Origin of the sequence: Spirillospora sp. CA-128828, from assembly GCF_050945415.1 — a bacterium.
In the GTDB taxonomy this organism is placed as follows: Bacteria; Actinomycetota; Actinomycetes; order Streptosporangiales; family Streptosporangiaceae; genus Spirillospora.
The window spans coordinates 4362878-4806014 of sequence record NZ_CP191986.1 but is presented as its reverse complement, the minus strand read 5'-3'; the positions used below and the strand labels follow the sequence as shown (position 1 = coordinate 4806014).

Annotated in this window: 444 protein-coding genes, 6 pseudogenes and 3 riboswitches (2 of these 453 cut by a window edge); of the genes and pseudogenes, 215 read left to right on the top strand and 235 right to left on the bottom strand. The window is 72.3% G+C overall.

The window, feature by feature from the left end:
- The 3 genes from ACQPXG_RS23615 to ACQPXG_RS23605 form a co-directional block, all read right to left on the bottom strand.
- On the bottom strand, positions 1 to 83 hold the start of the coding sequence (locus tag ACQPXG_RS23615) for an ATP-binding cassette domain-containing protein (protein WP_433461279.1). It extends 835 nt beyond the left edge of the window; 83 of the gene's 918 nt are visible here — the first part of the coding sequence; the start codon lies at positions 81 to 83; its stop codon lies beyond the left edge, outside the window.
- A 181-nt stretch (positions 84 to 264) separates the two neighbouring features.
- Positions 265 to 1041, bottom strand: a complete 777-nt coding sequence (locus ACQPXG_RS23610) for a phosphatase PAP2 family protein (protein ID WP_433461278.1) — start codon at positions 1039 to 1041, stop codon at positions 265 to 267.
- Positions 1042 to 1150: 109 nt separating this feature from the next.
- Positions 1151 to 1816, bottom strand: a complete 666-nt coding sequence (locus tag ACQPXG_RS23605; protein WP_433461277.1) for a DedA family protein — start codon at positions 1814 to 1816, stop codon at positions 1151 to 1153.
- Positions 1817 to 2030: 214 nt separating this feature from the next.
- On the opposite strand from ACQPXG_RS23605, the gene ACQPXG_RS23600 reads away from it, so the two are divergent.
- Positions 2031 to 2669 carry an HAD family hydrolase gene (locus ACQPXG_RS23600; RefSeq protein WP_433461276.1) on the top strand — a complete coding sequence of 213 codons (639 nt, stop codon included), beginning with the start codon at positions 2031 to 2033 and terminating at the stop codon, positions 2667 to 2669.
- 81 nt (positions 2670 to 2750) lie between these two features.
- Here the strand turns inward: ACQPXG_RS23600 and ACQPXG_RS23595 are convergent, their stop codons facing one another.
- The gene (locus tag ACQPXG_RS23595) at positions 2751 to 3791 is read right to left on the bottom strand and encodes a tyrosine-type recombinase/integrase (protein ID WP_433461275.1); all 1041 of its coding nucleotides are present in this window, start codon (positions 3789 to 3791) and stop codon (positions 2751 to 2753) included.
- Between the two features lie 81 nt (positions 3792 to 3872).
- Here ACQPXG_RS23595 and ACQPXG_RS23590 point away from each other — a divergent pair, with 81 nt between their 5' ends.
- Positions 3873 to 4331 (top strand): hypothetical protein, encoded by a 459-nt coding sequence (locus tag ACQPXG_RS23590; RefSeq protein ID WP_433461274.1) that lies wholly within the window; start codon positions 3873 to 3875, stop codon positions 4329 to 4331.
- Positions 4332 to 4364: 33 nt separating this feature from the next.
- The gene (locus ACQPXG_RS23585) at positions 4365 to 5093 is read left to right on the top strand and encodes a DUF72 domain-containing protein (RefSeq protein WP_433461273.1); all 729 of its coding nucleotides are present in this window, start codon (positions 4365 to 4367) and stop codon (positions 5091 to 5093) included.
- A 131-nt stretch (positions 5094 to 5224) separates the two neighbouring features.
- Here ACQPXG_RS23585 and ACQPXG_RS23580 read toward each other — a convergent pair whose 3' ends face one another.
- Positions 5225 to 5752: a hypothetical protein gene (locus ACQPXG_RS23580; protein ID WP_433461272.1), complete on the bottom strand. Its 528-nt coding sequence runs from the start codon at positions 5750 to 5752 to the stop codon at positions 5225 to 5227.
- Between the two features lie 14 nt (positions 5753 to 5766).
- Positions 5767 to 6327: a hypothetical protein gene (locus tag ACQPXG_RS23575; protein ID WP_433469878.1), complete on the bottom strand. Its 561-nt coding sequence runs from the start codon at positions 6325 to 6327 to the stop codon at positions 5767 to 5769.
- Between the two features lie 95 nt (positions 6328 to 6422).
- Between ACQPXG_RS23575 and ACQPXG_RS23570 the strand changes: the two genes are divergently transcribed.
- The 7 genes from ACQPXG_RS23570 to cydC all read left to right on the top strand — a co-directional run bounded on the left by ACQPXG_RS23570 (position 6423) and on the right by cydC (position 14394).
- A complete protein-coding gene (locus ACQPXG_RS23570) occupies positions 6423 to 6947 on the top strand; it encodes a GNAT family N-acetyltransferase (protein WP_433469877.1) in 525 nt (174 codons plus the stop codon).
- A 140-nt stretch (positions 6948 to 7087) separates the two neighbouring features.
- A complete protein-coding gene (locus tag ACQPXG_RS23565) occupies positions 7088 to 7672 on the top strand; it encodes a TIGR03086 family metal-binding protein (RefSeq protein ID WP_433469876.1) in 585 nt (194 codons plus the stop codon).
- 110 nt (positions 7673 to 7782) lie between these two features.
- Entirely contained in the window at positions 7783 to 8919 is a 1137-nt protein-coding gene (locus ACQPXG_RS23560) for an MFS transporter (RefSeq protein ID WP_433470036.1), read from the top strand.
- Between the two features lie 122 nt (positions 8920 to 9041).
- Positions 9042 to 10292, top strand: coding sequence for a cytochrome ubiquinol oxidase subunit I (locus ACQPXG_RS23555; RefSeq protein WP_433469875.1), 1251 nt, complete (start codon positions 9042 to 9044; stop codon positions 10290 to 10292).
- Positions 10293 to 10305: 13 nt separating this feature from the next.
- A complete protein-coding gene (locus tag ACQPXG_RS23550) occupies positions 10306 to 11049 on the top strand; it encodes a cytochrome d ubiquinol oxidase subunit II (RefSeq protein WP_433469874.1) in 744 nt (247 codons plus the stop codon).
- Between the two features lie 10 nt (positions 11050 to 11059).
- On the top strand, positions 11060 to 12682 hold the full coding sequence (cydD, locus tag ACQPXG_RS23545) for a thiol reductant ABC exporter subunit CydD (protein ID WP_433469873.1): 1623 nt from the start codon (positions 11060 to 11062) through the stop codon (positions 12680 to 12682).
- Positions 12679 to 14394, top strand: a complete 1716-nt coding sequence (cydC, locus tag ACQPXG_RS23540) for a thiol reductant ABC exporter subunit CydC (protein WP_433469872.1) — start codon at positions 12679 to 12681, stop codon at positions 14392 to 14394. Before cydD ends, cydC begins: the two co-directional genes overlap by 4 nt.
- Here the strand turns inward: cydC and ACQPXG_RS23535 are convergent.
- Entirely contained in the window at positions 14355 to 15965 is a 1611-nt protein-coding gene (locus ACQPXG_RS23535) for a PLP-dependent aminotransferase family protein (protein ID WP_433469871.1), read from the bottom strand. The genes cydC and ACQPXG_RS23535 overlap by 40 nt on opposite strands.
- Before the next feature lie 28 nt (positions 15966 to 15993).
- Between ACQPXG_RS23535 and ACQPXG_RS23530 the strand changes: the two genes are divergently transcribed.
- Positions 15994 to 16881, top strand: a complete 888-nt coding sequence (locus ACQPXG_RS23530) for a methyltransferase domain-containing protein (protein ID WP_433469870.1) — start codon at positions 15994 to 15996, stop codon at positions 16879 to 16881.
- Here ACQPXG_RS23530 and ACQPXG_RS23525 read toward each other — a convergent pair.
- The 9 genes from ACQPXG_RS23525 to ACQPXG_RS23485 form a co-directional block, all read right to left on the bottom strand.
- A complete protein-coding gene (locus ACQPXG_RS23525) occupies positions 16835 to 17290 on the bottom strand; it encodes a gas vesicle protein K (protein ID WP_433469869.1) in 456 nt (151 codons plus the stop codon). The genes ACQPXG_RS23530 and ACQPXG_RS23525 overlap by 47 nt on opposite strands.
- Positions 17287 to 17493 carry a gas vesicle protein gene (locus ACQPXG_RS23520; protein WP_433469868.1) on the bottom strand — a complete coding sequence of 69 codons (207 nt, stop codon included), beginning with the start codon at positions 17491 to 17493 and terminating at the stop codon, positions 17287 to 17289. The genes ACQPXG_RS23525 and ACQPXG_RS23520 overlap by 4 nt, the downstream gene beginning before the upstream one ends.
- Positions 17490 to 18419, bottom strand: coding sequence for a GvpL/GvpF family gas vesicle protein (locus tag ACQPXG_RS23515; protein WP_433469867.1), 930 nt, complete (start codon positions 18417 to 18419; stop codon positions 17490 to 17492). Before ACQPXG_RS23515 ends, ACQPXG_RS23520 begins: the two co-directional genes overlap by 4 nt.
- The gene (locus tag ACQPXG_RS23510) at positions 18416 to 18838 is read right to left on the bottom strand and encodes a gas vesicle protein (protein ID WP_433469866.1); all 423 of its coding nucleotides are present in this window, start codon (positions 18836 to 18838) and stop codon (positions 18416 to 18418) included. Before ACQPXG_RS23510 ends, ACQPXG_RS23515 begins: the two co-directional genes overlap by 4 nt.
- A 5-nt stretch (positions 18839 to 18843) precedes the next feature.
- Positions 18844 to 19104, bottom strand: coding sequence for a gas vesicle protein GvpO (gene gvpO / locus ACQPXG_RS23505; RefSeq protein WP_433469865.1), 261 nt, complete (start codon positions 19102 to 19104; stop codon positions 18844 to 18846).
- 12 nt (positions 19105 to 19116) lie between these two features.
- Positions 19117 to 19368 (bottom strand): gas vesicle protein GvpG, encoded by a 252-nt coding sequence (locus ACQPXG_RS23500; RefSeq protein ID WP_433469864.1) that lies wholly within the window; start codon positions 19366 to 19368, stop codon positions 19117 to 19119.
- Between the two features lies 1 nt (position 19369).
- Positions 19370 to 20146 (bottom strand): GvpL/GvpF family gas vesicle protein, encoded by a 777-nt coding sequence (locus tag ACQPXG_RS23495; protein ID WP_433469863.1) that lies wholly within the window; start codon positions 20144 to 20146, stop codon positions 19370 to 19372.
- Positions 20143 to 20577: a gas vesicle protein GvpJ gene (gvpJ, locus tag ACQPXG_RS23490; RefSeq protein WP_433469862.1), complete on the bottom strand. Its 435-nt coding sequence runs from the start codon at positions 20575 to 20577 to the stop codon at positions 20143 to 20145. The genes ACQPXG_RS23495 and gvpJ overlap by 4 nt, the downstream gene beginning before the upstream one ends.
- A 190-nt stretch (positions 20578 to 20767) precedes the next feature.
- Positions 20768 to 21109, bottom strand: a complete 342-nt coding sequence (locus ACQPXG_RS23485; protein WP_433469861.1) for a hypothetical protein — start codon at positions 21107 to 21109, stop codon at positions 20768 to 20770.
- A gap of 177 nt (positions 21110 to 21286) precedes the next feature.
- On the opposite strand from ACQPXG_RS23485, the gene ACQPXG_RS23480 reads away from it, so the two are divergent.
- The 8 genes from ACQPXG_RS23480 (at position 21287) to ACQPXG_RS23445 (ending at position 26461) form a co-directional block, all read left to right on the top strand.
- Complete coding sequence (locus tag ACQPXG_RS23480; protein ID WP_433469860.1) at positions 21287 to 21907, top strand: hypothetical protein; 621 nt, start codon at positions 21287 to 21289, stop codon at positions 21905 to 21907.
- Positions 21904 to 22170 carry a monovalent cation/H+ antiporter complex subunit F gene (locus tag ACQPXG_RS23475; RefSeq protein WP_433469859.1) on the top strand — a complete coding sequence of 89 codons (267 nt, stop codon included), beginning with the start codon at positions 21904 to 21906 and terminating at the stop codon, positions 22168 to 22170. Before ACQPXG_RS23480 ends, ACQPXG_RS23475 begins: the two co-directional genes overlap by 4 nt.
- A 21-nt stretch (positions 22171 to 22191) precedes the next feature.
- On the top strand, positions 22192 to 22485 hold the full coding sequence (locus tag ACQPXG_RS23470) for a monovalent cation/H(+) antiporter subunit G (protein ID WP_433469858.1): 294 nt from the start codon (positions 22192 to 22194) through the stop codon (positions 22483 to 22485).
- 7 nt (positions 22486 to 22492) lie between these two features.
- Positions 22493 to 22867 (top strand): Na(+)/H(+) antiporter subunit B, encoded by a 375-nt coding sequence (locus ACQPXG_RS23465; RefSeq protein ID WP_433469857.1) that lies wholly within the window; start codon positions 22493 to 22495, stop codon positions 22865 to 22867.
- Positions 22864 to 23616 carry an MnhB domain-containing protein gene (locus ACQPXG_RS23460; RefSeq protein ID WP_433469856.1) on the top strand — a complete coding sequence of 251 codons (753 nt, stop codon included), beginning with the start codon at positions 22864 to 22866 and terminating at the stop codon, positions 23614 to 23616. The genes ACQPXG_RS23465 and ACQPXG_RS23460 overlap by 4 nt, the downstream gene beginning before the upstream one ends.
- Complete coding sequence (locus ACQPXG_RS23455; RefSeq protein WP_433469855.1) at positions 23613 to 23966, top strand: sodium:proton antiporter; 354 nt, start codon at positions 23613 to 23615, stop codon at positions 23964 to 23966. Before ACQPXG_RS23460 ends, ACQPXG_RS23455 begins: the two co-directional genes overlap by 4 nt.
- The gene (locus ACQPXG_RS23450; protein WP_433469854.1) at positions 23963 to 25768 is read left to right on the top strand and encodes a complex I subunit 5 family protein; all 1806 of its coding nucleotides are present in this window, start codon (positions 23963 to 23965) and stop codon (positions 25766 to 25768) included. Before ACQPXG_RS23455 ends, ACQPXG_RS23450 begins: the two co-directional genes overlap by 4 nt.
- Before the next feature lie 180 nt (positions 25769 to 25948).
- Entirely contained in the window at positions 25949 to 26461 is a 513-nt protein-coding gene (locus ACQPXG_RS23445) for a hypothetical protein (RefSeq protein ID WP_433469853.1), read from the top strand.
- Positions 26462 to 26470: 9 nt separating this feature from the next.
- Here ACQPXG_RS23445 and ACQPXG_RS23440 read toward each other — a convergent pair whose 3' ends face one another.
- Together ACQPXG_RS23440 and ACQPXG_RS23435 are read right to left on the bottom strand one after the other, a co-directional pair.
- Entirely contained in the window at positions 26471 to 27100 is a 630-nt protein-coding gene (locus ACQPXG_RS23440; protein ID WP_433469852.1) for a hemerythrin domain-containing protein, read from the bottom strand.
- 61 nt (positions 27101 to 27161) lie between these two features.
- Entirely contained in the window at positions 27162 to 27962 is an 801-nt protein-coding gene (locus ACQPXG_RS23435; RefSeq protein WP_433469851.1) for a TetR/AcrR family transcriptional regulator, read from the bottom strand.
- Between the two features lie 81 nt (positions 27963 to 28043).
- Here ACQPXG_RS23435 and ACQPXG_RS23430 point away from each other — a divergent pair, with 81 nt between their 5' ends.
- Positions 28044 to 30341 carry an ATP-binding cassette domain-containing protein gene (locus ACQPXG_RS23430; protein WP_433469850.1) on the top strand — a complete coding sequence of 766 codons (2298 nt, stop codon included), beginning with the start codon at positions 28044 to 28046 and terminating at the stop codon, positions 30339 to 30341.
- A 27-nt stretch (positions 30342 to 30368) separates the two neighbouring features.
- On the opposite strand, the gene ACQPXG_RS23425 is transcribed toward ACQPXG_RS23430, so the two are convergent.
- A complete protein-coding gene (locus ACQPXG_RS23425; protein ID WP_433469849.1) occupies positions 30369 to 30794 on the bottom strand; it encodes a VOC family protein in 426 nt (141 codons plus the stop codon).
- A gap of 104 nt (positions 30795 to 30898) precedes the next feature.
- Between ACQPXG_RS23425 and ACQPXG_RS23420 the strand changes: the two genes are divergently transcribed.
- Positions 30899 to 31882 carry a helix-turn-helix transcriptional regulator gene (locus ACQPXG_RS23420; RefSeq protein ID WP_433469848.1) on the top strand — a complete coding sequence of 328 codons (984 nt, stop codon included), beginning with the start codon at positions 30899 to 30901 and terminating at the stop codon, positions 31880 to 31882.
- Here ACQPXG_RS23420 and ACQPXG_RS23415 read toward each other — a convergent pair.
- Complete coding sequence (locus ACQPXG_RS23415) at positions 31879 to 32379, bottom strand: MarR family winged helix-turn-helix transcriptional regulator (RefSeq protein WP_433469847.1); 501 nt, start codon at positions 32377 to 32379, stop codon at positions 31879 to 31881. The two genes, ACQPXG_RS23420 and ACQPXG_RS23415, sit on opposite strands and share 4 nt — an antisense overlap.
- Before the next feature lie 141 nt (positions 32380 to 32520).
- On the opposite strand from ACQPXG_RS23415, the gene ACQPXG_RS23410 reads away from it, so the two are divergent.
- From ACQPXG_RS23410 to ACQPXG_RS23400, 3 genes are all read left to right on the top strand, one after another.
- Positions 32521 to 33243: a MerR family transcriptional regulator gene (locus ACQPXG_RS23410; RefSeq protein ID WP_433469846.1), complete on the top strand. Its 723-nt coding sequence runs from the start codon at positions 32521 to 32523 to the stop codon at positions 33241 to 33243.
- Positions 33244 to 33328: 85 nt separating this feature from the next.
- Positions 33329 to 33772 (top strand): group II truncated hemoglobin, encoded by a 444-nt coding sequence (locus ACQPXG_RS23405; protein ID WP_433469845.1) that lies wholly within the window; start codon positions 33329 to 33331, stop codon positions 33770 to 33772.
- A 56-nt stretch (positions 33773 to 33828) separates the two neighbouring features.
- On the top strand, positions 33829 to 34392 hold the full coding sequence (locus tag ACQPXG_RS23400; protein ID WP_433469844.1) for a GNAT family N-acetyltransferase: 564 nt from the start codon (positions 33829 to 33831) through the stop codon (positions 34390 to 34392).
- Positions 34393 to 34493: 101 nt separating this feature from the next.
- Here the strand turns inward: ACQPXG_RS23400 and ACQPXG_RS23395 are convergent.
- The 5 genes and pseudogenes from ACQPXG_RS23395 to ACQPXG_RS23375 form a co-directional block, all read right to left on the bottom strand.
- Positions 34494 to 34709 (bottom strand): annotated as a pseudogene (locus tag ACQPXG_RS23395) (ATP-binding cassette domain-containing protein); the annotation flags it as partial.
- 177 nt (positions 34710 to 34886) lie between these two features.
- Positions 34887 to 36392: a sensor histidine kinase gene (locus tag ACQPXG_RS23390; RefSeq protein WP_433469843.1), complete on the bottom strand. Its 1506-nt coding sequence runs from the start codon at positions 36390 to 36392 to the stop codon at positions 34887 to 34889.
- Positions 36389 to 37150: a response regulator transcription factor gene (locus ACQPXG_RS23385; protein ID WP_433469842.1), complete on the bottom strand. Its 762-nt coding sequence runs from the start codon at positions 37148 to 37150 to the stop codon at positions 36389 to 36391. The genes ACQPXG_RS23390 and ACQPXG_RS23385 overlap by 4 nt, the downstream gene beginning before the upstream one ends.
- 28 nt (positions 37151 to 37178) lie before the next feature.
- Positions 37179 to 39335 (bottom strand): ArnT family glycosyltransferase, encoded by a 2157-nt coding sequence (locus ACQPXG_RS23380; protein WP_433469841.1) that lies wholly within the window; start codon positions 39333 to 39335, stop codon positions 37179 to 37181.
- Positions 39332 to 40654 (bottom strand): glycosyltransferase, encoded by a 1323-nt coding sequence (locus tag ACQPXG_RS23375; RefSeq protein ID WP_433469840.1) that lies wholly within the window; start codon positions 40652 to 40654, stop codon positions 39332 to 39334. The genes ACQPXG_RS23380 and ACQPXG_RS23375 overlap by 4 nt, the downstream gene beginning before the upstream one ends.
- A 271-nt stretch (positions 40655 to 40925) precedes the next feature.
- Here ACQPXG_RS23375 and ACQPXG_RS23370 point away from each other — a divergent pair, with 271 nt between their 5' ends.
- Positions 40926 to 41525: a TetR/AcrR family transcriptional regulator gene (locus tag ACQPXG_RS23370; protein WP_433469839.1), complete on the top strand. Its 600-nt coding sequence runs from the start codon at positions 40926 to 40928 to the stop codon at positions 41523 to 41525.
- A gap of 49 nt (positions 41526 to 41574) precedes the next feature.
- Entirely contained in the window at positions 41575 to 43083 is a 1509-nt protein-coding gene (locus ACQPXG_RS23365; RefSeq protein ID WP_433469838.1) for an MFS transporter, read from the top strand.
- Positions 43084 to 43089: 6 nt separating this feature from the next.
- Here ACQPXG_RS23365 and ACQPXG_RS23360 read toward each other — a convergent pair whose 3' ends face one another.
- Positions 43090 to 44094: an alpha/beta fold hydrolase gene (locus ACQPXG_RS23360; protein WP_433469837.1), complete on the bottom strand. Its 1005-nt coding sequence runs from the start codon at positions 44092 to 44094 to the stop codon at positions 43090 to 43092.
- A 134-nt stretch (positions 44095 to 44228) separates the two neighbouring features.
- A complete protein-coding gene (locus ACQPXG_RS23355; protein WP_433469836.1) occupies positions 44229 to 44789 on the bottom strand; it encodes a TetR/AcrR family transcriptional regulator in 561 nt (186 codons plus the stop codon).
- A gap of 91 nt (positions 44790 to 44880) precedes the next feature.
- On the opposite strand from ACQPXG_RS23355, the gene ACQPXG_RS23350 reads away from it, so the two are divergent.
- Positions 44881 to 46359 (top strand): MDR family MFS transporter, encoded by a 1479-nt coding sequence (locus tag ACQPXG_RS23350; protein ID WP_433469835.1) that lies wholly within the window; start codon positions 44881 to 44883, stop codon positions 46357 to 46359.
- Positions 46360 to 46388: 29 nt separating this feature from the next.
- Here the strand turns inward: ACQPXG_RS23350 and ACQPXG_RS23345 are convergent, their stop codons facing one another.
- On the bottom strand, positions 46389 to 46865 hold the full coding sequence (locus tag ACQPXG_RS23345) for a DUF488 family protein, N3 subclade (protein ID WP_433470035.1): 477 nt from the start codon (positions 46863 to 46865) through the stop codon (positions 46389 to 46391).
- 77 nt (positions 46866 to 46942) lie between these two features.
- A complete protein-coding gene (locus ACQPXG_RS23340; protein WP_433469834.1) occupies positions 46943 to 47338 on the bottom strand; it encodes a RidA family protein in 396 nt (131 codons plus the stop codon).
- Positions 47339 to 47461: 123 nt separating this feature from the next.
- Between ACQPXG_RS23340 and ACQPXG_RS23335 the strand changes: the two genes are divergently transcribed.
- Positions 47462 to 48427, top strand: coding sequence for a helix-turn-helix transcriptional regulator (locus ACQPXG_RS23335; RefSeq protein ID WP_433469833.1), 966 nt, complete (start codon positions 47462 to 47464; stop codon positions 48425 to 48427).
- A gap of 38 nt (positions 48428 to 48465) precedes the next feature.
- Here ACQPXG_RS23335 and ACQPXG_RS23330 read toward each other — a convergent pair whose 3' ends face one another.
- Positions 48466 to 48951: a DUF1062 domain-containing protein gene (locus tag ACQPXG_RS23330; RefSeq protein ID WP_433469832.1), complete on the bottom strand. Its 486-nt coding sequence runs from the start codon at positions 48949 to 48951 to the stop codon at positions 48466 to 48468.
- A 310-nt stretch (positions 48952 to 49261) separates the two neighbouring features.
- Here ACQPXG_RS23330 and ACQPXG_RS23325 point away from each other — a divergent pair, with 310 nt between their 5' ends.
- A complete protein-coding gene (locus ACQPXG_RS23325; protein WP_433469831.1) occupies positions 49262 to 50149 on the top strand; it encodes an IS5 family transposase in 888 nt (295 codons plus the stop codon).
- Complete coding sequence (locus tag ACQPXG_RS23320; protein WP_433469830.1) at positions 50146 to 50541, top strand: hypothetical protein; 396 nt, start codon at positions 50146 to 50148, stop codon at positions 50539 to 50541. Before ACQPXG_RS23325 ends, ACQPXG_RS23320 begins: the two co-directional genes overlap by 4 nt.
- A gap of 288 nt (positions 50542 to 50829) precedes the next feature.
- On the opposite strand, the gene ACQPXG_RS23315 is transcribed toward ACQPXG_RS23320, so the two are convergent.
- Positions 50830 to 51792: a tyrosine-type recombinase/integrase gene (locus ACQPXG_RS23315; RefSeq protein WP_433469829.1), complete on the bottom strand. Its 963-nt coding sequence runs from the start codon at positions 51790 to 51792 to the stop codon at positions 50830 to 50832.
- A gap of 593 nt (positions 51793 to 52385) precedes the next feature.
- Between ACQPXG_RS23315 and ACQPXG_RS23310 the strand changes: the two genes are divergently transcribed.
- From ACQPXG_RS23310 to ACQPXG_RS23300, 3 genes are all read left to right on the top strand, one after another.
- A complete protein-coding gene (locus tag ACQPXG_RS23310) occupies positions 52386 to 53384 on the top strand; it encodes an RNA polymerase subunit sigma-70 (RefSeq protein ID WP_433469828.1) in 999 nt (332 codons plus the stop codon).
- A gap of 4 nt (positions 53385 to 53388) precedes the next feature.
- Positions 53389 to 54120, top strand: coding sequence for a DUF6069 family protein (locus tag ACQPXG_RS23305; protein ID WP_433469827.1), 732 nt, complete (start codon positions 53389 to 53391; stop codon positions 54118 to 54120).
- Between the two features lie 688 nt (positions 54121 to 54808).
- Positions 54809 to 56131, top strand: a complete 1323-nt coding sequence (locus tag ACQPXG_RS23300) for a hypothetical protein (RefSeq protein ID WP_433469826.1) — start codon at positions 54809 to 54811, stop codon at positions 56129 to 56131.
- Between the two features lie 452 nt (positions 56132 to 56583).
- On the opposite strand, the gene ACQPXG_RS23295 is transcribed toward ACQPXG_RS23300, so the two are convergent.
- A complete protein-coding gene (locus tag ACQPXG_RS23295; RefSeq protein ID WP_433469825.1) occupies positions 56584 to 57453 on the bottom strand; it encodes a recombinase family protein in 870 nt (289 codons plus the stop codon).
- 358 nt (positions 57454 to 57811) lie between these two features.
- A complete protein-coding gene (locus ACQPXG_RS23290) occupies positions 57812 to 58507 on the bottom strand; it encodes a TetR/AcrR family transcriptional regulator (RefSeq protein ID WP_433469824.1) in 696 nt (231 codons plus the stop codon).
- A 115-nt stretch (positions 58508 to 58622) separates the two neighbouring features.
- On the opposite strand from ACQPXG_RS23290, the gene ACQPXG_RS23285 reads away from it, so the two are divergent.
- From ACQPXG_RS23285 to ACQPXG_RS23265, 5 genes are all read left to right on the top strand, one after another.
- A complete protein-coding gene (locus ACQPXG_RS23285) occupies positions 58623 to 59558 on the top strand; it encodes an NADP-dependent oxidoreductase (RefSeq protein WP_433469823.1) in 936 nt (311 codons plus the stop codon).
- 45 nt (positions 59559 to 59603) lie between these two features.
- Entirely contained in the window at positions 59604 to 60278 is a 675-nt protein-coding gene (locus ACQPXG_RS23280) for an SDR family NAD(P)-dependent oxidoreductase (protein WP_433469822.1), read from the top strand.
- Positions 60279 to 60359: 81 nt separating this feature from the next.
- On the top strand, positions 60360 to 60731 hold the full coding sequence (locus ACQPXG_RS23275) for a DoxX family protein (protein WP_433469821.1): 372 nt from the start codon (positions 60360 to 60362) through the stop codon (positions 60729 to 60731).
- 118 nt (positions 60732 to 60849) lie between these two features.
- Positions 60850 to 61596: an SDR family NAD(P)-dependent oxidoreductase gene (locus ACQPXG_RS23270; protein ID WP_433469820.1), complete on the top strand. Its 747-nt coding sequence runs from the start codon at positions 60850 to 60852 to the stop codon at positions 61594 to 61596.
- Positions 61597 to 61769: 173 nt separating this feature from the next.
- On the top strand, positions 61770 to 62714 hold the full coding sequence (locus tag ACQPXG_RS23265) for an NmrA/HSCARG family protein (RefSeq protein WP_433469819.1): 945 nt from the start codon (positions 61770 to 61772) through the stop codon (positions 62712 to 62714).
- Here ACQPXG_RS23265 and ACQPXG_RS23260 read toward each other — a convergent pair.
- The 3 genes and pseudogenes from ACQPXG_RS23260 to ACQPXG_RS23250 all read right to left on the bottom strand — a co-directional run bounded on the left by ACQPXG_RS23260 (position 62701) and on the right by ACQPXG_RS23250 (position 65781).
- A complete protein-coding gene (locus ACQPXG_RS23260) occupies positions 62701 to 63348 on the bottom strand; it encodes a Tn3 family transposase (protein WP_433469818.1) in 648 nt (215 codons plus the stop codon). The genes ACQPXG_RS23265 and ACQPXG_RS23260 overlap by 14 nt on opposite strands.
- Before the next feature lie 139 nt (positions 63349 to 63487).
- Positions 63488 to 64252: pseudogene (locus tag ACQPXG_RS23255) on the bottom strand (Tn3 family transposase); the annotation flags it as partial.
- Positions 64253 to 64641: 389 nt separating this feature from the next.
- The gene (locus ACQPXG_RS23250; RefSeq protein ID WP_433470034.1) at positions 64642 to 65781 is read right to left on the bottom strand and encodes a DUF4158 domain-containing protein; all 1140 of its coding nucleotides are present in this window, start codon (positions 65779 to 65781) and stop codon (positions 64642 to 64644) included.
- 305 nt (positions 65782 to 66086) lie between these two features.
- Here ACQPXG_RS23250 and ACQPXG_RS23245 point away from each other — a divergent pair, with 305 nt between their 5' ends.
- The 3 genes from ACQPXG_RS23245 to ACQPXG_RS23235 are packed head-to-tail and all read left to right on the top strand — an operon-like array spanning position 66087 to position 67671.
- A complete protein-coding gene (locus ACQPXG_RS23245; RefSeq protein ID WP_433469817.1) occupies positions 66087 to 66710 on the top strand; it encodes a dihydrofolate reductase family protein in 624 nt (207 codons plus the stop codon).
- A 54-nt stretch (positions 66711 to 66764) separates the two neighbouring features.
- Positions 66765 to 67088, top strand: coding sequence for a YciI family protein (locus ACQPXG_RS23240; protein ID WP_433469816.1), 324 nt, complete (start codon positions 66765 to 66767; stop codon positions 67086 to 67088).
- 49 nt (positions 67089 to 67137) lie between these two features.
- Complete coding sequence (locus tag ACQPXG_RS23235) at positions 67138 to 67671, top strand: DUF6596 domain-containing protein (protein ID WP_433469815.1); 534 nt, start codon at positions 67138 to 67140, stop codon at positions 67669 to 67671.
- Positions 67672 to 67775: 104 nt separating this feature from the next.
- Here ACQPXG_RS23235 and ACQPXG_RS23230 read toward each other — a convergent pair whose 3' ends face one another.
- Both ACQPXG_RS23230 and ACQPXG_RS23225 read right to left on the bottom strand, forming a co-directional pair.
- Positions 67776 to 68948 carry an epoxide hydrolase family protein gene (locus ACQPXG_RS23230; RefSeq protein WP_433469814.1) on the bottom strand — a complete coding sequence of 391 codons (1173 nt, stop codon included), beginning with the start codon at positions 68946 to 68948 and terminating at the stop codon, positions 67776 to 67778.
- A gap of 49 nt (positions 68949 to 68997) precedes the next feature.
- Entirely contained in the window at positions 68998 to 69354 is a 357-nt protein-coding gene (locus tag ACQPXG_RS23225) for a hypothetical protein (RefSeq protein ID WP_433469813.1), read from the bottom strand.
- 16 nt (positions 69355 to 69370) lie between these two features.
- Between ACQPXG_RS23225 and ACQPXG_RS23220 the strand changes: the two genes are divergently transcribed.
- Positions 69371 to 69958 carry a CGNR zinc finger domain-containing protein gene (locus tag ACQPXG_RS23220; protein WP_433469812.1) on the top strand — a complete coding sequence of 196 codons (588 nt, stop codon included), beginning with the start codon at positions 69371 to 69373 and terminating at the stop codon, positions 69956 to 69958.
- Between the two features lie 49 nt (positions 69959 to 70007).
- On the opposite strand, the gene ACQPXG_RS23215 is transcribed toward ACQPXG_RS23220, so the two are convergent.
- On the bottom strand, positions 70008 to 71213 hold the full coding sequence (locus ACQPXG_RS23215) for an IS110 family transposase (RefSeq protein WP_433465607.1): 1206 nt from the start codon (positions 71211 to 71213) through the stop codon (positions 70008 to 70010).
- 292 nt (positions 71214 to 71505) lie between these two features.
- On the bottom strand, positions 71506 to 72084 hold the full coding sequence (locus ACQPXG_RS23210; RefSeq protein ID WP_433469811.1) for a Tn3 family transposase: 579 nt from the start codon (positions 72082 to 72084) through the stop codon (positions 71506 to 71508).
- Positions 72085 to 72102: 18 nt separating this feature from the next.
- Between ACQPXG_RS23210 and ACQPXG_RS23205 the strand changes: the two genes are divergently transcribed.
- A complete protein-coding gene (locus ACQPXG_RS23205; RefSeq protein WP_433469810.1) occupies positions 72103 to 72555 on the top strand; it encodes a DUF6193 family natural product biosynthesis protein in 453 nt (150 codons plus the stop codon).
- Between the two features lie 316 nt (positions 72556 to 72871).
- On the top strand, positions 72872 to 74536 hold the full coding sequence (locus ACQPXG_RS23200; RefSeq protein WP_433469809.1) for a S1 RNA-binding domain-containing protein: 1665 nt from the start codon (positions 72872 to 72874) through the stop codon (positions 74534 to 74536).
- 221 nt (positions 74537 to 74757) lie between these two features.
- Here the strand turns inward: ACQPXG_RS23200 and ACQPXG_RS23195 are convergent, their stop codons facing one another.
- Entirely contained in the window at positions 74758 to 75180 is a 423-nt protein-coding gene (locus tag ACQPXG_RS23195; protein WP_433469808.1) for a M15 family metallopeptidase, read from the bottom strand.
- 320 nt (positions 75181 to 75500) lie between these two features.
- Here ACQPXG_RS23195 and ACQPXG_RS23190 point away from each other — a divergent pair, with 320 nt between their 5' ends.
- Complete coding sequence (locus ACQPXG_RS23190; protein WP_433469807.1) at positions 75501 to 76196, top strand: response regulator transcription factor; 696 nt, start codon at positions 75501 to 75503, stop codon at positions 76194 to 76196.
- Positions 76189 to 77298 carry a sensor histidine kinase gene (locus ACQPXG_RS23185; protein WP_433469806.1) on the top strand — a complete coding sequence of 370 codons (1110 nt, stop codon included), beginning with the start codon at positions 76189 to 76191 and terminating at the stop codon, positions 77296 to 77298. The genes ACQPXG_RS23190 and ACQPXG_RS23185 overlap by 8 nt, the downstream gene beginning before the upstream one ends.
- A gap of 122 nt (positions 77299 to 77420) precedes the next feature.
- On the opposite strand, the gene ACQPXG_RS23180 is transcribed toward ACQPXG_RS23185, so the two are convergent.
- Positions 77421 to 77651 carry a DUF4158 domain-containing protein gene (locus tag ACQPXG_RS23180; RefSeq protein WP_433470033.1) on the bottom strand — a complete coding sequence of 77 codons (231 nt, stop codon included), beginning with the start codon at positions 77649 to 77651 and terminating at the stop codon, positions 77421 to 77423.
- Between the two features lie 413 nt (positions 77652 to 78064).
- On the opposite strand from ACQPXG_RS23180, the gene ACQPXG_RS23175 reads away from it, so the two are divergent.
- The gene (locus tag ACQPXG_RS23175) at positions 78065 to 78796 is read left to right on the top strand and encodes a dienelactone hydrolase family protein (RefSeq protein ID WP_433469805.1); all 732 of its coding nucleotides are present in this window, start codon (positions 78065 to 78067) and stop codon (positions 78794 to 78796) included.
- A 19-nt stretch (positions 78797 to 78815) separates the two neighbouring features.
- Here the strand turns inward: ACQPXG_RS23175 and ACQPXG_RS23170 are convergent, their stop codons facing one another.
- From ACQPXG_RS23170 to ACQPXG_RS23160, 3 genes are all read right to left on the bottom strand, one after another.
- The gene (locus tag ACQPXG_RS23170; protein ID WP_433469804.1) at positions 78816 to 78941 is read right to left on the bottom strand and encodes a hypothetical protein; all 126 of its coding nucleotides are present in this window, start codon (positions 78939 to 78941) and stop codon (positions 78816 to 78818) included.
- A gap of 110 nt (positions 78942 to 79051) precedes the next feature.
- A complete protein-coding gene (locus tag ACQPXG_RS23165) occupies positions 79052 to 79654 on the bottom strand; it encodes a VanZ family protein (RefSeq protein WP_433469803.1) in 603 nt (200 codons plus the stop codon).
- Between the two features lie 301 nt (positions 79655 to 79955).
- Complete coding sequence (locus ACQPXG_RS23160) at positions 79956 to 81401, bottom strand: MFS transporter (RefSeq protein WP_433469802.1); 1446 nt, start codon at positions 81399 to 81401, stop codon at positions 79956 to 79958.
- Positions 81402 to 81508: 107 nt separating this feature from the next.
- Here ACQPXG_RS23160 and ACQPXG_RS23155 point away from each other — a divergent pair, with 107 nt between their 5' ends.
- Positions 81509 to 82003 carry a winged helix-turn-helix transcriptional regulator gene (locus tag ACQPXG_RS23155; protein ID WP_433469801.1) on the top strand — a complete coding sequence of 165 codons (495 nt, stop codon included), beginning with the start codon at positions 81509 to 81511 and terminating at the stop codon, positions 82001 to 82003.
- A gap of 17 nt (positions 82004 to 82020) precedes the next feature.
- Here the strand turns inward: ACQPXG_RS23155 and ACQPXG_RS23150 are convergent, their stop codons facing one another.
- Positions 82021 to 83292, bottom strand: a complete 1272-nt coding sequence (locus ACQPXG_RS23150; protein WP_433469800.1) for an MFS transporter — start codon at positions 83290 to 83292, stop codon at positions 82021 to 82023.
- Positions 83293 to 83426: 134 nt separating this feature from the next.
- Between ACQPXG_RS23150 and ACQPXG_RS23145 the strand changes: the two genes are divergently transcribed.
- Positions 83427 to 84362 (top strand): LysR family transcriptional regulator, encoded by a 936-nt coding sequence (locus ACQPXG_RS23145; protein WP_433469799.1) that lies wholly within the window; start codon positions 83427 to 83429, stop codon positions 84360 to 84362.
- Between the two features lie 143 nt (positions 84363 to 84505).
- Here the strand turns inward: ACQPXG_RS23145 and ACQPXG_RS23140 are convergent, their stop codons facing one another.
- Positions 84506 to 85693, bottom strand: coding sequence for an MFS transporter (locus ACQPXG_RS23140; RefSeq protein ID WP_433469798.1), 1188 nt, complete (start codon positions 85691 to 85693; stop codon positions 84506 to 84508).
- A 123-nt stretch (positions 85694 to 85816) separates the two neighbouring features.
- Between ACQPXG_RS23140 and ACQPXG_RS23135 the strand changes: the two genes are divergently transcribed.
- From ACQPXG_RS23135 to ACQPXG_RS23110, 6 genes are all read left to right on the top strand, one after another.
- Positions 85817 to 86167, top strand: a complete 351-nt coding sequence (locus ACQPXG_RS23135) for an ArsR/SmtB family transcription factor (RefSeq protein WP_433469797.1) — start codon at positions 85817 to 85819, stop codon at positions 86165 to 86167.
- Positions 86168 to 86734: 567 nt separating this feature from the next.
- A complete protein-coding gene (locus ACQPXG_RS23130; RefSeq protein WP_433470032.1) occupies positions 86735 to 87397 on the top strand; it encodes a HEAT repeat domain-containing protein in 663 nt (220 codons plus the stop codon).
- A 6-nt stretch (positions 87398 to 87403) separates the two neighbouring features.
- Positions 87404 to 88408 (top strand): HEAT repeat domain-containing protein, encoded by a 1005-nt coding sequence (locus ACQPXG_RS23125; RefSeq protein WP_433469796.1) that lies wholly within the window; start codon positions 87404 to 87406, stop codon positions 88406 to 88408.
- Between the two features lie 99 nt (positions 88409 to 88507).
- The gene (locus ACQPXG_RS23120; RefSeq protein WP_433469795.1) at positions 88508 to 88981 is read left to right on the top strand and encodes an HAD domain-containing protein; all 474 of its coding nucleotides are present in this window, start codon (positions 88508 to 88510) and stop codon (positions 88979 to 88981) included.
- Between the two features lie 229 nt (positions 88982 to 89210).
- Positions 89211 to 89582 (top strand): VOC family protein, encoded by a 372-nt coding sequence (locus tag ACQPXG_RS23115; protein ID WP_433469794.1) that lies wholly within the window; start codon positions 89211 to 89213, stop codon positions 89580 to 89582.
- A gap of 297 nt (positions 89583 to 89879) precedes the next feature.
- Positions 89880 to 90434 (top strand): DinB family protein, encoded by a 555-nt coding sequence (locus ACQPXG_RS23110; RefSeq protein ID WP_433469793.1) that lies wholly within the window; start codon positions 89880 to 89882, stop codon positions 90432 to 90434.
- A 161-nt stretch (positions 90435 to 90595) separates the two neighbouring features.
- On the opposite strand, the gene ACQPXG_RS23105 is transcribed toward ACQPXG_RS23110, so the two are convergent.
- A complete protein-coding gene (locus ACQPXG_RS23105) occupies positions 90596 to 91876 on the bottom strand; it encodes an MFS transporter (RefSeq protein WP_433469792.1) in 1281 nt (426 codons plus the stop codon).
- A gap of 99 nt (positions 91877 to 91975) precedes the next feature.
- Between ACQPXG_RS23105 and ACQPXG_RS23100 the strand changes: the two genes are divergently transcribed.
- The gene (locus ACQPXG_RS23100) at positions 91976 to 93061 is read left to right on the top strand and encodes a DUF5937 family protein (protein ID WP_433469791.1); all 1086 of its coding nucleotides are present in this window, start codon (positions 91976 to 91978) and stop codon (positions 93059 to 93061) included.
- 97 nt (positions 93062 to 93158) lie between these two features.
- Here ACQPXG_RS23100 and ACQPXG_RS23095 read toward each other — a convergent pair whose 3' ends face one another.
- The 3 genes from ACQPXG_RS23095 to ACQPXG_RS23085 all read right to left on the bottom strand — a co-directional run bounded on the left by ACQPXG_RS23095 (position 93159) and on the right by ACQPXG_RS23085 (position 95953).
- Complete coding sequence (locus ACQPXG_RS23095) at positions 93159 to 94163, bottom strand: LacI family DNA-binding transcriptional regulator (RefSeq protein WP_433469790.1); 1005 nt, start codon at positions 94161 to 94163, stop codon at positions 93159 to 93161.
- A 240-nt stretch (positions 94164 to 94403) separates the two neighbouring features.
- Positions 94404 to 95549 carry an RNA polymerase sigma factor gene (locus ACQPXG_RS23090; protein WP_433469789.1) on the bottom strand — a complete coding sequence of 382 codons (1146 nt, stop codon included), beginning with the start codon at positions 95547 to 95549 and terminating at the stop codon, positions 94404 to 94406.
- Positions 95546 to 95953 (bottom strand): YciI family protein, encoded by a 408-nt coding sequence (locus ACQPXG_RS23085; protein ID WP_433469788.1) that lies wholly within the window; start codon positions 95951 to 95953, stop codon positions 95546 to 95548. Before ACQPXG_RS23085 ends, ACQPXG_RS23090 begins: the two co-directional genes overlap by 4 nt.
- A gap of 254 nt (positions 95954 to 96207) precedes the next feature.
- Between ACQPXG_RS23085 and ACQPXG_RS23080 the strand changes: the two genes are divergently transcribed.
- Positions 96208 to 97155: a LysR family transcriptional regulator gene (locus ACQPXG_RS23080; RefSeq protein ID WP_433469787.1), complete on the top strand. Its 948-nt coding sequence runs from the start codon at positions 96208 to 96210 to the stop codon at positions 97153 to 97155.
- Here the strand turns inward: ACQPXG_RS23080 and ACQPXG_RS23075 are convergent.
- Positions 97152 to 97550, bottom strand: coding sequence for a DUF6069 family protein (locus ACQPXG_RS23075; protein ID WP_433469786.1), 399 nt, complete (start codon positions 97548 to 97550; stop codon positions 97152 to 97154). The genes ACQPXG_RS23080 and ACQPXG_RS23075 overlap by 4 nt on opposite strands.
- A gap of 158 nt (positions 97551 to 97708) precedes the next feature.
- Here ACQPXG_RS23075 and ACQPXG_RS23070 point away from each other — a divergent pair, with 158 nt between their 5' ends.
- The 4 genes from ACQPXG_RS23070 to ACQPXG_RS23055 are packed head-to-tail and all read left to right on the top strand — an operon-like array spanning position 97709 to position 100785.
- A complete protein-coding gene (locus tag ACQPXG_RS23070) occupies positions 97709 to 98872 on the top strand; it encodes a histidine kinase (protein WP_433469785.1) in 1164 nt (387 codons plus the stop codon).
- Positions 98860 to 99522: a response regulator gene (locus ACQPXG_RS23065; protein WP_433469784.1), complete on the top strand. Its 663-nt coding sequence runs from the start codon at positions 98860 to 98862 to the stop codon at positions 99520 to 99522. The genes ACQPXG_RS23070 and ACQPXG_RS23065 overlap by 13 nt, the downstream gene beginning before the upstream one ends.
- A 43-nt stretch (positions 99523 to 99565) precedes the next feature.
- Entirely contained in the window at positions 99566 to 100222 is a 657-nt protein-coding gene (locus ACQPXG_RS23060) for a TetR/AcrR family transcriptional regulator (RefSeq protein ID WP_433469783.1), read from the top strand.
- Between the two features lie 2 nt (positions 100223 to 100224).
- Positions 100225 to 100785 carry a carboxymuconolactone decarboxylase family protein gene (locus ACQPXG_RS23055; RefSeq protein WP_433469782.1) on the top strand — a complete coding sequence of 187 codons (561 nt, stop codon included), beginning with the start codon at positions 100225 to 100227 and terminating at the stop codon, positions 100783 to 100785.
- 13 nt (positions 100786 to 100798) lie between these two features.
- Here ACQPXG_RS23055 and ACQPXG_RS23050 read toward each other — a convergent pair whose 3' ends face one another.
- Both ACQPXG_RS23050 and ACQPXG_RS23045 read right to left on the bottom strand, forming a co-directional pair.
- Entirely contained in the window at positions 100799 to 102340 is a 1542-nt protein-coding gene (locus ACQPXG_RS23050) for an MFS transporter (protein WP_433470031.1), read from the bottom strand.
- Positions 102341 to 102502: 162 nt separating this feature from the next.
- Positions 102503 to 103357 (bottom strand): helix-turn-helix transcriptional regulator, encoded by an 855-nt coding sequence (locus tag ACQPXG_RS23045; protein WP_433469781.1) that lies wholly within the window; start codon positions 103355 to 103357, stop codon positions 102503 to 102505.
- Positions 103358 to 103371: 14 nt separating this feature from the next.
- Here ACQPXG_RS23045 and ACQPXG_RS23040 point away from each other — a divergent pair, with 14 nt between their 5' ends.
- Positions 103372 to 104520: an aldo/keto reductase gene (locus tag ACQPXG_RS23040; RefSeq protein ID WP_433469780.1), complete on the top strand. Its 1149-nt coding sequence runs from the start codon at positions 103372 to 103374 to the stop codon at positions 104518 to 104520.
- Between the two features lie 20 nt (positions 104521 to 104540).
- Complete coding sequence (locus tag ACQPXG_RS23035) at positions 104541 to 104834, top strand: putative quinol monooxygenase (protein ID WP_433469779.1); 294 nt, start codon at positions 104541 to 104543, stop codon at positions 104832 to 104834.
- Here the strand turns inward: ACQPXG_RS23035 and ACQPXG_RS23030 are convergent.
- Positions 104806 to 105429: a TetR/AcrR family transcriptional regulator gene (locus ACQPXG_RS23030; protein ID WP_433469778.1), complete on the bottom strand. Its 624-nt coding sequence runs from the start codon at positions 105427 to 105429 to the stop codon at positions 104806 to 104808. The two genes, ACQPXG_RS23035 and ACQPXG_RS23030, sit on opposite strands and share 29 nt — an antisense overlap.
- A 114-nt stretch (positions 105430 to 105543) precedes the next feature.
- On the opposite strand from ACQPXG_RS23030, the gene ACQPXG_RS23025 reads away from it, so the two are divergent.
- From ACQPXG_RS23025 to ACQPXG_RS22975, 11 genes are all read left to right on the top strand, one after another.
- Positions 105544 to 106434, top strand: a complete 891-nt coding sequence (locus ACQPXG_RS23025; RefSeq protein WP_433469777.1) for a Vgb family protein — start codon at positions 105544 to 105546, stop codon at positions 106432 to 106434.
- A gap of 83 nt (positions 106435 to 106517) precedes the next feature.
- Complete coding sequence (locus ACQPXG_RS23020; protein ID WP_433469776.1) at positions 106518 to 107921, top strand: MFS transporter; 1404 nt, start codon at positions 106518 to 106520, stop codon at positions 107919 to 107921.
- A 51-nt stretch (positions 107922 to 107972) separates the two neighbouring features.
- Complete coding sequence (locus ACQPXG_RS23015) at positions 107973 to 108761, top strand: RNA ligase family protein (RefSeq protein WP_433469775.1); 789 nt, start codon at positions 107973 to 107975, stop codon at positions 108759 to 108761.
- On the top strand, positions 108745 to 109869 hold the full coding sequence (locus ACQPXG_RS23010; protein ID WP_433469774.1) for an AAA family ATPase: 1125 nt from the start codon (positions 108745 to 108747) through the stop codon (positions 109867 to 109869). The genes ACQPXG_RS23015 and ACQPXG_RS23010 overlap by 17 nt, the downstream gene beginning before the upstream one ends.
- Positions 109870 to 109907: 38 nt before the next feature.
- Complete coding sequence (locus ACQPXG_RS23005; RefSeq protein WP_433469773.1) at positions 109908 to 110654, top strand: SDR family oxidoreductase; 747 nt, start codon at positions 109908 to 109910, stop codon at positions 110652 to 110654.
- A 129-nt stretch (positions 110655 to 110783) separates the two neighbouring features.
- Complete coding sequence (locus tag ACQPXG_RS23000) at positions 110784 to 111272, top strand: phage holin family protein (protein WP_433469772.1); 489 nt, start codon at positions 110784 to 110786, stop codon at positions 111270 to 111272.
- Complete coding sequence (locus tag ACQPXG_RS22995) at positions 111269 to 111709, top strand: DUF3618 domain-containing protein (RefSeq protein ID WP_433469771.1); 441 nt, start codon at positions 111269 to 111271, stop codon at positions 111707 to 111709. The genes ACQPXG_RS23000 and ACQPXG_RS22995 overlap by 4 nt, the downstream gene beginning before the upstream one ends.
- A 22-nt stretch (positions 111710 to 111731) precedes the next feature.
- Positions 111732 to 112820 (top strand): YihY/virulence factor BrkB family protein, encoded by a 1089-nt coding sequence (locus ACQPXG_RS22990; protein ID WP_433469770.1) that lies wholly within the window; start codon positions 111732 to 111734, stop codon positions 112818 to 112820.
- A 72-nt stretch (positions 112821 to 112892) separates the two neighbouring features.
- Complete coding sequence (locus tag ACQPXG_RS22985; RefSeq protein ID WP_433469769.1) at positions 112893 to 113459, top strand: GNAT family N-acetyltransferase; 567 nt, start codon at positions 112893 to 112895, stop codon at positions 113457 to 113459.
- A 97-nt stretch (positions 113460 to 113556) separates the two neighbouring features.
- Positions 113557 to 114345, top strand: a complete 789-nt coding sequence (locus tag ACQPXG_RS22980; RefSeq protein ID WP_433469768.1) for an alpha/beta fold hydrolase — start codon at positions 113557 to 113559, stop codon at positions 114343 to 114345.
- Positions 114346 to 114475: 130 nt separating this feature from the next.
- A complete protein-coding gene (locus tag ACQPXG_RS22975) occupies positions 114476 to 115510 on the top strand; it encodes an alpha/beta hydrolase (RefSeq protein WP_433469767.1) in 1035 nt (344 codons plus the stop codon).
- 115 nt (positions 115511 to 115625) lie between these two features.
- On the opposite strand, the gene ACQPXG_RS22970 is transcribed toward ACQPXG_RS22975, so the two are convergent.
- Positions 115626 to 117464: a glycoside hydrolase family 3 protein gene (locus tag ACQPXG_RS22970; RefSeq protein WP_433469766.1), complete on the bottom strand. Its 1839-nt coding sequence runs from the start codon at positions 117462 to 117464 to the stop codon at positions 115626 to 115628.
- A 209-nt stretch (positions 117465 to 117673) separates the two neighbouring features.
- On the opposite strand from ACQPXG_RS22970, the gene ACQPXG_RS22965 reads away from it, so the two are divergent.
- On the top strand, positions 117674 to 118126 hold the full coding sequence (locus ACQPXG_RS22965) for a helix-turn-helix domain-containing protein (protein ID WP_433469765.1): 453 nt from the start codon (positions 117674 to 117676) through the stop codon (positions 118124 to 118126).
- Between the two features lie 21 nt (positions 118127 to 118147).
- On the opposite strand, the gene ACQPXG_RS22960 is transcribed toward ACQPXG_RS22965, so the two are convergent.
- Positions 118148 to 119341 (bottom strand): IS110 family transposase, encoded by a 1194-nt coding sequence (locus tag ACQPXG_RS22960; protein ID WP_433469764.1) that lies wholly within the window; start codon positions 119339 to 119341, stop codon positions 118148 to 118150.
- A gap of 223 nt (positions 119342 to 119564) precedes the next feature.
- Here ACQPXG_RS22960 and ACQPXG_RS22955 point away from each other — a divergent pair, with 223 nt between their 5' ends.
- Positions 119565 to 119933, top strand: a complete 369-nt coding sequence (locus ACQPXG_RS22955; RefSeq protein WP_433469763.1) for a DUF4180 domain-containing protein — start codon at positions 119565 to 119567, stop codon at positions 119931 to 119933.
- A gap of 25 nt (positions 119934 to 119958) precedes the next feature.
- Here ACQPXG_RS22955 and ACQPXG_RS22950 read toward each other — a convergent pair whose 3' ends face one another.
- The 3 genes from ACQPXG_RS22950 to ACQPXG_RS22940 all read right to left on the bottom strand — a co-directional run bounded on the left by ACQPXG_RS22950 (position 119959) and on the right by ACQPXG_RS22940 (position 125419).
- Positions 119959 to 121176 carry an AI-2E family transporter gene (locus ACQPXG_RS22950; protein ID WP_433469762.1) on the bottom strand — a complete coding sequence of 406 codons (1218 nt, stop codon included), beginning with the start codon at positions 121174 to 121176 and terminating at the stop codon, positions 119959 to 119961.
- Between the two features lie 74 nt (positions 121177 to 121250).
- Entirely contained in the window at positions 121251 to 124451 is a 3201-nt protein-coding gene (locus ACQPXG_RS22945; protein WP_433469761.1) for a DUF4132 domain-containing protein, read from the bottom strand.
- 53 nt (positions 124452 to 124504) lie between these two features.
- Positions 124505 to 125419 (bottom strand): LysR family transcriptional regulator, encoded by a 915-nt coding sequence (locus ACQPXG_RS22940; RefSeq protein ID WP_433469760.1) that lies wholly within the window; start codon positions 125417 to 125419, stop codon positions 124505 to 124507.
- Positions 125420 to 125577: 158 nt separating this feature from the next.
- Between ACQPXG_RS22940 and ACQPXG_RS22935 the strand changes: the two genes are divergently transcribed.
- Together ACQPXG_RS22935 and ACQPXG_RS22930 are read left to right on the top strand one after the other, a co-directional pair.
- Complete coding sequence (locus ACQPXG_RS22935) at positions 125578 to 126072, top strand: hypothetical protein (RefSeq protein ID WP_433469759.1); 495 nt, start codon at positions 125578 to 125580, stop codon at positions 126070 to 126072.
- Positions 126065 to 127723: a multicopper oxidase family protein gene (locus ACQPXG_RS22930; protein WP_433469758.1), complete on the top strand. Its 1659-nt coding sequence runs from the start codon at positions 126065 to 126067 to the stop codon at positions 127721 to 127723. Before ACQPXG_RS22935 ends, ACQPXG_RS22930 begins: the two co-directional genes overlap by 8 nt.
- Positions 127724 to 127746: 23 nt before the next feature.
- Here the strand turns inward: ACQPXG_RS22930 and ACQPXG_RS22925 are convergent, their stop codons facing one another.
- Positions 127747 to 128304 (bottom strand): TetR/AcrR family transcriptional regulator, encoded by a 558-nt coding sequence (locus ACQPXG_RS22925; RefSeq protein ID WP_433469757.1) that lies wholly within the window; start codon positions 128302 to 128304, stop codon positions 127747 to 127749.
- Between the two features lie 104 nt (positions 128305 to 128408).
- On the opposite strand from ACQPXG_RS22925, the gene ACQPXG_RS22920 reads away from it, so the two are divergent.
- Positions 128409 to 128816: a nuclear transport factor 2 family protein gene (locus ACQPXG_RS22920; protein ID WP_433469756.1), complete on the top strand. Its 408-nt coding sequence runs from the start codon at positions 128409 to 128411 to the stop codon at positions 128814 to 128816.
- A 100-nt stretch (positions 128817 to 128916) separates the two neighbouring features.
- Here ACQPXG_RS22920 and ACQPXG_RS22915 read toward each other — a convergent pair whose 3' ends face one another.
- Positions 128917 to 129192 carry a helix-hairpin-helix domain-containing protein gene (locus ACQPXG_RS22915; protein ID WP_433469755.1) on the bottom strand — a complete coding sequence of 92 codons (276 nt, stop codon included), beginning with the start codon at positions 129190 to 129192 and terminating at the stop codon, positions 128917 to 128919.
- 46 nt (positions 129193 to 129238) lie between these two features.
- A complete protein-coding gene (locus ACQPXG_RS22910; RefSeq protein ID WP_433469754.1) occupies positions 129239 to 130096 on the bottom strand; it encodes a sigma-70 family RNA polymerase sigma factor in 858 nt (285 codons plus the stop codon).
- A gap of 68 nt (positions 130097 to 130164) precedes the next feature.
- Between ACQPXG_RS22910 and ACQPXG_RS22905 the strand changes: the two genes are divergently transcribed.
- Entirely contained in the window at positions 130165 to 131298 is a 1134-nt protein-coding gene (locus ACQPXG_RS22905; protein WP_433469753.1) for an alkene reductase, read from the top strand.
- Here the strand turns inward: ACQPXG_RS22905 and ACQPXG_RS22900 are convergent.
- Complete coding sequence (locus tag ACQPXG_RS22900) at positions 131274 to 131663, bottom strand: YybH family protein (protein WP_433469752.1); 390 nt, start codon at positions 131661 to 131663, stop codon at positions 131274 to 131276. The two genes, ACQPXG_RS22905 and ACQPXG_RS22900, sit on opposite strands and share 25 nt — an antisense overlap.
- Before the next feature lie 294 nt (positions 131664 to 131957).
- On the opposite strand from ACQPXG_RS22900, the gene ACQPXG_RS22895 reads away from it, so the two are divergent.
- The 3 genes from ACQPXG_RS22895 to ACQPXG_RS22885 all read left to right on the top strand — a co-directional run bounded on the left by ACQPXG_RS22895 (position 131958) and on the right by ACQPXG_RS22885 (position 134665).
- Positions 131958 to 132971 (top strand): zinc-dependent alcohol dehydrogenase, encoded by a 1014-nt coding sequence (locus tag ACQPXG_RS22895; protein WP_433469751.1) that lies wholly within the window; start codon positions 131958 to 131960, stop codon positions 132969 to 132971.
- A gap of 44 nt (positions 132972 to 133015) precedes the next feature.
- Complete coding sequence (locus ACQPXG_RS22890; protein ID WP_433469750.1) at positions 133016 to 134143, top strand: alcohol dehydrogenase catalytic domain-containing protein; 1128 nt, start codon at positions 133016 to 133018, stop codon at positions 134141 to 134143.
- A gap of 69 nt (positions 134144 to 134212) precedes the next feature.
- Positions 134213 to 134665 carry an acyl-CoA thioesterase gene (locus ACQPXG_RS22885; RefSeq protein ID WP_433469749.1) on the top strand — a complete coding sequence of 151 codons (453 nt, stop codon included), beginning with the start codon at positions 134213 to 134215 and terminating at the stop codon, positions 134663 to 134665.
- A 144-nt stretch (positions 134666 to 134809) separates the two neighbouring features.
- Here ACQPXG_RS22885 and ACQPXG_RS22880 read toward each other — a convergent pair whose 3' ends face one another.
- The 3 genes from ACQPXG_RS22880 to ACQPXG_RS22870 all read right to left on the bottom strand — a co-directional run bounded on the left by ACQPXG_RS22880 (position 134810) and on the right by ACQPXG_RS22870 (position 138072).
- A complete protein-coding gene (locus tag ACQPXG_RS22880; protein ID WP_433469748.1) occupies positions 134810 to 135781 on the bottom strand; it encodes an ARPP-1 family domain-containing protein in 972 nt (323 codons plus the stop codon).
- Positions 135782 to 135887: 106 nt separating this feature from the next.
- Positions 135888 to 137300: a hypothetical protein gene (locus tag ACQPXG_RS22875; protein WP_433469747.1), complete on the bottom strand. Its 1413-nt coding sequence runs from the start codon at positions 137298 to 137300 to the stop codon at positions 135888 to 135890.
- A 55-nt stretch (positions 137301 to 137355) separates the two neighbouring features.
- Positions 137356 to 138072, bottom strand: coding sequence for a TetR/AcrR family transcriptional regulator (locus ACQPXG_RS22870; RefSeq protein WP_433469746.1), 717 nt, complete (start codon positions 138070 to 138072; stop codon positions 137356 to 137358).
- A gap of 98 nt (positions 138073 to 138170) precedes the next feature.
- Here ACQPXG_RS22870 and ACQPXG_RS22865 point away from each other — a divergent pair, with 98 nt between their 5' ends.
- Together ACQPXG_RS22865 and ACQPXG_RS22860 are read left to right on the top strand one after the other, a co-directional pair.
- Positions 138171 to 139118 carry an ATP-binding cassette domain-containing protein gene (locus ACQPXG_RS22865; RefSeq protein ID WP_433469745.1) on the top strand — a complete coding sequence of 316 codons (948 nt, stop codon included), beginning with the start codon at positions 138171 to 138173 and terminating at the stop codon, positions 139116 to 139118.
- Between the two features lie 41 nt (positions 139119 to 139159).
- Positions 139160 to 139930, top strand: a complete 771-nt coding sequence (locus ACQPXG_RS22860; protein WP_433469744.1) for an ABC transporter permease — start codon at positions 139160 to 139162, stop codon at positions 139928 to 139930.
- Between the two features lie 20 nt (positions 139931 to 139950).
- On the opposite strand, the gene ACQPXG_RS22855 is transcribed toward ACQPXG_RS22860, so the two are convergent.
- The gene (locus tag ACQPXG_RS22855; protein WP_433469743.1) at positions 139951 to 141012 is read right to left on the bottom strand and encodes an EamA family transporter; all 1062 of its coding nucleotides are present in this window, start codon (positions 141010 to 141012) and stop codon (positions 139951 to 139953) included.
- Between the two features lie 158 nt (positions 141013 to 141170).
- Between ACQPXG_RS22855 and ACQPXG_RS22850 the strand changes: the two genes are divergently transcribed.
- The gene (locus tag ACQPXG_RS22850; RefSeq protein ID WP_433469742.1) at positions 141171 to 144062 is read left to right on the top strand and encodes a hypothetical protein; all 2892 of its coding nucleotides are present in this window, start codon (positions 141171 to 141173) and stop codon (positions 144060 to 144062) included.
- 97 nt (positions 144063 to 144159) lie between these two features.
- Positions 144160 to 145326, top strand: a complete 1167-nt coding sequence (locus tag ACQPXG_RS22845) for a helix-turn-helix transcriptional regulator (protein ID WP_433469741.1) — start codon at positions 144160 to 144162, stop codon at positions 145324 to 145326.
- Positions 145327 to 145356: 30 nt separating this feature from the next.
- On the opposite strand, the gene ACQPXG_RS22840 is transcribed toward ACQPXG_RS22845, so the two are convergent.
- The 3 genes from ACQPXG_RS22840 to ACQPXG_RS22830 form a co-directional block, all read right to left on the bottom strand.
- Entirely contained in the window at positions 145357 to 145986 is a 630-nt protein-coding gene (locus ACQPXG_RS22840) for an ATP-binding protein (RefSeq protein ID WP_433469740.1), read from the bottom strand.
- A gap of 512 nt (positions 145987 to 146498) precedes the next feature.
- Positions 146499 to 146699 carry a DUF3040 domain-containing protein gene (locus tag ACQPXG_RS22835; RefSeq protein WP_433469739.1) on the bottom strand — a complete coding sequence of 67 codons (201 nt, stop codon included), beginning with the start codon at positions 146697 to 146699 and terminating at the stop codon, positions 146499 to 146501.
- A gap of 57 nt (positions 146700 to 146756) precedes the next feature.
- Positions 146757 to 148358 (bottom strand): family 10 glycosylhydrolase, encoded by a 1602-nt coding sequence (locus ACQPXG_RS22830; protein WP_433469738.1) that lies wholly within the window; start codon positions 148356 to 148358, stop codon positions 146757 to 146759.
- Positions 148359 to 148514: 156 nt separating this feature from the next.
- On the opposite strand from ACQPXG_RS22830, the gene ACQPXG_RS22825 reads away from it, so the two are divergent.
- Complete coding sequence (locus tag ACQPXG_RS22825) at positions 148515 to 149693, top strand: LAGLIDADG family homing endonuclease (RefSeq protein ID WP_433469737.1); 1179 nt, start codon at positions 148515 to 148517, stop codon at positions 149691 to 149693.
- 49 nt (positions 149694 to 149742) lie between these two features.
- On the opposite strand, the gene ACQPXG_RS22820 is transcribed toward ACQPXG_RS22825, so the two are convergent.
- Entirely contained in the window at positions 149743 to 150534 is a 792-nt protein-coding gene (locus ACQPXG_RS22820; RefSeq protein WP_433469736.1) for an NAD(P)H-dependent oxidoreductase, read from the bottom strand.
- 161 nt (positions 150535 to 150695) lie between these two features.
- Here ACQPXG_RS22820 and ACQPXG_RS22815 point away from each other — a divergent pair, with 161 nt between their 5' ends.
- Positions 150696 to 151664, top strand: a complete 969-nt coding sequence (locus ACQPXG_RS22815) for a GlxA family transcriptional regulator (protein ID WP_433469735.1) — start codon at positions 150696 to 150698, stop codon at positions 151662 to 151664.
- A gap of 50 nt (positions 151665 to 151714) precedes the next feature.
- Here the strand turns inward: ACQPXG_RS22815 and ACQPXG_RS22810 are convergent, their stop codons facing one another.
- From ACQPXG_RS22810 to ACQPXG_RS22800, 3 genes are all read right to left on the bottom strand, one after another.
- Positions 151715 to 152716, bottom strand: coding sequence for a S1C family serine protease (locus ACQPXG_RS22810; RefSeq protein ID WP_433469734.1), 1002 nt, complete (start codon positions 152714 to 152716; stop codon positions 151715 to 151717).
- A 61-nt stretch (positions 152717 to 152777) separates the two neighbouring features.
- Complete coding sequence (locus ACQPXG_RS22805) at positions 152778 to 153296, bottom strand: GNAT family N-acetyltransferase (RefSeq protein ID WP_433469733.1); 519 nt, start codon at positions 153294 to 153296, stop codon at positions 152778 to 152780.
- Positions 153297 to 153326: 30 nt separating this feature from the next.
- A complete protein-coding gene (locus ACQPXG_RS22800) occupies positions 153327 to 154130 on the bottom strand; it encodes an SDR family NAD(P)-dependent oxidoreductase (RefSeq protein ID WP_433469732.1) in 804 nt (267 codons plus the stop codon).
- Positions 154131 to 154198: 68 nt separating this feature from the next.
- On the opposite strand from ACQPXG_RS22800, the gene ACQPXG_RS22795 reads away from it, so the two are divergent.
- From ACQPXG_RS22795 to ACQPXG_RS22785, 3 genes are all read left to right on the top strand, one after another.
- Positions 154199 to 154894 carry a spermidine synthase gene (locus tag ACQPXG_RS22795; protein ID WP_433469731.1) on the top strand — a complete coding sequence of 232 codons (696 nt, stop codon included), beginning with the start codon at positions 154199 to 154201 and terminating at the stop codon, positions 154892 to 154894.
- 154 nt (positions 154895 to 155048) lie between these two features.
- Complete coding sequence (locus ACQPXG_RS22790) at positions 155049 to 156284, top strand: isochorismate synthase (RefSeq protein WP_433469730.1); 1236 nt, start codon at positions 155049 to 155051, stop codon at positions 156282 to 156284.
- A gap of 57 nt (positions 156285 to 156341) precedes the next feature.
- Positions 156342 to 157334: a helix-turn-helix transcriptional regulator gene (locus ACQPXG_RS22785; protein WP_433469729.1), complete on the top strand. Its 993-nt coding sequence runs from the start codon at positions 156342 to 156344 to the stop codon at positions 157332 to 157334.
- 3 nt (positions 157335 to 157337) lie between these two features.
- On the opposite strand, the gene ACQPXG_RS22780 is transcribed toward ACQPXG_RS22785, so the two are convergent.
- Positions 157338 to 158153, bottom strand: coding sequence for an Fpg/Nei family DNA glycosylase (locus ACQPXG_RS22780; RefSeq protein WP_433469728.1), 816 nt, complete (start codon positions 158151 to 158153; stop codon positions 157338 to 157340).
- Positions 158154 to 158172: 19 nt separating this feature from the next.
- Positions 158173 to 159204 (bottom strand): fatty acid desaturase family protein, encoded by a 1032-nt coding sequence (locus ACQPXG_RS22775; protein WP_433469727.1) that lies wholly within the window; start codon positions 159202 to 159204, stop codon positions 158173 to 158175.
- A 201-nt stretch (positions 159205 to 159405) separates the two neighbouring features.
- Here ACQPXG_RS22775 and ACQPXG_RS22770 point away from each other — a divergent pair, with 201 nt between their 5' ends.
- Entirely contained in the window at positions 159406 to 160194 is a 789-nt protein-coding gene (locus ACQPXG_RS22770; protein ID WP_433469726.1) for a tyrosine-protein phosphatase, read from the top strand.
- Between the two features lie 78 nt (positions 160195 to 160272).
- Positions 160273 to 160539 carry a hypothetical protein gene (locus ACQPXG_RS22765; RefSeq protein ID WP_433469725.1) on the top strand — a complete coding sequence of 89 codons (267 nt, stop codon included), beginning with the start codon at positions 160273 to 160275 and terminating at the stop codon, positions 160537 to 160539.
- A gap of 215 nt (positions 160540 to 160754) precedes the next feature.
- Here ACQPXG_RS22765 and menD read toward each other — a convergent pair whose 3' ends face one another.
- The 3 genes from menD to ACQPXG_RS22750 form a co-directional block, all read right to left on the bottom strand.
- Positions 160755 to 162422 (bottom strand): 2-succinyl-5-enolpyruvyl-6-hydroxy-3-cyclohexene-1-carboxylic-acid synthase, encoded by a 1668-nt coding sequence (menD, locus tag ACQPXG_RS22760; protein ID WP_433469724.1) that lies wholly within the window; start codon positions 162420 to 162422, stop codon positions 160755 to 160757.
- The gene (locus ACQPXG_RS22755) at positions 162419 to 163348 is read right to left on the bottom strand and encodes an o-succinylbenzoate synthase (protein ID WP_433470030.1); all 930 of its coding nucleotides are present in this window, start codon (positions 163346 to 163348) and stop codon (positions 162419 to 162421) included. The genes menD and ACQPXG_RS22755 overlap by 4 nt, the downstream gene beginning before the upstream one ends.
- An 85-nt stretch (positions 163349 to 163433) precedes the next feature.
- A complete protein-coding gene (locus tag ACQPXG_RS22750) occupies positions 163434 to 164333 on the bottom strand; it encodes a 1,4-dihydroxy-2-naphthoyl-CoA synthase (protein WP_433469723.1) in 900 nt (299 codons plus the stop codon).
- A 113-nt stretch (positions 164334 to 164446) separates the two neighbouring features.
- Between ACQPXG_RS22750 and ACQPXG_RS22745 the strand changes: the two genes are divergently transcribed.
- From ACQPXG_RS22745 to ACQPXG_RS22735, 3 genes are all read left to right on the top strand, one after another.
- Complete coding sequence (locus tag ACQPXG_RS22745) at positions 164447 to 165652, top strand: AMP-binding protein (protein WP_433469722.1); 1206 nt, start codon at positions 164447 to 164449, stop codon at positions 165650 to 165652.
- Positions 165653 to 165710: 58 nt separating this feature from the next.
- The gene (locus ACQPXG_RS22740; RefSeq protein WP_433469721.1) at positions 165711 to 166736 is read left to right on the top strand and encodes a cation diffusion facilitator family transporter; all 1026 of its coding nucleotides are present in this window, start codon (positions 165711 to 165713) and stop codon (positions 166734 to 166736) included.
- 254 nt (positions 166737 to 166990) lie between these two features.
- On the top strand, positions 166991 to 168355 hold the full coding sequence (locus tag ACQPXG_RS22735; protein WP_433469720.1) for an RNA polymerase sigma factor: 1365 nt from the start codon (positions 166991 to 166993) through the stop codon (positions 168353 to 168355).
- Between the two features lie 102 nt (positions 168356 to 168457).
- On the opposite strand, the gene ACQPXG_RS22730 is transcribed toward ACQPXG_RS22735, so the two are convergent.
- On the bottom strand, positions 168458 to 169345 hold the full coding sequence (locus tag ACQPXG_RS22730) for an ABC transporter permease (protein WP_433469719.1): 888 nt from the start codon (positions 169343 to 169345) through the stop codon (positions 168458 to 168460).
- Between the two features lie 2 nt (positions 169346 to 169347).
- A complete protein-coding gene (locus tag ACQPXG_RS22725) occupies positions 169348 to 170331 on the bottom strand; it encodes an ABC transporter ATP-binding protein (protein WP_433469718.1) in 984 nt (327 codons plus the stop codon).
- Between the two features lie 119 nt (positions 170332 to 170450).
- Between ACQPXG_RS22725 and ACQPXG_RS22720 the strand changes: the two genes are divergently transcribed.
- Positions 170451 to 171014: a MarR family winged helix-turn-helix transcriptional regulator gene (locus ACQPXG_RS22720; protein ID WP_433469717.1), complete on the top strand. Its 564-nt coding sequence runs from the start codon at positions 170451 to 170453 to the stop codon at positions 171012 to 171014.
- Here the strand turns inward: ACQPXG_RS22720 and ACQPXG_RS22715 are convergent.
- From ACQPXG_RS22715 to ACQPXG_RS22700, 4 genes are all read right to left on the bottom strand, one after another.
- Positions 170966 to 171694: a sirohydrochlorin chelatase gene (locus ACQPXG_RS22715; RefSeq protein ID WP_433469716.1), complete on the bottom strand. Its 729-nt coding sequence runs from the start codon at positions 171692 to 171694 to the stop codon at positions 170966 to 170968. The genes ACQPXG_RS22720 and ACQPXG_RS22715 overlap by 49 nt on opposite strands.
- Complete coding sequence (locus ACQPXG_RS22710; protein ID WP_433469715.1) at positions 171687 to 172901, bottom strand: uroporphyrinogen-III synthase; 1215 nt, start codon at positions 172899 to 172901, stop codon at positions 171687 to 171689. Before ACQPXG_RS22710 ends, ACQPXG_RS22715 begins: the two co-directional genes overlap by 8 nt.
- Entirely contained in the window at positions 172885 to 173277 is a 393-nt protein-coding gene (gene nirD, locus ACQPXG_RS22705; RefSeq protein WP_433469714.1) for a nitrite reductase small subunit NirD, read from the bottom strand. The genes ACQPXG_RS22710 and nirD overlap by 17 nt, the downstream gene beginning before the upstream one ends.
- Positions 173278 to 173365: 88 nt before the next feature.
- The gene (locus ACQPXG_RS22700; RefSeq protein WP_433469713.1) at positions 173366 to 175504 is read right to left on the bottom strand and encodes a molybdopterin oxidoreductase family protein; all 2139 of its coding nucleotides are present in this window, start codon (positions 175502 to 175504) and stop codon (positions 173366 to 173368) included.
- Between the two features lie 311 nt (positions 175505 to 175815).
- On the opposite strand from ACQPXG_RS22700, the gene ACQPXG_RS22695 reads away from it, so the two are divergent.
- The gene (locus tag ACQPXG_RS22695) at positions 175816 to 176310 is read left to right on the top strand and encodes an NUDIX domain-containing protein (RefSeq protein WP_433469712.1); all 495 of its coding nucleotides are present in this window, start codon (positions 175816 to 175818) and stop codon (positions 176308 to 176310) included.
- 22 nt (positions 176311 to 176332) lie between these two features.
- On the opposite strand, the gene ACQPXG_RS22690 is transcribed toward ACQPXG_RS22695, so the two are convergent.
- On the bottom strand, positions 176333 to 176581 hold the full coding sequence (locus tag ACQPXG_RS22690; RefSeq protein WP_433469711.1) for a hypothetical protein: 249 nt from the start codon (positions 176579 to 176581) through the stop codon (positions 176333 to 176335).
- Positions 176582 to 176772: 191 nt separating this feature from the next.
- Here ACQPXG_RS22690 and ACQPXG_RS22685 point away from each other — a divergent pair, with 191 nt between their 5' ends.
- A complete protein-coding gene (locus tag ACQPXG_RS22685; RefSeq protein ID WP_433469710.1) occupies positions 176773 to 178146 on the top strand; it encodes a nitrate/nitrite transporter in 1374 nt (457 codons plus the stop codon).
- On the opposite strand, the gene ACQPXG_RS22680 is transcribed toward ACQPXG_RS22685, so the two are convergent.
- Together ACQPXG_RS22680 and ACQPXG_RS22675 are read right to left on the bottom strand one after the other, a co-directional pair.
- Positions 178094 to 178807: a maleylpyruvate isomerase N-terminal domain-containing protein gene (locus tag ACQPXG_RS22680; RefSeq protein ID WP_433469709.1), complete on the bottom strand. Its 714-nt coding sequence runs from the start codon at positions 178805 to 178807 to the stop codon at positions 178094 to 178096. The genes ACQPXG_RS22685 and ACQPXG_RS22680 overlap by 53 nt on opposite strands.
- Before the next feature lie 182 nt (positions 178808 to 178989).
- Positions 178990 to 179406, bottom strand: a complete 417-nt coding sequence (locus ACQPXG_RS22675; protein WP_433469708.1) for a plectin — start codon at positions 179404 to 179406, stop codon at positions 178990 to 178992.
- A gap of 130 nt (positions 179407 to 179536) precedes the next feature.
- Between ACQPXG_RS22675 and ACQPXG_RS22670 the strand changes: the two genes are divergently transcribed.
- A complete protein-coding gene (locus ACQPXG_RS22670; RefSeq protein WP_433469707.1) occupies positions 179537 to 180115 on the top strand; it encodes a TetR/AcrR family transcriptional regulator in 579 nt (192 codons plus the stop codon).
- Here ACQPXG_RS22670 and ACQPXG_RS22665 read toward each other — a convergent pair.
- The 3 genes from ACQPXG_RS22665 to ACQPXG_RS22655 all read right to left on the bottom strand — a co-directional run bounded on the left by ACQPXG_RS22665 (position 180112) and on the right by ACQPXG_RS22655 (position 182950).
- Positions 180112 to 180753, bottom strand: a complete 642-nt coding sequence (locus ACQPXG_RS22665) for a LutC/YkgG family protein (protein ID WP_433469706.1) — start codon at positions 180751 to 180753, stop codon at positions 180112 to 180114. The genes ACQPXG_RS22670 and ACQPXG_RS22665 overlap by 4 nt on opposite strands.
- The gene (locus tag ACQPXG_RS22660; protein WP_433470029.1) at positions 180750 to 182159 is read right to left on the bottom strand and encodes a lactate utilization protein B; all 1410 of its coding nucleotides are present in this window, start codon (positions 182157 to 182159) and stop codon (positions 180750 to 180752) included. Before ACQPXG_RS22660 ends, ACQPXG_RS22665 begins: the two co-directional genes overlap by 4 nt.
- Before the next feature lie 62 nt (positions 182160 to 182221).
- Entirely contained in the window at positions 182222 to 182950 is a 729-nt protein-coding gene (locus ACQPXG_RS22655) for a (Fe-S)-binding protein (protein WP_433469705.1), read from the bottom strand.
- A gap of 281 nt (positions 182951 to 183231) precedes the next feature.
- Here ACQPXG_RS22655 and ACQPXG_RS22650 point away from each other — a divergent pair, with 281 nt between their 5' ends.
- Entirely contained in the window at positions 183232 to 183435 is a 204-nt protein-coding gene (locus ACQPXG_RS22650; protein WP_433469704.1) for a DUF5999 family protein, read from the top strand.
- Between the two features lie 98 nt (positions 183436 to 183533).
- Here the strand turns inward: ACQPXG_RS22650 and ACQPXG_RS22645 are convergent, their stop codons facing one another.
- A complete protein-coding gene (locus tag ACQPXG_RS22645) occupies positions 183534 to 184151 on the bottom strand; it encodes an alpha/beta hydrolase family protein (RefSeq protein ID WP_433469703.1) in 618 nt (205 codons plus the stop codon).
- 52 nt (positions 184152 to 184203) lie between these two features.
- On the opposite strand from ACQPXG_RS22645, the gene ACQPXG_RS22640 reads away from it, so the two are divergent.
- Positions 184204 to 184629, top strand: coding sequence for a PPOX class F420-dependent oxidoreductase (locus tag ACQPXG_RS22640; RefSeq protein ID WP_433469702.1), 426 nt, complete (start codon positions 184204 to 184206; stop codon positions 184627 to 184629).
- Positions 184630 to 184644: 15 nt separating this feature from the next.
- Here ACQPXG_RS22640 and ACQPXG_RS22635 read toward each other — a convergent pair whose 3' ends face one another.
- Together ACQPXG_RS22635 and gcvP are read right to left on the bottom strand one after the other, a co-directional pair.
- On the bottom strand, positions 184645 to 185775 hold the full coding sequence (locus ACQPXG_RS22635; protein WP_433469701.1) for a tetratricopeptide repeat protein: 1131 nt from the start codon (positions 185773 to 185775) through the stop codon (positions 184645 to 184647).
- A 125-nt stretch (positions 185776 to 185900) separates the two neighbouring features.
- Positions 185901 to 188783, bottom strand: a complete 2883-nt coding sequence (gcvP, locus tag ACQPXG_RS22630) for an aminomethyl-transferring glycine dehydrogenase (RefSeq protein WP_433469700.1) — start codon at positions 188781 to 188783, stop codon at positions 185901 to 185903.
- 59 nt (positions 188784 to 188842) lie between these two features.
- Positions 188843 to 188954: riboswitch (glycine riboswitch) on the bottom strand.
- Positions 188955 to 189049, bottom strand: a riboswitch (glycine riboswitch). It lies immediately after the preceding riboswitch.
- Between the two features lie 267 nt (positions 189050 to 189316).
- Between gcvP and ACQPXG_RS22625 the strand changes: the two genes are divergently transcribed.
- Positions 189317 to 191794 carry a lysylphosphatidylglycerol synthase transmembrane domain-containing protein gene (locus ACQPXG_RS22625; protein WP_433469699.1) on the top strand — a complete coding sequence of 826 codons (2478 nt, stop codon included), beginning with the start codon at positions 189317 to 189319 and terminating at the stop codon, positions 191792 to 191794.
- Positions 191795 to 191797: 3 nt separating this feature from the next.
- On the opposite strand, the gene ACQPXG_RS22620 is transcribed toward ACQPXG_RS22625, so the two are convergent.
- The 8 genes from ACQPXG_RS22620 to ACQPXG_RS22585 all read right to left on the bottom strand — a co-directional run bounded on the left by ACQPXG_RS22620 (position 191798) and on the right by ACQPXG_RS22585 (position 197916).
- Positions 191798 to 192403, bottom strand: coding sequence for a MerR family transcriptional regulator (locus ACQPXG_RS22620; protein WP_433469698.1), 606 nt, complete (start codon positions 192401 to 192403; stop codon positions 191798 to 191800).
- Positions 192404 to 192925: 522 nt separating this feature from the next.
- Positions 192926 to 193396, bottom strand: a complete 471-nt coding sequence (locus ACQPXG_RS22615) for a bifunctional nuclease family protein (RefSeq protein ID WP_067468341.1) — start codon at positions 193394 to 193396, stop codon at positions 192926 to 192928.
- A gap of 142 nt (positions 193397 to 193538) precedes the next feature.
- Complete coding sequence (gene ftsR, locus ACQPXG_RS22610; protein ID WP_433469697.1) at positions 193539 to 194270, bottom strand: transcriptional regulator FtsR; 732 nt, start codon at positions 194268 to 194270, stop codon at positions 193539 to 193541.
- Between the two features lie 49 nt (positions 194271 to 194319).
- Positions 194320 to 194850, bottom strand: coding sequence for an FHA domain-containing protein (locus ACQPXG_RS22605; RefSeq protein ID WP_433469696.1), 531 nt, complete (start codon positions 194848 to 194850; stop codon positions 194320 to 194322).
- 309 nt (positions 194851 to 195159) lie between these two features.
- A complete protein-coding gene (locus ACQPXG_RS22600) occupies positions 195160 to 195927 on the bottom strand; it encodes a DUF881 domain-containing protein (protein WP_433469695.1) in 768 nt (255 codons plus the stop codon).
- Positions 195924 to 196256 (bottom strand): small basic family protein, encoded by a 333-nt coding sequence (locus ACQPXG_RS22595; protein WP_433469694.1) that lies wholly within the window; start codon positions 196254 to 196256, stop codon positions 195924 to 195926. The genes ACQPXG_RS22600 and ACQPXG_RS22595 overlap by 4 nt, the downstream gene beginning before the upstream one ends.
- Positions 196257 to 196287: 31 nt before the next feature.
- On the bottom strand, positions 196288 to 197223 hold the full coding sequence (locus ACQPXG_RS22590) for a DUF881 domain-containing protein (RefSeq protein ID WP_433469693.1): 936 nt from the start codon (positions 197221 to 197223) through the stop codon (positions 196288 to 196290).
- Between the two features lie 42 nt (positions 197224 to 197265).
- Positions 197266 to 197916: a LysE family translocator gene (locus ACQPXG_RS22585; protein ID WP_433469692.1), complete on the bottom strand. Its 651-nt coding sequence runs from the start codon at positions 197914 to 197916 to the stop codon at positions 197266 to 197268.
- Between the two features lie 78 nt (positions 197917 to 197994).
- Between ACQPXG_RS22585 and ACQPXG_RS22580 the strand changes: the two genes are divergently transcribed.
- The 3 genes from ACQPXG_RS22580 to ACQPXG_RS22570 all read left to right on the top strand — a co-directional run bounded on the left by ACQPXG_RS22580 (position 197995) and on the right by ACQPXG_RS22570 (position 202542).
- Complete coding sequence (locus ACQPXG_RS22580; RefSeq protein ID WP_433469691.1) at positions 197995 to 199335, top strand: PLP-dependent aminotransferase family protein; 1341 nt, start codon at positions 197995 to 197997, stop codon at positions 199333 to 199335.
- Between the two features lie 110 nt (positions 199336 to 199445).
- Positions 199446 to 201020, top strand: coding sequence for an ATP-binding cassette domain-containing protein (locus ACQPXG_RS22575; protein WP_433469690.1), 1575 nt, complete (start codon positions 199446 to 199448; stop codon positions 201018 to 201020).
- Between the two features lie 109 nt (positions 201021 to 201129).
- Entirely contained in the window at positions 201130 to 202542 is a 1413-nt protein-coding gene (locus tag ACQPXG_RS22570) for an aminotransferase class V-fold PLP-dependent enzyme (RefSeq protein WP_433469689.1), read from the top strand.
- A gap of 6 nt (positions 202543 to 202548) precedes the next feature.
- Here ACQPXG_RS22570 and ACQPXG_RS22565 read toward each other — a convergent pair whose 3' ends face one another.
- The 3 genes from ACQPXG_RS22565 to ACQPXG_RS22555 form a co-directional block, all read right to left on the bottom strand.
- A complete protein-coding gene (locus ACQPXG_RS22565; protein WP_433469688.1) occupies positions 202549 to 205047 on the bottom strand; it encodes a sugar phosphate nucleotidyltransferase in 2499 nt (832 codons plus the stop codon).
- Positions 205044 to 205742 carry a CDP-alcohol phosphatidyltransferase family protein gene (locus ACQPXG_RS22560; protein WP_433469687.1) on the bottom strand — a complete coding sequence of 233 codons (699 nt, stop codon included), beginning with the start codon at positions 205740 to 205742 and terminating at the stop codon, positions 205044 to 205046. The genes ACQPXG_RS22565 and ACQPXG_RS22560 overlap by 4 nt, the downstream gene beginning before the upstream one ends.
- 148 nt (positions 205743 to 205890) lie before the next feature.
- Complete coding sequence (locus ACQPXG_RS22555; protein ID WP_433470028.1) at positions 205891 to 207042, bottom strand: sensor histidine kinase; 1152 nt, start codon at positions 207040 to 207042, stop codon at positions 205891 to 205893.
- A 194-nt stretch (positions 207043 to 207236) separates the two neighbouring features.
- Between ACQPXG_RS22555 and ACQPXG_RS22550 the strand changes: the two genes are divergently transcribed.
- From ACQPXG_RS22550 to ACQPXG_RS22540, 3 genes are all read left to right on the top strand, one after another.
- Positions 207237 to 208325 carry a hypothetical protein gene (locus tag ACQPXG_RS22550; protein ID WP_433469686.1) on the top strand — a complete coding sequence of 363 codons (1089 nt, stop codon included), beginning with the start codon at positions 207237 to 207239 and terminating at the stop codon, positions 208323 to 208325.
- Positions 208326 to 208422: 97 nt separating this feature from the next.
- Positions 208423 to 208536: riboswitch (TPP riboswitch) on the top strand.
- The gene (gene thiC / locus ACQPXG_RS22545) at positions 208532 to 210283 is read left to right on the top strand and encodes a phosphomethylpyrimidine synthase ThiC (protein ID WP_433469685.1); all 1752 of its coding nucleotides are present in this window, start codon (positions 208532 to 208534) and stop codon (positions 210281 to 210283) included. It overlaps the preceding riboswitch by 5 nt.
- 173 nt (positions 210284 to 210456) lie before the next feature.
- Positions 210457 to 211044, top strand: coding sequence for a TetR/AcrR family transcriptional regulator (locus ACQPXG_RS22540; protein ID WP_433469684.1), 588 nt, complete (start codon positions 210457 to 210459; stop codon positions 211042 to 211044).
- A 13-nt stretch (positions 211045 to 211057) separates the two neighbouring features.
- Here the strand turns inward: ACQPXG_RS22540 and ACQPXG_RS22535 are convergent, their stop codons facing one another.
- Positions 211058 to 211894: a metallophosphoesterase family protein gene (locus ACQPXG_RS22535; RefSeq protein WP_433469683.1), complete on the bottom strand. Its 837-nt coding sequence runs from the start codon at positions 211892 to 211894 to the stop codon at positions 211058 to 211060.
- A 34-nt stretch (positions 211895 to 211928) separates the two neighbouring features.
- On the bottom strand, positions 211929 to 212492 hold the full coding sequence (locus tag ACQPXG_RS22530) for a helix-turn-helix domain-containing protein (protein ID WP_433469682.1): 564 nt from the start codon (positions 212490 to 212492) through the stop codon (positions 211929 to 211931).
- Positions 212493 to 212572: 80 nt separating this feature from the next.
- Between ACQPXG_RS22530 and ACQPXG_RS22525 the strand changes: the two genes are divergently transcribed.
- Positions 212573 to 213994 carry an alpha/beta hydrolase family protein gene (locus tag ACQPXG_RS22525; protein ID WP_433469681.1) on the top strand — a complete coding sequence of 474 codons (1422 nt, stop codon included), beginning with the start codon at positions 212573 to 212575 and terminating at the stop codon, positions 213992 to 213994.
- Positions 213995 to 214061: 67 nt separating this feature from the next.
- Here ACQPXG_RS22525 and ACQPXG_RS22520 read toward each other — a convergent pair whose 3' ends face one another.
- On the bottom strand, positions 214062 to 214565 hold the full coding sequence (locus tag ACQPXG_RS22520; protein WP_433469680.1) for a DUF1772 domain-containing protein: 504 nt from the start codon (positions 214563 to 214565) through the stop codon (positions 214062 to 214064).
- A gap of 30 nt (positions 214566 to 214595) precedes the next feature.
- Entirely contained in the window at positions 214596 to 215444 is an 849-nt protein-coding gene (locus ACQPXG_RS22515) for an NAD(P)H-binding protein (protein ID WP_433469679.1), read from the bottom strand.
- Between the two features lie 80 nt (positions 215445 to 215524).
- On the opposite strand from ACQPXG_RS22515, the gene ACQPXG_RS22510 reads away from it, so the two are divergent.
- Complete coding sequence (locus ACQPXG_RS22510; protein WP_433469678.1) at positions 215525 to 216466, top strand: cupin domain-containing protein; 942 nt, start codon at positions 215525 to 215527, stop codon at positions 216464 to 216466.
- A 4-nt stretch (positions 216467 to 216470) separates the two neighbouring features.
- Here the strand turns inward: ACQPXG_RS22510 and ACQPXG_RS22505 are convergent, their stop codons facing one another.
- The 4 genes from ACQPXG_RS22505 to ACQPXG_RS22490 form a co-directional block, all read right to left on the bottom strand.
- A complete protein-coding gene (locus ACQPXG_RS22505; protein WP_433469677.1) occupies positions 216471 to 217373 on the bottom strand; it encodes an alpha/beta hydrolase in 903 nt (300 codons plus the stop codon).
- Positions 217374 to 217414: 41 nt separating this feature from the next.
- The gene (locus ACQPXG_RS22500; protein ID WP_433469676.1) at positions 217415 to 218044 is read right to left on the bottom strand and encodes a TetR/AcrR family transcriptional regulator; all 630 of its coding nucleotides are present in this window, start codon (positions 218042 to 218044) and stop codon (positions 217415 to 217417) included.
- A gap of 47 nt (positions 218045 to 218091) precedes the next feature.
- Positions 218092 to 219222, bottom strand: a complete 1131-nt coding sequence (locus ACQPXG_RS22495; RefSeq protein WP_433469675.1) for a carbohydrate kinase family protein — start codon at positions 219220 to 219222, stop codon at positions 218092 to 218094.
- A 67-nt stretch (positions 219223 to 219289) separates the two neighbouring features.
- The gene (locus ACQPXG_RS22490) at positions 219290 to 220621 is read right to left on the bottom strand and encodes a hypothetical protein (RefSeq protein WP_433469674.1); all 1332 of its coding nucleotides are present in this window, start codon (positions 220619 to 220621) and stop codon (positions 219290 to 219292) included.
- A 184-nt stretch (positions 220622 to 220805) separates the two neighbouring features.
- Here ACQPXG_RS22490 and ACQPXG_RS22485 point away from each other — a divergent pair, with 184 nt between their 5' ends.
- The 6 genes from ACQPXG_RS22485 (at position 220806) to ACQPXG_RS22460 (ending at position 225007) form a co-directional block, all read left to right on the top strand.
- Positions 220806 to 221537, top strand: coding sequence for a GntR family transcriptional regulator (locus ACQPXG_RS22485; RefSeq protein WP_433469673.1), 732 nt, complete (start codon positions 220806 to 220808; stop codon positions 221535 to 221537).
- Between the two features lie 133 nt (positions 221538 to 221670).
- On the top strand, positions 221671 to 223104 hold the full coding sequence (locus ACQPXG_RS22480) for a PTS ascorbate transporter subunit IIC (RefSeq protein ID WP_433469672.1): 1434 nt from the start codon (positions 221671 to 221673) through the stop codon (positions 223102 to 223104).
- 27 nt (positions 223105 to 223131) lie between these two features.
- Positions 223132 to 223434 carry a PTS sugar transporter subunit IIB gene (locus tag ACQPXG_RS22475; RefSeq protein WP_433469671.1) on the top strand — a complete coding sequence of 101 codons (303 nt, stop codon included), beginning with the start codon at positions 223132 to 223134 and terminating at the stop codon, positions 223432 to 223434.
- Positions 223431 to 223913: a PTS sugar transporter subunit IIA gene (locus ACQPXG_RS22470; RefSeq protein WP_433469670.1), complete on the top strand. Its 483-nt coding sequence runs from the start codon at positions 223431 to 223433 to the stop codon at positions 223911 to 223913. The genes ACQPXG_RS22475 and ACQPXG_RS22470 overlap by 4 nt, the downstream gene beginning before the upstream one ends.
- Positions 223906 to 224649 carry a sugar isomerase domain-containing protein gene (locus tag ACQPXG_RS22465; protein ID WP_433469669.1) on the top strand — a complete coding sequence of 248 codons (744 nt, stop codon included), beginning with the start codon at positions 223906 to 223908 and terminating at the stop codon, positions 224647 to 224649. The genes ACQPXG_RS22470 and ACQPXG_RS22465 overlap by 8 nt, the downstream gene beginning before the upstream one ends.
- 100 nt (positions 224650 to 224749) lie before the next feature.
- On the top strand, positions 224750 to 225007 hold the full coding sequence (locus ACQPXG_RS22460) for an EF-hand domain-containing protein (RefSeq protein WP_433469668.1): 258 nt from the start codon (positions 224750 to 224752) through the stop codon (positions 225005 to 225007).
- 55 nt (positions 225008 to 225062) lie between these two features.
- Here ACQPXG_RS22460 and pgi read toward each other — a convergent pair whose 3' ends face one another.
- Positions 225063 to 226694 (bottom strand): glucose-6-phosphate isomerase, encoded by a 1632-nt coding sequence (pgi, locus tag ACQPXG_RS22455; protein WP_433469667.1) that lies wholly within the window; start codon positions 226692 to 226694, stop codon positions 225063 to 225065.
- A gap of 191 nt (positions 226695 to 226885) precedes the next feature.
- Here pgi and ACQPXG_RS22450 point away from each other — a divergent pair, with 191 nt between their 5' ends.
- The 4 genes from ACQPXG_RS22450 (at position 226886) to ACQPXG_RS22435 (ending at position 230842) form a co-directional block, all read left to right on the top strand.
- Positions 226886 to 227692, top strand: coding sequence for an acyl-CoA thioesterase (locus ACQPXG_RS22450; RefSeq protein ID WP_433469666.1), 807 nt, complete (start codon positions 226886 to 226888; stop codon positions 227690 to 227692).
- 70 nt (positions 227693 to 227762) lie between these two features.
- Positions 227763 to 228257 carry a hypothetical protein gene (locus ACQPXG_RS22445; protein WP_433469665.1) on the top strand — a complete coding sequence of 165 codons (495 nt, stop codon included), beginning with the start codon at positions 227763 to 227765 and terminating at the stop codon, positions 228255 to 228257.
- 102 nt (positions 228258 to 228359) lie between these two features.
- Positions 228360 to 229379 carry a lactonase family protein gene (locus ACQPXG_RS22440; protein ID WP_433469664.1) on the top strand — a complete coding sequence of 340 codons (1020 nt, stop codon included), beginning with the start codon at positions 228360 to 228362 and terminating at the stop codon, positions 229377 to 229379.
- 83 nt (positions 229380 to 229462) lie between these two features.
- On the top strand, positions 229463 to 230842 hold the full coding sequence (locus tag ACQPXG_RS22435) for an NADP-dependent succinic semialdehyde dehydrogenase (RefSeq protein ID WP_433469663.1): 1380 nt from the start codon (positions 229463 to 229465) through the stop codon (positions 230840 to 230842).
- A gap of 48 nt (positions 230843 to 230890) precedes the next feature.
- Here the strand turns inward: ACQPXG_RS22435 and ACQPXG_RS22430 are convergent, their stop codons facing one another.
- The 9 genes from ACQPXG_RS22430 to ACQPXG_RS22390 all read right to left on the bottom strand — a co-directional run bounded on the left by ACQPXG_RS22430 (position 230891) and on the right by ACQPXG_RS22390 (position 240493).
- Positions 230891 to 232291, bottom strand: a complete 1401-nt coding sequence (locus ACQPXG_RS22430; protein WP_433469662.1) for an aldehyde dehydrogenase (NADP(+)) — start codon at positions 232289 to 232291, stop codon at positions 230891 to 230893.
- On the bottom strand, positions 232288 to 233775 hold the full coding sequence (locus ACQPXG_RS22425; protein ID WP_433469661.1) for an amino acid permease: 1488 nt from the start codon (positions 233773 to 233775) through the stop codon (positions 232288 to 232290). The genes ACQPXG_RS22430 and ACQPXG_RS22425 overlap by 4 nt, the downstream gene beginning before the upstream one ends.
- A 112-nt stretch (positions 233776 to 233887) precedes the next feature.
- Entirely contained in the window at positions 233888 to 234889 is a 1002-nt protein-coding gene (locus ACQPXG_RS22420; RefSeq protein WP_433469660.1) for a proline racemase family protein, read from the bottom strand.
- Positions 234889 to 235818 (bottom strand): dihydrodipicolinate synthase family protein, encoded by a 930-nt coding sequence (locus ACQPXG_RS22415; RefSeq protein WP_433469659.1) that lies wholly within the window; start codon positions 235816 to 235818, stop codon positions 234889 to 234891. Before ACQPXG_RS22415 ends, ACQPXG_RS22420 begins: the two co-directional genes overlap by 1 nt.
- Positions 235815 to 237167 (bottom strand): NAD(P)/FAD-dependent oxidoreductase, encoded by a 1353-nt coding sequence (locus tag ACQPXG_RS22410; protein WP_433469658.1) that lies wholly within the window; start codon positions 237165 to 237167, stop codon positions 235815 to 235817. Before ACQPXG_RS22410 ends, ACQPXG_RS22415 begins: the two co-directional genes overlap by 4 nt.
- Positions 237168 to 237319: 152 nt before the next feature.
- On the bottom strand, positions 237320 to 237586 hold the full coding sequence (locus tag ACQPXG_RS22405) for a (2Fe-2S)-binding protein (protein ID WP_433469657.1): 267 nt from the start codon (positions 237584 to 237586) through the stop codon (positions 237320 to 237322).
- A complete protein-coding gene (locus ACQPXG_RS22400) occupies positions 237583 to 238740 on the bottom strand; it encodes an NAD(P)/FAD-dependent oxidoreductase (RefSeq protein WP_433469656.1) in 1158 nt (385 codons plus the stop codon). The genes ACQPXG_RS22405 and ACQPXG_RS22400 overlap by 4 nt, the downstream gene beginning before the upstream one ends.
- 90 nt (positions 238741 to 238830) lie before the next feature.
- Positions 238831 to 239421, bottom strand: coding sequence for a helix-turn-helix domain-containing protein (locus ACQPXG_RS22395; RefSeq protein ID WP_433469655.1), 591 nt, complete (start codon positions 239419 to 239421; stop codon positions 238831 to 238833).
- Between the two features lie 94 nt (positions 239422 to 239515).
- Entirely contained in the window at positions 239516 to 240493 is a 978-nt protein-coding gene (locus tag ACQPXG_RS22390) for an ornithine cyclodeaminase family protein (RefSeq protein WP_433469654.1), read from the bottom strand.
- Between the two features lie 160 nt (positions 240494 to 240653).
- On the opposite strand from ACQPXG_RS22390, the gene ACQPXG_RS22385 reads away from it, so the two are divergent.
- The 4 genes from ACQPXG_RS22385 to ACQPXG_RS22370 are packed head-to-tail and all read left to right on the top strand — an operon-like array spanning position 240654 to position 245269.
- Positions 240654 to 241859 carry a branched-chain amino acid ABC transporter substrate-binding protein gene (locus ACQPXG_RS22385; protein ID WP_433469653.1) on the top strand — a complete coding sequence of 402 codons (1206 nt, stop codon included), beginning with the start codon at positions 240654 to 240656 and terminating at the stop codon, positions 241857 to 241859.
- Between the two features lie 10 nt (positions 241860 to 241869).
- A complete protein-coding gene (locus ACQPXG_RS22380; RefSeq protein ID WP_433469652.1) occupies positions 241870 to 242769 on the top strand; it encodes a branched-chain amino acid ABC transporter permease in 900 nt (299 codons plus the stop codon).
- Entirely contained in the window at positions 242766 to 244538 is a 1773-nt protein-coding gene (locus tag ACQPXG_RS22375) for a branched-chain amino acid ABC transporter ATP-binding protein/permease (RefSeq protein ID WP_433469651.1), read from the top strand. The genes ACQPXG_RS22380 and ACQPXG_RS22375 overlap by 4 nt, the downstream gene beginning before the upstream one ends.
- Complete coding sequence (locus ACQPXG_RS22370) at positions 244535 to 245269, top strand: ABC transporter ATP-binding protein (RefSeq protein WP_433469650.1); 735 nt, start codon at positions 244535 to 244537, stop codon at positions 245267 to 245269. Before ACQPXG_RS22375 ends, ACQPXG_RS22370 begins: the two co-directional genes overlap by 4 nt.
- On the opposite strand, the gene ACQPXG_RS22365 is transcribed toward ACQPXG_RS22370, so the two are convergent.
- Positions 245253 to 247379: a thiamine pyrophosphate-dependent enzyme gene (locus tag ACQPXG_RS22365; RefSeq protein WP_433469649.1), complete on the bottom strand. Its 2127-nt coding sequence runs from the start codon at positions 247377 to 247379 to the stop codon at positions 245253 to 245255. The genes ACQPXG_RS22370 and ACQPXG_RS22365 overlap by 17 nt on opposite strands.
- Before the next feature lie 214 nt (positions 247380 to 247593).
- Between ACQPXG_RS22365 and ACQPXG_RS22360 the strand changes: the two genes are divergently transcribed.
- Genes ACQPXG_RS22360 through ACQPXG_RS22350 form a run of 3 tightly spaced genes read left to right on the top strand, consistent with a single transcriptional unit; the run spans position 247594 to position 251422 of the window.
- On the top strand, positions 247594 to 249132 hold the full coding sequence (locus tag ACQPXG_RS22360) for an aldehyde dehydrogenase family protein (RefSeq protein WP_433469648.1): 1539 nt from the start codon (positions 247594 to 247596) through the stop codon (positions 249130 to 249132).
- A 9-nt stretch (positions 249133 to 249141) separates the two neighbouring features.
- The gene (locus ACQPXG_RS22355) at positions 249142 to 250287 is read left to right on the top strand and encodes an NAD(P)/FAD-dependent oxidoreductase (RefSeq protein WP_433469647.1); all 1146 of its coding nucleotides are present in this window, start codon (positions 249142 to 249144) and stop codon (positions 250285 to 250287) included.
- The gene (locus ACQPXG_RS22350) at positions 250280 to 251422 is read left to right on the top strand and encodes a Glu/Leu/Phe/Val family dehydrogenase (protein ID WP_433469646.1); all 1143 of its coding nucleotides are present in this window, start codon (positions 250280 to 250282) and stop codon (positions 251420 to 251422) included. The genes ACQPXG_RS22355 and ACQPXG_RS22350 overlap by 8 nt, the downstream gene beginning before the upstream one ends.
- Here the strand turns inward: ACQPXG_RS22350 and ACQPXG_RS22345 are convergent.
- Together ACQPXG_RS22345 and paaZ are read right to left on the bottom strand one after the other, a co-directional pair.
- Complete coding sequence (locus ACQPXG_RS22345; protein ID WP_433469645.1) at positions 251400 to 252326, bottom strand: LysR family transcriptional regulator; 927 nt, start codon at positions 252324 to 252326, stop codon at positions 251400 to 251402. The genes ACQPXG_RS22350 and ACQPXG_RS22345 overlap by 23 nt on opposite strands.
- Before the next feature lie 150 nt (positions 252327 to 252476).
- On the bottom strand, positions 252477 to 254534 hold the full coding sequence (gene paaZ, locus ACQPXG_RS22340; protein WP_433469644.1) for a phenylacetic acid degradation bifunctional protein PaaZ: 2058 nt from the start codon (positions 254532 to 254534) through the stop codon (positions 252477 to 252479).
- 172 nt (positions 254535 to 254706) lie between these two features.
- Between paaZ and ACQPXG_RS22335 the strand changes: the two genes are divergently transcribed.
- On the top strand, positions 254707 to 255126 hold the full coding sequence (locus tag ACQPXG_RS22335) for a hypothetical protein (protein WP_433469643.1): 420 nt from the start codon (positions 254707 to 254709) through the stop codon (positions 255124 to 255126).
- Between the two features lie 6 nt (positions 255127 to 255132).
- Here the strand turns inward: ACQPXG_RS22335 and ACQPXG_RS22330 are convergent, their stop codons facing one another.
- On the bottom strand, positions 255133 to 258369 hold the full coding sequence (locus ACQPXG_RS22330; protein ID WP_433469642.1) for a hypothetical protein: 3237 nt from the start codon (positions 258367 to 258369) through the stop codon (positions 255133 to 255135).
- A 159-nt stretch (positions 258370 to 258528) separates the two neighbouring features.
- Here ACQPXG_RS22330 and mgrA point away from each other — a divergent pair, with 159 nt between their 5' ends.
- Genes mgrA through ACQPXG_RS22315 form a run of 3 tightly spaced genes read left to right on the top strand, consistent with a single transcriptional unit; the run spans position 258529 to position 260359 of the window.
- On the top strand, positions 258529 to 259554 hold the full coding sequence (gene mgrA, locus ACQPXG_RS22325; protein WP_433469641.1) for an L-glyceraldehyde 3-phosphate reductase: 1026 nt from the start codon (positions 258529 to 258531) through the stop codon (positions 259552 to 259554).
- A gap of 47 nt (positions 259555 to 259601) precedes the next feature.
- Complete coding sequence (locus tag ACQPXG_RS22320; RefSeq protein WP_433469640.1) at positions 259602 to 260054, top strand: YbhB/YbcL family Raf kinase inhibitor-like protein; 453 nt, start codon at positions 259602 to 259604, stop codon at positions 260052 to 260054.
- Positions 260051 to 260359 carry a DUF6343 family protein gene (locus tag ACQPXG_RS22315; RefSeq protein WP_433469639.1) on the top strand — a complete coding sequence of 103 codons (309 nt, stop codon included), beginning with the start codon at positions 260051 to 260053 and terminating at the stop codon, positions 260357 to 260359. Before ACQPXG_RS22320 ends, ACQPXG_RS22315 begins: the two co-directional genes overlap by 4 nt.
- 22 nt (positions 260360 to 260381) lie before the next feature.
- Here the strand turns inward: ACQPXG_RS22315 and ACQPXG_RS22310 are convergent, their stop codons facing one another.
- The gene (locus ACQPXG_RS22310) at positions 260382 to 261275 is read right to left on the bottom strand and encodes a helix-turn-helix transcriptional regulator (protein WP_433469638.1); all 894 of its coding nucleotides are present in this window, start codon (positions 261273 to 261275) and stop codon (positions 260382 to 260384) included.
- 108 nt (positions 261276 to 261383) lie between these two features.
- On the opposite strand from ACQPXG_RS22310, the gene ACQPXG_RS22305 reads away from it, so the two are divergent.
- The 4 genes from ACQPXG_RS22305 (at position 261384) to ACQPXG_RS22290 (ending at position 266178) form a co-directional block, all read left to right on the top strand.
- The gene (locus tag ACQPXG_RS22305; protein WP_433469637.1) at positions 261384 to 262823 is read left to right on the top strand and encodes an MFS transporter; all 1440 of its coding nucleotides are present in this window, start codon (positions 261384 to 261386) and stop codon (positions 262821 to 262823) included.
- 390 nt (positions 262824 to 263213) lie between these two features.
- Positions 263214 to 264236, top strand: coding sequence for a glycosyltransferase family 9 protein (locus ACQPXG_RS22300; RefSeq protein WP_433469636.1), 1023 nt, complete (start codon positions 263214 to 263216; stop codon positions 264234 to 264236).
- Entirely contained in the window at positions 264233 to 265459 is a 1227-nt protein-coding gene (locus tag ACQPXG_RS22295; protein ID WP_433469635.1) for a glycosyltransferase, read from the top strand. The genes ACQPXG_RS22300 and ACQPXG_RS22295 overlap by 4 nt, the downstream gene beginning before the upstream one ends.
- Positions 265459 to 266178 carry an SDR family oxidoreductase gene (locus tag ACQPXG_RS22290; protein WP_433469634.1) on the top strand — a complete coding sequence of 240 codons (720 nt, stop codon included), beginning with the start codon at positions 265459 to 265461 and terminating at the stop codon, positions 266176 to 266178. Before ACQPXG_RS22295 ends, ACQPXG_RS22290 begins: the two co-directional genes overlap by 1 nt.
- Positions 266179 to 266363: 185 nt before the next feature.
- Here the strand turns inward: ACQPXG_RS22290 and crcB are convergent, their stop codons facing one another.
- The 4 genes from crcB to ACQPXG_RS22270 form a co-directional block, all read right to left on the bottom strand.
- Entirely contained in the window at positions 266364 to 266726 is a 363-nt protein-coding gene (gene crcB / locus ACQPXG_RS22285) for a fluoride efflux transporter CrcB (protein ID WP_433469633.1), read from the bottom strand.
- A complete protein-coding gene (locus tag ACQPXG_RS22280; protein WP_433469632.1) occupies positions 266723 to 267073 on the bottom strand; it encodes a DUF190 domain-containing protein in 351 nt (116 codons plus the stop codon). The genes crcB and ACQPXG_RS22280 overlap by 4 nt, the downstream gene beginning before the upstream one ends.
- Positions 267070 to 267549 carry a fluoride efflux transporter FluC gene (locus ACQPXG_RS22275; protein WP_433469631.1) on the bottom strand — a complete coding sequence of 160 codons (480 nt, stop codon included), beginning with the start codon at positions 267547 to 267549 and terminating at the stop codon, positions 267070 to 267072. The genes ACQPXG_RS22280 and ACQPXG_RS22275 overlap by 4 nt, the downstream gene beginning before the upstream one ends.
- Positions 267550 to 267690: 141 nt before the next feature.
- Positions 267691 to 268146: an SRPBCC family protein gene (locus ACQPXG_RS22270; protein ID WP_433469630.1), complete on the bottom strand. Its 456-nt coding sequence runs from the start codon at positions 268144 to 268146 to the stop codon at positions 267691 to 267693.
- A gap of 182 nt (positions 268147 to 268328) precedes the next feature.
- Between ACQPXG_RS22270 and ACQPXG_RS22265 the strand changes: the two genes are divergently transcribed.
- The gene (locus ACQPXG_RS22265; RefSeq protein ID WP_433469629.1) at positions 268329 to 269114 is read left to right on the top strand and encodes a SigB/SigF/SigG family RNA polymerase sigma factor; all 786 of its coding nucleotides are present in this window, start codon (positions 268329 to 268331) and stop codon (positions 269112 to 269114) included.
- Positions 269115 to 269175: 61 nt separating this feature from the next.
- Here the strand turns inward: ACQPXG_RS22265 and ACQPXG_RS22260 are convergent, their stop codons facing one another.
- The 5 genes from ACQPXG_RS22260 to ACQPXG_RS22240 form a co-directional block, all read right to left on the bottom strand.
- The gene (locus ACQPXG_RS22260) at positions 269176 to 270036 is read right to left on the bottom strand and encodes a S1 family peptidase (RefSeq protein ID WP_433469628.1); all 861 of its coding nucleotides are present in this window, start codon (positions 270034 to 270036) and stop codon (positions 269176 to 269178) included.
- A gap of 105 nt (positions 270037 to 270141) precedes the next feature.
- The gene (gene glpK / locus ACQPXG_RS22255) at positions 270142 to 271659 is read right to left on the bottom strand and encodes a glycerol kinase GlpK (RefSeq protein WP_433469627.1); all 1518 of its coding nucleotides are present in this window, start codon (positions 271657 to 271659) and stop codon (positions 270142 to 270144) included.
- A 25-nt stretch (positions 271660 to 271684) separates the two neighbouring features.
- On the bottom strand, positions 271685 to 272530 hold the full coding sequence (locus tag ACQPXG_RS22250) for an MIP/aquaporin family protein (RefSeq protein WP_433469626.1): 846 nt from the start codon (positions 272528 to 272530) through the stop codon (positions 271685 to 271687).
- Between the two features lie 192 nt (positions 272531 to 272722).
- Positions 272723 to 274402 (bottom strand): thiamine pyrophosphate-binding protein, encoded by a 1680-nt coding sequence (locus ACQPXG_RS22245; RefSeq protein ID WP_433469625.1) that lies wholly within the window; start codon positions 274400 to 274402, stop codon positions 272723 to 272725.
- Positions 274399 to 275172 carry a cyclase family protein gene (locus ACQPXG_RS22240; protein ID WP_433469624.1) on the bottom strand — a complete coding sequence of 258 codons (774 nt, stop codon included), beginning with the start codon at positions 275170 to 275172 and terminating at the stop codon, positions 274399 to 274401. The genes ACQPXG_RS22245 and ACQPXG_RS22240 overlap by 4 nt, the downstream gene beginning before the upstream one ends.
- Before the next feature lie 212 nt (positions 275173 to 275384).
- On the opposite strand from ACQPXG_RS22240, the gene ACQPXG_RS22235 reads away from it, so the two are divergent.
- Together ACQPXG_RS22235 and ACQPXG_RS22230 are read left to right on the top strand one after the other, a co-directional pair.
- On the top strand, positions 275385 to 276524 hold the full coding sequence (locus ACQPXG_RS22235) for a serine hydrolase domain-containing protein (RefSeq protein WP_433469623.1): 1140 nt from the start codon (positions 275385 to 275387) through the stop codon (positions 276522 to 276524).
- Between the two features lie 41 nt (positions 276525 to 276565).
- Positions 276566 to 277411, top strand: a complete 846-nt coding sequence (locus ACQPXG_RS22230; RefSeq protein ID WP_433469622.1) for a siderophore-interacting protein — start codon at positions 276566 to 276568, stop codon at positions 277409 to 277411.
- 4 nt (positions 277412 to 277415) lie between these two features.
- On the opposite strand, the gene ACQPXG_RS22225 is transcribed toward ACQPXG_RS22230, so the two are convergent.
- Positions 277416 to 278774: an ABC1 kinase family protein gene (locus ACQPXG_RS22225; RefSeq protein WP_433469621.1), complete on the bottom strand. Its 1359-nt coding sequence runs from the start codon at positions 278772 to 278774 to the stop codon at positions 277416 to 277418.
- A 92-nt stretch (positions 278775 to 278866) separates the two neighbouring features.
- Complete coding sequence (locus tag ACQPXG_RS22220) at positions 278867 to 279514, bottom strand: QsdR family transcriptional regulator (protein WP_433469620.1); 648 nt, start codon at positions 279512 to 279514, stop codon at positions 278867 to 278869.
- A 92-nt stretch (positions 279515 to 279606) separates the two neighbouring features.
- On the opposite strand from ACQPXG_RS22220, the gene ACQPXG_RS22215 reads away from it, so the two are divergent.
- Both ACQPXG_RS22215 and cphA read left to right on the top strand, forming a co-directional pair.
- Entirely contained in the window at positions 279607 to 280440 is an 834-nt protein-coding gene (locus tag ACQPXG_RS22215; RefSeq protein ID WP_433469619.1) for a cyanophycinase, read from the top strand.
- A 2-nt stretch (positions 280441 to 280442) separates the two neighbouring features.
- Positions 280443 to 283082, top strand: coding sequence for a cyanophycin synthetase (gene cphA / locus ACQPXG_RS22210; RefSeq protein WP_433469618.1), 2640 nt, complete (start codon positions 280443 to 280445; stop codon positions 283080 to 283082).
- Here the strand turns inward: cphA and ACQPXG_RS22205 are convergent.
- The 13 genes from ACQPXG_RS22205 to ACQPXG_RS22145 form a co-directional block, all read right to left on the bottom strand.
- The gene (locus tag ACQPXG_RS22205) at positions 283079 to 283861 is read right to left on the bottom strand and encodes a phosphatase PAP2 family protein (protein WP_433469617.1); all 783 of its coding nucleotides are present in this window, start codon (positions 283859 to 283861) and stop codon (positions 283079 to 283081) included. The two genes, cphA and ACQPXG_RS22205, sit on opposite strands and share 4 nt — an antisense overlap.
- Before the next feature lie 34 nt (positions 283862 to 283895).
- Positions 283896 to 284060, bottom strand: a complete 165-nt coding sequence (locus ACQPXG_RS22200; RefSeq protein WP_433469616.1) for a hypothetical protein — start codon at positions 284058 to 284060, stop codon at positions 283896 to 283898.
- A 116-nt stretch (positions 284061 to 284176) separates the two neighbouring features.
- Positions 284177 to 285334: a 4-hydroxybenzoate 3-monooxygenase gene (locus ACQPXG_RS22195; RefSeq protein WP_433469615.1), complete on the bottom strand. Its 1158-nt coding sequence runs from the start codon at positions 285332 to 285334 to the stop codon at positions 284177 to 284179.
- Positions 285335 to 285388: 54 nt separating this feature from the next.
- The gene (locus tag ACQPXG_RS22190) at positions 285389 to 286201 is read right to left on the bottom strand and encodes an IclR family transcriptional regulator (protein ID WP_433469614.1); all 813 of its coding nucleotides are present in this window, start codon (positions 286199 to 286201) and stop codon (positions 285389 to 285391) included.
- Between the two features lie 27 nt (positions 286202 to 286228).
- On the bottom strand, positions 286229 to 286618 hold the full coding sequence (gene pcaC, locus ACQPXG_RS22185) for a 4-carboxymuconolactone decarboxylase (RefSeq protein ID WP_433469613.1): 390 nt from the start codon (positions 286616 to 286618) through the stop codon (positions 286229 to 286231).
- A complete protein-coding gene (gene pcaD / locus ACQPXG_RS22180; protein ID WP_433469612.1) occupies positions 286615 to 287406 on the bottom strand; it encodes a 3-oxoadipate enol-lactonase in 792 nt (263 codons plus the stop codon). The genes pcaC and pcaD overlap by 4 nt, the downstream gene beginning before the upstream one ends.
- Positions 287403 to 288590 carry a 3-carboxy-cis,cis-muconate cycloisomerase gene (gene pcaB / locus ACQPXG_RS22175; protein WP_433469611.1) on the bottom strand — a complete coding sequence of 396 codons (1188 nt, stop codon included), beginning with the start codon at positions 288588 to 288590 and terminating at the stop codon, positions 287403 to 287405. Before pcaB ends, pcaD begins: the two co-directional genes overlap by 4 nt.
- The gene (gene pcaG / locus ACQPXG_RS22170; protein WP_433469610.1) at positions 288580 to 289131 is read right to left on the bottom strand and encodes a protocatechuate 3,4-dioxygenase subunit alpha; all 552 of its coding nucleotides are present in this window, start codon (positions 289129 to 289131) and stop codon (positions 288580 to 288582) included. The genes pcaB and pcaG overlap by 11 nt, the downstream gene beginning before the upstream one ends.
- Before the next feature lie 76 nt (positions 289132 to 289207).
- Positions 289208 to 289873: a protocatechuate 3,4-dioxygenase subunit beta gene (gene pcaH, locus ACQPXG_RS22165; RefSeq protein ID WP_433469609.1), complete on the bottom strand. Its 666-nt coding sequence runs from the start codon at positions 289871 to 289873 to the stop codon at positions 289208 to 289210.
- Complete coding sequence (locus tag ACQPXG_RS22160) at positions 289870 to 290559, bottom strand: CoA transferase subunit B (RefSeq protein ID WP_433469608.1); 690 nt, start codon at positions 290557 to 290559, stop codon at positions 289870 to 289872. Before ACQPXG_RS22160 ends, pcaH begins: the two co-directional genes overlap by 4 nt.
- A complete protein-coding gene (locus tag ACQPXG_RS22155) occupies positions 290559 to 291341 on the bottom strand; it encodes a CoA transferase subunit A (protein ID WP_433469607.1) in 783 nt (260 codons plus the stop codon). The genes ACQPXG_RS22160 and ACQPXG_RS22155 overlap by 1 nt, the downstream gene beginning before the upstream one ends.
- A 120-nt stretch (positions 291342 to 291461) precedes the next feature.
- Positions 291462 to 292439, bottom strand: coding sequence for a sigma-70 family RNA polymerase sigma factor (locus ACQPXG_RS22150; protein WP_433469606.1), 978 nt, complete (start codon positions 292437 to 292439; stop codon positions 291462 to 291464).
- A 162-nt stretch (positions 292440 to 292601) separates the two neighbouring features.
- A complete protein-coding gene (locus ACQPXG_RS22145) occupies positions 292602 to 293099 on the bottom strand; it encodes an XdhC family protein (RefSeq protein WP_433469605.1) in 498 nt (165 codons plus the stop codon).
- A gap of 146 nt (positions 293100 to 293245) precedes the next feature.
- On the opposite strand from ACQPXG_RS22145, the gene ACQPXG_RS22140 reads away from it, so the two are divergent.
- The 3 genes from ACQPXG_RS22140 to ACQPXG_RS22130 are packed head-to-tail and all read left to right on the top strand — an operon-like array spanning position 293246 to position 295321.
- Positions 293246 to 293800 carry a universal stress protein gene (locus tag ACQPXG_RS22140; RefSeq protein WP_433469604.1) on the top strand — a complete coding sequence of 185 codons (555 nt, stop codon included), beginning with the start codon at positions 293246 to 293248 and terminating at the stop codon, positions 293798 to 293800.
- Positions 293801 to 293840: 40 nt separating this feature from the next.
- Positions 293841 to 294485, top strand: a complete 645-nt coding sequence (locus ACQPXG_RS22135; protein ID WP_433469603.1) for an adenylate kinase family protein — start codon at positions 293841 to 293843, stop codon at positions 294483 to 294485.
- Positions 294482 to 295321, top strand: coding sequence for a 1-aminocyclopropane-1-carboxylate deaminase/D-cysteine desulfhydrase (locus ACQPXG_RS22130; RefSeq protein ID WP_433469602.1), 840 nt, complete (start codon positions 294482 to 294484; stop codon positions 295319 to 295321). The genes ACQPXG_RS22135 and ACQPXG_RS22130 overlap by 4 nt, the downstream gene beginning before the upstream one ends.
- Before the next feature lie 42 nt (positions 295322 to 295363).
- On the opposite strand, the gene ACQPXG_RS22125 is transcribed toward ACQPXG_RS22130, so the two are convergent.
- The 4 genes from ACQPXG_RS22125 to ACQPXG_RS22110 all read right to left on the bottom strand — a co-directional run bounded on the left by ACQPXG_RS22125 (position 295364) and on the right by ACQPXG_RS22110 (position 298549).
- Complete coding sequence (locus ACQPXG_RS22125; RefSeq protein WP_433469601.1) at positions 295364 to 296437, bottom strand: acyl-CoA dehydrogenase family protein; 1074 nt, start codon at positions 296435 to 296437, stop codon at positions 295364 to 295366.
- Complete coding sequence (locus ACQPXG_RS22120; protein WP_433469600.1) at positions 296434 to 297627, bottom strand: acyl-CoA dehydrogenase family protein; 1194 nt, start codon at positions 297625 to 297627, stop codon at positions 296434 to 296436. The genes ACQPXG_RS22125 and ACQPXG_RS22120 overlap by 4 nt, the downstream gene beginning before the upstream one ends.
- Positions 297628 to 297734: 107 nt before the next feature.
- On the bottom strand, positions 297735 to 298154 hold the full coding sequence (locus ACQPXG_RS22115; protein ID WP_433469599.1) for a nuclear transport factor 2 family protein: 420 nt from the start codon (positions 298152 to 298154) through the stop codon (positions 297735 to 297737).
- Entirely contained in the window at positions 298151 to 298549 is a 399-nt protein-coding gene (locus ACQPXG_RS22110) for a nuclear transport factor 2 family protein (protein ID WP_433469598.1), read from the bottom strand. The genes ACQPXG_RS22115 and ACQPXG_RS22110 overlap by 4 nt, the downstream gene beginning before the upstream one ends.
- Before the next feature lie 80 nt (positions 298550 to 298629).
- Between ACQPXG_RS22110 and ACQPXG_RS22105 the strand changes: the two genes are divergently transcribed.
- Positions 298630 to 299223, top strand: a complete 594-nt coding sequence (locus ACQPXG_RS22105; RefSeq protein WP_433469597.1) for a TetR/AcrR family transcriptional regulator — start codon at positions 298630 to 298632, stop codon at positions 299221 to 299223.
- Here the strand turns inward: ACQPXG_RS22105 and ACQPXG_RS22100 are convergent.
- Both ACQPXG_RS22100 and ACQPXG_RS22095 read right to left on the bottom strand, forming a co-directional pair.
- A complete protein-coding gene (locus tag ACQPXG_RS22100; RefSeq protein WP_433469596.1) occupies positions 299202 to 300080 on the bottom strand; it encodes a DNA-3-methyladenine glycosylase family protein in 879 nt (292 codons plus the stop codon). The two genes, ACQPXG_RS22105 and ACQPXG_RS22100, sit on opposite strands and share 22 nt — an antisense overlap.
- Before the next feature lie 20 nt (positions 300081 to 300100).
- Positions 300101 to 302137 (bottom strand): HelD family protein, encoded by a 2037-nt coding sequence (locus ACQPXG_RS22095; RefSeq protein WP_433469595.1) that lies wholly within the window; start codon positions 302135 to 302137, stop codon positions 300101 to 300103.
- Between the two features lie 129 nt (positions 302138 to 302266).
- Between ACQPXG_RS22095 and ACQPXG_RS22090 the strand changes: the two genes are divergently transcribed.
- Positions 302267 to 303070, top strand: coding sequence for an SDR family NAD(P)-dependent oxidoreductase (locus ACQPXG_RS22090; protein ID WP_433469594.1), 804 nt, complete (start codon positions 302267 to 302269; stop codon positions 303068 to 303070).
- A gap of 83 nt (positions 303071 to 303153) precedes the next feature.
- Complete coding sequence (locus ACQPXG_RS22085) at positions 303154 to 303927, top strand: ABC transporter ATP-binding protein (protein ID WP_433469593.1); 774 nt, start codon at positions 303154 to 303156, stop codon at positions 303925 to 303927.
- A gap of 16 nt (positions 303928 to 303943) precedes the next feature.
- Here ACQPXG_RS22085 and ACQPXG_RS22080 read toward each other — a convergent pair whose 3' ends face one another.
- A complete protein-coding gene (locus ACQPXG_RS22080; RefSeq protein ID WP_433469592.1) occupies positions 303944 to 307159 on the bottom strand; it encodes a carboxyl transferase domain-containing protein in 3216 nt (1071 codons plus the stop codon).
- Between the two features lie 151 nt (positions 307160 to 307310).
- Between ACQPXG_RS22080 and ACQPXG_RS22075 the strand changes: the two genes are divergently transcribed.
- The 6 genes from ACQPXG_RS22075 (at position 307311) to ACQPXG_RS22050 (ending at position 314350) form a co-directional block, all read left to right on the top strand.
- Positions 307311 to 307919 carry a TetR family transcriptional regulator gene (locus ACQPXG_RS22075; protein ID WP_433469591.1) on the top strand — a complete coding sequence of 203 codons (609 nt, stop codon included), beginning with the start codon at positions 307311 to 307313 and terminating at the stop codon, positions 307917 to 307919.
- 137 nt (positions 307920 to 308056) lie between these two features.
- Positions 308057 to 309565 (top strand): RtcB family protein, encoded by a 1509-nt coding sequence (locus ACQPXG_RS22070; protein ID WP_433469590.1) that lies wholly within the window; start codon positions 308057 to 308059, stop codon positions 309563 to 309565.
- 89 nt (positions 309566 to 309654) lie between these two features.
- Positions 309655 to 310836 (top strand): acyl-CoA dehydrogenase family protein, encoded by a 1182-nt coding sequence (locus ACQPXG_RS22065; RefSeq protein ID WP_433469589.1) that lies wholly within the window; start codon positions 309655 to 309657, stop codon positions 310834 to 310836.
- Positions 310837 to 310987: 151 nt separating this feature from the next.
- Positions 310988 to 312322 carry an MFS transporter gene (locus ACQPXG_RS22060; RefSeq protein ID WP_433469588.1) on the top strand — a complete coding sequence of 445 codons (1335 nt, stop codon included), beginning with the start codon at positions 310988 to 310990 and terminating at the stop codon, positions 312320 to 312322.
- 10 nt (positions 312323 to 312332) lie between these two features.
- On the top strand, positions 312333 to 312998 hold the full coding sequence (locus tag ACQPXG_RS22055) for a response regulator transcription factor (RefSeq protein ID WP_433469587.1): 666 nt from the start codon (positions 312333 to 312335) through the stop codon (positions 312996 to 312998).
- On the top strand, positions 312995 to 314350 hold the full coding sequence (locus tag ACQPXG_RS22050; protein WP_433469586.1) for an ATP-binding protein: 1356 nt from the start codon (positions 312995 to 312997) through the stop codon (positions 314348 to 314350). Before ACQPXG_RS22055 ends, ACQPXG_RS22050 begins: the two co-directional genes overlap by 4 nt.
- Here ACQPXG_RS22050 and ACQPXG_RS22045 read toward each other — a convergent pair.
- The 4 genes from ACQPXG_RS22045 to ACQPXG_RS22030 form a co-directional block, all read right to left on the bottom strand.
- Positions 314341 to 315267, bottom strand: a complete 927-nt coding sequence (locus tag ACQPXG_RS22045) for a TAXI family TRAP transporter solute-binding subunit (RefSeq protein ID WP_433469585.1) — start codon at positions 315265 to 315267, stop codon at positions 314341 to 314343. The genes ACQPXG_RS22050 and ACQPXG_RS22045 overlap by 10 nt on opposite strands.
- A gap of 54 nt (positions 315268 to 315321) precedes the next feature.
- Positions 315322 to 316113, bottom strand: coding sequence for an enoyl-CoA hydratase/isomerase family protein (locus ACQPXG_RS22040; RefSeq protein ID WP_433469584.1), 792 nt, complete (start codon positions 316111 to 316113; stop codon positions 315322 to 315324).
- 13 nt (positions 316114 to 316126) lie between these two features.
- Positions 316127 to 317080 carry an alpha/beta hydrolase gene (locus tag ACQPXG_RS22035; RefSeq protein WP_433469583.1) on the bottom strand — a complete coding sequence of 318 codons (954 nt, stop codon included), beginning with the start codon at positions 317078 to 317080 and terminating at the stop codon, positions 316127 to 316129.
- A gap of 98 nt (positions 317081 to 317178) precedes the next feature.
- Positions 317179 to 317928: a gamma-glutamyl-gamma-aminobutyrate hydrolase family protein gene (locus tag ACQPXG_RS22030; protein ID WP_433469582.1), complete on the bottom strand. Its 750-nt coding sequence runs from the start codon at positions 317926 to 317928 to the stop codon at positions 317179 to 317181.
- A 540-nt stretch (positions 317929 to 318468) separates the two neighbouring features.
- On the opposite strand from ACQPXG_RS22030, the gene ACQPXG_RS22025 reads away from it, so the two are divergent.
- Complete coding sequence (locus ACQPXG_RS22025; RefSeq protein ID WP_433469581.1) at positions 318469 to 319590, top strand: globin domain-containing protein; 1122 nt, start codon at positions 318469 to 318471, stop codon at positions 319588 to 319590.
- A gap of 6 nt (positions 319591 to 319596) precedes the next feature.
- Here the strand turns inward: ACQPXG_RS22025 and ACQPXG_RS22020 are convergent, their stop codons facing one another.
- Positions 319597 to 320397, bottom strand: coding sequence for a helix-turn-helix domain-containing protein (locus tag ACQPXG_RS22020; protein ID WP_433470027.1), 801 nt, complete (start codon positions 320395 to 320397; stop codon positions 319597 to 319599).
- Positions 320398 to 320516: 119 nt separating this feature from the next.
- On the opposite strand from ACQPXG_RS22020, the gene ACQPXG_RS22015 reads away from it, so the two are divergent.
- The gene (locus ACQPXG_RS22015) at positions 320517 to 320921 is read left to right on the top strand and encodes a PaaI family thioesterase (protein WP_433469580.1); all 405 of its coding nucleotides are present in this window, start codon (positions 320517 to 320519) and stop codon (positions 320919 to 320921) included.
- Positions 320922 to 320967: 46 nt separating this feature from the next.
- Here the strand turns inward: ACQPXG_RS22015 and ACQPXG_RS22010 are convergent, their stop codons facing one another.
- A complete protein-coding gene (locus tag ACQPXG_RS22010; protein WP_433469579.1) occupies positions 320968 to 321693 on the bottom strand; it encodes a dienelactone hydrolase family protein in 726 nt (241 codons plus the stop codon).
- 93 nt (positions 321694 to 321786) lie between these two features.
- A complete protein-coding gene (gene thyX, locus ACQPXG_RS22005) occupies positions 321787 to 322584 on the bottom strand; it encodes an FAD-dependent thymidylate synthase (RefSeq protein ID WP_433469578.1) in 798 nt (265 codons plus the stop codon).
- Between the two features lie 130 nt (positions 322585 to 322714).
- Between thyX and ACQPXG_RS22000 the strand changes: the two genes are divergently transcribed.
- Entirely contained in the window at positions 322715 to 324817 is a 2103-nt protein-coding gene (locus tag ACQPXG_RS22000) for a molybdopterin-containing oxidoreductase family protein (protein ID WP_433469577.1), read from the top strand.
- On the opposite strand, the gene ACQPXG_RS21995 is transcribed toward ACQPXG_RS22000, so the two are convergent.
- Complete coding sequence (locus ACQPXG_RS21995; protein ID WP_433469576.1) at positions 324738 to 326135, bottom strand: tyrosine-type recombinase/integrase; 1398 nt, start codon at positions 326133 to 326135, stop codon at positions 324738 to 324740. The two genes, ACQPXG_RS22000 and ACQPXG_RS21995, sit on opposite strands and share 80 nt — an antisense overlap.
- A gap of 290 nt (positions 326136 to 326425) precedes the next feature.
- Here ACQPXG_RS21995 and ACQPXG_RS21990 point away from each other — a divergent pair, with 290 nt between their 5' ends.
- Together ACQPXG_RS21990 and ACQPXG_RS21985 are read left to right on the top strand one after the other, a co-directional pair.
- On the top strand, positions 326426 to 327307 hold the full coding sequence (locus tag ACQPXG_RS21990) for a helix-turn-helix domain-containing protein (RefSeq protein ID WP_433469575.1): 882 nt from the start codon (positions 326426 to 326428) through the stop codon (positions 327305 to 327307).
- Between the two features lie 12 nt (positions 327308 to 327319).
- Positions 327320 to 327517: a DUF397 domain-containing protein gene (locus ACQPXG_RS21985; RefSeq protein ID WP_433469574.1), complete on the top strand. Its 198-nt coding sequence runs from the start codon at positions 327320 to 327322 to the stop codon at positions 327515 to 327517.
- A gap of 6 nt (positions 327518 to 327523) precedes the next feature.
- Here ACQPXG_RS21985 and ACQPXG_RS21980 read toward each other — a convergent pair whose 3' ends face one another.
- The 4 genes from ACQPXG_RS21980 to ACQPXG_RS21965 form a co-directional block, all read right to left on the bottom strand.
- The gene (locus ACQPXG_RS21980) at positions 327524 to 327736 is read right to left on the bottom strand and encodes an SAM-dependent methyltransferase (RefSeq protein ID WP_433469573.1); all 213 of its coding nucleotides are present in this window, start codon (positions 327734 to 327736) and stop codon (positions 327524 to 327526) included.
- Positions 327733 to 328281, bottom strand: coding sequence for an SAM-dependent methyltransferase (locus tag ACQPXG_RS21975; protein WP_433469572.1), 549 nt, complete (start codon positions 328279 to 328281; stop codon positions 327733 to 327735). Before ACQPXG_RS21975 ends, ACQPXG_RS21980 begins: the two co-directional genes overlap by 4 nt.
- Positions 328282 to 329532, bottom strand: a complete 1251-nt coding sequence (locus tag ACQPXG_RS21970; protein WP_433469571.1) for a hypothetical protein — start codon at positions 329530 to 329532, stop codon at positions 328282 to 328284.
- Positions 329533 to 329658: 126 nt separating this feature from the next.
- Positions 329659 to 330057 carry a helix-turn-helix domain-containing protein gene (locus ACQPXG_RS21965; protein ID WP_433469570.1) on the bottom strand — a complete coding sequence of 133 codons (399 nt, stop codon included), beginning with the start codon at positions 330055 to 330057 and terminating at the stop codon, positions 329659 to 329661.
- 130 nt (positions 330058 to 330187) lie between these two features.
- On the opposite strand from ACQPXG_RS21965, the gene ACQPXG_RS21960 reads away from it, so the two are divergent.
- A complete protein-coding gene (locus ACQPXG_RS21960) occupies positions 330188 to 330787 on the top strand; it encodes a hypothetical protein (RefSeq protein ID WP_433469569.1) in 600 nt (199 codons plus the stop codon).
- Positions 330788 to 330819: 32 nt separating this feature from the next.
- On the opposite strand, the gene ACQPXG_RS21955 is transcribed toward ACQPXG_RS21960, so the two are convergent.
- From ACQPXG_RS21955 to ACQPXG_RS21925, 7 genes are all read right to left on the bottom strand, one after another.
- The gene (locus tag ACQPXG_RS21955; protein WP_433469568.1) at positions 330820 to 332364 is read right to left on the bottom strand and encodes a hypothetical protein; all 1545 of its coding nucleotides are present in this window, start codon (positions 332362 to 332364) and stop codon (positions 330820 to 330822) included.
- Positions 332361 to 332624: a hypothetical protein gene (locus ACQPXG_RS21950; RefSeq protein WP_433469567.1), complete on the bottom strand. Its 264-nt coding sequence runs from the start codon at positions 332622 to 332624 to the stop codon at positions 332361 to 332363. The genes ACQPXG_RS21955 and ACQPXG_RS21950 overlap by 4 nt, the downstream gene beginning before the upstream one ends.
- Positions 332625 to 333009: 385 nt before the next feature.
- Positions 333010 to 333465, bottom strand: coding sequence for an AAA family ATPase (locus ACQPXG_RS21945; RefSeq protein ID WP_433470026.1), 456 nt, complete (start codon positions 333463 to 333465; stop codon positions 333010 to 333012).
- A gap of 34 nt (positions 333466 to 333499) precedes the next feature.
- Complete coding sequence (locus tag ACQPXG_RS21940; RefSeq protein ID WP_433469566.1) at positions 333500 to 333793, bottom strand: hypothetical protein; 294 nt, start codon at positions 333791 to 333793, stop codon at positions 333500 to 333502.
- 46 nt (positions 333794 to 333839) lie between these two features.
- A complete protein-coding gene (locus ACQPXG_RS21935; RefSeq protein WP_433469565.1) occupies positions 333840 to 334133 on the bottom strand; it encodes an HNH endonuclease in 294 nt (97 codons plus the stop codon).
- Between the two features lie 179 nt (positions 334134 to 334312).
- Positions 334313 to 334507 carry a hypothetical protein gene (locus tag ACQPXG_RS21930; RefSeq protein ID WP_433469564.1) on the bottom strand — a complete coding sequence of 65 codons (195 nt, stop codon included), beginning with the start codon at positions 334505 to 334507 and terminating at the stop codon, positions 334313 to 334315.
- Positions 334508 to 334596: 89 nt separating this feature from the next.
- Positions 334597 to 334836 (bottom strand): helix-turn-helix domain-containing protein, encoded by a 240-nt coding sequence (locus ACQPXG_RS21925; protein ID WP_433469563.1) that lies wholly within the window; start codon positions 334834 to 334836, stop codon positions 334597 to 334599.
- Between the two features lie 325 nt (positions 334837 to 335161).
- Here ACQPXG_RS21925 and ACQPXG_RS21920 point away from each other — a divergent pair, with 325 nt between their 5' ends.
- Positions 335162 to 336403, top strand: a complete 1242-nt coding sequence (locus ACQPXG_RS21920; protein ID WP_433469562.1) for an IS256 family transposase — start codon at positions 335162 to 335164, stop codon at positions 336401 to 336403.
- Here the strand turns inward: ACQPXG_RS21920 and ACQPXG_RS21915 are convergent.
- Complete coding sequence (locus tag ACQPXG_RS21915) at positions 336400 to 336855, bottom strand: DUF3800 domain-containing protein (RefSeq protein WP_433469561.1); 456 nt, start codon at positions 336853 to 336855, stop codon at positions 336400 to 336402. The two genes, ACQPXG_RS21920 and ACQPXG_RS21915, sit on opposite strands and share 4 nt — an antisense overlap.
- Positions 336856 to 337200: 345 nt before the next feature.
- Here ACQPXG_RS21915 and ACQPXG_RS21910 point away from each other — a divergent pair, with 345 nt between their 5' ends.
- On the top strand, positions 337201 to 337509 hold the full coding sequence (locus ACQPXG_RS21910) for a winged helix-turn-helix domain-containing protein (protein WP_433470025.1): 309 nt from the start codon (positions 337201 to 337203) through the stop codon (positions 337507 to 337509).
- 71 nt (positions 337510 to 337580) lie between these two features.
- Here the strand turns inward: ACQPXG_RS21910 and ACQPXG_RS21905 are convergent, their stop codons facing one another.
- From ACQPXG_RS21905 to ACQPXG_RS21885, 5 genes are all read right to left on the bottom strand, one after another.
- On the bottom strand, positions 337581 to 338000 hold the full coding sequence (locus ACQPXG_RS21905) for a hypothetical protein (protein WP_433469560.1): 420 nt from the start codon (positions 337998 to 338000) through the stop codon (positions 337581 to 337583).
- Complete coding sequence (locus ACQPXG_RS21900) at positions 338000 to 338806, bottom strand: hypothetical protein (protein WP_433469559.1); 807 nt, start codon at positions 338804 to 338806, stop codon at positions 338000 to 338002. The genes ACQPXG_RS21905 and ACQPXG_RS21900 overlap by 1 nt, the downstream gene beginning before the upstream one ends.
- A 12-nt stretch (positions 338807 to 338818) precedes the next feature.
- Positions 338819 to 339355, bottom strand: coding sequence for a hypothetical protein (locus ACQPXG_RS21895; RefSeq protein ID WP_433469558.1), 537 nt, complete (start codon positions 339353 to 339355; stop codon positions 338819 to 338821).
- A 128-nt stretch (positions 339356 to 339483) separates the two neighbouring features.
- Entirely contained in the window at positions 339484 to 339771 is a 288-nt protein-coding gene (locus ACQPXG_RS21890; RefSeq protein ID WP_433469557.1) for a hypothetical protein, read from the bottom strand.
- Positions 339764 to 340207: a hypothetical protein gene (locus ACQPXG_RS21885; protein ID WP_433469556.1), complete on the bottom strand. Its 444-nt coding sequence runs from the start codon at positions 340205 to 340207 to the stop codon at positions 339764 to 339766. Before ACQPXG_RS21885 ends, ACQPXG_RS21890 begins: the two co-directional genes overlap by 8 nt.
- A 192-nt stretch (positions 340208 to 340399) precedes the next feature.
- Here ACQPXG_RS21885 and ACQPXG_RS21880 point away from each other — a divergent pair.
- Both ACQPXG_RS21880 and ACQPXG_RS21875 read left to right on the top strand, forming a co-directional pair.
- A pseudogene (locus tag ACQPXG_RS21880) lies at positions 340400 to 340534 on the top strand (helix-turn-helix domain-containing protein); the annotation flags it as partial.
- A gap of 304 nt (positions 340535 to 340838) precedes the next feature.
- A complete protein-coding gene (locus ACQPXG_RS21875; protein WP_433470195.1) occupies positions 340839 to 341729 on the top strand; it encodes a hypothetical protein in 891 nt (296 codons plus the stop codon).
- Here ACQPXG_RS21875 and ACQPXG_RS21870 read toward each other — a convergent pair.
- Positions 341678 to 342223: an N-acetyltransferase family protein gene (locus ACQPXG_RS21870; protein ID WP_433469555.1), complete on the bottom strand. Its 546-nt coding sequence runs from the start codon at positions 342221 to 342223 to the stop codon at positions 341678 to 341680. The genes ACQPXG_RS21875 and ACQPXG_RS21870 overlap by 52 nt on opposite strands.
- 71 nt (positions 342224 to 342294) lie before the next feature.
- On the opposite strand from ACQPXG_RS21870, the gene ACQPXG_RS21865 reads away from it, so the two are divergent.
- Positions 342295 to 342708: a molybdopterin dinucleotide binding domain-containing protein gene (locus tag ACQPXG_RS21865; protein ID WP_433469554.1), complete on the top strand. Its 414-nt coding sequence runs from the start codon at positions 342295 to 342297 to the stop codon at positions 342706 to 342708.
- Positions 342709 to 342757: 49 nt separating this feature from the next.
- Positions 342758 to 344014 carry a DUF1266 domain-containing protein gene (locus tag ACQPXG_RS21860; protein WP_433469553.1) on the top strand — a complete coding sequence of 419 codons (1257 nt, stop codon included), beginning with the start codon at positions 342758 to 342760 and terminating at the stop codon, positions 344012 to 344014.
- Between the two features lie 5 nt (positions 344015 to 344019).
- Here ACQPXG_RS21860 and add read toward each other — a convergent pair whose 3' ends face one another.
- Entirely contained in the window at positions 344020 to 345045 is a 1026-nt protein-coding gene (gene add / locus ACQPXG_RS21855; protein ID WP_433469552.1) for an adenosine deaminase, read from the bottom strand.
- Between the two features lie 99 nt (positions 345046 to 345144).
- Between add and ACQPXG_RS21850 the strand changes: the two genes are divergently transcribed.
- Positions 345145 to 346158 (top strand): helix-turn-helix transcriptional regulator, encoded by a 1014-nt coding sequence (locus ACQPXG_RS21850; protein WP_433469551.1) that lies wholly within the window; start codon positions 345145 to 345147, stop codon positions 346156 to 346158.
- Here the strand turns inward: ACQPXG_RS21850 and ACQPXG_RS21845 are convergent.
- From ACQPXG_RS21845 to ACQPXG_RS21835, 3 genes are all read right to left on the bottom strand, one after another.
- A complete protein-coding gene (locus tag ACQPXG_RS21845; protein ID WP_433469550.1) occupies positions 346142 to 347059 on the bottom strand; it encodes an SDR family oxidoreductase in 918 nt (305 codons plus the stop codon). The genes ACQPXG_RS21850 and ACQPXG_RS21845 overlap by 17 nt on opposite strands.
- Positions 347060 to 347127: 68 nt before the next feature.
- Complete coding sequence (locus tag ACQPXG_RS21840; RefSeq protein WP_433469549.1) at positions 347128 to 347274, bottom strand: GPGG-motif small membrane protein; 147 nt, start codon at positions 347272 to 347274, stop codon at positions 347128 to 347130.
- Between the two features lie 270 nt (positions 347275 to 347544).
- Positions 347545 to 349704, bottom strand: coding sequence for an anthranilate synthase component I (locus ACQPXG_RS21835; protein ID WP_433469548.1), 2160 nt, complete (start codon positions 349702 to 349704; stop codon positions 347545 to 347547).
- A 209-nt stretch (positions 349705 to 349913) separates the two neighbouring features.
- On the opposite strand from ACQPXG_RS21835, the gene ACQPXG_RS21830 reads away from it, so the two are divergent.
- The 3 genes from ACQPXG_RS21830 (at position 349914) to mctP (ending at position 352527) form a co-directional block, all read left to right on the top strand.
- Positions 349914 to 350471: a VOC family protein gene (locus tag ACQPXG_RS21830; protein ID WP_433469547.1), complete on the top strand. Its 558-nt coding sequence runs from the start codon at positions 349914 to 349916 to the stop codon at positions 350469 to 350471.
- A gap of 192 nt (positions 350472 to 350663) precedes the next feature.
- On the top strand, positions 350664 to 350912 hold the full coding sequence (locus ACQPXG_RS21825) for a DUF3311 domain-containing protein (RefSeq protein ID WP_433469546.1): 249 nt from the start codon (positions 350664 to 350666) through the stop codon (positions 350910 to 350912).
- 4 nt (positions 350913 to 350916) lie between these two features.
- Positions 350917 to 352527, top strand: a complete 1611-nt coding sequence (gene mctP / locus ACQPXG_RS21820) for a monocarboxylate uptake permease MctP (protein WP_433469545.1) — start codon at positions 350917 to 350919, stop codon at positions 352525 to 352527.
- Between the two features lie 74 nt (positions 352528 to 352601).
- Here mctP and ACQPXG_RS21815 read toward each other — a convergent pair whose 3' ends face one another.
- Positions 352602 to 353258, bottom strand: coding sequence for a TetR family transcriptional regulator (locus ACQPXG_RS21815; RefSeq protein WP_433469544.1), 657 nt, complete (start codon positions 353256 to 353258; stop codon positions 352602 to 352604).
- 65 nt (positions 353259 to 353323) lie between these two features.
- Entirely contained in the window at positions 353324 to 356218 is a 2895-nt protein-coding gene (locus tag ACQPXG_RS21810) for a M36 family metallopeptidase (protein WP_433469543.1), read from the bottom strand.
- Between the two features lie 295 nt (positions 356219 to 356513).
- Here ACQPXG_RS21810 and ACQPXG_RS21805 point away from each other — a divergent pair, with 295 nt between their 5' ends.
- Entirely contained in the window at positions 356514 to 357629 is a 1116-nt protein-coding gene (locus ACQPXG_RS21805) for a WD40/YVTN/BNR-like repeat-containing protein (RefSeq protein ID WP_433469542.1), read from the top strand.
- A gap of 8 nt (positions 357630 to 357637) precedes the next feature.
- Complete coding sequence (locus ACQPXG_RS21800; protein WP_433469541.1) at positions 357638 to 357922, top strand: MoaD/ThiS family protein; 285 nt, start codon at positions 357638 to 357640, stop codon at positions 357920 to 357922.
- Here the strand turns inward: ACQPXG_RS21800 and ACQPXG_RS21795 are convergent.
- The 6 genes from ACQPXG_RS21795 to ACQPXG_RS21770 form a co-directional block, all read right to left on the bottom strand.
- The gene (locus ACQPXG_RS21795) at positions 357919 to 361596 is read right to left on the bottom strand and encodes a glycosyl hydrolase (RefSeq protein WP_433469540.1); all 3678 of its coding nucleotides are present in this window, start codon (positions 361594 to 361596) and stop codon (positions 357919 to 357921) included. The genes ACQPXG_RS21800 and ACQPXG_RS21795 overlap by 4 nt on opposite strands.
- 49 nt (positions 361597 to 361645) lie before the next feature.
- Positions 361646 to 362473 carry a carbohydrate ABC transporter permease gene (locus ACQPXG_RS21790; RefSeq protein WP_433469539.1) on the bottom strand — a complete coding sequence of 276 codons (828 nt, stop codon included), beginning with the start codon at positions 362471 to 362473 and terminating at the stop codon, positions 361646 to 361648.
- Positions 362470 to 363444 carry a carbohydrate ABC transporter permease gene (locus tag ACQPXG_RS21785; protein ID WP_433469538.1) on the bottom strand — a complete coding sequence of 325 codons (975 nt, stop codon included), beginning with the start codon at positions 363442 to 363444 and terminating at the stop codon, positions 362470 to 362472. The genes ACQPXG_RS21790 and ACQPXG_RS21785 overlap by 4 nt, the downstream gene beginning before the upstream one ends.
- Before the next feature lie 3 nt (positions 363445 to 363447).
- Positions 363448 to 364728 (bottom strand): ABC transporter substrate-binding protein, encoded by a 1281-nt coding sequence (locus tag ACQPXG_RS21780; protein WP_433469537.1) that lies wholly within the window; start codon positions 364726 to 364728, stop codon positions 363448 to 363450.
- 79 nt (positions 364729 to 364807) lie between these two features.
- Positions 364808 to 367504, bottom strand: coding sequence for a family 78 glycoside hydrolase catalytic domain (locus tag ACQPXG_RS21775; protein ID WP_433469536.1), 2697 nt, complete (start codon positions 367502 to 367504; stop codon positions 364808 to 364810).
- A gap of 207 nt (positions 367505 to 367711) precedes the next feature.
- Complete coding sequence (locus tag ACQPXG_RS21770; protein ID WP_433469535.1) at positions 367712 to 368500, bottom strand: DeoR/GlpR family DNA-binding transcription regulator; 789 nt, start codon at positions 368498 to 368500, stop codon at positions 367712 to 367714.
- 227 nt (positions 368501 to 368727) lie between these two features.
- Between ACQPXG_RS21770 and ACQPXG_RS21765 the strand changes: the two genes are divergently transcribed.
- The 4 genes from ACQPXG_RS21765 to ACQPXG_RS21750 all read left to right on the top strand — a co-directional run bounded on the left by ACQPXG_RS21765 (position 368728) and on the right by ACQPXG_RS21750 (position 372753).
- Positions 368728 to 369705 carry a S1C family serine protease gene (locus ACQPXG_RS21765; RefSeq protein ID WP_433469534.1) on the top strand — a complete coding sequence of 326 codons (978 nt, stop codon included), beginning with the start codon at positions 368728 to 368730 and terminating at the stop codon, positions 369703 to 369705.
- Positions 369706 to 369830: 125 nt separating this feature from the next.
- On the top strand, positions 369831 to 370475 hold the full coding sequence (locus ACQPXG_RS21760; protein WP_433469533.1) for a DUF6962 family protein: 645 nt from the start codon (positions 369831 to 369833) through the stop codon (positions 370473 to 370475).
- 190 nt (positions 370476 to 370665) lie between these two features.
- A complete protein-coding gene (locus ACQPXG_RS21755) occupies positions 370666 to 371502 on the top strand; it encodes a geranyl diphosphate 2-C-methyltransferase (protein ID WP_433469532.1) in 837 nt (278 codons plus the stop codon).
- A 51-nt stretch (positions 371503 to 371553) separates the two neighbouring features.
- Positions 371554 to 372753, top strand: coding sequence for a family 2 encapsulin nanocompartment cargo protein terpene cyclase (locus ACQPXG_RS21750; protein ID WP_433469531.1), 1200 nt, complete (start codon positions 371554 to 371556; stop codon positions 372751 to 372753).
- On the opposite strand, the gene ACQPXG_RS21745 is transcribed toward ACQPXG_RS21750, so the two are convergent.
- Together ACQPXG_RS21745 and ACQPXG_RS21740 are read right to left on the bottom strand one after the other, a co-directional pair.
- Entirely contained in the window at positions 372747 to 372908 is a 162-nt protein-coding gene (locus ACQPXG_RS21745) for an MFS transporter small subunit (RefSeq protein WP_433469530.1), read from the bottom strand. The genes ACQPXG_RS21750 and ACQPXG_RS21745 overlap by 7 nt on opposite strands.
- Before the next feature lie 24 nt (positions 372909 to 372932).
- On the bottom strand, positions 372933 to 374315 hold the full coding sequence (locus tag ACQPXG_RS21740; protein WP_433469529.1) for an OFA family MFS transporter: 1383 nt from the start codon (positions 374313 to 374315) through the stop codon (positions 372933 to 372935).
- A 543-nt stretch (positions 374316 to 374858) separates the two neighbouring features.
- Between ACQPXG_RS21740 and lexA the strand changes: the two genes are divergently transcribed.
- The 7 genes from lexA (at position 374859) to ACQPXG_RS21705 (ending at position 380847) form a co-directional block, all read left to right on the top strand.
- Positions 374859 to 375521: a transcriptional repressor LexA gene (gene lexA, locus ACQPXG_RS21735; RefSeq protein ID WP_433469528.1), complete on the top strand. Its 663-nt coding sequence runs from the start codon at positions 374859 to 374861 to the stop codon at positions 375519 to 375521.
- Between the two features lie 309 nt (positions 375522 to 375830).
- Positions 375831 to 376478 carry a methyltransferase gene (locus ACQPXG_RS21730; protein WP_433469527.1) on the top strand — a complete coding sequence of 216 codons (648 nt, stop codon included), beginning with the start codon at positions 375831 to 375833 and terminating at the stop codon, positions 376476 to 376478.
- 33 nt (positions 376479 to 376511) lie between these two features.
- Positions 376512 to 377447, top strand: a complete 936-nt coding sequence (locus ACQPXG_RS21725; RefSeq protein WP_433469526.1) for an ABC transporter substrate-binding protein — start codon at positions 376512 to 376514, stop codon at positions 377445 to 377447.
- Positions 377444 to 378343: an amino acid ABC transporter permease gene (locus ACQPXG_RS21720; protein WP_433469525.1), complete on the top strand. Its 900-nt coding sequence runs from the start codon at positions 377444 to 377446 to the stop codon at positions 378341 to 378343. The genes ACQPXG_RS21725 and ACQPXG_RS21720 overlap by 4 nt, the downstream gene beginning before the upstream one ends.
- Positions 378340 to 379101, top strand: a complete 762-nt coding sequence (locus ACQPXG_RS21715; protein ID WP_433469524.1) for an amino acid ABC transporter ATP-binding protein — start codon at positions 378340 to 378342, stop codon at positions 379099 to 379101. Before ACQPXG_RS21720 ends, ACQPXG_RS21715 begins: the two co-directional genes overlap by 4 nt.
- 26 nt (positions 379102 to 379127) lie before the next feature.
- Positions 379128 to 380261, top strand: coding sequence for a pyridoxal phosphate-dependent aminotransferase (locus ACQPXG_RS21710; protein ID WP_433469523.1), 1134 nt, complete (start codon positions 379128 to 379130; stop codon positions 380259 to 380261).
- Positions 380254 to 380847 (top strand): TetR/AcrR family transcriptional regulator, encoded by a 594-nt coding sequence (locus tag ACQPXG_RS21705; protein WP_433469522.1) that lies wholly within the window; start codon positions 380254 to 380256, stop codon positions 380845 to 380847. Before ACQPXG_RS21710 ends, ACQPXG_RS21705 begins: the two co-directional genes overlap by 8 nt.
- A 19-nt stretch (positions 380848 to 380866) precedes the next feature.
- Here ACQPXG_RS21705 and ACQPXG_RS21700 read toward each other — a convergent pair whose 3' ends face one another.
- The 12 genes from ACQPXG_RS21700 to ACQPXG_RS21645 all read right to left on the bottom strand — a co-directional run bounded on the left by ACQPXG_RS21700 (position 380867) and on the right by ACQPXG_RS21645 (position 393568).
- Entirely contained in the window at positions 380867 to 381091 is a 225-nt protein-coding gene (locus tag ACQPXG_RS21700; RefSeq protein WP_433469521.1) for a hypothetical protein, read from the bottom strand.
- 129 nt (positions 381092 to 381220) lie between these two features.
- Positions 381221 to 382225: a Gfo/Idh/MocA family protein gene (locus tag ACQPXG_RS21695; RefSeq protein WP_433469520.1), complete on the bottom strand. Its 1005-nt coding sequence runs from the start codon at positions 382223 to 382225 to the stop codon at positions 381221 to 381223.
- A gap of 30 nt (positions 382226 to 382255) precedes the next feature.
- Positions 382256 to 383113 carry a sugar phosphate isomerase/epimerase family protein gene (locus ACQPXG_RS21690; protein WP_433469519.1) on the bottom strand — a complete coding sequence of 286 codons (858 nt, stop codon included), beginning with the start codon at positions 383111 to 383113 and terminating at the stop codon, positions 382256 to 382258.
- Positions 383110 to 384006 carry an ATP-binding cassette domain-containing protein gene (locus tag ACQPXG_RS21685; protein WP_433469518.1) on the bottom strand — a complete coding sequence of 299 codons (897 nt, stop codon included), beginning with the start codon at positions 384004 to 384006 and terminating at the stop codon, positions 383110 to 383112. The genes ACQPXG_RS21690 and ACQPXG_RS21685 overlap by 4 nt, the downstream gene beginning before the upstream one ends.
- Positions 384003 to 385052 (bottom strand): ABC transporter permease, encoded by a 1050-nt coding sequence (locus ACQPXG_RS21680; RefSeq protein WP_433469517.1) that lies wholly within the window; start codon positions 385050 to 385052, stop codon positions 384003 to 384005. Before ACQPXG_RS21680 ends, ACQPXG_RS21685 begins: the two co-directional genes overlap by 4 nt.
- Before the next feature lie 45 nt (positions 385053 to 385097).
- Positions 385098 to 386615, bottom strand: a complete 1518-nt coding sequence (locus ACQPXG_RS21675) for a CoA-acylating methylmalonate-semialdehyde dehydrogenase (RefSeq protein WP_433469516.1) — start codon at positions 386613 to 386615, stop codon at positions 385098 to 385100.
- 11 nt (positions 386616 to 386626) lie between these two features.
- Positions 386627 to 388507: a 3D-(3,5/4)-trihydroxycyclohexane-1,2-dione acylhydrolase (decyclizing) gene (gene iolD, locus ACQPXG_RS21670; RefSeq protein ID WP_433469515.1), complete on the bottom strand. Its 1881-nt coding sequence runs from the start codon at positions 388505 to 388507 to the stop codon at positions 386627 to 386629.
- Complete coding sequence (locus ACQPXG_RS21665; RefSeq protein WP_433469514.1) at positions 388504 to 389157, bottom strand: 5-deoxy-glucuronate isomerase; 654 nt, start codon at positions 389155 to 389157, stop codon at positions 388504 to 388506. Before ACQPXG_RS21665 ends, iolD begins: the two co-directional genes overlap by 4 nt.
- Positions 389154 to 390149: a 5-dehydro-2-deoxygluconokinase gene (gene iolC, locus ACQPXG_RS21660; protein WP_433469513.1), complete on the bottom strand. Its 996-nt coding sequence runs from the start codon at positions 390147 to 390149 to the stop codon at positions 389154 to 389156. The genes ACQPXG_RS21665 and iolC overlap by 4 nt, the downstream gene beginning before the upstream one ends.
- A gap of 60 nt (positions 390150 to 390209) precedes the next feature.
- A complete protein-coding gene (locus ACQPXG_RS21655) occupies positions 390210 to 391229 on the bottom strand; it encodes a sugar ABC transporter substrate-binding protein (RefSeq protein ID WP_433469512.1) in 1020 nt (339 codons plus the stop codon).
- A gap of 77 nt (positions 391230 to 391306) precedes the next feature.
- Positions 391307 to 392305 carry a sugar phosphate isomerase/epimerase family protein gene (locus ACQPXG_RS21650; protein WP_433469511.1) on the bottom strand — a complete coding sequence of 333 codons (999 nt, stop codon included), beginning with the start codon at positions 392303 to 392305 and terminating at the stop codon, positions 391307 to 391309.
- A gap of 99 nt (positions 392306 to 392404) precedes the next feature.
- The gene (locus tag ACQPXG_RS21645) at positions 392405 to 393568 is read right to left on the bottom strand and encodes a Gfo/Idh/MocA family protein (RefSeq protein WP_433469510.1); all 1164 of its coding nucleotides are present in this window, start codon (positions 393566 to 393568) and stop codon (positions 392405 to 392407) included.
- A 357-nt stretch (positions 393569 to 393925) separates the two neighbouring features.
- Between ACQPXG_RS21645 and ACQPXG_RS21640 the strand changes: the two genes are divergently transcribed.
- The 7 genes from ACQPXG_RS21640 (at position 393926) to ACQPXG_RS21610 (ending at position 399417) form a co-directional block, all read left to right on the top strand.
- Complete coding sequence (locus ACQPXG_RS21640) at positions 393926 to 394903, top strand: LacI family DNA-binding transcriptional regulator (protein WP_433469509.1); 978 nt, start codon at positions 393926 to 393928, stop codon at positions 394901 to 394903.
- Between the two features lie 364 nt (positions 394904 to 395267).
- The gene (locus ACQPXG_RS21635) at positions 395268 to 396224 is read left to right on the top strand and encodes an ABC transporter substrate-binding protein (RefSeq protein ID WP_433469508.1); all 957 of its coding nucleotides are present in this window, start codon (positions 395268 to 395270) and stop codon (positions 396222 to 396224) included.
- Positions 396221 to 396883: an ABC transporter permease gene (locus ACQPXG_RS21630; protein ID WP_433469507.1), complete on the top strand. Its 663-nt coding sequence runs from the start codon at positions 396221 to 396223 to the stop codon at positions 396881 to 396883. Before ACQPXG_RS21635 ends, ACQPXG_RS21630 begins: the two co-directional genes overlap by 4 nt.
- Positions 396884 to 396889: 6 nt before the next feature.
- Positions 396890 to 397039: a hypothetical protein gene (locus ACQPXG_RS21625; RefSeq protein ID WP_433469506.1), complete on the top strand. Its 150-nt coding sequence runs from the start codon at positions 396890 to 396892 to the stop codon at positions 397037 to 397039.
- Positions 397036 to 397818, top strand: a complete 783-nt coding sequence (locus tag ACQPXG_RS21620; protein ID WP_433469505.1) for an ABC transporter permease — start codon at positions 397036 to 397038, stop codon at positions 397816 to 397818. The genes ACQPXG_RS21625 and ACQPXG_RS21620 overlap by 4 nt, the downstream gene beginning before the upstream one ends.
- 1 nt (position 397819) lies before the next feature.
- The gene (locus ACQPXG_RS21615; protein ID WP_433469504.1) at positions 397820 to 398653 is read left to right on the top strand and encodes an ABC transporter ATP-binding protein; all 834 of its coding nucleotides are present in this window, start codon (positions 397820 to 397822) and stop codon (positions 398651 to 398653) included.
- Between the two features lie 113 nt (positions 398654 to 398766).
- On the top strand, positions 398767 to 399417 hold the full coding sequence (locus tag ACQPXG_RS21610; RefSeq protein ID WP_433469503.1) for a GntR family transcriptional regulator: 651 nt from the start codon (positions 398767 to 398769) through the stop codon (positions 399415 to 399417).
- Between the two features lie 16 nt (positions 399418 to 399433).
- Here ACQPXG_RS21610 and ACQPXG_RS21605 read toward each other — a convergent pair whose 3' ends face one another.
- On the bottom strand, positions 399434 to 399874 hold the full coding sequence (locus ACQPXG_RS21605; RefSeq protein ID WP_433469502.1) for a hypothetical protein: 441 nt from the start codon (positions 399872 to 399874) through the stop codon (positions 399434 to 399436).
- A 267-nt stretch (positions 399875 to 400141) separates the two neighbouring features.
- Here ACQPXG_RS21605 and ACQPXG_RS21600 point away from each other — a divergent pair, with 267 nt between their 5' ends.
- The 3 genes from ACQPXG_RS21600 (at position 400142) to ACQPXG_RS21590 (ending at position 404314) form a co-directional block, all read left to right on the top strand.
- On the top strand, positions 400142 to 401572 hold the full coding sequence (locus ACQPXG_RS21600) for a sensor histidine kinase (protein ID WP_433469501.1): 1431 nt from the start codon (positions 400142 to 400144) through the stop codon (positions 401570 to 401572).
- Complete coding sequence (locus ACQPXG_RS21595) at positions 401569 to 402243, top strand: response regulator (RefSeq protein ID WP_433469500.1); 675 nt, start codon at positions 401569 to 401571, stop codon at positions 402241 to 402243. Before ACQPXG_RS21600 ends, ACQPXG_RS21595 begins: the two co-directional genes overlap by 4 nt.
- Positions 402244 to 402343: 100 nt before the next feature.
- Complete coding sequence (locus tag ACQPXG_RS21590; RefSeq protein WP_433469499.1) at positions 402344 to 404314, top strand: APC family permease; 1971 nt, start codon at positions 402344 to 402346, stop codon at positions 404312 to 404314.
- 28 nt (positions 404315 to 404342) lie between these two features.
- On the opposite strand, the gene ACQPXG_RS21585 is transcribed toward ACQPXG_RS21590, so the two are convergent.
- A complete protein-coding gene (locus ACQPXG_RS21585) occupies positions 404343 to 404948 on the bottom strand; it encodes a helix-turn-helix domain-containing protein (RefSeq protein ID WP_433469498.1) in 606 nt (201 codons plus the stop codon).
- Between the two features lie 46 nt (positions 404949 to 404994).
- On the opposite strand from ACQPXG_RS21585, the gene ACQPXG_RS21580 reads away from it, so the two are divergent.
- The 3 genes from ACQPXG_RS21580 (at position 404995) to ACQPXG_RS21570 (ending at position 406878) form a co-directional block, all read left to right on the top strand.
- The gene (locus ACQPXG_RS21580) at positions 404995 to 405519 is read left to right on the top strand and encodes an N-acetyltransferase family protein (protein ID WP_433469497.1); all 525 of its coding nucleotides are present in this window, start codon (positions 404995 to 404997) and stop codon (positions 405517 to 405519) included.
- A gap of 85 nt (positions 405520 to 405604) precedes the next feature.
- Positions 405605 to 406333, top strand: a complete 729-nt coding sequence (locus ACQPXG_RS21575) for an MFS transporter (protein ID WP_433469496.1) — start codon at positions 405605 to 405607, stop codon at positions 406331 to 406333.
- Between the two features lie 26 nt (positions 406334 to 406359).
- On the top strand, positions 406360 to 406878 hold the full coding sequence (locus ACQPXG_RS21570; protein ID WP_433469495.1) for an MFS transporter: 519 nt from the start codon (positions 406360 to 406362) through the stop codon (positions 406876 to 406878).
- 43 nt (positions 406879 to 406921) lie between these two features.
- Here ACQPXG_RS21570 and ACQPXG_RS21565 read toward each other — a convergent pair whose 3' ends face one another.
- The 3 genes from ACQPXG_RS21565 to ACQPXG_RS21555 all read right to left on the bottom strand — a co-directional run bounded on the left by ACQPXG_RS21565 (position 406922) and on the right by ACQPXG_RS21555 (position 408946).
- A complete protein-coding gene (locus ACQPXG_RS21565) occupies positions 406922 to 407944 on the bottom strand; it encodes an MBL fold metallo-hydrolase (protein ID WP_433469494.1) in 1023 nt (340 codons plus the stop codon).
- 243 nt (positions 407945 to 408187) lie between these two features.
- Positions 408188 to 408340, bottom strand: a complete 153-nt coding sequence (locus ACQPXG_RS21560; protein ID WP_433469493.1) for a hypothetical protein — start codon at positions 408338 to 408340, stop codon at positions 408188 to 408190.
- A 153-nt stretch (positions 408341 to 408493) separates the two neighbouring features.
- Positions 408494 to 408946: an Lrp/AsnC family transcriptional regulator gene (locus tag ACQPXG_RS21555; RefSeq protein ID WP_433469492.1), complete on the bottom strand. Its 453-nt coding sequence runs from the start codon at positions 408944 to 408946 to the stop codon at positions 408494 to 408496.
- A gap of 133 nt (positions 408947 to 409079) precedes the next feature.
- Between ACQPXG_RS21555 and ACQPXG_RS21550 the strand changes: the two genes are divergently transcribed.
- The 3 genes from ACQPXG_RS21550 (at position 409080) to ACQPXG_RS21540 (ending at position 410907) form a co-directional block, all read left to right on the top strand.
- Positions 409080 to 409697, top strand: coding sequence for a LysE family translocator (locus ACQPXG_RS21550; protein ID WP_433469491.1), 618 nt, complete (start codon positions 409080 to 409082; stop codon positions 409695 to 409697).
- Between the two features lie 150 nt (positions 409698 to 409847).
- Complete coding sequence (locus ACQPXG_RS21545) at positions 409848 to 410210, top strand: TetR-like C-terminal domain-containing protein (protein ID WP_433469490.1); 363 nt, start codon at positions 409848 to 409850, stop codon at positions 410208 to 410210.
- A complete protein-coding gene (locus tag ACQPXG_RS21540; RefSeq protein ID WP_433470024.1) occupies positions 410122 to 410907 on the top strand; it encodes an MFS transporter in 786 nt (261 codons plus the stop codon). The genes ACQPXG_RS21545 and ACQPXG_RS21540 overlap by 89 nt, the downstream gene beginning before the upstream one ends.
- 87 nt (positions 410908 to 410994) lie before the next feature.
- Here ACQPXG_RS21540 and ACQPXG_RS21535 read toward each other — a convergent pair.
- Positions 410995 to 411357 (bottom strand): annotated as a pseudogene (locus ACQPXG_RS21535) (VOC family protein); the annotation flags it as partial.
- Between the two features lie 182 nt (positions 411358 to 411539).
- Between ACQPXG_RS21535 and ACQPXG_RS21530 the strand changes: the two are divergent.
- The 3 genes from ACQPXG_RS21530 to ACQPXG_RS21520 all read left to right on the top strand — a co-directional run bounded on the left by ACQPXG_RS21530 (position 411540) and on the right by ACQPXG_RS21520 (position 413472).
- Positions 411540 to 412028 carry a GNAT family N-acetyltransferase gene (locus ACQPXG_RS21530; RefSeq protein ID WP_433469489.1) on the top strand — a complete coding sequence of 163 codons (489 nt, stop codon included), beginning with the start codon at positions 411540 to 411542 and terminating at the stop codon, positions 412026 to 412028.
- 231 nt (positions 412029 to 412259) lie between these two features.
- The gene (locus ACQPXG_RS21525) at positions 412260 to 412595 is read left to right on the top strand and encodes an epoxide hydrolase N-terminal domain-containing protein (protein WP_433469488.1); all 336 of its coding nucleotides are present in this window, start codon (positions 412260 to 412262) and stop codon (positions 412593 to 412595) included.
- Positions 412552 to 413472, top strand: a complete 921-nt coding sequence (locus tag ACQPXG_RS21520) for an alpha/beta fold hydrolase (RefSeq protein WP_433469487.1) — start codon at positions 412552 to 412554, stop codon at positions 413470 to 413472. The genes ACQPXG_RS21525 and ACQPXG_RS21520 overlap by 44 nt, the downstream gene beginning before the upstream one ends.
- A gap of 351 nt (positions 413473 to 413823) precedes the next feature.
- On the opposite strand, the gene ACQPXG_RS21515 is transcribed toward ACQPXG_RS21520, so the two are convergent.
- The 7 genes and pseudogenes from ACQPXG_RS21515 to ACQPXG_RS21485 all read right to left on the bottom strand — a co-directional run bounded on the left by ACQPXG_RS21515 (position 413824) and on the right by ACQPXG_RS21485 (position 421803).
- Positions 413824 to 415329, bottom strand: coding sequence for a hypothetical protein (locus ACQPXG_RS21515; protein WP_433469486.1), 1506 nt, complete (start codon positions 415327 to 415329; stop codon positions 413824 to 413826).
- 313 nt (positions 415330 to 415642) lie between these two features.
- Positions 415643 to 416077, bottom strand: a complete 435-nt coding sequence (locus ACQPXG_RS21510) for an Ig-like domain-containing protein (RefSeq protein WP_433470023.1) — start codon at positions 416075 to 416077, stop codon at positions 415643 to 415645.
- A 103-nt stretch (positions 416078 to 416180) separates the two neighbouring features.
- Positions 416181 to 416636: pseudogene (locus tag ACQPXG_RS21505) on the bottom strand (LamG domain-containing protein); the annotation flags it as partial.
- Positions 416637 to 416938: 302 nt separating this feature from the next.
- Complete coding sequence (locus ACQPXG_RS21500) at positions 416939 to 418687, bottom strand: amylo-alpha-1,6-glucosidase (RefSeq protein ID WP_433469485.1); 1749 nt, start codon at positions 418685 to 418687, stop codon at positions 416939 to 416941.
- Positions 418688 to 418823: 136 nt separating this feature from the next.
- A complete protein-coding gene (locus ACQPXG_RS21495; protein WP_433469484.1) occupies positions 418824 to 419642 on the bottom strand; it encodes a carbohydrate ABC transporter permease in 819 nt (272 codons plus the stop codon).
- Positions 419639 to 420553 (bottom strand): carbohydrate ABC transporter permease, encoded by a 915-nt coding sequence (locus ACQPXG_RS21490; RefSeq protein ID WP_433469483.1) that lies wholly within the window; start codon positions 420551 to 420553, stop codon positions 419639 to 419641. The genes ACQPXG_RS21495 and ACQPXG_RS21490 overlap by 4 nt, the downstream gene beginning before the upstream one ends.
- Positions 420550 to 421803, bottom strand: a complete 1254-nt coding sequence (locus ACQPXG_RS21485; RefSeq protein ID WP_433469482.1) for a sugar ABC transporter substrate-binding protein — start codon at positions 421801 to 421803, stop codon at positions 420550 to 420552. The genes ACQPXG_RS21490 and ACQPXG_RS21485 overlap by 4 nt, the downstream gene beginning before the upstream one ends.
- A gap of 249 nt (positions 421804 to 422052) precedes the next feature.
- Here ACQPXG_RS21485 and ACQPXG_RS21480 point away from each other — a divergent pair, with 249 nt between their 5' ends.
- From ACQPXG_RS21480 to ACQPXG_RS21465, 4 genes are all read left to right on the top strand, one after another.
- Positions 422053 to 423066 (top strand): LacI family DNA-binding transcriptional regulator, encoded by a 1014-nt coding sequence (locus ACQPXG_RS21480; protein WP_433469481.1) that lies wholly within the window; start codon positions 422053 to 422055, stop codon positions 423064 to 423066.
- 253 nt (positions 423067 to 423319) lie between these two features.
- On the top strand, positions 423320 to 423703 hold the full coding sequence (locus ACQPXG_RS21475; RefSeq protein ID WP_433469480.1) for a VOC family protein: 384 nt from the start codon (positions 423320 to 423322) through the stop codon (positions 423701 to 423703).
- A 269-nt stretch (positions 423704 to 423972) separates the two neighbouring features.
- Positions 423973 to 425310, top strand: coding sequence for a sialidase family protein (locus tag ACQPXG_RS21470; RefSeq protein WP_433469479.1), 1338 nt, complete (start codon positions 423973 to 423975; stop codon positions 425308 to 425310).
- A gap of 407 nt (positions 425311 to 425717) precedes the next feature.
- Positions 425718 to 426638 carry an FAD:protein FMN transferase gene (locus ACQPXG_RS21465; RefSeq protein WP_433469478.1) on the top strand — a complete coding sequence of 307 codons (921 nt, stop codon included), beginning with the start codon at positions 425718 to 425720 and terminating at the stop codon, positions 426636 to 426638.
- On the opposite strand, the gene ACQPXG_RS21460 is transcribed toward ACQPXG_RS21465, so the two are convergent.
- Entirely contained in the window at positions 426628 to 428694 is a 2067-nt protein-coding gene (locus ACQPXG_RS21460) for an ATP-binding protein (protein ID WP_433469477.1), read from the bottom strand. The two genes, ACQPXG_RS21465 and ACQPXG_RS21460, sit on opposite strands and share 11 nt — an antisense overlap.
- A 9-nt stretch (positions 428695 to 428703) precedes the next feature.
- Positions 428704 to 431061 carry a LuxR C-terminal-related transcriptional regulator gene (locus tag ACQPXG_RS21455; RefSeq protein WP_433469476.1) on the bottom strand — a complete coding sequence of 786 codons (2358 nt, stop codon included), beginning with the start codon at positions 431059 to 431061 and terminating at the stop codon, positions 428704 to 428706.
- 371 nt (positions 431062 to 431432) lie between these two features.
- Between ACQPXG_RS21455 and ACQPXG_RS21450 the strand changes: the two genes are divergently transcribed.
- On the top strand, positions 431433 to 432638 hold the full coding sequence (locus ACQPXG_RS21450; RefSeq protein ID WP_433469475.1) for a glycosyltransferase: 1206 nt from the start codon (positions 431433 to 431435) through the stop codon (positions 432636 to 432638).
- Between the two features lie 91 nt (positions 432639 to 432729).
- On the opposite strand, the gene ACQPXG_RS21445 is transcribed toward ACQPXG_RS21450, so the two are convergent.
- Entirely contained in the window at positions 432730 to 433428 is a 699-nt protein-coding gene (locus ACQPXG_RS21445) for a TetR/AcrR family transcriptional regulator (protein WP_433469474.1), read from the bottom strand.
- Positions 433429 to 433598: 170 nt separating this feature from the next.
- Between ACQPXG_RS21445 and ACQPXG_RS21440 the strand changes: the two genes are divergently transcribed.
- The 4 genes from ACQPXG_RS21440 (at position 433599) to ACQPXG_RS21425 (ending at position 436276) form a co-directional block, all read left to right on the top strand.
- Positions 433599 to 434840 (top strand): oxygenase MpaB family protein, encoded by a 1242-nt coding sequence (locus tag ACQPXG_RS21440; RefSeq protein ID WP_433469473.1) that lies wholly within the window; start codon positions 433599 to 433601, stop codon positions 434838 to 434840.
- 110 nt (positions 434841 to 434950) lie between these two features.
- Positions 434951 to 435361: a ribonuclease domain-containing protein gene (locus ACQPXG_RS21435; protein ID WP_433469472.1), complete on the top strand. Its 411-nt coding sequence runs from the start codon at positions 434951 to 434953 to the stop codon at positions 435359 to 435361.
- Between the two features lie 15 nt (positions 435362 to 435376).
- A complete protein-coding gene (locus ACQPXG_RS21430; RefSeq protein WP_433469471.1) occupies positions 435377 to 435724 on the top strand; it encodes a barstar family protein in 348 nt (115 codons plus the stop codon).
- Positions 435725 to 435769: 45 nt separating this feature from the next.
- Positions 435770 to 436276 carry a hypothetical protein gene (locus tag ACQPXG_RS21425; RefSeq protein ID WP_433469470.1) on the top strand — a complete coding sequence of 169 codons (507 nt, stop codon included), beginning with the start codon at positions 435770 to 435772 and terminating at the stop codon, positions 436274 to 436276.
- A gap of 24 nt (positions 436277 to 436300) precedes the next feature.
- On the opposite strand, the gene ACQPXG_RS21420 is transcribed toward ACQPXG_RS21425, so the two are convergent.
- Both ACQPXG_RS21420 and ACQPXG_RS21415 read right to left on the bottom strand, forming a co-directional pair.
- The gene (locus tag ACQPXG_RS21420; RefSeq protein WP_433469469.1) at positions 436301 to 436594 is read right to left on the bottom strand and encodes a hypothetical protein; all 294 of its coding nucleotides are present in this window, start codon (positions 436592 to 436594) and stop codon (positions 436301 to 436303) included.
- 167 nt (positions 436595 to 436761) lie between these two features.
- Positions 436762 to 437646, bottom strand: coding sequence for an NAD(P)-dependent oxidoreductase (locus tag ACQPXG_RS21415; RefSeq protein ID WP_433469468.1), 885 nt, complete (start codon positions 437644 to 437646; stop codon positions 436762 to 436764).
- 49 nt (positions 437647 to 437695) lie between these two features.
- Here ACQPXG_RS21415 and ACQPXG_RS21410 point away from each other — a divergent pair, with 49 nt between their 5' ends.
- Complete coding sequence (locus tag ACQPXG_RS21410) at positions 437696 to 438103, top strand: MerR family transcriptional regulator (protein WP_433469467.1); 408 nt, start codon at positions 437696 to 437698, stop codon at positions 438101 to 438103.
- On the opposite strand, the gene ACQPXG_RS21405 is transcribed toward ACQPXG_RS21410, so the two are convergent.
- Entirely contained in the window at positions 438079 to 438510 is a 432-nt protein-coding gene (locus ACQPXG_RS21405; protein ID WP_433469466.1) for a hypothetical protein, read from the bottom strand. The two genes, ACQPXG_RS21410 and ACQPXG_RS21405, sit on opposite strands and share 25 nt — an antisense overlap.
- A 25-nt stretch (positions 438511 to 438535) precedes the next feature.
- Positions 438536 to 438802: pseudogene (locus ACQPXG_RS21400) on the bottom strand (hypothetical protein); the annotation flags it as partial.
- Between the two features lie 57 nt (positions 438803 to 438859).
- Between ACQPXG_RS21400 and ACQPXG_RS21395 the strand changes: the two are divergent.
- From ACQPXG_RS21395 to ACQPXG_RS21385, 3 genes are all read left to right on the top strand, one after another.
- Complete coding sequence (locus ACQPXG_RS21395) at positions 438860 to 439570, top strand: FadR/GntR family transcriptional regulator (protein ID WP_433469465.1); 711 nt, start codon at positions 438860 to 438862, stop codon at positions 439568 to 439570.
- Between the two features lie 115 nt (positions 439571 to 439685).
- A complete protein-coding gene (locus ACQPXG_RS21390; protein WP_433469464.1) occupies positions 439686 to 440705 on the top strand; it encodes a leucyl aminopeptidase in 1020 nt (339 codons plus the stop codon).
- Positions 440702 to 441439, top strand: a complete 738-nt coding sequence (locus tag ACQPXG_RS21385) for a maleate cis-trans isomerase family protein (RefSeq protein WP_433469463.1) — start codon at positions 440702 to 440704, stop codon at positions 441437 to 441439. The genes ACQPXG_RS21390 and ACQPXG_RS21385 overlap by 4 nt, the downstream gene beginning before the upstream one ends.
- A 79-nt stretch (positions 441440 to 441518) precedes the next feature.
- On the opposite strand, the gene ACQPXG_RS21380 is transcribed toward ACQPXG_RS21385, so the two are convergent.
- The 3 genes in view from ACQPXG_RS21380 to ACQPXG_RS21370 are tightly spaced (each overlapping or abutting the next) and all read right to left on the bottom strand, a layout consistent with a single transcriptional unit that may run on beyond the window.
- On the bottom strand, positions 441519 to 442346 hold the full coding sequence (locus ACQPXG_RS21380) for an alpha/beta fold hydrolase (RefSeq protein WP_433469462.1): 828 nt from the start codon (positions 442344 to 442346) through the stop codon (positions 441519 to 441521).
- The gene (locus tag ACQPXG_RS21375) at positions 442328 to 442969 is read right to left on the bottom strand and encodes an isochorismatase family protein (RefSeq protein ID WP_433469461.1); all 642 of its coding nucleotides are present in this window, start codon (positions 442967 to 442969) and stop codon (positions 442328 to 442330) included. Before ACQPXG_RS21375 ends, ACQPXG_RS21380 begins: the two co-directional genes overlap by 19 nt.
- Positions 442962 to 443137: the 3' portion of an SRPBCC family protein gene (locus ACQPXG_RS21370; protein WP_433469460.1), read on the bottom strand. It continues 508 nt past the right edge of the window; only the last 176 of its 684 coding nucleotides appear in the window; its start codon lies off the right edge, out of view — the gene reads right to left on this strand; its stop codon occupies positions 442962 to 442964. Before ACQPXG_RS21370 ends, ACQPXG_RS21375 begins: the two co-directional genes overlap by 8 nt.

Sequence of the window (443137 nt, the reverse complement as noted above, 5' to 3'; positions counted from 1 at the left end):
TTCCCCGCCGCCACCTCCAGCGACAGCCCGTCCACCGCCGTCCGGTCCCCGAACCGCTTCGTCAGACCCCGCAAACCGATCACCGAAACCTCCCGCCGAGTCCTGCCACCCGACCGAAGCTAAGCCGCGGGGGAGGACCCGCACACTGCGCGGACGCCACCACCCGCCCCCGACTTTCGGCAAGAACCCGGCACAACGGAACGGGCCGCCCCCGGCAGCGCCGAAGCACCACCCGGGACGGCCCGCACAGGCCCGCCCGTCCGGCTAGGGGAGCGGCCCCTGACGCCGCGTCACCCCGCCCATCACATCCGGCATCGTCACCGACGCCTCATCCGCCGGCACCGCGGCACCCACCATCGGCCCCGCACCGCCACGCGACCCCGCCATACCCGAAGCCGCCCCCACAGGCGCGGCCCCGAAGCCCGGACCCGCAATCGCCACCGGACGCGCCCCCAGCAGCACCGCACCGGCCCCCACGCCCCGCAACGCCTCCACCAGCGGACCCAGCGCCCGAACCAGCAGCAGCGCCACCACCGGAGCCACCACGACCCCCACCACGAACCCGGCCGCCACATCATGCGGGTAATGCACACCCACGAACACCCGCGAGAACGCCATCAGCGCCGCCAGCGGCAGCACCACCGGCGCCATCGCCCGCCACGCCACCACGATCGCCGCCGCCGACGCCGCCGCGATCGTCGCGTGATTACTCGGGAACGACCAGTCGCCCTGCGCAGGACACGCCGCGATGTGCACCGCCCCCGCCACCGCCCGGCACGGCCGCTCCTCCTGGATGTAGCTCTTGGACACCTCGCTCACCAGATACGCCGACACCACCGCGAACGGCGCCGCCAGCGCCAGCCCCATCGCCCGCGCGTCCCGGCCCCGGGCCCGCCACCAGCCCGCCACGAACAACGCGGCGAACAGCAGCAGCCCCGCATCCGTCCCGACGTCCGCCGCCGAATGCACCCACGACGGCGTGCCCTGCGCGAACTCGGTGATGTCCCGGTACAGATCGGCGCTGAAATCCGGCGCTCCCATGCTCTCCCTCACGCTCGCGGCGGCCCGTCCCGATACCTGTCAGACACCGGACGGACCGCCGAAGTTCACCGTACGGCCATCCGCACGTAAGCCTGTCACCTTCCAGGGATCACCCGCCGGACAACGGCCCGACACGCCCCACCGGCTCACGCTCCAGCACCTCACCGGCCCCCGCCGGCGCACGCCGGCGCCGCCGCGCGAAACGCACACCCTCCACCGCAGCCGTCACCGACAGCGCCAGCCCCAGACCGACCGCCACGCCCTTCAGCGGATCGTCCTCGAACGCCACCCCGCCGACATAACCCAGCAGCGCCCCGTACAGCCCCCACGACACCGCCGCCAACGCCGCGAACAGTGAGAACGACCGCAACCGGTAACCGACCGCGCCCATCGTCACCGTCACCGCGGTCCGACCGCCCGGCACATACCGCGCCACGACCAGGATCAGCCCGCCCCGCTCGGCCATCGTCCGCCGCGCCCACCCGAACGCCGCATCCCGCCGCGTCCCCGGCCGCAGCCCCCGCACCAGCCGCCCACCCGCCCGGCGGCCCACCAGATACGACACATGATCACCGGTGAACGCGCCCAGCGCCGCCAGCACCACCACCGGCACCAGCTCCGGCGTCCCCGACGCCGCGTACACCCCCGCCGTGATCACCATGCTCTCGCTCGGCACCACGGGAAAGAACCCGTCGATCGCCGCCACCGCGAACAACACCAGGTAGAACCACGGCGACGTCACCGCCGTGTCCACCGCACCCATGATCCCGTCCATGGCACACGACGCTAGGAAACGATCACCACCCGGCGGATCCCGCCAAAGACCACCGTCACCCCCGACTTTCGGCAGGGGACCACCCTCACCCCAAAGGACGACTCCGCCCCCGGCCCACGCGCCCCCAGACCCACGCACCCGCACGCCACCGACCACCCCGACCTGGAAAAACCGCTGGCATCACCCTTCGCTCATCCGCAACACTCCACACACTGTGGGATACCTGCACATCTTCGACATGGACGGCACGCTGCTGACCGGCACCACCGCCAACCTCGAAATCGCCCGCCACCTCGGCACCCTCACCGAACTCCACGACCTCGAAGCACGCTTCGCCGCCGGCACCCTCGACACCCGCGGCTTCTCCACCGAGATCCACCGGCTCTGGCGCACCCTCACCCCCGGCACCGTCGCCACCGCCTACAAGGCCGCCACCTGGCTCACCGGCATCGCCGACGTCTGCGCCGACATCCGCGCCCGCGGCGAACACTCCGCCGTCATCACCATGTCGCCCGACTTCTTCGCCCGCCACCTCCTCGACCTCGGCTTCGACGACGTCATCGCCTCACGCTTCCCCCCGATGCCCTTCACCGGCACCCTCGACCCCGCCGGCATCCTCACCCCCGCCGACAAGGTCCGCATCACCGACGACCTCCTCGCCCACCACGGACTCACCACCGCCCAATGCACCGCCTACGGCGACTCCATGTCCGACGCGCCCCTGTTCCGCCACCTGACCAACACCGTCGCCGTCAACGCCGACCACCACCTGACCGGCATCGCCGCACTCGACTACCGCGGCACCGACCTCACCGCCGCCTACACCCTCGCCCGCACCCTCCAGCCCACCTGACAGGACCGCGGGGGACAGGACCGCGGGGGACAGGGCCGCGGGGGACAGGGCCGCGGGGGACAGGACCGACGGCAGCGCCGCTCAGCCGTCCCGGCGCTCCACCGGACCCAGCAGCGGATGCACCCGCATCGCCGCCTCCAGCTCGCCCGGAAGCTCATCCCGATACCGCCCCAGCGTCGACAGATCCGCATGCCCCAGCACCCGCCGCACCGCGTCCATGTCCGTCGCCGCCGCCAGCAGATGCGTCGCCGTCGTATGCCGCAGCCCATGCGGCGTCACACTCCGCCGCCGCCCCGGCTCCACCCGCTCCAGCACCCGGTCGATCACCCCCTGCACATCACCCCGCGCCAGCCGCCGGCCCCGCCACGACAACAGCAGCGCCTTCGGCTCCCGCCCCCGATCCAGCCGGGGCCGCCCCTCCACCAGATACGCGTCCAGCACCTCCACCACCGGACGGGGGAGCGGCACGTCCCGCGTCCGCCCGCCCTTACCGAAGATCCGCCAGTACCGCGTCCCCCCGTTGACGAAGAAGTCCTCCGCGTTCGCCGCCGTCAGCTCCGACACCCGCGGACCCACCGCCGCCAGCAGCAACACGATCAGCCCGTCCCGCAACTCCGTCCGCTGATCCGGACGCCGCCCCTTCGCACCCTTCGCGGAACGCGGCGCCGCCGGCTCCTCCGCCAGATCCCGCGCCGCCCCCAGCAGCCCCTCAGCCTGCTCCACCGTCAACGCACGCCGCTCCGCCCGCAGCCCACCCCGATGCTTCGGCCGCACCGTCACCGCCTGCATCGGATTCAGCTGCACCCACCCCGCCACCACCGCATACCGGAAGAACGCCGACACCGAACGCCGGAACCGCGCCTGCGACGCCGCACTCTGCGACGGGACACCCCCCGACCCCACCACCCCCGCACGCCGCCGCTCGTCCGGCTTACGTGCGAACCTGAGCAACACCTCATCGACGTCCTCGCCGGTCAGATCGTCCAGAACCCGGTCCTCACCGGCCAGCGCCGCGAACGTCACCACGTCCCGCGCGTACACCTCCGCCGACGCCGGTGCCAGCGCACCCGTCGACGACTTCGCACGCACCATCTCCGCATAACGATCCACGCACTCGGCCACGGACAGACGCTGAACATCGGCAGGACGCACCCGCCGGACGCTACCTCCCGCCACCGACAGAACCTCCGTAAGATCGGCACAGTGACGGACCGGGAACTGTTCGACCAGGTGGGCGAGATCATCCGAGGATCGACCCCGCCGGACCTCGGGCACCCCCACGTCCAGCTGCGCCACAACGGCGTCAAAGCATGGTTCGGCGACCCCGCACCCCAGCGCGAGCACTACGAGGCCCAGATCATCCCCGCCGCCATCGCACCCGGCGCCCGCGCCCACGCCATCGAGATCGGCTTCCACGCCGAACACCGCGCCGAACCCGACAACGAAGCCGCCCTCACCCGCCTCCTGACCACCGAACCCGCCTGGCGCGCCGAACTCGGCGACGAACCCGAGACCGGCCCCTTCCTCGGCCGCGACACCTGGCGCCGCATCTCCGAGACCTGGCCCGACGCCGACCTGTCCGGCCCCGACATCCCGTTCGAGATCGGCGTCCGGCTCGTCGACTACATCCGGGCCCTCGAACCGCACCGCAGGCGGGTATGACCACGAGCACGGACCACACATGGGGGAGAGGCCGTGCTCATCGGAACATCGGGATGGCAGTACGCCGACTGGCGCGACGTCCTGTATCCGGTCGGCCTCCCGCAACGGCGCTGGCTGCGGCACTACGGCGACGTGTTCGCCACCGTGGAGAACAACAACGCCTTCTACCGCCTGCCCGCCCGCGAAACGTTCGAGCAATGGCGCGACAACACCCCGCCAGGCTTCGTCATGGCGGTCAAGGCCAGCCGCTACCTCACCCACATGAAACGCCTCAACGACCCCGCGGAACCGGTCGCGCGCCTCATGAACGCCGCAGCCGGGCTCGGCGCCAAACTCGGCCCCGTCCTGCTCCAGCTCCCGCCGACGCTGCAGGCAGCCCCGGACCGGCTCGCCGCCTGCCTTCGCCGGTTCCCCGGCGGTGTCCGCGTCGCCGTCGAACCCCGTCACCCCTCATGGTGGACGGACGAGACCCGCCGCATCCTGGAACACCATGACGCCGCCCTGTGCTGGACCGACCGCCTCGGCCGCGCCCAGACGCCGCTCTGGCGCACCACCGGCTGGCTGTACCTGCGGTTCCACGAAGGCCCCGCCGAGCCCTGGCCGGACTACGACGACGCGACCCTCCAGACCTGGGTCGACGAACTCGGCGCGGCCGACGACGCCTACGTCTACTTCAACAACGACCCGGGCGGCGCCGCCGTCCGCAACGCCATGCGCTTCGCCGCCCTCGCCGGCCGACCCGTCCCACAATCACGACACTGATCAACAGATCGGCATAAAATGCTCATACCGGACAGAAGCTGGATTCTGTCCGGTATGCGATCGGAAGGGGCCCGGACCCGCGAAGGGGAGCGGGAGGGAAAGTGCGGCCGTTCCCGGCCGCACCGACCTCGTCATTTCTTGTAGGGGACCAGCTTTTCGCGCAGCTCCCGCATGGACTCCTGCAGCATCTCCCGGAGCCGGTCACGGTCGGCGCCGTCGGCGTCGGCGTAGTCATCGATGTCGATGAGACGCTTCTTCGTCGCGGTGATCGAGTTCAGCTGGTGATCGAGCTTGATGTCGCCGAACCACGGGCTGCGCAGCATGTTCGCCATGTCGGTGCGGAACATGGCCACCAGGTCGTCGGGATCGGCGATGTGGTTCTTGACCTCGGCCACGAACGTGAGCGTCGCCTTGCTGCCGAGCACCGCCTGCTGCAGCACGCCGTCCCCGGTCTTGCGGTCCAGCACGATCGTGAAGCTGTAGAGGACCTGGTCGCCCACCGGCTTGAACCGCACGTACTGCAGATCCCCGCCGGACTTGATCCCGATGACGGGACACCCCAGGTGCGCCATCGTGAACACCATCTCGCCGATGAGGGCCTCGTCCTTGCTCTCCCGCGCCTCGGCGTTGTTCTTGAACTTGTTGATCATCGAAAGCATGGCGGTCCTCCGGGTCAGGCGGCGATGCGGCCGTGCAGGTACTTCGCGCAGGCCTGGGTGACGGCGGCGACGTGCTCCTGCAGGACGGGGTACTTCACGGTGTAGTGGTCGGCGAAGTACTGGTCCAGGTCCAGCAGCAGGGGGACCTGGACGTATACGTAGCCGCTGGCGAGGTCGGCGTCCACGGTGAACACGCCTGGCTCACCGACGTCCAGGAAACCGCTCTTCACCTCGGACTTCAGCGCCTGCCACACCGTGCGCGCGTCCTGGACGTACTCGCCGTAGGCCATCGTGACGGCCGCGTGCTGGCCGAGGGTCTTGGCCGCGGTGACGGTCCCGGCGCGATGCGTCAGCTGGAACATCAGGCGGTGCTTGCGTTCCCGGTGCTGGAAGCGCAGGTAGTGGTGGTTGCCGTCGGAGTTCAGGTCGATCAGGGCGTTGCCCTGGGCGACCGCCGCGGTGATGACGGCGCCGACGAGCAGATCGTCGATCTCGCGAGTTTGGAGCTCTTCGGAGAACCGCTGCCAGCTGCGCTTGACGAGATGGCCGAAGACCTGGTCGAGGTGCTCGCTCACGATCACCTTTCGTCGCGTGGATCAGGGGACGGGGGTCAGACTCGCGCGCCACGGGTTCGGTTTCATCGGCTCGTGCGTGCGCCACACTGGTACGCGTGCACGATCTCGTCCCGCCACCGCGCCTGGTCCCGCCGACGACGGCGGTCCGCGAGTCGTTCCTGGCCGGGGAGACGGCCGATCATCTGGCGTCCGGCGACCCGATGGACTGGCTGGACGGGGCCCACGACGACTTCGAGGCGTTCGTCGGGCGGCGCCGCGGGGTCCAGTGGCGCTGGGGCGTTCCGTGCACGACGCTCTGGTACGTCTCGGGCGAGCAGTACATCGGCACGCTCATCGTGCGGCACCGGTTGACGGCGGAACTCGCCGAGGCCGGGGGGCACGTCGGTTATCACGTCGTCCTGCCGTGGCGGCGGGGTCATGCCACCCGGATGCTCGCGGAGGGCCTGGCCGAGTGCCGCCGGCTCGGCCTGGAGCGTGTTCTGCTGACGTGCGCCGCGGACAACGAGCCGTCCCGCCGGGTGATCTTGGCCAACGGCGGTGTCCATGACGGCCGCGCCCGCGGCGAGGACCGGTTCTGGATCGACCTCGCCGCCGATGCCGCTGCGGATGCCGGCGCGTGACGCGCCGCCGCGAACGTGCCGATTCGCTCCGCTTTCAGCTGGTCTGACGGTTGGTCGATAATGAGCATTATGTTAAGTAGGCCGGATGGAGTCGCTCCGCCGGCGGTTACATTGGCGGGATCCGCGTATTCCGGTGGGTGGTGAGCGTCGTGATCCCTGAGCAGTTCGTGCGCGCGCTGGACGGTTTCGAGGCGGTGCTCGCGGCGGCGCCCGCGGACAGGTGGCTGTCGCCGTCGCCTTGCGAGGGCTGGGCGGCCATTGACGTGGCCGGGCACGTTACCGCCGGGCTGCTGGTGGTCGAGATGCGCGCCGCTGGGCGGCCGCTCCCTCAGGACGATCCGGACTGGCGCGAGGTGGCCGGCGAGGATCCGGTGGCGTCATGGCGGGAGGTGCGCACGCGCATGACGGCCGAGCTGACGCAGGAGGCGCTGGACCGGCAGGTCGAGCTGGCCCTCGGACTGAGGATCACTCTGCGTGAGTGGCTGGAGCAGTATCCGCTGGAGTTGCTCGTGCACACGTGGGATCTGGCGCAGGCCACCGGGCAGTCGGGGGTCTTGGACGCGGACCTGGTGGGTCCCGCTCTGGAGACGGCCAGGCGGATGGCGCCGCGTGGCCGTGAGGCGGGCATGGTGGGCCCAGAGGTCGCCGTCTCCGGTGACGCCGATGACCAGGCGCGACTTCTGGCCCTGTTCGGCCGCTCCCCCGCCGGCGACGCTCACGTATAGGGCCGCTCCCCTGGTTTTGCAGGTGCGAGCGGGCGGGCCGAGCCGTTACAGTGCGGCTTATGCGACGTCGACGACATTGATCTTCACCTGAGGCGGGGCTCGCGCGGAGGCTGTACGCCTACGCGTTCCTCGAGGATTTCGTTCTTCTGTACCCGGTGTACGCGCTGTTGTTCGCCGATACCGGGTTGTCGCCTGCTGCGATCTCGTCGCTGTTCGTGATCTGGTCGCTCACGTCGTTCACCCTGGAGCTGCCGTCCGGTCTGTGGGCGGACCTGTTCTCGCGCCGGCTGCTTCTGGTGGCCTCTCCCCTACTGGCCGGTGCCGGTTTCGGGTTGTGGGCGTTCTCTCCGTCGTATCCGGCGTTCGCCGCGGGTTTCGTGCTGTGGGGTGCGGGGTCGGCGCTGCGTTCGGGGACGATGCAGGCGCTGGTGTACGAGGGCTTGGAGCGTGTCGGGGCGACGGGCGCGTATGCGCGGCTGATCGGACGTTCTGAGGCCGTCTCGCTACTCGCTGTAGTTGTTGCGTCGGCGGTGGCGTCGCCGGTGCTGGCGGCCGGTGGTTACCGGGCGCTGGGTGCGGCGAGTGTGGCGGCGTGTGTGGCGTGCGCTGTTGCGGGGTGGTTTCTGCCGGAGTCCAAGGGCCCTGGCGAGGGTGAGGATGAGCCGTCGTTGAAGGCGGTGGTGCGTCAGGGGTGGGCGCAGGTTCGGCGGGAGCCGGCGGTGCGGTGGGCGCTGGTCCTGGTGATGGTGCTGGAGGGTGTGACGGCCCTGGACGAGTACGTCCCGCTGCTGGTGGAGTCCACGGGTGCGGCGGCGGCGTCGGTGCCGTTGCTGGTGATGGTGGTGACGGCCGGTGATGCGGTGGGCGGCTGGCTGGCGGGGCGGGGCGTGCGGTGGCTGGCGCCGGTGCTGGCGGTGGGTGCGGTGTGCCTGGCCGCGGGTTCGCTGAGCGGGCGGCCGGGTGGGCTGGTGCTGGTGGCGGCGGCGTTCGGGGTGTTCCGGTGGGCGATGGCGGCGGCGGACGCGCGGTTGCAGGACCGGATCGGTGACGGGGCGCGGGCGACGGTGACGTCGGTGGCGGGTTTCGGGTCGGAGACGGTGGCGGTGCTGGTGTACGCGGGGTATGCGCTGGGGTCGCGGTGGGCGGGTGCCGGGGTGCTGATGGGTGCGGCGTCGGTGCCGTACGTGGCGGTGGCTCTAGTGCTGGCGGTGTGTGCTCGTCGGGGCCGCGTACATCGGGAGATGTAGGCGGGTGGTGGGCGTTACGCGAAAGGCGCAGCGTGTTTGCACGCTCGCGCCCGATTCGCCGGTGGGGTGGGCGCCCCGAGGATCGTGGGGTCGTTGCGGATCGATTCTTGGAGCGTGTGCTGATGGGTGCGGACCCGCTGGTGCTGGCGCGGGTGCAGTTCGCGTTGACGGCCGGAACGCATTTCCTGTTCGTGGCGCTGACGCTGGGGCTGGCGACGCTGGTGGCGTTGACGCAGACGCGTGCGGTGGTGTCGGGCAGTGCGGTGCATGCGCGGATGGTGCGGTTCTGGGGGCAGTTGTATGTCATCAACTATGCGGTGGGGATCGTCACCGGGCTGGTGATGGAGTTCCAGTTCGGGTTGAACTGGTCGGGCCTTTCGCGGGTGACGGGGAACGTGTTCGGGGCGCCGCTGGCGTTGGAGACGATCGTCGCGTTCTTCGTGGAGTCGACGTTCCTGGGGTTGTGGATCTTCGGGTGGGATCGGCTGAACCGGTGGGTGCATCTGGCGCTGATCTGGGTGGTGACGCTGACGGCGTATCTGTCTGCGTATTTCGTGCTGGTGGCGAATGGGTGGCTGCAGCGTCCGGTGGGCTTCGCGATGGTGGACGGCGAGGCGCGCCTGGCCGATGTGGGGGCGTTGCTGACGAATCCGACGGCGTTGCTGGCGTTCTTCCACGTTCTTTTCGGGGGGCTGCTGACGGCAGGGTTCTTCATGGCCGGGGTGAGCGGTTTCCATCTGCTGCGGCGGACGGCGGAGGTGGAGTTCTTCCGGCGGTCGATGCGGATCGGGTTGCTGACGGTGATCGTGTCGGTGATGCCGGTGGTGGTGTTCGGCGGGATGCAGTTCCAGTACACGCAGGCGACGAAGACGGGCGGGCACGACGCGGCGGCGGTGGCGGCGGACTTCACGGCGCGGTTCGGGCCGGGTGACTACATGTCGCCGGGGCTGGCCCGGGCAGGTGAGGGACTGATGGTGTCGATGTGGCTGCTGATGATGATCGTGGCGGGGGTCGCGCTGGTGAAGTTCCCGTTCGGGCGGTGGCTGGTGCGGGGCCGGGTCTTCCATGTGCTGATGATCGCGGCGGTGCCGTTGCCGTATGTGGCGATGGTGTCGGGGTGGGTGTTCCGTGAGGTGGGGCGGCAGCCGTGGATGGTGTACGGGGTGCTGAAGACGCGGGACGCGCTGTCGCCGGGGGTCGGGTCGGGGACGATCACGGTGTCGTTCGTGGCGTTCGCGGTGCTGTTCGCGGGGTTGTTCGTGGTGAACGCGTGGCTGCTGGCGCGGTTCGCGCGGCGGGGTCCGGACGGGGCGGGGCTGGGTTCGGCTCCGCCGGTGGAGCCGGCCGCGCCGGTGATGAGCCCGACGTTCTGACAGGAGCCTGGTGATGGATTCTCTTGCGGTGGTGTTGCTGGCGGTGTTCTCCGGCGGGTATCTGGTGCTGGCCGGTGCCGATGTCGGGGTGGGGATGCTGCTGCCGTGGCTGGGGCGGGGTGAGCGGGAGCGGCGGCTGGTGATCGCGTCGTTCGCGCCGTTCTTCCTGGGCAACGAGGTGTGGCTGGTGGCTGCGGCGGGTCTGGTCGGGGGCGGGTTTCCGGGGCTGGAGCATGAGCTGCTGGAGGGGCTGTACCCGCTGGTCGTGGTGTTGCTGATCGGCTGGGTCGTGCGGGACATGGGGTTGTGGCTGCGGGGCCGGGTGGATGCGGTGGCGTGGCGTGGCGGGTGCGATGCGGCGGTCGTGGCGGGGAGCTGGGCGCTGGCGCTGGCGTGGGGGTCGGTGCTGGGGTCGGTGGTGGCCGGTGGCGGGTTGAACGCCGGGAGTGTGGTGGGGTTGCCGCTGGCGGTGCTGTTCGCGTGGCATGGTGCGGGTTTCGCGCGGTGGCGGTTGCCGGCGGGGTTGGCGGAGCGTGCGGGCCGGATTCCGTCGCGGTACGGGTTGTCGGCGCTGGTGATGGCGGGCGTGCCGGTGGTGGCCGGCTCCCAGGTGCGCTGGTCGGAGGTGGTGGCCGACGGTGCCGGGCTGACGATGACCGCGGTGGGGACGGTGGTGGTGCTGCCGCTGCTGTTGGCGTCGCAGGCTTTGGTGTGGTGGACGTTCCGGGGGCGTGTGGAGTCGCCCTCGTATCTGTAGCGGGGTCGTGGTGAAGGGTGTCGAGCGGCGTCTGCTGCGGCTTTTCCCCCGCCGGGTGACTGTGCTGCTGGGGGTGCTGGCGGCGGCGCAGGGTGTCCTGCTGGTGGTGCAGGCGGAGCTGCTGGTGCGGGCGGTGGCGGGTCTGGATGCGGGGCCGCTGCCGTGGCTCGTGGCGGCGGTGGCCGGGCGGGCGGTGCTGGCGTGGACGGTGACGCTGGTGGCGGGCCGGGCGGCGGCGCGGGTGAAGCGTGGTTTGCGTGCGGGGCTGCTGGGCGGGGCGGCGGGTGATGCGGGGGCGCGGGTGACGTTGCTGACGCGGGGCCTGGACGCGGTCGATCCGTTCTTCGCCGGGTATGTGCCGCAGCTGCTGGCGGCGTGTGCGGTGCCGGTGGTGGTGCTGGTGCGGCTGGCGGCGGCGGATTGGGCGTCGGCGCTGGTGGTGGCGGTGACGGTGCCGTTGGTGCCGGTGTTCGGTGCGCTGGTGGGGATGCGGACGGCGGCGTTGACGGGCCGGCAGTGGGGGCTGCTGCACCGGCTGGGCGGTCATTTCCGGGACGTGGTGGCGGGGCTGGGGACGTTGCGGGCGTTCGGCCGGACCGGGCATCAGTCGGTGGTGGTGCGGGAGCTGGCGGGTGAGCATCGGCGGGCGAGCGTGCGGGCGCTGCGGGTGGCGTTCCTGTCGTCGCTGGTGCTGGAGCTGGTGTGCGCGTTGTCGGTGGCGCTGGTGGCGGTGCCGGTGGGGTTGCGGCTGCTGGACGGGGACCTGGCGTTGTCGGCGGGTCTGCTGGTGCTGGTCTTGACGCCGGAGGTGTATCTGCCGTTGCGGGCGCTGGGTCAGCGGTTCCATGCGAGCGCGGAGGGTGTCGCGGCGGCGGAGGAGGCCTTCGCGGTGCTGGACGCGCCCGGTGCGGTCGGGGGCCCGGCGAAGGGTGGCTTGGAGCCTTCCGGTGGGGCGCCGGAGATCGTGCTGGAGGAGGTGACCGTCCGGTATCCGGGTGCGGCGGAGGCTGCGCTGGACAGGGTGTCGTTGCGGATCGGGCCGGGTGAGCGGGTGGCGGTGACGGGGCCGTCGGGTGCGGGCAAGTCGACGCTGCTGCTGGTGCTGGCGGGTTTGGTGGTCCCGGATTCGGGGCGGGTCCTGGTCGACGGTGTCGATCTGGCGGGGCTGGACGCGGCGGCGTGGCGGGCGCGGCTGGGGTGGGTGCCGCAGCGGCCGCACCTGTTCGCGGCGCCGGTGGCCGACAACATCCGGCTGGGAGATCCGGGCGCCGGAATGGAGCGGGTGGTGGAGGCGGCGCGGGCCGCGGGCGCGGCGGAGTTCGTCGAGGATCTTCCCGACGGGTACGCCACGGTGCTCGGTGAGGGCGGTGCGGGGTTGTCGGCGGGGCAGCGGCAGCGGCTGGCGGTCGCGCGGGCGTATCTGGCGGGCGGTCCGGTGATGCTGCTGGACGAGCCGACGGCGCGGCTGGACCTGCGCAGTGAGCGAGTGCTGGTGGAGGCGGCGGTGCGGCTGCTGGCGGGGCGGACGGCGGTGCTGGTGGCGCATCGTCCGGCGTTGCTGCGGGCGGCGGTCCGGGTGGTGCGGCTGGAGGGCGGCCGGATCGCCGAGGATATGCGGGTGGAGGCGGCGTGAGGGGCGTGTGGGGTGCGGTGCGTCCGCATGCGGTGCGGCTGGCGGGTGCGGGGCTGGCGGGGGCGGCGGCGGAGCTGTGCGGGCTGGGGCTGGTCGCGGCGGCGGCGTGGCTGATCGCGCGGGCGTCGCAGCGGCCGGAGCTGGCAGCGCTGTCGCTGGCGATCGTGGCGGTGCGGGGGTTCGCGCTGGCGAAGGGGTCGCTGCGGTATGTGGAGCGGCTGGCGGGGCATGACGCGGCGTTGCGGGCGCTGGCGGAGTTGCGGGGCCGGGTGTTCGACGCGCTGGCGGCGGCCCGTCCTGCGCCGGGGCGTCCTGGGGAGGGGCGGCGGGTGCGGGACGGTGACGCACTGACCCGGATGGTGTCGGACGTGGACGCGGTCCAGGATCTGCTGCTGCGGTGCGTGCTGCCGGCGGTGGCGTCGCTGGTGTGCGGGGCGGCGGGGGTGGCGGTGTGCGCGCTGGTGCGGGCGCCGGCGGCGATGGTGCTCGGCGCGGGCCTGCTGGTCGCGGGGGTGCTGGTGCCGATGGCGGCGGCGGTGGCCGGTGGGCGTGCGGCGGCGCGGATGGCGGCCGGGCGCGAGGCGCTGGCGGTGCGGGCGCTGGACGTGCTGGAGGGTGCGGCGGACCTGGCGGTGTTCGGTGCGTCGGGGCGGTTCGCGGCGCGTGCCGGGGAGGCGGCGGCGGATCTGGAGCGTGCGGAGCGTTCGGCGGCGCTGGTGTCGGCGCTGGTGGCGGCGGCCGGTTTCGTGGTGCAGGGCGCCACGGTCGCGGCGGTCACGTGGACGGGCCTGCGCGCGGGTGTGGACGAGGTGGGGGCGGCGGTTGTGGCGTTGACGTCGCTGGTCGCGGTGGAGTCGGTTCTTCCGTTGGCGGGCGCGGCGCAGCGTCTGCGGGAGGTGCTGCCGGCGGTGCGGCGGGTCGAGGCGGTGCTGGCCGCTCCCCCGGCGGCGTGCCCGTCGCGTCCGGTGGGGCTGCCCCGGGGGCCGCTGGAGGTGGAGCTGCTGGGGGTGCGGGTCGCCTACGGGGACGGTGTGGCCCTGGACGGGGTGGATCTGCGGGTGGAGCGGGGCCGCCGCGTCGCGGTCGTCGGGGCGAGCGGCGCGGGGAAGAGCACGTTACTGGCGGTGCTATCGGGGGACGTGGCGGCGGAGGTGGGTGCGGTGGCGCTGGGCGGTCGTCCGCTGGGCCGGTGCGCGCCGGGTGACGTGCGGGCGGCGGTGCGGGGGCTGACGCAGGACGCGCACGTGTTCGCCGGGACGGTCCGGGCGAACCTGCTGCTGGCGCGGCCGGACGCGAGCGTGGGGCAGTTGCGCGTGGCGGCGGAGCGGGCGCGGTTCGCCGAGGTGGTGGAGGCGCTGCCGGACGGGTGGGACACGGTGGTGGGCGCGGGCGGGCGGGGCTTGTCGGGCGGGCAGCGGCAGCGGCTGCTGCTGGCGCGGGCGCTGCTGGCCGACCCGCCGGTGCTGGTGCTGGACGAGCCGGCCGAGGCACTGGATCCGGTGATGGCCGACGAGCTGACCCGGGATCTGCTGGAGGCGCCGGGCGGTGGGACGCTGCTGCTGGTGACGCATCGGCTGGCGGCGCTCGCGGCGGCCGACGAGGTCGTGGTGCTGGACCGGGGGCGGGTGGTGCAGCGGGGCCGGCACGAGGACCTGCTGGCGGTGCCGGGCGCCTACCGCGATCTGCGGGACGCCGAGCTGCTGGCCGCCTGACCCGTCAGGTCGCGCAGGACGCGGCCGAGGACGGCGATTCCCTCGGTGATGGCGGACGCCGGGGCGGCCGCGTATCCGAGGACGAGGCCGGGGCGCTGGGGCCGCTGGGTGTGCCAGGACAGCGGATGCGTCTTCACCCCCTGCTCCAGCGCGGCCGCGGCCAGGTCGGCGTCCCGCAGCCCCGCGTCGTGGATGCGGGCGTGGGGTTCGTCCGGGAAGGTGACGGTGAGGTGCAGGCCGGCGGCGGCGCCGTGCACCGCCGCGCGCGGCAGGTGCGCGTCGATCGCCTCGATCATCGTGTCGCGGCGGCGCCGGTGGCGGCGCCGCAGCAGCCGCAGGTGCCGCTCCATCTCCCCCGATGCCATCAGCTCGGCGAGGACGAGCTGCGGGAGTGCCGCGTTGCCGAGGTCGGCGAAGCGTTTCTCGGCGACGACGGCGTCCAGGTGCGCGGGCGGCGGCACGATCCAGCCGATCCGCAGTGCGGGGGCCAGGAGTTTGGAGATGCTGCCGGCGTACAGGACGCGGTCGGCGAGCATGGCCCGCAGCGCCGGGACGGGTGGCCGGTCGTAGCGGTGTTCGGCGTCGTAGTCGTCCTCGATGACCAGGCCGCCCTCGGCGGCCCAGCGCATCAGGTCGCGGCGGCGGCGCCCGCCGAGGACGGCGCCGGTCGGGAACTGGTGCGCCGGGGTGAGCAGCACGGCGCGGGCGCCGCTGTCGCGGAGCCTGTCGACGCGGACGCCGTCGCGATCGACGGGGACGGGCGGGGTGTCCATCCCCCAGTGCCGCAGGTGCTGGCGGACGCCGAGGGAGCCGGGGTCCTCGACGGCGACGGCGCCGATGCCGTCGTGGGCGAGGACGCGGGCGACGAGGCCGAGGGCCTGGGCGGTGCCGGCGACGACGACGATCGCGGCGGGGTCGGCGCGGATGCCGCGGTTGCGGGCGAGCCAGGCGGCCAGGGCGGTGCGCAGCGCGGGGGCGCCGCGGGGGTCGCCGTATCCGAGACCGGCCGCGGGCAGGTCGCGCAGGACGGTGCGTTCGGCGCGCTGCCAGGCCGCGCGGGGGAACGCGGCCAGGTCGGGGGCGCCGGGCGACAGGTCGATGCGGGCGGGTGCGGTGCGCAGGACGTCGAACACGTCCGGTCCGGGCTGTGCCGGGTACGGGCCGCCGTGCGGATCGCCGGGGCCGGTGCGGTGCGCGGTGACGGGCGGGTCGGCGGGTGGTGGTTGCGGTGGGCTGGTGGTGAGCGGGCCGGTGGTGAGCGGGCCGGTGGTGAGCGGGGCGGCCAGGACGACGGTGCCGGCGCGGCCGCGTCCGGCGATGTGGCCCTCGTCGGTGAGGCGCTGGTAGGCCTCGGTGACGACGCCGCGGGAGACGCGCAGGTCGGCGGCCAGGACGCGGGTGGCGGGCAGGCGTCCGCCGACGGGCAGGCGTCCGTCGGCGATCGCGTCGCGGAGCCGTCCGGCGAGCCAGTCGGCCAGCCCACCCGGCGGCGCGTCGGCGGGGTCGAGCTGGAGGAAGTCCGAGCCCCCGGTTATGGACCGGCCAGGGTCGTCGTCATTGGACCTGTGCATCAGGCCATTGTGGGGCCACGGTGAACCCATGGAAACCACGATCACGGGCGGGCCCGGCGGGTACGTGCACGGATACTCCGGGCGTGAGGCGCGGCGCCTCGGCGACCAGGCCGACGCCCTGGCCGCGCTGCTGCACGACGGCACCGCCTACCCGGCGGGCGGCAGGGTGCTGGAGGTGGGCTGCGGTGTGGGCGCGCAGACGGTGCATCTGGTGTCGCGCTCCCCCGGCGCGGACCTGACCGCCGTGGACGTCTCCCAGGCGTCCCTCGACCAGGCCCGCGCCCGCGTCGCGGCGGCGTGCCCGGGCGCGCGCGTGCGGTGGGTGCGGGCGGACCTGCGTGACCTGCCGTTCGGCGACGATTCGTTCGATCACCTGTTCGTGTGCTTCGTCCTGGAGCATCTGCCCGACCCGGGCGCCGCGCTGGCGGGCCTGCGGCGCGTGCTGCGGCCGGGCGGGACGCTGACGGTCATCGAGGGCGACCACGGGTCGGCGTTCTTCCACCCCGACAGCGCCCACGCCCGCGCGGCCATCGCCCATCAGGTCGCGTTGCAGGCCGCGGCCGGCGGGGACGCGCTCGTCGGGCGGCGGCTGGAGCCGCTGCTCACCGCCGCGGGGTACGCGCGGGTCAGCGCCCGGCCGCGCACCGTCTACGCCGACCGGACACGTCCGGACCTGGCGCGGGCCTTCACCCTGGACACCTTCACCGCGATGATCGAGTCCGTCCGCGACGACGCCGTCGCCGCCGGGCTCGCCACGCCCGCCGACTTCGACCGAGGCATCGCCGACCTGCGGCGCACCGCCGGCGCGGACGGGACGTTCCACTACACCTTCTTCAAGGCGGACGCGGTGAACCCGCCGGGCGGGCCGGTCAGTCGCCGGGAAGGAGCGGGCCGAGGGGCCCGAGGTCGAGGTTGAGGTCGTGGTCGTCCAGCCCGAAGTGGTCCTTCAGGCGGGTCATCGCCTCGTCCAGGCGCATCAGGGCCAGCCCGAGGTCCTCGATCTGCCGGTCGGTCAGGTCGCCGCCCTCGGCGCGGCGCAGCGCCTGCCGCTCCATCAGCTGCCGGACCAGCTCGACCAGGGTCAGCACCAGCTTCACCAGGTCCCGCTCGACGGTCTCGGGGTCGGACCGCAGCCGCCGCATCGTCCGCGCCGACCGCTCCCGCAGGTCCTCCTCCCGGACGCGCGCCGCGCGGACCGGGCCGTGCGGGGACGGGCCGCCGGCGAGGATGTCGCCGGTGAACGCGTCCCCCGCTTCGGGGTCGCGCACCGACGCCTCGCCCGTCACCGGCCCGCGTCCGTCGCGGGCCTGGTCTGGTGGGGTCATGGCCGGTCCTCCTCGGGCAGCAGCTCGTCGCGGACGGTCGTGATCAGCGCCCGCAGCGACACCTGCACCAGGTCCACGTCCGCGATCGAGATGACCAGGTCGCCGGTGATGACGACGCCGCCGGCCAGCAGCCGGTCCAGCAGGTCCACCAGCGCGACCCGCTCCATCGGGGCGTCGCCGCCGTGGTCCAGGACGGCCGTCACCTCTCCCCCGCCCCGCGCCCGGGCGTGGCCGCGCCGGGACCGGCGGAGGTGTCGATGAAGGAGTACGGCGGCCACGGGCCCGTCACCTCCACCTGGAGGGCCGGGAGCCGTTCCCGCGCCGCCCGCGTCACCGCCAGGAAACCCTCCGCCTGATCGTCGTCCAGGAGGTAGGCGACGTTGAGGACCTGCATCCCGGACCGGCCGGTCAGGCGCGGGTCCTGCGGCGGGTGATGCCGGGACGCCACGGCGTGGTCGGCGAGTTCTGTGTGTACGGTGTCGGCCTGCCCGGCCACCCGGCGTTCGGCGGCGGCGCGGCGCCGGCGCTCCTGCTGGCGGCGCCGCAGGTACGCGGTGCCCACGCCGGACGGGCCCGCCGTCCGGCCCGTGGTGCCGGGAGTGGTGCCGGTGAGGGACTCGGCGCTGGGCTCGAGCCCCCCACCGGAATCCGGTACGTCCTCCCCCATGCCGCCGCCCGCGGTGCCGCCGGTGCCGCCGCGCAGCACCTCGGCGTCGGCGTAGATCTTCACGCCCCATTCCGAGCGGCCGGTGATGAGGTCGAGGACCTCGGTGAACCGCTCGCCCTGGGCCGCCAGCACCTCGGCGACCCGATCGTCGTCGCGGTAGATCGTCGCGATCCGGACGGGCGCGGTCGGCGCGGCGTGCGCGGCCCGGTCCACCACGTCGTGGTGGGCGCGGGCGGTGGCCTCCAGCCACCCCAGGTCCTCCAGGTTGGCGCGCAGCGCCGCCTCGCCGTACTCCTCCAGCCGGACCGTGCTGACCAGCGCGGTCAGCCCGGCGGCCCGCACGCCGCGCACCGGCGCGCCCGCCACCCCGGCGGTGCCGCGCAGCGCGGCCGGGTCCAGATCCTGCGCCACCCCGTACAGGTAGACGGCGGTGTCTCCGGCGACCCCGGTGTCGGTCGTCATCTGGGCTCCTTCCCCCGTGCCCCGGCCTCGGCGGTGGCGCCGGAACCGGTGGTACCCGAGCCGGTGGTGTCGCCGGATTCGAGGGCGGCGAGGCGCTCGCGCAGCCGCCGGTTCTCCTCCAGCAGCTCGCGGTCTCCGGCTCCGCCGTCCACCTCGTCGCGGCGGGCCCTGGACGACAGCGACGGATCGTGTTCCCACCAGTCGATGCCCATCTCCTTGGCCCGGTCCACCGACGCCACCAGCAGCCGCAGCTTGATCGTGAGCAGCTCGATGTCGAGCAGGTTGATCCGGACGTCCCCGACGATCACGATCCCCTTGTCGAGGATGCGTTCCAGCAGGTCCGCCAGGTTGGCCGAGGGGCGTTCCCCGGCGGCGGACCTGGCCGGTGATCGGCCGCCGGTCCAGGAGATCTCACTCACCGTTCTCAGTCCCTCTCCACTCGTCCGCGGGGATAGCGGCGGGCGCGGCGGAAGGCCACCAGCTCCCCGTCCGCGTCCACCTCGGTGTCGTAGACCGCGAGGATGTCGGCGGAGTCGGGGATGCGGTGGGTCTCCACGACCTCCACCGCGACGCGCCAGGCGTCCTCGCCGGCGCGCTCCACCCCCACCACGCTCTCGGCGCTGCGGCCGGTGAGCGCGGTGACATGCTCGACCGCCCGCTCGGCGGCCTTGGACGCGGACAGCATCGCGGCCCCCCGTCATCCGCCGGGCCGGTAGCCGCGGGCGCGGCCCTCGTTGAGCCGGTGGATCAGGTCCTCCTCGCGGGCGGCGGCCTCGTCCTCGGTGATCTCGCCGGCGGCGGCCTCGTCGGCGATCTGCTGCATCTCCGCGGCGATCCGCCCCGGGTCGTACAGCTGCGCCTCGGCCTGCTCGACCAGGACCTCCGCCAGCCACCCCACTCCCCGCACGGGCGCCAGCGGCAGCGTCACCAGGCCGGTGAACAGCCCCATCTCACGCCTCCGGGACGAAGTCGTAGGGCGGAAGCGGCCCGATCAGCCGGATCCGGATCCGGTCGCCGTGCTCCTGCCCGAGGGTGTCGACGGCCTGCTCGAACGCGGCGCGGCGGTCGGCGCGCACCAGGAACGAGGCGTCCAGGACGTCCTCCTCGCGGGCGGGGGCCTTGCGCGCGAACGCCTCCGCCCCGGGCGCGGTCCCGTCCAGCAGGACCTGCCCGTCGGCCTCCCGGAGCCGCTCCATCGCCTGCGCGATGAGCTCGCCGAGCCGGACCCGGTCGTAGTAGACCGCGTCGGCGACGTCGGCGGGCACCTCGCGCAGCCGCCGCGACAGCTCGGCGACCTCCGGCTCGGCCTCCATGATCTCCTGCAGCACCCGGTCCTGGACGTAGGTGGCCTTCAGGCGCAGCTCGACGCGGTCCTGCAGCTGGTCCAGGACCTGCCCGAAGCGTTCGGAGTTGCCGGCCAGCAGTTCCTTCTCCACCGCCGCGCGGTCCGACAGCGCCGCCCCGAACCGGAACGGCAGGACCACGGTGCCGGCGTTCACCAGCGCGTTCAGCACCCGCTGGTGCGCCACCAGGTCGTCGCGCTCGCCGAGCGCGCGGCCGGCCGGCAGGTCGCTGACGACCGCGGCGCACACGCCGCCGTCTTCGACCAGCGACACCGGCCGGTCGTCCAGGCCGCTGACATCGGGGGGCAGCGCCGCTCCCTGGCGGGTCACTCCGTACACGTACTGCGGGACCCGGTCGCCGGGCCCCTGGCCGGGGGACGTCATTCTTCCTCGTCCTCCTTCTTGCGGGACGAGCGGCGCCGCGCGGGCTGCTTGTCGTCCTCGGAATCGTCCGAGCCGCCGAAGGTCTCCTTCAGCCGCTCTCCCGCGCCCTCCAGGGCGCCGCGGGTCTTCTTCTTGGCACCCGACTCCTGCATGCCCTCCACGAACTGCGGAAGGCCCTGGGACGTGCCGTCGTGGGCGATGTCGAGCCGGTTCACCGCCTCGGCGAACCGCAGGTAGGTGTCGACGCTGGCGACCACGATCCGCACGTCCACGGTGAGGATCTCGATCCCGACCAGTGAGACCCGCGCGTACAGGTCGATGACCAGACCCTTCTCCAGGATCAGGTCGACGACGTCGGCGAGGCTGCTGCTGGATCCGCCGCGTTGGACGTAGTTGCTGCCCGAAGTCTGCTGGGCGATCGGCCCAGTCATGTCATCTCCTCATTTGGGGGTCTTGTGGCGAAATTGCACGACCCCGGGTCTACCCGTCCTGGTCTCCCTAAACGGGCCGCCCGTTTGCGGCCATCCGCAGGTAAAGCCGGTGCACGGACGGCGTGCGGGCATGCGGAAACCCCCGGAGACCGGGGGGTCCCCGGGGGCGTCCGCCGCCGATCGGGACGGGTCAGCGCCTGCGGGCCGTGATCCGCCCGACGACGACACCGGCCACGGCCGCCGCGGCGATGGGAACGGCCCGCAGGAACCGCCCGAGGGTCAGCAGCCGGGCCAGCCCGGCCGCCCGCCGGGGCAGCGCCGAGATCCGCCCGCCCGCCCGCGCGGCGCCCTTGGCGGCGCCCCGCGCGGTCGTCTGCGCGGCGTCCTTCGCTCCCGCGGCCGTGCCCTTGGCGGTGCCGCCGGCCCTTCCCGCCGCCTCGGCGACCGCATTGCCGGTCGCCTTACTCGTCCTGGTCGCGTTCTTGCTCACCGGGTCGGAGCCGTTCCCGGGGACCGAGGGGGTATCCATCATCCGTCCTTCCATCCGAAGCGGTCGCCGGCGCCGCCCTGGCCCGGCCCCCGATCGGGTCCGCCGCGCCGGCCCGTAACGCGCTCTACCCCGCCGGAAAGCCGCAAACATGCCGCCCCGCAGGGGCTCCCACGCCGCGCGGCGACGGTTGAACCCGTCCGTCCGGGTATGCCGAGGGCCATGCCACCCGACGAGCCACCCGACGAGCCGGCCCCCGCCCCGACCGGGGAGCCCGTCCGGTTGATGCGCCCCGGGCCCGCGCGGCGCGCCGCCGAGCCGCTCGCCTGGTGGGCGGCGCTGCTGGCGGTGTACCTGGCACTGGTGTCCACGATCTCCGTCACCGAGATCACCGTCGGCGCGCTGGCCGCGGCCGCAGGAGCCGCCGCCGCTGTCGCCGGGCGCCGGGCTCTGTTCACCACCGGAACCTCCCGCGACCCCGAGGGCGGGCCGGCGACCGCCGCCGGCCGCGTCAAGGCCCTGCGGCCCGTCCCGCCCGCCCGGCTCATCCCGCCGCTGGCGTGGCTGCCCGCCCAGGTCGCCGCCGACACCGCCCGCATCGCCGTGCGGGGCGCGTCCGGCGGGCACTGGACACCGCTGGCCGTCGCGCCGGGCGCCGCCAACCGCGGCACCGCGACCCTGCTGGTGTCCATCTCCCCAGGCACCTACGTCGGCGGCGTCGACCCCGAACGCGGGCTGCTGCACGTCCACCGCCTCGCGCCGCGGCCGTCGCCGTTCGAGCGGCGCCTGCGCCGCTCCGGGCTGGTCGAGGCCCCCGGCGGCGACGGCGGGGTCCCCTCATGAGGACAGACGTGCTGAACACCGCGGTGCCCGCGCTGGCCGTGATGATCGGCGGGCTGCTGCCGGCGCTGCTGGCCACGCTGCGCGGCCGCCCCGCCGGGCGGCTCGCCGGGCTGATCGTGACCGGGCCGCTGGTCACCCTCGCGCTGGTGCTGCTGGCCGCCGCCTACGGGCGGCCCGCCTACCTCGACGTCGCCCTGGTGCTGGCGCTGCTGTCGTTCGCCGGGTCCCTGGTGTTCGCCCGGTTCCTCAGCCGCACCCTGTGACCCTGGGAAAGGAGGGCGCCGATGAGCCTGGACCTGCTCGCCGACGTGCTGACCTGGGCCGGCGCCGCCGTCGCGGTCGCCGCCGGGGTGCGGCTGCCCTTCACCCGCGGCGCGGCCGCCCGGCTGCACACCGTCGCGCCCGTCACCGTCCTGGCCGCGCCGCTGCTGATCGCCGGGCTGGCTCTGCGGCCCTGGTCGTCCTGGCACGACGTCGCCAAGCTCGCCGTCATCGCCGTGCTGCTCGCCGCCACCGGCCCCGCCACCGTGGTCACCGCCGGGCAGGCCGTCCGGCGCGCCGCCGGGAGATCGGAGTGAACCCGCCGTGACCGTCTGCCTGGGCGCCGGCTCCCCCGACGCGCTGTCGGGGCCGCTCGCCGACGCACTCATCGCCGCCGCGCTCGTCCTGTCCGCGCTCATGGCCACCGCCGTCGTGCTCACCCGCGACACCGTCCGGCAGGCGATCGTGCTGTCGGGGTACGGGATGGTCCTCGGCCTGCTGTTCGTCATCCTGCAGGCCCCCGACGTCGCCATGTCCCAGATCGGCGTCGGGACCGTCCTGGTGCCGCTCATCGTCGTCCTGGCCCTGCACGCCACCCGCCGCTACCGCGACACCGGAGGCGACGGGGGGCCGTCGGGCGAACACACCTGCGGGCAGGCAGGCGAGCAGGGCGGGGACGGGCGGGAGGCGCGCCGGTGAGGTCCCCGGCCCGCACCCTGCTGTTCGCCGCCGGCGCCGCCGGGACGGGCTCGCTGTTCACCGCCGGGACGCTCGGGCTGCCCGGATTCGGCGGCGCCCTGCACCCCTACGCCGACCGCGCCGTCCACCAGGCGGTGCTTCGCGGCACTCCCAACGTCGTCTCCTCGGTGAACTTCGACCAGCGCGCGTTCGACACCGTCGGCGAGGAGCTCATCCTGCTGTCGGCCGCGGTCGCCACCGTCGCGCTGCTGCGCGTCGTGCGCCGCGAGGCCGAGGACGACGGCGCCGCCCACCGGCACGGGCCTGCCGAGGTGTCCGACGCGCTGCGCATCGTCGGATACCTGCTGCTGCCCCTCACCCTGCTCGTCGGCGTCTACATCGTCGCGCACGGGCAGCAGTCCCCCGGCGGCGGATTCCAGGGCGGCGTCGTCCTCGGCACCGCCATCCACCTGCTCTACCTCGCCGGCGACTACCCCGCCCTGCAGCGGCTGCGGCCCATCCCGGTGTTCGAGTCCGCCGAGGCGGCCGCCGCCGCCGCGTTCGTCCTGGTGGTCCTGGCCGCCGCCGGCACCGCCGCCACCGGCCGCGTCCCCGCGCTCAACGCCGCCGTCGGGACCGAGGTCGGCTGCGCCCTCGTCCTGCTGCTCGGCAAGTTCTTCGAACAGGCCCTCCTGGTCCGCGAACGCCCTGCCGGCGAACACTCGGCCGGCGAACGCCGCCGGGCCGGTGGCCCCAGGGAGCCCTCGTGAGCCTCTTCCCCTACCTGACCGCCGGCTGGATCATGATCGCCGGCGTTTACGGGATCGTCACCAGCCGCGACCTCGTGCACGCCGTGGTCTGCCTGTCGGTCACCCAGTCCGGCACCTACGTGCTGCTGCTGGCCATCGGATACCGGTCCGGCGCCACCGCCCCGGTGTTCTCCGACCGGCCCCCGCCGCCCGCCGGCGGGCCCGTCACCGACCCCGTCGTGCAGGCCATGACCCTCACCGACATCGTCGTCGGCGCCACCGTCACCGCGCTGCTGCTCGCCCTGGCCGTCCAGGTCGCCAAACGGCGCGGCACCCTGGACCCCGACGAGCTGCGCTCCCTCGAATCGTGATCCTGCAGACCACCATCGCGCTGCCCGTCCTGGCCGCCGCGCTGCTCGCCGCCACCGGGCGGTGGCTGCCGCGCCTCGCCGTCGACGTCACCGCCCTGGCCGTCGCCGCCGCCGTCACCGCGCTGACCGCCCTCACCCTCGCCCGCGCCCCCCGCCACCCGCAGGTCACCTGGCTCGGCGGCTGGGGCCCCGGCACCGGCGTCGGGATCCCGCTGGCCGCCGACCCCCTCGCCGCCGGCCTCGCCTGCGTCACCGCCGTCCTCACCCTGGCCGCGCTGGCGTTCTCCTGGCGGTACTTCACCGAGATCCAGGCGATCTTCCACGCGCTGATGCTGCTGTTCCTGGGGTCGATGTGCGCGTTCGTGTACACCGGCGACCTGTTCGACGCGTTCGTGTTCTTCGAGCTGATGAGCGTCGTCGCGTTCGCCCTCACCGGCTACCGCTCCGAGGAGCCCTCCACCGTCCACGGCGCCCTCAACTTCGGCATCGTCCAGTCCATCGGCGGCTACCTGACCCTCACCGGCATCGCGCTGGTCTACGGCCGCACCGGGCAGCTCGGGCTGGCCGCCATCGGACGCGCGCTCACCGGCACCGCCACCCATGGGCACGCCGGTGCGCTCGTCACCGCCGCGTTCGTGCTCATCTGCACCGGCTACCTGGTCAAGGCCGCCGCCGTCCCCTTCCACTTCTGGCTCGCCGACGCCCACGCAGTCGCCCCCACCCCCGTCTGCGTCCTGTTCTCCGGGATCATGGTCGAGCTCGGCGTGTACGGGGTCGCGCGGACCTACTGGGCCGTGTTCGCCGGGCTCGTCCCGCTGCGCGCCATCGCCGTCCTCGGCGCCGCCGCCGCGCTGCTCGGCGCCGTCATGTGCGTCCTGCAGCACCACATCAAACGGCTGCTGGCCTACTCCACCATCAGCCATGTCGGGCTGCTGCTGACCGGCGTGGCCGCCGGCACCCCCGGCGCGCTGTCGGGCACCGCCTACTACCTGGCCGGGCACGCCGGCGTGAAGAGCGCGCTGTTCCTGGCCGCCGGGGCGCTGCTCAACCGGCACGAGACCGTCGACGCCCGCGAGCTGCGCGGACGCGGACGCGGCATGCCCGTCACCGGCGCCACGTTCCTGATCGGCGCGCTGTGCCTGGCCGGGCTGCCGCCGTCCGGGCTGTTCGCCGGGCACTCGGTCACCGAGCACGACGTCGCCGAGCTCGGCTGGTGGTGGTACACGCCGCTGTCGGTCGCCGCGTCCGCGCTCACCGCCGGCGCCGTCCTGCGGGTCTGGCTCGTGGTGTGGCGGGGCGCCCCGGCCGACGAAGAGCCCCGGCCCGGCGGCGAGCACGAGGACCCCGAGACCCCCGGGGGCCTGCGTTCCATCCCCTGGATCATGGTCGCCCCCGGCATCGTGCTGCTGGCGGCCGGGCTGCTCGTCGGGCTGCTGCCCGGCGGTCCCGTCGCCGCCGCGGCCGAGGCGTTCGCGAGCCGCGACGACTACGCGGGGCTCGTCCTGGACGGCCACGCCGCCCACCCGCACCCGCCGCCCGCCGACCCCTGGACCGGGCCCGGGCTCGCCGGATTCGCCGTCACCGTCCTTCTCGCCGTGGCCATCGCCGCCGGCGGCGTCGACCGTCCCGCCACCGCCCGGGCCCGCGCGGCGATCCCGCCGGCCGTGCGCCGCGCGCTCGGACGCGCCGCAGGCGCCGCCTCCCGGCGCCTGCACGACCTGCACTCCGGCCACATCGGGGACTACGCCGCCTGGCTCACCGCCGGCGTCGCCCTCCTGGCCCTGCTCACCGCCCGCTTCTGACCCGCCCGTCCCGGCTCACAGGCCTCCGGACCGCCGGCGGGGAGTTGATCCCGGACGGGGTGGCGGGCCACGCTGTGGGGTCCACCCCGCCGCACTCCTGCCGGGCCTCGCCGAGGGGAGGGGCTCCGTTGACCCGCCGTCGTCCCCGCACCCGCGCGGCGCTCATCGCCGCCGCGGCCGGTGTGCTCGCCGAACCTCGGCTCCCCCGTCTTCACCGGCGGATACCTGTACCTGTTCGCGTCCGTCTGCGACACCCCCGGTCTCGGCGCCTGCGCCGCGGGACGCGTCACCCTGGCCCGCGTCCGCGCCGGCCCCGCCGCCTGGCGCGACCCGGCCGCCTACGAGTACCGGGCGCCCGCCGGATGGACCCGCGACGCCTTCCAGGCCGGCGCCGTCGTTTCCGCCGCCGCCCCCTACGCGGTCCACGTCGCCGACTACACCGCCCTCGGCAAGGGGCTCGTCATGGTCGAGCAGCGCGGCCTGGACGGCCGGTACCGCCTGTGGCGCGCCCCCGCCCCCGAAGGGCCCTGGCGCCCGGCCGGGGACGGCGCCGTCCCCTGCTCGGGCGGATCAGGACTCGACCAGTGCCGCGCCCTCATCGGCCACCCCGAACTCAGCACCCGCCGCGCGCTACTGCTGTCGTACTACGACCCGGCCGGCCACCACATCACCGCCCGCGCCGTCCCCTGGTGACCCGGCCGGTCAGATGCTCCACAGACGGCGCTTGCGGTAGCGGGGCTCCCACAGCACCCGGTTCAGCTCCCGCAGCGGCTTGGGCAGCGACGTCAGGAACCGGCTCCGCTCCACCGGAGCGATCCCGTCCACCACCCACGGGACGAACAGCGGCGTGCCCTCGTCGCAGCCGCGGCGCGCCTCGTCGGCCAGCGCCCGCCACTCCCCGGCCTCCAGCGCCGACTCCGCCAGCGGCAGCGCGCTCATCTCCTCGTGCCGCAGATGCCTCTCCAGCGCCTCCCGCAGATCCGCCACCGCGGCGGGCAGGTCGCCGCCGCCCGCCATCACCGCGTCGACCCGGGCGATCAACGGGCCGATCCGGGCGTGCTCGGCGCGCATCTCCTCCAGCACCGCCCGCTCCACCCGGCGCCCCGCCACCGCGTGCTCCACCCGCGGCCACAGCCACCGGTCCTCCAGGTCATGGTGCAGCCGGATCTGGTCCTTGAGGTTCTCCCAGCCCGCGCGCACGTGCGAGGCCCGCCCCTTGCCCGCGGCAGCGGCCGCCGCGAGCCGGTCCAGATCCCGGCGGAACGCGTCATGGGCGGCGTACAGGAGGGCGTGGCAGGTCGTGTCGCGCGGCCGGACCGCGAAGGTGTCCATACCTATATGAGGCCCCCGGCGGACCCGGATGTGACACCCCCGCACCCCCGAGAGACGCACCTCACATCGCCGCCCCGCCGCGGGCGGTGGTGACGGCGGCGTCGATGCCGTCCAGGACCAGGGCGAGACCGCCCTCGAACGCCCCGCGGGCCGCCTGCTCCAGGTACGGGACGTCCTCGGCGACGGCGGGGGCGCCCTCGGCGTCCAGCCACGCCACCAGCGGGAACCGCTCGGCGAACCCCGGCGCGAGCTCCTCCAGCGCCTCGGCGCGGCCGTGCCACCACCGCTCCTCCGACAGGCCCGTCGCCCGCACCGCCTGCCGGGACTCGGCGAGGGTCTGCGCCGCGCCGCGCACGACGCTCGACAGCGCCGACACCGCGCGGCGCACCTGCGGCGCCGCCAGCCCGGTCGCGGTCAGGACGCCCAGCAGCGCCTCCAGTACCCGGTACTCGTTCGGGCCGAGCACCGGGCGGGCCTGCGAGACCTGCAGCATCCACGGATGCCGCAGGTAGAAGTCCCAGGAGTCCTCCGCCCATCGGGTCAGCGCCGCCCGCCATCCCGCCGCGACGTCGTAGCCGTCGGGCAGCTCGGCCAGCGCCCGGTCGTACATGAGGTCGACCAGCTCGGCCTTGCCCGGGACGTAGGTGTACAGGGCCATCGCGGTGCGCCCGAGCCGCTCGCCGACCGCGCGCATCGACAGCGCCGCCATCCCGTCGGCGTCGGCGACGGCGATCGCGGTGTCGACGATCATCTGCACGCTGAGGCCCGGCCGCGGCCCCGGGCCCGTCTTGGACGGCCCCGGGGCGCGCCACAGCAGGTCCATCGAGCGGCGTGCGTCGCCCTGCCCGGCGAAGACGACCAACGTGCATCTCCTTATGCCATAAACTATTTTGGAACAGGATCTCTTTACGCCCTAAGATATCAAGCGAGTGAGGAAGCCCCCATGCCCCTCCAGCCGACGAGCCCGCCGGCCGGAGGCCGCGCCGCCGCCGCCGACGCCCACGACGTGATCGAGGTCCGCGGCGCGCGCGAGAACAACCTCGCCGACATCAGCCTGGACGTCCCCAAACGCCGCCTGACCGTGTTCACCGGGGTGTCGGGCTCGGGCAAGTCGTCCCTGGTGTTCGGCACCATCGCCGCCGAGTCGCGGCGGCTGATCAACGAGACCTACACCGCGTTCGTGCAGGGGTTCATGCCGTCGGTCGGGCGCCCGGACGTCGACGCGCTGCACAACCTCAGCGCCGCGATCGTCGTGGACCAGGAGCGCATGGGCGCCAACTCCCGCTCCACCGTCGGCACCGCCACCGACGCCCACGCCATGCTGCGGATCGTCTTCAGCCGGCTCGGCGAGCCGCACGCCGGCACCTCCTCGGCGTTCAGCTTCAACAACGCCGAGGGCATGTGCCCGCGCTGCGAGGGACTCGGCCGCGCCTCCCGGATCGACCTGGACGAACTCCTCGACCGCGACCTGTCACTGGACGAGGGCGCCATCACCGTCCCCAACTTCGGCGTCGGGTCCTGGTACTGGAAGGTCATCGCCGGCTCCGGCCTGGTCGACCCCGCCGTCAAGCTGCGCGACTACACCGAGCGGCAGTGGGACGACTTCCTGAACAAGCCCGCCACCAAGGTCAAGAGCAGCGGGATCAACACCACCTACGAGGGGCTGCTGGTCAAGGTCAAGCGGCTCTACCTGGACCGGGACACCGAGTCGCTGCAGCCCCACATCCGCGCGTTCGTCGACCGCGCGGTCACCTTCAGCGCGTGCGAGGCGTGCGGCGGCGCCCGCCTCAACCCCGCCGCGCTCGCCAGCCGGATCGGCGGGCTCAACATCGCCGACTGCGCCGCCATGCAGATCAGCGACCTCGCCGGGTTCGTCCGCGGCATCGGCGAACCGTCCGTCGCGCCGCTGCTGGCCACCCTGCAGGGCACCCTGGACTCCCTGGTGGAGATCGGCCTGGGCTACCTCAGCCTGGACCGCGAGTCCACCACCCTGTCGGGCGGCGAGGCCCAGCGCGTCAAGATGGTCCGGCACCTGGGGTCCAGCCTCACCGACGTCACCTACGTCTTCGACGAGCCCACCGCCGGGCTCCACCCGCACGACATCGCCCGCATGAACGACCTGCTGCTGCGGCTGCGCGACAAGGGCAACACCGTCCTGGTCGTCGAGCACAAGCCCGAGACCATCGCGATCGCCGACCACGTCGTCGACCTCGGCCCCGGCGCCGGCACCGGCGGCGGGCACCTGTGCTACACCGGCGACCTCGCCGGGCTCCGCGCGTCCGGCACCCTCACCGGCCGCCACCTGGACCACCGCGCCCGGCTGCGCGAGAAGGCCCGGCGGCCGTCCGGGCACCTGACGATCAAGGGCGCGGACCTGCACAACCTCAAGGACGTCGACGCCGAGATCCCCCTGTCCGTCCTCACCGTCGTCACCGGCGTCGCCGGATCCGGCAAGAGCTCCCTGATCCACGGGTCGCTGCCCGGACGCGACGGCGTCGTGGTCGTCGACCAGTCCCCCATCCGCGGCTCCCGCCGCAGCAACCCCGCCACCTACACCGGGCTGCTGGACGCGATCCGCGCCGCGTTCGCCAAGGCCAACGGCGTCAAACCGGCCCTGTTCAGCGCCAACTCCGAAGGCGCCTGCCCGGTGTGCAAGGGCCTCGGGCTGGTCTACACCGACCTGGCGATGATGGCCGGCGTCGCCTCGGTCTGCGAGCAGTGCCAGGGACGCCGCTACACCGACGAGGTCCTCACCTACACCCTGCGCGGCAAGGACATCAGCCAGGTCCTGGCCATGCACGTCGACCAGGCTCGCGAGTTCTTCACCGCCGGGCAGGCCCGCACCGTCCTGGACCGGCTCGCCGACGTCGGCCTCGGCTACCTCGGGCTCGGCCAGCCGCTCACCACCCTGTCCGGCGGGGAGCGGCAGCGGCTCAAGCTCGCCACCCGCATGGCCGAGAAGGCCGCCGTCTACATCCTGGACGAGCCCGCCACCGGCCTGCACCTCGCCGACGTCGACCGGCTCCTCGCCCTGCTCGACCGGCTCGTCGACGACGGCAACACCGTCATCGTCATCGAGCACCACCAGGCCGTCATGGCCCACGCCGACTGGATCATCGACCTCGGGCCCGGCGCCGGCGCCGACGGCGGCGAGATCGTCTTCACCGGCACCCCCGCCGACCTGGTCTCCGGCGCGGACACCCTCACCGCCCGCCACCTGCGCGACTACGTCGGCGGCTGACACGCCGGCGGGCCGGTCGGCATATGGTCAGCGCGGGGCGGCCTTGGCCAGGACGTCCAGGTAGTGCGGGTTGGACATCACACCGAGGACGTTGCCGAACGGGTCGATCACCGACGCGGTCACGAACCCCGTCCCCTCCCCGCGCTCGGTGATCTTCTCGTGCGTCCGCGCGCCCATCGACAGCAGCCGCGCCACCGCCGCCTCCAGATCGTCGACGTGCCAGTACATGACCGCGCCGCCCGGGCCCGCGGCGTGGCCGGCGGGACGGAACCGGGCGTCGATCAGCCCCAGCTCGTGCTCGTAGTCCCCGGCCCGGAACTCGTAGTAGCCGGCGCGGCCGTCCGGGCCCGCGACGCTGAAGTACGGCTGGACGCCCAGCAGCTCGGCGTACCAGTCCCTGGCCGCCTCCAGGTCGTCCGCCCAGAAGCTGATGGTGGCGAATCCCCGCAGCATGTCGTGCCTCCGATCACCGGGGCCGGAGGTTCCGGCCCCGCACCGCAGACGCTAGACCCCCAATAGGTCACCGAACGTCCTACTAGAGCGGCAGGATGGAGAACATGCGTGATCCGTCCGGACGGCTGCTCCAGCTGCTGTCCCTGCTGCAGACTCCCCGCGACTGGTCCGGCACCGAACTGGCCGGGCGCCTCGGCGTGACCGCCCGCACCATCCGCCGCGACATCGACCGGCTGCGCGACCTCGGCTACCCCGTGCACGCCACCCACGGCAACACCGGCGGCTACCGGCTCACCGCCGGCACCGCGATGCCGCCGCTGCTGCTGGACGACGACGAGGCCACCGCCATCGCGATCGGCCTGCGGACCGCCGCCGCCGGGGCCGTCACCGGCATCGAGGACGCCTCGCTGCGCGCCCTGGCCAAACTCGAGCAGGTCCTCCCCCACCGGCTGCGGCACCGCGTCGCCGCGCTCACCGAGGCCGCGGTGTCCCTCCCGCCGCAGGACGGCGCCCCGCCCGCCGCCGACCCCGCCGTCCTGGCCCTGCTCGCCTCCGCCTGCGTCACCCGCGAGACGGTCCGCTTCACCTACACCGACGCCGGCGACCGGGAGACCCGGCGGCTGGCGCAGCCGCACCGCCTGGTCACCGCGGGCCGCCGCTGGTACCTGGTCGCCCACGACGAGGACCGCGCCGGCTGGCGCACCTTCCGCGCCGACCGGATCACGGGCCCGCGGCGCACCGGGACGCGCGGACCCGAACGCGCGCTGCCCGGCGGCGCCGACGCCGCCTCCTGGGCCATGGACGCCCTCGCCGGCGGATCCGGGACGATCAAGGCGCGGCTGCTGCTGCACGTCTCCGCCGAGGACGCCGCCGAGCACGTCACCGCCTGGCAGGGCGTCCTGGAACCCCTCGACGACCGCAGCTGCCTCCTGCACACCCGATCGGACTCGATGCGCTTCCTCGCCTACCGCGTCACCCTGCTGCCCGTCGACTACACCCTGCTCGACCCGCCCGAACTCGCCGGCCACCTGGCCGCGATCGCCGGACGCGCCACCCGCGCCGTCCGCTCCTTCACCGCCCCGCCCTAACCGAGGGAGGTGTCGCCGAGGGACTCCAGCAGGGTCCGCAGCGCGGCGGCCAGCCGCTCGCGCGCCTCCGGGTCCAGCGCCGCCAGCAGCCGCTCCTCGTTGGCGGCGTGCAGCCCGACCAGCTCGTCCACGATCTCCAGCCCGCGCGGCGTCAGCCGGATCCGCACCGAACGCCGGTCGCCGGCGTCGCGGACCCGCTCGACCAGGCCCTTGGCCTCCATCCGGTCGATCCGGTTGGTGATCGCGCCCGAGGTCACCATCGCCGCCTTCAGCAGCGCCCCCGCCGTCAGCTCGTAGGGGGCGCCGTGCCGGCGCAGCGTCGCCAGGACGTCGAACTCCCAGCTCTCCAGCCCCCGCGCGGCGAAGAAGTCCCTCAGCTCCCGGCCCAGCAGGAGCTGCGCCCGCGAGATCCGCCCGACCACGCCCATCGCCGACACGTCCAGATCGGGACGCTCCCGGCCCCACTGCGCCAGGATCGCGTCCACCGCGTCCGCCATGCCGCCTCCCAAGGAAATCTCAATATTGAGATTATCAATCAAGGGAGACTCTTGCGGGGTGGACCGGCCTTCAAGTCGCCCATTGAAGTGGCGACGAACTCGCCACCCATTCGGCCGGACGGTTGCCGGTAACCTTCAAACGTGAACGAGAACGGGGAGCCGCGGTTGCGTCCGGTGGACCTGGCCCGGGCGGCCGGCATCTCGACCCAGCAGGTCCGCAACCACGAGGCCGCCGGCGTCCTGCCGCCCACCGGCCGCACCCCCTCCGGCTACCGCGTCTACACCGACCGGCACCGCCGCGCCCTGCTCACCTACCGGGCCCTCGCACGCGGCCACGGCATCGAGCTCGCGCAGCGCGTCATGCACGCCGTCCACGCCGGCGACGTCCCCGTGGCGCTCGCCCTCATCGACTCCGGGCACGCCGCCCTGCACCAGCAGCGCGTCTCCCTGCAGGCCACCAGCGACGCGCTGGAGGCGATCGTCGACCGGCAGACACCCGCCGCGCCAGTCCCACGTGAGGGACTGCGCATCGGCGAGGTCGCCGCCCGCCTCGGCGTGCGGACCTCCGCCCTGCGCGTCTGGGAGTCCGCCGGGCTCGTCCGCCCCGGACGCGAGCCGATCACCGGGTACCGCCGCTACGGGCCCGGCGACGTCCGCGACGCCCGGCTCGTCCACCTGCTGCGCCAGACCCGGCACCCGCTGCCGCAGGTCCGGGCCGTCCTGGACGAACTGCGCCGCACCGGCACCGGCGACGCCGTCCGCGCCGCGATCGCCCAGCGCCAGGCCGACCTGACCGGCCGCGCCACCGCGATGCTCGAAGGATCCGGCCGCCTGCACGACTACATCACCGACCCGGCCCCATGACCACAACCGGCACCGGGCCTCGACAGGCCGCCGGCCGCCTGCGATAAACGAACCCGACCATCGTCAAGCGGGTAATGGTGTAATCATGGAAACGCTTTTCGAGCACGCCGGCGGGCACGAGGGCCTCCGCAGGTTCATCGACCTGTTCTATTCCAGCCTCCTGGCCGACCCCCTGCTCCAGCCCCTCTTCGGCGAGGGCCGGCCGACCCACGTCGACCACCTGACCGCCTTCACCGCCGAGACCTTCGGCGGCCCCGACACCTTCACCCGCGAGATGGGCGGCTTCTCCCACCTCATCGACGTCCACCGCCACCTGAAGATCACCGAGGAGCAGCGGCTGCGGTTCGTCGAGCTGTACATGGCGGCCGCCGACGCCGCCGGGCTCCCCGCCGACGCCCCCTTCCGGCAGGCGCTGCGCGAGCACGTGGAGTTCGGCACCGAGGTCGCCATGCAGAACTCCCACGCCCGGACCGACGACGAACTGCACCCGCTGCGCGAGGTCCCCCGCTGGGACTGGCCCACCCCCTGACGCCCGGCGGCCCTGGGCATCCGGAACCCGCCCGGTTATCGTGACCGCATGCCAGGTTGACGCTAGAGACACCGTGGTTCTCCGCGCCCCGCCGCCTTCGTCCGCACCTCGATCCGGACGAAGACCAGCAGCAGGGAAGGGTCATGGAGATCAGGAGAATTCACCGCGACGAGGGCGACGCGGTCGGCCGCCTGTGGGACCGCATGTGCCGCGAGACCGAGGACGGCGGCCCGCTCACCGAACGCGGCCGCGGCGACCTGTCGCGCATGCTCGCCGTCTCGGCGTTCCACCGCGACGCGTTCTGCCTCGTCGCCGTCGACGACACCGCCGATGACACCGCCGGGGCCCGCATCGCCGGGTTCGTGAACGGCCGCACCACCGCCGAGGACGGGCTGCTGCCCTGCCTGGCGGGCGAGATCGACTCGCTGTACGTCGTCCCCGAAGAACGCGGCCGGGGCATCAGCCGGGCACTGGCCGAAGCCGCCGTCCGCCGGCTGCGCGACCACGGCGCCCACACCATCCGCTACCTGTCGTGCGCCGACGCCCACGACGACCACCGGTTCTGGCAGTCCCTGGGGTTCGAACCCGACATGATCTGCCTGTCCCTCTACCGCGACTAGGGCAAGCGAGCGGTCCCGCCCGGCCGGGCCGGGCGGGACCCGCCACCGCCGCCGGGCGCCGACCGCGTCCGAGGCCGGGCTGTAGGTGCCGGAGGCGATCCGAGCGGCGCCCGGTGCTCGGCATAGCGCCTGCCGCCGACGGTGACCGTGCCGGACGTGAGCGCGTCCAGCCCGAGGATCATCCGCATGGTCGTGGACTTGCCCGCGCCGTTCGGCCCGAGGAACCCGGTCACGATGCCCGGCCGGACCGTGAAGTCCAGCCCGTCGACGGCGGTCTTGTCCTCATAGCGCTTGATGAGGCCGCGCACGTCGATCATCTGTCTTCGCCCTTCGTCAGGTGATGGCGGAGGACCCTCCGCCTTCGCACCGATCACGCTAGGAACGGATCTGCGCGCGGAACCGGGACCGCGGGACCGTCCTGGCCGGCCCCGGTGGTACCTGGGTTCCACATCGGCTCACGCGTCCCCCGGCGACCCTCATCGCGTGGACGTGGGCTACTCCTGGCGGAGGACGAGGCGGAACGTGCAGCCGTGCCCTGGACGCGTGTCGAGTTCCAGGCGGCCGCCGTGGTAGCGCGCGATGGCGGCGGCGATGGCCAGGCCGAGGCCGCTCCCGCCGTGGTCGCGGGCCCGCGCCGGGTCGACGCGGTAGAAGCGTTCGAAGACGTGGGCGGCCTGGTCCGGGGTGAGGCCGGGCCCCTCGTCCGCCACTTCGACGACGCAGATCCGCGTGCCTTCCGCGAGGGCCGGTGAGGCGCCGACACGGCCGCTGCGGTCCATCCCCCGGCGGGCGTCGGCCCTGGCCGTGCCGACACGGACGTGGATCGGCGTCCCCGGAGGAGTGTGGGTCAGGGCGTTGGACACGAGATTCCCCACGACCTGCCGGAGCCGGTGCGGATCGCCGGTCGTCTCGGCCAGTTCCAGCTCGGCGGCGTCGCCGGTCAGTGGGCCGAGGCCGATCGAATGGCCCGGGTGGCGGACGGCGGCGGTGCTGATGGCGTCGGCGGCGGTGGAGAGCAGGTCCACCGGTTCGCTGCGGTAAGCGGGTTCCTGGTCCAGTTTGGCCAGCAGGAGCAGATCGTTGACCAGCATGCTCATGCGCTCGGCGTTCTGCATGATCAGGCGGTCCGCCTCGCGCCGGTCGGGGGAGGGCAGTTCGTGGTGCCGCAGGGAGAGTTCGGCGAAGCCCTGGATCGAGGTGAGCGGCGTGCGGAGCTCATGCCCCGCGTCGGCGACGAACCTGCGGAGCCGGGCCTCGGACGATTGGCGTTCGAGGAGCGCGCCCTGCAGGCGTTCGAGCATCGTGTTGAGCACGCCGCCCAGGCGGCCGATCTCGGTCCGCGGGTCGGTGTCGCCGAGCCGCAGGTCCAGGCTGCCGGCGCTGATGCGCTCAGCGGTGCCCTCCATGCGGGTCAGTGGCAGCAGGCCCAGCCGCACGACCAGGCGGCCGGCCGTCACCAGCCCGGCCAGCGTCACCGCGATGATGGCCGCGTCGAGCCACAGGAGCTTGGACATCGCGCCGTCGAGGGTGTCGAGCGGGAGGGCGACGACGAATGCCTGGCCGTTGGGCGCGGTGCCCCGGCGCACCCGCCAGTTGCCGTCACCCGCCACCGCGGGGAGGGTGGTCGGGCTGCCCGGCCGCAGGCGCAGCCGGCTCGCGGACTCGGGCAGGCGGGGCGGCGATTTCAGGCCGCGGCCGATGAACTGCTTCGAAAGCCGGCCTGAGGCGTCGTAGAAGTAGAGATGGAAGTCCGACGGGAGTTCGACCCCTTCCGGCGGGGGGTGGATCGGGTGACCGGGCACGCTCAGGCTCTCGTCGAGCCGCGCGGTGGACGGCGGGAAGGCGCGCAGCTGCTCGTCCAACCGGTCCATCAGCCAGGACCGCAGCACCACGAACCCGATCACCTGGGAGGTCAGCACCGCCACGGTCGCCAGCACCGTGGCGCCCAGCACGAGCCGGCGGCGCAGCGATCTCGGCCGCCCCGGAAGCAGCCGGATCACGACCCCGCCGCCTGGGCGCGCCCGCGCGGCAGCCGGAGGCAGTAGCCGACGCCGCGGACCGTGTGGATCAGGGGCGGGTCGAAACGGTCGATCTTGCGGCGCAGATACTTGACGTAGGTCTCCACGATGCGGGCGTCGCCGTCGAAGTCGTACCGCCACACGTGGTCGAGGATCTGGGCCTTGCTCAACACGCGGTGCGGGTTGGCCAGCAGGTAGGCGAGCAGGCTGAACTCGGTCGGCGAGAGCCGGATGTACTCGCCCGCGCGGTGCACCTCGTGGGCGGCCTCGTCCAGCTCCAGGTCGGCGTAGCGCAGCACCCCGTCCTTCCTCGCGCCGGTGCCGTCGCCGCCCGAGCGGGCCCGCCGGAGGATCGCCTGGACGCGCAGCAGGACCTCCTCCAGGCTGAAGGGCTTGGCGACGTAGTCGTCTCCCCCGGCGGTCAGCCCCGCGATGCGGTCGGACACCTCGCCCAGCGCCGTCAGGAACAGGATGGGGGTGCGGACACCGGCCGCCCGCAGGGCTGCCGTGACCGCCAGGCCGTCCAGGTCCGGAAGCATCACGTCCAGCAGGATGAGGTCCGGCCGGAAGCGTTCCACCCCGAGCAACGCCCCCTGGCCGGTGTCACAGCCGTCCACCTCGTAACCGGCCAGCCTGAGCGTGGACTCCAGCAGGACGCGGATGCCGGCCTCGTCGTCCACGACGAGCACCCGATCCCGGGGCTGCTCCGTGCCCTGTCCAGGAACGCCCTGCTCAACCATGCGCGATCACCGTGCGCCTTCCCTCCGCTCAACCGGCGGCACAGTCATAGAGAGTATTGGTGCCTCCGAATCCCACCGGCCCGCTCTGCCGCCGGCCGGAGGGCGCAGCGGAGACGCCATAGGCCGAAGGCGGCACCGTGCGGCAGTGCCCGGCGACCCAGGCGGTCCGCCGGGTGGCCGGATCGTCCTTGCCTGCGCCGCCGAACGCGGTCCCGATCGAGGCCATGGGAGAGCTGAGGACGAAGCGGAGCCCGCCGTTCCGTGTCCACTGCTCAAGCTGCCGCGTCGAGGGCACATCGTCGGTCGCGCTGAAACCGCCCATGCCGATGACGTGGGAGTCGCTGTTCAGGATGAATCCGGATGCCGCCATCGCGCCGCCCTCGACGGCCAGGGTGATCCGGGCCGAGCCGGAGTTCCGCCGCGCGTAGTCGAGGATCCTGCGTTGGTCGGCGGTCAGCCGGGAACCGCCCATGCCCGCCATGCCCGCCATCTGAGGTAGAGCGCCGCCACCCGAGCCGAAGATCCCCGCCGGCGAGGGCGTCTCCCCCGGCTGGGGCATGCCCTGCTCATCGCCGGCCGCCTGAGGCGGCAAGGGCATCCCACGCGGCATACCGCGTCCGCCCCCGAAGGGCATCGTCGCAGGGCCGGCGGCGGGGATGGCACCGCCCATCGGCGAGGACGCACCGCCCGGAACGATCACGGCCCACGCGCCCGGCGCCATCAGCACCGCGAGCACACCGGCTCCCAAAGCGGCCGGCAGCAGCCGCCCGGACCACCGGAAGGCGGCGCACGACAGGACGACGGCCGCCGCCCCCGCCGCGAGCACCGGCCAGACCAGCCACCCATGCCACTCCGGCGCCCGCCTGATGACGATCAGGGCCCACCCCACCGTCACGGCGATGGCCGACGCTCCCACCGGGACAGGCCAGCGAGCGCCCGCACGATGAGCCCGCCGCAGCGCGGCCACCAGCCCGCCGCACAGGGCGCCGATGGCCGGAGCGAGCTGCGTCGTGTAGTAGGGGTGGAAGATCCCTTCCTGAAGTGAGAAGACCGCCGCGCACACCAGCAGCCAGACGCTCCACAGGACCCAGCCGGTCGCCGGGAGCGTCCCCTCCGCCGGGAGGCGGTTCCGGCGGCGCAGGACCGCCCCGGCGACCGCCACCCCGATCGCCGCCGCGCACACCGGCAGCAGCCAGCTGATCTGCCCGCCGACCTGCTCCCCGAACATCCGCAGCACCCCGGCGTCCCCGCCGAACATCGCCCCGCGGCCGAGCATCCCTGTGCCGCCGGACATCCCCCCGAACGCGGGCCCGGTCCCGGGACCTTCGCCCTGTCCGAAGACGCGGCCGAGCCCGTTGTAGCCGACCAGAAGGTCCCAGGCGGAACCGTCCTCACTGCCGCCGACATACGGCCGGTCGCCCGGCCACACCGCCACCAGCGCCACCCACCACAGCGACGCCACCGCCAGGACACCGCCCGCGACCAGCATCCGCCGCACCGCGGCGCGCCAGGGGCCCGCCGCACCGACGAGCCAGGCGGCCGCGAACGCGGGCAGGACCATCCAGGCCGCCAGCATCTTGGTGACGAAGCCGCAGCCGATCAGGAACGCGGCACCGCACAGCCACCAGGTGGCGGCCCGTCCCGCGAGTTCCTGGAGAGCCCGGGTGAGCGCGTAGGCCGCGCACACCAGCAGCAGGAGCAGCGGGGTGTCGAGATTGTTGGTGCGCGTAACGGCCACGGTGATGGGCGTGAGCGTCAGGACCAGGGCGGCGATCAGACCGGCGCTCTCCCCCGCCCACCGGCGCACCGTCCGGTGGAGCATCAGGACGGCCAGGACGCCCTCGGCCACCTGCGGCAGAAGCAGTGCCCAGCCGTGCAGCCCGAACACCTTGGAGCTGATCACCTGGGGCCACAGCCCCGCGGGCGGCTTGTCCACGGTGACCACGCCCACGGGGTCGTACGACCCGAACAGGAAGTTGGTGAAGTTCTCGCCCATGGACTTCACCGCGGCCGAGTAGTAGGCGTTCCCCCAGCCCAGCGATCCGAGCGCCCAGCCGTACAAGGTGGCGGCGGCGACCAGGATCGCGGCGAGCGCGGCTGCGGGCGCCCATCCGGGCCGTCGCACGATGGCGGACGGCCGCGTCCGCGGGCGGGAAGAGGTGATGATGTCGGCAGAGTGGGTCATGAACGCGGGTCGCTCTCATCGGTGGGGGGCTGAGTGGGGGCGGACGGGGAACGTCGGCGGAACACCGCCGACCGCAGGACGATGAAACGCGCGGCGGTGACGAACACCGACGCCGCGGCCAGGACCAGGGTCTCCGCGGCGTGCGACGCGCTCGGCTCGGCGCGCTGGAACAGCAGTACCGCCGCGGACGTCACCGCGTAACCGACGGCGAACAGGGCGCCCGCGCCCAGGTGCGCGCGGCCGGCGCCGACCGTGGAGTCCCGGAACGTCAGCCGCCGGTTGGCCTCGGTGTTGAGGATCGTCAGGACGATCAGCGAGACCAGATTGGCCAGGGCCGCCGGCCACCAGGACCGCAGCAGCCAGTAGAACATCGCCTGCCCCGCCGTGGAGGCGACGCCGATCACGACGAAGCACCCCAGCTGCCATGTCAGGGCCGAGCGTCCCCGGTCGGGCGCAAGGACCGCATCGGGATGCTCGGCGGACGGCTCCGCGCGACGAGGCACCGCGACGTCGGCGGAACCGGTCGCCTTCATCCGGGCCATCCTCCATATCCCCCGCAGGTCGTCGACCGCCGTGCTGACGACCTTGACGCGGGTGTCGACGTCCTCGACCCAGTCGACCGGCACCTCGTGGATGCGCAGCCCGTTGTGCTCGGCCAGGACCAGCAGCTCGGTGTCGAAGAACCACGAGTCGTCGGCGGTGACCGCCAGCAGCGGCCGGATCACATCAGTCCGCGCAGCCTTGAACCCGCACTGCGCGTCACTGAAACGCGCGCCGAGCCCGAGACGCAGCAGCGCGTTGTAGCCGCGCGAGATCAGCTCGCGCCGTGGGCCGCGCACCGTCCGGGCCCCCGGCGCCAGCCGGCTCCCGATCGCCAGGTCCGAATGCCCGCTGGCCAGGGGCGCGATCAGCGGCAGCAAGCCGTCCAGCCCGGTCGAGAGGTCCACGTCCATGTACGCGACGACGTCCGCCTCGCTCGCCGCCCACGTGGAACGCAGGGCCAGCCCGCGGCCCTTGCGTTCCAGGCGGACCACCGCGACACCGGGCAGATCCGAGGCGAGACTGCGCGCCACCTGCAAGGTCCGGTCCGTGCTGGCGTTGTCGGCGACGGTGACGCGCCAGGAGAAGGGCATCCGTTCTCGGAGGTGGTCGTGCAGCGTGCGCAGGCAGCCCGGCAATGCCCGCTCCTCGTTGTGGACGGGGATGACGATCTCCACCGTCGCCGTTGCGGCCGGGCCCGCGGCGGAGCCGCACGCGGGCTGGAACCGGCCGGGCGCGCTCGCGGTCGCCGGGCCGATGCCACTAGGGGTCTGCGTCATTGCCTCACCAAGGAGCCGATCGAGTCTGGGAGCTTCGCGCGTGTTGACGCCACGCTGGGAGCGCGGGGGCAACGCCGTCCCGCGCAAGGACGGATCGACTGTGGCGAGCGCCCGCGAAGATCACCGGGGAGAAGACAGGGAATTGGCCGAGAGTCGTCCCGGGCGGCAGGCCTCTGGGACGGCGGCGGCTGCGCCATATAGAACGTTTGCGTTTCTCTCAAAGGCTCGGCTACCGTATAGAACGGTACGGTTTCGTTCTATAGGAGTTCCCATGGCCGATGACACGCCGGGCCGTCCGGTCCGCCGCCCGCGGATGACGGCCGAGCGAGAGATCGAACTGCTGGTGGCCGCCCTCGATGAGCTGCGCGAGGTCGGCTACGAGGCACTGACCATGGACGCGGTGGCGGCCAGGGGGCGCTGCAGCAAGGCCACGCTGTACCGGCAGTGGCAGAGCAAGCCCCAGATGATCGCCGCCGCGCTGTACGCCACCCGGCCGGTGGACGCGGGCGAGATCGATACCGGCACACTCCGCGGCGACCTGCTGGCCCTGGGCGGCGAGCTGGCCGCGCACGCGGAGAAGGACACCGCACTGTTCGCCGCGCTCGCGCACGCATCGCTCACCGACCGCGCGCTCGCCTCGGCCGTGCGCACCACGCTGCTCGAACCCGAGACCGCTCACCTGGCCACGTTCATCGAGCGCGCGATCCGGCGCGGGGAACTGGCCGCCAGCCCGGACGCGATCGCGTTCGTGCCGCACCTGGTCTTCAGCGTCCTGGTGTCACGGCCCCTGTTCGAGGACGCCTACGCCGATCCCGAATACCTGACCCGGTTCATCGACCAGGTCATCCTCCCCGTGTTGCAGCACGGCTGAGCCTTCCTTCGCACCCCTTCCGCTTTCAGCGCCCTTCCGGAGTTCCGTCATGTCCCGATCTTCCGCCGGCCCACGCGCCGGCACCGTCCCCGCATCTCCCACCCGAACCGAGCAGCCGTCCCGCCACCGCTGGTGGATCCTCGCCGTCATCGGCGTCGCCCAGCTCATGGTGGTCCTGGACGCGACCATCGTGAACATCGCCCTGCCGTCGGCCCAGCACGACCTGGGGTTCTCCAACGCCGACCGGCAATGGATCGTCACCGCCTACTCGCTGGCCTTCGGCAGCCTGCTCCTGCTCGGCGGCCGCATCGCCGACCTGTTCGGCCGCAAGATCACCTTCCTGGTCGGGCTCGTCGGCTTCGCCTCCGCCTCCGCCCTCGGCGGCGCGGCCGGCAGCTTCACCGTCCTGGTCATCGCCCGTGCCGCGCAGGGCCTGTTCGGCGCGCTGCTCGCACCCTCGGCGCTGTCCCTGCTCACCACGACGTTCACCGACGCCAGGGAACGAGCCAGGGCGTTCGGCGTCTACGGCGCCATCGCCGGCGCCGGCGGCGCCATCGGACTGCTGCTCGGCGGCGTGCTCACCGAACACCTGACCTGGCGCTGGACTCTCTACGTCAACCTCGCCTTCGCCGTCGTCGCCTTCGTCGGCGGCGCCCTGCTGCTGCGCCGCGCCGCCCGCGACAAGACCGCCACACTGGATCTTCCCGGCACCGTCCTGGTCTCCACCGGCCTGTTCGGCCTGGTCTACGGCTTCTCCAAGGCCGAGTCCCACGGCTGGGGCGCGCTGGCCACCTGGGGGTGGCTCACCGCCGGCACCGTCCTGCTCGCCGCCTTCACCTGGTGGCAGACCCGGGCCGCCCACCCGCTGCTGCCGCTGCGCGTCCTGCTGGACCGCAACCGCGGAGCGTCCTTCGTCGCCGTGCTCATCAGCGGCGCCGGCATGTTCGGGGTCTTCCTGTTCCTGACCTACTACATGCAGCAAAGCCTGGGCTACACCCCGATCAGGACCGGGCTGGCCTTCCTGCCCATGGTCGCCGGCCTGATGGTCTCCTCCACCACGGCCACCGCCGCGCTGATCCCCCGCCTGGGCCCCAAACCGGTCGTACCGCTCGGCATGGGCATCGCCGCCGCCGGCCTGGCCTGGATGACCGGCCTCGACCTCCAGAGCACCTACGCCGCGCACATCATGCCCCCGCTCGTCGTCACCGGTCTCGGCATCGGCCTGGTGCTGGCACCGGCGATGAGCCTGGCCACCTCCGGTGTGGACGCACAGGACGCCGGTGTCGCCTCCGCCGCCGTCAACACCATGCAGCAGATCGGAGGGTCGATCGGCACCGCGCTGCTCAACACCCTGGCGGCCAGCGCCGCCACCGACTACCTGGCGGGCAAGGACCCCCGGGACCCCGCCGTGATCGGCCACGCCGCGCTGCAGAGCTACTCCACCGCCTACTGGTGGTCGGCCGGCTTCTTCATCGCGGGCCTCATCATCAGCGCCGTGCTCTACCGCCGAGGCGCGATCGCGGGCGACGACGGCACACCCTCCGCCGTCCACATGTGAGCCAGGTCATCCTCCTCGCCCTCCCGGGCCGGTGATGATCGCGGCTGCGACCTGGTCCGGGTGGGAGACGAGGGACAGGTGGCGGGCGCCGGGGATGATGGTCGGGGCCGGGGCGCCGATCAGCTTGGCGGTGTCGTACGGCGATGAGCGGGAGAACACGTCGTCCTCGGCTCCGAAGACCACCTTCTTCGGCACGGCGACCCGTGTCAGGGCGGCCAGCCGGGCGGCGGGCAGCCCCACGATGCCTCGCATGCTCCACAGTGCGTGTTCGGCGCCGGCGACCTGCAACGGTCGCCGCCACCGGTCCACGCCCGCGGCGTCGAGCCGGGGGCAGGACGGACCGCACTGGGAGCCGTAGATCTTGCGGATCACCAGGTCCGAGCGGACGGCCAGCCGCAGCAGGGTCGTCCGGTACGGGTTGGGGAGCACGCGCTTCAGGGCATCGGCGCCCGCCCCGGCGCCGGTGTCCAGTGCGTCCCCGTCGAGGAACACCAGACCTGCGACGCGGCCGGGAGCCCGCAGCGTGGCAGCGGCGGCGACCGCCGCGCCCGTGGAATGTCCCACGAGCGTGACGCGGTCCAGGTGCAGGGCGTCGAGGAAGCCGAGGAGTTGCGCCGCCTCGTGCTCGGCGTCGTACGGGCCGCGCCGCTGGCTGTACCCCCAGCCGGTCACGTCGAGGGCGTACACCCGGCGATGGGCGGCGAGCAGGCCCCCGACCCGCTCCCAGGTGTCGGCCGACTCGGCGGCTCCGTGCACCAGGACGACCGGCGGCCCGCCGCCGCCCCACTGCCGGTACCGCGTGCGGATCCCGTCGGCCGACACGAACCGCAGGCCCGCGGGCTCGCCGGCGCGGCCGGCCGTCGCCGCGTTGTAGCCGAGACTGAAGAGGGTGGCCGTGACGATCAGCACCAGCACCGTCGTGAGCAGCCGCCGTGTCCATTTCCGTCGCCGGGTCGGTCTCGGACCTTCAAAGCGACGGCGCGGCCATCCCACGCCTGTTCCGCTGCTCATGCTTCCCTCCGGCGATGGTGACGTCGCACCATCCTCGGAGGCGGTGTCCGCCGCCGTCGTCGTATCACGGGAGGCTTCCCGCCTACGCCCCTCAGCGTAGGCAGAGGGACCGTTCGGGAACTTCGCTCCTGCGGTCAACGCACCAGCGGTAGGAAGACGGTGTCGACGATCTCTTGTAGGACGTGGTCGGGCACCGGGGCGAATGTCACGAGGATCTCGTGGCGCAGCAGGTCGAAGGGAAGGGACTTGATGCGATCGCTGAGGTGCTCCGGTTCGATCTCGCCGCGGGCGGCGGCGCGGTCGAAGAGCACGTCGGCGGTCGTCTCGCGTGCCGTGGCGAACAGGTCGCTCGGGCTGGTGCCGGTCTCCTGGTAATAGCCGGCCAGCTGCACGTTCATGAGGGTGATGAGCTGGACGCGGGTGGCGTTGATCTCCCGCATGAGGGTGAGGACGTCCTCGCGCAGGCTCCCGGTGTCGGGGGTGTCGATACGGGACTGCTCCAGGACGTGGGCGATGACCGCCCGGACGAGTTCGTCGCGGTCGGACCAGCGGCGGTACAGCACGGGAGGGCTGGTGCCCGCGCGCTGGACGACGGCGTCCATGGTGAACCTGGCGTAGCCGTTGGCCGTGAGCTCGTCCCAGGCCGCATCGAGGAGCGCCTTCTCCAGTGCCGCCCCGCGGCGCCGCTCGGGCATTCGCACCTCCATTGGATAGATTTGCCTATCTTATTCCAGCGCTCTACGCTGACCGCCGTAAGATAGGACTCTATATCTTAGGTGGTCGTTCGTGAGTACTCCCCGCCGGACCGGACCCCCGCCCGCGGCGGCGGACCCCGACCGGACAGACCCCGCGGTGTGGCGCATGGCGTTCACCATCATCGTGGGCGCGCTCGCCGTCGTCTTCGACACCACGATCGTCAGCGTCGCCCTCAACGACCTGGCGAAGGAACTCGGCGCCCCGCTGGCCACGATCCAATGGGTGAGCACCGGCTACCTGCTGGCGGTGTTCGTCACCATCCCGCTCGCCGGATGGGCCCAGTCGCGGCTCGGCGGCAAGCACCTGTGGATCACCTCGCTGGGCATGTTCCTGCTCGGCTCGATCCTGTGCGCGCTGGCGTGGGACACGACCAGCCTGATCGCCTTCCGCGTCGTCCAGGGCATCGGCGGCGGCATCATGATGCCGCTCATGCCCACGCTGGTCATGCAGGCCGCCAAGGGCCGCAACATCGGCAAGGTCATGGCCACCGTCACCCTGCCCACCGCGCTCGGCCCGATCCTCGGCCCGGTCCTGGGCGGCATCATCCTGAACCTGGCCGACTGGCGCTGGCTCTTCCTCGTCAACATCCCGTTCTGCGTCGTCGGCGGGTGGCTCGCCCGGCGCAACCTGCCCGACGACCGGCCCGCACCCGGCGGCCCCCGCGCCCGCCTGGACGTCATCGGCCTGCTCCTGCTCTCCCCCGGTGTCGCCGCGATCATCTACGGACTGTCCCGGGTCGAGGGCAGCGCCGGCTTCGCCGGTGCCGAGGTACTCGTCCCGCTCACCGGCGGCCTCGCCCTGGTCGGCGCCTTCACCGCCCGGGCACTGCCGCGAACCGAAGGCGTCCTGGTCAACCTGAGGCTCTTCCGCCACCGCGCGCTGGCCTCCGCCTCCGCCCTGGGCTTCCTGGCCGGCATCACCCTCTACGGGGCGATGATGCTGCTGCCGCTGTACTGGCAGCAGGTTCACGGCGAGGACGCGCTCGGCGCCGGGCTGCTGCTCATCCCGCAGGGTGTCGGCGCGTTCCTCTCGCGCACCCGGGCCGGCAGGTACACCGACCGCATCGGCCCCCGCTGGGTCGCCTTCGCCGGATTCGCCGTCGTCGCCGCGGCCACCGTCCCGTTCGCCCTTGTCACCGCCGGCACCGGCAAGGTCCTGCTCATGGCCGCCCTGCTCGTCCGCGGCATCGGCATGGGCGCCGCCATGATCTCGCTCACCAGCGCCGCCTACGTCGGGCTGGGGCACAAGGAGATCCCCGACGCCAGCATCATCACCCGCGTCGCCCAGCAGATCGGCGGGTCGGCGGGCATCGCCGTCCTCGCCGTCATCCTCCAGCACACCGCCGACGGCGCCCGTACCCCGGGCGCCCTGGCCGACGGCTTCGGTGACGCCTTCTGGTGGTCGGTGGCCTTCAGCACCGTCGCGATCCCGCTGTGCCTGCTCCTGCCCGGCCGCCCCAAGCCACCGGCCCCCGCCGGCAAAGCAGGAGCCGACGCCGCCCAGGTCTAGGTTCTGCACGCGTCTGAGGTATTGACGCGTCACAACGGGCGCAGATGCTCGATCGCGACATGGTGCCGCTCGGTCAGGCGCTGGGCGATCAACGAGCGGTGGCAGGCCTCGGGGTCGCGCTCGACGCAGAGCAGCGCCGCGGTGCCACTGCCCGGCAGCGCCGACACGATCGGCGTGAGGTCGGCGCGGTCGAGGATCTCGGAGGTGTAGCGGCGGGCGTACTCGGGGGCGAGTTCGCGGCGCGAGCGCTTGCCGACCCCTTGGCGGTCGTCCTCGGCGTATTGGAGCCGGCGTAGCTCGGTGGTCGGGGCGAGTTCACGGTGGTGCTCGTAGGCGATCCGGGCTTGGGCGAGGGCCGCCTGCAGCCGGCGTGAGTTCGCCCAGGCGTACTCGGGTCCGCGGACACCGCGGCGCTGGCGTACGTCGAGCAGCACACGAACGTCCGCGTTCCGCAGTCGTTGCAGGAAGGACTCGGCGCCGAAGCCGTAGACGCCGATCGTCACCATCCTGAGCACCGGAAATCACCCACCTACCTGCTGCTCGTGCCGCCTCCGGCTGCCCTGCCGGAGGCGGCGAGGTCGCATCACGCGACGGCGGTCCCCTCAAGCTCGACCATCAGGTCGGGGATCGCCAGCCGTGTCACCCCGAGCATGGTGGTGGACGGTGCCACCCCGGCGCCGCCCAACCGCGACGCCAGCACGCCGTAGTGCTCGAAGAGCCGGTCGACGTCGGTGGTGTAGACGTTGAGCCGGACGAGACTCGCGAGGGACATGCCGGCCCCGCCGAGCACGACCTCCAGGTTGTCGAGGCTCAGCGCCAACTGCGCCGCCATGTCACCGGCATGCCGGGGCTTGCCGTCGCCGCTCATCGCGGTCTGCCCGGAGCAGTACAGGGTCCGGGTGTGCCCGGAGACGATCTCACCCTGGTTGTAGCCCATCTCCACCGACCACGCCCACGGGTTGACCGCCGTTCGCTCCATTGCCACATCAGCTCCATTCGATTCGTCGACATCACATACGTCGACCAGCTCTTTCCGGTCGTGCTGATGAGCCTCCCAACAAATCACGACATCCTGTGTCGTGTATTTCGGTAAAGTTCTCGCATGCGCGCAGACCGGTTGGTCTCGCTGGTGCTGCTGCTGCGGCAGCACGGCCGGCTGTCCGCGGCCGCGTTGGCCAGCGAGCTGGAGGTGTCCACCCGCACCGTGCTGCGCGACATCGAGGCGCTGTCCGCGGCCGGCGTCCCGGTCTATGCCGAACGCGGCCGGAACGGCGGTTTCGCATTGCTGCCCGGTTTCCGGACCGAGCTCACCGGCCTGAACCACGACGAGGCGCTCGCCCTGCTGGTCGCCGGATCGCGGCGCGGCGCGCAGGCGTTCGGCCTCGGCTCGGCCCTAGCCTCGGCGATGCTCAAGGTGGTCGACGCGCTGCCCGAGAGCTATCGGAACACCGCGGCCGGCGCGGCCGAGCGACTGCTCATCGACCCGGAGACCGACCTCCTCTCGCGCCGGCTGGTCGATGAGGAGGTGCCCGACGCCGTGGTGGCCGAGGTTCGGCGCGCGGTGTTCGCCGGACACAGGCTGCGCATCCACTACGCGGCCGTGAACCAGACCCCGAAGTGGCGCACGGTGGACCCGATCGGCCTGGTCACCGTGCGCGACCAGGGCTACTTGCTGGCCACGAGGTCCGGCGCGGACCGCACCTACCGGCTGTCGCGGGTCCTGGCCGCCGAGGAACTCACCGAACCCGCACAGCGACCGGACCGGGTCGATCTTGACCGGGCGTGGCAGGAACGCAGCACGCGGTTCCGGACCGGCGGCGACCAGGTCACCGTGCTGGTCCGGATGGACCCGGCGCGGCGGGAGGTCCTGGTGGGCACCGCGCTGGCCGTCCTCGCCGAAGAAACCGACGCGGACGGCCGGCTGCGGCTCGAGGTGACCTTCCAAGATCCGAGACACGCCGAATGGGCGCTGTGGCAGCTCGCCACGAGCGCGGAGGCCCTGGCCCCGCAGTGGTTGCGCGCCGCCCTCCGCGACCGCGCCGCCGCGATCGCCGCCCTCTACGGGTAGCCGGGCGGGCCCGGAGGCCCGCCCGGCTACGTCCCCGGCTAGATTCCGGCCATCACGGTGAAGGCGAATCCGGCGCTCGTCGGACGGCGCAGCGGAATGTCGCACTTGACCCGGCGCAGTACCTCGTTCCTGCTGAGGCCGGTCCCGTGCGCGATGAGCCGTTCCGGGCGCACCGGTACCGGATCCTCGAAGACGACCTCCACCTCGACGGGCCACGCCTCGTCGAGCCGTGCCGACGGGGTGTCCAGCCGCCAGGCGTCCGTCCAGTCCAGGGTGAAGCGGTTGCGCCGGGCGAGCAGTGGATCCACCAGGGTGGACGCCACCAGTTCCGGATCGTTGACGCGGTAGCCGTGGAGCTCGGCCGGATCGAAGGATCTGACCGGCGCTCGCTCGTGCACGGTGAGCTTGCTCGTCCGATCGCAGGTTACGCAGCGGACCAGCAGCCACACGTCCAGCAGCTTGCCGTTGGCGTTGACGCGGAACTTGCCCTCGCCGGTGGTGGCCGACTTTGACCGGCAGTCCACGCACCGCAACGACAGCAGAGGCAGCCTGGTCCGACGAACGACCCAGGGCAGCACGGTATGAGGTTGTGAAGACATGATCTCTCAAGACCTGACACGAGGCCGATTACGCGCGACCTCAAACGCTGTATGACCGGGCGCACAAGGGCAGCCCGGCGGAACCGACGTGAGCGTCGGCTACAGGTGAGCGGAAGAAGATGTCAGGTCTTAGAGGGTTGTTTGTAATGGATTGCCCCGTTGTGGGTTGGCGGGCGGGTGAGGGCTTCGTTGCCGCCTGTTGACGCTCGGTCTTTGCCGGGTTGCCGTGGGTGGCATGGGAGTCGAGGACGAGGGAGTGCGCAAGCCGTATCGCAGTGATCTGTCCGATGAGCGGTGGGCGTTGATCGAGCCGGTCATCGCGGCGTGGAAGGCGCGGCACCCGTCGGTGTCGGGCCATCAGGGCCGGTATCCGATGCGGGAGATCATCAATGCGATCTTGTATCAAGAGCGGACGGGCTGCGGGTGGGAGTACCTGCCGCATGATCTGCCGCCCCGTTCGGCGGTGTACTACTACTTCGCCCGGTGGCGCGATGACGGGCTGACCCAGACCATCCACGATCTGCTGCGCGGCCGGGTCCGTGAGGTCGCGGGGCGGGCGGAGGACCCCTCGGCGGTGGTAATGGATTCGCAGACCGTGCACGCCGCGGCCGGGGTCCCCTCGACCACCACGGGCCTGGACGCGGGCAAGAAGAGCCGTGGCCGCAAACGCGGGATCGCCACCGACGCACTGGGCCTGCTGATCGCCGTGGTGGTGACCGCCGCCAGTGTGCACGACAACGCCATCGGGATCGAGCTGCTGGATCGGGTGGCCATCGACAACCCGGGCGTGCGCACCGCGTGGGTGGACGCGGGATTCAAGAACGCGGTCGCCGATCACGGCGCCGGGCTGGGCATCACGGTCACCACGGTGCGGCCCGAACCCGGGACCAAAGGGTTCGTGCCGGTGCCCAAGCGGTGGGTGGCCGAGCAGACCTTCGGCACGTCCATGCTGCACCGGCGGCTGGCCCGCGACTACGAGAAACTGCCTGCCAGCAGCGAGTCCCATCTGTACTGGGCGGCCACCGACCGGATGACGCGCCGGCTGACCGGCACCACCACCCACTGGCGCGACAGCCCAGCCCCGCCCGCGGTCCAGGTTCTGGCCGCCGGTGCGACCGCGTGACCGGCCGGCCGCCCCCGCCGGTCCCCGACCAGCTCTTGCGCCGCCTGGCCGACGACCGTGACGCGGCCCGCGCCCGTGTCGAGCGACTCACCACCGAGCTCGCCGACGCCCGCCAACAACTGGAACGGCTGGAGGTCACCCACCAGATGCTGCTGGAACTCGCCGGTGCCGCCGGGCCGCCGCTCCCGCCCGCCTACCGCGACATTCTCGATGTGCTGACCAGGCATCCCGACGGCCTACGCCCCAAAGACCTCGCCCTCGCCCTCGGCCAGCCCGCCACCAGCAAGAACACCGTCGAAGGCATCCGCGCCAAACTCAAACGCCTCGTCGGTCGAGACCTAGCCGAAGAACCCGAATCGGGACTCTTCACCATCAAACGAGACAACACCTAACGAACAACCCTCTTAAGAGCAGGCGGGGTCACGCGGTCTTGTCCTTTGTCCTCACTGCGATGGGCCGCAGACAAGCTACGGGAACGCGAAAGGAAGGCTCAAGCGGTTTCCGACCGAGACTTCGTCGGCGCTACCGGGACTCCTCAGTGGCGGAAGCGATGGTGTCGTCGAGGCCCGGCCGGTAGCCGTACCTGCGGCCGGCACTTCTTCAAGTCGCGGCGATCAAGTACCCGCCGTCGTATCCGGCGGTGGGCGCCATGAAGTACAGGCGTTCATGCCTCACTCGGCTCAGTCGCCGCCGCTCGGGACATTGTGCGGAATCGGTGCCGGGTGTTGCGGCACAAGGGTGACCGATGCTGCCAGTTCGTAGGCGGGTGAGCGGTCCAGAGACTCTCGCGCACGGTCGTAGCGGCGGGTGGTGCGAGGGTCGGCGTGCCCGGCGAAGTCCTGGACGACGTGCAAGGGTCTGCCGTCGGTGAGCGCGATGGTGATCGCCGAGTGGCGGAAGGAGTGCGGGGAGATCTTGAAGGCGATGCCGGCCGCATGGGAGACCCGGTTGACCAGCTTCCACGCGTACGGCTGGCCGAGGGCGCGGCCGGTGCGGGTGACGAACAGCAGCCCGTCCTCGGGATGCCCGCGCTCGGCCAGGTAGGCGTGGATCGCCGCCAGCGCCGCCGGCGGCACCACGAACCTTTTGGTGGTGCCGCCCTTGACGGTCAGGTCGATGACCTGGTGACCGCGGTCTTGGTCCAGGTCCTGGACACGCGCGGCGAGCACCGATCCGATCCGGCCCGCGGTGGCGAACATCAGCCACAGCAGCGCATGGGTACGCGCCGTCTCGTGCTGGGCCGCATGCGCCAGCAGCGCCGACATCTGCTCGCGGGACATCCCGCGTGTGGTCGAGGTGGAGGTGTCCAACCGCGGCCGCTCGGCCCCGTCGAACGGGTTGACCGCCACGCACTGCTTACGGACCAGGTAGGTGTACCACGAAGAGACCGCCGCCACCCTCCGGCCGACGGTGGCTCGCGCCAGGCCCGAGGCCTTCAGCTCGGCCATGTAAACATCCGCGGCCGTCGTCGAGGGACTGCCTGCATCCACTCCGGTCGCCAGGCACCAGGCGACCCACCAGCCGACGTCGCGGATATAGGCGGCGCGGGTGTGGTCGGACTCCCGCCGCCCCGACACCAGCCACACCGCCGTGGCCCGCGACCCGCCCTCGGGCATCCGCGCCGCATGCAGCAGACTCGCCAACTCCTGCGGCGTACGAACCGGCGGCCTACCGCGCACCGCGACGTTCTCGCGGACGGCGACCCGGGTGCAGGCCGCCGAGTCCCCGTCCGGTCCCGCTGCACCTGCCGCCCTTGGCGCGGATACCCCATGGTCCATCGTGTGGGTCACCCGCCGATTATGACCGCCGGCGCACCGAAACGGACTACGCGCGGGTCCTGCCGGTGAGCCGAGTCCTACTCAGCTGGTGCGGCTACGCAAAATAGGCGGCTGAAGATCGTTGTCTGAAAACGTTGCAGCACCTCGGCGTCACCGCGCAGGTCTCGCCGCAGACCCGGGAACCCGGAGGCCAAGCGGCCACCCCCGGTACACGACGGGGGCCTTACTCTGCGACTGAGCGGTGCCAGTGCGTCCATGCCCGGTGCGTCGGCGTGACCAGTCGACCCCGGCACGCGCCACGCGGTCGCGCACCCGCGCCCTCCTCGCCGTGCCGCACGTCGTGTCTCGCCGCCGGATCCGTCACTGGATCAGCCGTGCCGACCGGCCCTAGTGATGAGTTCTCGCGCCCGTACCCGTCACAACTATGACGGGACACGACGAGGCGGAAGGATGACGTGATGAGTGCGGACACGCGGCTGGAGGAGCTGGGCGTGGGCGGTCTGGGCGAGGTCGACGAGCCGGCGTTCACTGGGCTGGCGGAGCGGCACCGGCGGGAGCTGCACGTGCACTGCTATCGGATGCTCGGGTCGTTCGAGGACGCCGAGGACACCGTGCAGGAGACCTTCCTGCGCGCATGGCGGCGGCGGGAGACCTTCAGAGGACGGTCGACGTTCCGGGCCTGGCTGTACCGGATCGCCACCAACGCCTGCCTGGACCTGCTCGCCAAGCGCCGCCCCGAGCCCGCGACCGGCGGCGAGGTGCTTTGGCTGCAGCCCTACCCGGACCGGCTGCTCGACGAGCTGCCCGCGGGCGACACCGACGCGCCGGAGACCCTCGCCGTCGCGCGGGAGACGATCGAGCTGGCGTACCTGGTCGCAGTCCAGCACCTCGCGCCGCGCCCGCGGGCCGTGCTGATCCTGCGGGACGTGCTCGGCTGGCCGGCGAAGGACGTCGCGGAGCTCCTCGGGGACTCCGTCAACTCCGTGAACAGCGCGCTGCAGCGGGCCCGCGCCGGCATGCGGGAGCACCTGCCCGCCGAGCGGCAGGACTGGACCGGCGGCGAACAGGACGCCGGCACGCGCGAGGTGGTGCGCCGATTCACCGACGCCAGTGTGGCCACGGACATCGACGGGCTCGCCGCACTGCTGCGCGACGACGTCCGATGCTCGATGCCGCCCACGCCGGGCCTGTACGTCGGCCGCGACACCGTGGTGAACGACTGGGTCGAAGACGGCTTCGAGGGCATGAAGGGCCTGCGCGCCGTCCAAACCTCCGTGAACCGGCAGCCCGCCGTCGCCTTCTACCTCTGGCGGGAGCAGGAGGGTGGATACCTGCCGCTGACGATCGACGTCCTGCGCGTCACCGGCGGCGCGATCACCGAGATCATCACCTTCCACGACGACCAGTTCCCACGGCTCGGGCTGCCGGAGCGCCTGCCGGCGGACGGCACGGAGTAGTCCGGTGCGGACGCTCGCGCTGCGCGGTGGCGCGCGTGTCGCGGTGGTCGCGGCCGAGTGGTGCGACGCGTTCGGCGTCGTCACCCGCGGGCGGGTGCAGCTGGAGCTGCGCGACGGCGAGCCCGGGCCGGTCCTTGGACGCGACGCCGGGTTCTGGCTCCGCGGCACCGGCGTCCGCGCCCTGCGGAACCCCGGCCGTCGCACCGCGAGGGTGCGCATCATCACCCCCAAGGCCAGGACCGCCACATGCCGGTCAACACACCCCTACGCCAGTCATCGAATGATGGAGGATGACATGAACAGCACGAATGACACCGAGGTCGTCGCAGGCCCGGCATCGGACCACCGACTCCGCGGGCTCGCCGGGACCGGCTTGGTTGCCGCGCTCGCAGCGATGGCGGCCACCACCCTCGCCGCCGCGCTCGCCCAGGCCGTCGGCGTCGACTTCGAGGTCCCCGATGGCGGCGAGTCGATCCCGTTCCCCGGGTTCGCCGTGGTGACCGGCTTCTTCTCGCTCGTGGGCATCGTCATCGCCGTCGCTCTTCTTCGCTGGAGCGCCCGCCCCGCCGCGCGATTCGTGTGGACGGCAGTGTCGCTGACCGCGATCTCGTTGATCCCGCCCCTCCTCTCCGGGGCGAACACCGCCACCACCACCGCCCTCCTCGGGCTGCACCTCGTCCCTGCGACGGTGATGATCCCCACCCTGGCGCGGAGCCTCCGCACCCGAACCGATTGACGATCCCGCAACGGGACAACACGCGGCGTAGGGCGTGCGCGACCGCACTGACGTGGCCCCCGGTGCTGCCACCCTCCATTCCAGATTCCTTTCCTGGCCAATTCGAAGCTGAGCCGTGTGTGCGAAGAAGCACAGGGCACCCGGGCGCTGTCCTTGAGGTGTTCACGCTCCGGCTCACCCGCGGGGACCGGTCGACGCGCAGGGCTGGAAAGGGCTGCGCGCGTGGATCGGCCCCGCCCAATCGGGCCCAGGACTCGCGATGATCCTCAATGAGTTCCGGCAGCACCGGCGGTCCGGCCCGTCCGTGGAGTTCGAGCCCGGCACCGATCCCCATGATCTTGAGCCTTCTGGACACGGCCGCCTGGCGCGGCGACGAGCCAGGGAAGCAGCAAGAGAACTGCGGCGGTTGCAGCGCCGCCGCGGATAAGCGAGTTCACCAGCACCATCCCCGGTTCAGCCTGCGTTACCACGGCGACATCCGTCTCGCGCACCGACTCGGCGAAGACGTGTCGCCCATCCCCCACCCGGGGGCCCGTGGCCTGGCACCGTCCGCAGCTGAGCCAGCCTGAGTAGCGAGTGAATGATAAGAGTCATTCTCATGCACTGCTAACGATCTTGTTGGCTAAGTTAAGTGATACTCGAAACATGTTTCGAGTATCACTTAACGGATTCTGCTAGGGTCTCGTCCATGATCGACAGTCCGGACCCTGCTCAAGCCGATCTCTCCACCGCGTCGGAAGCCTCGCCCGGCACGCTCGTACGTCCTGGCCCGACGACCGAGGAGGGCGAGGAGGGTGCGGATACGGGGACGACTCCTGTCCCCTCCCCCGCGACGGACGCGCGCGGCGCCGTCCCGTCCGAGCCGGGCGACCCGAATGACGGCTCCGCACAGCCTGTTGCGGGCGACCCAGGAAGCGGCGAGGTGGACGACGCGGCGCCGCACGGACGCTGCCAGGTCTGCAGAGAGCCCCTGCCCGAGCCGCGGCGGCGCCGCGACGGCAAGTACAAGGGAGGCCGCCGGCGGCTGTACTGCCCACCGCCCCGGGACTGCAAGGAACGCGCCCAAGCGCAACGGGAGACCCGGCTGGCCGAAGCGATCAGCGACCCGCTCCGGCTGGTGGCCGCGGTAGCCGACGAGACGGTGCCCGCCATGGCCGACCTGCAGGCGCTCCTGCAGCAGACGATCGACGCGCTCGCCGCGATCAAGGAGGCCAGCAGCGCCGAGGTCGCCGCGGCCAAGGCCGACGCGGCAGAAGCCCGCGACCGGGCGGCAGACGCACAGCGCAGCGCCGAACAGGCCAAGGAGCGCGCCGCCCGCGCCGACACCGCCTGCCAGCAGGAACGAATAGCCCGACGTGACGCCGAGGAGGCGTCGCGACAGGCGCGGGCCGAGACCGCTCAGGTCAAGCAGCAGGCGGCCGACACCGTCGCGGCCCATCAGCAGGCGCGCACCCAGGCCGAACGTGCCGCCACGCTAGCCAAGCAGGCCGAGGAGACCGTGGCCGACCAACTCCGCGACGCCTTGTCCCGGCTGGAGGCCGAGACCTCCGCCCGCCAACAGGCACAGGAGCAGCTGGCGCAAAGCCGCGCCGATCTGGCCGTGGCGCAGACCGTGGCCCGCACTGCCGAAGAGGCGGCGCGAGCAGGCACGACCAGAGCCGACGAGGCCGACGGGCGCGCCATCGCCGCCGAGCGCGCCGCCGCCGCCGCCATCGCGCTGGCAGACAAGGCCGAGAAGACCGCCACGACGCTCCAGCAGCAGCTCGAGGACGTTCGACGCGAGGCCGAGGAAGCCCGCCTCGCCGAGCGCACGCTGACGGCCACGCTGCAGTCGGTCGAACGCGACCGCGAAGCCGCCCGCGCCGACGCCGCTCGTCAACGCGAACGCGCCACCCAAGCCGAAGTCCATGCTCGTCAAGCCGGTGAGCAACTGGCGGCCCGCGACCAGCCTCCGCCCCATGACCACATCACCCCACCCGACGCCTCTGGCGCGGCTCCACATCCCACCTGATTGGGGGGACGGCCGGAATACGACAGAAAGGGGCCGCGGGGTCGACCGATCGTTCGTGAACTGCGCGACCTTGATGACGGCGAAGACGAGTAACCGGGCCGGGCGCTGGCTGGGGTGTTGGTCAGGTGCCGGGTGGCAGTGGCCGGCCGACGGCGGGGACGCGGGCGGAGGACACCCGGTGCGCCCGCGGACGGCCAGTCCGGCGGCGTCGTCGGCCAGGGCGGCGCTCTGTTGCAGTGCGACGTGGTACAGCGTGAGCGGGGCAAAGACGCGATCGAGTGGCCTTGGCCGCGGGGGTGGATGGTCTGGTCGGTATGGCCTCGCGGCGGCTGCGCTGACGACGAGATTGGCCCTCGCGCCCGGGCCGTTCGACGCCCGCCACCACTGGTCAGGTTCTTCTTGATCGGCCCTGGAGTCCTAGCTCAGACACCAGCCGCAAACTAGCCGGATGATCACGTGCTCGCTGGCGTGGCGGCCTTTTCGTCGTGCTCCCGCAGCATCCGCATGACGGTGGCGGGCGAGGGGTGCTGGCCCCTCTTTGCGCCGGTGGTGATGACGAGGCGCTTGGCGATGTCGCGCAGGCTCATCTCCTGGTCGCGAAGGTGGAGGGCCATGGAGAGCATGTCGTCGTCGGTGACCCCGGCGCCGCCGATGGTCTTGCCGCGCTTCCGCGCGCTCTCGTGGCCTTCGAGGGTGCGGTCGCGGATGTACTCGCGCTCCATGCCAGACATGGCCGCAAGCACGGTGAACACGATGCCGGACGGGTCGTGCGAGCCCTTCAGCTCTCCGGTGAGGAACTCCAGCCCGACGTCGCTCGCCTTCAGCTTCTCGGCGAGCATGGCGAGTTCGATGCCTCGGCCGAGCCGCTTGTGCTCGTGCACGACGAGGGTGACGGCGACACCTGAGGAGCGGATCTCCCCGGCCAGCTTCACAGCGGCCTCCAGCTCGGGGCGCCGGGTGGCGCGGGTGGAGATCTTCTCCGAGAAGACCCGGTTGACCCCGGCCTCGGCGAGGGAGTCGAGTTGTGCGTCGAGGGACTGCCGGGCGGTCGAGGCTCGGGCGTAGCCGAGGCGGACGTGTCCGACCGGTTCGGCGCCGGCGCGCACGGGCCGGGGCAGTTCGGTCCATGCCGAGCCGGGCTTGCGTACGGCGGGGGTCGGCACGCTGAGGGCCTTGGTGAGTTGGGGCACGAGGCGGAAGCGGGCGGTGTGGTACTGGATGGCCACCTTGGCCTTGCCGGTGCGGCACGGGGAGCCCGCGGGGGCGGCGCAGGTGGACATCGGGCAGTCGTGCGATTCCACGCGCTTGAAGTCGTCGCTCACGACCCCGGACTGTTTCATGAGGGTGTTTCAGATGTCCAGTCGTTTGCAACGACTCATGAAACATGATCGCCGCAGGTGGACCGCCGGGCGGTCGGGTGTTTCACGAGCGACCACCTGTGAAACACGGCGGATCCGCATGGCCCACACCGGCAGCATGATGCCAAGCCGGGCTTGCAGGCCCGCGCTGGGGGCCGGGAGCGAACGACATGATTGACGAGGGCCGGGGCAGTGCCTCGCCCTGCCGGCCTTCCGCACCCTGCGCGGATTGGGCTGGCGGCAGGCAGCACACTGGCGACCGAGGCGCCGAGGGCGGCCTGGTCGACGTGCTCGCGCACATCCTGCGAGGAAGCGCGCCGGATTAGCCCTTCCTCTCCGGCTCCGGCGGGGCACAGGACGCCTGACTGGCACGGAGCATGGCCTTGTAGAGAGCTCGAGGCTCGGGTGAGTCGGGCAGCGGGCCGCGGGCGGGGGCCTGGAAGGACTGGATCATCAAGGCGACGACGCGTTTCCAGGCGTCGGGAGCGGCGTCGCCGGTGGCGTTGACGACTCCGGCGTTGGCCATGTGCACCAGCACCAGGTCCTCGGGGGTGAAGTCCTCGCGTAGGCGTCCTGCGGCCTTGGCGCGGCCGATGAGCTGCACGACGCCCTCGTAGGCCTGGTTTCGGCGCTCTTCCAGGGCCTTGGCCGTGGGAAAGGTCATGGTCAGTACATCGGCGAAGCCGTAGTCGGCGGCCTGCATTGCGCAGACGGTTTCGATGAACCCGGCGAGGCCGTGCCAGGGATCGGGGTCGTCGAGGGCGGTGCCGACGGCGTCGGCGTAGGCGTCCATGCGGTCGGCGAAGACCGCGGCGACCAGTTCCTCTTTGGTCGGGAAGCGGCGGAACATCGTGGCGATACCCACCCCCGCCTCGCGGGCCACGGAAGCCATGGAGGCGTTCAGGCCGTCTCGCCTGAATACCGTGCGCGCGGCGGCGACGATCCGCGCGCGGTTGCGCTCGGCGTCGCTGCGTAGCGGCTGGGCGGGGCCGTCGCCGGGCCGAGCGTGAAGGTTCATGAAACCAGCCTAACCGAACCGGAATACCCTATCCAGTTCCGGTGTTATCCTGGGTACAGGAACCGGATAGGCCTTTCCGTATCTAGTCGATACCTATGTCAAGGAGTAGATGATCATGCGTGCTGTGACGTTGGCGCAGGTGCCCGGCAGTCCCGAGGTGACCGAGGCGCAGGTGCCCCGCCCGGAGGCCGGTGAGGTGCTGGTGAAGGTCGCCGCGTCCTCGGTGAACGGGTTCGACCTGGGCACAGTGGCCGGATACCTGCAGGGCATGATGGAGCACCGCTTCCCGCTGATCCCCGGCAAGGACTTCGCCGGCACCGTCGAGGCAGTCGGTGAAGGCGTCGAGGGCTACGCGGTCGGCGACGCCGTATTCGGCGTGATCACCAAAGCGCACCTGGGCACCGGCTCGATGGCGCAGTACGTCGCCGTTCCCGCCGCCATCGGCATCACACACCGGCCAGCGGAGGTCTCGGTGCGTGACGCGGGCGCGCTCGGACTGGCGGGCACCGCCGCCTTCGACGGTCTCGCCCTGCTCGGCCCGCTGGAAGGCAAGACCGTGCTGATCTCTGGTGCCACCGGCGGCGTGGGCGCCATCGCCGTCCAGCTGGCCGCGGCCCGGGGCGCGCGCGTGATCGCCACGGCCAAGCCGGGTTCCGAGACGGACTTCGTCGCCGCCCTGAGCGACGGCGAGGTCACCGTCGTCGACTACACCCAGGACGTGAGCGGGCAGGTCCGCGCGGCCGCCCCCGGCGGCGTGGACGCGGTATTGCACCTCGCCGGCGACCTGGACGAACTGACCGCGCTCACCCGCGACGGCGGCGCCGTGGCTTCCGCCCTCGCCGTCCCCGAGGCCTCGGAGGACCGCAAGCTGACCACCGCCATGATCCGGTCCAACCCGACCGCCGACACCCTGTCCACCCTCGCCGGGCAGGTCGCCTCCGGCTCCCTCACGGTGTCGGTGAACGCCGAGTTCGACCTGGAGCGCGCTCCCGAGGCGTTCGCCGCGTTCGGTAGCGGCACCCTCGGCAAGATCGCGATCACCGTCGCCTGATCCGCCCCGTATCCCACCCTTTCTTTACGCAAAGGACTTCTCACCATGCCCAGCATCGCCATCATCGGAGCCGGCCCCGGAATGGGCCTCGCCATCGCCCGCACCTTCGGCTCCCAGGGCTACGACGTCGCTCTCATCGCCCGCAACCGCGCCAAGCTCGACGACCTGGTCGGCCGGCTCACCACCGAGGGCATCACCGCCGCCGCGTTCCCGGCGGACGTGCTCGACCACGACGCGCTGACCCAGGCCCTCAAGGACGCCGCCAGCCGGTTCGGCGGCATCGACGTCCTGGAGCACTCCCCCGCTCCCAGCATCGACTCCATGACCCTCACCTCCCCGTCCCAGACCAGCCCGTCCGATGTACAGGGATGGATCGACTTCCTGCTCGGCAGCGCCATCACCGCCACCCAGGCCGTCCTGCCCGCGATGCGTGAGGCCGGCGCGGGCACCCTGCTGTTCACCAACGGCGCCGGCTCGGTCGACCCCAACCCGATGCTCGGCAACGTCAACCCCGCCCAGGCGGCGCTGCGCAACTGGGCGCTCAACCTGCACAAGGAGCTGGCCGGCACCGGTATCCAGGCCGCGCACGTCGCCATCGGCGCGTGGATCGGCGCGGGCGGCCCTCCCGGAGTCCCGACCGCCGAGGCCGAGGAGATCGCCCCCCTCTACTGGGACCTGCACACCCAGCGCGATCAAGCCGAGCGCGTCTTCACCGTCTGACGCCTCCCGGCGCTCCCCATCAAATCCTGATCCGCCGCGGCGTTCCCCGCCGCGGCGCGACCGAAGAAGGTTTCCGCTCCGATGAACGTGTTCCTGTGGATCCTGCAGGGCGTCCTCGCCGCGCTGTTCGCGGCCGCCGGCGTCACCAAGGCCACCCAGCCCCGCGAAAAGCTCATATCCCAATTGCCGTGGGTCAGTGACGTCTCGACACCCGTGGTGCGTCTGATCGGCGTCGCCGAACTCGCCGGCGCCCTCGGGCTGATCCTGCCGGCTGCCTTCGACATCGCCACCGTACTCACCGCGCTGGCCGCCACCGGCCTGGCTGTGATCATGGTGCTGGCCATGGGCCTCCACGCCCGTCGCAAGGAGCCGAAAGCCATCGGGTTCAACGCGATCCTGCTCATCGTTGCCGCGGTCATCATGTGGGGCCGGTTCGGGCCCTACTCCTTCTGACCGCCGGGCCTACTCCCCTTCACAGCGACCCTCCGGGCCGCTGCGGGCCCGCCGGATCACCGCGGGATCCCAGCGAGACATCACCGAGACGCCCAAGCCAGACCAAGAAGGAAAGAGCATGCGCACCGCACTCATCACTGGATCCGGCCGACGAGAAGGGCTGGGCTTCGAGACCGCTCGGCAACTGGGCACCCAGGGAATCCACGTCATCCTGTCCGCCCGCCGGTCCGAGCAGGTGGAGCCTCTCGCCACGGAACTCGTTGACCAGGGCATCGAAGCGTCCGCCCTGAAGCTGGACCTGCTCGACCCCGCCGGCGTGGCGACGGCGGTGCAACGCGTCGAGGCGCAGTTCGGGAAGCTGGACATCCTGGTGAACAACGCCGCGATGCTGGTGGGCCCCGCGGGCGTAGCGGACAAGGACATGGACGAGCTCCTCCTTGAGTTCCAGACCAACGTGGTCGGCACGTGGAGTGTCACCCAGCAGTTCCTGCCCCTCCTCGTTGCCAGCGGCCACGGCAGGATCGTCAACGTGTCCAGCGGAGCAGGGTCGTTCTGGGATCCCGACCACGGACTGGTCAACCACCCCGGATTCGCGATGGCCCGATTCGGCGACATGCCGATCACCGCCTACGCCCTGACCAAGACGGCGCTCAACGGGCTCACGATCAAGATGGCGAAGGACCTCGAGAGCGACAACATCCTCGTGAACTCCGTCTGCCCCGGCCTCACCGCCACGCACCCCGGCACAGAAGGATTCGCCCGCCCCGTAGCCGACAGCGCCAAGGGCATCGCATGGGCGGCCACCCTGCCCGACGGCGGGCCCACCGGCCTCTTCTTCAGGGACGAAAAGCAACTGCCCTGGTGACAACCACCGGGACCGCGTACGTCCCGACCTCTCCAATCTGACGGGGCGCCGGTGGCGTCCGCGCCGCAGCCAGGACGCTCTCCGTGCGGGGATTGCCGCGACCAGCGCCCCAGCTCTCCTCATTCCTCCTATGACCAGGGCGACCTGACCACTTCACAACCCAAGGGAATTTCATGTCCGAGAACAAGATCATCGCAGTCGTCGGTGCGACGGGCGCGCAGGGCGGCAGTCTCGTCGAGGCCATCCTGGAGCATCCCGAGAGCGGCCTGACGGTCCGCGCCCTGACCCGCAACCCCGACTCGGAGAAGGCGAAGGCCCTCGCCTCGCGCGGCATCGAGGTGGTGCGCGGTGACGCGGAGGACCCGGCAAGTCTGCAGGCGGCATTCGCGGGCGCCTATGGCGCGTTCCTGGTGACCAACTTCAACGAGCACGGCGACGCCGCCCGCGAGACCGCACAGGCCAAGGCCATGGCGGACGCCGCCAAGAAGGCCGGCGTGCGGCACGTGGTCTGGTCGACCCTGGAGGACACCCGCGAAGTGATCGCCGACGACGACCCGCGCTTCGTCAAACTCGACGGCGGCCGCTACCTCCCGCACTCCGACTCCAAGGGCGAGGCCGACGGCTACTTCCGCGAGCTGGGCCTGCCCGCCACGTTCATGCGCACCAGCTTCTACTGGGAGAACCTGCTCGGCCCGATGTTCCGGCGCCGCGGTGACGACGGTGCGCTGCTGCTGACCATCGCCATGGGCGATGGCCTGCTGCCCGGCGTGTCGGTGAAGAACCTCGGCCGGTTCGCCTTCGGCATCTTCACCCACCCGGAGTTCATCGGCCGCACCGTCGGTATCGCCAACCAGCACCTCACCGGTGCGGAAATGGCGGACACCCTCACCCACGTCCTGGGCGAGGAGGTCCGCTACGAGCCGTACACGATAGACGCGCTGCGCGGCTTCGACATGCCCATGGCCGACAACTTCGCCAACATGATGCAGTACTGGCAGGCCTTCAACGCCGAGTACGTCGGCGCCCGCGACCTGGATGTGGTTCACTCCCTCAGCCCGGAGACCGAGACGTTCGAGCAGTGGGTAAGCGAGCACAAGGACCAGCTCAAGGTCCTCTGACAGGGCCGGAAGTCCTGCCTCCGGTCCCAGCGTGGGACAGCATCGAGCCCGTGCCCGCGTTCATGAACGTTCGGAAGTCATCGCTCCCGACGATCTCCGCCGTCGACCAGGTGTCCGCCGCGGTGCGGGGGCGAGGCACGGCGGCAGCCGGCCCCAGGTCGAGACGCTTGTCCATGTCGAGCCGGAACGTGCCGTACGGGTTGACGTTGGACCAGAACAGCGCGGTCAGGCCGCGCCGGTCCTCGTCGCTTAGCTTCTTCCCCCAGGCCGGTTCGGCCAGGACTTGCTGGACCAGCAGGGTATTGACGTGGACGAGCGCGGACTGGAGCAGGTGCAAGCCGAGCATCGAGGTCTCAGCATGCTCCTTGTCCGGGCCGGTCAAGGCGCCGTCCTTGCCGTAGTGCAGCACGGTGTTCGCACTGTTCCGGTTCTCCACGACCTGGAGCCCTCCGTGGATCTCCCGGCGCAGGCCAGGGCTGGCCAGGTAGTCACAGGCGAAGACCGTACGAACCGCGCGGCCGAGTTCTTCGAGGGCCTGGTAGGTGGGGTGCTTGGGGCCGCCACGAGTGAAGCGCCACAACACCTGCTCCGCCTCGGCGGTGCCGAGCCGGAGCGCGGTGGCGTACTTGACCATATGGTCGTACTGCTGCTCGATCAGTTCCCAGCGGATCGGTCGCGTCAGCGAGGCGGCCGAGCGCGGGCCAGCCGGGCGGGCTGTCGTCCGGGCGGTACAGGCGGATGCTGCCGATGTTCTTCAGCCGCGGCAGTAGACGGAAGTTGAGCAGCTCGGTGAAGGCGAAGCCGACCACGCTCGCGCCGTGGGTGTCGACGTAGTTCGACTCGATGTCGGCGTCCGTGCAGTGCCGCAGCAGGCCCTCGATCATCGCCGCGACCTCGGACGACGAACAGCTCTTGAGCTGGGAATAGATGCAGACGTTCTTCCGTTCGACGTGCCAGTAAATCATCACGCCGTTGCCGCCGTAGCGGGCGTGGTACTCGGTCATAAAGTTCGAGGACCAGGAACCGAACTTCTTCGAGTCCGACGCGCACGCGGTTCCGCGGCCCCACCAGGCGGTGTCGCGGGTGGCGAAGGTGGCGTTCACCAACCTGGTGACGGCAGCCCGGAGGTTGTCGACGGTGATGAAGTGCCGGCGCACGTGCCGCAGCGCGGCCTCGCTCTCGCCATGTTCGCCGGTCGCCACGATCGCCCGGATGCCCATGTTCGTGCCCAGCGCGAAGAGGGCCAGCAGCAGGCGGCGCTGGAGGACGTCACGCTCGATGCGCTCGTACGCGGCCACCGAGGAGAACTCCTCGGTGAAACCGGTCAGGAAGTCGGCGTTCTTCAGCACGTCCAGAAGGTCCAGGACGCCCCAGCGGCGCGCGACCTCGTCCTTGAGGGCCGCCAGGCCGGTGGGCTCGGCCAGCGGTTCCAGCTTGGGCACGGTGATCCACGCCTCGCCCTTGCGGGTGGTGACCTTCACCCCGCCCGCGCTGCCGTCCGCGAGCGCGCCGGACAGTTGGTCCAGGCCCGCGGCCATGCGCTTCTTCAGGTCCGCGATGAAAGCCCTCGGATTCAGCGGCTGCCGGATCGCGGCGTAGTGCACGGCGCGGGTCGCCTCGAAGTCGCCGGGCAGGTCCTCCTCCGGATTGCGCCAGCGCGAGGCGCCCTCGACGTAGATTTCGCGGCGCCGTACGGCGTCCCGCAGCGCGACCAGGACACACAGCTCGTACGGGATGCGCTCGACCTTGCCCTTGTCGTCGACGACCGCCTCGCGCCAGTCCTTGCGCACCACGCCGTCCATGGGTACTTCGTCGCCGGCGTTGTAGAAGCGGGTCTTGCCGTCGACGTCGGCGTACTTCTTCAGCAGCTTCATCGCGTCCATCACCGGCCGATACGCGGTGTTGTTGCACTTGAAGCCCAGGGTGTTCAGCAGCGGCGGCAGCATCTGCCGGTAGTACGAGCCGACGACCGGAGCGTGGTGCGGACCTTGGCCTTGAAGACCTTCTCGTTCGCCTTCGCCTCGGCCACCAGCTCGCGCAGCGTCCTCTCCCCGACCACCGGGAACAGCGCCCGGCGTACCACCTCGTCGGGCTTGTCGACGGCGGCCGTCGCCAGCTTGAAGAGGATGCCCTCCTTGCCGCGGACCTTCTTCAGCTCGGCGGTGAGCTGCTTCTCCACCCGCCGCTCGGCACGTGCGTTGATCTTGTGGACCAGAGCGACCAGCAGGTCGACCAGGGCATCGGTAATCTCCGCTTGCCGGGATACGCACAGCGCCGCGAGCAGAGTGATCCGTACGTCCTCCGACGTGTCACGGAAGTCCGAGGGGTACATCTTGATCGCCCGTGCCCGCCAGGCGGCCACCAGCTTCTCCGAGCAGTCCGTGAACAGCCCGTCGGGCAGCCCGAGCTTGCGCACGTCGTTGAGCTTGGTGATCTCCGTCAGCAAGGAGTCCAGGCCGACCGCGCCAGGGTCGCGCTTGAGCGCGGCCAGCAGCGCAGCACCCGCCTCGTTGTCCTCGGCCACCAGGGACAGCAACCGGGCCGTGCCCACCTCGCCGAGGCGGCCGATCGTGCGAGCACAGAACGTCTTCTCCCACTTGCCGCGCGCCGCGACGAGGACCTTCTCGACCCGGGAGCGGCCGGGCGGCTCGATCTTCCGGGCCCGGCACTCGACCAGCAGGGCCTCGCGCTGCCGGTCCTCCACCAGCTCGACCGGACAGACCTCCACAGCCAGCCACTCGGCCAGCGCTTTCTCGTCCGCGACCGTCGAGGGCCGAAAGCCCAGGGCCTCACGGATCTGCTTGCGGTGGTACTCGGCAGTCCGTCCGACCAGCATGTACTTCGCGAAGTCGGTGGCCGGGACCTTCACCAGATCGGCGACGTACTCAACCGCGGCCAGCGGGACCTCTTCCAGTGCATCGGGGAACCGGCCTTCCAGCTCGAAGAACTTCAGCAAGAGGCCGAAGCCGAGCCGGGTCGTCCCACTCTTGTTCGCCACCAAGTCCCAGTCGCCGTCTACCAGCGTCCAGTTCGCCAACAGCTCCTCTGGCGACCACTCTTGCCGCACGCCCACCCCATTGGCCTCGATCACTCGATCAGACCAACGACGACGCCCAGGACGGGGAAACGGGGATCGTCCGACTACCCGCGACCTACTTTGCGGCTGGTGTCTGAGCTAGGACTCCAGGGCCTGATCGATCTGGTTGCAGAGCTGGTCCGCTGGGCGCGTTTGAGATGGTGGATCGCTGACGACCGAGTCCCGCAAAGTTCTTCAAAGAGATCCGGGAGGCGGTGTCGGATCGCGGCGGTGGTGTTCGTAGCAGGGGTGAGGCCGCCCACAAGGGGCGGCGCCAAGGCAGAGGAACCGCGATCATGAAGCTGACGACCATGACTCAGGTCACCATCGATGGAGTGATGCAGGGCAACGGCGGCGCGTCGGACGAGGACCGCGGGAACGGATTCGAGCGCGGCGGATGGGCCCGGGGGAAGGGCGACAGCGAGACCCAGGCGTTCATCAACCAGACCTACCAGCGCGCCGACGCGTTCTTGTTCGGCCGGCGGACCTACGAGCTGTTCGCCGGCTCATGGGGGACCTTCACGGTCCAGGATGTCCCTGGCTGGGAGTCCGTCGTGGAAGCGTTGAACACACGGCCCAAGTACGTGGCGTCGACCACGCTCACCGATCCGGCGTGGTCGGACACGACCGTCCTGTCCGGAGACGTCGCGGCCGCCGTCCGGGAGTTGAAGGCCAAGTCGGAGGGTGAGCTGCAGGTCCACGGCAGTGGCATCCTGACCCGGTGGCTGCTGGAGAACGATCTGGTCGATGAGATGACTCTGATCAGCGTCCCGGTGGTCGTCGGCCAGGGCGCGCGGCTGTTCCCCGAGGCGGGCCCGGATCTTGCGCTCGACCTGGTCGAGTCGCGCGTCGACTCCAAGGGCGTGACGATCCAGGTCTACCGACCGGCCGGGCGCCCGCAGTATGCGCCAACGGCTTGAAGTCCCTGACCACGGGACCACGCTGTCCGGCCACCACAGGAGATGATCCACACGATGCAGTACCTGGTTTCCGTGATCGATGACAAGAGCAATCCCGGCAGGACGGACAGGCAGCCTGCCATCAGCGAGTTCAACGAACGACTGATCGCCGAGGGCTACTGGGTATTCGCGGGCGGACTCGCCGACACCGACGCCGCCACGGTCATCGACAACCGGGGTGAGCAGGCGGTGTTCAGCGACGGGCCCTTCGTGGAGTCGAAGGAGTACCTCGCCGGCGTCTGGGTGTGGGAGGCCCCCGATCTGGATGTGGCGCTCAAGCTCGCCGCCGAGGCGTCGAAGGCCTGCGATCGGAAGATCGAGGTGCGGCCGTTTCTGTGAACGGGGCCGAGGAAGCGGCGGCCGAGGCGTTCGCGATCGCCGTCGAGCAGTGGTCCCCCGGCGGTGTGCCCCCCATCCCGGCGCCTGGCTGACCACCACCGCCAGCCGCAAGGCCATCGACCGGCTCCGGCTGATCTTCACTTGCTGCCACCCGGCGCTGGCGATGCAGACCCGGGTGGCGCTGACCCTGCGCATGGTCGGCGGTCTGACCGTGGCCGAGATCGCCCGCGCCTTCCTTGTGGCCGAGACCGCGATGGGGCAGCGGATCACCCGCGCGAAAGGCAAGATCAAGGCGGCCCGCATCCCCTACCGGGTGCCCTCCGCCGAGGATCTCCCGGTGCGCGTCTCCGGCGTGCTCGCCGTCCTGTACCTGGTGTTCAACGAGGGCTACCTGGCCACCGGCCCCGACACCGACCCCCTACGCCCCGGCCTGACCGCCGAGGCGATCCGGCTCACCCGCCTGATCCGAGCCCTCATGCCCGACGACGGCGAGGTGACCGAGCACGCCGCCGCGCTCGCGGTGTTTCGTTGCCCGCTGGCGCCGAGGTCTCCGAGCGACGAAAGCAGGCCCCGGCGACCGTGATCCGGGTCAGCCGTGACGCGGGCGGCACCGGCCGCCTGTCCGGCTGCGGCGGCCTGGCCCCGACCTCGGCGGTGCGAACTCCGAGTCCCGGCGCCCAGCCGCGTTCACCGATTAGTGGCCAGCACTGCCGCGAGGCCTTCTTGCAGGTCCTTGACGAAGAACTCGGGAACCTCCAGCGCCGGGAAATGTCCCCCGATTTCGGGGGACCTCCATCGGACGATCTGTCGGTACCGCTCCTGCGCCCAGGGGCGCGGACACTTCTCGACGTCGCGGGGATACATAGTGAGTGCTGACGGGACGTCGACCCGGAGTTCGGGGTCCAGCGAGTTGTGGCTTTCGTAGTAAATGCGGGCCGCCGATGCGCCGGTCCGCGTCAGCCAATACAGGGTGACGTCGTCAAGAACGCGGTCTCTGGAGATCGTCTCGAATGGGCTGTCTTCGGTGTCCGTCCACTCGGCGAACTTGTCAAGGATCCAGGCAAGAAGGCCGACCGGTGAGTCGACGAGCGAGTAGCCGATGGTCTGCGGTCGGGTCGCCTGCTGCTTCGCGTATGCCCCGTGGTGGCGCCAGAAATGGCGGGTTTCCTCGGTCCACTTGCGCTCGACCGCCGTCAGCCCGTCCGTTGTCAACCCTGGCGGTCCCTCCGCGAACGTTGTGTGGATGCCGAGAACGTGCTCCGGGAACCTGCCGCCGAGAACCGTGGTGATATTACCTCCCCAGTCGCCGCCGTGGGCTGCGAACTTGTTGTAGCCGAGTCTTCCCATCAGTTCCACCCATGCGGCCGCGATCTTTTCGGTTCCCCACCCGGTGGTGGCCGGCTTGTCGCTGTAACCAAAGCCTGGTAGTGACGGGACCACGACGTGGAACGCCGGCGCGTCTGCATCTTTCGGATCTGCCAGCTCGTCTACTACATCGATGAACCGAGCAATGCTGTCTGGCCAGCCGTGGGTCAAGATCAGAGGAGTGGCATCTGCGCGCGCGGATCGGCGGTGCAGGAAATGGATTCCCAGATCATCAATGGTCGTGCGGAACTGGCCGATCCGGTTGAGTTGCTCTTCGAACGGCCGCCAGTTGTACCCGGTGCGCCAGTAGTTCACGACGTCGACGAGGTCGGCGAGAGGAACGCCCTGGTCCCATCGGCGAGGGTCGGGCGCGGCGCGATAGACCGTCTCGGCCTCCGGTAGCCGCGCCGCGGCCAATCGCGCACGCAGATCGTCGAGGTCAGCGTCAGTTGCGTGGGCTTCAAACGCCTGCACGTCGCTGGTCGGACGGGGCATGAGACCTCCTGGCCATTGCGGAACCGGCTAAGGTGGTTCTACCATGTCTTCATGCCAGCGTGCAACCAGCTGACCCCGGTCTTTCGTGAAGGTCGCTGGGGCGGGGCGTTACCCGTGACCAGGCTCTCTGCTGTCCAGGGCCAGGTTTCAGGTACGCGCATCCGTCGCCTGCGGGCGCCGAGAGTGAGCCGGATGGCACGTGCAAGAATCGGTAGCGGATGGCTTTCGGTTCGCGCACGGCCAGGACCTGCGCGTCGCCGGTCAGGGCGAGCAGTCGGGTCCAGGCGACCAGGTCGGCGGCGATCCGGCTGAGCATCAACCAAGTGGTGTTGATCGCGAACTCCCGCAACGGGAACCGGCCCAGCCCCGAGTCTTTGGCGTGCCGGATGCGGTCCTCGAAGGACAATCGCTAAGGTGGTTCCATGCGTGCTGAGTTCCCTGACTTTCGCCTCGGTAACGTGCTAGCGACCAGCTTCACGGGGACTCTGACGGAGCGTCATGGCAACGCTGTGGAGCGCATTCCCACGCCGCAGCGACTCGTCGACTGGCTGGCAGCGTACGGCCTGGCCGTGGACTCCTGCACCACCGCCCAGCTCGAACTCGCTCGGGAACTGAGGGAATCAATTCACGCCGCCGCGACAGCGACCGCAATCCAAGACGCTCTTCCTGCGTCTGCTGTCCAAATCATCAATGACCGCAGCATTCAGGGTCGCGCCGCGGCCATCCTGACGCCCGAGAGAAATCGTCAATGGCGACTTAGCTCGGATTCCTGCGTAGAAGATGCCCTCAGCGTAATTGCCGCCGACGCGATCAGCATCATCGCAGGCGAACGAGACGGAAAATTGGCCTTGTGTGCATCGCCGACCTGCCAAGCCGCGTTCTTCGACACCAGCCAAAGCCGCACCCGCAAATGGTGTGATATGAACACGTGCGGGAATCGTCAGAAGAAGGCGCGCTTCAATGCCAACCAGCGCAAGAACGGGCCTGCCGTACGGAAGGGTGTCATCTGATATGGCTTGCCCTGGAGGATAGGCCTGGGAAGGAGTCTCAATGAGGATGTCAAGCGGCTTGTGTGACGGGCGGTATGGGGGTGAACCTGCGTCCGTCACGCAGCAGGGCCCACAGGACGTCGACGCGGCGGCGGGCCAGCGCGATGACGGCCTGGGTGTGTTTGAGGCCCTGGCCTCGTTTCTTGAGGTAGAAGTCGCGGTTGGGTCCGGGGCGGGTGATGCTGGACTGGGCGGACATGTAGAACACCCGCCGCAGCCGTCGGCTGTAGCGGGTGGGCCGGTGCAGTCTGCCGGTCCGGCGGCCCGAATCACGTGGGACGGGCACGAGTCCGGCCGCCGAGGCGAGCCGTCCGGCGTCGGCGTAGGCGGCCAGATCACCGGCCGCGACGACGAACTCGGCGCCCAGGATCGGGCCGATGCCGGGCATCGACTCGATGATCTGAGCCTGCGGGTGGCCGCGGAAGGTCTCGGTGATCTGGGCGTCGAGGCGTTTGAGGCGGTCGTCCAGGGCGAGCAGCTGCGTGGCGAGGTCGGCGACGATCTGGGCCGCGACGGTCTCGCCGGGCAGGATGGTGTGCTGGGCGCTCGCGGCCGCCATCGCGGTCGCGGCCACCTGGGCGGCGCCTCGGACGCCGCGTTTGCGCAGCCATGCCTCCAGCCGGGCCGGGCCGCGGCGGCGCAGCGCGGCCGGGGTCTGGTATCCGGTCAGCAGCACCAGCGCACCCTTGTGGGCCGAGTAGTCGAACGCGCGCTCCAGGGCCGGGAACACCCCGGTCAGCACGTCCCGCAGCCGGTTGATCAGGCGGACCCGGTCGGCGACCAGGTCGGTCCGGTGCGTGGTCAAAAGCGCCAGGTCGGCGGCGAGCTGGGCGGGCACGTCGATCACGGTGAGGTCGCGGCGCAGCCGGGAGGTCTCGGCGATCACGTAGGCGTCGCGGGCGTCGGTCTTGGCCTCGCCGGTGTAGGCGCCCGACATCCGGTGCACGGTCCGGCCGGGCACGTACACCGGCTCGGCGCCGTGCGCGGCCAGCAGCGCCAGCAGCAGCGCCGAGGACGTCCCGGCGATGTCCACCGCCCACCCGACGGTCTCGGCCAGGGCGAACGCCTCACCGATCGCGTCCAGGATCGCCGACTCGTCGTTGGCGATCTTCTTCGACCACACCTGCGCGCCGGTCTCATCGACCGCTGCCGCCCAATGGTGCACCTTGCCGGCGTCCACACCGACCCACACCCGAGCCCGTTCCGGCTGTTGCACGCCCGTTCCTCACCTCGACACCGACAGCGTCCGGCCCGAGGAACACCCCGCCGTCATCTCCGTAAACAGCGACCGATCCGCACATCTCAATCAGAGGCCGGGGCGCCCCGGAAAGCCGGGCGGCCACTCCTTCCGAGCCACAACAGGCAAGAACCGATCAGCCACACCCGGCCCTCCCGGGCCGCCTCACAACTTACGGAGGACTGATGCACGAGCAGGTGTCAGTCTTGCCTGATCGTGCATCAGCCCCATGAGACCTAAAGGGCGCGGGCATTGGGCAGATGGTCAAGCGTCACGGGCTGTCAGTCACGCCGATCGCCAGGCGTGCTCCAGGGTCCAGGCGGACCTCGCCGTACGGGCGTATGTGGGTCCGGAGCAGCGAGGTTAGGCCGCGGCGGTCGGCCCGGGTGAGCCGGTCGGCCCACTCGGGTTCGGCCAGGACGTTCTGGAGCATGAAGGTGTTGACGTACACCGGGGATGCTTGCAAGATCCGCCGGCACAGCGCGCCCATCTCGACTTCCTCGCGGCGGTCGGTGGAGATCTCGCCGCCCTTGCTGTAGTAGACGACGTTGCCGGCGTTCCAGGAGTCCACCATGTTCAGGCCTTCTTCGATCTCGCGTTGCAGGTCGCGTTCGCGCAGGTAGCGGGCGACGAACGGGGTGCGCTGGGCGCGGCCGATCTCCGGCATGGCCTGGTGGGACGCGGAGCGGGTGAAGCGCGCCAGGATTGCTTCGGTGGAGGCGGACCTCGTTGATGCGCTTGATGCGGGGCAGCAGGTCGATGTTGAACAGTCTCGTGATACCGAACCCGACCTCGGACTGGCTCGGCGAACAGCGGCATCCTGATCAGCGGGGCCACGCCGGAACTGCACCAGTTACCCAAGCTCGTGGTGGGCTGGGCTGAGGGCGCCAGTCTCGACGAGATCGGCCAGGCCGCACCCCTTGATGTCCTGACCGAGCGCTTCGAGGTGCCCAACAACAACCTCTCCGACGTCATCGAGTCGGAGTGGCAATGGATGCTCAAGGAGGCCCGTAACGTCGGCTGGCCCGAGTACCAGGCGCTCATCGAGGCGGCCTACGCCGAACCGAAGCTGCGGCGGCTCTACCCCTACACCAGCCACTGCGCGCTAGGTTTCGCCGCCGCCCCAGACTTTCCCTTCGCCACACCGAGTTTCGTCTGGGTGGACTCGCCTCGTGGAGACGGTGATTACACCGTCAGGGAATGGTGGGGCGGCCCGGCCTTGGCCCAGTGCAGCACCCCCGCTCAAGCAATCGCCATCGCCGTAGACCGTATCCCGGGCCGTCTCCTGCAGTGGTCCCCCAACGTCGCTCCTGAGGGCTGAGATCGCATGGACACCCCCTGAACCGGCGCTTGTACGAATGTCACGGCAAGTCGATCGACGGCCACTGCGCGCAGGTCTTCTGAGATTCGTGCAGAGGACTTCGGAAACTGACATTGAGTTCCGGGACCGTTTCCGGGGCGGGCTTGATCATGGGAGTCTGGGCGGCATGCGTCCTTCGCGGATCTATGTCCGTGGTCTGCCCTTGCCCGTTCTCCTGATCGAGTTGATCGCCTCGGGAGGCTGGCCGGCTCAAGACGACACACGGCTGCGCGCGGTCATGCCGTGGTTCGAGGACCCAGTGGATCTCCTTGCGGACGTGCATCAGATAGGGCGTGAATCCGCGTCCCTCGACAGGATCGCCGACCATCACGCCACCGCCGAGCTCTTCCGGCAGGCCCGCGGCAGCCAGGCCACCGATCTGGTCGAGCTTCCCTGGCTCGATGCCGATCTGGCCGTGCTGATCGGGGTCAACCGCAACCCCGGGGACGACGTCGCCATCGCACTGGATTACCGGACCGGCAGCGACGAACCGAGGGTCGTCGCCAGCGACTGGTGGACCGACCCGCACCGGTGCGCCTGGCGGGTCGTCGCGCCGACGTTCTCGGCGTTCGCCGCAGCCTTGGGCCTCGCCGCGCAGCGCCGCTACCGGTACATCGGCCCGGACGAGATCCGCATGCAGATCTGGTCGGATGGGAGAGGGCAGCCGATCACCTCGTCCGGCGATCTCTCCGCGTGGCTCGCCCGGCAGGACGGCCCGGAGCGTGAGGAACCCTTCACCTTCGTCATCGACGACACCATGACGCTGCGCGTCGCCCCGCGGCGCAGCGAGCATGTCGTCTGCGCGGGCGGTGAGCCGGTGCTGAGCGCCGGCGAGATCACCTTCGCGGGGAGCGGTGAGAGCTGGCGGGTGAGCGAGATCAGTAACCAGTCGACCGGCTATTGCCCGGACTTGGACTCGTGGACCGCGGTTCAGGCGGCCCTCGGAAATGCCGGCCTCGATCACCCGGGGTCCTTCACGGTGCCGTTCGTCTTCCGGCGCTGCATGCGCTGCGGTCAGCTCAACATCGTGAAGGACGACCACTACGCCTGTGCGATGTGCGACGAGCCGCTGCCCGCCGCCTGGAACGCGGACGCGCCCGGCGGACCGCCGCCTCGATCGGGGAACGAGGTCGCCGTCGGTGACGTGGTCTCGGGGACGGTCGTGGCCGACCAGCGGCCGTACGGGCCGCGCATGCGGCTCGACGGAGACGCCTCACCAATGCCCGCGCGCATCAGGGATTTCCCGTGGGAGGGAACGCGGTCTGACGCGGTCAAAGTCGGCCGACGCGTCACGGCCGAAGTCGTCTCCGTCGACAAGGCCGCTGGGCGGGTCTGGCTGTCCCTTGCGGCGACCGAGCATCCCGAACTCTGGCGTTTCTTGAAGGGTTTGCGCACCGGCGACGTGCTCACCGGCAGGGTCGCCGACATCCAGAACTTCGGCGTGTTCATCGCTCTGGACGAAGGCCCGCCGCACCCGGTCTATCCCGGGGTCGGGTTCGTCACGATTCCCGAGCTGGCGTGGGAGCATTTCGATGAGGCGGCCGACGTCGTCCGCGTCGGTCAGCGAGTCCGCGGGGAGTTTCTCGCCTTCGACACCAGCAACGGCGAGGCCCGGCTCTCCTTGCGCTCGTTGCGTCCGGACCCGTTCCAGGTCTTCGCCGACAGCGTCGTTGAAGGGCAGCGCCTCACCGGCACCGTCACCAAGATCGTTCCTTTCGGGGTGTTCGTCGAAGTCGCCCAGGGCGTCCAGGGACTCATCCACAAGGACGAGCTCGCCGACGTCCCGGTCGATTCGCCCGAGCAGATCGCCCAGCCGGGCGACGACGTCCAGGTCACCATCATCGGCTTGGACCGCGACCAGCGCCGTCTGCACCTCTCCCGCAAACGCACAAGCCGCGATCCGAACATGGCCGAGACCGAGAGACCGGCACGAGGTGAGTGACATCCAGCCGTCGAACAGCCGGTGCCTCGACGCCCTCAACGAACCATCACCGGACCTGGGCCGTCTCTCCGGACGGCCGTGCACCATCATGGTGAGGGAGCTCTGGAGTCCTGCCCCAGACACCCACCACGGGGCAGCGAGATGATCACGTGCTCGCCCGTGGCGGCCTGCTCGTCGTGTTCGCGAAACATCCGCATGACGGGAGCTGGGCACTGCGACGGTCACTGCCGCATCCTCGGGTCCTGTGTGGGGTCGGCATACATGCGCGGGCAACCATGATCGATCGCATTGGTGCGCAGTTCGTAATGCCAGGGTTCGTTCCTGTAGATCTGGCACAGTCCGTACTCGGCACCGTGCTCGGACAGCCACGCCGTGGCATCGGACCGTCCGATGTCGATCGCGTGACCCGACACATGAGGAGACGTGTCCGCGGTGGCCACCCATCGGGCGGCTTCCTCTTCCGAGCCGTACTTCGAGACCGCCTCACGAAGAAGCCGGTTCTGGCGCTCCGGAGAACGCCAGCCGCTGTTGACGTAGAACTTGACGCCGTCGTCGGTAGCATGCGTCGCCGCTGCGCGCAGGGCCCGGAGTAGATCGGGGTCGAGGTTGGCCACGGCGGGATAGCCGTCGTCGAACACCGTCACGCCGTCGGGGACGGCGCCGCCGGCCTCGCCGAGGGCACCAGGGTGCTCACTGCGCGGAGCAATCGAGGGGGGTGGGGCTGAGGAGGGCGGTGATGACGCCGAGGAGGGTGAGGCATTCTGCGACTGGTAGACGAGCGCTGCTGCGATCGCTGCAATGACGACTATCAGGCCGGCGACAAGGATCCTGAGAATCCCGCGGGTCGTTGTTCGTGCTGATGGTGGAGTTCGAGTCATGCCGCCAGTCAAGGCAGCGTGGTGTTGCCGGCTCGTATGTGGTTTTCGATACGCCGACAATATGCACCGGCTCGTAACATCGGAGCATGCGCGTGTTGATCGCCGAGGACGAGCCCTATATGGCAGAAGCCATCCGCGATGGCCTGCGCCTAGAAGCGATCGCCGCCGACATCGCCGGTGACGGCGACACGGCTCTGGAACTGCTGAGCGTCAACGCCTACGACATCGCTGTCCTCGACCGAGACATCCCCGGACCCACCGGCGACGAGATCGCCAAAACCATCGTCGCCTCCGGCAGCGGCATGCCGATCCTCATGCTCACCGCCGCCGACCGGATCGACGACAAGGCCTCGGGTTTCGAGCTCGGCGCCGACGACTACCTCACCAAACCGTTCGAGCTCCAAGAACTCGTGCTCAGGCTCAGAGCGCTCGACCGCAGGCGCGCGCACCACAGGCCGCCGGTGCGGGAGATCGCGGGTCTACGGTTGGACCCGTTCCGCAGAGAGGTCTACCGTGACGGCCGCTTCGTCGCGCTGACCAGGAAGCAGTTCGCCGTGCTCGAAGTCCTCATCGCCGCCGAAGGCGGTGTCGTCAGCGCCGAGGAACTCCTGGAGCGCGCGTGGGACGAGAACGCCGACCCGTTCACCAACGCCGTGCGCATCACCGTCTCGGCGCTCCGCAAGCGTCTCGGCGAGCCCTGGATCATCGCCACCATGCCAGGCGTCGGCTACCGCATCGACACGCAACCCGAGGCCGGGCACGAGGGAGGAGACCGTGGATAGAGCGCCTGGGTTGAGCGTTCGCCTCAAACTCACCCTCACCTACGCGGGATTCCTCTCGCTTGCCGGCGTCCTGCTGCTCGCGGCGGTGTGGGTGTTCCTGCTGCGTTACGTCCCTGAGCGTGCGCTCATCGTCCCCGGTGACACCACCAATCATGGTGTTTTCCCCGTCCGGTCCAACCTCCTGCGCGTTTTCGGTCCGAGGGCGGCCGCAGTACTGGCGTTCCTGCTGGTGTTCGGCCTCGCGGGAGGGTGGATCCTCGCCGGCCGGATGCTAGCTCCGCTGACCCGAATCGCGGACGCCACACGCATGGCCACGAACGGATCTCTTTCCCATCGGATCCGGCTACCGGGCCGCAATGATGAGTTCCGCGAACTCGCCGACGCCTTCGACACGATGCTCGCTCGGCTCGAAGCACACGTCGCCGAACAGCGGAGATTCGCAGCCAACGCCTCTCACGAACTGCGGACCCCGCTGGCGATCTCGAAGACACTTCTCGACGTGGCGCGCACCGATCCGAACCACGACACCGGCGAAGTCATCGACCGCCTCCACGCCGTTAACACCCGGGCGATCGACCTTACCGAGGCGCTGCTCCTGCTCAGCCGCGCTGACCAGCGGTCCTTCACCCGAGAACGCGTCGACCTGTCGCTCATAGCGGAAGAAGCCACCGAAACACTCCTCCCCCTCGCCGAGAAGCGTGGCGTCATCATCAAGACCTGCGGCGACATCACCCCCACGATCGGATCGCAAGCACTCCTGCTGCAGCTGACCTTGAACCTCGTGCACAACGCGATCGTCCATAACCTGCCTGAACAGGGCGCCGTGCGGGTCAATACCAGCGTCCGCCCCAAGACGGCGGTGCTCACTGTCGAAAACACCGGCGAGAAGCTCTCCCCACAATTGGCCTCGACACTCACCGAACCCTTCCAGCGCGGTACCGAACGCATACACACCGACCACGCAGGCGTCGGCCTCGGCCTGGCAATCGTCAAAACCATCACCCACGCACACGACGGAACACTCACCCTCAACCCGCGCCCTACCGGAGGGATTTGCATCACTGTGGAACTACCTGCTATATCCCCGCACACCGAAAGGTAAGGAATCAGGGAACTGCCGCGTGGCCACTACGGCAAGCGGGCCGCGCCAACTCCGCAAGGTGTTTCTCGACCGGCATGTCCGGGGCTCGGTGCCACTGCTCCTGCACGCACACGACGTACGCGTCACGGTCGGCCCCCTGGGGCAGGCCTGGGTTGGCGCTCGGTGTACCGCATCACCATCGACGGGACCTCGACGCCGATGCGGCCAGGTGTTCGGCTACCGGCCACAGCACCCGTGAGCGGGTCCTCCAGGAACACGCCCACATACCGCACTGTGCGCATCTGGAGCGCGAACCCGACCTGATGGTGCTCAGTCCGCCGCTGCGCGATCAGGTCTCGGTCGACGTCTTCCAGGAAGACAACCGCTCCAACTCGGCTCCTCGGCGAACGTCCCGTACGCCTTTGGCCTGCTCATCTCAGAAACTCCACCGGCACGACCGGACCTCAGCCAGCCCCAGGGACTGCCCGCCGGGGTTTCGCCGAACCTCAGCGAACGAGCGGATCATGCACCACGTCACAGGCCCGAAGCACTCAACTACACGGCCTTGGCCTTTAGGCGAGGGTCTCCGTGGCATCCGGTCAAGGAGATCCCGTAAAACCCGTTGGCGGACCACGACGACCACTGCTACTTTGCCGGAGGCCGTGCCAGAGAACGAGGAGGTGGTACCCGTGAACGCAGTATCGACATGGGTGCTCCCCCCTGGGGCCACGGTCGGACGATAGGTCGTCCGGGAGCGCCGTTCAGAGCACTCCCGAAAGGCACGACCATGCAATTCACCTCCGAGCAGCGCCTTGACGACGGCGTCCTCGAACGCGAATTCACCCTCGGCGAGATCCCCGGCATCCTGTGGACGCCCACATCCGCATCCGCACCGGCGCCGCTGATCCTGATCGGCCACCCCGGCGGACTGCACAGGATGTACCCACGGCTGGCGGCCCGGGCCCGGCACTGCGCGGCGGACGGCTTCGCTGCCGCCACCATCGAGCTCCCCGGAAGCGGTGACCGGCCCCGCTCGGCCGCCGCCGAGCAGGCCCGCGCCGACCTGCGCCGGGCTCTGGAGGCCGGGGAGCCGGTTTCCGACGAGATCGTCGACCGGCTCATCCTCCCGCTGGTCGAAAAGGCGGTCCCGGAATGGCAGGCCGTCCTGGACGCCCTCCTTTCGCTGCCCGAGATCGGCGGCCCGGTCGGATACTCGGGGGGAGTGATCGCCATCGGCGTCCGGCTGGCGGTGGTCGAGCCGCGCATCTCGGCCGCCGTTCTGTTCGCCGGGAGTTTCGTGCCTCACACCATGTTCGAGGAGGCCCGGCAGGTCACCATTCCGCTGCACGTCCTGCTGCAGTGGGACGACGAAGGTAACGACCGGCAGGCGGCCCTGGACCTGTTCGACGCCTTCGGCTCCAAGGAGAAGACGCTGCACGCCAATATGGGCGGGCACACCGGCGTCCCGCAGTTCGAGGGGGTCGCCGCGGCCCGGTTCTTCACCCGGCATCTGAGCTAGCCGCCGGCCACCCCCACCGTCAGGCCGACAGCAGACGGTGGGCGGTGCCGACCAGGACGCCGCTCATCGAGGACAGGTCCCGGCCCTCCTCGATGGCGGCGCCCGCCAGATGCACAACCGCCCCGACATGGCGGGCTACGTACACGTCCGGGATTAGGAGGCCGATCCCCGAGCCCGAGAGCGGCCGTCTGCCTGTGCGCCTCGGCCGCCGGCCGGGACGCTGACCGGGGCCGGTCGAGGTCGGTCTGATGACGTTCAGGCCGTAGCGCGCCACCAGCGGCGCGATGCCAGGGCAGCCAGTCCGGCGCCGGCGGTGTTGAGCAGCACGTCGTCCACAGAAGACACCCGGTCCAGTTGCAGGACGTACTGCGCGGCCTCGACCAGGACCGAGCAGCCTGCCGCGAGCGCCAGGACTCGCGGTACCGATGCCAGTGCCGCGAAGCGCAGCGGGGCGAGAAACCCCAGCGCCGCGAACACCAGGAGGTTGCCCACGACCTGGCCCGTATCCATCGTGAGCAGGTCCCGCAGCGGTACCAGGCTCACGACGGCGCCGGCCTCGTCGCCCGGCAGCATGATCATCCAGACCCACGGCACCGTCCCGTAGACGATGCCGACCTCGGCCAGCGACATCCGCCACGCCGACGTGACGCCGGCGGCACTCCGACGGCGTGCCAGCGCCCACACCGCCAGCGCGGCAAACGGCAGTGCGGCCACCGTGACAAGTGCCACGCCGTTGAACGTGCCGACCAAGACGTACCACCCTGGCCTGCGGATCGGCATGTAGAGGATCCTCAGCACCGTGTCGACCGGGCCGAACACAGCGAGCGCCGCACCGAGGATCGCCAGACTGACGATCACGATCCTGCGTGTACGACGGGCTGGAGCTGACAATGATGCGCCGTGGTCCATGTCTGCATTGAAGCCGGAGGACGATATCGCGGGCGTATGCGTTTTTCGATGCGCCCGCGATACACGGATTCCCCGGTATCAAGGAAGCGGCGCAAGCTGGCAGTGAGACGGCGCCGCCGCTGGTGATCTCGACAGCCCGCTGCTGCAGGCGTTGGAAGACTCGTCCGTGACCAACACACTTCTCGCCGTCACGCCCGCACATCCGTTCGCAGGTTCTCGCACTGGCGAAGCCGCACCATCGGTCCTCTTCTCAGGCGGCGGTCGTGGTGGACCTGGCCTGGGTGGTCGCGTTCGGTGGCGTGTGGTCCGGTACCGAGGGCTCACGGAGGCCGAACGCGACGACGATCGCGCCGAGCGCCGCCGCCGTCACGGGGACGATCAGCGCGGTGCGCAGGGCGTCCAGGCCCGAGCCGGCGGCGACGCTGACGGCGGTGACGGCCGACAGCCCGAGCGCCGTACCGAACTGAATGGAGGTGTAGAGCAGGCCGCCCGCCAGGCCGTGCTCGTCCTCGGCGACGCCGTCGGTGGCTGCCATGGTCAGCGGCCCGTACGCCAGGGAGAAGGCCAGCCCGAGGAGGAGCAGCGCCGGAAGCATGGTGGCGTAGGTCCAGTCCATCCCGACGGGAAGGAACAGCGCGTACGCGGCCGCGGCGAGCACGATGCCGCCGAACAGCACGCGGGTGTTGCCCAAGCGGTTCACCAGGCGCGGTGTCAGGACGGGCGCGAGAACGGTGTCGATGCCGATCACCAGCATGGCCATGCCGGTCTGCATCGTGTTCCAGCCGCGCAGCTCCTGGAAGTACAGGGTTGCCAGGAACTGGAAGCCCGCGAACGCGGCCAGGAACAGGAGCGCGGCCACGTTCACGCGCACCAGCGGCGCCGTCCGCAGGATGCCCAGCCGCAGCAGCGGGGACGAAGACCGCCGCTCGACCGCGGTGAACAGCCCCAGCAGCGCCAGTCCTGCGGCGAACACGCCGGCGGTCAGACCAGGGCCGTCGCCGGCGTGCTCCAGCCGGACCACTCCGTACACCAGCAGCAGCATCGCTCCGGTTATGGTGAACGCCCCCGCCAGGTCGAAACCGCCCGAGGGGCGCTTGCCGGCCGTGTCGCGGACGAGGGCCAGGGCCGCCACCAGGATCAGCGCCGACAGGATGACCGGTGCGAAGAACACCCATCGCCAGCCGAACGAGGCGAGCGCGCCGCCCGCGACCACGCCGAGTGAGAACCCGCCCGCCGCCGTCCCCGCGTAGACCCCAAGCGCCTTGGTGCGCGCGGGCCCCTCCGGAAAGTTGGAGGTGACCAGCGCCAGCCCGGCGGGGGCCATGAAGGCGGCCGCGACACCCGTGACGAACCGGGCGACCAGCAGCGTCCAGCCCTCGGTGGCGAGTCCGCCGAGCCCGGAGAAGACCAGGAAGACCGCCAGCCACAGCAGGAACATCCGGCGGTGGCCGAGCAGGTCGGCGGCGCGTCCGCCCAGCAGCATGAACCCGCCGTAGCCCAGCACGTAGGCGCTGACGACCCCGCTGAGCATCCCGGTGGACAGGCCCAGGTCGGCGCGGATCGACGGCAGCGCCAGATTGAGCATCGCCACGTCGATACCCTCCAGGAAGATCGCGCCGCACAGCACCAGCAGGACGCCCCACGCACGCCCCGCCAGGCGGGCCGGCCCATCGGATCCATTGACGGAATCGGACATCGGTACCCGGCTTCCTCTTGTCGCGGGAACCGGTCCCGGGGTGGTTCCCCGAGTGCCTGCCGGTTCCCTCTTGTAACCGACAGCATCGTCAGGCACCATCAGTGACCATGGAAGACGGCACTTTCGAGTCCCTCGGTTACTGCGCGGATACCGGCGTCGACGACGACGTTCTCCAGTGGGACCAGCGCGCCGACTGCGAGGTGCGGCAGATCCTCGACCGCGTCGCCGACAAGTGGTCGCTCCTGGTGATCGCGCTGCTGGACAAGCGCAGCCTGCGGTTCACCGAGTTGCGCCGCGCGATCGACGGGGTCAGCCAGCGGATGCTGACCCGCACTCTGCGGCATCTGGAACGCGACGGGCTGGTGAGCCGGACGGTGCACCCGACCGTCCCGCCGCGTGTGGACTACGCGCTGACGCCGATGGGCGCGACCCTGCACAGCACCATCCGCGCCCTGGTCGTCTGGACCGAGGAACACCAGAACGCCATCGCCACGGCCCGCGCCGCCTACGACCGCCGAGCCGCCGCGGAGCAGGCGGCCGCCGAACGCGAGGCGGCCGAACGCGACGCCATCGCCCGCGCCGCCCTGCCGGCCAGGGGCTGACCGGCCCTGGTGGCTTGTCAGGCGCGGGTGGGTGCCGGATCCGGCTCGGACGAGACAGGTGCCGCCGCGCGGCGGGGAAGGAGCAGCGGGGTCGCCAGCAGGAGCACGCCGGCCAGGCCGATGGCCGTACGCAGGCCGAGCAGCCCGCCCAGCACCCCCCAGAGGGCGGTCAGGAGCGCGGTCGAGGCCTTGGTCGTCACCGCCCAGGCGGACAGCGTCCGGGTGACCCGGTCGGTCGCGGTGCGCTCCAGGCGGTAGGTGGCGGAGACGGGATTGAAGACCCCGCAGCAGAAGATGAGCCCGAGCTCGACGCCGACCACCAGCAGCAACCCTCCGGTTCCCGGCCCCAGGATGGCCAGGCCGACGGGCCAAAGGGCGCGCAGCGCCCCGGCCACGACCAGGACCTGGTGCTGCCCGAGCCGGGTAACGAGCGGTCGGGCCAGCCTCGAGCCGAGCAGCCCGCCGATCGCGGGCGCCGCGAAGGCCAGGCCGTACTGCCATGGCGTGAACCCGAGTCGGCCGAGCATCAGGACGGCCAGCAGCGGTTGGGCGGCCATCACCAGGCCGTTGAACAAGACGGTGTTGAAGAACAGCTGGCGCAGCGCCGCGTCGGCGAGGATGTACCGCCAACCGTCGAGCAGGTCCCCGGCCCGCATGCGCGCGGCCTCCCGGCGTTCGGGTCGCGCCTCGTGCTCGCCCATCGCGCGGATGCCCAGGGCCGAGAGCAGGTAGCTGACCGCGTCGGCAAGCACCGTCGCCACCGGACCGAGAAGCCCGATCGCGACGCCGCCCAACGGGGGGCCGATCACCGTGGTCGTCCAGGCCGTGGACTCGAACCGGGCGTTGGCGACGAGCAGGCCCTCGGCCGGCAGCAGTGTCTTCAGGTACGCGCCTGAGGCGGCACGGAAGGTGATGTCGGCCGCCGCGACGACGACCGAGACCAGCAGGAGCTGGAGGAAGGTGAGCACGCCGAACGCGAACGCGGTGGGGATCGTCAGCAGCGCCGCGAACCGTGCCAGGTCCATCGCGATCAGCATCGGCCGCTTGCGGCGGAACTCCACCCACGGGCCGAGCGGCACCGCCATGGCCGCGCCTACCGCCGTCCCCGCGGAGGAGAGCGCGGCGACCTCGGCCGGCCCGGCGTGCAGCACCTGGATGGCGATCAGCGGGAACGCGCCGAAGGCGAGCCATGTACCGAGCGCGCTGGTCCCGTACGCTGCCCAAAGCCACCCGAACGGCCGTCCCAGCCGATGCCCGAGCAGCTGTCCCTGCCGGTGCCCGCTCCTCATGTCCGATGCCCCTCGCCGCTTACCCGCACAACTGATCCGCGTCCGGATGCATCAAAGCGAGCGGTATTGCAGGGGGTCAAACAACCGCAAGGCCATCCACCTACAACCAAGAGTTGTGTCTATAGGGTATCGGCATGGACCTCGACATCGTCCGGACCTTCGTCGTCGCCGCCGAGGCGGGGCGATTTCAGGAGGCCGCCGCCGAGCTGGCGGTCACCCAGCAGGCCGTCTCCAAGCGCATCGCCGCGCTGGAACGCGACCTCGGCGTGCGGCTGTTCACCCGCACCCCGCGCGGTGCCGAGCTCACCATCGACGGGCAGGCGTTCCTGCCGCACGCGCGCGAGTTGCTGCGCGTCGCCGAGCGGGCGGTCGCGTCCGTGCGCACCGGCCGCCGTCCGCTGCGCGTCGACGTGATCGCCTCGCGCGGCGCGGCGACGGGCCTGATGCGCGGCTTCCACCGCGCGCACCCCGAGGTCGAGCTCGACGTGGTGATGCTGTTCGACATCGAGACGGCCGTCGGCGCCATCCGGTCCGGCGCGATCGACGCGTCCTTCCGCGCCGTCGCCGTGCCCGGCCGGCCCCTGCCCCAGGACATCGAGTCCGTCCGGGTGCTCGACGAGCCGCTCCAGCTCCTCACCGGCCCGGCCCACGCGCTGGCGAGCGCCCGGTCGGTGACCATCGCCGAGCTGGCCGGGCACCGGATCTGGATGCCCGGCATCGTCGCCGGTACGGAGTGGGCCGCCTACTACGACGACCTCGTCGCCGAGTTCGGCCTCACCATCGAGGCGACCGGCCCCAACTTCGGCTCCGACGCACTCCTCGACACCGTCGCCGACACCCCGGCCCTGGCCACGTTCATGGGCGGGCAGACCCGCCTCGTGTGGCCCGCCGACCATGGCCTGCGCCGCATGCCGGTGACCGACCCCACACCCGTCTACCCGCATTCGCTGCTCTGGCACCGCGACAACCCCCACCCAGCGCTGGCCACCCTCCGTGCCCACCTCACCGACACAGGGGTCCGCCGCGACGACGTCGGCATCTGGGCGCCGAGCTGGGTGATTCCGCGTTAGACGACCTCTGCACCGCCGTGCCCAGACGGCGAACGTCCCGTACGTCTCGGCTGCTCATCAGCTGACCCTCCACAGGCGCGGCTGGACGGTCGCCGGCATCGCCACCTCGCCCGGCGGCCCTTCTGCGGACACAAGCAGGGGCGTCACGCTTCGGCCTTCTCCGAGGTGGACGGGGTCGGCTGATGGGCCGCGGGCACACGGTGACGTGCGGTGGTCAGGTGGTAGAGCAGCGCCAGGGTCGTGACACCGGCGGCGGGCAGCCCGAGCGCGGCGGGCACGATGGCGAACCACTCTTGGGCCAGTCCGCCCAGGCCGCCGCCGAGGCCTATCCCGAGGTAGATGGCCGAGGAGTTGAGGCCGAGAAGAACCGGTGCTGCGGCCGGGCTGAGGGCGATGAGTCGGTGCTGTTGGGGCACGACGATGACGCCCAGGGCCGCACCCCAGATCGCAGCCCATGCCACGGTGGACACGAGCGTGGCGGTCGCCACCGAAGTAAGGGCAAGGGCGACGGCGGCGACGATGAGGGGACCGGTCAACACGCGCGCTGGGTCGTGCCGGTCGACCAGCCGTCCGGCGATGATGTTTCCGGTGAGGACGCCGATCCCCCAGGCCAGCAAGATGACGGTGAGCAGCGATTCGGAGCCGCCGGTCGCATCCTGTAGGGCCGGGCCGATGTAGGTGTAGAGGGTGTAGGCGCCAAGGAAGACCAGCGTGGTGACAGCCAGCAGCGCGAGGACCCGGCCCTGCTTGAGCGGGCGCAGCCGGTCGCCCAGTGAGGCGGCGGGGAGCCTCACCTTGGGCAGGCCGGCGGCGATTCCCAGGATCGCGACGAGGCCGATCCCGGCGACGGCCCAAAGGGTGATGTGCCAATCGGTGCGGCCGATCAGCGTGCCGAGCGGAAGACCCAACGCCGTCGCCAAAGTGAGACCGCCCAGCACGAAGGCCAGTGCCCTGCCTCGGCGTTCCGGGGGTGCGATGGCCCCCGCGGTGCTGGAGGCGGCGGAGTTGATCATTCCTGCCCCGGCCGCGGTGACGATGCGAGCGATCATCACGACCTGGTAGGTGGTGCCCAAGGCGGTGACGGCGTTGCCGACCACGAAGACGCTCAGCGCGATCAGCAGCGCGGTCCGCCTGTCCAGTCCACTGGTGAGCGCGCCCATGACAGGCGCCGACAGAGCCATCACCAGGGCGAACACCGTCACCAGCTGCCCGGCGGCGGGAGTGGAGACTTGCAGGTCGGTGGCGATGGCGGGGAGCAGGCCCGCGATGACGTAACCGTCGGTGCCGACGGCAAAGGTCGCCAGGGCCAGGGGAAGAAGTCGCTTCAACACCGGGTGGTGCCGCCTTTCCAGAGGAACCTCGGAAGTACCGAGCGGAACCTTAGGCAATATATGGATGCTTGTCCATATATCCATGTGTTGATAGTGTGCGGGTGCGGAACACAGGGGGCGGCGATGCGTGAGGTGTCACAGCCGGCGACCGAGGCCATCCGCCTGGTGGAGGTGCTGCGCGCTCTGGCCGATCCGGTGCGGCTGGACCTCGTCCTGCGGCTCGACCAGATGGGCGAGGACTTCTGCAACGCGATCGGCGCCGAGATCGACGTGCATCAGACGACGCTGTCGCACCACTACCGCGTGCTGCGCGAGGCCGGCGTCACGTGGACGAAAGTGCAGGGCCGGTCCCGGCTGGTCCGGCTGCGCCGAGAGGACCTCGACGCACTGTTCCCCGGCCTGCTCGACGCTGTACTGAGCGCACAGCGTCAAGCACGCGACACCGCCGCCACCGGCTCTGTCGAGGCGCCGTAGGCACCGGCTCCCCCGGCACGCGCACCGGGCGAGATGTCAGTGCCGTTACCGAACGTGTCACCAGCCGCGAACGAGAGGATGAGGCTGATCAACGGTCGCGGAGGTGGCTTCGCCGAGACGGACGTAGAAGCCAAGGGTGGCCAGGTGGACGTGGCGGGACCTGACCTGGAGTTCGGCGGTGGTGCGTCAGGCGCCCACCGGGTGTTGTAGCGCTGGATGGGTACTGCCACAGCGCCTTCTCGCGGATCAACACCTTGAGCGCGGACAGGTCCACGATCTGCACGCGGGACCGCACCCTCGTTCGGTCCGGCGGCACGGGCAGGCGTTCGATCCCCAGGATCGGGCCGGTCGGCCCTCGCGGCGCCACCAGATGAGGACGGCCTTGAACCCCAACAGGTCGCGGTTGACGGCGTCGGCGTCGACCGGGCGGGCCCCCTCGATGAAGGCCTCCGTCATGAGGCGGGAGGCTGTTCGCCGACGGCCAGACTGATCACGAGGGCGTCGCGCCGCTTGACCTTGACACAGTGACAAGGTCTTCACTGCAGCCAAGGAGGTGATCCGGTGACCATGCCGAAACAGGACGCGGATGCGGTTCGGGCCTTCCGGGGACTGGAGAACAGCAACTCGTCGGTGCGGCTGCGGGCCGCGCTGGCGGTCGGCACGACCCCCGACCCAGGGTTCATCGACAAGCTCATCGAACGGTGCGCGATCGAGCCCGAATTTCACGTGCGCGACATGCTCACGTGGGCCCTCACCCGCCACTCGGCACCAATGACGGTTCCAAAGCTCATCGATGAACTCCGCTCGGAGCGGGCGCAGGCACGAAGCCAGGCGCTGCACACACTGTCCAAGATCGGGGATCGGCGAGCGTGGCCGGCGATCACACAGGCGCTTCTGTCCGACGCCGACGATGAGGTGGCGCGGAGCGCCTGGCGGGCAGCGGTCGTGCTCGTGCCCGAAGGCGAAGAACCCGAGTTGGCCGCAGTGTTGTCGACACAGCTGGGGCGCGGCGAACGTGCGATGCAGCTGAGCCTCAGCCGGGCGCTGATCGCGCTCGGTGAGGTGATCCTGCCGATTCTGCGTGCTGCGATGACGGATCTCGACCCTCGCGTGAGCGCGCACGCGATCGCCACGGAACGGCTGTTGCGCGACCCGGATGCCGGATTCGAGTTCGCGATCGAGGAGGCGAAGCGCATCGTGGCCCTCGGCACGACCGATCAGGAAAGGTGACAGGCCGTGTTGATCGGTGAAGTGGCGCGACGGTCCGGGGTCAGCGCCCGCATGCTCAGGCATTACGATTCGCTCGGCCTGGTGCGGCCAACGGGGCGTACCGACGCCGGCTATCGGGAGTACTCCGGCGAGGACATCCGGCGGATCTTCCATATCGAGAGCCTGCGGTCATTGGGACTGTCGCTGCGTGAAGTCAGGCGCGCGCTCGATGATCTGGGCTTCAAGCCCTCGGAGCTCGTCGACGACCTCATCCGCCAGACTCGGGAACGCATCGCAGGTGAGACGGAGTTGCTCACACGTCTCCGCCGGATCGGTGCCGCGGAACCCGCCGACTGGGAGGACGTCCTCCAGATCGTTGCGCTCCTCCAGGCATTGGGGTCGGAGAGCGCTGGAAAGCGCCAGCGCGCGGCCCTGTCCTCAGTCGAAAAGGTTCGGGTGCCAGTGGAAGCACTGGTCGAGGCGGCGCTGAGCGAGACGGACCCGAACGTCGCCGGAGCCCTTCGATGGGCTCTGGCGCAATCGGGCGATGCCGGATTGGCGCCGCTGGCGGAGGGCCTCGGCTCACCGGTGGCCGAGGTGCGGAAACGTGCCGTCCAGTCCATCGCCGAGATTCCGAACGATGGGGCGACCGCATTTCTGCAGGACGCCCTTACGAGCCCCGACATCGTGGTCCGCAAGCATGCAGCCGTGGCGCTCGGGGCACGTGGAGTAGCCGACGCCGTCCCGACGCTGATCGACATGATCGTCGAGGAGACGAACGATGCCGATGCAGCCGATGCACTGAGCGCGCTGGCGGGCCATCCCGCGTTGGCGGATCAGATCGCCACCGGGCTCGTTGACCGCCTCGCACGCCGCACCATTGGATCGTCTGCACGTCAACGGCTGACACAGGCGCTCGCGGATATCCCGGGAATCACGACGTCACGTGCCCTCGCAGATCTGTCACATGACGAAGACCGAGCCGTTGCGCTCACTGCGACATACATTCTTGGGATACGCAGCGCACGATAGCGGATCGTTCAGGGGATGCTGTGTGCGTCCGCTTGCTTGGAGATCGGTGAAGTCTCCATGTTCCCCACACCCGGGCCGCCTGGCGGGAACAATCTCAGGATGACGCGGCCTCTGCTCTTCCTCGACGTCGACGGAGTCCTCAATCCCTACGGCTACAGCAGCCGCCCGACCGGCTTCACCGATCATCACCTGTTCCCAGAAGACGACGACCCCGTCTTGGTCAATGCCGAACATGGCATCTGGATCACCGAACTCACCCGCGCCTACGACGTCACATGGGCGACCAGCTGGAACGACAACGCCAACCGCCTTCTGGCCCCCTTGCTCGGCATTGCCCCGCTACCTGTCCTCACCATGCCGCCCATCCCCTTTCACCCCAGCGGCAAAGTCCCACTCGTCGCCCGGCTGGCCTGCCACCGACCCACCGCATGGATCGACGACCTCCACACCCCCCAAGCCCACACCTGGGCCGACAACCGCCCCGAACCCACCCTCCTCATCACCATCGATCCCTCAACGGGCCTCACCCGCCATTCAATCGACCAAGCTCTGGCCTGGGCCACAAACCTTTGACCACTTGACAAACCCCATGGGGCCCGACTGGACCCCTGTACCATCCGCGCGGCCCCGCCATCACTGGCTGACAAACCGGCCGCGCCCCCACCGGTGCCGCCGACCAAGGGGCCCGATCTGGACCAACGCGATCGCGTGTACCTCATGACAGCTTCGTGGAACCCGTGTCGCGGCCCTGGGCCGTCAAAGAACTGGCTGCGCGCGGTTGATGCCCCGTAGGGTGCCGATCATGGCTTGTCGCATTTCCGAACTGGTGATCGATTGCCGGGATCCACAACGGCTGGCGGAGTTCTGGTGCGAGGTGCTGGACTTCATCGTGCTCGACACCGAAGACGGCGCGGTGGAGATCGGACCACGGGAAGGGTTCGGCGGGTTGCAGCCGACTCTGGTTCTCAGCCCGACTACCGAGGCCAAGGCGGGCAAGCTGCCGCTGCACATCGACGTCAGCGCCACCGACCGCGATCAGGACGCCGAACTCGAACGCCTCCTGAAGCTCGGGGCGCGCCCGGTCGACATCGGCCAGACCGGCGAGGAGTCCTGGCACTGTCTGGCCGACCCCGAAGGCAACGAATTCTGCCTCCTGCGAGCCCGCCTGAGCTGAGCATCGGCCCAGACCGGCAAACGCCGAAACCACACCGTCAGAGCGCGCTCCACGCGGCTTCGTTGCGGACGGCGCCGACGGCCGGGCCGGTCGTCCTCCTGGGCGGTCAGCGTGTCGCCCGAACGCATCTGGTTCAAGGGCGCCTGCAGGCCGCGGCGTTCGGCGCCCTTCAACTTGCCGGGGACGCTTCTCCTCAAGCCCCTGGTGCAGATCGGATCGAACGCGTCGTGCAGGTGCGCGATCTCCTGACCCTTGGCGCTGATCCGGACGAGTCCGACCAGAGTCAGAAAGGCCGAGATGGACGACACGACGCGCCGCAGGAGAAGCGAGTTCTTCGACGCCGAGGAATCCAGCCGATTCGCCTTCCCCGCCGTCGGAGATGAGCGGACGCTGCTCGTCCATGTCCTCGCCGCGCAGCGGGCGACGCTGGAGCTGAAGTGCACGGGTCTGGACACCGAGCTGGCCCGGCGACCGGTCGAGCCGTCCACTCTGTCGCTCCTAGGCCTGGTGCGGCACCTCGCCGACGTCGAGCGCCGCTGGTTCAGGACGGTCTTGGCCGGCCAGAACGCGTCCCCCCGCTTCTCTTCCACCGAAAACCCCGACGGCGATTTCGACGGCGCCGCACCGGACCCCGAGGTCATCGTCGGCGCCTGGCGGGCTTGGCACGAGGAGGTGGCCTTCGCCGACGCCTATGTCGCCGCGGCGCCTCACCTTGACGTCGAGGGCCACGACTCCTGGCGCGGGCGGGTCTCGCTGCGCTGGGTGCTCATCCACATGATCGAGGAGTACGCCCGGCACAACGGTCACGCAGACCTGCTCCGCGAACGCATCGACGGGGCGAGGGGCATGTGAACGAGGACAGGCCGGGCGTACGCCCAAGCGGCATTGGCCGACAGAGGCCGGTGTTGCCCGGCCACGAGCTTCCGGCCCCGGTGCACGGGCGATCCCCCTGCCCACCGCACCCGACCGTGCACTCCCTCTTCGACCGCTTGGGCGGTGCTAAACATCCGCCGCTACTTCAAGCCGTCCTCCGAGGCGATTGCCGGGCTCACGAGTCTGCTCGCGCTCGGCGGGAGCGACCGCTGAGCCGTGTTCCTTGGTCCTTCTCGGTGGCGACGGCGGAGGCGGAGAGGAGCGTCGCAGCGGCGAGGCTGCCCCAGAGGGCGGCTGGGCCGTGGGAGGCGAGAGCGGTGATGACCGCCCGGGGAGACGGCGAGGCCGAAGCCTGTGGAGAGCTGGAAGCGGCCGAGGGCGCGTCCCAGGACATGGGCCGGGGCGAGTGCGGTGACGAGCGCGGTGGCGCTTCCGGCGTAGATGATCTCGCCGATGGTGCAGACCACGGACACCGCGGCGACGGCCGGGGTACCCCAGCCTTGTCCCAGTGAGGTGGCCGCGAGGAAGCCGAGGTAGGACGCGGCGAGAACCACGCCGGAGAGGGCCAGCACGGCCCGCCGGGAGAAGCGGGACATCAGGACGGTGACCGGCACCTGCAGGGTGACGACCAGCACCGTGTTGGCCACGAAGACGGCTGCCGGCCACACCGGGGATGCGTGGAACTGCGTCACCAGGACCAGAGGGATCGCGATCTCGGGGACGTTGAGGCAGAAGACGTAGACCACGTTGGCGGCAAGTAGCGCGAGCATCCGGGGTGCGGGCTCGTCGTCCCGGTCCTTCGCCGGGGCGGCCTCCGCTGGATGTGCGTGCACGTGGACCGACCACGCCAGGGCGGCTGCGGCAAGGTAGGCGAGCGCGGTGACAGCCGCCAGCGCCCGCAGTGCGGTGGTGCCGCCCGCCAGGCATACGGTGGCGAGGAGTGCTCCGACGCCCAGGGCGGCGTTGCGCAGGGCGCGGGCCCCTGCGAGGGCGGTGTCGCGTTCTCGGCCGTGGGCGACCGTGGCCACGAGCGCGGCGTGGGCGGCAGGCCATGCCTGGTTGCCGATGCCGAGGAAGAGTGCCGCCGTCGCGAAAAGCCAGACGTGCCCCGCCGGGGCCGCCAGCAGCAGCGCCACGCCCAGCACCCGCACCAGCATCGACGCCGCGACGACCGTGCTGCGTGCGCCGCGGTCCAGCCACCGGCCCACCGCGGGCATGCACACCAGACCCGCGACGATGCCGGCCGTCATGGCGGTGCCGGTGACCGGCGCGGACAGCCTCAGCACCGTCACGCCGTAGAGCAGCAGAAAGGGCCGCAGCAGGCCGGTGCCCAGCGCGTCCACGGCCAGGGCGACGGCATAGTGGGGGCCTCCGGAGGCACGGACGAAGGCACGCGGCTGGATCTTGGTGGTGGTTGCCATGGCGTCAACGGTGCGTTCGGCCGCCGGGCCGGCCGCGTCGGTTGACGAACAGCGTCAACCGACGCGGTCGTCGGCCATCCGACCAGCGAGAATGAAGGGATGACGTTGAGGATCGACATCGGCGGCCTGCCGTCCGGGCGCCTGCGGTTCGCTGCCTCCCCGCTGGCCGAGCTGACCGCGATGCTGCACGTGCTGGCCGAACCCGGGCACCACCCGCAGCTCGCCGGCTGGGCCGGGGACGTCTGGGCCGGGCTGCGGCCGGAGCTGGCCGAGCGGCTCAGGGAGGCGGAGTTCCTCTGGCGTTCCTCACGAGCCGACTTCCTGGTCCCCGCTCGTCCCCGGCCGACCCTCGCCGAGGAGTTGGACGATGTGGACCGGATCGACGATGAAACCTACGTGACCGCCGCGCTCATCACCACGTGCGGCAGCAACCGGGTCCACTTCGCCGCGCCGTCACCGCTCGCCGACGCGGCGGCGCGCGAGCGGGCCCTGGACCTCGCCCAGGCCCGCGGCGCGCTCCAAGAGGCCTTCGCGGAACGGCTGCTCGCGGACCCCGCGGCCGTGCGGGCGAGGATGCGTCACACCCTCGAACAGTGCGCCGAGGCCTTCTTCGACGCCGCCTGGACGGGCGTCGCCGTGCAAATCGCCACCGACCTGCGCCTGAAGAACGACCTGCTGAAGCGCCAGGGCATCGGGGCGGCACTCGCGTCAATCTCCAGCGCCGTCACCCTGGCGCCGGACGGCAACTGCATCATCGTGGACAAGCTGCAGGACAACGCGACCGACGCCCACGGCACCGGGGTCACCTTCCTCCCCAGCGTCTTCGGCCGCCCGCACCTGGTGGCGGTCCACGCGCCCGGGTGGCACCCGGTGGTGCAGTACCCCGTCGCCGAGCCGAGTCCATCGGAGCCGGTATCGCTGGAAACGGTCACGCTACGGCTGGAGGCACTCGCGCATCCGGTACGGCTGCGGCTGCTGCGCACCCTGGCCCGCGGCCCGCACACCACCGGTGAGCTGGCCCACGCCTGGGAACTTTCACCCCCGGAAGTTTCCCGCCACCTCGCTGTCCTGCGCCGCGCGGGCCTGCTCACGGCCCGGCGGCACGGCCGTTACGTCCGTTACACCGTCAACCTGCCCGATCTGACGGCGCTGGGGGCCGACCTGCTGGCGGCCGTACTGCGCTGAGCAGCTTCGGTCTGCGAGAACGCGGCGACGAACGGCTCACTCGGGACCGCGTTGATCAGCGGTCGTTCCGGCGCCCGCACCATGGGCCGATGCGCGGTCAGGCCGACTCGCGGACGACGAGGCGGGTGTCGCAGATGACCGGTGCGTCTGCCACGGGTATGCCGCGGATCCGGCTGAGCAGCAGCTCGGCCGACCGCCGGCCCATCGTCTCGGTGGGCTGGTGCACGGTGGTGAGCCTTGGCCGGGCACGCCGCTCCGCGCCCGCGTCCTCGAATCCGACAACCGCGATGTCGTCGGGGACGCGCCGTCCGTGCCGCTCCAGCACGCGGAGCGCGCCGAGCGCCATGTTGTCGGACGCGGCGAACACCGCGTCCAGCGACGGCTCCAGGTCCAGTAGCCGCAGCATCGCCCCGGCACCTCCGGACTCGCTGAAATCACCGTGGGCCACCAGTTCCCGGCCGCCGGACAGCGCCTCCCGATAACCGGCGAGGCGGTCGACGCCGACGGAGGTGTCCCGCGGACCCGCGATCGTGGCGATGCGGCGGCGGCCTTGTCCGATGAGGTACTCGACGGCCCGCCGGGCTCCGCCCCGGTTGTCGGCGTCCACGTAGTCCGGCCGTGCGGCACCGGAGTCGTGCGGCCGGCCTCCCAGCACGACGGGAACGCCGTAGCGCTCCAGCAGGCTGGGAAGCGGGTCCTCGCGGATCAGCGAGACCATCACCACGCCGTCCACCCGCTGCGCACGTAGAGCGTCGGCGAGGTCCGCGCGGCCGGCGGACGACTGGGTGAACGTCAGCGTCAGCGTCGTTTCGGCCGCGGTCACGGCCGAGCTGATTCCGCGCACGATGTGGCCGAAGTAGGGCTGTTCGAACGGCCGCCCCCGCTCCTCCGACATGACCAGCGCGACCGTACCGGTACGCCGGGCGGCCAGCATGCGCGCCGCGCGGTTCGGCACGTAGCCGAGTTCGTCGATCGCCTGGAGTACCGCGGCGCGAGTCTGCGCGCTCACCTTGCCGTCGCCGTTGACCACCCGGGACGCGGTGCCTCGGCTCACCTTCGCCCGTGCGGCGACCTGCTCGAGTGTGGGACGACGGTTGACCATCCCCTATGTGTACAGCGCGAGGCCACGGCGGCGCCACAGCATGCCGGCCGGTCACGGCGGCGACGGCAATGCATGGCCCGCCGTCGCCGACCCTGGGCGTGATGGCGCGGCGCTGGGCCGTTCACCGACCGGTCACTTGATCTGTTCTGCAGGCTCGATGATGATCCCCTCGGGCCCACGGACGTAGCGGAGCCGGTAGCTGTCCTCGTACCCTCTGCGGCGGGACGAGCGGCACGGTGCTCACGGACGCAGCATTTGCCGCACCCGTGCGGCCTCCCGCGTGAGGTGGTTGAGCTCCGGGATGCTGGCGGCGGCGCGGGCGGCCTCGGCGTACAGCTCGGCGGCCCGCTCAAGGTTGCCGGCGCGTTCGTGCAGGTATGCCGTCACCGCGGCGTAGCGGGGCAGGTCAGGGCTCACGTCGGCCAGCGCGGCCAGGCCGGCCTGCGGCCCGTCGGCCTCCCCGACCGCCACCGCGCGGTTGAGTCCCACCACCGGGCTGCCGGTGAGGAGCAGCAGTTCGTCGTACCACTCCACGATCTGCACCCAGTCCGTCTCGGCGGCGGTCCGGGCGTCGGCGTGCAGGGCGGCGATCGCGGCCTGTGCCTGGTATTCGCCCAGCCGGTCGCGGGCCAGCGCGGCCTGGAGGATCGCCACTCCTTCGGTGATCAGGCCGGTGTCCCAGCGCGATCGGTCCTGTTCGCCGAGCGGCACCAGGCGACCTCCCGGGCCGGTGCGGGAGGCGCGGCGCGCATGGTGCAGCAGCATGAGCGCGAGCAGCCCCGCGACCTCGGGCTCGTCGGCCAGCCGGGCGAGCTGGCGGGTGAGGCGGATCGCCTCGGCCGCAAGGTCGACGTCTCCGCCGTACCCCTCGTTGAAGACGAGGTAGAGCACGCGCAGCACCGTCCCGAGATCGCCGGGCCGGTCGAGCGGCTGCCCCGCGATCCGGCGCTTGGCCCGGCTGATCCGCTGCGCCATCGTCGCCTCGGGGACCAGGTGTGCCGCCGCGATCTGCCGCGTGGTCAGTCCACCGACCGCGCGCAGCGTCAGGGCGACGGCCGAGGCCGGCGGCAGGGTGGGGTGCGCGCACAGGAAGTAGAGCCGCAGCGTGTCGTCCGCGGCGGGCGCCGGACCGGCGGGAGCCTCGGCGTGCACGGCGAGTTCCCGCCCTCGCCGCGACGCCTCGGCGCGGGCGGCGTCGAGGAACTTGCGCCATGCGGCCGCGACGAGCCATGCCTTCGGATCGCGCGGTGGGTCGTCCGGCCAGGTGTCCAGCGCCCGGATCAGGGCTTCCTGCACGGCGTCCTCGGCCGACGCGAAGTCGGCTCCGCGCCGGACGAGGACACCGATCACCGCGGGAACGAGCTCCCGCAGCAGCGCTTCGTTCACTCGGTGACCGTGGGTGACTCGCCGTAGAACGGCCGGACCTCGAGCCATTCGTGGATCGGCTCGCCGCCGGGGCCGGGAGCGGCGGACAGCTCCCCGGCCAGCTCGACCGCACGATCCCACGAGTCCACGTCGATGATGTACCAGCCGGCGATGAGGTCCTTGGTCTCGGCGAACGGACCATCGGTCACCGGTGGGCGCCCCTCGCCGTCGTACCGTACGAACGCTCCTTCGGGCGCCAGTGCCTGGGTGTCGACGAACTCACCCGTCTCCTCCAGGCGGGCCGCGAAGTCGTTCATGAACTGCACGTGCGCGTCGACCTCCTCCGGCGTCCACTGGTCCAGCGACTTGTAGTCGACGGCGGGGGCCGGGCCGCCTCGGTAGTGCTTCAGGAGCAGATATTTCATCGTGCTTCTCCTTCGTCGTCGCGCGGCCCGTCGTGGCCGCTCCTATCCCTGGGACGGAGCGGGCGCCACATTCTCGACACTAGAGACGGGATCTCCCTGAGAACCGGTCGGCCTCCCGCCGATGAGACCCGACCGCGGTCATCTGGCGAGGTCGCTTATACTCCTGATGGTTGTCGCAGACGTACATCAGATCGAGCTTCGGCCCTTGAAATCCGACAACGGGCAGGCTTCCGGATGACAACCAGGAGTGGTGCATGGAGCTGGACCTCGGCGCCGTCCGGGCCTTCCTCGCCGTCGTCGACGCCGGGCATTTCACCGAGGCGGCCGACCGTTTGGGCGTGACTCAGCAGGCCGTGTCCAAACGGATCGCCAGGCTGGAATCCGACCTGGGCGTACCGCTGGTGCACCGCTCCCGCGCCGGTGCGAGGCCGACCGAGGACGGCGCGACCTTCCTCCCGCACGCTCGGGCACTGATCAGCCTCGCCGACCAGGCCACCGCGATGCTCCGCGCACACCGCCGCGCCCTGCGCATCGACGTGCTCGCCCGTGCCGCGGCATCGATCGCCATGGTCCGGGACTTCTACGAGGCCGGCGACGTCGACGTCGACATCGTCGTCTCCCGCGGCGCCGTCCCACGATCGACGGCGCTCACCGGCGGCTCGGTCGACGCGGCGTTCGGCCGGGCCACGGGCGTACTCCCTCCGGGGATCGAGCGCGTCCCAGCCTGCCTGGAGCCGATCCCCATCCTTGTCGGCCGCCGGCACAGGCTCGCCAGACGCTGGCGTGTGCCGATGGAGGAGCTCTCAGGCCTGACGGCCTGGATGCCGGGCAACGCCCGCGACAGCGAGTGGGAGGAGTACTACCGGCTCCTCAGCGCAGAGTTCGGCGTCCAGATCGACACGTCCGGGCCGGTCTTCGGCCATGACCACATCATGGAGAGGATCGGAGCCTCGCCGGACCTCATCACCTTCGGCAACAAGACGCAGTTTCCCGGGCACCCGGACGTCGTCCAGATCTCCGTCACCGACCCCACGCCGGTGTACCCGTGGTCCCTCATGTGGCGCGAGGCGAACCGCCACCCGTCGCTGCCGCTGCTCATCGCCCATGTGAAGGACCACTATCGTCCCTTCGACGCCCGAAGCCAGTGGCTGCCCGCCGCTGACCGGCCCCTCTTCCCGGCCGCCCCCGAGCCGGGCCCCTAGGTTCGGGCCGGCCGCGCCGATCGGGCGAGGCCGGGGATCAGGACCGCCGCGACGACCAGGTGCATTCCGGCCAGGATCGCCATGGAGGCGCCGTCGCCGGCGCTGCCGAGCGGCCCGGTCATCGACAGGACGAGGACGGCCACGGCGATGACGGTCCAGACCCGTCCCGGCCGGGCGACGGTCCGTTCCAGCAGCGCGAGCAGTCCCCAGGCGGCGAGCCCGGCGATCAGGCCGCCCGCGACGACGGCGCCCGCCCCGACCGGGCGGACCTCCCCGCCGGTCTCGGTGGAGGGGTCCAGACCGGCCACCGGGCCGGTCAGCGCCCAGAGGGCGAGGGCGGCGGCGGTCGCTCCCGCGACGGTCAGTCCACGCCGTGCGAGGTTCTCCCGGGACATGTGCCTCTCCTTTTCTTGCGGCTGTTGGCAGGAAGCGTCGCCGCCGGAGCGGGCCGGCGGCATCGGGCGCGCGGCGAGAACCGCTCCGACCGCGGAACGGGCGGGCACCGACTTTGGTCGGTGTCGCGCCGCCGGACCCCGCGGCTAATCTCGGTCCGGTGGACGAAACGACCCTTGACCAGCCCGGACCCGGCGCCCGGCGGCGCACGCCCGCCGCGGTCGGCGTCGTCACGGTCACCGCGGGCGCGCTGATCACGGCGACGGTCTGGGGCCGTTTCACCGCGGACGTGGGCGGTTTGCTGACCCTCGACATCGCGGTCGGCGTGGCGAGCCTGCTGCTGTCTCCGCTGCTGGTCTGGCGTCCGGTCGCTGTGACGCTGGCGCTCACCGTGCTGGCGGCGCTGTCACCGGCCGCGACGCCGCCGGCCACGATGGGCGCGGTTCAGGTCGCCCAGCGGCGCCCGTTCCGGCTCGCCGCGTGGGTGGGCGTGGCGGGGGTCGCGGCGCACGTCGTCCAGGGGCTGTGGCAGCCGAGCGGCGGGATCTCCTTCGGCTGGTGGCTGCTGCTGATCTCGCTCGGGTACGCCGCGCTGATCGGCTGGGGCGCGCTGGCGCGGGCGCGCCGCGACCTGCTGGAGTCGCTTCGTGAGCGCGCCCGCCGCGCGGAGGCCGAGCAGGGCCGCCGGGTCGCCGAGGCCCGCATGATGGAGCGGACCCGGATCGCCCGGGAGATGCACGACGTCCTCGCGCACCGGCTGTCGCTTCTGGCCACCTACGCGGGCGCGCTGGAGTACCGCCCGGACGCGCCGCCGGAGAAGCTGTCCCAGGCCGCCGGTGTGGTCCGCGCCGGGGTGCACCAGGCGCTGGACGAGCTGCGCGAGGTCATCCTGCTGCTGCGCACCGAGGACGCGGCCGAGGAGGACCGGCCGCAGCCCGTCCTGGACGACGTGCCCCGGCTGGTGGAGGAGTCCCGCGACGCGGGCACCCTGGTGGAACTGCGCGACGAGACGACCGGCGCGTCCTCGCTTCCGCCGTCCGCCGGGCGCACCGCGTACCGGGTCGTGCAGGAGGGGCTGACCAACGCCCGCAAGCACGCCGGGGGCCGTCCCGTCCGGGTGGTGCTCGAGGGATGGCCCGGCTCCCGCCTCGTGATCGACATCCGCAACCCGCTGCCCGAGGACGACGCGGGGCCGCTGGCGCCCGGCAGCGGGACGGGACTGGTCGGGCTGACCGAGCGGGTCCGGCTGGCCGGCGGTGTGCTCGACCACGAGGCCGCCACGGGTGAGTTCCGGCTGCGCGCCTGGCTACCATGGCCCGCGTGAACCCGCCCCTGCGCGTGCTGATCGTGGACGACGACGCGCTCGTCCGCGCCGGGCTGTCGATGATGCTGGACGGGACGGGCGGCATCTCGGTGGCCGGTGAGGCCGCCGACGGCGACGAGGTGCCCGCCGCGGCCGACGCGCACGCCCCCGACGTCGTCCTGATGGACCTGCGGATGCCCCGCGTGGACGGCATCACGGCGACCCGCAGGCTGCGGGCCCGGCCGAACCCGCCGGAGGTCATCGTGCTGACGACGTTCGACTCCGACGAGAACATCCTGCACGCGCTGCGCGCCGGCGCCAGCGGGTTCCTGCTGAAGGACACCCCGCCGGACCAGATCGTGCACGCCGTCCGGCAGGTCGCCGCCGGCGACCCGATCCTGTCGCCGCGCGTCACCCGCCGCCTCATGGACCGCGCGGCGGTGGAGGCCGGCGCGCACCAGCGGGCCCGCGCGGCCCTCGCCCGGCTCAGCCCCCGCGAGAACGAGGTCGTGCTGGCGATCGCCCGGGGACGCTCCAACGCCGACATCGCGGCGGAGCTGTTCATGAGCGTGGCCACGGTCAAGGCGCACGTCTCCAGCGTCCTGACCAAGCTCGACCTGGACAACCGCACCCAGATCGCCTTGCTGGCCCACGACGCCGGGCTCGACTGACCGTCCCGCGCCGCCGCTTCCTCTTGCGCATGTGCGTCCTCGCATGGCAATCTTGGAACAGTCGTTCCAAGTTAAGGAGGTGCGGGAGATGCCGGACGTCAAGCACTTCGATCCCGACGCCGTCCTCGACCGGGTGGTCCGGCTGTTCTGGCGGCGCGGGGCCGCCTCCACCGGGATCGCGGAGGTGGTGGCCGAGACCGGGATCAGCCGGTCCAGCCTGTACGCGACGTTCGGCGGCAAGCAGGAGCTGTACACCGCCGCGCTGCGCCGCTACGTCGATCATCACTCGCGTCCGGTGTTCGACCGGCTCGCAGCCGACGGGCGCGGCCTGCCGGGGATCGCCGCGTTCTTCGACGGGCTCGTCACCGCGCGGTGTTCCGGCGAGCACGCGCGCTGGGGCTGCATGGTGTCCAACGCGCACGCGGCTCAGGAGGCCGGCGACGCCGGCGAACGGGAAGTGCTCGACGGCCACCATGAGGCGCTGAGCGCCGCCATGCGGACCGCCCTGCAGGCGGCTCACGACCAGGGGCAACTCCGCGACGGCCTGGAGGTCGACCCCACCGCGCAGATGCTGGCGCTGCTGGCCTACGGGGTGAACCTGCGCTCCCGCGCCGGCGCCGAGCCGGGCGAGCTGTCCGCCACGGTGGACGCCGCACTCCGCTCCCTCACGTCCTCCCCCGCCAACCCCCCAAGGAGATGAGAATGGCCGAGTTCACCGTGTACGACGAGACCAACGCCCCCGAGGAGGCCCGCCCGCAACTGGAGGCGGCCAAGAAGCGGATGGGATTCGTCACCACCCTGAACGGCGTGATGGCCGAGTCGCCGGAACTGCTGGCCGGCTACAACGCCCTGTCGGAGCTGTTCGGCAGGTCGTCGCTGCCCAGGAACGCCAAGCACGTCGTGTGGATCACCGCCAGCGTGCTGAACGGCTGCGAGTACTGCGTGGCGGCGCACTCCACGCTGGCGTTGCGGTCCCGCGTCCCCGCCGAGGTCGTGGCGGCGCTGCGCGCCGGGCGTGCCCTGGACGATCCCGCGCTGGAGGCCGTCCGCCGCTTCACCGACGTCATGGTCACGCGCCGCGGCTGGGCGGGCGACGAGGAGGTCGAGGCGTTCCTGGCCGCCGGCTACACCCGTCGCCACGTCCTGGACATCGTCCTCGGGATCGGTATGAAGACCCTGTCCAACTACACCAACCACGTCGCCCACACACCCCTGGACCCTGCCTGGCAGGACCAGGAGTGGACGGCGCCCGCACCCGCCTGACGTCCGGCGGGGGTCACCCGAAGGCGTGCCGGGCTTCAGGTTCGTCGGCCGGTACCCCGGGCGACGCGCTGGCCCGGCCGGACGTCGCGACGAGCACGGCGAGCAGGGCGAAGATCGCGGTGGCGATGAGCCCGGTGACGTGCAGGCCCGTGGTGAACGCTGCATGGGCGTCGTGCAGCAGCGCGCTCGCCTGTGGGGGCGGCAGGTGGCCGCTCTCGGCGACGGCACCCGCGAGCGTGCGGGCCGCCGCCCCCGCGGCGTGGTCCATCCGGGCGTGGTAGACGGAGGCGCCGATCACGCCGATGACGGCCAGCCCCAGCGACCCGCCGAGGTAGTTGCCGGTCTCCGACATCGAGGCCGCCGATCCGGCCCGTTCGGGCGGGACGGACCCGACCACCAGGCTGGTCCCCAGCGCGAAGAGCGGGCCGGTGCCCAGCGCCAGGACGGTGATGCCCACGGCGACGGCCGGATACCCGCCGGCCAGGGCCAGCGGGAGGCAGCCCGCCGCCGACACCGCCAGCCCGGAGGCGATCGCGGTGGCCGGCCTCATCCGCCGGACGAGCACGGGCGCGATCATCGTCCCGGCCGCGACGGCGAGCCCCATCGGCGCGAACAGCACGGCCGAGGCGAGCGGCGAGTAGCCCAGCACGCTCTGCAGATACTGGGTCACCATCAGGCCCGTCCCCGCCATGGCGACGCCCGCGAAGACCAGGGCGGTCAGGACCGCGGCCAGCGGACGGCGGCGCAGCAGCCGCAGGTCGAGCAGCGGGTGGGCGAGCCTCAGCTGACGCCGCACGAAGACGCCGCCGAGCACTCCCCCGGCGAGGATCGCGACGAGCGGGGTGAGCTTGTCGTGGGCTTCGGCGACGGTGAGCTGCTTCAGCCCGTACACCATCGGCAGCACGGCGGCCAGGGAGAGGCCCACGCTGACCAGGTCGACCCGTCCCGCAGACCGGTCCCGGAACTCGGGCAGCAGAACCGGGCCGGCCGCAAGGATCAGGAGCATGACGGGCACCGCGACCAGGAACACCGACCCCCACCAGAAGCGCTGGAGCAGGACCCCGGCCAGCACGGGGCCGAACGCCCCGCCCGTGAACTGGCAGGTCGCCCAGACGGCGATGGCCTTCCCGCGGCGGCGCTCGTCGCGGAAGATGTTGGTGATCAGCGCCAGCGTCGAGGGCGTCAGGGTCGCGCCCGCCACGCCCAGCAGCGCCCGGGCGAGGATCAGCGTCCTCGGGTCGGGGGCGAAGGCGGCGACGGCCGACACGGCGGCGAACGCGGCGGCACCGGTGAGCAGGAGGCGGCGGCGGCCGATCCGGTCGCCGAGCGTGCCCATGGTGATCACGAACCCGGCGACCATGAACCCGTAGGCGTCGCTGATCCACAGCTGCTCGGCGCCGCTCGCGCCCAGGTCGGCACTGAGCCGCGGCAGCGCCAGGAACAGCGCCGTCAGGTCCATGGCTATCAGCAGCGTCGGCAACGCCAGCAAGGCCAGCGCGAGCCATTCGCGGGTCTCTGCGGACGCGCCCTCGACGTCCTGCTCCTTATACCCCATATCGGTATGCCCCATATCGGTTTCCCTCCGGTCCGCATCACGTGTCATGCGTTTGGTCGGAGCGGACGAGCGATTCTCGACATCGCCTCGCCAAGAAACCGGTGGGATGTGCGGACGCGCGTTTCCGGCGTCCGTCTCGCGAGGCGCCGGAAGGGGCGCCGGCTACGGCCGGGCGGCCGGCGCGGTCGTGGTGCAGGACGCCAGCAGACGCAGCGCCGTGTGGGACGGGGAGCCCTCTTCGACGGTGTGGGCGATCAGCGCCTGGTCGGGGTCGTCGGCCGGGCGCAGGGTCTCGAACCCCAGGTCCAGCAGGCCGACGACCGGATGCCGGTACACGTAACGGCCGTGGGTCTTGTCCTTCAGGCGGTGCTCGGCCCAGATCTCGCGGAACTCCGGGCTCGCCGCCGACAGTTCGTCCACCAGCGCCTGGGTGGACGGGTCGCCCGGGTGGCGTCCCGCGTCCAGCCGCAGGTAGGCGGCCACGTCCTCCGCTTTGCCGCGCCAGTCGGCGTAGAGGCCGCGCATGCCGTCGTCCAGGAACACCAGGCGGGCGAGGTTGCGTTCGGCGGGCGGCAGCGCACCGAAGTCGATGATCAGCGCGGCGGCCAGGTCGTTCCAGGCCAGGACGCCGGTGTTGCGCCCGACGATGTAGGCGGGGACGTCCCCGGTCGAGTCCAGTAGCCGCCGCAGGCCCGGCCGGACCAGCTGCGGCTCCTCCTCCGCCGGTCCGGTGAAGGGCCGCGCCAGCCGGTACAGGTGCTCGCGCTCCACATCGCCGAGCCGGAGCGCGCGAGCGACGGCGTCCAGGACCGCCTCGGAGAAGTGCAGGGTGCGGCCCTGCTCCAGCCGGACGTAGTGGTCCACGCTCACCCCGGCGAGCTGCGCCAGCTCCTCCCGGCGCAGGCCGGGGACTCGGCGGCGGCCGCCGTAGTCGGGCAGCCCCAGTTCCTCCGGCCGCAGCCGGGCCCGGCGGGACCGCAGGAACTCCCCCAGTTCGGCACGCCTGTCCAAAGCCATGCCCCGATTATCCCGTGTCCACGACGGCGCGGGCGCGCCAGAACCTGGTCACGCCGTGCCTAGGCACCGCCCGCAACTGGGTGGACGCGCTCCACCCGACCAGGCTCAGGGGCATGCAAACGATCAGCACACGCCCTCTGGGCGAGACGGGCATGAACATCTCCACCGTCGGGTTCGGCTCCTGGGCGGTGGCGGGCTCGGGCTGGCGGTTCGGCTGGGGCGCCACCGACGACGCCGAGTCGGTCGCCGCCATCCGGCACGCGGTCGAGTCGGGCGTCAACTGGATCGACACCGCCGCCGTGTACGGGCTGGGGCACTCCGAGGAACTGGTCGGCAAGGCCGTCGCCGGCCTGCCGGAGGCGGACCGGCCGCTGCTGTTCACCAAGGCCGGTCTGGTCTGGGACCCGGACGACCCGCAGGCCCCGCCACGCCGGATCATGAAGCCCGCCAGCGTGCGCCGCGAGGTCGAGGACTCGCTGCGGCGTCTCGGCGTCGAGCGGATCGACCTCTACCAGGTGCACTGGCCCGACACCGGCGAGTCCCTGGAGTACGCCGGCGACGGCAGCGGCGCGGTGTCGCCGAACGCGACGCCCCTGGAGGAGTACTGGCAGGTCATGGCCGACCTGAAGGCGGAAGGCAAGGTCCGCGCGATCGGGCTGTCCAACCACCCGCCCGCACTGCTGGATGCCGCGGAAAAGGTCGCGCACGTGGACGCGATCCAGCCGCCGTTCTCGGCGGTGAACCGGTCCGCCGCCGCGGAGATCGCCTGGGCCCGCGACCACGGGACCGGCGTGATCGTCTACTCGCCGCTCCAGTCCGGGCTGCTGACCGGCGCGTTCACCGCCGAGCGCGCCGCGGCGCTGCCGCCCGACGACTGGCGGGCCGCGCACACCGACTTCACGACCGGGCTGGAGGCCAACCTGCGGCTGGCCGGGGCGCTGCGGCCCGTCGCCGCACGGCACGGCGCCACGGTCGCCGAGGTGGCCATCGCCTGGGTGCTGGCCTGGCCGGGCGTCACCGGCGCGATCGTGGGCGCGCGCCGGGCCGCGCAGGTCGACGGCTGGATGGGTGCGGGCGCCGTGGAGTTGACCCCCGCCGACCTGAACGAGATCGCCGCGGCGATCACCGACTCGGGTGCGGGCACCGGCCCGGCCCGTCCGTGAAACCCGAAGGGAACACCATCATGTCGCTGACCGTCGTCGCCGAATGCCTGGCCTCGCCCGGGCAGGAGGACCGCCTGCGCACCGCCTTGGAGGCGATGATCGAGCCGTCCCTGGACGAGCCCGGCTGCCTCGCCTACCGCCCGTACGCCGACCCGAACCGTCCCTGCCGCATGGTCATCGTGGAGGAGTGGACGGACGGGGAGGCCCTCGACGAGCACTTCGCCACGCCCCATTTCCTGCACGCCGAGCAGGTGCTGGGGCGGATCCTCGCCGAGCCGATGACGATCAGGAGGCTGGTTCCGGCCGGCGGGTGAGGGCGCCGGAGCGGGCGGCGGCGCAGGCGGCCGCTGCGGCGTGGTCGGCGGCGGCCTCGTCGACCGGCTCGCCGGTGATGAACAGCCGGTAGTAGAGGGGGGCGACGGCGATGCGGACGACCTCGGCCGCGTCCGTCCCGGGCGGGACCTCGCCGCGCCGGGCCGCACGTTCGACGAGGACGGCGGCCTGCTCGTTGCGCCGGGCGAGGAAGGCGTGCAGGGCGCGGGCGGCGTCGCCGCTCTGCGCGGCCGCCAGCACGAACGCGCGGGCGACCGGGCCCTCGGCCGGGTCGGTGAAGCCGTGCAGGACGAGCCGGGCGAGGTCGCGCAGGTCGCCGGCGAGGGTGCCGGTGTCGGGGACCGGCCACGGTTCGGCGGCGGCGCGGTCGAGGGCGTCGGCGATGAGGCCGTCGGCGTTCCCCCAGCGCCGGTAGACGGTGGTCTTGTGCACCCCGGAGCGGGCCGCGACGCCCTCCACGGTGAGTCCCCGGTAGCCGTGCTCGGCCAGTTCGGCGAGCGTGGCCTCCCGGACGGCGTCGCGCACCCGCGCGGTGCGGCCGCCGGGGCGGACGGTCCCGGGCCCGGCCGCGGTCACCTGGCGGCCCGGTGTTCTCGGCAGGACGTCACGTTCCGATCGTAACGCAACACCGGTTGCGTTAACCTCGACGCTGGGAGGAAACAGCACTTGAGGGACGAGGGGGGACGATTCATGCCGCAGGGTTCTTACGCCACGATCAAGGAGTTCACGGTCTGCGACCCGGACGCGGGCCCGTACGGCATCACCGCCGGCCCGGACGGCGCGCTCTGGTGCACGCTCGTCCACGCCGGCCGGATCGCCAGGATGACACCCGGCGGGGACCTGGCCCTGCACGGGCCCGTCCCCGCCGGCCCGATGATCATCACGGCGGGCCCGGACGGCGCACTGTGGTTCACCGCGTTCCAGGACCACGCCATCGGCCGGATCACCACCGCGGGCGAGGTCACGCGGTTCGCCGCCCCCGAGGGCTGCGGCCCGTGCGGGATCGCGGCCGGACCCGACGGCGCCCTCTGGTTCACCCAGATGCACACCGGCGGCATCGGCCGGATCACCGTGGACGGGCGGCTGACCTCCCATCCGGTCCCCGGCGACGGCACCATGCCATCGATGATCACGGCCGGGCCGGACGGGGTGCTGTGGTTCACCCTCAACCAGGGCAACGCCATCGGCCGGATCGCCCCTGACGGCGACGTCACCGTCCACGCGCTGCCCACCGAGGGGTCCGCGCCGGTCGGGATCACCGCCGGGCCGGACGGCGCGCTCTGGTTCGCCGCGATCGGCACCGCGCACATCGGGCGGATCACCACCGACGGGAAGGTCACCGAGTTCCCGCTGCCCGACCGCGGCGCCCGTCCGCACGCCATCGTCACCGGCCCCGGCGGGGACCTGTGGTTCACCGAATGGGGCACCGCCCACGTCGGCCGGATCACCACCGACGGCCGCATCGACGAGCACCCGCTGCCCACGCCCGGATGTGAGCCGCACGGGATCGCGCCCGGCCCGGACGGCGCCCTGTGGGTGGCGCTGGAGACGGGCGCGATCGCCCGCGTCGCCGCCGGCTGACCCGCCGCCGACGGGGCGGGCACGAGCAGGTGGGCGCGGACGGTTCGAGCCACGCCGAAACGTCCCCGGGCCACCGTGGAGGCATGGGTTCCACGACGCAAGCCACCGACCGTCCCGGCGGCCGCGAGACGGGGCCCGTACCCCGGCGCGGCGCCATGCTCGCGATCCTGTGCGCGGGAATGTTCCTGGTGCTGCTGGACGTGACGATCGTGAACGTCGCCCTTCCCGGCATCGGCCGGGCGCTCGGCACCGGCCTGCCCGGCCTGCAGGGCGTCGTGGACGGATACGCCGTCGCGATCGCCGGGCTGCTGCTCGGCGGCGGCGCCCTCGGCGACCGGATCGGGCATCGCCGCATGACGCTGCTCGGGTTCGGCCTGTTCGGGCTCGCCTCGCTGGCCTGCGGCGCGGCGCCCGGGGCCGGGCCGCTCATCGCGGCGCGCGTCGCCCAGGGGGCGGGTGCCGCGCTGCTGCTGCCCGGCAGCCTCGCCCTCATCACCGCGTTCTACCCGGGGCGCGCCGAGCAGGCGCGGGCGCTCGGGGTGTGGGCCGGCATCTCCTCCACCGCCCTGCCTGCCGGGCCGCTGCTGGGCGGGCTGCTGGTCGACACGATCGGCTGGCGGTGGATCTTCCTGCTGAACGTCCCGATCACGGCCGCGGCGATCGCCGGCGTCCGCGCGCTCGTCCGCGAACCCGCCCCGGCGGCGGGGACCGGGCGGGACGTCCCCCTCGACCGCGCGGGGATGGTCCTGGCGCCGCTCACCCTCGGCGGCCTGGTCTGGACGGTCATCGCCGCCGGCCACGGCCACCGGGAGACGGCGGCCGTCACCGCCGCCCTCACCCTGGCCGCCGGGGTGGTGTTCGTCGCCGCCGAGCGGCGCGCGGCCGCGCCGATGTTCCCGGGCGGGCTGCTGCGGGCCCCGGCGTTCCTCGGCGCGGGCGGCATCGCGCTGGCCATGAACCTGGTCACCAACGGGGTGCTGTTCGTCGCGACGCTCCAGCTCCAGCAGGCCGGGCACCGGTCCGCGCTGGCGGCCGGGGCGATGCTGCTGCCGATGGCCGTTCCGCTGGCGCTGCTGGCCCCGGTGAGCGGCCGCCTCACCGCCCGGTGCGGGACCCGGGTACCGCTCGCCGCCGGCACCGCCGTCGCCGGGGCCGGATCCCTGTCCCTGCTCGGCGCCGCACCCGGCGGCGGCTACGGCGCGCTGCTTCCGGCGCTGCTCGGCATCGGGATCGGCGACGGCCTGATCGTCACCGCCGTGGTCGCCGCCGCGATGCGCGCCGTCCCGGCCGAGCACGCCGGCCTGGCCGGAGGCTTCAACAACACCGCCCGGCAGATCGGGACGGCGCTCGGCGTCGCGGTGTACGGGGCGGTCGCCGGGCCTGCGCTGCGGCCCGCGTTCACCTCCGGCCTGCACGTCCTCGCCTTGGTGAGCGTCGCGCTGTGGCTGGCCGCGCTCGCCCTCACCCGCGTCGTCCCGGCCCGCTGAGGGAGCGAAAACCGGTTGGCATGATCGGCGGTGTTCGTTAGAACGGTCGGCATGCTGCGCAAGTACCCCCGGACCCGGCACATCGAGGGTTCCCGGCTCCAGCCGGGCGACCACGACCTCGCCTCGGTGCCGTTCACGGCGATCGCCGGGCGGTACCTGGTGGTGGAGGAGAAACTCGACGGCGCCAACGCCGGCATCAGTTTCACCGCCGACGGCGAGCTGCGGCTGCAGAGCCGCGGCCACTACCTGACCGGCGGGCCCCGCGAACGCCAGTTCGGGCCGCTGAAGGCGTGGGCGGCCTCCGTCCAGCACGTCCTGCGCGAGCGCCTGCGGGACCGGTACGTCATGTACGGGGAGTGGATGTACGCCAAGCACACCGTCTTCTACGACGCGCTCCCCCACTACTTCTGCGAGTTCGACGTCCTGGACCAGGCCGACGGGACGTTCCTGTCCACCGAGGCGCGCCGTGAGCTGCTGGACGGCGCACCCGTGGTGTCGGTCCCCGTCCTGCATGAGGGACCGCTGCCGGACGTGCCCGCGCTGACCGCGTACGCCGGTCCGTCCACCTGCCGCACCCCGGCCTGGCGGGACGCGCTGCGCGCGGCGGCGGAGGCGGGCGGCGCCGACCCCGGCCGCGTCACCGAGGAGACCGACACCGCCGAGGAGATGGAGGGCCTCTACATCAAGGTGGAGGAGGACGGGAAGACCGTCGACCGCTACAAGTGGGTCCGGCCGAGCTTCCTGACCGCGATCCTCGACTCGGGAACCCACTGGCAGGACCGGCCGATCGTCGCCAACGGCCTCGCCGACCCGGAGGTGCTGTATGCGGGTGTTCGATGACCTGTGCCCGGCACCGCCGCACTGGACCGTCCCCTGGGAGCGGATCCGGGACGCCTTCGCCTGGGTCCGTGACATGGCCGGCGTCCCGCAGGACGCCGTCTACCACGGCGAAGGCGACGTCGAGGTCCACACGCGGATGGCCTGCGAGGCGCTGGCGGCGATGCCGCAGTGGCGGGCCCGCCCTGCGGACGAGCGGGTCCGCCTGTTCACGACCGTGCTCATGCACGACATCGCCAAGCCGCACTGCACCGCCATCGACGACGAGGGCCGCATCACCGCGCGCGGCCATTCGCGCCGCGGCGACCTGATGGTGCGCCGCATCCTGTGGGAGCTGGGCGCGCCGGTCGAGTGGCGCGAGCACGTGGCGGCGCTGATCCGCCACCACCAGGTGCCGTTCTGGGCGCTGGAACGCCCCGACCTGCAGCAGATCGCGTTCCGGGTCAGCCTGCTGGCCCGCAACGACGACCTTGTGCTGCTGGCGTCCGCCGACATCCTCGGCCGGATCTGCCCCGACACCGAGGAACTGCTCGACAACGTCGCCCTGTACGGGGAGTACTGCGCCGAGCAGGAGTGCCTGGACGGGCCGCGCGCGTTCCCGTCCGACCATGCCCGGTTCTGGTACTTCCGCAAGCCGGGCCGCGACCCCGGCTACGCCGCCTACGACGACACGCGCTGCACCGTGACCGTCCTTTCCGGCCTGCCGGGCGTCGGCAAGGACCACTGGATCGCCGCCAACCGCCCGGACGTGCCCGTCGTCAGCCTCGACCGGCTCCGCGCCGAGATGGGCGTCGACCCGGCCGGCGACCAGCGCGCCGTGGCCGCCGCCGCGTACGACCTGGCCCGCGAGCACCTGCGCGCCGGGCAGTCGTTCGTGTGGAACGCCACCAATGTGTCCCGGACGCAGCGCGACCTGTGCACCGGCCTCATCGCCGGGTACCGGGGGCGGGTCGAGGTGGTCGCGCTGGAGGCGCCGCCACGGGTGGTCCGCGACCGCAACCGGGCGCGGTCCTCGCCCGTCCCGGACGCGGTGATCGACCGGCTCGTCCGCCGCTGGGAGACGCCCGACCCGACCGAGGCGCACCGCGTCCACTGGCTCAGCACCGCCTGAGCCGATAATGGAGGCGGCTACGGAGAGGAGGCCGCCGAATGGACGGACGGGTGGCGCTGGTGACCGGCGCCGGATCGGGCATCGGCGCCGCGACCGCGGCCGCGCTCCTGGACGGCGGCTGGTGCGTGGCATTGGCCGGGCGCCGCGCGGAACGCCTGGAGGAGACGGCACGCGGCTCCGCCGGGGAGGCGCTGGTCGTGCCCGCCGACGTCACCGATCCCGGCTCGGTCGAGGACCTGTTCGGCGCCGTCCTCGACCGGTGGGGACGCCTCGACCTGCTGGTCAACAACGCCGGCGTGTTCGGCGCGCCCGCGCCCGTCGAGGAGTTCTCCCACGACGAGTGGCGCACGGTGATCGGCACCAACCTCACCGGCGCGTTCCTGTGCGCGCAGCAGGCGTTCCGGATGATGAAGGAGCAGGACCCGCAGGGCGGCCGCATCATCAACAACGGGTCGCTGTCGGCGCACACGCCGCGCCCTCGCTCGGCCGCCTACACCGCCAGCAAGCACGCCGTCACCGGGCTGACCAAGACGCTGTCGCTGGAGGGCCGCCCGTACCGGATCGCCTGCGGGCAGATCGACGTGGGCAACGCCGCCACCGAGCTGACCGGCGGGTTCGCCAGGGGCACCCTGCAGGCGGACGGGTCGCTGAAACCCGAGCCGGTGATGGACGTCCGGCACGTCGTCGACGCCGTCCTGTACATGGCGGGCCTGCCGCTGGAGGCCAACGTGCAGTTCCTGACGGTGATGGCCACCGCGATGCCCTCGTTCGTCGGCCGCGGCTGACCGGTCGCCCCGCCCGGGCCCCGCGTCCATCGATCACCGCGCGTCGGGACACGGCCACGTTTAGCCCATGAACAGAGGGAACGCCATCAACCAGGCTTCGTAACACGACGCGGAGGGGGCCTGGAGGCTATGAGCATCGTGCGGCAGCGCCACGACGGCGAGAGCCAGGCCGGGACGATGGGCGCGCACCGGCAGGAACTCGGGCACGCCGCGGAGTTCCGCGACGCGCGCCCGGAGGCGGGAACGGGCGAGCTGGTCCGGCAGGCCGCGCAGCAGGTGTCGGAGCTGATGCGCGCCGAGCTGCGGCTGGCCACGGCCGAGCTGAAGGACAAGGCCCGCCATGCCGGAACCGGGGCGGGCATGTTCGGCGGCGCCGGCCTGGTCGCCCTGTACGGGATCGGAGCCCTGCTGGCCGCCGCGATCGCCGCGATCGCGCTGGCGCTGCCCGTGTGGGCCGCCGCGCTGATCATCGGCGGGTTCCTGATGCTGGTCGCGGGGGTCCTGGCCCTGCTGGGCCGCGCGCAGACCAGGCGCGCCACCCCGCCCAAGCCCGAACGGGCGATGGACGAGGCCAAACAGGCCGTGGCGGAACTGAAGGAGAGGGCGACGCACCGATGACCACGCAGGGCAAGCACGGCGCGGCCGCCGGCACCGAGGAGTTGCGGCAGGAGGTCGACCGGGCCCGGCACGAGCTCGGCGACACGGTCGAGCAGCTGGCCGCGAAGGCCGACGTCAAGGCCATCGCCCGGGAGAAGGCGGAGTACGCGCGCGGCAGGGCCCGGGACGCCGCGGCGTCGGCCTGGCAGGCCGCCGGTTCGGAGAAGACGATGACCAGGGCGCGGCGCGGCGGGACGGTCATCGTCTCCGCGGGCGCCGTCGCCGCCGCGGCGGTGTGGATGCGCCGCACCGGCATGCCGCGGGCACTGCCCGGACGTGGCCGCACGCTGAAAGCGCGGCTCGGACGTGGCCGCAACGTGCCGGTGCGAGTGCGGTTCAGCGTCGGCCAGAAACGTGCCGTGAAGGTGCGCCGCGCGCGCCGCCGCAAGATGTTCTGAGAGGCCCGGAAAGAGACAAGTCATGCGCAGACGACCGGGATCACCCACCGATATGCCCGCGCGGTCGTGGGGAGAGGCCCTGAAGCGCACGGCCGGCCAGTTCCAGAAGGACAACCTGTCGGACTGGGCCGCCGCACTCACCTACTACTCCGTCCTGTCGATCTTCCCGGCGATCCTGGTGGTGGTGTCGCTGGTGGGGCTGTCCGGCACATCGGCCACCGACAGCTTGATCGACAACGTCGGGGACCTGGCACCGGGCGCGGTCCGCGACCTGCTGATCAGCTCGATCAGGCAGCTTCAGGGAAGCAGCGGCGGCGCGGGCGCGGTCGCCGTGCTGAGCCTGGCCGCCGCGGTGTGGTCCGCCTCGGGTTACGTGGGCGCGTTCATGCGCGCCTCCAACGCCGTCTACGACGTCCCCGAGGGCCGCCCGTTCTGGAAGACCCTGCCGATCCGCATCGGGGTCACGGTGGTGACGCTGGTGCTGCTGTCGGCCTCGGTGATCGCGGTGGTGGTGTCCGGGCCGCTGGCCCGCAAGGTCGGCGACATGCTCGGACTCGGCTCCGAGGCGGTCACCGTCTGGGGCATCGTCAAGTGGCCGGTGCTGGTGCTGGTGATCGGGCTGCTGTTCTCGCTGCTGTACTGGGCGTCCCCCAACGCCAAGCGCGGGTTCCGCTGGGTCACGCCGGGCAGCGCCCTGGCGATCGCGCTGTGGCTGGCGGCGTCCGCCCTGTTCGCGTTGTACGTGGCGAACTTCGCCTCCTACAACAAGACCTACGGCAGCCTCGCCGGGATCATCATCTTCCTGGTGTGGCTGTGGATCACGAACCTGGCGATCCTGCTCGGCGCCGAACTGGACGCCGAGGTCGAACGCGGCCGCGCGATCGAGGCCGGCCGCCCCGCCGGGGCGGAGCCGTACGTGGAGTTCCGCGACACCCGGGCGTTCGATGAGGACGAGCGCCGCGAGACGGGCGTCGAGCAGGAACGCAGACCGGACGACGCGGACCAGCACGAGGCGGATGAGCACGACGCGGACGGGCACGGCGGGAGTGCTCCGGGGCCGGAGGCCGCGCCGGGTGCGAGCCGCGGGCGTCCGGGGGCGCACCGGTCCTAGGCTGGGCGGGATGGTGCGTTTCCGGGGAATCACGGGTCGCACAACGGCAGGCACCGTGAATAGGATCATCGCATGCTCCGTCCCGCCTACCCGATCGAGACCGAGCGTCTGACCCTGCGGCCGTTCCAGGAGAGCGACCTTGAGGGGTTGTACGCCTACCAGTCCTTGCCCGAGGTCGCGCGGTTCCTGTACTGGGAACCCCGCTCCTTGGAGGAGTCGCGGACGTTCCTGAAGCAGAAGATGGGCGCGGCGACCGTGGACAAGGAAGGCGACTGGCTGGTCCTGGCCGTGCAGTGGCGCGAGACCGGCGACCTGATCGGCGAGGTCAACCTGCAGTGGCGCAGCCGCGAGCACCGGCAGGGCGAGATCGGCTACATCTTCAACCCCGCCTACCACGGCAAGGGGTTCGCCACCGAGGCGGCCGAGGTGGTGCTGCGGCTTGGCTTCGAGGGCCTGGACCTGCACCGTGTCTGCGGGCGGCTGGACGGCCGCAACGCCGCGTCCGCCCGCGTCCTGGAGCGGCTCGGCATGCGCCGTGAGGCCCACCTTGTTCAGAACGAGATCGTCAAGGGCGAGTGGAGCGACGAGGTCGTCTACGCGATGCTCCGCCACGAGTGGGACACCCGCGACGAGTCCTGACCGAAAACCCGGTGGCCGTGGCCCCGCTAACGCGGACGGGGCCTGTCCGGTATCGACCGTAGCCTGGGATCACATCCACGTAAGAGGGCGGTCGGCAGTGACATCCAAGAGAGCGACGTTCGTACTGGTCCCCGGCTACTGGCTGGGCGCATGGGCGTGGGACGAGGTGGCCGCGCGGCTGCGGGACGCGGGCCACGACGTCCACGCGGTGACGCCCGCGGGGCAGTCCGAGCGGGCGGACGAGCGGGCGGACGAGCGGGCGGACGAGGCCGAGCCTGGCGTCGAAGTCGACACCCAGGCCGCAGACCTGGTGAAGCTCATCGAGGACGGCGGTCTGGAGGAGGTCGTCCTCGTCGCGCACAGCGGCGCGAACATGGCCGCCACCGGCGCCGCCGACCGGATCCCGGAGCGGATCGCCCGCGTCGTTTACGTCGACACCGGCCCCATGCCGTCCGGCCTGGCCGCCATCGACTTCCACGACCCCGAAGCGCGCGCGGCGCTGGAGAAGTCGATCGCCGAGGAGGGCGGCGGCCGGTGGATCCCGGTGCCCCCGTTCGACCCCGGGGCCGACCCCGTCAACCTCGCGGACCTGACCGGGGAGCACCTGGCCGCCCTGCGGCGGCGCGGCACGCCCCAGCCCTCCGGGACCGCGACGCAGCCGCTCACCCGGCCCGATCCGCTGCCGGCGACGCCGCGGACGCTCGTCGCGACCACCATCCCGCTCGCCGCGGTCAGGCAGATGGGCGAGAGCGGGCACCCGATCTTCTCGATGATGACCGGGCCCGGCTGGACCTACCGGGAACTTCCGACCGGGCACTGGCCGATGCTGTCCAAGCCGCGCGAACTCGCCGCGCTCCTCGCCGGTCTCGCCACCGGCGACTCCTGAATGACTCACTTCTCCACAGCCCCACGGGCGATTCTTGTAACCCGCCCATGTAGATCATTTAGCGGGGGGCGAGGACACTCTGCGGGAGTCGCGCGGCCGCGGGGGTCGGGCCGATCCTCGAGGTGAGCACATGACACCGACCGTCCGCCCTCGATCACACCGGGTGCGGTGGCGGCGCTCGCTGGCGTCCGGCGCGGTCACCGCCGTCCTGGTCGCCGGGTTCGGCGCGGTGGCGGCCGGGCCGGCGCGGGCGCTGGCCGGGCCGGTGAAGGCGGACGACGGCGCGCGCATCACCGCGGAGCAGAAGATCGCCTCCCGCGAGGTCGACATCACGATCGCCTCGCCCGCGCTCGGCAAGTCGGTGAAGACCCGCATCCTGCTGCCGAAGAACTGGACGCGGGGCGCGACCGCGACGTGGCCGGTCCTGTACGCCTTCCACGGCGGCCAGGACAACTACACCTCATGGACCCGCAACACCGACATCGAGGCGTGGGCGGCCAAGTACAACGTCATCGTCGTCATGCCGGAGGGCGACAACGGCTCCTACACCGACTGGTACAACTACGGCAAGGGCGGGACCCCCAAGTGGGAGACCTTCCACACCGCCGAGGTGCGCCAGCTGATGGAGCGCAACTACCACGCGGGCGCGCTGCGCGCGGCGATCGGGAACTCCTCCGGCGGCGCGGGCGCGATGTCCTACGCGGCCCGGCATCCGGGGCTGTTCAAGTACGCGGCGTCGCTGAGCGGGATCCTGTCGATGCGCTCGATCGGGATCCCGGCGCTGCTGATGTTCACCAACGCCGGCAACGGCCAGGACCCGTTCGCGATCTGGGGCATCCCGTGGGCCGACGACGCCAACTGGGTGGCGCACGACCCGTACTCGCTGGCGCCGAAGCTGCGCGGCACCGGGCTGTTCTTCTCCGCCGGAACGACCGGCCGGCCGGGCCCCGGCGACCCGGACGTGGCGCCGTGGGACATCGGCCTGCTCAGCGAGATCGCGGTCGGCGCGAACAACAGGGACTTCAAGAAGCGGCTGGACGAGCTGAAGATCCCCTACACGGCGCACATCTACGGCGACGGCCGGCACAACTGGCCGGCGTGGGTGCGTGAGGCGGGCTCGCTCTGGCCGACGTTGATGAAGTCGGTCGGCGCCCGCAAGGTGTGACCTTCACGGAAGGCGTGACGCTCACGGAAGGTGGGCGCTCTTCTGGACCGGGCCCGGCCCGGTTCCGGTGCGGCTGCGGCTGCCGTCCCGGAACCGGGTCGCCGTCTTCGCGGGGTCAGTAGCCCAGGCCGTGCCCGAACGGGTAGAGGGCGGTGCCGGGCTGGTCCCGGACGGGGATGGTGACGGGCAGGCGTCCACGCGGATTCAGCTCGCCGAACAGGGTCTTCGCGGCCGACCGCAGTGCTTCGGCGGTGTAGGAGTAGGTGGCCACGTAGGTGGTCGCCTCGGGGAACCAGGCGATGTCGTAGGGGTCGCGGACGGCGATGACGACGACCGGTTTGCCGGTGGCGGCCAGCGCCTTGACGAGGTTCATCTGTCCGGGCCCGTTGTGGGTGGGCTCTTCCTTGATGTCCCAGGCGCGGTTGGTGACGGCGACGACGAGGTCCTGGTTCTTCGCGGCGGCGACGGCCTCGTCGATCTGGGCCTGGCCGGGGCTGATGCCGGTCTGCCGGATGGTGGTGGTGGCCCCGCGCCGGGCGATCTCGGTGCCGAGCGTCGCGGTGGTGGACACCCCCCAGCCGGTGACGAGGACGTTGCGTGCGCCGGCCTGCAGCGGCAGGATCCCGGCGCCGTTCTTGATCAGGGTGGTGGTGCGGTCGGCGGCGCGCTGCGCGGTGGCCAGGTGCGCGGGCGTCCCGACCACGTTGTCGATCTTCGACTCGTCGGCGTAGGGGTCGCGGAACAGGCCGCGCCTGTTCTTCAGCTCCAGGATCCGGTAGACGGACTCGTCGAGGCGCTTCTCGGTCAGGTCACCGGACTTGACGGCGCTGACGACGGCGGCGAGCTGGCGGGGGAACACGCCGTTGCCCTGGGCGTCGGCGGGCGGTTTCAGCAGGACGTCCGCGCCGGCCTTGAGGGCGAGGACGGGGATGTTCTCGTCGCCGTACTTGTCGCGGACGCCCTGCATGTCGAGCGCGTCGGTGACGACGACGCCGCGGTAGTGCAACTGGCCGCGCAGGATGCCGGTGAGGATGGGCCGCGACAGGGTGGCGGGGTCCCCGGACGGGTCCAGGGACGGCACGACGATGTGCGCGGTCATGATCGAGTCGACGCCGTGCGCGATCGCGGCGCGGAACGGCGGCAGGTCGAGCCGTTCCCATTCGGCGCGGGTGTGGTCGATGTGCGGGACGCCGGTGTGGCTGTCGGTGGTGGTGTCGCCGTGTCCCGGGAAGTGCTTGACGGTCGCGGTGACTCCCGCGGACCGGTATCCGCCGATCTGCGCGGTGACCATGTCGGAGACGAGTCCGGGGTCGGACCCGAAGGACCGGACGCCGATGACGGGGTTGGCCGGGTTGACGTTGACGTCGGCGTCGGGCGCGTAGTCCTGGTTGATCCCGATGGCGCGCAGCTCGCGGCCGGTGATGCCGGCGAGGGCGCGGGCGTCGCCGGTGCGGCGTCCGGCGGCCAGGGCCATGCTGCCGGGCGACTGCGTCGCGGGCGGCAGGACGCGGGCGACGATGCCGCCCTCCTGGTCGGTGGCGATCGTGGCGGGGATCCGCAGCGGCGTCGCCGCGGCGGCGCGCTGGATGCCGTTGGAGAACGCGGCGATCTGGTGCGGGTCGGCGACGTTGTCGCCGTAGTAGATGATCCCGCCGGGGTGGTAGCGGGCGATGACCTGCGCGGCGTTGTCGACCCCGTACAGCTTGCGGTTGGCGGCGACGGCGGCGGGGTCCGCGGTGGTCGCGCTCTTGCCGAAGATCTGCAGGACGAACAGCTGCGCGGCCTTGTCCTCCAGTGACATCGACCGAAGGATCCGCATCAGCCGGGGGTCCTTGCCGCCGTGCGGTGAGGCCTGCGCGGCGGACGCGTCCACTCCGCCCAGGCCGGTCACCGCGAGTGCTCCGGCCGTGAGGCCGGCGAGCCACCGGCGGCGGCGCGTGCGGGGACGGTACATGACGGCTCCCTCCCGCCCCCGAGGTGCCCGATGATCAAGGTTCTCCTAGGCACGTTAGACCGGGCGGGCGGCTCCGTCCACGGCAATGCTCGACGATCCGCCCTGGAACGGGGCCGGATCCGGTAAAGGGCACCGCGTTTGGGTTCCGCAATCGCAGCACTACCCTCAAACATCCCTATCACTCCCTAAGTAGGGTATTTTAGGGAGTGATGACGGAGCGAATGTATTCGGTGGAGGAGGTCGCGGACCGCCTCGGCCTGCATGTACGGACAGTGCGCGGCTACATCCGCGACGGCCGGCTCAGGGCGGTGCGGATCGGCAAGCAGTACCGGATCGCGCGCGCCGACCTGGAGGCGCTGACCGGCCGGCCGGCCTCCCCGCCGGCGGGGGCGGTGGAGGTGTCGAGCATCGTGCAGGTAGACGGCGTCGGCCGGGCCGAGGCCGACCGCCTCGGCACGCTGCTGCAGGCCGGGACCAACACCGGCGACCCCGGTCGCGCGCTGCGCCTCCAGGTCGTCCACGACGAGCAGCGGAACCGGATGAAGATCGTGATACTGGGCGGCGCGGCCGCCACCGCCGACGCCCTGCACCTGCTCGACTCGGTGATCGGTTCGGTGCTCGGCGGGGCACTCGGGCGGGAGGAGGCCGGCGATTCTCAATGACCTTTGTCAAGCGTGATCTTGCTATGCCGCCTGAACTTGAGGAGGTGTGAGTTGGTAGCTGCGTCGGTCTCGGATGAGGGCCCACAGCACGTTGACGCGGCGTCTGGCCAGGGCCAGGACGGCCTGGGTGTGACGTTTCCCCTCGGATCTCTTGCGGTCGTAGAACCGCCGGGATTCGGGGTTGTGTTGGATGCTGACCAGCGCGGATGTGTAGAACACCCGGTTGAGCGCGCGGTTGTAGCGGCGTGGCCGGTGCAGGTTGCCGCTGACGCGGCCGGAGTCGTGCGGAACCGGTGCCAGCCCGGCGTAGCCAGCCAGGTGGTCGGCGGAGGCGAACTGGTCGAGGCTGCCGCCGGTGGCCGCCAGGAACTCCGCGCCCAGCACGACGCCGATGCCGGGCATGCTCTCGATCACCTCGGTGAGTTCGTGGCGGTGAAACCGGTCCTCGATGAGCTGCTCGATGGTCTTGATCTGTTCGTTGAGGGTCATCACCCCCTCGGCGAGCTGGGCGACCAGCAGCGCGGCCATCTGCTCGCCCGGCAGGGTCGTGCTCTGGGACCGTGCCGCCTGGACCGCGGTGACGGCCAGGGCTTGGGCGCCCTTGACCTTGCGGGCCCGCAGCCATTCCTCCAGCCGAGCCGGCCCCAGACGGCGCAGGTCAGCTGGTCGCTGGTAGCCGGTCAGCAGCACCAGCGGCCCCTTGTTGGTGACGTCCAGGGTCCGTTCCAGCGCGGGGCACAGGGCCAGGAGCTGCTCGCGCAGGCGGTTGACCATGCGGGTGCGGTCGGCGACCAGGTCCCGGCGGCGGGCCACCAGCATCTGCAACTCGACGATGAGTTCTTCATCGACGCGCAACGCGGTCAGCCCGCGGCGCATGCGGGCCTGATCGGCGATGACGATGGCGTCGCGGGCATCGGTCTTGCCCGCGCCGCGGTAGCCGCCGGCGGCCCGGTTGACCATGGTGCTGGGGATGTAGAGGACCTGCTGCCGGTGCGCGACCAGCAGCGCCAGCAGCAGCGTGGCGCCGCCGGTGCAGATGTCGACCGCCCAGGTCACCTCGTCGGCCAGGTCCAGCACCTGGGCGATCAGGTTGAGCAGTTCGTCTTCACTGTTGGCGACCCGCCGCGACAGCAGCCGGTTTCCCTCGCTGTCGATCACGACGGCGTGGTGGTGGCCTTTGCCGATGTCGATCCCGGCCCATGCCTGCTGCAACATCGCCTCCCGGCGTCGTGGCCTGTGTGGTCCCGCAGACGACCTCGCCGGCTCATCCCTACGCAGCGATGTGTTCGCAATTCTCAATCAGCGGCCGAGTCGCCTCGGGGCGCCGGGCGGCCAATCAACGGAAGCCACATGCGGCAGATGCCTGAAAGCCATACCCGGCGCCCCTGGGTGCCAGAACCCTACGACCGGCCCGAACGACCCATGAAAGAAGGTAGGGATGCCTGACGTGGTCCAGGAGCGGGCCGGGGTCGCGGTGCTGATGTGCGACCCGGACGGCCCGCCGGTCGCCACCGTGGAGGACGCGCTGGACCTGATCGGCGCGGTGTTCCTCGGCGCCGAGGTGGTGGCGGTCCCGGCGGGCCGCCTCGACGAGCGTTTCTTCTCGCTCGGCACCCGCTTCGCCGGTGAGGTCATGCAGAAGTTCGTCAACTACCGGTTGCGCCTGGCGGTCGTCGGCGACATCTCATGGCACGCGGCGGCGAGCCCTGCGCTGCAGGCCCTCGTCCGCGAGTCGAACTCGGCCGGCCATGTGTGGTTCGTCCCGGATCTGGACGCGCTCGACGCCCGCCTGCGCACGGTCGCCTGAGCGCACGGTCGCCTGAGGGCCGGGCTCAGTCGCGGCGCAGCCATCGCCACCAGTGCGCGGCGGGCGCGTCCGGCTCGGTCAGGGGATGCTCCTCCACGTCGTAGCGGCGCACGTAGGCGTCGGCGAACGCCTGGAGGCTGGCGCCGAGCGGGATCGCCAGCACCACGCCGACGGGCCCGGCGACGGCGGCGCCGGCCAGGATGAGCCCGAACGCGACGGCCGGGTGCATGTCCAGGGTCTTGGCGGTGATGCGCGGCTGCAGCAGGTAGTTCTCCAGCTGCTGGTAGGCCAGGACGAACAGCAGGATCCACAGCGCCGTCGACGGTCCCTTCGTCAGCGCGATCAGCACGGGCACCGCACCGGCCAGGTAGGTGCCGACGGCGGGGATGAACTGCGACACCACTCCGACCCACAGCGCCAGCGTCGCCGCGTACGGGACGCCGAGCCCGGCCATGGCGGCGTAGTGGGCGATGCCGGAGATGAGGGCCAGCAGCCCCCGCGAGTAGATGTAGCCGCCGGTCTTGTCGACGGCGATCTCCCAGGCGCGCAGCACCTCCAGCTGCCGGCGCGGCGGCAGCAGGGAGCAGACCGTCCGGCGGAACCGGGGGCCTTCGGCGGACAGGTAGAAGGTGAACAGCAGCACGCCGAGGGCGTTGAAGATGACGCCGAACGCGGTGGTCCCGATCCCCCACACGTTCCCGGCGAGGTCGGTCAGGTGCCGGGACAGGGTGTCGGTGACGGTGGGCAGCCGCTGGAACAGGTTCCGCTGCGACAGGTGCGTCCCGAACGTCCCGTTGACCCATCCGATGAGGCGGCCGACGTAGTCGGGGAACCCGTCGATCAGGTGGGCGGCCTGGGTGGCCAGCAGCGACCCGATGCCGCCGAGGAACCCGGCGAACAGCAGCCCGACGACCACGAACATCGCCGCGGTCGCCAGGCCCCGCCGCCATCCGCGCCGGGCGAGCCAGTTGACCGCGGGTTCGATCGCGAAGGCCAGGAACAGCGAGATCAGCAGGAGCGTCAGCAGTTCCCGCAGCCGCTGCAGCAGCCACAGCACCGCCATGAACGCCAGCACGACCGCGGCGGCCAGGGCGAACGCCTTCGGCAGCCACGGCGGCATCCGCTGCCCGGCGGCGGGGCGCCCCGCAGCGGGGCCGGCAGTGGGGCCGGGGGCGTCGGGCGGGACGTCTGCGGGTGCGTAGGCGGGCGTGTCGCCGGGCGCCGGGTCTGGCGTCTGCGGCATTCCCGCACGTTAACGGCGTCTCGCCGGTCATTTCGGGTGTTCTGCCCGCGGCAGGGTGAATCTTTGCCGAGACTTCAGCCCTCCGTCGCCGCGGTGAGCTCGGCGAGCAGTTCGCTGGCGTGGATCGCGTCGAGGTCGCCGGTCACCTGGACGCCGCCGATCGTGACGACCTCGGCGGGGTCGCGGCCGCCGATCGCGACCGCGGGCTCGAAGCCGAGCTCGGCGGTGGCGCCGCCGGGCAGCCCGCGCGACATGCCGCCGACGATGCCCGCGTCGGCCGGGCTCTCGTGTCCCCAGCCGTTCTGCTCCAGGCCGAGGAGCCGTCCCAGCGGGACCTTGGCGCCGTCGAACCGGGCGAGGTGACCGGTCCGGCGTTCCTCGCCGGTGAGGGTGTGGACGGGACGGTCCAGCTGCGGGAACGGCTGGGCGATCTCGTAGTCGGCGAAGACCCGCTCCCACGCGGCGAGGTCCTCCCCGGTCAGGTCGAGGCGGTGCGCGATGCGGACCTGCGCCGTGGCGGCGAGGACGAGGGCGTCGTCGGCGGGCCCGGCGAACGTGCCGTCCTCGGCGACCCGGAACGTGGTGCCGCCGCCGGTGATCCAGACGAGGCGGCGGACGATGTGGCGCAGCAGCGGATGGGCCGCCAGCAGCCGCTCGAAGTCGGGAAGCGGCCAGCAGCGGCGTTCGACCATCGCGGTCTCCAGCCGCGGCACCTGCCCGGCGGCCACGGCGCGGACGTCCTTGCGCAGCGCCGCGAACCGCTTGTGGGCGGCGGGGGCGAGGCCGGGGTCGTCGTTGGCGCCGGGTCTGGGCAGCGTCTTGCGTGGTCTGCCGGTCTCGTCCAGCACGTACGGTTTGAGCTGCTCGTCGAAACCGACGGTGAAGCGGCGCGGCCCGTAGTCCAGGACGAGACCGCCCGCGGGGTCGAGTCCGAGGTCGGGCACGAGCCGGTCGGCGAGTTCGTCCCGCGTGAGTCCCAGCGTCCCGGCGATCTGCTCGATCTTCTCGCGGGCCTTGTCCTGGAGGGCCTTGAACCGCAGTTTCCGGGAGATGCCGTGCAGGTGCATGAGCGCGACGTCGGTGCCGATCTCGGCCAGGACGTCCAGGCCGGCGGCGGCGTTGCGGTGGCGGCTCTGCCCGGGCCATGCCCGGATCAGCGGGGTGAGGCGGCGGGCGGCCTCGTCCCCGCCGAGGAGGCCGAGCTGGGTGAGCGCCCAGCCGTCCTTGGCCGGGTGCCCGGCCGCCTCCCACCGTTCGAAGGTCGCCCACGAGAACGCGGCGAGGGACTCGCGGTCGCAGGCCTGGCGGATCCCGGCGACGTCGGGGCGGGCGCCGCCGGGCCGCTCCAGGGCGAGCGTCATCAGCAGGTTCCGTGTCGCGTCCTGCGGCAGCGCCCGTTCGCGCCCGTTCATCAGGATCTGCGGCAGCAGTGCCGGATCGGCCCAGCCGCCGGCCTTCGGCGGGCGGACCGGGACCAGGTCGAGGGGGTCGGCGGCCATCAGCTCGGTGATCGCGTCCGCGGCGGCGTCCCCGTGGACGCGGGCGGCCTCGACGACCGCCTCCCTGCCTTCGATCCCGGCGATGTGCAGCAGCGCGACCTCCGCGGCACGCCGCTTCGTCCCGGCCGGTCCGAGCGCGGCGGGGATCAGCTGCCGGGCGGCGTCGATCCGGTGCCGGGCGAGCCAGGCGTGCGCGACGGGCCGCGCCGACTTCAGCCGGAGCGCCCAGTCCGCCATGAGCGCGGCGATCCGCGGGGTCAGGAACGGCAGCAGCACGTCACCGTCGGAGGCGGGCGCGTTCGTCGCCGCTTTGATCAGGAGCGGGACGGCGTCGAGCTCGTAGCGGGCCGCCACCTCCTTCAGACCCCATCCGAGCCGGGGGGCGCCGGCCGCCCATTCGGCGAACAGGGGCCGCACCAGTGCCTCGGGGCCCTGGGTGAACAGCTCCAGCATCTCCCAGTAGGGCAGCCGGCCCGCCTTGTAGTCGAGGATCTTGCCGACCCAGCCGTCGCGTCCCGGCCGCTGTCCGGCCGGGGCCCATGCCTCGCGCTCGCCGGGCGCCCAGCGCACGGCGTCGACGTCCGGCGGTACCAGCCCGTCGATCACCGGGTGCCTGCGTTCGCGGCGTCCGCGGGCCCACGGCGGGTTCACCAGCGACGGCGGCACCTCACGGGCGTCCGCGTCCGGGACCCGCGCCGCGGCCGTCTCGCCCTCGGCGAGTTCGGGGTGGGCCACGAGGTGCTCGTCCAGCAGCTCGGCGGCGACCCTGGCGCCCTTGCCGGCCCCGGCGGCCCTGTCCCTCAGCAGCCGTGCCCCCCGCACGGGGAACCGTTTCATCGCCGCCGCCAGCGCGGGCCTGACGCGCTCCTGGCCGGCGCGGTCCGCGAGCGCCTGGAACGCCTCGTCGGTCGGCAGGATCGCCAGCGCCTCGGTGGTGTTCTTTTGGACCTTGGCGTTGTGGGCGGAGTCGTAGGCGTCGGCCAGGAGCGGCGCAAGGGCCGCCCCCACCCCGTCCACGGCGGTCGTCACCAGGTCGGCCTGGGACGCCTGCCACCCCAGGGTGCCCAGGGCGGGCAACTGCCCGGCGGACTGCACGGAGCACCACAGTATCCACGAGTACATGTAGTCCGAGGGGCCGCCGTGTTCGGCCAATGACTCATCGACCCAGTCCTGGCGGGTGGGCGCGAGGTAGGCGGTCACCAGACGCAGCAGGATGTTGTCACGGCACTCCCCCAGCCGCGCGACGGCCGCCTCGTACTCGGTGTCGTCCGCCGCGGCGAGGACGGCGCGCATCCGCCGCAGCGCGTACCGCGTCCCCCACCAGTGCCCGTACTTCGCGTGCGGGTCCCGCAGGCGGACCCACGCCTCGCTCCTGACGCCCTGCACGATCCACTGCCAGGTGGGCTCGGCCTTGCCGATGCCCCCGACCGCCGCCGCGGCGAACGCGGCGCCGCGCTCGGCGCACCAGGCGTCCACGAGCCGGCTGTGCGGGTCGTCCTGCCAGGGGTCCTTGCGGATGGCGATCTGCCCGGCGACCGCGGCACCGAGCGGATCGGCCTGCCCGCCCAGGTACCGCCGCGCCGCCGCGACGAGACCGGGGTCGCTCTGCGGGTTGGCGAGCACGCCCTCGATGTCGGCGGCCTGCTCTTCGATCTTCGCCCGGAGTTCGTCCGCCGCGCCGGGATCGAGCTTGACCGCCGTCCCGGGCGTCCCGCCTCGCCGCGGATGCACGCGCCGCCGCCACGCCGCCGGAATGACCAAGGTGTCCTCGTCCATGCCCCCGCAACGTAGACCCCTGTTCCGACAGAATCCGGCGGCGCCGAGGGATTCTAACCCGGCTCGGCCGCTCGTTCCCGGCCTCGCGGTTCGCCGCCGGTCCAGTCGAAGCCGGTGATCGTGGTGCGCATCAGGTCGGCGGCGGTCGAGAGGCGGCCGCCCGCGAGCCAGAGCAGGGTGAGCCTGCGGCGGCAGTCGGGGCTGTCGACCGCGACCCAGGCGACGGGGGCCTGGGCGGCGGCGTTCCGGGCGATGTCGGGGGTGAGGCCGATGCCGATTCCGGCGCTGATCAGCGCCTGGACGGCGCTGGGCTCGTCGCCTTCGCAGACGATCCTCGGCGTGAGGTCCCGGGCGGCGAAGAGGCGATCGAGCAGCCGGCGCTGCCAGTGCCCCTTGCGGGACGTGACGAAGGGCTGGTCGGCGAGTTCCTCGATGCGCACCGAGGCGCGGCCCGCCAGCGGGTGGTCGAGCGGGGTGGCCAGCCACACCGCCTCGTCCATCAGCTGAACCGCCTCCAGACCCTCCGGGCGGATCGGCTGGGAGGCGACGCAGAGGTCGACGTCCTGGGCGTGCAGGTGGCGGACCATCTCCTCGGCCGGCATCTGGTGGAGCTCCACCTCGATGTGGGGATGGGCCTGCTTGTAGGCGGCGAGCGGCCCGGTGAGGGTGAGGAAGGTCTCCGACGCCAGTCTCACGGTGCCGAGCCCTTCGCCGACGGCCTCGGCGACGGCCCGGCGCCCCGCCTCGAGCGCGCCGAGGGAGCGTTCGACGTAGCCGAGGAAGAGCTTCCCGGTGTCGTTGAGCCGGAGCCGGCCGGCCCGGTCGAACAGCGGTGTGCCGAGTTCGCTCTCCAGCCGGGCGATGGTGCGGCTCAGTGACGGCTGGGCGACGCGGAGCTCGTCGGCCGCGCGGCTGAGGTGCTCCAGGCGTGCCACCACGAGGAACTGCTGGAGCGTGTTCAGGTCCATGGCCCTCCGCTCGCTCGTTCGCGATCACCGATCGCGGGAACCTCGCGGTCATGACCGCGGGGACATAACGGCATAGCAATATTGATCTTAGACAGGATAACTTGCCGATCATAATGTCGTGGGGCGAACTCGAATCGACAGCAGTAGGAGGACGCCCCATGCCCACCGCAGCGGGCAAGTCCCGGGCGGCCGTGCCGGGCCGGACCGATGCCCCGCGCCGGACGAGGCCCACCGTGTGGGTACTGCGGGCCGTCGTCAGCGCGCACATGGTCGCGATCTTCGGCCAGCCGGTGTTCGCGGGCGTGTACCTGAGCGGCGACTACGACGGTCTCCGCTGGCATGAGGCCGGCGCCAACGTCGTCACCTCCATCGGCTACCTGCAGCTGATCGCGGCGATCGTGATCTGGGTGCGGCTGCGCCGGGCCTGGCCGTTCCTCGCGGCGGCGGCCGTGGTGGCGGCCGAGACCGTGCAGTACTTCGCCGGGATGGCCGGCGCACTGTGGCTGCACTTCCCGCTGGGAGTGATCACCATCGTCGCGGTCGCCGTGCTGTTCATCGACGTGTGGCGCGGGCCGCTCCGGGTGCGGCCGCGGCCCGCGCGCGAGCAGGAGCCCGTGGAGGGGCCGGAGCAGCGAGGGGACGAGGATGCGTGAGGACGGCGACGGGCCCGGCGGCGCGCGTGGAGTGGGCAGGCGTCAGGTGCTGGGCATCGGCGGGGCGTTCGGGCTGATGGCGGCCGCCGGGCTGTCGGCCTCGGCCGCGCTGGCCCGCCGCCCTCCGGTCACCGGCGCCGGGTTGCGCAGCGCGGTGCCGCTGCCGTCGGCGTTCCGGGTGCCGTTGCCGGTCCCCCGCGTGCTGGCGCCGACCGGAACCTCGGGCGGCGCCGATCGTTACGAGATCACCCAGCGGGAGGCGACGCTGGAGATCCTGCCCGGCGTCAGGACGCCGCTGTGGACGTATGAGGGCACCTTCCCGGGGCCGACGATCGAGGCGCGCCGCGGAAGGCCGATCACCGTGAGGCATCGCAACGACCTGCCCGTGCCGACCGTCGTCCACCTGCACGGCGGACGGACCCCGGCGTCCTCCGACGGGTATCCGACCGACCTCGTCCTGCCCGAGGGCTGGCCCAGCACCGCTCACGGCACCGCTCCCGGCACCGGGCACGGCGGCCATGGCGGGCACGGGCATGCGCAGGGCTCTGCGCACGGCATGAACGATCCGCGGGCGGCGCCGACCAGGCTGACGCGCGACTACACGTTCCCGATGGAGCAGCGGCCGGCGCTGCTGTGGTACCACGACCACCGCATGGACTTCACGGGTCCGGCGATCTGGCGGGGCCTGGCCGGGCTGCAGATCGTCCGCGACGACGCCGAGGACGCCCTCGGCCTGCCCGCGGGGCCGCGCGAGCTCCCCCTCATGATCGCCGACCGCGCGTTCGCCGCCGACGGGAGCCTGGCCTATCCCGCGCTCGACCCGTCCCTGCGGGAGCGTCCGGGCGTCCGCGAGCCCTATCTCGCCGGAGTGCTCGGTGACGTGATCCTGGTCAACGGCGCCCCGTGGCCGGTGCACGAGGTCGACGCCGCCCGCTACCGGCTGCGCGTGCTGAACGCCTCGAACGCCCGGCACTACGACCTCGAAGCGGTCGGCGACGACGGACGCCGGCTGGACCTCGTCCAGATCGGCGCCGACCAGGGCCTGCTCACGGCGCCGGTGACGCACCGGTCGCTGCCCGTCGCGCCGGCCGAACGCTACGACGTGATCATCGACTTCTCGGCCGTTCCGGTCGGCGGCCGCGTCCGGGTGGTCAACCGGCTGGGCTCGGGGCGCACCCGCGACGTGATGGCCTTCCGGGTCGCGCGCCGCGCCACCGACGACAGCCGCATCCCGCGCGTCCTCTCCGCCGATCTGCCGGAGTGGCGGCGGTCGGATGCCGTCAGGGTGCGCGAGTTCTCCTTCCGCGCGGGGCGGATGCGCGGCGGGCACGGGTGGCTGATCGGTGGTCTGCCGTTCGATCCCGCCCGCTCCGACGTGACCGTCCGTCTCGGCGATGTCGAGGTGTGGCGGATGGTGGCCGACGTCCACCACCCCGTCCATCTGCATCTGGCCGGGTTCCGGGTGCTGTCGCGCCGCGGCGGCCCGCCGTCGCCCCACGACGCGGGTCTCAAGGACACCATTTCACTGCGCCCGGCCGAGTCGGCGGAGATCATCACCCGTTTCGAGGGCTACCGGGGCCGCTATCTCTTCCACTGCCACAACGCCGAGCACGAGGACATGGGAATGATGGCCAACCTCGAAGTCATCTGACCGCTCTGCGGGCGTCCCGCCGGTCAGGTGAGGCCGTCGCGGACGATCGAGAGCAGGCGGCGGACCCGGGCCGGATCGGCGCCGGAGGCGGCGACCGCGTTGGCCAGCGTCAGCACCTCGGTCACGGTGACGTCCCCGCGGACGGCGCCCGCGTCCTGTGCTCGTGCCAGCAGCCGCTCCGCGGTCGAGGTCAACGCGGAATGCCAGCGCTCGAACAGCTCGGTTCGCCGATCGCCGTCGTTCTCGGTGCCGGCGAAGGCCAGCGTCCGCCTGGTCGCGACGTGGACGGCGAAGGCGTCCAGCCAGGTGAAGAACGCCTCGCCGGGCGCCGTTTCGGCCGGCAGGACGGCGCCCGGGTCGCAGAGCGCGGCGACCTCGTCGGCATAGACCGCAACGAGGAGGTCAGCCCGGGTCGGATAGTGCCGGTAGAGGGTGGCGTTGCCGACGCCCGCCCGCCGGGCGATCTCGTCCAGGGGGGCGCCGGGGCCCTGTGCGTCGAAGAGCTCCCGGGCGGCCGTGAGCAGCAGGCGGGCGTTGCGCTCGGCGTCCGCGCGGCGCGGCCGGCCGGAGGCGGCTGTCATCCCGGCTCCTGGTTGTTAAACGGGGACATCCCTGGTTAGCCTAGCGGAGGCATTAAGCGGGGAGTTCCCCGTTTAGTGCCTGGGCCGAACCCTGAGGAGGAGCGATGGCGTTCACCGCCGACGACCGCACCGAGATCACCGAGCTGATCTCCATGCACGGCCACCTGTGCGACAGCGGGGAGCTGGACCGGCTGGACGAGGTCTTCACCGCCGACGTCGTCTACGACGTGTCCGACTTCGGGCAGGAGCCTTTGCTGGGCGTCGCGGCGTGCGTCGCCGCGGGGCGTGCGCTGGGCGAGCTCAACCCGGTCGGTCATCACGTCACCAACGTCGTCCTCACCGAGGCCGCCGACGGCCGGGTGCACGCGCGCTCCAAGGGGATCGGCGTCAACGCCGACGGCACCGCCGGGAGCGTGACCTACGAGGACACCGTCATCCGCACCCCGCACGGCTGGCGGATCGGCCACCGGAAGATCCACGCACACCGCACCCCCTTGGGCGGCCGCGTGTGACAGGTCCACGCCACCCGCAAAGGGCTGCGCGGACGCCCCGACCCCGACGCCCCGGCCCCTCAGCGCCCCGCCAAAGTCCCAGGGGCTCCCGCGCTTCAGATTACGGCGCGGCGCGGGTGTCGGTGAGGAGGCGTTTGCGGTCGGAGGTGTAGTGCCACCAGGGGCGGGCGGGGCGTCCTTCGGCCTGGTCGACGGCGGACATGACGGTGTCGAGCAGGCAGGGGTCGAGGCGGTGGCCGCAGGCGGCCGACATGCGCTCGTACAGCTCGACGGGGTCGCGGCCCGGGAGCTGGGCGATGGTGGTGATGCCGATGCGTTCGAAGTAGCGGGCCACGGCCGGTCCCACGTTGGCCAGCCCGGTCAGGTCGGTACTCATGGGGCCACCGTAGGCCGGGGGCGAGGCGGGGTCTTGTCGGTATCGGTCACGGGACGGCGAGGTCGAGGGCCTTGAGGCGGGACGGGTCGGCGATCATCTCGTATTCGGTGACGCGGCCGTCGTGGACGGTGATGGCGAGGGCGAGCAGGAGGCGGCCGTGGGGGGCGACGACGGCGCCGGCCGTGCCGTTGACGAGGGCGGGTTCGGCGTACCTGGCGCGGCGGCCGAAGAGCTGCATCTCGCGGGCGACGGCGTCTGCGCCGCGCAGGACGGCGGGGCGGCCGGGGGTGAGGGCGGCGTGGTCGGCGCGGCGGAGGACGTCGGGGGCCAGGACGCCGAGGAGGGCGTTCAGGTCGCCGCTGCGGGCGGCGGCGAGGAACGCGTCGACGACGCGGCGTTGTTCGGCGAGTTCGGTGGTGGGGGCGGCGGCGCCGCGGACGCGGTGGCGGGCGCGGCTGGCGAGCTTCTTGGCGGCCGACGGGGTGCGGCCGACGATGGCGGCGATCTGGTCGAAGGGGACGGCGAACACGTCGTGCAGGACGAACGCGACGCGTTCGGCGGGGCCGAGGGTGTCCAGGACGACGAGCATGGCGCGTCCGACCGTCTCGATCAGGACGGCCTCGTGTTCGGGGTCGCCGTCGTGTGCCTGGACGGGTGAGTGCCAGCCGTAGGGTTCCTCGCGCCGGGCCGTGCGGGAGCGGAGCATGTCGAGGCAGATGCGGGCCACGACGGTGCGCAGCCACGCCTCAAGGTCGTCGATCCCGGCGGCGTCGGTGCGGGAGAGGCGCAGCCAGGCCTCCTGGACGGCGTCGTCGGTTTCGCCGGGTCTGCCGAGCATCCGGTAGGCGACCGCGCGCAGTGCGCCGCGGTGCGCCTCGAAGCGTTCGGCGAGTTCCTCGTCCATCGGTCACCTTTCCGTGCCGGGTTCCGTCTGCTTCGTGGCATCCGAGAGACGACTACGGCAGGAAGACGATGATCCGATGTGACCAGGGTAGCGAGCCGGGCGGGCAGCCGCTGCTGCGACCGGTGACGCTCGGGGACCTGCGGCTCCCCAACCGGGTGGTGATGGCGCCGTTGACGCGGGCCCGGGCGACCAATTCCGAGCTGGTGCCGACGGACCTGCACGCCGCCTACTACGGGCAGCGGGCGACGGCCGGGCTGATCGTCGCCGAGAGCGCGTGGGTGAGCGAGCGGGCGATCGGGTTCCCCGGCGTGCCCGGCATCTACAGCGAGCGGCAGGTGGCGGCGTGGCGGCGCGTCACCGACGTCGTGCACGCCCTCGGCGGGCGCGTGGTGCTGCAGTTGTGGCACACGGGCGCCGGCTCCCATCCCGATCACCTGGGCGGGGCCCGGCCCGCCGGGCCGTCGGCGGTGGATCCGGGTGAGGTGTGCTGGACGGCGGCGGGACCCCGGCCGACCGTCACGCCGAGGGAGATGACGGCCGCGGAGATCGGGCGGACGGTCGCCGACTACGGTGCGGCGTCCGAGCGGGCGCGCCGCGCCGGGTTCGACGGTGTGGAGATCGCCGCGAACGGCACGTACCTGATCGCGCAGTTCCTCAACCCGCGCCTCAACCGCCGAGCCGACGGCTACGGCACCGACCGCGGCCGCCTGCTGCTGGAGATCGTGGACGCGGTGACGGCGGCGTGGGACGGGCGCCGGGCCGGGGTGCGGCTGTCACCGTACTGGACCGTCCGCGACACCTCCGCCGCGGTGCGCGGCGAGGTCTATCCGTACACGGCCGACGAGGAGACCCTCGCCGCCTTCGACGGCCTGGTGGCCGAGCTGGACCGCCGCCCGCTCGCGTATCTGCATCTGCGGGGGCCGGTGCCGGGCGGCGTCCCGGACTTCGACGCGTTCGCCCGCTACCGCAAGCTTTTCGGCGGTGCCCTGGTCGCCAATCACGGGTTCGGCCGGGAGTCGGGGAACGCGATCGTCGAGGCGGGGGTCGCGGACGCGGTGTCGTTCGCGCGGCCGTTCGTCGCCAATCCCGATCTGGTCGCCCGGTTCGCGCTGGGCCTGGGGACGGTGCGCGGCGACCGGGGCACCCACTACCGCGGCGGGGCGCGCGGCTACGTCGACTATCCGATCTGGGCGGGGTCCTGAGCCCCGGAGGGCGGGACGAACTCGGGCTGGTCGAGGACGCGCAGCCAGCTGCCGTCGGGCTGGCGGCGGACGACCTGCGCGCGGGCGCCCGCCCCGTCCCTGGGCGGCGTGGAGGTGAGGGCGAGGTCGCCGCTGACCAGGGTCGGCAGGGGCTCCTCGGGCTCGAAGCGGGGACGGCCGGCCAGGACCTTCTCCCACAGCGCCCGGATCGCGTCGCGTCCCACGGTCTGTGATCCGGGCGGGTAGGCCATCACCGCGTCCTCCGCGTAGAGGGCGGCGACGCCGGCCGCGTCGCCGGCGTTGGAGCGTTCGACGAACAGCCGGGTGATGTCCTCGGGCCGCATGGCCTTGGCGTATTCGGTCATGGTCTCCTCCTTGTGCCGCTGACACCTCCCATCGTGGCCGCCGCCTGCCCGATAAGTCCAAGAGATGATCCTTCTCCAGTCCAGAAGCACCGGTTATACAAAGCTGGCTATGACGCTCGTTATAGCCTAGGGTTGCCGCGAAGTTATGACGGTCGTTATAACCCGTGGCCGGGGGCATCATCGAGGAGGCGCGTGTCATGCCGGAGATCCAGCTCGCCGCCGCCCGGGGCGCGCTCGCGCCCGGCGGGCACCTGAACGTGCGGTCCGAGTCCGCGGGCGGGAGGCGGCGCGGCGATGCGTGAGCTCGTCTACACCGGACGCCGCGCCGTGCGGTGGCGCGAGCGGCCCGATCCGGTGGTGGCCGGGCCGGGTGAGGCGGTGGTGGCGCCGGTGGCGGCGACGACCTGCGATGTCGACTCGATGATCCTGGCCGGGCACGGGCCGGTCGACCCGCCGTTCGCGGTGGGTCATGAGGCGGTCGCGCGGGTCGTCGACATCGGCGACGCCGTCGGGAACGTCGCGCCCGGTGATCTGGTCGTGGTGCCCTGGCACGTGTGCTGCGGCCGGTGCTGGCGGTGCCGTGCCGGGTTGACGGCGCACTGCACCGAGGTGCCGCACATGGCGATGTACGGGGCGCCGATCGGCGGGGACTGGGGCGGGTTGTTCTCCGATCTGGTGCACGTGCCGTTCGCCGAGGCGATGCTGGTGCCGCTGCCGGCGGGCCTTGACCCGGTGGCGATGGCCTCGGCGAGCGACAACTGGTCGCTGGCCTGGCGGCTGATCGCGCCGCACCTGCGGGCCCGTCCGGGCGCCCGGGTGCTGGTCGTCGCCCGCGGCAGCATCGGCCTGTACGTGTGCGACATCGCCCGCGCGCTGGGCGCCGGCGAGGTGCTCTACGTCGATCCCGACCCGGCGCACCGAGCGCGGGCCGAGGAGTACGGCGCCCGGACCGCCGAGGCGATCGAGCCGGTCGCGCACGGTTTCGAGATCGCCGTGGAGGCCACCGGCCGGGTGGACGAGCTCGCGCTGGCGCTGCGGTCGCTGGTCCCCGAGGGGATCTGCGAGAGCGCCGGGAACCATTTCCGGCCCGGTGAACTGCCGCTGCTGGAGATGTATCTGACCGGCGTGACGCTGCGCGTGGCCCGGGACAACGTCCGCGCGCACATCCCCGAGGCACTGGAGCTCGCCGCGGCGGGGAAGGTCGATCCCGGCCGGGTGGTCTCGCACGTGCTGGACTGGGAGCGGCTGCCCGAGGCGTTGCCCGAGCTGCACACCAAGCCCGTCTTCGTCCGCGACCTTCCCCGGTGAGGCCGGCGGCTGGGCGGGGAGGTGCGCGAGGGTCCGCGCGGGGGGTGGTGCGGGAGTTGCGGCTGCTGCGCGCCGGGACCCTCGCCTGGGGTGAACGCGCCGCCCCGGAGCCGGCCGATCCGGGCGATGCGATCGTGCGGCCGTTCCTGGCCGGGCGCTGCGACGGCGACACCGTGCCGGTCCACCGGCCGGTCTCGCGGATCCTGCAGGCGGGGATGACGCTGGGTCTGGTCGACCCCGTCGTGGGCCGCATCTGCGGCACGGTCCCCTTCCGCGGGCCGCTGGCGATCGGGCACGAGTGCGTCGGCCAGGTCACCGCCGTCGGCTCAGGGGTCCGCGCGGTGCGGCCCGGGCAGACGGTGGTCGTCCCGTGGGCGGTCTCGTGCGGTGCGTGCCCGCCGTGCCGCCGCGGCCTGACCTCCACGTGCGCCACGACCACGGGGTCGGGCGGCGGTGTGCTGGCGGCGTTCGGGTTCGGCGCCTCGGCCGGCGGATGGGGCGGCATGGTCACCGACCTGATCCGCGTCCCGTTCGCCGACCATCTGCTCGTGCCGGTCCCCGTCGGGGTTCCCGCCGCGCGGGTCGCGGCCGCCGGCGACAATCTCGCCGACGCCTGGCGCGCGGTCGTCCCGCCGCTGGCGGAGCGGGAGGGCGGCACGGTCCTGGTGCTGGGCGGCGGCGCCAAGAGCATCGGCCTGTACGCGGCCGGCCTGGCGGTCGCGCACGGCGCCGCGCTGGTCGACTACCTCGACGACGACCCCGGGCGGCGACGCATCGCCGAATCGTTCGGCGCGCGGGCCCGCCCCGGTGCCCGGCCCGCCGGCCGCCGCTACGACGTGGTGGTCGAGGCGACCTCCCGCGCCGCCGGGCTGCGGGCCGGGCTGCGCGCACTGGCGCCCGGGGGGATCTGCACGGCGGTGGGCTACTACCTGGCCGCCGGGACGCGGCTGCCGCTGATGCGCATGTACGCCACCGACGCGACCCTGCGCGTCGGGGTGTCGCACGCCCGCGCCACCCTGCCCGATCTGCTGGAGTTCCTGCGGCGCACCGGGTTCCCGGCCGAGAACGTCACCACGCTGACCGCCGGCTGGGACGACGCCCCGACCGCGTACGCGGCCCGCACCACCAAGCTCGTCCTGGCCCGCGACCCCCTGGCCGTCCCCGGGGTGTGACCGGGGGCACCGCGCGCGGGCGGCGGCCTGCGCGCGGGCCGGGCCGCCGGATGCGGCAGGATGCCCGGTATGGGTGAGATGTTCACGCATCGGCTGCGGGTGCGGTACAGCGAGTGCGACCAGCAGGGCGTGGTGTTCAACGGCCACTACCTGTTCTTCTACGACGTGGCGCTGACGGAGATGTGGCGGGCGCTGTTCGGTGACTGGGCCGGCATGGTGGAGCAGGGGTACGACCTGGTGGTGGCGGAGGCGCGGATCCGCTACCGGGAGGGCGCGCGGTTCGACGAGCTGCTGGAGGTGTCGATGCCGGTGGCGCACCTGGGGACGACGAGCATGGTCGTGCGGCCGGTGTTCCGGGTGGGTGGGCGGCTCATCGCCGACGGCGAGGTGCGGCACGTGTTCATCGACCCGGCGTCCAAGGCCAAGAAGGAGATGCCGCCGCAGGTCAGGTCGGGCCTGGGGCCCTACCTGGACGGGGCGGGACAGGCGGCCGGCGCCTCGTCAGGTTCATCATCGCCTTGACGACGTCTCGAGCGTCGCGCGTTTCCCGGATTTGGAATCGGGGTTCCGCCTGACGTGCCCGGCACAGTTCCCGCGTATGTGATTCAACCGACTGCCGCGCCCCCGGGGCAACCCCTTTTCCCTTTCGTGGGGCCTCCCGGGGGGTCAGCGGGCGAACAGGGACGCGTAGACGGTGCGGCCGCCGTCGGTGACGATCTGCCCGGCCAGGTGCGGGCCGGTGACGGTGGACAGCCGCAGGTCCAGGTAGCGGTCCTCCTCGGTCAGTTCGACGGGCCCGGCGGGGGCGGCGGCGAGCCATCCGCCGATCTCGGCGAGGCGGGCGGAGCGGTCGCGTTCCAGGGCGCCGCGCAGCCCCGCGAGGCCGTCCGCCTCGAAGGGCACGGGCCCGGCGGGGGCGGGTTCGGCGGCGGGTTCGGCGTGCCAGGCGGCGACGCCGTAGGCGAAGCAGACCAGCGCGGTCCACATCTCGGCGAAGTAGCCGGGGTCGGGCGCGATCTCCAGGCCGGCGAACCGGCCGGCGACGAAGAACAGCGCGCCGACCTGGCCGGGCTGCGGTTCCAGCCGGGACCGGAACTGGGTCAGCACGGGCCGCTTGCGGGACAGGATCTGCTCCAGGTGGCCGCGCCGCGGCAGGCCGTAGCGGGCGTTGAGATCGGCGATGTCGCCCCACAGCTTGCTGTAGCCGGTGACGCCGCGCAGTTCCAGCGCGCGGGCGCGCAGCTCGACGGGCAGGACGAAGAACCACTGGTCGCGTTCGGTGAGGTAGCCGCCCTGGCTCTCCTGGACGCAGCAGGCGTCGTCGAACCGCAGGGTCTGCCCGGCGGCCAGGAACGCCGACCGGCACAGGGCGTGGTTCTGGGCGCGGTCCTGGATGTAGCCGATGTGCAGCGGGACGATCGCGACGCCGGAGCCGGCGCCGTTGGTGAGCTCGACCTGCCCGTACCCGACCACTCTGGACAGCTTGAGGCCGGTGCGGGGCGCCACGAAGCCGGGGTGGGCGGGCCCGGAGATCGGCACCATGGTGAGCGCGCCGGCCTGCTGGGGGGTGCCCAGGCGGTGCCCGGCGAGGCTGAGCGGGCCGGGCAGGAGGGTGTCGAGCGCCGTCATCTCGGTCATGCGGTGCTCCCTTTCCGTTGGTGCGGGCGGGCGCGGGCGGGACGTGCCGTCCGGCGCCCGCCCGGGATGGTTCGGGCGGCGTCCTCAGGGGTTCTCTGCGGGGCTCTCAGGCGGCGAGGCGGGCGGCCAAGCCGTCGGCCTGCCGGTCCAGGACGTCCAGGCGGGCGTGCAGGGCGGCGCGCAGCCAGGGCGCGCCGGCGTCGCAGTGCCCGAACATCCACGGCAGCAGTTCGGCGAAGTCGTCCTGGTGCCAGAATCCGCGCTGCGGCAGGGACGGGGCGGGGCGCCGCAGCGTCAGGTCGTCGCTGCCGGTGAACAGGGCGTGGCAGAACACCACGGGGGTGGTGATCCCGGCGCGCGGCAGGCTCGCCACGACGCGGGCCAGGTCGCCGGGGAAGACGTTCTCGTAGCCGTCGGAGACGACGGCGACCAGGTCGGGGTCGGTGCCGAGCGCGTCCAGGACGCCGGTGGCCAGGTCGGTGGCGCCGCGCGGGGCGCGTTCGTCGCCGCCGGCCTCGATGACCTCCAGCCGGTCGCACACCTGCGACAGCACCATCCGCAGCGCGGCGGCCTGGGACAGCACGGCCCATTCGCGGTCGCCGTAGCCGCGCATGGACGCCGAGGCGTCCAGCACGAGCGCGACCGTCCCGGCGAAGCGGGGGAACGCGCCGGCGGCGGCGCCGACGTAGCGGCCGAGCGCGGCGTACAGGTCCTCGGCGGGGCCGCCCCGGTACAGGTGGACGAGGGTGGCGGCGATGTCGCCGCGGTTGGTCGCGGTGATGGTGGCGGGCCGTTCCCGGACGGTGTCGACCGGCAGCACCGGATCGTCCGGCAGCACCGGATCGTCCGGCAGCACCGGATCGTCCGGCAGCACCGGATCGTCCGGCATCCCCGCCTCCGGCGCGGTGGTGTCTCGTGCGGTGTCCGGTGCCGTGTCCGTGGTCCGGTAGAGGGCCTGGACGCGGTCGGCCGCGGCGGCGGGGTCGGTGAGGAATCGCAGGAGGCGCCGCCGCAGGTAGTCCGAGCCGGTGTCGCCTCCGTCGATGCGGCGGGCGCAGCCGCGGGCGGTGGCGGTGCCGAGGGCGTGCTCGAAGCAGTCGAGCAGGGCGGGGCGGCGCGCGGCGATGAGCGCGTCGGCGGCCGGGTGCTCCAGGACGAACCGCAGCGCGGTGCGGGTGGTGTGCTTGTGGTTGGCGCGCAGCCGCCGCAGCGCGAGCAGGACGGTGATGACGTGGGCGGGCGGCAGGCCGAGGGTCAGGACGCGGGCGACGCGGGCCTGCACGTCGCGGGCCGGTTCGTCCAGGCCGGCCTGGGAGGCGGCGAGGATCTGCAGCAGCACGCGGGCGCGCTGCCAGGGCCGCACGCCGGGTGCGAGGCCGAGCAGCGCGTAGCCCTCGGCGTCGTCGGTGTGGGCGGCGCGGTGCAGGTCCGCGTCGTCCCAGCGCAGTGTGGAGCCCCTGGGCAGGGTGAGGGCGGTGTCGTGGTTCTCGAGGTGGGCGAGGAGCGTGGGGGTGTCCATGATTGTCGGCCTCCGCAATCATGGAGTGTAGGAATGATCGGGAGGGGCCCGACACTCATTTTCCGGCGGCGCGCTCCCCGGTGTCGCTTTCCGCCGCGCCTTCGGCGGAGGGCGCGGCAGCGTATCCGCCGAGGCCGTGTTCGAGGAGGTCGAAGGCGCGGGCGGCGGCGGCGTAGACGTCGTCGCGCATCTCCTCCAGGGTCTCCCCCGCGCTCTTGCGGTCGGCGATCTGCTCGACGAGCGTGGTCTGCACGGCGAAGATCATCGCGGCGGCCGCGCGGGGGGCGATGTCGTCGGGGCCGGCGCCGGTGTCGTCGGCGAGGAGCCCGGCGAGGTGGTCCTGGGCGAGGCGGACCATCTCGCGCCCGCGGGCGGTGAGGGCGGGGCTGTTGCGGACGGTGTCGGTCCAGACCTCCGATCCCTCGTGGAAGGCGGTCTGGTAGGCGCGGGCGTCCAGTCCCTCGAAGAACCGGCGGCGGAACAGGGCGGCGGCGCTCTCGCCGGGGCGGCGGCCGCGGAAGTCGCGCGCGGCGGCTTCGATCATCTCGTCCTGCCGGTCGAAGAACAGGTCCTCCTTGGTCTTGAAGTAGTTGAAGACGGTGTTGACCGACACGTCGGCGGTGCGGGCGACGTCGGCGATGGTGACGTTGTCGAACCCGCGCGTCATGAACAGCCCGGTGGCGATGTCGGCGATGCGGCGGCGCGTCTCGCGCTTCTTGCGTTCCCGCAGTCCGAGTTCCGGCTGTGCGCCCGGGACGAGCTCTTCACCCATGCCCCGGAATATACCTTCGTTAGAGTCACTGAAAACTTGGTGTGACACCAAAATTGGGGTTACGCTAGCGGGCGTCGTCGTTCTCTGAGGAGGTCATCGTGATCAAGGCGCGCGGGCTCGCCCGCACCTTCACCGGCGGGCACGGGACGGTCGAGGCCGTCGCCGGTGTGGACCTGTCGGTCGCGGCCGGCGAGATCGTCGGGTTCCTCGGGCCGAACGGCGCCGGGAAGACCACGACGCTGCGGATGCTGACGACGCTGCTGGCGCCGACCGCCGGGACCGCGACGGTCGCGGGATGCGACCTGCGCGCCGACCCGGCCGGCGTGCGGCGCCGCATCGGCTACGTCGCGCAGGGCGGCGGCACCGACCCGTCCGTGCCGGCGGCCGAGGAACTGGACCTGCAGGCCCGCCTCTACGGCGTCACCGACCGCGGCGCGCGGATCGCCGCGCTGTGCGCCCGCCTGGACATCGACGGCCTGGGGCCGCGTCCGTCGGGGGCCCTGTCGGGCGGGCAGCGGCGCCGGCTGGACATCGCGCTCGGGCTGGTGCACCGCCCGCCGCTGCTGTTCCTGGACGAGCCGACCACCGGCCTGGACCCGCAGAGCCGCGGCAACCTGTGGGACCACATCCGCTCCATGCGCGACCGGGACGGCACGACGGTGTTCCTCACCACGCACTACCTGGACGAGGCCGACGCGCTGTGCGACCGGCTGCTGATCATCGACCGGGGGCGGATCGTGGCCGAGGGCACGCCCGCCGACCTCAGGCGCCGTGTCGCCGGCGACGTCGTCACGCTGGAGCTGGCCGACGCGTCCGGCTCCGACGGCGCCCGCAAGGCGCTGTCGGAGCATCCCGCCGTCCGCGAGGCCACCGTCACCGGCGGCACCGTCCGGCTCACCGTCGAGGACGGCGAGAAGTCGCTGATGGGCCTGATCCGGGCGCTGGACGGCGCCGGGGTGGAGCTGGCCTCGCTGAGCCTGGCCCGGCCCACCCTCGACGACGTGTTCCTCACCGTCACCGGCCGCTCCCTGCGCGACGCCGCCTGAACCCCCCGCCTGAACCCCCTGCCCTGAATAGAGGAGTTTCGATGTCCTTCGCACGGACCGTGTCCGACACGCGGCTGATCTTCCTGCGGCACATGCGGCAGACGCTGCGCAGCAAGGTCGCGGTGGTGTTCGGCGCGATGCAGCCGCTGCTGTACCTGGTGCTGTTCGGGCCGCTGCTGTCGGAGCTGGTCGACGTCCGGGGGTTCGGTGCGGGCAACGCCTGGCAGGTGTTCGTGCCCGGGGTGCTGATCCAGCTCGCGCTGTTCGGCGCCGGGTTCGTCGGGTTCGGGCTGATCGCCGACCTGCGGTCGGGGGTGGTGGAGCGGCTGCGCGTCACCCCGGTGAGCCGCACCGCGCTGCTGCTGGGGCGGGTGCTGCGCGACACCGCCGTCGTGGCGTTCCAGGGGGTGGCGCTGGTGGCGGTCGGGCTGGCGCTGGGGCTGCGGGCGCCGGCCGGGGGGATCGCCGTCGGGCTGCTGCTGGTGGTGTCGCTCGCGGTGAGCGTGGCGTCGCTGTCGTATGTGCTGGCGATGAGGACGCGCAGCGAGGACGCGTTCGCTCCGCTGCTGTCGGCGGTGACGCTGCCGCTGATGCTGCTGTCGGGGATCCTGCTGCCGATGAGCCTGGCGCCGGGCTGGCTGGACGTGGTGTCGCGGTTCACGCCGTTCCGTTACGTGGTGGACGCGGCGCGGGCGGCGTTCCTCGGCGATTTCTCGTCCGCGGCGGTCGCGGAGGGCGCGCTGGTGGCGGTGGTGCTGCTGGTGGTGTCGGTGGCGCTGGGCGTCCGCCGGTTCCGCGGCGAGAACGCCTGAGCAGGTTCGAACAGGACTGCTCAGGCCTGGTCGGCGGCCGGGGCGGCGGGGCGGTCACGACCCCGGCGCCGCCGCGGCCGCACCGGCGCGTCCCCGGCTGTGGCCCCTGCTTCGTCCTCTGTCGCGTCCGCTGAGGTGCGTCCCGCCGGCGGCGCCGAGCCCGGCCGGGTGACGGCGGCTCGCTGGGCGATGTAGGCGCCGGCCAGCACGATCGCGCCGCCGGTCATCTGGACGGGGGTGAGGCGCTCGCCGAGCGCGGCCCAGGCGATGAGGGCGGCGGCGACGGCCTCGGTGTAGCAGATGGCGCCGCCGACCTGCGCCGACAGCCGTTGCAGGCCGGCGACGCCGGTGAGGTAGGCGATGACGGTGCTGACGATCCCGATCCAGGCGACCAGGGCCCAGCCGGGCGCGGTGTGCCCGGCGACGGGGACGTGCGCGGGCAGCACGTCCCACGGCAGCGCCCACGGGGCGGCGAACACGGTGAGGACGGCGGCGGCGACGACGCTGCCGGCGGAGGTGATGACGAGGGGGTCGACCTGCCCGGTGAGGCGGTCGACGATGAGAAAGTAGGACGCCTGGCAGGCGGCGGCGCCGAGACCGGCGGCCAGCCCGACCGGGTCCAGCGACAGGCCCGACCACACCTGCACCACCAGCGCGAGGCCGGTCATGGCGATCGCGACGCCGGCGGCGGCGCTGCGGTGCACGGGGGCGCGGCGGACCAGCCGCAGCCAGCAGAGCACGATGACGGGGCCGGCGAACTCCAGCAGGATCGCCACGCCGACCGGCAGCCGGGACGCGGCCACGAAGTAGAACGCCTGGCAGCCGGCGACGCCGGCCAGCCCGTAGACGGCGACCGACCGCAGGTGGGGGCGCAGCGCGCGGGCGGCCGAGGCGCCCCGCAGCGCCAGCGCGAGCGGGGCCAGGACCGCCGCCGCCACCGCGATCCGCAGCCACACCGCCTGCAGGGGCCCGAGCCCGGCCTCGATGAGGGCCTTGCCGAACGGCCCGGACGCGCCGAAGCACACCGAGGAGAACAGCGCCAGGCCGAGGCCCCAGGCGCGGGTCCGTGCGGCGCCGTCCATCGTCCCCCCGTTCGTCGCCCCCGTTCACGTGGCGGCCCGCCGCACGGCAGGCTAATGAGCATCCTGCCATAACGGTACTTACACGTCGATGGCGGGGCTACCCGCCCGTAACTCACGCGATGCCGGACGGACCGCCCACTGGGACTACTATTCGCGTGATGAGCTGGCAGGCGGCCGGGGCGGGGCCCGGCGGAACCGGAGGCGGCCCGGGCGGCGACCTGTTCGCCTCGGTCGAGGGCAACGTGCGGGAGCTGGTGGCCTCACCGTGGTGGCAGACGGCCCAGCCCGCCGACCGCGCCGCCCAGATCGCCGCGCGGATGCTGTGGGGCGCCGGCGAATGGTGGCTCTACGGCGCGTGGGGACGCTGGTACCGGTGCGGGCTGGACGGCACCTGGCACCCCTGCCCGCCGCCCGCGCAGCCCGAGGACCGCCGCGTCGCGGTCCCCGCGCCCCAGGGCGCCGGGACCCCGCCGGTCCCGCCGCAGCTGTTCCCGACCGGCCCCGACCTCGCCGCCGGGCGGGTCGCGCCGCTGGGGTTCCTCGGGCCCGTGCCCGACACCGCCGTCGTCGCCCGCATCTCCCAGGCCCTCACCACCGCCCTCGCGGTCAACCCGCAGCAGTTCGCCCAGCGCGACCCCATGTTCCAGCCGGGCACGCCCAGCACGGTCGCCGCCGCGTGGGGCGCGCTGCTGTGGTGCGCCGGATCCCCGGTCGTGCTGACCGAGCACCCCCTGATCGAGTCGTTCATCCCGTTCCTGACGACGTCGGCCGACCAGCTGCACTGGATGATGCCGCCCGACTTCGGCACCCTGGCCGGCTACTACGTCCACCGGCTCGGCGCGGGGGACGGCGGCGGCGCCGCCCACATCGCCCGCGTCATGTACGAGGTCGCGGCCGGGCTGCAGGCCGACCCCCGGTTCCGGCCCGGCGCCGACGCCCTGGCCGCGGTCACGGCGGCGTCGCTGCGGATGGTCAACCAGGACATGGCCACCGTCCGGTACGGGCCCGACGCGATCCTGCAGGAATGGCGGCGTCGCTGCCCCGCCGAGTTCGCGACCCCGATGGTCCGCGACACCGCGCCCGGCGAGTACCTGCGCCTGGCCCTGTACGACCTGCAGGAGATCGTCGCCGGGCTGACCGGGCCGCGCCCGGCCGCCACCGGCCGTGGCCACGACGAGGTCCGCCGCGCCGGGATCGCGGTGCTGGCCGCCGACCTTCAGGCCGCGCCGGGCGCGCTCCCAGCGCTGCAGCGCTGGCTGGACACCGACAGCGCCCGGACGCTGCAGGCGGTGCTGGCCGACCCGGCCAACCCGCTGCGGTCGCTGTGGCCGCGCGACGGCCGGCTCCCCGACGCCCTGCGCAGCGACGACCCCGACGCCCTGGCGGCGCTGCTGTCCACCACCTACACCCTGGGGCTGACGTGGTGCCGGCTGGCGCAGGTACCGCCGCCGGCGACGGGGTTCGCGGTGCCGCAGGCGGTCGCGGCGGAGCTGACGTCCCCGGCGATGCACACTCCGCCGTCCACCGACGAGCTGTCGGCGTGGGACATCATCAAGGCCGCACGCGCCCACATGGCCGCCGAGCGCGCCACCTCCGGCACCGACCAGCCGGTCGCGCCGGTTCCCGAGCCGACGCAGGACGCCCCGGGCCCGCCGCCCGCGGTCGCGCCAGCCCCTCCCCCGGCCGCCCCGCCGGTGCCGCCGCCCGCCGCACCGGAACCGCCGCCGCCACCGCGGGGTGAACAGCCCCACTACGAGCAGCACCGCCACGACCAGCCCCGCTACGAGCAGGCCCACCACGAGGCCGCGCCTGCGGTGCCGCCGCCGGCCGCTCCCGCGGACCCGTTCGCCTCGGATGCGCCGCTCCCGCGGATCCCTCCGCCCCCGGCCCCGGCGCCCGCTCCCGCGCCGCCGGTCCCGGGTCCTGCGGCCGCGGAGCCGCACGCCGCGGCTCCCGCACCCGCCCCGGCACCGGAGCCGCCGGCGTGGCCGCAGCCGGGCCCCGCCCCGGTCCCGCGCCCGGCGCCCGAGCCGGTGTGGCCGTCGGATCCGCAGGAGACGCAACTGGACCCCGGGCCGGTCCGCGTCCCCCGCGGCCCCGCCCCCGATCCCGGCCCGGCGTGGCCGGGTGCGGACGCGCCGGCGGCGCCGCCCGCCCCGGCCCCGGCCCCGGCACCGCACGCCGACCTTCCGCCGCCGCCGGCGCCGGTGCCCGAGCCGCCGCCCCCGACGCCGCCCGCGCCCGTCCCCGAGCAGAGCCCGCAGGTCGCCGAGGCGTACGGGATCCGGTTCCTGTGCGGCGCCGACGACATCGAACGCGTCGTCACCGAGGTGCGGCGGCGCGGCAAGTGGGCGCGGCGGCTGCGCGGGCAGGAGGTGTCGAGCGCGTCTGCGCCGGCGCTGCTGCTGATCGGGGCGCCGTCCAGCGGGCAGCGGCGGCTGGCCCGGATGGTGGCGCGGGCGCTGGCCGAGGTGGAGGCCTCCAGCGGCGAGCTGCACGCCGTCCACGCCGAGGACCTGCGCGAGCACGGCCCCGACGGGCTGCGCGCCGCACTGGAGGAGCACGCGGGCCATGTGCTGCTGCTGGACGGCCTGGACGGGCTGATCCTGGACGAGTCGCAGGGCGCGGCGTACGCGTCCGTGCTGTACCGGACGCGGCTGGAGGGCGTGAACGACACCGCGCTGCTGGCGACGTGCGAGCCGGACCGTGTCGGGGAGCTGTCGGCGGCGTCGCCGGAGCTGGTGACGGATCTGCGTGCGGTGCGGCTGCCGGACCTGACGGTCGCCGAGGCGCGGGCCGCGCTGGTGCGGCTGCTGGCCGAGGAGCGCAGCCTGCGGCTCGGGTCGGACGCGTGGGCGGTGGTGAACCGCGAGGTGGGCGCGCTGCGCCCGCGCGGCCGGCTGACCGGGGCGCGGCTGGTGGAGGCGTACCTGGACCGGGCGGCGACCCGGCATCTGGGCAGCGCGGCGGCGACGCAGGCGATCGGCAGCGCGCTGTCGCTGACGGCGGCCGACTTCGAGGGCCTGGCGGCGGAGCTGTCGGGCCGCTGACCCCGGGCGCCCATGGGGCCCGATCTCCCTTGCCCGCAGGGGATTTGGGCCCCTGCCGGGCGGCGGAATGTCGGTGGGCGGGGTCACGATGGAGGGCGTGGATCGCGTAGACCGGCTGCTGGCGCTCGTCGCGGAACTGCGCGCGGCCTCCCCCGAGCCGCTGGACCCGGCCGTGCACGCGGCGCGGCTGGGCGTCAGCGAGCGGACCGTCCGCCGCGACCTGGACCTGCTGGCGCACGGCGGGCTGCCGGTGCGGGCGGACAAGGGCCGCGGGTACGTCCTGCCGGAGCCGCCGGAGCCCGAGCCGCTGAGCGAGGCGGGGTCGCTGATGGGCCCGGTGCACGACACCCTCGCCGAGGCGGTCCGCACCCGCCGGGTCGTCCGGCTCGCCTACACCGACCAGGCGGGGGCCCGCAGCTTCCGTGACGTGGAGGCGCACGGCCTGCTCGTCGCGCCCTACGGGGAGTACCTGGTGGGATGGTGCCGGATGCGGGACGGTCCGCGGATGTTCCGGCTGGACCGGATCGGCGCGGCGTTCCTTTCGGGGCGGGGCGCGGAGGTCCGGGATCTGGACGAGCTGCTGGCGGCGCTGCGGGTGCCGATGCCGCGTCCCCCGGCCGAGCCGGGGCCGCGCGGCCCGGCGGGCGCGGCGCGGGCCCGGGCGTGGACGCTGGACCGGCTGGAGTTCGTGCGGTCCCGGCTGCGCGACGCGGCCGCGGAGGTCCGCACCCCGGGCCCGCGCGGCGCCGGTACCGGCGGTAGCGGTGGCGGTGCGGGGGGTGGTGCGGGGGCTGCGGCGCTGCGGGGGGTGCTGGGGCATCTGGCGGAGTGGACGCGGTGGCAGGCGGCGGCGATCCGGTCGGCGGCGACCGGTGAGGAGCCGGTTCTGGCGGGGCGGCCGCCGCCTTTCCCGCCGGATTTCGGGCGGGAGATGCCCTTCGACGCGCGGGAGCGGATGATCCAGGACGCGATGGCGCTGCGGTCGCTGGGCGATCTCGCGCGTGATCTGCAGGAGGTGCTGGAGGCGGTGGGCCATTGGGCGGCCGACTGCGACGACGCGTTGTGGGAGGCGGAGCTGCCCGACCCGCGCCCTTACGGCCCGCCGGGCCCGCCGCGTCCGCTGGCGGACCTGCTGGCGGGGTGGCGCGGCCCCCTCGCGCACATCGAGTGGCATCTGGACCGTCTCTCCGACGAGCCGCCGCTGCCGCCTTCGGGTGACGACGAGGAGGTCTGGATCGTGGACCGCTGCCCGCTGCAGGCCTGACCCGGCCGGTTCTCAGAACGACACGGCCTCTCAGGACCACACGGCGCCGTTCCCGCCGGGGACGGCGGCCGGGGGGCTGAGGCTGCGGGTGAACCAGACGGTCTTGCCGGAGGGTGCGGGGCGGGCGCCGAACTCGGTGGCGAGGGCGGCGACGAGGAGCAGCCCGCGGCCGGCCTCGGACCAGTCCAGGACGGGGGGCGGCCCGGCGGGGACGCCGGGTGCGGCGGCGGCGCCGTCGCCGACCTCGCCGGTGAGCCGCGCACGCCTCCCGTCCCCGGTCTCGGCCCTGTCTCCGAGGGAGCCACCGGGACGGCACTGCGGGCCGGAGGCCGGGCCGCGGTCCAGGCGCAGGGTGAGGTGGACGGGTCCGGTGCCGTGCACGACGGCGTTGGTGATGAGTTCGTCCACGATGAGGACGATGTCGTCGACGTCCGCGGTGTCGGTGACGTGCCATCTCCGCAGTGTCCGGGTGGTGAGCGCGCGGGCGCGGGACGCGGCCCGGGGATCGGCGTCGAGTTCCCATGCCGCCGCAGCGGCGGCGCCCGCGGCGCTGCCGCCTCCTGTTCCAGCTCCGCCCGGTGCGGCGTCCGTGACCCCGTCCGGGCCGCTGTCCGTTCTTCCGTCTGCGGGTCTTGTGGTCCCGGTCCCCGTGGTGTGCACTTCGCCGTCTCCTCACCCTCTGGCGGTGTTCCGCGGGTCGGCGGCCTGGTGATGTGCCGCGTTCCCCCGTCGCGGTCGGTGTGCGGGGGTGCCGTGGGCTTGTGGCCGTGGCGGCGGTCCCCGTGCCGGCGGCCGGTGTTCGGCATTCCCCGCATTCGACTCATATTCAGTGACGCGTCGCCCGGCGGGGTGGTGCACGGGCGTAGGGCAACCCTCACTTCGGGGTGAGGTGAACGCCACATGCGGGGTGGCGGTGGAGGAGGCACCCGCGGGGAGCCGTTACAGTGGACGGGTCGGTGTGGCATGTGTCCCCCGGGCTCTAATTGACGCCTTCGGGGAATACCGCCGGTCCCATGCGGTCCGGGCTGGAGCTTCGTTGTGCCTTTCGCCGTGAGGCGACCACCACACCGACTTGAACGCCGAGGCCCCGGCGAGTTCGTCTCGCCGGGGTCTCGGCGTTCGCGTGTCCGGGGTCGTCCCGGCGGGTGGCGGGTGTGTGCGGGGGGCGGGTGTCAGAGCGCGGCGGCCGCGATGCCGGCGCCGATCGCGGCGAGGACGACGAGGACGGCGGCCGCTGCGAGCGCGATGGTGCGGGCGCGGCGGCCGCGTGGGGTGCCGAGCCGTGCGAGGCGGTGCGCCAGCCGCGGGTCGTCCTCGCTCAGGCGGACCTCGATCTGCGTGAGGATCCGCTGCTCCTCCATCGACAGCGCCATGCTTCATACCTCCGGGGGGTGGTCAGGTGTCTGGTTCCTCCCCACGGATCATGATCATTATCCCTCGGGTGCGGTGACCGTTGCGCCGCGTGCGGGCCGGCTCTCGTGGTGGAGCCGGTCGAGGGCGGTGATGTAGTAGGTGTAGGCGTGGCCGGGTTTCGCGGCGGGGTCGACGATGCCGCCGCCGCGGACGTCGCCGATGAGGCGGGCGGGGTCGGCGGGGGCGCAGCCGGGGTGCTCGCCGTCCACGCGGTAGACGCCGTAGGAGGTGGCGCCCTGGGACGGCCGCCAGGTGACCTTGACGCCCTTCACGCCTTTGACGCCCTTGCCGCCGGCGGCGTCGGCGGTGGCGGGGGTCGCGGTGGTGTCCTGGACGGGCGGGGGCGCCTTGCCGCCGCGGCGGGCCACGACGGGCTGGATCGCGGGGCGGGCGTAGTGGTCCTTGCGGATGCGGGAGGCGAATCCGCGGCGGTCGGAGGCGATGTCGGAGGCGCTGAAGAACACGTCACCGCGGATCTGGGGGTATCTGGCGTTCAGGGTGAGGTGGCGGGACAGTTCGGCGGGTTTCTTCCAGGTGGGGTCCTCGCCGACGCGGTAGCCGGCCTGCCCGATGGTCAGCTGGACGCCGGTGCCCTTGACCTGGCCGGCCCACCAGGAGGCGAGCTCGGCGTAGTCGGCGCGGGGGTCGCCGATCGGCCAGTACAGCTGGGGGGTGACGTAGTCGAGCCACCCTTTCTTGATCCAGGTGCGGGTATCGGCGTAGATGTCGTCGTAGCTCTGCAGGGCGCTGGTGCGGGACCCGGCGGGGTCGCTGCTCTTGTTGCGCCACACGCCGAACGGGCTGATGCCGAACTGCACCCATGGTTTGGCGGTGTGGATCCTGCCCGACAGGGACTGGACGAGGGTGTCGACGTTCTTGCGGCGCCAGTCGGCCTTCTTCATGCCCTTGCCGTAGGTCTTGAAGGTGGCGCCGTCGGGGAAGTCGCCGTCCTCGGGGTAGGGGTAGAAGTAGTCGTCGAAGTGGACGGCGTCGATGTCGTACTTGGTGACGACGTCCATGACGGCCTTGGTGGCCAGGTCCCGGACCTGCGGCAGGCCCGGGTCGTACCACAGTCCCTTGCCGTACTTGCGGACCCAGTCGGGGTGTTGCCGGGCGGGGCTCTTGGCCGGCAGTTTCTTCACGTCGTCCTGGCGGGAGACGCGGTAGGGGTTGAACCAGGCGTGGAATTCCAGGTTGCGGGCGTGGGCCTCCTTCAGCATGAACGCCAGGACGTCGTAGCCGGGGTCCTTGCCCTGGGTGCCGGTGATCCACTGCGACCACGGCTCGTACGGCGAGTCGTAGAAGGCGTCGGAGTTCGGGCGGATCTGCACGAACACCGCGTTCATGTTCATCGCCTTGGCGGTGTCGAGCAGCCTGGTGTAGGCCTTCTTCTGCTTGTCGGCCGCGGCCTTGGGGAAGTCGGTGTTGCCGACGGTGGCGATCCACATGCCGCGCAGCTGCCGCGCCTTGGAGTCGCCGGGCTCGGCGATCTTCGGGCATTCGGCCTTGGCGCCGGGCGGGACGGGCCCGCCGTCCTCGCGTCCGCCGGTGCCGAGGTCGGGGATGCCGCAGGCGGCGAGGGCGCCCGCCGCCGCTCCCGCCGTCAACGCCACTGCCACTGCCCGGGTCCTGGATCGCCATGCCATAGCGGCCCATTGTTACGCACGCGCCGCGATGCCACGTACGAAACACCCGCGCCCGTGTGATCCCACCCCGTCCCGATTTGCCCGATCCCTCCCTTGCGATCTTCGAACACGCGTTCCATACTCTGCGTGATGATGCGAATCGCCAACGTGTTCGAAGGGGGCGCTGTGCGCTGGGATCTTTCACCGGCTGAAGCGGGACCGGTCACCCTGCCGCCGAGAAACGCCGGACTGGGCGGCGACACACCGGTCCTCATGGCGGACGGCCGGACGAAGCCCCTGGGCTCGTTACGGTTTGGGGACCGTGTCCACGGGTCGCGGGTGGCCGGCCGCTACCGCCGATATCTGATCACGGAGGTGGTCGAACACCGGCGGGTCGTCGGCCTCGCCGTCGTGGTGGGCCTCGAGGACGGCACCCGGCTCACGGCCGGTGCCGACCAGCGCCTGCTCACCGAGCGCGGCTGGAAGCATGCCACCGGGACCGAGCAGGGGTCGCGGAGACGGCCCCACCTCACCGGCAACAATAGCTTGATGGGAATGGGAGGATTTGCCGCCCCTCCTGCGCGTGACGCCGAGTACCGCACAGGATATCTGTGCGGAATGATCCGGGGTGATGGGCAGTTGGGTCATTATTCGCATGGGGCTCCGGACCGGCCCAATGCCGTCGTCCACCGTTTTCGTCTTGCACTGGCTGATTTCGAGGCACTGGAGAGAAGCCGCCGCTACCTCTCCGGCTTCGGTGTCCCAACCCGGGAATTCGTGTTCTGCAAGGCCACAGGCACCCGCAGAGAGATGAGGGGCATCCGCGCTCAGAGCGCGGCGGCGGTCGCGGCGATCGAGGATGTCATACGGTGGCCGGGGCCCACGCCGTCCGACGAATGGCAGAAGGGTTTCCTGGCCGGGGTCTTCGACGCCGAGGGGTCATGCAGCCGAGGAATTCTGCGGATCACCAACTCGGACCGGCGGATGCTGGACATGATCACTCAATGCCTGCTTCACTTCGGCTTCGGCTTCGTGGAGGAAGAGCCGCGAACTCCCGCCAATGTTCCGGTCGTCTCGATTCGACTCAAAGGCGGCCTGCCAGAGCGGACTCGGCTCTTCCACATCATCAGCCCCGCGATCACCCGTAAGACGTCGATCGATGGGGTCGCTTTGAAGACCGATGCGCCGCTCGGGGTCACGTCCATCACCGAACTCGGCACGAGGATCCCTCTGTACACGGTCGTCACCACCTCAGGGGACGTCGTCGCCGACGGCGTCATCTCCGCTGCCGGACCGGCGGATCGCGCGGCCGGGCCCGCGGGCAGGTGATCTGCAGCGCGTTACCCGTTCCGATGAGGCGGACGGTGGTCGGCTGTGCTCAGGCGGCGCCGGCCGCCGGGTGGGCGGGGTGGCGGTGGATGTGGAGGCCGGTGTGGCCGGGGGCCAGGTGGGGGCGCAGGACCAGGTCGTCGTCGTAGTCGCCGCCGAGTTCGGCGCGGTAGGGGATGGGGGCGGCGGTGGGCAGGGTGTGCAGGCGGGCGTCGAGGGCGGCGGCGGCCGCGGCGTGGTCGGCCTCGGTCGCGCGGTCGGCGCCGGTGACGACCAGGGGCGGCAGGACGTCCATGCCGGTGTAGAACAGGGTGCCGTGCAGGAGGGGGAACAGGACGTCCTCGGATGCACCGTGGACGCCGCGGGGGCCGAGGCCGGTGGGGCGCGCGCCGGCGGTGGTGACGACCAGGGCGCGGCGGCCGGCCAGGCCTCCGTCGCCGTAGCGCAGGGTGCGGCCGCGCTCGTCGGTGACGCCGAACGCGAAGCCCTGGACGAAGACGCGGTCGAACCAGCCCTTCAGGATGGCGGGCATCCCGTACCACCACAGCGGGAACTGCACGATCAGCGCGTCCGCCCAGGTGACCTTGTCCTGTTCGGCGCGGATGTCGGGGGCCAGCGTTCCGGCGGCGTGGGCGCGCTGCGATTCGGCGCCGACGATGAGGCGGGCCGAGGGGTCGTGGCCGAAGTCGGCGGGGCCGACGACGGGGTTCCAGCCCATCGCGTACAGGTCGGAGTGGCGGACGTGGTGGCCGTCGCGGCGCAGGGTGGCGGCGCCGTGGTCGCGGAGGGCGCCGTTGAGGGAGCGGCCGTCGGGGTGGGCGAAGAGCCACAGGACGTTCACGGGCTTCTCCTTGTCGATGTCGTCGATGTCGTCGGTGTCGTCGGTGTCGTCGGTGTCGTCGGTGTCGGTGTCGGTGTCGTCGGGTCCGTGGTCTTCGATGCTGCCTGGGCGGGCGGGCGGCGGGCAGTGGCCGGTGGGCCAAGATGTGCAAGGATCGGGCCATGAGCGCGGCCGGGGTGCATCGGGTGGCGGTGGTGGTGCGCGAGGGTGTGCTGCCGATGGAGCTCGGGATCGTCCATCAGCTGTTCGGGCAGGCCCGGGGACCGGACGGGGCGCCGCTGTACGAGGTGGTGTCGTGCGCGGTCGAGCCGGGGGCCGTACGGGCGGACGCCGATTTCGCGGTGGCGGTCGGGCACGGGCTGGAGGCGCTGGAGAGTGCGGGCACGGTGATCGTCCCGGCGTCGCATCTGCTGGACGAGGAGCGCCCCGGGGACGGGCCGGTGCCCGCGGCACTGGCCGCGGCGCACCGGCGGGGCGCGCGGGTCGCGTCGGTGTGCACGGGCGCGTTCGTGCTGGCGGCGGCGGGACTGCTGGAGGGGCGGCGGGCGACGACGCACTGGCTGTCGTGCGGCCGGTTCGCGGCGATGTTCCCCGGCGTGGAGGTGGACGCCGCCGTGCTGTTCGTCGACGCGGGGGACGTGCTGACCTCGGCCGGGGAGGCCGCGGGCATCGACCTGTGCCTGCACATGATCCGCCGCGATCACGGCGCCGCGGTCGCGGGGGACCTGGCGCGCCGCACGGTGGTGCCGCCGCACCGCGAGGGCGGGCAGGCCCAGTTCATCGCGCTGCCGGTGCCGGGGCCGCGGGACACCTCGACCGGGGCGGCGCGGGCGTGGGCGCTGGAGCGGCTGGACCGGCCGGTGACGCTGGCGGGGATGGCGGCGCGGGCGTCGATGAGCGTGCGGACGTTCACCCGCCGGTTCCGGCAGGAGACCGGCGTGTCCCCGCAGGTGTGGCTGACGGTGCAGCGGGTGGAGCGGGCGCGGCGGCTGCTGGAGGAGACCGACCTGCCGGTGGACCGGGTGGCCGAGCGGGCGGGGTTCGGGACGGCGGCGTCGCTGCGGCAGCATCTGCACACCGCGGTCGGGGTGTCGCCGTCGGCCTACCGCGCCACGTTCCGCGGCCCGTGAACGCCCGGCAGGCGAAAGTCAGGCAGGGCCAGGCAGGTGCCGGACGGGGGTCAGGCGTGTTCGGCGTCGAGCTCGACGGGTTCGGCGATGACGTCGACCATGGCGCCGTTGCGCAGCACCGTGATGGGCAGAGGCCGCCCGATGGCCTCGGCGAACATGAGCCGCTGCAGGGACTGGGCCTCGGAGACCGGTGCGCCCCCGGCGGTCAGGACCAGGTCGCCGCGGCGCAGCCCTGCCCGGTCGGCGGGGCTGCCCGGCACCACCTCGGCGACGCGCAGCGCGTCCCGCTGACCGGTGCGTTCACGCAGCGCGGCGGGCACCGGGACGGGCGCGGCGGCCAGGCCGAGGAACGCGCGGCGGACCCGGCCGTCGCGGATCAGCGCGGCGATGATACGGCGCGTGGTGGCGTTGATGGGGACGGCCAGGCCGAGCCCGATCCCGGCGACCGCGGTGTTGACGCCGACGACGCGGCCGTGGGCGTCGGCGAGCGCGCCGCCGGAGTTGCCGGGGTTGAGGGCGGCGTCGGTCTGGATGACGTCCTCGATGACGCGGACGGCGGTGCCGGTGCGCGTCGGCTGCGAGGTGGGCAGCGACCGGCCGAGCGCCGACACGACCCCCGCGGTGACGGACCCGGCGAGGCCGAGCGGGTTGCCGACGGCGACGACGAGCTGCCCGACGACCAGGGCGTCGCTGTCGCCGAGGGTGACCGGGTCGGGGACGGGCCCGTCGGCGCGGACGACGGCCAGGTCCGACAGCGGGTCGGTGCCGGTCACGGTGAACGCGCCGGTGGAGCCGTCGGCGAACGCCGCCTGCCCGCCGGCCGCGGACCCGACGACATGGGCGTTGGTGAGCAGGAACCCGTCGCCGGTGAACGCGACGGCCGACCCCGTGCCCTCGCCGCGGCGGTGCCGGACGCGCAGCGCCGCCACGCGCGGGGTCAGCTCGCGGGCGACGGCGGACACGACGCGGGAGTAGGCGTCCAGCGGCGGCCCGCCCTCACCGTCCTGGTCACCGGGGTCGTGTTCACGGGGATCGCTGTCGTGGGGGATCATCGCACCTCCCAGATGATTACATCGTTACACGGCAACGCCGGGAGGTGAAGAGGTGTTCCCGCTACGGCAGCACCTCGGTGCGCAGGATGCTGTACAGCACCTCGTCGCGGTAGCGGCCGTCGCGGAAGCTGTAACCGCGCATGACGCCCTCACGGGTGAACCCGGCCTTCTCCAGGGCACGCTGCTCGGCGATGTTGTCCACCTCGGTCTCGGCCTGCACACGGTGGGCCAGGGTGTGCGCGAACAGGTACTCGGCCAAAAGCCGCTGCGCGCGGCTGCCCGCGCCGCGCCCGCGCGCCTCGGGCAGCAGCGAGATGCCGACGCTCCAGCACCACGCCCGCACCGTGGTGGGGACACGGTGGTAGGACACGATGCCGAGGAAGCGGCCGCCGCCGGCGACGGCCAGGTTCCCCAGATCCTCGCCCAGCATCCGGTTCTCCTCCCACCGCCGCCGGTAGCGGCGCGGGTCGTGCCACCCCTCCCACAGGAACGGCCCGCACAACTCAGGATCGCTGCGCAGCCGCTCCACCGCGGCAAGGTCCTCCTCGGCGACCGGCCGCAACTCCACCTCGTCGTCCATCGCAGGCCCCCTGTTCAGCTCTGAGCGGTTTCAGCGCAGTGTGGACAGGCCGCCGTCCACATGGACGACCTGCCCGGTGACATAGGACGCACGGTCCGACAGCAGGAACACCGCGACGTCGGCGACCTCCCACGCCGTCCCCTGCCGGTGCATCGGGATCAGACGCGCCACCTGGTCGCGGGAACCGTCGCCGCCGGCCGACGCGGCCCGCCCCATCACGGTGTCGATCAGGCCGGGCGCCACCACGTTCGCGCGGACGCCACGCGACGCGCCCTCGGCCGCGATGTGCCGCACCAGCCCCGTCAGCCCCGCCTTCGACGCGTCATAGGACGGCGACCGCGACCCCGGCTTCGTCCCCGCCAGCGACCCGATGAACACCATCGCGCCGCCGGCGTCCAGCGCCGGCATCGCGGCCTTGCCGACCAGGAACGGCGCCCGCAGGTTCACCTGCAGCACACGGTCCCAGTCGGCCAGCGCCGTGCCCGCCAGCCCGTACCCGATCCCGATCCCGGCGTTGAACACCACCCCGTCCAGCCCGCCGAGCCCCTCGGCGGCCTGCATCACGACCCGGTCGCACGACGCCGGATCGGTCACGTCGGCGACGACCACGCACGCCCGCCCGCCCTCCGCGGCGATCATCGCGGCGGTCTCCCCCGCCGCGTGCTCGTCCACGTCCCCGCACGCCACCACCGCGCCCTCCCGCGCGGCGGTGACCGCGATGGCGCGGCCGTTGCCGACCGGCGCGGCGGGATCGTCGCTCGGCCGCGTCCCCGCGCCGACGACCAGGATCCGGCGCCCCGCCAGCAGCCCGCCGGAAGGATGAGTCTCGGGCATGATCGGCACCGTAGCCGACGCCGCCCTCCCCCGCCCAGCCCCCGCCGGCCCCGGCTAGGGTTCTGGGCATGGGACACGCGACCGGGACGGCCGGGGAACCGGTGGTCATCGAACGCGCCGCCGGCACCGGCGGCGAACTGGTGCTGCGCCGCGACGGCGCCCACTACGAGATCATCAGCAACGGCGTGTTCCTGATGGACACCCGCAACGGCGAGTCCGAGCGGCTGCTGGTCCGCGCCGCCATCGACGAACTCGGCGCGCTCGACGAACCGGCGCGGCTGCTCATCGGCGGTCTCGGCGTCGGATTCTCCCTCGCCGAGGCGCTGACCGTCCCCGGCGTCGCCCACGTCACCGTCGTCGAACGCGAACCCGCCGTCATCACCTGGCACGCCACCGCGCTGAGGCCCTGGTCCCGCGGCGCGCTGGACGACCCCCGCGTCACCGTCGAGACCGCCGACCTCCTCGACGTCCTCGCCTCACCCGCCACCGGCCCGTTCGACGCGCTGTGCCTGGACATCGACAACGGCCCCGACTGGACCGTCACCCCCGGCAACGCCCGCCTCTACGCCCCCACCGGCCTGGACGCCCTCACCGCGCTGCTCACCCCCCGCGGCGTCCTCGCGGTGTGGAGCGCGAACGCCGCACCCGCGTTCGAGGCACTCCTGCGCGACCGGTTCACCCACGTGCAGGCCCGCCCCGTGCCCGTGCCGCGCGGCGAACCCGACATCGTCTACCTCGCCCGCGGCCCGCACCCCACCGGCTGACCGCCCCGCCCCCGACGCCCCCGCGCATAGGCGCCGGACCGGCGGGCATGAGCCCGGGGCGAGCCCCGGCCCCCGCCCCATGTGGCGCACACCTCACAACCCACCGCCACCCCGCCCGTTTGAACAGGTTCAAATCTGTCGTACAGTGGCTCACGTGAAGCTCGCCGTGACAGCACCGGACCGACTCACCGTCCGCACCGTCCCGGTCCCCGACCCGGGCGACCTCATCGCGCGGCTTCCGCACCCCTCCGCGCTCGCCTGGATCCGCCACGGCGACGGCATCGTCGGCTGGGGCGAAGCCGCCCGCCTCACCCTCCCCGGCGGCGACGACCGCTTCGGCGCCGCCGCCCGCATGCTCACCGACCTGTTCGGCGCCGCCGCCGTCGACGACCCCGTCGGCGTCCCCGGCTCCGGACCCGTCGCCTTCGGCACCTTCGGCTTCGACCCCAAATCCCCCGACTCCACCCTCATCGTCCCCCGCCGCATCCTCGGCCGCCGCGACGGACACGCCTGGCTCACCACCATCGGCGACGACACCGATCCCCTCACCCTCGCCAACCCGCCCCAACCCCCCACCGGCCTGCACTGGAGCGACGGCGCCCTCCCCGAACACGCCTGGAAGCACGCCGTCGCCACCGCCGTCGACCGCATCCGCCACCGCTCCCTCGGCAAGGTCGTCCTCGCCCGCGACCTCACCGTCCGCGCCGACGCCCCCATCGACGCCCGCGTCCTGCTCAGCCGCCTCGCCGCACGCTTCCCCGGCTGCTACACCTTCTCCTGCGCCGGCATGGTCGGCGCCACCCCCGAACTCCTCATCCGCCGCACCGGCGGCGACATCGAATCCCTCGTCCTCGCCGGCACCACCGCCCGCGGCCACACCCCCGCCGACGACCAGGCCCGCGCCGCCCGCCTCCTCGCCTCCGCCAAAGACCGCGAGGAACACCGCTACGCCGCCGAAATGGTCCGCGACGCCCTCACCCCCCTCTGCGCACACCTCACCATCCCCGCCCAACCCGAACTCCTCACACTCCCCAACGTCCTCCACCTCGCCTCCCCCCTCCGCGGACGCCTCGCCGCCGACCGCTCCGTCCTCGACGTCGTCGCCGCCCTCCACCCCACCCCCGCCGTCTGCGGAACCCCCACCGACACCGCCATGGACCTCATCCGCGAACTCGAAGGCATGGACCGCGGCCGCTACGCCGGACCCGTCGGCTGGGTCGACGCCCGCGGCGACGGCGAATGGGGCATCGCCCTGCGCTGCGCCGAGATCGACGGCACCCGCGCCCGCCTCTTCGCCGGCTGCGGCATCGTCGCCGACTCCGACCCCGCCGCCGAGCTCGCCGAAGCCCGCACCAAATTCCGCCCCATGCAGTACGCCCTCCACGGCTGACCCAGGCCACCACCACCCCGGCCACCACCACCCGGCCGCACCCGGCACACTGGGACGATGCGCGCGACCCGGCTCCTGTCACTGCTACTCCTGCTGCAGACCAGAGAACGGATGACCGCCCGCGAACTCGCCACCGAACTCGACGTCTCCATACGCACCGTCTACCGTGACGTCGAATCCCTCAGCGCCGCCGGCGTCCCCGTCTACGCCGACCGCGGCCCCGACGGCGGCTACCGCCTCCTCAACGGATACCGCACCAGGCTCACCGGCCTCACCGCCGCCGAAGCCGAATCCCTCACCCTCTCCGCCCTCCCCGGCCCCGCCTCCCAGCTCGGACTCGGCGACGCCCTCGCCGCCGAACTCAAACTCATGGCCGCCCTCCCACCCGACCTGCGCTCACGCGCCACCCGCATCCGCGAACGCTTCCACCTCGACGCCCCCGGCTGGTTCCGCTCCCCCGACCAAGTCCCCCACCTGCACACCATCGCCGACGCCGTCTGGAACCAGCACCCCATCGACGTCCTCTACCGGCGCTGGCAACGCCCCCAGCAGGTCACCCGCACCCTCGACCCCCTCGGCGTCGTCCTCAAGGCCGGCACCTGGTACCTCATCGCCCACCCCACCGGCCACGACACCCCGCAGCCACCCCGCACCTACCGCATCTCACGCGTCCTCAGCCTCACCGTCCGGCCCGGCCACTTCGACCGCCCCGAAGGATTCGACCTCGCCACCTACTGGGCCGCCTACGCCGAACGATTCGAAGCCGACTCCTACCGCGAACACGCCACCGTCAGACTCTCACCCGACGGCCTCACCCGCTCCCAGATCCTCCTCCCACCCGTCATGGCCCGCGCCGCCCTCGAAGGCGCCACCACACCTGGCCCCGACGGATGGACCCACCACACCCTCCCCATCGAATCCGTCCGCCACGCCCACGTCGAATTCCTCAAACTCGGCGCCGACGTCGAAGTCCTCGGCCCACCCGAACTCCGCGACATGATCGCCGCCACCGCCCGCGCCCTCGCCGACCGCTACACCCCCACCCGCTGACCCCTACACCGCCGGCGGCTGGCACCCCGGACACCAGAACAGATTCCGCCCCGCCAACTCCGCCACCGCCACCACCGACCCGCACACCAGACACGGCTGCCCCGCACGCCGGTACACGTACACCTCACCACCGTGACCGTCCACCCGCGGCGCCCGCCCCATCGCCTCCGGCATGTGCTCCGCCCGCACGGTGTCGATCCGCCCGGCACGCACACCGTCCCCCATCAGCAGCACCAGATCGCCCCAGACCGCCGCCCACTGCCCCGCCGACAGCCGCCGCCCCGGCAACCGCGGATCGATCCCCTGCCGGAACAGCACCTCCGCCCGGTAGATGTTCCCCGGCCCCGCCACCACCGACTGATCCATCAACAGCACCGCCACCGGAACCCGCGACCGGCTGATCCGCCGCCACGCCACCCCCGGATCCGCGTCACCCCGCAGCGGATCCGGCCCCAGCCGATCACGCAGCAGCTTCACATCACCCGGCTCCAGCAGCTCACACGCATTGGGACCACGCAGATCCGCGTAATGCCCGCCACCCTCCAGCCGCAGCCGCACCTGCCCCACCGGAACCGGCGCCGGCGCCGCCCCGAACACGTACTTGCCGTAAATCCCCAGATGCACATGCAACGTCCGGTCGTCGTCGAACCCCAGCAGCAGATGCTTGCCATGCGCGTCCGCCACCGACAGCACCCGCCCGTCCAACCACCGCGCCCCCTCCGCGAACCGCCCCTGCGGACTCGTCGCGGAAACGGCGAGGCCGCCGAACATCCGCTGATGTTCGACGGCCAGACGGTGAATCGTGTGTCCCTCGGGCATGGCCCGGAGCATAACCGCCCTAACGCAGCGGCTCCCCGACCCCCCGCATATGCCCCAGCGCCTCCCGGTAAGACGCCACCAGCCCCGTCTCGGTGTAGGGAACCCCCACCACCGCGCAGTGCTCACGCACCAGCGGCTGTACCCGACGCAGACTGCACCGCGGGATCCCCGGGAACAGATGATGCTCGATCTGGTAGTTCAGACCACCCATCAGCCAGTCCGTCACCAGACCGCCCCGCACGTTCCGGGACGTCAGCACCTGCCGCCGCAGATGCCCCCACCGCTCCCCCGGCTCCGGCATCGCCATCCCCTTGTGGTTCGGCGCGAACACCGCACCCAGATGCACCCCGAAAAGCGCATGCTGCAAAGCGATCAACGCCAGCGCCTTCCCCGGCGACAGCAACGAGAACGCCAACCCCAGATACCCCACGGCGTGCACCAGCAGCAGACCGCCCTCCACCACCTGATCACGCCGTGAACGCCCCCGCAGGAAAGCCAGACTCCCCACCTTGAGGTTCACGCCCTCCAACGTCAGCAGCGGGAAGAACAGCGCCGCCTGATGCCGCGCCACCCACCGCAGCACACCCCGCCGCCGCTCCGCCTGCTCACACGTCCACGCCACCACCCCCTCCCCCACATCGGGATCCTTCCCGACATGGTTCGGATTGGCGTGATGCCGATTGTGCTTGTCGTTCCACCACCCATGCCCCATCCCGAGCAGCAGATTCCCCAGCAGCAGCCCCAGCCACCGGTTGCCGCGCGCGCTCCGCGCGATCTGCCGATGCCCCGCGTCATGCCCCAGGAACGCGGTCCGCGTCGTGATGACGGCCAGCGGAATCCCCAGCAGAACCGTCCACCAGCCGTCCCCCGCCCACGCCACCGCCCCCCACAGCGCCGCGGTCGCGGCCAGATTCAGCCCGATCGCCCGCGCGTAGTAACCGCGCCGACGATCCAGCAGCCCGCCATCGCGGACCCGGCGCGCCAACGGCGCGAAGTCGCTACCGGCAGACCGGCCGGACGATCGGGAGGGGGCGTGCAGGGTTGCGGGCATGAAGCCTCCATTCGACGGGGGAACGATTGCCCGAAAGTTACGGAGCGTGAGACCGGGAAGTCACCCCGCTGAGGAGCCATTCACGGTCTGGCTCGCAGGTCCCGGTCCCGCCCGGCGCCCCTCCCTCCACGAGATGATCACCAGCGGAACCCGCACCCTGCGCAAAGACCCCGTCACCATCCCCATATAGGGTCACAAGTCATGGACGACGACTCTCGGTGGATCGACCTGGACGGTGCCGTCAACGCCCGCGACCTCGGCGGCCTCCCCACTGCCGACGGCCGCACCACCCGGCGCGGACGCGTCCTCCGCTCCGACAACCTCCAGGACCTCTCGGTCGCCGACGTCCGAATCCTCCTCGACGACTACGCCCTCAAGAACGTCATCGACCTGCGCAGCGACGCCGAAGTACGCCTCGAAGGACCCGGCCCCCTCACCCGCGTACCGTCCGTGACCGTCCACCAGCTGTCGCTGTTCCCCGAAGGCGGCCGCCACACCGACGTCGCCGCCGACGTCGCCAAAGCCCTCCCCTGGCAGGAACGCCCCTCGGCCGGCCCCGAACAGGACCGTTCCACCGGCCACTACCTCGGCTACCTCACCGACCGCGGCGACTCCATCGTCGCCGCCCTGCGCGTCATGACCCGCACCGACGGATCGGCGCTGGTGCACTGCGCCGCAGGCAAGGACCGCACCGGCGTCGTCTGCGTCCTGGCCCTCGACATCGCCGGGGTCACCCGCGAAGCGGTCGTCGCCGACTACGTCAAGACCGGCGAACGCCTCGAAGCAGTCCTGCGGCGCCTGCGCGACAGCGACACCTACGCCGCCGACCTCGACTCCCGCCCAGCCGACACCCACATGCCCCACGCCGCCATCATGGAGAAGTTCCTCACCCGCATCGACGAGGAACACGGCGGCACCCTCGGCTGGCTGTCCGGACACGGCTGGACCACCGACGACACCGACGCCCTCCGCGAGCGCCTCCTCGGCTGACACCCCGCCGCCCCGCCGCCGCGCGGACGGCTGCCCGCCGCGGGTGTACCTGCGAGCCCCCCGGGTAGCGGCCCGGGCATGAAACTCCGCTCACCCGAACGCGCCGCGGACGCCGAGCAGCGCCGCCGCGTCACCCCCGTCGAGCAGCACATCCACAGCTTCCTGGAAGTCGTCCCGCTGATGGCCACCGGCTTCCTCGCCACCCTGCACTGGGACCAGGCCCGCGCCCTCGCCGGCCGGACCTCCGCCTCCACCGCAAGCGCCGCCCGCTCACCCCCCGAACCCGCACCGCGCTCCTCGGAGCGATGGCCTTGTTCGGCGCCCTCCCCTACGCGGAGGAGATGATCCGCTGCCTGCGCGCCCGTCCCACCCTCAAGGCACAGCCGACCGCCGACCCACCGCCAACGAGCACCATTGCCATCCCAGCCGATCCGGCAACTGCTCGTTGAGATCGTTGTCTGTTTTTTGTCAGCGAGGATGATGGATGCAACCCGCCCAGCGCCTTTACATTGTAATTTGAACGGTGAAGTAAGTGGCTGCTCGGGGCGTCGGTCAGAGGGTCAGGCGAGGACGTCGCGGACGGCGGCCTGCGCCGCCTTGCGGAGCTCGGCGTGCAGGGCCGCGTTCGCCTCCCTGTCGGTGCGGGCCTCGATGATCCGCAGCCCCTCCCCCGCCATCGCCTTCGGCAGGTCCGCGGCCGCGTCCAGCCGCCGGTACGGGACGTGGTGCGCGGCGGCGACCGCCTCCAGGTCCACCTGGTGGGGGGTGCCGAAGACCCGCTCGAACGGGCCGCGCAGCGCCGCCTGCGGCAGCAGCGAGAAGATCCCGCCGCCCTGGTTGTTCACAACGACGATCGCCAGGTCGGGACGGCGGTCCCACGGGCCGACGATCAGCCCGTTCTGGTCATGCAGGAACGCCAGGTCGCCGAGCAGGGCGTAGGAGCGGCCGCTGTGCACCAGCGCCGCGCCCATCGCCGTCGACACCAGCCCGTCGATGCCGCTGGCCCCCCGGTTCGCCATGATCCGGATGCCGCGGCGCGGCCGCATCACCTGGTCCAGATCCCGGATCGGCATGCTCGCCGCCGTGAACAGCAGCGACCCGCCCGGCAGCCCCGCGACCAGGTCGCGGGCCAGCCGCGGCTCGCTCACCTCGGGCACCGCGTCCAGGACGCCGTCCACGGCCGCCGCCGCGGCCAGGTCCGCGGCCCGCCACGACTTCAGCCACGCGTCGTCGCCCGACACCACCGGGATCTCCACCTCCGGCGCCACCTGCGTCGCCGACCGCACCGGATCGGGCCAGTGCGCCAGATCCGGCGCCAGCACGATGTGCTCCTCCGCACGGCGCAGCAGCGACAGCAGCGGACGAGACAACCCGGGCTTGCCGAGCGTCACCACCACCTCCGGGCGGTGCCGCTCGACGAACTCCGGGACACCCAGCAGGAAATGATGCGACGACAGCGCGTGATCACCGTAGCGGGCGTTGCCGTTCGGCTCGGCGAGGACGGGCCAGCCCGCCATCGACGCCGCCGCCACGTACCGCTTGACGTTCACCGCGCCGTCCCCGACCACGAGGACACCACGGCGGGTCGGCGGGACGTGCAGCACCGAGCCCGGCGTCGCCGGGCGCACCTTCGTCCACGCGCCCGTCGCGTCGCCGTCCAGAGGCTCGCACCACGTCTCGTCGCCGTCCGGAATCAGCGGCTCGCGGAACGAGGCGTTCACATGCACCGGCCCCGGGACGGGCGCCTGCGCCATCCCCCACGCGCGGCTCAGCAGCGACCGCCAGTACGCCACCATGCCCGGCCGGTTCTCCGGGACGCCGATCTCGGTGCTCCACCGCACCGCCGTCCCGTACAGCTTCACCTGGTCGATCGTCTGGTTCGCGCCGGTGTCGCGCAGCTCCGGCGGCCGGTCCGCCGTGATCACGATCAGCGGGACGCCCGACTCGTGCGCCTCCACCACCGCCGGGTGGAAGTTCGCCGCCGCCGTCCCCGACGTGCACACCAGCGCGACCGGGCGCCCCGACCGCTTCGCCATGCCGAGCCCGAGGAACGACGCCGACCGCTCGTCGATCCGCACATGCAGCCGGATCCGGTCCGCCTCCTCGGCGGCATGCAGCGCCAGCGCCAGCGGCGCCGACCGCGACCCCGGCGCCAGCACCGCGTCGGTCATCCCGCAGCGCAGCAGCTCGTCGACCAGGACGGTCGCCAGCGCGGTGGCCGGGTTCACGGCGCCTCCCCGATCACCGCCGGGCCGTCCAGGTGGGCCTGCGCGTCCAGGGCCCGTCGGCGCAACCGCGTGCCGGGCGCCTCCCAGCGGCCCAGCGCCTCCTCGTCCACCACCGGCCGGCGCACCTCGATCTCACCCGCGACCGGGTGCAGCGGATCGTGCACGACGTCGCCCTCCAGCAGCGACAGCGTCGCCAGCCCGCACGCGTACGGCAGCTCCGGCAGCGCCGCCGCCAGCGCCAGACCCGCCGCCAGCCCCACCGACGTCTCCACCGCGCTCGACACCACCACCGGCAGCCCGCACGCCTCCGCCACCCGCAGCGCCGCGGCGACCCCGCCGAGCGGCTGCACCTTCAGCACCGCCACGTCCGCGGCGCCCGCCGCCCGCACCTTCAGCGGGTCCTCGGCGCGGCGGATCGACTCGTCCGCCGCGATCGGCACGTCCACGCGCCGCCGCAGCCGCGCGAGCTCCTCCAGCGTCGCGCACGGCTGCTCGGCGTACTCCAGCTCCCACCGGTCCAGCGCGCGGATCATCCGCGCGGCACGGTCGACGTCCCAGCCGCCGTTGACGTCGATCCTGACCCGGCCCTCCGGGCCGATCGCCGCGCGGACGGCCTCCACCCGCGCCAGATCGTCGGCGTCGTCCTGACCGCGCTCGGCGACCTTCACCTTCGCGGTGCGGCAGCCGGACTCCTTGGTCATCTCGAACGCCCGCTCCGGGCCGACCGCCGGGATCGTCACGTTCACCGGGATCCGGTCCCGGACGGGCGCGGGCCAGGCCTCGTACGCGGCCTCGCGGGCGGCGGCGAGCCAGCGGGCGCACTCGGCCGGACCGTACTCGGCGAACGGCGAGAACTCCCCCCAGCCGGCGGGGCCCTGGATCAGGGCGCCCTCCCGCCGCGTCACACCGCGGAACCGCGTCCGCATCGGGATGGAGAACACCCGCACCCGCCGACCCCCTGACCTGCCCGTCGAATCACGGCATTCCGGATCACACCGTGCGCTCGGACCCTTAGTAGTACCACGGGAAACGCGACCAATCGGGATCGCGCTTCTCCAGGAACGAGTCCCGTCCCTCGGCGGCCTCGTCGGTGCCGTAGGCGAGCCGCGTCGCCTCACCGGCGAACACCTGCTGGCCGACGAGACCGTCGTCGATCAGGTTGAACGCGTACTTCAGCATCCGCTGCGCCGTGGGGCTCTTCCCGTTCACCTTCCGCGCCCACTCCAGCGCCACCGCCTCCAGCTCGGCGTGCGGGACGACCGCGTTGACCATCCCCATCCGGTGCGCGGCCTCGGCGTCGTAGGCGTCCCCCAGGAAGAAGATCTCGCGGGCGAACTTCTGCCCGACCTGCCGCGCCAGGTACGCCGATCCGAACCCGCCGTCGAAGCTCGCCACGTCCGCGTCGGTCTGCTTGAACCGGGCGTGCTCCAGGCTGGCGATCGTGAGGTCGCACACCACGTGCAGGCTGTGCCCGCCGCCGGCAGCCCACCCCGGCACCACGCAGATGACGACCTTGCCCATCATGCGGATCAGCCGCTGCACCTCCAGGATGTGCAGCCGCCCCGCGCGCGCCGGGTCGATCGTGTCGGACGTCTCGCCCTCGGCGTACTTGTACCCGTCCCTGCCGCGGATCCGCTGGTCGCCGCCGGAGCAGAACGCCCACCCGCCGTCCCTGGGCGAGGGCCCGTTCCCGGTCAGCAGGACGCACCCGATGTCGCTCGACATCCGAGCATGGTCCAGCGCCCGGTACAGCTCGTCGACCGTGTGGGGCCGGAACGCGTTGCGCACCGCCGGGCGGTCGAACGCCACCCGCACCGTTCCGTGGTCGACCGCCCGGTGGTAGGTGATGTCGGTGAAGTCGAACCCCTCGACCTCTTTCCACGCGTCCGCGTCGAACAGCTCCGAGACCATGTCGTCCTCTCTCGTCGGGCGCCCGCGCCGCCCGGGGTCCGCGGCGCTCGTGCACCATTCAACCCGCCCCGTGTTTGAACGCGTTCAGCGGGGTCGTCTACCCTGATGAGATCATGGATCGCCCGCTGCACGCCGCCGTTCTGCCCCCCGGCCCCCGCCTCTTCCGAGCCCTGGCCGACGCGCTCGACGGCGGCCCCGCGATCTGCCCGCTGTCCCCCGACCTGCCGGAACCCGCGCTCCGCGAACTGCTGGACGCCCTGGCCCCGGACGCGATCCGCACACCGGACGGCCTGGCACCGTTCCGCCCCCGCGGCGGGCGCCGGCCCACCGCTCCCGGCACCGCCGTGCTGATCGCCACATCCGGCTCCACCGGCACGCCCAAGTTCGTCGAGCTGTCGGGCGCCGCGTTGCGCCACTCCGCCGCCGGGACGCTCGCGCGCATCGAGGCCGGCCCCCGCGACCGGTGGCTGTGCTGCGTGCCGACCAGCCACATCTCCGGCGTCCAGGTCCTGGTCCGCGCCCTCGTCGCCGGCACCGAGCCCATCATCGCGCCCCGCTTCGACGCCGCGGCCCTCGCCGCCACCGAAGGCGCGCACGTCTCCCTCGTCCCGACACAGCTGCGCCGGCTGCTGGACACCGGCGCCGACCTGGCACGCCTGGGCGCCATCGTCCTCGGCGGAGCCGCCGCCTTCCCCGGCCTGCTCGCCGAGGCGCGCGCCCGGGGCGTCCGCGTCTTCACCACCTACGGCATGAGCGAGACCTGCGGCGGCTGCGTCTACGACGGGACGCCCCTGGACGGCATGCGCGTCGCCCTCGGCGCCGGCGGCCGCATCCGCCTCTCCGGCCCGTCGCTGTTCACCGGCTACCGGCTGCGGCCGGAACAGACGGCTGAGGTCAGGGACGGCGACTGGTTCGTCACCCAGGACCTCGGCGCGCTGGAGGACGGTCGGCTCCGCGTCCGCGGCCGCCTCGACGACGTGATCAACACCGGCGGGGAGAAGGTCGTCGCGGGCGAGATCGCCGCCGTCCTGTCCCGCCACCCGAAGGTCCGCGACGTCGTCGTGGTCGGCCGGCCCGACCCCGAGTGGGGCGAGCGGGTCACGGCCGTCGTCGTCCCGGCCGCGTCCGGGCGGCCGGAACTGACCGAGCTGCGCGCGTTCGTCCGGGAGACGATGCCCCCGTACGCGGCGCCGCACGAGCTGGAGCTGGTCGAGGCCATCCCGCTGCTGGCGTCCGGCAAACCCGACCGGGCCCGGCTGCGCTCCCCCGCACCGGACCGCACAGTGTCACCGGACCGCACAGTGTCACCGCGCCGCTGACAACGTCCCCGGGAAGCCGCGGCGCATGGCAGGGTAATCACCCGGGGAGAGGACGACCATGGCGGTACAGCGCGGCGAGCGGGAGAACGGCGACGGACCGGAGCACGAGAGCGCCCTCACCGTCGTGCTCGCGTTCGCCGCCAACCTCGGCATCGCCGTCGCGAAGATCGTCGCGGCGCTGATCACCGGATCGGCGTCCATGGCCGCGGAGGCCGCCCACTCCGTCGCCGACACCTTCAACGAGGTGCTGCTGCTGGTCGGCCTGCGGCGCAGCGGCCGGCCCGCCGACCGCCGCCACCCGCTCGGGCACGGCAAGGAACGCTACATCTGGACCCTGCTCGTCGCCGTCGCCATCTTCGGCATGGGCGCGCTGTTCTCCTACTACCAGGGGATCCAGACGCTCACCGGACACCGCGGCGCCGCCGAGTCCGACGTGGTAGTCGGCTACGCCGTGCTCGGCGTGGCGTTCGTGCTGGAGGCGATCTCGTGGCAGCAGGCCCTCCGGCAGGTCAGGGCCGCGGCGCGGGAGGAGAACCTGCCGCTGACCGCCTACATCCGCCGCACCGACGAGCCGACCGCGATCAGCGTGCTGCTGGAGGACTCCGCGGCCCTCGTCGGTCTGCTCATCGCGTTCGGCGGCCTCGGCCTGCACCAGCTGACCGGCTCGGCGACCTGGGACGGGGTGGGTTCCCTGCTCATCGGCGTCCTGCTCACGGCCGTCGCGCTGGTCCTCGGCCGCATCAACCTGAACCTGCTGATCGGCTCGCAGGCCGACCCCCGGCTCGTCGCCGACGTGCGGGCACGCCTCGGCCGGGCGCCCGAGGTGGAGTGGGTCGTCGACATCGTCACCGTGACGTTCGGCGCCGACCGCGTTCTGGTCTGCGCCCGGCTGGACTTCCACGACTCCCTCACCGCCGGCGACGTCGAGCGCGCCTGCGTCCGGATGGCCCGCGAGCTGCGCGACGCGCACGAGGAGGTCGACGAGGTGTTCCTCGAACCGGTCCCCCGCGACGACGCTGAGCTGCGGGAACGGGTCATCGCGCGTTATGGCCGGGTGCTGCGGCCGAAGGAGCCGGACGCGTAGTGGTCTTCGTCACGCTGCCACGGCCACGCACCTTTACGTAGTAAGGTCACGTCGGGCCGGGCTGGACGGTGTGAAACGCCCAGCTCCGGGCACCACGACCCTTTGGATCGCTCCTCCACGATCCCCCGCGGAGCGCCGCCGGCCCACGGCGCCGGGAACAAGAACCCGGTGCTGCGTCGTTCCGTTAAGTGCGTGCGCCAAGAGCGAACACAATCAGCGTCGCACTCACACACCGAAGGGAGGGGGGTGTCCCCATGCCGCGAAGCGCCGTCGAGACCCCGCTCACGGAGTCGGCGGGCCCCGCGCTCAACGACCTCCTGAAGCGTGGCCGCGCCCAAGGGCGCCTCTCGCTCGACGAGGTGAGGGGGGCCTTCGAGACCGCCGGCATCAGCCCGGCCCAGGGCCGTTCCATCCTGCGCGAGCTGTCCGAGGCCGGCATCAGCCTGGCGGGCGAGTCCGACTCCGTCCGCAAGATGGCGGCGGCCGCCGACCACGCCGCCGGGGAGACCGCCCAGGGGACGCCGGGCACCATGAGCAACACGGGCGCCGCCAAGCGGCGCGCCCCCCGCAAGGCCGCGGCGAAGGACGCCCCCGAGACCGCGAGCCGGTCCCCGAAGACCACCGGCAAGGTCGACGCGCCGGCCGACGAGGGGTTCGAGGTCACCGAGGTCGAGGCCGAGGAGACCGCGACCGACCTGGACGACCAGTCGACCACCATGGGCGACTCCGTCCACACCTACCTCAAGGCGATCGGACGCCGGCAGCTGCTCACCGCCGAGCAGGAGGTCGACCTCGCCAAGCGCATCGAGGCCGGTCTCTACGCCGAGCACAAGCTGGAGAGCGAGGACCTCTCCCCCGCCCTGCGCGCCGACCTGGAATGGGTCGCCGGCGATGGACGCCGCGCCAAGGCCCACATGCTGGAGGCCAACCTCCGGCTCGTGGTGTCGGTCGCCAAGAAGTACTCCGACCGCGGCCTGTCGCTGCTGGACGTCGTCCAGGAGGGCAACCTCGGCCTGATCCGGGCCGTGGAGAAGTTCGACTACTCCAAGGGCTACAAGTTCTCCACCTACGCGATGTGGTGGATCCGGCAGGCGATCCAGCGCGGCTTCGCCGACTCGGCCCGCACGATCCGGCTGCCCGTCCACGTCCTCGAGATGCTCAGCAAGCTGAGCCGCGTCGAGCGCGACATGCACCAGCGTCTCGGCCGCGAGCCCACCCCCGAGGAACTGGCCGCCGAGCTGGACAAGAGCCCCGAGCAGGTCCGCGAGCTGCTGCGCACCACCCGCCAGCCGATCAGCCTGGACTCCACCATCGGCGAGGACGGCGAGACCCGCATCGGCGACCTCATCGAGGACACCGACAGCCCCGAGGCGTCCGAGCTGGTGGACCGCCAGCTCATGGCCGACCAGCTGCGCCGCACCCTTGACATCCTGTCCCCGCGCGAAGCCAAGATCATGGCGATGCGGTTCGGGCTGTACGACGGGACGCCCCGCACCCTGGACGAGATCGGCAAGGCCCTCGGGCTGACGCGGGAGCGGATCCGCCAGCTGGAGAAGGAGTCGCTGTCGAAGCTGCGGCACCCGAGCAACGCGCGCCCGCTGCTCGACTTCGCCGTCTGACCCGCCCGCCCGTCACGCGAAGGGCCCGCCGGACCGTCACGGTCCGGCGGGCCCTTCCGTTCTCCCGGTGCCGGCGGCCCCGGACGGCGAATGCCGAGAACCTCAGTCGGCGTGGCGGAACTCCAGGATGGCGACGCCCATCAGGCCCACGCCCATGCCGAGGACGATGAGGATCTCCAGCCAGATCGGCACCACCCAGCCGCCCCAGGTGACGCCCGGGTCGAACGTCCGCATCAGCTGCGGGGAGACGTCCAGGTGGGAGAACACCGCGTGCCGCAGCGGGTCGACCGCGTAGGTGAGCGGGTTGAACCGGGTCAGGACGGTCAGCCATGTCGGCAGCCCGCTCAGCGGGTAGAGGGCGCCGGACAGGAACATCATCGGCATCATGGCCATCTGCATGAGGCCGAAGAACGACTGCATGCTGGTGATCCGCGCGGCCATCATGACGCCGAACCCGGTCAGCGCGAACGCCCCGATGAACATCATGCCGAGCATCTCCAGCAGGAGCAGCGGGTCGTAGGGGACCCCGGCGAGGCCCGCCAGCAGCACGATCACCGCGCCCTGCACGGTCGCCACCAGCGCGCCGCCGATGCACTTGCCGACCACGATGGCGCTGCGGCTGACGGGAGCGACGAGCATCTCGCGCAGGAAGCCGAACTCGCGGTCCCACACGATCGACCCGGCGGAGAACATCGCGGTGAACATCACCGACATCGCGCACACGCCGGGGAAGATGAAGGTCTTCAGGTCGACGGTCCCGGCGGGGCCGCCGCCGCTGGCCATCAGGTTCGACAGGCCCGTGCCCATGACCAGCAGCCACAGCACGGGCTGGACGAGCCCGGACACCATGCGCAGCTTGTCGCGCCAGAACCGGATCAGCTCCCGGTGCAGGACGATCTTCACGGCGCGCAGGTCCTGCCGCAGGCCGCGCTCGGGCACCCGCACCCGGACGACCTCGGTGGCCGCCGCCGTCTCCGCCGTGGTCGCCATCGTCACCTCCTCATCGCGCGCATCGCGACGCGCATCCCGTCGCTCGCCGAGGCCTCGGCGTCGCGGATCGTGGTGCCGGTGAAGGACATGAACACATCGTCCAGCGACGGCCGCGCCACGTTCACCGACCGGATCGGGACGCCCAGCTCGGCGAACAGCCGCGGCACGAACGCCTCACCCGAGGCCACCGAGAAGGTGACCGCGCCCTCCGACACGACCGCCTCCAGGTCGAACCGCTCCTTGATCGCGGCGATCGCGGCCTCGTCGTCGGCGGTCTGGATCCGGATCCGGTCCTCGCCGACGCCGGCCTTGAGCGCCTCGGGGGTGTCCAGCGCCACGATCCGCCCCGAGTCCATGATCGCGATGCGCTCGCAGAACTCGGCCTCGTCCATGTAGTGCGTCGTCATGAAGATCGTGATCTCTTCGGTCCGCTGCAGCCGCCGGATGTACTCCCAGATCGACGCCCGGGTCTGCGGGTCCAGGCCGACGGTCGGCTCGTCCAGGAACAGCACCCGCGGGGAGTGCAGCAGACCCCGCGCGATCTCCAGCCGGCGCTTCATCCCGCCGGAGTAGGTCTGCACCAGGTCGCCGCGCCGGTCCGCCAGGTTGACCATCTCCAGCACCTGCTGGATGCGGTCGCCCGCCACCGAGCGCGGCACCCCGTATAGCTCGGCGTGGAACCGCAGGTTCTGCTCCCCCGACAGGTAGCCGTCGAGCGTCGGGTCCTGGAACACCAGCCCGATGTTGCGGCGCACGCTGTCGCGTTCGGTCGCCACGTCGTGCCCCGCGACGCGCGCCCGGCCCCCGGTCGGGCGCAGCAGTGTGCAGAGCATGTTGATGGTCGTGGACTTGCCCGCGCCGTTCGGGCCGAGGAAACCGAAGATCTCCCCCGGCCGCACGGTGAAGTCGATCCCCCGCACGGCCTCCACGTCGCCGAACCTCTTGGTCAGGCCGTCGACCTCGACGGCGGGTCCCCCGTCCGGCATGGGGCCTCCCTCCGCATGGAGAAAACACCCATATTTTGGGCTATCCAACGGTAGGAGTACCCTATCTCTCACGTCAAGAGAAATAGGACGCGCCAAGGAACCGCGAGGGAGTTTGGGACGTGGAGAACCGGCCCGATCCGCTGTACGACTCGCCCACCTATCTGATGTTCGAGACGGTGCGGCTCGTCCGGCGCACCGCGGCGCAGATGTTCCCCGGCCAGCCGCGGATGCCGCAGCTGCTCGTCCTGTGGTGCGTGGCGCGGCACGGGCCGCTGTCGCAGCGCGAGGTCGCCGAGCGGCTGCGCATGGACGCCGGCGACCTGGTCGGCATCGTGGACGCGCTGGAGGACGCCGGCCACGTCCGGCGCCGCCGCGACCCCGATGACCGGCGGCGTTACGCGCTGGAGGCCACCGAGGACGGCCGGCTCAGCCTCGGCGAGGGACTCGACGCCCGCGTCCGGCTCAACGAGATCCTGTTCGAGCCGCTGTCACCGGAGGAGAGGCGCCTGTTCAGGGACATGCTCCTACGCGTCCTCGCTCACCACGACGAACGGTTCACCGAGGAGCCGGAACCGGGACGTCCGGCTCCTGCGGAGGGTCTGGAGGGTCGCCCCGCCACCGCGGACCGGGCCGGTCAGCAGACCGGCGCGGGGCTCCCAAGCGGCAGCCGCGCCTCGTCGTAGCGGCGCAGGACCAGCCGCGCGGCCGCGCCGTGCGCCCCGATCGGGGCGGCGACCACGTCGGCGCCGCACGCCGCCATCCGGTCGTGGAAACGGCCGGGCGCCAGCAGGTACGACGCGACGGCGACACGCTTCGCGCCGTCCCTCCGCAGCCCCGCGACGGCCTCCTCCAGCGCCGGGCCGCCCGCGGCGACGAATCCGTGCGGGACGGGCCGCCGCAGCCGCCGCGCCAGCAGCCGGGCGGCCGCCCGCACATCGGCGATGCCCGCCGGGTCGGCGGACCCCGCCGCGCCGAGAACCACGCCGTCCGGGCGCGGCAGGGTCCGGTCCTGTTCCGCCAGCCGCGCGGCCAGCGCGTCCGCCAGCAGGGCGTCCGGCCCGAGTGGCCGGGACGTCACCGCCCCCGGCAGCAGCCGGGACGCCCGCTCGGGGATGTCGATCAGCGCGTGGTAGCCGCGCGCCAGCAGCAGCGGGACGACGACCACCGGCCCGCCGCGCAGCGAGTCCGCGGCGTCCTCCAGGGAAGGCTCGGACAGCTCGCCGTACGCCTCGGCGACCCGCAGCCCCGGCCGCATCGCCCGCACCCGGGCGAGCAGCTCCCGGACGGCGGCGGGACCGGCCGGATCCCGGGTGCCGTGCGCCACGGCCAGCAGCGCGGGCGCCGGCGCTCCCCGATCAGCCACCGGCACCCGCCGGGAGCCGGTCGGCGATCCGCGGATCGCACGCCAGCCGGTAGCCCCGCTTGACGACGGTCTCGACGATGCCGGGACGGCCGAGACCGCGCCGCAGCCGCGCCACGGCCATCTCGACCGCGTGCTCGTCGGCCTGCGGCCTGGCGTCCCGCAGCCGCGACTCCCGCGGCCAGGCGTCCTTGGCGGCCGGCGCGCCGACCAGCCGGCTCGGCAGCACCCCGCACAGCTCCGCCCGCGACACCACATGCCCGGGACGCCGCGCGAGCGCCCGCAGGATCGCCATCGGCGCGGGCGCGATGGGCCGCAGCTGACCGTCCAGGACGACGGCGTGCCCCCGCAGCTCCAGCGAGAACCCCCGCACCGACAGCCGCCGCGAGCGGCGCCGCGGCAGGTCCGACACCAGCGCCCGCACGAGCGCGCCGAGCCGGGCCCGTTCCGGCTGGACGGTCGGGACGCCGTGCCCGGTGAGCGCCTGCGCGGTGACGGGGCCGACGCACGCCGCCACCACGTGGCTGCGCATCGCCTCCAGCAGGGCCTCCTCCAGCCCGTCCTCGGCGGCCACGGCCAGCGTCGCGGCGACCGCGGGCGCGCTGGTGAACGTGATCGCGTCGACCGTGCCCGCGACCGCCTGCCCGACGAGCCGGCGCAGCGGTGTGGTGTCCTCGGTCCGCGACCACCGGTACACCGGGATCTCGATCACCTCGGCGCCGGCGCCGCGCAGCGCCCCGGTCAGCTCCGGTTCCCGCTCCCCGTACAGCTGCACGGCGACGCGCGCGCCGTCCAGGTCCTTCTCCAGGAGGTGCGCGATGACCTCGGCGCACTCCTCCGACTCCGGCGACCAGCGCTCCTGCAGGCCCGCCGACCGGATCGCGCCGCGCGCCTTCGGCCCGCGCGCCACGATGTCGGTCTCGGCCAGCTGGGCGATGAGGGCGTCCCGCATCCCGTGCCCGTCGGCCGCCTCCAGCCACGCCCGGAACCCGATGCCGGTCGTGACGACGACATGGTCCAGGGGACCGCCGACGCACGCGAGGGTGGCCTCCATCAGTTCGGCGTCGTCGGCGAGCGGGACGAGACGGATCGCGGGCGCGAGCACGACCCTGGCGCCGCGCCGTTCCAGCAGCGTCGCGAGCTCCTCCTGGCGGCGGGCCGCGGTCACGCCGACGGCGAACCCGGCCAGCGGCTCACTGCCGGTGCTCATCGGTGAGCGCCACCTCCACCCGGTCCCCGGAACGGCGGACGGAGAAGGCCGGCACCGCCACCCGGGGGTCGTCCAGGCACGCCCCGGTCCGCAGGTCGAACACCTGCTTGTACATGGGGGACGCGACGGTCGGCGTCCCGTCCCGGGTGCCGAGGATCCCCCGCGACAGCACGTACGCGCCACTGAACGGGTCGAGGTTCGACAGCGCGTACAGCGTGCCGTCGAAGACCCGGAAGATCGCGACCTGCGTCCCGTCCACCATCGCGCAGGCGCCCCGCTCGGGGGTCAGCGCGGCGTAGGAGCAGATGTCGAACCAGCGGGCCGCGGGCCGGCCCGCCCGCTCCCTGACGATCGTCGCATCGGGTGAAGTGGTCATCGCGCGGCAACCTCCTGGCGGGAACTGTCAATGGTCCGATACTCGGCAGGGGCGGTTTCACGGTTGGGTCCCCTTTGTCACCGGCGTGTTAAAAGCGGCTCACTGCCGGGCGCCGGAGGCCCTCGGCAGGCGCCGGAGGCTCCACCGGGGGCACGGCGGGAGTCAGCCGGACGGCGCAGACCTTGAACTCCGGCATTCGCGACACCGGGTCGAGTGCGGGGTTGGTGAGCAGGTTCGCGCGGCCGTCCCCCGCCCAGTGGAACGGGATGAAGACGGTGTCGGGACGGATGGCGTCGGTGAGCCGCGCCCTGACGGTCGCTACGCCCCGGCGGCTCTCCACCCGCACGTCGGCGCCGTTCTCGATGCCGAGGCGCTCGGCGAGGTCCGGATGCAGCTCGACGAACGGCCCCGGCGCCGCCTCGGCCAGCGGGCGGACCCGCCTGGTCTGCGCGCCCGACTGGTACTGGGCGAGGACCCGCCCCGTGGTCAGGTACACGGGATAGTCGGCGTCGACGTCCTCGGCGGCGCCGTGATGCTCGACCGGGACGAACCGGGCCCGGCCGTCCGAGGTGGGGAACCGGTCCAGATAGGGCCGCGGCGTGCCCGGGTGGCCGGGCGACGGGCAGGGCCAGAACACCCCGCCCTCCGCCTCGATCCGCTCGTAGGAGATGCCGGAGTAGTCGGCGACGCCGCCGGCGCTGGCGCGGCGCAGTTCGCCGAACACCGCCGCCGGGTCGGTGCTCCACTCCCCCGGCGCATCGAGCCGCCCGGCGAGCGCGCTCAGGATCTCAAGGTCGGTGCGGACGCCGTCCGGCGGGCGGACGGCCCGGCGCCGGCGCAGCACCCGGCCCTCAAGGTTCGTCATCGTCCCCGACTCCTCGGCCCACTGCGCGGTGGGCAGGACGACGTCGGCGCGCCGCGCGGTCTCCGACGGGACGAAGTCGGCCACCACCAGCAGCTCCAGCGCGCCGAGCCGCTCCTCCACCTCCGCGGCCCGCGGCGCCGACACCACCGGATTGGATCCGAACAGCAGCAGAGCCTTCGGGCCCTCCTCGGTCCCCAGTGCCGACAGCAACTCGTACGCCGACCGGCCCGGCCCGGGCAGGACGGCCGGGTCGACGCCCCAGACCTCCGCGACGTGGGCGCGGGCCGCCGGGTCGTCGATCCTGCGATAGCCGGGCAGCTGGTCGGCCTTCTGCCCGTGCTCGCGCCCGCCCTGCCCGTTCCCCTGCCCGGTGAGGCACCCGTAGCCGGAGCCCTCCCGGCCCGGCAGCCCCAGCGCGAGGGCCAGGTTGATGAACGCGCTCACCGTGTCGGTGCCGCGGGCGTGCTGCTCGGCACCGCGGGCGGTCAGGACATGCGCGCGGGCGGCGCGGGCCAGCAGCCGGACGGCCTCCCGCATCAGCGGCACCGGCACCCCGGTGATGCGCTCGGCCCGCTCCGGCCAGTACGCGTTCACGACCGTCCGGACGGCGTCGAACCCGCTGGTGCGGGCCGCGATGTACTCCTCGTCCGCCAGCCCCTCGGCGAGCGCCAGATGCAGCATCCCGTTGGCGAGCGCGATGTCGGTGCCGGGGGTCGGCTGCAGGTGCAGGTCGGCCTGGCGGGCGGTCGCGGTGCGGCGCGGATCGACGACGACGAGGGCGCCGCCGCCGTCCCGCATCTCGGTCAGGTGCCGCATGAACGGCGGCATCGTCTCGGCCACGTTCCCGCCCGCGAGCAGGACCGCGCCGGACGCCGCCAGATCCGTGACGGGACCGGGCAGGCCGCGGTCCATGCCGAACGCCCGCCCGGACGCCGCCGCGGCCGACGACATGCAGAACCGCCCGTTGTAGTCGATCTGGGACGTACCGAGTGCGATCCGGGCGAACTTGCCGAGCTGGTAAGCCTTCTCGTTCGTCAGCCCGCCGCCGCCGAACACCGCGACGGCGTCCGGGCCGTGCAGCGCCCGCAGCCGCCCGACCTCGGCGGTGATCCTGCCGAGCGCCTCGTCCCATGTGCAGGGCTCCAGCGGCCCGTCCCGGCCGCGGCGCATCATCGGCGCGGTCAGCCGGTCCGGGACGGTGAGCAGCTCTGCCGCCGTCCAGCCCTTCTGGCACAGCCCGCCGCGATTGGCCGGAACATCGTCGCGCGGCGTCACCCGCAGGGTGTCCCGGTCTCGCTCGTCGTGCAGGGTCATGCCGCATTGCAGGGCGCAGTACGGACAGTGCGTAGGAGTCCCGACCATGCGCCGAGACTCGACGGGCGCCGTTTCGCGCGCGAGTCCCGTGTGTGACTCCAGCGTTAAATGCCTTTCACGCCCCGCGTCCGCCGAGGTCAGGAGCCCGGCATGGCGGGACCGCGACGCCGGCCCGAGGGCGGCGCGATCCGCCTTGACGAACGCGGGTCAAGCGTTGTCGATCCCTGTCATGGCCTATTCGTCGCCGATCGCCCGGTTACCGAACGGATTCGTGGTGGTCCGGCGATCTCGCGGCGAATGCGGCCAACGCCCCGGTACACCCGGGACCGCCCTGTGGTGATCGCGCCTAACCTCGGTACATGCCCGACCTTGCTTACTACGCCTCCCTGCCGCGCGCCCGCGGCGCCGCGGCGGCCCTGCTGCTGGACGATCTCGGGCGGGTCCTGCTGGTCAAGCCCACCTACAGCGAGGGCTGGTTCCTGCCCGGCGGGGTCATCGAGGCCGACGAGTCCCCCCTGTCGGCATGCGTGCGCGAGTGCGAGGAGGAACTCGGCCTCGTCCCGCGGCTGGACGGGCTGGCCTGCGTCGACTGGGGGTCCCCCCGCGCCGACGGCGTGGACGCCGTCAACGTTTTCGTGTTCGGCGGCACGATCACCGGCGCGGAGATCGCCGCGATCCGGCTGCCGCCCGAGGAGCTCTCCGACCACGTCCTCGTGGCCCCGGAGAAGGTCCCCGAGCTGGCGCCGCCGCACGTGTCGCGCCGGATGGAGCCCAGCCTGCGGGCCATGGCCGCCGGGCGCGCCGTCTACCTTGAGGACGGCCGCGAACAGCCGTTCGGCCTCTCCCGCACCTGAACCCCGCTCCGCGCCCGGCCCGCTACACCGGCACCGCGTCCTGGATGGAGCGGGCGAGCTCGGGCTGGGCGGCGTGCGCGCAGTGCGCGCAGCAGTAGAAGTGCCCGGCCACGTCCACGCCGTGCCCCATGATGCGGCACTGGCAGTGCTCGCAGATCGGCGCCATCTTCGTTACCGCGCACTCGAACGAGTCGAACGTGTGCACCTCGCCCTGGGCGTGCACCTCGAACGCCATCGCGTAGTCGTTGCCGCAGACCTCGCAGGTCGCCATCTGTCCCGTCTCCGTTCCCCCGCCGCCTCGCGATCTCTGCCTACCCGGGCCGGCCCCGGTCAACCCGCACCTCACAGCGGGCGGGGACACGCTGTGCAGCGGAGTTATCACCGCTGTATGACCGGACACACGTCCGCGAAACGCCGGCTTCCTACGGTCGTGGCCGTCCGAGCGACCAAGGAGACCGCCTGATGACCGTCACCACGCAAGCCGCGCGCCGCGAGCGCCCCCATCCGCTGAAGGGCCGGTGGATCGACGACTGGCGCCCCGAGGACCCCGCGTTCTGGACGGCCGGCGGATCCAGGATCGCCCGCCGCAACCTCGTCTTCTCGATCTTCTCCGAGCACATCGGGTTCTCGGTGTGGACGCTGTGGTCCGTGCTCGTCCTGTTCCTCGGCCCCGCCTACGGCATCGACCCGGCCGGCAAGTTCACCCTCACGGCCGTCCCCGCGCTGATCGGGTCAGGGCTGCGGATCCCCTACACCTTCGCCGTCGCCCGCTTCGGCGGCCGCAACTGGACGATCCTCAGCGCTTCGCTGCTGCTCATCCCCGCCGTCCTCGCCGCGTTCCTCATCAAGCCCGGCGTATCGTTCACCACGCTGCTGCTCCTCGCGGCCGTCGCGGGCGTCGGCGGCGGCAACTTCGCGTCCTCGATGGCCAACATCAACGCGTTCTACCCGCAGCGCCTCAAGGGGTGGGCGCTCGGGATCAACGCCGGCGGCGGCAACCTCGGCGTCGCCGTCGTCCAGCTCGTCGGGCTGCTGGTCCTCGCCACCGCGGGCAAGGGGCACCCGGGCCTGGTCGCCGGCGTGTACATCCCGTTCATCGTCCTGGCCGCGCTCGGCTCCGCGCTGGGGATGGACAACCTGTCCCAGGCGCGCAACGACAAGCGCGCCATGCGCGACGTCTGCAAGGACGCCCACACCTGGATCATGTCCGCGCTGTACATCGGGACGTTCGGCTCCTTCATCGGGTTCGGCTTCGCATTCGGCCAGGTGCTGCAGGTGCAGTTCAAGGCCGACTTCGACACCCCGATCAAGGCCGCCTACCTCACCTTCCTCGGCCCGCTGCTCGGGTCGCTGATCCGCCCGGTCGGCGGCTGGCTCGCGGACAAGGCCGGCGGCGCCAAGGTGACGTTCTGGAACTTCGTCGCGATGGCGGCGGCGGCCGCGCTGGTGCTGACCGCCTCGCTCAACAAGTCGCTCGCGCTGTTCCTCACCGGGTTCATCCTGCTGTTCGTGTTCAGCGGCCTCGGCAACGGCTCCACCTACAAGATGATCCCGGCGATCTTCCGGGCGAAGGCGGAGCTCGGTGTCGCCAACGGCGGCGACCCGGTGGCCGCCGAGCACGAGGCCCGCCGCCTCGCCGGTGCGCTCATCGGCGTCGCGGGCGCCATCGGCGCCTTCGGCGGCGTACTGGTCAACATCGCGTTCCGGCAGTCGTTCCTGAGCTACAAGACCGGCGACGGCGCCTACATCGCGTTCATCACCTACTACGCGCTCTGCTTCGCCCTCACCTGGCTGGTCTACCTGCGGACCCACCCGAGGAAGCTGGCGGGCGTCTGACCCCGCGCCGACCGCCCCGCCGCCGGCCGGACCCCGCACCGGGGTCCGGCCAGCGCGGCGACCGGCCCGACGAGCGCAGCACCGCCTCCCACGCGTCCCCCGGCTCCAGCGGCAGATGCGGGACGCCCCAGTGCCACGCCGACACCAGCAGATCGGGGTCCCGCGGCCGGTAGTCGGCCCCGACCGCGCGGGCCATGTCCCAGGCGTGCAGATGCCACTCCACGCAGGCCGCGCCCGCGTGGTCGCCGACCGTGTACTTGGTGCCGCGGTAGATCAGGTGGGTCCGGTCCCACATGTCGGGCATCAGGTCGGCGTACGCCCCCGCCGACACCCCGAACGCCATGATCCGCTCGGGCCCGGGCTCCGCCGGCAGCACCGCGAGCTCCGTCGCGTTCTGCCGGGCCTGCTGCCGGATCAGCACCGCCGTCGCCGCCTCCTGCGCGAACAGCTTGGCCAGCCGGCTGTCGGGCGCGTCCTGCAGGTACTCCAGGAAGTTCTCCGCCACGCACCGCAGATGGCCCGCCAGATCGATCAGCTGCCAGTCGGCGCAGGGCGTCGGCACGTCCCAGTCCCCGACGGTGTCCGCCAGCGCGCGGATCGCCTTCACCCCGTCCTGATAGGACTCGAGTACGCGGCACCGGTCCGGCGGCGTGCGCTCCACGTGACTTCCCCCAACGTCCAGAGCACCGTGTGCCCTCTCCGCCGGGACGTGTCCGCGCGCCCGGCACGCTGGTACGACGTGCGGCGCGGGGCACCCCCCGGCGTTCCCCGAGAGGGCAGACTGTCAAAGTTCGGTGGCCGGTGCCACCCGGTGACGCTGTGTCGTCACATGTCCGCGACGGCTCAGACGCGCACGGTCGGCTGCGTCCGGAAGCTGAGCCGGTGCGCCTCCCGCGCGGTGCGCAGCCGGTCGACCTCGTCGGTCCACGGGCGGACCGCCGGGCGGGCCTTGGCCTTGCGGTAGGCGATCTCGGCGGCCCGGCGCGCCGCGGCGTCCTGCGTCTCCACCGAGTACACCTTCGGGCCCATCGCGACCCGCTCGGACGCCTCGGCGGCGGCGAGCACGGCCGTCAGCGCCTTGTCGAACGCGACGGTGAGCCCACTCAGCTCCGGGCCGGACACGCCCGCGGCCTGCGCGTCCCGCAGCGCCCGCTCCGCCTCGCCGGCCGCCGCCAGCCGGTCCTCGTACTCGGCGGCCAGCCGCTGGTCGGCCTCGTACGGTTCCGCGACGTCCTTGCTCACCCGGCGGCCCAGCGGCATGGTGGTACTCCCTCGACGGTCGTGCAGTGTGCGGTCGTGCAGTGTCCGATCGAGGTAAGCGTACGCGTGGTCCCGGCGTGTCGTGACGCCGGACACCCGGCTTCGGCCCTTTACGCAGTAAGGTCATCGCATGGTCCGGCAGCCCAGCATCAACGCCCAGCACCGCGCCCCGCTGTCCATCGAGCGGATCATCGAGGCCGCCCTGCAGATCGTGGACGGCCAGGGACTCGGCCGCCTCACGATGCGCCGCCTCGGCGACGCGCTGGAGGTCGAGGCGATGGCGATCTACCACCACCTCCCCCGCGGCAAGGAACAGCTCCTGGACGGTCTCGTCGCGCACGTCGCGTCCGCCCCGGCCGACGCGTCCGCCGACGCTTCCGGCGGGGGACGCTGGCAGGACGTGCTGCGCGCGTGGGCCGGCGGCTACCGGGGGCGGCTGCTGACGCACGCGGGCGTCCTCCCGCTGGTCGTCACGCGCCGCAACCCCGCCGCGCTCACCACCACGGTCGCGTCCCTGCGGGAGGTCCTGCGCCTCGGGGGCGTCGCCGAGGACACGGCGGCGGTCGCCGCGCACACGCTGCTCGGCTACGTGATCGGCCACGCCGCGCTGGAGGTCCGCGGCACCGCCGAGGACGGCGCCGACCGCACCGTCGACTGGGACGCCCGCTTCACCGCCGGGCTCGACGTCGTCCTCGGCGGAGTGCGCTAGTCCTCCACGACGAGGACTTCCAGGTGGTGCGGGCCATGGGCGCCCTCCACCCGGACCATCTCGATCCCGTAGGTCGCGGAGGGGCCGCTGATCCAGGTGAGCGGGCGCGCCGGATCGAGCCGCCCGATCGCCTCCGGGACCGTCCCGACGATCTGGTCGGCGCGGACGACGCACAGGTGGTAGCCGGGGACGAGGGTGAGCGCCCGCCTCCCCTGCGCCCGGCCGCCGTCCAGGACGACCGTGCCCGTCTGCGCGACGGCCACCGCGCAGCCGGTCACCACGCCGTCGACCGCGGCGAGGGTGTCCAGGTCGACCGGCGGGGTGTCGGCCAGCGCACGGACGCCGTCCAGCTCCGCGAGCCAGCCGAACGGCAGGTCCGCCGGGACGACGATCTGCTTGGCCTCGCGGCCCCACAGCGCGGCCGCCACGGCGGTGCCCGCCTCGTCCGCGCCGACGTGCCGCACGGCCGCGCGGTTGTCGGCGACCCGCTCGGTGAACAGGGCGAGGACGTCGGCCCTGGTCTCGGCCTCCGCCTCGGTCAGGCGACGGGCATAGCCGCGCGGAACCGGCGGACGCGTCCCGCGGCTACCGCCCAGCGCCTCCCGTACCCGCCGCAGCACCTCGTCGCGCGAGCTCATGCCCGCGTCCTCTTCCACCAGGCGCGGAAGCTCTCCGAGGGCGGCACGGGAACGTCGCGGGCCTCCGTCCACTTGCCGAGCAGGCCGGGAAGGCGGCGGATCCGCCCGCCGCGCGACAGCAGCCGCGCCCAGCGGGTGCCGCGGCGCAGCGCGGTCTCATGCCGGCGCGGGTCGCCCATCGTCCAGGCGAGGCCGCGCATCAGCACCATCTCGGGCGTCGGGACGGGACGCCGCCGGCGCGACTCGACCACCGCTCCGCGCAGGTGGACCAGCACGTCCGGAATGTCGATCTTCACCGGGCAGACGTCGGCACAGGCGCCGCAGAGCGTGGACGCGTACGGCAGCGAGGCGTCGGCGGCGCTCTCCACACCGCGCATCAGCGGGGTGAGCATCGCGCCGACCGGCCCCGGATACACCGGCCCGTACGGCCCCCCGCCCGTCCGCTCGTAGACGGGGCAGACGTTCAGGCAGGCCGAGCAGCGGATGCAGCGCAGGGCGGCGCGGCCGGCCTCGTCGGCGAGCGCCCTGGTGCGGCCGTTGTCGAGCAGGACGAGGTGGAACTCGCGTGGCCCGTCGCCCGGCGTCACGCCCGTCCAGGACGAGACGTAGGGGGACATCCGGTCACCGGTCGAGGAGCGCGGCAGGAGCTGAAGGAACACCTCCATGTCATCCCACTCCGGAACGACCTTGTCGATACCGGCGACGGTGATCAGTGTCTCGGGGAGCGTGAGGCACATGCGCCCGGCCCCCTCCGGCTCCAGCAGGACGACCGTGCCGGACTCGGCCACCAGGAAGTCCGCGCCGGTGATCGCGACCCGGGCCCGCAGGAACCGCTCGCGCAGGTGGGCCCGGGCGGCGGCGGCCAGCGCCTCGGGGTCGGCGGCCGGCTCCGGGCCGGCCGCCGGAACCGCGCGCCGGAACAGCTCCCCGATCTCCGCGCGGTCGCGGTGCGCGGCCGGCGCCAGCAGGTGGGACGGGGCGTCCTCGCCGAGCTGGACGATCATCTCGCCGACGCCGGCCTCGCGGACCGTGAGGCCCGCCCGGGCGAGCGCGTCGTCCAGGCCGGTCTCCCGGACCGTCGCGGACGCGCCCTTGACGACGTCCTTCGCACCGGTGCCCCGCACCAGGCCGGTGACGACGCGGCGCGCCTCCGCCGCGTCCGCCGCCCAGTGGACGGTCCCGCCCGCCTCGGTGACGGCCCGTTCCAGCTCCTCCAGGTGGGCGTCCAGGTTGAGGAGGGCCGAGTCCCTGACGGCGCGCCCGGTTTCGCGCAGGTCCTCCCAGTCGGCCGGCTCGCCCGCGGCGGCGGCCTGCCGCTCCCTCATCGCGGCCGTAGCACCGCGCAGGTTGCGGCGCAGCCGGGTGTCGGACAGCGCGGACCGCGCCGCGGCGGAGAACTTCGGCATCGGCAGTGGCACCGGCCCGCTCGTCCCCGGGGAGGACGGCGTCGTCCCCGGGGAGGAGGCCGTCACGACGGCCCCGTCTCGGCGAGGATCTCGGCCAGGTGCATCGTCCGGACGCCGCCGCGCAGCCGGGACAGCGCGCCGCCGATGTGGGCGAGACACGCGTCGTCGACCGCGCAGACCACGTCGGCGCCGGTGTCGCGGATGTGCCGGACCTTGTCGGCGACCATCGCCACCGACACGTCGGAGTTCTTCATGGCGAACGCGCCTCCGAAGCCGCAGCACTCACCGGCGGCGGGCAGGTCGACCAGGTCGAGGCCCTTCACCGCGCGGAGCAGCCGCAGCGGCCGGTCACCGAGGCCGAGGGTCCGCATGGACTGGCAGGACGGGTGGTAGGTGACCCGGTGCGGGAAGTAGGCGCCGACGTCGGTCACGCCCAGGACGTCGACGAGGAACTCGGTCAGCTCGTAGACGGCGAGGCCCTCGGCGGCGCGGGCCAGGCCGGGGTCGCGGGCCGTCCGGGCGATCCTCGGGTAGGCGTCGCGGACCGTGGCGGCGCACGACGCGGACGGCGCCACCACCACCTCGCAGCCCTCGAACGCGGCGGCGTAGGTGCGGGCGAGGCCGGCGGCCTCACGGTGGTAGCCGGCCGTCCAGTGGATCTGGCCGCAGCACGTCTGCCCCGGAGGGAACGTCACCTCGTGGCCGAGCCGCTCCAGCAGGACGGTCACGGCCTTCCCGGTGTCGGGGAACAGCGCGTCATCGAAGCACGCGACGGACAGCGCGACCCGCACCGGCCTCACTCCCCCCACGCCCTGCAAAGCCCGTTCCCCCGCCGAACATCGTAGGGGTTTCAGGCCCCGGCGGCGTGTCGTTCTCCGTCCGTTATCGCGCGGAAGGGAGGCTATTGCCTGGCACCTCGGGGTGAGGGGGATCACAGTCGTCCGGTACTCCGGTACCAACGGACAACCGTCCCAACGGGCTATGGCCGGGCGGATGCGAACCACTTCACACTGGGGTGCGTCAATACAGGAAAGCACCACGACCGACCAGTAGTTGAGACCGGAGGCACACGATGTGCCCGCACCAGCCGCTCTGTCCCTCCCACGACGCACCCGACCGCGACGCCGCCCGCACGCTGGCCTCGCACCCCGAGCAGGGGTGGAGCCTGCTGTGCAACGGTGTCGTGCTCTTCGAGGACACCGGTGAGCTGCTGCCCGACGGGGGAGTCATCGCGCCGCACCGGCCGACGGACCTGCAGACGCCGTCCGCCGCTTGAGCGGTCTCCACGGGGGACTAGTTCAAACGGGTGATCATCCTCGGGGGGCACGCCCACCTGCCCTTGACCTCTGGGCCCGCGCCGGGCCCGGAGGAACCCTACTCCCGGCCCGTCCGCACCGGACGGGCCGCCCACTTTCTCAGCCACGGTTCCACCGCCCGGCCGACCGCCGCGGGGTCCTTGTTCAGGTCGTGCCGCTCCCCGGGCAGCACCGTCACCGCCGCCGCGTCCGCCGGATCGGGCACGCCGAACGGGTCGCGGTCGCCGTTGACGACGAGGACCTCCACCCCCGCCTCCCGCAGCTCGCCCACCCGGGTCTTCTCCGGCCTGCCCGGCGGGTGGAGCGGGAACGCCAGCGCCACCACGCCCGCCGCCCCGGCCGCCGTCGCCGTCCGGCACGCGACCCGCGCCCCGTTGCTCCGGCCGCCCTGGACGAGAGGGACGTCCCCGAACCTCTCCCGCAGCACGGCGACGATCTCCAGCCACGCCTCGTCCTGCTTGACCGCCGAACCGGGCGCCCGGCGTCCGGCGAGCCGGAACGGCTGCGTCACCCGCGCCACGGCGCCGCCGAGCCCGAGCGCCGCCGCCCGGACCGCGAGCAGGTCGGCGGCGTCCACTCCCCCGTTCGACCCGTGCGACAGGACCAGCAGGAACGCCGGGTCGTCGACCTCGTCCGGCGTCACCTCGGCCGGCCCATGCGCCGTCAGGATCTCCATGTGACTCACCGTAGCGGCACCTCCGAATGACCTCTGCGGCAGACTGGGCCGCATGGAACAGATGACCGACAGCGAGTGGCGCGCGTTCGTCATGGAGGGCACCCGCACCGGCAAGGCCGGTGTCACCCGCAAGGACGGCACCCCGCACGTCACGCCGATCTGGTTCGTCCTCGACGGCGACGACGTGCTGTTCAACACCGGCCGCCACAGCATCAAGGGCCGCGTCCTCGCCCGCGACCCGCGCGTCTCCATCTGCGTCGACGACCAGGTGCCGCCGTTCTCGTACGTACAGATCCGGGCCGAGGCGACCCTGGTCGAGGACCTGGACGAGGTGTTCCGGTGGGCCACCGCCATCGGCGGCCGCTACATGGGCGCCGACCGCGCCGAGGAGTTCGGCCGCCGCAACGCCGTGCCCACCGAGTACCTGGTCCGCGCCCGCATCACCAAGGTGGTCGCCGAACGCGCCATCGCCGGCTGACCGGCGGAGGGCGGCTCAGCCCTCCGGCCGGTTCGGGGCGGGGGTTCCCATGGCGAGGCGGAGCCGCTCGGCGAAGCTCTCGTGCAGCAGCGGACCCCACGGATAGCCGTCCGGGACGCGCACCGCCCTGCCGAGCACCTCGTGCGTCTCCCCCGGCCTGCGCTCGCCCGGCTCGTCCGCGTACCGGACGGCCAGCAGCGCGTACATGTGGTCGAGGGCGCCGAACGCCTCGCCCGCGACGGCGGGGAGCGTCCCGTCCGACACCGCCTCCTCGACGACCGGCTCCCACCACAGGTCGCCGGGGTCGCCGTCGTCCTCGGCGTCGCCGAAGTCGCGGCGCAGCCGCGCCCGCACCTGCCCGGCGATGCCCGGGTCGGCGAGCCCGCGCCGCCACGCCTCGGCGGCCTCGCCGCCCCGCCCCCGCAGCGGCAGCGTCCGCGCCAGCAGCTCGGTGGCCAGCGGCCCGACCTCCGCGTCGGCCGGGTCCTCCCCCAGCGCCGCGCCGAACGCGCCGATCGCCTGGTCGAGGTAGGAGATGCCGAGCGCGACGGCCAGCCGCCCGTAGGCGTACGGGGCGGTCTCGCGATCGATCAGCTTCAGCGCCGCGGTCAGGATCCGCTGGGCCCTGGCGGGCTCGCCGCGCTCCAGCAGCCGCTGCGCGAGGTCGTGCGCGGCGGGCGGCCCGTACTCGGGGTCGCCGGTCCCGATCACCGCCTCCCAGTGATCGCGCGCCGCGTCGAAGTCGCCGGCGTCGTCGGCGATCCTGGCGAGGGCCAGATGGGCGGGCGGAAGGTAGGCGGGGTTGCCGAAGTCGACCACGACCCGCCAGGCGGGCGCCGCCTGCTCGTGCTCACCGGCCCGTTCGTGGGTGAGCGCAAGATGGTAGGCGGCCCTGGGGCCGTACTCGGGGTCGGCGGTCGCGATCGCGGCCCGGTCCGCCTCCCGGGCCCGCTCCACCTCCCCGGCGTCGTCGAGGACGACCGCCAGCCCCAGCGCGGCCTGCGCCCGGCAGGACGTCCCGCCCAGGGCGAGCACCTTCTGGAACAGCAGTGCCGCCCGCTCCGCCTCACCGTTCTCGGCGAGGCTCCGTGCCTCCTCGCACAACCGCTCCGCGTCGTCGGATACCGGTTCCGGGGACTCGCTCATCGCTCTTCTGCCCTCTGGGGGTCGGGGTCCGCAAAGAGACTAGCGACCCGGCCCCGCCGCGTCCCGCGACGACACCCCGAAACCCCCAGCAAGATCACTAATCGGTCCGCGGACCGGTTCGCGGCTCAGTCCTCGAAGGCCTCCGGGGGCGGGCAGGAGCAGACGAGGTTGCGGTCGCCGTAGGCCTGGTCGATGCGGCGGACGGGCGGCCAGTACTTGGCCTCGCGGAGGGACGGCAGCGGATAGGCGGCCTCCTCGCGGGTGTAGGCGTGCTTCCAGTCGTCGGAGATCAGGCAGCCGGCGGTGTGCGGCGCGTTCTTGAGCGGGTTGTCCTCGGCGTCGTAGCCGCCGTCGGCGACCCGCCGGATCTCCCGGCGGATCTCGATCATGGCGTCGCAGAACCGGTCGAGCTCGGCGAGGTCCTCGGACTCGGTGGGCTCGATCATCAGGGTGCCGGCGACGGGGAACGAGAGGGTCGGCGCGTGGAAGCCGTAGTCGATGAGGCGCTTGGCGACGTCCTCGGCGGTGATCCCGGTCTCCTTGGTGATCTTGCGGAGGTCGGCGATGCACTCGTGCGCGACGAGGCCGTTCCGCCCGGTGTAGAGGATCGGGTAGTGCGGGCCGAGGCGGGCGGCGAGGTAGTTGGCGCCGACGATCGCGCCCTCGGTGGCGGCGCGCAGGCCGTCCGGGCCCATCATCGCGATGTAGGCCCAGGAGATCGGCAGGATGCCCGCCGATCCCCACGGGGCCGCGGAGATCGGGCCGACGCCGGTCTCCGGGCCGGCCTCCGCGCGGAGCGGGTGGCTGGGCAGGAACGGGGCCAGATGCGCGCGGACGCCGATCGGGCCGACGCCGGGACCGCCGCCGCCGTGCGGGATGCAGAACGTCTTGTGCAGGTTGAGGTGCGAGACGTCCGAGCCGAACTCGCCGGGGCGGGCGAGGCCGACGAGCGCGTTGAGGTTGGCGCCGTCCACGTAGACCTGGCCGCCGGCCTCGTGCACCGCCGCGCACACGTCGGTGATGCTCTCCTCGAAGACGCCGTGCGTGGACGGGTAGGTCACCATGATCGCGGCGAGCCGGTCCCCGTGCTTGCCGATCTTGGCGTGCAGGTCGCCGAGGTCGACGTTGCCGCCCTCGTCGCACCTGACCACGACGACGCGCATGCCCGCCATCACCGCGCTGGCCGCGTTGGTGCCGTGCGCGGACGAGGGGATCAGGCAGACGTCGCGGTGCTCCTCGCCGCGGGACGCGTGGTAGCCGCGGATGGCGAGCAGGCCGGCCAGCTCGCCCTGGGAGCCGGCGTTCGGCTGGACGGAGACCTTCGCGTACCCGGTGATCTCGGCGAGGTACTCCTCCAGCTCACCGATCAGCTCGACGTAGCCGGCGGCCTGGTCGAGCGGCGCGAACGGGTGGACGTCCGCGAACTCGGGCCAGGTGACCGGCTCCATCTCGGCGGTGGCGTTCAGCTTCATCGTGCAGGAGCCGAGCGGGATCATCGAGCGGTCGAGCGCGATGTCCTTGTCCTGGAGCCTGCGCAGGTAGCGCAGCATCGCGGTCTCGGAGCGGTGCGCGTGGAAGACCGGGTGGGTCAGGTAGGGGCTCTCGCGGCGCAGGGCGTCCGGGAACGCCTCGGCCACCTCGCCTGCGGCCTCGCCGGACGCCGTGACGCCGAACGCCTCCAGCACGGCCGTCACGTGCGCGGGCAGCGTCGTCTCGTCGCAGGCGATCCCGACGTGGTCGGCATCGGCGGGGCGCAGGTTGATCCCGCGGTCGCGGGCCGCCGCGACGACCTCGGCGGCGCGGCCGGGCACGCGGGCGAGGACGGTGTCGAAGAACGCCTCGTGGACGACCTCCACGCCCCCGGCGCGCAGCCCGGCCGCGATCTCGGCGGCGCGGCGGTGCGCCCGCTGCGCGATCGCGGCCAGCCCTTCGGGGCCGTGGTAGACGGCGTACATGCTCGCCATCACGGCGAGGAGGACCTGCGCGGTGCAGATGTTGCTGGTGGCCTTCTCCCGGCGGATGTGCTGCTCGCGGGTCTGCAGCGCGAGCCGGTAGGCGGCGGCGCCGTCCGCGTCGACGGACACGCCGACGAGCCGGCCGGGAAGCTGCCGCTGGATGCCCTCGCCGACCGCCATGTAGCCGGCGTGCGGGCCCCCGAACCCGTAGGGGACGCCGAACCGCTGCGCGGAGCCCACCGCGATGTCGGCGCCGGACTCGCCGGGCGGCCGCAGCAGCGTCAGCGCGAGCAGGTCGGCGGCGACGACCGCCCTGGCGCCGCGCTCGTGCGCCTGCGCGATGACCGGCTCCAGGTCGCGGACGGCGCCGGACGTGCCCGGGTACTGCAGCAGCACGCCGAAGAAGTCGCCGTCCGGCAGCCCGGCGGACAGGTCGGCGGTGACCACCTCGATGCCGAGCGGGATCGCGCGCGTCCGGACGACCTCGATCGTCTGCGGGAGCGTGTCGCCGTCGACGAGGAACGTCCCCGGCTCCTTGCGCTTGGAGACGCGGTGCGCGAGGGCCATCGCCTCGGCGGCGGCGGTGCCCTCGTCCAGCATGGAGGCGTTGGCGACGGGCAGCCCGGTCAGGTCGGCGACGACCGTCTGGAAGTTCAGCAGGGCCTCGAGCCGGCCCTGGGAGATCTCCGGCTGGTAGGGCGTGTAGGCGGTGTACCAGCCGGGGTTCTCCAGCACGTTCCGCATGATCACACCGGGGGTGGTCGTCCCGTGGTAGCCCAGACCGATCATGGAGGTGAGCACGGTGTTGCGGGACGCCAGTTCGCGGAGCCGGTCCAGCGCGGCGGTCTCGCTCAGCGCGGGCGGCAGGTCCAGCGGGCGGGAGGTGCGGATCGCGGCGGGGACCGCGTCGTCGATCAGCGCCTCGATGCCGGAGTAGCCGATGGCGGCGAGCATCCTGGCCTGGTCGGCGGCCGAGGGGCCGACGTGCCGGTCGGCGAAGGCGGAACGGGGGTGCTGCGGCGAGGCCACGGGGGCGAAGAACTGGCCGGTCATGGAGAGCCTCCTGGCTGCTGCGGTCGCTCAGGGCCACCGCCGGCGCGGGCCGGCGGCCGGTCTCCCCCTCTGTCATCGGCACCTGAGAGCTTCACCCGCGCGGCGGGGTTTCCCCTTCGGTGAGCCGCCCTTCCCCGCGTGCGGGGATCGACGCCTGCTTTCCAGAGGTGCCTCGCCCGAGCGGTCCTTTTGCCTGAGAGGTTCCGGGGAGGTTGCCCCTTCGGCGCCCCACGCTGGCGGCGTGGGATCTCTCCCGCACAGGGTCGACGGCATGTCCTGGGACGAACCCTACCCAAAGACGCGTCCGCCGCTCCGTCCCGCCCCCGCTGAGGGGTGGGCCCGCGGCCGCGACGCCGTACCGGCGAGTACGATGTGCTCACTCACCTGGGACGGGACGGCCCCGGGCCACGGGGGCGCAACCGGGGGGCCGCCGGGGTGGACACACGTCCGGCCGGGCGGCGGCCCGCTCGACGGCGCGCCGCCCGGTCTGGGACGCTGATCACGATGACGGACGGTCGGGGCGGCGGTACGGCGTGACACAGACCCACGACGGCGCGGTGCGCCGGAGGCAGGGTGCGACCGCCGGGGTGCCCGTGGACGAGCCCGCGCAGCCGGACCGGATCCGCCGTCCGTCCGACGCGATCAGGTTCGCGGCCTCGGTGGTGGGGCTGGCGGCGGTGATGCTGCTGGTGTCGATCGCGCAGCAGACCACGCACGGCCTGCAGACCGACATCGCCGAGGGCACCGCGCACGCGCCGCGGCTGCTGCTGACGCTGGCGACGCTGGTGTCCAGCTTCGGGGTGCTGGCCGTGCCGGTCGCGTTCGGGATCGAGCGGCTCTTCAACAAGGACGGCACGCGCGTCGCGATCGCGCTGCTGGCCGCCGTGATCGCTTTCGGGATCACGGTGGGCCTGGACGACCTGGTGGTGCGGGCGGCCCCCGGCGGCGTGCTGGACTCGCTCATCTGGGGCGGCACGGAGACGGCGCCGGTGCACACCGACATCGCCCCGGTGATCGCGTTCGTCAGCGCGGTCGGGATGGCGGGCCGCGCCCGCTGGCAGGCCGCGACATGGACCATGATCGGGCTGGCGGCGCTGACCGGGCTCACCGCGTCCTACGCCTCCGTCGCCGCACTCGCGGCCACCTACCTGCTGGGACGCGCCATCGGCCACGGCACCCTCTACGCGGTCGGGACGCCGAACCCCCGTCCGTCCGGCATGACCGTGGTGGCGTCGCTGGAACGGCTCGGGCTGCGCCCGAAACGAGGGGCGCGACTCGACGACCCGGCGGACGACACCGGGGAGGCCCGCCGCTACGGCGTCGTCCTCGCCTCTTGCCCTGCGGACGGGTACGGCGCGCGGCTCCCGGCGGGGCGCGGCCCGCACGGCGACTGGGACCTGGAGGTCCGCGTCCTCGACCGCGACCAGCAGACCGCGGGCCTGCTCTACCGCGTGTGGCGGCTGCTGCGGCTGCGGGCCGCGACGACCGGGCGGACGCTGCGGTCGCTGCGCCGGTCCCTGGAGCTCGAGTCGCTGATGGCGTACGCCGTGGACGCGGCGGGCGTCCGGACCCCGCGGCTGGTCGGGACGTGCGAGGTCGGCACGGAGGCGGCGCTGCTGGCCTACGAGCACGTGCCGGGGCGGCGGCTCGGGGACGTCTCCGACGACGAGATCACCGACGCACTGCTGACGGACGTGTGGCGGCAGCTCCGGTCCCTGCAGGCGGGGCGGCTCGCGCATCGCCGGCTGGAGGGCGACGCGGTCCTCGTCGGCGAGGACGGGCGCGCCTACGTCACCGATCTGCGGTCCGGGGAGACGGCGGCGGGCGACCTGGCGCTGCGTCTGGACCTCGCCCAGCTGCTCACCACGCTGGCTCTGCGGGCCGGGCCCGAGCGGGCCGTCCGCACGGCCGCGCCGGTGCTGGGCGAGGAGGCGCTGGGCGGGGCGGTGCCGCTGCTGCAGCGGGTGGCGCTGTCCCGGGCGACGCGCACCCGGCTGCGGCACCACCGGGACCTGCTCACCCGGATCCGGGAGCAGATCGTCCGGCTCAAGCCGGAGACGGAGGCGGCACCGGCCCGGCTGGAGCGGTTCCGGCCACGGACCATCTTCAGCATCGTGGCGCTGTCCGTCGCGGCGTACATCGTCATCCCGCAGGTGACGAGCCTGGACATCGGCCATCTGGCGGCCACGGCCAGCTGGCACTGGGTGGTCGCCGCGCTGGCCGCGGCGTCCCTCACCTATGTCGCGGCGGCGCTGATGCTCATCGGGTTCGTCCCGGAGAGGCTGCCGTTCTGGCGGACGGTGCTGGCGCAGGTCGCGGCGTCGTTCGTGAAGCTGGTGGCGCCCGCGGCGGTCGGCGGCGTCGCGGTCAACACCCGGTACCTGCAGCGCTCGGGCGTCCGGCCGGCCCTCGCGGTCGCGAGCGTGGGCGCGTCGCAGCTGGTCGGGCTGGTCACGCACGTCCTGCTGCTGGTGCTGTTCGGGTTCCTGACGGGGTCGACGGCGAAGGCGACGCAGGATCTGGCGCCGTCCCGGACGATCGTGATCGCGGTGCTGGCGCTGGGGCTGCTCGCCGGTCTCGCGCTGACGGTCCCGCGGGTCCGGCGCGTCGTCACCTCACGGCTGCGGAGCATGTTCTCGGGCGTGGTGCCGCGCCTGGTGGACGTCCTGCAGTCGCCGAAGAAGCTGTCCACGGGCATGGGCGGGACACTGCTGCTGACGCTGGCGTTCACGCTGTGCCTGGACGCGTCGATCCGCTCGTTCGGCGGGTCGCTGCCGTGGACGACGGTGGTGCTGGTGTTCCTCACCGCGAACGCGGTCGGGTCGGCGGCTCCGACGCCGGGCGGGCTCGGCGCCGTCGAGGGCGCGCTCACGCTGGCGTTGACCATCTCGGGGCTGAGCGCGGAGACGGCGGCGTCGGCCGTCCTGCTCTACCGCCTGCTGACGCTGTGGCTGCCGGTGCTGCCGGGCTGGGGGGCGTTCACCTTCCTGCAGCGCAAGGAGGCGCTCTGAGGGTCAGCCGGTGCGGCGGGCGCGCCGCCGGTTGGCGAGCTCATCGTGGGGGTGTTCGGCAGGGTCCGCGTCGGCGGCGGCGGCGCGTTCACCGGGAAGTTCCGCCAGGCTGCCCTCCACCTCCTGCCACACCCGTCCGAGCGCGATGCCGAACACGCCCTGCCCGCCCTGGAGGAGGTCGACGACCTCGTCGGCCGAGGTGCACTCGTAGACGCTCACTCCGTCGCTCATCAATGTGATCTGGGCCAGGTCCTGCACGCCCCGGTCACGCAGATGGGTGACGGCCGTACGTATCTGCTGGAGCGACACACCCGTGTCGAGCAGCCGCTTCACGACCTTCAGCACCAGGATGTCGCGGAAGCTGTAGAGCCGCTGACTCCCGGACCCGTGCGCGGACCGGACGCTCGGCTCCACCAGCCTGGTACGGGCCCAGTAGTCGAGCTGCCGGTAGGTGATCCCCGCCGCGGCGCACGCCGTCGGGCCGCGGTAGCCGACATCCTCCGGCGGCACCGACACCTGCGTGTCGAAGAGCAGTCCCTGCTCTCCGGCGCGCTGGGACGCCATGTGCCTGTCGGGGGTCGCCTTGCCCTCGCCGCTGCTCACCGCCACGCGGACCTCCGGCTCCTATCATCCCGCGGCGCTTCGTCAAGGGGGTTTGACGAATTACACCACGGGTGTTCCACCAGCACGGTAGGTGCCGGTCAGGGCGTGGTCAACGTTCACCGTCGGCGCGTCGCATGCCCGGATGAACCGGCTTCACGTGGGCAAACTGCGCACCTTCGCCGCCAACGCACTCCATACCCCGATGCTCCCCCCGCAAAAACCGCCAGGTCCACCGCAATGGAAGACCAATCGCCCCATGGCATGACCTTACCCTCCACAGTGACATTCCCCACATCCCCCCAACCCGCAAACCCGCAGGCCGGCCCCCCTTTCCCCAAGCCACCACCCCAAGCCGAAGCCACCCAGTAGCCAGATGCACCAGCCATTGGCCCTAGGCCGGTGTGCCAGTTGAAGGCTCGCGGCCCGAGGCCAGGAGTGCCATGGGAAGCGCCTCCGCACCAGGCTGGTGGACCAGGCGAAGCGCCTTGGCCTTAGGCCGGTGTCAGGTGAAGGCTCCCGCCCGAGCCGTCACCCGGCGCGGCCGAAGTCCTCGGGGGAGATCGTGTCGAGGAACTCGCGGAACTTCTCCACCTCGTCCTCCTGCTCGTCGGGGATGGCCACGCCGGCCTCTTCGAGGACGTCCTCGCTGGCGAAGATCGTGGCGCCGGTGCGCAGGGCGAGGGCGATGGAGTCGGACGGGCGGGCGCTGACCTCGACGCCGTTGGAGAAGATGAGGTCGGCGAAGAAGATGCCTTCGCGCAGGGCGGTGATGTTGACGGTGCGGAGCTGGACGCTGAGGGCGTCGAGCACGTCGCGGAACAGGTCGTGGGTGAGGGGCCGGGCGGGCAGCACCCCCTGCTGGGCGAAGGCGATCGCGGTCGCTTCGACCGCCCCGATCCAGATGGGCAGGTAGCGATCGCCCTCCGTCTCCTTCAACAGGACGATCGGCTGATTGGAGGGCATCTCGACCCGGACGCCGACGACCTCCATCTGCTTCACTGCGGCTCCCTGCTGGTTCTCGCTGTCTCGATCACCACGTGCAGCGGGTCGAATCCTGACCGAACCATGTAGCCAACGTACACCCAGGCCCGGACACCTCGTGGTGCCGCGCGGACGGGAAAATCCTCCGCGGCCCGCATGATCAGGGGTCGAGGCTTTCACGCAGACCCGCGCTGACCAGCGCGGTGTGCAGCCGGACCGACAGCGCGGCGATCTCCCGGGCGGTCTCGGCCGCCTGCTCGTGCGCACCGCGGCTGCGGCGGCGCAGCTGCGGCGCGACCATCTGCTCGATGAGGCCGACCTGCCGGTCGGCGGCGGCCTTCACGGCGCGCAGGTGCCGGACCTCGAACCCGAATTCGCCGAGCGCGGCGGCGACCCGCGCGATGTTCAGCGCGTCGCCCTCGTAGTGCGTGCCGGTCCGGCGGACGAGACCGTACTCCTCGAGGCGGACCAGAAGGGCCTCGTCGATCCCCGCGCCGTCCAGGAGCTGGCGGCGGGTGAGCCGGACGGCCTGGTCCTCCGCGGTGGTGTCGGCGGCGACGAGCGTGCGGGGGCGGCGCCGGGACGGTTCGGCGGCGCCGGTCCGGCGGTCGCCGAGCGGCGGGACGTTCTCGCCGCGGTCGCGCGCCTCCAGGTGCTGCCTGATCACGCGCAGCGGCATGTAGTGGTCGCGCTGGGCGGTGAGGACGAACCGGAGGCGCTCGACGTCGGCGCCGCAGAACTTGCGGTAGCCGGAGGGGCTGCGCTGCGGCTCGACGAGCCCCTCGGACTCCAGGAACCGGATCTTGGAGATGGTGACGTCGGGGAACTCGGGCCTGAGCAGTCCGAGGACGTCCCCGATCGTCATCAGGGACCGGGCTGGCTCCGCGTTCAACGCCCCTCCCATCGTCGCCGCGACCTCGCTGTCCCCGGGCGCCGGGCGGTCAGCCGTGCGCCGGGTTGGTCAGGAACACCAGCCGGAACTTGCCGATCTGGACCTCGTCGCCGCCCGACAGCCCCGCCTGGTCGATCCGCTGCCGGTTGACGTAGAGGCCGTTGAGGCTGCCCACGTCGCGGACAGCGAACGCGTTGCCCTGACGGGTGAACTCGGCGTGCCGACGGGAGACGGTGACGTCGTCCAGGAAGATGTCGCTCTCGGGGTGCCGCCCGGCGGACGTGCGGTCCTTGTCGAGGAGGAAGCGGCTGCCGGCGTTCGGGCCGCGCTTGACGACGAGCAGCGCCGTGCCCGGGGGGAGCGCCTCCATCGCCATCTGGTCGGGCCCGACCGGCTCCTCGGCGCCCGTGTCGGTGTCCAGCGCCTCGAACCCGCCGATGGAGATCGTGGACGTGGACTCGCCCGGCGACTCCCGGGGAGGCGGCGGCGCCGAACTCCTCAGCGGAGTGCCGCAGTTCGAGCAGAAGCGGGCATCATCCGGGTTGGCGTGACCGCACTGCGTGCAGTAGACGCTCGGCATCGATCGGCTCGGCCTCCTACCATCGGCGTGCCACCGGCGGACGTCCCCCTTTGCAGGGAGCCGCCTGCGCCACGCGCATCCTTCACCCAACCCCACGCCGGGGACCCGCCCGGCCACGGTCCAACTCACCGCCCGCTTTCGCGACGGTCGCCGCAACTTACGCGGGTATTACCCGAGGGGTCAACTGGAACGGTGAACCGGCTGGACCAAACTACATTCGCCGATGATCGCAGGTCCATGCCGCCGCGCGGACGGCCGCGATCATGACGCCCGAGCCCGGCGTCCGGTTTACCGTCTCCCCCGTTCCCTCTATGGAGACCGTATCGCGCCGACGGTCACTTTCGCGCGCTGGGTGATCAGGACGGTGGCGCCGGCCCCCTCCAGCGTCCGGACGAGGCCGCCGGGGATGTTGAGCGCCGTCGTCATCGTGTGCGGGTCGCCGATGGCGACGAAACGGTAGGGGGCGGCGAGGAGCCGCCCGTCCGCCCGGACGCCGTCGCGGTCGTCCAGGAAGTAGGTGTCGACGCCGACGCGCACGTCGCCGACCTGGACGACCTCGGCGCCCGCGTCGCGGAGCTCCTCCAGGGCGTCCAGAAGGTTGATCGCCTTGACCCCGCGGCCGGGGTCGTCGATCACGAGTTCGATGCCGGGCCCCTCCGCCGGGAGCGTGCCCGCGAGAAGCCCGTAGGTGGTCGCCCGCTCGCGCGCCTCCTCCAGGGCGGTGCCGCCCTCGGCGTCCCGTTGGAGCCTGGCCTTCGTCTCCTCCAGGTCGCGCAGGTCGCCCCTCAGCCGGTCGGACCGCTGACCCAGATCGGACAGGGTGCCGACGAGCTCGTCCTGCCGCGCGGTCGCGAACGTGGTGTCGCGCTCGGTCGAGCGCACCTGGGCGACGATCGCGAAGCCCAGCAGAAGGCACAGCAGTCCGGCGACGATCTGTCCCGGGCTGACCCGCGGGCGCAGCAGGCCGGCGAGTGAGCGCAGGCCCCCGGGCTCCGCCGGCCGGGTCTCCTCGTGGCCGCCCGCAGGCCCGTCCTCGGGTGCGTGCCCGTCCTCGGGTGCGCGCTCGCCGCCGGTCATGCGCCGAACAGCTTCCGCCGGATGGCCGCCGCGTTGGAGAAGATCCGGATGCCGAGGACGACCACGACCCCGGTGGACAGCTGCGAGCCGACCCCGAGCTTGTCCCCGAGGAAGACGATCAGCGCGGCGATGACGGTGTTGCTGGCGAAGGAGACCACGAACACCTTCTCGTCGAAGATCCCCTCCAGCCGGGCCCGGACGCCGCCGGACATGGCGTCGAGCGCGGCCACGATCGCGATCGGCAGGTAGGGCTGCAGCCACAGCGGGACGTCCGGCTGGAGCATGAAGCCCAGGGTCACGCCGACCACGAGCCCGATCAGCGCGATCACCGCCGGGTCACCTCTCCCCCGTCTCCCCCGCTCACCGGCCGGCCCCGTCGCGGGGGGCGGCGTAGCGCAGCCGGGACGTCCCTGCGGCGGGCAGCCGGACGTCGTCCTCGCCGCGGATGCCGTACCCGATCCCGAGCCGCTCCTTCAGCGCGGCGAGTCGGCGGTCCGCGGCCGAGCCGGTGAAGGCGTCCCGCAGGCGCCCGGGGTCGCCCAGCGCCGTCACCTCGTAGGGGCCGCCGAGCGGCCGGTAGTCGACCAGGATCGCCTCGCCCGCGGTGCGGATCGCGGTGGTCGGGGTGAGCCGCCGGCCGTTGATCCCGATGGCCTGGGCGCCCGCCGCCCACAGCCCGTTCACCAGGACCTGGAGGTCCTGGTCATAGACGCGGCCGCGGTCGGCGGCGCGGGCCGGCGCGGCGGGCCCGGCCGGGGTCTCGCGCGGGGCGTCGGCCACGGTGACGACGAGCCCCTCCCCCGTGGCGGGCGTCGCGGCCGCGGCGGCGCCCGCCCGGGTCAGCTCGTGCCGGACGCGGCGGCCGGCGTCGCTGCGGGCCAGCGCGGCGGCGCGGCGCCGCTCGGTGTCCGCGCGCAGCCGGTCCAGCCGGCGCTGGAGGCCGTCGGTCTCGGCGGTGCGGGCGTGGATCTCGCCGATGAGCCGGGAGCGGCGCTCGGCCGCCACCGGTTCGCTGCGGCGGGCCTCAACGCCCGCGACGGCGACCAGCGTGCCGGCGAGGGCGACGACGAGGAGGACGCCGGCGCCCCGGAGCCGTCCTCGCCGCGGACCGGTCTCGCCGGGCGCGGCGCGGCGCGCCGCGGCCTCCGCGTAGCCGGGGTCGAGGTGCTTGCCGGCGACCAGGTCCGCGAGCAGCGACATGGAGGCGTCGGCCCGCAGCCATCCGGACGGCCGCGCACCGCCGTCCCGGCGCTCGTCCGGCTCCCGGCCGCCGAGGGTGTCCCGTCGTGCGATCACCGGCCCATCATGGCAAGGAACCGCGAACCGGCGGGGGTCAGGTCAGGCGGTGGCGGGGCGGAGGCCGATGTGGATCGCCAGCCCGGCGAGCACCGAGCCCATCAGGTACCGCTGGGCGCGCTGCCAGCCGGGCCTGCGCGCCAGGAAGACGGCGATGGAGCCCGCGCCGAGGACGATGAGGGCGTTGACGGTGATGGCGATGGTGACCTGGACGACGCCCAGCAGGAGGATCTGGCCGGCGACGTGGCCGCGGTCCGGGTCGGCGAACTGGGGCAGCAGCGACACGTACAGGATCGCGATCTTGGGGTTGAGCAGGTTGGTGACCAGTCCCATGGCGAACAGGCGGCGCGGCGGGTCGGCGGGCAGGTCCTTCGGGGCGAACGCGGTCGTCCCGCCCGGCCGCAGCGCCTGCCAGGCGAGCCAGAGCAGGTAGCCCGCGCCGGCCAGCTTGATCGCTGTGTAGAGCGGCGGCACGAGCGTGAACACGGTGGTGAGGCCGGCGGTCGCGGCGGCGACGTAGACCAGGAAGCCCGCGGCGACGCCACCGAGGGAGATCAGCCCGGCGCGGCGGCCCTGCGTCACCGACCGCGACACCAGATAGATCATGTTGGGCCCAGGGGTGAGGACGAGCCCGAGGGCGAAGAGGGCGATGGCCGCGACGGCCGTGAACGAGATCATTGCGCTCCAAGTCATCTGCAATGCCCCAAGGCTAGAAGCCGGAGTATGCTCGGTGCAATAGTGAAATTGCTCTCGGTGCAATGTGGGGTTCAGATGGCGGACTTCCGGCGGGTGGCCGACGAGGTGGCGGCCGACATCGCGGCGGGACGGCTGCGGCCGGGCGAGCGGCTGCCGCCGCAGCGGGCCTTCGCGCGCGGCCGGGGCATCGCGGACTCGACCGCGGGCCGGGTGTACGCGGAACTGGCCAGGCGCGGCCTCGTGGTGGGCGAGGTCGGCCGCGGCACGTTCGTCCGGGCCGCGGAGCGGGCTCCCGGACCCGCGCTCGCCGAGCCGGCCGCCGCACGCGTCGACCTGGAGTTGAACTACCCGGTCGTCCCCGGGCAGAGCGCGCTGCTGGCCGCGGGGCTGGAACGGCTTCGCCGCCCGGACGTCCTGGACGCGGCGCTCGGGCCGGTGGGCGTCGCGGGAACGGCCGCCGCGCGCGAGGCCGCCGCGGCGCTGCTGTCCGCGTCCGGCGGCCGGACCGCCCCGTCCGAGGTGCTGTTCGCGGGCAACGGCCGGCAGGCGATCGCCGGCGCCGTGGCGGCGCTCGTGCCTCCGGGCGGGCGGCTCGCCGTCGAGGCGCTGACCTATCCGGTGATCAAGGGCATCGCGGCAAGGCTCGGCGTGACGCTCGTCCCCGTCCCGTCGGACGAGCAGGGGCTGCGTCCGGACGCCCTGGCCGACGCGCACCGCGCCGCTCCGCTCGGCGCGGTCTACCTCCAGCCGACGTTGCACAACCCGTCCGGGACGACGATGCCGTCACAGCGCCGCGCCGAGCTGGCCGCGGCCCTGGAGCGGCTCGGCCTCCACGCGATCGAGGACCGCATCTGGGCGTTCCTCCGCGAGGACGGGCCGGAGCCGCTGGCCGCGCACGCCGCCGGCCGCACCGTGCTGGTCGACAGCCTCTCCAAGAGGCTCGCGCCCGGCCTGAGCCTGGGCTTCGCCGTCCCGCCGGCGGGCCTGTCCGGCCGCGTCGCCGCGGCGCTGCGCTCCGGCGGCTGGGGCCCGGCGGGATTCGCCCTCGACGCGGCCGCCGGCTGGATCGCCGACGGAACGGTCGAGTCGGTCACCCGCGCCAAGCGCGCCGACGCCGCCTCCCGGCAGCGGATCGCCGCCGGCCGCCTGGCGGGCGCGGCCGTCCGGTCCGACCCGTGCTCGTACTTCTGCTGGTGGGACCTGCCGCGGCCGTGGCGCGCCGAGACATTCGTGGCGGCGGCCGCGCGGCGCGGGATCGCCGTCACGCCGGCCGCCGCCTTCGTGGTCGGCAACAGCGCCGCCCCGCGCGCCGTCCGCTTCGGGCTGGCGTCCCCGCCGCCCGAGGCCCTCGCCCGCGCCCTGGACGTGCTCGCCGAGATCGCCGCGGCCGGCCCCGACGACACCACCGTCGACTGACGCGTCCCGTCCGCGAGGCACGCCGCTCCCGTCATACCGGGGACGGGACGGTGGACTGTTCCGGGGTGATCGTTCATCTTCGTAAGAGGCGATGCTCGGCGGGAGGGTGGATGATCGAGGTCTGCGGGGTCGGTCAACGGGCGGGCGGGCGGCGGACACTGCGGGACGTGTCGCTGTCGATCGGGGCCGGACAGCTGGTGGCGATCATCGGCGGCAGCGGGGCGGGGAAGACCACATTGCTGGACGCCATCGCGGGAGTGCGGCCGCCCGCGGAGGGCGAAGTCCGGTACGACGGCGGGAACGGCGCGCTTGGGTACGTGCCGCAGGACGACATCGTTCACATGGAGATGCCGCTGCGGCGCACCCTCCGCTATGCGGCGGGGCTGCGGCTGCCCTCGGGCACGCCGCCGGAGCGTGTCGAGCGGGCGGTGGACGACGTGCTGGAGGCGCTCGCGCTCACCGAACGGGCCGGGCAGCGCGTCGGCTCGCTCAGCGGAGGCGAGCGCAAGCGGGCCAGCATCGCGGTCGAGCTGCTGACCCGTCCCCGCGTGTTCTTCCTGGACGAGCCGACGTCGGGCCTCGACCCGGCGACGGCGGCGGACCTGATGCGGCTGCTGCGCGGCCTCGCCGATTCGGGGACGGCGGTGGTCCTGACGACCCACCATCCGCCGGACGTCCTGGCCTGCGACCGCGTGGCGGTGCTCGCGCAGGACGGGCGGCTGGTCTTCTACGGGGAGCCGGACGAGGCGACGGAGAGGTTCGAGGCCGGCGGGATAGAGGACATCTACCTGCGGCTGGCCGAGGCGGAGACGCACGACTGGGAGGGACGGTTCGGCGCGTCTCAGGCGCAGGCGGCGGGCCCAGGGATCGGCGCGTTCGGTCAGTGGGCGCTGCTCACCCGGCGCAGCCTGGATCTGCTGACCCGCAACCGGCTCACGCTCGCCGTGCTGGCCGGGTCGCCGCTCATGGTGCTGGCGATGTTCGCGGTGCTGTTCCGCCCCGGGGCGTTCGCGCCGGAGTCGCCGAGCCCCGGCGCGACGGTGATGATCCTTTTCTGGATCGCGTTCGGCGGGTTCTTCTTCGGCCTCACCTACGGGCTGCTGCAGATCTGCACCGAACTGCCCGTCCTGCGGCGGGAGCGGCTCGCCGGACTGCGCATCGGGCCGTACGTGCTGGCGAAGACGGCCGTCCTGCTGCCGCTGCTGGCCGTGGTCGACGCGCTGATGCTCGGCGTCCTGCGGGGGCTGGACCGGCTTCCCGCGATGGGCTGGAGCACGTACGGGGAACTGTTCGTCACGCTGCTGCTGTGCTCGCTGGCGGCTCTGGCGCTGGGCCTGCTGGTGTCGGCGGCGGTCACCGATCCGGCGCAGGCCACGATGGCGCTGCCGATGCTGTGCTTCCCGCAGGTGCTGTTCGTGGGCGCGATCCTGCCGGTCCCGGTGATGGCGGCGCCCGGACGGTGGCTCAGCTACGCCATGTCCAACCGGTGGGCGTTCGAGGGGCTCGGGCACAGTCTCGGCGTGGAGCGGCTCTGGGCGACCGGACGTTCGCCGCTGGGCCCGCCCTTGCTCGATTCGTACGGCGGGACGTTCTCGCGGGCGGTGGCCGTCGACTGGGCGCTGCTCGGCGGATTCGCCGCGCTGTTCCTCGCGGGCACATGCCTGGTCCTCACCCGCAGGACATAGTAAACATCCCTTTCTGTGCCACTTAAGGCTCCTGAATCGCTCTTGCACCACCTCTGGGGATTTTGGACCGTTCATTAAGCAATGTCGCTTTTGCTGGCGGGGGTGCACAATGAGCGTTTCATCCGATTCCCAGGTCGATGTCATGCCCGGCTACGCGGAGACGCGGCGGCTGGACGAACTCCGCGCCGCCGAGTACCGCCACCTCGACGTCCAGACCTACCTGGACTACACCGGGGCGGGCGTCGCCGCCGAGGCCCAGATCCGCGCGCACGCCGAGCGCCTGACCGGACACTGCTACGGCAACCCGCACTCGGAGAACCCGACGTCCAGCGCCTCCACGGGCCTCGTCGACCAGGCCCGGGAGGCGATCCTGGCGTTCTTCAACGCCTCGCCGGAGGAGTACGCGGTGGTCTTCACGCCGAACGCCAGCGGCGCCTGCCGCCTCGTCGGCGAGGCGTACCCTTTCGAGCGCGGCGGCCGGCTCGTCCTCACCGGTGACAACCACAACTCGGTGAACGGGATCAGGGAGTTCGCCAAGGCGCGCGGAGCCGAGGTCGTCCACGTCCCCGTCCGCGGGCCCGGCCTCCGGGTGCGCGAAGCGGAGATCCGCGCCGCGCTGGGAGGCCGCCGCGGCCTGCTGGTGTACCCCGCGCAGAGCAACTTCAGCGGCGTCCAGCATCCGCTGAGCTGGATCGGCCTCGCCCAGGCGCACGGGTACGACGTGCTGCTCGACGCCGCGGCGTTCGTCCCCGCCAACCGCCTCGACCTGAGCCTGGTCCATCCCGACTTCGTCCCCGTGAGCTGGTACAAGGTCTTCGGCTACCCGACCGGCGTCGGCTGCCTCATCGCCCGCCGGGAGGCGCTCGCCCGGCTGCGCCGGCCCTGGTTCGCGGGCGGGACGATCCAGGCGGTCAGCGCGCTCGGCGGCTGGCACGTCCTCGCGCCCGACGAGACGGCGTTCGAGGACGGCACCCTGAACTTCCTGTCCATCCCGGACGTGGAGTTCGGCGTCCGCTGGGTCGAGGACATCGGCATGGACCTCATCCACCGCCGCGTCGGCTGCCTGACGTCCCTGCTCCTGCGGCGGCTCGCGGACCTGCGCCATTCCGACGGCTCCCCCCTGATCCGGTTCTACGGCCCGGACGGCACCGACCGGCGCGGCGGGACGGTCGCGTTCAACGTCCTCGACCCGCGCGGCCGGATCGTGGACGAGCGGATCGTCGCCCGTGACAGCGCCGCCGCCGGAATCTCCGTCCGGACCGGCTGCTTCTGCAACCCGGGCGCCGGGGAGGGCGCTTTCGAGATCTCCGAGCACGCGCTGCGCGGCACCGCCGGCCGGCGGATGCGCACCCTCGACGACTATCTGGGCGTGCTCGGCCTGCCGAGCGGCGGCGCGGTCAGGGCGTCCCTCGGCCTGGTCTCGAACGTCGCGGACGTGGACCGCCTCACCGAGTTCCTGGACGCCGCATACGGCGATCGTGAACCGAACGCCACCGGCCTCAAGCCTCGCGAACGGTGCTGAGACCGCCTAAGAGCCGGCCCGTTCGACAACGACGGCCCATTCCTCCAGCAGCGCCTGCGCGGCGTCCGCGTCCGGCCCCTCGGCCCACAGATGGGTGACCGCCTCCGCCGGGTCGGGCAGGACGAGGACCCAGCGGCCGTCGTCCTCCACCACGCGGACGCCGTCGGTGGTGTCGATCGTCCGCTCCGCGGCCGCCTCCACGACGTGCCGCATCACGCTGCCCTTGGCCGCCCACGGCGTCGGGACGGAACGGCGCAGCAGATGCGCGTCCGGTATGCGCCGGTCGATCTGCGACAGCGTCAGCCGCGTCCGCGCGACGAGGCCGACTAGCCGGACGAACGCCGCGATCCCGTCCACGGTGCCGCTGAACTCCGGCATCAGGAACCCGCCCCGCCCGTCGCCGGCGAAGATCACGCTGGGCTGCGCGGCGGCCTTGGTGAGGACGTCCTGGGACGTGGACGTCCACTCGACCTGCACGCCGTGGAACCGGCACACCTGCTCGGCGACCCGCGTCGTCGTCACCGGCAGCGCCACCCGCCCGCCGCGGCGCTCCGCCGCGACCAGGTCCAGCATCACCAGCAGCGCGCGGTCGTCGCCGACCAGCTCGCCGTTCTCGTCCACCAGCGAGATCCGCTCCCCCACCGGGTCGAACCGGACGCCGAACGCGGCGCGCGACGACGACACCAGCTCGCCGAGCCGCTCCAGGTCGCGCATCCGCTCGGCGAGCGTCTCGGTCGGGTTCGCCTCGTCCAGCCCCGCGTTGCGGGTGAGGACCTCCACGCCGACCTTGCCGAGCAGGCTCGGCAGGACGAGCGAGGCGACACCGCCCGCGCAGTCCAGGACGATCTTCAGCCCGGCCTCGCGGACGCCGCGGATGTCGACGCGGCGCAGCAGGTCGCGGGTGTAGGTCTCGACGACGCGCGGCGGGTAGGTCAGCTCGGCGATCTCGCCGGGGAACGCGCGGCGGTACTCCTGCCGCCCGAAGACCCGCTCCAGCTTGCGCTGCGCGCCCTGGGACAGGTCGGCGCCGCCCGCGTCCAGGAATAAGATGTCGACGCCCTGGGGGTCGCCGAGGGTGGTGCGGATGTAGATGCCGCCGACGCTGTCCTCGCGCCCTGTCTCGAACCGCGCGACGGTCAGCGGGGTCGCCTCCAGATCCTGGACGTTGATCGCGCTCGCGGTCAGGGCGCTGTTCACCGCGCGCTTCAGGGTGCGGGCGGCGCGGGACACGTCCCTCCCGGTGACGACCGTGCACCCCTTCTTCAGTGTCGTCGCGTAGGCGCTGGCGAGCCGGACCGCCAATTCGGGCGTGATCTCCACGTTCACGAGCCCGGACACGCCGCGCGGCCCGAACAGGTTGCGCTGCCCCCGCGACTCCCAGATCACGCTGGTGTTGACGACCGCGCCGGCCTCGATGGTCTTGAACGGGTAGACCTTCACGCCGCTGGAGACGTACGCCTCGGCCTCGATGACGCACTCGTCGCCGATGACCGCGCCCTCCTCGACGCGGGACCCCGCCATGATGTCGGTGTTCTTGCCGACGACGCAGCCGCGCAGGTTCGTGGACGGCGCGACGAACACGTTGTCGTGGACGACGGCCCGGTGCAGGAACGCGCCCTCCTTCACGACGACGTTGCTGCCGAGGACGGTGTACTCGCGCAGTTCGACGCCCGCCTCGACCTTCGCGTAGTCGCCGATGTAGAGCGGCCCCTTGAGGACGGCCTCGGCGTCCACCTCGGCGCCCTCGGCGACCCACACGCCCGGCGACATCTCGAACCCGTCGAGGTCGATGCCGACCTGCCCGGACAGCATGTCGGCCTGCGCCTTGAGGTAGCTCTCGTGAGTGCCGACGTCCTCCCAGTAGCAGTCGGCCACATACCCGAACAGGCGGGCGCCCTCGGCGAGCAGCTTCGGGAACACGTCACCGGACCAGTCGACCGGCTCGCCTTCGGCGACGTGCTCAAGGACCTCGGGCTCCATCACGTAGATCCCGGTGTTGACGGTGTCGGAGAACACCTGGCCCCAGGTGGGCTTCTCCAGGAACCGCTGCACGCGGCCATCGTCGTCCACGATGATGATCCCGAATTCGAGCGGGTTCGGGACCCGCTTCAGGCCGATCGTGACGAGTGCGTCGTTCTCCTCGTGGAACCGCACCATGTCGGTCAGGTCGATGTCGGTGAGCGCGTCCCCGGAGATCACGAGGAACCGGTCGTCGCGCAGCGCCTCCTCGGCGTTCTTGACGCTGCCGGCGGTGCCGAGCGGGACCTCCTCGGTCGCGTAGCTCAGCGACATGCCGAGTTCCTCGCCGTCGCCGAAGTAGTTGCGGATCAGCGCCGCCAGGAACTGGACGGTGACGACGGTCTCGGAGAACCCGTGCTTCTTCAGCAGCCGCAGCACGTGCTCCATGATCGGCCGGTTGACGAGCGGAAGCAGCGGCTTGGGCTGGTTGGCGGTCATCGGACGCAGCCGCGTCCCCTCGCCTCCCGCCATCACGACGGCCTTCATCGGGGGGTCTCAGCTCCCTTCTGGTCGCCGGCCGGCGGTTCCGCGCCCGGATCGCGCAGGCCGCCCGGGCCGCCGGGATCGCGCGCGGAGCCCGGCCCGAGGGCCGGGGACGAGCCGCGGCCGGCCAGCACCAGCTGCCGCGTCTGCGTCCAGTACAGGACGGCCGCCCACCAGTACAGGCCCGTCCCCCAGACGGCGAAGGCCCATCCGATGATCTTGGCCGTGGTCGCCGCGCCGCCGTCGTGGTCGCCGAGCAGCAGCAGCGGGAACGCGTACAGCAGGCACATCGTCGCGGCCTTGCCGATGAAGTGGACGGGCAGCGTGCCGCCGTACCCGAGCCGCCGCACGATCGGGGCGATCGGCAGGATCGCCACCTCGCGGGCGACCAGCACGGCCACCAGCCAGACCGGGATGATGTCGCGGATGGTGAGCCCGATCAGCGTGGCCAGGATGTAGAGCCGGTCGGCGGCCGGGTCGAGCACCATGCCGAGCCTGCTGGTCTGGTTCAGCGCCCGCGCCAGCTTCCCGTCCAGCCAGTCCGACAGGCCCGCGAACACCAGCAGGCCGAGCGCCCACCAGTCCGCCTCCACAAGGACGAGCCACAGAAACAGCGGGACGCCGACGAGCCGGGCCAGGCTCAGGATGTTCGGCACAGTGAAGATCCGGTCCTGCGGGGCCTCCTGCAGTGTGCTCACCGACGCGTTCCCCTCCCCTGGTCCCCTTGATCCTGACCCTACCGGTAAGGGTTTGAAAGCCCCCGGCAGCGTCCGGTGGGGTTGGGAGATTCCCGGCGGACGGATCGAGCCCGGCGAAGACGGCGCCGGAGGGGCCTGCTCCGTTCCGTCACCGCGAGGTGACGGCGCCGGCGAGCGGGAGCACAGCCGTGACGACGAAACCGCCGGCCTCGCCCGGGCCCGCGTCGAGTGTCCCGCCGACGCTGCGCGCCCGCTCGATCATCCCGAGGACCCCGAACCCCTCGGGCGTCCCGCCGGAGGGGCCCTTCCCGTCGTCGGCGACCCGCACGACGAGTCCTTCGCCGTCCCGGGTCAGGCTCACCGTCACGCGCTCGGCGGCGGCGTGTTTGACAACGTTGGTCAGGGCCTCCTGGACGATCCGGTACGCCGCGACGCCGATCTCGGGCGGCAGCGCCCCCACGTCGCCGTCCTGGAGGTCCACGTCGATCCCGCCGCCGCGGGCCGCCCGCGCCAGCTCCCCGATGCCGCCCGGGCCGGGGAGCGTCCCCGGCGTCCCGACGTCGGTCCCGCGCAGGACCTGGAGGGTGCCGCGCAGTTCGGTGCGGGCGTCCCGGCACGTGCCGGCGATCGACGCGAGGGCATCGGCGAGCTCCTCCCGGTCGAGGGGCCGGTCCCCGCGCACCAGATGGGCCGCGGCGCCGGCCTGGACGCCGATCAGCGTGATGCTGTGCGCGAGAAGGTCGTGCAGGTCGCGGGCGATCCGGAGGCGCTCCTCGGCCACCCGCCGGCCGGCCTCCTGCTCCCGTGTCCGCTCGGCCCGCTCGGCCCGCTCGGTGATCGTCGCGAGCCGCGCCCGGTGCACCCGCCACACCTGGACGGCGATCACGACGGACACCACCGCCTCGATGACCGCGATCTGCTCGCGCAGCGAGCCGCCGCCCGCCCGCATCGCCATGCCGACCACGCACACGGCGAGCAGGGACGCGACCACGCCGAGGACGATCCGGACCCGGTGCCCGAGCACCGCGTAGGCGAACAGCGCGATCACCTCGGCGGGCACGAGCGCGTGGTGCTGGTACTGCGCCAGGTGGTACGGCAGCACGAGGATCACCAGCGAGACCAGCCCCGGGGTCGGCCAGCGCCTGATGACCGCGAGCGGCACGTGCGCGGCCGCCAGCAGCAGCGCCCCCGGCGCGTCCAGCTCCCGGACGCCCGGCCACACCGCCGCGACGATCGCCGCGACCCCCGCCAGCAGCGCCGCGAGCAGGGCGTCCTTCGCCGTCACACCGACCCTGGGCATCGTCACCACCCGACCATTGTCCCCGAGTCCCGCGATCTTCGCGCATCACCCCGTGTTCCGCGCGGAGGCGTCCTCCGGGGAGAACCCGCCGAGGGACACCGGGACGAACAGGATGATCTTTCTCATCGCGCTCTCCTTCCGGACCGGCCGCCCCGCCCTATAGTTCTGCAAACCCCGTCACGAAGGGCCGACAGTTGTCCGTCCCCCCGCCCGCTGTCCCCCCGCCGGAACTCCGGATCACGCTCGGCCGGAAAGCGTACCGACGGCCGTTCCGGATCTTCCTCTCCGCGCTCGCCGCCGGCCTGCTCGTCTCCCTGTCCACGCTTTCCAGCGCCGAAGCTTGGGAACCGGAGCAGGCCCGCCGGGCCACCGGCTTCTTCGGCGGCGGCTGCGCGCTCGTCGCGCTGGCGGCCGCCTTCTGGGCATGGGCGATGCACCGCGACCGCCTCGTCGTGACCATCTCGGAGAAGGGCGTGGCCCTTCGCCGCCGCAAGCAGCGGGCGGAGATCCCCGCCGGAGCGGTCGAGGCGGTCGGGATCACGTGGCCGGTCACCGACCCCGTCTGGACGATCTGGTTCGACTCCGAGGCGGCCCCGGGCGTCGACGCCGTCGCCAAGATCGAGGACGGCGCCGTGACGCTGCTGCGCGACCGGTCGCTCCCCTCGGGCTGGGTCCGTGCGGCGGAGAACGCGACCACGGAGATCCTGGGCGTCGCCTGGCGCGTCATGGACGACGAAGGCAGGGAGGTACCGCCGCCCCCGGCGGGCGCCCTGCTCAAGGCGGACCGCGTCCTGGTCGACGGCGTCGGCCGCTACCGCGACGAACGCGGCGGCGCCCTCCTCGCCGTGGCCCACGGCCCGCTCGGCAGGCCGCCGCGGGGGCGGTCGGGCTTCTTCCCCCTCGCCCCCGGGAGAGGCCGCCGGAGGATCGTGCTGCGCGACCCCCACGCCCGCACGCTGCTGGTGTTCAAGCGCACGTCCTCGCCGCTGGGCCGCGACCGCCTGCGCGTGTTCGACCCCGACGGCCGCCTCCTCGGCGTGGTGCGCGGCCGCCATGAGCCGTCCTTCCACACCACCGGCGGCGTGCTTCTCGGCAGCACCCGGCAGGCCGGCGACCGCCACATCGTCACCGGCGTGGACGGACGGCGGTCGGCCACGCTGCGGACCAAGAGCGGCGCCGACGACAGCCGCATGTGGCTGGAGCGGTCGCCGTCGGCTCCGGAACCGCTTCGCGCGCTCGCCCTGGCCCTGCCCATGGCCGTGCGCATCGCCCGCCAGTCCTGACGCCGGCGCTCAGGCATCCCGCGCACGGCCCACGCGGGCGCGCTTACCGCATCGGCGGCGGTTGCGGCAACGGGGGTGCGGCGGGTTAGCGTCGGGGGCGACAGATCGCGGGGGCCCGGCGAACCGGGCTGAGATAGCGGCTGGGACGGCCGCTGACCGCATGAACCTGACCGGGTAATGCCGGCGTAGGGAGAGATCGAGTCGTCATGACCGAACCTGTGGTTCCAGCTGCGCGCAAGACCTACCTCCAGGGCTCGCGCCCCGACATCCGCGTCCCGATGCGGGAGGTGCCGCTGACCAACGGCGACGCCGTCGTCCTGTACGACACCTCCGGGCCGTACACCGATCCTGAGCAGGACACCGACGTCCGCAGGGGGCTGCCCCCGGTGCGGGAGGCGTGGATCGCCGAGCGCGGCGACACCGTCCCGTACGAGGGGCGGGCGGCGCGTCCCGAGGACGACGGGAGGCGGCCGGCGCCCGCCGCCTTGGGCGGCCCCGCGCAGGTGGTCCGGGAGGACTTCCTGCCGCGGCGGCCGCGCCGGGCGGCCGGCGGCGCGGTGACCCAGCGCGCCTACGCGCGCCGCGGGGAGATCACGCCGGAGATGGAGTTCGCGGCGCTGCGCGAGGGCGTGCCGCCGGAGTTCGTCCGGGACGAGCTGGCGGCCGGGCGCGCCGTGCTGCCCGCCAACGTCAACCACCCCGAGATCGAGCCGATGGTCATCGGGCGGAACTTCCTGGTGAAGGTGAACGCGAACATCGGCAACTCGGCGGTCGCGTCCTCGGTCGAGGACGAGGTCGAGAAGATGACGTGGGCGACCCGGTGGGGCGCCGACACGATCATGGACCTGTCGACCGGGAAGGACATCCACACCACGCGGGAGTGGATCCTGCGGAACTCTCCGGTGCCGGTCGGGACCGTCCCGCTCTACCAGGCCGTCGAGAAGGTCGGCGGCGACCCCGCGGAGCTGACCTACGAGGTCTTCCGCGACACGGTGATCGAGCAGGCCGAGCAGGGCGTGGACTACATGACCGTGCACGCCGGGGTCCTGCTCCCGTACGTGCCGCTGACGGCGCGGCGCAAGACGGGGATCGTGTCTCGCGGCGGGTCGATCATGGCGGCCTGGTGCCTGGCGCACCACGAGGAGAACTTCCTCTACACGCACTTCCGGGAGCTGTGCGAGATCTTCGCCGCCTACGACGTCACCTGGTCGCTCGGGGACGGCCTGCGCCCCGGTTCGATCGCGGACGCCAACGACGAGGCGCAGTTCGCCGAGCTGCGCACGCAGGGCGAGTTGACGAGGATCGCGGCGGAGTACGGCAACCAGGTGATGAACGAGGGGCCCGGGCACGTCCCGATGCACAAGATCAAGGAGAACGTCGACCTGCAGCAGGAGTGGTGCGACGGGGCGCCGTTCTACACGCTCGGCCCGCTGACCACCGACATCGCGCCCGGCTACGACCACATCACCTCGGCGATCGGCGCCGCGATGATCGGCTGGCACGGCACCGCGATGCTCTGCTACGTCACGCCGAAGGAGCACCTCGGGCTGCCGGACCGCGACGACGTCAAGGCCGGCGTGATCGCCTACAAGATCGCCGCGCACGCCGCCGACCTGGCCAAGGGCCATCCGGGCGCGCAGGCGTGGGACGACGCGCTGTCGGACGCGCGGTTCGACTTCCGGTGGGAGGACCAGTTCAACCTCTCCCTCGATCCGGACACCGCCCGCGCGTTCCACGACGCGACGCTCCCGGCGGCGCCCGCGAAGACCGCGCACTTCTGCTCGATGTGCGGCCCGCACTTCTGCTCGATGAAGATCACGCGGGACGTCCGGCGGTACGCCGGCGAGCACGGGCTGGCCGAGGGCGAGGCGCTCGCCGCCGGGATGCGGGAGAAGGCCGCGGAGTTCAAGGCGGCCGGCGGGCGGGTCTACCTGCCGGTCTCCCCCGCCGGTTCCTGACCGCACGGCGTCCGGCCCGCCGCGGCACCGTCCGCGGCGGGCCGGGCGCCCGGGCGCATCCGGCCACCGGTCACCGGGGCGGCGCGGATAGGATCGAAGGACCGTTCCAAAGCCGCGGATCCCCTCGAATCGCCGCAGCGCCGTCTACCCGCCGGGAAGGACCGACGACCCAGGTGACCAGCGACGACACGCCGAAGGCCCGCGCCCGGGCGGTGCGCGCCGACGTGCGCCGCAACCGTGCGCGGCTGCTCGCCGCCGCGCGGGAGACGTTCGAGCGGGACGGGGCCGGCGCGTCCCTGGAGGGCGTCGCCCGTGGCGCCGGGGTCGGCATCGGCACGCTCTACCGCCACTTCCCCACCCGCCAGGACCTCCTGGAGGCGCTGCTCGCCGGGGTCTACGACGACCTCGCCGCGGCGGCCCGCGACCTGATGGTCACCCCGGCGCCGGGCGAGGCCCTCATGACGTGGCTGCGGACGTTCATCTCCGAGGTCACGGCGTTCCCCGGGATGGCGGCCTCGGCGATGGTGTCGCTCCAGGACGAGCGGCCGGAACCGTCCCGCTCCTGGAGGGCCATGCACGAGGCGGGCGAGGCGCTGTTCGCCCGCGCGCAGCGTGCCGGGGACGCGCCCGCCGGGGTCCCGTTCACCGACGTGCTGAGGCTCGCCGGGGCGATCGCGGCGGTCACCGAGCGGGAACCGGTGGCCGCGGGCCGGCTGCTGTCGCTCGCCGCCACCGGCGTGATGCCGGGCAAGGCCCGCTAGCCCTCGCCGCCGGTCAGGCCGTGTCGGGACTGGGCAGGACGCGGCGAGGGCCGCGCGGCTCCTCGGCCCGCTTGCGCCATTCCCGCGGGTAGCCGACCGACACCTCGATGTGCGGGACGTCGCCGGTCCAGATCGTCCGCGGGTTGTGCAGGTGCCCGTACACGACGGACACCGCGCCGTAGCGCGCGTGCCAGTCCGCGGTGCGCTCGGTGCCGCACCATTGGGCGAACTCGGGATACCACAGGACGCGGGTGGGTTCGCGGACGAGCGGCCAATGGTTGACGAGCACGGTCCGCGTTCCCGGCTCCAGGGCGGCCAGGCGTTCCTCGGTGTAGGCGATCCGGGCGGCGCACCAGGCGTCCCGGGTGGGGTACGGGTCGGGGTGCAGATAGACCTCGTCGGTGCACACGACACCCGCCTCGTGTGCGACCTCAAGCGCCTCTTCCTTGGTGGACGTCCCGTCCGGCCGGAAGGTGTAGTCGTACAGGATGAACAGCGGCGCGACCGTCACGGGACCGGCCTCGCCGTCCCACACCGGGTACGGGTCCTCAGGGGTCAGCACGCCCAGGCCGCGGCACATGTCGACGAGCCGGCGGTAGCGGGCCTCGCCGCGCAGCGCCACCGGGTCGTCCTTGACGGTCCACAGCTCGTGGTTGCCGGGCACCCACAGCACGGTCGCGAAGCGCTCGCTCAGCGTGCGGAGCGCCCACTCGACGTCGGCGAAGTGCTCGGCGACATCGCCCGCCACGATCAGCCAGTCGCCGCCGGACACCGGCCGCAGCCCCTCGACGAACGCGCGGTTCTCCGGGAACCCCACGTGCAGGTCGCTGATCGCGTAGACACCGCCCATCCAGAGATCGTAAGCCCCGGCAGGGAGGGCGGCCTCACTCGTCGTCGGCGGGCAGGGTGAACAGGCGGATGTGGACGGGACGCGCCCCCGGCGGCGCGTCCTCCCGGCGGTGCGCGTGCTCGTGCAGCAGGCGGATGTACGCCTCGAAGAACTCGGCCAGTCCCTCCTCGGTCATGTGGGCGAACCCGCGCGACAGGAGCGCCCACCTCCTTTCCCGCTCGTAGACCGCGGGCAGCCGCCCGAACAGCTCCATGTCCTCGGCGTGGCCGATCCGGAGCAGCTCGGCGAGGACCGGCCGGTCCTCGGGCGGCAGGGAATCCGGGTCGGGCGTGCGGACGTCGCGCGGCCCCTCGGCCCGGCGCCACCAGCGCTCCCGGCCGGCGGACCGTTCCGGGATCTCCTCGATGAACCCATACTTCTCCAGCTGCCGCAGGTGGTAGCTGGTCGTGCCGGTGTTGGCGCCGAGCGCCTCGCCGATCGTCGTGGACGTCGCGGGGCCGTGCGCCCGCAGCCGGTGCAGGATCCGCCGCCGCAGGGGATGGCTCAGCGCCTTGATCCGTCCCGGGTCGTCCAGGATGACGGGCTCCTCGTCCTTCATGGGGAGCAGCCTAGTACTCCAGAGGTATATTTGCAGAGAACTCTTTGCAGAGCTTTCTCTGCAGTTCTAGGGTCGCCGCCATGAAGACCGCTTTGACCCTCCTCCTGGCGCTCGTCCTCGGCGCCCTCCTCGCGGCGCCCGCCCGGGCCGCCGCACCCGCGTCGGGGCCGGTCCCCGCACCGCCCGGCCTGACCACGACGGACGTGAGCTTCGCGGGGGCCGGCGGGCTGACCCTCCACGGCACGGTCCTGGCGCCGGCGAAGAAGGGCCCGCCCCGGCCCGGGGTCGTCCTCGTCACCGGGTCCGGCTCCGGTGTGCCGCGCGAACACCTGCTCACCGAGGCCACGGAGTTCGCCCGCCGCGGCCTCGCCGTGCTGATCTACGACAAGCGCTCAGAGGGGTACACCGACCTCCACCGCGACTACTCCGACCTCGCGGACGACGCGCTCGGCGGGCTGCGCGCACTGCGTGCGCGACCCGGCGTCGATCCCGCGAAGGTGGGCCTGTGGGGGCTCAGCGAGGGCGGCTGGGTGGCGCCGCTCGCCGCGTCCCGCACGGCCGACGCGGCCTTCGTGATCGTGGTCGGCGGCAACGCCATGACGCCGATCCGCCAGCAGAACTGGAACGAGAGCTACGACCTGCGCCGGGCCGGGGTCTCGGGCTCGCTGGTCGACCGCGGCAAACCGGCCCTCGCCCGGCTCGCGGGCGACGCCGGCCTGTTCGCCGAGGCGTACTTCGACGCGCAGGGCGTCCTGCAGCGCGTCCGGCAGCCGCTGCTCGGCGTCTGGGGCGAGTACGACCTGCAGACCCCGCCCGAGGACAACCCGCCGCTGTTCGCGCGGGCCCTGCGGCGGGGCGGCAACACCCACTACACGTTCCGCTTCTTCACCGGCGCCGACCACGCCGCCCACCTGACGCCGGACGGCGGCATCACCCGCGGCGCCGAACTGGCCCCCGGCTACGCCGACCTCGTCGGCACGTGGGTGCATGACGTGACGAACGGGAAGCTGCCCGAGGCCGATGCCGCCACGCCCCTGCACCAGAAATACCCCAGTGTCGAGGTGCAGCCGTTGCCGTGGTGGGAGTCGCGGTGGGTGCACCTGGCGGCGGTTCTGCTGTTCCTCGTGGCGTTCACCGCGTACCCGCTGGTGGCGCTGGTGCGCAGGCTCCGCGGCCGGAGGGTCCGCCCGGTGAGCCGCTGGGCGCGGCTGCTGGCCGGCGCGGGCTTCGCCGCCGGGTTCGGCCCGGTCGTCTACCTCTTCTCTTTGGTGGCGGGCAGCTCGCCCGACCCCGGCCCCGTCCTCGGCGGCAGGCCGCTGCCGTGGCTGATCCTGCAGGGGCTCGCCGTGGCCGCGGTCGCGGCGGCGATCGCGACCGCGGTGGCGTGGCGCCGGGCCGCGGCGGACGTCGCGCCGGGCGAGCGCGTCCGGCTCGGCCTGCTGATGGCCGCCGGCGCGGTGCTCGTCCCGTGGGGACTCCACTGGGGCCTGCTCCTGCCGTGAGCCGGACGGTGACAGAGGACGGCCCGTGCTCCTTCCGGGAGCACGGGCCGCTTTCCGCCTCCGGCCGTCAGTTGTTCTTGCCCCAGACGTAGACGCCCAGGCTCATGGCGAGGAGGCTCGCCCAGCTGAAGACGGCCCGTGCCGTGTTCCAGGCCGTCCAGCGGCCGGAGTAGTCCGACCAGATCTTCGCCGCCTCGCCCGCGTCCTTCGGGATCGTGACGCCGTCCAGGTCGTTGTTCATCGGGATGTTCACCGCGAAGCTCGGGACGAGCGCGCCCGCGAAGTACACCGCCGCGGCGACGAAGAACAGGATGGCCGCGGACTTCTGGTCCAGGGTCAGCAGCAGCACCCCCGCCGCGATCGCCAGGACGGGGACGAGCAGGAACACGGCGATGAAGACCGGATTCTGGATCTTCTGGTTGATGCCCTGCATGGCGTCGATCGCCGAGCCCGGCTTCGCCGCGTTCAGGCCCGGCATGACGCCGGTGGAGAAGGCGAAGAACGCTCCGGCCATGCCGGCCGCCATGATGATGGAGAGGGTCGCCGAGACGCCCGCCAGTGCGAATTTCATGATCAGGTCCAATCGTCGCGATGGTGAGAATCAGGCGTTCCAGATGCCGCTGGCGGCGGTGTCCCGCGCGTAGTCGGCGAAGTCCCGGGGCTCGCGGCCGAGCGCCCGCCGCACGCCGTCGGCGGGCCGGGCGTTGCGGCCGTCCAGGACGTTCGCGAACAGGTAGGTGAGGAACCCGGCGAGCTCCTCGGGTAGGCCCTGCTCGCCGAGCGCCGCCGCATAGTCGTCCGCGCTGACCTGGACGAAGGCGATCTCCCGTCCGGCGGCGCGGCCGATCTCGGCCACGGCCTCGGTGAAGGTGAGCGCCCGCGGGCCGGTCACCTCGTACACCTCGCCGTCGTGCCCGTCGCGGGTGAGCGCCTCGACGGCCACGTCCGCGATGTCGCCGGCATCGATGAACGGCTCGGGCACGTCGCCCGCCGGGAGGGTCACCTCGCCGGCCAGGACGGGGTGGAGAAGATAGTCCTCGCTGAAGTTCTGTGCGAACCAGGCCGACCGGACCACCGTCCACGCAAGTCCCGACTCGCGGACGACCCGCTCGCACTCCTGCGCCTCGGGCTCGCCGCGTCCCGACAGCAGGACCACCCGCCGGACACCCGCGTCCACCGCCGCGTCCGTGAACGCGCGGACGGCCTCCCGGGCACCGGGCGCCGCTAGGTCCGGGTAGTAGGAGAGGTAGACGTTCTCGACGTCCCGCAGGACGGGCGGCCAGGTGGTCTCGTCCTCCCAGTCGAAGGGCGGCGACGCCGACCGGGACCCCATCCGGACCGGGACGTCCAGGGCCTCCAGCCGCTCGACGACGCGGCGGCCGGTCTTCCCGGTCCCGCCGAGGACGAGGGTGAGGCCCTTCTCGATGATGTTCGCTGCGCTGTTCGTCATGCTTAGAGTCAACAGCCGAGCGCTCCCGGCGCCCATCGTTGAGAAGCTCGCCTGTATACGCGAGCGTCTACGCTTGCTTCATGGACGCTCTGGCCGACCTCCTCGACGGGCCGCGCGCGCGGGGGGCGTTCATGTTGCGTGCGAGCCTCAGCCCGCCCTGGTCGATGCGGATCCAGGACGAGGCCCCGCTCACACTGCTCTCCATGGTCAGGGACGACGCGTGGCTGCTGCCGGACGACGGAGCGGCGCAGCGCGTGGGCCCCGGCGACATGGTCGTCTTCCGCGGCCCGGACCCGTACACGGTCAGCGACGACCCCGCGACCGAGCCGCAGATCGTCATCCATCCGGGGCAGCACTGCACCACCCCGGACGGGACGAGCCTGTCGGAGGCGATGGACCTCGGCGTCCGCGCCTGGGGCAACGACCCGGACGGCTCCACCGTCATGCTGGTCGGCACCTACCAGTTGCGCGGCGCCGTCACGCGGCGGCTGCTGTCCGCGCTGCCGCCGATGGCGGTCGTCCGCGGCGACACGTGGCGGTCACCGCTCGTCGACGTGCTCCAGGAGGAGATCGGCAAGGACGAGCCCGGCCAGGACATCGTCCTCGACCGGCTGCTGGACCTGCTGCTCATCGCGACGCTGCGCGCCTGGTTCTCCCGGCCGGAGGCCGAGGCGCCCGGCTGGTACCGCGCGCACGGCGACGCGGTCGTCGGCCCGGCGCTGCGGCTCCTGCACGAGGACCTGTCCCACCCCTGGACGGTCGCGGACCTGGCGGCCAAGGTCGGCGTGTCGCGCGCGGCGCTCGCCCAGCGGTTCGCGAAGCTGATCGGGGAGCCTCCCATGGCGTACCTGACCGGTCTCCGCCTCGCCCAGGCCGCCGACCTGCTGCGCGAGAGCGACGCGACGCTGGAGTCCGTGGCACGCCGGGTCGGCTACGGCAACGCCTTTGCGCTCAGCACCGCGTTCAAGCGCGAACGCGGCCTCAGCCCGCAGGAGTATCGCAGCGGCCCGGTGACCGCCTGACCGGTCAGGCCGCCGCGCCGAGGTGCTCGTGGAAGAAGGCGGTCATGAGCGCGAGGACGCGTCCGCTCTCCTTGCCGTAGACGACGAAGTGGTCGCCGTGCAGGATCTCCAGCCGCTTCGGGTGCAGGGCCCGTTCGTAGGCGGCGAAGGCCAGGTCGCTGTGGGTGAGCATGTCCTGGTCCGCGACCACCATCAGCAGCGGCGTCGGCGTGATGCGCGCGATGGAGTCGCCCGGCTCGTACTCGGCGGTCATCTCGACCGAGCGAAGCGTGACCTCGTTCCGCCAGGTCTTCAGCCGTTCCGGCTCGATCGTGCGGTACCACTCGTAGGTCGGGCGGTCGGGCAGCGCGGCGAGTTCCCCGGGCGTCTCGGTGATCAGCGGGATCATCGCCGGGGCCTCGCCGCGGAACCGGGCGAGCCGGTCCGCGTCGAACGTCCGGCGGACCTCGGCGAGCGTCTCGGACGGGATGAACCGGGACATGCTCGTCCCGCCGCTGATCACCGGGACCTGTGCGTAGACGCACTTGACCCGGCGGTCCACCGCCGCGACGACGAGCACGTGGCCGCCCGAGTAGCTGGAGCCGAACACGCCGATGCGGTCTGCGTCGACCTCGTCCCGCGTGCACAGGAACGTGATCGCGTCCCGGTAGCCGCGGATCTGCGCCCACGGGTCGACCTCCTGGCGGGGTTCGCCGTCGCTGGCGCCGAACGACGGGTGGTCGTAGAGCAGGACGGCCAGCCCGGACGCGGCGAGCGCCTCGGCGATGTCGTCGGTGTACTGCTCCTTGACGGCCCCGTAGCCGTGGGTGACGACGACCGCCGGGTGCGGGGCCGGGCGGCCGTCCGGCGTGTAGAGCCAGCCGCGGAGCGTCGTGCCGGCCGAGTCGAACTCGATGTCGTGGCGCATGCCGGGTCCTTCCGGGGAGAGTGGCGGATCACCGCCCGTGGTCAGGGGTCCTGGGTTCCGGGAGGCGAGAACGCGCCGTCCAGCGCGGCCGCGTAGGCGGCCGCCGCGGCGGTCTCGGCCAGAGCGTCGTCCACCGGCCCGCGCAGGATCAGCAGCCGGTAGTAGAAGGGCGCGCCGACGGCGGCGACGACCGCGGCGGCGTCGGTGCCGGGAGGCACTTCCCCGCGCTCGGCGGCGCGCTCGACGATCCGCGCGGCGAGCCGGTTCCGCTCGGCGAACACCTCGGTCAGCGCGGCGGCGGCCTCCGGCGAGCGGACGGCGGCGGCCACCATGCCCTCGACCAGCGCGCGGTACCGGGGCCGGGCGTACAGCCCGGCGATCTCGGACGCGAGGGCGCGCAGGTCGTCGCGCAGCGACCCCGTGTCGGGGATCGGCACCTCCCGCGTCGCGATCTCGCCGAGGACGTCGACGACGAGCCCCTCGACGTTGCGCCACCGCCGGTACAGCGTGGCGAGGTGGACCCCCGACCGCTCGGCCACGCGGTCGAGGGTGAGGCCGGCGTATCCGGCGTCCTCCAGTTCGCCGAGCACCGCATCGAGCACGGCGGCGCGGGTGCGGGCCGTCCGGCCCCCGGGTCGGGCGGCCCTCGCCGCCGGCGCGTCCTCGGTCACCCGGCCGATGCTAATGCGAAATGCTTCGCATTAGCAATCCCGGCGGTTCAGAGCTCCGTGCGGAGCGTGGGCTCGGCGCGGACGACCGTGTCGTCGGCGGCGTCCGGAATGAACGGGATGACGAACGCGTAGTCCGCAAGGACGGACTCGGGGACCTCCCCCGACTCGCCGAACGCCGCGATCTCACCCCAGCAGGGTGAGCCGAGCGAGCCGCTTCGGTGCCGCACCGACAGACCCGCGCACAGGTTGGCGAACCGGAGCCGCTCGGCCAGCGGGAGGCCGGCGAGGGTGGCGAACACGAATCCGGCGGCGAACACGTCGCCCGCGCCGGTCGGGTCGAGCGCCTCCACCGGCAGCGCGCCGGTCTCGGCCCGCTCCCCCGCCACCGAGTCGATGGCGATCGCGCCGTCCCCGCCGCACTTGACCACGACGACGGGCACCCGCTCGGCGAGCGCCTCGGCGGCTTCGGCGGGGGTGCGCGTGCGCGTGTAGGACATCGCCTCGGCGGCGTTCGGGAGGAACACGTCCACGTGCGCGAGACGGTCGAGGACCTCGGCGGGCCAGGCGCCCGTCTGGTCCCAGCCGAGGTCGCCGAAGACCAGCGTGCCGCGTTCGCGCATCCGGGCCGCCCAGGCCGGGACCGGCTGGTCGACGTCCACGAAGCACGCCCGCGCGGCGGGCGGCGCGCCGATCTCGTCCATTTCGCCTGGTTCACCGGGAGCGGAGGGGACGGGACGGGCGAACGTCACCATGCTGCGGTCGGAGTCGTAGGCCATCGACACCGTCACCGGCGTCGACCATCCCGGCACCCGCCGGGACAGGCCGAGGTCGACCCCCTCCTGCTCGGCGAGCGTCCGCCACAGGTAGGCGCCGAACATGTCGTCCCCGAACGGGGCCGCGAGCCCGACCCGCAGGCCGAGCCGGCTCATCGCCACCGCGATGTTCGCGACGCCGCCCGGCGCGGAACCGAGCCCGTCGGTGACGATCTCGGTGCCGGGCGGCGGCAGCCCCGGCAGCCCGGTGAAGATCATGTCCATGAAGACCCGGCCGGACAGGAAGACGTCCAGCCCGGAGGCCGCGCCGTCCGGGCGCAGCCGCACCCCCGCCGGCTCCCGCTCGGCGCAGGGGTCGGCGAGGGACGGCTCCGGCGCCCGGCCGGGCGCGGTCTGCTGAGTCACGAGGCCCCCAGAGCGAGGCTTGGGCACGTTTTCACGGGACCCTAGCCCGCACCACTGACATCAATGTCTACTTCGGAACGTACAGGCGGATGTCGTCCACCTGCGCGGATCCCTCGTAGAAGTTCAGGTGCGGGTCACCGATCATGAACCGGTCCGGGTAGGCGGACCCGGCGGGCCAGGTGTCGTGGTCGACGAGGGTGCCGCCCGGCCCCTGCCAGGTCCAGTCGGCGTTGAAGCGGCCGTCGTACTCGTCCGGCCGCTGGTTGTAGTGCCAGATCGGCTCGCCGTCCTGGACGAACGAGCGCGTGTACCGGAAGGTCGCCCGGCCCACGTGCGCGAACACTCCCGACATCTCCATCGTGTAGGCGCCGCCGCGCCGCTCGATCGCGAACGTGTAGGGCTCCTGCGGCAGTAGTTCGGGCTTCAGGTCGACGGTGGAGACGATCGCGCCGGCCTTCTTGAGGCCGCACTCGCTCTCCATCAGGTACTCGGTGCCCGGCATCGCCGGGTACCGGCGGTCGTCGGTCATGAAGATCGCATTGACGCCGTTGCCCGTGCCGGCCGAGTAGGGCTCGTACTGCTTGGTCGCGGGATTGCAGTACAGCAGCCCGCTGCCGGTGTACTTGTAGCGGTTGTAGCCGTCCATGGCGACCTTGCGGTGGCCGTGGACGAAGATGTTGTTGTGCGGCGCGACCTGCCGGTAGTCCATGATCGACATGTAGTAGAAGCCGTTGGAGTCGGTGCGGACGTCGGCCCACTGGCACTCCGGCCTGGCGAAGTCGCCTCCCGAGGCCCACGGGAAGTTGGTCTTGCAGCCTTCGGGCGAGTAGCCGTTGACGCGTCCGTCCGGATAGTCCCAGGAGCCGTTGCGCTGACCGCCGAAGTCCAGGCCGCGCAGCGTCATCTCCACCCGGTACTCGGCGGGCAGGTCGCGGGTCGAGCGGATGACGACGCCCGCCTGGTGGCTCGGCTCGTCCAGGTGGGCGGTGCCCTGGCGGGAGGTGAGCGCCGGGGGCGCGTCCGGTCGGCCGTCCCCGTCGGCGTCGCGCGCGGCCAGTTCGGCGGTGAGCCAGCCGCGCTCTCCGAACGCGAACGACTTGCGGTACGTCTTCATCTTGGCCAGCTGCTCGCGGAACGCGGGCCCGCCCACCGTGTCGAAATAGGCGCCGTCGTTGTCGTAGATGTCGACGTTGTAGGGGCTGGACGGGCCGTCGCCGTCCGGTCTCCACGGAACCTTCGCGTCGTCGAGGTGCCGGTCGAACGGCTCGGCGGCCATCAGCCGCCACCCCTCGCGGGCGCCGGGCCGGGCCGCGTCCGCGTGGGCCGGGGCTGCGCTGAGCGCCGCCGGCATGAGCATCGGCAGTGCCAGCGCCACGGCGCCGCGCACGAACTTCCTCATCTCGCCGCCTTCCTCGCCGCGCGCCGGGCACGGCATAGCCACGGTCAGGACGATCTGCCGAGAAGGTAGGCGGCACCGGTGGCCCACGACCACGGCAAACATCGCCAAAGTGGTATTGACCAGTCGCCACAATGGGACATACGGTGTGCGACGACGAGAACAGCGGCCGCAGGAGGTGAAAGGCGTGCCATCCGCCGGTGAGGCCCGGTCCGGGAGCACGAAACGGCAGGCGGTGCGCCGCGAGCTGCTCGCCATGCTGGACGGCCTGGACGTCGGCGACGCGCTGCCGTCCGAGCGCCGGCTGGCCGAGGAGCTCGGCGTGTCCCGGCCCACGCTGCGGCAGGCCATCGACGGCCTCGTCGCCGAGGGCCTGCTCGACCGGCGGCACGGGAGCGGAACCTACGTCGCCGAACCGCGGATCGCCGTGTCGCTGACCATGACCTCGTTCACCGAGGACATGATCAGGCGCGGGATGAAGCCGGGCGGCCGGGTGCTGTCGTTCCGCACCGAGACGGCGGGCGCGCGGATCGGCCGGCGGCTGGCCCTGTCACCCGTCGAAGAGGTATTTACCATTCGCCGGCTCCGGCTGGCGGACGGGACCACCATGGCCATCGAGACCCTCTACCTGCCCCGGTCGCTGATGCCGGGCCTGCGCAGGCACGACCTCGAAGGGCAGTCGTTCTACGACCTGCTGCGAGGCCACGGCGTCGTGATCGCCTCGGGCACCGAGACGATCGAGCCGACCGTCACCACCGCCGAGGAGGCCGCCGAGCTGGGAGTGCCGGTGCACATGCCGGCCTTCCTGTTCGAGCGGGTCACCCGGGACGAGGCCGGGCGTCCTCTGGAGTACGTCAGGTCCGTCTACCGGGGCGACCGGTACCGGCTGGAACTGGACCTGCGACCGCCGACCCACTGATCCCCGACCCACCGATCCCGGCTCATCGACCAGCGGCCCGGCGCCCGCCGTTCCGGGCGCACGACCGTCCATCCGCGCTGACGGGGGCGACAGCGCACGACCACTCCCCCGAGATGTGGAGGCCGACCTCACCATGGACGTCATCAAGGACATCCTCACGTTCCTGGCCGACAACGTGTTCGGCCAGGTGCCCATCCTCATCGGGATCATCACCCTGCTCGGGCTGATCCTGCAGCGCAAACGGTTCGAGGACGTCTTCGCCGGCGCGCTGCGCGCCACGATCGGCGTGGTCATCCTGTTCATCGGCGTGGAGGTGTTCACCGGCGGGCTGACCAGCTTCCAGACCGTCCTCGCCAGCGCGATGGGGACGACGCCGCCGAAGGCCGGCAACACCCTGGCGGACTTCCTCACCGACCAGGGCGGCACGGTCGCGCTCGTGATCACGGTCGCGTTCCTCGTCCACGTACTGGTGGTGCGGATCTTCCCGGCGGCCCGGTACCTGTACCTGACCGGGCACCTGATGTTCTGGATCAGCACGGTCACGGTCGCCTCCCTGGTGACGATCGCGCCGGACGCCGACCAGCTCACGCTGGTGCTGTGCGGGGCCGGGTTCGTCGCCGCGTACTGGACGCTCCAGCCGCTGTGGATGCGGCCGCTGATGCGCCGCGTCATGCCGGACGACCGGTTCGGGTTCGCGCACACCAGCTCGCTCGCCTGCCTGATCACCGGCTTCGCGGCCCGCCCGCTCGGCAGCCGCGACAAGCACGACACCGAGAAGCTGAAGCTGCCACGCCAGCTGTCGTTCTTCAAGGACGTCAACGTCAGCACCGCGCTGATCATCACGGTGATCATGCTGATCGGGGTCGCGCTCGCCGACGACGGCGTGGTGACCAAGGCCGCGGCCGAGATGGACGACAAACTGTCCCCATGGGTGTGGGCGATCCTGGTCGGCCTCCGGTTCGCCGGCGGCATCGCGATCCTGCTGTTCGGCGTGCGGATGTTCCTCGGCGAGATCGTCCCGGCGTTCAAGGGGTTCAGCGACCGCGTCATCCCCGGCACCCGCCCCGCGCTGGACGCGCCGACCGTGTTCCCGGTCGCGCCGACCGCGGTCATGGTCGGCTTCGTCGCCTCGACCGCCGTGTTCCTGGTCTGCCTGGGCGTGTTCGCCGGCGCCGGCTGGTTCACCCTCGCCCCGCCCATGATCATGCTGTTCTTCGTGGGCGGCGCGGCGGCGCTGTTCGGCAACGTGGTGGCCGGCTGGCGCGGCGCCGTCCTCGGCGGCGTGATCACCGGGCTGGTCCTCGCGTTCGGCCAGGCCGTCACCTGGGACCTGTACGAGAAGACCGCGCCCGAGCTCGCCACCCTCGCCGACCCCGACTGGTACGCGATCGCGTGGCTGCTGAAGGCCGTGGACCCGGTGGCCGGCGGCTCCGCGATCTGGCTCGTGCCCGCGGTCGCGCTCGCCGCGATGGTCGCTACCCTGCTGCTCCTCGGCCGCGCCGAGAAGCGCCGGGCGCCGGCGGACGAGGACGCCGCACCCGAGGACAAGGCCGCCGCGACGGCCTGACCCGCCTACGGAGAGAGAAGAAACGAGATGGCACTGGACCGGCAACTGGAGATCCTCGCGGTCTGCGGCGTCGGCATGGGCTCCAGCCTGATGCTCAAGATGACCGCCGAGGACGCGCTGCGCTCGCTCGGCGTGGACGCGCGGGTGGAGAACGCCGACGTGTCCACGGCGCGCGGAATGGCACCCGACGTGATCATCGGCCAGGGCATGCACACCAGCGAGATCGCCGACCTCGCGCCCGTGGTGATCACCATCAGCGACTTCCTGGACAAGGACGGGCTGGAGGCCCGGCTCAGGGAGCACTTCACCGAGCAGGGCTGGCTTCCGTGACGGCTCACTCCGAGGGGGCGACCCCCCGGGCCCCCAAGGAACGACCGGTCATCGCCGCCACCGACCTCGCAGGCGCACGCGACTGGCGGGAGGCCGTCCGGGCGGCGGCCTCCGCGCTCGTCGACGCGGGCGCGGCGGGCGCGGGCTACCCGGATGCGTGCGTCAGGGTGGTGGAGGAGAACGGCCCGTACATCGTGCTGACGAAGGGGCTCGCGCTCGTCCACGCCCGTCCCGAGGAGGGCGGGCTGGCCGTCGGAGTCGGCGCGACCCGGCTGGCCGCGCCGGTCGAGTTCGGTCATCCTGACAACGACCCGGTCGACCTGCTGCTCGCGTTCTGCACGCCCGACCCGGACGCGCACGTCGGCACCCTGTCCGGGCTGGCGCGGGCGCTGTCCGGCGGCCTGGCGGACCGGCTCCGCGCGGCGTCCGGCGAGGACGACCTGGCCCGCGCCCTGAAGGAGGCCCTCGCCCATGCATGAGCACACCCGGACGAAGCTCCCAGGCCGGGTGCGGAACCTGCTGGACGACCTCGACGCGGCCTCGGGACGGGCGGCCGGTGACGCGGCCGCCCTGCTGCTGGAGTCGATCGAGGCCGACGGGATCGTGCACGTCGCCGGGGCGGGGCACTCCCTGGCGATGGTGTGCGAGACGTTCTACCGGGCGGGCGGCCTCGCCGCCGTCCGCCCGATCTGGGATCCGGCGGTGTTCCCGCTCGACCACGCGCTGCGCAGCACCCGTGCCGAGCGGCGGGGCGGCGTGGGGCGCGCGGTGGTCGAGAAGGCGGCGCCCGCACCGCCGGACGTGGCGGTGGTGTTCTCCACCAGCGGACGGAACCCGTATCCGGTCGAGATCGCCGAGGAGTGCGCGGCACGGGGCGTGCCGGTCGTCGCGGTGACGTCGGCGCGCGCGTCGGAGGGGGCCGCGGCGCGGGCCGACACGACGCTGGCCGACCACGCGGCGATAGTGCTGGACACGCGCGTCCCGCCCGGGGACGTCCTGCATCCGGCGGAGGCGCCGCGCACCGCGGCGGTCTCCACGGTCCTGGCCGCGTACGCGTGGGCGCGGGTGCTGGCCGACCTGGACGATCTCGCGGCGGCACGCGGCGTCGACCTGCCGCGCTGGACGAGCGCGAACGTCCCGGGCGGCGACGACGTGAACGCCCGTCTGCTGGCGCGCTACCGAGACCGGGTCCCCGAGCTGACGGGCGGCGAATAGCCGGGGGAACAGCCCCTCATCCTGCGGCGTTTCGCATATGGTGCGGCTCGCCCGCCATGACAAGATGCGGGGTTCACATCGGACCGGAACGAGGAGCGAGATGACGACCAGACCGACCGGGGACGACCTTCTTTCCGTGTTCACGCGCGCGGACCTCGGCGGCGATCAGAAGCTCGACCTGATGGAGTTCACGATGGTCCTGGACGAGCTCGGGCTCGCCTGGTCGCGCGCCGAGACGCAGGACAGGTTCGAGAAGGCGGACGCCAACCTCGACGGGTTCATCTCCTACGAGGAGTTCCGCGCCATCCTCGAGTCCGAGGGCTGGGCCGGGGGCTCCCTGCCCGGCACGCACGCCTGATCACGCCGAAGACGAAGGGCCCGCCGGCCGTGCCGGCGGGCCCTTCTCATGCGCGTCAGGCCTTCCGGCCGCGCAGCCGCCGGTACCTGCGCACGAGGGCGGCCGTGGACGGGTCGGGCGCCTGCGCCGGCGGCTCCTGCGAGGTGAGCGCCGGGGCCAGGTCCATCGCCATGACCTTGCCGAGCTCGACGCCCCACTGGTCGAAGGAGTCGATGCCCCAGATCGTCCCTTCGACGAACACGATGTGCTCGTAGAGCGCGACGAGCGAGCCGAGCGTCTTCGGGGTGAGCTTCGGCACGAGGATCGTGCTGGTCGGCCGGTTGCCCGGCATCACCTTGTGCGGGACGACCGCGGCGGGCGCGCCCTCGGCGGCGATCTCCTCGGCGGTCTTGCCGAACGCGAGCGCCGACGTCTGAGCGAGCATGTTCGCGGTCAGCAGGTCGTGCATGCCGGCGCGGTCCTCGAACGGCTCGGCGAACCCGATGAAGTCGGCCGGGACCAGCCGGGTGCCCTGGTGCAGCAGCTGGTAGAAGGCGTGCTGGCCGTTGGTGCCGGGCTCGCCCCAGAAGATCTCACCGGTCTGCGCGACGACGGGCGCGCCGTCGGCGCGGACCGACTTGCCGTTGGACTCCATCGTGAGCTGCTGGAGGTAGGCGGGGAGCCGCGAGAGGCGCTGGCTGTAGGGCAGGACGGCCCGGGTCTGCGCGCCGAAGAAGTCGGTGTACCAGACCCCGAGCAGCCCCATCAGCACCGGCATGTTCGCCTCGAACGGCGCGGTGCGGAAGTGCTCGTCGATCTCCCGGAAGCCCGCGAGCATCTCGCGGAACGCCTCGCCGCCGATCGCGATCATCAGGGAGAGGCCGATGGCGCCGTCGAAGGAGTAGCGTCCGCCGACCCAGTCCCAGAAGCCGAACATGTTGGCGGTGTCGATGCCGAACTCGGCGACTCGCTCGGCGTTGGTGGAGACCGCGACGAAATGCCGGGAGACGGCCTTGTCGTCGCCGAGGCCCTCGATGAGCCACTGCCGCGCGACCTTGGCGTTGGTGAGCGTCTCCAGCGTCCCGAACGTCTTGGAGCTGATGACGAACAGCGTCTGCTCCGGGTCGAGCCCGGCGAGCTTCCCGACGATGTCGGCCGGGTCGATGTTGGAGACGAACCGGCAGGAGATCCCGGCGTCGGCGAAGTCGTGGAGGGCCTCGTAGGCCATGGCGGGGCCGAGGTCGGAGCCGCCGATCCCGATGTTCACGACGGTCGTGATCCGCTTCCCGGTGAACCCCGTCCACTCCCCCGAGCGGACCCGCCCGGCGAAGGCGGCCATCTTGTCCAGGACGGCGTGGACGTCTCCCGAGACGTCCTGCCCGTCGGCGGTCAGGGCCTCTCCGGGCGGCAGCCGCAGCGCGGTGTGCAGGACGGCCCGGTCCTCGCTGACGTTGATGTGCTCGCCGGTGAACATCGCCTCGATCCGGGCGCGCAGCCCGGCCCGCTCGGCGAGCGCGGTGAGCAGCGTCAGGGTCTCGCCGGTGACCCTGTGCTTGGAGTAGTCCAGGTAGAGGTCCCCCGCGGTCGCGGTCATCCGGTCGGCGCGCCCCGGATCGTCCGCGAACAGCTCGCGCAGGTGCCGCCCCGCGAGCGCCGCCTGGTGCTCGGCGAGCGCGGACCATTCGGGCGACTCGGTGATATCAGCCATTGCCTCTCTCATCTCCTTGCGGGGCGAGGTCCTCTCCTCGCGGGGCGGGCGCCGCGCGTCCCCCGGGCGCCCCGCCGTTCCCCACCGGCGATCATAGGTCGACCGCGCGTGACCGTATCAGGGCCGTCCCCCACCGCGCAGGCGTCCGCACCCGCGAGTAGGGTCACCGGCAGGTTGCAGGAGGTTCCCTGATGAGCGACGCCCCGTACGCCATCGCGCACATGTTCGACCTGACGCCGCTCGGCGAGGACTCGTTCATGGCCACGTCTCCGCCGGTGGGGCGGCCGCGGCTGTTCGGCGGGCAGGTCGCCGGGCAGAGCCTGCGCGCCGCGTGCCTGACGGCCGGCGGGCGCCCGCCGCACTCCCTGCACGCGTACTTCATCCGCCCGGGCTCACCGGACGAGCCGCTGGCCTTCGACGTCGCCCGCACCCGGGACGGCCGCTCGTTCTCGACCCGGCACGTGACCGCGAGCCAGGGCGGGAAGCCGATCCTGGAGCTGATCGCCTCGTTCCACGACCCGGAGGACGGGTTCGACTGGCAGGACGCCCCGCCGTCCGGCACGCCCGGCCCCGAGGGGCTGGGCGAGCCGGAGCTGCCGGCGTTCTTCCGGCATCCGGCCGGGTTCGACATCCGGGTGGTGAACCCGCCCGGCGAGAACGGGTTCCCGATGCCGCACCCGTTCTGGATCAAGGCGTCGGCGCCGGTCGGCGACGATCCGGCCCTGCACGCGTGCCTCATCGCCTACCTGTCGGACATGGGGGTCGTCAGCAGCGCCCGCGCCCCCGGCTCGCCGCGGCGCCTCGCCACCGCGGTCACCCTCGACCACGCCGTGTGGTTCCACCGGCCGCCGCGCGTGGACCGGTGGCTGCTCTACTCGGTGGACCCGGTCACGAACCACGGCGCACGCGGCCTGGCCCGCGGGACGCTCCACACCGAGGACGGGACGCTGCTGGCGTCGATCGCCCAGGAGGCGCTCCTGCGCCCCGCCACTCCTTGAGCACGGCCTCTCCCTGAGCACGGCGAAAACCGTTGGGGCGGCGCGGCGGCCGAGGCTAAGGTCCCCGCCCATGGGAGCTCGCGCGAACTTCGCCCTGATCGACGAGGACGGCCTGCGGCTGCACTACTCCCACTGGGGCGCCGACAGGGTGTGCTCAGCACTGGTCGCCGGTCCCGTGGCGGCCGGGCGCTTCATCTCCGCACAGCATCGCTGCGACGACCCGTCCCATGACTGGCTGGACGACGCCTGGGCCGAGGGCGGCGCGGTCGTCGACCACACCGCACGGAACCTGGTCTTCTACGGCGGCCAGCTGTTGCTGGAGCTGCCCTGCAAGCGGGACCCGCCCGCCGCGCTGGACGGGCTGATCTCCGGGATCGCCCGCGAGCGCGGGCCCGACCCGGTGCCGGGGATGCTGGACGCCGTCCGCGGGCACGCCGGGGACCGGGAGGTCGAACTGAACCCGTACTTCACCGCGCACCGGCAGGTGGACGCCTCCGGCACCGAATGGGAAGCGGTCCTGAGCGCCGCCACCGACCTGCGCGCCCGCCTCGCCGCAGGGTCCTGACGGGACGTTCGCGACGCCGGTGCCGAGCATGATCGCGACCGGGGTTAGGCTCGCCCTCGACCGTCCGAGGGCGGGTGGAGCGCGTTTCGAGGGGAGTCCCGGGTGAGCGAGCGGGCGTTCTGGGTGGGCACGTACACCGGAGAGGCCGGCGGCGGCGCCGGGATCTACCGGGTGGCGCGGCGTGCGGACGGCTCGCTGGAGGCCCCCGGGCTCGCCGCCGAGGCGGTGTGCCCGTCGTACCTGGCCGTCCATCCGGCGGCGAACGTCCTGTACGCGGTGCGGGAGGAGGACGGGGGCGGGGTTCTCGCCTACGAGGTGACCGGCTCAGGGCTGCGGCAGGTCGGAACGCGCCGGGCGGGGGCACTGCCGTGTCATCTGTCCGTGGCACCGGACGGCGGCCATCTGCTCGTCGCCGACTACGGGTCCGGGACGGTCCGGGCCGTCCCGCTCGGCCCGGACGGCGGTTTCACCGGCGATCCCGCCGTCGCCGAGGGGCACGGGAGCGGGCCGAGGGCCGACCGCCAGGAGGGCCCGCACGCCCACGCGACCGCCCACGCACCGGACGGCACCGTGCTCGCGACCGACCTGGGGGCGGATCTCGTGCGGTCCTTCCGGATCGACGACGGCGTCCTGCGGCTCGTCGGGGAGACGGCCCTGCCGGCCGGGTGCGGGCCGCGGCATCTGGCCGTCCACCCGGGCGGGTACGTGCACGTGCTCACCGAACTGGCGACGACCGTGCTGGTGCTGCGGCCGGCGGACGGGTACGCGAGGCTGGAGACCGTGGCGGAGTCGCCCGCGACGGCGGATCCGGCGGGTGACCGCGCGCAGGGCGCGGCGATCAAGCTCGGCGACGGCGGCCGGTACGTGTACACGTCGATGCGCGGGACCGATGTGGTGACGGCGCACCGGGTGCTCGACGGCGGCGCGGCGCTCAAGCCGGTCGCCGACGTCCCGTCCGGCGGTCACTGGCCCCGCGACCTGCACGTGGACGGCGAGTGGATGCATGTGGCCAACGAGCGGAGCGACACGATCGCGACGTTCCTCATCGGCGGTGACGGTGTCCCGGTGCCGGCGGGGGCGCCGCTGCGCGTCCCCTCCCCGGTGTGCGTGATCCCCGCCTGAGCGGCGGCCCGGCAGGCGTTTCCTGGAGCGCGCCACGGGCACCTCCCGGGTGAACAAGACGGACACCCAGGGAGCATCCCGACATGACGACGATCGCCACGACCAACCCCGCGACGGGCGAGGTCGAGAAGACCTTCGACGCGCTGACCGACGAGGATGTCGACCGGCGCATCGCGCGGGCGGCGAACACGTTCGCGTCCTACCGCACGACCGGGGTGGAGCAGCGCGCGGAGTGGATGAACGCGGCGGCGGACATCCTGGACCGGGAGGCCGACCAGATCGCCGCCATGCTGACGACGGAGATGGGCAAGACGCTGAAGGCCGCCGGGGCGGAGGCGCAGAAATGCGCCAAGGCGTGCCGGTTCTACGCCGGGCGTGCGGCGGAGTTCCTCGCCGACCGGCGTCCCGCCGACGCGGCGGCGGTGGGCGCGCGGGACGCCTATGTCCGCTACCAGCCGCTCGGGCCGGTGCTGGCGATCATGCCGTGGAACTTCCCGCTGTGGCAGGTGATCAGGTTCGCCGCGCCGGGCCTGATGGCGGGGAACGTGGGGCTGCTGAAGCACTCCTCGAACGTCCCGCAGACGGCGCTGTTCCTGGAGGACCTGTTCCGCCGCGCCGGTTTCCCCGAGGGCGCCTTCCAGACTCTGCTGATCGGCTCGTCCAAGGTCGAGCGGGTGCTGCGCGACCCGCGGGTGAAGGCGGCGACGCTCACCGGCAGCGAGCCGGCGGGGCGGTCGGTCGCCGCGATCGCCGGGGACGAGGTCAAGCCGACCGTGCTGGAACTGGGCGGCAGCGACCCGTTCGTGGTGATGCCGTCCGCCGACATCGAGGCGGCGGCGCGGACGGCGGCGGAGTCCCGCTGCCTCAACAACGGGCAGAGCTGCATCTCGGCGAAGCGGTTCATCGCCGACACCGGCTGCGCGGACGAGTTCGAGCGGCTCTTCGTCGAGAACATGCGCGCGAAGAAGGTCGGCGACCCGATGGACGACTCCACCGACGTCGGACCCCTCGTCAGCGAGGACGGGCGCGCCGACGTCGAGGAGCTGGTCGCCGACGCGGTGGCCAAGGGCGCGACGGTGCTGTGCGGCGGCGAGCGCCCGAGCGGGCCCGGCTGGTTCTACCCGCCGACCGTGATCTCCGGCGTGACACCCGAGATGCGCATGTACCACGAGGAGGTCTTCGGGCCGGTCGCGTCGCTGTTCCGCGTGCGCGGGGTGTCGGAGGCGGTCGAGGTCGCGAACGCGACGGGGTTCGGTCTCGGCTCCAACGCCTGGACGCGCGACGACGTCGAGCGGGAACGGTTCGTCCGCGAGCTGGACGCCGGGCAGGTCTTCATCAACGGGATGGTGACGTCCTACCCCGAGCTCCCGTTCGGCGGGGTGAAGCGCTCCGGGTACGGGCGCGAGCTGTCGGAGGAGGGCCTGCACGCGTTCTGCAACGCCAAGACCGTCTGGGCCGGCTGACCCTCCCCCGCGACACGTGGACCGCATGCTCCTACCGGGCGGGCCCGGTCACCGGACGGCCTGCGGGACCTTCCACGGATTTCCGTCCCGCAGCGGCGGCGGCAGAAGGTCCTGCGGCCAGCCCTGGTAGGCGACCGGCCGCAGGAACCGCTCGATCGCGGCCGTGCCGACCGACGTGGTGGCGGGCGCCGTCGTGGCGGGGTACGGGCCGCCGTGCTGCATCGCGTGCGTGACCGAGACGCCGGTGGGCCACTGGTTCCACAGGACGCGGCCGCTGCGGTCGGCGAGCACGGCGGCGAGTGCCCGGAGGTCGCCGGTCTCGTCCTGCTCGGCGTGCAGCGAGGTGGTCAGCTGGCCGGGCAGGGCCGCGAGGACGTCCGCGACGTCGGCGAGCCGTTCGTAGGTGACGACGAGGCCGATCGGCCCGAAGCACTCCTCCCCCGCCGCGTCGACGTCGTCCTTGAACGCCTCCAGATCCATGGTGAGCAGGCGGGGCGCCGGCGAGATCTCGTCGTCCGGCCACACCAGACGGCGCACGCCGGGACGCACGCCCAGCGCGCCCGCCGCCGCCAGGAACCCGGACCTGATGCGCTCGTTCAGCATCGGGGCGCCGGCGATCTCGCGGAGATGCGCGGTGATCTCCTCCAGCAGCCCGGCGGGCGCGAACAGCAGGCCGGGATTGGTGCAGAACTGGCCCGCGCCCAGGGTGAGGGACGCCGTGTACCCCCTGGCGATCTCCTCGGCGCGGGCCCGGGCGGCGCCGGGCGTCACCACGGACGGGTTGACGCTGCCCATCTCGCCGTAGAACGGGATCGGCACCGGACGCTCCGCGGCGATCCTCGCGAGGGCGAGGCCGCCCCGCTGGGAGCCGGTGAACGCGGCGGCGGCGATGCCGGGGTGCCGCAGCGCCGCGACGCCCGCGTCCTCGCCCTCGATCAGGCCGAACACGCCGGCGGGCAGCCCTGACCCGGCGATCGCCTCGGCCGTCCGGCGGGACAGCCTGGGATGGCCGGGGTGGGCCTTGACCACGACGGGGCAGCCCGCCGCCCACGCCGACGCGGTGTCGCCGCCGGCGACGCTGAACGCGAACGGGAAGTTGCTCGCCGCGAACACCAGCACCGGGCCCACCGCCGTCCGGTAGCGGCGCAGGTCGGGACGGGGCCCGGTAGGCCACTCCGGATCCGGCCGGTCGATCCGGGCGTCGTAGAAGGCGCCGTCCAGCACCTGCTCGGCGAACAGCCTCAGCTGGAACGTGGTCCGGCTCAGCTCGCCGTTCAGCCTCGGCCCGCCGAGGCGGGTCTCCTCGTCGGCGAGCGCGACCAGTTCCGCACGGGCGGCCTCCAGCGCGTCCGCGATCGCGGTCAGGTGCCCGGCGCGCTCCGCGGGCGGGGCGGCGGCCCAGCCGGCCGCGGCGGACACGGCGGCGGAAACGGCCTGGTCCGGTGTCATGACGTGCTCCCTTCGTCCTTGGGGTCCGGGGCGGTGCGGGTGGTTTCCGGGGCCCGGTTCTCCACCGAGTTCCGGTACCCGTAGAAGATGTAGACGACCAGGCCGAGCAGCATCCAGACCACGAACCGGACCCAGGTGATCCAGTCGAGGTTGGCGATGAGCCAGATCGAGAAGGCGATGCCGATCAGCGGCACCAGCGGCACCCAGGGGGTGCGGAACGAGCGTGGCAGGTCCGGGCGGGTGCGGCGCATCACCATCACGGCGATCGCGACCACGATGAACGCCATCAGGATGCCGATGTTGGTGAGGTCGGCGGCCTCCTTGATCGGCAGGAATCCGGCGATGACCGCCGAGCCGACGCCGACGAGCCAGATGACGCGGGTCGGCACCTGCCGCCTCGGGTGGTTCCGGGCGAAGTAGGCGGGCAGCAGGCCGTCCCGGCTCATCGAGAACCAGACGCGGGTCACGGCCAGCATGTTCGCGAGCGCGGAGGTGGTGATGCCGACGACGGCGCCGACCGCGACGACGGTTCCGAGGCCGGCCAGGCCGACGGAGGCGAGCGCGCTGGAGAACGGGCTCTTGACGTCGATGTGCCGGTAGTCCTGCATGCCCAGCAGGACGATGCAGACCAGCAGGTAGATGACCGCGGCGATGGCCAGCGAGATGACGATCGCCTTCGGCAGCACCTTCTTGGCCTCGGCGCTCTCCTCCGCGGCCGCGCTCATCGCGTCGTAGCCGTACACGGCGAAGAACGTGGTGGCGGCGCCGGTGACGGCGCCGCCGATGCCGAACGGCAGGAACGGGCTGAAGTTGCCGGCGGAGACGTGGAACGCGCCCGCGACGATCACCAGCGCGACGATGCCGAGCTTGACCACGACGAGGATCGTCTCGAACCGCGCGGACTCCTTCGTCCCGCGCGACAGCACGAAGGCCAGCAGCAGGCACAGCAGCGCCGCGAACAGGTCGACCTTGTGGCCGGCGCCGGTGCCGGGCGCGCCGAGCGCCCAGTGCGGGATGTCAAGGCCGACCTGGTCGAGGATGTACGACAGGTAGCCGGAGATGGCGATCGCGACGACGGCGACGATCGCGGTGTACTCGAGCAGCAGGTCCCACCCGATCGCCCAGCCGACCGCTTCGCCGAGCGCCGCGTAGGAGTAGGTGTAGGCGGAGCCTGCCTTCGGGATCGTTCCGGCGAACTCGGCGTAGCAGAGCGCGGCGGCGGCGCTGGCGATGATGGCGATCAGGAACGAGATCATCACGCCTGGGCCGGCGTCGTCGTGGGCCACGACGCCGGCGAGCGAGAACACGCCGGCGCCGACCAGCCCGCCGAGGCTGAGCGCGACGAGCTGCCACAGCCCCATGGTGCGGCGGAGGCCGCCCTCGGTCTCCTCCTCCGACGAGTCGACGGGCTTCAGGCGGAAGACGCCCGCGCGGGTGAACAGCCCGGTTCCGGCCGGACCCCGGGGCGGTCGTGTTTTCGGCATGGCTTGGGACATGAAGGTCCCTCCCGACTGGGTGCAGGGGACTACCAATGTGGTGATTGCGGCGGCCAGGCCGCCGTGAAGGGCTCGTGACGAGCCGGCCGGAGGGCCGCGTCTAGAGGACGAAGCCCTCGGGGAAGGGGTCGGCGGGGTCGAGCAGGTAGGTGGCGGTGCCGGTGATCCATGCCCGCCCGGTGAACTCCGGGATCACCGCCGGGAGGCCGCCGGCCTCGGCGGTGCCGACGAGGCGCCCGGTGAAGCGGGTGCCGATGAACGACTCGTTGACGAACTCGGTGTGCAGCGGCAGCTCGCCGCGCGCGTGGAGCTGCGCCATCCGGGCGGAGGTGCCGGTGCCGCACGGCGAGCGGTCGAACCAGCCCGGGTGGATCGCCATGGCGTTGCGGGAGTGCTTCGCGTCCGAGCCGGGCGCGAGGAACTGGACGTGCTTGCAGCCTCCGATCAGCGGGTCGGCGGGGTGGACGGGACGGTCGGTCTCGTTGATCGCCGCCATGATCGCGAGCCCGGCGGCGAGGATGTCGTCCTTGCGGGCCCGGTCGAACGGCAGGCCGAGGGGTTCCAGCCCGGTGATGGCGTAGAAGTTGCCGCCGTACGCCATGTCGTAGCGGACGTCGCCGAGCCCCGGCACGGCCACGACGGCGTCCTGCCGGAGGGCGAAGGAGGCGATGTTGCGGAGCGTCACGTTCTCGGCGACGCCGTCGCGGACGGCGACCCGGGCCTCGACGAGCCCGGCCGGGGTGTCCAGCCGCACGATCGTCTCCGGCTCGGTCACCTCCACCATCCCGGTCTCGACCAGCACGGTCGCGACGCCGATGGTGCCGTGCCCGCACATCGGCAGGAAGCCGCTGACCTCGATGTACACGACGCCCCAGTCGGCGTCCGGCCGGGTGGGCGGCTGCAGCAGCGCGCCGCTCATCGCGGGGTGGCCGCGCGGCTCGTCCATGAGGAAGCGGCGCAGCCCGTCCAGGTGCTCGACGGCGTACCGGCGGCGTTCGGCCATGGTGGCGCCCGGGATGGGCGCGACCCCGCCGGTGACGACGCGGGTCGGCATCCCCTCGGTGTGCGAGTCGACCGCGGTGATCGACCGGGCCGAGCGCATCAGGCGGCCTGCCGCCGCGCGAGCGCCTCGATGGCACGGGCCATGTCGGCGGTGACGGCGGCGCGGTGCTCGGGGACGAGCGGGCCGCGCGGCGGGCGGCAGGGGCCGCCGTACCGGCCGACCTGCTCCATGCCGAGCTTGATGGCCTGGACGAACTCGGTCCGCGAGTCCCAGCGGAACGCTGCGACGAGCGGCTCGTACAGCGCGAGTGCCTCGGCCAGCCTCCCGGTGGTGGCCAGCTCGTAGAGCAGCGCCGACTCGGCGGGGAACACGTTGGGGAAGCCCGCGAACCAGCCGGTCGCACCCATCAGCAGCGCTTCGAGGGTGACGTCGTCGGCGCCCGCCACGACCTCCAGGCCCGGGGCCTTCTCCTTGATCTCCAGAACGCGGCGCACGTCGCCGGAGAACTCCTTCACCGCCACCACGTTGTCGATCTGGGCGATCTCGGCGAGCAGGTCCGGGGTGAGGTCGACCTTCGTGTCGATCGGGTTGTTGTAGACCATGACCGGCAGGCCGACGGACGCGACCGCCTCGTAGTGCGCGATGACCTCGCCGCGGTTGGCCCGGTACATCGTCGGCGGCAGGCAGAGGACGCCGTCCGCGCCGTCCTCGGCGGCGATCTCCGTCCAGTGCCTGGCCTGGTGGGAGCCGGGGCCGTGCACGCCGACCACGACGACGCCGTCCCTGCCTACGGCTTCGACCGCGGTGCGGGCGACCCGGCGGCGCTCGTCGTCGGTCAGCGAGGAGTACTCGCCAAGGGAGCCGTTGGGGCCGACGCCGCGGCAGCCGCTGCCGACGAGCCAGCGGCAGTGCTCGGCGTAGCGGTCGTAGTCGACGGCGAGCCCGGCGGGGGCGGCGGCGTCCTCGCGGTAGGGCAGCGCCGTCGCCACGATGACGCCGCCGAGGCTCTGGGGCTTGCTGTCGCTCATCGGGCGCTCTCTTTCTTGCCGGGGTTCTCAACTGGGGGTTTCGCAAGTTCGCCGAGCCTGATCGGCTGGGCGACCGGCCTGTGGTGGGGGTTCCCGTCCGACCGGAGCTCGGCGACCGTGGGGCCGCAGATCCGGGCCTGGCAGGGGCCGAGGCCGGCGCGGGTCGCGAGCTTCACCGCGTGCGCGGAGTCCTGCCCGGCCGCGCGCCGCAGGGTTCCGTAGGTGGTGTCCTCGCAGCGGCAGACGATCGTGTCCGGCCGCAGCCATCCGGGCCAGGCCGCGCCGATCGGGTGCGCGGCGGCGAGACGCGCGGCGAAGGCGCGGGCCTGGTCGCGGCGGCGGCGCGCGGCCATCGCCTCGGGGGCGTCCGGGGAGCCGCCGCCGGCGGCCCAGCCGGCGAGGAGGCCCTCGGTCCGGGCGGCCGGCGCTCCGGCGATCCCGGTGATCTCGCCCGCCGCGTACACGGCGGGGACGCTGGTGCGCTGGTCGCCGTCGACCTCGACGAACGCGCCGGCGCGCAGCCGGCACCCGGCCGCTACGGGAAGTTCGAGCCGCGGGCTGAATCCGTGCGTCACGCACAGCGCGTCCACCGCGATGACCTGCTCGGTGCCGGGGACGACCGACCAGTCCGGGCGGAGCCGCGCCGTGACCGCCTCCTCGACGCGCCCGTCGCCCCGGGCCTCGATCACGGCGCGGCCCGTCCGGTACGGGACGCGGTGCCGGGCCAGCAGCGCGGCGTACCCGGCGAGTTCGGCGGCCTTCCCGGGCTGGGAGGCCAGCTCCCAGGGACGGCGCGTCCAGCCGCGCGCCACGGTCGCGGCGGGGTTGGCCTCCAGCACCGCCAGGACGCGCGACCCCGCCTCCAGCAGGGTCGCGGCGACCGGCAGGAGGAACGGGCCGGAACCGGCGATCAATGTCCGGTCGCCCAAGGCCAGGCCCTCCCCCTTCATGAACGCCTGCGCCGCTCCGGCCGTGGAGACGCCGGGCAGCTCCCATCCGGGGAACGGCAGGACACGGTCGTGCGCGCCGGGCGCGAGGACCAGCGCGTCCGGTCGCAGGACGTGCCTGTCCCGTTCCGCCGCGTCGATCTCGCCGCGCAGCACGTGAATGTGGGGCGCGCCGTCCTCGACGCGTTCGATCGACCAGATCGAACTCTCCGGCCACCAGTCGCAGCGCCGGTGCCCGAGCACGTGGTCGCGGAGCCGTTCGAAGCCGCGCCACGCACGGATCTGGCCGCCGGGGCTCTCGGCGGCGTCGACCAGCGTCACCTCCGCGCCGGCGCGCAGCGCTCCGGCCGCCGCGCACAGGCCCGCAGGCCCCGCCCCGGCGATGACGACGTGCCGGCTCATCGGGCCCTGCCTTTCTGGGGGCGACCCCCAGACCCCCGGGCCCGGACGCCCGACGATCCTCGCTTCGCTGCGGTCATCGGGCTCCACCTTTCTGGGGGGGCGACCCCCAGACCCCCGGGCCCGGACGCCCGACGATCCTCGCTTCGCTGCGGTCATCGGGCGTCCTCGCCCGCGCGGGACTGGGTGGTGACGGCGTCGCCGTCGTGGGCGCGGCGCCGGCACGCCCGGACGTCCCTGACGCCGTTCACGGTGACCAGGCAGTCGAAGCACACGCCGATCCCGCAGAAGACGCCGCGCGGCGCGCCGGACGGGCCCCGCCGCCAAGCCCGGCGGCCGGACGCCAGCAGCACGCCGGCGATCGTCTGGCCGTCACGGCCGGTGAAGGGTTCGCCGTCCACGGTGATGCGCAGCGGGCTCAAGGGGTCTCTCCTTCGGTCTGGACGGCCGGGCGGTCCGCGCGGAACGGGGCCGCGTCGATCGCCGGCGCCCGGCCGAGCATCAGGTCGCGCAGGACGGCGGCGGTCCCGGTGGAGAGGCCGATCCCGGCCCCCTCGTGCCCGGTGGCGTGCCACAGGCCGTCCAGGTGCGGGTCGGCGCCGATGACGGGCAGGTGGTCGGAAACGTAGGGGCGGAACCCGCCGTAGGCCCGCATCACGGGCACGCCGGCCAGCGACGGGAACAGCCGCAGCGCCTTGGCCGCGATGACCGACAGCACTTCGGGACGGATCCGGTCGTCGAAACCGACGCGGCGGCGCGAGGAGCCGAGCAGGATCGTCCCGGCGCGGGTCGACTCGACGACGGCGGACGCCTGCAGTTCCCCGGCGCCGCTGCCGACGGCGCCCACGTAGTCGGCGTCGTAGACCTTGTGGAAGACGGTCGGCGGCATCGGCGCGGTCACCAGGACCTCGCCGCGGCGGGGCCGGACGTCCAGCCGGACGCCGAGCCGCCGGGCGACCTGTCCCGCCCATGGGCCGGCCGCGTTGACGAAGGCGTCGCCGCCGATCGTCCCGCCGGAGGTCCGGGCGCCGGTGATGCGGCCGCCGCTGCTGATCGCACCGAGCACCTCGCATCCGGTGCGCACGACGGCACCGGCGCGCACGGCGGCGGCCAGTAGGGCGGTGGCCGCGCCGGCGGGCTGGACCTGCGCGTCCTCGGGATAGTGGACGGCCTTGGTGAACTCCCTGGTGAGCTGGGGTTCGGCGGCGGCGAGGGCGGCCGCGTCGAGATCCTCGGCCGCGACCCCGGCCTTGCGCTGGCCGTCGGCGAACTCCTCCAGCGCGCCGGCGCCTGCCGGGGTGGTCGCGACGACGATGCCGCCCTTGGCGTCCCATTCGACGCCTGCGGCGTTCGGGTCGCCGTCCAGGATCGCGGGCCACAGCTCACGGGACAGCTTCGCCAGTTCCAGCTCAGGGCCCGGCCCCTTGTCGGAGACCAGGACGTTGCCTTCGCCATGGGCCGTGGTCCCGGCGGCGGGGCCGCCGCGGTCGACGACGGTGACCGCGCAGCCCGCGAGGGCCAGCTCGCGGGCGCAGGCCGCGCCGACGATCCCGGCGCCAAGCACCACGACCCGCATACACCCCTCCCGTTCATCGTTCGTTAAACCGAACGATACCGAGCGTAAGCGCGCGCCGCGCGTGATGTCAACGAGTCGCCGGTGCCGGCTTCAGGGCGTTTCGACCAGATGCGACGGAGCCGCGGGCGACGCGTGAAGCCGCTGGTCAGCGTCGTATTGCAGGAGAAGCACGGAGCGGACGGTCCCACCGGCGGCGCTGTAGCTGTGCGGGAGCCGCGCGTCGAAGCTGACGTAGTCGCCGGGCCCGAGCTCCACGTCCCGGTCGTCCACCCGAACGGCGAGCCGCCCGGCCTGGACGATCGTGTGCTCGGTCCCGACGTGGCCGAGCGAGTCCTGCCGCCGACCGGCCCTGACCTGCTGGTCGTACACCTCGAACATGGCGCCGCCGGACTCGATGCCGCGCAGCGGCCGCAGGTCGACGCCCTCGCCCCGAAGCACCTCCACCTCGGCGGCGCGGACCACCGTGAGGCCGGACCGCTCCTGGTGGTCCAGCAGGTCGGAGATGGGGACCTCCAGCGCGCGGGACAGGCTGAACACCGTCTCGATCGTGGGATTGCCCGCCCCCGCCTCCAGCTGGGAGAGGGTGGCCTTGCCGATCTTCGAGCGGCGGGACAGCTCGGACAGCGACAGGCCGAGTTCCAGCCGCGCCCGGCGCAGGTTGCCGGCCAGCACGTCCCGCACCGATTCCCCTGACGCGCCCACGCTCGCCGCCCCTCGCTCCGTCGCCCGCCACGTTCGCTGTATCGAACGGCCAGTGTACTCGGCGGCGGACGCGTCAGAGGTCCACGAGCCTGCCGGCACCGACGTCCCGGGCACGGTCGACGATGACGGCGGCCGCCGCGGCGTCCTGCACGCCGAGACCGACGCTGTTGTAGAAGACGATGTCGGCGGCGGATTCACGTCCGGTGGCGAGACCGGCGACGATGGGGCCGAGCGGACGGACCTCGTCCGGGTTCAGGACGCCGGCGCGGACGGCGGCCACCACAGGGCCGGCGTGGTCCAGCGCGGTCGTCACGTCGTCCACCACGACGGACGCGGCCCGGGTGAGGGTCTCGCCGTCCACCTCCGTCCGGTCCGGGGCGAAGGAGCCGACGCTCACGACCGTGCAGCCCGGGTCGAGCCAGGAGCCGAGAACCACCGGTTCCGGGCTGGTGGTGGCGGTGACGACGATCTGCGCGCCTTCGACGGCCGCGCGGGCGGATGCCGCCGCCTCGACCGGCATCTCCAGTTCGCGCGAGAGCTCGGAGGCCGCAGTGCAGGTCTCCGGATGACGGCAGGCCATCGTCACCAGGCCGATGGGGCGGACCATCGCCATCGCCCGGACGTGCGCGCGGCCCTGGACGCCGCAGCCGATCACCGCGAGCCGGGACGCGTCCGGCACCGCGAGATGGCCGGCGGCCACCGCGCTCGCCGCCGACGTGCGCAGCGTCGTCACGGCCTCGCCCTCGATGATCGCGACGGGCCGGCCGTCCACCGGGTCCTGGACGGTGACGAGCGCGGCCACGGTCGGAAGGCCGCGCGCCGCGTTCCCGGGGTTGACGCTGCCGAACTTGGCGACCGCTCCCGTGCCGGGCAGCCGGGAGACGTAGCTGAACGCGACGTCGCCGTCCGGGCCGTCCAGCAGCACCCGGGGCGCGAGCCCCGCCTCCCCGCGGCCGAGCGCGCCGAACGCGGCCCGCTGCGAGGCGATCGCGGCGGGCAGGTCGAACACCGCGCGCACATCGGCCGCGGAAAGCAGCAGGACACCGGCCATGGGGAGATCCTCGCGAGCCCGCCGCCGCGCTGTCGAGACCGAAAGGGCAAGCGGTGCTTACCGATCACTACATGAGATCGCATGCTTGCCCGTCTCGACGCCCGTGCCCCGACGTTTCAGGCTTTCACCATCCCGGACGACGAGCGACGGAGAGCCGCCGATGACCCCACTGACACCGCGGGACCGCGGACGCCGGTTCCGCCTGTGCACCGCGGCGGGCGCCGGCCTGCTGCTCGTCCCGCTCGCCGCGGCCTGCGGCTCGAACGACTCCGGCGGCTCCGGCGCCATCAAGATCGGTGTCCCGGCACCGCTGAGCGGCGACTCGGCCTCGGCCGGGCAGGACATCCTCGCCGCGGCCAAGGTCGCCGCCGACGAGATCAACAAGGCCGGCGGGGTGGACGGCCGCAAGATCCAGATCGTCGAGGCGGACGACCAGTGCAGCGCCCAGCAGGGCGCGCAGGCCGCGCAGAAGCTGCTCAACAGCAAGGTCGTGGCGGTCGCCGGCGGCTACTGCTCGGGCGCCGCGGTGCCCGCCATCCCGATCTACGGGCGGCGCAGCGTGCCGTTCGTGATGGACGCGTCCACCAACCCGTCCCTCACCGACACCGGCAAGGGCAAGGTCTTCCGCACCTGCGGGCGGGACGACAACCAGGGCCTGGTGGCGGCCAAGTTCATGACCGGGCCGCTCGGCGCCAAGCGCATCGCGTTGCTGCACGACAACACGACCTACGCCAAAGGCCTCGCGGACGCGGCGGCGAACTCGGTGAAGCAGGCGGGCGGGCAGGTCGTCTACGAGGACGCGCTGCAGCCCGGCCAGTCCGACTACAGCCCGGTCCTCACGAAGATCGCCTCGACCAGGCCGGACGTGCTGTACTTCACCGGCTACTTCGCCGAGGCCGGCCTGCTGATGAAGCAGCGCAAGCAGCTCGGGCTGAAGTTCACCCTGATGGGCGGGGACGCGACGACCGACTCGACCGTGCTGAAGACCGCCGGCTCGGCGGCCGACGGCTACATCGCCACGACCGCGCCGCTCGCCAAGGACCTGCCGGCCGCCGCGAAGTTCGTCTCGGCGTACAAGGCCGCGAACAACGCCGACCCCGGGCCGTTCTCGGTGTACGAGTACGACGCGGTCAAGGTCGTCGCGAAGGCCATCGACGACGCGGGGTCCACCAAGGGCACGGCGATCACCGACGCCCTCCACAAGATCAAGGACTTCCCGGGCATCACCGGGCCGATCACCTTCGACGATAAGGGCGACCGGACCGACCCGCTCTACATCACCGTCCAGGTCCAGAACGGCGCGTTCACCGCCTACAAGAAGCTCGACAAGAGCGGCGCCACCTGGGTGGACGCCAAGACCTCCTGATCAGGGCCCGATGAGCGAATTCGTCCAGTACCTCGTGAACGGCCTGACGATCGGGGCGTTCCTCGCGCTGATCGCGCTCGGCTACTCGATGATCTACGGCGTGGTCCGACTGATCAACTTCGCGCACGGCGACATCTTCATGATCGGGGCGTTCGCCGGGTTCGGGACGCTGACCACGCTCGGCGCGACCGGCGGGATGGCGCTGCCCGCCATCATCGCCGCCGTGGTGGTCGGCGCCCTGGCCACCGGCGTCGTCGGCACCGGGATCGCGAAGGCCGCCTACGTCCCGCTGCTGTCGTCCCCGCGCCTCGCGCTGCTCATCGCGGCGATCGGCGTCTCGCTGGCGCTGGAGGAGGGCGTGAAGGTGCTCACCGACGCCCGGTTCAAGTCCTATCCGAACGCGCTGGACGGCGGCCGGATCTTCAGCGGCGCCGTCCACGTCACCTGGGGCCAGCTCACGCTGGTCGTGCTGTCGGTGACGCTGATGGCGGGGCTCTGGCTGTTCGTCACCCGCACCGTGACCGGGACGGCGATGCGCGCCCTCGCGATGGACCGCGACGCCGCCCGGCTGCAGGGCATCAACGTCGAACGGCTGATCCTGACGACCTTCTTCATCGGATCGATGCTGGCGGGCGCCGCCGGGGTCATGTACGGGCTCTACTACGTGCAGATCAGCTTCGGCATGGGATTCCTCATCGGGCTGCGCGCGTTCACGGCGGCGGTGCTCGGCGGCATCGGGAACCTGCCGGGGACGATGGTCGCGGGCGTGTGCATCGGCCTCGTCCAGTCGTTCTCCGCCGGGTACGTCTCGTCCCGCTGGACGGACGTCATCATCTTCGGGCTGCTCATCGCGGTGCTGGCACTGAGACCCACGGGCCTGTTCGGCGAGCGTGTCGTGGAGCGGGCATGAAGGGCGCGCCGGTGGGCGGGCAGAGGCTCGCGCGGGGGGAGACGGCCGTCCGGTACGGCGGCTGGCCGCTGCTCGTCGTGGTGGCGCTGGTGGCCGGGCAGACCCTCGACGACTACGCGCTGACCGTCGCCGGGACGATCCTGATCTACGCGATCCTCGGGCTCGGCATCAACATCGTCGTCGGGTACGCGGGGCTGCTGGACCTCGGGTTCGCGGCGTTCTTCGCCATCGGCGCCTACACGTCCGGCCTGCTGATGCTGAAGCTGGAGTGGGGCTTCTGGCCGACGCTGCCGGTGGCGGTGGCGGCCGCCGGGGTCGCCGGGGTCGTGATCGGATACCCGACGCTGCGGCTGCGCAGCGACTACCTCGCCATCGTCACGCTCGGCTTCGGCGAGATCATCCGGATCACCGTGGTGAACCTGGAGGTGACCGGCGGCCCGAACGGGCTGACGGGGATCCCGCCGGTGACGATCGGCGGCCGGGAGATCGTCACGCCCAAGGACTTCTTCTACCTGGCGCTCGCCTTCTTCGTCGTCGTGCTGGCCGCGACGGCGCTGCTCGCCCGGTCGCGGCTCGCCTACGCGTGGCGGGCCATCCGGTCCGACGACACCGCGGCCGAGGCGGTCGGCGTCCCGGCGCGGCGGGTGAAGCTGCTCGCGTACGTGCTCGGCGCGGTGGTCGGAGCGGTCGCGGGCCCGCTGAACGCCGCGCAGCTCGGCACCGTCGACCCGTCCAGCTTCACGTTCCTGACCTCGCTGATGATCCTGCTCGTGGTGATCATCGGCGGGATGGGCAGCCGGCCGGGCGTGCTGATCGGCGCCGTCGTGATCGTCGCGCTGCCGGAGGTGCTGCGGACCGTCCAGGAGTACCGGGGGCTGTTCTTCGCGCTGCTGCTCATCCTGATCGTGATCCTGCGGCCGCAGGGCGTGTGGCCCTACCGGCCGCGCCGCCTCCGGCTCCCCGCGACGGCGGGCCCCGCGCCGGAGCTCCCGGCCGCCGCGGGGACGCTGCTGGAGGTGGACGGCCTGGCCAGGACGTTCGGCGGCGTGACCGCCGTGGACGGGCTCGGGCTCCGCGCGGACGCCGGGCAGGTCGTCAGCGTGATCGGCCCGAACGGCGCGGGCAAGACCACCGCGTTCAACTGCATCACCGGGATGATCCCGCCGTCGGCCGGGACCATCGTGCTCGCCGGGCGGAACGTGCGCGGGCTGGCTCCGCACCGGGTCGCCGCCGCCGGGCTCGCCCGCACGTTCCAGAGCATCCGGCTGTTCGACGAGATGACCGTCGCGGAGAACGTCCTCGTCGGCCGGTTCGCGCGGGACCGGGGCCTGCTGCGGCCGCTGTCCCGCGCGGACCTCGACACGGTGCGCCGCTGCCTGGACTTCGCCGGCCTCCTCGACATGGCGGACCGTCCCGCGGGCGGGCTCGCCTACGGCGACCGGCGCCGGCTGGAGATCGCGCGGGCGCTCGCCGGGGACCCGCGCGTCCTGCTGCTGGACGAGCCCGCGGCGGGCGCGAACCCGACCGAGAAGCGGGCGCTGATGGAGCTGATCGCCCGGATCAGCGCGCTCGGCACCGCCGTGGTGCTGATCGAGCACGACGTCGCGCTGGTCATGTCGATCTCCGACCGCGTGACCGTGCTGGAGTACGGGCGGACGATCGCGGTGGGCCCGCCCGCCGAGATCCAGGAGGACCAGCGGGTCATCGCCGCCTATCTCGGCGTCCCGGACGACCCCGAGACCGACCTCGTCAGGGAGGTGCTCAGGTGACGCTCCTGCGGGTGACGGACCTGCACAGCCGGTACGGGCAGGTCGAGGCGCTGTCCGGGATCTCGTTCGAGGTCGGGGAGGGCGAGATCGTCGCGCTGCTCGGCAGCAACGGCGCCGGCAAGACCACCACGCTCCGGACGGTCACGGGCCTGCACCGGGCCCGGTCCGGGCGGGTCGAGCTCGACGGCCGCGACATCACCCGGCTCGTCGCGCACAAGATCGTCGCGGCCGGACTCGGGCACGTCCCGGAGGGCCGGCGCGTGTTCCCGGCGCTGAACGTCGCCGAGAACCTGCTGCTCGGCGGCTATCTGCGGCGCCGGGACCGGGCCGCGGTCGCGGCCCGCCGGGAGGAGGTCTACGAGATGTTCCCGCGCCTCGGCGAGCGGCGCGGGCAGCTCGCCGGGCTGCTGTCGGGCGGCGAGCAGCAGATGCTCGCGATCGGCCGGGCGCTGATGCTGCGGCCCCGGCTCCTCGCGCTGGACGAGCCGACGATGGGGCTGGCGCCGCAGATGGCGCAACAGGTGCTCCGGGTCGTCCGGGAGATCCGCGACCAGGGCACCACGATCCTGATCGTCGAGCAGAACGCCCACCAGACGCTCCGCCTCGCGGACCGCGCCTACGTCCTGGAGACCGGCCGGATCGTCCTGGACGGCGCGGCGTCCGCGCTCGCCCAGGACGACCGGGTGAAGGCCGCCTACCTGGGCGGCGACCCGGTCATCGAGGCCACGTGAGGAGCTTCAGCGCCGCTTCTTCGATCGCGTCCTCGGACAGGAGGACGTGGTAGGCGGCGTCTCCGAGGGGGATGAAGCTGTCCTTGCCGGCGACCCTGGCCGTCCGTCCCTGGAAGCCGGCGTCGGCGAGTGCGGTCAGGACGCCCTCGGACACGCCGCCGGTGCGGCGGGTCTCGTCCGCGACCAGCACGGCGCCGGTGGCACGGGCCTCGCGGAGCAGGTCGTCGACGGGCATCGGGGCCAGCCAGCGCAGATCGAGCACGCGGCAACGGACCCCCCTGGCCTCCAGGCGGCGGGCGGCCCGCAGGCTCATGCGCAGGCCGTTGGCGAACGTGACGATGGTGAGATCGCCGCCGTCACCGTAGGTGCGGCCGTGCCCGATCGGTACCCTTCCCCCGGCCGGGGCGAGCCAGCCGCCGTCACCGTCCTCATGCAGGTCGCGCACGTGATACAGCGCGATCGGCTCCAGCATGACGCAGACGCGGCCCTCCCCTTCCGCGGCGTCCACGCAGGCGCGCAGCATCCCGGCCGCGTCGTCGGGACGGGCCGGTGAGGCGATGACGAGCCCGGGTATGTCGCGCAGCGCCGCCACGGCGTTGTCGTTGTGGAAGTGACCGCCGAAGCCCTTCTGGTAGGCGTATCCGGCGATCCGCACGACCATCGGATTGCGGTACCTCCCGGAGGAGAAGAACGGCAGCGTCGCCGCCTCGCCCCGGATCTGGTCGGCGGCGTTGTGCAGGTAGGCGAGGTACTGGATCTCCGGGACGGGCAGCATCCCGGCCGTCCCGAACCCGAGCGCGAGGCCGAGGATCGACTGCTCGTCCAGGATCGTGTCGAACACCCGGGCCGCCCCAGCCCTCTTCATGAGCCCCCGCGTGACCCCGTAAACGCCCCCTTTGCGCGCCACGTCCTCACCGAAGACGAGCATTCCCGGGCGCTCGTCCAGCAGCTCGCCGAGCGTCCGGTTGATCGCCTGCGCCACCGTCACCCCGTCCCCGGCCACCTGCTCCGCTCCCCCGCGGAGGCCGGTGTACCGGAGCGGCGCCATGACCTCCGCGGCGGACGACAGGCGGGGGGCACCGGCGATCTCGTCGGCCAGGGCCATGACCTCGGCGCGTTTCGCCTCGTAGAGGTCGATGATGTCCTTGGCCGTCGCCGCGCGGCGGTCGATGAGAAGGCGCGCGGTCTGAAGCAAGGGGTCGCGCTCCAGGTCGGACGCCACCTCCGCAGGGGTCCGGTAGGACGATTCGACGTCGGACCCGGCGTGGCCCATCAGGCGGACCGTGCGCAGGTGCAGGAAAGCGGGGCGGCGATGTTCGCGAACCCATTCTGCCGCCTGCGCCGACACGGCGTGGGCGTCGGCGAGGTCGCAGCCGTCCGCGTGGAAGTAGGCGAGCCCGGGGCGCGACCCGTAGGCGGAGTGGATCCAGCCGGGCGCCGTGCGGACGCTGATGCCGATCCCGTTGTCCTCGCAGACGAACAGGAGCGGCAAGGGCAGACCTTGGAAGCCGCAGTTGATCGCCGCGTTGATGGCGCCTGTGGCCGTGGAGTGGTTGGCGGAGGCGTCCCCGAAGCTGCACACGGTGATGGCGTCACGCGGCCATGGCGAGTCCAGACCGAGCCGGGCGGCGCGTTCGATCGCGAAGGCCACGCCCAGCGCGCGCGGGAGGTGCGAGGCGATCGTGGAGGTCTGCGGGATGACGTTCAGCGGATGGCTGCCGAACACCTTGTGGCGTCCGCCCGCGATGGGTTCCTCGGCGGCCGCCACCAGGCCGAGGAGCACGTCCCGCAGCGGATTCCGGCCAGGGACCTGGCGTGCGCGCTCCAGGAAGAACGCGCCCGACCGGTAGTGCAGGAGCGCCGGGTCGTCCGGGCGGAGCGCGGCGGCGACCGCCGCGTTCCCCTCATGGCCGGAGGAGCCGATCGTGTAGAAGCCTTGGCCTTGGGCCTGAAGGTGGCGGGCCGCGAGATCCAGATGCCGACTGCCGAGCTGCGCGTCGAAAAGCTCCAGGCAGCGCTCGTCGCTCAGCACGCCGGGCGGGGCGGGCGTGCCGGACCCTTCGAGGGACGCGGCCGTCTCCAGGAAATGGACGTCGGCGGGTTCGGCCATAGGGGCTCCTGCACGGAACGGGGACGCCTGTCGAGCATCGGACGCGGCCACCGGCCGGGCCAAGCCGCGGGAGGCCGCGAACCGGTTGGGAGTTGGCCAAGGATCGCTTAACGACGTCCCCGGAAGAGGCTCAGCCGGGCTTGGCCTCTCGGTAAGGAAGCCGTGTTCTGCCCGATCTTGGCTCGGGCGCGGTGGTCCGTTCAGGCTGGGAACCGTGCTCACCTCCGTCATCGGCGGCGCCCGGATCCCGGCGGGGCCGCGCTCGTACCGTTCCACCGACCCGTCCCGCACGTCCGAGACGGTCGCCGAGGTGTCCCTCGCGGACGCCGGCGACGTCGTCCGGGCCTGCCGGGCCGCCCGCGCGGCGCAGGACGCCTGGCGGGACGTGCCGGCGCCCGTCCGCGGGCAGGTCGTCGCCGCGATCGGCCGGCTCGTCGAGGCCAACAAGGCGGCGCTCGCCCGCGTCGTGACCCGGGAGGTCGGCAAGCCGTACGCCGAGGCGCTCGGCGAGGTCCAGGAGATCGCCGACACGTGCGCGTTCTTCCTCGGGGAGGGGCGGCGGCTGTACGGGCAGACCGTGCCGTCCGAGATGCCCGACAAGCAGCTGTTCACGTTCCGGGACCCGGTCGGCGTCGTCACCGTCATCACGGCGGGCAACTTCCCGGTCGCGGTGCCGTCCTGGTACATCGTCCCGGCGCTGCTGTGCGGGAACACCGTGGTGTGGAAGCCCGCCGAGTACGCGGCGGCGTGCGCCGACGCGTTCCACGACCTGTTCGCCCACGCCGGGCTGCCGGACGGCGTCCTCAACGTCGTGTACGCGGACGGGCCGGAGACGTTCCGCGGCCTTGAGCAGGCCCTCGCCGACGGGCTCGTCGACAAGGTCGGCTTCACCGGCTCCACCGAGGTCGGGTCGCGGATCGGCGAGCTGTGCGGCCGCCACCTCCAGACGCCGTGCCTGGAGCTCGGCGGAAAGAACCCGATGGTCGTCACCGAGGACGCGGACCTGCCGCTCGCCGTCGAGGGCGCCCTGTTCTCGGGGTTCGGGACGGCCGGGCAGCGCTGCACGTCCCTCGGGACGGCGATCGTCCACGAGTCGGTGCACAGTGAGTTCGTCCGGCTGCTGGACGAGGCGACGCGCGCCGCGGTCGTCGGAGACCCGGCGGGCGACGTCCTGTTCGGCCCGCTGATCAGCGAGCGGTTCGCGGACGGGTTCGAGAAGGTCCTCGGCTGGATCGGGCCCGGCCACACCGTGCACGGATCGACCGCGACCGGGCGGATCACCGCCGCAGACCCGCGCGAGGGCTTCGCCGGGGACCCCGCGGCGGGGCTGTTCTACCACCCGGTGATCGTGGACGGGGTCGGCACGGGCGACGAGCTGTTCATGAACGAGACGTTCGGCCCGATCATCGGAGTCGCCTCGTACCGGACGATGGACGAGGCGATCGCCCTCGCCAACGCCCCCGGCTACGGCCTGTCGGCGTCGATCTACACCACCGACCCGGCGAAGGTCTTCGCGTTCCGGCGGCGGATATCGGCGGGGATGGTGAGCGTGAACAACTCCACGTCCGGCGCGGAGGCGCACCTGCCTTTCGGCGGGAACGGACGCTCGGGGAACGGCAGCCGCCAGTCGGGTGTGTGGGTGCTGGACCAGTTCACCCGCTGGCAGTCCATGAACTGGGACACCTCGGGAAGGCTGCAGAAGGCACAGATGGACGTCCTTGAGATCAGCCCCGACCTGGGCTTCCGGCTGTAAGGGGGACGCGTGGAGAGCGAGGCGGAGGTCGTCGTCATCGGCGGCGGCGTCATGGGGACGAGCATCGCGTTCCATCTCGCCGAGGCCGGGGTCCGGCGCGTGGTCCTCCTCGAACGGGACGAGCTGGGCTCCGGGTCGACGTGCAGGGCGGCGGGCGGCGTGCGCGCCCAGTTCTCCGACGAGGTCAACATCAGGCTCGGCGCCCGCAGCCTGGAGGCGTTCACGCGGTTCCCCGACCGCCCCGGCCAGGAGATCGACCTGCACCAGGTGGGGTATCTTTTCCTGCTGTCGCGGCCGGAGGACGTCGCGTCGTTCGAGGCGAGCGTGGCCCTGCAGAACGAGCTGGGCGTGCCGAGCCGGATGATCTCGGTGGCGGAGGCGCGCCGGCTGTCCCCGCTGATCGACGCGGACGGGCTGCTGGCCGCCGCGTTCTCCCCCGACGACGGGCACTGCACGCCCGAGTCGGTCGTCCTCGGGTACGCGACCGGCGCGCGGCGGCACGGTGCGGCCATCCGGACCCGCTGCGCGGTCACCGGCATCGATACGGACGGCGGCGAGATCGTGGCCGTCCGGACGTCGCAGGGCCGCATCCGGACGTCCGCCGTCGTCTGCGCGGCCGGGCCCTGGTCGGCGGCGGTCGGCGCGATGGCGGGCGTCGATCTCCCGGTGGAGCCGCTGCGGCGCCAGATCGTCTTCACCGAGCCGATTCCGGACCTCCCCCGCCCCGTCCCGATGACGATCGACTTCACGACGTCGTTCTACTTCCACGCCGAAGGCGCGGGCCTGATGCTCGGCATGTCCGACCCGGACGAGCGTCCGGGCTTCCTCCTGAGCCGCTCGGACGCGTGGCTCCCCCGGCTCACCGAGGCGATCGGGGCCCGCGCGCCCCGGCTCCTCGACGTGGGCCTGACCGGCGGCTGGGCGGGCCTGTACGAGGTCACGCCGGACCACAACGCCCTCATCGGAGAGGACGGGAACGTGTCCCGGTTCCTGTACGCGACGGGCTTCTCCGGGCATGGCTTCCTGCAAGGCCCGGCCGTCGGCGAGGTCGTCCGCGACCTGTACCTCGGCCGCGTCCCGTTCACCGACATCGCTCCCCTGCACGCCGCGCGTTTCGCCGGCGACGTCCTCCGCCCGGAGATCAACTGTGTCTGACGTGCTCGCGCTGATGGACGAGTGGGGCCCCGAACGGGTCGTCTGCGTCTCCGACACCCGGACCGGGATGCGCGGCGTCCTCGTCATCGACAACACCGCCCGCGGCATGGGCAAGGGCGGCATGCGGATGAGCCCGTCGGTGACGGTCGCGGAGGTGGCGCGGCTCGCGCGGGTCATGACCTACAAGTGGGCGGGCGTCGACCTGTTCTTCGGCGGTGCGAAGGCCGGGATCATGGCCGATCCCGGGTCGCCGGACCGGGAGGCGATCCTGCGGTCGTTCGTCCGGGCGCTGTCGCAGGAGATCCCCCGCCGGTACGTCGCGGGCCTCGACATGGGGCTGTCCGAGCGGGACGCGGCGGTCGTCCAGGACGAGCTGGACGACCGGGGCGCGGCCGTCGGAACCCCGCACGCCCTCGGCGGGATGCCGTACGACGAGCTGGGCGTGACCGGCCACGGGGTCGCGGAGGCCGCCGACGCCGCGGCGCGGCACGCCGGGACGTCCCTGCGGGGCGCGCGGGTCGCGGTGCAGGGGTTCGGGGCGGTCGGGCACGCGGCGGCCCGGCGCCTGGCCGAGCTGGGCGCGACCATCGTGGCCGTCTCGACCGTCCACGGAGCGCTGCACGACCCCGACGGCCTCGACGTCGGGCGGCTCCTCGACCTGCGCACCGAAGCGGGCGACGCGGCCGTGAAGGAGTACGGCGGGAGGCTCCTGGAGGCGGGGGCGGAGCTGCTCGTCCCGGCGGACGTCCTCGTCCCCGCCGCGCTGCAGGACGTCATCGACGAGAAGGTCGCCGCGAACGTCCGGGCGAAGATCGTGGTGGAGGGCGCGAACCTGCCCACCGGGCCGGGCGCGCAGCGCGTGCTCGCCGAGCGCGGCGTGACGGTCGTGCCGGACTTCGTCGCGAACGCGGGCGGCGTCGTCGCGGCGGGTTTCGCGATGGACGCCCGCTACTCGGCGTTCCGTCCCGACCCGGACGCGGTGTTCGCGGCGGTCTCGGCGAAGATGCGGGAGAACACGGAGAAGGTCCTCGACGCGGCCCGCGCGCAGGGCACGACGACGCACCGGGCCGCGGTCGCGCTGGCGCAGGAACGCGTCCGGGCCGCGATGGAGCTCAAGGGCCGGTTGCGCCGCTGATCTCCGCCTGCACGCAGCGGGCGACCTCGCTGAGGCCGCGCATCGCGTCCTTGACGAGCGGGTTGGTGTTGGTGGAGCGGCGCAGCACCGTCACGTGCCGCTGCGGGCTGCGGCGGCTGAGCCGGAGCATCCTCAGCCCCGGCGCGGGCACGCAGCCGAGCGCCGGGACGAGCGCGATGCCGAGACCGCACCCGACCAGACCGCAGACCACGGCGTAGTCGTTGCTGCGGAACGCGATGTTGGGGGTGAACCCCGCGGTGCTGCACAGCCGCAGCAGGGCCTGCGCGCCCGAGCTCTCGGGGCGGCTCGCGATCCACGTCTCCGACCGCAGGTCACGCAGCCGGACCGTCCGTCCGGCGGCGAGGGGATGCTCCTCCGGCACGCACAGCACCAGGTTCTCGTCCATCACCGGTGCCTCCACGATCTGGTCGGGCCAGGTTCGCGGGAACAGGTCGTACCGGTAGACGAGCTGGAGGTCGAGATCGCCGTCGAGCAGCTCGGGCAGCAACTCGTCCGGCTCGCCCTCCGACAGCGTGATGTCGATGCCGGGGCGGATCCGGGACAGCTCCGCCAGCACCCGCGGCAGGATGCGGGCGCTGGCGGTCGGGAAGCTGCCGAGCTGCAGCGCCCCGCGCTCGCCGCTGGCGACCGTGCGCAGCTCGCGTTCCAGGGTGTCGAGCGCCGACAGCACGTCGTTGCCCTTGCTGACCATGAGGAACGCGGCGCTGGTCGGCCGCACGCTGCGGGCCCGGCGCTCGAACAGCACCAGGCCGCAGGCGCGTTCCAGTGCGGCGATCTGCTGGGAGACGGCGGACGCGGTGTACCCGAGGTTGCGGGCCGCGTCCGCGAACGAGCCGGTGCGCACGACCTCGCGCACCGTCTGGATGTGCAGGGGACTGATCATGGGCGCACCCCGTTCAGCGCTGAACGTGACCGTCTCCCCCGCAGACGCCTCCCTACATGCCTATCACTCTGGGGGGTCGACCCCCCAGACCCTCCGGAAGGCGACTGACCGTCGCCTTCCGCTCCCCTGGCGCTCCACTCCAGTCGCCGGTCAGTCGTGCCTGGGCCTCTTGGCCACCAGCGTCAGCACGTCGTACTTGGCGACCGACGCCCCTTCCTGGTTCGTGACGTCGGTGTCCCAGCGGACCTCCCCGTAGTCGGCGCCCTCGCGCGGCGTGATCTGCTTGGCGGTCAGGGTGACCGTCAGCTCGTCGCCCGGCTTGACCGGCGTGAGGAACCGCAGGTTCTCCAGGCCGTAGTTCGCCAGGACGGGCCCGGGCGCGGGCTCCACGAACAGCCCGGCCGCGAACGACACGACGAGGTAGCCGTGCGCGACGCGCCCGCCGAAGAACGGGTTGGCCTTGGCGGCGTCCTCGTCCATGTGGGCGTAGAACGTGTCGCCGGTGAACTCGGCGAAGTGCTCCACGTCGCCGAGGGTGACGGTGCGGGGGCCGCCGACGGCGGTGTCGCCGACGCGCAGGTCCTCCAGGTGCTTGCGGAACGGGTGCTCGTCGGTGACCGTCCGGTCGGTGCCGGGGACCCAGCGGCCGGTGATCGAGGTGAGCATCGCCGGCCCGGCCTGGACGGCGGTGCGCCGCATGTGGTGCACGACGCCGCGCATCCCGCCCATCTCCTCGCCGCCGCCGGCGCGCCCGGGGCCGCCGTGGACGAGCGGCGGCAGCGGCGACCCGTGCCCGGTCGACTCCTTGGCGTCCTCGCTGTTGAGCACCAGCAGGCGGCCGTGCCAGGGCGCGGTGCCGAGGACGACCTCGCGGGCGAACCCGGCGTCCGCGGTCACGATGGAGCCGGCCAGGCTGCCGCGCCCCCGCACCGCCAGCTCGACGGCCTGCTCGGCGCCGTCGTACGGCAGCAGCGTGCTGACCGGCCCGAACGCCTCCACCTCGTGCGGTTCGGCGCGTCCGGGGTCGTCGGCGCGCAGCAGGACCGGGGAGATGAACGCGCCGCGTTCGGCGTCCGCGCCGACGACCTCGACGTGCTCGGGGTCGCCGTACACGACGCTTCCCGCGTCCATGAGGGCCTTGAGGGAGCGCCGCACCTCCTCGCGCTGGTCGAGGGTGGCGAGGGCGCCCATCCGCACGTCCGGGTCGGCCGGGTTGCCGACCGTCACCTTCGACAGCCGCTCGCGGACCGCCTCGGTGACGTCGTCGATCAGCGCCGACGGGACGAGCGCCCGGCGGATCGCCGTGCACTTCTGCCCCGCCTTCACGGTCATCTCCGCGACCAGCTGCTTGACGAAGAGGTCGAACTCCTTCGTGTCGGGCGTCGCGTCCGGCCCGAGGACGGAGCAGTTCAGCGAGTCGGCCTCGGCGTTGAACCGGACGGCGTTCCCCACGATCACCGGATGGGTGCGCAGCAGCCGGGCGGTCGACGCCGACCCGGTGAACCCGACGATGTCCTGCTCGGTGAGGTGGTCGAGGAGGTCGCGCGGGTCGCCGCAGACCATCTGGACCGTGCCCTCGGGCAGGATCCCCGACTCGACGATCAGCTCGACCAGCCGGGCCGTCAGGAAGGCGGTCTGGCTCGCCGGCTTGATCAGGGTCGGCACCCCGGCGAGGAACGCGGGGGCGAGCTTCTCCAGCGGACCCCACACCGGGAAGTTGAACGCGTTGATCTGCACCGCGACGCCGTGCGACGGCGTGCACAGGTGCTGGCCGACGAACGTCCCGCCCTTCCCGAGCGGCTCGACGTTCCCCTCGACCAGCACCCGATCGTTCGGCAGCTCCCGCTTGCCCTTGCTCGCATAGCCGAACAGGACGCCGATGCCGCCGTCCACGTCGAACTTCGAATCGCCGAGCGTCGCGCCCGTCCTCGCCGACAGGGCGTACAACTCCTCGCGATGCTCTCTCAGATCGGAGGCGAGGGCCTTCAGCAGGGCCGCCCGCTGGTGGAATGTCAGCTCCCTCAGCACCGGGCCGCCGACGCCCCTGCCGTACTCAAGGGCAGCACCCATATCGACCCCCGCCGAAGAGATCCTCGCGACCTCCTCCCCCGTGACGGCATCGTGCAGCGGCGCCCCCTCGTCCTCCGGGGCACGCCATGAACCCGACACATAACTGCGCAGCACGACCACTGGGACCTCCTTGTCCACATCTCCTGACCATTCTTGCCACCTACGAGCTTCCTTCACCCCTCGCAGAGATGACAGCCGGGCCCGGGACACTTTGTGTACTCGCACAAGCGCCGCCCTACCTCAGGCGTAATCGCCCGGCCGCCGCGGCGTCCGTAGCGTCGAGGTCATCGACGAAGAGAGAGGGACTTCGATGACCGCGACCCGTTCCATCACCCAGAAGGGCCTGCTCGCCGACGGCCGCCGCCTGCTCCGCCTCGCGCTGCGCCTCGACTCCGTCGTCACCGGTGTCAACGGCCTCGCCTACCTGGCGCTCGCGGGCCCGATCGACGACCTGCTCGGCCTGGACGCCGGCCCCGGACGGGTGCTCGGCGCGTTCCTGCTGGTCTACGCCGCCGCCGTGTGGGCGATCTCGGTACCGGCCCGACCCCACCGCCACGCCGTGACCGCGGTGGTGGAGGCGAACCTGCTGTGGACGATCCTGAGCGTCGTCGCGGTGGCCCTGGGCTGGTTCTCGCTGAACACCGCCGGCGGCGTCTGGGCCGTGCTCCAGGCGATCGTCGTCGCCGGTTTCGCGGCGCTGCAGTACACCGCGCAGCGCCGCGCCCGGTGACGGTGCTCAGTGATCGGGGATGACGTCCCACGCGTACTGGCGGACCTCCACGTGGGCGGACCGGCGCAGGCCGTCCAGGAGGTCCCGCCACTCGCCCGGCCACCCCGCGGCGGGACCGGCCGTCCGGACGACGCCGGCGGCGAGCAGCTGGGCCGCGAAGTCGTCCCGTCCGGCGAGCAGGCGCGCGGCGGGCAGCACCCGCTCCGGGCCGCCGCCGAGCCGCGCGCCGTGCCCGCCGATCGCGCTCACCAGCCGCCGCCCGGTGACCGTGGCGGCCAGCGCGGGGCGGTCGCGGAGCATGTCCGCCAGGGCCGCGAGCTCGGCGGCCACGCGCTCAGCGGTGACGCCGTCCTCGGTCAGCCGCGCCGAGTCGAGCGCGACGTCCACCGCCTGGGCGACATAGAGGGGATGCGCGGCGAGCATGCCGACCACACGGCGGGCGAGGGGCGCGCTCCGGTGCCCTGACGGCAGCCTGCCGAACATGTTTGCGATGCCGATCGCCCTCGACCGCGCGCCGTCGCCGGGCTCGGCCGCCAGCAGGGAGGAGAGCACGTCCAGCGCCTCGTCCCCCACGGCCCCCTCCCATACCAGGGCGCGCAGGACGGAGAGCTCGTCGTCCCCGGCCGCGTCCGCGGGATCCGCGATGGCGGCCAGGATGTCGCCGTACCCCTCCGCGTACCAGGGCGCCCAGGCGCCGAACGCCTTCGCCGCCCGGAACCGGACGCCGGGACCGTCCGCCGCCGCGCCCAGCCGGCGGACCAGCGCGGCGAAGGCGGGACGGTGCCGGGGCGCGTACTGGGACGGCTTCGCCTGGAAGAGCGTGCGGAGCATCAGTTCGCTCGCGTGGGGACCCGCGGCGTCGCCGAGCGCGGCGAGCGCCCGGGGGTCCTCGGGCATCCGCCGCAGTGCCGCGGCGACCGCGACCCGGACGTCCCGGTGAAGGGCGGGGTCGTTCCATGCGCCGAGGAGGACGTCCGCCGCGTCGGGCAGCCGCAGCCGTTCGAGGAGCCGGGCGGCCTGCTTGCGGACGACCACCTTGGCGTCCGGCCCGGTCAGCGCCGCCGCCAGGAGCGGGCCGAGCCTGGACGGCGGCACCGACGCGCTGCACGCCGCCATTGCTGCCACGGCGACCGCCGACCGCGCGGTCCGGGCATGGACGAGGAGTTCGTCGAGGGCCCCGGCCGGGCGGTCCGTGGCCGCCATCGCCTCCACCGCCGCCTCGGCGAGGACCGGCTCGTCCTCCCGGCCCGCCTGGGCGATGAGATCCGGGAGACCGCCGGGGAGCAGGCCGAGCGACAGCACCGCGTCGATCCTGGCGTCGACCGGGAGCCGCTCGTCCCGCGTGGCCGCGGCGAGCACGGCCCGGACGCGTCCGGCCTGGGCCGGAGTCCACCGGCCCGCGGCCCGCGGTGAGACGGGCGGCGCCCATTCCGCGGTCTCGAATCGTCCCCGGCGGCCGTCGTCCAGGGCGGTGAGCAGCAGATCGGTGCGGCGGCCCGCGACGGCCTCCCAGACATCGGGCAGGACGATCGCGGACGCGTCGGCCGCCAGAAGTTCCGCGGCGCGTGCGTCCCGCAGAGCAGGGTCGGCCAGCCACAGCTCCGCCGCCTCGCGGGCCTGCGGGCCGGGCGCCTCCAGGGCCGCACCCCGGAGGCCGTCCTGGAGGTCCACCAAGGCGAACGCCCTCCGTCCGAGCGACCGGGCCAGCGCGACGACCACCGCGTGATCGTGCAGGCGAGGGCGCACGACGTCGAGGAGGTCGCGTTCCCGGCCGCGGGGAAGCACCCGGTCCAGACGATGATCATCGAGGGCCTCGACCCCGTGTCCGGCCACGAGCCGGCCGTAGACGCCGACGGCCCACGAGACGAGCGCCGGCGACGCCGCATGGGTGAGGACGCGGTCCGCCAGGTCGCGGAGCTTCCGCCGGGTGACCGGTGAGGAGTCGCGCGCGTCGGCGGCGACGGCGGCGACCTCCTCCAGCGGCTCGGCGAAGGTACCGTCCAGCAGCCCGACGGGCACGGACGCCAGGGCCGCGATCAGGACGCCCCTCAGCGGATCCCGCTCGTTCCGTGTGCGCCGCACCAGCTCGGCGACCAGTTCGCGCAGAGCGGCGGATTCGCCTGTGCGCGCCGTCAGGTCGATGAGCAGGGCCCGGGCGAGCGAGCGGCGCCGCGGGTCCCCGCCGAAGGCCGCCTCCCTGACGGGACCGACCGCCTCCGCATAGGGAAGATGGGCCGTGAGCTTCAGCGGGATGTCGGGGTCGTCCAGCCGGGACCGGGCCGAGTGCCACACCGAGGCGTGCCACTCCAGCATCCGGCGCGCCTCGCTCGCCGCCCGGTCCTGCGGCAGGAGCGCGAGCAGCGGGAACGCGCGCAGGGCCGGGAACCGGCCTTGCTCCCGCGCAAGGTCGTAGACCGCGGCGCGACGACCGGGTGGCACGTGGACCAGGAAGTCGCGCAGCCAGTACGGGTCGGCGGGCAGGAACTCACGGAGATCGGGCAGCGGAAGCCGGCCCACGTTCGCGAAGTACGCGCGCGGAAAGCGGTTCCGGCGCCCGATGCGGCGCACCACGCGGGCGGCCCGTACCGCGTCCACCCTGAAAAGCGCTGCCACCAGGTCGCGCGAAAGCTGCATCGCCGCCCACCGGGAGCCGTTCTCCTCCAGAAGTTCCAGCAGTCCCGCCGGGTCGTGGCGGGCCAGGGCGGGAAGACCGGCCTTGCACTGGCGCCAGAAGGACCATTCCGACGCCCGGTCGCGACCACGGGCGAGGAACACGCCGGGGTGGCGGCCCGCCAGGGCTCGCCATGCGGTGACCGCGTGCTCCAAGTCGGGAAGCAGTCGCGCGACCGTCCCGCCGGTGCACGCGGGCAGGAGTGCCGCGGCCTCGCGGTCACCCCAGCGGGCGCGGACGTCGGCGAGGAGCCGGTCGGCCAGAGCCTCGCGGCGGGAGTGGCGGAGCATCTTGTAGAAGGCGCGGCGCAGGTCGGCGGGCGCGTCGTCCAGCACGGCCGCGGCGGCGTCATCGGACACGGGCAGGGTGCGGACGGCCCGCAGCGCCGCGCGTCTCAGCTCGATGTCGGGACCCGCGAGGACACCTTCGACGTACGGGAGATCACGCGCTGCCATGGCCATGTGCAGGGCGACGCGGCGCTCGTACCGTCCGCCTGCGGAAAGGCCGGCGAGAACGTCACGGAGCTCGGGCGTCCCGGCGAGGCCGCGGGCGCGCAGTGCCAGTTCCCGCATGCGCCGCGAGGAGGGCAGGGATTCGAGGGCCGGTTCCGGGACCGGCTCGACGGGGCTCAACGGCCCGGGCGGAGACCGCCCTTCCTGGAGATCATGAACTCGATGATGGCGGAACCGTGCCGCGTCCCGCAAGGCGGCCGCCCTGAGATACTCGCGACCATGACGTATGTGGCGGACAGTGAGCGATATGAGCGGATCCCCTACCGGCGGTGCGGGCGCAGCGGGCTGCGGCTCCCGGCGATCTCGCTCGGGCTGTGGCACAACTTCGGCGACGACCGGCCGCTGGACGTCCAGCGGGCGATCCTGAGGCGCGCGTTCGACCTCGGCGTCACGCACTTCGACCTCGCCAACAACTACGGGCCGCCGTACGGGTCCGCGGAGACCAACTTCGGTCGGATCCTGCGCGAGGACCTCGCGCCGTACCGGGACGAGATCATCATCTCCACCAAGGCCGGGTACGACATGTGGCCCGGCCCGTACGGGGAGTGGGGGTCGCGCAAGTACCTGCTCGCCAGCCTCGACCAGTCGCTGCGCCGGATGGGCGTCGACTACGTCGACATCTTCTACAGCCACCGTTTCGACCCGGAGACGCCGCTGGAGGAGACCATGGGGGCGCTGGACCGGGCCGTCCGGTCCGGGAAGGCCCTGTACGCGGGGATCTCGTCCTACTCCCCCGAGCGCACGGCCGAGGCGGCGGCGATCCTGCGGGAGATGGGGACGCCGCTGCTGATCCACCAGCCGTCCTACTCGATGCTCAACCGCTGGATCGAGGGCGGGCTGCTCGACACGCTGGGCCGGGAGGGCGTCGGCTGCATCGCGTTCTCGCCGCTCGCCCAGGGGATGCTGTCCGACAGGTATCTCGACGGCATTCCGGAGGGGTCGCGGGCCAGCAAGGGGACGTCGTTCTCAAGCGGCCTGCTCACCGAGGAGAACCTGCGGCACGTCCGGACGCTCAACGAGATCGCCCAGGGGCGCGGGCAGTCGCTCGCGCAGATGGCGCTGGCCTGGTCGCTGCGGGACGGGCGGGTCACCTCGGCGCTGATCGGCGCGAGCGGCGTCGCGCAACTGGAGGAGAACCTCGCGGCCCTCGGCCGGCTCGACTTCAGCGCGGACGAACTCGCCGCGATCGACCGGGACGCGGTCGAGGCGGGCATCAACATCTGGGCGGCCTCCAGCGCGGGGTGATCACGCCTCGGGCGCATTGACCGGGCAAGACAGGGCACGAGCAGCGCATGGAAGAGATGATGCTGCGGAGCGCCGCGTTCAACGACCACACGCTCATGCCGTCGGAGTACTCGCACGACAGCGGGGACGTCTCGCCGCCGCTGGAGTGGTCGCCGCCTCCCGAGGAGGTCGTGGAGCTCGCGCTGGCGTGCGAGGACCCGGACGCCCCGGCGGGCACGTTCGCGCACTGGCTGGTCGCGGGCATCGACCCGGTGACGACCGCGCTGGACGCCGGAGAGCGGCCCACCGGGGCCGTCGTCGGGCGCAACGACTTCGGCTCCGACGGGTACGGCGGGCCGAAGCCCCCCGCGGGCGACGACCCGCACCGGTACTTCTTCCGGCTCTACGGGCTGTCGGAGCCGTCCGGGCTGCGCGCCGGCTTCACCGCCGAGGACCTGCGCATCGCCGTCCAGGAGAAGATCGTCGCGTCCGGGACGCTCGTCGGCACGTTCGCGAGGTGACCCCCGTGGGCGGCCCCGGCCGGGACGCCCACGGCCCGCCCGAGGACGAGGGGCGGGGCCCCGGGCCACCCGGGTCCGAGCCGCCGCGGCGGCCGCGCGGGAGCGAGCCGCTGACGGCGCGCAGCCCGCTGCGGCTGCGCGCGGTCCTGTCGGCGATCGCGCTGGTCGGGGCGGTGGCCGCCGCGATCCTGTTCACGCTGAACGCGCAGGGGGACGGCTCCTGGGCCGCGGCGGGGATCTGCGCGGCGGTCGCCGTCATCGCCGCGGCCGACCTGGTGGTGATCGCCCGGCGTACCCGCATGTGAACCGGCCCGCACGCGAACGGGCTCAGTGCCGGTGCTCGGGGGCGGCGGCCTCGGGGTGGGCGAGCAGCCAGCCGATCCGCTCGCGGCTCTCCGCGTCGGTCGGCGTGTAGGCGACGAGCCGCGCGTCCGGCGACGCGGTGATGTCCATGCTCGTGGTGCGGGTCCGGATCTCCCCGACGGCGTGGTGCCGGAACACCTTGACGCTCGGGCCCGGCAGCGCCACGTCGTGGGAGGCCCACAGCCGGGCGAACTGGGGGCTGACCGCCTGCAGCCGGCGGACGAGCTCCTTCCAGCCCGGCTCGTCGAGATGCCGGCTGTAGCGGTGCCGGAAGACGGCGACGTGGCCCGGCGCCGCGTCCTCCATGTTCACGACCGGGTTGCAGCACGGCGGCAGCGTGAACGCCATCCACATCGAGTTGCGCTCGCACGGCCGCGCCGTCTCCACGTGCGGGAAGATCGCCGCGTAGGCGGAGTTCCAGGCGAGGATGTCGGAGCGGCCGTTGGCCACCGCCGCGGGCATCGGCACGAGCGCGTCCAGGATCGCCTGGACGTCCTCGGGCAGGGTCCCGGCCTCCTCGTCGACCGCGGCGTCGGGGACGTCCGCCAACCGGTACAGGTGCTCGCGCTCGGCGCCGTCCAGCCGCAGGGTGCGGGCCACCGCGTCCAGCACCTGGGTGCTGGCGTTGATCGGACGGCCCTGCTCCAGCCACGTGTACCAGGTGACGCCGACCCCGGCGAGCTGGGCGACCTCCTCGCGGCGCAGTCCGGGCGTACGGCGCCGCGGTCCCGGCGGCATCCCCACGTCCTCGGGCGTGATGCGCTCCCGCCTGCTGCGCAGGAACGCCGCCAGTTCGGTGCGGCGGCGCGGCCCGGCGCCGTTCCGGCGGGCCGTGGCCGTGGTGTCCACGCTCGTCATCGTCACTCCCCCAGCCTGCCTCCGGCCGGCGTCCGCTGCCAGGTGCTGTCAGTACCAGTATCGACAGGCTCTCGTTACTGGTACTGCTCCGGCCGCAAGCTCGTACACATGACACAGACAACCGATCTGCGTGGGATTGTTCCCGAACGGGGATCGCGGAACGGGTCCGGCGGCGTCGCGCTCGCCGTCATCCTGCTCGGCCAGTTCATGGCCATCCTCGACGTCAACATCGTCAACGTGGCGCTGCCGACCATGCGCGTGGACCTGCACGCCTCCGGGGCCGGGCTGCAACTCGTCGTGGCGGGCTACATCATCTCCTACGCCGTGCTGCTGATCACGGGGGCGCGGCTCGGCGACCTGGCGGGCCACCGCCGCATGTTCCACGTCGGCCTCGCCTCGTTCACGGTGGCGTCCCTGGCGTGCGGGCTGGCGCCGACGACCGGGACGCTGGTGGTGTTCCGGTTCGTGCAGGGCGTCGGCGCCGCGATGCTGACGCCCCAGGTGATGTCGATGATCCAGCGGAGCTTCACCGGCGCCGCCCGGGCGCGGGCGCTCGGGATCTACTCGGCGGTGATCGCGGGCGGCGTGGTCGTGGGGCAGGCCGCGGGGGGCCTGCTGGTCAGCGCGGACCTGTTCGGCACCGGCTGGCGGACCGTGTTCCTCGTCAACGTGCCGATCGGCGTCGCGCTGCTGCTCGCGAGCCCGCGCGTCCTCCCGCGCGACGAGACCTCGCACCGCACGGGCGGGCTGGGGGCCGAACTGGACCTCCCGGGGCTGCTCACGCTGGCCCCGGCGGTGCTGCTGTTCGTCGTCCCGCTGATCATGGGACACGAGCTGGGCTGGCCGCTGTGGGGCTGGGCGTCGCTGGCCGCGAGCGCCGTGTTCATGGCCGCCTTCACCGCCGTGGAGCGGCGCGTCGCGGCCGCCGGCGGGCGGCCGCTGATCTCGCCGCGGGTGCTGCGCGCCCCGCTGCTGCTCCCGGCCTGCGTCGCGATGGTGTTCGGGCCGGGCAGCTGGGGAGCGTTCCTGTTCACCACGACCCTGCACCTGCAGGGCGACATGAGGCTGTCCCCGCTGGAGTCGGGGCTGGCGTTCGTGCCGTGCGTCACCGCGTTCGCGCTGGTCGGGCTGAACTGGCAGCGGCTGCCCGCCCGCTGGCACGGGCGCCTCATCCCGGCCGGGTTCGCGGTCGCCGCGGCGGGCTACCTGTGCGTCGGCCCGCTCGCGGGCGGCGGCGTGCCCTACGAGACGCTCACCGTGATCATCGGCTTCGGGCTCGGCGTGATGCCGATCATCATGACGACCGCGCTGCGGCACGTGGCGCCCGAGGACGCCGCGGACGCCAGCGGGCTGCTGCTCACGCTGATGCAGCTCGCCCAGGTGATCGGCATCGCCACCATCGGAACGCTGTTCCTCACCCTGGCCGAGTCGAGCGGCTCCACCCGGCACGCCGAGTACGGCACCGGCTGGGCGCTCGCCGGCGCGGCGCTGCTGGGCGCCCTGTGCGCGCTGTCGCTGGGGCGCAGCCGGACGACGGCGAAGCACTGAGCGACCAGGACGGCGGGTACCCGTCCGGCTTCAGCCCGCGCGACCGCGCGGGCTGAAGCATATGAAAGGCCCAGTACCCGCCGTTTTCCGCTCCATATACGCGAACGCCGTATGAACTGGCACTTCGTCTACCGGCGACTTTTCTGACTTCGGAGTTTAGGTCCGCGCTGCTCGGCAATGTCGAAGTCACCTATGGGGGATCTGCTTCGCCGGTGATCGCCGGAAGCCGATGCCTACGACGCAGGCATCACCCCCGCCTCGCCGAACGCCGTACCTGAACCGAACGCCGTGGCTGAACGGGGCTCCCATGCGCCTGCTCGGAAACAACGCGATCTCCTCTGACCCGGCGGACACCGCCGCCGGGCTCGCCCCCGGCGGCGGACGGCTCCGATGAGAGTCCTCGTCGCGCGCCAGGACAACATCGGCGACGTGCTGCTCGCCGGCCCCGCCGTCCGGGCGGTCGCCGAAGGCGCCGACGAGGTCGTGCTGCTGTGCGGGCCGCGCGGCCGCGCCGCCGCCGACATGCTCCCGGGCGTGGACCGCGTCATCGAGTGGCGCGCCCCCTGGATCGAACCCGGCCACGTGCCCGTGGAGCAGGCCGCGATCGACCGCCTCACCCGCAGGCTCGAAGGCTTCGACCGGGCGCTGATCCTGACCTCGTTCCACCAGTCGCCGCTGCCGCTCGCGCTGCTGCTGCGGCTCGCCGGGACGCCCTGGATCGGCGGCATCGGCGACGACTATCCGGGTTCGCTGCTCGACCTGCGGCACCGGCCCGACACCGACCTGCCCGAGCCGCTCCGGATGCTCGCCTTGGCGGAGGACGCCGGGTTCCCGTCCCTGGCCGACACCCGGCTGCGGGTCCGGGGCCCGCTGCCCGGCACCGGTCACCTCACCGGCGGCCCCGGATACGTGGTGCTGCACCCGGGAACGTCGGTTCCCGCGCGCGCCTGGCCGCCGGGGCACTGCGCCGAGGCCGTACGACTGCTGGCGGCGGCGGGGCACCGGGTCGTCGTGACCGGCCACGCCGACGAGAAGGACCTCACCGCGTTCGTCGCCGGGGAGGACGGTCTCGACCTCGGCGGACGCACCAGCCTGCCCGAACTGGCGTCCGTGCTGGAAGGCGCCCGAGCCCTCGTCGCCGGCAACACCGGCCCCGCGCATCTGGCGGCGGCCGTCGGCACGCCCGTCGTGTCGCTGTTCGCGCCCACCGTCCCGGCCGCCCGGTGGGCGCCGTTCGGCGTCCCGATGGCGCTGCTCGGCGACCAGCGGGCCCCGTGCAGGGACACCAGCGCCCGCGAGTGCCCGGTGGACGGCCACCCGTGCCTGTCGTCCGTCCCCGCCGACGAGGTCGCCGCCACCGTGGAGATCGTCGCCAAAGCCCCACCCGCGACCCAGGAGGTGCCCGCGCGATGAAGATAGCCATGATCTCCGAGCACGCCGGCCCCCTCGCCGCCAAGCGCGGCCCCGCGGAGCAGAGTTCGGGCGGGGCCGGCGGCGGCCTGAACGTGTTCGTCGCGGAACTGGCCACCGAACTCGGCCGCCAAGGGCACTACGTCACGGTCTACACCCGCCGGGACGCGCCCGTCCTCCCCGAGCGGGTCCGGCTCGCTCCCGGCGTTACCGTGGAGCATGTCCCCGCGGGCCCGGCCGAGCACATCGCCAGGGACGATCTGCTCCCCTGGACGCACGACTTCGGGACCTATCTGGAGCGGCGCTGGGCCACCGACCCGCCCGACGTGGCGCACGCGCACTTCTGGATGAGCGGACTCGCCGCGATCCAGGCCGCACAGGCGGCCGGGGCGTCGCGCGTGCCGGTCGTGCAGACCTACCACTCGCTCGGCACCGCCGAGCGGCGCCACCACGGCGGCAACGACACCAGCCCCGCCTCGCGCGTCCGGCTGGAACGCGCGATAGGGCGTGCCGCCGACACCGTCATCGCCGCCTGCTCGGACGAGATCATCGAGCTGACCGCGATGGGAATCCCCCGCGACCGCGTCCACGTGGTGCCTCGCGGGGTGGACCTGAGCCTCTTCACGTCCGACGGCCGCCTCTCCGGCGGACACGGCAGGCACCGGCTCGTGGTGGTGTCGCGGCTCGTCGAGCACAAGGGCGTCGACACCGCGATCCGCGCACTCGCGCACCTGCCGGACGCCGAGCTCGCGGTCGCGGGCGGGCCGCCGCACGGCGACCTGGACGGTGACCCCGAGGTGCGCCGGCTGCGTGAGGTGGCGCGCGACGCGGGCGTCGAGGGACGGGTGGAGTTCCTCGGCCGGCAAGGCCGCGACGAGGTGCCGCCGCTACTGCGCTCGGCGAGCCTGGTCGTCGCACTGCCCTGGTACGAACCGTTCGGCATGGTGCCGCTGGAGGCCATGGCATGCGGCGTCCCCGTGGTGGCGACCGCCGTCGGCGGGCATCTCGACACCGTCGTGGACGGCGTCACCGGCACGCTCGTCCGGCCGCGGGACCCGGAGGGGGCGGCCGCGGCGGTCAGGGCGCTGCTGGACGACCCGGCGAGGCGGGCCGCGATGGGGTTCGCGGGAAGCGACCGGGCACGCGAACGCCACTCGTGGGCGCGCGTCGCCGCCGGCACGGCCGATGCCTACCGGCACGCCGCGCTGAGCGGGGTGCCCGCCTGATGACCGCGCAGAGCCCCGTCCATCACGAAGGGAAACGCGTCATGAACGTCCTCATCACCGGCGGTGCCTCCGGACTCGGCGCGGCCGTCGCACGCAAGGTCGCCGACGAAGGCGGCCGGCCCCTCGTCCTCGACCGGCACCCGCCGAAGGACGAGTTCGAGCACATGCAGGCCGACCTCGCCGACCGCCGGTGCGCCGAGCGCGCCGTGCACGGCCTGGCGCGCGCCGCGGGCGGGCTGAACGCGGTCGTCACCGCCGCGGGCATCGACGCGTGCGGGCCGCTGTGCGACGTTCCCGCCGAGGACTGGGAGCGGGTCGTCCAGGTGAACCTGCTCGGCACCGCCGCCGTCGTGCGCGCCGCGCTCCCCTACCTGGAGAACGAGCCGCACGGACGGATCGTCACGGTCGCCTCCACGCTGGGCTTCAGGGCCGTCAGCGACGCCACCGCGTACTGCGCGTCCAGCTTCGGCGTCGTCGGGTTCACCCGGGCGCTCGCCGCGGAGATGGCCGGGAAGGTCGCCGTCACCATGGTCGTGCCCGGCGGGATGGACACCGCGTTCTTCGACGATCGCGCCGACAGGTACAAGCCGGCGCCGGACGCCGAGCTGAGCCGCCCCGAGGACGTGGCCGCGACCATCGTGTTCGCGCTCTCCCAGCCGACGGGCTGCGAGGTGCGCGAGCTGGTCGTCTGCCCCTCGCAGGAGCCATCGTGGCCGTGACGGCCTTACCGGCGGTGTGCTCGGCGTGAGATGCGGCTCTGCCCGTTCGGTGACAGTCCAAACACCTACCGGTTTACCGAAAGGCCCGGTTGGGCAGAGTCATCTCGCGGCCCACTCGCGAGCTCGGAGCCAAGTGCCCCGAACTGCGAGCCTGGGCCGCACCAGGCGTCCGGACGGCTGCGGCGTCACCCCGGGAGGGCCTGCGCGATCGCCATCCCGCAGTAGGCCGCGCCCAGCCCGGCGACGATGCTCGCCGCCGCGTTGAGCACCGCGTAGAAGCGTGCTCCGTCCTCGGCGAGGCGCAGCGTCTCGTAGCCGAACGTGGAATACGTGCTCAAGGCGCCGCAGAAGCCGGTCCCGGCGAAGGCCATCACGCCGCGGCCCGCCGGCAGCGCCGCCAGCAGGCCGAGCAGGAACGACCCGGCGACGTTCACGGTGAACGTCCCCCAGGGGAACACCGAGTCGTGCCGCGCTTGGACGGCGCGGTCGGTGAGGTAGCGCAGCGGAGCGCCGAGGGCCGCGCCCAGCGCGATCAGCAGGACGGTCACTCGCCGTCCCCCGCACCGCGGCCGGTGTAACGGATCACCTCGACCGGGTCGATGATCACCAGTCCCTCCGCCACGAGCTCGTCCAGCTGCGGCAGGAACTCGCGGATCTTCCGCTCCGCGTCGACGATGACGATCACCATCGGCAGGTCCTCCGACAGCGACAGGATCCGCGAGGTGTGAATGCGGCTGGACGCCCCGTACCCCTCGCAGCCCCGCAGGACGCTGGCGCCGGCCAGTCCCGCCCGGTGTGCGCGGTGCACGATCTCGGTGTACAGCGGTTTGCGGTTCCACCGGTCGCTCTCACCGACGAAGATGCTCAGGCGAAGCGCGGGCCCCTGGATTCTCATGGCCGCTCCCTGTGGCGCGGGCGGGTCGACAGGCGGGCGAGACGGACGCCCGCGAAGACGGCCGCGAGCGCGGCCACGAGCGTCCCTCCGAGATACGACAGTGCCACGAGCGGCGCGCCGGCGGCCACCGCGTTCTGGATGTCGACCACGTAGGTCGAGAACGTGGTGAAGCCTCCCAGCACCCCGACGCCGAGGAACGGCCGCACCAGCGGGTGCACCCGCCAGGTCTCGGTGACGAGCACCATCAGCGCCCCGATGGCGAGGCAGCCCGACACGTTCACCAGGAACACGACCCAGGGGAACCCCCCGGCCCGGTACGGAAACGCGCTGCTCAGCCCGTACCGCGCGAGCGCCCCGAGCACCCCGCCCGCCGCGACCGCCGCGAGGATCCGCCATGGCGCCCTGCGCAGTTCGAAACGCCGGCGCGGAACGCTCAGATCGACATCGGGATCGACGGGACGGCCGGTCACGGGCACGGGCACACTCCTACCAGTAGCACTGACGTTCACCGGTAGGGACCGTTGGCGGATCGCCTCCGCGGTTCACCCCGTCTCGGGCACGGCGGGCCCCACCGCCGCGTCCCCGCTCCCCGGGGCACGGCCGAGTGTACCGGCACGTCAGCGGCCGTCCATCCGCTCACCCCGGCCGGCGATCCGGGCGCCGCGGGTCTCGACGAAGGTCTTGAAACGGCGCAGGTCGCCCTTGAGGCGGTGGGTGAGGGCGCCGAAACGGTCGCCGGCCCGCTCGGCGAACCCCTCCGGATCGATCTCCAGCTGGACGGTCACACGGGTGGTGGTCTCGTCCAGGCGGTGGAAGGTCACCACGCCGGCGTGCGTGGGGCCGTCCAGCGACCTCCAGGAAACGCGTTCGTCCGGCAGCCGCTCGGTGATCCGCGCGTCGAACTCACGGGTGACACCGGCGATCCGGGTCGTCCAGCGCAGGGTGGTGTCGTCGAGGCGGCGGACCTCCTCGACGCCGTCCATGAACCGCGGGAACGTCTCGAACCGCGTCCACTGGTCGTAGGCGGTGCGGATCGGGACGGTGACGTTGACGGACTCGGTGATCGTGCTCACGGCCCACCTCCTGCCTCACCTCCGGCGCCATGGAACGCCGTTCCCCGTGAGGCCGGTTCGATTCCCGGTGACCTGGGCGGGCGCGCGGCGGTCGTGTGACCCGGCGATCGCCGGGTAAAGGGACGGCACCGAGCGATCGCCCCCTGCCCTCGCCGGCCTCGTCCGCAAAGGAGTTCACCCGCATGACGTCGGCGCAGTCCACCCGGTTCGACGACGGACAGACCGAGATCCTCCTCGCGGAGATGAACCGGCTCTCCGAGGAGGATCCCCGGCGAGAACGGCTGCGAGAGCGCCTCGTCGACAGGCACGCGTCGCTGATCCGGGGCGTGGCGCGCCGGTACGCCAACCGCGGCGAGCCGCTGGACGACCTTCAGCAGGTCGCCTATCTCGGGCTGGTCAAGGCCATCAACCGGTTCGATCCCGCGGTCGGGGACCGGTTCGTCACCTATGCGTATCCGGTGGTGACCGGGGAGGTGAAGCGGCACTTCCGCGACAAGACGTGGGGCGTCCGGGTGTCGCGCCGCATCCAGGAGCTGCGCCCGGTCCTGCAGCGCGCCGTCCAGGAGTTCACCCGCGAGCACGGCCGCTCTCCCACGACCGCGGAGACCGCGGCGATCATGGACATCACCCAGGAGGAGACGGTCGAGGTCATCATCGCCTGCGACGCCTACCGGCCGCTGTCCCTGGAGGCGCCCGCCGACGGATCGCGGAACGCCGACAACGGCACGGTCGGCGAGTACCTCGGCTCGGACGACCCGGCCCTGGACGCCTTCGTCGACGGCCACGCCCTCGCCCCCCTGATCGACGACCTGCCCGAGCGCGAGCGGACGATCCTGCTGCTGCGGTTCTTCGGCAACAAGACCCAGACGCAGATCGCCGAGCAGATCGGCCTGTCCCAGATGCACGTGTCCCGCCTGCTCCGGGCCACCCTCGACCGGCTCCGCGCCGGCCTGCTGGCGGAACGGTGACCGGGCCCGTCCAGGTGGAACGGCTCCTCGTGCCCGACGACCGGCGGCCGTCACACGCCGGTCAGCGCTTGGGGAGCGCGCACGCCTTGCTCAGCACGACGTCGTTGCCCTTGCCGAGGCAGCGGGCGAGCAGGTACGTCTGCTGGCCGTAGTGGCTGCCGTGGCGGACGGTGACGTTGCCGTTGCGGTCGACCTCGCAGGGGTTGTTGAGCGTGCAGCGCTCACCGTCGTCGTTGCCGGTGTTGTTGATGCCGACGACGTGGCGGGTCCGGACGTCGATGACCGGCGACCCGGACGTGCCGTGGATCGTCTGGCATTCCTGCTTGTAGCGGATGGAGTCCTTCCACGTCCATCCGGCCTCGCGCAGCCGGTAGACGGTCGCGTCGGTCTTGCAGCCGTAGATCGTCCGCCAGTAACCGGACACGACCCGGATCTCCGTCCCGTCGTGCGGCCTGTTCGTCGACAGCCGCAGCGCGGGAATCCCGTACTTCTTCTGGATCGCGGCGTAGGTCGTGTTCAGCCGGTAGACCGTCACGTCGGTGTCGGTCATGGTCGCGTACTCGACCTTGGTGGCCTGGAGGGTGCCGAGGCTCTTCTTGCCCGCGCGGTCGAGGAGTGCGAACGTGCGGGACGACTTCTGGTCCACGACGACCTGGCCGGCCTCGGGCATGCCCGACTCCAGGCAGTGCCCGTTGGTCAGCACCAGTGCCGCGTCGGTGTCCCTCGACTGCGGGCCGCGCACGAGGGAGCCCGAGCAGTTGCTGAGCGCGACGATCCCGGTGAAGTCGACCTCCGCCCGGTGGGTCCGGGGCGCCTGCTGCGCGGGAGCGGCCTCGGCGGCCGCGGTGGCGAACGTCGCGGCGCCCGCGACGGTGAACGTCCCGGCGGCGGTGAGGGCTGCTGCGGCGAGGCGGCTGGGCATGCGGATCCTCTCGGGCGGGCCGGCGAGACGCTCCGGCGGTGACGACGCTGTCCCGCCGGATGCTAGATCATCTCGACCCGCCGGAGAAGGACCGCCGCGGCGCGGTCAGTCGACCTCCACCCAGCCGTAGGTGCGTTCGACCGCCTTCTTCCATCCTGCGTAACCGTGCTGCCGTTTGTCCTCGTCCCAGGTGGGCTGCCAGCGTTTGTCCTCGTTCCAGTTCTGGCGGAGTTCGTCGGTGGTGTTCCAGAAGCCGACGGCCAGGCCGGCGGCGTAGGCGGCGCCCAGGGCGGTGGTCTCGGCCACGACGGGCCGCGACACCGGGACGCCCAGGATGTCGGCCTGCAACTGCATGCACAGCTCGTTCGCGGTCACGCCGCCGTCGACCTTGAGGACGTCCAGCGAGACGCCGGAGTCCTCGCGCATCGCTTCGACGACGTCGCGGGACTGATAGCAGATCGATTCGAGCGTGGCGCGGGCCAGGTGGGCGTTGGTGTTGAACCGCGACAGCCCCACGATCGCGCCCCGGGCGTCGCTGCGCCAGTAGGGCGCGAACAGGCCGGAGAACGCCGGGACGAAGTACACGCCGCCGTTGTCGTCCACCTGCCGGGCCAGCGCTTCGCTCTGCGCCGCACCGGCGATGATGCCGAGCTGGTCGCGCAGCCACTGCACGGCCGACCCGGTCACCGCGATCGACCCCTCCAGCGCGTACACCGGCGCGCGATCGCCGAACTTGTAGCAGACGGTCGTGAGCATCCCGGCCTTCGACCGGACGAGTTCCTCACCCGTGTTGAGCAGGAGGAAGTTGCCGGTGCCGTAGGTGTTCTTGGCCTCGCCGGGCGAGAAGCACACCTGCCCCACCGTCGCCGCCTGCTGGTCGCCGAGGATGCCGGTCAGCGGCACCTCGCCGCCGAGCGGGCCGTCCACGCGGCTCGTCCCGTACGGTTCGGGCGCCGAGGAGGGCTTGATCTCGGGCACCATGGGGCGCGGGATCCCGAAGAAGGACAGGAGCTCGTCGTCCCAGTCCAGGGTCTCCAGGTCCATCAGCATGGTGCGGCTGGCGTTGGTGGGGTCGGTGACGTGCACCCCGCCGTCCACGCCGCCGGTCAGATTCCACAGCACCCACGTGTCGATGTTGCCGAAGACCGCGTCGCCGTTCTCGGCGGCCTCGCGGACCCCGTCCACGTTCTCCAGGATCCACTGGATCTTGCCGCCCGAGAAGTACGTCGCGGGCGGCAGGCCCGCGCGGTGCCGGATCGTCCTGCCCTTGCCCTCGCGCTCCAGCGCGGAGGCGATGCGGTCGGTGCGGGTGTCCTGCCAGACGATCGCGTTGTAGTAGGGGCGGCCGGTCCGCCGGTTCCACACCACGGTCGTCTCGCGCTGGTTGGTGATACCGAACGCGGCCAGGTCGGTGTGACTCAGGTTCGCGCTGTTCAGCGTGCTCTGGATGACCGCGCGGGTGCGTTCCCAGATCTCGGTGGGGTTGTGCTCGACCCAGCCGGCCTGCGGCAGGATCTGCTCGTGTTCGAGCTGGTGGCGGGCGACCTCGTTGCCGCCGTGGTCGAAGATCATGAAGCGGCTGCTGGTCGTGCCCTGGTCGAGCGCTCCGACGAAGTCGGCCATGGTCTCTCCTTTTCTGCGTGACCCGTCAGGGAACGTCGTACTCCGGTTCGGGCATGGCCCCGCCGGGGCCCTCCTCCTCTTCGGGGATGTTCCGGCCGACGAGCAGGAGGTAGAGCCCGGCGCCGAGCACACCGCCGATGAACGGGCCCACGATCGGCACCCAGAAGTAGAGGTCGCCGTATTGATCTCGCCACGCCGTGCTGTAGCCGGTCAGGTACTGCGCGAGCCGCGGCCCGAGGTCGCGGGCCGGGTTGATCGCGTAGCCGGCGTCGGTGCCCCACGCCATCCCGATCCCCACCACCAGCAGGCCGATGATGAACGGGCCGAGATTGGCCAGCGGCGGCGCGTTGCGCAGGTCGGTGAGGGCGAGGACGACGAACAGCAGGATCGCGGTGCCGATCACCTGGTCGCGGAACGCGCCCCAGGTGTGGATCGGGAGGGCCCCGTTGCCGGGCAGCGTGGAGAACACGAACTGCGACTTGATCGTCAGGTCGGGGTCGAACTTGTGCAGGACCTCCGTGTAGTCCCACCGGACGAGCAGCGCGGCGACGAAGGCCCCGAGCCACTGGGCGAACCAGAACGGGATGACCTTGCGCCAGGGGAACCCCTTGAACACGGCGAGCGCGAGCGTCACGGCGGGATTGATGTGCCCGCCGCTGATCCGTGCGGAGACGTAGACGCCCATCGTCACGCCGATGCCCCAGGCCCAGGCGATGCTGTCGTGGTCGCCCAGCGTGCCTTCGCTGGCGACGACCTGAGCGACGACGCCCACGCCGAACAGGATGAGGATCATCGTCCCGGCGAACTCCGCCAGCATCTCCCCGGCGAGATCGGGGACCCTCGGCCGTCGCGTCATCGGCCGGCGCGTCATGTCCCCCCCTCCCGGGTGTGCGGCATCAGACACAGCCGCCGCGAACCTGTGTACGCCCGACAAAACGGGTCAATTGCCGCATACCGGCAACGTCGGCATTTTGCGCCGCCCATGGGCACCCCCCGGAAGATGATCACACTCCGATCGTTACCCGGTGAGCGCGTCACTACACAGCGTTGCCGCAGGTAGCCGTTAGTGACCGCGGAACGCCTCCGCCAGCCACCAGGCCGGACGCCCCCGGGTGACCTTGGCGTCCACGACCATCGGCCGGTCCCGCGGGCCGCCCAGCCAGTCGGCCACCGCGGCGAGGTCGGCGCGGCGCCGGACGGTCGCCGCCGCGCAGCCGAAGCCGCGGCCGATGGCGGCCAGGTCGGCGGGCGGGAAGGTGACGGTGTCCAGCGGGTGCCCGCCGGGCCCGAAATGGTGCACCTCCGCCCCGTACGCCTCGTCGTCGTAGACGAGCACGAGCAGCCCCAGCCCGAGCCGGACGGCCGTCTCCAGCTCCGCGACGGACATCAGCGCGCCGCCGTCGCCGAGCGCGGCGACCGTCAGCCGCCCGGGACGGGCCACCGCGGCGCCGATCGCGGTGGCGAGGCCCAGGCCGACGGACTGGAACGCCTGGGTGAACACCAGCCCGTCGCCGTCGGGGACGTCCAGGAACATCGCCGGGTAGCCCATGAAGTTGCCGGAGTCGACGGCGACCGTACGCTCGCGCGGCAGCATCTCGTCGAGGGCGATCGTCAGCGTCCGCGGGTCGATGCGGGGGCCGCCGTCCTCCTCCTTGGCCTCGGGATGCTCCTCGTACGGGACGTCCTGCCAGCGGCCCTCCCGGGCGAGCCGCTCCGCCACCTCGGGCGTGCGGTACCCGGTGGCCTGGTGCCCGCGCGCCGCCAGCTCGGCTTCGGCGGCCCGCGCGGTCTCGGCGGCGTCGCCGATGAGGCCGAGGTCGACCGGGCGGTGCGCGCCGAGGGCCCGGGCGTCCACGTCGACCTGCACGACTCTGGCATGGCGGCCGATGAGCGCGCCGTGCCGGGTCGTCCACATGTTCAGCGAGCAGCCCCAGCCGACGATCAGGTCGGCGCCACGGATCAGCTCCGCGGCGGCGGGAGTGGCGAACCCGCCGCTGACGTCCAGGGCGAACGGATCGCCGGCGAACAGGCCGCGGGCGACGGCCGACGTCGCCGGGAGCGCCCCGCAGCGCCCGGCCAGCCCGGCGAGGGCGTCGCGGGCGCCCGCCTGCCGCGCGCCGCGCCCGGCGATGAACACCGGCCGCTCCGCCGCCTGGAGGGCGTCGGCGAGACTCGCGATCGCGGCCGGCGGCGGCACCGGCAACGCCGGCACCCGCCCGGGCCGCCTCCCCGCGGTCCGGCCCGCCTCGTCCGGAAGGTCGGCGCTCTGGACGTCCAGCGGCAGGCCGAGCAGCACGGTGCGGCGCTCGGCGACCGCCGTCCGGCAGGCGCGCGCGACGTCGGCCAGCGCGGTCTGCGGGGAGTGGACCCGCTCGGGGACCGCCCCGACCGCGGCGGCGATCGCCGCCTGGTCGACGCGGAAGTTGGAGCGGACCGCGGCGGCGGCCACCTCGCCCGCGACGACCAGCAGCGGCGTGCGGCTCTTGGCCGCCTCGGCGATGCCGGTGAGCGCGTTGGTGAGGCCCGGCCCCTGGTGGACGGTCACGACGCCGAGGCCGCCGCTCACCCGCGCGTAGGCGTCGGCCATGGTGGCGGCGCCGGCCTCGTGCCGGGCGGCGACGAACCGCGCCCCGCCCGCGACGAGAGCGTTCGTGACATGGAAGTTGCCGCTGCCGACGACGCCGAAGACGGTGCCGGCGCCGAGCCGCGCGAGGGCCTCCCCCACGGCCTCCGCGACGTTCATCGTTCGATCAGCGCGAGCACGCGGGCGGGGCTGCCCGAACCGCCGACGATGGGCAGCGGCGAGGCGAGCAGCACGGCGCCGCGGGCGGGGAGCCGGTCGAGGTTGCGCAGCTGGGTGAGGCCGTACTTGCCGGCGCCGAGGAAGTAGGAGTGGCAGGGGAACGGCGGCTCGAACCCGTGTGCGGCGCCCGCGTCGGTGCCGACGGTCTCCACGCCGAGGCCGAGGACGTGCGTCTCCTCGGCGAGCCACCGTGCGCACTCGGCCGAGATCCCCGGCGTGTGCGGGCCGTTCCCGTCGGCGTTGAGGAAGGTGTCCTGGTCCGCGGAGCGGGCGTCCCAGCCCGTCCGGTAGAGCAGCCAGCCGCCGTCCGGGAGCGGGCCGTGCGCCGTCTCCCAGTCGCGGACGTGGTCGATCTCCAGCAGGAAGTCGGGATCGGCGGCGGCGTGCGCCGACGCGTCCAGGACCACGGCGGGCGCGACGAGGCGGCCGGGCGGGACCTGCGACACGTCCTCGCCGTCGCGGCCGGTCGCCCAGTGCACGGGGGCGTCGAAGTGGGTGCCGACGTGCTCGCCGGTCTCGATGTCGTTCCAGTACCAGGCGGGCCCGCGGTCGTCGTACCGGCTGATCTCCCTCAGCCGGAACGGGACGGTGTTGGCGAACGGCTCCGGCAACTGCAGGATCGGGGTCCGCTCCGACAGCGGCGCGGTCAGATCGACGATCTCCACCGAGCCGTCGGCGACGGCGGTGAGCAACTGGGCGAGCACGGACATCGTTCCTCCGGCGGCGGCACGGGCGGCTGAGGGGTCGCGCGACTCCATGAACGTATCGCAAAAGGATCTGTTCGGAGGGTCACCCGGCGCAGGCCGAGGGCGTTCACGGAAACCACGTCCGGGCCCGGATTTCGTCGGCTTTCCACATGGACGTAACGGCGCGGTTCGATCACCATCGGTGCGGAACCCCGCCGTCCCCCCACGGAGGTCCTATGCGCCGCAGGCCCTGGACGCTCGCGCTCGCCGCAGCCGCCGTCACCGCCGCCCTCGCCGCTCCCCCGGCCGCCGCCGCTCCCCCGGCGCCCGCACCGCCCGCGCCGCCGCCCCCCGCCGTCACCACACGCTCGGCCGGCTTCGACCCGCTGGTGCCCTCGTCCGACCCCGTCGACCTGCGGGAGGCGCACCGGCCGCTGCCGGTCACCTACACCTACGAGGGCCGCGAGCACACGCTCGACGACTACCTCGCCCGGACGGGAACCCAGGGATTCGTCGTCCTGGACGGCCGGGACATCGTCTTCGAGCGCTACGTCGCGGCCGGCCGCGACAGCCTGTTCCAGTCGTGGTCGATGGCGAAGTCGTTCACTTCGGCCGCGGTCGGCATCGCCCTGGGCGAGGGCTTCATCGACTCGATCGACGATCCGGTCACGAAATACGTCCCGGAACTGAAGGGCTCCGGATACGACGGCGTCTCGCTGCGGAACCTGCTGCGGATGTCGTCGGGCATCAAGTGGACGGAGACCTACGACGTCCCGCCTGTGCACGTCGCCGCCAGCCTGGGGTATCCGCTCACCGAAATGGCCCGGCAGCGGAAGCGCGGATGGAAGCCCGGGACGAGGTTCGAGTACACCAGCATGAACTCGTTCGTCCTCTCCTGGGTGGTGGCCAAGGCGACCGGGGTCCCGTATCACGCCTACGTCCAGAAGAAGATCTGGGGCCCGGCCGGGATGGCGTCCAAGGCGTACCTCGGCAACGACTCCAACGGCAACAGCATGGGCTACTGCTGCTACTACGCCACCGACCGCGACTTCGCGCGGTTCGGACTGCTGTACCTGAACGGCGGGAAGGCGAACGGGCGCCAGGTCGTCCCCGCCTCCTGGGTGGCGCTGTCGACGCGCCCGTCCGCCCCGTTCAACCAGGGGTACGGCCTGCACTGGTGGCTCGGCGAGCACGGCGACTTCTCCGCCAGCGGCCTCGGCGGCCAGCTCATCTGGGTCTCGCCCCGGTACGGCGTCGTCATCGTCAAGTCGACCCTCGCCACCGTCCTCGGCGGCGAGGAGACCGACGCCGCGTTCGAGGCGGTCGCGGCCGAGGTGGCGCGGACCCGGAACAAATCGATCACCTTCGCCGGTTAGGCTTACCTAAGTAAGTGATCCGGATCATCGGAGGGGACCGCATGGCGACTGAACCGGCACGCAGGGGACGCAGGCTCCACCGGGGCACGGTGCTGCGCACCGAGCACCTCACGCCGCACCTGATCCGCGTCGTCGTCGGAGGCGAGGGGCTCGCCGCGTTCGGCGCGGGCGAGTTCACCGACCACTACGTGAAGCTGCTGTTCCCGCAGCCGGGCGTCGAGTACCCCGAGCCGTTCGACATGGAGAGGGTCCGCGCGGAGCTGCCGCGCGAGCAGTGGCCGAGCACGCGGACCTACACCGTCCGCGCGTGGGACCCCGATGCCGGCGAGCTGACCATCGACTTCGTCTACCACGGCGACGAGGGCCTCGCGGGCCCCTGGGCGGCGAACGCCCGGCCGGGCGAGGAGATCTTCTTCAACGGGCCGGGCGGCGCCTACGCGCCGAGCGAGGACGCCGGCTGGCACCTGCTCGCCGGTGACGAGAGCGCCCTGCCGGCGATCGCCACCGCACTCGAACGCATCCCGGAGGGCGTGCCCGCCCGCGTGTTCGTCGAGGTGGCCGGCCCCGAGGAGGAGCAGGAGCTGCCGACGCCCGGGGACGCGGAGATCGTGTGGCTCCACCGTGGCGCCGGGCAGATCGGCGATCTGCTGGTCGAGGCCGTCCAGAAGCTGGACTTCCCGGACGGGGAGGTGCACGCCTTCGTCCACGGCGAGGCCAACTTCGTCAAGGCGCTCCGGCGCCACCTGCGGGTCGAGCGCGGCCTGCCCATGGACCGCCTGTCCATCTCCGGCTACTGGCGCCGCGGCCGCGACGAGGACGGCTGGCAGTCCACCAAGCGCGACTGGAACCAGCAGGTGGAGCAGGAGGAGGCCGAAGCCCTGCGCTAGCGGGTCAGGCGGTGGCCTGGGTCTCGCTGTCCAGGTCGGGGCCGTCGTCGTCGGCGAAGCCGGGGAGCCAGCGTTCGGCCTCGGCGCGGAAGGGGCCCTCGGCCTCCAGCTGGCAGAGGACGCCGCCGCACCCGGAGAGGGCGCGGCTGACGGCGAGGTACTGCGGGGGCAGCCGGAAGGCGCGGGCCAGGGCGCCGGGGCGCAGGTCGGACGCGAGGCCGAGACCGCGCGCGGTCTGCTCGCGGAGCCATTCGCGGGAGTAGCGGAAGCGCTCCACGGCGAACGGGGCCGCGTGCGGAGCGACGAGGGCGGCGACCTCCTCGGGGTCCACCTCCGCGTCCGGGGCGAGGAAGCCCTCCTCGCAGAGGGCGTCCACGATGTCGTCGGGGTCGCCGAGGGTCCCGATGCGCAGCAGGCGGCCGATCGACCACTGGAGCTCGGCGGGCACGCGGGCGGCGCCGCCGAAGTCCATGACGCCGAGACGGCCGTCGTCCAGCAGCCGGAAGTTGCCCGGGTGCGGGTCGATGTGGATCATCTCGCAGCGGGCGGGGCCGGACAGCAGGAAGCGGAACAGCAGCAGGCCGGCGCGGTCCCGGCTGTCCTGGTCGCCGTGGGCGATGACCCTGGCGAGCGGGGTGCCGTCCAGCCACTCGGTGACCAGCACGTTGCCCGCCTGCGCGACGACCGCGGGGACGACGAAGTCGGGGTCGCCCGCGTAGGCGTCATGGAAGGCGGTCTGCGCGCGGGCCTCGTCGACGTAGTCGAGTTCCTTCTCCAGCCGCCGTTTGAGATCGGCGATGACCGGTTTGACCTCGACGCCGGGGAACAGGGGCGTGAAGAGGCGGCTGAGGCGGGAGATCTGGTTGAAGTCGCTCATCACCGCCTGGGCGGCGCCGGGGTACTGGACCTTCACGGCGACCGCGCGGCCGTCGTGCCAGACGGCCTTGTGGACCTGGCCGATGGACGCGGCGGCGGCCGGCCGGTCGTCGAACTCGGCGAACCGCTCGCGCCAGTCCTCGCCGAGGCCTTCGGCGAGGACCTTGTGGGTGGTGGCGGCGGGCATGGGCGGCGCCGCCTCCTGGAGCCGGGTCAGGCTGGCGCGGAACGGCCCGGCGATCTCCTCGGGGAGCCCGGCCTCGAAGATCGACAGCAGCTGGCCGACCTTCATGGCGCCGCCCTTCAGCTCGCCGAGCACCGCGAACAGCTGCTCGGCGGTCCGGCGCTGGACCTCCAGCGCGACGGCCTCGGCGGGGCGGCCGATCGTCCGCTTGCCGAAGCCGAGGGCGGTGCGCCCGGCGAACCCGAGCGGGAGGGTCGCCAGCTTGGCGGTGCGCGTCACCGCGCGGCGGGGGATGTCACTCACGGCCCGGCCGTCCCTCTTTCGACGATGCGTCCAATGACTTCAGCCTCTCACGGGGAGCGAGTGCCACCAAATGGTCATTCCCCGTCAAAGACTCAGCGTTCGGCGGGCCCCGGAGATTCCCCGCCGGCAGTGGCGGGGCATGGACGGAGCAGCAGCTCGACGACCTCCAGGGCCTGGTCGATCTCCGGCCGGTTCCCGCCCAGATAGTGCGCGTACATGAAGGAGTCGGCGACGCGGACGATCGCCTGGGCGAGCGTCCGGGTCGGCAGCGGGACGCGCAGCTCCCCGTGGTCGATCTCGGCCTGGAGCTCCCTGGTGAGCAGCTCCGTGGCGCGGTCCTCGATGGTGCCGGGCATGGTCGCCAGCCTGATGAACAGCCTGGGCTCGCGTTCGGTGAACGCCTTCAGGGGCTCGGCGTCCACGACCGCGCGCATGAACCGGTCGAGGACGGCGAGGATCCGGTCGGCGCCCGCGCCGCCGACGCCCCGGGCCGCGACCCGGTAGGTGCGCTCGGTCATCTCGCCGAGCAGGGTCCCGAGGAGCTGCTCCCGGCTGCCGACCCACCGGTAGAGGGTGGCGCGTCCGACGCCCAGCTCGGCCGCCAGCGCCGACATGTCGATCGGCTCGCCCCGCAGGTAGTGGGCGGACGCGGCGGCGAGCGCCGCGGCGGGCCCGGACGAGCGCGCCGGCGGCCCGGACCGCGGCCGGGCGGGGCCGTCCGGAGGAACGGGGCCGCTCATCCGCACAGCATGTCACAGCCGCCGAAGCGGCCCGCCGCATCGCCCATCGCAATTGCGAGACTACCGGGTGTAATGGAGGGTAGTTGGCAGATGTGAAGGATAAACGTGGGGGCGCCGGACGCAAGGGCCGGCTGCTGATCATCGGTGGGGCGGAGAACCGGACGTGCGGATCCGGGCCGCTCGAGACGTTCGTCGAGCTGTCGGGCGACGAGGACGCGCGGATCGTCGTCATCACGACGGCCACGGAGGTGCCCGAGGAGGTCGCCGACGAGTACACCGCGGTCTTCGGGCGGCTCGGCGTGACCTCGGTCAGGGAACTGCGGCTGCTCGGGCGGGCCGCCGCCGACGACGCGGCGACCCTGCGGGCGCTGGACGCGGCGACGGGCGTGCTGTTCAGCGGCGGCGACCAGTCGCGGATCCGCACCCTCGTCGGCTCGAAGACCAACGACCTGCTGAAACGGCGGCTCGACCAGGAGGGCCTGGTGATCGCCGGAACGAGCGCCGGCGCGACCGCGATGGGGCACTGGATGATCCTCGGCGGCCGCGGCCACGAGGTCGCCGCGTCCAGCGTGAAGGTCGGTCCCGGGCTGGGCCTGCTCGACCACGTGCTGATCGACATGCACTTCAACGAGCGCGGGCGGCTGCCGCGGCTGATGAGCGGGATCGCGCTGGACACCCGGCTGCTGGGCGTCGGCATAGACGAGGACACGGCGATCGTGGTGGGCGACGGCCAGTTCGAGGTCGTCGGGACGGGCGTGGTCACGGTCGTGGACGCCGGGCAGTCGACGATCGCCTACGCCGCCTCCGACGACGAGCCGATGGCGATGTTCGACGTCTCATTGCACCTGCTGCCGGCCGGCTGCACGTTCCAGATGAACGACAAGCTCCCGGCGATCGGCAACATGCGCGGGCCGGAGGAGGAGTAGCCGTGCGGCTCGATCACGTCCGCCGCCTGAGCGGCCCGAACGTCTACCTGCCCCGTCCGGTCGCGATCGCGCGGCTGGACCTGCAGGGTCTGACCGGTCACGAGACCACCGACCATCCCGGGTTCGCCGAGCGGCTCGTGGACGCGCTGCCCGGCCTGGCGGGGCACCACTGCTCGGCGGGCCGGCCGGGCGGGCTGCTGGACGCGATGGCGCGCGGCACCTACTTCGGCCATGTCACCGAGCACGTCACGCTGGAGCTGTCCGGCCGGATCGGCCGCGAGGTGTTCTTCGGCCGCACCGTGCGCGCCGGCGGCCCGGCCGAGTACGACGTGATCCTGGAGTGCCCGCCCGACGAGCCGTCCGGCAGCCCGGTGGTGGAGCAGCTGATCATGCTCGCGGTGCGGGTCGTGAACGGCGCGCTGGCCGGGCTCGTGCCCGACCCGTCCGGCGAGCTGGCCCGCGTCGCCGCGGTCCACGAGGAGGAGCGGCTGGGGGTGAGCACGGCGGCGCTGGCGCGGGCGGCGCGCGAGCGGGGCGTGCCGGTCCGCCGGGTCGGCGGCCTCAACCTGCTGCGGCTCGGGTACGGCCGGTACCGCCGGACGGTCTGGGCGGCGATGACCGACGCCACCTCGGCGATCGGGATGGAGGTCGCGGGCGACAAGCGGCTCGCGCACCGGGTGCTCGCCGACGCCGGGGTTCCGGTGCCGGAGGGGCGGGTCGCGGCGTCGCCGGCGGAGGCGCTGGAGGCGCTGCGCGACATCGGCGGCGCGGTAGTCGTCAAGCCGCTCTCGGGCCACCAGGGAGAGGGCGTCCACATCGAGCTGACCACGCCGCCGGAGGTCGTGGCCGCGTTCGCGTCGGCCGCCGGGGACGAGGGCGAGGTGCTCGTCGAGTCCTACATCCCCGGCAACGACTACCGGGTGCTGGTGGTCGGCGGCCGGGTCGCCGCGGCGGCGGAGCTGACCGCCGCGTGCGTGACGGGCGACGGGGCGGCCACGGTCGCGGCGCTGGTGGAGCGGGTCAACGCCGACCCGGCGCGCGGGCAGGGCCACGACCGGCCGCTCACCCGGCTCGTCCTCGGCCCGACCGAACTGGCCCTGCTGGCGCGCCAGGGGCACGCCCCCGGGTCGGTGCCCGCCGCCGGGGAGCGGGTGTGGCTGCGCCGCAACGCGAACCTGTCCACCGGCGGCACCAGCCGGGACGTGACCGGGGACGTGCACGCCGAGGTCACCGCGATGTGCGTGCGGACCGCCACGGCCGTCGGCATGGACGTGTGCGGCATCGACCTGCGGCTGCCCGACATCGCGTCGCCGCCGCCCGCCGAGCGGGGCGCCGCCGGGGTCCTGGAGGTCAACGCCGCGCCGGGCCTGCGGATGCACCTGGCCCCGCACGAGGGCGCGGGGCGGGACGTCGCCGGCGACATCGTCGCCCTGATGTATCCGGACGGGACGCCGTCGCGGGTGCCGGTCGTGTCGGTGACGGGCACCAACGGCAAGACCACGACGGTCCGGATGATCGCGCACATGCTGGAGCTGGACGGGCGGCGGACCGGCATGACCAGCACGGAGGGGGTGTACGTCGGCGGGCGGCTCGTCCACGTGTCCGACGCGTCCGGGCCGCGCTCGGCGGAGATGGTGCTCGGCGACCGGTCGGTGGAGGCGGCCGTGCTGGAGACCGCGCGGGGCGGGATCCTCCGGCGCGGCCTCGGCTACGACCGCGCGGACGTCGCGGTCGTCACCAACATCACCCGCGACCATCTCGGCATGGACGACACCGAGTCGCTGGACGACCTGGTCGACATCAAGGCCCTGGTCGCCGAGGAGATCCGGCGCGGCGGCCACCTCGTCCTCAACGCCGAGGACGAGGCGTCGGCCGGGCTCGCCGCCCGGCCGGCGGTCCGGCGCCGCGGACCGGTCCTGCGCTACTTCTCCCTCACCCCGGACGCTCCCGTCCTCGCCGGGCACCTGCGGGACGGCGGCCTGGGCTACTACCTGGAGGACGGCGTGCTGACCGAGGCGCGCGGCGACCGCCGGACCCCGATCCTGCCGGCCGGGGACGTGGCGGGCTCGTTCGGCGGGCACGCCCGCCATGTGATCGCCAACGCGCTGGCCGCGGCCGCCGCCGTCCGTGCGCTCGGCGTGCCCGTCAGCGTGGTGGCGAGCGCGCTGCGCACGTTCGACCCGCACTCGCACAACCCCGGCCGCGGCTGCGTGTACCAGGTCGGAACGAACCCCGTCCTGGTCGACTACGCGCACAATCCGGCGGCGGTCAGCGCGATGAGCGCGTTCGTCGAGCGGCGCTGGGGCGCGGCGGGCGTCGCCGCGGTGACGCTGCCGGGCGACCGGTCCGACGAGCTGGTGGGCGAGACCGCACGGGCGCTGGCGGGCACGTTCGGCCGCGTCGTCGTCTACGAGGACGAGGATCTGCGGGGCCGCCGCTCGGGCGAGATGACCCGGCTGATCGTCCAGGGGCTGCGGGAGGGCCGCCCGGACGTGTGCCATCACCCGGCGGGCGATCTGAAGGGGGCGCTGACGTCGGCGCTGGACATGGCGGGGCCGGGTGAGCCCGTCCTCCTGCTGTACGAGAAGCTGCAGCCGGTGACGGAGCTGCTCGAAACGCTGGGCGCCGAGCCCGCCGGCTAGGCCGCCGGTTCCGCGGCGAGGGGCGGCCGCAGCAGCAGGACGGTGACCGACAGCAGCGCCAGCACGACGATCCCGTCCAGCCAGTAGTGGTTGGCGGTGCCGACGACGACCGCGATCGTGACGACCGGATGCAGCAGCCACAGCCATCGCCACCGCGTCCGGGACGTGACGATGAGCCCGAGCGCGATGACGGCCGCCCAGCCGATGTGCAGGGACGGCATGGCGGCGTACTGGTTGGAGACGGTGTCCGTCTGCGGCGAGCCGTAGACGGCCGGGCCGAACCGGGCGGCGGTGTCGATGAGCCCCGTCGCGGGCAGCATGCGCGGCGGCGCCAGCGGGACGAGCAGGTGCAGGACGAGGGCCGCGGCGGTGATCGCCACGATGACCCGGCGCGTCCACCGGTAGTGGACCGGCCTGCGCAGGTAGATCCAGAGCAGGAACGCCGCGGTCGCGGGGAAGTGCACGTAGGCGTAGTAGCAGTTGGCCGCGTGCACGAGGAGCCCGCTGTGCAGCAGGCCGTGCTGGACGCCGGCCTCCCCCGGCAGGCCGAGGAGCCGTTCGAGGTCCCAGACGCGGTGGGCGTTGTCGAACGCCTCCCGCACCCGCCCGTTCGCCAGCAGCCGCCCGAGCTTGTAGGCGCCGAACAGCACGATGATCAGCACCAGCTCGCGGACGGGCCGCGGCCGTCCGCCGGGACCCGGCCCGCACACGCCGGGCCGGCCGGGGCGCAGGCGTGCCAGTGCCGCGGCCGGCCGGGACGGCTGATCGAGGAGGCTCACTGCGCTGTCCTTCGCGGTTCGGGTCGGGCGCCGGTCAGGACCGGGCCGGGGCGGGCTCGCGCTCGGCGGCGGGCGGTTCGGCGTCGCGGAGCAGATGCCGAAGCCTTTCACCTTCCACGTCGGCGTTGGGAACGACGCGCGCCACCCGCCCGGGCGGCCGCCACGCGGCGCGGCCGGACGTCGGCTCCCCGCGTCTCACTACGTGACACGCCAACGGTAGACCGAAGTTGCCTGGGCGGCAAAATTTCAGGGGCTGCCAATTTACGTGACCTGCGTCTCACACGCCGCGCCGCCGCCCGCCGGGGAAGACCCGCTCTAGGTGATGGGGAGCCCCACGTAGTTCTCGGCGAGGGACGTCCTGGCCGCCTCCGACGCAGCCACATAGTCCAGGTGGGAACGCTGGAGCCGCCGCTCGAAGTCACTCGCGGACGGGTCGGCGTGCAGCAGCGTGGTCATCCAGTAGGAGAAGTGCTCGGCCCGCCAGACGCGCTTCAGGCACGTGCCGGAGTACCCGTCCAGCAGCGTCTCCGAGCCCGTCGCGTACCGCTCGGCGAACGCCCGGGCCAGGATGATCACATCGGACACCGCGAGGTTGAGGCCCTTCGCGCCGGTCGGCGGGACGATGTGCCCGGCGTCCCCGGCGAGGAACAGCCGGTCGTGCCGCATCGGCTCGGCCACGAAGCTGCGCATGGGCGTGATCGACTTGTCGGTGACCGGGCCCTCGTGCAGCTTCCAGCCGTCGTCGGTGGCGAACCGCGTCGCAAGCTCGTCCCAGATGCGGGCGTCCGGCCACGCGGCGATGTCCTCGTCCGGCGACACCTGGAGGTAGAGGCGGCTGACGTGCGGCGAACGCAGGCTGTGCAGGGCGAACCCGCGGTCGTGGTTGGCGTAGATCAGCTCGTCGGTGGACGGCGCGACGTCGGCGAGGATCCCGAGCCAGGCGAACGGGTACTCGCGGTCGAACGTCCGCAGCCCCGGGACCGCCGGGCGGCTGACGCCGTGGAACCCGTCGCAGCCCGCGATGTAGTCGCAGTCGAGAGTGCGCGTCCGCCCTCCGCTGCGGAACGTCACGCTCGGCGCGGACACGTCCAGCCCGACGACCTCGGCCTCGAACCGGACGTCCCCGCCGTCATCAAGCCGCTTGGCGACCAGGTCCTTGACGATCTCGGTCTGCGCGTACACGGTGACGGTCCGGCCGGTCAGGTCGGTCAGCGGGATGCGGTGCCCCGCGCCGCCGAACCGCAGCTCCAGCCCGTGGTGGACGAGCCCCTCCCGGTCGAGCCGCTCGCCCACGCCGCTCTCGCGCAGGACGTCGGTCGTGCCCTGCTCCAGCATCCCGGCCCGCTGCCGATGCTCCACGTAGTCGCGGTCCCGGCTCTCCAGCACCACCGAGTCGATCCCCTGCAGATGGAGCAGATGGGACAGCAGCAGTCCCGCGGGTCCGCCGCCGATGATCGCGACCTGGGTACGCATCGCTCCTCCTCATGGTCGGTTCACCTGGCGATGCTCGCGCGCATCGCCGCAGCTTCAAGCGCCGTTTTTCCGCTCAGCGGAAAAGAGGTCCGGATCGCCGTGCCAGTGCGCCGCCACGTCCCGGGAAAGCGCCCGCACCGCCGTCGTCAGCGGCGGCAGCAGCCGCCGGAGGTCGGCGCTGCGGGTGCCCGTCACCAGCGACATCGACGCGACGACGTCGCCCGACCCGTCCCGCACCGGGGCGCCGACGGACGCCGCGCCGAGCGTCATCTCGTCGCGGGTCACGGCGTAGCCGGAGCGGCGGACCCGCTCGACGCGGCGCCGCAGCTCCGCCGGATCGGTGATGGACCGCGCCGCATACCGGGCCAGCTCACCGGCGAGCACCTTCTCGCGGACCTCCGGCGCCGCGAACGCCAGCAGCACCTGGCCGACGCCGGTGGTGTGCAGCGGCAGCATCGCGCCGACCTGGGTCACGACGGGCACCGACCGCGTGCCGCGCAGCCGCTCGACGATCAGCACGCGGTCCTCGCGGAGCACGCCGAGCTGGACGTTGTCGTGGGTGGCCTCGTACAGGTCCTCCATGTGCGGGAGCGCCAGCTCGCGCAGCCCGGTGACGGCCGGGGCCTGGCTCCCGATCCGCCAGAGCCGGGTGCCGATGCGGTACGTCCCGTCCGGCACCCGCTCCAGGAAGCCACCGCCGACCAGTTCTCCGACCAGGCGGTGGCCGGTCGCGAGCGGCAGCTCGGAGCGGCGGCAGATCTCGCTCAGGTTGAGGCGGACGCCGCCCTGGGCGAAGGCGTTCAGGATGGCCATCACCTTGCCCGCCACGCTGACCGGCCGCGCGCTCTCCGCACTCTCACCTGCCACGTGGCCCTCCACCCGGGCTCGTGCCCGTCACTCCTGCTCGGTGAGTACCCGCTGGGCGACGGCGAACGCGGAGTTCGCGGCGGGCACTCCACAATAGATCGCCGTCTGCAGGAGCACCTCCTTGATCTCCTCGGGCGTCAGCCCGTTGCGGAGCGCCGCGCGGACGTGCATGGCGAGCTCCTCCAGATGGCCGCCGGCGACCATCGCGGTCAGCGTGACGCAGCTGCGGGTCCGGCGGTCCAGGCCGGGGCGGTTCCAGATCTCGCCCCACGCGTACCGGGTGATCATGTCCTGGAAGTCGGCGGTGAAGTCGTCCTTGCGGGCCTCGGCGCGGTCCACGTGCGCGTCGCCGAGCACCTCGCGGCGGGTCTTCATGCCCTGCGCGTGCCGCCGCTCGTCGCTCATGCGCTCGCTCATCGTCCAGGCCCTCTCCAGGTGCGGTCCAGGTGCGCGGTGATCGCCTCGGTGACCGCCTCCGGGCGTTCGGCGTTCGCCAGGTGCCCGGCGCCGTCGATCACCGTCAGGCGGGCGTCCGGGATGCCGGCGGCGAGGAGGCCGGCGTGCCCGTCCGGTGGTGTCGGAGCGTCCTGTGCTCCGGCGATCACCAGGGTCGGCGCCGAGATCGCGCCGAGCCGCGCGGTCGCGTCGAACCCCGCCAGGGCGTCGCAGCAGGCGGCGTAGCCCTCGGCGTCGGTCGCACGGAGCATGTCCACGTACGGTCGGGCGCCCGTGAAGGACGGCGTGAACCAGCGTCCCGCCGCCGAGCCGGCCACCGGCCCGACGCCCTCGCGGCGGACGAGCGCGGCCCGGTCGCGCCAGGACCCCGGGTCGCCGAATCGGGGCGAGGTGCAGCACAGGATCAGGCTTGCGACGCGGCCGGGGGCGCGGAGGGCGAGGGCCGTCCCGACCGCGCCGCCGAGCGACACCCCGGCGTAGGCGGCGCGGCCGACGCCGAGATCGGCCAGCAGGGCGGCGATCCCGCCGGCGAGGTCCTCGATGGTGAACGGGCCGTCCGGGACGGGCGCGCCGCCGTGACCGGGCAGGTCGTAGCGCAGCACGCGCCAGGTGCGGGTCAGCGCGGGCAGCTGCGGCAGCCACAGGTCCATGGACGTGCCGAGCGACGGACCGAGCACGACGACGGGCGCGTCCTCCGGGCCGTCCAGGCGGTACTGCGGCACTGCGGAACGCGGGGGCACGGCGGTCACGCGCGGCTCCTCCGATAGGCGTCGAGGGCCTGGCCGACGAGGACCGCGGCGGCCCCGGTCCCAGGGTCGCCGCCGAGCACGTCCAGCAGCTCGTCGAGGTCGGCCCGCATCAGCTCGGTGGACACCTCCAGGCCGTCCAGCAGCTCGGCGGCCGTCTCCGCGGCGCCGCCGGCCAGCCGGAGGCACTCGCGCAGCGGCTGCCATTCGGCGTGCCACTCCCCCGCCGGCCGCTCGTGCGGCGCGGCCTGCGCGGCGAGGAGCACCTGCACCTGCGCCGGAACCTGCAGCGCGGCGGACCGGATCAGGGTGGACAGCGCCGGGTTGCGCTTGTGCGGTATCGACGACGAGCCGCCCCGGCCGGCGCCCGCGGCCTCGGCGACCTCGCCGACCTCGCTCTGCGAGAGCAGCCACACATCGGTGGCGATCTTGCCGAGGGCGCCGGTGACCAGCGCCAGCGCCGCGCCGAGGTCGGCGACCGGGGTGCGGCGGGTGTGCCACGGCAGGACGGGGCAGACCAGGCCCGTCTCCTCCGCGTAGGCCGCGACCAGGTCGAGCGCCTGGTCCCCGAAGGCGTCCAGCGTCCCGGCCGGGCCGCCGAGCTGGACGGGCAGCGGCACCGCGGCGAGCCGCTCGCGGGCCTCCAGGCAGCCCAGCAGCCAGTTCGCGGCCTTGGCTCCGAACGTCGTGGGCAGCGCCTGCCGGCCGAGGGTCCGGGCCGCCATCGGGGTGTCGCGGTACCGTGCCGCGAGCCCGGCCAGCGCGTCCAGCGCCCGGTCGAGATGGGCGAGGACGACGCGCCTGGCCCGGGCCGCGACGAGCATGGCGCCGGTGTCGGCGATGTCCTGGCTGGTGGCGCCCTTGTGGACGTGCCCGCCCGCGCTCCCGGCCAGCCCGCGCAGATCGGCGACCAGCGGGACGACGGGGTTGCCGGCGCCACGCGCCCGGCGGGCGACGCCGGCGAGGTCGACGCGGCCCGCGTCGGCGGCGTCGGTGATCGCCTCGGCCGCGTCCGCGGGGACGATCCCGAGCCGGGCCTGCGCGCGGGCGAGCGCCGCCTCCGCGTCCAGCATGGCGGTCAGGTAGGCGAGGTCGCTCGTGACGGCCTCCGCCTCCGTCCCCGCGCGGACGGGGGACAGCAGTCCCACGTCCGGCGACGCCGGCAGGCCGCGCTCGTCAGAAACCAAGGAAGACCGTCTCCCGCTCCCCTTGCAGGTGGATGTCGAAACGGTACTCCCGGTCCCCCGCGCGCTCGGCGATCAGGGTCGCGCGCCGCCCGTCCGGGACGACGCCGAGCAGCGGGTCGCCCGCGTGGGCGGCCTCGTCCTCGGGGAAGTACAGCCGGGTGAAGACGGGCTTGAGCAGGCCGCGGGCGAACACCAGGACGGCGATGTAGGGTGCGCCGTCGCCGACGGCGCCCGGCTTGACGGTGCTGAACCGGTAGCCGCCGTCGGCGTCGGTGCCGCACCGGCCGAAGCCGGAGAACCCGTGCCCGGCGCGCACGATGCCGCCGGGACGCCGCGGGATCTCGCCGTTCCCGTCGGCCTGCCAGATCTCCAGCAGCGCGTCCGGCACCGGCTCGCCCGCGCCGTCGAGGACCCGCCCGCACACCGCGATCGCGTCGGGGCGCCAGGGCGGCACGACCTCCGGGCCGGCCTCGTACGGCAGCGCGTACCCGAAGAACGGGCCGACCGTCTGGGACGGGGTGGCGGCAGAAGGCGTGCTCATCAGGCCCTACCTTTCTGGGGGCGACCCCCAGACCCCCGGATCCGGAGGCCCGACGATCCTCGCTTCGCTGCGGTCATCAGGCCTCCATCGGGGTGTCGCCGAGCACGATGTCCCACTGGTAGCCGAGCGCCCACTCCGGCCGGGTGGTGTCCATGTCGAAGCGGGAGACCAGCTTTTCCCGGTCCTTCTCGTCCGGGATCGACTGGAAGATCGGGTCGTGGGCGAACAGCGGGTCGCCGGGCAAGTACATCTGGGTGACGAGCCGCTGGGTGAACGCGGTGCCGAACACCGAGAAGTGGATGTGCGCGGGCCGCCAGGCGTTGTGGTGGTTGCCCCACGGGTAGGCGCCGGGCTTGACCGTGACGAACCGGTAGCGGCCGTCGTCGTCGGTGAGGCAGCGCCCCGCCCCGGTGAAGTTCGGGTCGAGCGGCGCCGGGTGGATGTCGCCGAGGTGCCGGTACCGGCCGGCGGCGTTGGCCTGCCAGACCTCCACCAGCGCGGCCCGCACCGGACGGCCCGCGCCGTCGAGCACGCGGCCGGTCACGATGATCCGCTCGCCGAGCGGCTCCCCGGCGTGCTGGACCGTGAGGTCCTCGTCCAGCCGGCCGAGCTCCTGGTGCCCGAATACCGGCGAGGTCAGCTCGACGCTGTCCGGGCCGAGCTTCGGCATGATCAGGTCCTGCGAGGGGGCGCGGAGCACGGTGCTCTTGTATCCCGGGTACAGGTACGGGGGGTGCGTCATGCGCTCTTCCCTTCTGCCGCCGCGTCCATGGGCCCGGTATCGGGGCGCTCGTCCGGGCGCTCGGTCAGCCGCGGCCCGGTCGCCGCGCGGATCCGCTCGGCGGTGACGCCGGGGGCCGTCTCGGCGAGCACGAGGCCGTCCTCGGTGACGTCCACGACGCCGAGGTCGGTGATGATCCGGTCGACGCACGCCTTGCCGGTGAGCGGCAGCGTGCACTCGTCCACGATCTTCGGTTCGCCGTCGCGGGTGGTGTGGCTCATCACCACGATCAGCTTGCGGGCGCCGTGCACGAGGTCCATCGCGCCGCCCATCCCCTTGATCATCTTGCCGGGGACGGACCAGTTGGCGAGGTCGCCGCGCGCGGAGACCTGCATGGCTCCGAGGACGGCGATGTCGATGTGGCCGCCGCGGATCATGCCGAACGACAGCGACGAGTCGAAGTAGGCGGCGCCGGGCAGGACGGTCACCGTCTCCTTGCCCGCGTTGATCAGGTCGGGGTCGATCTCGTCCTCGGTGGGATAGGGGCCGACGCCGAGGACGCCGTTCTCGGCGTGCAGGGTGACGTGGCGTCCCTCGGGCATGAAGCCGGGGATCAGCGTCGGCAGCCCGATGCCGAGGTTGACGTAGGCGCCGTCGGGCAGCTCGGCCGCGGCGCGGGCGGCGATCTCGTTCCTGGACCAGGGCATCAGGCGTCGCCTCCCCCGTCGCCGGTGTCGCTGCGCAGCGTGCGCAGCTCGATGGGCTTGTCGGCGGCCTGCCCGGGGGTCAGCTCCACCACGTGCTGGACGAACACCCCCGGCAGGTGCACGGCGTCGGGGTCGATCTCGCCGGGTTCAGCGAGCCGCTCGACCTCGGCGAGGGTGACCCGGCCGGCCATCGCGGCGAGCGGGTTGAAGTTGCGGGCGGCCTTGTCGAACACCAGGTTGCCGTGCCTGTCGCCGATCGCCGCGCGGACGAGCGCGAAGTCGGTGGTGATGCTCTCCTCCAGGACGTACTCCCGCCCGCCGAACTCGCGGACCTCCTTGGCGGGCGAGGCGACGGCGACCGTGCCGTCGGGCGCGTACCGCCACGGCAGCCCGCCGTCGGCGACCATCGTGCCGACGCCGGCAGGGGTGAAGAACGCCGGGATCCCGGCGCCGCCCGCGCGGAGCCGCTCGGCGAGCGTGCCCTGCGGCATCAGCTCGACCTCGATCTCGCCGGCGAGGTACTGCCGCGCGAACTCCTTGTTCGCGCCGACGTAGGAGCCCCTGGCGCGGGCGATGCGGCCCGCCGCGAGCAGCTGCCCGAGCCCCCGGCCGTCCAGCCCGCAGTTGTTCGAGACGACCGTCAGATCCGTCGCGCCCCGCTCGTACAGGGCGGAGATGAGGACCGTGGGCACGCCGCAGAGCCCGAACCCGCCGACGGCCAGCGACGCGCCGTCACCGATGCCGGCGACGGCGTCCGCCGCCGAGGCCACGACCTTGTCCATACGCCTCCCATTCCCGCTGTGCGGACGGCACCCGCGCCGGCGCCGCCGGCTACCACACTCGCAGCCGCCGCCGCGCGTGTCGCAGCCGGGTTTCCGCCCAGTGGAAGGCCGGGGGCGTGATCAGAGCCGCTCGGCCAGCCCGAACAGCGGGAACAGGCTGGTGTCGAAGAACACCGAGACGTGCGCGACGCCGTCCCCCGTGACGCTCAGGACCTGCAGCTGGTAGGCACTGTGAACGCCGTCCTCGTCGCGCTTGTAGAGGCCGAACGCCGGCTGCCCGTTCGCGGCCGCCGGAACCATCCGGATGTCGCCGGGGGCCGGCCGGCACTGGGCGATGATGAGGCGTACCACGTGGTCGGGGCCGACGAACCACTGGGGGAACGGCGGCATTTCCCAGACGACGTCCTTCTTGAACAGCTCGATCAGCCCGGTGATGTCGGCGTCCTCGAACGCCTTGGCGTAGCGTTCGAGAAGATCGCGCTGGGCGGGGTCCGTCGGCTCGACCAGCTGGTCCCGCATCGGGGCGTCCTGCTCCAGTTGCGCCCGCGCCCGCTGCAGCGCGCTGTTGACGGCGGCGGTGGAGGTGTCGAGCAGCTCGGCGACCTCGGCGGCCCGCCATTTCAGCACGTCCCGCAGGATCAGCACGACCCGCTGCTTGGCGGGCAGGTGCTGCAGTGCGGCGACGAACGCCAGCCGGGTGCTCTCCCTGGCGGCGACGATCGTGGCCGGGTCGGCGGAGTCCGCGCCGAGGACCGTGTCGGGGGCGGGCTCCAGCCACGGGACCTCGTCCGAGGCCACGACGGGCCGCTCCGGCTCGTCGCTCGGCGCGCCCAGCCCCGACGGCATGGGCCGCCTGCCGCGCTGGTCGATCGCGGTCAGGCACACGTTGGTGGCGATCCGGTACAGCCACGTCCGGAGGGAGGAGCGCCCCTCGAAGTCGCCGTACGAGCGCCACGCCCGCAGGTAGGTCTCCTGCACCAGGTCCTCGGCGTCGTGGATCGAACCGAGCATCCGGTAGCAGTGCGCCAGCAGCTCCCGCCGGTACGGGTCGGCGAGTTGCTGGAAGTCACGGTCTGTTTCTATGGTGCTGTTCGCCATGGTGGTCGTCACCTTTGCTCGGCGGCATCGCTCGGACGGCGCGGGCGGCGGGCCCCGTCGCCCCCGACCGTAGGCGAGCCCACCGACAGAACACGTGCAACGCCTCCGATGTTACGCCCCGGGCCCTGGCCGGGCCGCGATTCCGGCGGCCGGCGGGGGCCGTCAGAACTCGAAGCCGCCGGGGCGGCCGTTGCGGTCGGCGATCAGGCCGGCCAGGGTCGCGATGGCGATCTCCGCCGGGGTCCTGGAGCCGATGTTCAGGCCGATCGGGCGGTGCACCCGGGCGATGTCGGCGGCGGGGACGCCGAGCTCGGTGAGCGCCGGGATGTGCGGGGCGGGATGGCGCGGGTTGCCCATGACGCCGACCCACCGCACGGGCTGCGTCAGCACGTCCCGCAGGACGGGCCCGAGCTCGCGGCGGTGGTGGTCGGTCACCACGACGTCGGCGGTGGCGTCGAGCGGCGGAAGGTCGGTGACGCCCGCGCGGTCCTTGTCGGGATCGACGAGGAACGTCCGGTAGCCCAGGTCGGCGGCGTAGCGCAGGAGGTGGTCGGCGACGGCGCCGGCGAACACCGCGACCATCGTCCGCTCCCCCTCGGCGGGCTGGACGTCGCCGTGCGCGACGGCGCAGGACGGGTCGGTCTCGTGCGGTGCGGCCATACCTGAAGTGTGCCCCGGGCGGCGCCGGGCGGTCCAGCGGCCACGCCCTCGCCGGAAAACGGTGTTTCCGGAACGTGGAACTCTTGCGCCGGAACGGGTATGCCTTCTGTCTAGACTGCTGTCACCCGGCGGCCACAGGAGGGACCGTGATCGCGAGACCGGAGGGCGGCCCCCGTGTCGTGGTGGGGGTGGACGACTCCGCGGGGGCGCGCTGCGCGCTCTCCTGGGCGATCGGCGAGGCGCGGTTGCGCGGACTGCCGCTGCTGGTCGCACACGCCGCGCCGCTGCCGCCGCACGTGTCGGCGGCCGGCCAGCTCGGCTGCGGCATCACCGAGGCGCTGCGCGGCTCGGGCGCCGAGCTCATCGCCCGGCTGCTGTCGGAGGTGTGCGACGGCCCGCCGGGCGGCGTGGACATGACCGCGCTGGCGCTCGTCGGCGAGCCCGGCGCGACGCTGGTGCGGCTGGCGGGCGACGACGACATCCTGGTCGTCGGGCACGGGACGCGCGGCCCGTTCTCACGGCTGCTGAGGCCGTCGGTGCGGCTGCACTGCGCCCGGCGGGCCCGCGCGACGCTGGTCTGCGTCCGCACGCCCGCGTTCGACACCCTGCTCGAAAGCCTGACGGTGAGCGACGAGTCGCCCGAGCAGGCCACCGACTCGCGGTTCCGCCGGCTGGGCCGCCGCCTGCGCCTGCCACTCTGAGAGTCCCCCGCCGCGACCACGGCGCGCATAGGCTCTCTTCATGCGCAAGTACGTCATCATCGGCCCCGTCGGCAGCGGCAAGGGGACGCAGTCGGGACTGCTCGCGCGGGATCTCGACATCGTGCACATCAGCGTCGGGGACATCTTCCGCTGGCACGTCAAGAACCACACCAAGGTCGGCGCGCAGGTGCGGCGCATCATGGCGGCCGGTGAGCTGGTCGGGGACGACCTGGCGGAGAGCGTCGTCCGGCAGAGGCTCGACCAGCACGACTGGAACTACGGGTTCGTCGTCGACGGGTTCCCGCGCAGCCGAAGGCAGACGGAGTTCTTCCTGGAGAGCTACGACATCGACGGCGTGATCCACCTGGACCTGCCGGACGAGGAGGTCCGGCGCCGGGTCCTGGCCCGCCGGCTCTGCGCCGGGTGCGGGATGGACTACAACCTGATCGCCGACCGCCCGACGCAGGACGGGCGCTGCGACGTGTGCGGAGGCGAGCTCGTGTCCCGCGAGGACGACACCGAGGAGGCGCTCGCCGGGCGGATGCGCGACTACCATGACAGGACCGACCCGATCCTGGAGCTGTTCGGCCGCAAGGAGTACGTGGTCACGGTGGACGCGCGGCCGGGCATCGACGAGGTGCAGCGGACGCTCCGGGAGAGGCTCGGCCTGCCGATGCCGCGATGACCTCCCCCGTCGTCGAGCTGGCGGACGACCGCGCGGCACGCCGGGGCCTGCGGCTTTTCCTGAAGCGCGACGATCTGATCCATCCGGAGCTGCCGGGCAACAAGTGGCGCAAGCTCAAGCACAACATCGCCCCCGCGCGCGAGCACGGGACGCTCCTCACCTTCGGCGGCGCCCATTCCAACCACATCCGGGCCACGGCGGCCGCGGGGAAGATCTTCGGATTCGCGACCATCGGGGTGATCCGCGGCGAGGAACACGCACCGCTGAACGACTCGCTCGCGTACGCCGAGCGCATGGGCATGCGCCTCACCTACATGGACCGCACCACCTACCGGCGCAAGCACGAACCCGATGTCGTCGGTGCGCTGCGCGAGCGGTGGGGCGGCTTCTATCTCCTGCCCGAAGGCGGAAGCAACGCGCTCGCCGTGAAGGGCTGCGCGGAACTGGGCGCGGAGGTGCCGGGCTTCGACGTCGTCTGCTGTCCCTGCGGGACGGGCGGGACGCTGGCCGGACTCGCCGCCGGCCTGGCCCCGCATCAGCGCGCCGTCGGGTTCTCCGTGCTGAAGGGCGGCTTCATGGAGGGGGAAGTAGAGCGGCTCCAGCGCGAGGCCTACGGCGAACGCCGGGGGACGTGGCGCGTCGAAGACGGCTTCCACTTCGGCGGCTACGCCAGGAGAACCCCCGGACTGGACGCTTTCATCGACGACTTCACCGGCCGGCACGGGATCGTCCTCGACCGGATCTACACGGCCAAGATGATGTCCGGGGTGTTCGCGCTGGCCGAGCGCGGCGCGTTCCCGGAGGGCGCGCGCATCCTGGCCGTCATCACCGGCTAGCCGGACGGCCCCGCTCGCCGGGCGGGGCCGTCCGCCCGCCGCTCAGGCCGGGGGAAGATCGACCAGGGCGGCCAGGGCCGCACGGTGCCGGTCCGCGGTGCCGAGGGCGATGGAGTCGGCCTTGGCGCGCTTCAGGTACAGATGCGCGGGATGCTCCCAGGTGAAGCCGATGCCGCCGTGCATCTGGACGCATTCCTCGGCCGCCTTGAGCGCGACCGCCGAGCAGTGCGCCTGCGCGACGGCGACCGCGATCGGCGTGTCCTCGTCGCCCGCCGCCACGCAGGACGCGGCGTGCCGGGCGACCGCGCGGGCCTGGGTGACCGACGTCCACAGATCGGCGAGCCGGTGCTTGAGGCCCTGGTAGGAGCCGACCGGGCGGCCGAACTGGTAGCGGGTCTTCACATAGGCGATGGTGTCGTCCAGGCAGCGTTCGGCGAGGCCGAGCTGCTCGGACGCCAGCATCGCGGCCCCGGCCAGCAGCGCGGCGCGGACCGCGTCCGTCCCTTCGGCGACCAGGCGGGCGGGCGCCCCGGAGAAGGCGAGGTCGGCGAGCCGCCGGGTCATGTCGAGCGAGGTCACGGCGGTGCGGCGGGCGTCGGCGGCGTCCACCGCGTACAGACCGTCGGCGGACGGGACGAGGAGGACGCCGGCTGCCATGCCGTCGGCGACGCTGGTGACCTCGCCGGTCACTCTGCCGTCCGCGACCTGCACGGACGCCGTCGCGTCACCGGGCGCGGCGCTGAAGGGGACGGCCAGCGCGGCGATCTCCTCCCCGGCGGCCAGCCGCGCGAGCAGCTCCCGCTCCCCGGCGGCCAGCAGCGCGGCCGTCGCGATCACCGAGCTGCTCAGGAACGGGACGGGCGCGGCGAACCGGCCGAGCTCCTCCATCACGACGGCGGTCTCGCGCCAGGTGGCGCCGGCGCCCCCGAGGTCCTCGGGGACGGGCAGCCCGGCGCAGCCGAGCTGCCCGGCGACGGCCCGCCACAGCGCCGCGTCGTAGGGCTCGTCCTTCTCGGCGCCGGCGAGCACCGACGTCCAGGGCGCCTTGTCGTCGAGGACCTCGCGGACGCTCGCGCGGAGGTCGCTCTCGATCTCGGAGTAGAGCAGGTCACTCACTTGGGCAGGTCCTTCCACGCCACGTCCTTGTCGACGCGGATCTCACCGGGCAGGCCGAGGACGCGCTCGGCGATGATGTTGCGCAGGATCTCCGAGGTGCCGCCCTCGATGGAGTTGCCCTTGGCGCGCAGGTAGCGGTAGCCGGGCGAGCGGCGGGTGAAGTCCACCTCGCTGGGGCGGCGCATCGTCCAGTCGTCGTAGCGCAGGCCGTCCTCGCCCAGCAGTTCCAGCTCCAGGCCGGACACCTCCTGGTTGAGCTTGGCGAAGGCGAGCTTGGCGCCCGATCCCTCCGGGCCGGGCTGTCCGGCGGTGAGCTGCTGGCGCAGCCGCGCCCCGGTGAGCCGGGCCGCCTCGGTCTCCACCCACGCGCGCAGCAGCGCGTCGTGCAGGCCGGGGGTGCGCAGCTCGGGGCGGTCCCGCCAGAGCGCGGCGACCACGCCGATCATGCCGCTCTCGCGCGGCGCGGCGTTGCCGCCGATCGCGACCCGCTCGTTCATCAGCGTCGTGGTGGAGACCTGCCAGCCCTGCCCGACCTCGCCGAGCCGGTGCTCGTCGGGGATCCGCACGCCGGTGAGGAACACCTCGTTGAACTCGGCCTCGCCGGTGATCTGCCGCAGCGGCCGGACCTCGACGCCCGGCGCGGTCATGTCGCACACGAAGTACGTCATGCCCCGGTGCTTCGGGACCTCCGGGTCGGTGCGGGTGACGAGGATCGCCCAGCGCGCCTCGTGGGCCATGGACGTCCAGACCTTCTGGCCGTCGACCGTCCAGGCGTCGCCGTCGCGGACGGCGCGGGTGGCGAGCGCGGCGAGGTCGGAGCCGGCGCCCGGCTCGCTGAACAGCTGGCACCACAGCTCCTCGCCGGTCCACAGCGGGCGCAGGAAGCGGCGCTTCTGCTCCTCGGTGCCGAAGGCGAGGATCGTCGGGGCGGCCATGCCGAGCCCGATGCCGTTGCGCTCCGGGTGGTTGGCCGGGGCGCCGGCCTCGGCGAACCGGCGGTCGACGGCGGGCTGGAGATACCGCGGGGCGCCGAGCCCGCCGAGCCCTGCCGGGTAGTGGACCCAGGCGAGCCCGGCGTCGAACCGGGCGCGCAGGAACTCCAGCGGTTCCATGGCCGAGGGGTCGTGGCCGGCGAGGAACTCGCCGACCCGCCTGCTCAGCTCGTCGGCGTCGGGCGGTGCTGTGCTCACAGGGCGAACCTCCGCGCGGGGCGAGGGTGGCGGGCGGCCACCCGGACCATGAACATACCAACCGGTCGGTATGGTCCACCCAGCCTAAGAACCGCCGGGACGGCGAGTCAACCGTCCCCGCCGCGCCCCATCGCCCGGCCGAGCCCGGGATGGTCGTGGTAGTCGCGGGTCTCCACGATCAGACCGTCCCGCACCCGCAGGACCTGGATGTTGGCGACGCGGAACGTCCGGCCGGTGGTGGTGACGCGGCCCTCGTAGTCGAACTCCGCGACGATCACTTCCGGGTCGGCGGTGTCGTGCACCACCACGTCGCGGGCGCACAGTTCGAGCGGGCCCGCGGCGGCGGCGCGGAAGTGCCGGTCGATCGTCGCGCGGCCCTCCAGATGCGGCGGCGCGGGAGGCAGCGCGAACGGCTGGTCGACGACCGCGTCCTCGGCGTACAGGGCCGCGAGCTCGTGCCAGCGGCCGGCCGAGATGCCCGCGCTGAGCCGCGCGAACACCTCGCGCGGCGTGGTGCCCGCGCTCACGCCATCGCCTCGGCGAAGGCGCGGTGGTGGGCGTAGTCGCGGGACTCCACGATGTGCCCGTCGCGCACCCGCAGGACGAAGATGTTGGGCACGACGAACTCGCGCCCGGTCTCGGTGTTGCGCCCCTCGTACTCGAACTCCGCGATGATCACCTCGGGATCGGCGGTCTGGTGGACGACGACGTTGCGCGCCTTCATCTCCACCGGCAGCGTCTCCAGCTGGGCGAAGTGCTCGCGCAGCGCCTCGCGGCCCTCCAGGCGCGAGGCGGGATGGGCGAACGGGTGCACGACCACCGCGTCCTCCGCGTAAAGCCGCGGCAGGACGTCGGGCCGCCGCGCGGTGACCCCGTCGATCAGCCGCTGGAAGACGGCCCGGGGGCTGGCGAACTCGGACATGGCTCTCCTCTACAATCGGAGTACGTGCTCCGTATGAGAAAATATGGAGTCACGACTCCACTTGTCAACGGAAGGCCGCGATGACCTCACCCTCGTCCGGCAGGCCGCTGCGCGCGGACGCCCTGCGCAACCGCGCCAAGGTGCTCGCCGCGGCCGAGGAGGTCTTCGCCGTCCAGGGGACCTCCTCCTCCACCGAGGAGGTCGCGCGGAAGGCGGGGGTCGGGATCGGGACGGTGTTCCGGCACTTCCCGACCAAGGAGTCGCTGCTGGAGGCCGTCCTGGTCGCGCTGCTGGAACGCCTCGCGGCCGAGGCCGGGGAACTGCGGTCCTCGGCCGACCCCGGGGCCGCGTTCTTCGGGTTCTTCTCCCGGGTTGTCTCGCAGGCGACCGCCAAGCAGGCCGTCACCGAGGCGCTGGCGGAGGCGGGCATCGACGCCCGCCAGGCCACCGGACGCGCCGGGCCGGGTTTGCGGGCCGCCCTCGGCGTCCTCCTCGAACGGGCGCAGGAGGCGGGCGCGGTCCGCGCCGACGTCGGCCCCGGCGAGGTCATGGCGCTGCTGGCCGGGATGTCCTACGCGGCCGGACGCGCCGGAGCCCGCGACGACGTGCTCCGCATCGCCTTCGACGGCCTGCGCCCGTGCGGGTGCGACGATCAGGCGGCCGCGCGCAGGTAGTGCGCCCAGTAGCCCTGCCACGGCCCGTAGCGTTCGGCGAGCTTCCGCAGCTCCGCTTCGGTGAACGTCCTGCCGTAGGCGCGCGACGCCGCGCCGAGCAGGGCCTTCTCGACCGGCGTCTCCTCCATCCTGCCGAGGCCGCGGATCAGGACGAAGTTCGCCGACCAGGGGCCGACGCCGGGCAGGCCGAGCAGAAAGTCCTTGACCTGCTCGTAGGGGCCGGTACGGAGGAATTCCTCGTCGGTTTCGTGCCACGCGAGCAGGGCGCCGTGCAGGTGGCCGCCCTTGCGCTGGTTGCCTGCCAGTTCGGTGAGGCGCCTCTCGGGCAGGGAGACGAGCTGATCGAAGTCCGGGAACGCGGTGTGCTCGGCGCCGTCCACGGTGAGCCGGTTGCCGAACTCCCCGAACATCGCCCGCTTGGCCTTGGCCGCGGCGGCGATGGGCGTGCGTTGCGAGAGGATCGCCCAGACCAGGTTCTCCAGCGGCGTGGGGAACTTGACCTGGTGGTACCCGTGGAGCCGGTCGAGGACGGGCGCGAAGCCCGGGTCGTCGCGGCCGAGGGCGTAGAAACCGGTGAGGTCGTCGTCCAGGCTCAGGTGGAACCGGACCCGGTCGGCGGCGGCCTCGGTGACGTCCGAAGTGAGCGGTTCGGCGCCGTACAGGGTGACGCGCACGCCGCTCCCCGCCTGGACGATCTGGGCGACGACGGTCCGGCCGCGCGCCCGCAGGGCCTTGGTCAGCGTCCCTTCCCGGATCGCCTGCTCCCCGGATGTGGGCGTGAACCCGCACACGAACCGCAGCGACGGGGCGAGGTCGAACGGCGGCGCGGCGGGCAGGTCGATGGTCTCGGTGAACACGGCCGCACACTACCCAGCGGCTACGACATCGCCAGCTCGGCCGGGAGGTCGTCCTCGTGGAGGACGGTCAGGGTGCTGACGGCGCGGGTCAGCACCACGTAGAGGCGGGCGAGGCCGCGCGCCTCGGCGGCGGCGATGGCGGCGGGCTCGGCGACGATCACATGGTCGTACTCCAGGCCCTTGGCGAGCGTGGCCGGGACGACGAGCAGCCGCCCGGTCCCGTCGGAGTCGGGACCGAGGACCTCGTGCTCCAGCCCGGCGGCGTCCAGCGCCGCGGCGTGCGCGTCCGCCTGCGCGTCCGGCACGATCAGCCCGACCGATCCCGGGCGGATGAGGGCCGCGCGCACCGCCTCGGCGGTCGCGGCGACGAGGTCGGGGACGCGCCGCACCTCCAGCGCGCCGGTGCCGGGACGCAGCGAGCGCGGCCGCTCAAGGCCGGGCGCGACGTGCGGGAGCAGGCGGGCGGCGAAGTCGAGGACGGTCCCCGGGACGCGGAAGCCGAGGGTCAGTTCCGTGACCTCCCCGTCCTGCCCGAGATGCGCTAGCACCTCCTTCCAGGAGCGGGCCGACCACGCGGTGGTCCCCTGCGCGATGTCGCCGAGGACGGTCGCCGAGCCCGTCCCGCAGCGGCGGCCGAGCGCCCGGAGCTGCATCGCGGACAGGTCCTGCGCCTCGTCCACGACCAGGTGGCCGAGCGAGGTGGTGCGCTCGATGAGGTCGTTCAGCTCGTCCAGCAGCGCGCGGTCGGCGGCGGTCCACTTCGCGGACCGGTGCGAGCGGGCGGGCCTGGCCCACAGCACGGCGGCCTGCTCGTCCTCGTCGAGGGCGCCCTTCGCGGCGCTCCGCAGGAACCCGGCGTCCGACAGCAGCCGGTGCAGGACCTGCTCGGCGGTCACCTTGGGCCACACCGCGTCGAGGACCTGCTTGACCGGCCTGCTCCGCGCGACCTGGTCCTGGACCCGGTCGTCGGGGGCCTCGCCGCGCCGTTCCATCCGGACGAGGATCTGGTGGGCGAGCCGCTGCGCGAACGCGGCGCGGCCGCTGCCGTACCGGGTCGTCCCGCGCAGCGCGGCGGCGATCTCGCGGACCTCGTGGTCGGCGAGCCGGTAGCGCATGGCGCCCCGGGTGACGACGAGCCCCTCCTCCGGCTTGCGGACGTGCAGCCACAGCGCCCTGCGGAGCACGTCGGCCATCCGCGCGTCGCCCTTCAGGGCGGCGACGGCCGCGGGCTCGTCGCCCAGCGGCGCGCCGAGCAGGTCGCCGATCGTCGCCTGCTCGACCCTGACCTCGCCGAGCGCGGGCAGCACCGCCGAGATGTACGCGAGGAAGGCGCGGTTCGGGCCGACGATGAGCACCCCCGACCGGGACAGCCGCTCCCGGTGCGTGAACAGCAGATAGGCGGCGCGGTGCAGGCCGACGGCGGTCTTGCCGGTGCCGGGCGCGCCCTGCACGCACACGCTGCGGGGCAGCTCGGCCCGGACGATCACGTCCTGCTCCGGCTGGATGGTGGCGACGATGTCGCGCATCGGCCCGGTGCGGGGACGCTCGATCTCCTCGGTGAGGATCCGGGACGGGCCCCGCTCACCGCCTTCCAGGGCGCCGCCGTCCAGCGGCTCGTCCTCGAAGGCGGTCAGCACGCCGGCCTGGAACCCGAAGCGGCGCCGCAGCCGCCAGCCCATGGGGTCGGCGGGGCCGGCCTGGTAGAACGCCCGGGACACCGGGGCGCGCCAGTCCAGGACGAGCGGCCGTCCCTCGTCGCCGTCGTGGACGTGCCGCCGCCCCACGTACATGACCGCGGGCAGGTCGGGACCGCCGTCGCCGTCGCGGTCCATGCGCCCGAAGAACAGCGGAGTGCCGGGACGGTCGGCGAGCGCCTCGATCCGCTGGTCGAGCAGCGACTCCAGGAACTGCTTGGACACCCAGTCGGCGGCGACGTCCGCGGTCAGGCGCTCGGCGTGCTCGCGCATGCGGCGCAGCGCGGCCCGTGACTCGGCCAGGTGGGCGCGCTCGGCGGCGAGGACCGCGGGTTCGGAAGGGTCGGCGGGCTCGGCGGGCATGCGGACGGACCTCCGGTGACGAGGCGGGGTGAGGGCGAAACTCGCAACCTTACCGGCCGGGTGAAGATCCGGGGCGTGCGTCGGCGCTTCGCCTTGCCGGGCGGACCGGGGTGTGTGACGTTGGGCGGCATGGTCACTCTGACGGGACGGTCCGCGCTGGTCACCGGCGCCTCGTCCGGCATCGGCGCGGTGGTCGCGGAGGCGCTCGCGGCCGCCGGGGCGCGGGTCGGGCTGGTGGCGCGACGCAAGGACCGGCTGGAACAGGTCCTCGCCCGGTGCCGCGAGCATGCCCCGGACTCGGCGATGTGGACGGCCGACCTCGCCGACCTCGACGGGATCGACGAGCTCGCGGCGGACGTCGAACGCGAGTTCGGCGGCGTGGACGTGCTCGTGAACAACGCGGGGATGCCGAAGCGGCGCCGCGTCCAGGACCTCTCCCCCGCCGAGACCGGCGAGGTGATGCGGCTCAACTACCTGTCCCCCGTGCGGCTCACGCTGGCCCTGCTGCCCGGCATGGTCGCGCGCGGGCGCGGGCACCTGGTGGCGATGGGCTCGGTCGCGGCGAGGCTCGGCCCGCCGCACGAGGCCGCCTACTCCGCGTCCAAAGCGGCACTCACGGCGTTCTGGGAGAGCATGGCGGTCGACCTCGACGGCACCGGCGTGCAGGTCCACGTGATCCAGCCCGCGCTGATCGCGGGCACGGAACTGTTCACACTGCCCGGCAACGAGCCCCCGCTCAGCGACGTCTCGGACGCGCTGCCGCCGCAGGAGGTCGCCACCGCCGTCCTGGAGGTCCTGGAAAGCGGGCGGTTCGAGCAGTACGTGCCTGGCTGGTTCACCGACATGGCCTCCGGTAAGGCCGCGGACGTCGACGCGTTCGTCGCCGGGGTCAAGGAGTGGACCCGCGACCGTCTGGAGCCTCCCGTGTCCTGACCGGACCGCCGTTGCCGCCGCCCGGGCGCGTCAGTAGGGTGAGGATCCGCCAGTGATCCACGTCACAGTAGCCGCGAGGTGCGATGGCCGCTCCAGAGGGCCTGCGGGTCCGCGACGTCACCGTGCGGTTCGGCCGGGTGACGGCCGTCGACGGGGCCGGGCTCACCGTGCCGCCCGGCACGGTCACCGGCCTGATCGGCCCGAACGGCGCCGGCAAGACGACCCTGTGCGACGTGATCACGGGCCTGCGGCGGCCGGCGGCCGGCACCGTCCACCTCGGCGACGCCGACCTCACGGGCAGCGCCGCGCGCGAGCGCGCCCGGCGCGGCATCGCCCGCACGTTCCAGCGGGCGGGACCGGCGGGCTCGACGACCGTCCGGGACGGCGTCCGGGCCGCGGCGGCGCGGCACGCGATGTCCGGGCGGTATCCGGGCCGGACGGCGCGGGACCGGTGGCGGCGCCGCCTCGACGCCCGCCGGGACGCGGGCGGGCGCGCCGACGAGATCCTCGCCCGCGTCGGCATCGAGGAGTACGCGCACAGCTCCGCCCGGATGGTGCCGCCCGGCGTCGCCCGGCTGGCGGACCTGGCGCGGGCTCTGGCCGCCGAACCGGCCGTGCTGCTGCTGGACGAGCCGTGGGCGGAGCTTCCGGTACGGCAGGCGCGTGCACTGGAGGTCCTGCTGCGCGACCTGGCCGGGGAGGGGCTGGCGGTGCTGGTGGTCGAGCATGAACTGGAGCCGGTGCTGGGCGTCTGCGACGTCCTCCACGTCCTGGACGACGGCAAGGTGATCGCGACCGGCGCGCCGGCGGAGGTCCGCGCCGATCCCCAGGTGAAGGCCGCCTACCGCGCCGCCTAGGAGATGTGCCCGGCCGTCACCACGTGTCGATCCAACGCCGGGGACGGTCCTCGGCGGGCGGGGCGCCCGCGAGGACGGTGGTGATCCAGCGGCGGCTGCCGGCGGGGTCGATGACGTCGTCCAGCTCGAACACCGTGGCGGCATGGAGCGCCTTGCCGTACTCGTAGGCTGCGGCGACCATCTGCTCGAAGAGCGCCCGCGGGTCGTCGGCGGCCTCCAGTTCCTTGCGGAACCCGAGCCGGACGGCGCCCTCCAGCCCCATGCCGCCGATCTCGCCGGTCGGCCACGCGACGGTCGCCAGCGGCGCCTTGAAGCCGCCGCCGGCCATGGCCTGCGCGCCGAGCCCGTAGCCCTTGCGGAGCACGATCGTGATGATCGGGACACGCAGGTTCGCGCCGATGACGAACAGCCGGCCGAAGTGCCGGACGGTGGCGGTCCGCTCGGCGTCCGGGCCGACCATGAAGCCGGGGGTGTCGCACAGGGACACGACCGGCAGGCCGTGCGCGTCGCACAGCTGCAGGAACCGGGCGGCCTTGTCGGCGGCGTCGCGGTCGATGGCGCCGCCGAGGTGCGCCGGGTTGCTGGCGATCAGCCCCATCGGGCGGCCCTCGATCCGGACCAGCGCGGTGATGATCCCGACGCCGAACGCCCGGCGCAGTTCGAGCACCGACCCGGTGTCGGCCAGGTGCGTGATCGCGCGGCGGACGTCGTAGGCGCGGAGCCGGTTCGCCGGGACGACGTGCCGCAGCATCCTCTGGTCGTCGCACGTCCAGCCGTCCGCCGGACCCTGGAAGTAGGACAGGTAGCGGCGGGCGGCGGCCACGGCCTCCGCCTCGTCCGCCACGACGAGGTCGACGACGCCGTTGGGTTCCTGGTCGGCGACCGGCCCGATCTCCTCGGGCGCGAAGACGCCGAGTCCGCCGCCCTCGATCATGGCGGGACCGCCCATGCCGATGTTGGCGTCGCGGGTGGCGATGACGACGTCGCAGCAGCCGAGCAGCGCCGCGTTCCCGGCGAAGCAGCGCCCGTCGGCGATGCCGATCGACGGGACGACGCCGCTGAGCCGCCCCATGGCGTGGAAGGTCGGCACGTCCAGGCCCGACACGGCGGAGGTGTCGGTGTCGCCCGGCCGTCCCCCGCCGCCCTCGGCGAAGAGCACCAGCGGGAGGCGGCGGCGGGCGGCGATGTCGAGCATCCGGTCGGTCTTGCGGTGGTTCTGGTGGCCCTGCGTCCCGGCCAGGACCATGTAGTCGTAGGACATGACGACGGCCTGCGCGCCGTTCACGTCCCCGATGCCGCAGACCATCCCGTCGGCGGGGGTGCGCTCGATCAGGTCGTCCAGGGAGCGGCGCTGCCGCTGGGCGGCGATGGCGAGGGCGCCGTACTCGACGAACGTGCCCGCGTCGCACAGGTCCTCGATGTTCTCGCGCGCCGTGCGGTGGCCGCGCGCGTGCCGCTTCGCGACCGCTTCCGGACGGGCCGCGTCCAGCCCGGTCTCGTGCCGGCGCAGTGTCTCGGCGAGGTCGGCGCGGATCAGGTCGAGGTCGGTCTCGTCGTCCTCGGCGGCGTGGTCGCCGCCGGCCTCGGCGGGCTCGGTGAACAGCAGCGGCGCGCCTTCGGCGACCGTGTCGCCCGGCCCGGCGGCAAGCGCCCGGACGATCCCGGCCTCGCCCGCCCGGACGACGTGCTCCATCTTCATGGCCTCAAGGATCAGCACCGGCGTCCCGGCCCGGATCAGGTCGCCCTCGGCCACGTCGACGCTCACAACCGTGCCCTGCATGGGCGCGGGCACGGCGATCGTCCCTGGCGGCGCGTCCAGGGCGGCCACCACCTCGGGCTCGGGCGCGTCGTGGGCCGTCTCGACGTAGTAGCGGTGGTGCTCGCTCTCCAGCAGCTCGGCCAGATGGTCGCCGATGAAGGAGGTGTCGGCTCCTCCCGCGGTGAACTCGGGGTGGCGCAGGATGCCCTGCAACAGGGGAAGGCTCGTCGCGACGCCCGCGATCTCGAACTCGCCGAGGGCGCCGTGCGCCCGGGCGGCGGCGGACGGGAGGTCCTCAGCGCGGGCGATGACCTTGGCGAGCAGCGGGTCGTAGCGCAGGCCGATGCGGTAGCCGGCGTACCCGTGGGTGTCGACGCGAACGCCGGGCCCGGACGGCGGCGCGAACGCGGTCAGCGTCCCCGCCCTGGGGCGCGGTGTGCCGTCCGCGTCGATCGTCTCGGTGTTGACCCGCACCTGGACGGCGCAGCCGGACGCCGCCGGCGGCCCGGCGAGGCCGACGCCCGCCAGGTCCTCCCCCAGCGCGAGCCTGATCTGGGTCTTCACCAGGTCGACGCCGGTGATCTCCTCGGTCACGGTGTGCTCCACCTGGAGCCGCGGATTGGCCTCCAGGAACCAGAACTCCTCGCCTGCGACGAGGAATTCGAACGTGCCGAGGCCCTCGTATCGGACCCGGGCGGCCATGCGGAGCGCCGCGTCCAGCAGCGCCTCGCGGACCTTCCCCGGCAGCGCGGGGGCGGGGGCGATCTCGATCAGCTTCTGGTGGCGGCGCTGGACGCTGCAGTCGCGTTCCCACAGATGGGTGACCGCGCCGGAGCCGTCCCCGGCGACCTGCACCTCGATGTGGCGGGCGCGCGGCACGTATTTCTCGGCGTACAGGTCGCCGCTGCCGAACGATGCGAGCGCCTCGGACCGGCACCGCTCGTACGCGGCGGCCACGCCGGCCGGGTCGGTGACGGCGCGCATTCCGCGTCCGCCGCCGCCCGCGAGGGCCTTGAGCATGACGGGGCCGTGCTCGCGGGCGAACGCCTCGGCGTCCGCCACGCTCACCGCGCCGCCGGTCCCGGGCGTGACGGGCACGCCCGCGTCGCGCGCCAGGTCGCGCGACCGGGTCTTGTCGCCGAACAGCTCCAGCAGTTCCGGCCGCGGGCCGACGAACGCCAGCCCGGCGGCGGCGCAGCGGGCGGCGAAGCCCGCGTTCTCGCTCAGGAAGCCGTAGCCGGGGTGGACGGCCACGGCCCCGGCGTCCTTGGCGGCGGCGATGAGCGCGTCCGCGTCGAGGTACCCGGCGACGCCCTCGCCGGGCAGGGCGCGCACCTCGTCGGCGCGCCGGGTGTGCGGTGAGGCGGCTTCGTCGCGGGTGTGCACGGCGACCGTCCGCAGGCCGAGCTCGGCCGCGGCCCGGACGATCCGCAACGCGATCTCTCCCCGGTTGGCCACAAGGATCCCGCCCACACGGCCCTCCTCACCTCGCCTGCGCCGCAGGGCCTCACTCTAGAGAGCGGCACGCGGGGTAACGCCTCCGGCCGCCGGGCACAAGATGGTCCGGCGGGGTCCCACGGGGGATAATGAAGTCCTGACCAGGACTCTGGAGGAACGACGACCCATGGGCACCGCTGGCCGTTCCGTGCGCGAGTCCCTGCTGGACGCAGCCGCGGACCTCCTCGTCGAGCGCGGGTACCGCGGCGTCCGCATGCAGGACGTCGCGGCCGCCGCCGGGGTGAGCCGCCAGACGGTCTACAACGAGTTCGGCGACAAGTGGGGCCTGGCGCAGGCGGTCGTGATCCGCGACAACGACCGCTACCTCGACGGCATCGACGCGGTGCTGTCCGAGCACGACGACCTGTACTCGGCCGTGGTCGCGGCGGTGACGTTCACCCTGGAGATGTCCGCGGACGACCAGCTGACGAAGGCCGTGCTGACCGGCGCGGGCGGCGACGAGATGCTCCCGCTGCTCACCACGCAGGCCGAGCCGGTGCTGTTCACCGCGAGCGCCCGCATCGCCGAGCACGCGCTGCGCCAGTGGCCGCAGCTGGACCACGACGCGCTCACCGAGATCGCCGACGCGGCCGTCCGGCTGACGATGAGCCACATCATGCTGCCCTCCGGCCCGCCGGAGGCCTTCGCCCACTTCGTCGCCCGCATGGTGACCCGCTACATGGCCGTCCCGGCGAAAACGCCTGGCCCGGACGCGGCGCCCCGCGCTATCGTCTGACCCGCCTCGCGGCTGCTGAACCCGAGGACGGAGCGGCCCAACGCCCGCTCCCCCGCCGTCGCGCCCTCTGCGCGGACGGAACTTCCCTGTGCACGCGCCACCGCGTGCCTTCCGGCAGCCGCGAAGGACTCCCCGAAATGCCCGCACGTCAAGATCACCGTCTCGTCCGCACGGGCGAGCACTGGCTCACCCTTCCCAACCCGCATGACATTCCGGTCGGCATCTGCGCCGGCGAGGACGTCCCGCTCGAACCCGCCGCCGTGGACGAGGCGCTGACGCTCCTGGACACCGCCGGCACGCTGGAACGCCTCGCCGAGGCCACGCCCGGCTACGACGGCCCGGCACCGCGGATCACCCGGGTCGTGCTCACCCCCGACTTCCACAAGGGCGCGGGCATCCCGATCGGGACCGTCCTGGAGACCGAGCACGCCCTGCTCCCGCAGGCCGTCGGCAACGACGTCAACTGCGGGATGCGGCTGGAGGTGACCACGCTGAGGGCCGACCGCGTCCGGCCGCGCCTGGACGCGCTGGAGCGGCGGCTGCGGCACCTGTTCTTCGAGGGCGGGCGCCAGATCGCCCTCACCCCGGCCCAGCGGGAGGGGCTGTTGCGGGACGGCCTCCCGGGCCTCCTGCTCACCGGAGAGACACCGTGGCCCGGTGTCCGTCCCGAGGACGCCGAGGACGGCCTGGACCGCGTCCACGCCTCCGGATACCCCGTCGAGACCGCCGAAGCGTTCGCCGGCTGGATCGGCAGCGCGGGCGGCGCCAGCCACGACGGCATCATCGGCGGGATCGGCGGCGGCAACCACTTCGCCGAACTCCAGTACGTGGCGCGCGTGCACGACGCCGCCGCCGCGCACGCGTGGGGCCTGACGCCCGGCACGGTGGTCTCCATGGTGCACAGCGGGTCGCTGTCGCTCGGCCACCAGGCCAACGCCACCGCGCTGGACCGGCTCCGCGCGGCCTGGCCCGCCGGCCTCCCCCGCCCGCACAACGGGATCATGCCGTTCCTCCTGGACGAGCGGTCGGCGCCCGCCCGGCGCCGGTATCTCGACGCGTTCGGCAACGCCGCCAACTTCGCGGTCGGCAACCGGTTCTTCCTGGCACTCACGATGCGGGCCGGGCTCGCGGCCGAGTGCGGCGACATGGCGTCCCGGCTCCTGTACGACGCGCCGCACAACCTGTTCTGGCGGGACGGGGACCGGGTCGTCCACCGCAAGGGCGCGACCCCGGCGGGCGGGCACGCCGAGATGGCCGGCGGGCCCCACGCGATGTGGGGCGAACCGGTCATCGTGCCCGGGTCGATGGGGGCGTCGAGCTTCGTGCTGCGCGGGCACGGGGATCCGCGCACGCTCGCCAGCGCGTGCCACGGCGCCGGACGCCGGGTCCCGCGCGGCGCGTCCGCGCGCGGGAGCGACGCCGAACTCGACGCCTTCCTGCGCGAGTTCCGGGTCGTGACGCCGCTCGACCACCGGAACCCGGTGGTGGCGCGGCGGTCCGACGTGATGGCCGCGTGGCGGCGCGACCTCAAGCAGGAGGCGCCCTGGGCCTACAAGGACATCGGCCCGGTGGTGTCGAGCCTGCGCGGCGGCGGCGTCGCGACGCCGGTCGCCGAGCTGCGGCCGCTGCTGACCGTCAAGGGATGACGGCCGGAGCCGGACGACCCACCCATGTCAGTGACCACTTACTCGATCGGCTACCGTGGGGCCGGACGCGAGAGTTCGAGGAGGGCGCGGTGGACTTCGACCTGCCGGAGAGCGCGGCCGCGGTGCGCGAGGGCGTGCTGGCGATCGCCGGGAAGTACGACCAGGAGTACTGGGGCCGCTGCGACGCGGACAAGCGCTGGCCGGAGGAGGTCTGGCGGGAGCTCGTGGACGGCGGCTGGACCGGCCTGGCGATCCCCGAGGAGCACGGCGGCGGGGGCCAGGGCCTGCTGGAGCTGGCCGTCGCCCTGGAGTCCCTCGCCGAGGGCGGCGCGGGCGGCGCCGCGTCGTTCCTGTACCTGCTCACACCCGCGTTCGGCGGGCTCACCATCGCCCGCCACGGGACGGCCGAGCAGAAGCGCGAGTTCCTGCCGAGGATCGTCTCCGGGGAGATCGAGACCTGCTTCGCCATCACCGAGCCGGACGCGGGCAGCAACGCGATCGAGATCTCCACCCAGGCCCGCCGCGACGGCGGCTCCTTCGTCGTCAGCGGGCAGAAGATCTGGATCTCCGGCGTGGAGCGCGCCGACTTCCTCGTCCTGGTCACCCGGACGGTCCCGGCCGCCGAGGCCCGGCCGCGCACGTCGGGCTTCACCGTCCTGCTGGTCGACGTCAAGGAGGCCGTCGCCGACGGCACGCTCACCTACCGGCCGATCCCCAAGCTCGGGACCAACACCGTGGCGTCCAGCATGGTGTTCCTGGACGGCGTCCGCGTCCCCGCCGAACGGGTCCTCGGCGAGGTCGACCAGGGGTTCGCCGTCCTGTGGGACATCCTCAACCCCGAGCGGATCCTCGCCGCCGCGGGCGGCGTCGGATCCGGCGGCCTGGTGCTGAAGATCGCCTGCGACTACGCCGCCGAGCGCGCCCCGTTCGGCACGCCGATCGGCGCGCACCAGGGCATCGCGTTCCCGCTCGCGCGGATCAAGGCGCAGCTGGAGCTGGCCCGGCTGATGACCTACAAGGCCGCCTGGCTGTGGGACCGGGGCCGCCCCTGCGGCTCGGAGGCCAACATCGCCAAGCTCACCGCGGCGGACGCGGCCTGGCAGGCGGCCGACCGCGCGTTCCAGACCCACGGCGGCATGGCGTACTCGCTGGAGTACCCGGTCGCCCGGATGTTCCGCGACGCCCGCATCGCCAAGAACATCCCGGTCGCCGAGGAGCTCGTCCTGGCCCACATCGCCCAGCACGAGTTGGGGCTCCCCAAGTCGTACTGACAGGCGGCCTTGTAGGTCAGCCGCCGGGCCCGCGGGCCCGGCGTGTTCCCGCAGTGTTAAGCGCACGTTAGATATCCGGCCGCTCCCCTGGACGCGGTCTCCTCCCCGGGCGAGGCTCCCACCAGCAACGACCCGTCCCGAGGAGGTTCCAGTGACGGCTCCACCCACCCCCGCGCGGCCCGCCCGCATCCCGTGGAAGTCGGTGTTCGGCGGCTCGGTCGGCAACATGGTCGAGTGGTACGACTGGTTCGTCTACGCGAGCTTCGCCACCTACTTCGCCTCCGCGTTCTTCCCCAAGGGCAACACCACCGCCCAGCTGCTGAACACCGCCGGCATCTTCGCCGTCGGGTTCTTCATGCGGCCGGTCGGCGGCTGGCTGCTCGGCCGCTACGCCGACCGGCGCGGGCGCAAGGCGGCGCTCACCCTGACCGTGACGCTGATGTCCGGCAGCGCGCTGCTCATCGCCGCCGCGCCGACCTACGAGTCCGTCGGGTACTTCGGGGCGCTCGTCCTGCTGGTGGCGCGGCTCCTGCAGGGCCTGTCGGTCGGCGGCGAGTACGCGGCCAGCGCCACCTACCTGACCGAGGCGACCCCGCCCGGCCGGCGCGGCTTCGCCTCCAGCTTCCAGTACGTCTCGATGACGGCGGGCCAGCTCGCCGGGCTCGGGCTCCAGATCGTCCTGCAGCGGACGATGACGGAGGAGGCGCTGAAGTCGTACGGCTGGCGCATCCCCTTCATCGTGGGAGCGGCCGCCGCGGCGGTGATCTTCTATCTGCGGCGCAGCCTGCTGGAGACCGAGGCCTACGGCGAGCAGGAGACCCGGACGGAGGCGGCCGAGCGCGGCACGATCCGCGAGCTGCTCGCGCACCGGCGCGAGGCGGTCCTGGTCATCGCGCTGACGATGGGCGGCACGCTCGCCTACTACACCTACACGACGTACCTGACCAAGTACCTGTCCAACACGGCGGGGCTGCCCAAGAGCACGGCGTCGCTGGTGAGCTTCTGCGCGCTGTTCGTCTTCATGCTGCTGCAGCCGATCGCCGGGGCGCTGTCGGACCGCGTCGGCCGCCGCCCGCTGCTGATCGCGTTCGGGATCGGCGGGACGCTCGGGACCGTCCCGCTGATGACCGCGCTGTCGGGCGTGACCGGCTTCGGCAGCGCGCTGGCGCTCTCGCTCGCGGGCCTGGTCGTCGTCACCGGCTACACCTCGATCAACGCGGTCGTGAAGGCGGAGATGTTCCCCACCCACGTCCGCGCGCTCGGCGTGGCCCTGCCGTACGCGATCGCGAACGCGCTGTTCGGCGGCACGGCCGAGTACGTGGCGCTGTGGTTCAAGAAGGCCGGCGCGGAGTCGGGCTTCTACTGGTACGTGGCCGGCTGCGCCGCGGTCTCGCTCGTGGTGTACGTGTGCATGCGCGAGACGCGGGACGCGGCGCTCTCGCGCCGGGAGCGCAAGGCGGCGGGCGAGGTCCCCGCGCACGCCTAGTCTTGTCGCCATGCGGATTCTCCTGGTTGAGGACGACGACCGGCTCGCGTCCGCGCTGATCACGGCCCTGACGCGGCACGGCCACGGGGTCGCGCGCACGGGAATGGGCGTCGACGCCCTCCGCCTGGCGGGGGGCGTCGACTTCGTCCTGCTCGACCTCGGCCTGCCCGACATGGACGGGCTCGAAGCGCTGCGCCGGGTCCGCCGCGTGTCGGCGGTGCCGATCATCGTGGTGACGGCCCGCACCCAGGAGCGCGACGTGCTGCGCGGGCTGCGCTCGGGCGCCGACGACTACCTGGTCAAGCCGTTCCGGACCGCGGAGCTGATGGCGCGGATGGAGGCGGTCGTCCGGCGCGGCACCCGCCCGATGCCGGCCCGCGACCAGGTCGTGACCGTCGGGGACGTCCGCATCGACCTGGAGACCCGGAAGGTGACCGTCGCGGGCCTCCCGGTCACGCTGACCCGCCGCGAGTTCGACGTGCTGGCGCTGCTGGCGCGGGAGCCGGGCGTGGTCCGCGGCCGGGAGGAGATCCTGGACGCGGTCTGGGGCGACCCGCTGCTGTCGGCGTCCCGGTCGCTGGACGTGCACGTGGCGGGGCTGCGCGCCAAGACGGGCCGGCCGGGCCTGGTGGTGACGCTGCGCGGCACGGGATACCGGCTCGGCACGGCCGGATGAGGCCCCGGCTCGTCGCGGCGTTCACCGCGCTCATCGTCCTGGTGATCACCGCCCTGTCGGTGCCGCTCGGCCTGGCCTACGCCTCGCACCGCGCGAACCGGCTGCTGCTCGACCGGCGCGCCGACGCGACCCGGTTCGCCGAGCTGGCCGACCGGGCCGCGCGGGAGGGCGACCGGACCGCGCTGGTGCCGGAGATCACCCGCTACGCTGAGCTGTACGGGGCGGCGGTGCGGATCCGCGACCGGGACGGGGCGCTGGTCGCCGAGGCCGGCGCCATGGACGCCGACGACACCGCGGCGACCCGCACGGCGCTGTCCGGGCGGACGACCGAGGACCTGCCCGCGCTCGGGCCCTTCGGCCCCCGCGCGGTGCTGATCGCCGAGCCCGCCGGGCGCGACGCCCAGGTGTCGGGCGCCGTGCTGCTGCTGGCGCCGACCGGCCGCGCCCGCCACGACATCGCCCTGGTCTGGGCCGCGCTGGCGCTCGGCGCGCTGGCCGTGCTCGGCTGCTCGACGCTCGCGGCGCGCGGGCTGGCCCGGTGGATCCTGCGGCCGGTCACCGAGCTGGACCACACCGCCGGGGAGATCGCCGGGGGCCGCATGGAGGCCCGCGTCGCGCCCGACGTCGGACCGGCCGAGCTGCGCCGGCTCAAGGCCCGGTTCAACGCGATGGCGGACGCGGTGTCGGCGGCGATGGACCGGCAGCGCACGTTCGTCGCCGACGCCTCACACGAGCTGCGGACCCCGCTGGCCGTGCTGTCGCTGCGGCTGGAGAACCTCCAGCCGCACCTGGCGGCGGAGGGGACCGCCGAGCACGAGGAGGCGATGGCCGAGATCGACCGGCTCGGCGCCCTCGTCGACGACATGCTGGCGCTGGCGCGGGTCGAGTCCGGCGCGGCCGCGCGGGACGTGGACGCCGTGGCCGAGCTCCGGCCCCGCCTGGCGGGCTGGCAGGAAGTGTTCGCCGCCAAGGGCCTGACCCTGGAGGTCGACCTGCCGGAGTCGCGGCACGTCCAGGCGGTGCCGGACGCGGTCGCCCGCATCGCCGACACCGCCCTGGACAACGCGCACAAGTTCGTCCCGGAGGGCGGGACCGTCACGGTCGGCATGGAGGGAACCGTCCTGCGCGTCGCCGACGACGGTCCCGGACTCCCGGAACGGGAGCGGGCCGAGGCGCTCGGGCGCTTCTGGCGCTCCGGCGACCACGCCAACGTGCCGGGCAGCGGCCTCGGCCTGGCGATCGCCGCCGAGCTGGCGAAGGCGTCCGGAGGCACCCTCCGCCTGCTCCCCGGCACCCCGCGCGGGCTGGTGGTCGAGCTGCGGATGGCCGCTCCCCCGTCCGGTCAGCCGTAGGTGGAGCGGTAGTAGCGGACGGCGCCCGGGTGCAGCGGGACGGCCCCGGTCCCGATCGCGTAACGGCGGTCGAGCCGCCCGCCGGGCGCGTCCGGCGCCTCCAGCCGGTCCCGGCTCGCGAACAGGATCCGCGTGACGGCGAACGCGACGTCCCCGGACAGGGACGCGCGGCACACCAGGTAGCTGGGCGTGCCGACCGTGGCGACGGGCACGCCGCGCCCGTACTCCCCCGCGGGGACGGCCGCGTCCTCGTACACCGGGCCGTAGGCGCGGCGCAGCGGCGCGACCAGGCCGTCGAGGGCGAGCAGCCGGACCGGAGTCGTCCGGGCGAAGGCGTCCAGCGCCGGGGTCGGCACCCCGCCCGACCAGAAGAAGGCCGCGACGTCGCCGTCGCGCAGCGCCTTCATCGAGGCGTCCAGCCCGAGCGTCACGGTGCGGGCCGGCGCCGTCAGCCGGGCGGCGGCGAGGACCCGCTCGGCGGTCACCGCCGTCCCCGACAGCGCGGCGCCGATCGACACGCGGCGGCCCGCCAGGTCGGCGACCGCGCCGACGGGCGAGCCCGCGGGCACGACGAGATGGACGTAGTTCATGTACATCCGCGCCAGCGCGGCCACCTTCGGGTGCCCGGCCCGGACGGCCCGGTCGGCGCTGTCGGCCAGCGCGAACCCCAGCTCCGCGCGCCCCTCCGCCAGCATCGCGAGGTTCTCGACGCTCGCGGCGGTCCGCAGCACCTGCGCGGCGAGCCCCCGGCGCCGCAGCTCGCCCGCGAACCGCTGGCCGAGCACCTCGTAGGCACCGCCGGCCTCACCGGTGGCGAGCCTCAGCCGGGCCCGCGGCTCCGGCTCCCGCGAGCACCCCGCGGCCACGGCCGGGACCCCGGCGGCGAGCAGCAGGACGGCCCTGCGGTCGGGACGCACCCGCACACGCTATCTCCGCGCGCCGGCCGGAACACCCGAAGCGGCGAGAGGCGCTCAGCCGAACTCCGGCGGCCGCTTCTCCCGGATCGCCGCGACGCCCTCGCGCACGTCCGGGCCGGTGAACCCGAAGAACTCCATCGCCAGGGACGCGTCGAACGTCGGCCCGGCGAGGCGAAGCCAGTTGTTCAGCGCGTGCTTGGTGAGCGACAGCGCCTCGGCGGGACCGGCGGCGAGCCGGCCCGCGATCTCCAGGGCGCGCCCGTGCACCTCCTCGTCGTCCACGCACAGCGAGACCAGGCCGATCCGCTCGGCCTCCTCGCCGGTGAGGACGTCGTTGAGCAGCAGGTAGTACTTGGCCTTCGCCAGCCCGCACAGCAGCGGCCACACGATCGCGGCGTGGTCGCCCGCCGCCACGCCCAGCCGGGTGTGCCCGTCGATGATCTTCGCGGTGCGGCCGGCGACGGAGACGTCGGCGAGCAGCGCCACCGCGAGCCCGGCGCCCACCGCCGGGCCCTGCACCGCGCTGACCACCGGCTTCGAGCAGTTCAGCACGTTCATCACGATGTCGCGGGCCTCGCGCATGATCCGGCGGCGGGAGGCGTGGTCGGTCATCATCTCCTCGATCATGGCGAGGTCGCCGCCGGCGGAGAACGCCGTCCCCGCACCGCGCACGAGGATCACGCGCACCTCGTCGTCGGCGTCCGCGTCCCGCCAGATCTCCGCCAGCTCGCGGTGCCCGGTCGTGTCGACCGCGTTCAGCTTGCCGGGCGTGCTGATCGTGATGCGCAGCACCCCGTCCGCCGCCCAGTCGATCTTCAGCCGCCGGTACCCGCCGTACCGGGTCATCGGTGCTCCCCGCTCATGCCGCACTGCCCTCCCGCGCGTGACCGTCGGATGCCGCGCGCAATCGTCGCACAGCGAACTCCATCGCCTCGGCACCGGCATCGAAGATCTCGGGCAGCAGGAAGAACGAGTGCACGACGCCGTCGTAGCGGCGCAGCTCCACCGGGACGCCGGCCGCGGCGAGACGGCGGGCGTACGCCTCGGCCTCGTCGCGCAGGATGTCGCACTCGGCGGTGATCACGGTGCCGGGCGCGGCGCCGGTGAGGTCCTGGGCGCGCAGCGGGGCGAGCCGGAAGTCGGACGGGTCGGCGCCGCCCCGGTACAGGCCCATGAACCGGGCGAGCGTCCCGCCGTCCAGCCCGTACCCGGACCCGTACTCCCGCCAGCTCGGGGTGTCCATCGCCGTGTCGGTCACCGGGTAGACGAGCAGCTGGTGGACGAGGGGCAGCCCGCGGTCCCGGGCCAGCAGCGCCACCGCCGCGGCGAGGTTCCCGCCGGCACTGTCGCCGGCGACCGCGACCGCCCCGGGCCGGACCTCGTACCGGCCCGGTTCCCGCACCGCGGACGACACGACGGCCCACGCGTCGTCGACCGCCGCGGGAAACGGATGTTCCGGGGCGAGCCGGTAGCCGACGTTCAGCACCACGCACCCCGCGGCGGCGGCCAGGTCCCTGCAGGCGGCGTCCACGTTGTCGACTCCGCCCAGCACCCAGCCGCCGCCGTGCAGGTAGACGACCGCCGGGAGCGGCCCCTGCCCGGGCGGCGCCGGACGGTACAGGCGCACCGGCACGGAGCCGGCCGGGCCGGGCACCGTGAGGTCGCGGACCCGCGGAAGCTCGCGCCGGACGACCGGGAACGCCGCACCGATCCGCTCCCGCATCTCCGCGATGGTGGGCTCGGCGGTGGTGGGCCCGGCGGCGTCGCCGTGGCCCGAGACCGTCCAGGAGGCGAGCAGTTCCAGAAATCTCACGGTCTGCGGATGTAAGGGCATGCGGCTGCCTCCGGCGGGTGGTTATGCGGCGGAATCCACCGAACGCCTTCCCCGCGGACCGGAGCGTCAATCCCGGGTCAGCGGTCGGCGGCCTCGGCGACCAGCGCCTCGAACAGGCGCTTGTCGTCCCCCTCCTCGGGATGCCACTGGACGGCGAGGCCGAAGCGGTGGCCCTGCAGCTCGACGGCCTCGACGACCTGGTCCTCGGCCCACGCCACGGCGGACAGGCCCTTGCCGAGCCGGCTCACCGCCTGGTGGTGGTAGGTGGGGACGTCGGCCGAGTCGCCGAGGATCTTGCCGACCAGGCTCGTCGCGCTGATCTGCACCCGGTGCGCGCCGACGATGCCGGTCTCCGGGGCGTGCCCCTTGTGGCCCACCGCCTCCGGCAGATGCTGGATGAGGGCGCCGCCGCGCGCCACGTTCAGCACCTGCATGCCGCGGCAGATCGCCAGGAACGGCAGGTCGGCGTCCACGACGGCACGGGCGAGCGCCAGCTCGAACCGGTCGCGCTGCGGCTGCGGCGGCCCGGTCTCGGCGTGCCGGAGGGCACCGTACAGCTCCGGGTCGAGGTCGCCGCCGCCGGCGAGGACGATGCCGTCCAGCCTGGAGACGAGGGCGTCCAGCCCGCGCAGGGTCGCGGCCGGCGGCAGCAGGACCGGGACGCCTCCGGCCCGCTCGACCGAGCGCACGTACGGCGCCGGCAGGAGCGCGGCCTCGCGGACCCAGACGCCCCAGCGGGCCGGCTCCTGGTAGGTGGTGATGCCGATGAGCGGCGGCGGGCCGTCACCGGCTGCGGGGCGCGGGGCCCCGCGAGCGGCTTCTGACATGCGTGCTTCCCCCTCTGCTGAGCACAGGCCACAGGACGACTTCCGATATGGGTGATTCGCGCCTTTGGCTGCACATCATGGCGTATCACCCGCCCCCTCGGACCGTCCCGCCCCCGGGCCTTCCGCCTGCCAGCTTGCCGTACGGCGCGGATCTTCGCAGTCCGAAGCGGCCGACCGGACCACCTCCGGAAGGCCGGCGGCGCGGGCCGCCGGCCGCCGTCACACACGAAACACCGAATAATCCTGAAATCTTCAACCCGGGAGCAGAATCTTCCTCCAGCCCCACCTCGCGGTACACGCGTCGTTCATTCCACCGCGTCGGTACCGATCAGTATGCGTTTCCTATTGGACGCACAGCCCATTACAGAGAATCAATCATGATTACTCGGCGTGTTGATCACCAGACTCTTCACGGCCGCCTGCTTGGCCACCAGCGGATACGCCTGCGAGAATCTCACAAAGCCGGGCGCCCCGGTGAACCCCGATCACCGTGCGGCCATGGCACCCGGCCACCGAAAGCCCGAGGGGGCGAGCTGGCGAATGTCACCAGAACCCCGCGTCATCAAAGAATGCTTCGCACGTCTCGAAACCGATCCGGCAGGTGCCACGAGCTATTTCTACGGCCGGCTCTTCGCGGCGCAGCCCCGGTTGCGGGCCCTGTTCCCGCCCGCGATGGGCGCCCAGCACGACCGGTTCTTCCACGCCCTCACCCGGATCGTCTGGAGCCAGGACAACCCCGCGGAGCTCGCGGGCCATCTCGGCCGGCTCGGCCGCGGCCACCGCAAGTACGGGGTGCTGCGCGAGCACTACCCCGCCGTCGGGGCCGCGCTGATCGCGACGCTCCGCGCCTTCGCCGCCGACGTCTGGACGGCGGAGGCCGAGGACGCCTGGACCGCCGCCTACCGCTCCGCCGCCGACACCATGATCCGCGCGGCGGAGCGGGACGCCGCGCAGGCCCCGCCATGGTGGGTCGCCGAGGTCGTGGAGCACGACCGCCGCGCCCCCGGCCTCGCGGTCCTCACGCTGCGGCCCGACCGCCCGCTGCCGTTCGCCCCCGGGCAGCACGTGAGCGTGCAGTCCGCCCGGTGGCCGCGGGTCTGGCGGCCGTACTCGGTCGCGAACGCGCCCCGGCCGGACGGGACGCTGCGCCTGCACGTCCGGGCCCGCCCGGGCGGCTGGGTGAGCGGCGCGCTGGTCCGGCACACCGGACCGGGCGACACCGTGCTGCTCGGACCGCCCGAGGGCGCGATGACGCTCGACCCCGCCTCGGATCGCGCGCTGCTCCTGATCGGCGGCGGAACCGGCCTCGCCCCCATGAAGGCGCTCGCCGAACAGGCCGTCGCCGCCGGCGGGGACCGTGACGTCCGCCTGCTCGTCGCGGCCCGCGAGGAGAGCGCCCTCTACGATCTCGCCGACCTGCGGCTGCTGGAGTCCGCCTTCGCGCGGCTCCGGGTCGTCCCGGTGCTGTCGCGCGCCCCGGCGCCCGGCGCCCTCAAGGGCCGGGTGCCGGACGTGCTGCCCGGGCTCCTGCACGGCGTCCGCGACCACGAAGCCTACGTGGCCGGGCCCGCCCCGCTCGTCCGCCGGACGGTCACCGCCCTGCAGCGGCTCGGCGTGCCGCTGACGCGGATCCACCACGACCTGCTCACGGCCGGCGACTGACCCCGGTCACCAGCCGGCGCGCTCGCGCAGGAACTCGGTCGTCTTCGCGTCCGCCGGATAGAACGACTCGATCGCCAGCTCGGCCACCGTGATGTCGACCGGCGTCCCGAAGGTCGCGATCGTGCTGAAGAACGACAGCTCCCGGCCGTCCACCCGCATCCGCAGCGGGACGAAGACCTCGTGGTCGGCGGGCGGCGCGATCGCCTCCCCCACGTCTCCGGGGAAGCTCCGCAGCTCCTTGTAGAGCTGGGCTAGAGCCGCGTCCGCGGTCAGCGCGACGTGCCGCCGCACCCGGTCGATCATGTGCGCGCGCCACTCGGCCAGGTTCAGGATGTTCTTGGCCATCCCGTCCGGATGCATGCTGAGCCGCAGCACGTTCAGCGGCGGTTCGAGCAGTTCCTGCGGCGCGCCCTCCATGAAGAACGCCGCGGCCGCGTTGGCGTCGATCAGGTTCCAGAACCGGTCGACGACCACGGCCGGGTAGGGCTCGTGCCCCTCCAGCACCTGCCTCAGCGCCGCCCGGACCGAGTCCATCTTCGGCTCCTCGATCGGCGTCTCGTCGAACACCGGCGCGTACCCGGCCGCGACCAGCAGCAGGTTGCGGTCGCGCAGCGGCACGTCCAGATGCTCCGCGAGCCGCAGCACCATCTCCCGGCTCGGCGCCGAACGCCCCGTCTCCACGAAGCTGAGGTGCCGGGTCGACACGTCCGCCTCCGACGCCAGCTCCAGCTGGCTCAGCCTGCGCCGCTGCCGCCATGCGCGCAGCTGGTCCCCGATAGGTCTCACATCACTCAACGCCGTCGTCATCGTGGTCACGCCCCGACGCTACCCGCACCCTGGTCAGGCCCACGATTACGTCCGGGGTAATGGACCGGCGGCGGCCCCATCGCCAGGGTGGGTGCGGTACGCGGACCGAGGAGGAACTCATGACCACGGAACTCACCCCCGACCAGCTGACCGACGCGATGCCGTTCGCCCGCGCGCTCGGCGTGGAGATCGACACCGCAGGGCCCGGGGAGGTCACCGGCCACCTGGACTGGGCCCCGGACCGCTGCACCGCTGGCGGTGTCATGCACGGCGGAGCCCTCATGGCGCTCGCCGACACGCTCGGCGCCGCCTGCGCCTTCCTCAACCTGCCGCCGGACACGTTCACGACGACGCTGGAGTCCAAGACCAATTTCTTCCGCGGGGTCAGGGAGGGGCACGTCCGGGGTGTCGCGCATCCGCTGCACACCGGCCGCACCTCGATCGTCGTCCAGACCGACCTGTTCGACGCGGCCGGCCGCCGCGTCGCCCAGGTGACCCAGACCCAGGCGGTACTGCGCAGCTGATCTCCGGCTCACTCGGGGCCGGTGGGCGGCGCACCGCCGAGCGCCTTTACATTGTAGATTTTTTGGTGTCGAGGTGCTCGGCGAAGAAGGCGAAGATGCGGTCCCAGCCGTCCGCGGCGTTCTCACGGCCCCTGCCGACCCCGAAGGCGATCTTCGCGACCGGGCCGAGCGGGGCGGGCGGGGTGAAGCCGGTGAGGAAGCTGTGCCCGGTCCCCGGGTACTCCTTCACGTCGTGCGTGACACCGGCGATCGTCAGCGCCCGCTCCAGCTTGCCCGCGGCCCCCCGCAGCGTCGGGTCCGCGCCGCCGTAGTTGCCGACGATCGGGCACGCGCCCCGCAGCGACTCCTCCGGCCGGCGCGGCAGGATCCCGTAGTTGGCCGCGGCCGCCTTGAAGTCGTACTTCGCGGCGGCGACCAGCGCGAAGCCGCCGCCCATGCAGAACCCGCACACGCCCACGTCGCCGGTGCAGTCGTCCCGGCCGGCGATCCATGCGCGGGTCGCCTCGATGTGGTCGTAGGTGGGGCCGCGCCGGGCGCGCATGTCCCGCATCGCCTTGGTGACGCAGCGGATCCATGGTGCACCGTTGTACAGGTCGGGCAGGACGGCGAGGTAGCCGTTCGCGGCGAACCGGTCGGCCTGGGCGCGCATGTCCGCGCTCGCGCCCATCGCCTCGAACACGATCACGACGCCGGGCCAGGGCCCCTCCCCTTCGGGGACGGCGAGGTACCCCGGCAGCTCGCGGCCACCCGCCGGAATTCTGATGTCAGACATACCGTCGAATAATTCCGCAGATATACACCGTACGCCTAGACCCGAACCGAACCGTCCACGGCGATCGGAACCCGGGGACCGCGAATGACCTGGTCAGACCTTGCGCCACTCGGGGGTCCAGGTGCCGTCCTCGATGACGTAGTCGCCGAACAGGTCCGGGGCCTCCTTGCGCATCACCTCGCCGATCTTGCCGAAGAGGAGCCGGATCTCCTCCTCCGCGCCGGGCGCGGTGCGGTTCTCCAGCGTGTGCCGCAGGGTGCGGACGTTCGCCGTCCAGACCAGGCCGGTGCCGACGCCCTCGGGGGCGAAGCGGCGCATGAACGAGGTCTTGTGCTTCTTCTCCTTGAACGGCACGCCCTCGTCGTCCAGGCCGAAGTGCGCCGCCATCCAGCCCTGGAACTCCTCCATCTGCTCCAGCATGGCGGTGGCGCGCTTCATCAGCTCGGCGTCCTCGCGGGCCCACTCGGGGAACCAGAACGGGATGTCCTGGAGCCGGACGAACCGCAGCGACTCCTGCGAGATGGCCACCCCGGGACGGTGCCGGACGAGCTCGTGCGTCAGGACACGGCTCACGTTGTGCAGGACGAAGCTGAAGCTGACGTGCTCCAGCACCGAGCCGTGCAGGCTCCGCAGGATGTTCTCCAGATACAGGCCGGAGTCCGTGCGGATCTTGGTCACGTTGGGGTTGAGGCCCGGCTCCCACGAGCGGTAGCAGAGCCGCCCGGCGAACTCGGCCAGGTTCTGCGGGTCGTTCAGCTCGTCGTCGAGCTCGCCCCGGTCGAGCCGCTCCAGCCAGCCCTCCCCGCCGACGTCCCGCAGGTACCGGGCGACCTCGTCGTAGTCCAGTTCGGGCCGCGCAACGAGGAACACCTCGGGCTCGACGCTCTTCACTCTCGTTCCCCCTACGTGTCGTATCCGTCGCCCCTTAGGAAACCACCCCGGTACGACGACCGCGACCCCGGCACGGTGGCGGAGGTGTCGTGCCGCAGACTAGAGGGGTTCGTCCAGGTAGGGAGGTTCGATGCCGTCGGAACTGAAGGTGCTGGGAGCCTGCCCGCTGGACTGTCCCGACGGGTGCTCGTGGGTCGTCACGGTGCGGGACGGCGAGGCGGTCGGGCTGCGGGGCAATCCCGGTCACCCGTACACGCGCGGGGCGCTGTGCACGAAGGTGAACCGGTGGCTGGAGCGGGCCGCGCAGCCCGACCGGATCCTGCATCCGCTGCGGCGCATCGGCGCGAAGGGTGAGGGACGGTTCGAGCGGATCGGCTGGGACGAGGCGCTCGACGAGATCGCCACCCGGCTGGAGGACGTCGTCCGCGAGCACGGCGGAGAGGCGATCTGGCCGTACTGGGGGACGGGCACGCTCGGCTACCTCCAAGGTCTCGAGGGGCATTCGGGGCGGCGGTTCTTCAACGTGCTGGGCGCGTCGGCGCATCACGCGAACATCTGCTCGGCGGCGGGCAGCGCCGGGATGACCGAGGCGGTCGGCTCGCCCGGCGGCATGGATCCGGAGGACCTCGCGCACGCGGGGCTGATCCTGCTGTGGGGCACGAACCCGCTGACCAGCGGTCATCATGTGTGGAAGTTCGTGCAGGAGGCGCGCAAGGCGGGGGCGTACCTGGTCGCGATCGATCCGGTGCGGACGAGGACGGCGCAGCAGGCCGACGAGCACCTGGCGCCGATCCCGGGGACGGACGCTGCGCTCGCGCTCGGCCTGCTGAACGTCATCGTGGGACTCGGCGCCCAGGACGAGGAGTTCCTGCAGCGGCACACTCTCGGGTGGGACGAGTTCCAGGGGCGTATGGCGGAGTTCCCGCCGGAGCGGGCCGCGGAGATCACCGGCGTCCCCATGGAGAGCATCCGCGCGCTCGGCGAGCGGATCGCCCGGACGCGCCCGACCGCCATCCGGGCGACGCAGGGGCTCCAGCGGCACTCGGGCGGCGGGGCGGCGCTGCGGGTGATCGCCGGCATCCCCGCCGTGACGGGCGACTGGGCACGCCGGGGCGGCGGGGTCGCGTTCTCCACGTCCGGTCACGTGAAGCTGAACAAGGCCGCGCTCTGGCGGGACGACCTTCGTCCCGGCCCGGTGCGGACGCTGTCGATGAGCCGCCTCGGCGAGGGACTGCTGGACGTCCAGGACCCGCCGGTGAAGGCCCTGTTCGTCATCGCGGCCAATCCGGCGGGCAGCACGCCCCACCAGAACAAGGTGCGGCGCGGGCTGGCCCGCGGCGACCTGTTCACCGTGGTGATGGAGCAGTTCCCGACCGACACCGCGGACTACGCCGACATCGTGCTGCCCGCCACGGCACAGCACGAGCACACCGACCTGCACGAGGGCTACGGGCACCTGTACCTGACGTGGAACGAGCCGGCGGTGGCGCCGCCGGGCGAGTGCCTGCCGACGACCGAGACGTTCCGGCGGCTGGCCCGCCGGATGGGCCTGGACGAGCCGGCGCTCTTCGACTCCGACGAGAGCCTCGCGGAGCAGCTCCTCGCGTCCGACCACCCGTGGATGGCCGGGATCACCCTCGACCGGCTCCGCAAGGAGGGGTTCCTCCGGATGTCGGTCCCGGACCCGTTCCTGCCCTATGCCGAGGGGTTCCCGACCCCGTCGGGGCGGTTCGAGTTCCGCTCCCCCACCGCCGGGCTGGCCGGGTACGTCCCGCCGGTGGAGGTCGCCGACACCGAGCGGGCCCGGAGGTATCCGCTCGCGCTGATCTCGGCGGCGTCGCACGAGTTCCTCAACACGCAGTTCGGCAACAATCCGGAGCTGAGGCGGCGCTCCGGCGGCCTCACCGTCCGCCTGCACGAGGACGACGCCAAGGCACGCGGGCTGACCGACGGGCAGCGGGTCAGGGTCGGCAACGACCGGGGCGCCTTCGAGGCGACGTTGACGGTATCCGACCAGGTCAGAGCGGGTGTGGCGGCCACCACGAAGGGCCACTGGGCCAAGCTCGCGGGCGGCGCGAACGCCAACGCAGTCGTCGACGAGCGCGACACCGACCTCGGCGGCGGCCCCGTCTTCCACGACACCCGCGTGGAGATCACCGCGATTCCCGATGATCATGAGAATGCACATCCAGTGCACCCTGTTCATGATCGGGTTTCAGAGCCTCGTCGATGAGGCCCGTCATCCGGTCCTCGTTGTCGGGCAACAGGTGCCCGTAGCGGTCGAGTGTGATGCTCGGACTGGAGTGCCCCATCCACTCGCTGACCGCGGGGATGCCCTCGCCGCCCGCGAGCAGCACCGAGGCGAACCAGTGCCGGAGGGCGTGCATCCCGTTGTGGTCTCGCGGCGGCGCGTCCGGCTCCCTTTCCTTGGCCGGATCGACGATGCCCGCCTTGATCGCCGCCGGCTTCCAGATGCAGCGAGAGAACCACGAGCGATGCAGCGCGCCCGCCTTGGGCAGACGCACCTTCTTGCCGTCCTCGCGCTCGACCGGCCCGCTGGTGAAGATCAGCTCGACCGTGACCGAATCGCCCTCCGGGTCACCCCACGGGAGGGTGACCTTCAGCGGCGGATAGCGCTGGATGTGCTCGGCGAGCACCTGCTTCACCGACTCCGACAGCCGCACGGTGCGGGTCTTGTCGTACTTGGGCGCCGCGAATACCAGGACCCACTTGCCCTCGGCGTTCTTCATGACCTTGACCTGGCGGCGGACGTGCACCTTCGGCCTGGTCTTCAGCCACTCCACGTCATCGGGCGCAAGGCCGAACACCTCGCCCTGCCGCAGGCCGAGGCCGGCCCCGGCGTCCACCATCGTCTTGTAGCGGCCAGGCAGTGCGTCACGCTGCGCGGCGATCTGCGCACGCGTCCACGGGACGATCTTGCGCTTGGGCGCCTTGGGGATGACGACGACCTTGCTCTTGAGCGGGTTCTTGGTGATCTTCTCGTCGTCGATCGCGCAGTTGATGACCGTACCCAGGTGGGTCATCACCGTCCCGATCGTCACCGGGTCCAGCTTGGCCTTGGTCATGCGGGCCACGACGGCCTGGACGAGTGAGGGTGTCCGGGAGAGAGTCTTCAGCTCGATCCCGCCGATCACCGGATAGACGTGCTTGGCCAGGGCCTGGCGCATGTTCTCGCGGGACGTCCCGTTCAGGGTCCGGAACTCGATGAGCTGCTCGGCGTAGTCCTTGAGCGAGACCTCGCCCGCGGAGGGGTCAATGTAGGTGTCGGCCTTCAGCTCATGCTGGACCTTCGCCCAGTAGGCCTCGGCGTGGAGCTCGGGGTTCTTGCCTTCCTTGCGGTCGAAGTTCTCCGAGCACTGCTTGCCGCCGAGGTCGTACCAGCGGACCTGCCAGCGCGCTCCCCTGCCATGAGCGGCGGACGGATACAGCTCCGTGGCCTTGGTGCTGTGCTTGCCGCACGCACCGACCGGCTTGCCGGTCTTGGGATCGGTCCGCGGTTTGCGGGTGTGCCATCGGTCGTAGACGGCCATGCGCCCTCCGGAGGGAGTCGGCTGCCCGCGCGGGGCAGCGCTCACCCTCGCGGCGGGTGCTGCTGGTGATGGTTTGGCGCCGTGAGGCTGCGGGATGATGGGACTTCGCTGGCGCGGCGGCGGCGCGGGACCGGGGGCACGGTTGTTGCGGTCTGCCGCCGCGCCAGCATCGGTCCCTTGACCGGACGCCTTACGGCTCGTCCCATACTGCGTGGCCATCCGATTTAAGTCAAGAATTTGCACCGTGCGAATTTAGCTGACATGATACGCATTACGCATAGTGACGGCAGATGATCACGACCGGGAGGTGGGCCGTGGAACGCATCTCGCCGACCCTCCGCCAGCGGCGGCTCGGCATGGTCCTGCGACGACTGCGCGCAGAGAACGGCCGCACGACCGAGCAGGTCGCCGCCGACCTTGGATGGTCCCGCACAAAGGTCAGCCGCCTGGAGGATGCGCCGCGCAAGCCGATCCTCAAGGAGATCGAGCGTCTCCTGGACGCCTACCGGATCGGCGAGCCGCGCCGCTCAGAGGTCCTGGAGCTGACCAGGCAGGCCCGGCAGCGCGGATGGTGGGACAACTACCGCACCCAGATCAGCCGGGACTATGACACCTACATCGGTTTGGAGACCGAGGCCCGGAGCCTGCGCACCTGGGAGGTCGCCAACATCCCGGGGCTGCTTCAGACCCCTGGCTACGCGCGCGCCCTCATCAAGGCGCGGCGGCCGGACATGCCCGAGGACGACGTACAGGCTCGCGTCTCCGTCCGCACGACCCGCCAGGAGCATCTGCTGACCGGGCCAGACCCGGTGCGGCTGTGGGCGGTCGTGGGAGAAGGTGCGCTGCGGCGCCTAGTGGGCGGCGAGGCGGTGATGCGCGAGCAGCTGGAGCATCTGCGCAAGCTGAGCGAGCTGCCGAACGTCACGATCCAGGTCCTGCCGTTCAGCGCGGGCGCGGCCCCGGCGCAGGGGCCGTTCGTCATCATGGACTTCGCCGAGCCGACGGACCCGGAGGTCGTCTACGTCGAGACGCCGGCGGGCTCCATCTGGATCGAGGAGCGCGGGGTCGTCGCGGTCTACCTCGTCGATTTCTTTCGCCTGGTCGAAGTGTCGACCCCTGAGGATCGGACCAAGAAACTCATGGCTAAGCTGGCGGGAGAACTTCCCCGCTAGATTGGCAGGCCAGTGGCCGAAACCCCGCACCGCAAGTGGCGAAAATCCAGCTACAGCGACGTCGAGGGCAACTGCGTCGAGCTGGCGCGCGCCCCGCGCGGCGTCGCCGTCCGCGACTCCAAGGCCCCAGACGGTCCTGTGGCCGCCCTGTCGGCACCCGCATTCGCCGACCTGATCGCATCCATCAAAGCAGGTCAGAGGGATCTGTAAGGGTCCTCACAGTACACGTCCGACACCCGCCAGTAGCGGCAGGGGGCCGAGGGGCACCTCTTCTTCCGGCCGCCACTGGCGGGCCTCCACCATCCCGGGCTCGATCAATTCCGCCCCCTCGAAGCACGCGCGGATTTCTGCGGCGGGACGAATGGTCATCTCCGGGAAATGGTCGCCGATCTCTTCGAGTATCTCCTGGTCGGCGCCGTCGCAGCTCACATGCGCGACGGCGAGATCACTGTCCGAAGGCGCCCATTCTTTGTAGGGGCGACGACTTCTTCGGGGGGCTCGGGCAGGTAGTGCAGGAGGGAGGCCATGAGGATCGCGACGGGCCGCGAGGGGTCGAGGAATCTGTCGGCGCGGGCCAGGACCGTGTCGGCGTCCTGGGCATCCGCCGCGACGTAGTCGGCGCCCTGGTTCTCGGCCAGCAGCGCCCGGCTGTGCGCCAGGACGATCGGGTCGTTGTCGACGTACATGACCCGCGCCCCTGGGGTGATCCGCTGTGCGACTTGGTGGACGTTGTCTGCCGTGGGCAGGCCGGAGCCGACGTCCACGAACTGGTCGATCCCCCGCTCGCCGGCCAAGTGCCGCACGACCCGGACCGCCCATGCCCGGTTCACCCGGGCAGTGGTCGCCAGAGCCGGCCAGCGGGCGAGGAACTTCTCCGCGAGCTCGCGGTCGACGGCGAAGTTGTCCTTGCCGCCGAGCAGGTAGTCGTAGATCCGGGCGGGACTAGGGCGGCTGACGTCGATCCGGTGCTGCATTCACGGCTCCTTGCAGGTCGGGGGGAGGCTGGAGACCGGCTGCGATGACCTCGACGGCAGGCTGTGCTGCCGCCCGGGAAGCTCGTCCCCGCAGGGCGGGGCCGCGGGGACGAGTTCGGGGCACGCGGGCCTCGGCGCGGGCGGCTGATCCTCGGGCGGCTCGGCGGCCGGCACCGGCTCGGTCGAAGGGCTGGGCGCGGGCGTCGGCGCGGGTGATCTGGACGCCGTCGTCTGCGTGGGAGTCGGCTGAGCGGCCGGCTTCGTGGACGGCGGGGTGCTGCTCTCCGCCTCCGTCGCGGACGTCGAGGGGGACGGCTCGGGCGACGGAGTGGCCGAGGGCGCCGGGGTCGCCGACGCGGTCGGCTCGGCGGTCGGCTCGGCAGTAGTCACACCGGCGGGCACCGTGGCGGGCGGCGGGATCGGCTCTGAGTCCTCGGGGTCCGCCGCTTCCGGCTCGGAGTCGGTCACCGGCTCGGCGGCCGGGAGCGCGGGAAGCGGCGGGGTCAGCGGATCCTCGTCCCTCGCGGGCACGATCTCCACGACCGCGACCCCGGGGCGGACGACAGGCGCGAGCGCCGATTGCATCACGGGCAGGGTCGCCGGCGTGGACATGATCGCGGCGGCGGTGGCCAGCGGCGTGACGGCGGCCGCCACCGTGCCGCTCACGGCACCGGTCATGGTCCCGGTGCACGTCGCTGTCGCCGTGGTGGTCCCGGTCGCCGGGCTGAGGGTGGCGAGCTGGCCGAGGTCGCGCAGCCAGCGCAGGCCCAGCAGGGCGGGCAGCAGGGCCACGCTCCACAGGCGCCGCTCGCCGAGGCGGTCCGGACGCCGGTCTGGCTGGCCTCCGCGCAGCACCCGCAGCACGCGGCGGGCGTCGCCCTTGTCCAGCCAGTCCGCCAGGACGACATGGCCGTCCTCGGCGTAGCCGGCCAGCGGCGGCGGGAGATACCGCCGGGTCACGGGACCGAGCCTGCCGGTCGCCGGACCGCTGGTCGCCTCCGGCGCCTCCAGGTACCGAAGGACATCCTGGGCGGTGGCCAGCCCGGCGCGACCGCGGAACTTCACGGTCAGTAGGCGGCTGGGCGGGATCGGCACCGGCCCGCTCCGCCAGGGCGCGTCGGAGTTCAGCAGTTCTTCCAGCTCGCGCGGCACCGCCCCCTGGCCCGGTGGCCGCTCCAGTTCGGCGAGGCGTGCGCGGATGCGGGCCATTTCGGCGTCCCGCAGCTCGTCCTCGTTATAGGGATCGCGCATCCCCTTGTCCCCTTGCGTGGTCCGCCCCCGGTCCCGCATTGGTTAGACAAGCAATCGTAAGACAAGCACGTTCGTTTGAGGTCTGGGCGATGCTCATCGCCCTGTAAGCGAATCGTTACCGTTCGCTCAGCCCTGGTCAACCCTCCTCTGCGGAGGATCGGCGGCCGGACGGACGCCGTGCTGCTTGCCCAGCTCCAGGCGCCGCAGCTTGGCCCGCAGGACCACGTACTCGCGCTCTTCCCGGCCGACCTCGGCGCCCGGATAGTCCCAGATGTAGCGGAAGAACGGGTCGTCGCCGACGACCTCGGGGTACACCGCTCCGGCGGGTGGCGGTGCACTCGCCTTCAACTGGGCTTCTCCCCCGTCGAGGATCGCCTGGACGCTGCCGCGCTCCCAGCCGAGCACGTCCTCCAGCTTGGTGATGACGCGGTCGCCATAGGCGCGCGCCCCGGTCTCGATCTTGCTGAGCACGCTGACGCTCGGGCCGCCGCGGGCGGCGAGCTCCGCCTGACTGGCTCCCCCCATGTCGAACGCCCAGCGGGCGAGCGTGACCGCGATGAGCGATGCCCGAAACGATCGCGATCACGCGTGATCTCCCTAGCCCCAGCGCCATGTTTTCTTCGCTGGGAGCGGGCCAAGTTCTACACTCGATCGCATGAGCCAGGAGAACGAGCTACATGGATCACTGGCCGACCTCCACGAAAGCCTGAAACTGACTCTCAGTGCCTCGGCTCAGCTTGTCCTGGATGAAATCATTCGAGATCTGCAGGCTCTACCAGGTCGATGGGAGGTTCAACCTTCACGCCGAGAGGAATTTCGTGATCTCCTCGCGAGGGCAGCATTGACCCTCAGCGATCCGATCCGGTTCCCCGGGGGGTGCGAGGTGGAGGCGGAGCAACTCTTGGAACTCCTAGTCCCGGTTCCTCCACCGCTGGCATCGACCTATGAACTCCGAGGCGAGCCCTATGAAACGATAGTCCAGCTCTTCGGGCCGCCGGTCCCGGCCTTTGATCAGCCCTGGGACTCCCCAGTGCAGCAGTGGCTGTTCATGGCAGACCAAGCACAAACAGCGGCAGAAAGGAGGCGCACCCGAGCAGCGCCCCCAACGCAGAGAGAGCTGGAGCTAAAGGCGGCCGATCGAGAGCTAAAGGAGTATGAACGCGAGAGGAAGCGCAAGGCTCATGAGCGCGAGATGAAGCGACTTGGCCTGTCAAGCGAGGACGGTGGGCACGACCGTTATTGGACGCCGGATTGATCAGGCAGAGCGAGGATGGCGCTAGGCCAGCTTCACACAAAAATCGCCCACGGTTGGGCGGGCTCGTCCTCTTCGGCCGGCCGGGTCAGGAACGCCCAGCGGGCGAGCGTGATCGCGATCAGCGGGGACGGGTCGACGGAGCTGCCCTGCCGGTCCCACACCCACGCGTCGCCGAGGTATCGCTTGCTCGCGCCTGCGACGGCCGCCGTGAGCGCCGGATGCGGGCGGATCCGTACGCTCGGGGCCCAGTCCGGCGGCGCCTCGCGAGGACGCACGATCGCGTCGTACAGGCCCCCGCACGCCGCCCCGGTGTCCCTGCCCTTGATGAGGGTCAGCGCGACGCGGACGTCCTCGTCGAGGTCCTCCAGGGCCTCGTTGATGTCCGGCTCCAGGCTCCCGGTGGGCCCGGCTGGGGCGATCGCCACCGCGCACGGCCGCCATTTGGCGACCAGCTGCGCGAGCCGCTCGGGCACCCAGGAGGTGCCCGGCCGGTAGTCGTTCGGCGGGATCTCCAGATGCAGCAGGCCGTCCTCGCGCGGGCCCGCCACGGCGATCGCCGCGGACTGCCGGTCCCGGGACACCTCGACCGCGAACGCGATGGGGTCGAGCGGGCGGGACTCCTCGTCGACGACCGCGAGGTAGGCGGGCTCGGAGATGACCCGCCAGCCGCCCTCGACGCTCGGGTAGTTCCCGACCGAGAGGATCTCCCGGTCGAACCCCTTCACCGACATGGAGTCGTGCAGGTGCTGGATCATTTCCAGCGAGACCCGCACCCCCAGGCCCGGGTTCGTCTTCGCCCAGGTCGCGGGATCGTCGCGGTCGTCGTGCTCGGTGCACGCGGTCTCGCACTCGGAGGTGTGCACCTCGACCGACCACTCGAAGTAGGCCAGCTTGCGGGCCGTCTCCCCGCCCTTCATCGCCCGGGACCGCACGCGGGTGATCTGCTCGCACGGGGCGATGTCCTTGTCCGGAGCGGACCCGCCGTACCAGAGCTGCGGGTTGTCGCGGGCCAGCATGGTCGGCATGAGCGCGTCCACGGGGGCGTCGCCCAGGTGCTGCGACTCGTCCCAGAAGACGCAGTCACCGGAGAAGCCGCGGCCCGAGCCGCCGGAGCGGGCGACGAACCGCAGCCGCTGCCCGTTCGGGCACTCCTCGGTGGGCCACAGCTCGATGCCCTCGTCGCCCTTGGACCTGCTCACTGCCTTGATCCGCTTGCGGAACACGGGACGGCGCTGCATCAGCGCCAGGATCCGGCGGAAGATCTCCTGGCTGGTCTTGAACTCGTGCGCGCTGTAGATGATCAGTTCTTCGTCGAACAGGAACAGGCCGGCGAGGATGCGCGCCTCGAAGATCGCCGACTTCCCGTTCTGGCGGGGGACGATCATGCCGACCTCGAAGGAGGCCCACCGGCCGTCGTCGGCCTCGCCGAGCGCGCGGTGCAACACCCACTGCTGCCAGGGGTCGAGCTTCAGTCCGGCTTTCGCGGCGAGGTCGATGCACTCCCGGCCGGCAGAGGTGGCGTAGTCGGGGGCCGTGCAGATGCGCGGCTCGACGACGCCGTCCAGCGTCTCGGTCACTCGCCGGATGCCCGGCGTCGGCGGCGCCGGGCGGCCAGGTCGTCGATCTCGTCCGCCTCCTCACCCGAGGGGGCGAGTTCTCGCAGGTCAGCGAGGTATTGGCGATATTGGCCGTGCATCAGGCTTGCCGAGGCGGCGCTCACGCCGGGGGAGTCCAGGCGGCGGGCGGCGTCGATCGCGGCGGCGGCCAGCGCAGTGTCGGCGACCTCGGGGCCCCATCGTTCAAGATCGGCGCGCAGGGCCTTTTCAAGATCACCCATGGCGCCTCCGCTAATCGGGTCGAAGCCGAGAAGGGCCAATTAGCGGGGACTACACGGGGTGACATCACGCAGAGTGATAACGATCAAGGGTGGACGATCTTGGCAAAATCGTCACTCTGTGTTATGTAACTCTGTGTAATAATTCCGATGATCTTGACCGGAGAGAGAAACAGGAGCACTGGCTGTGGGTCCCCCAAAAGATCTCATCTCCCGTCGGGACGGTGCCCCCGCCCCGACCAGGCCATCCCCATATCACTGCAGGTCAGCGCCCTGTTCGCGTGTTCATCACGTTGTGTGATGGAGATCGCGACGGTGTGTGTGGCATCACGATCTGTGAGATCGAAGCTGATCTTGCGAGAGCCATCACGGGGGGCATCACTCGGTGTTACCAGTCTCGCGAACCATGATCATTGCTGACTGTGATGTCACTCTGTGCATGCAAAGTGGTGGGTGGCAGGTGGTCGCGCTGTGCGTACCAGCGCAGTGCGGCGTCACGGGACCCAGGCGGACGCAGCTGCTCACACCGTGCCAGCACCACGTCCTGACCAGGGTCGATGGTGATGAGGTGGGCATGGTGGGCCTGATACTCGGCCAGGGCATCGGGGGAGGGGGCGGAGTGCACGACCCACACCTCATGACTCCTGGCCTGTCTGAGGCCCTCTCGTACAGCGGCACGGCGTGCCCGGTGGGCGACTTGCTGGACGGGCCGGGGGTGCCGGTGGGTATCGGCTGCCCCCGCTGTGAGCGCGGCCGCCAGGAGGTCGTAGTCCACCACGATCGCGCCGGGGGAGGCATGGTTGAGCACGTACGTGGTCTTGCCCGAGGCTGGTGGCCCGGTCACGACGTAGAGGCGCACGGCTTCTAGCCGATCTGGATCATGGCGCCTGGCACCCACTCTTTGGATTTAGGGCGAGGGCGACTTGTCGAACCAGCGCGGTCCGCGATTTGCCTGACGCAGTGGCCAACTCCTCCAGGAGGTGTCGGCTGAGGGTGAAGCTGGCGACGAGGACAGGCAGCGTCTCGACGCTCGGCAAGTTGGGCAAAAGGGCATCAAGATCCGCAGCGATGCGCTCATCAAGATTCGAAACAGACCCACCGGAATCGAGATGGTGGGCCGCAACGGTAAGCAAGCTGATCAGTGTGTCCAGGTATTCGCGGCGCGCATCCATGGTGTAACTCTAACGAGATGAGTGCTGTGACCTGCCAAGACGCGCTCTACCAGTCCCGGGAGCCCTGGACGGGCGGGGCGTACGGGCGGTCGCCTTTGGACTCGTTGCAGCACCGTCCGCAGTCGGAACACCGGTTGAGGGCCCCGTGCGCGGGCGCGAGGTTGGCCGGGTCGTTGGGGTCGCCGCCCATGGCCTTCCAGTGCTGCAGGGGGATCTTATGGTCGGCGTAGCGGGCGCCGCCGTGCCCGCAGATCCAGCAGATCCCGGCGCCCTCCTCCAGGGCCTGGGCGCGTGCGCGTCGCCAGGGACGTCCCTTACGGCCAGCGGTGCGGGCGGCCATGCGCGACCTCCCTCGGGGGCCTATCGGTGCCCGGCGGGCCGTTCCATGGGCTGTGCGCCGTCCTCGCGCGGCGGGCCGACAGGGACGAAACCGTACCGTTCGTACCAGCGGGCGAGGCGGGCCGGATCGACGTCCTTGTCGCCCTGGAGCGGCTCGACGACCAGGTGGAGCGGGACACCCTAGGCGTCGGCGCGAACGATCACGTCACGCAGGGCCGCCCCGGCGAGGCCGTAGCCGCGCAGGACGGGCATCGTGCGGATCAGGTCGAGGGTGACCGGGGCGTCCGGGCCCGTCCAGACGAGGTGAAGCTCGACGTCCGGGTGGGCGACTTGGAGCCGGGTGACATCCCGGCGGAACCGGTCAAACGACGGCACATGGGCTTAAATGCCCGTTCCGTCCCCGGGGAACCGGTGGCGGCAAAGCACCACACTGATCACAGGATGAGACACGCTAGGTCAAGTCGTCAAGCTGCCACGACGCGGGCGCCGGGACGGCCCTGCCGGCGCGACTGCCGGCGCTCGTACTCGACGTCGAGCAGCTCGTCCTCGCGGACGTAGCGGCCGGTGAGCCCGCGGACCTCGTACACAGTGAGGCGGCGCGCGGCAATCCAGCGGTCGAGGGTGCGGCGCGTCACCCCCGCCAGGCGCGCGGCCTGGTCGAGGGTGAGCAGCTCCGACAACTCGTCGGCGGGGTTGAGAAGCACGTCTCCAGTTTGCGTGATCAATGACCGGATTCCGCCCCCCGTTTCGCCGTCAATCGGTGCTGTATGCGCCCATGGCCCAGCCGTCGATCTGGGACACCCGCCCACGCCAGAGCCGCACAGGGCGTACGTGAGGCCCTTGGAGAAGGTCTGCGTCACGCATGAACACGAAGTTCCCAGACCCCTGATACTCAGCCACCTCTGGGCTGGGTTGCGTCCACGGAGGTGGTGTACGAGTTTCCGCAGGTGAAGAGCGTGGCGTCGTGACGTGAGACGGCCACCGCGTAGATCCTTCGAGATGGATGATCAAGAAGAAGGAGACGACGCGATGGCCGCGGACAACAGTGTGGACCCTGCCGAGTGGATTGCCGAGCAGATCGGGGCGTGTGAGCCGGATCTGCTGCGGTCGATGGTCAAGACGATGGCCGAGGCGCTGATGAGCGCGGAGGCCGACGTGGTCTGCGGGGCCGACTACCGGACCCGCTCGGACGGGCGGGTCAACCGCCGCAACGGCTACCGGGTCCGGGACTGGGACACCCGCGCCGGCACCGTCGAGCTGGCGATCCCGAAGCTGCGGTCGGGGTCCTACTTCCCCGAGTGGTTGCTGGAGCGGCGTCGCCGGGCCGAGCAGGCTTTGGTGAGCGTGGTGGCGACCTCGTATCTGCTGGGTGTGTCGACGCGGCGGGTGGACAAGCTGGTGGAGCAGATGGGCATCAAGGGCATCTCCAAGAGCCAGGTTTCGGAGATGTCCAAGGTGCTGGACGTCCAGGTGGCTGCGTTCCGCAACCGACCCTTGGAGGGCGGCCCGTATGCGTTCGTGTGGGTGGACGCCCTGACGCAGAAGGTCCGTGAGGGCGGTCGCATCGTGGGAGTGCACGTGCTGGTGGCCACCGGCGTCAACGCCGACGGGCACCGCGAGATCCTCGGCGTCGAGGTCACCTCGGCCGAGGACGGCGCCGGGTGGCTGGCGTTCCTGCGCGGGCTGGTCGCCCGCGGCCTGACCGGCGTGCAGCTGGTTATCTCCGATGCGCATCGCGGCCTGGTCGAGGCGATCGGCTCGACCCTGCCCGGTGCGGGTTGGCAGCGGTGCCGGACGCACTACCTGCGCAACCTGCTCACCCGGGTGCCCAAGTCGGCCCAGCCGTGGGTCGCAACGCTGGTGCGCACCATCTTCGACCAGCCGGCCGCCGAAGAAGTCGCCGCCCAGCACGCCCGGGTGGTCGCCTCGCTGGAGGGCAAGCACCCGCAGGCCGCCGAGCACCTGGACACCGCCCGCGACGACCTGCTGGCCTTCACCGCCTTCCCGCGGCAACTGTGGCGGCAGATCTGGTCCAACAATCCCCAGGAACGCCTCAACAAGGAAATCCGCCGCCGAACCGACGTCGTCGGGATCTTCCCCGACCGGGCCGCGATCATCCGCCTCGTCGGCGCAGTCCTGATGGAGCAGACCGACGAATGGACCGAGGCCCGCCGCTACATGGGCCTGGAATTCCTCGCCAAAGCCCGCCTGCACGTCATCGACGGCACGACACCCAACCCCAAGATCGACAACCGAGAACTCACCGCTTAACCTGCAGAAACAGGATCACGCGGAGGCCGACTCATACACCACTCCGCTGGACGTGACCCTGGGCTGTTCTCACTGGCCTGCCGAAGCGCTGCCCGGAAGGCGGATCCAAGGTCCTCGTTCGCGCGCTCCATCTGCTCGATCCACCGCTCCATCCACTCGTCAAACGAGATCATGGTGCCGCTGAGGACGCCGGCGCCGATGAAGGCATGCAGGCGGAGCGAGTGACCGTGCAGGTTCTTCCATGTGAGGTGATCGCCCGGACGTCGCCCCAGATCGACTCGGAGCTTGGCGAGGCACTCGGAGGCCTCGTCCAGGTGCTCGTCATCGATGAGTGCCGCGGACATGACGAAGTGGTCGCTGGACTTGGGAGTCCGGGATCGCTGGCCCGCCTCGTCGATGAACGCAAGCGTCCGCCCCTGGGGCGCGGCGGGAGGGTACGCCGTCGTGTGCATGGGATGCTCACCTGTTCGTTCGCGCTCTTGCTTTTCAGCGGCATCGATCATTCCATGCCGGGAGAGCCGAATCCCACTCAGATACCACGGAGCGTTACCGCCGGTAACAGCGGAACAAACGACCAAACGGGACTTTCGACTCTGAGTTGGCGCGTCCAGCCAAGGTCATCCACCTGCACGGAGGCCCGTCTGATCACAGATAGTAATCACGTGATCACAACGCGGGAGTGCAAAAATACCTGGTCGTATCGGCGTGTCGCGATCTTGCGATTCACAATCTAAAGTTCCTGCTTTGCGAAAGCATTCCGCAGGACGACAACGTCCGGCGACTTATCCGCAGAATGTCTGTCGCCCGACCTCGGTCGTCTGCCTACCGGCGCGGCCACGGAGAACCCGCCGTCCGACTCGTGCCCGGCCGCCTACGTCTACCGAGAGGTCGCCGACCCCCTCGCCGCCTGGATCGAGGCGGGCCGGGCATCCCGCCGGCCCGCCGGGTCGCTGTCCCCGGGCGCGCGGCTGCCGGGCGAGCGGGACCTGGCGGAGGAGTATGGCGTCGTGCTTGGCACGGCCCGGCGCGCGGTCGAGGAGCTGCGCGAGCGCGGCCTGGTCGTGACGCTCGCCTCCAAGGGGACGTTCGTCGCCAAGGCGGACTGACCGCAACGCCACCGACACAAACGCCCCTCGTCCTCCCTCCGGGGAGGACGAGGGGCGTCCTTTCGTCGTGCTCAGTGGCAGCGCTTGGCCGTGCCGACCACGGCGGTGAGCACGATGACGCCACCGGCCAGCCACATGCTGTAGGACGGCCAGCAGCCCGTTTCGATCGCCTGCAGCGCCCGCACAGCGCGGTCCTCGCTGCTCACCCATTCGGGAACGGGATTCAGTGCCTTCTCGCGCGCCTGGTCCCACTCGGCGATCAGCCAGTCGCAGGCGTCCTTCGGGCCGGTGTGGACTGCGGCGATGAGCCGCGGCGACTTGATCGGCCAGTCGGCCGTCCTGACGGGTGGCCGGTCTGGGCTGTTCAGGTCGAGCGTGTCGGTCTTCCCGAGCCGGTCCCACTCCTGCCCGCTGCCCGACCACTTGTAGCAGTGGTAGTGCGTGGGCTGGACGCTTCGCTTGGTGGTGTCCGGGGCGATCGGGTGACTCATCACCCTCCTCTATGGAACTCCGCCCACCGTCGAGTCAGGTCGGCGTGCAGGGCAACCCACTCGGCGGGGTTGCGCTCGGCGTGGCGGCGCCACCTCTCGGCGAACGCCGTCGAGAACAGGTCGACGTCGGCCGGGTCGGCTTGCGCCCAGGACGGGAACTCCGTCACCCAGTCGGCCGCCTCCGCCGGGGTGTGCCCCGCCTTGAGCAGCCACGGCAGCAGCAGCCCCAGCTCGACCCAGGCGGCGCCGCGGGAGGCGAACGCCCAGTCGACCAGGACCGCCCGGCCGTCTGGGGTGATGAGCAGGTTCTCGGCGTTGACGTCGGTGTGCAGCAGTGCCGTCCCGGCCATCGGCGAGACGTCTTCGGTGACCGTCTCCCAGCGGCGCTCGACCTGCATCTGCACGATCTCGGGGCAGGGGGTGGCCTGCAGCGCGTGCAGAGTCTTGGCGAGGATCTCCAGATCGGGGGACCCGGGCGTGTAGTCGGCGTGCCGGCCGTCCACGTGCTCGAACCCGAGGACGAGCCACCCCCCGGCCTCCACCGTCCAGTGGAGCCGGGGGGCGAACTCGGTCACGTGCGGGAGGATCCTGGCCTCGTTGCGCAGCGACCGGACCTCGGGGCCGTCCTTTTCCGGGGAGACCTTGCGGGCAGCCTTGACGAACAGCCGCCCGCTCGCGGTGTCCACGTTGGAGGCGATGTCGGCGTGGTTGCCCGCGGGCGCGGGCTCGGTCCGGTGGATCGGCCCGGTGTGCGCCTCGATCCCGTCGAGCACCTCGAACGGCAGGTCGGTCCAGTCGCTACGCATGAGTCCCCTTGGTCAGAACTGGAGGGTGAGCGGGCCGTCCGGCACCAGTCCGTCCCAGCTGCCCATCGCGACCTTGCCGCCCATGTCGTTGCACTCTGGCGGGCAGCAGCTGGAGCCGGACTCGTCGTCCCAGAACTCGGGATCGACGTGCAGGCCGGTGGCCTTCAGGAACGGGATGGTTCGGGCGAGGGCGGCGCCGGAGCGGATGTCGTCGTCCATCACGGGCCGGTGGTGGATCATCGAGTCCGCGAACGCCAGACTCATCGGAAGGTACACCTCGGTGCGCTGCAGCGCCTCGTGCCACGCCTCGTCGACGGGCCGGGTGGGGACGATCCTGACGTACGCGCGGGGGTCGCGGCGCGCCTCCCGCCGGATCTGCCCGGCCGCCTTCAGGAAGACCAGCATCTGCCCGATCACGCGCTCGGTGTAGGCGTGCGAGGTGTGGTGCTTCTTGCGGAAGTCGTGCGCGAGCAGGTCGAACGCCCAGGCGGGGATCAGCTCACGCGGGTCCTTGGCGGCGGTGGCCGCCCGCTCGATGGTGATGGTCATGTGCACCTCCGGCGCGCTTCTTGGTTTGGCCCCACATCTCGGGTGCGCGCCTGCTGCCCGGGGGTGGGGTGTGAAGGGCGGCGCGGCCGGGACCGGGGGCGTTGTGTCTACCGGCAGCGCCGCCCCGCTCATGGTTGGGGCGTCAGGTAGCCCGCGATGATGACGGCCGCGCCGGTGAGGTCCTCGGCCTTGGTGATCGGCTCACCCCACGACGTCCAGAACCACATCCGGCCGCCGTCACTATCGCGGGCCCGGCAGACCACCGTGTCGGCCGGTCGCGGGCCGGACTCGCCCTCAATGGCGGGCGCGATCATGATGAGGCTGGAGCCGCCGAGCCGAGTCTCGAATCCCTTGGCGTCCAGCGCCGTCTGAAGCCGGGCGAGGTGGCTGTAGGCGGGAACGGGCTTCTCAGCCATCGATCTCGCTCCGCATCCCCAGCCCGGGCATCATCCGGTCGACGGCAAGCTCGGGATCGTCGATCGGCGCGAGTTCGACGCCGGACCCCCACCAGTACATGCCTCGCCTGGCGCTGACCGTGCGCAGGATGCCGGCGCGGGTCTTGGTCGCGACGGTCAGCTGCTGCACCTCGGCCGCCAGGCCCCGTGCCCGCAGAACGTCGCGCATCGCATAGGCGGCGTGGCGGCAGTCGACCGCGTCCACCTCGTCGAGTGCGGCGCGCAGCCCGGCGCGGGTGTTGGCGCCGAGGGTCAAAGGGCCGCCGCGCCCGCCGTCGCGGGACGCCCGGAAGGACGGACTTCCCTCCCCCGCCTCCATCGTCCAGCCGGGGAACTCCGCGCGCAGATCCGTCAGGTCCTCGCTCGCCGAGTCCTCGGCCTTGGGTACCGTGCTCATAGCCGGACTTCCTTCCGGTCAGGCCCCGGAACCCCGGCGTTCGCCCGCCGGCCGGGGCCGTCCTGTATCTGGTGACACCTTTCGCCCTTCACTCGACCGCAGCGGGGGTTAGCGTGGAAGGCGTTGTCCGTTGGCCACCGGCCCGGCCAACACCAGGCAGCGGTCCACACCGGGGCGAAACGGTGGGTAGCGATGACTCTCGGCGAGACCTTCGGTGAGGCACTCCGCCGGCTCATGGCCGAGCGCGGAATGGGCGTACGCGCCCTGGCCAGAGCGGTGCCGTGCGATGCAGGGCACGTCTCGAAGATGTGCCACGGCCATAAGGGCACGTCCGAGGAGATGGCGATGCGCCTGGACGAGCTCCTTGATGCAGGTGGCGAGCTCGTTGTCCTCGCCCGGACAACAGTGGAAGACCCAGCAGAAGACCCAGGTCAGGCCGATACCGTGGATTCCGGAAGGGGTCATACCGGCGATCTGGACGAGGACGACGAGATGCGGCGACGTCGGCTTCTGCAGGCTTTGGTCACGCTTGGGGCCGCCTCGTCGCCCGGCGTCGAGGCCATTGAGCACATCCGTGACGGGGTCGACCACGCGATCGGGCGCGACGAGTCCTCCCATCTCGATGAGTGGGATGGAGACGGTGGCCGAGTACGGCTACAGCTACCTGCTGCTTCCCCCTCACCTGCTGCTGCGGGATCTGGCCGCCGACCTGGTCACGGTCCAGCAGATCACCGGCCGCATCGCCGGGGAGCGCCTGCCCTGGTACCGGGTGACCGGTGGCCTGGCCGCGCTCATGGCCAAGACGTTGTGCAACCTGCAGCAGCCCCGGCTGGCACGGGACTGGTGGATCACCGCACAGCACGCCGCGGACGCCTCGCGGGACCTCGACCTGGGCCTGTGGATCCGTGGCGAGCAGCTCGTGCACGGCCTCTATGAGGGCCGCCCCACGGCGATCCTGCGGCGCAAGGCGGACCGCGCCGTCGGCACCGGACCGGACGTGGCATACCGCGGCCTGCTGCACGTCCGCACCGTCCGCGCGCAGCTGCTCGCCCTGGACGGGGCAGGCGACGAGGCGGCCGCCGAACTCCGGGAGTGCGAGGAGATCTTCCGGCAGCTTCCTGCCTCGGTGACCGGCGAGGTGCGATCGGTCGCCGGATGGGCCGAGGACCGCCTGCGCTACACCGAGGCGTGGGTCCACGCCCACACCGGCGACCGCGACCGACTCGACGCCGCCGTCGAACGCGCACGGGAGGTACTACCCGGCGACGACCCACGGGTCCGCGTCCAGCTCGACCTGCTGCGCGCCGCCGGGCACGTCCGGGCCGGCGACACGACCGAGGGCGTGCGGCACGCTCACGCCGTCTACGAAGCCCAGCCGGACGAACACCGGACCGTGATGGTGACGAGCCTCGCCCGTCAGGTCGCCGACGCCGTTCCCCCGCAGAGCCGTCATGAGCCCCTCGTCGCCGGCTACCGCGAGCTGCTGGCTTCCGGATCGTCAGAGCGCAGGGCGATCACGTAGAGGTCGAACCACGGTTCGGTCTCGCCCTCGCCGCCGGGTGTGCGTCCGGCGTGCCGCCACCCCCACCGGCGATACATCGCCTGGATCTCGTGCTCGTGCGGCGCTGTGGCGAGCGTGGCGCGTTCCTCGACCCGTCCGGCGAGCAGTTCGTCCAGGAGGCGGCGGCCGAGGCCCCTGCCGTGATGTGAGGGACGCACGGCGAGGTCGATCACGGCGAACGTCCGCCGCCCTGTCTCGGCTGTGAACCCGGCAGGCGGGGCCGGTTCGAGTCCGTCCCACCACGATGACCCCTTCAGCGGCGCCCCGTAGGCGAACCCGGCCAGCACGCCCTCCTCTCGCACGGTCACCGCCTCGAAGCCCGGCGTTCGGAGCAGGCGGTCAATGCGGGCCCGGTAGTCGCCGAGGTCGTAGTCCGGGAACGCCTCGGCGTACACGGCCTCGATCTCGCCGAACCGGTCGCGCGCGGCGTCACCGTCGAGGTGCTCGATGTTCACGATTCGAGTGTCCCCCAGGAGTTCCCGAAGCCTTCCCGGCCGTGCATATCGAGTGCACATGGGGCCGGGAAGTGCAGGGATTTCTTCGGGAACTCTTCGGGACACTTTTGCCAGGTCAGGACGGCGATTCGAGGCCCCGCCGCTGGTCATTTCCGCGGCCTGTACCGAACACGCAGTTCGGCAACAATCCGGAGCTGAGGCGGCGCTCCGGCGGCCTCACCGTCCGCCTGCACGAGGACGACGCCAAGGCACGCGGGCTGACCGACGGGCAGCGGGTCAGGGTCGGCAACGACCGGGGCGCTTTCGAGGCCGTGCTGAAGATCACCGACCAGGTCAGGCCGGGCGTCGCGGCGACCTCGAAGGGCCACTGGGCCAAGCTCGCGGGCGGCGCGAACGCCAACGCCGTCGTCGACGAGCGCGACACCGACCTCGGCGGCGGTCCCGTCTTCCACGACACCCGCGTGGAGATCAGCGGTCCTCCGTGACGCGGCCGTCACGATCCGTCCGACCGGTACGGTATGACCCGGAGGGATCATGACTGTTCAGGCCGATACCGGCGCCCTGCTCGACCGCGCCCGGAAGTACGAGCGGCAGGGGAGGCCCGGGGAGGCCGCGGCCGCCTACGCCAAGGCCGCCGAGGCCGTGGAGGCGCGCGGGGACTGGACGTCCGCCGTGGCCGTGCGGGCCCGGTACGCCCGCGCGCTCGCCGCGGCTGGGAACACGGGCGAGGCGCAGCGCGTCCTCGACGTGCTCGACCGGGGCGCCGCGTCGCTGCCGGGCGAGGTCCGGGCGGGCCTGGACGCGCAAGCGGCGCACGTCCTGGCGGCGGCGGGCCGGACAGGCGAGGCGGCGAGGCGCGCCTGGGCCGCGATGTCGGGGTTCGGATCGCTGCAGGACGTCAAGCGCGCCGGTGCGGCCGGGGTCCACGCCGCGCGGCTGATCGTGAAGGACGCGGGGCCGCGCGCGGCGCTTCAACCGCTCCGCGAGCTGCTGGCGCAGATGCCGCCGGGCGGGGACGAGCACCGGCAGGTCGCCAAGCTGCTCGCGGACGCCGAACGGCGGCCCGACCGGAACTACGACATCCTGATCACCGATCCGGGCAGCGCCGCGTGGGGACGCCTCGCCGCGGCGCTCGCCGTGGGCGCGCACCTGGCCGTCGGCAACGGGGTCTCCTGGAACAGCCTCGCCGACCACGACGAGAGCACGGGCGACGACCGGGTCCTGCTGGAGCGTGACTGGGGCATCACCGACACCGCGAGCTGGCGCAAGCAGATGGACGCGCTGCTCGACGCCGAGAACAGCGACGCGGCGATCCAGATGGTGCTCGACCAGCGCGGCCGCGGCACCGACCAGCGGGCATGGCGCGACGCGATCGTCGCCTGGTGCAGTGAACGCGACATCTCCGACCAGACCGTCCGGGAGGTCGTGGAGCTGTCCGGGCAGATCCTGCGGTACGAGGCGCGGTTCCGGGCGGACGGCCTGCTCCCGCCGGACGGCCTGGTCGAGAGCGTCTACGGCTACGACTTCGGGCGCGCGGTGAACATGGCCCGGTGGGGCCTCAACGCCGGATACTGCGACGCCGAGGAGGCCGAGAAGTGCGTCCTCACGGCGGGTCACCGCGCCCACCAGGTGTATCAGTCGTGGGGTTCGTTCTCCGCCGGGTACGTCCTCGGCCGGATGCTGCGGTTCGACGAGGGCGAGTTCGGCGAATGGTACGAACGCTCCCTCGCCGGCCACCGCATCCTCACCGAGGACTCCGAAAGCCCATGGCGGCGCATGGCCTGGGGCTGACCGCGCTAGACCAGGGCGTCGATGTCGGCGATGACGGCCTTCCGCCCGTCCCCGTCCAGTGACGAGGCGAGCACGGCGTTGCGGGCCAGGTCCGCCAGCTCGGCACGGCCCAGCCCGAAGACCTCCGCGGCGACGCGGTACTCGCCGGTCAGGGTGGTGTTGAACATCGGCGGGTCGTCGCTGTTCAGGGTGACGAACAGCCCTTCCTCCAGCATCCGCGGCATCGGGTGCTCGGCGAGGGCGGCGACCTGGCCCGTGCAGACGTTGGACGTCGGGCACACCTCCAGCGGCAGCTGCGTCTCACGCAGGTGCGCGACGAGGCGCGGGTCCTGCATGCAGCTGATGCCGTGGCCGATGCGCTCGGCGTGGAGCCCCTCGATGGCCTCCCAGATCGTCTCGGGACCGGTCATCTCCCCCGCGTGCGGGAGGCTGCGCAGGCCCGCGGCGCGGGCGGCGGCGAACGCGGCGCGGAACGCGTCCCGGTGCGGCGGGCGCATCTGCTCGATGCCGCCGATCCCGAACCCGACGAGCGCCTCCGGCGGGTGCTCCAGAGCGTGGTCGATGGTGCCGCGGGCGCCGTCGGCGCCGAACTCGCCGGGGATGTCGAAGATGTAGGCGACCTTGATGCCGAGACGGTCGCGGGCCTCGCGGACGGCGAGGTCGAGCGCCTCGGTGATCGCGGGCATCGGCATCCCGGCCCGCTGGTGGGTGTACGGCGTGACGGTCAGCTCGACGTACCGGACGTTCTGCGCGGCGAGGTCGCGGGCGACGCCGAGGACGAGCGTCCCGACGTCCTCCGGGGTCCGCACGAGGCTGGAGACGGACTCGTACACCTCGGCGAAGTGCGGGAAGTCGCGGAACTCGTAGAAGGCGCGCAGCTCGCGCTCGTCCACGGGGACGGGCCCGTCCGGGTGGCGGCGGGCGAGTTCGAGGACGGTGGGGACGGAGGCGGAGCCGACGAGGTGGACGTGGAGCTCGACCTTCGGGAGGGCGTCGATGAACGCCGCGATGGTGGTGTTCTCGGTAGGCACGCCGCGAAGCTAACAGGCGCCCGACCTGCCAGGACAGGCAAACCCGGCGAATCTCCCAGAAAATTGTCAGAAATGCCGATCGTGCGGCAGGATGGACCCGTGCGGGCGGCTCGGTTGATCTCTGTGGTGCTCCTCCTGCAGTCGCGGGAGACGATGACGGCGGCTGAACTGGCGCGTGAGCTGGAGGTCTCCGAGCGGACCGTCTACCGGGACATGGAGGCGCTGTCGGCGGCCGGGGTCCCGGTCTACGCCGACCAGGGCCGCGGCGGTGGGTACCGCCTGGTCGGCGGCTACCGGACGCGGCTCACCGGGCTCACCCGCGAGGAGGCCGAGGCGCTGTTCCTGTCCGGACTGCCCGGCCCCGCCGGGGACATGGGCCGCGCCGGCGCGCTCGCCGCGGCCGAGCTGAAGGTCCTCGCCGCGCTGCCGGCGTCGCTGCGGGACGCGCCGGCCCGCGCGAACCAGCGGTTCCACCTCGACGCCCCGGGCTGGTTCGGCGAGACCGGCCCCCCGCCGCTGCTGCGCGACCTCGCCCGCGCCGTCTGGGACGACGAGATCGTCGAGCTGCGCTACCGCCGCAAGGACTCCGAGGTCGCCCGCACGGCGGAGCCGTACGGGCTCGTCCTCAAGAACGGCACCTGGTACCTGGTCGCGCGGGTCGGCGGCCGGCACCGCACCTACCGCGCGGACCGCGTCACCGCCGTCCGGCCGGCCGGTGGGTTCTTCCAGCGCGACGAGGACTTCGACCTCGCCTCCCATTGGCGCGAGCAGGCGGGCGCGTTCGTGCGCTCGATGCTGCGCGAGGAGGTCACCGTGCGGCTGAGCCCGGCCGGGATGCGCGCCCTGCGGTACGCCGTCGAGCCGCACGCGGCGCGGCGGGCCGCCGAGGAGGCCGGCGAGCCGGACGAGCGGGGATGGGTGGTGACCACGCTCCCGGTGGAGTCGATGGTCGTCGCGGCGTCCGAGCTGCTGCGGCTCGGACCGGAGGCCGAGGTCCTCGCCCCGGCGGAGCTGCGGGAGCGGATGGCGGGCGACGCCGCCCGGCTCGCGGAGCTGTACCGCGGGCCGGACGGCCCCCCGCCGGGCCGCGGCGCCGCTAGCGGTAGCCGGTGACGTCGGCGGGCTTGCCCGCGTCGGCGACCTCGGTGATGTAGCGCCAGGCGTCGGGACGGCTGCCGTCGGCGTCGGTGAACCCGTAGACCTGGGCGAGCCCGCCGCTGGACGGCGACGCCCCGTTCCAGCGGGCGCGGTCGGGGTCGGCGGCGAGCGCCGCGACGGCGCGCCCCACGAACGCGGGCGACTCGGAGATCGCGAAGTGCGGGATCCGCTCCGTGGCGTCGCGCCAGTTCTCCTCGGTGACGCCGTAGATGTCGAGCATCGCCTCGGAGCGCAGCCATCCCGGGGTCAGTGAGAGCGCCGTCGCCCCGTACGGCGCGATCTCCTCGGACTGGGCGAGCGCCATCCGGATGACGGCGCTCTTGGCGAGGTCGTAGAAGAACCCGACGTCCTTGCGGTACTTCGCGTTGTACTCGGCGGTGCCGTCGGTGACCTCGACGACGAGGCCGCCGGGCTCGCGGATCAGCAGCGGCAGGGCGTGATGGCTGGTGATGGCGTGGGTGTCGATGGCCAGCCTCAGCATGTGCAGGCCGTCCTCAAGGGACTGCTCCCACAGCTTCTTGCCGAACTCGAAGAGGCGGTCGCCGCCCCAGACGTCGTTGACGAGAACGTCCAGCCTGCCCTGCTCGTCGTCGATGCGGCGCACGAGCGCGGCGACCTGCGCCGGGTCGAGATGGTCGACCTGGACGGCGATCCCCTCGCCGCCGGCGGCGGTGACCAGCTCGGCGGTCTCCTCGATGGTCTCGGGACGGTCCATCTCCGAACGGTGCGCCCGGGTGGACCGTCCCGTCACGTACACGGTCGCTCCCGCGGCGCCGAGTTCGGTGGCGATCCCTCGCCCCGCTCCGCGCGTCGCGCCGGCGACCAGTGCGGTCTTGCCTGTCAGTGCACGGCTCATGAGGACGATGCTGGCACCGAAACCTGACAGGCGGCGTCAGGGTTCCGTCCCGGCCGGGCGATTTTCGGTCAGGTGAAGATGCTCACCCCGCCGGGCCCGACGAGGAGCCCGACGACGATGAGGACGATGCCCCAGAGCAGTTCGCGCCGGGCGAGGATCACATAGATGCCGGCGATCACCAGGATCGCCGCGATGATCGAGAGGATGGTAATCATGGCCCCGGACGTCCCCCCGGAGGACGCCGAGAAACAACCACTTCGTTCCGGGTGCCCGAAATGCCCTTTATATGCGGAAGGGGGAGGACGGGCCTCCCCCTTCCACCGGGATAACGGCGATCATCCGCGTCGCGCGAGCGCGGCGCGATGTGGCCGACAACAAGTCTTCCGCCGAGACCGGGGTCGCGACAGGAACCTCAGGACCATTTCCGGCCCCCCGCCTCTAGTGCTTCGGAACTAGAGGCTGTTCCACTCCGGGGAGGGCCCGGCCTATGACCGGCACAGGCGCAGGACGTTCGCCACGATCCGGTGCCCGGCCCCGCCCGCCGCGGTGAGGATCGACTCCGGGTGGAACTGGACGGCCCAGCGCCGCCGCTCCGGCGCCTCGATCGCCATGACGACCTCCCCGGTCAGCGCCGAGACCTGGAATCCCTTCACGCGCTCGGGCGTGGCGTGCAGCGAGTGGTACCGGGCCGCGGTGATCTCGTCCGGCAGGCCCCGGAACAGTTCGCCGCCCGCGACCTTCACCCGTCCGGGCTTGCCGTGCGACGGCTCGGGCAGCAGCGCCAGCTCGCCGCCCGCGTGCTCGACCATCGCCTGCAGTCCGAGGCAGACGCCGAAGACCGGCAGGTCCCGGGCGTCCAGCTCGTCCAGCAGCGCGCGGGTGCCGAAGTCCTCCGGGCGTCCGGGGCCGGGCGACAGCACCACCAGGTCGGGCGCGTGCTCGTCCAGCATCCGCACCGGGAACCCGTGCCGCAGGGTGACCACGGCCGCGCCGTGCTGGCGGAAGTAGTCGGCGAGCGTGTTGACGAACGAGTCCTCGTGGTCGACGACCAGCACCTTGAGGCCGTCCCCCGGCTGCTCGGGAAGCGGCGCCTCCTGCGCCGCGGCGGGCCCGTCGCCCTTCCGCGCGGTGGCGAGCGCGCTCAGCAGGGCGCTCGCCTTGAGGTGCGTCTCGCGCTCCTCCTCGTCGGGGTCGGAGTCGTACAGCAGCGTCGCCCCCGCCCGGACGGTGGCGACGCCGTCGCGGATCTGCGCGGTCCGCAGCGTGAGGCCGGTGTTCATCGAGCCGTCGAAGCCGACGCAGCCGACCGCGCCGCCGTACCAGCGGCGCGGGGAGTCCTCGTGGTCCTCGATGAACTGCATCGCCCACGCCTTGGGCGCGCCGGTGACGGTCACCGCCCACATGTGGGTGAGGAACGCGTCGAGCGCGTCGAAGCCGGGTCGCAGCCGTCCCTCGATGTGGTCGACGGTGTGGATCAGCCGGGAGTACATCTCGATCTGCCGGCGGCCGAGGACGCGGACGCTGCCGGGGACGCAGATCCGCGACTTGTCGTTGCGGTCCACGTCGGTGCACATGGTCAGCTCGGACTCGTCCTTGGCGGAGGACAGGATCGTGCGGATCTGCTCGGCGTCCTCCAGCGCGTCGGTGCCGCGCTTGATCGTCCCGGCGATCGGGCACGTCTCGACCCGGTCCCCGCTGACCCGCACGAACATCTCGGGCGACGCGCCGACCAGGTACTCGCCGTCGCCCAGGTTGAACAGGAACTCGTACGGCGCCGGGTTCGTCTCCCGCAGCCGTTCGAAGAACGCGGCGGGCGCGTCGCAGCGCCCGTACATCGCGTGCCCCGGCGTGACCTCGAACAGGTCGCCCCGGACGAACTTGTCCTTGGCCTCCCGCACCATCCGCGCGTACACGCCCGGGACGGGCTGCGCCGGCAGCCCCGCCGTGGGCCGCACGGGCGTCGTCCCGGTGTCGCGCGGCAGCCCGGCGGTGCTCGCCCCGTCCACCTCGAACTCGTAGGAGATCCGGTGCGAGGTCTCGCGCTTCCGGTCGACGACGACCATCTCGTCGGCGAGGTGCAGGACGAGGTCGCGCTGGTCGTCCGGCCGCTCCAGCCGGGTCCGCAGCGGCTCGAACTGCAGCGACAGGTCGTACCCGAACGCCCCGTACAGGCCGAGGTGCGGGTCGTCGCAGCCGAACAGGCCCACCACGGCGCGCAGCGCGGTGAAGACGGTCGGCCGGCGGCTGCGCTCCTCCTCGGTGAAGAACTCCTCCGACGGCGGCACGAAGACCTCGAACAGTCCCGGCTCGTCCGCCCGCACCTCACCGACGTCGCGGAGCACTCCGGCGAGGGCGGGCAGGACGACCCGCCCGCGCTCGTTCAGCGGCCGGACGGCGACCGCCCGGCCCCGCGCGACGATTTCCAGGCAGGGATCGGCGTAGGCCATGTGCCAGCGGCTGTAGCGGCCCGGATACTCCATGCCGGAGCTGAGCACGCCGCCGCGCCGCTCCCCCACGGCCGCGACGAGGGCGTTCAGGACGCCGGACTTGCGCTCGGGGTCGACCGGGACGGCGGTACGGGTCACCCGTACGCCCCCGGCCGTCACGAACTCGCTGGTCAGCGGCTTTTGTGAGACGGTCTCCACCGCGGTGGCCCCTCATGTCGGGCCCCCACCCAGGCGGCGAGCATGAAAAAACGACCGCCGGGTGGGGGCGGTCGCCTGGTCTGAGCATGCAAGAACCGGCGCCGCCTCAGCGGCGCCACCACCACCGGGAGGCTGCGGTTCGCATGCGCCAAAGCTACCATGGACCAAGGACGCAAGGGTTCACTTACAGCATGGAGAGAGCGGCGCCCATGACCAGGAAGAACACCGAGTTCGAACTGCGCGGGGTCAACCATCTCGCGCTCGTCTGCAGCGACATGAAGCAGACGGTGGACTTCTACCAGGGCGTCCTCGGCATGCCGCTGATCAAGACGATCGAGCTCCCGATGGGCTGGGGGCAGCACTTCTTCTTCGACTGCGGCGGCGGCAACGCGCTGGCCTTCTTCTGGTTCCCGGACGCCCCCGAGCCCGTCCCCGGGGTGTCCGCGCCGAAGACGCTGCCCGACCGCGGCGAGCTGCTGTCGGCCGTCGGGTCGATGAACCACGTCGCCTTCGACGTCCCGCCGGAGCGCATCGAGGAGTACCGCGACCGCCTCATCGCCAAGGGCATCGACGTCGGCGTCCTCCTCAACCACGACGACAGCGAGTTCGGCGTCGCGCCGGAGAACCACGAGGGCGTGTTCGTGCGCTCGATCTACTTCAAGGACCCCGACGGCATCCTGGTGGAGTTCGCCGCCTGGACGCGCGAGCTGAACCGGCCCGCCGACGTGCGGCACGAGCCGAAGACCGCCGCCGAGCGGACCGTCTGACCGCCCCTCTTACCGGCCAGGGAACGGCCCATGACCTGGCGGTTCCCTGGTGGAACGATCCACCCAAGTCGTGCCGCCGCTGAGATCGGGCTGTGATCCGCCGCTGGGTAAGCTCGCCCGGCCGAATTCCCGGGCACGGCCCCGTCTCGCGACCCGAACGGAGCGTGCGCGGGCGACACGAGGAGGACCCCCTTGACTCCTGACAACTCGAAGGAACCGGCCGCGGCGCAGCCCCCGCCGCCTGAGGGCCGTTCGGATCGGAGTGGCTGGAACTGGCTGCTGGTGGTGCCGGTGGTGGTTCCGCTGCTGACGCTGTTCTACAACAGCGACACCCCGCGGCTGGGCGGGTTCCCGGCCTTCTACTGGATCCAGCTGGCGTTCATCCCGCTCGGCGTCGCCTGCACCGTCGTGGTGTACCAGATGACCCGGAAGCGGGGCTGAGCCGATGGCGCGCGACCACCTCACCGAGATCATCGTCTTCGCCGTCCTGTTCGCGCTGGTCAGCGGGATGGGTTTCGTCGCCGCCCGGTGGCGGCGGCCCGACACCATGCACAGCCTGGACGAATGGGGCCTGGGCGGCCGCAGCTTCGGCAGCTGGATCACCTGGTTCCTGATCGGCGGCGACCTGTACACCGCCTACACCTTCGTGGCCGTCCCCGCCCTGGTGTTCGGCGCCGGCGCCGCCGGCTTCTTCGCCGTCCCCTACACCATCGTGGTCTACCCACTGGTGTTCCTGATCCTGATCCGGCTCTGGTCGGTGTCGCACGTGCACGGGTTCGTCACCCCCGCCGACTTCGTCCGCGCCCGGTTCGGCTCGCCGACGCTGGCCCTGGTCATCGCGATCACCGGCATCGTCGCCACCATGCCCTACATCGCACTGCAGCTGGTCGGCATCGAGGCGGTGCTGAAGGCGATGGGCGTCAACGGGCACTGGCCGATCATCATCGCCTTCGTGATCCTGGCCGCCTACACCTACCAGTCCGGGCTGCGGGCACCGGCGTTGATCGCCTTCGTCAAGGACGTGCTGATCTACCTGGTCATCATCGTCGCGGTGCTGTACATCCCGGCCAAACTCGGCGGCTGGGGCGACATCTTCGACGCCGCCAAAACCAAATTCGACAAGTCGCCCGCACCCGGCGACGGGATCACCATCGCCGGCAGCGGGCAGCTGAACTACGCGATGCTCGCACTCGGGTCGGCGATGGCGCTGTTCCTGTATCCGCACAGCGTCACCGGCGTGCTGGCCAGCCGCAACCGCAACGTGATCAAACGGAACATGGCGGCACTGCCCGCCTACAGCTTCGTCCTCGGCCTGATCGCGCTGCTGGGCTACATGGCCATCGCCGCCGGCGTCAAACCCATCAGCACCGACGGCAAACCCGACACCAACACCGTCGTCCCGGTGCTGTTCGACCACATGTTCCCCGACTGGTTCACCGGCGTCGCGTTCGCCGCCGTCGGCATCGGCGCGCTCGTCCCCGCCGCGATCATGTCGATCGCCGCGGCCAACCTGTTCACCCGCAACATCTACAAGGAGTACATCCGCCGCGACGCCGACGCCAAAGAAGAAGCCACCGTCAGCAAGCTGGTGTCGCTGATCGTCAAAGCCGGAGCGGTGGTGTGCATCCTCGCGCTCGACCCCGAATTCTCCATCGACCTGCAGTTGATCGGCGGCGTCATCATCCTGCAGACGCTGCCCTCGGTCGGACTCGGCCTGGTCACCCGCTGGTTCCACCGCGGCGCCCTGATCACCGGCTGGGCCGCCGGCATGGCCGCAGGCCTGTGGATGCTGTACCAAATCCCCAACCCGGCCAAGGGCAAGGAGCACTTCGGCGGCTCGGCCTACCCCCTCAGCGACCTCGGCCTGGACACCCAGACCACGGTGTACGCCGGGATGCTGGCGCTCGCCGTCAACGTCGTGATCGCGGTCGTCGGCACCGTGATCTTCAAGGCCGCCAAGCTCGCCGACGGGGAGGACGCGACACGCACCTCCGACTACCTGGCCGACGAGGGCGACCCGAAGGTCAAGGACCTGGAGGTATCCGCCAGCACCTGATCCGGCTCCGTCCGGGCACGGCTAGGGCCCGGCCGTCCGCCCACGCGGACGGCCGGGCCGTCTCCTTCCGGCTCTCAGCTCTGGGATCGGGGCTCGTCGGACATCTGCGGGGCGCGTGCGCCGGACGCGGCGGCGGGCAGCCCGCCGAGGACGAGGTCGACGAGCCCGTCCACGACGGCCTCCCGCGGCACCTCGTCGGCGTGGTCGAGCCACCAGTCGCCGGCCGTCTGCACCATGCCGACGATCGCGTGCCCCCACACGTAGGCGCGGGTCCGGTCCGCCATCTCCCCCTCGGCGACCATCACCTCGGCCAGTTCCCGGCTCACGTCCCGGATCATCGTGCTCATCGCGCTGTGCGTGGCCGTGTCCTCGGCGCTCGCGCGGTGCATGAGGAACCGGTAGAGGTTGAGGTTCTTGGAGATCGTCGCCAGGTAGGTGTCGATGGTGGAGCGGGTGCGGTCGCGGATCGGGTCGCCGCGGGAGAACTCGTCCCGGATGCCCTCGATCAGCTTGCGCGTGTGCCGCTCGGCGAGCGCCTGGTAGAGGCCGCTCTTGTCGCCGAAGTGGCGGTAGAGGATCGGCTTGCTGATCCCCGCCTCGGCGGCGATCGCGGCCATGGACGCCTCCGGGCCCTCCCGCTGGATGACCCGGTCCGCGGCCTCCAGGAGGGCACGGCGGCGGCCGGGATCACGCCGTGATCCCGGCCGCGGCCGGCCCACCGTACTCGTCATGGACAGAAAGGTATCCGGGGTGTTACCCGGTGACAACACCGGCTGGCCTGCGCGGAGCCTCCCGGCTACCGGGCGAACGCCTGGAGTTCGGCCGCCCGGACGACCCCGGCCAGCGGGGCGGCGGTGCCGCAGTCGGTGCCGGAGCGCGGATCGTCGTCCTGCTCCCCCGCGTACGCCGGCGCGCCCGTGCACTGGCTGGAGACCACCTGCAGCCGCAGGTGCGTCGCGGTGACGTCGCGCAGGTCGAACGAGCGCAGGGTGATGTCGGGCGCCGTCGGACGCGGCCGGTCGGCGGGGAAGGCGTCGGCCGGGCTGGTGTAGACGGTCCGGTACGAGCCCGCCTGCGAGCAGTCGGCCCTGGTGGCGTCGCAGGCCAGCAGCCGGAAGTCGCGCAGCGCCGTGAACCGGTTCTGCGCGCCGCCCGCGCCCTCCGGATCGCCGGCCGCCGACGGCCGCAGCATCGCGCTGACCTGCACCCGGCCGACCCTGACCGGGCGGTCGCCGGCCAGGTCGACGGTCACCTGGCGGCCGGCGGCCGGCGCCTGCACCGACTGCCAGTTCGTCGTCTCCGTCTCGTCCAGCAGCGCCGTCTGGGACTGCCCGTCGCCGGTGGCGGTCGCGCCGTTGACGCTCGCGGCCTCGTTCCGGGACATCTCGACCGTCAGGGTCCGCCGTGACGCGCCGACCGTGGCGGTGAAGCGCTTGTGGCCGAAGCCCTCGCCCACCGCGACGAAGGAGTAGCGGCCGGGCGTGATGGCGAACGTGGCTCCGAGGGGCGTCGCCGGGTCGGTGTCGGCCACCGGGACGGCGCGGGCCTCGTAGTCGCCCACGTACAGTCGGACCTTGCCGCCCTTGGCGTCGCCTCCGGGCTTGAGCGTCAGGCTGGCGTTGCGCGACATCGGCGAGGCGAAGCCCGGCGTGGGGTCGGCGTCGGCGGAACCCTTGCTGGCTGCGGCCGATCCCAGGCCGTGTTCAGCGAAGACCTTCCACATCAGCGCGTGGTCCTTGCCGCCGAAGCGAATGGTGTCGGCGGCGAGCAGGGCGTTGCGATGGTCCACGTAGCTGACGGCCCCGGTGGCCATGAGCAGCAGCGCGTCGAACGACAGTTGCGCCCACCGCCGGTTGCCCGGGCACTTGGCCACCGGCACCGCACCTTCGGCGCATTTGCGCTGCAGCGCCGCATTGCCAACGCCATACCTCTGGAGGAACGCCTGACGCAGGTCGAACTGCGTGGCGGTCCAGATCTCACCGTCGGCGTGCACCTGCGCGCCGACCAGGTCGTAGCCGAGGTCGCTGTAGTTGAGCGGGCTCCGGCTCATGTCGTAGTTGCGGATGCCGGCGCGCTCGTCCCCGGTGACATAGGCGCCGATGACGTACGGCGTCCGGCCGGGCGCGCGGAACCCGTGCTCGCCGAGGTACTCCATGGCGAGCAGGTCGGACGTGCTCTCGTTCATGGCCCCGGCCTGCGGCCCGCTCCACCCCGCGTCCGGCCCGGCGATCATGCGGCCGGAGATGGCGTGGGTGTACTCGTGCCCGATGACGGTCATGTCGAAGTCGCCGTCGACGCACGGCGAATAGAACGCGCCCGCGATCGGCTGCCACAGGTACATGTTGCTGATGGTCGGGGTGCCGTCGGGCGGGGTGATCTGGTTCGCGTTGTCGCGGATCTGGGGGAACCTGGCGCCGGCCTGGGCGTTTCCCTGCTCGGGGTCGCCGCCGAGGCCGCCCCGGTCGCCGTTGTCCGCCTGCATGTTCCAGGCCGACTCCGTGAAGCCGAGCCGGTAGGACCAGTCGTGCATGCGGTTGTGCTGGACGAACAGGTTGGAGATCGCCGGCTCCAGGTCGGCTTCCTGCGGGCTGTCCATGGTCGCGGGGTCGCACTTGCCGGTGTACCACTGGTTGGCCCAGGGATACCGGTAGGCGCGGTCCGGCTTGGGGGCGCTGGTCCGTGTCCCGACGGTGAAGGGGTCGCTGCTCGCGCGGTTCTCGTACGTGCGGGCCGCATTCCCCAGACTGGTCGTGGTCGAGGCGCCGGTCGCCGGGTCGACGTCCCAGGGCCGCCCGCTGGAGGGGTCGCCCCCGACGACGGACCGGCAGCCCGCGGCGGGGCGGAAGCACCAGATCTGCCGGGTGTCCCGGGACGAGTAGTCGCCGGACGGAGTGGCCGGGAACACCGCCCAGCGCGGGTCGTCGCTGTCGTGGTCGACGAGGTTCTCCCGCACGAGCACCTTGCCGGTGCGCGCGTCGACATAGGACGTGACCGCCTTCGGCTCAGCCCCGGAGGCGTCCATGAGCGTGATCTGGTAGGCGCTGCGGACGCCCTCGGCGGTGGGCACCGCCACCAGCCGCGCCTTGCGGGTGCCGGCGGACGAGACGGCGATGCCCGCGTCACGGCCGGCCGCGGTCACCGCGTCCTTCTGGGACAGCGTGGCGGGCGCCGGGGCTGCGTCGTCGCGGGCGAGCGTCGAGGTGACCGAGACGACCTCGCCGCCGGCCACGCCGATCGCCACCAGTCCGTCATAGCCGGCGGGCAGTTCACCGAAACGCTGGCGCAGCAGCACGGCGGCGCCGTCGCCGATGGGGTTGACCGCGACCTTCTCCAGGGCGCCGACGGCCGCGGCGTTCAGGCCGAACAGATCCCGATGGGCGGTCAGGTACGCGCGCGCCGCCTTCTCTGGGTCGCCGGACAGCCCGGTGGCCAGGGGCCGGGCGCCGGTCACGGAGGCGGGCGTGCCGAGCCTGTTCCACCGCACGGCCACGCCGCGCGCGGCGCTCCGCTGGCGGCCGGTCGGGGCGAGGTCGCCGGTGCGGGCGTCCTTGTCGGGCAGTTCGGCCTGCTCGCCCGGTGGCCGGGGGCGCGGTGGCGGCGGTTCGGCCCGGCCGGGGACCGCAAGGCCGAAGGTGAGAAGAGTTCCGGTGGCCGCCAGCGCGGTCACGGTGGTCCGGCGTGTCCTGGGCACCTTTGCCTCCTGGAGGCGGCGGACGGACCCGTCGCAGCGGATCCGCCGGGGTGATCACCCGGCGGATGAAGAGACAAGCAGCACCCAACGGGCACAACCATGGCGATTCACGACGCCTAGCACACGCCGACGGACGGCGATCTTCGCCGTTGACAGCGGCCGCTCGCTGTGGAGCGCGAGCACACGGGCGCGAACGTCCCGGCGGACCCGGACGTCGCGGCCGATGAGTTCCGCGGCCGGGACCGGTCGTAACAGTGGTGAGTTGTGCCGAGGAGGTTCGGAAAGGAGCACGGACATGAGCGCCGTACGGGTTCTGGTCGGCACGCGCAAGGGCGCGTTCATCCTCACGGCGGACGGGAGCCGCGACCGGTGGGAGGTCAGCGGGCCGCACTTCGGCGGCTGGGAGATCTACCATGTCGCCGGCTCCCCCGCCGATCCGGCACGGCTGTACGCCTCCCAGTCGAGCGGCTGGTTCGGCCAGCTGATCCAGCGCTCGGACGACGGCGGCGCCACATGGCGGCCGATGGGCAACGAGTTCCGCTACGAGGGGGAGCCGGGCACGCACCAGTGGTACGACGGGACCCTCCGCCCGTGGGAGTTCACCCGCGTCTGGCACTTCGAGCCGTCGCCGGACGATCCGGACACCGTCTACGCCGGGGTGCAGGACGCCGCCCTGTTCCGTTCGTCCGACGGCGGGCGGACCTGGCAGGAACTGCCCGGGCTGCGCAATCACGGCTCGGGGCCGGACTGGCAGCCGGGCGCCGGCGGGATGTGCCTGCACACGATCACCCTCGACCCGGTCAACGCGGGCCGGATGTTCGCGGCCATCTCCGCGGCGGGCGTGTTCCGCAGCGACGACGCGGGCAAGAGCTGGCGCGCGGTGAACCGCGGTCTGCGCTCCGAGGGCATTCCGGACCCGGGCGCCGAGGTCGGCCACTGCGTCCACCGCGTCGCCATGCACCCGTCCCGCCCCGAGGTCCTGTTCATGCAGAAGCACTGGGACGTCATGCGGAGCGACGACGCCGGTGAGACATGGCACGAGATCAGCGGTGACCTGCCGAGCGACTTCGGCTTCCCCGTCGCCGTCCACGCGCACGAGCCGGACACCGTGTACGTGGTGCCGATCAAGAGCGACTCGGAGCACTACCCGCCCGAGGGCCGGCTGCGGGTCTACCGCAGCCGCGCCGGCGGCCACGAGTGGGAGCCGCTGACCTCCGGGCTCCCGCAGCGCGACTGCTACGTCAACGTGCTGCGGGACGCGATGGCCGTCGACTCGCTCGACCCGTGCGGCGTCTACTTCGGCACGACCGGAGGGCAGGTGTACGTGTCGGCGGACGCCGGGGACGGCTGGACGCCCATCGTCCGCGACCTTCCGGCCGTCCTCTCGGTGGAAGTGCAGGTCCTGCCATGATCCGCGTCGTGCTCCCTGCCCATCTGCGCGCGCTCGCCGGCGTCGACGGCGAGGTGCTGCTGGACGTCCCGGAGCGGGTCACGCTCGATGCGGTGCTGGACGCGCTGGAAGCCCGCCATCCGGTGCTGCGCGGGACCATCCGCGACCACACGACCAAGCGGCGCCGCGCGTTCGTGCGCTTCTACGCCTGCGCCGAGGACCTGTCCCATGATCCGCCGGACGCCCCGCTCCCCGAGCTCGTCGCCACGGGAACCGAACCGTTCGTCGTCGTGGGAGCCATGGCGGGCGGCTAGTCCCGCGGATCCGCCGGCTCGCGCAGACGCAGCAGGACGGGACCGTACAGGCCGGATGCGCGCTGGCCGGTGAAGACGAAGTGCGTCGGGCTCACCTCGTCGAGGTAGGGCGCGAGGGTCCCGCAGACCAGGACCTCGATCTCGTTCTCCCCTTCGCGCAGGGCCGTGCCGAGGTCGAAGCGGTACGGGGTGCAGATCCGGACGCCGGCGGAGGCGCCGTTGACCGTGACCTCGGCGGTGCCCCGCACCCGCCCGAGGTCGAGCGTGGCCGCGGCCGGTGCCCTGGGGAGGTGGAGCACGCGCCGGTACCGGACGGCGCCGCTGTACCCGGCGAGCCCGGCGTCCTCCCAGTCGCCCAGCTCGATCGTGCCAGGGCCCGCGGTGAATCGCACCGGCCCGGCGAGCGCCGCGCCCGCGTGGTGGCCGGGCAGCGTCCGGATCCGCAGCTCGGCCGTCCGGGCGGACGGAGCCGCCGGACCCGGCAGCGGCATCTCCGGCGCCGGTTCGAGCGGCTCGCCGTCCAGCGTCGCCTCCAGCAGTTCTCCGCGGACGTCGACCGCCATGTGGATCGCGCCGGGCGGCACCGTGAAACGCAGTCTCTCCACCCGCGGGGCTCCCTCCGGCGGCGCGAGCAGCGCGGGCAGGACGACGCCCGTTCCGGGATCGTCGTCGAGCCACATCGCGCCGGGCAGCGGATGAGGCCGCCGACGCAGGTGAAGGGACGCCGGGTCGCCGTACTGCGCGCGTTTCGCGACGACCGGCACCGGGTCGCCGTCACGCGCCGCGGTCCAGCCGGAGCCGGAGACGACCGGGCCGTCCACGAGCACCGCGGGCGGCGTCTCGGTCTCGGTGAGGACCAGCGTCAGCTCGCCACCGGTCACCCGGTACCGGCCGACGCGCGGCACCTCCTGTTCGGCGTACGGGTCGAATCCGCCCTGGCGGCCGATCTCCTCGCCGTCGAGGAGGATGCGGCAGGGCGCCGCCGAGGCCACCTGCAGCGTCGCCTCCCCCGCCGACGCGGGGAGGGAAGCGCTGAGTGCGACCCGCGCGCCCGCCCGTGCCGGGCCGGGCACGGTGATCCACTCCGGCCGCCGGTACCGCTCGCGGTCGGTGACGACGGCGAGGTGGGCGCGCAGCCGCACGTCCTCGTCCGGAGCGAGCCGCAACTCGACGTCGTGCTCGCCGGCCGGGACGGGGGTCTCCGTGATCGCCAGGTGGCCCCGGTCGTCCAGCGGGACGGTCACGCCGTCCACCCGCAGCGTCTTGGCCGCGGCCGCGCCGACGGCCACGAAGCCGCCTTGGCCGGGCACGGTCAGGCGGGCGCGGAACACCACCGCGTCTCCGGCCTGGACCTCGCCGAAGTCGAGGAACTCCTCGGGGACGTGCCCCTTGGGGCCGAGGAAGGCCCGGTGCAGGGCGTCCTTGCGGATACCGCGGGAGTCGGAGTACACGGCGGGCAGCGGGCGCCCCTCGGACTCCCGGTACCAGACGCCGTGCGGGCCGAACGTGGCGTGCACCTCTGCCCAGTCCGTCTCCTCTTCCGTCCGGTGCCACAGGGTCCAGCACTCCAGCGGGACGTCCTGACCGGCCGGACGGGCGAAATCTCCCCAAGTGTTGTCCAGGGTGGGGACCAGACCCATCGTCCAGGAAGAGCCAAGGTCGAGGACGGTCTCCCGTACCGCCGGTGCCGGGCTCGGCACCGCGGCGTCCGCACCTCCCGGAAAGAGGAGCAGCGCGGCGGGACCATCGTCGAAGGGGACGACCACCTCCACGGAGGCGCCGTCCACCGCGCGCGCCTCCAGCGGGCGCGGCGCGCCCCCGAACGGGCTCGCCAGGAACGCGGGCCCGCTCACACCGCGCACCCGCACCCGCATGTCCCGCTGATAACGCTCCGGGTCGAAGTCGTAGGTCACGTCGAGCCAGCCGAGGTCGGCGCCGCGCTCGTCGGGCCGCTCCACCGACACGCGGCTGGCCATGGACGGCGCGGCCGTCAGGAACACCACCGTGGTCCCGTCGACCTCCCGGACGAGCGCGGGGACCGGCGCGTCCACCCGGCGGGCACCGGCAAGGGCCGTGGCGAGCGCGTCGGCGTCCGGCACGACCTCCATCACGGCGCGGAGCCGCGCCACCGCCTCGCCGGCATCCGGGTCGCCGACCCCGTGGCGGGGCAGGTCCCCGACCGCGATGACCCGGCCGCCGTGCTCGGCGAGCGCGGTGAGCCTCCGCGCCGTCTCCCCTTCGAGCACGGCGCAGGACGGAAGCAGGACGATCCCGTACGACTCGTCCGCGACGTCCAGCCGTCCGTTCGAGAAGGTGGCCCGTTGCACGGAGTCGTCGTCCACCACATCGGCGTCGATCCCTAGCCGGTCGAGCGCTCCGGGCACCATCCGGAACCAGGCCATGTCGCCGACCAGGTCCCGATAGGCGTCCTGGGCCTGGGCGGCGGCGGGATCGACGCCGTCCAGCCGCGTCCCGGCCTGCGCGGTCGCGGTGGGGAACAGCACCGCCACGTCGCAGACGTGACGTCCCAGCGAAAGCGCGGCGCAGAGACGGGTGACCGCCTCGGCGAAGACGCGATAGTGCCGCCAGTAGGGCTGGCGCCAGTCCGTCGACGGCGGCGCCCACTCCCACCAGCCCGCCTTGGTCGTGTAGTAGACGGCGTGCGGGTTGTAGAGGGTCGCCCCGGAGCGCAGCCAGGGAAGCAGCCAGTCGAAGGTCTCCTCCAGCGTGCCGCCCCAGCCGCTGGAATGGAACGCCTCGATCCAGGTGCGGTCCCGGCCGTACAGGTGCGCGAGTGAGGAGTGGATGCGCGCGTCGCCGTGGTGGTCGGACCCGGGGGCGCCGAACCAGCGGTGCGTGCGCGCATAGTCGGCGTACAGCCTGACGCCGTCCACCGGCAGCCCCGCCCGCGCCGGATCCTGCTGGTCGCAGCCGTGCAGCAGGCCGTGCTGCTCGTGCCACCCGGCCAGCGGCCGGAAGAACGCCTCCTCGGCCAGCTCGGCGCGGGTGAGATGGTAGTCGCGGCGGACCCGGAGGGCGTCCCGCCCGCCGTCCCCCCACAGCGCTTCGAGGTGCGGCGTCACGTCGTAGCCGCGGCGGCGTTCGAACTCTCCGGCGAACCCCTCCGACCAGGTCGGGAGCGCGGGCAGCTCGTCCTGGAACGACCCGGCGATCACATTTCCGAGCCGGTGCCCGAGCCGCCGCGCGAACTCTCCGTGCACCCGGTCGAGGAGCACCGCGCACGCCTCGGCCGACAGGTAGTCGAAGCCGCGCACGTCCGCCCGCCCGTCCGGCCGGAGCCAGCGTCCCGCGAAGGCGGGGACCTCGCGGACCAGACGGGCCTGCAGATCGGCGCCGGAGAAGCCGAGCTGGTCGTAGAACCACAGCGACACGCCCAGCTCGGCGGCGTCCTCGCAGACGGCGTCGAGCAGTTCCCACCAGGCGGCGGAGAAGAACTCCGGCTCGTCGGCGTCCGCGCCGAACATCGGGCCCGACGGCGCCAGGTTCAGCACGACCAGGTTGTACACACCGCCCTCGGCGAACCGTTCGAGCTGGCGGCGCAGCCGCCGCCGGTCGAGCCGCTCCCCGCTCCACCACCAGATGGGCGCAGGCGAGAACGCGGCGGGCGGCGCATCCAGCACGCCCCGCAACCGCCCCGAAATCGCTTCCCTCATCCCTGCCCCCGGTGGGGGCCGACCCCCCACACCCCCCGGTTCGCTGCGCTCATCCTTTGAGCCCGCTCGCGAACCCCTTGATCACGTACCGCTGCAGGACCAGGAAGATCACGATGATCGGCAGGGCGGCGAGCACCAGGCCGGCGAAGACCAGCCCGTAGTCCGACACGTACTGCCCGACGAACGCGAAGATCCGCACCGGGACGGTCTCCCGCGCCGACCCGCCCAGGTACAGCAGCGGCGTGAAGAAGTCGTTCCAGATGAACACGGCGTTGAGGATCAGCACGGTACCGGTGATGGGCCGCAGCAGCGGGAACACCACCCTGGTGAAGGCCTGCAGGTGGCCAGCGCCGTCGATCAGGGCGGCGTTGGCGTAGTCCCCCGGCAGCGCCCGGATGAACCCCGTGTACAGGAAGATCGTGAACGGCAGCTGGATGCCGGTGTAGAAGACGATCATCCCCTGGTAGGTGCCGAGCAGGCCGGCCGAGTCGACCAGCTTGAACAGCGGGATCATGCCGAGCTGGAACGGCAGCACGATGCCGAGCAGGAACAGCACGTACAGCGCGTACCCGAGCCGGGAGGCGCAGCGGGCCAGGAAGTACGCGGCGAACGAGCCGATCGCGATGAGCGCCACCAGGCTGACCGCCGTGATCACCGTGCTGTTCAGCAGCGCCGAGCCCAGCGACGCCCGCGACCAGGCGTCGGAGTAGTTGGCGAACGTCGGCGACGACGGCGGGGACAGCGGCGCCGAGGCGATCTGCTGCTTGTCCTTCAGCGACAGCGTGACGAGCGCGTACACCGGGAACAGGAACGCCAGCGCGACGGCGATCATCAGCACTTCGAGCGCGAACGTGCGCAGTCCGTACCGCAGGCTCATGCCACCTCCCGGCCGCGCAGGTACTGGATCTGGATCAGCGAGACCGCCGCGACGAACAACGCCAGCACCAGCGCGATCGCCGTGCTGTACCCGTAGTTCCCGAAGACGAACGCCTGCTTGTAGAGGACGGTCGACAGGGTCTCGCTGGAGTGCCCGGGGCCGCCGCTCGTGGCCGCGTAGACCTGGTCGAACAGCTTGAGCCCGCCGATGGTGGACAGCATCACGTTGATCGTGACGGCGGGCGCCAGCAGCGGCCAGGTCACGCTGCGGAACCGCTGGAAGCGGCCGGCGCCGTCGATCATCGCGGCCTCGTGCAGTTCGGCGGGCACGCCCTCCAGCCCGGCCAGGAAGATGACCATCGAGTAGCCGGAGAACTGCCAGATCACCATGCCGGCCACCGACCACAGCGCCAGGGAGGGGTTACCGAGCCAGTCCTGGCGCAGCGAGCCGAGGCCGACGGAGCCGAGGATCGCGTTGAGTCCCGCGTCCGGCGCCGGGTTGTAGACGTACTTCCACAGGAACGCCACCATCACGGGGCTGACCACGGCGGGCGCGAAGAACACGACGCGCAGCACCGCGCGCGACCTGATGCGCGTGTGGACTCCCAGCGCGAGCAGCAGGCCGATGCCGTTCTGGACGACGACGATCGCGACCGTCAGCAGCAGCGTGTTGACCAGCGACCCGCGCGCGGCGTCGTCGTCCAGCAGGCGCTGGAAGTTGTCCACGCCGTTGAACGACCGGTCGCCGATGCCGTTCCAGTCCGTGAAGGCGTAGACGACTCCGCTGAGGCTCGGATAGAGGACGATCAGCGCGTAAACGAGCAGGGCGGGCGCCGCGAACCACCACGGCGGCGTCAGGAAACCTTTCCGCCGCCGTCGGCGGGGCGGCGCCGCGGGGCGGGCCGCGCCTTTGGAGGGGCCGGCGGCACCGGCCGCCGAAGCGGCCGGTGCCGGGCGTGCAGTCGGGGACACCGATTACTTCTTCCGGTAGGTCTCGTCCAGCTTGGCCAGCCCCTTGGCGACCGTGGTCTTGCCCGCGAGGAGTTCCTGCACCATCGCGAAGTGGGCGGGCTGCACCTCGGCGTTGGGCCATGCCTGGTCCATGAACGGGACGGCCTTGTTGCCGTCCATGTAGGGCAGGAACGGCTTGAGCACCGGGTCGATCTTGGACGAGGAGTCGCGCACCAGGGGGACGCACGCGACCGCCTCGGACCAGCGGTTGATGTTCTCCTGCTCGCCGAGGAACGCGATGAAGTCCTTGGCCGCGTCGCGGTTCTTGCTGCGGGCGCTGACGCCCAGCCCGACGACGACGCCGGCGGGGATCCACACCTGCGCCGGGTCGTCCGCCCCGGGAACCGGGAACATCGACAGGTCGGCGGCGTTCGGGGCGGCCTTCCGGAAGTCGGGCAGGACCGCCGAGACCTGGATCGCCATGGCGGCCTTGCCGGTGGCGACCATGGACGTCGCCTGCTCGAACGTGGTGCCGTTGGGGTTGTCGTTGAAGTACCCGCGCTTCTGCAGGTCCAAATACATGTCGAGGGCCTGGACCCAGCCGGACTGGGCGAAGGACGCCGTCCCCGCCTGCATCCGGCTGTCGAAGTCCGGGACCTTGGCGTACACGGTGGACGGGACCAGCGCGTAGGTGATCAGCTGGGTGATCCACGGGGTCTGCGCGCCGAGCGCGATCGGGATCTTGCCCTTCTTCTTGATCTTGTCGCAGACCTCCAGGAACTCGCTCCAGGTCTTCGGCGGCGCCACCCCGGCCTCGTCGAAGACCTTCGTGTTGTAGATCGCGCCGATCACGCTGGACCCGGCGGAGTAGATGAAGGTCTTGCCGTCCTTCTGGAACGCCGGCTTCAGGCCCGCCGGGATCTTCTTCGTCCACGCCTGGTCGCTCAGGTCGGCGAGCAGCCCGGCCTGGGCGATCTGCGCCATGCTCATCGCGCTGCCGTTGCCCGGGTAGACCACGTGCACGTCCGGCGCGTTGCCCGCGCCGAGCTGCGTGCGCACCGAGGTCTGCACCTGGTCGGTCGGTGCGAACGACGTGCTGAACTTCGCCTTGGTGTAGGCCTTGGTGAGCAGGTCGAGCGGCTTCTGCTGGTCGGCCACCCCGACCAGGCGCAGGGTCCCCGATCCGCCGGACGACCCTCCGCAGGCGGCGAGGGCCGCCGGCAGCGCGGCCGCCGCGGCGACCCCGCCGGACAACCGCAGGAACCCGCGGCGGCTGAGGGCCGCCCTCTCGAACGACGATGTCATCTGTCCTCCTCGCGTTCATGGCGCGGCCCGCCGTGGGGTGGCGGTCCCGGCCATGGCCCGTCCCACGCGGGGACGGTGGTCAATGCAGGCCCGCCGTGAAGCGGTACTCCCCCGAGGCGATCCGGCAGCGGAGCTCCCGCGGCCCCGCGCCGGCGATCCGCACTCCGGGCGCGTCCGCCACCGGGACCCCGCTCTCCCGCACACCGGCCGGATCGTCGGTGGGGACGTGGACGGTGGCGGTCGCGCCCGGCGGCACGGTCACCCGGAGGTCGAAGACCCCGTCGCGGCGGGACCAGGCGGTGGCGACGGTGCCGCGCACCGACTCGTACCGCGCGCTCGCCGACGTGAGGTCGCCGGGTCTCGGCCGGATCAGCAGCTCGCGGTACCCGGCCGAGCCGGGCGCCTGGTCGAGGCCGGCGACGCCCCGGTAGAGCCACTCGCCGACCGAGCCGAGCGCGTAGTGGTTGAACGAGTTCATCGCGGCGGCCTGGAATCCCCGCTCGGCGGTGTAGCCGTCCCAGCGCTCCCAGACCGTGGTCGCGCCGTGCCGCAGCGGGTACAGCCAGGACGGCGGGTCGGTCCGGCGCAGCAGCGCGTGCGCGAGATCGGCGTGCCCGTGCGCGTCGAGGACGGGCGCGACCAGCCCGACTCCGAGGAATCCGGTGGTGAGGCCGGGTCCCGCCTCCTCGACCAGCTCGGCGAGGCGCCGCACCGCGCCCGGCACCAGTTCGGCGGGCAGGAGCCCGAACGCCAGCGCCAGCAGGTAGCCGGTCTGGGTGTCGCCGTGGATGTGTCCGTCCGGGGTCGCGAACCGCTCGGTGAAGGTCTTGCGGACGTGTCCGGCCAGCGCCCCGTACCGTGCGGCGGTCTCGTCCCGGCCGAGGACCCCGGCGGCGCGCGCCGTCAGGTCGGCGCTGCGCGCGAAGTAGGCGGTGGCGAGGACGTCGCGGGGCGTCGGGGCGGGCGCGAGCCAGTCGGCGAAGTGCGGGCCGACGCGGCGGGTCCACACCAGGCCGGGATTGTGGCGGTGGATGTGGTCGACCCAGGCGCACATGGCGTCGAGGTTGCGCTCCAGGAAGCGCTCGTCCCCGTACACCCGGTAGAGGTGCCAGGGAATGAGGACGCCCGCGTCGCCCCAGCCGGGGGCGCCCTCGTCGGCGACTCCGGCGAGCCTCGGGGCCACATTGGTGAACACGCCGTCCGGCGACTGGGCGCCCCGCACCTCGCGCAGCCAGCCGTCGAAGAACGCGGCGACGTCGGCGTTGAGGCACGCGGTCGGCAGGAAGACCTGCGCGTCCGCCAGCCAGCCGAGCCGCTCGTCGCGTTGCGGGCAGTCGGTCGGGACGCTGACGAAGTTGGAGCGCTGTCCCCAGCAGATCGCCTGGTGGAGGCGTTCGATCCCCGGATCGGAGCAGGTGAACTCCCCTGTCCAGGGGGTGTCGCTGTGCAGGACCACGCCGGTGACGTCGCCGGCGTCGAGTGCGGCCAGGCCCGTCACTTCCGCATGCCGGAACCCGTGGTAGGTGAAGCGGGGTTCGAAGACGGTCTCCGCGTCGTCGCCGGCGATCAGTACGTCGGTGGCGTCCGCGGTGCGCAGGTTGGCGGTGTAGAGCCCGCCCGCGTCGTCCAGGGCTTCGCCATGCCGAACGACCACCCGGTCACCTCGGGTGAGGCCGCGCGCCGTGAGCCGTACCCGTCCGGCGAAGTTCTGCCCGAAGTCGACCAGGAAGCGGTTCTCGCCGACCCGGGTGACCGAACGCGCCGGCAGTTCCCGGACGGCGCGGACCGGTGGTGCGGCGGAGGCGGTGAGCCAGCTCCGGTCGGTGCCGGCCACCCAGGCGGGCAGCCATCCCGCATCGTCGCGGTCGCCGGCCGGAAGGTCCCAGCCCGGGGTCTCACGGCGCAGGTCGTGGCACTCCCCCTTCAGCAGGTCGGCGTACCGGACGGGCGACCGCGCGCTCTGCCAGTCGCCGCCGGTCGCGATGACGTCGACGGCGCCGCCGGCGTGGACGACGTGCAGTTCGGCCAGCAGCTGCGGGAACGTTCCGTAGTGGGCGCCCGGGCGGCGCGGGTCGAAGCCGGCGAACCCGCTCCACCAGCCGTCCGCGACCGTGGCGGCCAGCATGTTCGTGCCCGGCCGGAGCAGGCCGGTCACATCGTGCACCTGGTAGTCGATGCGGTCGCGGTAGTCGGTCCAGCCGGGGGCGAGTTCGGCGTCCCCGACGCGTTCCCCGTTGACGTGCATCTCGTACAGGCCGCGGGCGGTGACGTAGAGCCGGGCGCCGGCGGGCGCTGCGGGAACCTCGAACGCCCTCCGGAGCCGGACGGCCGGCTGCAGGCCGTGGTCGGCGAGGGCGAGTTCGCCCTCTTCGGGTGCGTCCACGACGTCGAGCACGGACGGGTCATGCGTGATCCAGGCGCCGGTCCACGCGGACGGGCTCAGCATCCCGGTCTCGAACCAGGAGCCCTCGTGCGTCCACGCCCCGTCGGCGCCGGTCACCGCGACCGTCCAGAGGTAGCGGGTGCGGGCCCGCAACGCCGGGCCCCCGTAGCGGACGGAGACGGCGGACGGATCGTCCACCACGCCGGTGTCCCAGATCTGGGTGCCGTCCTCGTCGCGCACCCGGACCCGGTACCCGGCGGGCGCGTCGCCGCGCCGGCCGGAGGACAGCCGCCACGACAGCAGCGGCGCCGGCTCGTCGAGGCCGAGCGGCTCCACCCGGTGGTCGCAGCGGAGCCCGTACGGCAGCGGCCCCCGGCCCTGGGATTCGGTCACCAGCCCGCTCCGATCGCAAGCCAACAAGTTGGCTTGTGAAGATAACGCCGAAAATGTGAGCTTGAGCGTAGAAGGCGGCTGATCTGGGTGTCAAGACTCGGGACCGGGCCCGCGTCCCAGCGGCGCCGAACCCGGAGACGACCACGAGGACCGGCTGGTCAGCGCCCGGTCGCGGACCGTGCCGCCGGCCGTCCGCCGGCCCTTCCGTCAGATCGCCGCCAGTTCGTAGGCGACCTTGTGCTCGTCGAGCCCGCGCAGCGCCTCGGCTCCGGCTCCGTCATCGACGATCACCCGGTCGAAGTCCGACAGCGGCGCCACCCGGTGCAGCGCCACCCGGCTGAGCTTGGAATGGTCGATGAGCAGCACGCTGCGGGCCGCCGCGCCGAGCATGGCGCGCTTCACCGACACGATGCGCTGCTCCTGGTGGTAGGCGAACCCGCCGTCGACCGCGGACGTCGACACGAAGCACAGGTCCACGTTGAGCGCCTCGATCGCGTCGACGCACGACACCCCGAGGAACGAGTCGTGCAGCGGGTCGTAGTCGCCGCCGAGCGCCAGCAGCCGGATGTCGCGCTCGCCCGCCAGCAGGTTGATGGCCTGCAGGAAGTTCGTGACGACCGTCAGCGGGACCACGCCCGCCAGCCGGCGGGCCAGCGCCAGCGCCGTGGTGGAGTCGTCCAGCATGATCGCCATTCCCGGCTCGACCAGCTCGACCGCCTTCGCGGCGATGGCGTCCTTCGCGGGCCGCATCGACTTCATGCGGTAGGCGACGTTGCTCTCGAACACCCCGGACGGCTGGGCGGTGACCCCGCCCCGGTGCTTGCGGACGACGCCCTGGCGTTCGAGTTCGTCGAGGTCGCGGTGGATCGTCATGAGGCTGACGCCGAACCGCTCGGCGAGCGCGGCCGCGGTGACCGAGCCCGCGGACAGGACGGTGTCGGCGATGTCCTGCCGGCGCCGCTCCGGGCCGCGCGAGTCCCCGCCCTGCTTGGTCATGCCGGAACCTCCCGGTGGCCGGCGCCGCTCCGACGGGATGTCGGCAGGGACCGGGCGCCACAAAAGGTAACACGTCCCGATGCTTTGTTAACACGCGCGTCAGCTAAGTTGACGGCGCTCCGTCCGGAGCCGGCGGGAGCCGCCGCCACGGTTCTCGCGCCGTCACTGAACGAAACGCGGGGTGATCGGAGTACTCACCAGTGAGGCCTGAACGGTGAGGAGCCCCCGTGAGCTATCCAATGAACACCGATCCCCGGTACGGCGTGGGACACGACACCATCCGGTACGAGCTCGGCGACGAACCCCGGTACGGTCTGGACGAGCCGCGCGGCCCGGGCTTCCCGTCCCCGTCGCCCCCACGTACGTGGCCCCAGGACGATCCGTTCAGGCGACCGGCACCGTCCGGCCCGTGGGCGCCGCCCGATGACCACGAGCCCCGCCACGCCCGCAGGAGCGGCCCCGGCCGGGCGGTGATCGCGGCCGTGCTCGCGGCCTTGCTGACCGGGGGCCTGGCCGGCGCGGTCGCGGCGCGCCTGACCGCGGGGGAAGGGGTGTCCACGGCGCTGTCGCGGTCCGGCGGCGGGCCGGCGACCGGCGGGGCCGGCACCCTGAGCGACGTGGCCGCGCGGGTTCAGGCGAGCGTGGTGTCGATCGAGGTGCGGTCGGGGAACGGGGGCGCCACCGGTTCCGGGTTCGTGATCGACCGGCAGGGGCATGTGCTGACCAACGCGCACGTGGTCGAGGACGGCGGCCGGGTCGCCGTGGTGCTGGCGAACCGGCGCAACGTCGCGGCGCAGGTCGTGGGCGCCGACCGCACCAACGACCTCGCGGTGCTGGCGATCCCGTCCGGGCAGAGCCCGGCGCCGCTGGCGTTCGGCCGCCTCTCGGACGTGCGGGTCGGCGACCCGGTGCTCGCGCTGGGCTCCCCGCTGGGCCTGCAAGGGACCGTCACCGGCGGCATCGTCAGCGCGCTGAACCGCGAGGTCCGCATCGGACAGGGCGGAGCGGGCACCGCGCTGCAGACCGACGCGTCGATCAACCCCGGCAACTCCGGCGGCCCGCTGGTCAACGCGCGCGGCGAGGTCATCGGCGTGAACACGGCGATCGCGACGCTGATGCGCGGCGGGGGCGGCGGCTCGATCGGCATCGGCTTCGCGATCCCCGCGGACCGGGCGAGGGAGGGTGCCCAGCGACTCGCCCGCTGAGGCCGCACGGAGGCGGCGTCGCCACAGCCCGAGCGCGACCCGGTACCGCCTGGCCGCTGGGTTTCCGGTCCCGGCCATGACCACCTCCGCTTGGCACGTCGGATATGCCGGGTAACGTGCAAAGTGTGCTTGCCGAACCCGCTCAGTCCCTGAGCGATCTCGCGCTAGGCGTGATCGTGGTGGCGCTCGCCGTCAGGCTGGGACGCTCGCCGACGGTGCATCGGCACTGGCGCACGTCCTTCTGGTGGGCGGGCATCGCGGCGCTGGCGGGGTTCGTCCACCACGGCGTGGTGGCGTACTCGGAGCGATGGGCGGGGCCGAGCTGGGCCGTCATCAGCGCCATGGTCGTCGTCGCGGTGTCCTACCTGCTGGCGGCCACCGTCGCCGAGGTGCTCGGCCCGCGCCACCGCACGACGTTCTGGCTGCTCCGCTCGATCGGGCTCACCGCCTACGTCGTCCTCGCGGTCACCGGGCATGCCGGTGTCTCCGCGTTGCTGGCCTGCGAGAGCCTGACCATGGTCAGCATCCTGGCCCTGTGGGGCTGGGCGGCCCACCGCCGCCATCCGATGGCCGGCCCGGTGATCGTCGCACTGGTCACCAGCGGCGCGGCGGCGGCCACGAAGGCGATCGACCCGAGCCTCGTCCGGCCCGTCGCGCTGGACCCGACCTCGGTCTACCACCTCGCCCAGATCGTGGGCATGGTCCTGCTCTACGCGGCCGTGAGCGCCTCGCGCCGCCCGGACCGCGAACCGCACGCCGTCGCCGGGTGATCCGGCCAACTGTCCCGGGTGGGACATTTGCGGGACGGGATGCCTGGCTTCTGTACTGAGCGGTCCCCTTCCTGACACGGACCGTCACCGTTAGCTTTCATCGCGTGACTGAGCGCATCGATCCTGAACCGGTCCGCGCCGGGCCGGGGCTGCCCGCCCGCTGGAACACGCCGCCGAGAGGAGAACGCCCATGACCGCCATCGCCAGCGTCTACCAGAACGACGTGGCCACCTACTGGAACACCGAACGCAACCCGGTCAACCTGCGCCTGGGCGACGTGTCGGGGATCTACCACCATCACTACGGCATCGGCGAGGTCGACCGGTCCGTGCTGGAGGCGCCGGAGGACGCCCGTGAAGAGGCGATCATCGCCGAGCTGCACCGGCTGGAGAACGCCCAGGCCCAGTTCCTGCTCGGTCATCTCGGCGACATCCGGCCGGAGCACCGCCTGCTGGACGCCGGCTCGGGCCGGGGCGGCTCCAGCATCATGGCCAACGCCGCGTTCGGCTGCCAGGTGGACGGCGTCTCCATCTCCCAGGCGCAGGTGGACTTCGCCAACGCCCAGGCCGCCGAGCACGGCGTGGCAGGCAAGGTCCGGTTCCACTTCAAGAACATGCTCGACACCGGCTTCGAGGCCGGCGCGTTCCAGGCGATCTGGAACAACGAGTCGACGATGTACACCGTCCTCGACGATCTCTTCGCGGCGCACTCCCGGCTGCTCGCCCGCGGCGGCAGGTACGTCACCATCACCGGCTGCTACAACGACGTGTACGGCCTGCCGTCCAAGGCGGTCTCCACGATCAACGCCCACTACGTGTGCGACATCCACGCGCGCAGCGCCTACTTCCGAGCGATGGCGGCCAACCGGCTCGTGCCCGTCACCGTCGTCGACCTGACCTCGTCCACGATCCCCTACTGGGAACTGCGCAGGCAGTCGTCGGTCGCCACCGGCATCGAGGACACCTTCCTGGAGGCGTACCGCGACGGCAGCTTCCAGTACCTGCTCATCGCCGCCGACCGCATCTGAAACCGTCAACGCCAGACCCGTCGCCTTCGGGCAGAGGCAGGTGAGCAGAGCATGGAAGCGACGCACCACCGATGCAGCGGCGCACGCGGCCCGTCCGCACCGCCCGCGGGCACGGTCCCGCCGGGACCGGCCGGTCCCGGGGCCGCCGCGGCGCTCCTGCCGTCGCTGATCGCCGCGGCGCGTCCCAGCCGTGAGCCGTCCTACGGCGACCTGCTCGCCGGGCCGCCTCCGGGCCCTGCCCTCGGCGGTCCCGGCTACGCCGAACGAGTGTGGGGGGACGGGTCGCACTCACCGCTCTACTGCCCGGTCCCCGAACGGATCGACGACGCCCTCGCCGAGGAGGTGGACGCCCGGCTGATCTCCTGGGCGCGCGACTGCGGGTTCGCCGACCACGAACTCGACGCGCTGACCGGTGCCGCCTTCGGGCGGCTGGTCACCCTCGCCCATCCCGACACCGACGACCCCGACGCCCTGCTGGTGGCCGCGCAGCTGAACGCCGGATGGTGGGCGGCCGACGACTACTACGCCGACGACACCGCCCTGGGAGCCGTGCCGGCGCGGCTCCCGGCGCGGCTCGCACTCGCGATGTCGGCCATGGACCCGGTCCCGCCCGCGGGCGAGTTCACTCCCCCGCTGACCGAGGCCCTTCGCGACGACCTGGTCCTGCGGATGCTCGGATCGGCCGTCGGCCACCTGAAGCGCCACGCCACCGACGCGCAGGTCCAGCGCGTCTGCTACTCGACCTTCGCCATGTTCGTCAGCTGGACGGCCTACGCCGCCTGGCGCGAGACGGGTGAGCATCCGCCCGCCTGGGAGTACCTGGCGGCGCGCCAGCACGACAGCTTCTACACCTCGATGACGCTCATCGACGTCGTCGGCGGCTACGAACTCCCGCCCCACCTCTTCTACGACCCGCGGGTCCGCCGCGCCGCCTTCCGGGCGGGCACCGCCAGCGTGATCGTCAACGACCTCCACTCGGTCGCCAAGGACGCCGCCGACGAGAACCCGGTCTGCAACCTCGTCCTGCTGATCGCCGCCGACCGGGACGCCTCGGTCGAGGAGGCGACCGAGATCACCGTGGCCCTCCACAACGACCTCGTCCGCGACTTCGAGGCCGGCCACCGGGAGCTCGCGGCCGTCCCCTCTCCCGAACTCCAGCGGTTCCTGCGGGGGCTGCGGGCCTGGATGGGCGGTGGCTTCGAATGGCACGCCACCAACCCCCGCTACGCCGCGGAGGCGGCCGGTCAGTGACCGAACAGGGGAAGGATCGCCCTGACCGTCTCGACCACGCCGTAGATCAGCGGGATGCCGACGATGGACCACGAGATGACGAGCCGCGGCACGTCCCCGCCAGGGGACGCGTCGAGCCGGCCCTCGTCGGAAGCGGAGCCCTCCGGTGACGCCATGGTGCACTCTTCCTTCGCTCGTTCTCAGGTGGCGGGGCTGGGGTCCGAGACGCGGGGCTCGGCGCCGGGCACGTGGTGGCGTTCCGCCACGGGGCGGATGAACAGGTTGGCGGCGAAGCCGATCGCGAGGACCCCGACCATGGTGAAGAGGGCGGGACGGTAGTCGGCGGCCACCAGCGCGCCCGGTTCGCCGCGGGCGTCGAGGAACCGGTTCACGATCAGCGGCCCGGCGATGCCCGCCGCTGACCAGGCGGTCAGCAGCCGGCCGTGGATGGCGCCGACCTGGTAGGCGCCGAACAGGTCGCGCAGGTAGGCCGGGACGGTGGAGAAGCCGCCGCCGTAGAAGGAGATGATCAGCGCGGCGAGGGCGACGAAGAACGCGGTCGAGGCATCGCCGAACACGGCCAGCAGGATGTAGGCGCCCATCCCGACGCCGAGGTAGCCCACATACGTGGGTTTGCGGCCGATGTAGTCCGAGGTCGAGGACCAGACGAACCGGCCGGCCATGTTGAACATGGAGAGCAGCCCGACGAAGCCGGCCGCCTCGGTCGCCGACACCGAGGTCGAGCCGCCGGAGCGGAAGAAGTCGCTGATCATCGGCCCGGCCTGTTCGAGGATCCCGATGCCGGCGGTGACGTTGCAGAACAGCACCGTCCACAGCAGCCAGAACTGCGGCGTCCTGATCGCCGACGCGGCGGAGACGCTGTTCGCCGTGACCATCGCCCTGGCGCGCCCCGCCGCGGGGTCGAACCCGGGCGGGCGCCACCCCGGGGCGGGCACCCGGACGTTGAACACGCCGAGCATCATCACCAGGAAGTAGACGACGCCGAGCGTGACGAAGAGCAGCGCGACGGCCCTGCCGGACGCGGGGTCGCCGTCCGGGTCGTAGCGGGACAGCAGTTCGCGGGACAACGGCGAGGCGACGAGCGCGCCGCCGCCGAAGCCCATGATGGCCATGCCCGTCGCGAGGCCCGGCCGGTCGGGGAACCATTTGATCAGCGTCGACACCGGCGAGATGTACCCGATGCCGAGCCCGATCCCGCCGATGAACCCGTAGCCGAGGTAGACCAGCCAGAGCTGCCCGGTGGCGATGCCCAGCGCGCCGACCAGGAAGCCCGAGGCCCAGAAGCAGGCCGCGGTGAACATCGCGCGGCGCGGGCCGACCCGGTCGACCCAGGTGCCCATGACCGCCGCCGAGGCGCCGAGCATGACGATCGCGATGGAGAAGATGACGCCGATCGCGGTGAGGCTGACATCGAAATGCTTGACGAGGGCGGTCTTGTACACGCTGGTCGCGTACGCCTGCCCGATGCAGAGGTGGACGGCGAGCGCGGCCGGGGGGATCAGCCAGCGGTTGTAACCCGGTTTCGCGACGGTGTGCCGCTGGTCGAGGAAGGAGAGCGCCACTGCGGGCCTCCGGTTCGGGAGCGTGTCCGGACAGGTGGTGCGCCCCCGATGGTGAAGACCATAAACACAAACGTGCTACATGAACACCCCTCCACGCCACCGAGATGTTGAGCGTCCCGCAGGGGACACGGCCGGGCCAGGGTCCGCGGGTCCCGCCCGAGGGTTGGCGGCTCATTTCCTCCATCGGACGGTCCTTTGCGGGTCCGGCAAAAGGGCTGGGCCGTGCCTCCGCTTCACGGAGCACCTACAAAGGAAAGGAGGTCAGGTCACCATGGCCCTCAGTCGAAGGGCACTCATCGGCGCGGTCGCTTTCGCATTCGTTGTCGCCTTCTGGGGCAACGACGAAGACGAGCCGCGCGACGAAGGGCAGAACGGGACTACATGTCCCCCCGGTACTCAGCAGCCGGAGACCGAACCCGGCAAGTGAGTAACGGCCCTCCAACAGGGCCGGCCTCCCTTCACCGGGAGGCCGGCCCGCTTCGCCGCCCGCGCTGTGCCCCGAGATCCCGCGATCTCCTGCCGCGCGCCCCTACAATCCCGGGGGTGGCCACCTACAGCGATCTTGATGCGTTCGGGGACCTGGACGCCTCGGCTCTGCCCCCGCGCCAGCAGCGGATCCTGGTCGCGATCCGGGACTGGGTGGTCAGATACGGCTATCCCCCGAGCACGCGGGAGATCGGCGACGCCGTCGGGCTGCGGTCATCGTCGTCGGTGTCGCGGCACTTGGCGAGCCTGGAGGAGAAGGGCTTCCTGAAGCGCGGCCCCTCGCTGTCCAGGCCGATCGACGTGCGCATATTCCTCCAGGAGCACCCGCCCGGGGAGCCCGCCGACGACCGGGTGTCCGTCCCCCTGGTCGGCCAGATCGCCGCCGGCACGCCCATCACGGCGGAAGAGCACGCTGACGACATGCTGATGCTGCCCCGCGAGCTCACCGGGCGCGGCACCGTTTTCGGTCTGCGCGTGCGCGGTGACTCGATGATCGGTGCGGCGATCTGCGACGGCGACATCGTCGTGGTCCGCCGGCAGCCGGAGGCCCATTCGGGCCAGATCGTCGCCGCGATGATCGACGGCGAGGCCACGGTGAAGGTGTTCCGGCGCCGCAACGGTCACATCCATCTCGAACCCTGCAACCCCGACTACGACGTCATCGACGGCGACGAGGCCGTCGTGCTCGGCATCATCGTCTCAGTGGTGCGCAGCGTCTGAAGCCCCCATCCTGACGCCCACTCCTCGCACCGGACTGGCCGCACACCGTCACCGTTACCGTCACCCCGCTGGGCACGACGTCGCACCGCGCCCTCCGTCATCGCGGCGGTGTCGTCCCACGCGCGCGCCGCGCTCGGGAGAACGCCCGAATCCCTGACGGGCAGGGGCATCCCGTCGCTCATCCACGTCCTCGCTGGTGAGGGCCGTTTGTCACGGATTGATAACATCGCCGGCGGTCCATTGACGGCGCCTACCGAGGCAAAAGAGACTCAGCCCTCAACTGAGAATGCATTCCATATTGAGGACTGAATGTCGATGCCCCCCTTCGACCGTGACCACATCCGCACCGTTCCCGACCTTCCGCGCGCGCCGGCGGACCGGATCGCCGGCTTCGCCGGGGTCCCGGTCGCGGTCATCGGGGACGCGATGGAGCGGCTCGGCATGTGCGACGCGGGAATCGGGTCGATCACCCCCGGCCGGACGGCGGTCGGCTCGGTGCTTCCGGTACTGGTGCGCAGTGGCGACAACGCGGGCGTCCACGCGTGCCTGGAGTACGTCCGCCCCGGAGACGTCGTCGTCGTCAGCGGCCAGGCCGACATGTCGCGCGCGCTCGTCGGCGCCCTGCTGGCGCGCAAGTTCGCCGCCGCCGGGGCCGCGGGGGTGGTGATCGACGGGTGTGTGCGCGACCAGGCGGAACTCCGCGAACTGGGCTTCCCGGTATGGGCTCGGGGGGTCACGCCCGCCGGGCCGTACAAGCACGGACCCGCGGTCATCGGCGAGCCCGTCGCCGTCGGGGGTGTCGTGGCGGCCGCCGGTGACCTGGTGGCCGCCGACGACGACGGCGTCATCGTCGTGCCCGCGGCGCGGGCGGCGGAGGTCCGCGCGGGCGTCGACCTCGTCCTGGAGAAAGAGGCGGCGATGCTCGCCGCAATCAAAGGTCAGTCCTCCGATCACTAGCGGCTCCGGCCTCCCTTCCAGAAAGGCACCCCCATGCGTCTGCGCATCCTCACCGCGGCCACCGCGCTGCTGGCCGCCGGATCCGCGGCCCTCGTCGGCTGTTCGTCCGACACCGGCGTGGCCGCCGGCGCCGCGAAAGGCGGGTCGGGCGAGAACGGCCTCGCGGCGTCCTCGGCCGTCGGCGAACTGAAGGTCGACACGGCGGCACGCGACCTTCTTCCCGATGGCGTCCGGAAGTCGAACGTCCTGAAGGTGGGCGGCTCGACGGACATCGCGCCGTACCTGAGCGTCAACGGCAAGAACCTCGTCGGCGTCGAGGCGGACTTCATGACCGCACTGGGCCGCACCCTCGGCGTGAAGTTCGAGGTCGGCAACACGAAGTTCGCCGCGATGGTGCCCGGGTTGCAGTCGCGGCGGTTCGACGTCGCAATGGCCGACTTCAGCGACACGCTGGAAAGGCAGAAACAGGTGACGTTCGTCGACTACACCCGGGCCGGGCAGATCCTGATCGTGCCGAAGGGCAACCCGCTGAAGCTGAAGGCGGTCGCGGACCTGTGCGGGCATTCCGCCGCCGGCCCGACCGGAAGCCTTTCCGTGGACATCGCGATGGCGCAGTCGAAGAAATGCACGGATTCCGGTGAGGGTGCAGTGAACGTACAGCGGTACCCGACCGCTGCGGAATCCGCGCTGGCATTGCAGAGCGGACGGATCGACACGCTGGCCATCGACTACGGCATCGCGTCGTCGCTGGTCCAGCAGTCGCAGGGGAAGCTGCAACTGACCGGCGGGCTGTTCGGTAAGGGCTTCCACGGGGCGGCGTTCCGCAAGGACGACCAGGCCCTTCAGAAGGCGTTCACCGCCGCGTTCACGACCCTCATGAAGAACGGCACGTACAAGAGGATCCTGGACCATTGGAACCTGCCGCAGATGTCGCTGGACAAAGTCGTCACGAACGGCGCGACCGAATGACCACGCTCCCGGCGCGCGTTTCCGGACGGCCGCGGATCGAACGGCGCAGGCATTACGGCCAGTACGTCGCGGCGGCCGTGCTCATCGTCGCGGCGCTGTTCCTGGCGAAGTCGCTGGCCACCAACCCGCGTATGCAGTGGCCGATCATGTGGCACTACCTGTGGAACACGCACGTCCTGTCGGGCTTGGTCGTCACGCTCGTCATGACGGTCGTGTGCCAGACGGCCGGCACTGCTCTGGGTTGCCAGCTGGCGGTGATGAAACTGTCGCGCAACCGCGTGCTCCAGGCGACGTCGGGCCTGTACATCTGGTTCTTCCGCGGTACCCCGCTGCTGGTCCAGCTCATTTTCTGGTACAACCTCGCCGCGCTCTTCCCGACGCTCGGCGCGGGAATCCCGTTCACGGGGATCGGCTTCAGTGTCGCCACCAACACGCTCATCAGCGGGCTGGTCGCCGGGTTCCTCGGATTCACGCTCAACGAGGCCGCGTACATGGCGGAGATCGTGCGGAGCGGCATCTCGGCGGTCGACCCCGGCCAGCGCGAGGCGGCCCTGTCGGCCGGCATGACCGAGACGCAGTGCATGCGGCGGATCGTGCTGCCGCAGGCCATGCGGGTGATCGTGCCGCCGACCGCGAACCAGGCGATCAACCTGCTCAAGGCGACCAGCCTGGTGGCCTTCATCTCCGGCGGCGACCTGCTCACCAATATCCAGGACATCTACGCGAACAACTTCGCGGTCATTCCGCTGCTCGTCACCGCGAGCGTCTGGTACCTGATCGTCGTCAGCGTCGCGTCGGTCGGCCAGCGGTACCTGGAACGGCACGTCGGGCGCGGGTTCACCACGTTCAACGACGCGCCCGAACAGGCGCGGGACAAGCGGGAGGCGGCCGGATGAAGCCCATCGTGGACATCCGTCACGTGTCGAAGTCGTTCGGCCGTCTCCAGGTGCTGCGCGACGTGAGCCTGGCCGTGCCCTCGGGGTCCGTGACGGCCGTGCTCGGGCCGTCCGGGTCGGGCAAGTCCACCCTGCTGCGCTGCGTCAACCACCTGGAGACGATCGACGACGGCGAGATCGTCGTCGACGGCGAGCACATCGGGTACGCGCGCCACGGCGACGTCCTCAAGGAGTTGTCCGGCCGCGCCCTGGCCCGGCAGCGGGCGTCGATCGGCATGGTCTTCCAGCGGTTCAACCTGTACGCGCACAAGACGGCGCTGGAGAACGTGATGGAGGCGCCCGTCCAGGTCCTCCGCAGGCCGGCGCCCGAGGCGCGGGAACGTGCGACGGCGCTGCTCGAACGAGTCGGCCTGGCCGACAAGGCGCACGCCCACCCCGCGCAGCTGTCGGGCGGCCAGCAGCAGCGGGTGGCCATCGCCCGCGCGCTGGCCATGGACCCGAAGGTCATGCTCTTCGACGAGCCCACGTCGGCGCTGGACCCCGAGCTGGTCGGCGACGTGCTGGCCGTGATGCGCGAGGTCGCCGAGACCGGCATGACGATGATCGTGGTCACCCACGAGATCGGCTTCGCCCGCGAGGTCTCCGACCAGTCCGTCTTCATGGCCGACGGCGTCGTCGTGGAGGCCGGCACCCCCGACGAGGTGCTCCGCGACCCCAAGCAGGCCCGCACCCGCGACTTCCTGAACCGCGTCCTCTGACCACCACCAGCATGGAAAGAAGCCCCGTGGCAGCACAGAACGAGCTGGTGGCGCGGATCCGCGCCACCAGCCTGCGGACCCCCATGGCCCCCCCGGCCGGGGACGTGGTCTCCCTGGCGATCGGCGAACCCGACTTCGCCACCCCGCCCGGCATCGTCGCCGCCATGAAGCGGGCGCTGGACGCCGGGCACACGCACTACACCAACCCGCTCGGCCTGCCCGAGCTGCGGTCGGCGATCGGCGACCGCGCCGGGCGCGGCCCGGACAACGTCACGATCACGCACGGCGGGTCGGCCGGGCTCGCGGCCGTCATCATGTCGGTCGTGAACCCCGGCGACACGGTGGTGATCGACGACCCGACGTACTCCCTGTACGCGGACATCGCCGCCGCCGCCGGCGGCACCGCGGTACGGGTGGCGCGGCGGGCCGACGGGCGGCTCGACCGCGAGCGGCTGCGCGCCGCGCTGGCCGGTGCCGCCCTGCTGATCGTCTGCCAGCCGGGCAACCCCACCGGCCGGATCCTGACCGCGGACGAGTGGCGGACGATCGCGGAGGCCACCCGCGGCACCGGCACGGTCGTGCTGTCCGACGAGGCGTACGGCGGCATCGTGTACGGCGACGGCTTCGTCTCCGTCCTCGACGTCGCGGACCTGCGCGACCGGGCGGTGCTGTGCCAGACGTTCTCCAAGACGTACGCCATGACCGGCTGGCGGCTCGGCTACCTGGTCGGTCCCGCGCCCGTTATCGCGGATGCGGCGCTTGTGCACCGCACGATCAACGGCGCGATCAACACGGCCGCGCAGCACGCCGCGCTCGCGGCCTTCGACGCCGCGATCGAACGCGATCTGAAAGCGATGGTCGACCAGTATCGTGAACGCCGTGACGTCATGGGCGCGGAACTGGCGGCTGTCCCCCGGCTTACCTTCGAGCCGCCCGAGGGCGGGTTCTACTTCTACTGCGCGTACGACGACCCGCGTACGTCACTGGAGATCCGGGACGCGGCGCGGCGGTGCGGCGTGCTGATCAGGCCCGGCCGCGAGTTCGGCCCCGCCGGAGAGGGCCACATCCGGCTGTCCTTCGCCACGTCGGTCGCCGGCATCGAACGCGGGGTGCGGCGGCTGGCCCGGGTCTTCAACCCCCAGGAGCCGCCTGGTGCGTAGCGATACCGAACGCAACTACCGGACGCTGCTGAGGGTGGCGGAGGAGATGCTCGCGCACTCCGACGAGACGGTCACGCTCACGCAGATCGCGAAAGAGGCGAATATCGCGCCCGCTACGGCCTACCGGTATTTCGGCTCCCTCGACGGGCTGGTGACCGCGTTCCGCGTGGAGGTCAACCGGGACCTGATGGCGTTCAGCGAGGGCTGCGACGCGGAGGGGCTGGACCTGCTGGCCGCCGTGTGCCGCCGATGGGTCGACCTGGTCGACGAGCACGGCCACGCGATGGCCCAGGTCCGATCCCGCGAGGGCTACCTCACCCGGCTGCGCGCCGCCGTCCCCGACATCGCCTCCCAGGCGGCCGCCATGCGCCGCCCCCTCGCGGAGGCGTGCCGGGCCCTCGGTGTTCCGGACGCCGGCGACGAGGCCCTCCACCTCTGGAACGTCCTGTACGACCCTCGCGACATCCTCGACCTCCGCGCCACCCTCGGCCTGTCGATCGACGAGCTCGCGGCCCGCCTGTTCGCCGTCCTCTGCGCGGCCCTCACCGCGTGGAGCGCTCAGCCCTCGCCGCCCGCCGACCGGTGACCGGCCACCCGGTGGGGACTCATGCCACGGTGCCGCGCGCGCCGGCCGCCTCGGAACTCCAGCCGCGCGCCTGGTAGTCCGGGGGCAGCCAGGCCAGGTAGGCGTAGGCGAGAAAGGACTGCGCGGAAAGGAAGGCCGCCAGCAGCCATGCCGCCCGGCTGCGCCAGGGCAGCCGCACCGTGGCCGCCTCGGCGGCCGGCTCCCGGTGGGCGAGGCGGTGCGCGGCGGGCGCGAACCAAGCCATGCATACGACCGGCAAGGCCGTGAGCAGCCCGGACGTCCAGCCGGACAGGGCGAGATCGTGTTCGATATCGCCCTGCAGCGGCGCCCCGCGGGCATGGGAATCGGGCCTCTGGAGAGATGGCCGGGATTGTCACGCGTACAGGGCGGGCCTGTCGGGGAGGGACACTCCAACGCGGTGCCCACCGGCATACGACGAGACGGCGGAGGCGGCGACGGCCACCGCGGCGAATCCGTCCCAGGCGCTGGGTCCGCCGACCACGCCCTCCCGGCAGCCGCGGACCCATGCCTGAAGTTCGTTCGTGTAAGCCTGGCCGAAGCGGACGCGCCAGTCGGCGGGCACCGCTTCGCTTCGCCGTCCTTGGACGCTGACGGCCGTGATGCCCGGATTCTGCACCGTCGCGGTGCCGAGCGAACCGACGATCTCGCAGCGGACGTCGTAGCCGTACTGGCAGTTGACGAACGACTCGACGTCCACGAGCACGCCGCCGGCGAGTTCGAGGATCACCAGCTGCGGGTCCCTGAGGTGGGCCGGGGCCAGCGGGCTCCGGCGGGGAGCGAGCACCTCGACGGACACGATCTCCCGGTCGAACAGCCAGCGGAACAGGTCGAACTCGTGGACGACCGAGTCCGTCAGCGACATCTCTCCGGTGAAGCCCGCGGGCACGGAGGAATTGCGGTGGACCGCGTGCGCCATCAGCGGCTCGCCGATGGTCCCGTCGGCCATCGCCGTCTTCAGCTCCAGATAGGCGGGATCGAAGCGCCGCATGAAGCCCACCTGCAGGAACCGGCGGCCGGCCGCGGCCTCGGCCTCGATCACCTTCAGCGCGTCGCCGGTCCCGGTGGCCAGCGGCTTCTCGCACAGCACCGGTTTGCCCGCCGCGATGCAGGCGATCGCCTGCTCGGCGTGCAGGTCGCCGGGTGAGGCGATGACGACCGCGTCCACGTCGTCGTCGGAGATCAGGTCGAACGCGCTCGGGTGCGCTCTGGCACCGACGCCGGCCGCGACCCGCGCCGCTCGTTCGGCCGCCACGTCGAACACGGCGGTGACCGCCGACCCGGCCACCTCGTGCGCGAGCCGCCCGACGTGTTCGGTACCGATCATCCCGGTGCCGATCACACCGATCTTGAGGGGCATGCGGTCTCCTGTTCCGGGGGGTGGGGACGCCTATCCGGCGGCGTACCGCTGGATCTGCTCGCGATTGTGGATCGCCGACTCGCGGGCGCGTTCCTCCCAGGCGAACACGCAGACCGTGGCGGTGCCGTCGAAGTCCAGGTCCGCGAGGGTCTGGAAGAAGACGTCCCAGTCGACCTCGCCCTGCCCGACGTCCAGGTGCTGGTGGATCCGGACCTGGTCGGCCAGGCTCGGCGGGTTGACGATGTAGCGGTTGCCCGACGACGCGCGGTGGTCGAGGGAGTCGGCGATGTGGAGGTGCGTCAGCAGCGGCCCGGCGTGCCGCATGATCCCCGCGATGTCGCCGCCCTGATGGAAGGTGTGCGGGGCGCAGTACACGAACGAGACGAAGTCGGCGCCGATCCCCCGGACCAGGTCGACGGCCGCGTGGCCGTCCTCGACGAAGTCGTACGGGTGCGGTTCCAGGCGCAGCTCCAGGCCCTCGCGTTCGAAGATCGGCAGGAGTTCCTCCAGGGACCGCCAGAACTGGCGTTCGCTGTCGGCGGGCGCCACCACCCGGCCGTTGAACTCGGAGTTCATCACCGTGCAGCCCAGATCCACGGCGATCTCGATGGCGCGTCTCCAGTAGCGGACGGCGGCCTGGCGGTCCTCCTCGACGGGGCTCGCCCACTCGTAGAGCGGCAGCACCGAGGCGAGCCGCACGCCGGCGGCGTCCAGGGCCTTCCGGAAGGCGGCGACCGCCGCCCCGTCCGCCCTCGGATGCCGGTAGAACGGCAGGAAGTCATCGCGGGGCGACAGCTCGATGTGCTCGTAACCCAGATCGGCGACGACACCGGGCAGCTCGGTCAGCGGCACGTGCCGCAGCATGTACGGGTCAAGGGCGATCTTCACTTCAGCTCCTCCTTCGCCGCGGCGGGTGCGGGGCGGCCGGTCATCTCGGCGGCCTTGCGCCCGAGTTCCTCGGCGACGTGAGCCAGTTCGCCGCCCGCCGTCCCCGCCCGTTCGAGCTCGTGGCTGAGCTGCTCCAGTTCGGTTCCACCGGCCATGAGCCCGGTGAGCTCCTCGCGGGTGATCTCGTTCTTGGCGTGGCAGCCGAGGCTGCGGCCGCGGTTGAGGATGAGGAAGCGGTCGCCGACCGGGTAGGCGTGGTGCGGGTTGTGGGTGATGAAGACGACCCCCAGCCCGCGCTCGCGGGCCTGGATGATGTAGCGGAGCACCACTCCGGCCTGCTTGACGCCGAGCGCGGCCGTGGGCTCGTCCAGGATGAGCACCTTGGCACCGAAGTAGACGGCCCGGGCGATGGCCACGCATTGCCGCTCACCGCCGGACAGCGTGCCGATGGGCTGGTCGACGTCCCGCAGGTCGATGCCCATCGCGGCCAGCTCTGATTTGGTCGTTCTCCGCATGAAGTCGATGTCCAGACGGGTGAGCGGCCCGGATCCCCTGCGCTTTTCCGAGCCGAGGAAGAAGTTCCGCCACACAGGCATGAGCGGCACGACGGCCAGGTCCTGGTAGACAGTGGCGATGCCGCGGTCGAGAGCGTCGCGAGGGGAACCGAACCGCACCGGCTCGCCTTCGACCTCGTAGGTTCCCTCGTCGTGCTGGTGCATTCCAGCGATGATCTTGATGAGGGTGGACTTGCCGGCCCCGTTGTCGCCCAGCACGCAGGTCACCTCCCCTGCGCCGACCTCCAGGTCGACCCCGGTGAGCGCGATGACGTTCCCGTAGTGCTTCTCGCAGCCGGTCAGCCGCACCAGCGGCGTCCGTGTGCCCGTGTCGATCATTTGCTGACCTCCGCCCTGCGGCGGACCCAGAGGTTGAGCAGGGTCGCCGCCAGGAGCATCGCGCCGAGGAAGAACTTGAACCAGTCGGGATTCCAGCCTGCGTAGACGATGCCCTGGGTGGTCATCCCGAAGATGAACGCGCCTATCGCGGCGCCCACCGCCGAGCCGTGCCCGCCGGTGAGCAGGCAGCCGCCGATGACGGCGGCGATGATGTACAGGAACTCGTTGCCGACGCCCTCGCCGGACTGGATCGAGTTGAACGAGAACAGCAGGTTCATGCCGGTGAACCAGGTCAGTGCGGACACGGTCATGAACAGGCCGATCTTCACCCGGTTCACCGGCACTCCCACGCCGCGGGCGCTGTGCGCGGCGCCGCCCACCGCGAAGATCCAGTTGCCGACCCGGGTGCGCAGCAGCACCCACGTGGCGGCGGCGACGAACAGCAGCCACCACAGCACCGAGATGCGCAGGCTGGCACCGCCGACGCTCCACTCCTGAGCGAAGATCTTCTGCGCGGAGCCGAAGCCCTCCATGTCGGAGATGTTCGGGCTGGCGACATTGCCGGTGATGATCTTCGTGACGGCCAGGTTCAGCCCCTGCAGCATCAGGAACATGGCCAGCGTGACCAGGAAGCTGGGGATGCCGGTCCGGATGACCATGTAGCCGTTGAGCCAGCCGATCCCGAGCGCCACCAGCAGCGAGACCGCGATCCCCACCCACAGGTTCGCGGTGAGCTGGAAGCTGAACATCGAGGCGACCAGCGCGGAGGTGGTCACCGCGACGCCGGTGGACAGGTCGAACTCGCCGCCGATCATCAGCAGGGCGACCCCGACGGCCGGGATGCCGAGCGTGGAACTGGCGTACAGGATGGTCGCCAGCGCGTCCGGGCCGCGGAACGGCTCGGCGACCACGAAGAACAGGACGTAGACGCCGATCGCGCCGACCAGTGCGCCGACCTCGGGCCGCACCAGCAGCCGGGCCGGCAGCGACTTCTCGGTCAAGCGTTCGTCCGGCGGGCGAACGCCGGCGTCGAGCGTGTCACTCATGGGAAACACCTCCGATGGGCATGGGGTGGCGGTCGTCGGGAGGCATCACGTCGAAGTGGGGAAGTTCAGGTGCGCCGCGTGGCGCTCGTCGTGCCCGGTGCGGGTGTCGTGGTCCTCCGGCCAACGGCTTGTGACCGCCTTGGCGCGGGTGTAGAAGCGGACGCCTTCCGGGCCGTGGACGTGGGTGTCGCCGAACAGCGAGTCCTTCCAGCCGCCGAAGGAGTGGAAGGCCATCGGCACCGGGATGGGGACGTTGACGCCGATCATCCCGACCTGGACCCGGCGCTGGAACGTGCGGGCGGCCCGGCCGGACGAGGTGAAGATCGCGGTCCCGTTGCCGAACGGGTTGGCGTTGACCAGGTCGACCGCCTCGTCGAAACCGTCCGCGCGCAGCACCACCAGCACGGGCCCGAAGATCTCGTCCCGGTAGACGTCCATGTCGGCGGTCACCCGGTCGAAGAGGCAGGGGCCGAGGAAGAAGCCGTCCCGGTGCCCGTCGACGCGCAGGTCGCGGCCGTCGACCACCAGTTCGGCCCCGGCCGCGACGCCGCGCTCGACGTACCCGGCGACGCGCTCCCTGGCCTCCCGCGTGATCACCGGGCCCATCTCGCTGCCCGGTTCGCGGCCCGGCCCGACGCGGATCGCCCGTGCCCGCTCCCGCAGCCGCTCGACCAGGCCGTCGCCGGCGTCACCGACGGCGACGACGGCGGAGATCGCCATGCAGCGCTGACCGGCGGAGCCGTACCCGGCGGCGGTGAGTTGGGCGGCGGCGAAGTCGAGGTCGGCGTCGGGCAGGACGACGGCGTGGTTCTTGGCGCCGCCCAGCGCCTGCACCCGCTTGCCGTTGGCGGAGGCGCGCCCGTGCACGTACTTCGCGATCGGCGTGGAGCCGACGAACGACACCGCGGCGATGCCGGGATGGTCGAGGATCGCGTCGACCGCGGTCTTGTCGCCGTGCACGACGTTGAACACCCCGTCGGGCAGGCCGGCCTCGGCGTACAGCCGGGCGATGAGATTCGACGCCGAAGGGTCGCGCTCGCTGGGCTTGAGGACGAACGTGTTGCCGGTGGCGATCGAGATCGGGTGCATCCACAGCGGCACCATGGCCGGGAAGTTGAACGGCGTGATCCCCGCGCACACCCCCAGCGGCTGCCGGAAGGAATGGGCGTCGACGCCGGTGGAGACCTGGTCGGAGTACTCCCCCTTGAGCAGCTGAGGGATGCCGCAGGCGAACTCGACGACCTCCAGGCCGCGCACGACCTCGCCGCGGGCGTCCGCCAGCACCTTCCCGTGCTCGTCGGCGATGATCTCCGCGAGCCGGTCGGCGTGGCGTTCCGCGAGGTCGCGGAAGGCGAGCATGATCTTCGCCCGGCGGGTCACCGGCACGTCCCGCCATTCGTCGAACGCCTTGGCGGCCGCCCGCACGGCGGCGTCCACGTCGGACGGCTCGGCCAGGGCGACCCGGGCCTGCTGGACGCCGAGCGCGGGGTCGTGGACGGAGCCGAACCGGGTCGAGGCGCCGCTCGTGTCCGCTCCGGCGATCCAGTGCTGGATGGTGCGCATGAGGAGTTTCCTTAGAGGTAGGGGCGCTGCGCCGACTTGGCGGCCTGGTAGTCCGCCCGCGCCTTGCGGGTGTGGTCGAGGGCGGAGACCTCCGCGACCGGAACGTCCCACCAGCCCTCCGAGGAGGGGACGGGCGCGAGCGGGTCGGTCTCGACGTGCACGACGGTCGTCCGCTCGGAGGCCTTGGCCCGCCGCAGCGCCGCGCGGAACTCCTCGACCGTCGCTGCGTGCAGCACGTCGGCGCCGAGGCTCGCGGCGTTCGCCGCGAGGTCCACCGGGAGGATTCCGCCGTCGAGCAGGCCGGTTTCGGTGTTGCGGTAGCGGTAGGCGGTGCCGAACCTGCCGGCGCCGACGGTCTCCGACAGCGCGCCGATGGAGGCGAAGCCGTGGTTCTGGACGAGGACGATGGTGAGCTTGAGGTGCTCGGCGATCGCCGTGACGATCTCGGTGGCCATCATCAGATACGAGCCGTCGCCCACCAGCACGAACACCTCGCGGGAAGGGTCGGCCATCTTCGCGCCGAGCCCGCCGGCGATCTCGTAGCCCATGCAGGAGTAGCCGTACTCGACGTGGTACTGCTTGGGGTCGCGGGCGCGCCACAGCATCTGCAGGTCGCCGGGCATGCTCCCGGCCGCCTGGACGACGACGTCGCGGGCGCCGGACTCCTCGTTGAGGACGCCGAGGATCTCGGTCTGAGCGGGCAGCGGCGTGTGGCCGAGATGGTAGGCGCCGTCGACGACCCGCGCCCATCCGTCGGCCAGCTCGCGCGCTCGCGCCGTGTACGCCTCGTCCACGCGGTGGCCGCTCAGCGCCTCGGTGAGCGCGTCCAGTCCGGCCCGCGCGTCGGCGACCAGCGGGATGCTCGCGTGCTTGACCGCGTCGAAGGACGTGATGTTGAGGTTGACGAACCGCACGCCGGGGTCCTGGAAGGCGGTCCGCGACGCCGTGGTGAAGTCGCTGTAGCGGGTGCCGACGCCGAGCACCACATCGGCCTCCCGGGCGAGGGCGTTGGCGGCGGCCGAGCCGGTCGCACCGAGCCCGCCGACGGCACACGGGTGGTCCCAATCCAGCGCACCCTTGCCCGCCTGCGTGTCGGCGACCGGGATGCCGGTCGCCTCGGCGAAGCGGCGCAGCGCCCCGGTGGCCCGGCTGTAGATCGCTCCCCCGCCCGCGACGACCAGCGGCCTGCGGGCCGACCGCAGCGCCTCGGCCGCCCGCGCCAGCGCGGCGGGCTCCGGAACGGGCCGCGGCACGTGCCAGACCCGCCTGCGGAACAGCTCGTCCGGCCAGTCGCAGGCCTCCGCCTGGACGTCCTGCGGCAGCGCCAGGGTCACCGCACCCGTCTCGGCCGGGTCGGTGAGCACGCGCATCGCGGCCAGCAGCGCCGAGGGAAGCTGTTCGGGACGGTTGATCCGGTCGAAGAACCGCGAAACCGGCCGGAACGCGTCGTTGACCGACACGTCGTAGGACCGCGGGTCCTCCAACTCCTGCAGCACCGGGCTGGCGACGCGAGTGGCGAAGATGTCGCCGGGCAGCAGCAGGACGGGGATCCGGTTGATCGTGGCCAGGGCGGCACCGGTCACCATGTTGGTCGCCCCCGGCCCGATCGAGGACGTGCAGGCGAAGGTCTGCAGCCGGTCCTTCATCCGCGCGTAGCCCACCGAGGCGTGCACCATGGCCTGCTCGTTGCGGGCCATGTAGTACGGGAGTCCGTCCCCGCCCGCCGCTCCGCCGGTCTCGTGCGCCTCCAGCAGCGCCTGCCCGAGCCCCGCCACGTTCCCATGCCCGAAGATCCCGAAGCAGCCGGCGAACAGGCGCTGCTCCTCGCCGTCGCGCTCGGTCCACTGACGGCCGAGGAAGCGGACGATCGCCTGGGCGACGGTGAGTCTCATGATGCCTTCTCCATCGTGGAGGTGAGCGGAAGCCGGGGGTCGGCCGGCTGGTCCGCCCACATCGCGGCCATCGACGGTCCGTGCCAGCCGTGCGGGACGAGCACCACGTCGCCGCCGCGCCCCTCGGCGAGAATCTCGACCGGACGCTCGTCCGTGCCGTATACCCGCTGGTAGGCAAGGCCGGACGGGCCGGAGACCTCGAAGTAGTAGATCTCCTCCAAGACGCACTCGCCGGGACGGTCCTCGTCGTGCTTGTGCGGCGGATACGACGACCAGCACCCGCCCGGGGTGAGCACCTCGCAGGCGATCAGCCGGTCGGCCTCGAACGCCTCGGGGGTGCAGAAGTTGTTGACCTGGCGGCTGGCCGGCCCCGCGCCGCGCAGCTCGACCGGGACGTCCCCGGCGGGGCCGTACCGCGGGGTCAGCCGGTTCTCGCAGCGGGCGGCGGGCAGGGCGAACCTGCCCGTCCCGGTCACGGTCACCTCGGAATCACGCACCAGCATCTCGAACCCGCGGGTGCCGAAGGTGTGCCCGGAGCCGGCGAGTTCCAGGACACGCAGGCCGGAGCGTTCCCAGCCGGCGACCTCTGGGGTCACCACCAGGCCGAACGGCCCATCGGCCGTGCTCCCGGCGGGGAGGTGATGCTTCACTCGTCCTCCTGAAGCCCAAGTAGTTCGTGTACTTCGGCCGAAGTCGGCATCGCGTCCGAGCACGCCAGCCGCGTGGCGACGATCGCGCCCGCCGCGTTGGCGAAGCGCACCACCCGCTCGGTGTCCCATCCGGCGAGCAGCCCATGGCACAGCGCGCCGCCGAACGCGTCCCCGGCGCCGAGCCCGTTGACGACCTCCACCGGGACCGGCGGCACCTCCACAGCGCCGGAGTCGTCCATCGCAAGGACGCCCTTGGGCCCCTGTTTGACGACGGCCAGCGTCACGCCGCGGTCGCGCAGGGCCCGCGCTGCGGCGTACGGTTCCCGCTCCCCCACGGCGACCTCGCACTCGTCGAGGTTGCCGACCGCCACCGTCGCGTGCTCCAGGGCCCTGGCCACCCACGAACGCGCGTTCTCCCGCGACGACCAGAACATCGGCCGGTAGTCCAGGTCCAGCACCGTGAGAGGCCTGCGATCGCGGGCTCCCAGCCCGCCGAGGGTCGCCTGCCGGCTCGGTTCCTCCGACAGCCCGGTCACCGTTGCCCAGAAGACCCCGGCCCTGGCGATCGCGTCCACATCGAGCTCGTCCGCACGGATCTCCATGTCCGGCGCCTTGGGAAACCGGTAGAAGTACAGCGGGAAGTCGTCGGGCGGGAACAGCTCGCAGAACGTCACCGGTGTAGGCAGATCCGGCACGGCGCCGACATAGCGGTCGTCGACGCCGTAGTCCTTGAGCGCCTTGTGCACGAAACGTCCGAACGGGTCGTCACCCGTGCGGGTGATAACGGCGGTCCGGCGTCCGTGCCGCGCGGCGGCCACCGCGACGTTGGTGGGACTGCCGCCCAGGTACTTGGCGAAGGTCTCCACGTCCTCCAGGGCAACGCCCTTCTGCCGCGGATAGACGTCCACGCCGACCCGCCCCATGGTCACCACGTCGAAACCGTCGATCGCACTGGTTCCGGCGTCGGCAGCGCTCTCGGCTCCGGTCCTCATCTCATCCCTTCGAGCGTGTGGGGCCCCTCTGGCGCGGGGCCCCACGGGCGCGGGCCTGCGCTATCGAGTGCCCGCCGACGCGAACTTGGCGACCTGCGCGAGGTTGCTCTGGTCGATGAAGGACGGGCCGGTGAGCGTGGCCTGGCCGCCGCCGATGACGTTGCCGTTGGCCTTGTAGAGCCACAGGGAGTCGATCGCCAGGTATCCCTGCAGGTAGGGCTGCTGGTCGATCGCCCACTGGACGTCCTTGTCCTGCAGCGCCTTGACCAGTTGCGAGTTGGTGTCGAAGGTGGCGACCTTCGCCTTGCTGCCGCTGTCCTTGACCGACTGGACGGCCGTCAGGGCGATGGGCGCCCCGAGGGTGATCACGTGGTCGATGCTCTTGTCCGTCTGGAGCTTGGCGGTGATGGTGGACTTCACCGACGGCATGTTGGTGCCGGTCACGTAGAGCTTCTCGGTCGTCCCGGAAAAGCCCTTCTGCACGCCCGCGCAGCGGGCCTCCAACTGCACCTGTCCCTGTTCCTGCACGACGCACAGGACCTTCTTGGCGCCCTCGGCGCTCAGCCGCTTGCCGGCGGCCTCACCGGACACGGTCTCGTCCTGGCCGAAGAACATCAGCGCGCCGGACTTCTGCCAGTCGGCGACCCCGGCGTTGAACGCCACCACCGGGATGCCCGCGGCCACGGCCTTCTTGACCGCGGGGGTCAGCGCGCCGGGGTTGGGCAGGGTCACCGCGATCGCATCGACCTTGCTGTCTATGGCGTTCTGGATCAGGGTGGCCTGCTTGCCCGGGTCGACGTCGTTGGTGTACTGGAACTGGACGTTGTCCTTGGCGGCGGCGGCCTGGGCGCCCTTGCGGATGATGTCCCAGAAGGTGTCGCCGGACGGCGCGTGCGTGATCATCGTGATCTTCATGCGCGGGGTGTCGGCCTTGCCCGCCGCGACCCCGGTCGCCTCTTCCTGTGCCTGCTTACCGCCGGTGCTGCTGCACGCGGACAGGGCCAGCGCCGTGACGAGCACGGCACCGGCGGCGCGTCTGCCCGTCCTGAACCTCGCCGGTGTTCTTGCTGCCTTGCGCATTGCCGCCTCCTGCTCCTGCCCGCCCCGGCCGCGACCGCCCGGCCGGTGACGTGGTCCTCGTTTCCCGGGCCGTCCGGTCACAGGCCGGCGGCCTCGGCCGCGCCGGTCAGGGCCTCCGCCGCGAGGCGCAGCCCTTCGACCTGGTCGAACTCCTCGTCCTCGTGCTCGATGTTGACCGCCATGTCCGGGTCGACGTCGTGCAGCGCCCGCAGGAACCGGCTCCAGAAGTCCCGGCCGTGCCCCCGGCCGACGGCCACGAACTCCCAGGACGGCGCCTCCGGCCACCGGGTCACCGTGTAGCGGCCGCCGATCCCCAGCGGGTTCTCCGTGGCGGGAATCCGCGTGAACCGGTCGTCCAGGACGCCGTTGACGCGGCAGTTCTCATTGATTCGGGTGTCTTTGGCGGCGGCGTGGAAGACCAGCGGGCCGAGGTGCTCGACGGCCGCGACCGGGTCGATGCCCTGCCAGAACAGGTGACTGGGATCCATCTCGGCGCCGACGTGGGTGGCACCGGCCTCGGCCACCAGCCGTTCCAGGGTCGCCGGGTTGAACACCAGGTTATGCGGGTGCATCTCGATGCACACCTTGACTCCGGCGTCCCGCGCCCGGGCGTCGATCTCCTTCCAGAAGGGGATCGCCACCTCGTTCCACTGGTACTCCAGCACGTCGAGGTAGGCGCTGTCCCACGGGATGACGGCCCACGACGGCGCGGTGCCCCCGGCGTGGGCGGCGGGCTGGCCCGACATCGCCACGATCCGGCGCACTCCGAGCAGCCCGGCCGTGGTGATCGCCTCGCGCAGGTCGTCCGCGTGCCCGGGCCCGACCTCCGGATCGGGGTGCAGCGGGTTGCCGTTGACGTTCAGGCCGGTCAGCGTGATGCCCGCGTCCTCGAAAAGCCCCAGGTAGTCGTCCCGCGCCGCCGCGCTCTCGCGGATCCGCGCGGCCGGGATATGGGGTGAGGGGCGGAATCCGCCCGCGTTGATCTCGGCGCCGGTCAGCCCGAGCTCGTGAAGGAGCTTCAGGGCCTGCGGCAGCGGCTTGTCGTCCAGGCACGCGGTATAGGCGCCCAGCTTCATGGTGCTTGCCTCCGTGTCGGTGGTCGTGGGACAGGCGGGTGCCCGCCGGGGGACGTGATCGGTGTTTCGGGTGGCGTTCCGCCCGGACGGGGACGGATCTCAGCCGGGGAGCGCGCCGCCGTCCGGGCCGGCGGATTCCACGACGGCGTCGAGCAGTTCCAGGTTGTGCAGGCCGGCGGCGAAATCGGCGCAGGGCGGCAGCCCGTCCACTCCGGCGATCTGCTCCAGGAACGCGCGCGCCTGATAGGTGAAGAAGTCGTTGACTCCGTGGGACACGCCCGGGAAGTCCATGGCCAGCCCGCCGGCGATGTACGGGTGCTCGGGGCCGGCCAGGATTCTGCGGTGCCCCCCGGCCGCCGAGTCGGACACCGTGAACTCGGCCGGGCGGGACACGTCGAACGCGGCCGACCCGCCGGCGCAGAAGAGCTCGAAGCCCAGCGCGTTCGGCAGCGCGTGCGCGACCCGGGACACCGAGAACGTGCCGACTGCGCCGCCGGCGAACGTCGCGGTGAAGGTGGCCACGTCCTCGTTCTCCACCGGCTCGCGCCGGTCGCTCAGCTCCACGCCGCCCGCGTGGCCGATCGCGGTGCCGAGCGGAACGGGGCGATCGGGTATCACCGTGGAGAGCACGGCGCCGTTCACCGACTCCACCGGACCGCACAGGAACTCGGCCAGGTCGACGAGGTGGCTGCCCACGTCGGCGAGGATGCCCGACCCGGGCCCGCCCTTGTAGCGCCAGCTCATCGGCGCGTCGGCGGCGGAGCCGTAGTCGCACCAGTAGTGGCCGTTGAAGTGCAGCGGGCGGCCGAGCTCCCCGGCGGCCACCCGCTCGCGGATCGCGCCGATCGCCGGGGACCTGCGGAAGCTGAACCCGACGGCGGTGACCCGGCGGGACCTCTCGGCGGCCTTCACCATCGCCCGCGCGTCCTCGACGCTCGGTGCCAGCGGCTTCTCGCACAGCACGTGCTTGCCCGCCGCCAGCAGCTCCTCGACGATCTCCCGGTGCAGCGTGTTGGCCACCACGACGCTCACCGCGTCGATATCGGGCGCCGCGGCGATCGCCTGCCAGCCGGTCTCCGCGCGTTCGTAGCCGTATCGCCGCACGGCGTCCGCGCCGAGGTCCTCGTTGACGTCGGCGATGGCGACCAGCCGGACCTCGGGCAGTCCCGCGGCGAACACGGTCGACGCGGACCGGTACCCCTGGGCGTGCGCGCGGCCCGCCATGCCGGCACCGATCACCGCGACCCCGATCGACGATTTCACAGCATTCTCCTTACTCTCGATCGTGGTCGCGGCCGAATCGGCCACGGCGCCTTACAACGGTCCTCGACTATCGCCGACATCTGTCGGCGCACCACTGAAACAGCCATCTGACGTGCGAGAATGATCGACAGTGATGTGCGTCACCGGCTCTTGGATCCTTGAAACTAGACCGGTCTAGGTGACGCGTCAAGAGGCGACCTAGACCGGTCTAGGAGAAATCGATTTCCAATGCCGGCCGTGATACTGTCGGCACTGCGACAGGAGAATGAGATTCGGCAGGGAGAGAAGCTGGACGCGACAGGACCCGACGCCCCCCAGGTCGCCGCGAACGCGTCAGAACCGGCCAGGCGCCCGACGATGCGGGACGTGGCCGCCAAGGCCGGGGTGTCCAAGGCGCTGGTCTCGCTGGTGTTCCGCAACGCACCCGGCGCGAGTGCCCCGACACGGGCCCGCGTCCTTGAGGCGGCCGCCGAGCTGGGCTACCGGCACAACCGGACGGCGAGCATGCTCGCGCGCCGCCGCACGCATCTGCTCGGCGTCACGATGACGCTGCGCAGCGCCTTCCACGCCGAACTGGTCGAGGACCTCCAGGAGGCCGCCGACGAGTTCGGCTATGAGCTGGCCTTGGGGACCGTGACCCGCACCCATGACGAGCGCCGGGCCATCGAGAAGCTCCTGGAGTTCCGCTGCGAGGGCCTCGTCCTGATCGGCGCCGAACTCCCGGCACCGAGACTGGCCGCCCTCGGGAAGCAGCTGCCGGTGGTGGCGGTGGGGCGCCGCATCGCTTCGCCGGATCTGGACGTGGTGCGGACGGCCGACGACCAGGGGGTGGGCCAGGTGGTCGACCACCTGGCCGAGCTGGGGCACCGTACGATCGCGCACCTGGACGGCGGCGCCGGAACGATAGCGTCCGACCGTCGCCGCGGCTACCGGACCGCCATGCGCCGCAACGGCCTGGACGACCACGTGCGGATCATCGCCGGCGACTACACCGAGGAGGCGGGAATGGCCGCCGCCCGCACCCTGCTCGACGGGCCCGGCCTGCCCACCGCCGTGGTCGCCGTGAACGACCGCTCGGCCGTCGGCCTGCTCGACAGCCTCGCGCGCGGCGGCGTGGACGTCCCGAAGGCCGTGTCCATCGCGGGATACGACGACAGCACGCTGTCGCGACTCGCCCACGTGAACCTCACCACCGTCGGCCAGCAGCCCCTCGACCAGGCACGACACGCCGTGCGGGCCATGGTCGAACGACTGGACGAAGGCCGCACCGCACGCCGCGACGTGGTCCTGACACCGCGGCTCGTGATACGCGGGACCACGAGCGTTCCCCGCTGACGAGCACCGCCGCGGTCCGCACGGGCGGGTCCTCATTGCGGGCGGCGGCGTCACCGCAGGCGAAGACCTCCGGGCGGCCCGGCACGTTGAGGTACTCGTCGACGACCAGCCGGCCCTTCCGCGTCTCAAGGCCCAGCCGTTGGGCGGCGCCAACGAGGTGAGCGAACGTCCTAGAACTGTCAACAATTTGGCGTGCAATCTAGGGGCTACTTTGGCGACCAAATCGTTGACAATCTCGTCGGCGAATTCGTAGCATCTGCTTCACGCCAGCGGCGCCTTCGGGGGACGGCCGCACCCGGTCCGGTCCGTGACAAGTGCCGACGTCAACCGTCCCGCCCCTCGACCGACGTCCTGGAGAAGCACCGTGATCAGAATCCGCGCGGCCCTGGCCGCGGCCGCGTCCGCCCTACTTCTCGCCGCCTGCGGAGGTGGAGGGGGGTCGGACGCCTCCGGCGACGGCCCCACGCCGGTAAAGGTCAGCGTCATCCCGATCGTGGACGTGGCGCCGATCTACCTCGGAAACCAGCAGGGCTTCTTCACCGAGCAGAGGCTGAAGCTGGAACTCGTCTCCGCCCAGGGCGGCGCCGCCATCGTGCCCGCCGTCGTCAGCGGTCAGGTCGACTTCGGGTTCAGCAACTACACGTCGCTGATCATCGCCAGGTCCAAGGGACTGCCGCTCAAGGTCGTCGCGCCGGGCGCCGGTTCGACCGGAGTCAAGGGCAAGGACTTCGGAGGGGTGATCGTCAAGTCCGGCAGCCCGATCAGGTCGGCAAGGGATCTGGCCGGAAAGCGGGTCGCGGTCAACACCCTGAACAACATCAACGACACCACGGTCCGGGCCTCGGTCCGGGCGGCCGGCGGGGATGCCGAGAACGTCAAGTTCACAGAACTGGCCTTCCCGGACATGCTCGCCGCGCTCGACAAGGGGAACGTCGACGCGGTCCAGGTCGTCGAGCCGTTCCTGGCGACCGCACTGAAGAGCGGCGGAAGGCTGGTCGCGTCCAACTACGTGGACACCGCTCCGGACCTCACCATCGCCGGCTATTTCACATCGGGGAAGACCGCCGCCGCCAAGCCGGAACTGGTCAAGAAGTTCACGGCGGCGATGCAGAAGTCACTGACGTACGCCACCGGCAACCCGGACGCGGTGCGCAAGATCCTCGGCACCTACACCAAGATCGACCCGTCGCTGACCGGCTCGCTCACGCTTCCGACCTACCCCGCGCAGGTCAACCGTGCTTCGCTGCAGACCCTCTCGACCCTGGCCGTGCAGGACGGGCTGATCACGAAGGCCCCCGACGTCGGCGAGCTCCTTCCATGACGGCGGACGCGGCCGGGAGCGGCCGGGACGTGCACCGTCGCCGCCCCGTCCCCGCGTGGGTCCTCGGCCTCGCGGGCCTGGGCTGCCTGATGGCGGTGGCGGAGGCCGTGCCTCGCGCGGGGCTGGTGAACGAGCGGTTCCTGCCGCCGTTCAGCGAGATGGTCTCGGCGCTGGCCGAGCAGGCCGGGACCTCGGCGTTCTGGCGGTCGTTGCTGGAGACGCTGCGCGGCTGGGTGATCGGCCTGGGGATCGCGATGCTCGCGGGCGTCGTGCTGGGCCTGCTGATCGGCGGTGTCCCGATCCTGCGGGCGGCGGTGTCCTCGACGATCGAGTTCCTGCGCCCGATTCCGTCGGTGGCGCTGATCCCGCTGGTCGTGCTGCTGTACGGCACCGAGATGCGTTCGACGCTTCTGCTGGTCGTCTACGCCTCCTTCTGGCAGGTCCTGATGCAGGTGCTGTACGGCGTGCGGGACGTGGATCCGGTGGCCCGGGAGACCGCCCGGTCCTACCGGTTCCGTCCGCTGTCCCGGGTGCGGACGGTGGTCTGGCCGACCGCGCTGCCGTACGTGGTGACCGGGTTCCGGCTGGGCGCGGCGGTCGCGCTGATCCTGGAGATCACCGGTGAGCTCGTCATCGGGTCGCCGGGGCTGGGCAGGTAGATCGCGGTGGCGCAGGGCTCCGGCGCCGTGGCGTCGATGTACGCGCTGGTCATCGTGGTCGGCCTGATCGGCGTGGTCGTCAACCTGCTCGCGCGGGCCACCGAGCGCCGCGCGCTGCGGTGGCACCCGTCGATCCGCCGGGAGGTGTTCTCGTGAACGTCCCGGGCTTCCTGCGCAGGGTCCTGCTGCTCGTGACGGTGCCGGCGGCCCTAGTCGCGGCATGGTGGGCGGCGACGGAGAACAGCACCGACTTCTTCTGGCCTCCGCTGAGCCGGATCCTCGGCACGTTCGACGACACCTGGTTCCACGGGCGGCTCACCAGCGACGTGCTGCCCAGCCTGGCCCGCTTGTCCGCGGGCTACGTCCTGGCCCTGATCCTGGGGGTCGGACTCGGAGTCGCGATCGGCTCGGTGCGCGTCCTCCGGGCCTTCCTGGAACCGGTGCTGGAGTTCTTCCGCGCGATCCCGTCCCCGGTGCTGGTGCCGGTCCTGATGCTGTTCGCCGGCATCGGCAACGGGATGAAGATCCTGGTGATCGTCTCTGGATGCGTCTGGCCGATCCTGCTGAACACGGTGGAAGGCGTGCGCGCGTTGGACGAGGTGTTGCACGACACCTCCCGTTGCTACCGCATGCGTCCGCATTCCCGGCTCGTCCATCTGGTGCTGCGGGGCGCGAGCCCGCAGATCGCCGCCGGCGCGCGGCAGGCGCTGTCCATCGGGATCATCCTCATGGTGATCAGCGAGATGTTCGCCGCGAGCAACGGGGTGGGCTTCACGATCATCCAGTTCCAGCGCGGCTTCTCGATCCCGCAGATGTGGACCGGGATCATCCTGCTCGGGCTCATCGGCATCGTCCTGTCGGCCGTCTTCCAGCTCCTGGAGACCCGAGTAATGAGCTGGTACACCGGCCTGCGCCGGTCACAGCGGGAGAGTTGAGATGACCACCACGCCCCTCGGCGCGACGAGCCCGGACACCTCCACGGCGCTCCTGGACGTCCGCAGGTTGAGGAAGGTCTACGAAGGCAAGGGACGCGGCGTCGAAGCGGTCCGCGACCTGACCTTCGCCGTCGGAACGGGGGAACTGATCTGCATCGTCGGGCCCTCCGGCGCGGGCAAGACCACCCTGTTGAGATGCGTCGCCGGGCTCCTGAACTGCACGTCCGGCGAGGTGGTGCTCGAAGGGCAGAGGGTGACGAGCCCTCCCCCGGGCATGGCCGTGGTCTTCCAGGAGTACGGCCGCAGCCTGTTCCCCTGGATGACGGTGCGGCAGAACGTCGAACGCCCGTTGAAGGAGAAGCGGGTTCCGAAGGCGGAGCGGCGGCGGCTCGTGCGGGAGGCCCTGGAGGCCGTCGGGCTGGCCGAGGTCGGCGACGCCCACCCCTGGCAGCTGTCGGGGGGCATGCAGCAGCGCGTGGCCATCGCCCGGGCGGTCGCCTACGAGCCGCACATCCTGCTGATGGACGAACCCTTCGCCGCGGTCGACGCCCAGACGCGCGCCGATCTCGAAGACCTCGTCCGGGCGCTTTGGACGCGCCTCGGGGTCACCGTCCTCTTCGTCACCCACGACATTGACGAATCGGTGTATCTCGGGCAGCGCGTCATCGTCCTGTCGAACTCGCCGACGGTCGTGCTGGAGGAGGTCGCCATCGACCTGCCGGTCGAGCGCGACCAGCTCACCACCCGCTCCGACCCCCGTTTCGCCGAGCTGCGAGCCCGGATCTACCGGCTCGTCCAGCAGGCGAAGGGAGGCCGCCGGCCGGCGGACGAGTAAGGTGCCCGCCCGGCAAGGCGGACCCCTAGAATCGATCACCGGTTGGGATCGCCGACGATCCGCGTGGCGACGAGAGGGGCGTGCGCCCGGCGCAGGCCCGCGAGCGAGGGAACATGCCAGCGCACGACCAGACGACGGACGCCCCCGGGAGCCGGGACGTCGCCGACGCGATCCGCGAGGCGATCGCCCGCGGGGACTTCGCGCCCAACCAGCGTCTGGTCGAGGCGGACCTGTCCGATCAGTTCGGCGCCAGCCGCAGCGGCGTGCGCGCGGCGCTGTTCGAGCTGACCAACGAGGGCCTGGTCGAACGCGTCCAGCACCGGGGCGCCCGCGTCCGCGCGGTGACCCTGGACGAGGCGATCGAGATCTCCGAGGTCCGCATGGCCGTTGAGGGCCTGTGCGCGGCCAAGGCCGCCGAGCTCGTCACCGACGGGGAGATCGCCGAGCTGCGCTCTCTGGGCGACTCCATGCGGGCCGCGGTCGCCCAGGGGCACGTTCTGGAGTACTCCGAGTTGAACAAGACCCTTCACCAGCGCATCGTCGACATCAGCGGCCAGGCCACCGCCGCCGGCGTGCTGCGGCGGCTGCGGGCACAGAACGTCCGGCACCAGTTCCAGCTGGCCCTGGTCCCCGGCCGGCCGAACGTGTCCCTGGCCGAGCATCTGGCCATCATCGACGAGATCTGCGCGCACGCCCCCGAGGCGGCCGAACGGGCGGCGCGCCGGCACCTCGTCAGCGTCATCAACGCGCTCAAGGCGGCCTGAGGCGCTCCCCGGCCCGTCAGCCGAGTTCGGCGCGCGCGGCGCGCAGGAAGGCGTTTCTCGGTCCTTCGAGCTGCTCGGTGAAAGCCCACCGCGCCGTGGCGTCGTCCTGGTCGAAGTCCCTGTTCATCGCCGCGTTCAGAGCGCGCGCGTTCTCCTGCGCCAGGTCGCCGAGGGACGGCCCGAACATCAGCTTGATCATGCTTCGCCGGATCCAGACCGCGTCCATGGCGTCCTCGGACCTGGCCCACCACGCGTCGGTGTCCTCTTTCTCGCCGGCCGTGCGCTCGGCTCGCTGGACCGCCTCGATGAACTCCCGCAGCACCGCGAGCCGCTCGGTCCGCCGCCGGTCCGCCAGTTCGTTCGCCTGATGGCGGACGGCCTGCCGCTGGGCGGTGAACTGCCCCAGATATGACAGGCCACCGCCCAGCCCCACACCGATCAAAGAGGTGACGGACACCAATATCTCTGGGCGCATAGAGAGCATCTTTACCACCCGCCGCCACACCAGCACGGCCGGCCTGTCCGCACTCGGCCGGGGACTGTCGGTCGTCCGCGAGCATCAGCGCATCGCGTCCTGGAACAGGCCGCCTGCCTGGTGGACGTGGAACATCGCCGCCTACATCGACGTGGCAGGCGGCAGCGGTTCGGCTCGCCTGCGTTGCGGCGAGGCGTCCGGGTGGTGGCTTACGGGGGCGTCAGGGGTCCGGCGTACGCTGGGGGCACCATGAGGAGGCCGTCGGACGGCGCGCTGAGCGGCCGGAGGTTGATCGCCGGGTGGGCGCTGGCGCTGGCGGGGCCACCGCTGCTGACCTTGCTGCTCGCGCCGGTGCGCAGTCAGATCGGCCTCGCGTCCACGCTCCTGCTGTTCCTGACGTTCACCGTCCTCGTCGCGGTCGTGGGCGGGCTCGGGCCGGCGTTGCTGGCCGCGGTCGCCGGGAACCTTCTGACGAACTGGTTCTTCACCCCGCCGTACTACACGTTGACCATCGCCGACTTCGAGCATGTCCTGGCCCTGGTGCTGTGGGTGGTGGTGGCCGTCGCGGTGTCGCTGGTGGTGGATCTGTCGGAGCGGCGGCGGCGTTGGGCCGCCCAGTCCGGGGCGGAGTCGGTGACGTTGAGCCGGCTGTCCACGACGGTGCTGCGTGGTGAGGACACCCTGCCGGATCTGCTGCGGCAGGCTCGGGAGACGTTCGCGCTCTCGTCGGTGAGCCTGCTGGAAGGGACGGGGCACGGCTGGTCGGTGGTGGGCTTCTCAGGTGAAGACCATTGCACCGATCCGGGAAAGGCGGACATGCTGCTCCCGGTCACGGACGAGCTGCTGCTGGCGGTGCGGGGCCGGGTACTGCCGGACACGGATCGGCGGGTGCTGTCGGCGTTCGCCCATCAGGCGGCCGCGGCGGCGGACCGGCAGCGGCTTCAGGCCGAGGCCACCCGCGCCCGCGAGCTCGCCGAGATCGACAAGGTGCGGACGGCGCTGCTGGCGGCGGTCTCCCACGACCTGCGGACCCCGCTGGCGTCGGTGAAGGCGAGCGTGAGCAGCCTGCGCCAGGACGACGTCGACTGGGATCCCGAAGACCGCGCGGAACTGCTCGCCACGATCGAGGAGTCCGCCGACCGGCTGAACCGGTTGATCGCGAACCTGCTGGACATGACCCGGTTGCAGACCGGCGCGGTCGCCCCGCTCACCCGTCCGGCGGCGGTGGACGAGATCGTCCCGTTCGCGCTCGCCGGGGTGCCGGAGGCGCGGGTCGAGGTGGACGTGCCCGAGACACTGCCGCAGGTGCTCGTCGATCCGGGTCTGCTGGAACAGGCGATCGCGAACGTGGTGGAGAACGCCGTGCGGTACAGCGCGGGCCGGATCCTGGTGGCGGCCAGTGAACTGCGCTTCGGTGTCGAGCGGGACCATATCGAGATTCACGTCGTCGATCACGGACCTGGTGTTCCGGACCACGACAAAGACCGCATCTTCGGTTCCTTCCAGCGGCTCGGCGACGCTCCGCAGGGCACCGGCGTCGGGCTGGGCCTGGCGGTCGCCCGCGGCTTCACCGAGGCGATGGGCGGGACGCTGACCGCGCGCGACACTCCGGGCGGTGGGCTGACCATGGTGTTCGCGTTGCCGATCGCGCAGGACGGGCCGAACGTGGAGGACCGATGACGCTGGTGCTCGTGGTCGAGGACGAGCCGCAGATGGTCCGGACGCTGCGGATCAACCTGAAGGTCCGCGGATACGAGGTCCTGGCCGCCCCCGACGGGAGGGCGGCCCTCGACCTCGCCGCGCGACGCCGTCCGGACGTGGTGATCCTCGACCTCGGCCTGCCCGACATGGACGGCACCGAGGTGATCCGCGGTCTGCGCGGCTGGCTCAGCGCGCCGATCATCGTGCTGTCGGCGCGGCACGCCTCGGCCGACAAGGTCGCCGCGCTCGACGCGGGGGCGGACGACTACGTGACCAAGCCGTTCGGGATGGACGAGCTGCTGGCCCGGCTCCGGGCGGCGATCCGGCGGGCCGCCCCGGTCGAGGAGGGCGTCGTGGTCAGCACCGACGCGTTCACCGTCGACCTCGCCGCCAAGCGGGTCGTCCGGGAGGGCGCCGACGTCCGGCTGACCCCGACCGAATGGCACGTCCTGGAGCTGCTGGTACGCCATTCCGGCCGCCTCATCAGCCAGCGGCAGCTGCTGCGGGAGGTGTGGGGGCCGTCCTATGAGACGGAGACGAACTACCTGCGCGTCTACCTCGCCCAGCTCCGGCGCAAGCTCGAACCGGACCCGTCCAGGCCCAGGCACCTGATCATCGAACCTGGGATGGGGTACCGCTTCGAGCCGTGACCGGCCCGGCGCTAAGAACGCGTCAAGATCCGGGGCGGGGCCGTCAAGGGCGCGTTAACGCATCTGTCGACGGCGGCGCGCGGGGCGGTCGCATGGGATCATGCGTAGTCTCCTGGCCCCCAAGCGTCTCGTGGTGGGACGCCCGCTGCGGAACGAGCAGATGGGCGAAACCCTCCTGCCGAAGAAGATCGCTCTCCCGGTCTTCTGCAGCGACCCCCTGTCCTCCAACGCGTACGCGACCGAGGAGATCCTGCTCGGGCTGAGCCTGGGCGGGCTGGCGCTGTTCCATCTCGCGCCCTGGGTGGCGCTCGCGGTGATCGTCCTGCTGACGGTGGTCGTCCTGTCGTACCGGCAGACCTGCCACGCCTACCCCAGCGGCGGCGGCGCCTACGCCGTCAGCCGCGAGAACCTGGGCGTGAACGCCTCGCTGACGGCCGCGAGCGCGCTGCTGGTCGACTACGTGCTGACCGTCGCGGTGTCGGTGGCGGCGGGTGTCGCCAACATCGTCTCGGCGTTGCCGGCGCTGGCCCCCTACTCCGTGCCGCTGTGCCTGGGGCTGGTCGCGCTACTGGCCCTGTTGAACCTGCGCGGGGTCAAGGAATCCGGCTCGATCTTCGCCGTCCCCACCTACGGGTTCGTCACCGTCATCCTCCTCATGATCATCTGGGGTGGGATCCGCATCCTGTTCGGTGACACCCCGCAGGCCGAATCGGCGCACTTCGGCATCCAGGCGCATCACGGGACGACCGGCTGGCTCGCCCTGGCGCTGATCCTGCGCGCCTTCTCCCAGGGCTGCACCGCGCTGACCGGCGTCGAAGCCGTCAGCAACGGCGTCCCCAGCTTCAGGAAGCCGAAGAGCAAGAACGCCGCCGACACTCTCGCGATCATGGGCGGGCTCACCATCGCGATCTTCGCCGGGATCACCTGGCTGGCCCTCGCCTCGCACGTCCGGATCTCCGACAGCGTCGCCTCCCTGACCGGCGCCCCGGCGGGCTACGAGCAGAAGACGGTGATCACGCAGGTGGCCGCCGCCGTCTCCGGGGACGGGTCCTGGCTCTTCTACCTCGTCGCGGGCTTCACGGCGGCGATCCTGGTACTGGCCGCCAACACCGCCTACAACGGCTTCCCCATCCTGGCCTCGATCCTCGGCCAGGACGGATTCCTGCCCAAGCAGTTCTCCCGCCGCGGCGACCGCCTGGTCTTCAGCAACGGCGTCGTCATCCTCGCCGTGCTGGCGGGCGCGCTCATCTGGGCCTTCGACGCCAGCACCACGCGGCTGATCCAGCTCTACATCATCGGGGTCTTCGTCTCCTTCACCCTCAGCCAGGCCGGCATGGTCCGGCACTGGACCACGAAGCTCCGCACCGCCCCTCCCGGCGCCCGGCACGTGCTGCACCGCTCCCTGGCGATCAACACGGCCGGCGCCGTCCTCACCGCGCTGGTCCTCGTCGTCGTCCTGATCACGAAGTTCACCCACGGGGCGTGGATCGTGGTCATCGCGATGCCGCTGGTGTTCGCGATGATGAAGGGCATCCACCGCCACTACACCCGGGTGGCCCAGGAACTGGCCCCGAGCGGCGACCCCCTCTCGCTGCCGAGCCGGATCCACGGCGTGGTCCTGGTCTCCAAGCTCCACGCCCCGACCCTCCAGGCGCTCGCGTTCGCCCGCGCGACCCGCCCGTTCGACCTGACCGCGGTGACCGTGGCGACGTCCGCCGCCGACATCGCCGCACTCGAAGAAGAATGGTCGCGGCGCGACATCCCGATCCCGCTCAAGGTCCTGGACTCGCCCTACCGGGACATCACCGGCCCCGTCCTCGGCTACGTCGCCCGAATTCGCCGCAAGAGCCCCCGCGACCTGGTCTGCGTCTTCATCCCCGAATACGTCGTCGGCCACTGGTGGGAGCACCTGCTGCACAACCAGAGCGCCCTGCGGCTCAAGGCCCGGCTGCTGTTCCGGTCCGGCGTCATGGTCACGAGCGTCCCCTGGCAGCTCGGCTCGGCCGAGGCCGCCCTCGCCCGCCGCTCCGAGGCCTCCGCCCTGGCCTCCCGCCACCAGGCCACGAGATGAACTCGTCCGGGCAGCCCTCGAACCGGCGCTAGTCCCGGTCGCGCGAAGCGGGTTCCCGGCTGCGCGGCTGGGCTGTGCGGGGACGCATGATGAGCGCGGCGACGTAGTAGGTGCACGGGCCGGAGCCGACGTTGGCGTAGGCATGGGTGACGTCTGCGGCGAAGTAGACCGAGTCGCCCTCGTTCAGGTCGATGGACATGTCGGGGACGGTCAGGCGCAGGATGCCGGATTCGACGACGATGTACTCGTGGGAGCCCGCGGCGTACGCCGGGAACCGGCCCGCGTCACACCCCGGCGGCAGGGTCGTGCGGATCCATTCGAAGTTCACGCCGGGGACGACCGGGGTGAGGATCGTCCGCCGCCACCCTCCGGGCTCGTCGACGACGTCCTGGTCGGCGGCACGTCGCACGATGACCTGACCGTCGTCCGGCTGTGCGACGAGATCGGCGAGCGGCACGCCGAGGCCCTCCGCGATGCGGGCCAGAACCACGATCGTGGGCGCCTTCTGCCCGCGTTCGACCGACGACAGCATGCTCACGCTCACATCGGCCGTCTCGGCCAGCCGCCGAAGGGTCAGCCCCCGGTCGCGCCGCAGCCCCTGAATGCGGGCTCCCAGCACCGCCAGATCCAGCATTCCTCTATAATGGCATTGAATTTCACTATAGAGAAATGGACGTCCCGTGACAGTCCCCGAAGCGGTCATCCGTCCCGCCGGCCGTGGGGATCTGAAGGCCGTGGCCGAGATCTTCACGCACTACGTCTCCCGCACCGTGATCACGTTCGAGCAGACCCCGCCGGCCGTCGCCGAATGGCAGCGGCGGCTGGACGACCTCACCGGCCGGGGCCTGCCCTTCCTGGTCGCCGATCTGGACGGAGAGGTGGCCGGGTACGCCTACGTCAGTCCATGGCGGCCCAAGCCGGCCTACCGGCACACCGTGGAGGACTCGATCTATCTCGCTCCGGACCGGACGGGCCGGGGTCTGGGCGGCGCGCTGCTCGGCGGCCTGGTGAACCGGTGCGCGCGGGCGGGCATGCGCCAGCTGATCGCGGTCATCGCCGACACCGGAAGCGACGCCTCGACGGCGCTGCACCGGCGTTTCGGCTTCACCGACGCCGGCCGGCTGACCGGCGTCGGGTACAAGCACGGCCGCTCGATCGACACGCTGCTCATGCAGCGGGCCCTGACCACGGGTGACAACGGATGAGCCGGAACGCGCGGACCGCCGGCGAGCCGGCCGGCGTGACCACCGGCCCGCCCGGTCTCGACGGCGACCCGCCGCCATCGGGCCCGTGACCTGCGGCCCCCGCACGACGACGCGCGCCGCGCCGTGGCGGCGGGTGTTCTACGGCTGGTGGATGGTCGCCGGTCTCGCCGTCACCGAACTGGTCTCCTGGGGCGTGCTCGTCTACGCCTTCTCGGTGCTCGTCGTTCCCATGCGCGCCGAGCTCGGCTGGTCGACGGCCCAGCTCAACGGCGCGTACACCACGGGGGTGGCGGTCTCCGGCCTGGTCGCCGTCCCCGTCGGGCGCAGGTTGCAGCGGCACGGCGCCCGAGGCGTCATGACCGCCGGCAGCCTGCTCGGGGTCGCCGCGTTGCTGGCCTGGGCGAACGCCCATTCCCTGGTCGCCTTCTACGCGGCGTTCGCCGTCGCCGGGCTGGCCATGGCCACCACCCTCTACGAACCCGCGTTCGCCGTCACCGCCGCCTGGTTCGCCAGGCATCGCGCCCGCGCCGTGCTGGTGCTCACCGTGGCCGGCGGCCTCGCCAGCACCGTGTTCGTCCCGCTGACCGGTGGCCTCGTCCACGTGTACGGCTGGCGCACCACCCTGGTGCTGCTCGCCGGGGCGCTGGGCCTGGTCACGGTCCCGCTGCACGCCGGGCTGCTGCGGCGCCGGCCGTCCGACATGGGGCATACCCCGACGGGCGCCCTGCCGACGTCCAGGCGCCGACGCACCCCGACACCGCCGAGGGCGCGATCATCCGGCGCGCGTCGTTCCGCTGGTTCACCCTCTTCCTGATCTGCCATACCACCGGCAAACTGGCCGTGACCGTCATCCTGGTCGCCTACCTCACCGACCGCGGCTACACGCTCCCCCAGGCCACCGCCGCCGCCGGCGCGGTCGGCGCCTTCCAGGTCCTCGGGCGGCTGGCCTGCACCGCGTTGCGGCCCCGGTTCCCTGCGCAGCGCACGGCGATCCTGCTGTTCGTCGCGCAGGCCGTCGCCCTCCCCGTCCCATTGCTCACGACCGGACACGCGGAGGCCGCGACCGGCACCGTCGTCACGCTGGTCGTGTTCTTCGGCCTCGGGTACGGACTGCCCGACCTGCTGCGCGGCACCCTGCTCGTGGACTACTACGGTCCGGGCCGCTACCCGCGCGTCAACGGGATCGTCGCCATCTTCGTGGTCGCCGCGCGTGCCACCGGCCCCCTTCTCGCCGGCCTCGGCGCCGCCGCCTTCGGCGGCCACTCCGCCACGCTGATCGGCGCGGCGGCCCTGACGGCGACCGGCGCCTACGCCCTGCACCGCGCCCATCGGGCGTTCACCACCGAGTCCCGAGAGTGAGATCGCCCATCACCCGTCCGTGACATCCTGACGGGTGCCGCGATCAGCAGCAGGCAGGAGCCGATCGCACGGACGCCAGGGCCACCGGATGGGCGGAGGCGCTCTTCTCCTCGTCGGTGGCGATGCGCCCGCGGAGCATGGTCTCCATGACCTTCATGAAGCGCTGGGCCCTGGCATGGCCGATGATGAACGGGTTCGCCGGCCCCCCGGACCGCAGTTCCTCCATGCGCGCCAAGCCCTGGTCACAGGTCCCGTGGTTGTTCAGTTCGACGTCCGCACCCGCCTGCCTCATCCGGGCGGCGAACGCCAGGACGGACGAGACGTAGGTCCGCTTCTCCGCGGTCGCTGCGGGCGGATTGGTCCCGCCCCACAGCATCGCGGTGTGCCGCCGCCCCTTCCACCGAACCGGGAAGATCGGCGAGACGGTCCCCGGCGTGTGCCCGGGCGTGTGGTGGAGCACGACCGTCGTGTCGCCGAGGGTCAGCCGCTGACCGTCGGCGATCTCCAGGTCCCGGGTGGGAGCGTCGGCTTCGCCGGCCACGAGATCCCAGTCGGCCGGGCTCATCATGACCCGGGCCCCGTACCGGTCGGCGAGGTACCGGGCGCCGCCGTAATGATCGCTGTGGCCGTGGGCCGCCACCACATACTTGATCTTCGACGGGTCCACGCCCACCGCGCGCAGCCCCGGGACGAGGGTGTTCTCGGCCTCGTCCGGCGACCCCAGCGCGTCGACGAGGATGACGCCGCCGGACGTGAGGAGCGCCGTGGCCGACACGAACCCGGTGCTCACCACCGCCACGTCGTCGAAGATCCGCAAGGGCTCGGGCGCCTTCACCGGCGGCATCACGGCGCCCGGCCTGAGCGCCCGCACGAGGTTCTGCAGGACGGGATCGTCGCCGGCCAGCCGCACCGCGCGGTCGTAGTGGTCCTGCGCGCTCGTGGGCGCGGTCCTGGCCGCGATCTTGGTCGCGCCGGCCGGGGACTCGGCCCGGCATCCCGCGAGCGGCAGCAGAGCCGCCGCCGCGAGCAGAGCACGTCGGGACGGCCCGGACTGCTCAAGCGACATTCGATGACACCCGCTTTCTCTGGCCCGAGCGATCACGGTCTCGGGCGGTCTCCGGTGACGCCCAGAAGACCAGAGACGATCATGTGATGTCCAATATCGATACCGCTCCCAGATCAATAAGGAAATGAATATCGACGCCACGAGCCGCGTGCCCATCCTCAGAAAGTGAACAAGCGGCCCCCCGAAATTGAAGGGGGCCGCCTCGACAGACCTACGAGCGCGTCTTCGGCCAGCAGGTGTCGGTTACTGTCCGAACGGGTTGTCCGGGTCGAGGTTGACCTCGTTCGGGCCGACCTCCAGCGGGTCCGTCAGGGGTTCATCCGGCTGGTCGGCCTCCCCCTGCGGCGCCTCTTCCTGCGGCTCCCCTTCCTGCGGGGCGCCCTGTGTGTTCTGCATGGTGAACCATCCTCCGATGCTCTTCTTTTCGTCCCCTACGCAAAGCGCGGTGAACGGCTCCGTTACGTCGTCCGGAGCCGTGAAGGACCGTCCCGAGCGGTTCCGTCAGGGCAACCACCACTCGGACACGGTTGGCCTCCGCCGCGCCAGGGCTTACAGGGGCAGAGGCCGGTTCTGTACGACGCTCTTCATGATGAGAGTGGAGGTGAGGCGCTGCACGCCGGGGAGGGTGGAGAGTTCGTCGTCGTAGAGCCTTTGAAAGGCGGGCAGGTCACGGGTGAGGACGCGCAGGAGATAGTCAGGGTCGCCGAAGAGGCGTTGTGCCTGCAGGACGTGGGGAATGTCGGCGACGGCCCCTTCGAAGGCGGAGATGGTGTCGTGGGCCGCGCTGCGCATGGTGACGAAGACCAGGGCCTCGAAGGTCAGGCCGAGGCTGTTGGCGTCCAGGCGGGCGTGGTACCCGCTGATCGCGCCGGAGCGTTCCAGAGCGCGCAGGCGGCGATGGCAGGGCGAGAGGCTGAGGCGGACGCGCTCGGCGAGTTCGGTGACGGTGAGGCGGCCGTCCTGCTGGAGCTCGGCAAGGATTGCGCGGTCTACGTCGTCCATGAGGGAGATTCTTCCTCTTATCACTGCCGACAGAGAAAAGGTTGGAAGCACATTCCGGGCAATCGGCCCTAATCTTCCTTCCCGTGGATCCTCGGGCCTTCTGGGTTCCGTGTTCGCGAAGGAGGACAAGGTCATGGCGGTCGGTACCGGCGCCGCGTTCTGGGCGGTGTCCCTGCTGTTCGTGGTGACGCCGGGAGCGGACTGGGCGTACGCGATCGCGGCCGGGCTGCGGCATCGGACGGTGCTGCCGGCGGTGGGCGGGATGCTGGCCGGGCATCTGGCGGCCACCGCGGTGGTGGCGGCCGGGGTGGCCGCACTGGTGACCCGCTCGCCCCTGGTGATGGCGACGCTGACGGTGGTGGGCTCGGTGTATCTGGTGTGGCTGGGGATCGGGACGCTCGCCCGTCCGGCGGCCCCGGAGGCCGACCGACAGCAGGCGGCCGGCTCGTGGATGCGGCAGACGGCGAGGGGCGCCGGGGTCAGCGGGCTCAACCCGAAGGTCTTCCTGCTGTTCTTGGCGCTGCTACCGCAGTTCACCGACTCGGCCGCGGCATGGCCGGTCGCGGTGCAGATCACGGTCCTGGGGCTGGTTCACGTGGTCAACTGCGCCGTGGTCTACACGGGGGTGGGCGCGGGGGCGCGGCTGGTGCTGCGGGCACGGCCCGCGGCGGCACGGACGGTGGCCCGAGTGTCCGGCGCCGCGATGGTCGGGATCGCCACGTTCCTGCTGGTGGAACAGCTGGTCGCATAGAGAAGAAGGTCGTCCGCACGCCTGGGCGCACCCGGCCGTCTGGCGCTCTGCGGCAGCCGGAAGATCGGCTGCCGGTGTAACGCGGCGTCGCCGGGGGCTCGTCGCGCCTACCCCCAAGCGGAAGGCCGCCAGCCCGAGCCGGCGGTCAGCATGATCTATGTGCGGTACGCGCGGGAGCGGCCCGGCATGTTCGAGCTGATGTTCCGGCATGATCTGCTGCGCGGAGAGGCACGTGGGGTGGGCGGGCCTCCGTTGCGGGAGGCGAGCCTGCCGCTGTTCGGCCGGATCGTCGAACTGGTCACCCGCTGCGGGGAGAGCCAGGGCCGTCGGGACGTCCCGGCGGAGGTGGCCGCGGTCGCGCTGTGGGCGAATGTGCACGGCCTGACCCAGCTGTGGGGATGGGGCAGCATCGGGCTGGCGCTGGGTGAGGACGACTCGCCGCCACTCTCCGACAGCCTCGACCAGCTCATCAGCGTGGTCATCGACTCCCACCTTGGCGAGGCGGACGCGTGAGCGGCGTACCACGGCGGCATCTGGCGCTGGTGGTCAGCGCGGCGGGCGCGCTGCTGGTCGTTGCCGGGCGCTTGGGCGACCGATACGGCCATCCGCGGATGCTGTTGTGCGGCCTGTCCGATTTCGCGGCGACCTCGGCCGGGATCGCGCTCGCGCCGGGAAGGTGCTCGGCGCGCCGCCGGCCGGTGTCCTGCTGCGCCGGTACAGGGCACGCCGTACCGCCGGCACCGGGTCGGTGCTGGTCACCCTCGGCATCCTCGGCCTATCGTGTCTCGCCTTGACCCGCACCGCACCCGGCGTGTGGGGCGTGAGCGGCGTCTGCTTCGCTGTCCTGGGCGCGGGGTTCACCGCCGTCATGGTCACCGCCACCGGCACCATCGTCGGCGATGCCCCGGCCGGGTATGCCGGAGTCGTCGGCGGGCTCAAGCAGACCGCCATGAACATCGGCCCCACCCTGGGCATCGCCATCGCCGCCACCCTGATGCAGGCGAAAGGGTTCTTGGCCGCAGATCCCGCTTCGCCGCGGACGGCATCGGCGCAGGCGGCGGAAGCGGCACTGCTGGCGCTGGGCGCAGTCGCCGCGCTCGGTCTGCTCCCCGCTCTGCTGCTGCCCACGCGGGTCAGGAGCCGCCGTCCGGCGGTCGACCAGTGTCACCGGGGTGCAGGCAGAGCAGGTCCCAGGCTCGACTGGAGATAGGTCATGGCGTCGGCGTACTTGGGGTCTTGCGCCCGTGCCTCGATCTTTTCGGGGGTCTTCCGCAACGCGCTGCTGAAGCCACCAGATGTTGCCCAACGGGTCGCGCACACGCCCCACCTTGTCACCCCAGAACAGTTCGGTCGGCTCGGTGACCACGGTGGCGCCGGCCTTCACGGCGCGCTGGACGACCGCATCCGCATCGTCCACGTAAAGGCGAAGCAGACCCGGAGTCTCGATGGCGAACGGCGAGTCGAACATCATCACGATGGAATCGCCGATGCGCGCCTCGGCGTGGCCGATCACACCGTCGGCCACTTCGACGCGGCTGATTTCTTCGGCGCCGAACGCCGCGGTGATGAAGTCGATGAGTCCCGCGGTGTCCTTGGTGACGATCCACGGAGTGACGGTGCCGTAGCCCTCAGGGGCCGAAGCGGGGCGGAGAGTCGCCATGATGCCGATCCTTCGTGCTCGGAGGTTGTCGAACGGTTCCCCCTCTATCAGAACAGAACGCTCTGTTCTATAGGTGAGTGGTGGGTGAGCCCGCCGATGATGCCGTGAGCGCGGGCGGCGGTCATCATGTGTCGATCTGACCGGCCGCCAAAATGAATCACCGGAAGCGAAAGGCAGTGCTCATGGCCGAAATCATGGTGCCGCTGACGATCCGCGACCTGGCCCATCAGGACCTTCCCTTGTGCAGCTGGTCCGGGTCGAACACCCACCTCGCGAGCGTCGCCAGGGCGCTGGACCGGGTGGCGTGCGGCGAAGTGGACTATCTCGCCGTCTGCCCGCCGTCCGGTCTGCCAGTGGCGATCGGCGGCGTCGACTACGCCAAGGCGCCCGGTGCGGGAACGCTGTGGCAGTTGGCCGTTCATACGGCGATGCGGTCATGCGGTATCGGCACAATCCTCATCCAGGCCGCGGAGCAGCGGATCCATGCTCGCGGCTTGCACCGTGCAGAGCTCAGCGTGGAAGAGCACAACCCCCGAGCCCGCGCGTTGTATGAGCGACTCGGCTACGTCGCCTGCGGACGCGCGCCCGAGTCCTGGGAGGTGGAGGCTCCGGACGGTTCCACCACCCGGTACGAGACGGTGTGCACGCTGATGCGGAAGCAACTGCCGTAGGTTGTCGGCTTGCGGACCAGGCACGGTCACAAGACGCGCCGGCCAGCGGGCGCGGCGGTCCACCGAGCCCGTGAGTTTCTCGGCGCGGCCCGAGACCTCCACGCGAGACGGCGGGGCGTTCGAGAGCGCTGAGCCACGCGTAGCGCGAGGATGGGGCCTGGTACGCGCTCACCGTTATCGTGCTGCCCAAGGCCGTGTTCGCCACGGCCGCCGGAGCCGTCAGGAGTCCGGATGCCGAGCGCACATCACAGCGAGCTCCAGCCGAAGTACACGCCGATCTCTTTCGATGACAGCGCCAAGGAGAAACCCGTGGCCGACGACCGGCCCCCGATCGCGGTAAGCGATGCCGATCTGGAAGACCTGCGTGCTCGGCTGCGCGCCACCCGCTGGCCGATTCCCTGGCCGCTCGACGCGTGGCAGGCCGGCACCGACTCCGGCGAGTTGCGCCGCCTCGTGGAATATTGGGCCACCGACTTCGACTGGCGCGCGCACGAGGCCGCGCTCAACGCGCTTCCCTCCCACATTGCCGACGTCGACGGCACGCCCCGTCCACTATCTGCGCTTTGACGGTGAGCAGCCGGACGCCCTGCCCATCGTCCTGACCCACGGATGGCCCAGCTCAATCCTGGAGCTCACCGCCCTGGCCCGACGCCTGGCGGCACCGTCACAGCACGGGGGCGACGCTGCCGACGCCTTCACCGTCGTCGTCCCGTCGCTGCCCGGCTACGCGTTCTCGCCCCAGCGCCCGTCGCTGCCGCCGGCACTGCAGACCCACGAGCTCTGGCACCGTCTCATGCACGACGAACTCGGCTTCGACCGGTACGCCGCTCACGGCGGCGACCTCGGCGCCGGCGTCACCTCCCGCCTTGGAGAGGCCTACCCGGACGCCGTCGCCGGGATCCACCTCCTCGCCGTCGCCGCGCCTATCGAGTACGACCCGGCGAGCCTTACCGCCGAGGAGAGGACCTACCTCGACGAGGTCGCCACCTGGAGCACGGAGGAAGGCGGCTACCAGCACCAGCAGAGCACCCGGCCCCTCACTCTCGCCCACGCCCTGTCCGACTCCCCTACCGGCCTCCTGGCATGGATCGTCGAGAAGTACCGCGCCTGGAGCGACAACGACGGCGACCTGTCGGCCCGGTTCACCGACGACTTCGTCCTGACCCAGGCGTCGCTCTACTGGTTCACCGGCGCCATCTCGACGTCGTTCCGGCCGTACTACGAGTACGCACGGGGCCTGACCAGACGCGTCGAACGGGTCGAGGTCCCCACCGCCGTCGCCGTCTTCCCCGCCGACCTCACCCGACCCCCACGCTCCTGGGCCGAGCGCACCTACAACATCGCCAGATACACCCGGATGCCCCGCGGCGGCCATTTCGCAGCGCACGAGGAACCCGGCCTCCTCGCCCGCGACATCACCGAGTTCTTCCGCACTCTCCGCTGACCGACCCACCGGCCACCGTCGACCGCGTCGGCGATCACGGCGCCCGCGCAGTCGTCCCCGAGGCGGTGCAGGGCAACGACGATTCCCTGCTTGAGGCCGCTCGGGTCCCGGTAGCCCCGCACCTCGTCCGGCGACGGAGATCGCCGAAAGACCCGCGCACATGCTCCATGGCCGCTGTCGCCGGCAGCGGCCATGGAGCGGAGTGCGGTCGGTTCGGCTTCGGACGATCAGTCTCGGCCGGTGAACGGGGTTATGCCGATCCGATCGATGATCGGCGCGTACTTGGAGCGGAGAAGTACATCCGGGAAAGTTTCCGAGACATAGGTCTTCCCGTCGAAGTTGGGCAGTTCCTCAGATGCGAACGAGATGATGTTCGCGCCCGCTTTCAGGTCTACCTGGATGGTCTGTTGCCAGTAGTTGTTGGCGTGGAAGGTGTGCGGGAACAGCACCCGTCGCGTCTCGCCGTTGACGGAGACGTCCGCCGTGCCGGGCCAGCGGGTCGGGGTTGTAGTGCGTGGCCGGCGATTGCTCCGGGTCGGAGTAGCGGACCGTGAGCGCATACCGTCCGGCCACGGGGGCGGTGACGTCGAACGTCAGCGTGTTCGCATTGCCCCGTTCGCCGCCGATGCCGGTGACGGACTTGCCCCCGCCGGCCAGCGAGGAGGCGGTCACCTGCGCCGTGCCGGCGAGACGAGCGCCCTCGGCCTCGTACCAGGTGGTGTTCAGCGTGCCGGCGGTGCTCTCGGCGCGGATCCGGTCGAGGCGGAGGCGTCCGCGCTCCCCGGTCACGGTGATCTTGTTGACCCCTCCGGTCAGGAACACCTTGGCCTCGGCCGAGGCGGCCAGGTTCCGGACCTTCCGGCCGTTGACCGCGAGCCCGGCCACGCCGCCGCCGAAGGTGTCGACGTGCAGGGTCGACTCCCCGTCGCGAGGGGAGCAGACCCAGAACGTGGCGGTCTGGCCATTCTCGAGTACGGCGACGCCGGAGGATGAGGCCTTCTTGACGGTGTAGTCGAGGCTTGCGCCCTTGAGGCCGGCGTACTCGGCCTCGTAGATCGACTGCGTCGCCGCCAGGTCCGGCAGAGACAAGTCGATCTTGTCGATGATCGTGTCGCCCTTGGTGGCCCTGTTCCCGTCCAGGCTGCGCGCCGCCAGGGTGATCACATGATCGCCCTTGGTCAGCTCGACCTTGGTGTCGGCGTGGTCCCACACCACCCACTTGTAGCCCAGCGGCGTATGGATCTCCTGTTCCGCCTTCCCGTCGACGCGGAGGAAGATGTGCGCGGCGCCCTCCGCTTCGTAGGCCGCCTTCCAGACCTTGGGCGGGACGGCAGGGGACGTCGTGTCGCCGCCCGGAGTGAGGACTATCTGGTAGGCGGACGACTCTTTCAGGGCGGGCAGGGCAGAGCCGAAGTCGAACGCCACTCCCCCGTCGACCACGGCCTCGTCCATCTCCGCGACGACCTCGGGCTGGGCGGAGTCGCCGATCTGGCCGGTCCAGGGGATCTCCTGGATCAGCGCATGCACGGAACGGCCGAACACCTTGGAGTCGATGTTCCGGAACTGGACGCGGCCGTTCCCCGACGCGCCGCCGAGCAGAGTCCGCGCCTGGGCCTTGGACTTGTCGTACGTGGCCACGCCCTGGAGGGTGTAGCTCCGGTTCGGGAAGGGCGGGGTGACCTTGACAGTGTGGCCGCTCATCTTCCCGTAGGCGTTGAGCAGCCACCACTGCCCGTTGCCGCGGTTGGACTGGACGGCGGAGTCGCTGAGGTTCCCGTCGATGTTCCAGTACGCGATGTCCGCGTCCACCTTGGAGTCCTCGATCGCGGAGGCCCACTGGATCATCTGGCCGGGCACCGAGGTGTGGTAGTTGAACGCGTACTCGTTGAGGTTGATCGGGAGGCGCTCGCCCTCGTACCGGGTGCCCTTGAAGATCTGGGCCTCCAGCCGCGGTACTTGGCGACGTCGGTCCGGATGCGTGCGGGGTCGCTCAGCTCATGCCAGGTGACGACGTCCGGGACGGTGCCCGCCGCGACGGCATGCCGCATGAAGCCCTGGACCTGGTCGAAGAGCACGCTGGTGTTGGGGCCCGCGATCCTGGCGTCGGGCATCTTGGCCTTGATCAGGGCGTGGACCTCGTCCCACGCCCTGAAGTAGTACCGCGGGTCGTTCAGCCGGCTGACGTTGTTGCAGCTCCACTCGCCGCTTCCGAACATGTTGCCCTCGGGACGTCGCCGTCGGTGCTGTCGGCCAGCGGCTTGACCACTTCGAGCGCGTCCGCGCCCGGGTGCTGCGGCCCGTCCTGCGCCTTCGTGGAGACCGTCCGCAGGTTCATGCCCTCGATGAGGTTGCGTGACGGGACGCCGTCCCCGTACAGGCCGTAGAGCGTGCCGGATGCTCCGCCGTGGAAGGCTCCCGTGTCGTCGGCGAGGTCGACGGTGAGGTCGTTGCCGACCACGGTGACGGTCGCCTTGACGGTGGCGTCGGTGCCGGGCACCGTGCCCTTGACGGTGAACTGCCCACGCTGGGCGTACTGCGCGGGATCGACCGCATCCCAGGTGACCGGGAGCGCCCGGTCGATGCCATCCGAGTAGGACGCGTTCACCGTCGCCCGGCGCCGTGCCCACGGTCGTGGTGACGTCGAACGAGGTGTCTGTCAGAGCCTCGTACTTGGCGAGGTGGTCTCCGGCCAGTCCGGCCACCTGGGCGTCGGTGAGCGCCCCGTCATAAACTCGCAGGTCGTCCAGGTCGCCGGCGAGGAACGGGTGCCCGCCCCAGAAGGCTTTGCCGAGGAAGCCGGAGGTCGTGCTGGAGTCGGAGTGCATCATGGAGGCCAGGTCGACGGCGGCCGCCCGGCTGCCCACCTTCGCCCCGTTGAGGTAGTAGTTGATCGTCTTGCCGTCGAGGGTGGTGACGAGGTTCGTCCACCGGCCGGTCGGCAGCTTCTGGGCGCCCGGAACGCCCACTTCGTCGTTGCCGTTGACGGGCTTGACGGACGACCGTGTGGTGGCGTCTCCGGCATAGGAGGGCGTGACGAAGGTGGCGGCGGCGTTGTTCTTGCCGAGGTTGTACACCAACTGGAGGTCCGGTCCGCCGTCCCAGTTCAGCCACACCGAGATCGTCATGGCGGTCCTGTTCTTGAACAGGCCGTTGGGGATCGACATATAGGCCGCGGTGGTGGAGGCGGCGTCGCCGCCGGGCAGTGAGAGCGCCCGCGAGCCGTCAGAGCCCTCGGCGGTGGACGCCGAGGCGGGGTTCACCAGCTTCCCATCGAGACCGGACTGCGAACTGTCGTGCACGACGCCGGTGGTGAGGAAGTCATCGTTGAAGTCGTAGTGCAGGACCAGGTTCGCCGACGGCTCCGCGACGGCCGTCACGGGGACGGCCCCCCAGGCCGCCTGTCAGCAGCCCGGCCGTAGCGAGCCAGGCGGTGGGGCGTCTTCGTCTGGACATGTGCGTGTCCTCCTCAGGGCACCGGGGTGGGGGTGGGGACGTCCGTGCGGCGCCGTTCATAGGCGGCGGCGAGGATCAGGTAGCCGCTCGCGGTCCAGGTGTAGGCGCGGTCGCGCAGGCCCGCGCCGGTGAGGGCGTCGAAGTTCTCCGCGAACCCCGATTTCTCGCACAGGGCACGGAATCGGGCGCTGATGTCGTCGGCGAGCTCGGTGAACCCGGCGCGGCGCAGGCCGTCCTCGATCAGGACGGTGGCGGGGGCCCAGATCGGGCCGCGCCAGTAGCCGTCCGGCCGGTAGTGCGGCGAGCGGGGCGACTCGGTCGCCAGCCCGTATTCGGTCAGATGCGCTTTGATCCGCTCGGCCAGGACGGCGGCGATGTCGCGCGGAAGCTCCTCGCCCAGCACGATCGGCATCAGGTCCAGCAGGCTGGAGGTGGCCCAGGTGCTCCCGGTGCCGACGCCGCGGGTCGTGAAGGCACCGCCGTCCCACAGGCGGTCGATCAGGTCGTCGCGAAGCCGGTCGGCGGCCGTCGTCCAGCGGCCGGCCGCGCCGTCCTCGCCGAGTTCGGCGGCCAGGCCGGCGAGACAGCGCAGCTGCAGGACGAGGAACGTCGCCAGATCGGCCGACTGGACGACCCGCTCCCGGTCGAAGGTGGTCGCGTTGTCCCAGCCGCTGTCGTTGCCGTGCTGGTAATGCGGCAACGGCTGCCCTGGAGCGCGCCGGGCGTCCAGCCAGAAATCGGTCCAGGCCACGAGCCGCCGGTAGATCTGCGTCAGGGTGTCCCCGTCGGGGTGCTCAGGGAGACGCTCGCGCAGGCGCCGCAGGGCCCAGCCGTGGATCGGCGGCTTGACGAAGTTGTGGAGGATCTCCGAATGGGCGACGGAGTCGGGCAGCGCTCCGGCGGCGTCCTGGTGGTCGAAGGGAAGCTGGAACTGGTCGACGGCCAGCCCGGGCGCTCCCCCGCCGAGGGCGATGGCGTTGAAGCAGTGGTCCCAGCTCCAGACCTTGTCCATCCAGTGCTTGGACATCAGCACGGCCGGCCGGGCCAGGAATCCGGCCGGGCGCACCGTCGCCGACCAGAGCACGTAGGCGGCCAGTTCCGCGGCGGGGGTGGCGGTCCCGCGCCACGGGGCGATCGCGTCGGCGAACGCGGCGAACCGGTCGTGGGCGGCGCGCACCACCTCCGCGAACAGCGCCCGCGGAGTGTAGGACGGGCGCGCGGTCTCGTACTCCTCGATCGCCACCTCCCACTCCTGATCCGCGGGAAAGATCAGGCCGCGTTCGGACGAGTTCAGCGCCTGCTCCCCCACCGCGGCGGCGGGCGGCCCGCCGACCAGGGTGATCCGGTAACGGCGTCCGGTCTCGTAGACGGTGAACACATATGCGCCGTCGACGGGGTCGCGGTAGAAGTAGGGTCCGCTGAACGGAGTGAGGGCCGGGTTCGCCGCGACGATCCGCATGCCCAGCGCGTGGCCGCGCACCCGGATGGTGTCGGGGTCCTCGTAGGCCAGCTCGACGCGTCCCGTCCCGTGGATCCAGCCGAGCCGGGCCGGGGTCGCGGTGACCGTGGCGTCGACCCGGTGGTCACCGTCGGTGGGGACGAGACGGAGCACCGGATGCAACCCGGTCTGGTGGGAGACCAGATGCAGGTCGTCGGCGTAGGTCTTCTCGGCGATCACGGGCGAGATGTCGAACCAGGACCCGTGATGGCTGAACGGGATCTCGGCGACGGAGAACGTGGGGGACGAGGGGACGGCGGTCATCGGGGACTCTCACTTCTGCGGCGACGCGCGACCGTTCGGGTGTGCGCGTGAACGTTCACGGGCGTGCGGAACCGAACCGAACGCGTTGTGGCGTTGCGGCGTTGCGGCGTTCGGCGGGAAGGCCGGGCGCGGGCGGCTAGTCCTTGACGGCCCCCGAGGTGACTCCCGCGGCGACGAAGCGCTGGGCGACGACCAGCAGCACCGTGGCCGGAATCGACGCCACGACCGCGGTGGCCATGATCGCGTTCCACTCCTGGTTGTTGTTGCCGATGTAGCGGTAGATCCCGAGCGTGATGGGGCGCAGCGTCCCGCCCCCGTCGAGGGTGGAGGCGAACACGAAGTCCGACCACGCCCACAGGAAGGCGAACAGCGACACGGTGACGGTGGCGTTGCGGCTGACCGGCAGGACGACCGACCAGAACGTGCGCAGCACGCCCGCTCCGTCGATCTTGGCGGCCTGGATGAGCTCGTCGGGGATCGCGGACATGAACGCGGTGTAGATCAGCACGGCGAACGGGACGGCGATGGTGGAGTCCGCGATGACCAGGCCGCCGACGGTGTTCAGCACGCCGAGCCTCAGGTAGACGGCGTAGAAGCCCATCGCCATGATGATCGCGGGGATCATCTGCGCGATCAGCAGCACGAACCCGAGCAGCCCGCCGCCGGCGGGCCGCAGCTTCGCCAGCGAGTACCCGGCGGGGGCGCCGAGGGCCACCGTCAGCGCCACCGTGCCGAGCCCGATGAGCAGGCTGGTGCCCAGATAGGGCAGCTGCTGGTCCAGGACCGCCCGGTAGCCGTCGAGTGTGCCGTCCACGGGGAACCAGTTCGGCGGGCTCTTGCGCATGTCGCGGTCCCGGGTGAACGACACGTTGATCATCCAGTAGACCGGGAACAGCATGACCGCCGTCAGCGCCAGCGCGGCCAGTGTCTTCCACCAGGTCCTGGTCGCGATCATGACGCGTACCGCCTTCGCTCCACCCGCAGGTACACCAGCCCCGCGATCAGGGTGACCACGATCAGCAGGTTGCCGACCGCCGCGCCCGGGCCGAAGGCGGGCAGCGTGTTGCCGAAGCCGAGCCGGTACGACCAGGTGGCGAGGGTGGCCGAGGAGCCAGCCGGGCCGCCCTTGGTCATGATCCAGATGATGTCGAAGACCTTCACGGTGTAGACCAGCCCCAGCAGCAGCGTGATCGCGGTGACCGGACGCAGCAGCGGCAGCGTGATGCTCCAGAACTGCCGCCACCCGCCGGCGCCGTCGAGGGCGGCCGCCTCGTAGAGCTGGACCGGGATGTTCTGCAGGCCGCTGTAGAGCATGACCAGGTTGAACGGGACGCCGATCCAGATGTTGGCGATGATCACCGAGGCCAGGGACCAGTCCGGCGAGGTGAGCCAGTTGACCGGGCCGATCCCGGCCAGGCTCAGCGCGGAGTTGACCACTCCCGAGTCGCTGTTGAGCATCCACGCCCAGGTGGACGCCGACACGATCAGCGGCAGCAGCCAGGGCACCAGGAACAGCCCGCGCAGCGTCACCGACAGGCGGAACGAGCGGCTGAAGAACACCGCCAGCGCGAGCCCGATCGCGAACTGGAAGACCAGGCACACCACGGTGAACACGGCCGTGTGCGTCAGCGCCGGGACGAAGGCCGGGTCCTCCAGCACGGTTCGGTAGTTGGACAGGCCGGCGAACTCCGCGCCGCCCTGCACGAACGAACGGACGTTGTAGTCGCGCAGGCTCAGGTCGAGGTTGCGGTAGAGCGGGTACGCGAAGAAGAGGGCCAGGTAGACGGTCACCGGGGCCAGGAAGGCCCAGGCCGCCCATGTCGTGGGCCGTGGCCGCCACCGCAGGCGGATCCCGTCCAGGGTCACTTGGTGGCGCTCTCGGCCGCGGTCTGCGCCTTGGCCAGCGCCTCCTGCGGCGAAGCCTTGCCGCTGAGCGCCGCCTGGGCCGCGGTCCACATCTGCTCGGAGATCTTCGGGTACTTCGTGCCCAGGTTGTCGCCGGTCCGGCCCTTGGCCGCCTTGACCGCGTCCACCCAGACCTTCAGATCGAGATCGGCCGCCACCTGCTTGGCCTGCACCGCCGCGGTCGGGGCGATGTAGGACAGCGTGCTGGTCGTGGTGAACGAGTTGCCGGTGTTGGTCAGGCACTGCACCAGCTTCAGCGAGGTGGCGTAGCGGCCGGTCTGCTTCTGCACCGGGACGGTCACGAACTCCCCGCCGGCCGGGGCGGGCGCGATGCCGCCGTTGACGCCGGGGACGGGGATGATGCCGTAGTCGAATCCGGCCTTCTCGGCGTTGGCCAGCTGCCAGGTGCCGTTCTCGGCGAACGCGTAGTCGCCCGTGGCGAACTCCTGCCAGCTCGTGGTCTGGGTGTTGTTGATCACCGAGTTCGGGGCGTACCCCTTCTTCAGCCAGTCGGTCCACAGCGACAGCGCCGAAACACCCTGGGGCGAGTCCAGCTTGGTCAGCGCGGCGCCCGAACCCCAGAACCACGGCAGGAACTGGAAGCTGCCCTCTTCGGTGCCGACCGCCGAGAAGGTGATCCCCTTCTTGCCCGCCTCCTTCACCTTGGCCAGGGCCGCGTTCAAGGAGGCCCAGTCCTTGACCGACGCGATGTCCACCCCGGCCTTCTTCAGGACCTCCTTGTTGTAGTAGAGCGCCAGGGTGTTGGCGCCGATGGGAACGCCGTAGGTCTTGCCGCCGGTCCGGCCCGCCCCGAGCAGGTTGGGATCGATCCCGGAAGTGTCGATCTTCGATTCCCCGGTGGTGGTGAGCGCGCCCGCGTCGGCCAGCGAGGACACGACCGGGTTGTCGACGATGAGCACGTCGGGGGCGTTGCCCTGCTGCGCCGCCAGCAGCGCCTTGTTGGTCAGGTCACTGGTGTCGTAGCCGGTGCGCTTCACCGTGACCCCGGCCTTGGTGCCGCACTCCTTCAGCAGCTTCACCCAGGCCGAACCGTCATCGAACTGCGGGTACGGATCCCACATCGTGTAGGTGGCCGACGCGGCACCGCCGGACCCGCTCCCCCCGCCACCGCAGGCGACGAGCCCGCCCGTCAGGGCGAGCGCGGCCAGGCCCACGCCCAGTGCCCGGCACCGCGCGATCCTTGTGTTCATGGAATCCCTCCTCGGACTCGACCCCGAGCCGCCGGTGCGCGCCGCCCCGGACGGAACCGTGCCACCGCGCCGTCGTCACCGTGTGGCGAGCCTCGCAGCGAATCGGTTCGACAGAACGTAGGATGGCCGCGGGAGGCGAGTCAATACTTCGATGCGAGATTTCCCAGCTCCACAAGCTGCGGCGTTGACAGGCGCCTACGGCGCCTCTAGCATACTCGAATCGATTCGACGCTCAGCGAGAGGAATCGTTTGAACATCGGAGAGATCGCCCGCAGGGCCGGGGTGTCACGCAGCACCGTGTCCTACGCGCTGAGCGGGAAGCGAACGGTGTCCGAGGCGACGCGCCGTCGCATCCAGGAAGTGATCGACGAGATCGGCTACCAGCCCAACGCCAACGCGCGCGCGTTGAAGGAGGGCCGGACCCGGACCATCGGGCTCGTCATACCTCCGGCCGGGCGGCGGCTCACCGACATGCAGCTCGAATTCGTCGCCAGCGTCGTGGACGCGGCCGCCCGCGCCGACCTCGACGTGCTGCTGTCACCCTCCGGCGGCGATCACGACCGCTCGTTCGAGCGCGTCGTCACCGGACGGCGGGTCGACGGCGTGATCCTCATGGAGATCCGCCTGGAAGACGCCCGGGTCACCCGGCTCCACCAGGCCGGAGTGCCGTTCGTCGGTATCGGGCGCACCGCCGAGCCCGACGACATGTCCTGGGTGGACGTCGACTACGCCGGACTCATCGCGCGTTGCGTGAACCATCTGGCCGATCTCGGACACCGCCACATCGCACTGATCAACAGATCGGTCGAGCTCGCCGCCGCCGGCTACGGCCCGGCGCACCGGGCGCTGACCGGTTTCACCGACGCCGTCGCACAGCGAGGGATCGACGGCGCCGACTTCTGCTGCGGCGACGACATCGTCTCCGGCGAGTCCTGCATGCGGCACATCCTGGAGACACGACCCGAGATCACCGCCGCGGCGACCATCAACGAGGCCGCGCTCCCCGGCGTCCAGCGCGCACTCGAGCAGGCGGGTCTCGCCGTGCCGCGCGACTTCTCGGTCACCGGCGTCGCCGCGCAGCACTGGGCGGAGAACTTCCGCCCCCCGCTGACCGCCGCCGACGTGCTGGCGACCGACATGGGGGCACGCGCCGTCGAGCTGCTGATCGAGAAGATCTCCCGGCCCGACGCCCCGCCCAGGCATCTGCTGCTGAACCCGGACATCTCCTTGCGATCCAGCACCGGTCCGGCCCCGCAACGCTGAGCCCCCTGGATGCGAATCGATTCGACGATGGACGCGTCGCGATACTCACCCTGCCACGATGATGCTCACCCCGCCGCTTCACCGACATCATCCATGCCACTCCTACCAGGCCGAATGAAGTCGGGAATCGGCTCTGCAGTGTTCCAGATCGCTTCGGGGCGGACGCGCACGGCGGCAAAATTCGATAATTACCCGCCGCGCACGCTGCAACAGGGTCTTGGCAGGATATTCGGCCACGGATAGCCTTTCCGCCATGCACCGCAGCCGGGTGGTCGGGATCCTCATCGACACTCCTGCCATGCAGATTGGCGCGGCAGTGGAATTCTGGTCCGCGGCATTGGGCGTCCCTGCCCGGCCCGCGGCGGGCGAGGAGCAGTTCACCGTCCTGAAGGGCGCCGTTCCCGAACTGTTCACCGTTATCCAGTCGGTCGACGACGACGTGCCGCGTTACCACATCGACATCGAGACCGACGACCCGGCGGCAGAGGTCGCCCGCCTGACAGCGCTGGGCGCGGAGCCGGTCTCCCGCTGGCAGGACGCCCACACACTGCGCGCGCCAGGTGGCCACCTGCTCTGTGTGGTGCCCGTGCACAGCGATCCCGAGACATTCGCCAGGTCAGCTCGCACCTGGTCGTGAGGCCGCACTTATCAAGCGCTTCGTCCCGGCGAAAGGGAGACGAAGTCGATCTTGGACTGTTAACGTCGGGGGCGCCGTTCGGCGCCTGCGGGAAACGCTGCGGGGTCGGGTTGCAGCGTCTCCTGTGGAGACCCCCATCGAGAATGAGGAAGGCTCCGTTGAAACGACGTTCCACGTTAATGGTGGCCGCGGTGACCGCCGTGTTCACCTGCACGGTTGCGGCTCAGCCCGTCTTCGCGGATGATTCCGGCACTGCCGTTGTGGTGCCGGTGTCGGGTACAAGTGCGCTGCCCGCGGGTTGCGGGCTGCCCGAGGGCGACGGATACGTGCTGAACCCGAACACCGAGGTTCAGCCCATGGTGGCGCGGGATCCGAAGCGGCCGTGGCATCTCGTCACGGTGTACCAGCAGGACCGGTGGAACCGGTACGGCGGCAACGGAGCCGTCACCGCCGTGTCCAACGACTACGGCGCGACCTGGCGTCCGTCGGCGGAGAATCCCGTGTTCTCCAGGTGCAACGGCGGTACCGCGGCCAACGGCGGCGACTACGACGTCACAACGGACCACTGGGTCACGGTCACCCCGTCAGGCGCGGCGGTGGCGGCGTCGTTCTCGCTGTCGCGTACCGGCGAGGTGACCGCGATCCTGGTGTCGCGGTCCGGCGACGGCGGCGAGCACTGGGACGCCCCGGTGACTCTGCAGCGGGACGACGACCCGCGGTTCTTCAACGACCGCCCGGCGATCACCGCGGACCCGTACCACCCGGGAGTGGTCTACGCGGTGTGGGACCGGGTCGACACCCAGTCGGCGGACAACTGGGTACAGCCCGTCTACATGGCGAAGTCGACCGACGACGGGCGCACCTGGACCACGAAGAAGGTGTACGACTTCCCCACCAACAGCGGAGTCATCGGTACCGAACTGGTGCCGATGGCCGACGGGACGCTGTTGATCGGCATGCACCACGAGACGAACACCACCGCCGCCACCCAGGTCATCCGCTCGACCGACGGCGGCGACACGTGGTCGGCGCCGACGCTGAACGTGGCGGCCCCGTTCGCCGTGGGTACCAGGATCCCGGACCCCGACGGCTCGGGTGACCCGGTGCGCAACGCGTCGCTGCCGCTGCTGGCCGCCCGGCCGAACAGCAAGGTGGTGAACGCGGTCTGGCAGAGCCAGGACGCCGACGGCACCTTCCACGTCGTGTACGCGCGGTCCGCCGACTCCGGCAAGACCTGGTCGAGCCCGCTTCGCGTGGACAAGACGCCCACCGGCTCGGCCGCGGTTCCGGCGATCGCCGTGTCCCCCCAGGGCACCGTGGCGATCACGTACTACGACTTCCGGAACAACACGTCCGCCGCCACCCTGCCCACCGACTTCTGGGCCGTGACCTGCGCGGAGAACTGCACGCAGGCCGGATCGTGGCGGGAGCGGCACATCGAGGGCCCGTTCGACGCGCGGAAGGTGCCGTCGACGAGCTCCGGCCGGATGCTCGGTGACTACACCGGCCTGGTCTCGACCGGCTCGGCCTTCGTGGCCGTGTACGGCGTGTCCACGGGCGACACCGCCAACCCTGTGGACCTCCACAGCGCGACCTTCCGCAGCTGAGGCAGGGTGCGCCCCGCCGGCGCGGCCTGCGCCGGCGGGGCGCACGACGATCCCGGCCATCCCGGGGTTCGGGTATCCGTATGGGTATTTCTACCCTCCCCGTGCTCGCCGGCCCAGAGCATGCTGGTGGCAATGCAGGATCTCACCGCGACTCCCGTGCCGAGGAGAGCGAACCCGGTGCCGGTGTCGGCCGCCCCGCCCGTGTGCGCACGCACCCGATCACGCAGTGCGCTCGCCGTCCGCGTCCTCGGGCAGGTGCGGGGCCCTGCCGGCACCGGGATCGCGATCCGCGACGGCCGCGGGAGCCGCCGTCCGGCGGGTACGCCGTCACCGTGTGGTGGTCAGGTGCGCCCGCCGCGGCGGTGGTGCCCGGCAACGCATTCCCGATCCGTCTTTGGAGCGGCTTGATGACCCACAGCACGGAGGACTTCCCTCTCTGGGGCGGTGTGGCGACCGTCATGGTGGAGGAGCCCGGCCGTCTCGGCGCGGCCCGGCGAGCCGTCGATCAGGTGATCGACGACATCGACGCCGCGTGCGGCGCGTTCCGCGACGATTCGGAGCTGGCCCGGGTCAATGCCGCCGCCGGCCGTCAGGTACAGGTCGGCGCCACCTTCCTGGCCGTGTTGTGGACGGCCTTGCAGGCCTGTGAGCTGACCGGCGGGCTGGTCGATCCCCTCGTCGGTGGCCGTGGCGCCGGGAGCGGGACGGTCGTGATCGACGACCCGCCCGGAACGGTGATGATCCCCGCCGGGACGACCCTCGACCTGTGGGGCATGGCGGTGGCGTTCGCCGCCGACCGGGCCGCCGAGGCCGCCGCCGGGGAGGCCGGGTGCGGCGTCTGCGTCTGTTTCCCCGGCAGCGTCGCCACCGCCGGACGGCTCCCGGATGCGGGCTGGCCGGTCCATATGGCGGGCGGTCGCGGCCAGGCACATCGCGACGAGCCCCACCACGGGCAGCGGATCGTGTTGCGCGCGCCCGGGCTGGCCACCTCCTTCCTGCCCGCGCCAGCCCACCCGGCACGGCGCGTGGGGGCCAACCTGATCGGGCGGCCACGAATCGTTCCCCGCGCCGACCGTGCACGGCCCTCCGTGGGTGAGCATCGGCCCTGGAGCGCGGTCTCGGTCATCGGTCTGTGCTGCGTCGCCGCCAAGGCCGCGAGCATCGCCGCGCTCGCGTCCGGGAACACGGCCGCCACGTGGCTGGGGTCGCGCGAACTGCGGGCCCGGATGGTGGACGCCGACGGCGGGGTCACCACCGTCGGGAGCTGGCCCGCCGGTCCCTTTCGACCGCCCCCGGCGCTGAAGCGCGAACCGGCGTTCAGCTGCTGATCGCGTAGGAGACGGCGGCCTCCAGGCTCAGCCTCGCGCCCGAGTCGTAGGCCGCGGTGAAGGCCCGTCCACCGAGTTCCCGGCGGGCCCGGGCATCACAGTCCTGGTGGGAGCCGGTGAAGACCTGCAGTCCGAGAGGCGGGATGTCGAATGCCCGCCAGAGCCTGCTCGCCGCGCCCAGCAGCCGGGCGGCCCTGTCGTGGTGTCCCTGTGCGCAGGCGGTCCACGCGAGGGCCTCCAGGCACTGGATCAGCCCCCACCGGTCACTGATCTCGGTGAGCATGGTGGCCGCCTGACGCATTCTGGCCCCGGTCAGGCTCAGGTCCCCCTGCCACCAGGCCGAGTACCCCAGGGTGATCAGGGCGTACGCCTCGAAGATCTGTGCCCGGTGGGCCTCGGCCAGGGCGAGGAGTTCCTCCCCCAGGGCGGCGGCCTGCCCCGGGCTCCGGGCGGCCACGCCGAACGAGGCGGCGTAGTAGAGGTTCACGGCAACGGCGTCCAGATCTTCCCTGGCGCGGTGACGGGCACGCGCGTCCTCCAGGAGCGCGAACCCCTGGCCGGTGTCGCCATCGGCCAGCGCCACGACCCCGCGGGCCTGGAGAAAGAACGCGAACGCCGCCTCGTCCCCGCAGCCTTCGGCGGCTGCGCCGCACTCGTCCGCACGCTGCCTGGCCGCTTCGAGATCCTGCTGGTAAGCGGCGAACAGGACGTCGACCCACAGCACCATGACGCGATCGCTGTCGGTCGGGCGTGCCAGATCGATCGAGCGTTCCAGCCAATGGCGGCCCTCGTGGACGGCGCCCGCGAGCAGCCACGCCGCCCACAGGCTGATCGCGATCCGCAGTCCGGACGGGTCGTGGCGCCGAAGGCACAGATCCAGCGCCAGTCGCAGATTGGGGATCTCCGCCTGTGCCGCCCGGTAGCGATCGAACTGGTCGGGAACCAGCAGATCGATCCGGTTGTGCTCGGCCAGCCGCCGGTAGTGGTCGCGGTACCGCCGGTGCAGTGCCGGCTCGTCCCCCGGCGCCAGCCGCTCGCGCCCGTAGGCGCGGAGGCTCTCCAGCATGCGATAGCGGCTGCGGCCGTCGCCGTGGACGCTGATCAGGACGGACTTGTCGACCAGCCCGAAGATCAGGTCGAGGATGTCCTCGGGCTCGATCCCGTTGCCCGAGCAGACGGCTTCGGCGTCTTCCAGGTCCGCCCCGCCGGGGAACACCGCCATCCTCGTCCACAGCCGTTGCTCACCGGGCGTGCACAGCCCGAAGCTCCAGTCGATGGTCGCGTAAAGGGCCCGGTGCCGCGGTAGAACCGCCGTGTCGGGGCCGGTGAGCAGGTCGAACCTGCGATCGAGCTCGCCCGCCAGCTCGCTCAGCGGCATCGTCCGCAGCCGCGCGGCGGCGAGTTCGATGGCCAGCGGGAGCCCGTCCAGGCGCCGGCACAGCCCGGCGACCGCAGGTGCGGTCGCCTCGTCCACCGTGAACCCCGGCCGCGCCTGGACCGCCCGTTCGGTGAACAGGCGCACCGCTTCACTGCGCAGGATCTCCTGGGCGGCGGTGCCGGCCGGCGGGACCGCGAGCGGGGGCACCACCAGCACCTGTTCACCGCCCACCCCCAGCGCCTGCCGGCTGGTGGTGAGGATCCGCAGCCGCGGCGCACCGCTCAGCAGCCTGGCCGCCAGTTCGGCGCACTCCGGCAGCAGGTGCTCGCAGTTGTCCAGGACGAGCAGAAGGCGTTTGTCCGCCAGGTGGTCCACCAGGGCCGGCAGGGACTGCCGGCCGGTGTCACGCACTCCCAGCGCGGCCGCCACCGCCGTCTCCAGCAGGTGACCGTCCTGCACCATGGCCAGATCCACGATCCGGACCCCGGCCGGGAACCGTGCCCGCAGCGTCGACGCCACTTGGAGCGCCAGCCGGGTCTTGCCGACACCGCCGACGCCGGTCAGGGTCAGCAGCCGCGTTCCGGGCAGCAGGTACCGCACCCTCGTGAGCTCCTGGACGCGTCCGACGAACGCGGAACCTTCCGCCGTCCGGTCCGGCATGATCTTCCGTTCAGTCATGGCGCCCCGTCACCCGGCCGGCCCCGCCCCGGCGGCCCTGTCGTGATCGTTGATCCAGCCGGCGATCTGAACCCGCGAGTTGAAACCGAGCTTGTTCATGATGTGCTCGATGTGCCCCTCCACGGTGCGCTGGGAGATCACCAGCGTGGCGGCGATCTTCTTGTTGCTCTCCCCCTCCGCCACCAGCCGGGCGATCTGCGTTTCCCGCGGTGTCAGCGGGGAGGGACGGCCGGCGTCGCGGTCCCCCGCTTCCGCGGCCGCGGTCTCCTCCAGTGCGTAGGCGAGGCCGTCCCCGTCGGGCAGATCCGCGCCGTGCTCGACCTCCGCGAGGAATGCGGACGAGCCGAGGGCCCGGCGGGTGTCGTCCACGCACGCGTCGTGGTACCGCATCAGGTGCCCGTACCCGGACAGGACCGCGCCGACCGCCTTCCACACCGCCTTGGCGATCCCGAGGAGCCGGGCCGCCCGCGTGAACTGCTTCTCGCCGGCGGCGACCCAGGCCAGGACCTCCAGATTGACGCCCATGCCGAGAGGATCGTCGAGCGAGCGGTTGAAGCGCAGGCTCTCCTGCTCCATCGAGGTGGCGCGGGCGGCCTCGCCCTGCCGCCACAGCTCCACTCCCAGGGCCATCATCGCGTACGCCCTGTGCCAGCCCTCGCCGTGCGCCTCGCACACCGCGATGCCCTGCTCGCCGATGGAGACGGCGAGTGCCGAGTCGCCCAGGAAGGAGTGCGCGAGCGAGAGCCTGATCAGCGCCAGCGCATGGCCCACCGGGTCCCCGGTGGCGGTGTGGCGTTCCACCGCCTCCTTGTAGAGACCGATCGCGGTGTCGGCGTCCTGCCGGAACATGGCGATCATCCCGGAGTACAGCACCACGTAGCCCAGGATCTCCTCTCGCCCCAGCCGCTCCCCGATGGCCCGGCTCTCCCGCAGCATCGCGGCGGCGTCGTCCAGGTCCCCCTGAATGATCGCCAGCCAGCTGTTGGACCACAGCGCCCGGGCGCGGACCTCGCTCGCCCCGGAGTCCAGGGCCAGCGCCCGGTCCATCCAGTCGCGTCCCTCGGTCAGGTAGAAACTGGTGATCCAGTGGTAGAGAAGGTCGGCGCCCATTCCCAGAGCGACCTCGACCTCGGCCGGGTCGGAGAGGCAGTACTCCAGTGCGGCGCGCAGATTGGCGTGTTCGAGTTGCAGCCTTTCCAGCAAGGCCGGCTGACCGGGGCCGAAGAGCCTGAAGCGGGCCTCGGCCGCCATTCTCTGGTAGAAGTCGCGATGGCCGCGCCGGAACCGCGCCGTCTGCCCGGATTCGGCGAGCCGCTCCCGGCCGTACTGCCGGATGCTCTCCAGCAGCCGGTACCGGACCGCGCCCCCATGATCCTCGCGGCTCAGGATCGACTTCTCCACCAGGGCGGCGATCAGGTCGACGACCTCCTCGCGGACGATCCCGTCGCCCGAGCAGACCTCCTCGGCCGCCTCCAGATCGCAGCCGCCGGTGAAGACCGACATCCTCGCCCAGAGCACGCGTTCCTGCTCGGTGCAGAGCAGGTGGCTCCAGTCGATCAGCGCGCGCAGCGTCTGGTGCCGTGGCAGCACCGTCCGCGATCCCCCGGTGAGCAACCGGAAACGATCGTCGAGCCGTTCCAGCAACTGCTTCACCGACAGCACCCGGAGCCGCACCGCCGCCAGCTCGATGGCCAGCGGAAGCCCGTCCAGCCGGCGGCAGACCTGCTCGACCGCCGCCCGGTTGGCATCGGTGACGGCGAAGTCGGGCACCACCGACCGGGCGCGGTCGGCGAACAGTTCCACCGCCTCCGGCATCGGCGGCGTCCGGCCCGTCCCGGACGAGTCGAGGCCGCTCAGCGACAGAGGCGGCACCGAGAGCGTCTGCTCGCCGGAGATCCCCAGAACGTGGCGGCTGGTGGCCAGGATGCGGAGTTCCGAGGCCGAGCGCAGAAGCGTCTCGGCCAGCACCGCGCACTCGTGGTGGAGGTGCTCGCAGTTGTCCAGGACCACCAGCGCGTGCTTGTCCCGCAGGCGCTCCACGAGCACGTCCATCGGCGGGCGATGGGAGTGGTCCCTGATCTCAAGCGCCTCCATGACCGTCGTGATCAGCAGTTCCGGCTTCTCCACCTGGGCGAGCTCGACCATCTGCACGCCGTCCGGGAACGCCCGCCGCACGACCGTGGCCGTCCGCGTGGCCAGCCGCGTCTTGCCGACCCCGCCGACCCCCGACAGGGTCACCATCCGTGATTCGGACAGCATGCGTCTGACCTCGGCCAGTTCCTGCCGCCGCCCCACGAAACTCGTCGTGTCCGCGGGCAGCCGCGACGGCCGATGCCCGCTTGCCGCGCTCGATGCCGCTGAAGCCATCACCGCCTCGCACGGCGTGATCCGCACTGCGTCACACCCGATCGACTTCCACCCTAGTGACCCGGCTCGCCCATACACGGCCATGCAGCGGTCAAAACGACTCGATCGAACGCAATGGCGGAGCAAACGGCACTGTCCGTGGATCCGCCGGTAGATCGGCGACGACATGCACGGGGCCCACGTGGGCGACGGGCCGCGCTTCGCGAGGCGGACGCGCGGGTCCGCAGAAGGCGGCGGTAAAAGCCAATGGCAAGAAGTTCCCACTCCCTGCCATTTCCAACATATAGCGCACCGGGGGGCTTGCGGCAAGACCCGGGTCGTACCTCAAGATTGTCGGCCGAGACCAGAACCTGCGGAAATGGGGGACACGAATGCGTGTGGTGTTGACGACGTGGGGATCGCGCGGGGACGTCGAACCACTGGTGGGGCTCGCGGTGCGGCTGCGGGAACTCGGCGCGGACGCCCTGGTGTGCGCGCCACCGGACGAGGAGTTCGCGGTGCTGCTGGCGCGCGCCGGTGTGCCGCTGGTGCCGCTCGGCCCCACGGTGCGCTCGGTGGTCGCCGGCGCCAAGCCGCCCTCGGCCAAGGACGCGTTCCGGCTCGCTCCCGAGCTGGTCGCCGCGCGGTTCGCCACGCTCACCGCTGCGGCCGAGGGATGCGACGCGCTCCTGGCGACCGGCCTGATGCCGGCCGGCGCACGGGACGTGGCCGAGAAACTGGGCATCCGCTATGTGCTCGCCTGCTTCCACACCCTTGGACTACCGTCGCGGCACTTCCCGCCGGGTATCCGGCCGGGCACGCCGTCGCCGCAGGGCGAGACCGACAACCGGGCGCTGTGGAAGCAGGACGCCGAGAGAGTGAACGCGCTGTACGGCGAGGCGCTCAACACGCACCGGGCGGCGATCGGGCTGCCCCCGGTGGACAACGTCCGCGACCACGTCTTCACCGACCGGCCGTGGCTGGCGGCGGACCCGACCCTGTGGCCGTCGCAAGGCAGGACGGACCTCGACATCGTGCAGACCGGGGCATGGATCCTGCCTGACGACCGCCCGCTCCCGGCCGAGCTGGAGGCGTTCCTGGACGCCGGTGAACCACCGGTGTACGTCGGCTTCGGCAGCATGGCCGCGCACGCCCCGGACGGCATCGCCAAGGTGGCCACCGAGGCGATCCGCGCCCACGGTCGCCGCGTACTCCTCGCCCGCGGCTGGGCGGGCCTGGCCCCGATCGACGACGCCGACGACTGCTTCACCGTCGGCGAGGTCAACCAGCAGGCACTGTTTCCCAGGGTGGCGGCCGTCGTGCACCACGGCGGCGCCGGCACCACGACGGCGGCCGCCCGCGCCGGGGCACCCCAGGTCGTGGTGCCCCAGATCGCGGACCAGCCGTACTGGGCCACCCGGGTCGCCGAGCTGGGCATCGGCGCGGCGCACGACGGCCGGACCCCGACCGTCGATTCCCTGTCGGTCTCGCTCACAACGGCCCTGACCCCTGAGACCCGAGCACGGGCAACGGCCGTGGCCGGCACGATCCGCACCGACGGAACAACCGTGGCCGCGAAGCTGCTGCTCGACGCTTGAGCGAAGGCCCTCGGTCGTCGCTTCCGCGCGGGACGAGGGGGCCGGCGGCGCCGGCCCCCTCGTTCTCGCGGTCCCAGGTCGTGACTCGGGATCAGGACGAGGTCGGCGGCCCGATCCGGGGCGCCCGCGGCTCCAGCATGGGCACCAGGAACCGCCGGGCGATCGCGGCCAGTTGCTCGTCGTCGTCGAGGTCGACGAGGTGGCTGGGGATCGCCAGGAAGGAGGCGGAGATCCGGACCATCATCTCGGCCACGAAGTCGACGTCCAGGTCGCCCTGCACGTGGCCGGCGTGCTGCTCCCGGCGGAGCTGGCCCGCGACGAACCGCCGCACGACCGCCATGGTCCGCCCGCCATCGTTGATCATGGAGGGCAGGACCGTGTCCGGCTCGGTGGCCATCAGCCCGCCGATCAGCGGGTTGCCGCGGATCGCGCGCAGCGAGCTCACGAAGCCCAGCACCACCCGGTCGGCGGCCGTGTCGGCCTGCTCGATGTCGATCAGGAACCGGTCGAAGTACCGGCGGAACTCACGGCGCACCACCTGCTCGACGAGAGCGTCCTTCGTGGCGAACCGCCGGTAGACAGTGATCCGCGAGACCCCCGCGCGCCGGGCCACGTCCTCCATGGTGGACCGCTGGATGCCCATCCGGGAGAACTGCTCGTACGCCGCGTCGAGCACGCGCGCCCGGGCCTCGTCCAGGTCGTCCACCTGCTCGACGGCGTCGACGTAGGCGCGTTCGAGCAGCGACTCCTGCTCCGAGGACGTCATGAGGAAGGACAGCACAGGTTCCACGATCCCCTCCTGAACCGACTGAATTCTGTCGCAATCGCGAACATTCGTCACGTTGGGTCTTGTGAGGGCCGACACCGTGTGCTGTCATGAGTGCCGCTGCCCTGATACGGAGATGCGAAGTCTGTTTCATCGTATCAGGAGTGCTCTCGGCCCCGAGGAGGAGCGAAGGCATGGAGAAACCCAGCAGACGGAACGTGCTCATGGCGGGCGGGACGTTGGGCGCACTCGGTGCGCTGACCGTCGCGGCGCCCGCGAAGGCGTCATCACTGTGGACGTGGTCGCCCAAGGGCTCGGTCGCGGGCACGGGCGAGGGCGCCGACCCCAGGTGGGTGTGGGACGGGGAAGCCGACCCGCTCGTCGCCTCCCTGATCGACCGCGGCGACGTCCCCGAGGTCAACAGGCTGCTGAAGACCTGGACCAAGAACGGCCAGCCGCTGCCGGACGGCCTGCCCGCCGACCTGCGCGACTTCCTGGACAAGGCCCGCAGGCTGCCGTCGTGGGCGGACCAGGGCAAGCTCGCCAAAGCGTTCGAGTTCAACCAGAAGCGCGGGCTCTACCTCGGCGTCACCTACGGCTTCGCCAGCGGGATGATGAGCACGGCCATTCCCCACGAGGCGCGCGCGGTCTACTACTCCAAGGGCGGCGCGGACATGAGGGACCGCATCACCAAGACCGCCAAACTCGGCTACGACATCGGCACCGAGAAGGCCTTCCAGTCCGACGGCGAGATGATCGTGACCTGCGTCAAGACGCGGCTCGCCCACGCGGGCGTGCGGCACCTGCTGCCCACGTCGGCGTACTGGACCAAGGTCGCCGACGAGAAGATCCCGATCAGCCAGGCCGACATGATGGTCACCTGGCACAGCCTGCCCACGACCGTCATGAAGGAACTGGCGAAGTGGAAGGTGCGGATCCCCGACGACGAGTCCGCGGCCTTCCTGCACTCCTGGCAGCTGACCGCGCACATGCTCGGCATCCTGGACGAGTACATCCCCAAGTCGTGGGACGAGGCCAATGCCCAGGCCACGCAGGTCCTGGACCCGGTCCTGGCCCCCACCGCCGAGGGCATCAAGCTCGCCGACATGCTGCTCAACCTCGCCGCCTTCGTCGACGGCGGCATCCTGACCAAGCACATCCTCGGCGCGCTCACCCGCTACGTGCTCGGTGACGAGATCGCCGGCTGGCTGAAGATCCCCAGGGAACCGGTGTGGGACCCGATCTTCGAGAACCTCTGGCCGCCGTTCGTCGCCGTCCGCGAGGGCGTCCTCGACATCACCAAGGCGCCCAAGGAACTGCGGGAGGTCTACTGGGCCTTCGACGAGATCATCCGCCAGGGAGTCCTGCTCCTCCTGTCCGGGGCCGACTACCCGATCAGCATCGAAATCCCCCAGACAAACAACCCCCACTACTGACAATTCATGGAGTCAAGGTCATCATGGCGGTTGTCCGCCCCGATTCCGGCGTGGTCCGGTCCGGGGAAGGGGGTGATCCCCCTCGGAGGTACTCGCTCGTAGGAGGACCTGTGCTCAGCAAGCGCTCCCAACCGTCCTGGACGAAACGGGCGGCCGTCACCCTGGTCGCCGCGACATGCGCGATGGGCGTCGCCGCCAACGTCCCCGCCGGCGCGACCGTCTACAACTCGTGCACGATCTCACGCTGTTCCGACGGCCGCGACGCCGCCTCGGTGTGGGCCGGAAAGGGATGGCCGTCCACGTCGGGCTGGTACTCCTGGCCGGACGGCCGGTACAACTACACTGGCGGCGTCTACCACAACTACGACGGCCAGCTCCCCGCCAGCGCCTCCTACCACGAGTACGACGTCTACTCGCGCGCGAAAGGCGCCTCGCGGGACGCCTACCGGATCGTCCACAGCAGCACCGGTACGGTCTACTTCTCCCCGGACCACTACTCCAACTTCTACAAGATCTCCTAGAACAGAGCCCGTCCGATGACCTCGCCGCCACCCTGGTTGACGCTCACCAGCGACCCGGTGCCGGCCGTCGTCGACGGGCACGCCTGCCGGACCCGCGCCGCCTTCTTCCGCGAGGCGGCGCGGGCCCTCGGCTTTCCCGCCCACTTCGGGCACAACTGGGACGCGTTCCTGGACTGCCTGCGCGACCTCGACCGTCCCGCCCTCACCGTGTCGCACGCCGACGAACTGCTCGCGGACGAGGACCCGCGGCAGTTCGCGATCCTCCTCGAAATCCTCGCCGAGAGGGAACTGCCCACCACTTTCGCGGCCTCCCCCGAACAAATGGCCGCCCTGCGCGCCCACCTGACCGCCGCCCTCCCTTGACAACCGCTTCGAGCAAGGCGGTCCACGAGACTAGGCTGGCGCGGCATGTCCGATCTCTACGAACTGCTGCTCACCGCCGAGCTTCCGACCGACCTTCCCGACGAGGAACTCACCGAACTTCGTTGGCATCTTGGGCTCGCTCCAGAGCCCAAGGAGTTCACCATCGTGACCGAATACGAAACGGTGTACGTCGGCGATGGCGAGCCCGGCCTGGATGCGGCCGAGGACAGTTGGGAAACTCAACCGGAACCGCTGCTGGCGCGTCGGGGCCCGGCAGATGCGCGGATCGGCGGTGTCGACTTCTCCGAGCTGGCCCTGCGGCAAGGACGTTTCCCCGCCTGGGTCCTCACGTCCCGCCAGGAGCTTCATGGCCCGACCCACTGGAACATGCTGATCGAAATGATCCAGTGGCTGGAACGGCGGGCCACCTCCCCCTGGGGAAATGATGGCCTCAGCTTCTATCTGCGCCACTGCGAGGAAACCGTCCTGACGGCGGCGATCCTCAACGGCGACAGAATCGTTTCTCGCCAAGACCCCAATCGATCGCTCTGACCGCGTGAAGGAAGTCGCCGTCCATCAGCCGGAGGCGGCGAGCCGGCGTGCCCGCGCCAGGTCCCGGGCGGCGGTGAGGGCCCATGGCTGGTCGGAGCCGAGGACGGCTTCCAGGCGATCCTCGGCGCGCTCATAGTGGGCGAGAGCCGCTTGACCGGCCCAGATGACCAGAGGCGTCCCGGGCACCAGCACGACCAGGCTCACCACGGTCCCGCTGGCGTTCGGATCGACGCCGGTCACCGCGCACACCCACCAGGCCGGCGCCCCGGCGGCCAACGGGAGGACCGTGGCGATCGAGACCTTCCCCCACCTCGGCACGACCCGCCCCCATCCGGAGCACGAAGTAACCGGCACGCCCGTGCACGGCCGCCGACCTTGAGCGAGTGTCACACAACCGCACACGACTGTCTCCCCGACGCTTGGGGATCACGTGCTCTCCCGGACGCCGGCCGGCCGGTGACCGGCCGGCCGGTCACCGGGCCCGGTCAGTCTTCGCGGGGTCTGCCGAACTCTTCGATCAGCACGGGGTACTGCTCCGCCCCGTGTCCGGCGGCGATGGCGCGGTCGGCCATCGCCTTGATCAACTTCGGTAGTTCGGCGTTGACGCCCACCGCCTCGCTCTCCTCGATCAGATGCGCCATCGCCCGCGCGTCGGTCTCCAGGGCCGACACCTCGGCCGGGAAGGAGCCGCTGTCGATCTGCTCGGCATATCCAGGAAGCCATTCGGCGACACCGGCGGCGATCTGCTGCGCGAACGGCGCGAACGTCGCGGCGTCGACACCGGCCGTCCTCAGCAGGGCGGTGCCCTGGAGCCAGGCGTTCAGGACGCTCCACATCATGGCCAGGCCTGCCACGTCGTACAGGGACGCCAGCCCATGGTCCGCACCAAGGTAGGTGACGGTGCCGAGCGCTTCGAGTGTCGACTGATGTGCCTCGAAGTCCGATCGCGGCCCGCTGTGCAGAATCACCGCCTCCGCGGTCCCGATCGCCGGCGGGATGGCCATGATGGCGCCGTCCAGGTAATGGGCGCCGCGCTGCTGGGCCCATTGGGCGGTCTCCCGAGCCTGGGCCGAGTCGCCCGACGTCAGATTGACCAACGTCGTGCCGTCCAGCTTGATATCGCTCGTCCCGAGCAACTCGTGCACGGCCTGGTAGTCGGTCACGCAGATGAACGTCACGGATCCTGCTCTGAGCGCGTCGCCGACCGTCGGCGCCGGCCGCGCCCCCTCGGCCACCAACCGGTCGGCCTTGGATGCCGTACGGTTCCACACGGTCGTTGGATACCCGGCCTTCAGGAAGGCGCCGGCGAGGGCCTGGCCCATCAGTCCGAGTCCGAGGACCGTCACGGGTGTATCGGTTCTGTTGTTCATGGCAGCATCGTCAACGTTGATACCGGTGTGAAGGTCAAGTGAGGTCTCGGTGCGGATCGGGGAACTGAGTCGTCGGACGGGCGTCAACGCCCATCAGCTGCGCTACTACGAGGCCCAGGGCCTGCTGGAGGCGGACCGCGGCGCGAACGGTTACCGCGAGTACGACGAGGACGCCGTGCTGCGCGTGAAGCAGATCCGTCACCTGCTCGGTGCCGGCTTGTCCTCTGAGGACATCGCGTACCTGCTGCCCTGCGCGGTCGGCGAGGCCCCAGAGCTGCTCGGGTGTCCCGAATTGCTGGCCGCGATGCGGTCACGGCTGCGGCGGCTGGACGATCAGATGGACAGGCTCGCCCGATCCCGCGACGCCCTTGCCGACTACATCGATGCCGCCGAGCGAACAGGCGACGAGAGCTATCCGCCCTTCGACGACGCTCACCCGGAGCCCGTCTCCGCCTGACCGGTCCTACTCAGCGATGTGCGAGGTCGAGAGCCGCGCGGACGATGCTGTCGGCATCGATGCCGTGCGGCGAGCATCGCGTCCGCGCGCCCGGTGGCGACCGCCTGGTTGACGTTGGTCTGCTGCGGCACGACCATCGGCTTGATCGCGGGCCGGCCCGCCGCCGCGCACTGCCGCTGAAGGTCGTCCATGTTGCCCTGGGCCTGGGCCGTGCCGGTCTGCGCGGCGACCGTGCGGCCGCACAGGTCGAGCGGCTTCTTGATCCCCTTGGGATCTCCGGCCTTGACCAGTGCGGACGTGCCGCCCTGAAGGTAGGTGACCAGGTTCAGCACTTCCGTGCGCTCGCGGGTGACGGTCCAGGCGGACCAGCTGGCGTCGAAGCGGTGCGCCTTCAGACCGGCGAGCATGCCGTCGAAGGGGCACCTCGACCCACTCGAACCGCAGGCCGGTCCTGGCCGTGATGGCGGCGGCGAAGTCGGCGCCGACTCCGATGATCTGCCCTGAGGAGCTCTTGAACGCGCTCGGCGGATAGCTGGGATCGGCCGCGACGCGCAGCACTCCGCGCGTCCGGATGTCCTCGGGGAACTTCGCCTGCAATGCCGGGTCGACCGCGCTCTTCACCTCGAGCGGGGCGGAGGGCAGACCGGCGTCCTTGGGCTGCGCGCCGGTGCTGTTGCCGCATGCACTCGTCCCGAGCATCGCCGTCGCGGCGGCCGCCGCGGCGATCCCTTGCAGAAGTCTCATCTGCTCACTCCCGTGTCGATCTCTGACGAGCGGAGTTCCCCACTCTCCGGAGCTCGCGGCACGGCGGAGGCGCTGTCGGAATCACTCGGGGTTTCGCGCAGCGTCGTGCGCGACGCCCTGCGCACGCTGTCGTCGATGGGGCTCGTCGAGGTTCGGCAGGGCCACGGCATCTTCGTCGCCGTCCCGCGCGACGACATCCTCACCACGGCCCTGACCCTGCGGATGCAACGTTCGGACGTCACCGTCGGCGATGTCCTCGCCGCCCGGGTCACGCTGGAGTCGACGCTCGCCGCCGAGGCCGCACGAGTGGGCGCCCACGAGACGCTGCGGCCGATGCGCGGGCACTTGCAGCGGTTCGAGGACCGGGTCCGGGCCAAGGACTGGCCGGCGGCTCACGAAGAGCACCTGCAGTTCCACCTGTCGATCATCAAGGGGCTGCGGCTGCCCGCACTGGAACTGCTGATCGAACCGCTCCAGGAGCTGATCATCGTCAGCTCGATCCCCCCGGAGCCGGAGAGCGGGGAGCAGTGGGGCATCGGGTCGCACGACCAGATCGTCGAGGCGCTGGAGTCGGGTGACCCCGAGGCCGCGCGGGTCGCGGTGCGCGATCACTTCCGGTACGCGGAGGCGCCGCCCTACCGCGACTACGGTCATACCTTGTTCCGTGATGCGAGGTCCGCGCTCGGCGACCACCTCGACGCCGGACCCGCCCTCCCGATCTGACGCTCCGGCCGGTGGCGCCCAGGTTCTGCGCGCTGCCTCTTGCGCCGAGCAACTCGTCCGTGTTCGGATTAGTTCTGCCACGATCGTCCGTGTCCGGACTAATTGGGAGGCGTGCATGCTGAACGAGATCTGCCTGCGGCAACTGACCATGAGCGGGGTCCACGAGGGCGAGACCGTCGCCGTGCTCTCGCAGGGCGACGAACGGCTCGACTACGCCGACGCGTTCCTGTACGCGGCGCGGCGGCTGGGGGCGAACGCCTACCACATGCGGCTCCCCGCACCCACCGGCGCCGCCGGCGCGTGGGCGGTGGGCGACTCGGGCCTGGCGGGCAACCCCCTCGCGGTCGAGGCGCTGAAGCAGGCCGACATGCTGGTCGATCTGAAGTTCCTGCTGTTCAGCAAGGAGCAGTTCGCCATCCAGGACGCGGGCACCCGCATCCTCACGTGCGTCGAGCCGGTACCGCTGCTCGCCCGGCTGATGCCGACGGCCGAGCTGCGCGAACGCGTGGAGGTCGGCGCGGAGATCCTCGGCAAGGCCGGCACGATGCGCATCACCAGCCCGGCGGGAACCGACGTCACCTACCGGCTCGGCACCTATCCGACGATGAGCGAGTACGGCTGCACCGACACCCCGGGCCGCTGGGATCACTGGCCGGCCGCGTTCGTGTTCACCGGCGGCGCCGACGACGGTGTGGACGGCACGATCGTCCTCTCCCCCGGGGACGTCCTCCTTCCGTTCAACACCTACGTCCAGGCGCCGGTCACGCTCACCATCGAGAAGGGCTTCATCACCGACATCCGCGGAGGGCTGGACGCCGAGTTGCTGTCCTCCTACATCAAGTCGTTCGACGATCCGCGCGGCTACGGCATGTCCCACGTCGGCTGGGGGCTGGACGAACGCGCGCACTGGCACGGCCTCACCCAGTTCCCCGGCGGCATGGGCATGGAGCTGCGTTCCTTCTACGGCAACGTCATGTTCTCGATCGGCCCCAACAACGAGCTGGGCGGCCCGAACGACACCCCCTGCCACTTCGACATCCCCATGCGCGGCTGCAGTCTCTTCCTCGACGACGAGCCCGTCGTCCTGGACGGCGCGGTCGTCATTCCGGAAATGCAGCCGAGGAGCAAGGCGTGACCCACATCGGCCTGATCGTCCCCAGCTCGAACCTCACCATGGAGACCGAGCTGCCCCGCATGCTCGGTGCCCGCGAGGACGGCGACCGCTTCGTCTTCCACAGCGCCCGCGCGCGGATGCAGCACGTCACCCCCGAGCAGCTCCGCGCGATGAACGCGCAGGCCGAGCGGGCCGCCGTCGAGCTCGCCGACGCCCGCCCCGACGTGGTCGCCACCGCCTGCCTGGTGGCCATCATGGCCCAGGGGCCCGGCTACCACTGCACCGCGGAGGACTCCATCCGCTCGTCCCTGCGGGCCGAAGGCTCGGAGGCGCCCGTGGTGTCCAGCGCGGGGGCGCTGCTGACCGGCCTGCGGGCGCTCAAGGCCGAGCGCATCGCCCTCGTCACCCCGTACATGAAGCCGCTGACCCGGAAGGTCGTGGAGTACATCGAGGACGCCGGGGTCACCGTTGTCGACGCCCTCAGCCTCGAAGTGGCCGACAACCTCGCGGTGGGCCGTCTCGACCCGGCCGACCTCCGCGACCACTGGCGCAAGCTCGACCTCACCGGCGCCGACGCTCTCGTTCTGTCCGCGTGCGTCCAGATGCCGTCGTTGTCCGCCATCCAGGCCGTCGAGGACGAGGCGGGCATCCCCGTGCTGTCCGCGGCGACGGCGACGGCTTACGCCCTTCTCACCGAACTGGGCCTGCCCACCGCCGTCCCCGATGCAGGACGCCTTCTCAGCGGCGACTACTGAGCCGACGGCAGAGCACGGTGATGGGGAACGGATCCCCATCACCGTGCCACCGATGTCGGCCGGTGTCCCGCCGGACACGTCAGGACATCAGGTCACCGAGGACGTCGCGCACAGCGGCGATGGCTGCCTGGGGGTTGTCCCAGAAGACCATGTGACCTGCTCGTGGGACCTCGATCAGCCGGGCGGCGGGGTTGGCCCGGGCGGCCTCGGCGGCACCGGCGGCGGTCACCACCGGGCTGTCCGCACCATGGATCAGCGTCGCCGGGGCGGGCACGCGAGGCCAGACTTCGAAGAAGTCCTCACTCTCGAATCCCCGGTGCGTGGCGGCGACGGCCTCGGCGCCGCAGCTGGCGAGCCAGCGCGCGCGCAGGTCCTGTTCGCGGCGGGGCCAGCGGGGCCAGGATTCGGCGACCTCGTCGGCGTCGGTGCCGCGCCGGGCCTGCTCCAGCTGGCGCTGGAACGCGGCGAGAGTGGTCGGGTACGGGCCGCGGGCCGGGCCGCTCATCGGCGGGTCGACCAGCACCGTCGGCAGCGAGACCCGGGTGGCGGTGACGGCGGCGATGCGGGCGCCCATCGAGTGGCCGAGCAGGACGGGGTCCTTCAGGTCCAGGGCGTCGATGAGGGCCAGGGTGTCGGCCGCGTAGTCGTCCAGGGTGTAGGAGGGGCCGTCGTCGGAGAGCCCCCGGCCGCGCACGTCCAGGACGATGGGCCGTCCGGGGAGTTCCCGCGCCACGAAGTCCATGGCGATCGCGGGACTGGTGATACCGGGCAGGACCACCACGGGCGCGCCGTCGCCGCCGTAGTCCAGCGCGTGCAGGCGCAGCGAGCCGGACGTCAGCCATCGGCTGGTGGCCGGGACGGAGGCGAGGTCGGCCAGCGCGGGCTGGGTCAGGACGCGGTCAGGCACCGCATGGCCTCCTTCAGGTCGATGACGTCGCCGTACTTGGCGTGGATGTCGAAGAGGGCGGCCTCGTGGGGGCCGCCGGCCCGGTCGCCGACGCACTCGCCGGGAACCAGCACCGGGAAACCGGACTGCACGGCGTCCACGACGGTGGCCCGTACGCAGCCGCTGGTCGTGGCGCCGCAGACCAGGACGGTGTCGCAGCCGAGCGCGGTGAGGGTCGGGGCGAGGGTGGTGCCGAAGAACGCCGAGGCGCCCTTCTTGGTGATGAGGACGTCCCCGGGCCGGCGGGGCAATCCGGGGTCGATCTCCACTGCGGGGGTGCCCTCCAGCATCGCGCGCATCCCCGGGGCCTTCTTCAGCCAGGTGACCGTGTCCAGCTCGGCCGCCGTGTAGGCGATCGTGGTGAAGACGACCGGAGCGTCGGCGGCGCGCGCACTCTCTATGAGGGCGGCGGTCGCGGCGACCACGTCGCGCAGGTCGGCTCCGGCGGGCTGGGCGGCGTCGGTGAAGCCGTTGGTCAGGTCGACGACGACCACCACCGGGCGCTCGCCGCGCGGGACGGTGCCGTTGAAGCCCGCGCGGGCGTAGGTGTCGTCGGTCCGCGTGCCGTACATGCCTTCAGCCACGCCGCAGCTCCTTCAGCTCCCTGCTCTGCGCTCTGAGCTTGCCCAGCAGCCAGCCCTGGAAGAGGCCGGCGGCGAAGGCCGCCGCGACGGGGGCGTACTTGGCGGCGTTCGGCGGGAGCAGCATCGCCAGGCCGTCGAGTTCCCCGGCGGGCGCGGCCGGTGCGCTGC

What these genes read in the sequence shown, in the direction of transcription:
- ACQPXG_RS23515 (WP_433469867.1), bottom strand. Translation starts at nt 18,419, where the DNA reads ATGACGACCGACACCGGGGTCGCCGGAGACACCGCCGTCTACCTGTAC.
- ACQPXG_RS21940 (WP_433469566.1), bottom strand. Translation starts at nt 333,793, where the DNA reads ATGGATGCGCGCCGCGAATACCTGGACACACTGATCAGCTTGCTTACC.
- ACQPXG_RS22640 (WP_433469702.1), top strand. Translation starts at nt 184,204, where the DNA reads ATGGAACAGATGACCGACAGCGAGTGGCGCGCGTTCGTCATGGAGGGC.
- ACQPXG_RS23470 (WP_433469858.1), top strand. Translation starts at nt 22,192, where the DNA reads ATGAGCCTGGACCTGCTCGCCGACGTGCTGACCTGGGCCGGCGCCGCC.
- ACQPXG_RS22145 (WP_433469605.1), bottom strand. Translation starts at nt 293,099, where the DNA reads ATGGCCGCACCGCACGAGACCGACCCGTCCTGCGCCGTCGCGCACGGC.
- ACQPXG_RS22085 (WP_433469593.1), top strand. Translation starts at nt 303,154, where the DNA reads ATGGCCGCTCCAGAGGGCCTGCGGGTCCGCGACGTCACCGTGCGGTTC.
- ACQPXG_RS23045 (WP_433469781.1), bottom strand. Translation starts at nt 103,357, where the DNA reads ATGGCTTTGGACAGGCGTGCCGAACTGGGGGAGTTCCTGCGGTCCCGC.
- ACQPXG_RS22570 (WP_433469689.1), top strand. Translation starts at nt 201,130, where the DNA reads ATGAGCGTTTCATCCGATTCCCAGGTCGATGTCATGCCCGGCTACGCG.
- ACQPXG_RS22345 (WP_433469645.1), bottom strand. Translation starts at nt 252,326, where the DNA reads ATGATCAGTCCCCTGCACATCCAGACGGTGCGCGAGGTCGTGCGCACC.
- ACQPXG_RS22365 (WP_433469649.1), bottom strand. Translation starts at nt 247,379, where the DNA reads ATGGCCGAACCCGCCGACGTCCATTTCCTGGAGACGGCCGCGTCCCTC.
- ACQPXG_RS22955 (WP_433469763.1), top strand. Translation starts at nt 119,565, where the DNA reads ATGCCTGACGTGGTCCAGGAGCGGGCCGGGGTCGCGGTGCTGATGTGC.
- ACQPXG_RS22650 (WP_433469704.1), top strand. Translation starts at nt 183,232, where the DNA reads ATGTGCCCGCACCAGCCGCTCTGTCCCTCCCACGACGCACCCGACCGC.
- ACQPXG_RS23135 (WP_433469797.1), top strand. Translation starts at nt 85,817, where the DNA reads ATGCGTGAGGTGTCACAGCCGGCGACCGAGGCCATCCGCCTGGTGGAG.
- ACQPXG_RS21615 (WP_433469504.1), top strand. Translation starts at nt 397,820, where the DNA reads ATGACCACCACGCCCCTCGGCGCGACGAGCCCGGACACCTCCACGGCG.
- ACQPXG_RS21815 (WP_433469544.1), bottom strand. Translation starts at nt 353,258, where the DNA reads ATGACGAGTACGGTGGGCCGGCCGCGGCCGGGATCACGGCGTGATCCC.
- ACQPXG_RS21840 (WP_433469549.1), bottom strand. Translation starts at nt 347,274, where the DNA reads ATGATTACCATCCTCTCGATCATCGCGGCGATCCTGGTGATCGCCGGC.
- mgrA (WP_433469641.1), top strand. Translation starts at nt 258,529, where the DNA reads ATGACGTATGTGGCGGACAGTGAGCGATATGAGCGGATCCCCTACCGG.
- ACQPXG_RS22575 (WP_433469690.1), top strand. Translation starts at nt 199,446, where the DNA reads ATGATCGAGGTCTGCGGGGTCGGTCAACGGGCGGGCGGGCGGCGGACA.
- ACQPXG_RS22930 (WP_433469758.1), top strand. Translation starts at nt 126,065, where the DNA reads ATGCGTGAGGACGGCGACGGGCCCGGCGGCGCGCGTGGAGTGGGCAGG.
- ACQPXG_RS22430 (WP_433469662.1), bottom strand. Translation starts at nt 232,291, where the DNA reads ATGACACCGGACCAGGCCGTTTCCGCCGCCGTGTCCGCCGCGGCCGGC.
- ACQPXG_RS21415 (WP_433469468.1), bottom strand. Translation starts at nt 437,646, where the DNA reads ATGAACAACAGAACCGATACACCCGTGACGGTCCTCGGACTCGGACTG.
- ACQPXG_RS23475 (WP_433469859.1), top strand. Translation starts at nt 21,904, where the DNA reads ATGAGGACAGACGTGCTGAACACCGCGGTGCCCGCGCTGGCCGTGATG.
- ACQPXG_RS22860 (WP_433469744.1), top strand. Translation starts at nt 139,160, where the DNA reads ATGTCCTTCGCACGGACCGTGTCCGACACGCGGCTGATCTTCCTGCGG.
- ACQPXG_RS23550 (WP_433469874.1), top strand. Translation starts at nt 10,306, where the DNA reads ATGGATTCTCTTGCGGTGGTGTTGCTGGCGGTGTTCTCCGGCGGGTAT.
- ACQPXG_RS23050 (WP_433470031.1), bottom strand. Translation starts at nt 102,340, where the DNA reads ATGGGGTATAAGGAGCAGGACGTCGAGGGCGCGTCCGCAGAGACCCGC.
- ACQPXG_RS21680 (WP_433469517.1), bottom strand. Translation starts at nt 385,052, where the DNA reads ATGAGTGACACGCTCGACGCCGGCGTTCGCCCGCCGGACGAACGCTTG.
- ACQPXG_RS22825 (WP_433469737.1), top strand. Translation starts at nt 148,515, where the DNA reads ATGATGCGAATCGCCAACGTGTTCGAAGGGGGCGCTGTGCGCTGGGAT.
- glpK (WP_433469627.1), bottom strand. Translation starts at nt 271,659, where the DNA reads ATGGCCGACTTCGTCGGAGCGCTCGACCAGGGCACGACCAGCAGCCGC.
- ACQPXG_RS23500 (WP_433469864.1), bottom strand. Translation starts at nt 19,368, where the DNA reads ATGGGGCTGTTCACCGGCCTGGTGACGCTGCCGCTGGCGCCCGTGCGG.
- ACQPXG_RS21745 (WP_433469530.1), bottom strand. Translation starts at nt 372,908, where the DNA reads ATGGCGTCACCGGAGGGCTCCGCTTCCGACGAGGGCCGGCTCGACGCG.
- ACQPXG_RS23270 (WP_433469820.1), top strand. Translation starts at nt 60,850, where the DNA reads ATGCGCACCGCACTCATCACTGGATCCGGCCGACGAGAAGGGCTGGGC.
- ACQPXG_RS23365 (WP_433469838.1), top strand. Translation starts at nt 41,575, where the DNA reads ATGTCCCGATCTTCCGCCGGCCCACGCGCCGGCACCGTCCCCGCATCT.
- ACQPXG_RS23240 (WP_433469816.1), top strand. Translation starts at nt 66,765, where the DNA reads ATGCAGTACCTGGTTTCCGTGATCGATGACAAGAGCAATCCCGGCAGG.
- ACQPXG_RS22445 (WP_433469665.1), top strand. Translation starts at nt 227,763, where the DNA reads ATGGGAGCTCGCGCGAACTTCGCCCTGATCGACGAGGACGGCCTGCGG.
- ACQPXG_RS22915 (WP_433469755.1), bottom strand. Translation starts at nt 129,192, where the DNA reads ATGAGTACCGACCTGACCGGGCTGGCCAACGTGGGACCGGCCGTGGCC.
- ACQPXG_RS22400 (WP_433469656.1), bottom strand. Translation starts at nt 238,740, where the DNA reads ATGCGGGTCGTGGTGCTTGGCGCCGGGATCGTCGGCGCGGCCTGCGCC.
- ACQPXG_RS22490 (WP_433469674.1), bottom strand. Translation starts at nt 220,621, where the DNA reads ATGAGGAAGTTCGTGCGCGGCGCCGTGGCGCTGGCACTGCCGATGCTC.
- ACQPXG_RS22310 (WP_433469638.1), bottom strand. Translation starts at nt 261,275, where the DNA reads ATGACGAGCGTGGACACCACGGCCACGGCCCGCCGGAACGGCGCCGGG.
- ACQPXG_RS22755 (WP_433470030.1), bottom strand. Translation starts at nt 163,348, where the DNA reads ATGCGGACGCGGTTCCGCGGTGTGACGCGGCGGGAGGGCGCCCTGATC.
- ACQPXG_RS21450 (WP_433469475.1), top strand. Translation starts at nt 431,433, where the DNA reads ATGCGTGTGGTGTTGACGACGTGGGGATCGCGCGGGGACGTCGAACCA.
- ACQPXG_RS22235 (WP_433469623.1), top strand. Translation starts at nt 275,385, where the DNA reads ATGCGCCGCAGGCCCTGGACGCTCGCGCTCGCCGCAGCCGCCGTCACC.
- ACQPXG_RS22900 (WP_433469752.1), bottom strand. Translation starts at nt 131,663, where the DNA reads ATGACCGAATACGCCAAGGCCATGCGGCCCGAGGACATCACCCGGCTG.
- ACQPXG_RS22055 (WP_433469587.1), top strand. Translation starts at nt 312,333, where the DNA reads ATGCGGATTCTCCTGGTTGAGGACGACGACCGGCTCGCGTCCGCGCTG.
- ACQPXG_RS22805 (WP_433469733.1), bottom strand. Translation starts at nt 153,296, where the DNA reads ATGGACGACGAGGTGGAGTTGCGGCCGGTCGCCGAGGAGGACCTTGCC.
- ACQPXG_RS23300 (WP_433469826.1), top strand. Translation starts at nt 54,809, where the DNA reads ATGATCGACAGTCCGGACCCTGCTCAAGCCGATCTCTCCACCGCGTCG.
- ACQPXG_RS22995 (WP_433469771.1), top strand. Translation starts at nt 111,269, where the DNA reads ATGACCACGCAGGGCAAGCACGGCGCGGCCGCCGGCACCGAGGAGTTG.
- ACQPXG_RS22075 (WP_433469591.1), top strand. Translation starts at nt 307,311, where the DNA reads ATGGGCACCGCTGGCCGTTCCGTGCGCGAGTCCCTGCTGGACGCAGCC.
- ACQPXG_RS22785 (WP_433469729.1), top strand. Translation starts at nt 156,342, where the DNA reads ATGCGCGCGACCCGGCTCCTGTCACTGCTACTCCTGCTGCAGACCAGA.
- ACQPXG_RS23485 (WP_433469861.1), bottom strand. Translation starts at nt 21,109, where the DNA reads ATGATGGATACCCCCTCGGTCCCCGGGAACGGCTCCGACCCGGTGAGC.
- ACQPXG_RS22795 (WP_433469731.1), top strand. Translation starts at nt 154,199, where the DNA reads ATGGGACACGCGACCGGGACGGCCGGGGAACCGGTGGTCATCGAACGC.
- ACQPXG_RS21750 (WP_433469531.1), top strand. Translation starts at nt 371,554, where the DNA reads ATGGAAGCGACGCACCACCGATGCAGCGGCGCACGCGGCCCGTCCGCA.
- ACQPXG_RS22530 (WP_433469682.1), bottom strand. Translation starts at nt 212,492, where the DNA reads ATGAAGGACGAGGAGCCCGTCATCCTGGACGACCCGGGACGGATCAAG.
- gvpJ (WP_433469862.1), bottom strand. Translation starts at nt 20,577, where the DNA reads ATGACTGGGCCGATCGCCCAGCAGACTTCGGGCAGCAACTACGTCCAA.
- ACQPXG_RS21600 (WP_433469501.1), top strand. Translation starts at nt 400,142, where the DNA reads ATGAGGAGGCCGTCGGACGGCGCGCTGAGCGGCCGGAGGTTGATCGCC.
- ACQPXG_RS22520 (WP_433469680.1), bottom strand. Translation starts at nt 214,565, where the DNA reads ATGAAATTCGCACTGGCGGGCGTCTCGGCGACCCTCTCCATCATCATG.
- ACQPXG_RS22635 (WP_433469701.1), bottom strand. Translation starts at nt 185,775, where the DNA reads ATGAGCGAGTCCCCGGAACCGGTATCCGACGACGCGGAGCGGTTGTGC.
- ACQPXG_RS22725 (WP_433469718.1), bottom strand. Translation starts at nt 170,331, where the DNA reads ATGCCGGACGGGGGACCCGCCGTCGAGGTCGACGGCCTGACCAAGAGG.
- ACQPXG_RS23340 (WP_433469834.1), bottom strand. Translation starts at nt 47,338, where the DNA reads ATGGAGCGAACGGCGGTCAACCCGTGGGCGTGGTCGGTGGAGATGGGC.
- ACQPXG_RS23115 (WP_433469794.1), top strand. Translation starts at nt 89,211, where the DNA reads ATGGCTTGTCGCATTTCCGAACTGGTGATCGATTGCCGGGATCCACAA.
- ACQPXG_RS23495 (WP_433469863.1), bottom strand. Translation starts at nt 20,146, where the DNA reads ATGACGTCCCCCGGCCAGGGGCCCGGCGACCGGGTCCCGCAGTACGTG.
- ACQPXG_RS21525 (WP_433469488.1), top strand. Translation starts at nt 412,260, where the DNA reads ATGCCGAGCGCACATCACAGCGAGCTCCAGCCGAAGTACACGCCGATC.
- ACQPXG_RS21460 (WP_433469477.1), bottom strand. Translation starts at nt 428,694, where the DNA reads ATGACTGAACGGAAGATCATGCCGGACCGGACGGCGGAAGGTTCCGCG.
- ACQPXG_RS22695 (WP_433469712.1), top strand. Translation starts at nt 175,816, where the DNA reads ATGCCCGACCTTGCTTACTACGCCTCCCTGCCGCGCGCCCGCGGCGCC.
- ACQPXG_RS21920 (WP_433469562.1), top strand. Translation starts at nt 335,162, where the DNA reads ATGGCCGCGGACAACAGTGTGGACCCTGCCGAGTGGATTGCCGAGCAG.
- ACQPXG_RS22160 (WP_433469608.1), bottom strand. Translation starts at nt 290,559, where the DNA reads ATGCCCTGGTCCAGGAACGAGATCGCCGCCCGCGCCGCGGCCGAGCTG.
- ACQPXG_RS21405 (WP_433469466.1), bottom strand. Translation starts at nt 438,510, where the DNA reads ATGCTCGCCGGTCTGAAGGCGCACCGCTTCGACGCCAGCTGGTCCGCC.
- ACQPXG_RS22290 (WP_433469634.1), top strand. Translation starts at nt 265,459, where the DNA reads ATGACCGCGCAGAGCCCCGTCCATCACGAAGGGAAACGCGTCATGAAC.
- ACQPXG_RS21915 (WP_433469561.1), bottom strand. Translation starts at nt 336,855, where the DNA reads ATGCACACGACGGCGTACCCTCCCGCCGCGCCCCAGGGGCGGACGCTT.
- ACQPXG_RS23100 (WP_433469791.1), top strand. Translation starts at nt 91,976, where the DNA reads ATGACGTTGAGGATCGACATCGGCGGCCTGCCGTCCGGGCGCCTGCGG.
- ACQPXG_RS21895 (WP_433469558.1), bottom strand. Translation starts at nt 339,355, where the DNA reads ATGACCATCACCATCGAGCGGGCGGCCACCGCCGCCAAGGACCCGCGT.
- thiC (WP_433469685.1), top strand. Translation starts at nt 208,532, where the DNA reads ATGACCGAACCTGTGGTTCCAGCTGCGCGCAAGACCTACCTCCAGGGC.
- ACQPXG_RS22740 (WP_433469721.1), top strand. Translation starts at nt 165,711, where the DNA reads ATGGCGGTACAGCGCGGCGAGCGGGAGAACGGCGACGGACCGGAGCAC.
- ACQPXG_RS21590 (WP_433469499.1), top strand. Translation starts at nt 402,344, where the DNA reads ATGCGTAGTCTCCTGGCCCCCAAGCGTCTCGTGGTGGGACGCCCGCTG.
- ACQPXG_RS22660 (WP_433470029.1), bottom strand. Translation starts at nt 182,159, where the DNA reads ATGCCGAAGTTCTCCGCCGCGGCGCGGTCCGCGCTGTCCGACACCCGG.
- ACQPXG_RS21795 (WP_433469540.1), bottom strand. Translation starts at nt 361,596, where the DNA reads ATGAGGGAAGCGATTTCGGGGCGGTTGCGGGGCGTGCTGGATGCGCCG.
- ACQPXG_RS22505 (WP_433469677.1), bottom strand. Translation starts at nt 217,373, where the DNA reads ATGCGCCACGACATCGAGTTCGACTCGGCCGGCACGACGCTCCGCGGC.
- ACQPXG_RS22810 (WP_433469734.1), bottom strand. Translation starts at nt 152,716, where the DNA reads ATGATCCCCCACGACAGCGATCCCCGTGAACACGACCCCGGTGACCAG.
- ACQPXG_RS22465 (WP_433469669.1), top strand. Translation starts at nt 223,906, where the DNA reads ATGCATGAGCACACCCGGACGAAGCTCCCAGGCCGGGTGCGGAACCTG.
- ACQPXG_RS22975 (WP_433469767.1), top strand. Translation starts at nt 114,476, where the DNA reads ATGACACCGACCGTCCGCCCTCGATCACACCGGGTGCGGTGGCGGCGC.
- ACQPXG_RS21780 (WP_433469537.1), bottom strand. Translation starts at nt 364,728, where the DNA reads ATGACATCGTCGTTCGAGAGGGCGGCCCTCAGCCGCCGCGGGTTCCTG.
- ACQPXG_RS23120 (WP_433469795.1), top strand. Translation starts at nt 88,508, where the DNA reads ATGACGCGGCCTCTGCTCTTCCTCGACGTCGACGGAGTCCTCAATCCC.
- ACQPXG_RS21730 (WP_433469527.1), top strand. Translation starts at nt 375,831, where the DNA reads ATGTCGATGCCCCCCTTCGACCGTGACCACATCCGCACCGTTCCCGAC.
- ACQPXG_RS21390 (WP_433469464.1), top strand. Translation starts at nt 439,686, where the DNA reads ATGCTGAACGAGATCTGCCTGCGGCAACTGACCATGAGCGGGGTCCAC.
- ACQPXG_RS23610 (WP_433461278.1), bottom strand. Translation starts at nt 1,041, where the DNA reads ATGGGAGCGCCGGATTTCAGCGCCGATCTGTACCGGGACATCACCGAG.
- ACQPXG_RS21560 (WP_433469493.1), bottom strand. Translation starts at nt 408,340, where the DNA reads ATGCAGAACACACAGGGCGCCCCGCAGGAAGGGGAGCCGCAGGAAGAG.
- gvpO (WP_433469865.1), bottom strand. Translation starts at nt 19,104, where the DNA reads ATGCTGTCCGCGTCCAAGGCCGCCGAGCGGGCGGTCGAGCATGTCACC.
- ACQPXG_RS22030 (WP_433469582.1), bottom strand. Translation starts at nt 317,928, where the DNA reads ATGTCAGAAGCCGCTCGCGGGGCCCCGCGCCCCGCAGCCGGTGACGGC.
- ACQPXG_RS21495 (WP_433469484.1), bottom strand. Translation starts at nt 419,642, where the DNA reads ATGATCGCGACCAGGACCTGGTGGAAGACACTGGCCGCGCTGGCGCTG.
- ACQPXG_RS23265 (WP_433469819.1), top strand. Translation starts at nt 61,770, where the DNA reads ATGTCCGAGAACAAGATCATCGCAGTCGTCGGTGCGACGGGCGCGCAG.
- ACQPXG_RS23160 (WP_433469802.1), bottom strand. Translation starts at nt 81,401, where the DNA reads ATGTCCGATTCCGTCAATGGATCCGATGGGCCGGCCCGCCTGGCGGGG.
- ACQPXG_RS22600 (WP_433469695.1), bottom strand. Translation starts at nt 195,927, where the DNA reads ATGACCGGCGGCGAGCGCGCACCCGAGGACGGGCACGCACCCGAGGAC.
- ACQPXG_RS22135 (WP_433469603.1), top strand. Translation starts at nt 293,841, where the DNA reads ATGCGCAAGTACGTCATCATCGGCCCCGTCGGCAGCGGCAAGGGGACG.
- ACQPXG_RS23275 (WP_433469821.1), top strand. Translation starts at nt 60,360, where the DNA reads ATGAACGTGTTCCTGTGGATCCTGCAGGGCGTCCTCGCCGCGCTGTTC.
- ACQPXG_RS21440 (WP_433469473.1), top strand. Translation starts at nt 433,599, where the DNA reads ATGGAGAAACCCAGCAGACGGAACGTGCTCATGGCGGGCGGGACGTTG.
- ACQPXG_RS21675 (WP_433469516.1), bottom strand. Translation starts at nt 386,615, where the DNA reads ATGCGCACCATCCAGCACTGGATCGCCGGAGCGGACACGAGCGGCGCC.
- ACQPXG_RS23525 (WP_433469869.1), bottom strand. Translation starts at nt 17,290, where the DNA reads ATGACCCCACCAGACCAGGCCCGCGACGGACGCGGGCCGGTGACGGGC.
- ACQPXG_RS22260 (WP_433469628.1), bottom strand. Translation starts at nt 270,036, where the DNA reads ATGCCCAGCCGCCTCGCCGCAGCAGCCCTCACCGCCGCCGGGACGTTC.
- ACQPXG_RS21990 (WP_433469575.1), top strand. Translation starts at nt 326,426, where the DNA reads ATGATCACGACCGGGAGGTGGGCCGTGGAACGCATCTCGCCGACCCTC.
- ACQPXG_RS21655 (WP_433469512.1), bottom strand. Translation starts at nt 391,229, where the DNA reads ATGCGCAAGGCAGCAAGAACACCGGCGAGGTTCAGGACGGGCAGACGC.
- ACQPXG_RS21550 (WP_433469491.1), top strand. Translation starts at nt 409,080, where the DNA reads ATGGCGGTCGGTACCGGCGCCGCGTTCTGGGCGGTGTCCCTGCTGTTC.
- ACQPXG_RS22770 (WP_433469726.1), top strand. Translation starts at nt 159,406, where the DNA reads ATGGACGACGACTCTCGGTGGATCGACCTGGACGGTGCCGTCAACGCC.
- ACQPXG_RS22230 (WP_433469622.1), top strand. Translation starts at nt 276,566, where the DNA reads ATGGCGACTGAACCGGCACGCAGGGGACGCAGGCTCCACCGGGGCACG.
- ACQPXG_RS21630 (WP_433469507.1), top strand. Translation starts at nt 396,221, where the DNA reads ATGACGGCGGACGCGGCCGGGAGCGGCCGGGACGTGCACCGTCGCCGC.
- ACQPXG_RS22420 (WP_433469660.1), bottom strand. Translation starts at nt 234,889, where the DNA reads ATGCGCTCGGCCCGGTCGATCACCGCGGTCGACTCGCACACCGAGGGG.
- ACQPXG_RS23145 (WP_433469799.1), top strand. Translation starts at nt 83,427, where the DNA reads ATGGACCTCGACATCGTCCGGACCTTCGTCGTCGCCGCCGAGGCGGGG.
- ACQPXG_RS23015 (WP_433469775.1), top strand. Translation starts at nt 107,973, where the DNA reads ATGCTGCGCAAGTACCCCCGGACCCGGCACATCGAGGGTTCCCGGCTC.
- ACQPXG_RS21755 (WP_433469532.1), top strand. Translation starts at nt 370,666, where the DNA reads ATGACCGCCATCGCCAGCGTCTACCAGAACGACGTGGCCACCTACTGG.
- ACQPXG_RS21595 (WP_433469500.1), top strand. Translation starts at nt 401,569, where the DNA reads ATGACGCTGGTGCTCGTGGTCGAGGACGAGCCGCAGATGGTCCGGACG.
- ACQPXG_RS22385 (WP_433469653.1), top strand. Translation starts at nt 240,654, where the DNA reads ATGACCCCACTGACACCGCGGGACCGCGGACGCCGGTTCCGCCTGTGC.
- ACQPXG_RS21905 (WP_433469560.1), bottom strand. Translation starts at nt 338,000, where the DNA reads ATGAGTCACCCGATCGCCCCGGACACCACCAAGCGAAGCGTCCAGCCC.
- ACQPXG_RS22885 (WP_433469749.1), top strand. Translation starts at nt 134,213, where the DNA reads ATGGGTGAGATGTTCACGCATCGGCTGCGGGTGCGGTACAGCGAGTGC.
- ACQPXG_RS22685 (WP_433469710.1), top strand. Translation starts at nt 176,773, where the DNA reads ATGACCGTCACCACGCAAGCCGCGCGCCGCGAGCGCCCCCATCCGCTG.
- ACQPXG_RS23335 (WP_433469833.1), top strand. Translation starts at nt 47,462, where the DNA reads ATGCGCGCAGACCGGTTGGTCTCGCTGGTGCTGCTGCTGCGGCAGCAC.
- ACQPXG_RS22280 (WP_433469632.1), bottom strand. Translation starts at nt 267,073, where the DNA reads ATGAGAATCCAGGGGCCCGCGCTTCGCCTGAGCATCTTCGTCGGTGAG.
- ACQPXG_RS23535 (WP_433469871.1), bottom strand. Translation starts at nt 15,965, where the DNA reads ATGCACAGGTCCAATGACGACGACCCTGGCCGGTCCATAACCGGGGGC.
- ACQPXG_RS23080 (WP_433469787.1), top strand. Translation starts at nt 96,208, where the DNA reads ATGGAGCTGGACCTCGGCGCCGTCCGGGCCTTCCTCGCCGTCGTCGAC.
- ACQPXG_RS23065 (WP_433469784.1), top strand. Translation starts at nt 98,860, where the DNA reads ATGGCCCGCGTGAACCCGCCCCTGCGCGTGCTGATCGTGGACGACGAC.
- ACQPXG_RS22850 (WP_433469742.1), top strand. Translation starts at nt 141,171, where the DNA reads ATGAGCTGGCAGGCGGCCGGGGCGGGGCCCGGCGGAACCGGAGGCGGC.
- ACQPXG_RS22735 (WP_433469720.1), top strand. Translation starts at nt 166,991, where the DNA reads ATGCCGCGAAGCGCCGTCGAGACCCCGCTCACGGAGTCGGCGGGCCCC.
- ACQPXG_RS21845 (WP_433469550.1), bottom strand. Translation starts at nt 347,059, where the DNA reads ATGAGCCGTGCACTGACAGGCAAGACCGCACTGGTCGCCGGCGCGACG.
- ACQPXG_RS22910 (WP_433469754.1), bottom strand. Translation starts at nt 130,096, where the DNA reads ATGGACGAGGAACTCGCCGAACGCTTCGAGGCGCACCGCGGCGCACTG.
- ACQPXG_RS23075 (WP_433469786.1), bottom strand. Translation starts at nt 97,550, where the DNA reads ATGTCCCGGGAGAACCTCGCACGGCGTGGACTGACCGTCGCGGGAGCG.
- ACQPXG_RS22265 (WP_433469629.1), top strand. Translation starts at nt 268,329, where the DNA reads ATGACGTCGGCGCAGTCCACCCGGTTCGACGACGGACAGACCGAGATC.
- ACQPXG_RS22710 (WP_433469715.1), bottom strand. Translation starts at nt 172,901, where the DNA reads ATGAGCACCGGCAGTGAGCCGCTGGCCGGGTTCGCCGTCGGCGTGACC.
- ACQPXG_RS23230 (WP_433469814.1), bottom strand. Translation starts at nt 68,948, where the DNA reads ATGCCCCGTCCGACCAGCGACGTGCAGGCGTTTGAAGCCCACGCAACT.
- ACQPXG_RS22510 (WP_433469678.1), top strand. Translation starts at nt 215,525, where the DNA reads ATGGACGCTCTGGCCGACCTCCTCGACGGGCCGCGCGCGCGGGGGGCG.
- ACQPXG_RS22880 (WP_433469748.1), bottom strand. Translation starts at nt 135,781, where the DNA reads ATGACCGAGATGACGGCGCTCGACACCCTCCTGCCCGGCCCGCTCAGC.
- nirD (WP_433469714.1), bottom strand. Translation starts at nt 173,277, where the DNA reads ATGACCACTTCACCCGATGCGACGATCGTCAGGGAGCGGGCGGGCCGG.
- ACQPXG_RS21890 (WP_433469557.1), bottom strand. Translation starts at nt 339,771, where the DNA reads ATGGCTGAGAAGCCCGTTCCCGCCTACAGCCACCTCGCCCGGCTTCAG.
- ACQPXG_RS23085 (WP_433469788.1), bottom strand. Translation starts at nt 95,953, where the DNA reads ATGAAATATCTGCTCCTGAAGCACTACCGAGGCGGCCCGGCCCCCGCC.
- ACQPXG_RS22675 (WP_433469708.1), bottom strand. Translation starts at nt 179,406, where the DNA reads ATGCCGCTGGGCCGCCGGGTGAGCAAGGACGTCGCGGAACCGTACGAG.
- ACQPXG_RS22990 (WP_433469770.1), top strand. Translation starts at nt 111,732, where the DNA reads ATGCGCAGACGACCGGGATCACCCACCGATATGCCCGCGCGGTCGTGG.
- ACQPXG_RS22015 (WP_433469580.1), top strand. Translation starts at nt 320,517, where the DNA reads ATGACCACGGAACTCACCCCCGACCAGCTGACCGACGCGATGCCGTTC.
- ACQPXG_RS23095 (WP_433469790.1), bottom strand. Translation starts at nt 94,163, where the DNA reads ATGGTCAACCGTCGTCCCACACTCGAGCAGGTCGCCGCACGGGCGAAG.
- ACQPXG_RS22380 (WP_433469652.1), top strand. Translation starts at nt 241,870, where the DNA reads ATGAGCGAATTCGTCCAGTACCTCGTGAACGGCCTGACGATCGGGGCG.
- ACQPXG_RS23245 (WP_433469817.1), top strand. Translation starts at nt 66,087, where the DNA reads ATGAAGCTGACGACCATGACTCAGGTCACCATCGATGGAGTGATGCAG.
- gcvP (WP_433469700.1), bottom strand. Translation starts at nt 188,783, where the DNA reads ATGACCGGCCAGTTCTTCGCCCCCGTGGCCTCGCCGCAGCACCCCCGT.
- ACQPXG_RS22920 (WP_433469756.1), top strand. Translation starts at nt 128,409, where the DNA reads ATGGCGTTCACCGCCGACGACCGCACCGAGATCACCGAGCTGATCTCC.
- ACQPXG_RS21555 (WP_433469492.1), bottom strand. Translation starts at nt 408,946, where the DNA reads ATGGACGACGTAGACCGCGCAATCCTTGCCGAGCTCCAGCAGGACGGC.
- ACQPXG_RS22875 (WP_433469747.1), bottom strand. Translation starts at nt 137,300, where the DNA reads ATGGACACCCCCACGCTCCTCGCCCACCTCGAGAACCACGACACCGCC.
- ACQPXG_RS22855 (WP_433469743.1), bottom strand. Translation starts at nt 141,012, where the DNA reads ATGGACGGCGCCGCACGGACCCGCGCCTGGGGCCTCGGCCTGGCGCTG.
- ACQPXG_RS21650 (WP_433469511.1), bottom strand. Translation starts at nt 392,305, where the DNA reads ATGAAGCTGGGCGCCTATACCGCGTGCCTGGACGACAAGCCGCTGCCG.
- ACQPXG_RS22010 (WP_433469579.1), bottom strand. Translation starts at nt 321,693, where the DNA reads ATGTCTGACATCAGAATTCCGGCGGGTGGCCGCGAGCTGCCGGGGTAC.
- pgi (WP_433469667.1), bottom strand. Translation starts at nt 226,694, where the DNA reads ATGGCTGATATCACCGAGTCGCCCGAATGGTCCGCGCTCGCCGAGCAC.
- ACQPXG_RS23260 (WP_433469818.1), bottom strand. Translation starts at nt 63,348, where the DNA reads ATGGTCAAGTACGCCACCGCGCTCCGGCTCGGCACCGCCGAGGCGGAG.
- ACQPXG_RS21935 (WP_433469565.1), bottom strand. Translation starts at nt 334,133, where the DNA reads ATGGCCGCCCGCACCGCTGGCCGTAAGGGACGTCCCTGGCGACGCGCA.
- ACQPXG_RS21960 (WP_433469569.1), top strand. Translation starts at nt 330,188, where the DNA reads ATGAGCCAGGAGAACGAGCTACATGGATCACTGGCCGACCTCCACGAA.
- ACQPXG_RS21610 (WP_433469503.1), top strand. Translation starts at nt 398,767, where the DNA reads ATGCCAGCGCACGACCAGACGACGGACGCCCCCGGGAGCCGGGACGTC.
- ACQPXG_RS23110 (WP_433469793.1), top strand. Translation starts at nt 89,880, where the DNA reads ATGGACGACACGACGCGCCGCAGGAGAAGCGAGTTCTTCGACGCCGAG.
- ACQPXG_RS22375 (WP_433469651.1), top strand. Translation starts at nt 242,766, where the DNA reads ATGAAGGGCGCGCCGGTGGGCGGGCAGAGGCTCGCGCGGGGGGAGACG.
- ACQPXG_RS23405 (WP_433469845.1), top strand. Translation starts at nt 33,329, where the DNA reads ATGGAAACGCTTTTCGAGCACGCCGGCGGGCACGAGGGCCTCCGCAGG.
- ACQPXG_RS22020 (WP_433470027.1), bottom strand. Translation starts at nt 320,397, where the DNA reads ATGACGACGGCGTTGAGTGATGTGAGACCTATCGGGGACCAGCTGCGC.
- ACQPXG_RS21995 (WP_433469576.1), bottom strand. Translation starts at nt 326,135, where the DNA reads ATGGCCGTCTACGACCGATGGCACACCCGCAAACCGCGGACCGATCCC.
- ACQPXG_RS22460 (WP_433469668.1), top strand. Translation starts at nt 224,750, where the DNA reads ATGACGACCAGACCGACCGGGGACGACCTTCTTTCCGTGTTCACGCGC.
- ACQPXG_RS22330 (WP_433469642.1), bottom strand. Translation starts at nt 258,369, where the DNA reads ATGCGGGAACTGGCACTGCGCGCCCGCGGCCTCGCCGGGACGCCCGAG.
- ACQPXG_RS23220 (WP_433469812.1), top strand. Translation starts at nt 69,371, where the DNA reads ATGCGTGCTGAGTTCCCTGACTTTCGCCTCGGTAACGTGCTAGCGACC.
- ACQPXG_RS22905 (WP_433469753.1), top strand. Translation starts at nt 130,165, where the DNA reads ATGATCCGATGTGACCAGGGTAGCGAGCCGGGCGGGCAGCCGCTGCTG.
- ACQPXG_RS22435 (WP_433469663.1), top strand. Translation starts at nt 229,463, where the DNA reads ATGACGACGATCGCCACGACCAACCCCGCGACGGGCGAGGTCGAGAAG.
- iolC (WP_433469513.1), bottom strand. Translation starts at nt 390,149, where the DNA reads ATGAGGACCGGAGCCGAGAGCGCTGCCGACGCCGGAACCAGTGCGATC.
- ACQPXG_RS22585 (WP_433469692.1), bottom strand. Translation starts at nt 197,916, where the DNA reads ATGACTTGGAGCGCAATGATCTCGTTCACGGCCGTCGCGGCCATCGCC.
- iolD (WP_433469515.1), bottom strand. Translation starts at nt 388,507, where the DNA reads ATGAGACTCACCGTCGCCCAGGCGATCGTCCGCTTCCTCGGCCGTCAG.
- ACQPXG_RS22690 (WP_433469711.1), bottom strand. Translation starts at nt 176,581, where the DNA reads ATGGCGACCTGCGAGGTCTGCGGCAACGACTACGCGATGGCGTTCGAG.
- ACQPXG_RS22945 (WP_433469761.1), bottom strand. Translation starts at nt 124,451, where the DNA reads ATGGACGAGGACACCTTGGTCATTCCGGCGGCGTGGCGGCGGCGCGTG.
- ACQPXG_RS23285 (WP_433469823.1), top strand. Translation starts at nt 58,623, where the DNA reads ATGCGTGCTGTGACGTTGGCGCAGGTGCCCGGCAGTCCCGAGGTGACC.
- ACQPXG_RS22240 (WP_433469624.1), bottom strand. Translation starts at nt 275,172, where the DNA reads ATGTCCGTGCTCGCCCAGTTGCTCACCGCCGTCGCCGACGGCTCGGTG.
- ACQPXG_RS22000 (WP_433469577.1), top strand. Translation starts at nt 322,715, where the DNA reads ATGCCGTCGGAACTGAAGGTGCTGGGAGCCTGCCCGCTGGACTGTCCC.
- ACQPXG_RS23055 (WP_433469782.1), top strand. Translation starts at nt 100,225, where the DNA reads ATGGCCGAGTTCACCGTGTACGACGAGACCAACGCCCCCGAGGAGGCC.
- ACQPXG_RS22320 (WP_433469640.1), top strand. Translation starts at nt 259,602, where the DNA reads ATGGAAGAGATGATGCTGCGGAGCGCCGCGTTCAACGACCACACGCTC.
- ACQPXG_RS21700 (WP_433469521.1), bottom strand. Translation starts at nt 381,091, where the DNA reads ATGGCTTGGTTCGCGCCCGCCGCGCACCGCCTCGCCCACCGGGAGCCG.
- ACQPXG_RS21545 (WP_433469490.1), top strand. Translation starts at nt 409,848, where the DNA reads ATGATCTATGTGCGGTACGCGCGGGAGCGGCCCGGCATGTTCGAGCTG.
- ACQPXG_RS21900 (WP_433469559.1), bottom strand. Translation starts at nt 338,806, where the DNA reads ATGCGTAGCGACTGGACCGACCTGCCGTTCGAGGTGCTCGACGGGATC.
- ACQPXG_RS23190 (WP_433469807.1), top strand. Translation starts at nt 75,501, where the DNA reads ATGCGCGTGTTGATCGCCGAGGACGAGCCCTATATGGCAGAAGCCATC.
- ACQPXG_RS21805 (WP_433469542.1), top strand. Translation starts at nt 356,514, where the DNA reads ATGAGCGCCGTACGGGTTCTGGTCGGCACGCGCAAGGGCGCGTTCATC.
- ACQPXG_RS22040 (WP_433469584.1), bottom strand. Translation starts at nt 316,113, where the DNA reads ATGACCCGGTACGGCGGGTACCGGCGGCTGAAGATCGACTGGGCGGCG.
- ACQPXG_RS22410 (WP_433469658.1), bottom strand. Translation starts at nt 237,167, where the DNA reads ATGAGCCGGCACGTCGTCATCGCCGGGGCGGGGCCTGCGGGCCTGTGC.
- ACQPXG_RS22935 (WP_433469759.1), top strand. Translation starts at nt 125,578, where the DNA reads ATGCCCACCGCAGCGGGCAAGTCCCGGGCGGCCGTGCCGGGCCGGACC.
- ACQPXG_RS23530 (WP_433469870.1), top strand. Translation starts at nt 15,994, where the DNA reads ATGGAAACCACGATCACGGGCGGGCCCGGCGGGTACGTGCACGGATAC.
- ACQPXG_RS22665 (WP_433469706.1), bottom strand. Translation starts at nt 180,753, where the DNA reads ATGAGCTCGCGCGACGAGGTGCTGCGGCGGGTACGGGAGGCGCTGGGC.
- ACQPXG_RS22800 (WP_433469732.1), bottom strand. Translation starts at nt 154,130, where the DNA reads ATGCCCGAGACTCATCCTTCCGGCGGGCTGCTGGCGGGGCGCCGGATC.
- ACQPXG_RS23580 (WP_433461272.1), bottom strand. Translation starts at nt 5,752, where the DNA reads ATGCTTTCGATGATCAACAAGTTCAAGAACAACGCCGAGGCGCGGGAG.
- ACQPXG_RS22090 (WP_433469594.1), top strand. Translation starts at nt 302,267, where the DNA reads ATGGTCACTCTGACGGGACGGTCCGCGCTGGTCACCGGCGCCTCGTCC.
- ACQPXG_RS23310 (WP_433469828.1), top strand. Translation starts at nt 52,386, where the DNA reads ATGAGTGCGGACACGCGGCTGGAGGAGCTGGGCGTGGGCGGTCTGGGC.
- ACQPXG_RS23105 (WP_433469792.1), bottom strand. Translation starts at nt 91,876, where the DNA reads ATGGCAACCACCACCAAGATCCAGCCGCGTGCCTTCGTCCGTGCCTCC.
- ACQPXG_RS22730 (WP_433469719.1), bottom strand. Translation starts at nt 169,345, where the DNA reads ATGGCGACCACGGCGGAGACGGCGGCGGCCACCGAGGTCGTCCGGGTG.
- ACQPXG_RS23155 (WP_433469801.1), top strand. Translation starts at nt 81,509, where the DNA reads ATGGAAGACGGCACTTTCGAGTCCCTCGGTTACTGCGCGGATACCGGC.
- ACQPXG_RS22670 (WP_433469707.1), top strand. Translation starts at nt 179,537, where the DNA reads ATGGTCCGGCAGCCCAGCATCAACGCCCAGCACCGCGCCCCGCTGTCC.
- ACQPXG_RS22580 (WP_433469691.1), top strand. Translation starts at nt 197,995, where the DNA reads ATGGCGGACTTCCGGCGGGTGGCCGACGAGGTGGCGGCCGACATCGCG.
- ACQPXG_RS21790 (WP_433469539.1), bottom strand. Translation starts at nt 362,473, where the DNA reads ATGAGCCTGCGGTACGGACTGCGCACGTTCGCGCTCGAAGTGCTGATG.
- ACQPXG_RS23010 (WP_433469774.1), top strand. Translation starts at nt 108,745, where the DNA reads ATGCGGGTGTTCGATGACCTGTGCCCGGCACCGCCGCACTGGACCGTC.
- ACQPXG_RS21770 (WP_433469535.1), bottom strand. Translation starts at nt 368,500, where the DNA reads ATGACCAAGCAGGGCGGGGACTCGCGCGGCCCGGAGCGGCGCCGGCAG.
- ACQPXG_RS22645 (WP_433469703.1), bottom strand. Translation starts at nt 184,151, where the DNA reads ATGGAGATCCTGACGGCGCATGGGCCGGCCGAGGTGACGCCGGACGAG.
- ACQPXG_RS23325 (WP_433469831.1), top strand. Translation starts at nt 49,262, where the DNA reads ATGGGAGTCGAGGACGAGGGAGTGCGCAAGCCGTATCGCAGTGATCTG.
- ACQPXG_RS23415 (WP_433469847.1), bottom strand. Translation starts at nt 32,379, where the DNA reads ATGGCGGACGCGGTGGACGCGATCCTGGCGCAGTGGGGCCGGGAGCGT.
- mctP (WP_433469545.1), top strand. Translation starts at nt 350,917, where the DNA reads ATGGCGCGCGACCACCTCACCGAGATCATCGTCTTCGCCGTCCTGTTC.
- ACQPXG_RS23555 (WP_433469875.1), top strand. Translation starts at nt 9,042, where the DNA reads ATGGGTGCGGACCCGCTGGTGCTGGCGCGGGTGCAGTTCGCGTTGACG.
- ACQPXG_RS22425 (WP_433469661.1), bottom strand. Translation starts at nt 233,775, where the DNA reads ATGCCGAAAACACGACCGCCCCGGGGTCCGGCCGGAACCGGGCTGTTC.
- ACQPXG_RS21640 (WP_433469509.1), top strand. Translation starts at nt 393,926, where the DNA reads ATGCGGGACGTGGCCGCCAAGGCCGGGGTGTCCAAGGCGCTGGTCTCG.
- ACQPXG_RS22525 (WP_433469681.1), top strand. Translation starts at nt 212,573, where the DNA reads ATGAAGACCGCTTTGACCCTCCTCCTGGCGCTCGTCCTCGGCGCCCTC.
- ACQPXG_RS23440 (WP_433469852.1), bottom strand. Translation starts at nt 27,100, where the DNA reads ATGGACACCTTCGCGGTCCGGCCGCGCGACACGACCTGCCACGCCCTC.
- ACQPXG_RS22605 (WP_433469696.1), bottom strand. Translation starts at nt 194,850, where the DNA reads ATGCCGAGCGTCTACTGCACGCAGTGCGGTCACGCCAACCCGGATGAT.
- ACQPXG_RS22070 (WP_433469590.1), top strand. Translation starts at nt 308,057, where the DNA reads ATGCCCGCACGTCAAGATCACCGTCTCGTCCGCACGGGCGAGCACTGG.
- ACQPXG_RS23020 (WP_433469776.1), top strand. Translation starts at nt 106,518, where the DNA reads ATGGGTTCCACGACGCAAGCCACCGACCGTCCCGGCGGCCGCGAGACG.
- ACQPXG_RS22050 (WP_433469586.1), top strand. Translation starts at nt 312,995, where the DNA reads ATGAGGCCCCGGCTCGTCGCGGCGTTCACCGCGCTCATCGTCCTGGTG.
- ACQPXG_RS22335 (WP_433469643.1), top strand. Translation starts at nt 254,707, where the DNA reads ATGACCGCGACCCGTTCCATCACCCAGAAGGGCCTGCTCGCCGACGGC.
- ACQPXG_RS23375 (WP_433469840.1), bottom strand. Translation starts at nt 40,654, where the DNA reads ATGACGCAGACCCCTAGTGGCATCGGCCCGGCGACCGCGAGCGCGCCC.
- ACQPXG_RS23175 (WP_433469805.1), top strand. Translation starts at nt 78,065, where the DNA reads ATGCAATTCACCTCCGAGCAGCGCCTTGACGACGGCGTCCTCGAACGC.
- ACQPXG_RS21970 (WP_433469571.1), bottom strand. Translation starts at nt 329,532, where the DNA reads ATGCGCGATCCCTATAACGAGGACGAGCTGCGGGACGCCGAAATGGCC.
- ACQPXG_RS21720 (WP_433469525.1), top strand. Translation starts at nt 377,444, where the DNA reads ATGACCACGCTCCCGGCGCGCGTTTCCGGACGGCCGCGGATCGAACGG.
- ACQPXG_RS22250 (WP_433469626.1), bottom strand. Translation starts at nt 272,530, where the DNA reads ATGACGCGCCGGCCGATGACGCGACGGCCGAGGGTCCCCGATCTCGCC.
- ACQPXG_RS21485 (WP_433469482.1), bottom strand. Translation starts at nt 421,803, where the DNA reads ATGAACACAAGGATCGCGCGGTGCCGGGCACTGGGCGTGGGCCTGGCC.
- ACQPXG_RS22150 (WP_433469606.1), bottom strand. Translation starts at nt 292,439, where the DNA reads ATGGCGAACAGCACCATAGAAACAGACCGTGACTTCCAGCAACTCGCC.
- ACQPXG_RS23480 (WP_433469860.1), top strand. Translation starts at nt 21,287, where the DNA reads ATGCCACCCGACGAGCCACCCGACGAGCCGGCCCCCGCCCCGACCGGG.
- ACQPXG_RS22565 (WP_433469688.1), bottom strand. Translation starts at nt 205,047, where the DNA reads ATGAAGGCCGTCGTGATGGCGGGAGGCGAGGGGACGCGGCTGCGTCCG.
- ACQPXG_RS22025 (WP_433469581.1), top strand. Translation starts at nt 318,469, where the DNA reads ATGTCACCAGAACCCCGCGTCATCAAAGAATGCTTCGCACGTCTCGAA.
- ACQPXG_RS21965 (WP_433469570.1), bottom strand. Translation starts at nt 330,057, where the DNA reads ATGGGGGGAGCCAGTCAGGCGGAGCTCGCCGCCCGCGGCGGCCCGAGC.
- ACQPXG_RS22220 (WP_433469620.1), bottom strand. Translation starts at nt 279,514, where the DNA reads ATGAGCGGCCCCGTTCCTCCGGACGGCCCCGCCCGGCCGCGGTCCGGG.
- ACQPXG_RS23060 (WP_433469783.1), top strand. Translation starts at nt 99,566, where the DNA reads ATGGCAATCTTGGAACAGTCGTTCCAAGTTAAGGAGGTGCGGGAGATG.
- ACQPXG_RS21465 (WP_433469478.1), top strand. Translation starts at nt 425,718, where the DNA reads ATGACCCACAGCACGGAGGACTTCCCTCTCTGGGGCGGTGTGGCGACC.
- ACQPXG_RS23025 (WP_433469777.1), top strand. Translation starts at nt 105,544, where the DNA reads ATGCCGCAGGGTTCTTACGCCACGATCAAGGAGTTCACGGTCTGCGAC.
- ACQPXG_RS21975 (WP_433469572.1), bottom strand. Translation starts at nt 328,281, where the DNA reads ATGCAGCACCGGATCGACGTCAGCCGCCCTAGTCCCGCCCGGATCTAC.
- ACQPXG_RS22095 (WP_433469595.1), bottom strand. Translation starts at nt 302,137, where the DNA reads ATGCCCGCCGAGCCCGCCGACCCTTCCGAACCCGCGGTCCTCGCCGCC.
- ACQPXG_RS22305 (WP_433469637.1), top strand. Translation starts at nt 261,384, where the DNA reads ATGACACAGACAACCGATCTGCGTGGGATTGTTCCCGAACGGGGATCG.
- ACQPXG_RS21875 (WP_433470195.1), top strand. Translation starts at nt 340,839, where the DNA reads ATGGAGACGGTGGCCGAGTACGGCTACAGCTACCTGCTGCTTCCCCCT.
- ACQPXG_RS22835 (WP_433469739.1), bottom strand. Translation starts at nt 146,699, where the DNA reads ATGGCGCTGTCGATGGAGGAGCAGCGGATCCTCACGCAGATCGAGGTC.
- ACQPXG_RS22515 (WP_433469679.1), bottom strand. Translation starts at nt 215,444, where the DNA reads ATGACGAACAGCGCAGCGAACATCATCGAGAAGGGCCTCACCCTCGTC.
- ACQPXG_RS22960 (WP_433469764.1), bottom strand. Translation starts at nt 119,341, where the DNA reads ATGTTGCAGCAGGCATGGGCCGGGATCGACATCGGCAAAGGCCACCAC.
- ACQPXG_RS22450 (WP_433469666.1), top strand. Translation starts at nt 226,886, where the DNA reads ATGAGCGACGCCCCGTACGCCATCGCGCACATGTTCGACCTGACGCCG.
- ACQPXG_RS23345 (WP_433470035.1), bottom strand. Translation starts at nt 46,865, where the DNA reads ATGGTGACGATCGGCGTCTACGGCTTCGGCGCCGAGTCCTTCCTGCAA.
- ACQPXG_RS21860 (WP_433469553.1), top strand. Translation starts at nt 342,758, where the DNA reads ATGACTGTTCAGGCCGATACCGGCGCCCTGCTCGACCGCGCCCGGAAG.
- ACQPXG_RS23380 (WP_433469841.1), bottom strand. Translation starts at nt 39,335, where the DNA reads ATGACCCACTCTGCCGACATCATCACCTCTTCCCGCCCGCGGACGCGG.
- ACQPXG_RS22195 (WP_433469615.1), bottom strand. Translation starts at nt 285,334, where the DNA reads ATGCGTACCCAGGTCGCGATCATCGGCGGCGGACCCGCGGGACTGCTG.
- ACQPXG_RS21500 (WP_433469485.1), bottom strand. Translation starts at nt 418,687, where the DNA reads ATGACCGCCGTCCCCTCGTCCCCCACGTTCTCCGTCGCCGAGATCCCG.
- ACQPXG_RS22780 (WP_433469728.1), bottom strand. Translation starts at nt 158,153, where the DNA reads ATGCCCGAGGGACACACGATTCACCGTCTGGCCGTCGAACATCAGCGG.
- ACQPXG_RS23420 (WP_433469848.1), top strand. Translation starts at nt 30,899, where the DNA reads ATGCGTGATCCGTCCGGACGGCTGCTCCAGCTGCTGTCCCTGCTGCAG.
- ACQPXG_RS21455 (WP_433469476.1), bottom strand. Translation starts at nt 431,061, where the DNA reads ATGGCTTCAGCGGCATCGAGCGCGGCAAGCGGGCATCGGCCGTCGCGG.
- ACQPXG_RS21530 (WP_433469489.1), top strand. Translation starts at nt 411,540, where the DNA reads ATGGCCGAAATCATGGTGCCGCTGACGATCCGCGACCTGGCCCATCAG.
- ACQPXG_RS22480 (WP_433469672.1), top strand. Translation starts at nt 221,671, where the DNA reads ATGGACGTCATCAAGGACATCCTCACGTTCCTGGCCGACAACGTGTTC.
- ACQPXG_RS21685 (WP_433469518.1), bottom strand. Translation starts at nt 384,006, where the DNA reads ATGATCGACACGGGCACACGGACGCCGCTGGTGCGGCTGACCGGCTGC.
- ACQPXG_RS22300 (WP_433469636.1), top strand. Translation starts at nt 263,214, where the DNA reads ATGAGAGTCCTCGTCGCGCGCCAGGACAACATCGGCGACGTGCTGCTC.
- ACQPXG_RS21565 (WP_433469494.1), bottom strand. Translation starts at nt 407,944, where the DNA reads ATGTCGCTTGAGCAGTCCGGGCCGTCCCGACGTGCTCTGCTCGCGGCG.
- ACQPXG_RS22105 (WP_433469597.1), top strand. Translation starts at nt 298,630, where the DNA reads ATGACCTCACCCTCGTCCGGCAGGCCGCTGCGCGCGGACGCCCTGCGC.
- ACQPXG_RS21950 (WP_433469567.1), bottom strand. Translation starts at nt 332,624, where the DNA reads ATGGGTGATCTTGAAAAGGCCCTGCGCGCCGATCTTGAACGATGGGGC.
- ACQPXG_RS23355 (WP_433469836.1), bottom strand. Translation starts at nt 44,789, where the DNA reads ATGCCCGAGCGGCGCCGCGGGGCGGCACTGGAGAAGGCGCTCCTCGAT.
- ACQPXG_RS22745 (WP_433469722.1), top strand. Translation starts at nt 164,447, where the DNA reads ATGGATCGCCCGCTGCACGCCGCCGTTCTGCCCCCCGGCCCCCGCCTC.
- ACQPXG_RS22245 (WP_433469625.1), bottom strand. Translation starts at nt 274,402, where the DNA reads ATGAACGTCGCGGAGGCCGTGGGGGAGGCCCTCGCGCGGCTCGGCGCC.
- ACQPXG_RS22475 (WP_433469671.1), top strand. Translation starts at nt 223,132, where the DNA reads ATGGCACTGGACCGGCAACTGGAGATCCTCGCGGTCTGCGGCGTCGGC.
- pcaG (WP_433469610.1), bottom strand. Translation starts at nt 289,131, where the DNA reads ATGAGCACGCCTTCTGCCGCCACCCCGTCCCAGACGGTCGGCCCGTTC.
- ACQPXG_RS23385 (WP_433469842.1), bottom strand. Translation starts at nt 37,150, where the DNA reads ATGGTTGAGCAGGGCGTTCCTGGACAGGGCACGGAGCAGCCCCGGGAT.
- ACQPXG_RS22390 (WP_433469654.1), bottom strand. Translation starts at nt 240,493, where the DNA reads ATGGCCGGTGTCCTGCTGCTTTCCGCGGCCGATGTGCGCGCGGTGTTC.
- ACQPXG_RS22970 (WP_433469766.1), bottom strand. Translation starts at nt 117,464, where the DNA reads ATGTACCGTCCCCGCACGCGCCGCCGCCGGTGGCTCGCCGGCCTCACG.
- ACQPXG_RS21695 (WP_433469520.1), bottom strand. Translation starts at nt 382,225, where the DNA reads ATGCCCCTCAAGATCGGTGTGATCGGCACCGGGATGATCGGTACCGAA.
- ACQPXG_RS21430 (WP_433469471.1), top strand. Translation starts at nt 435,377, where the DNA reads ATGACCTCGCCGCCACCCTGGTTGACGCTCACCAGCGACCCGGTGCCG.
- ACQPXG_RS21830 (WP_433469547.1), top strand. Translation starts at nt 349,914, where the DNA reads ATGACCAGGAAGAACACCGAGTTCGAACTGCGCGGGGTCAACCATCTC.
- ACQPXG_RS23005 (WP_433469773.1), top strand. Translation starts at nt 109,908, where the DNA reads ATGGACGGACGGGTGGCGCTGGTGACCGGCGCCGGATCGGGCATCGGC.
- ACQPXG_RS22555 (WP_433470028.1), bottom strand. Translation starts at nt 207,042, where the DNA reads ATGCCCAGGGTCGGTGTGACGGCGAAGGACGCCCTGCTCGCGGCGCTG.
- ACQPXG_RS23150 (WP_433469800.1), bottom strand. Translation starts at nt 83,292, where the DNA reads ATGAGGAGCGGGCACCGGCAGGGACAGCTGCTCGGGCATCGGCTGGGA.
- ACQPXG_RS23000 (WP_433469772.1), top strand. Translation starts at nt 110,784, where the DNA reads ATGAGCATCGTGCGGCAGCGCCACGACGGCGAGAGCCAGGCCGGGACG.
- ACQPXG_RS22940 (WP_433469760.1), bottom strand. Translation starts at nt 125,419, where the DNA reads ATGGACCTGAACACGCTCCAGCAGTTCCTCGTGGTGGCACGCCTGGAG.
- ACQPXG_RS23035 (WP_433469779.1), top strand. Translation starts at nt 104,541, where the DNA reads ATGTCGCTGACCGTCGTCGCCGAATGCCTGGCCTCGCCCGGGCAGGAG.
- ACQPXG_RS22895 (WP_433469751.1), top strand. Translation starts at nt 131,958, where the DNA reads ATGCGTGAGCTCGTCTACACCGGACGCCGCGCCGTGCGGTGGCGCGAG.
- ACQPXG_RS22155 (WP_433469607.1), bottom strand. Translation starts at nt 291,341, where the DNA reads ATGGACAAGGTCGTGGCCTCGGCGGCGGACGCCGTCGCCGGCATCGGT.
- ACQPXG_RS23370 (WP_433469839.1), top strand. Translation starts at nt 40,926, where the DNA reads ATGGCCGATGACACGCCGGGCCGTCCGGTCCGCCGCCCGCGGATGACG.
- pcaC (WP_433469613.1), bottom strand. Translation starts at nt 286,618, where the DNA reads ATGAGCGAGCGCATGAGCGACGAGCGGCGGCACGCGCAGGGCATGAAG.
- ACQPXG_RS22985 (WP_433469769.1), top strand. Translation starts at nt 112,893, where the DNA reads ATGCTCCGTCCCGCCTACCCGATCGAGACCGAGCGTCTGACCCTGCGG.
- ACQPXG_RS22535 (WP_433469683.1), bottom strand. Translation starts at nt 211,894, where the DNA reads ATGGGCGGTGTCTACGCGATCAGCGACCTGCACGTGGGGTTCCCGGAG.
- ACQPXG_RS21585 (WP_433469498.1), bottom strand. Translation starts at nt 404,948, where the DNA reads ATGCTGGATCTGGCGGTGCTGGGAGCCCGCATTCAGGGGCTGCGGCGC.
- ACQPXG_RS22765 (WP_433469725.1), top strand. Translation starts at nt 160,273, where the DNA reads ATGAAACTCCGCTCACCCGAACGCGCCGCGGACGCCGAGCAGCGCCGC.
- ACQPXG_RS23290 (WP_433469824.1), bottom strand. Translation starts at nt 58,507, where the DNA reads ATGAACCTTCACGCTCGGCCCGGCGACGGCCCCGCCCAGCCGCTACGC.
- ACQPXG_RS22295 (WP_433469635.1), top strand. Translation starts at nt 264,233, where the DNA reads ATGAAGATAGCCATGATCTCCGAGCACGCCGGCCCCCTCGCCGCCAAG.
- ACQPXG_RS22950 (WP_433469762.1), bottom strand. Translation starts at nt 121,176, where the DNA reads ATGCCGCAGACGCCAGACCCGGCGCCCGGCGACACGCCCGCCTACGCA.
- ACQPXG_RS22965 (WP_433469765.1), top strand. Translation starts at nt 117,674, where the DNA reads ATGACGGAGCGAATGTATTCGGTGGAGGAGGTCGCGGACCGCCTCGGC.
- ACQPXG_RS21425 (WP_433469470.1), top strand. Translation starts at nt 435,770, where the DNA reads ATGTCCGATCTCTACGAACTGCTGCTCACCGCCGAGCTTCCGACCGAC.
- ACQPXG_RS21885 (WP_433469556.1), bottom strand. Translation starts at nt 340,207, where the DNA reads ATGAGCACGGTACCCAAGGCCGAGGACTCGGCGAGCGAGGACCTGACG.
- ACQPXG_RS23280 (WP_433469822.1), top strand. Translation starts at nt 59,604, where the DNA reads ATGCCCAGCATCGCCATCATCGGAGCCGGCCCCGGAATGGGCCTCGCC.
- ACQPXG_RS21725 (WP_433469526.1), top strand. Translation starts at nt 376,512, where the DNA reads ATGCGTCTGCGCATCCTCACCGCGGCCACCGCGCTGCTGGCCGCCGGA.
- pcaH (WP_433469609.1), bottom strand. Translation starts at nt 289,873, where the DNA reads ATGACGCACCCCCCGTACCTGTACCCGGGATACAAGAGCACCGTGCTC.
- ACQPXG_RS22700 (WP_433469713.1), bottom strand. Translation starts at nt 175,504, where the DNA reads ATGGTCGGGACTCCTACGCACTGTCCGTACTGCGCCCTGCAATGCGGC.
- ACQPXG_RS22415 (WP_433469659.1), bottom strand. Translation starts at nt 235,818, where the DNA reads ATGAGCGACAGCAAGCCCCAGAGCCTCGGCGGCGTCATCGTGGCGACG.
- ACQPXG_RS23130 (WP_433470032.1), top strand. Translation starts at nt 86,735, where the DNA reads ATGCCGAAACAGGACGCGGATGCGGTTCGGGCCTTCCGGGGACTGGAG.
- ACQPXG_RS21475 (WP_433469480.1), top strand. Translation starts at nt 423,320, where the DNA reads ATGCACCGCAGCCGGGTGGTCGGGATCCTCATCGACACTCCTGCCATG.
- ACQPXG_RS23425 (WP_433469849.1), bottom strand. Translation starts at nt 30,794, where the DNA reads ATGCTGCGGGGATTCGCCACCATCAGCTTCTGGGCGGACGACCTGGAG.
- ACQPXG_RS22815 (WP_433469735.1), top strand. Translation starts at nt 150,696, where the DNA reads ATGAGCGCGGCCGGGGTGCATCGGGTGGCGGTGGTGGTGCGCGAGGGT.
- ACQPXG_RS22750 (WP_433469723.1), bottom strand. Translation starts at nt 164,333, where the DNA reads ATGGTCTCGGAGCTGTTCGACGCGGACGCGTGGAAAGAGGTCGAGGGG.
- ACQPXG_RS22775 (WP_433469727.1), bottom strand. Translation starts at nt 159,204, where the DNA reads ATGCCCGCAACCCTGCACGCCCCCTCCCGATCGTCCGGCCGGTCTGCC.
- ACQPXG_RS22870 (WP_433469746.1), bottom strand. Translation starts at nt 138,072, where the DNA reads ATGGGTGAAGAGCTCGTCCCGGGCGCACAGCCGGAACTCGGACTGCGG.
- ACQPXG_RS23605 (WP_433461277.1), bottom strand. Translation starts at nt 1,816, where the DNA reads ATGGACGGGATCATGGGTGCGGTGGACACGGCGGTGACGTCGCCGTGG.
- ACQPXG_RS22110 (WP_433469598.1), bottom strand. Translation starts at nt 298,549, where the DNA reads ATGTCCGAGTTCGCCAGCCCCCGGGCCGTCTTCCAGCGGCTGATCGAC.
- ACQPXG_RS22130 (WP_433469602.1), top strand. Translation starts at nt 294,482, where the DNA reads ATGACCTCCCCCGTCGTCGAGCTGGCGGACGACCGCGCGGCACGCCGG.
- ACQPXG_RS23430 (WP_433469850.1), top strand. Translation starts at nt 28,044, where the DNA reads ATGCCCCTCCAGCCGACGAGCCCGCCGGCCGGAGGCCGCGCCGCCGCC.
- ACQPXG_RS22925 (WP_433469757.1), bottom strand. Translation starts at nt 128,304, where the DNA reads ATGACAGCCGCCTCCGGCCGGCCGCGCCGCGCGGACGCCGAGCGCAAC.
- ACQPXG_RS21715 (WP_433469524.1), top strand. Translation starts at nt 378,340, where the DNA reads ATGAAGCCCATCGTGGACATCCGTCACGTGTCGAAGTCGTTCGGCCGT.
- ACQPXG_RS23360 (WP_433469837.1), bottom strand. Translation starts at nt 44,094, where the DNA reads ATGAGCAGCGGAACAGGCGTGGGATGGCCGCGCCGTCGCTTTGAAGGT.